We start from the raw sequence: 448325 nt of genomic DNA, 5'->3' as shown, positions 1-448325 counted from the left end.
CATGGGGCCGCCCATCGGTCCGCCCAGCTGCGGCTGGCCGCCCATCTGGCCCTGCATCGGACCCTGGCCCATGGGGCCCTGGCCCATCGGACCGGGACCCTGCGGGCCGCCGGGTCCCTGCGGACCGTGGCCACCGGGTCCTGCCGGGAGCTGCGGGGCACCGCTCGGCAGCTGCGGGGGCCCACCCATGGGGCCGCCCATCTGCTGCTGCGGCGGGCCCGATATGCCGGCGGGCACCGGCTGGCCGGGACCGCGCATACCCTGCGGGGGTCCCTGCTGGTGGCCTTGCTGATGGCCCTGCTGGTCCTGCGGACCGCCCTGGCCCTCGGGGCCACCGGGGCCGCCGGGTCCCTTGCGCATACCGCCCTGCTGCTGGTTCTGCGCGGCGGCGCGGGTGGCTGCGGCCAGCTTGGCGCGCAGGTCCTCGTTCTCGCGGAGCAGGCGGGTCAGTTCGGCTTCGACCTCATCGAGGAAGGCATCGACCTCGTCCTCGTCATAGCCTTCTCGGAGGCGGACGGTCGTGAACTGCTTGTTCCGCACGTCCTCGGGGGTCAACGGCATCTCTTCACCTCAACGTAATCGTCGGCATTCGGCAAGACCGTATCGTTCACACAGACACCGACCTGACGACGGTGATCAGGATGTAGACGATGATCATCAGTACGAAGAAGGACAGGTCGAGCGCCACGCCCCCGAGACGCAGCGGCGGGATGACCCGCCGCAGAAGCTTGAGCGGTGGATCAGTGACAGTGTAGGTGGCCTCGAGAACCACCACCATCGCCTTGCCGGGTTGCCACGAGCGGGCGAACTGGAACACGTAGTCCATGACAAGCCGGAAGATCAGCACGATGAGGAAACACATCAGCGCGATGTAGACCACATCCAAAAACACGCCCATGTCGGCGGTTCCCTCTCCCCTGTGTCCCGTGCTTCGCGACCGGCCGACCGGTCGTCGAACTAGTGCTGCGTCTCAGCTCTGGTTGAAGAACCCACCCTCTGCGATACGGGCCTTGTCCTCCGCCGTGACATCGACGTTAGCAGGAGACAACAGGAACACCTTCTGCGTCACCCGCTCAATGCTTCCGTGCAGACCGAAGACGAGACCGGCGGCAAAGTCGACAAGTCGCTTCGCGTCGGTGTCGTCCATCTCGGTCAGATTCATGATCACCGGAGTGCCCTCACGGAAGTGTTCCCCGATGGTACGGGCCTCGTTGTACGTCCGGGGGTGCAGCGTGGTGATGCGGTAGGGCTCCCGCTCGGACACGACCTTGGGCATGATCACCGGTGCGTTCTTCTCCAGGCTCTGACGTTCAGGTGTGATGGATGCCACGGGGGCGATTCGCGCCGGACGTCCGGATTCAGCGGCGAGCGAAGCGGACTGGCGCGCCGGCTCGCGCTGTGCGGGGGGCTGCACGACTCGTACCGATTCGTCCGGTTCGGGGGCGCGGGAGTTGTGTGACTGATGCGACGGTTCGTGCCGGTCGTGCCGTCGAGGGGCACGCTCGGGCTCCGGGTCAAGCTCGGGTTCGAAGTCGTCGTCGGGGTCGAACCCCCGGCCGTCGTACCCATCGTCCTCCACGAGGCCGAGGTAGACCGCCATCTTGCGCATCGCGCCGGCCATGCTCTGAGTCCTCCGCTCTGTGGTGGATCGGCTGACGTCAACCAAGCTGCCCGCGATCCACGTGATCTCCCCGCCCATCAGCGGGAATGACCATATTTTCTGCTGTGGTCCGACTTCTTGGCGACGTTACCCGAGCCTGGGTCGGACTCCGAGTACCGCCGTACCGACGCGCACATGTGTCGCTCCGGCCGCCACGGCCTGTTCGAGGTCCGAACTCATCCCTGCCGACACCATGTTCGCAGCCGGACGGGAAGCGCGCAGGGCAGTCGACAAATCCATGAGCCGTTCGAACGCGGCCTGTTGCCGGCCCGCGTAGGCCCCGGTGAGCGGCGCGACGGTCATCAGCCCGTCGAGGCGCAGCCCCGGCGCCTCGGCCACGCGCGCGGCCAACTCCTCGACGCCGCCGGGCCCGACGCCGCCGCGCTCGCCCCGGCCGTCCTCCGTCGCGTCGAGCGCGACCTGGACGAGGCAGCCGAGCTCGCGCCCGGCCCGCTCGGCCTCCTTGGACAGCGCCGTGACGAGCCTGGCCCGGTCCACGGACTGCACCAGACCGGCATAACCCACCACGGACCGGACCTTGTTGGTCTGGAGCTGGCCGACGAAGTGCCAGGTGAGCGGCAGGTCAGCGCACTCCTTCGCCTTGGGGGCGGCGTCCTGGTCCTTGTTCTCCGCCACGTGCCGCACACCGAGCCCGGAGAGGATCCGTACATCGCTCGCGGGGTAGGTCTTGGTGACCACGATGAGGGTCACCTCCTCGCGCTTGCGGCCGGCTGCCGTACAGGCGGCAGAGATGCGTTCCTCCACCTTTGCCAGGTTCGCGGCGATTTCTTCCTTGCGCCCCGTGGGGTCCTGATGGCGCTGAAGGTCCGTCATGTCGTATCAGTCCAGCCAGACATAGCCCGCGAGCCGGCCGGTGGCCTTGTCGCGGCGGTACGAGAAGTGGTCGTGCGACTCCAGCGTGCAGACCGGCGACTGCTCGCGGTCGCGCACTCCGAGCCGCTCCAGTTGGGCGTGGACCCCGGCGCTCACGTCGACGGCGGGGGTGCCCCAGCTGGTCTCGGCGTACGCGGCCGGTTCGATGGCGGCGGCCTCCGCGCGCATCTGCTCCGGCACCTCGTAGCACCGGCCGCAGACGGCGGGCCCGGTGCGGGCCACGATCCGGGCCGGGTCGGCGCCGAGCTTCACCATCGCCTCCACGGCGGCGGGCACGACCCCGGCGAGCATTCCGGGGCGGCCCGCGTGCGCGGCGGCGGCGACCCCGGCGACCGGGTCGGCGAGGAGGACCGGGACGCAGTCCGCGGTCAGGACGGCGAGGGCGAGCCCGCGCCGGGTGGTGACGAGGGCGTCGACCTGCGGAATGTCGGCCTCCGTGGCCCAGGGCCCGTCCACCACGGCGACGTCGGGGCCGTGCACCTGGTTCATCCAGACGACCCGGGTCGCTTCGAGGCCGAGCGCCTCGGCTGCCAGCTCCCGGTTGCGCAGTACGGCTTCGCGGTCGTCGCCGACCGCGCCGCCGAGGTTCAGCTCCTCGTACGGAGCGGCGCTCACCCCGCCCCACCGGTCGGTGAAGGCGAAGTGCGCGCCACTCGTCAAGGTCACATCGTCCCGCCGGCCTATCACTGTCGTGCGGTTCCCGTCGGGCCCGGGAACGTCCCCGCCGGGGACGGCACTGTCAGGAACGTCACTTCAGGAAGTCCGGGACGTCCAGCTCCTCGGCCTGGCTGTCCGGGTAGGACGGCCGCGGCACGTGGGGCGGGGTGACAGGCGCCGCGGGGGCCTCGCTCGCCGGAGCGGGCACCTCGATCGGCTCCGGCTTCTGCTCCTCGCGCGGGGTGACGCTGCCGAGGCCGCCGAAGGCCGGACGCGCGGGCTCGGGGGCCGGCGCCGGGCGGGCGGCGGGGGCGGATTCCTCGCGCTTGGCGGAGGACGAGCCGATCACGTTGTCCCGCTTGGCCGGTGGCTGGCCGCCGTCGAATCCGGCGGCGATGACCGTGACCCGGACCTCGTCGCCGAGGGCGTCGTCGATGACCGCGCCGAAGATGATGTTGGCCTCGGGGTGCGCGGCCTCGCTGACCAGCTGCGCCGCCTCGTTGATCTCGAAGAGACCGAGGTCGGAGCCGCCGGAGATGGAGAGCAGCACGCCGCGGGCGCCGTCGATGGAGGCTTCCAGGAGGGGCGAGGAGATCGCCATCTCCGCCGCCGCCACCGCGCGGTCGTCGCCGCGGGCGGAGCCGATGCCCATGAGCGCGGAACCGGCCTCGGACATCACGGACTTGACGTCGGCGAAGTCGAGGTTGATCAGGCCGGGCGTGGTGATGAGGTCGGTGATGCCCTGGACACCGGAGAGCAGGACCTGGTCCGCCGACTTGAAGGCGTCGAGGACGGAGACCTGGCGGTCCGAGATGGACAGGAGCCGGTCGTTGGGGATGACGATGAGGGTGTCGACCTCTTCGCGGAGCTCGGCGATGCCGTCCTCCGCCTGGTTGGCACGGCGCCGCCCCTCGAAGGTGAAGGGGCGGGTGACCACGCCGATCGTCAGGGCGCCGAGCGAGCGGGCGATGTTGGCCACGACGGGCGCGCCGCCGGTGCCGGTGCCGCCGCCCTCACCGGCGGTGACGAAGACCATGTCGGCCCCCTTGAGGACCTCCTCGATCTCCTCGCGGTGGTCCTCGGCCGCCTTGCGGCCGACTGCCGGATTGGCTCCGGCGCCGAGTCCGCGGGTGAGTTCACGGCCGACGTCGAGCTTGACGTCCGCGTCGCTCATCAACAGGGCTTGCGCGTCGGTGTTGATGGCGATGAACTCGACGCCCTTGAGACCGACCTCGATCATCCGGTTGATGGCATTGACACCACCGCCGCCGACACCGATGACTTTGATGACTGCGAGGTAGTTCTGCGGTGCTGCCACGTCGAAGGCCTCTCGCCTCGAGTTACGTGTCGCCGCTTCGTGTACTGCCGAGGCGACGACTGATGTCGAATGGGGACGGTCCGGACTACTAGTCGACTGCCGACCCGAACCCTAACGGTGAAGTTTAGGGTTACCAGTGTGTCTGTTCCCTGGACTCTTCCGGACCTGACACTAAGTCGACAAGTGGCGCCCGTTCAACGAACACGCCGAACCTCCCGTTTTTCTTTTCACCCTATGTGATCAGCCGTAGCGCTGCCCAACCAGGGTGCTGGCCTGCGCGGATACGCGTCAACTCCCTGATACGGCAGGCGCGGTGGGGACACTCACGTCGAAGTGCGACGCCTTTGGAGCTGCTTTCATGAGGCTGCGCAGTACGCGCCCCTTCGCGCCGCCCTTCTCGGCACTTCCCCAGACGACGGTGCGCCCGCCGGTGAGCCCCAGCGAGATGTCGTCGTAGGAACGGACCCTGACGGTACGGGTGTCGCGCGCGACGGCCGCCGGAAGGTGCCCGCCGACCCGGACCGCCTCGCGGACCAGGCGGTCGGTACCGAAGCGTCGCAGGCTCGCCGCGGCGCCCGCCTGATCCGGCGTCAATTCCAGCCGGGGAACACCTTTCGGGGCTTTGTCGACCGTCGCAAAACGCACACCCTCATGGTCCACTTCGACGAACTTGCCCTTGTTTCGGGCATCTTCGACGATAAGAACGGACTTGCGTTCCGTCACTTTCAGCCCGATTCCATGCGGCCAGGAACGCACCACGTCCACCGAGTCGACGCGGGGCAGTCTCCGCCGGATCCGGTCCGCGATGGCGCCGGTGTCGACGGAGACCAGCGGGGCGCCGACCGGTACCGCGGCGGCCTCGCGCACCTGCTCGGGCGTGAGGATCTCCGTCCCCGAGGCCGTGACGCTCTCGACGCGCAGCCACTGCGATCCGTACAGGGCCCAGACCGAGCCCGCGCCGACCAGTACGACGAGGACGCCGCCCACGATGAGCGTGCGCAGGCGCGGCAGGCGCAGCCGGGGCGGCGGCGGGCCGGAGGGGGATACCTCGGCTTCGTCTCGTTCGCCGCGGTCCGCGGTGGTCGCTCCGGCCACGCTGCCCTGCCTCAAATGTCGTACGCCCTCTAGCGGCGTGAGTTGATCGCCTCGTACACCATCCCGACGAGCAGGTCGTCGGCGTCCCTGCGGCCGAATTCGGAGGCGGCGCGGGACATCTCGTACAGCCGGTGCGGGTCGGCGAGCACGGGCAGGACGTTGCCCATGACCCACTCGGGGCTCAGCTCCGCGTCGTCGACCAGCAGGCCGCCGCCGGACTTGACCACCGGCTGGGCGTTGAGCCGCTGTTCGCCGTTGCCGATGGGCAGCGGGACGTAGGCGGCCGGGAGTCCGACGGCGGAGAGTTCGGCGACGGTCATCGCGCCCGCGCGGCAGAGCATCATGTCGGCCGCGGCGTACGCGAGGTCCATCCGGTCCACGTACGGTACCGGGATGTAGGGGGGCATTCCCGGCATCTGCTGCACTCGCGGCAGTTCGTTCTTCGGGCCGACCACGTGCAGGATCTGGATGCCGGACTGCTGGAGCAGCGGGGCGACGCGCGTGACGACCTCGTTGAGGTGGCGGGCGCCCTGGGAGCCGCCGGAGACCAGCAGCGTCGGCAGGTTCGGGTCGAGGCCGAACGCGGCGCGGGCCTCGGGGCGGACCGCGGCGCGGTCGAGCATCGCGATGGTGCGGCGCAGCGGGATGCCGATGTAGCGGGCGTCGCGCAGCTTGCTGTCCGGGGTGGAGACGGCCACCCCTGCCGCGTACCGGGAGCCGATCTTGTTGGCGAGGCCGGGGCGGGCGTTGGCCTCGTGCACCACGATCGGGACACCGGCGCGCTTGGCGGCGAGGTAGCCGGGCAGCGCGACGTAGCCGCCGAAGCCGACGACGCAGTCCGCCTTGGTGCGCTCCAGGATCTGCTCGGCGGCCTTGATGGTGCCGCGCAGCCGCCCGGGAACCGTGATCAGTTCAGGGGTGGGCTTGCGGGGCAGCGGGACGGCGGGGATCAGCGCCAGTTCGTAGCCGCGCTCCGGTACGAGACGGGTCTCCAGGCCGCGCTCCGTGCCGAGGGCCGTGATCCCCACGGTCGGGTCCTGCCTGCGCAGGGCGTCCGCGAGGGCGAGCGCCGGCTCGATGTGGCCGGCGGTCCCCCCACCGGCGAGTACGACATGCACCGAAATTCACCGCTCTCCGGACGTACGCGCCGAGGCGCGCCGTCGCATCGTGTTCCATCTCATCCGTGGCTGCCGCATGGCCAGGGCCGCCCGTGCCGCCGGTTCGTCCCGCGCGAACGCGATCAGAAGTCCCACGGCGAACATGGTCGGCAGCAGCGCGGACCCCCCGTACGAGAACAGCGGGAGCGGGACCCCGGCGATCGGCAACAGGCCGAGCACCGCACCGATGTTGACCACGGCCTGCGCCGTGATCCAGGTGGTCACGCCTCCCGCGGCATAGCGTACGAAGGGGTCCTCCGTGCGTCCGGCCACGCGGATACCCGCATAGCCTAGAGCCGCGAACAGGGCGAGCACCGACAGCGTCCCTGACAGGCCCAGTTCCTCACCGGTGATGGCAAAGATGAAGTCGGTGTGCGCTTCGGGAAGTTGGCCCCATTTTTCCACACTGGCGCCGAGCCCGGAACCGAAGAGTCCGCCGGAGGCCAGGGCGTAGATCCCGTGCAGCCCCTGCCAGCACATGTCGTCGGGGCCGGCGTCGGCGCGGCCCAGGCAGGCGAGGCGGGCCATACGGTTCGGGCTGGTCTTGATCAGCATGACGCCGATCAGGCCCGCCACGGTCAGGACGCCCACGAAGAGCCTGGTGGGGGCGCCCGCCATCCACAGCAGGCCAAAGAGGATCGCGGTGAGCAGGATCGCGGTGCCCATGTCGCCGCCGAGCATGATCAGGCCGAGCAGCAGGAACGCCATCGGGACGAGCGGCACCAGCATGTGCTTCCACTGCGTGAGCAGCCGCTTGTCGTGCTTGCGGGCCAGCAGGTCGGCGCCCCACAGGATCAGCGCCAGCTTCCCGAACTCGCTGGGCTGGAGCATGAAGGGGCCGCCGAGCGAGATCCAGTTCTGGTTGCCGTTGATCGACACCCCTATCCCCGGCACCTGCACCAGGACCATCAGGAAGACGCTGACGGCGAGGATCGGGTAGGCCAGGGCCCGGTGGAGCTTGACCGGCATCCGCATGGCGAGCACCAGCAGGATCGCGCCGAGGACGGCCGCGACGAACTGCTTGCGGAAGAAGTACGAGCTGGACAGGCCCATCTGCAGGGCCGTGATCATCGACGCCGAGTAGACCATCACCAGGCCGAGCCCGGTGATGAGCAGCGCCGAGCCGAGGATCAGGTAGTACGCGGTGAGGGGCCGGTCCCAGGCGCGGCGGGCGCGCAGGTAGAGGCGGCGTACGGGGTTGACGCGGGCCCGGTAGACACGGCTGGTGCGCCTCGGTGGGGCCGCGGGACGCTTGGTGGCTCCGGCGCTACCGGGCATTGCCGCTCCCCCAGGGTGAGCCGCAGTACGGGCTCTGCGTTCGCTGGTGCGCTGCCACGTTCCCCTCCCGAGGGTGCCCGGCGTCACCGGGCACCCGAAGGTACCGTCAGACGCTGGTGGCGCCCAGTTCGCGGACCGCTTCCGCGAACGCCTCGCCACGCTTGTTGTAGTTCGTGAACATGTCCATCGACGCGCAGGCCGGGGCCATCAGGACGGTGTCTCCCGGGCGGGCGAGCCGCGCCGCCTCCCGGACCGCCGCGGACATCGCCCCAGTGTCGGTCCGGTCGAGGTCGACGACCGGTACTTCCGGGGCGTGTCGCTCCAGGGCTTCGCGGATCAGGGCCCGGTCCGCGCCGATCAGGACGACGCCCCGCAGCCGCTTCGCCGCGCCGGTGACCAGCTCGTCGAAGGTGGCGCCCTTGGCGAGCCCGCCGGCGATCCACACGATCGACTCGTACGCGGCCAACGACGCCTGCGCGGCGTGGGTGTTGGTCGCCTTGGAGTCGTCCACGTAGGCCACCTCGGCGACGTCTGCGACGTGCGCGATGCGGTGGGCGTCGGGGGTGAAGGCGCGCAGTCCGTCACGGACGGCGGCCGGTTCGACGCCGTAGGCGCGGGCGAGGGCCGCCGCCGCGAGGGCGTTGGCGACGTTGTGCGGGGCCGGCGGGTGCACGTCGGCGACCTCGGCCAGCTCCTGGGCGTTCTTCCGGCGGTCCTCGACGAAGGCCCGGTCGACGAGGATGCCCTCGACGACGCCGAGCTCGGAGGGTCCTGGCGTGCCCAGGGTGAAGCCGATGGCGCGGCAGCCCTCCTCGACGTCGGCCTCGCGGACCAGGTCCTCGGTGGCCTTGTCGGCGGTGTTGTAGACGCAGGCGACCTGGTTGCCCTCGTAGATCCGGCCCTTGTCGGCGGCGTACGCCTCCATGGAGCCGTGCCAGTCGAGGTGGTCGGGCGCGAGGTTGAGGACGGCCGCGGAGTGGGCGCGCAGGGAGGGCGCCCAGTGCAGCTGGTACGAGGACAGCTCCACGGCGAGGACGTCGTAGGCGTCGTCGCCCTCCAGGACGACGTCCACGATCGGCGTGCCGATGTTGCCGACGGCTGCCGTGCGCTTGCCCGCCGCCGTCAGGATCGAGGCGAGCATCTGCGTCGTCGTGGTCTTGCCGTTGGTACCGGTGATGGCGAGCCAGGGCGCCGCGTCGGGGCCGCGGAGGCGCCAGGCGAGCTCCACGTCACCGATGACGTCCACGCCCGCCTCGGCGGCCGCGGCGAACAGGGGTGAGGCCGGCTTCCAGCCCGGTGACGTGACGACAAGGTCGGTGCCCTCGGGCAGCGTTTCGGCATCCCCGAGGCGTACGGCGATGCCCTCTTCTTTAAGAAGAGCCGCTTTTTCGCGCTGGGCGGGGCCGTCGCCGCCGTCCACGACGGTGACCGACGCGCCGAGGCCGGCCAGGGCGCGGGCGGCGCTGAGGCCGCTCACGCCAAGACCGGCGACGGTGATGGCCGTCCCCTGCCAGGGACCCTGACCGGAAGTCACTTCTTGGCTGCCCATCCTGCGTAGAAGAGGCCGAGTCCGACGATCACGCACATGCCCTGGATGATCCAGAACCGGACCACGACAAGGACTTCGGACCACCCCTTCAGTTCGAAGTGGTGCTGGAGTGGCGCCATGCGGAAGACGCGCTTGCCGGTCATCTTGAAGGAGCCGACCTGGATGACCACGGACATGGTGATCATCACGAAGAGGCCGCCGAGCAGGGCGAGCAGCAGTTCGGTGCGCGAGCAGATCGCGAGACCGGCGAGGGCGCCGCCGAGGGCGAGCGAGCCGGTGTCACCCATGAAGATCTTGGCGGGCGAGGTGTTCCACCACAGGAAGCCGAAGCAGGCGCCCATCAGGGCCGATGCGACCACTGCCAGGTCGAGTGGGTCTCTGACCTCGAAACACGCCGCTGGGTTGGTGAGGGTCTGCGCGTTGGCGCAGGACTCCTGGAACTGCCAGACGCCGATGAAGGTGTAGGCGCCGAAGACCATCACGGAGGCGCCGGTGGCGAGGCCGTCGAGGCCGTCGGTGAGGTTCACGCCGTTCGACATCGCGAGGATCATGAACAGCGCCCAGACGACGAAGAGCACCGGGCCGATCGTCCAGCCGAAGTCCTCCACGAAGGAGAGCCGGGTCGAGGCCGGGGTCTGCCCCCGGGCGTCCGCGAACTGCAGAGACAGCACCGCGAACGCGATACCGACGATCAGCTGGCCCGCCATCTTCGCCTTGGCCCGCAGACCGAGCGAGCGGCGCTTGACGATCTTGATGTAGTCGTCGAGGAAGCCGACCAGGCCCATGCCCGCCATCAGACCGAGCACGAGGAGACCCGACAGGGTCGGGCTCGCGCCGGTGATCAGCTTGGACAGGAAGTACGCGATGAGGGTCGCCAGGATGAAGGCGATACCACCCATGGTCGGCGTACCGCGCTTGCTGTGGTGCTCGCGCGGGCCGTCGTCACGGATGTACTGGCCGTAGCCCTTGCGGGCGAGGAGCTTGATCAGCAGGGGTGTGCCGACCAGCGTCAGGAACAGACCGATGACGCCCGCGAAGAGGATCTGCTTCATCATCGGGCATCGACCTCGCCCTCGAGCAGCGCCTGTGCCACGCTCTCCAGGCCCACCGACCTGGAGGCCTTCACGAGCACGACGTCACCCGGGCGCAGCTCGCTGCGCAACAGGTCGACCGCCGCCTGTGCGTCGGACACGTGCACCGACTCCTCACCCCACGAACCCTCGTTATAGGCGCCCAGTCGCAGCCAGGACGCTTCCCTGCCCCCGACTGCCACGAGCTTGCTGACGTTGAGCCGGACGGCGAGCCGTCCGACCGCGTCGTGCTCGGCCAGCGACTCGTCGCCGAGCTCGGCCATGTGCCCGAGCACCGCCCACGTACGACCCCCCTCTGCCCGCCGGGCCTCGCCCATTGCCACGAGCGCGCGCAAGGCGGCTCGCATGGACTCGGGGTTCGCGTTGTAGGCGTCGTTGACGATCGTGACGCCGTCCGGACGCTCGGTGACCTCCATCCGCCAGCGGGACAGGGAGCCCGCCTCGGAGAGCGCGAGCGCGATCTCCGAGGCGGACATGCCAAGGTCATGGGCGACGGCGGCCGCGGCGAGCGCGTTCGACACGTGGTGCTCACCGTACAGGCGCAAGGTCACTTCGCTGCACCCGGAGGGTGTGTGAAGGCTGAAGGCGGGCTGCCCGTTCTCCGTGAGCCGGACATTCTCGGCACGGACGTCGGCTTCCGAGGACTCTCCGAAGAGGAGCACCTTGGCCCTCGTACGGGACTGCATGGCCCGTACGAGGGGGTCGTCGGCGTTGAGGATCGCGGTGCCGTCGGCGGGGAGCGACTCGACGAGCTCACCCTTCGCTTCCGCGATCTGCTCCTTGCCGCCGAACTCGCCGATGTGGGCGCTGCCGACGTTGAGGACGACGCCGACGCGCGGCGGCGTGAGGCCCGTCAGGTACCGGATGTGGCCCTTGCCGCGGGCGCCCATCTCCAGGACGAGGAACTTCGTCTCGTCGGTGGCGGACAGGGCGGTCAGCGGCAGGCCGATCTCGTTGTTGAAGGAGCCGGGCGTGAAGACGGTGGGCGCCTTGCTGCCGAGCACCTGGGCGATCAGGTCCTTGGTGCTGGTCTTGCCGGCCGAGCCGGTCAGCGCGACCAGGGTGGCGCCGAGCCGCTCGACCACGTGCTGGGCGAGCGCGCCGAGCGCGGCCTGCACGTCGTCGACGACGATGGCGGGCACGCCGACGGGGCGGGACGCCAGGACGGCGGCCGCTCCCTTGTCGACGACCTCGCGCGCGTAGTCGTGGCCGTCCACGCGCTCACCGGCGAACGCGGCGAACAGGCTGCCGGTCTCGACCTTGCGCGAGTCGATGACGACCGGGCCGGTGACCCGGACCTGACCGTCCGGTATGTCGTAGGTCTGCCCGCCGACAGCTGAGGCGATCTCGGCGAGGGAGAGGGCGATCACAACTTCATCCCTGGGTCTGCTCGATGGCTTCGCGAAGCACCTGGCGGTCGTCGAAGGGACGCACCACCCCGGCGATGTCCTGGCCCTGCTCGTGGCCCTTGCCCGCCACGAGCACCGTGTCGCCGGGCCGTGCGCGCGCGACGGCGGCGGCGATGGCGGCGGCCCGGTCCTCGAAGACCGCGACGTCGCCGCGCTCGTGCGCGGGCACGTCCGCGGCGCCGGCCAGCATCGTGGCGAGGATCGCGAGGGGGTCCTCGGAGCGCGGGTTGTCGGAGGTGAGAATGGCCGTGTCGGCGAACCGCGCGGCGGCGGCGCCCATCGGCATCCGCTTGGTCTTGTCCCGGTCGCCGCCGCAGCCGAGCACGATGTGCAGCTTGTTCCCGGTGACCTTGCGCAGGGCCCGCAGGACGGACTCGACGGCGTCGGTCTTGTGCGCGTAGTCGACGACCGCGAGGTACTCCTGGCCCGCGTCCACGCGCTCCAGGCGGCCCGGTACGCCGGGGACGGCGGCGACGCCGTCGGCGGCGGTCTGCGGGTCGATCCCGGCGACGGCGAGGGTGACGATCGCGGCGAGGGTGTTCGCGACGTTGAAGGCGCCCGGCAGCGGCGCCTTGGCGGCGAACCGCTCGCCCTTGGGGCTCACGACGGTCAGCGTGGAGCCGAGCGGCCCCACTTCGACGTCCTCGGCGCGCCAGTCGGCGTCGGGGTGGCCCTCCGCCGAGAAGGTGACGACGGGGAACCCCGAGGACGCGGACTCGCGGACGAGCCGGCGGCCGTACTCGTCGTCGAAGTTCACGACGCCCTGTTTGCTGCGTGCGCGTGTGAACAGTTGCGCCTTCGCCCGGAAGTAGTCCTCCATGTCGGAGTGGAACTCCATGTGCTCCGGGCTGAGGTTGGTGAAGACGCCGACGTCGAAGACGCAGCCGTCGACCCGGCCGAGCACGAGGGCGTGGCTGGAGACCTCCATGGCGACGGCGTCGACGCCGCGCTCGCGCATGACCGCGAACAGCGCCTGGAGGTCGGTGGCTTCGGGGGTGGTGCGCTCGGACTTGATGCGCTCGTCGCCGATGCGCATCTCGACCGTACCGATGAGCCCGGTGGAGCGGACCGACTTCAGACCGCCCTCGACGAGGTACGCGGTGGTGGTCTTGCCGGACGTGCCGGTGATGCCGAGCTGGAGCAGGCCCGTGCCCGGGTGGCCGTAGATGGTGGCGGCCAGTTCGCCCATCCGCGCGCGCGGGTCGTCCACGACGAGCGGGACGAGCCCGGCCTCGACGACGCGGTCCGCGCCGGCCGGGTCGGTGAGGGCGGCGACCGCGCCGAGCGTGGCGGCCTGGGCGGCGTAGTCGGCGCCGTGCGCGCGGGCGCCCGGCAGGGCCGCGTACAGGTCGCCCGGGCGGACCGCGCGGGAGTCGTGGGTGATGCCCGAGACGCTCGGGCCGCTCTCCCCCGCGTCGGCGGCCCCGGGTACGGGGACCCCCAGCTGATCTGCCAGTTCCGCGAGGGGTGTGGCGGAGACCTCGACCGGCCGCGGCGGCCCGGGGTATGTCACGGGTGCGCCCTTCAGGGTGGTTTGGGACTGATCAGCGTGTGGCACGGCGGTGAGCGTACCGGGCGCGGGGCCCGCTCGGCGAAGCGAGGGGCGTGGCGGGAGCTGGTTCCCGGAGTCGGAGGTGATGGTTGTCACGAGCTCTCAGGCTGTCTGGTGAGGGTGAGGTGATCATGGACACGGCGGTTCCCGGCCGTCATGGCTTGAACGAGACGGGCAACCGGGCGGACTCGGCGCCCGTGGGCGGTACTTGGAGGGTCTTCAGCGCGAACTCCATGACCTGCTTGTAGATGGGGCCGCAGATCTGGCCGCCGAAGTAACTGCCCTTGGTGGCGTTCTGGATGGCGCAGTAGACGGTGACGCGCGGCTTGTCGGCGGGCGCGAACCCGGCGAAGGACGACGTGTACCCCTTGTAGCGGCCGGTGGCCGGATCCACGCGGTTGGCCGTACCGGTCTTGCCCGCGACACGGTAGCCGGGGATGCGCGCCTTGGTTCCGGTGCCTTCCTCGTCGTCGACGACGGACTCCAGCATCCTGGCGACCGCCTTCGCCGTCTTCGCGCTGACGACCCGCGTCTCCTTGGGACGGGGCGCGGGCCGGAACCGGCCGTCCGCGTCCTTCGCGCCGCGCACCAGCGTCGGCTCGATCCGTACGCCGCCGTTGGCGATGGTCGAGTAGACGGAGGCCGCCTGCATGGCGTTGATGGAGAAGCCCTGTCCGAACGGGATCGTGTACTGCTGCGACGTCGACCACTTGTTCGCCGGCGCGAGGATGCCGGAGGTCTCGCCGGGGAAACCGAGACCGCTCTGCTCGCCGATGCCGAACTTGCTCAGGTACGAGTGGAGCACCCGGTTGGCCTGCGGCTGGGTCTCGCCGAGCTCGCCGGTGGCGAGGATCGTGCCGATGTTGCTGGACTTGGCGAGGACGCCGTTGAGCGTGAGGTGCCAGGTCTCGTGGTCGATGTCGTCCTGGAAGAGCCGGTCGCCGCGGTGCAGCCGGTTGGGGACGGTGACGTGGGTCAGGGGCGTCGCCGCGTTCTCCTCCAGGATCGCCGCCATCGACATGACCTTGGCGGTGGATCCGGGCTCGTACGCGTCCTGCAGCGCCGCGTTGCCGAGCGCCGCCGGGCTGGCGTCCGAGAGGTCGTTGGGGTCGAAGCCGGGTGCGTTCGCCATGGCCAGGACCTCGCCGGTTCGCGTGTCCTGCACTATGACGTAGCCGCGGTCGGCGCCGGACTTCTTCACCTGCTCGGTGATCGCGTCCTGCGCGGCCCACTGGATGTCGCGGTCGATGGTCAGCTCGACGTCGGAGCCGGCCACCGCGGGCTGCTCGGTGCTGCCGGCGGTCGGCACCTGCTGTCCGCCCGACTGGGCGTAGCGGATCTTGCCGTCCTTGCCCGCGAGCTCCTTGTCGAGCTGCTGCTCGACACCGCCGCCGCCCTTGCCGTCGGCGCTGACCCAGCCCAGTATCCCGGCGCCGAGGTCGCCGTTCGGATAGACGCGTTTGCTGCTGGGGTCGGCGAGCACGCCGGACAGGACGCTGGCCTCGCGGCCCTCGGCGTTGGCCTTGTCGTTCAGCGTCGACCTGAGGTCCTTGATCTGCTTCCAGACCTGCGGCGTCTGCCGCGCGGCAAGGCGCACGTACCGGGTCTTCCTGGTCCGCAGCTTCTTCGCGATCGCGTCCGCGTCGCCCCCGACGATCGGCGCGAGGAGCGCCGCCGCCTGCTCGGGGGCGTCCTTCAGACCGGTGGCCTTCTCGGTGAACAGGGTCGGGTCCGCGGTGATGTCGTACGCGTCCACGCTGGTCGCGAGGGAGACGCCCCTGCGGTCGGTGATGCCGCCGCGCTCGGCGGCGATGGTGTGGCTGACGTAGCGATTCAGCTCGGCCCGCGCGGCGTACGCGTTCGCGTCGACGCCCTGCACCTGGAAGAGCCGGACGACGAAGACCATGAGGACGAGCGTGAGGCCCAGGCTCACCATCCGCAGGCGGGGCCGGGGGCTGCCCAGGCGCAGTGGGGTGCGGCCCTTCGCGGACGAGGGGCGCGGGCGCCGTGCCGCGGGGCGTGCGCCCGGCCCGGGGCGCCGCTGCGGGGCGGGGCGGGGCGACGGTCCGCCGCCGCGCGCGGGTCCTGGCACGCGGCGGCGCGGAGGCTCCCTGTCGGTCATGGCGTCACCTGCCGGGGTTCGAAGGAGCGGGGGCCGTATCGGCGGGGGCTGTCGCGGCGGGGTTCGTCGCTGCGGACGCTGTCGCGGCGGGGTCCGTCACAAAGGACGTCATCGGCGCGGGCGGCACGATCGGCGCGACCGGCGACGGAGGCGCGCTCGGGAGCCCGGCCGTGGTCCGCGGCGGCACGGGCGCCTGCTGGTACAGCGGCGTGGAGTACGCGGCCTTCTTCGGTACGCCGCGCACCGTGCCGTTCGGGTCGAGGAAGGCGGGGTCGCCGCCCGGGACCATGCCGAGCTCCCTGGCGCGGCGCTGGAGGGCGTCGGGCGCCGAGTAGGAGTCGACCTCACGCTGGAGCTGCTGCTCGTCGTCGGTGAGCTCGGTGGTCTGCTTCTTGAGCCTGCTCAGTTTGAACGATCCTTCGTTGAGCGAGGAGTTCAGCACGAGCAGGGTGATCAGTCCGCCGCCGAGCAGCAGGACGACGAGGAGGACGAACGGGGTCCGGGCGGCCTGGGCGCCGCCCGCCGGGGAGACCGGGACGAGCCGCGCGAGGCGGGCGGCGCGCCCGCGCGGGGGCCCGGCGGCCTTCTTCGGCCTCCCGGGGTTCTTGGCGCCCGTAGAACCTTTGGCGCTCCTGGAGTTCCTCGCGTCGTTCGAGCCGCTCCTGGCGGTCATGACCACCTCTCCACGCGCGCGTGCCTCACTCGGCGACCTCCTCGCGGATGCGCTGCGCACCCCGCAGCCGTGCCGGAGCGGCCCGGCGGTTCTCGGCGACCTCTTCCTCCGTGGGGAGTTCGGCGCCGCGGGTGAGCAGCTTGAGCCGGGGCTGGTAACGCTCGGGGACGACGGGCAGTCCGGGCGGGGCCGTGGTGGCGGCGCCCGCCGCGAAGACCTGCTTGACCAGCCGGTCCTCGAGCGAGTGGTAGGACAGGACGGCGATCCGGCCGCCCACCGCGAGCGCCTGCACGGCCGCCGGAACGGCGCGCTCCAGGACGCTCAGTTCGCCGTTGACCTCGATGCGCAGGGCCTGGAAGGTGCGCTTGGCGGGGTTGCCGCCGGTGCGCTTGGCGGCCTGCGGCAGGGAGTCGCGGATCAGTTCGACGAGCCGGGCGCTGTTGCTGAACGGCTCCTTGTCGCGCTCCCTCACGACGGCCGAGACGATGCGCTTGGCCTGCTTCTCCTCGCCGTACTGGCGCAGGATGCGCACCAGGTCGCCCGGCGGGTACGTGTTGAGGACCTCGGCGGCGCTCATCCCGGTCGTCTGGTCCATGCGCATGTCCAGGGGCGCGTCCTGGGCGTAGGCGAAGCCGCGGTCGGCCTCGTCGAGCTGCATGGAGGAGACGCCGAGGTCGAACAGGACGCCCTGGACGCGCGGGATCTCCAACCGGTCGAGGACCTCGGGCAGTTCGTCGTAGACGGCGTGCACGAGGGTGGCGCGGTCGCCGAAGCGGGCGAGGCGCTCCCCGGACAGGCGCAGCGCCTCCTTGTCGCGGTCGAGGGCGACCAGGCGGCAGGAGGGGAACGTGGAGAGGAGGGCCTCGCTGTGGCCGCCGAGCCCGAGCGTGCAGTCGACGACGACTGCTCCGGGCTCGGCCAGGGCCGGGGCCAACAGGTCCAGGCAGCGCTGGAGCATCACCGGAACGTGTCGCTGACTCAAGGGGCCCTCTCAGGTCCGGCGGGCGCTCACGCACGCACTGCCGGGTCCCCGCCCGCTCGTGAAGGGGAAAGCGGTCCGTCGGCGCCGGGGAAGTGACGCCGGCCGACCCGAGCGGGAGGAGGCCGAGCCGTACGTACGCGCCGCGCACGCGGGGAGCGTCCGGCAGCGCCGGGATCTCCGTGTTGCTTCGATTTATCGGGGTTCGGCGTCACTTTAGTCCACGGCGCCCCTCGGTCAATCAACCGGCCTGCGCGTCGCCGGGCGCGTCGGCCGGATGGCGCGCGCCCCGCCTTTTCACCTGTTCGGCCGGGGTCCGCGCGTCCCTGTGGGTTACCTCACAACAGGGGCCGACACCGCTCTTTGTGCCGCCCCAAAGCGGGCCCCGGCCCCCCGCGACCATTACCGTCGTCACCATGACGACGCCTGCCGCTTCCAGCCCCAGCTCCGACGACGCCATACAGGGCGCCACCGTGACCGACCGTCTCGTCGAGTCGAACGCGCGGTACGCCGACGCGTTCACCGACCCCGGCATGGACGCACGGCCCGTCCTCCACGTCGCCGTCGTCGCGTGCATGGACGCCCGCCTCGACCTGCACGCCGCTCTCGGTCTGGAACTCGGTGACTGCCACACCATCCGCAACGCGGGCGGTGTCGTGACCGATGACGTGATCCGCTCCCTCACCATCAGCCAGCGCGCTCTCGGCACCCGCAGCGTGGTCCTCATACATCACAGCGGCTGCGGTCTGGAAGGGCTCAGCGAGGAGTTCCGCAACGACTTGGAGCTGGAGGTCGGCCAGCGTCCGACCTGGGCCGTCGAGGGGTTCCGGGACGTCGACCAGGACGTGCGCCAGTCCATCGAGAAGGTGCGCACCTCTCCCTTCCTGCTGCACACCGACGACGTGCGCGGTTTCGTCTTCGACGTGAAGACCGGGCGGCTGCGGGAGATCAAGCCCCGCTGAAACCCGACATATCGCGGCCAGTTGTCCACAGGCGAGTGACACGAACCGGTAACGCCAACAAGAATGCATGTGTGGCACCCCGCGCGAGCTTCGGAACTTTTCGCGCGTGGTGTCCGTGTTTCGGGGTGGGCCGGTCCGCGTCACAGAGCGTCGGCCCGGGAATGTACGGGCCGAGGAGGGCCGGGTGACGACCTATGACGATCGAGCGAGCCTCACTGATCTGACCACCACCGCGGAGCGTGTGCGCCAGTCGGTGGAGGGTGTGATCGAGGGCAAGCCGGAGGTCGTACGGCTTTCGCTGACCGTGCTGCTCGCCGAGGGCCATCTGCTCATCGAGGATGTGCCGGGCGTCGGCAAGACCATGCTCGCCAAGGCGCTGGCGCGCTCCATCGACTGTTCGGTGCGGCGTATCCAGTTCACGCCGGACCTGCTGCCCTCGGACATCACCGGGGTGTCGATCTGGGACCAGCAGCGCCGGGACTTCGAGTTCAAGCCGGGGGCGATCTTCGCGCAGATCGTGATCGGCGACGAGATCAACCGCGCGTCGCCCAAGACCCAGTCGGCGCTCCTGGAGTCCATGGAGGAGCGCCAGGTCACCATCGACGGCAACACCTACGAACTGCCCAGCCCCTTCATGGTGGTGGCCACCCAGAACCCGGTCGAGATGGAGGGCACCTATCCGCTGCCCGAGGCCCAGCGCGACCGCTTCATGGCCCGCGTCTCCATCGGCTATCCGAGCCCGGAGGCCGAGCTGCAGATGCTCGACATCCACGGCGGCGCCTCGCCCCTGGACGATCTGCAGCCGGTGGCGCACGCGCACGACATCGTGAAGCTCGTCGACGCGGTGCGCACGGTCCACGTCGCCGACGCGGTACGGCGCTACGCGGTGGACCTGGTCGCCGCCACGCGCACGCACCCGGATCTCAGACTCGGGGCGTCCCCGCGCGCGACGCTGCACCTGTTGCGGGCGGCCAAGGCGTCGGCTGCGCTCAGCGGCCGGGAGTACGCGCTGCCGGACGACGTGCAGGCGCTGGCCGTCGCGGTCCTGGCGCACCGTCTGCTGCCGACCGCGCAGGCCCAGTTGAACCGGCGCACGGCCGAGCAGGTCGTCCTGGACATCCTGCAGCGCACCCCGGTCCCGGCGGCCGACACGCGCGCGCCCGGCTATCCCGCCCCTGCCTCGATCTACAGCCAGCAGCCGCCCGGCGCCCGGGGGCTGTGATGACGGCAGGGGGGTATCCGGCGCCGGACCCCGGGGGCGGTTTCACCGGCGGGGACGGCGCGACGAACGACAAGGGCGACAAGAGCGGCCTGCGCACCGCCCTGGCCGGGCTGACCACGCGGGGCCGGTCCTTCCTCGCGGCCGGGATCGCCGCCGCGATCTGCGCGTACGTCCTGGGCCAGAACGATCTGCTCCGGGTCGGTCTGCTGCTCGCGGCGCTGCCGCTGGTCTGCGCGGGCGTCCTGTACCGCACCCGCTACCGGGTCGCGGGCAGCCGCCGCCTCTCCCCCGCGCGCGTGCCCGCCGGTTCGGAGGCGCGTGTGCACCTGCGGATGGACAACATCTCGCGGCTGCCCACGGGGCTGCTGATGCTCCAGGACCGGGTGCCGTACGTGCTCGGGCCGCGGCCCCGCTTCGTCCTCGACCGGGTCGAGGCGGGCGGTCGCCGCGAGGTGTCCTACCGGGTCCGCTCGGACCTGCGCGGCCGCTACCCGCTGGGCCCGCTGCAACTGCGCCTCACCGACCCCTTCGGCATGTGCGAGCTGACCCGGTCCTTCTCCACGTACGACACCCTGACGGTGATCCCGCGCGTGGAGCCGCTGCCGCCGGTGCGGCTCGCGGGCGAGGCCAAGGGGTACGGGGACGGGCGGCAGCGCTCGCTCGCCCTGGCCGGCGAGGACGACGTGATCCCGCGCGGGTACCGGTACGGGGACGATCTGCGCCGCGTCCACTGGCGTTCGACGGCCCGGTACGGCGAGCTGATGGTGCGCCGCGAGGAGCAGCCGCAGCGGGCCCGCTGCACGGTGCTGCTCGACACGCGCGCGGTGGCCTTCCAGGGCGCGGGCCCGGACTCGGCCTTCGAGTGGGCGGTGTCCGGCACCGCCTCCGCCCTGGTCCACATGTTGGAGCGGGGTTTCTCCGTCCGCCTGTTGACCGACACGGGCAACGCGGTGCCGGGCGAGCACACGGAGGGCTTCGCGGGCGCGGGGCAGGAGTCGGCGGACGCTGCGGGCCTGATGATGGACACGCTCGCGGTCGTCGACCACTCCGACGCGTACACGCTCTCGGCGGCCTATGACGTCCTGCGCGGCGGCAACGAGGGCCTCCTTGTCGCCTTCTTCGGCGACCTGGACGAGGAACAGGCCGGCGTGGCCGCCAGGATGCGGCAGCGCAGCGGCGGCGCCGTCGCCTTCCTCATGGACAGCGCCTCCTGGGCGCAGGGTGCCGGGGCGCCCCTCTCGCAGCAGTGCGCGGAGCGGCTGCGCATGCTGCGGGAGGCGGGCTGGACCGCGGTCGTCGTGCGGCCCGGCGCGTCCGTCGTCGACACGTGGCGCCAGGCGGACCGGGAGCGCACGGGAGCCGTCACGGCACCGGGCAGCACAGGAGGCTGGTCATGAGCGGCGGCGCGCGTCTCTCGGTCTGCGCGACACTGGCCACGTTCCTGGCCTCGTGCTCGCTGCTGCCCCTGGTCGACAGGGCCACCTGGATCATCCAGGCCGCGATCCTGCTGATCATCCAGGCGGCGGTCGGCGCGGCGGCCCGCAGGGTCCCGCTCGCACGGCCGCTGACGGTCGCCGCCCAGGCGCTGGTCTCCCTGCTGCTGCTCACGCTCGTCTTCGCGCACGAGCAGGCGCTCGGCGCGATCGTCCCGGGCCCCGATGCGTTCCGGCACTTCGGGCTCGTCCTGGAGTCCGGCGGCGACGACATAGGCCGGTACATGATCCCGGCGCCGCTGACCGACGGCATCCGGTTGATGCTGGTGGGCGGCGCGCTGGCGATCGGGCTGCTCGTGGACATGCTGGCGGTGACGTTCCGCAGCGCCGCGCCGGCCGGTCTGCCGCTGCTCGCGTTGTACTCGGTCGCCGCCGGGCTCTCCGACGGCGGGACCGACTGGTTCTGGTTCCTGCTCGCCGCGGGCGGCTACCTCCTGCTGCTGCTCGCGGAGAGCCGCGACCGGCTCTCGCAGTGGGGCCGCGTCTTCGGCGGCACCGGGCGCGTGCCCGGCGGCGGCGCGCCGGGCCAGGGCGGCGGGGGCGGCGCGGTCGCCCCGGTCCGCACCGGCCGCCGCATCGGCGCCGTCGCCCTCGGTATCGCCGTGCTCGTGCCCCTCTCCCCGTGGCTCGCGATCGACGGCGGCCTCCTGGGCTCCTCCGGCACCGGTGTGGGCCAGGGGTCGGGGAGCGGTGGCACCATCTCCGCGGTCAATCCGCTGGTCTCGCTGCAGAACAGCCTGAACCAGCCGGAGGACCGGACGGTGATGACGTACCGGACCAACGCCGAGCAGACGTCCGACATGTATCTGCGGATCGTCTCGCTCGACGAGTTCGACGGCACCACCTGGCGCCCCTCGGTGCGCAGCATCACCGACGTCCCGAACCCGCTGCCGAACCCGCCGGGGCTCGGCGCGGACATCGGCAGGACCGAGATCACCACCCGGATCTCGGCGGCCGACTGGTACCAGCAGGACTGGCTGCCGATGCCGTACCCCGCGACGAAGGTCTCGATCGACGGACGCTGGCGGTTCGAGCAGGTCGGCCGGACCCTGGTGGGCGACCACGGGCAGACCACGCGCGGGAAGTCGTACACCGTGAGCAGCATGATCGTGCAGCCGACGGCGGCGCAGCTGGCCAACGCCGGGGAGCCGCCCAGCGAGCTGGCGCGCGAGTTCACCAAGGTCCCCGGCTCACTGCCGGACGTGGTGCGCTCGACCGCGCTGCGGGTCACGGCGGGCGCGTCCGACAACTACGAGCGCGCGGTCGAACTGCAGGACTGGTTCGCGGTGAACGGCGGGTTCACCTACAACACCGAGGTGCAGGCAGGCAGCGGGTCCAGCGCCATAGCCCGGTTCCTGAAGCAGAAGGAGGGCTTCTGCGTCCACTTCTCCTTCTCGATGGCGGCGATGGCCAGAACGCTCGGCATCCCCGCGCGCGTGGCGGTCGGCTTCACGCCCGGCTCACCGGCGGGCGACGGCACCTACTCGGTAGGGCTGCGCGACGCGCACGCCTGGCCGGAGCTGTACTTCGAGGGTGTGGGCTGGACCCGTTTCGAGCCGACACCGAACCGTGGCACGGTCCCGCAGTACACGCAGGACGACACCCCGGTCGGCAGCCCGAGCGATCCGGCGGCGCCCGCCGAGTCCGCCTCCTCGGCGCCCTCGGCCTCCCAGCCGTCGTCGTCGCAGAGCTGCTCGGCGGCCCAGCTCAAGGACGGCTCCTGCGGCAACACGGGCCCGGCGATCGTGGGCGGCCCACCGGACGACGACTTCCCTCTTCTCTGGTCCCTGCTGATCAGCCTGGGCGTCCTGCTGGTCGCCTCGGTGACCCTGGCGCCGATGATGTGGCGCAAGGGGGTCCGCACGCGCCGTCTCGCCACGCCTGGCCGTACGGCGGCCGATGCCGGACCGCGCACACTGGCGGCCTGGCGTGAGGTCACGGACACGGCGTGGGACTACGGCATCGCCCCGGACGACTCGCTCACCCCACGCAAGGCGGCGGAGCGCATCGTGCGGATCGGGGAGCTGTCCCCGGCGGCCACCGCGGCGGTCCAGCGGGTGGCGTCGGCGGTGGAGCAGGTGCTCTACGCGCCGCGGCCGCTCCCCGTCTTCGGTCTGGGCGAGGACGTACGGCACGTGTACGCCGATCTGCACGCGAAGGCGAGCGGCTGGACGCGCCTGAGTGCGACGCTGCTGCCGCGCTCGGCCGTCCGGGTGATCTGGGCGCTGGCCGAGCGCTGGGGATCCTTCACGGCGGGGCTGCGGACCCGCTGGTCCCGCCCGTCGGGCCAGGAGGGCTGACGAGATCGCGCGGAAAGGGTGACCGCCTCGGGCGGTCACCCTTTCCGTACGTCAACGATGCGAGGCCGATGCGGCGGAGCCGCTCAGCGGCCGCCCTGCTCGTCACGACGGCGCTGCCAGCGCTGCTCGATCCGGTCCATCATCGACCGCTTGGGTTTGGACTGGCGTTGGGCGGCCGGTGCGCCTGGCACCGCCCCCGCCGGTTGTTCGCCTGGCTTGGGGGCCTTGCGCCACCCTGTGACGGCGAGCACCGCACACCCCAGCATGACGAGGAACCCCACCACACTGATCCAGATCTGCTGCGCGACCATTCCAGCCATGAGGAGCGCGATACCCACCAGGAAGCCCGCGACTGCCTGGTAGACCCGACGTCGGGTGTACGTACGCAGCCCGCTTCCCTCAAGCGCTGTCGCGAACTTAGGATCTTCGGCGTACAGCGCTCGCTCCATTTGCTCGAGCATTCGCTGCTCGTGCTCCGAGAGCGGCACGGAGTCCTCCTCATCGTGCAGTCGCCGGGGCGACCGGGGGTCCCCTTCAGGATAGGCAGGGAATCGCCCCCGTGAAACCCGCCCCTCTACGCCAACTTCACCATTCCGGACCGCGCCACGCCGCTCCGGCTCACTGAGCGTCATTCCCCAGCGGCCGACCCGTCATGCCGGACGGTCTACCCCGATCATACGGCGACACACGCCCGATCGGGGGGCCTGTGGCGTACTCCATCTGCCGCTGCGTCGCTGATCAGCGACGGGCGACCGGAGTCGCTCAGGCCCCGTCCGCCGCGCGCTTCGCACCGAGCACATGCAACTGCGTGGCCACCGCGTGGAAGGCGGGGAGTTCGGCGGCGGCCGCCTCCAGTTTCACCAGCTCCTGGAAGGCGCCCGGTTCGGTGTCCACGAGGACCCCGGGGACGAGGTCGGCGAAGACCCGTACGCCGTGCACCGCGCCGACGTCCACGCCCGCGTCGCCGACGAGCCCGGAGAGCTGCTCGGCGGTGAAGCGGCGGGGCACCGGGTCGCCCTCGCCCCAGCGGCCCGCCGGGTCGTCGAGCGCCTGCCGGGCCTCCTTGAAGTGCCCGGCGAGGGCCCGCGCGAGGACGGCGCCGCCGAGGCCCGCGGCGAGCAGGCTGAGGACGCCACCGGTACGCAGCGCGCCCACCGCGTTGCGCACCCCCTCCGTGGGCTCCTCGACGTACTCCAGGACGCCGTGGCACAGGACCGCGTCGTAGGCGTCGCGCTCGACGACGTCGAACAGGCCGGAGATGTCGCCCTGGACGCCGCGCACCCGGTCGGCCACGCCGGCCTCGGCGGCCCGGCGCTCCAGCGCGAACAGCGCGTTCGGGCTGGGGTCGACGACGGTGACGTGGTGGCCGAGACGGGCGACGGGCACCGCGAAGTTGCCGCTGCCCCCTCCGGTGTCGAGAACCTTCAGCTCGGGCCGCCCGCCGGTCTCGGCGCGGTCGTCGAGGGCGTCCTTGAGGACCTCCCAGACCACGGCGGTGCGCAGAGAGGCGCGGGAGCGCGAGGGGTCGGTGTGCGGCGTCGCCGTTCGAGGGTGGGAGACGGGGTGGCGCGACGGGTCCGACACGGCAGCTGACTCCTCGTCGTGAACAGGTTGGGGCGCCTCCAGCCTAATGGGCCGGGGCGGGCCGTCCTGCCATGCCCGTGCGGCGGCGCCCGCGCTGGTCACCCGGCGTCGGACACCTCCCTGTCCACCTCGCGCAGGCCGTCCTCGCGGCGCTGCTGGGGCAGGACCGGCTGCAGGACGAGCATCCGCTCGACCAGGCGCAGGAACATCGCGACGTCGCGCAGCAGATCGTCGGCGTCGCGGGCGCTGGCCGCGCCGCGTATGCCCGCTTCCGCGCGGGCGCGGCGATCGGCTCCGGAGGCGAACAGGGCGCCCCAGTCGGCCAGCTCGGGGGCTATCTCGGGGAGTACTTCCCAGGCGCTGCGGATCCTGGCGCGGCGCTTGGGCGTGGCCTCGGGGCGGCCCCGCGCGGCGAGCACGGCGGCGGCGGTGCGCAGCGCGGCGAGGTGGGCCGTCGCGTACCGCTCGTTCGGCGGTTCGAGGACGGCCGCCTCCTCCAGGCCGGCGCGGGCCTGGGCGAGCAGGTCGAGGGCCGCGGGCGGGGCGCCCGCGCGGCGCAGCACGGGGTGGACGTCGCTCGCCGGTCCCGTCAGTGAGGGGGCAGGGCCGGTGGTGGCGCGGCGGCGTGCGGCGGCTGCGGGGTACCTGGCCATGACGAACCTCCTGTCGTCTGGGTGACGGCACAGTGGCCGTATGTACCCATCGTGGGGCGTACCACTGACAATCGGCTCTGAGCTGGCCTTTTGCTTCCCACAGAGGCGCGGGGTAGCTTTTGCACTGACCGGTCAGTGCAAAAGCTTGGGGGTTCACGATCATGGAAGGTCCGGAGGGCGGAGCCGCCGTCTCCGCCGTGGGGTTCGGGGTGAGGGGACCGCGCGGTTGGGTCTTCCGCGGCGTCGACATCGACGCGGCGCCCGGCTCGCTCGTCGCGGTCGAGGGCCCGTCCGGCAGCGGCCGCACCTGTCTGCTGCTCGCGCTGACCGGACGTATGCGGAGCGCCGAGGGCACCGCGACCGTGGCCGGATCGCGGCTGCCGAAGCAGCTGTCGGCCGTGCGACGGGTCAGCGCGCTCGCGCATGTGCCCGGGGTGACCGATCTGGACCCGGCGCTCACCGTCGCCGAGCACATCCGGGAGAGGGCGCTGCTGCAACGCCGCTTCGACGGTTCACTGCGCGGGCTGCTGCGCGGGGTGCTGCGCCCCCGCTCCGCGCGCAGGGCCGAGGCCCGCCACCGGACCGACGCCGCCCTCGCCGCCGCGGGGCTCGACCTCGACGCCCTCCCCAAGGGCCCCCGGACGGCCGTCCGCGACCTGGAGCGCGTCGAGGCGCTGCGGCTCTCGCTGGCCCTCGCCCTGGCCGGCGAGCCGCTCGTGATCGCCGTGGACGACACCGACCTGAAGCTCGCGGACACCGAGCGGGCCGAGGTCTGGGCCCAGCTGCGGGCCGTCGCGGCGGCGGGCACCACGGTCGTCGCCGTGTGCAGCCGGGCGCCGGACGACGCGGACGTCGTCGTGTCGACCGCTCCCGCGCGGCCCACCGCCGTGACGGCCACGCCCACACCCACCGACAAGGAGGCGGCCGATGCGCTCGCCGAAGCTGGCCGCGCTTGAGCTGAGGCGCTTCGGCAGGGGCAGACTGCCGCGCGCCGCGCTCGTCGCGCTCCTGCTCCTCCCGCTCCTCTACGGCGCGCTGTACCTGTGGTCCTTCTGGGACCCGTACGGGCGCCTGGACAAGATCCCCGTGGCGCTCGTCAACGACGACAAGGGAGCCTCCGCCGCGGGCAAGAAGATCACCGCGGGCGACGACATCACCGAAGGGCTGCACGACAGCGACACCTTCCAATGGCACGAGGTCGGCGCGGAGGAGGCCGAGCGGGGCGTCGAGGACGGCAGGTACTACCTGTCGCTGACCATGCCGAAGGACCTCAGCAGGCGGATCGCGTCCAGCTCCGGGGACACACCCGAGACCGGCGCCCTGCAGGTGCGTACGAACGACGCGAACAACTACATCGTGGGCCAGATCTCCCGGACGGTGTTCTCCGAGGTCCGCTCCGCCGCGTCCACGAACGCGTCGCGGTCCTTCCTCGACAAGATCTTCGTCTCGTTCTCGGACATTCATGACGAGACACAGAAGGCGGCCAAGGGCGCGGACGACCTGGAGAGCGGCATCGGCAAGGCCAAGAAGGGCTCGAAGGACCTGGCCGACGGCCTGAAGGACGCCAAGAAGGGCAGCGGCGACCTGGCGACAGGGCTGGCCAAGCTCGACAAGGGCGCGGCCGACCTGGAGACGGGTTCACGACAGGTCTCCGGCGGCACCCAGCAGCTCGCGGACAAGGTCAACGGTGCAGCCGACCAGGTGCTGCCCTTCCTGAAGGGCAGCAAGAAGCAGATCGGCGACACCGCCAGGCTCGTCGCCGACTCCGCGCGGGGCGTCCGCGCCAACCTCGACGACCTGGTGAAGGCCGCCCCCCTCGCGCGCAAGGGCGCCCACGCGGGCTCCGACCTCCTCGCGGGCGTCTACGAGGCGCGCTGCGAGAAGGCGCCGCTAGACGACCCGGCCTGCCCGGACCTGAAGAAGGCCACGACTGCCGCCGCCGACGTCGCCACGGTCTCCGACGACCTGGACACGCTCATCAAGGACGAGCACGGCGACCTGAAGCTCATGGACAGCCACCTCAGGACCCTCCAGACGCAGTCCGAGGAGCTGGCCCGGCGCGCCCCCACACTCGACAAGGACGTGGAGAACGCGGTCGCGCAGATCAACAAGCTCAACAAGGGCGCGGGCCAGGTCGCCACGGGCGCCCGGAAACTGCACACAGGGCTCGGCACGGCGAAGACCGGGGCCACGGAGCTCGACACCGGTGTGGACACGCTGAAGACCGGGGCGAACGATCTGAACGGCGGCATGTTCAAGCTGGCCGACGGCTCGACCGAGCTGGCCGGCGGCCTGCACGACGGCGTCCGGAAGATCCCCGACTACGACAAGAAGGACCGCGACCAGCGCACCGGCGTGATGGCCGACCCGGTCCAGCTCGCCTCGCACGCGCTGCACAAGGCGCCCAATTACGGCACCGGCTTCGCCCCGTACTTCATCCCGCTGTCCCTGTGGGTGGGTGCCATGGTCGCCTACATGCTGATCGCGCCCCTGAACCGGCGCGCGCTCGCCCTGGGCGCCTCGTCCTGGCGCGTGACGCTCGCGGGCTGGCTGCCGGTCGCCGCCCTCGGCCTGCTCCAGGTGGCGGCCCTGATGTCCGTACTGCACTGGGCGCTCGGCCTCCAGATGCTGCACGCGGCCGGGACGGTCGGCTTCCTGTGCCTGGTCACGGCGTGCTTCGCCGCGATCGTGCAATGGCTGAACGCCCGCTTCGGCGCGGCGGGCCGCATCCTCGTCCTCGCCCTCCTGATGCTCCAGCTGACCTCGGCGGGCGGCACCTACCCGGTGCAGACGAGCCCAGGATTCTTCAACGCGCTCCACCCCTACCTGCCGATGAGCTACGTCGTGGAAGCCCTGCGGCGGCTGATCTCCGGCGGCGGACTCGGCCCCGTATGGCAGGCGTGCGTCGTCCTTGCCGCGTTCACGATCGGCGCCCTGGCGCTCACCGCCCTGACGGCCAGGCGCCGCCAGGTGTGGACGCTCGACCGGCTGCACCCGGAGCTGAGCCTGTGAGCGCCTCCACAAGGCGGCCTGTGAGAATCGGGTCCATGGAAAGCAGCACACGGCGCCAGGCCACCCGGCAGAAGCTCTACGAGGCCGCTGTCACGCTCATCGCGGAGCAGGGCTTCTCCGCCACGACGGTCGACGAGATCGCCGAACGCGCCGGGGTCGCGAAGGGCACCGTCTACTACAACTTCGCCAGCAAGTCGGTCCTCTTCGAGGAGCTGCTGCGGCACGGCGTCGGCCTGCTCACCGCCTCCTTGCGGGACGCGGCGCGCAGAACGGACGAGGGGGGCGGCAGCAAGGTCGACGCCCTGGACGCGATGATCCGCGCGGGTCTCGTCTTCATCGACGAGTACCCCGCCTTCACCCAGCTCTACGTGGCCGAGCTGTGGCGCACCAACCGCGCCTGGCAGTCCACGCTCGCCGTGGTGCGCCAGGAGGCGGTGGCCGTGGTCGAGGGCGTGCTGCGCGACGCCGTGGCGAACGGCGAGCTGAGCGACGAGATCGATGTCCCGCTGACGGCGGCGGCCCTGGTCGGCATGGTCCTGGTGGCGGCTCTCGACTGGCAGGCGTTCCAGCCGGAGCGCTCCCTGGACGACGTGCACGCCGCGCTGTCGCTGCTGCTGCAGGGGCGGGTCGGCGGCGGCCAGCCGCTGAAGGGCCGGACCTGACCCCGCGCGGAGAACAGAGCGCCGGTCCGGCGGGGCCTGTGGTCGTTCAGGCCTCACCGGACCGGCGCATCCCCCGTACTCCCCCGTGGGTCTCCCCCGGGTCCCCCGTGCCTCGCTCTCACCCGTTGACAGGTGAGAGGAGCGGCCAAGGGCGCCGCATCCGTTCCGCCGCCCCGTGTCGGCGGTACCGGAGCCGCGCCCCTCTCCGTGCCCACCACTCTTCCGTCCGCGCAGGTCATGACCCATCCGCGCACCTACTCAACTACTCCTCTGAGTACGGATACTCAGCCGTGCGCGCTCATCCTCAGGCACGGAGAGTCCGCGGCTGGTTACGATCTTCCGCGTGTCCGTACTCCCCCTGGTCTTCACCAGTGGCTGGGCGAGCGGCATCAACGCGTACGCGGTGGTCCTGCTGCTCGGCGTCTTCGGCGCGACCGGTCTGACCGACGAGGTCCCCGAGTCGCTGCAGCGTCCGGACGTCCTGATCGCGGCCGGTGTGCTCTTCCTGTGCGAGGCCGTCGCCGACAAGATCCCGTACGTGGACTCGGCGTGGGACACCGTGCACACCGTGATCAGGCCGGTGTCGGGCGCGGTCGTCGGGGCGCTGCTCGCCGGGCAGAGCGGGTCGCTCTCCGATCTGGCGGCGGGCGCGATCGGCGGCTCCACGGCGCTGGCCAGCCACGCGGTGAAGGCCGGGACGCGGATGGCGGTCAACACCTCGCCCGAACCGGCGTCGAACTTCGTGCTCAGCCTTGCCGAGGATCTCGGCGTCGGTGGCATCGTGACCTTCGCGATGTTCCACCCCGAGGCGGCCGCGATCATCGCCGCGGTGCTGCTCGTCCTCGGCCTCCTGACGCTGTTCCTGCTCGTCCGGCGCATCCGCCGGTTCCTGCGCGGACGCGCCCGGAAGCAGGCCGACAAGCGCCTCGCGCGCGAGGGTCCGCCGCCTCCGTGACCTGCGGGCGGCACTGTCGGTGGCGGCCGATAAAGTCCCTGGCATGGCACGAATTGCGGTGATCGGCGCGGGGCTCGGCGCCATGGCGGCCGCCGCTCGGCTGGCCGTCGCGGGCCACCGACCGGTGGTCCTGGAGCGCGCGTCGACGTACGGGGGCGCCGTCGGCCGTCTCGAGCGCGACGGCTTCGCCTTCGACACGGGTCCCGGACTGCTGCCCCTGCCCGCCGTCTATCGCGACCTGTTCATCAAGACGGGCCGGAAGCCCCTGGAGGAGCTGGTCGGCCTCACCCAGGTCGAGCCGGCGGTGCGGCACGTCTTCGCGGACGGCACGGTGACGGATCTGCCGAACGCGCGCCGCGCGGGTGTCGCCGAGGCGCTGGACGCGGCGGTCGGCGCGGGCGCGGGCGCGCGCTGGTCGGCGTTCATGGACCGGGCACGGGAGGCCTGGGACCGTTCCCGGCGACCGCTCCTCGAAGAGCCTCTGTGGCCCAACTGGCAGGTGCTCGCCGGCCGCGAGCCGTACCCGGCGGTGACGGCGCGCCGGCTCCTCCGCAAGGACCGGACGGCGACGACGCTCAGCGAGATCGGCGCGTTCGAGCTGGGCGGGGAACCGCGCCTGGTGGCGCTTTTGGAGCAGTACGCGCTGGCCCACGGCCTCGACCCCCGGACGGCACCGGCGAGCGCGGCCGTGCTGCCGTACATGGAGCAGACCTTCGGGACCTGGGCGGTGACCGGTGGCATGCGGGCGCTCGCGGACGCGGTGTACGCGCGCTGCCTGGAGCGCGGGGTCGAGTTCGTCTTCGGCGCGGACGTCACCCGGATCGTCGTGAAGGACGGCCGCGCGGCCGGTGTCGAGCTGGCCGGGGGCGCCGTCGAGGACGCCGGCTTCGTGGTGGCGGGCGTCGCGCCGAGCGTGCTGGACGCGCTGGTCCCCGGCCGGGCTCTGCGGGGCGAGGTCCCGGCCCGGTCCGAAGCGGGCGTGCCCAGCAGACTTACGGTGCATCTGGCGCTGCGCGGGGCGCGGCCCGGGGACGTACCGCACCGCACGGTCGTGCACGGCGCGGACCGGGGCGCCGAGCTCGCGTGGCTGTTCGAGGGCGGACCGCGGCCCGCGAGACCGACGGTGACGGTGCTGCGGCCCGGCGAGGCGGCCCAGGCCCCGGACGCCGAGCACGAGGCGGCCACCGTCATCGTGACCGTGCCGCCTCACGCGCGCGTGGACGAGGCCGACGTGGAGGCGGTCCTCGCGGCCACCGAGCGCGCCGTGCCCGGCCTGCGCGACCGTCTCCTGTGGCACGAGGTCCGTACGCCGCGCGACATCGCCGACGGGACCGGAGCGATGGGCGGCGCGGTCCCCGCGCCCGCGCTGGCCGCCGCGCGGGGCAAGCTGCTGCACCCGGCGAACACGACGGAGCTGCCGGGCCTGTTCGCGGTGGGCGGCTGGTCGCACCCCGGCGGCGGCCTGCCGCACGCGGGCATGTCGGGGGCGCTGGTGGCGGGCCTGATCGTGGAGGGCCCGGAGTTCCGCGGCTCGCAGTGAGCCGCGGCGCACGGCGGGGTCAGTACCGGTACTGCTGCTCGTTGTACCCGTTGTCGTACCCGGTGTTCGGGTCGTGCTGCGGGTACGCCGGGTAGGACTGCTCGGGCGGCAACTCGCCGCCGTAGTTCTGCTGCTGGTCCTCGGTGTTGCGCTGCTGCGGCACCCAGACGCCGCCCGGAGGCGTGTCCGTGCCGTACCCCGCGCCCGCCGCGTACGGGTCGCTGTACTGCTGCTGCCCGGTGGCGTACGAGTCGTCGTACTGGGCCTGCGCCGGGTAGGACTGCCCGCCGATGTACGGGTCGGAGTAGGGCGCGGCGTAGGGCTGCTGCCCGGTGTCGTAGCCGTAACCCTGCTGGTCGTAGCCGTAGGACGCGGTGTCGTAGCCGTAGCTCTGCTGCTCGTGGCCTTGCTGGCCGTGCTGGCCGTGCTGCGCGCTCTGGGCGTACGCGGCGTCGCTGTAGACGCCGTACTGGCCGGTGTCGTCGGGCATCGGCTCGGTGGCGGCGTAGACCGCGGTGGCCTCGGCCGGGCTCTCCGGGGGCCGCGGGTGGTCCTGGGCGGCGGGCTCCTGGCCCCCCTGCCCGTATGCCAGGTCCGGGGCCTCCGGCTGGGGGTGCTGGTGGACCGGCTCCTTGCGGCGGCGCTTGCGCCCGCCTTCGCCCTCCTCCGCGCCCGGCTTGTTCTTCAGGGCCCAGCCGGACGCGAACCCGCTGCGGAACGACAGCGTCACGTACGTCTGACCGACCGCGAAGGCGATGGCGCCGGCCGCGATGACGAGCACCGACGGCAGCAGGACGCCGAGGACGACCCCGAGGAAGCCGCCGAAGGCCAGCAGGCGCCAGCGAAGACGCGCCTTGTACTGCAGCAGCACCTCACCGAGGAGCCAGAGCGCCACCAGTCCGAACGCGATGTAGAGGACCGCCCAGCCCATGTACGCCCCTCTCGTGCGGCCGTGAACCCGCGCGGGTACGGCCCATCAGGCCTGCTGTTCGTGCAGGCCCAGGTTTTCGTAGATCTCCAGCGTCGCCGTGGAGTTGTTGAGCGTAATGAAGTGCAGACCCGGGACACCCTCGTCAAGCAGCTTCGCGCAGAACTCCGTCGCGAACTCGATGCCAATGGAGCGTACAGCGGCTGGATCGTCTTTGGCTGTGAGGATGCGCTCTTTCAGGGCCGGCGGGAAGTCGGCGTTGCTCAGCTTGGGCAGCCGCTCGAGCATGCGCACGCTCGTGACCGGCATGCATTCGGGAATGATGGGCGTCTCACAGCCCGCCGCGGCGACCCGGTCACGCAGCCGCAGATACTCCTCCGGGTAGAAGAACATCTGCGTGATCGCGTAGTCGGCGCCCGCCCGGCACTTGTCGACGAAGTGCCGTACGTCGGTGTCCCAGTCCGCGGAGCGCGGATGCATGGCCGGAAACGCGGCGACGCCGACACAGAAGTCGCCCGACTCCTTGATCAGCTCGACGAGCTCGGCCGCGTACGTCAGCCCCTCCGGATGCGAGATCCAGTCGGCCATGGGATCGCCGGGCGGGTCTCCGCGCACAGCGAGCATGTTCCGGATCCCGGCGTCGGCGTACTGGCCGATGATGTTGCGCAGCTCGGCGATCGAGTGCTCGACGGCGGTGATGTGGGCGACCGGCGTCAGCGTCGTGTCGGCGACGATCTGCTCGGTCTCCTTGACCGTGCCCGCGCGCGTGGAGCCGCCGGCGCCGTACGTCACGGAGACGAAGTCGGGCGAGACGGCCTCGACCCTGCGCAGGGCGTTCCACAGGTTGCGCTCGCCCTTCGCGGTTTTCGGCGCGGAGAATTCGAACGAGTACGTCGCCTTCCCGGCCGCGAGCATGTCGCGCACGGTGCGGGCTCGATCGGTCCTGGTGGAAGCGGTGCCAAAGGCCATATGGGCAGGTTACTGACGGAGGCCGGTTGCCCCTAATCCCCGTCCACCTTCCGGACAGCAGGCGGTGGCGCCGCTCCCGGCCGGGCACTTCGGGTCATATCGAACGCAGCCGCTTGGCGAACTCGGCCGCGGCGGCACCGGGGTCGTCGGCCTCGGTGAGGGCACGGACGACGACGACGCGACGGGCCCCGGCCGCCAGGACCTCGTCCAGGTTGCCCAGGTCGATGCCGCCGATGGCGAACCAGGGGCGGTCAGTGGAGAGGGCGGCGGTGTGGCGCACCAGGTCGAGGCCGGGCGCGTGACGGCCCGGCTTCGTCGGCGTCGGCCAGCACGGGCCGGTGCAGAAGTAGTCCACGCCTTCCTGGACGGCGGCCGCGTCGGCCTCCGCGTCGGCGTGCGTGGAGCGGCCTATGAGGACGTCGTCGCCGAGGAGGGCGCGGGCCGCGGGGACGGGCAGGTCGCCCTGGCCGAGGTGCAGGACGTCCGAGCCGCCGGCGTGCGCGACGTCCGCCCGGTCGTTGACCGCGAAGAGCTTGCCGTGGCGGCGGGCCGCGTCGGCGAACACCGCGAGGTGCTCCAGCTCCTCACCGGCCTCCATGCCCTTGTCCCGCAGCTGCACGATGTCCACGCCGCCCGCGAGCACGGCGTCGAGGAACTCCGGCAGGTCGCCTTGGCGCTTGCGGGCGTCGGTGCACAGGTAGAGCCGCGCATCGGCGAGCAGTTCGCGCCGCGGGTCGGCCATGGGACATCCCCCGTTGGTTGTCGATGGTGTGCGCGCCACGCGCGCGTGGCGCGCACACCGGACGGTTGTCAGGTCAGACGGCGAGCGCCTGGGCGCGGCGCTTCACCTCCGTGCCGCGATTCTCGCTCAGGGCCTGCGCGGGCGTGCCCGGCAGGGTCGGGTCGGGGGTGAAGAGCCACTCCAGCATCTCTTCGTCGCTGAAGCCGTCGTCGCGCAGGAGCGTCAGGGTGCCGGTGAGGCCCTTGACGATCTTGTCGCCGTCGATGAAGGCGGCGGGCACGTGCAGCGCCCGGTTCTCACCGCGGCGTACAGCGATCACCTGGCCCTCCTTCACCAGCTGGCGCACGCGCGTCACCTCGATGCCGAACCGCTCGGCGATGTCGGGAAGGGTGAGCCAGTCGGGGACGAGAGCATCGGTCTTTGCGTCAATCTCGGTCACAGGACAAGCCTGCCATCCCGGACTGACAGACGGAAAGCCGGACCGGGCTGACCAGGTGTTTCCCAAGCGTACGGCGGTCAGGCCACGGCGGACTTCAGCGGCCGGGCGGGGTCGGCGAGCAGCTCCGGGTCGAGCACGGTGCCGGCCTCGATGAGCTTGCGCCCCTGGGCGAGATCGCGGGGCTTGCCGACGGCCAGGACGGCGGCCAGGGCCCCTTCGCGCAGCCAGCACACCGACCAGGCCGCACCGGCCGGGTCCCCGCGCCACACGGTCCGGTCGGCGGCGCGGTGGTGCCCCGCGTACTGCACGAACCGCCCGAACTGCTCGGACCAGAAGTAGGGCACGGGGTCGTACACGGCCGGTGTCTCACCGATGATGTTCGCCGCGACGGTCCGGGGCCCTTGCAGGGCGTTGTCCCAGTGATGGACGAGGAGCCGCTCGCCGTAGCGCGCCGAGGGGAAGGACGAGCAGTCCCCGACGGCGTAGACATCGGCCACGGAGGTGCGCAACCCGGCGTCGGCGACGACTTCACGCTGCTCGCCCAGCTCGATGCCGGAACCGTCCAGCCAGCCGGTGGCGGGCCGGGCGCCGATGCCGACGACGACGGCCCCGGCGGGCAACCGCGTCCCGTCGTCCAGGGTCACGAACCCGGGCTCGACGTGCTCCACACGCGCGTGGGTGCGCAACTGTGCGCCCGCGTCGGCGTACCAGGCCGTCATCGGGGCGGCGACCTCGGCGGGCAGCGCCCCGGCCAGCGGCCGCTCGGCGGCCTCCACGACGGTGACACGGCAGCCGGCCTCGCGCGCGGCGGTGGCGAACTCGGCGCCGATCCACCCGGCGCCCACGACCACCACGTCGCGCTGCTCGGCGAGGACGGGCCGCAGCCGCTCGGCGTCGTCGAGGGTGCGCAGCAGATGGACACCGGGAACGGCGTCGGCGCCGGGCAGCCGCACGGGTTCGGCACCGGTGGCGACGACCAGGACGTCGTAGGACACGGGCCCGTCGACGGTGTCGAGCTCATGATCGCCGGGCCGCACACCGGTGGCCTCGCGCCCGAGCTCCACGGTCACGCCGAGAGCGGCGAAGTCGACGTCGAAGGCGGACCCGTCGGCCTTGCCGAGCAGGACGGCCTTGGAGAGCGGCGGCCGGTCGTAGGGCGGATGGGGTTCGGCGCCGATCAGCGTGACGGTGCCCGCGAAGCCCTGCTCGCGCAGGGCCACGGCGGTCTGCACGCCGGCCATCCCCGCGCCGACGATGACGACGTTGCGCCGCCCCTGAGGTGTCCCGTTGCCGCTCGGTTGCTCGCTCACCGGATCACCTTAGGCACCTGATCTTGCGTCGGTCAGCGGTGCGGGCCACTCCCGCGCCGTGACGTCCTGCACACGTGTCACTGGTTTAGCGATCAAGGCGCTGTCCGCACCGGCGGCCGTACTTACTGCGGACCGCGCCCACCGGTTAGGGTGGCCGCCGTAAAGCACTCGCGGGAGCCCGTACGCAGCGGGCTGAGAGGGAGGCTGGGGCGGCCTCCGACCGTACGAACCTGATCCGGGTCATGCCGGCGAAGGGAGGGGCTGGACGCCCATGTCGCGTATCCCCACCGAAGCCACCGACGTACTGGTCGTCGGGGGCGGCATCATCGGTCTCGTCACCGCGTGGCGGGCCGCTCAGCGCGGTCTGTCGGTCGCGGTCGTGGACCCCGGACCGGGCGGCGGGGCCGCCCGGGTGGCGGCCGGGATGCTGGCCGCGGTCACCGAACTGCACTACGGCGAGCAGACGCTGCTCGCCCTGAACGTCGAGTCGGCGCGCCGCTATCCGCGGTTCGCGGCGGAGCTGTCCGAGGCGAGCGGCCAGGACCTCGGCTACCGCGCGTGCGGCACCCTGGCGGTCGCCCTGGACGCGGACGACCGGGCGCACCTGCGCGAACTGCACGCGTTCCAGCTGAAGTCGGGCCTGGAGTCCGAGTGGCTGTCGGGCCGCGAGTGCCGCCGTCTGGAGCCGATGCTCGCGCCGGGCGTGCGCGGGGGCCTGCGGGTCGACGGCGACCACCAGATCGACCCGAGAAGGCTCGCGAGCGCCCTTGTGACGGCCTGCGAGCGCGCGGGCGTGGCCTTCCACCGCCAGAAGGCCGAACGCCTCTCAGTGATCCGTGACAGAGCGCGAGGCGTGACACTGACGGACGGCACCGCCCTGGCAGCCGACCGGACCGTGCTGGCGACCGGCAGCCACAGCGCCTCGCTGCCCGGCGTCCCGGAGGAGGTACGCCCGCCGGTCCGCCCGGTGAAGGGCCAGGTCCTGCGCCTGACGGTGCCGCCGCGGTACGCGCCGTTCCTCAGCCGCACGATCCGCGCGGTGGTCCGCGGCAACCACCTGTACCTGGTGCCGAGGGTCAACGGCGAACTGGTCGTGGGCGCCACCAGCGAGGAGCTCGGCTGGGACACGACGGTCACGGCGGGCGGCGTCTACGAACTCCTCCGCGACGCCCACGAGCTGGTTCCCGGCATCACGGAACTGCCGCTGACGGAGACCTGCGCGGGCCTGCGCCCCGGCTCCCCGGACAACGCCCCGCTCCTGGGCCCCACCACCTTGCCCGGCCTGCTCCTGGCGACGGGCCACTACCGCAACGGCGTACTGCTGACCCCGATCACGGGCGACGTGATGGCGCACGCCCTGACGACGGGTGAGCTCCCGCCGGAGGCGAGCCCCTTCGCCCCGGACCGTTTCCCGGCGGCGCCCGCCCCCGCCCCGGCCCCCTCGGAGCAGCCCGCATGAACGTGTCCCTCAACGGCGAGCCGCAAGCGATAGCGGCCGGAACCACCCTGGCGGCGCTCGTGGCGACGCTCACCACCGCACACTCCGGCGTGGCCGCCGCCCTGAACGAGACGGTCGTACCGCGCACCCAGTGGCCGGCGACAGAACTGAACGAGGGCGACCGCGTAGAGGTCCTCTCCGCAGTGCAAGGAGGCTGACATGGCGGACGACGCTTTCGTCATCGGAGACACCACCTACTCCTCCCGCCTGATCATGGGCACAGGAGGCGCCCCGAGCCTGGACATCCTGGAACGCGCGCTGACGGCGTCGGGCACGGAACTGACCACAGTGGCGATGCGCCGCGTGAGCGCGACAGCGCACAACTCGGTCCTCTCGGTCCTCAGGAACCTGAACATCCAGATCCTGCCGAACACAGCGGGCTGCTACACAGCGGGCGAGGCGGCTCTGACGGCCCGCCTGGCGCGCGAAGCCCTGGGCACAAGCCTGGTCAAACTGGAAGTGATCGCGGACGAACGAACCCTCCTCCCCGATCCGATAGAGACGCTGGAAGCCGCGGAAACCCTGGTGGACGACGGTTTCACGGTCCTCCCGTACACGAACGACGACCCGGTCCTGGCGCGCAGGCTGGAGGACGTGGGCTGCGCGGCGATCATGCCGCTCGGCTCCCCCATCGGCTCGGGCCTCGGCATCCGCAACCCGCACAACTTCGAGCTGATCGTCGAGCACGCGCGCGTGCCGGTGATCCTGGACGCGGGCGCGGGCACGGCCTCCGACGTGGCGCTCGCCATGGAGCTGGGCTGCGCGGGGGTGATGCTCGCCTCGGCGGTGACCCGCGCCCAGGAGCCGGTGCTCATGGCCGAGGGCATGCGGCACGCGGTGGAGGCGGGCCGGCTGGCGTACCGGGCGGGCCGCATCCCCAGGCGCCACTTCGCCGAAGCCTCCTCGCCCACCGAGGGCCGGGCCCGCCTGGACCCGGAGCGTCCGGCCTTCTGAGACGGTCACAGCTCTGCTGCAGTACGGGCCCGGTCCCGCAGCGGGACCGGGCCCTGTCAGTCACTCCTCGTACACTCGCCTGCGTGGACACGACCCTTCAGGACCCGTTGCTCGGGCATGTGCTCGACGGCCGGTACCGCATCGACGCACGGATCGCGGTCGGCGGGATGGCCACGGTCTACCGGGCCGTGGACACCCGTCTGGACCGCGTGCTCGCGCTCAAGGTGATGCACCCCGCCCTGGCCACGGACGCGACCTTCGTGGAGCGCTTCATCCGCGAGGCCAAGTCGGTGGCCCGCCTGGCGCACCCGAACGTCGTGGGCGTCTTCGACCAGGGCGCCGAGGGCGCGTACGTCTACCTGGCGATGGAGTACATCGCGGGCTGCACGCTCCGTGACGTGCTGCGCGACCGCGGCGCCCTGCGCCCCCGCGCGGCGCTGGACATCCTGGAGCCGGTGCTCGCCGCGCTCGGGGCGGCGCACCGCGCGGGCTTCGTGCACCGGGACATGAAGCCGGAGAACATCCTCATAGGGGACGACGGCCGGGTGAAGGTGGCGGACTTCGGCCTGGTCCGCGCGGTGGACACGGTCACGAACACGACCGGCACACTCCTGGGCACGGTCTCCTACCTCGCCCCCGAGCAGATCGAGGACGGCACGGCGACACCGGGCGTGGACGTCTACGCATGCGGCGTGGTCCTCTACGAGATGCTGACGGGCGCCAAACCGCACAGCGGCGACACCCCGGCCCAGGTCCTCTACAAGCACCTGAACGAGGACGTCCCCGCCCCCTCCATAGCCGTCCCCGGCCTGCCCGCCGCCCTGGACACGCTGGTGGCGACGGCCACGGCGCGCGACCCGCGGGTCAGGCCTCAGGACGCCGTGGACCTGCTGGCGCACGCGAGGACCGCCCGCGCCGCACTGTCCGAGACCGAGCTGGACACGGCGCCCCCGCAGGCGCACGAGGCACAGCACGCGGGCGCGCAGGACCGCACGAGCGTGCTCCCCCTCGCAGTACAGCCGCCGCCGGAGAACCGGACGAGCCGCCTGCAGTCACCGCCCCCGCCACCCCCGGCCCCCAGGTCCGGCAAACCACGCCGCGCACAGTTCGCGATCATCGCCGCGCTGCTCCTGGTCCTCGGCATCGGCGCGGGCGTCTGGTACATCAACTCGGGCCAGTTCACCGAGGTCCCCCCGCTGCTGGCCAAGACAGAGGCCGAGGCGAAGAAGCGCCTGGACGAGGCGGGCCTCCGCCCGGGCGGCAAGGTCTCCTACGAATACAGCGACGCGTACAAGCGCGGCACCGTGATGGGCACGGACCCGGAGGCGAAGGCCCGTATCCGCGACGACGGCACGGTGAACCTCACCGTGTCCAAGGGCCCCAAGACCGTGAACGTCCCCGACCTGGAGGGCACCCGCCTCGCCACGGCGAAGAGCGACCTCGAACAGCGCGGCCTGAAACCGGGCATGGTCACCAAGGAGTTCAGCGAGGACATCGCCAAGGGCTCAGTGATCAGCACGGACCCCGGGGCCGGCACAACCCGCGTCTCGGGCTCCGCGGTGGCCCTGATCGTCTCCAAGGGCGCTCCCGTGGACGTCCCGGACGTCACGGGCGAGTCCGAGGAGGACGCCGTGGCGGAGCTGGAGGAAGAGGGCCTCGAGGCGGAGATCGCCACGACCCGCGTCACGTCGGACGAGGACAAGGGCGACGTGGCCCGCCAGTCCCCGAAGGACGGCCGGCTCTCCGAGGGCGACACGGTGACCCTGACGATCTCCAAGGGTCCCCCGCTGATCGAGGTCCCCGACGTCGAGGGCATGAGCGTGGACGAGGCCCACGACACCCTGGAGAGCGTGGGCTTCGAGGTGGACGAGGACCGCGGCCTCCTGGGCCTGTTCGGCGACACGGTGAAGAACCAGTCGGTGGACCCGGGCGACAAGGCCCCGAAGGGCTCGACCATCAAGATCACGATCCGCTGAAGAACGACCGCGCCCTTCTGGGAAACCACGACCGTCAGCCGTGTACGAGACGGGAGGGGACGATCGGGGTATGTCCGCGCGGAGCGGAGCACAGTAGCCGCGGTGACAGCCCCGAAGCAGCCGGCGAGGCCATCAAGATGGCGAGCACGGACATACCCCGAGCGGCCCCGTACCCACAGACACACCTGTCGGATCGAAACGGATGGCCGCCGACAAGCCGAAGACGGCCCCCCTCCCTTCACGCGAGACCCGCACCACCCGCCCCCGGGCCCCGCACCCCCGAACCCATGACACCCTGGACAGGGTGAACACCCGCAGACCCCGCAACCCCATCGGCGGCCACGTCCCGGTCGCCGGCGGCCTGGCCACCGTAGGCCTCCAGTACGCCGAGGAAGTCGAGGCCGAGACCGTCCAGGTCTTCGTGGCCAACCCGCGCGGCTGGGCCACTCCCCCCGGCAACCCCAAGCAGGACGAGGCGTTCCGCGCCCGCTGCGCCGCCGACGGCATCCCGGCCTACGTCCACGCCCCGTACCTGATCAATTTCGGCTCGCACACCGAGGCCACGGTCGAGAAGAGCGTCCTGTCGATGCGGCACTCGTTGCGCCGTGCCCGGGACATCGGCGCCCTGGGCGTAGTGGTGCACACGGGCTCGGCGACAGGCGGCCGCGACAGGTCGGTGGCGCTGGCCCAGGTCCGCGCGCACCTGCTCCCGCTCCTGGAGGAGCTGACCCACGAGGACGACCCGTTCCTGCTCCTGGAGTCGACCGCGGGCCAGGGCGCGTCGCTCTGCGCCCGCACGTGGGACTTCGGCCCGTACTTCGACGCCCTCGACCACCACCCCAAGCTGGGCGTCTGCCTGGACACGTGCCACATCTACGCGGCGGGCCACGACCTCGCGGGCCCGGGCGGCATGAAGCAGACCCTGGACCTCCTCGTGGACACGATCGGCGAGGGCCGCCTCAAGCTGATCCACGCCAACGACTCGAAGGACGTCGTGGGCGCCCACAAGGACCGTCACGAGAACATCGGCGCGGGCCACATCGGAGCGGACCCGTTCCGCGAGCTGATGACCCACGCGGCGACGGAGGACATCCCGCTGATCGTGGAGACGCCGGGCGGCAAGGAGACGAACGCGGCGGACATAGCGTGCCTGAAGGCACTCCGCGGTTGAGAGCGGACGGACACAGCACCGTGGCCCGGGCTCAGAGCTCGGGCCCCTCCCCGGGAACCTCCTGGTAGGAGTACCGCTGCTCCCGCCACGGATCCCCCACGTTGTGGTACCCGCGCTCCTCCCAGAACCCCCGCCGATCCGCGGTCATGTACTCAACACCGCGCACCCATTTCGGCCCTTTCCACGCATAGAGCTGGGGCACGACGAGCCGCAGCGGAAACCCGTGCTCGGCGGTGAGCAGCTCCCCGCCCTTGTGCGTGGCGAAAATGGTCTGCTCAGCGGCGAAATCGGCAAGCCGCAGGTTGGAGCTGAACCCGTACTCGGCCCAGACCATGACGTGTGTGACGGCGGGATCCGGCGGCGCGAGCTCAAGGATCGTAGCGGCGCGCACACCACCCCACTCGGCGCCGAGCATGGAGAATTTGGTGACGCAGTGCAGGTCACCGACGACGGTGGCGTACGGGAGGGCGGAGAACTCCTCGTGGTTCCAGCAGTGCTTGTCGCCGTCCGCGGTGGCGCCGAAGACGCGGAACTCCCACCGTTCGGGCCGGAATTTGGGCACCGGCCCGTAGTGTGTGACCGGCCAGCCGCGCTGCAGACGCTGCCCCGGAGGAAGCTCCGGCTGCACTGCTCCTCCAGACTCGCGACCCACCGGCTGACCCATGTCTCCATCCTGGCAGAAGCTGAGCGGTGGCCGTGACCACGCACCCGCCACCCGCCCGAAGTGGATCATTGATTCGGGGCAACTCGTACTAAGCATGCACTTACTGGACGGTTTTCGAGACCGATGCAAGGATGCGCGGGACTTGCCCAGTCCACCACGTGGAAGGAGCCTCTGCGATGCAGGGCGACCCCGAGGTCATCGAATTCCTCAATGAGCAGCTCACGGGCGAGCTGACGGCCATCAATCAGTACTGGCTCCACTACCGGATCCAGGACAACAATGGCTGGACCAAGCTCGCGAAGTACACCCGTGCCGAGTCCATCGACGAGATGAAGCACGCGGACAGGCTGACGGAACGAATCCTCTTCCTCGACGCCCTGCCCAACTACCAGCGGCTGTTCCACGTCCGGGTCGGCCAGACGGTCACGGAGATGTTCCAGGCGGACCGCCAGGTGGAGGTGGAGGCGATCGACCGCCTGCGCCGGGGCATCGACGTGATGCGCGCGAAGGGCGATGTGACATCAGCCCGGATCTTCGAGGAGATCCTGGAGGACGAGGAGCACCACATCGACTATCTGGACACGCAGCTGGAGCTGATCGAGAAGTTGGGCGAGGCGCTCTACCTGGCTCAGCAGATCGAACAACCGGACAGCTAGGCGGCCAGAGCCTCGTCCTCGACCGCGACCGTCCCGACGGGCTCGACGGAGTCACTCCGCCGCGGCGCACACCCTCCGCGCCCGAGCAATGCCTGGATCCGCCGCACGCACGACCCGCAGTCGGTCCCGGCCTTGCAGGCCGAGGCGATCTGCCGCGGGGTGCAGGCACCACCCGCGGCATGCTGCTTGACCTGGTCCTCGGTAACTCCGAAGCAGTTGCAGACGTACACGCGGGCTCACCTCCCGGTCGGGTTCACAGGCATCGCCGCCCCGACTGATCGGTGAGGCAAACCTAACCTTACCCGTCCGACCGGAAGCGCAAAAGCGCCGTGGGGCGCGGATCCTTGTGATCCGCGCCCCACGGCGCTTTCAGTCCTACTCGACGCAACGAAGCGTGCTCACTGATCGCGGTACATCTCGGCGACGAGGAACGCGAGGTCCAGTGACTGGCTACGGTTAAGCCGCGGGTCACAGGCCGTCTCGTATCGCTGGTGCAAATCATCGACGAAGATCTCGTCGCCGCCGCCGACGCACTCGGTGACGTCGTCACCGGTGAGCTCGACGTGGATGCCGCCCGGGTGCGTGCCGAGCTCCTTGTGGACCTCGAAGAAGCCCTTGACCTCGTCGAGCACGTCGTCGAAGCGGCGCGTCTTGTGCCCGGAGGCGGCCTCGAAGGTGTTGCCGTGCATGGGGTCGGTGACCCAGGCGACGGTGGCGCCGGAGGCGGTGACCTTCTCGACCAGCTCGGGCAGCTTGTCGCGGACCTTGTCGGCGCCCATGCGGACGATGAAGGTGAGCCGGCCGGGCTCGCGGTCGGGGTCGAGGCGCTCGATGTACTGGAGCGCCTCCTCGGCCGTGGTCGTCGGGCCGAGCTTGATCCCGATGGGGTTGCGGATCTTGGAGGCGAACTCGATGTGGGCGCCGTCGAGCTGCCGGGTGCGCTCGCCGATCCAGACCATGTGGCCCGAGACGTCGTAGAGGTTGCCGGTGCGCGAGTCGACACGGGTCAGGGCCGACTCGTAGTCGAGGAGCAGCGCCTCGTGGGAGGCGTAGAACTCGACGGTCTGGAACTCGGCCGGGTCGGTGCCGCAGGCGCGCATGAAGTTCAGCGCGTTGTCGATCTCGCGGGCGAGCTGCTCGTAGCGCTGGCCCGACGGGGACGACTTCACGAAGTCCTGGTTCCAGGCGTGGACCTGGCGCAGGTCGGCGTAGCCGCCGGTGGTGAAGGCGCGCACCAGGTTCAGCGTGGAGGCGGACGCGTGGTACATCCGCTTCAGGCGGTCGGGGTCGGGGACGCGGGCGGCCTCGGTGAACTCGAAGCCGTTGACGGAGTCGCCGCGGTAGGTCGGCAGGGTGAGCCCGTCGCGGGTCTCGGTCGGCTTGGAGCGCGGCTTGGAGTACTGGCCGGCGATGCGGCCGACCTTCACGACCGGCACCGAGGCGGCGTACGTGAGCACGGCGCCCATCTGGAGCAGCGTCTTCAGCTTGTTGCGGATGTGATCGGCGGAGACGCCGTCGAAGGCCTCGGCACAGTCGCCGCCCTGGAGGAGGAACGCCTCTCCCTTGGCGACGGCCGCCAGGCGGGCGCGCAGCTGGTCGCACTCGCCCGCGAAGACGAGCGGCGGATACGACTCGAGGTCCGCGATCACATCGCGCAGAGCCTCGGCATCCGGGTACTCGGGCTGCTGCGCCGCGGGCAGGTTTCGCCAGGTGTTGCCAGCGCTGGCGCTGGTCTTAGCGTTCACGGTCACCTCGACAACATTACGGGGTCATGACGGGCGTCCAGGCCCCCGCTCATCTTTTGAGACAGGTGAGAGCCGGCCGCCCCACATGAGCCGGGGTTCGGGTACGGTTGCGCCCATGTTCGCGCAAGCGCTGACCCGCACCTGGTGGTGGACCGCATATCCGGCGGCCCACTGACTGCGCGTTTCCGAACCGCGAAGGCCGCCCGAGGGGCGGCCTTCAGTCGTTTGTGACGGGGCTGTTCCTCCGAACCGATCCGAATCCGGAACCGGAAGGAACAGCACCCATGTCCGTACTGGACGAACTGCTCGACGACACCCGCCCCTTCGCACTGCTCCGCAGGCGCGCCCCCGGCCACGACCACGACACGGTCGAGGTCCTCATCGGCCCGACCCAGGAGTACGACCGCCTGGCGGACATCCCGGAGGGCCTGGCCCTGGTCCCGTTCCGGCAGATCAGGGAGCGCGGCTTCGACGTGCGGGACGACGGCACCCCGCTCACGGTGCTGACGCCGGAGGAAACACGAGAGATTCCCCTGGAAGAAGCCCTCGCCGCACTCCCTCACCACGACGTGACCGTCCGCGACGGCGCCTTCGACGTCGACGACGCGGCATACGCAGAGATCGTCGGGCGTGTCCTGGACGACGAGATCGGCCGGGGCGAGGGCGCGAACTTCGTGATCCGGCGGACGTACGAGGGTGACATCCCCGGGTTCTCACGGGCCGACGCGCTCGCGCTGTTCCGGCGCCTGCTCGACGGCGAGCGGGGCGCGTACTGGACGTTCGTCGTGCACACGGGCGACCACGCGGGCGGACGGACGCTGGTCGGCGCGAGCCCGGAGGTCCACGTGCGGATGTCCGGCGGCACGGTCGTGATGAACCCGATCAGCGGCACGTACCGCTACCCGGCCGCCGGCCCCACCCCCGACGACCTGCTCGGCTTCCTCGCCGACGGCAAGGAGATCGAGGAGCTGTCGATGGTGGTCGACGAGGAGCTGAAGATGATGTGCACCGTCGGCGACATGGGCGGTGTCGTCGTCGGCCCGCGCCTGAAGGAGATGGCGCATCTCGCGCACACGGAGTACGAGTTGCGCGGCAGGTCGAGCCTGGACGTGCGCGAGGTGCTGAAGGAGACGATGTTCGCGGCGACGGTCACCGGGTCGCCGGTGCAGAACGCGTGCCGGGTGATCGAGCGCCACGAGGTGGGCGGGCGCGGCTACTACGCGGGGGCGCTCGCCCTGGTCGGCCGGGACGCCGGCGGCGCGCAGACCCTGGACTCCCCGATCCTGATCAGGACGGCCGACATCGACGCGGGCGGCCGGCTCCGGGTACCGGTCGGCGCGACGCTCGTACGGGGTTCGGACCCGGCGGGCGAGGTCGCGGAGACGCACGCGAAGGCGGCCGGGGTGCTTGCCGCGCTCGGCGTGCGGCCGGGGCGCCCGCGTGAGGAGAGCGCGCGGCCCGCGCTCGCCGACGACCCGCGCGTACGGGCGGCGCTCGACGGGCGCCGGTCGGCCCTTGCCCCGTTCTGGCTGCGGATGCAGGAGCGGGACGGGGAGCTGAGCGGGCACGCCCTCGTGGTGGACGGCGAGGACACGTTCACGGCGATGCTGGCGCACGTGCTGCGTTCGTCGGGGCTCGACGTGACGGTGCGGCGCTACGACGAGGAGGGCCTGCGGGAGGCGGTCCTCGCGCACGAGGGCCCGCTCGTGCTCGGCCCGGGGCCGGGCGACCCCTCCGACCTCGCGGACCCGAAGATGCGGTTCCTGCGGTCGCTGACGGCGGAGGTGATCGCAGGGCACCGCCACGGCGTGCTCGGCGTCTGCCTCGGCCACGAGCTGATCGCGGCCGAGCTGGGCCTGGAGACCGTCCGCAAGGACGTGCCGTACCAGGGCGCGCAGACCGCCATCGACCTGTTCGGCCGGTCGGAGACGGTCGGCTTCTACAACAGTTTCGTGGCCCGCTGCGACGACGACGCGGCGCTCGAACTGGCCGCGCACGACGTCGAGGTCAGCCGGGACAAGGCCACGGGCGAGGTGCACGCCGTACGGGGTCCGGGCTTCGCCGGGGTGCAGTTCCACCCGGAGTCGGTGCTGTCGCTGCGCGGCGCCGGGATCGTACGGGAGCTGATGGCTCAGCTGGTGACGGAGGGGGACTCGGCCGGGACCAGCACGTTCTCGGAGCGGCGCCCCGCGAGGTAGTCCAGGACGTTGTCGACCGTGGTCTCGACGATCTGGCCGACGGCGTCCGAGGTGTAGTACGCCTGGTGCGAGGTGACCAGGACGTTCGGGAAGGTGACGAGGCGGGCCAGCGTGTCGTCGTCGACGATCTCCAGGGACTTGTCGAGGAAGAACAGGCCCGCCTCGGCCTCGTACACGTCGAGGCCGACACCGGTGAAGCGGCCCTCGCGCAGCTCGGCGACGAGGGCCTTGGTGTCGACGAGGCCGCCCCGGCTGGAGTTGACCAGGATCGCGTCGTCCTTCATGGCCCGCAGGGCGGCGGCGTCGACGATGTGCTCGGTGGAGGGCAGCAGCGGGACGTGCAGGCTGATCAGGTCGGCCTCGGCGAAGAGGCGGTCCTTGTCGACGTACTTCATGCCGAGCTCGACGCACTCCGGGTTCTCGGCGACGTCCCAGCCGAGCAGGTTCATGCCGAAGCCGTGCGCGATGCGGGTGAAGGCGGCGCCGATCTTGCCGGTGCCGAGGACGCCGACGGTGCGGCCGCGCATGTCGCGGCCGAGCAGCCCGTCGAGGCGGAAGTCGAAGTCGCGGGTGCGGTTGCTGGCGCGGACGATGCGCCGGTTGACGGCCATCGCGAGGGTCCAGGCGAACTCGGCCACCGAGTACGGCGAGTAGTACGAGACCCGCGCGACGGTGAGGCCGAGCCGCTCGGCGACCTCCAGGTCGATGTTGTTGAAGCCCGTGGAGCGCTGGGCGATCATCCGCGTGCCGCCCTCGGCGAGGGTCTGGAGCACGTGATGGTTGAGGGTCGCGTTGACGCTGGTGCAGATGATCTCGTAGCCGGCGGCGATGGGCGCGGTGTCCTCGTTGAGGAAGACGTCCAGGCAGCGGACGTCGTGGTGGCCTTCGAACGCCTTCTCGATGAGGGGCTTCTCGTCGGACTGCACGCCGAATGCGAGGATCTCCATACGCGTGAGTCTATGTAGACCCCCGTCACACGGCACCCGCAGCCTGTGCCCCTTGCCTCGGCCGCGCCTCGCCTCGCCTCAGCCGAAGAAGACGCCCACCTCCTCGTAGAGGGCCGGATCGACCGTCTTGAGGCGGGCCGTCGCCTCCGCGATGGGCACGCGCACGATGTCCGTCCCCTGCAAGGCGACCATCTTCCCGAAGTCCCCGTCCCGCACCGCCTCGATCGCGTGCAGCCCGAAGCGCGTGGCGAGCCACCGGTCGAAGGCCGAAGGGGTACCGCCCCGCTGCACATGCCCGAGGACCGTGGTGCGCGCCTCCTTCCCCGTACGCTTCTCGATCTGTTTGGCCAGCCACTCCCCCACGCCGGAGAGGCGCACGTGCCCGAAGGAGTCGAGGGACTCGTCCTTGAGCACCACGTCCCCGTCGCGCGGCATCGCCCCTTCGGCGACGACCACGATCGGCGCGTACGACGACGTGAAGCGGGAGGTCACCCAGGCGCAGACCTGGTCGAGGTCGAAGCGCTGCTCGGGGATGAGGATGACGTTGGCGCCGCCCGCGAGCCCCGAGTGCAGGGCGATCCAGCCCGCGTGGCGGCCCATGACCTCGCAGACGAGGACGCGCATGTGGGACTCGGCGGTGGTGTGCAGCCGGTCGATCGCCTCGGTGGCGATGCCGACGGCGGTGTCGAAACCGAAGGTGTAGTCGGTGGCGGAGAGGTCGTTGTCGATGGTCTTCGGTACGCCGACGGCCTTGATGCCGTACTCGTCGGTGAGCCGGGCGGCGACCCCCAGGGTGTCCTCGCCGCCGATCACGATGAGCGCGTCGACCCCCTGCTCGGCGAGGGTCTCCCTGACGCGCCGGATGCCGTCCTCCGCCTGGAGGGGGTTGGTGCGCGAGGAGCCGAGGATGGTGCCGCCGCGCGGCAGGATGCCGCGGACCGCCGGGATGTCGAGCCGCACGGTGGCGTTCTCGAGGGGCCCGCGCCAGCCGTCCCGGAAGCCGACGAAGTCGTAGCCGTACTCCTGGACGCCCTTGCGGACGATGCCCCGGATGACGGCGTTGAGCCCGGGGCAGTCGCCGCCGCCGGTCAGTACTCCGACCCTCATCGCGTAACTCCCTTGTCACGGTGAGCAGTTGGAGCAACTGTCCCGCGCGGGGTCACTCGTCGTCCAGACCCCGTTCGATGGCGTAGCGGACGAGTTCGACCCGGTTGTGGAGCTGGAGCTTGCCGAGGGTGTTCTGTACGTGGTTCTGCACGGTGCGGTGCGAGATGACCAGGCGCTCGGCGATCTGCTTGTAGCTGAGGCCCTTGGCGACCAGCCGCAGCACCTCGGTCTCCCGGTCGGTCAGCTCGGGCGCCTTCGGTTCGTCGGCGTCGGGCGCCGGGGCGGGCTCGGAGGCGAGGCGCCGGTACTCGCCGAGGACGAGACCGGCGAGGCCGGGCGTGAACACCGGGTCGCCGACGGCGGTGCGGCGCACGGCGTCGATCAGCTCCTCGGTGGAGGCCGACTTCAGCAGGTAGCCGGTGGCGCCGGACTTGACCGCCTCCAGGACGTCGGCGTGCTCGCCGCTCGCGGAGAGGACCAGGACCCGCAGCGAGGGGTCGGCGCCGACCAGTTCCTTGCAGACCTGGACACCGGGCTTGGCGGGCAGGTTCAGGTCGAGGACAAGGACGTCGGGGCATGCCGCCCGCGCGCGGCGCACCGCCTGTTCGCCGTCGCCCGCGGTGGCGACGACGCCGAACCCGGCAGCCGCGAGGTCACGGGCGACGGCGTCGCGCCACATGGGGTGGTCGTCGACGACCATGACCTTGATCGCGGCCCGCGCGCCGTCACCACCGTCGCCGTTGCCGTTTCCGCCGTTTCCGCCGTATCCGCCGTTTCCGCCGTGCCCGCCGTGCCCGCTGTTTCCGCCGTGTCCGCCGTGCTGCTCGTACATCGCTCCGGTCCCGCCTTCCCCCGTGTCGTCCATGTCTGTGCCGTATCTGCGCGTCAGGTCTTCTTCGGTACGGTCAGCTCGACCTCCGTGCCCTGACCCGGCACCGAGACCAGCTCGGCGGTGCCGCCGATGTCGCGCAGCCTGCCGCGGATGGACAGGGCGACGCCGAGCCTCCCCTCGCCCTCGGCCTGGGCGAGCCGCCCCTCGGGGATGCCGGGACCGTCGTCCCGTACGGTCACGATCACCGCGTCCGGGTCGTCCTCGACGAGGATCCACGCGTGCGCGTCCGCGCCCGCGTGCTGCCACACATTGTCCAGGGCGGCGCTGACCGCGGCGGCCAGTTCGCGGGCGGCCGCGGGCCGCATCAGGACCGGGGCGCCCGGCTCGGAGAAGGTCACGCGGGCGCCCGCGTGCCCGGCGAGCAGGGGCCGCAGGTCACGGCGTTCCGCGGCGTCGGCGTCAGCGGCGTCCGCGGCCCGCTCCGGTTCGTACACCGTACGGACGACCGCTCCTTGCGCGGCGTCCTCGGAGGCGCGGGAGGCCGGGGTCAGACCGCCGGCGACCAGGGTGCGCAGGGCGACCTCCTGCTCGCCCGCCATCCGGCCGATCTCGGCGGCCTCGCCGCCCAGGGCGTTGCCGCGCCGCTGCACCATGGCGAGGACCTGGAGGACGCTGTCGTGGATGTCGCGGGCGAGGCGCTCCCGCTCCCGCGTCGCCGCCTCGATCTCCAGGGCGCGGGCGAGGGTGCGCTCGGAGGCGCGGGCCACCTCGACGACGTAGCCGATGGCGATGGAAGCGATGCAGACGAGCAGCACGTTGTGCAGGGTGCTGCGGCTCAGGACGCCGCGCTGGACCACGTTGGCGACGCCGACGAGCAGGGACGCCGAGGCCGCCCAGCGCCAGCCGCCCTTGAGCGCCCAGGCGAGGACCGCGCCCGCCGTCCATATCGACGGCAGGGTCGAGCCGCCGGTCACCGCCCGCTCGTGGCCCGCGACCGGCGAGAGCAGGATGCCGGCGACGGCGATCGTCAGGTCGGCGGCGAGGAACCGCTTGGTGCAGCGCCCGGCGCCCGACACCTGCGGCAGCGTCGCGAGGGTCCACACGGCCATGACGGCGAAGTAGCCGACGGCCACCCAGGGCCGCTCGTACACCTCGTACGCGGAGGCGAAAAGGCCGATCGCGTACAGCATGGTGAGGACGCGGTAGCCGAGCAGGGCGCGCCACAGCGGCTGCTCCACCGACATCCGTACGACCCGCTCGCGCCTGACCGTGCTCCCCATGATCCCTGCCCCCCGTGCACCGCTCGAACGGCCGGCGGCTAAGCGCCGCCCCGTTCCTTGTGCGCATCCCTGTGCGCTTCTTTCTGCGCATCCTTGTGCGCATCCTTCTGTGCTTCCTTCTGTGCTTCCTTCTCGGCCTTGGCCGCCTCCGCGATCTGCCGCTTCGCGGCGGTCGCGTACATGTCGACGTACTCCTGACCGGAGAGCTTCATGATTTCGTACATGACCTCGTCGGTCACGGCCCGCAGCACGAACCGGTCGCCCTCCATCCCCTGGTAGCGGGTGAAGTCGAGCGGCTTGCCGATGCGGATGCCGGGGCGCATGAACTTCGGCATCACCTTGCCCGGCGGCTGGATCTTCTCCGTGTCGATCATGGCGACGGGGATGACCGGCGCACCGCTGGCGAGCGCCACGCGCGCGAGGCCGCCCGGCTTGCCCCGGTAGAGGCGGCCGTCGGGCGAGCGCGTGCCCTCGGGGTAGATGCCGAACAGCTCGCCGCGCTCCAGAACCTCGAGGCCGCTCTTGATCGCGGCCTCACCGGCGCCGCGCGAGCCGGAACGGTCCACGGGCAGCTGGCCGACGCCCTTGAAGAAGGCGGCCGTCAGCTTGCCCTTCACGCCGGGCGTCGTGAAGTACTCGGCCTTGGCGATGAACGTGACCTTGCGGTCGAGCATGGCCGGCAGGAAGAACGAGTCGGAGAACGAGAGGTGGTTGCTGGCGAGGATCGCGGCCCCCTCGGCAGGGATGTTCTCGATGCCCTCGACCCACGGCCGGAAACCGAGCTTCAGCGGCCCCCCGATGGCCACCTTCATTGCGCCGTAGATCAACCCACTGCCTTCCCTCGTCCGAGGTTCAGACCTTAACCCGCGGGGCCGCCCGGGGGCCCGACGACCCTGGTCGGTGTCAGTCCGGTCGCGTACGGTGAGGAGCACGTCTTTCCCGTCTTCACCCGTCCTCCGCCTCTTCCGCCGCTTCCACGGATTTCACGAACTGGAGACCGAAGGTGCCGGTCCTTCCCGGAGCCGAGCCGTACCGCCATGACGGCGGCGAGGTCGGCGTCCTCCTCTGTCACGGCTTCACCGGATCACCCCAGTCGCTCCGCCCCTGGGCCGAACACCTGGCCGGGCAGGGCCTGACCGTCTCGCTCCCGCTGCTGCCGGGCCACGGCACCCGCTGGGAGGACATGGCGGTCACCGGCTGGCAGGACTGGTACGCGGAGGTGGACCGCGCCCTGCGCGACCTCACGGAGCGCTGCTCGCAGGTGTTCGTCGCGGGCCTGTCGATGGGCGGCGCGCTCGCGCTGCGCCTCGCGGCCCGCCACGGCGACCAGGTGGCGGGCCTGGTCCTGGTCAACCCGGGGAACAAGCTGCACGGTCTCGCCGTGCACGCTCTCCCGGTGGTCCGGCACCTCGTCCCGTCGATCAAGGGCATCGTCGACGACATCGCCAAGGAGGGCTCGCACGAGCTCGGCTACAGCCGGGTGCCGCTGCACTCCGCGCATCAGCTGCGCCGTTTCTTCCAGGTCGTGGACCGGGAACTGCCGCAGGTGACCCAGCCGTTGCTGCTGCTGCACAGCGCTGTGGACCATGTGGTGCCGCCCGCCGACTCCGCGCGCGTGCTGAGCCGCGTCTCCTCCAGGGACGTCACGGAGATCGTGCTGGAACAGAGCTACCACGTCGCGACGTTGGACCATGACGCGGACCGGATCTTCGAGGAGAGCCATGCCTTCATCGCCCGGCTCGCCCCCAGTGTCGGCAAGATCCCCAGCGAGGGCGTGAGCGGGCCCGGCGAGGGCGCGGAAGGGACGGCCAGCAGTGGCTGAACAGGAGCGGCGGGAGCCGGAGAGCCCAGACAGCTCGGACAGCCCCGACAGCCCGGACGGCGGCAAGGGGCAGGAGTCCGGGGCGGCCGGGGCGGCCGGGGCCGGGCAGCCCCAGCGGGACGAGGAGGAGCAGAGCGCGTTCCCGCTCGACGAGGACGCCGTGTGGGCGCAGATCGTCGCGGGGTACGGGGAGGAGCCGCCGGACCCGCCGGGCGCGAAGCCGTTCAAGTCGGTGGAGGACCTGGCGCTCCTGGAGCCCGACACGAACACGACACCTTCGGCGGCCCCGGGCAGGGCGGACGAGGACGAGGCGGACGGGCATCCGAAGAAGGACCTGAAGGCCGACAAGGACCCCAAGTCCTCCACCGGCCCGCTCGGCTCCTCGGTCTCCTTCGCCCCCGGCGTCGGCGGCGCCATGCCGGGCCCCCGCGACCACACCCCGGCGGCCCCGTCCGACGACGACTTCGACGCGGACGACGAGGGCCACTTCGTGCCGCCCGAGCCGCCACCGATCCCGGAGGCGGACGTGACGGCCCGGTTCGCCTGGCTGGCCGTGATCGGCGGCCCGGTGCTGCTGCTCGCCTCGGTGCTGCTCGGCTGGTCGATGACATGGTGGCTGGCGACGCTCTGCATCGGCGGCTTCCTGGGCGGCTTCGCCACGCTGGTCGCCCGGATGCAGTCGGACGACGACGAGGACGACGACCCGGGGCGCGGAGCGGTGGTCTGAAGAGAGCAGGGGCCCGAGGACCGTTCAGCGGGCAGTGGCAGGGATCTTGAGGGCGGCCAGGACCGGCAGATGGTCCGTGGCCGCCCTCAGCTCGTCCTCGGGCAGGCCGGCCGGAACCCCGCAGCCCAGGATCTCGATGCCCTTGGTGGCGAGGATCGCGTCGATCCGCTGATGGGGGTCGGCCGGGGTCGAGGTGTACTCGCGCCCCCAGGGCCGGGTGGCCCACGCGTCGTTCAGGGCGGCGGCCAGGCGCCGGAAGGTGCGTCCGTCGGGGCGCTCGTTGAGGTCACCGCCCGCGACGACGTGCTCGACGCCCGCGTCCCGCAGAGCCTCGACGCGGTCGAGCAGCAGCCCGCCCTGCGCGTACCGCTCCTGCTTCGACAGGCTCAGATGGCAGCTGACGACGCCGAGCCGGGCGCCGCCGAACCGTACGACGGCGGTGGCGAAGCCGCGCCGGTGCAGCCCGGGGGTGAGCGGCAGCAGCACGTCCTCGGTGTGCTCCACCGTGGCCCGCAGCGAGCACAGCAGGGCCGGGCCCGCCGCGCTGCCACCCCCGGAGAGGTACACCAGGCCGGAGGCGCGGGCCAGCCGGGCGAGCTGCTTGCGCCAGCGGAAGAAGCGCGGCGCCTCCTGGACGAGGACCAGGTCGGGGGCGCACGCCTTCATGACGCGGGCCAGGGCGACGGGGCTGTCGCGCATCGAGCGGATGTTGTAGCTGAGGACGCGGATGACGGCCGAACCGTCGGGTTCGGTACGGGAGTTGGGCAGCGTGCCGGAGTCCATGAAGATCAAGATACGCCGGTGCCCGCCGTCCCCGGTGGGAACGACGGGCACCAGAGGTCGCGCCGGGCGTCACATGACGGGGTCGGGCTCCCGCGCCAGGTCGGCGGCGCCCACCATGCCCGCCTTGTTGCCGAGCTGGGCGGCGATGACGTCGGCCACCGGCCGCCAGTTCCCGCCGACGAGCCAGCGCTTGTAGCTCTTGCGGATCGGGTCGAGGACCAGCTCGCCCTCGTCCGACAGACCGCCGCCGACGATGAACGCCGAGGGGTCGAAGAGCGAGGCGAGGTCGGCGAGGCCGGCCCCGGCCCAGCGGGCCAGCTCACGGTAGGAGTCCACGGCGACCAGATCGCCCTGGCGGGCGGCCATGGAGATGTGCTTGCCCTCGATGCCCTCGGGGGTGCCGTCGCCGAGCGAGAGCAGGTACTCCGCGTTCTCCGGCGTCGCGTTCGCCCGCTGCTTCGCGTAGCGGACCAGGGCGCGCCCGGAGGCGTACTGCTCCCAGCAGCCCTGCGAGCCGCAGCCGCACAGCAGGCCGTCCGGCACCATGCGGATGTGGCCGAACTCGGCGGCGACGCCGAAGTGGCCGCGGCGCAGCTTGTTGCCGATGATGATGCCGCCGCCGAGGCCGGTGCCGAGGGTGATGCAGATGACGTTGCGGTGGCCCTTGCCGGCCCCGAACTTGTACTCGCCCCAGGCCGCCGCGTTCGCGTCGTTCTCCACGACGACGGGCAGGCCGACGCGTGCCTCGACCTTCTCCTTCAGCGGCTCCTGACGCCAGTCGATGTTGGGCGCGAAGTACACGGTGGAGCGCTGACGGTTGACGTAGCCGGCGGCGCCGATGCCCACGCCCACGATCTCGTGCCCGGCCCTGGCACCTTCCACGGCCGAGGCGATCGCGTCCACGATCCCGTCAGGCGTGGAAGGCGTCGGCACCTTGAACGTGGAGAGGATGTTGCCCTCCTCGTCGACCACGCCGGCCGCGATTTTCGTGCCGCCGATATCGACGCCGATGGTGAGTCCCATGAATCCCTCAGTTCGGTCGAGCCCCGCTAGGGCCCACCGTACCTGAGGGCTGTTCAGTCGAGGTCGATGTGTTCCCCGCCGGGGCCTTCGTCCGCGGGCGGCTCGGGGGCCTGTGCGCCCTGGGCCCCCTGCGTCCAGCGGCGCTCCTGCGTCTCGACGGCGGAGCGGTAGGCGGCGAGCAGCTCGGACCCGGCGGCGGCCAGATGGTCGAAGACGTCGGAGTTGCGCTCGATGACGGGCTCGACGACGGAGCGGGCCTGGCGGACGAACTGCTTGGCGACCTGCTCGGCGGTGCCCTGCGCGACCGCGCCCAGGAACGGGGCCTGTATCCCGGACAGCTTGTCGGTGACCGCGTCGACGAGCTTGCGCAGCTCCTCGGCGGCCGAGCCGGGAGGCGCCCCGTACTCGGCCCTGCGGCGGGCCTTCTCCGCCGCGAGATCCTCGGCACAGGCCTGCTCCCAGGCGTCGGCGTCGACACGGGGTGCGGACTGCTCGGTGGCGTCGCTCATGACGGCTGACTCCTGCGGAGAGCGAAGGACAGGTGGAAACGCTGACCCCATCGACGGTACCCGAACGGGTGCGCGCAGTTCACCGGGTCTGCGGCCACAGATCCGGGTCGGGCGCGAACCGCACGCACAGCTCACCGTCGGTCAGCCCGGCCCCCGCGACGGTGCAGCGGCGCAGCGCCGAGGGCAGCGGAACGATACGGCGGAACGCTCCCGCCCCGACGACGATCTCGTTCCCGCGCCGGATCAGCGTCAGCTCCTCGCGGACGGCGCCGGGCAGCGGGATCCGCCACACGAGCACCCCGTCGTCGGCGATGCGGTCCTCCATGGGCCAGGGGCCACGGGGCCCGGGGACGCCCGGGGACGGCACGTCAAGGGCGTCGAAGTCGTCCCGGCCGCTCGGGTCGTGACCGAGATGAGGTATCTCGTACGCGCCCGGCCACTGGCCGACGATCTTGCGCTGCCGGGCGGCGGCGTCGGCCAGCCACGGGTCGGTGGACCCGTCGGGCAGCATCCGGTTGGCGAGCAGCGCCTCGGTGCGCAGGCCGAGCAGGGCGAGCCCGGTGCCGGTGGCGCGCAGGATCTCGGCGGCGGCCAGGGTGGGTTCGGCGACCAGGCGTACGAGGGTGGAGTCGGCGTCGATCACGGCCTGCGCGGCGGCGAGCTCCGCGTCCCAGCGGGCGGCGGCCTCGTACAGCCCCTCCGTCGGCATCGGCACCCCGGCGAGCCGGCCGAGGACGGGGCGCAGGGCGCGGGCCGCCTGGCGCTCCGCGGGCAGGAGGCGACGCAGGTAGCGGCGCAGCTGTTCGGGCAGGGCGAGCGCGGCGACGGCGCGCGGCGCGGCAGGCATGTCGACGACGACCAGGTCATGGTCGGCCTCGGCACTGTCGCGCAGGGCCCGCAACAGCGCGAGCTCCTCGCTTCCGGGCAACGGGGTCAGCTCGTCGGCGTCGAGCTTGGCGGCTCCGAGCAGATCGAGCGCGGACCCGGCCCGCTCCTGGAGCGCGAGCAGATCCTCGCGCAGCCGTTCGGAGGGGACGAGCCGGGTGACCTCGACCCCGGGAAGCTCCTGCCCCGGCAGGGCGTCAGCGCTGATGAGATGCGTACGCAGCCCGTCCCGGGCGGCCTTGAGGGCGGTGGCGACAGCAAGGGTGGTACACCCGGAACCACCGGGCCCGGCGACGAAAAGGGTACGCATGGGAGTCGAATCTACCTGGGCCTCAGCCCACCCAGACCCGCGAAAAACCACGCCCCACAACTGAGACCGACCCGCACGGGGAAACACCGCCAGGGCCGCGAGGAACCGCGCACCTCATCTGAGGCCGACCCGCACGGGAGAACACCCCCAGGGGCGCGAGGAACCGCGCACCCGCAGATCAGCGGGCCCGCACGGGGAGACACCGCCAGGGGCGCGAGGAACCGCGCACCTCAACGGAAGGCGACCCGCACGGGAGAACGCCGCCGGGGCGCTACGCCGGCCCGCCCGACTCCACCCGCTTCTTCAACCCGGCAAGGGCTCGGTCGATGATGACCTTCTCCGCCTTGCGCTTGATCATCCCAAGCATGGGGATCTTGACATCGACGGTGAGGGAGTACGTGACCTCGGTCCCGCCACCCGCGGGCTTCAACACGTACGACCCGTCGAGCGACCGCAGCATCTGGGACTTCACGAGCGTCCAGGACACCTCGTTCTCACCGGCCCAGGTGTACTTGAGGGTCTGGTCGTCCTTGATCGCCCCGGCGTCCATGACCAGCCGGACCTGCTCGGCGCGGCCGGCCTCGTCGGTCGCGAGGACCTCGGACTCCTTCACCTCGCCGGTCCAGTCCGGGTAGCGGGCGAAGTCGGCGATGACCCCCATGACATCGGCCGGCGCCGCCTCGATCGTAATGCTCGAGCTGGTGTGTTCCGCCATCGCGGTGGCTCCTCCAGATGCGGTCCGGCGTGCGGGCGTGTGTCTCGCGTAGGTGCAGTGCAGTGCAGGTTATCGCGCGGAGAAGGCCCCGCCGTCACCACTCCAGGGCCCACGGCCGCCCCGTACTCGCGAAGTGGCCGACATTCACGCACTCCGTGGCGCCGATCCGCATCCGCCGGGCGAGCGGCTGATGGACGTGGCCGAACAGCGAGTAGCGGGGCCTGGTCCGGCGGATGGCCTCCAGGACGGCCCGGCTGCCGCGCTCGAAGCGCCGCGCCACGGTGTCGTAGACCAGCTCCGGGACCTCCGGCGGGATGTGGGTGCAGAGGACGTCGACCTCGCCGACGGCCTCGATCTTGGCGGCGTACTCCTCGTCGGAGATCTCGTACGGGGTGCGCATCGGGGTGCGCAGGCCGCCGCCGACGAATCCGAAGACCCAGCCGCCGATCTCCACCCGCTCCCCGTCGAGCACGGTCGTGCCGGGGCCCGCGTACTCACTCCACAGCTGCGGCATGTCGACATTGCCGTAGGTGGCGTACGTCGGGGTGGGGAACGCGGCGAACATCTCCGTGTACTGCTTGCGGACCGCTTTTTCGATGGCGGGGCGCCGGTCGATGCCCGCCCACAGCTCGGCCCCGAGGGCGCGCGCCTCGTCGAAGCGGCGGGCGGTGCGCAGCTCCACGAGCCGGTCGGCGTTCTCCTCCCCGAACAAGTCGGGAAAAATGCCGCGCGAATGATCGGCGTAGTCGAGGAAGAGGACCAGGTCACCGAGGCAGACGACGGCGTCGGCACCGTCTCCCGCCCGTGCGAGGTCGGTGGAGTTTCCGTGCACATCGCTGACCACATGAACGCGCATGCGATCACCCTAGGACGACCGGCCGACCACTCGAAAGTGGGGAGCGGAAGGTGATCACAAGGCCCGGACCTGCGGTTACTTCCGAGTCATCGGACACGTGGACTACTCTGCGCTGAGCACCGCCGTGACGTGTGACGCAGCGAACATCTGGCTCGGACCCCCTACCGAAAAAGCAGTACCGGTGGGTAACGTCCGGGCAGTCCAGTCGTGCTCAGTTCAATCAACGAGTCGCCAGACCGACCGATCAGTCTGTCGGCGTCCGTCGGTGAAGCGCTGAGCACCTGCCCGATCTTGGACCGCACCGACGCATCGCACAGAGTCGTGGCGCCGGCGCCTTATGAGGAGCAGCAGTCTTGCGCGAGTTCAGCCTTCCGGCTTTGTACGAGGTCCCTGCGGACGGCAATCTGACCGATATCGTCCGCAGAAACGCCGCGCAGCATCCGGACGTCGCCGTCATCGGCCGCAAGGTCGGCGGTGCCTGGCAGGACGTCACCTCCGTCGAGTTCCTCGCCGATGTGCGGGCCGCCGCGAAGGGCCTGATCGCCGCGGGCGTCCAGGCGGGCGACCGGGTCGCCCTCATGTCCCGTACGCGCTACGAGTGGACGCTGCTCGACTTCGCGATCTGGAGCGCGGGCGCGATCACCGTCCCCGTGTACGAGACGAGTTCGGCCGAGCAGATCCAGTGGATCCTCGGCGACTCCGGCGCCGTCGCGATCGTCGTCGAGTCCCCGGCGCACGCCGCGTCCGTCGACTCCGTACGCGGCCGGCTCCCCGAGCTGCTCCACATCTGGCAGATCGAGGGCGGCGGCGTCGACGAGCTGCGCCGCGACGGGGCCGGGGTCCCCGACGCGACGGTCGAGGAGCGCAGCCGGGTCGCGAAGGCGGACGACCCCGCGACGATCGTCTACACCTCCGGCACCACCGGCCGCCCCAAGGGCTGTGTGCTCACCCACCGCAGCTTCTTCGCCGAGTGCGGCAATGTCGTGGAGCGCCTGAAGCCCCTGTTCCGTACGGGCGAGTGCTCGGTGCTGCTCTTCCTCCCGGTCGCGCATGTCTTCGGGCGCCTCGTCGAGGTGGCGTCCCTCATGGCGCCGATCAAGCTCGGGCACGCGCCCGACATCAAGAACCTGACCGACGAACTCGCCGCGTTCCGCCCCACCCTGATCCTCGGTGTGCCGCGCGTCTTCGAGAAGGTCTACAACTCGGCGCGGGCCAAGGCGCAGGCCGACGGCAAGGGCAAGATCTTCGACAAGGCCGCGGACACGGCGATCGAGTACAGCCGGGCGCTGGACACCCCGAAGGGGCCGTCGTTCACGCTGAAACTCAAGTACAAGACGTTCGACAAACTGGTCTACAGCAAGCTGCGCGCGGTCCTCGGCGGGCGCGGCGAGTACGCCATCTCGGGCGGCGCCCCGCTGGGTGAGCGGCTCGGCCACTTCTTCCGCGGCATCGGCTTCACCGTCCTCGAGGGGTACGGCCTCACCGAATCCTGCGCCGCGACCGCCTTCAACCCGTGGGACCGGCAGAAGATCGGCACGGTCGGGCAGCCGCTGCCCGGGTCCGTGATCCGCATCGCCGACGACGGCGAGGTCCTGCTCCACGGCGAGCACCTGTTCACCGGCTACTGGAACAACGAGGGCGCGACGGAGGAGGCGCTCGCCGACGGCTGGTTCCACACCGGTGACATCGGCACGCTCGACGAGGACGGGTACCTCCGGATCACCGGGCGCAAGAAGGAGCTCATCGTCACGGCGGGCGGCAAGAACGTCGCCCCGGCCGTGATCGAGGACCGGATCCGGGCGCATGCGCTGGTCGCCGAGTGCATGGTCGTCGGGGACGGGCGGCCGTTCGTCGGCGCCCTCGTCACCGTCGACGAGGAGTTTCTCGGCAAGTGGGCCACGGACCACGACAAGCCGGCCGGTTCCTCCGTCGCCTCCCTCCGGGACGACGCGGATCTGCTGGCCGCGATCCAGACGGCGGTCGACGACGGCAACGCGGCGGTCTCCAAGGCGGAGTCGGTCCGGAAGTTCCGCGTCCTGGGCGCCCAGTTCACGGAGGAGTCCGGCCATCTGACGCCGTCCCTGAAGCTGAAGCGAAACGTTGTGGCGAAGGATTACGCGGACGAGATCGAGGCGATCTACCGCGGGTGACCGGGTCAGCCGCCCACGCGCCGTAGGTGGATCTGCCGTCGCGCGACCGCGCCTCTCGTCGTGGCTGGTCGCGCAGTTCCCCGCGCCCCTGAAGGCCTGCGGCTACGCCGCGCCTTCAGGGGCACACCTGTTGACCACACCTGTTGAGCACACCTGTGGGACACAGCTACGGGTGCCCCGCGAGTGGCCTGAGATGGCGCACGAAGTGCGCATCTCAGGGGCGCGGGGAACGGCGCGACCAGCCACGACGAGACCCGCGGCCCGCGATGAACCACGACGGGCCAGGCAGCCCGCGACCAGCCACGACGGTGTCGCGCCCGCGAAAGCTACAGCAGGCCCCTCAGCCTCTCCGCAAGCAGATCCCACCGCCACCGTTCCTCCACCCAGGCCCGCCCCCGCGCCCCCATCCGCGCGCGCAACTCCGGGTCCAGCAACAGCGCCACGACCCGGTCCGCGGCCTCCTCGGGCACACCCCCGCGAACGACCCACCCCGTCTCCCCGTCCAGAACCGCGTCGGGCGCGCCCCCGGAATCACCGGCGACCACGGGCAGCCCCGTCGCGGACGCCTCCAGGTACACGATCCCGAGCCCCTCGACGTCCAGCCCCGCACGCCGCGTCCGGCACGGCATGGCGAACACGTCACCGGCCCCGTAATGCGCGGGCAGTTCACCCCAGGGCACGGCCCCCGTGAACCGCACGGACTCCGCGACGCCGGTCGCCTCCGCCAGCTCCCGCAACTCCTTCTCGTACGGCCCCCCACCCACGATCAGCAGCACCGCGTCCGGCACCTCGGCCAGAATCCGCGGCATCGCGAGGATCAACGTGTCCTGCCCCTTGCGTGGCACGAGCCGCGACACGCAGACCACGACCGGCCGCTCCGAGAGCCCGAGCCGCGCCCGCACCTCGTCCCCTCCCGACCCGGGGTGGAACGTCTTCTCGTCGACGCCGGGAGGCAGTTGCACCATCCGCGAGGCCGCCGCGGGCGACAGCGCCGCCGCGATCCGCGAGCGCGTGTACTCCCCGAGATAGGTAACCGTGTCCGTGGACTCCCCGATCCGCCGCAACAGCGACCGCGAGGCCGGGAGCTGCGCCCACCCCGCCTCATGCCCGTGCGTCGTCGCGACGATCCGCCGCGCCCCCGCCCTGCGCAGAGCGGGTGCCATGAGGCCGAGCGGCGCGGCCGCCCCGAACCACACCGACGTACAGCCGTGCTCCTGCAACAGGCCCACCGCGCGCCGCGTCACGCGCGGCGTCGGCAGCAGCATCGTCGTACGGTCGCGTACGACGGTGAACGGCTGCTCCGCGTCGAACGCGGCGGTCGCCTCAGTCCCCTCCCGGCCCCGCTTCCACGTGGACGCGTAGACGACGAGCCGCTCGGGGTCGAGGCGCAGCGCCATGTTGTGCAGGAACGCCTGGATGCCACCGGGCCTGGGCGGGAAGTCATTGGTCACGACGAGCGTCTTGTTGTGGTGCATCGCCGCCGACAGTACCGAACCGCCTCGCGCGCGCACGCCACGCCGCCTCGGTCCATGGCCACCGCACAGTTCCGCCCGGCATGATGGTTCGAATGAAGACGCGAATCCCCGCGGCGGCCCTCGCCACCTGGGCGCTGACCAGGACGCTGCTGCTGCTGTGCGTCTTCAAGGTCGTGGTCGTGCCGGGCCCGGACGTCACGAGCGACGTGTCCGTCATCTACCAGGGCTGGTACGACGTCCTGCGCACGGGGACGTTCCCGCTGGACGACGTCACCTGGCAGTACCCGCCGGCCGCCGCGGTCGCGATCCTCTCCCCCGCGCTGCTGCCGTTCCTCTCCTACCCCGCGGCGTTCTTCCTCCTGGCGTTCCTCGCGGACGCGGTGGTCTTGCTGATGCTGCTCCACGTCACCGAGCGGCGCGGCATGGCGCGGCGGGGTCTGTGGGTGTGGGTGGCGGGCCTGCCGCTGCTCGGGCAGACGGTGTACGCGCGCTACGACGTGATGGTCGCCGCCGTCGCGGTCGCGGCGCTGCTCGCGGCGGCCCGGCACCCGAAGGCGGCGGGGGTGGTGGCCGCGGTCGGGGCGATGCTCAAGGTGTGGCCCGCGCTGCTGCTGCTCGGGGTCCGGCGCGGCCGGGCGACCCGGGAGGCGTGGGGCGCGGCGGCGCTGACGGCGGGCGGGGTCGCGGTGACGTTCGCCATCGCCATGCCGGGCGCGTTCGCGTTCCTGACGTTCCAGCGGGACCGGGGCACGGAGGTCGAGTCGCTCGGCTCGCTCGTCTTCCATGTGGCGCGCCGGTTCGGCTGGTCGGGGACGGTGCAGCTGAACTACGGGTCGGTGGAGTTCCTGGGCCCGTACGTGGATGTGGTCAGCGCGCTCGCGCAAGGACTGACCGTGGCCGCGTGCGGCTGGCTGGTGCTGTGGCGGCTGCGGGCCCGCGCCTGGCAGCCGGCCACGCTCGCCGACGCGGCGCTGACGGCGGTGCTCCTGTTCACGACGACGAGCCGGGTGATCAGCCCGCAGTACATGCTGTGGCTGGTCGCTCTCGCGGCGGTGTGCCTGCTGTTCCGTGACAGCCGGATGGTGCTGCCGGTGTGGTTCGTGCTCGCCGCGACGCTGGTGACGTTCCTGGAGTTCCCGGTCTGGTTCGCGCACGTGGTGGCCAGCGATTCCCTGGGCGTCACGCTCCTCCTGCTCCGCAACGGTCTCCTCGTCGCCGCCACCCTGACCGCCTGCCACCGCCTGTGGCGCGCGACGGTGACCGAACCCCGCCGGGCCGCTCACCCGGCCCTCCCGCCTCAACCGTCCCGCGCCACCCTCGGCGACGCGACGTCCCCCTCCCCGCCCTCCTGACGGGGCCGCCGACGAAGCCGTCCGCAAGAGGTGCGCCAGCGCTCCGCACACCCCGGGCAGGCCCCACAGCCCGGACAGCCGGACGGCGGCGGGCGGTTGCGACGCCGCGCCGCGCCGTGTGGATCGCGGCGGCCTGCCGGACGCGTAGAACGCCATCGTCGCGACGTACAGCACCCGAGCGCGCCTGGCCGCGCGAAGCGCTCACCGAGCCGAGCTGCGCCGAGCCGAGCCGAGCCGAGGCCGACCGGCTAGTCCGCCAGCTGGTCACGCACATACGTCCGCCAGCGCGCCACGAACTCCTTCTCGTCGATCCCGAGGACGTTCTGCAGGGCGCTGTCCACCGCGCCCGTCCGCTGCTTGTGTTCGCCGACCGCCCGGAAGAAGGCGTTGAGTCTCGCCTCGCCCCAGCGCTCCGCGATCATCCGGCAGGCCAGCCACCCGGACTCGTACGCCTGCGCGAGCTTGCTGGAGTCGCCGCTGAACCCGAAGTCGGCGTCCTCGGGCAGCGTGGCGGGCGGCGTGCCTTCCTGCACGGCCCGCTGCAGCTCGGGGGCGGCCTGTCCGGCGGTGCGGCCGGTGCCGCGGTAGCCGGTCCAGTCCGCGTACCCCTCCGACAGCCACAGCGGGGTGGCCGGTGAGGTGACGGCGCGGGTCGCCACGTGCGCGGTCTCATGGGTGAGGACGACCTGCTTGCCGAAGGCGCCGAGCACGCCGTACGCCTCCGGGTTGATGATCACCCGGTCCGCGGGCGCGCTGCCCGAGCCGCCCGCCTCGCCGGTGGTGACCGCGGCGATCCCCTGGTAGGCGGAGGCGGGCGAGCCGAGGAGCCCGCCCATGCCCTCAAGGCTCTTGGGGACCAGGACGACGACCTTGCGGGCCCAGCCGGTCCCCCAGGCGTCGGTCACCGCGGGCACGGCGTCGTCGGAGAGTTCGGCGTAGGACGCCAGGACCGACCGCTGCTGGCCGACGCCGAGCACCAGGCTGTGCGCGCCCTTCACCGCCGTGACCTTGCCCTGCTCCCAGAGCTGCTGCCCGGACTTCTCGGCGGGCTCGTCGTCCACGACGCGCCAGCGGCCGTCCTCGCGCTTGAGGGTCAGCGTCCGCTCGGCGACGACCGGCGCCTCGTCGTACCCGTCGACGCGGTAGCGCAGCTCGGCCGAGGCGCTGACCCGCGAACCCGAACCGTCGAGCCGGGTCAGCTTGTACGTCCAGGAGTCCAGCGGCACCGCGGCCATGTCGAGCAGCAGATACGGATCGGCGCCGCCGGTCGCCCGGTACGCGGCGGCGTCCTTCTCCAGGACGGCGGCGGCCCGGCGGTCCAGGACCCGCTGCACAGCGTCCGTACGGGAGTCCGGCGGCGCGGCGTCCCCGCCGCAGCCGGACAGCCCGACGAGCAGGGCGCCGAGGGCCACGATCCGCCCCGCCCCGCTCACCGCACGCCGTCGACCAGCCATCTTCCCGATCGTACGGCGTGCCGGGCGAGCGTGGCTCAGCTCAGATCCGGGTCACCGAGGAGACCGGCATCATGCCGACGGGGTCGTAGCGCACGGGGGCGCCCGGGTAGGGCGCGTGGATGACCTGGCCGTTGCCCGCGTAGAGGGCGATGTGGTGGGCGTCGGAGCCGTAGGCGACGAGGTCGCCGGGGCGCGCCTGGGAGAGCGGCACCTGCTGCCCGGCGTACCGCTGGGCCTGCGAGGTGCGCGGCAGACCGACCCCGGCCTGCCCGTACGACCACTGCATCAGACCGGAACAATCGAAGCCGGTGGGGCCGTTGGCGCCCCAGATGTAGGGCTTGCCGAGCGCGGACTGGGCGGCGGCGAGCGCGGCGGCCGCGCGGGAGGAAGAGGCCCGGCCCGCGCCCGCCAGATCGGGCCGGTCGCCGCCGCGCGAGGCCCGCTCGTACGCGGCGCGGTCGTCGTCCTTCATCGAGTTGAGCACCCGCCGCGCCTTGGCCAGTTTCGACTCGACGGTCCGCTTGTTCTTGGCCACGGTCCTGCGGCTGTCGACCAGCAGGGCCAGCTGGCGCCGGGCCTCGGCGCGCTTCTGGGCCAGCTCGCGCTGCGCGCCCTGCAGTTCGGTCAGGTCGCCGGCCTGCCGGGCGCTGATCCGGTCGATGGCGCTGGCCCGGTCGAGGTAGGACTCCGGGTCGGAGGAGAACATCAGGGCGAGCGAGGGGTCCATGCCGCCGGAGCGGTACTGGGCTCCGGCGACCATGCCGAGCGCGTGCCGCATCTTGTTGATCCGCTCCTGGCCGCGGGCGACCTGGTCCTGGGTGCGGGCCAGTTCGCCATGGAGCTTGTCGGCCCGCTCGTCGGCCTTGTTGAACGCCTCGGTGGCGCTCTCCGCCTGCTCGTACAGGCGGTCCACCTCGGCTTTGGCGTCGGCGGGGCGGTCCTGCGGCGCGGCGCCCGCGGGGACCGCCCCGAGGGCGGCGACGGCCGAGGCGGCGGCGGCCACGGTCAGGACAGTTGCGCGGGTGTTCCGCTCGAGCCCCGTAGGACCGGGGTGCGCGGTGCGGCGATGGGACCCCACTTGCAGCCGTTTCCCTTCCGCTGGCGAAGCGCAGACAAAAGCGCGGACGAAGCGCGGACGCCCCTGGCGACGCGCTGACGATCCCCGTGATCGGGGAATGCGCGCCGACAGTAGCCGGGCGATCACCGGCGGGCCAACGACCGTTCGGGGGCGCACAACGCGACGCCCCGCCTATGACGCAGGTCATGGGCGGGGCGTGGGGTCAGCGGCGGGAACCTGAATTCGCCCGAACGGGCGCGTTTTCAGGAGTCGTCGGTGCGGGCCGACAAGAAGGTCAGATGCGGACGCCGAACTGGAACGAGCCGATCGTGCTCATCGACTCGTAGCGGACGGAGGCGCCGGGGTGCGGGGCGTGCAGCACCTGGCCGTTGCCCGCGTACAGGCCCACGTGCGCGAGGCTGTTGAAGAAGACGAGGTCGCCGGGCTTGAGCTGGCTCATGCCGATCTTGGGGCCGTCGTTCTGCTGGGTGTACGTGGTCCGGGTGATGCCGACACCGGCCTGGTTGTAGGCCCACTGCGTCAGACCGGAGCAGTCGTAGGAGTTGGGGCCCGTGCCACCGGAGACGTAGGGCTTGCCGATCTGGGTGGCGGCGGCGCTCAGGGCGGCGGCGCCGAACTTGGAGGCGGCCGCCTCGTTGCCGAGGTCGACGCGGTCGCCGGCGCTGCGGCTGGCGCGGGCGTCGTCGTCGGCCATCTTCTGCCGCTCCTGCGCGGTCAGCGTGTTGAGCAGCTTCTGCGCGGCGCCGAGCTTGGTCTGGACTTCCTTCTTCTTCTTGCCGAGCTCCGTACGGGTGTCGGCGAGGTCCTTCAGCTTCTCGGACGCCTCGGCGCGCTCCTGGGCGAGGGTGCGCTGCTTGTCCTGGACCTTCTTGAGCGACTGCAGCTGCTGGGCGCTGAGCGAGTCGATCGTGGACGCCTTGTCGAGGTAGTCGTCCGGGTCGGAGGAGAGGAAGAGCTGGACGGAGGGGTCGATGCCGCCGGAGCGGTACTGCTGGCTGGCGAGCGAACCCAGGCCCGTACGCAGCTCGTTGAGGTCCTCCTGGCCGCGGGCGACCTTGTCCTGGAGTGCGCCGATCTCCTTCTCGAGCTTCTGCTGCTTCTCCTTGGCCCCGTTGTAGAGGTCGGTGGCTTTCTCCGCCTCTTCGTAGAGCTTGTCGACCTTGGCCTTGACCTCGGCCTTGTCGGCCTTGGGGGCGGCGTTGGCCGCCTGCGAAGTGAGTGCCACGGCAGCGGCGGCGGTCGCGGTGAGCACGGTCACGCGGGTGCGGCTCGGCTGCTTGGGTCGACGGTGGGACGCCACGAAGGCGAGCTCCTTCTTCCTCCAGCCGCCCACGATCACCCGGTGGGCGGTGCCCCTCCACTGTCACTCACCTCATGTGAGTGATCACCCGAGCGGAGGTTCGAGCTGACCATAGTGATGTTCTTGTGATCAGTTCAAATCCTGACGAGCAAAATCTCGGCCGTTCACTGAGTTCTTCACACACAACTCACGTGCAGTGATGTCGTTTTGACGCACGGTTGCGTAAAGGTTTCGCCAATCCGGGCATACGGAACGGACGTTGCGGGAGCGACGTAAGGGGCGCCAAGGGCTTTAGGGTGTCAACCGCGCGAGAGCCGCTTCAGGAGCATGACCGACGCAACCGGACGCGCGCCCGCCTTCGCGACGCCGTCGGCGACCTCGCGGTCCGTGGAGACCACGATGACCGGCCGGCCCGGCGGCTCGGCGCGCACCAGCTGGCGAATCAGTTCATCGGCCGTGACGCCCGCCTTGGAGAACAGCACCCGCACCCCGCGCGGCGGCGCGAGCAGCACGGGCGCGGCCAGCTCGGCCCCGTCGAAGACACAGGTCACCTCGGCGCCGGTCTGCGCCGCGAGCTGGGAGAGCGAGCCGAGCAGGCGCAGCCGCTGCTTCTCCAGGGGCATCGTGGGATACCCCGTCTTGGTCACGTTGTACCCGTCGACCACGAGGTGGGCCTGCGGCAGCGCGAGCAGCTGGTCGAGGATGGCCGGGTCGTGCTCGTGCAGGGCGCGCGCCGCGATGTCCTTCGGCGTCATCCGGCCCGGCTCGACGGCGTCCACGGAGTCGGCGGGCCGTGCGGAGACCGGCGGGAGGGCCAGCTCCCTGCGCAGCCCCTGAGCGGCCTCCAGGACCGTGTCGAGCAGCAGCCGTACGCGCATGTCCTCGACGCTGCGCCCTTCCCGGGACGCCCGGCGCGACGCCTCCAGGTTCGCCTCGGCCTCCCCGAGCCGCGCCTTGAGCCGCCGCGTCTCGCTCTCGGCGGCGGAGACCTGCGCCTGCCCCTCGGCCCGTACGGCGTCGGCCTCGGCCTGCGCCTTGCGCACGGCGGCCTCGCCGCGCTTCACGTCGCTGAGGGCGGCGCGCAGCTTGCGGTGCACGGCGTCGGTCTCGCGCTTGGCGGCGTCGAGCTCGGCGCGCAGCCGCTCGGTCTCGGTCCTGGTCTGCGTCTGCGCCTCGGCGAGCCGGTCGCGCAGGGACTGGAGTTCGGCGCGGGTCTCCTCGTCGATCCGCTCGGCGTCGGCCCGCTGAACCTCCTCACCCGCGGCGGTGACCAGCTTCACCCAGCCGACGGGGCGCAGCACGTACGCGGCGGCGGCCACGTCGAGGGGGTCGGCGGCGGGCGGCGGCGCACCGGCTTCGATGGCCTGGCACAGCTCGGGCTGCGCCTCGCGGAACCGCTCGGCGATCCGCTGCCGGAAGAGCGTCTCGCTCTCCACGGCGGCAGCCATCGCGTTGCCCGCGAACTTCATCCGCCGGGTCGGGGTGAAGCGCGCGTACTGGCGCAGCTGCGGCGGCAGTTCGCCGACCGTGAGACCGCCGAAGCCGTCCGAGACGATCTGCACGACCCGCCGCCGTACGCCTTCGGGCAACGGCCGGTCGAGCACCTCGGCGGCAGGCTGCTCGGCGTGCCCGGCCTCCCCGCCCGTGCTCTCCACCATCCGTCACCCCAAAGTCGCTGTGGGCCGCCCCGGTCAGGAGTCGGCGCCCGGCCTGTCCACAAGTTCCACCTGGTCGACCGCGTTGCACCAGCGGCAGCGGACCGACTCGATCGTCTCACTGACCACGTCGCGCTCCTCGACCTTCGGCTCACCGGCCAGGTCCAGGTGCACGTACTCCACGACCTGCGAGGAGCGGGTCACGTCGAACCGCGTCAGGTTGCCGCAGAGCGTGCAGCGCCAGCGGGTGGTGGCGGTCGGCAGGGGAACCGTCATCGGACTGTCGCCTCCGTGGTGCGTGATGCTTGCTTTATTGCCCGTAACCCTACGGCCTGCCGTGCACCGCCCGCTCCCCGCCTTGCGTCATGCTCTCCTTCATGATCGGCAACGGACGCGGCGTGATCGGCAGAGCGACCGCTTTCCTCAGAGGACATCCGGCTCCGGTCACGTACGCGCTCATCGCCGTCTGCTGCGTGACCTTCGTGCTCTCCCCGTCGTCCGGGCTCAACCCGTCCTACGGCACCGGCGACCATCTGCTCACCGCCCAGGCCGCCTACTTCGAACGCTGGGGCGTCCTGCCCGCCGAACTCTTCACCGGATCACCCCGCGCCGCCCTCACCCCGGCCACAGCCCTGTTCGTGCACGGCAGCTGGGTCCACCTCCTGGGCAACATGCTCTTCCTCTATGTGTTCGGGGCGATGGCCGAGGAACGCATGGGCCATCTGCCGTACGCGCTCTTCTATCTGATCAGCGGCTACCTGGCACTCCTCGGGTACGCCATCGCGCACGCGGGCTCCGAACAGACCCTGGTCGGCGCCTCGGGAGCGATCTCGGCGGTGCTCGGAGCCTTCCTCTTCCTGTTCCCCGACGCGCGTGTGACGAGCGTCTTCCCCTTCCTCCTCTTCCTGCCGCTGCGCTTCCCGGCGTGGGTGGTGCTCCCGTTCTGGGTCGCGCTGCAGTGGGCCGCCGCCTACCAGGACAGCCAGGGGCCCGGGGTCGCCTACCTCGCCCACCTGATCGGGTTCTCGCTCGGGTTCCTCTGGGCGTGGGTGCGGTATCGGGGCCGGGCTAAGGTGAAGGCAGCCCCAGCCACGGCCACCGAGGGAGACTAGCCAGCCGTGATCACCGCGATCGTGCTCATCAAGACCAGCGTGGACCGGATCCCCGAGATCGCCGAGTCGATCGCGGCGCTCGAGTCCGTCAGTGAGGTCTTCTCCGTCACCGGCACGTACGACTTGATCGCCATGGTCCGGGTGGCCCGGCACGATGATCTTGCCGAGGTGATTCCCGGCAGGATCAGCAAGATCCAGGGGGTCGAGGGCACGGACACGCATGTGGCTTTCCGGACGTACTCCCAGCATGATCTGGAGGCCGCGTTCTCCATCGGGCTGGACAGCTGAAACCCCGCCCGGGGGCGCGGGGAACTGCGCGACCGGCCACGACGAAAGCCGCGGAAGCATCTGCTCGGTGCATGAGCAGACGCTTCCGCGGCTTTCTCGGTGGCCGAGCGCGCAGTTCCCCGCGCCCCTAGGCGGCTGGGACGCAGCGGCCTTCTTCGGTGCGGTAGGTCCAGGCGGCGCCATCGCGGACCAGTTCCTTCACCGCCGCGACGAAACGGTCGACGTGCTCGTCAGGGGTGCCCGCGCCGAAGCTGACCCGGATGGCGTTCAGCGACTTCTCCCCCGGCGCCGCCTCCGGCGCTCCGCACTCTCCCTGGGTCTGCGGGTCGGACCCGAGCAGCGTCCGCACCAGCGGGTGGGCGCAGAACAGACCGTCCCGCACCCCGATCCCGTACTCCGCGGAGAGCGCCGCGGCGAAGTGGGAGGAGTTCCACCCCTCGACCACGAAGGAGAGGACGCCGACGCGCGGGGCGTCGTCCCCGAACAGGGACAGCACCTTCACCTCGGGCACCTCGGCGAGCCCGTCCCGCACCTTCTGGATCAGGTACCGCTCACGGGCGACCAGGCTGTCGAACCCGGCCTCGGTCAGCGCCTTGCACGCGGAGGCGATGGAGTAGACGCCGATGACGTTCGGCGAACCGGCCTCGTGGCGGGCTGCGCTGTCGTGCCACTCCACATCCACGCCGCCGTCGACGCGCCGGGCGACCTTGCGGGAGGCTCCGCCGCCGGCCAGGTACGGCTCGGCCGCGCGCAGCCAGTCGGAGCGGCCCGCGAGCACGCCCGAGCCGAAGGGCGCGTACAGCTTGTGCCCGGAGAAGGCGATCCAGTCGACGTCCAGCTCCTGGACGGAGACCGGGTGGTGGGGCGCGAGCTGGGCGGCGTCGAGCACGATGCGGGCACCGTGCGCGTGAGCGGCCGCCGCCAGCTCGCGCACCGGCCAGAGTTCACCGGTGACGTTGGAGGCGCCGGTGACGCAGACGAGGGCCGGGCCGTAGGGGTCGCGCTCGGCGAGCGCCCGCTCCAGGGTGTCGACGGCCTGGGCCGGGGTGCGCGGCGCGTTCAGGTACGTCACGCGGGCGTCGCGCCAGGGCAGCAGCGACGCGTGGTGCTCGGTCTCGAAGACGAACACCTGGCAGTCGGCGGGCAGCGCGGCGGCGAGCAGGTTGAGCGAGTCGGTGGTGGAGCGGGTGAAGACGATCTGGTCGCCGGCGCGGCAGCCGAGGAACTCGGCGACCGTGGCGCGGGAGTTCTCGAAGAGGTCGGTCGACAGCTGGGAGAGGTAGCCGGCGCCGCGGTGCACGCTGCCGTAGTACGGGGCGTAGGCGGCGACGTCGTCCCACACGCGCTGCAGGGCCGGCGCGCTGGCGGCGTAGTCGAGGGCGGCGTACGTCACCTCGCCACCGGTGACGAGCGGCACGGTCACGTCGCGGCCGAGCACGGGCAGCGGCGCGCCACAGGCGGGGTCGACGGCGGACTCGGCGGAAACGGTGGCGGTGGTGGTGTGAGCGGACATGGCTGTCTCCCGGCAGGACAAGTCAGGGCGTGGCGAAGTGGCGTACGGGCCCGCACGGCAGCCGTCGGCAACAGCTCAACGGCCGGAGGACGTACGGGAGTTGACCTCTACGCGGGGCGCGGACGCGCTCACGCGAAGGGTGAGGGTGGTACTGGAGAACGGGGCCGAAGGCCCTAGCACATTCGCTTGCTCACGAGACTGCTCCCTCAAACGACCCAGGACCCCTGGAGAGTTCGCGAGGGGTCCGCGCTTGCCGCGAGCCTTGCTGCTCGCGGCCTGGTCTTCACCCGGGGCACCCCGCCACGGACGGAGGGTTGCCGGACAGCCGGCCGGGGCCGATCACGCTGTCACTCATGACCTTGAAAAGCATCCTGCCATACGTTCGGGATACGGCAAGAGCGCAGTCCGGTCTCTGAGACGACTCGGACTGCGCTCTGCGTCACACTCGTACCCCTACGGCTCAGCGGTTGGTGGCCGCCACCCATCGCTCCAGGGTCGCCTTCGCCGCGCCGGAGTCGATGGACTCGGCGGCGCGGTCCATGCCGGCCCGCAGCTGCTCGGCGAGCGTCCCCGTGCCGGGGCGTACGGCGACGAGGGCGGCGGCCGAGTTCAACAGCACGGCGTCGCGCACGGGCCCTCGCTCCCCGTCGAGCAGCCGCCGCGCGACCTCCGCGTTGTACGAGGCGTCCGCGCCGCGCAGCGCCTCCACCGGGACCAGGTCCAGGCCCACGTCGCGCGGGTCGAAGGTCTCCTCGCGCACGGTGCCGTCGCGGACGATCCAGACGCGGGAGGTCGCGGTGGTGGTCAGCTCGTCGAGGCCGTCGTCGCCGCGGAAGACGAGCGAGGAGTTGCCGCGCTCGGCGAAGACCCCGGCCACGACGGGCGCCATCCGGGCGTCGGCGACCCCGACGGCCTGGGCGCGCACCCGGGCCGGGTTGGTGAGCGGGCCGAGCAGGTTGAAGACGGTACGGATACCGAGCTGGCCGCGCGCGGCGCCCGCGTACCGCAGCGCGGGGTGGAACTTCACGGCGAAGCAGAAGGTGATGCCCGCCTCCTCCGCGATCTGCGGGACCCGCGCGGGCGTCAGCTCCAGATTGACCCCGAGTTTCTCCAGGACGTCGGAGGCGCCCGAGGCCGAGGAGGCGGCGCGGTTGCCGTGCTTGACGACCTTGACGCCCGTACCTGCGATGACGATGGCGGACATCGTGGAGATGTTCACCGTCTTGGCGCCGTCGCCGCCGGTGCCGACGATGTCGACGGTCTCCCCCGGCACCTCGATGACGTTGGCGTGCTCGTACATCGCCCGTACGAGACCGGAGATCTCCTGGACGGTCTCGCCCTTGGCGCGCAGCGCGACCACGAAACCGGCGATCTGCGCCTCGGTCGCCTCGCCCCGCATGATGCGGTCCATCGCCCAGGCGGTGTCGTCGGCGCTCTGGTCGCGGCCCTCCAGGAGGCCGTTGAGGACGGAGGGCCAGGAACGGCCCGCCGCGGTGTCGCCTCCAGCGGGGTGCAAAGCGCTCATGGCCGCTCCAGTTGTGTCAGTGGGGTTACGCGGCTCCACCTTATCCAGCGCCGGGAACGGCAAAGAGCCCCCGTCCAGTGCCTGGACGAGGGCTCTTGCCGTGGCGGACAGCTGTCGGCTCAGCCGATCATGGATCAGTGGTGGCCGTGGCCGCTGGTGATCTCCTTGTACTCCTCCGCGGTGGGCTTGGGGATCTGGTTGTTCTCCCCGTAGAAGCCCTTCGACAGCTTGGCGCGGGTCTTCTGCAGACGCGACTGCTTGCGCTCGACACCGTTCTCGTCGACCGCCGGGCCGAGTTCGAGCGGCTGGTACTGCTCGTGCGCGGTGAGCGCGTGCAGCGCCTCGGCGTCGAGCGGCTCGTGGACCTCGATGAACTCACCGTGCGGCAGGCGCTTGATGAGGCCGGACTCGCGTCCGTGCAGCACCTTGTCCTTGTCGCGGCGCTGGAGGCCGAGGCAGATCCGCTTGGTGGCGATGAAGGTGAGGACCGGCACGACGAAGAAGCCGATGCGGACGAACCAGGTGATCGAGTTGATCGACAGGTGGAAGTGCGTGGCCCAGAGGTCGTTGCCACCACCGACGAGCAGGACGAAGTACCAGGAGATCCACGCGGCGCCGAACGCCGTACGCGTCGGGACGTTGCGCGGGCGGTCCAGGATGTGGTGCTCGCGCTTGTCGCCGGTGACCCAGGACTCGATGAACGGGTAGACCGCGATCGCGACCAGGACCAGCGGGAAGATGACCAGCGGGACGAACACACCCAGGACGAGCGTGTGACCCCAGAGGTTGATCTCCCAGCCCGGCATCGTACGGATCAGGCCCTCGGAGAAGCCCATGTACCAGTCGGGCTGGGCGCCGGTGGAGACCTGGTCGATGCGGTACGGGCCGATGGCCCAGATCGGGTTGATCGAGGCGATCGCCGCGACGGCCGCGATGACACCGAAGACCAGGAAGAAGAAGCCGCCCGCCTTGGCCATGTAGACCGGCAGCAGCGGCATGCCGACGACGTTCTTCTCGGTCTTTCCGGCACCCGCGAACTGCGTGTGCTTGTGGTAGAAGACCAGGATCAGGTGGGCCACGAGCAGGCCGAGCATGATGCCCGGCAGCAGCAGGATGTGGACCGAGTAGAACCGCGCGACGAAGTCGCCGCCGGGGAACTCGCCACCGAAGAGGAAGAACGACAGGTACGTGCCGACGATCGGCACGGACAGGACCGCGCCCTCCATGAAGCGGACACCGGTGCCGGAGAGCAGGTCGTCCGGGAGCGAGTAGCCGGTGAAACCGGTGAACATGCCCAGGACGAACAGCAGGAAGCCGAACAGCCAGTTGACCTCACGCGGCTTGCGGAACGCACCCGTGAAGAACACGCGCATCATGTGCACGAACATGCCGGCGAGGAAGATCAGCGCCGCCCAGTGGTGGATCTGCCGGATCAGCAGACCACCGCGCACATCGAAGGAGATGTGCATGGTCGAGTTGAACGCCTCGGACATCAGCTGTCCCTGCAGCGGGACGTAGCTGCCGTGGTACTCCACCTCGTTCATCGACGGGTGGAAGAACAGCGTCAGGTACACACCCGTGAGGATGATGATGATGAAGCTGTAGAGGCAGATCTCACCGAGCATGAAGGACCAGTGGTCCGGGAAGATCTTGCGCATGTTGGACTTGGCCAGGGAGTAGATCCCGAGGCGGCCGTCCGCCCAGTCGGCGACGCGCTCGCCGGCCGGTGCCTTCTCACGAGAAGGCGCGTCATTGGTGGTTGCAGTACTCATCCGCGCTCCCAGAAGGCAGGACCGACGGGCTCAGCGAAGTCGCCCTGCGCCACGAGGTAGCCCTCGTCATCGACGTCGATGTGCAGCTGCGGCAGTGCGTGACCGGCGGGGCCGAAGATAACCCGCGCACCGTCGGAGAGGTCGAAGGTGGACTGGTGGCACGGGCACAGCACGTGGTGCGTCTGCTGCTCGTACAGGGAGATCGGGCAGCCCACGTGGGTGCAGATCTTCGAGTACGCGACAACGCCCTCGTGCGACCACTCGAGCTCGCGCTTGTCCTTGATGTTCTCCGGCTGGATCCGGACGAGCATCAGCGCGGCCTTGCCCATGACCTGCTGGAAGTCCTCGTCGTGCTCCTCCACGCCCTCGGGCTTGGCGAAGGTGAGCGAACCGACCACGATGTCCGAGGCGCGGAGCGGCTCGTTCGTGTTCATGTTGACGAGCTTCTTGCCCTTCTTCCACGCCGTGTGACGCAGCTTCGTCTCCGGCAGCGGGCCGAGGTCACGAAGGAGGACGACACCGGAGAGCGGCACCAGGGCAAGGGCGCCGAAGAGGGTGTTGCGGATCAGCTTGCGGCGGCCGAACTGCGACTCGCGCGCGCCGTCGGCGAAGTCCGAGAGGACCTGCGCCCTGACCTCGGGCTCGGCCTCGATCGGGTGGCGCTCGGCGGCGACCTCGACGTCCGACATCAGGGTGCGGGCCCAGTGGACCGCGCCCGCGCCGATGCAGAACAGCGCCACACCGAGGGTCATGCCCAGCGCGAAGTTGAGCGCGCTGATGTGACCGATCGGGAAGATGTAGACGCTCGTGTCGACGTCGATGGTGACGTACGAGGCGATGAAGCCGACGGTGGCCAGCATCGAGATCGTGAACAGCATCGCCACGACGCGCTCGGACCGCCTGGCGGCCCGCTCCTCGATGTCCTGGATCCGGTGCTCGTGCTCCGGCAGCCCCGGGTCGGCGAAGGGGTCGTCCTTCACCGCTACCGAGCCGTGCCCGGTCTCCTGCTCAGCGGGCAGGTTCTCTTCTGGAATGTCTTGGCTACTCATGACTTCTTGGCCTTTGCGGTCCGAGCGGCGACCCAGATGGCGACGGCGATGAGGGCGCCGAGGCCGAAGATCCAGGCGAACAGACCCTCACTGACCGGGCCGAGCCCGCCCAGCTTGAGACCGCCGGGGCTCTCCGACTTGTCGCCGTTGACCGCGTCGAGGTACGCGATGATGTCCTTCTTGTTCTGCTTGGTCATCGTCGTGTCCGGGAAGGACGGCATGTTCTGCGGGCCGGTCTGCATGGCCTCGTAGATGTGCTTGGGCGCGACGTCCCCGAGGTTCGGCGCGAACTTGCCGTGGGTCAGCGCGCCGCCTTCACCGGTGAAGTTGTGGCACTGCGCGCAGTTGGTGCGGAACAGTTCACCGCCCTTGGCGATGTCCGCGCCTTCCGGGTTGTAGTCCTTGGAGGTCGGCGTGACCGGACCGGCGCCCAGCGAGGCGATGTACGCCGCGAGCTGGTCGATCTCGGACTGCGAGTAGATGACCTTCTTCTTCGGGACCTGCGCGCCCGGCTGCTGGGCCGGCATACGGCCGGTGCCGACCTGGAAGTCGACGGCGGCGGAGCCGACGCCCACCAGGCTCGGGCCGTCAGAGCTGCCCTGACCGCCGGTTCCGTGGCAGCTGGCGCAGCCGACGGAGTAGAGCTTCTTGCCCTCGTCGATGGCGAGGGACTGGGCGGTTTCATCGGCCTGCGCCTTGCTCGCGGGCGCGAACGCGGCGTACAGCCCCCCGGTGGCCGCCAGCGCGAGGAGTAGGACGACGACCGCCGCCAGCGGATGGCGTCGTCGTGCGGAGAGCTTTTTCACGGATTACCCCGGTGTCAGGATCTTCTGCGTCGGTGCTGCGGGAATGTGTCGGGTTCTGCGCCCGATGCTGTGATCTTCGAACTACTTGATCAGGTAGATCGTGGCGAAGAGGCCGATCCAGACGACGTCCACGAAGTGCCAGTAGTAGGACACGACGATGGCGGCGGTCGCCTGCTCGTGGGTGAACCTCCGGGCCGCGTACGTCCTGCCGAGGACGAACAGGAAGGCGATGAGCCCGCCTGTCACGTGCATGCCGTGGAAGCCGGTGGTCAGGTAGAAGACCGAGCCGTACGGGTCGGAGGAGAGCGAGAGCCCGTCCTTCTTGACCAGCTCGGTGTACTCGTACACCTGACCGCCGATGAAGATCGCACCCATGATGAAGGTGACGATGAACCACATTCTGAGCTTCTTCACGTCCCCGCGCTCGGCGGCGAACACGCCGAGCTGACAGGTCAGAGAGGAGAGCACCAGGATCGTGGTGTTCGTCGCCGAGAACGGAAGGTTCAGGCTCGAGGCCATTTCCTTCCAGTGCTCCGGTCCCGTCACCGATCGCAGGGTGAAGTACATCGCGAAGAGGGCCGCGAAGAACATCAGCTCGGAACTCAGCCAGATGATGGTTCCGACGCTGGTGAGGTTCGGTCGATTGACCGACGGGTGCGCGTGCCCGGTTTCTACTGTCGTTGCTGTCGCCACGACCGACATTATGTCGGTCGCTTATCTCGCCCTCACTCCGGGGGGTGCCGTTCGGAGTGTCTGAGGGGTGTGTCCAGCCCATATGGCCCATCGGGAGCGTGTACGAACCGGTGTTGACGGGCTGTCGGGAGGGGTAGGCTCCGCGCCAGCGAAGCCCTAGGACACCGATGTCTCGGAGGAACGATGCAGTCGACCGCGACGGTTCTGGTCTACAGCGACGACGCCAACACGCGGGAGCAGGTCCGTCTCGCGACCGGCCGGCGGCCCGCGTCCGACGTGCCCGAGGTGCGGTTCGTCGAGTGCGCGACGCTCCCCGCGGTCCTCAAGGAGCTGGAACGGGGCGGCATCGACGTCTGTGTCCTGGACGGCGAGGCGGCGCCCGCGGGCGGCATGGGCGTGTGCCGGCAGATCAAGGACGAGGTCTTCGACTGCCCGCCCGTGCTGCTCCTGATCGGCCGCCCGCAGGACGCCTGGCTCGCCACGTGGAGCCGGGCCGAGGCCGCGGTGACGCTGCCGGTCGACCCGGTCGAGTTCGCCGGCGCCCTGGCCGGTCTGCTCCGCGCGCGGAAGGCCGTCAGCGCCTGAGCCGCGTCGGAAGTCTCACACCGTGCGCACCGGCCCGGCTCAGACCGCGGGGCTGAGCCGGGCCTGGACCGCCGGGTCGGCCTTGCCCTCGGGGGTGAGGGCGCTGCCCTCGCGCCACTTCTTCCAGCTGACGTTCCAGTCGCCGAAGCCGTTGCCGAACGGGTCCATCTCCTGGCCGTAGCTGCCCACGACCTTGACGATGTCGCCCGCGCGCACGGTCTTGAAGAACCAGGCGGCGTTGGAGGTGCTCATGCCGGTGCAGCCGTGGCTGACGTTGGCGGCGCCCTGCGAGCCCACGGACCAGGGCGCGGCGTGCACGTATTCGCCGCTCCACGTCACCCGTGTGGCGTAGTACACCGGCAGGTCGTACGAGTCCGAGCTGCCCTCGGAGATGCCGATGCTGGTGCCGCGCATCCGCACGAAGTACTCCTTGCCGAGTACGACCTTGACGCCGTTCCGGGTCTCGAAGCCGGCCTTGCCGGTGGTGACCGGGATCTCGTTGATGGCCTCGCCGTTGCGGTAGACCGTCATCGAGTGCGAGCCCGCGTCGGTGATCGCCTCGATGCGGTCGCCCGTTGCGATGGTCAACGGCTTGCTCGCGCCGCCCCAGAGGCTGTCGGTGACTTTGAGGCCCTTGAGGTTGCTGCGCGCCGTGATGGTGGCGTGGGCGGGCCAGTACTCCTTGGGGCGGTAGTGCAGCGTCTTGCTGTCCACCCAGTACCAGGAGCCGCCGTCCGCCTCGGGCTTGGAGTCCACCGTCAGGGCGCGCTCCACGATGGCGCGGGACTTCCCGTCCCTGACGGCCTTGTTGAGCGTGGCCGTGATGGGCTGGCCCACGCCGTACGTACCGCCTTCGGGGCCGAACCGCACCTTGAGCGCCTTCTCGCTGCTCGGGTCGCCCGTCTCGAAGGTCAGGACCTTGCGGCCCGGCGCGCCGTCCTCGTCCTCGGTGCTGACGCGGACCGTGTACTGGGCCTCTGCGGCCAGCGGGGAGGTCGTGTGCCACCTGCGGCCGTCGGCGGAGAGTTCGCCCGCGACGTAGCGCCCCATGGCGTCTGTGGCGGTCACGTCGGTGATGCGCCCCTCGTCGCCCTGTGAGGTGACTTCCAGGGGCTTGTCCGGGTTCGCCTTCCGGCCCTTCTGCGGGCCGCTGAAGGAGATCTGGCTCGCCGCGTCGTAGGGCTTGGCGGAGAGCGGGTGGCCCGAGCTGCCGCAGGCCGTGACGCCCGCACCGAGTGCGGCCACAAGGACGGTGCAGCCAAGAACCGTACGGATGCGCGGTGAATGGTCCATATGGCCACGTTAAGAAGGTTCGGCGCGTCCGGCGCGGCGAAGTGCGCCGCTCGGGGCATGGCCGCGACACGCCGAAGGGCCCGGACCCTCCCTCAGGAGTGTCCGGGCCCTTCACGCACGGCAGTTCAGGAGCGCGGTGTCACTGCGTCCGGTTCTCGCCGCGGTAGTACTCGAAGACCCAGCCCCACAGGCCGAACAGGATGACCGGAGCCGAGAAGTACAGCAGCCACCAGCCGAAGACGACGCCCATGAAGGCGAGCGCGCCACCGACGGCCAGGGAGAGCGGCTGCCATGAGTGCGGGCTGAAGAAGCCCACCTCACCGGCGTCGTCCGCGACGTCGGCCTCCTTGTTGTCCTGCGCACCGGTGTCGACCCGCCGGGCCGTGAAGGCCAGGTAGTAGCCGATCATGATGCACAGGCCGAAGGCCAGGAAGAGCGCCGTCGTACCGGCCGGCTCCTTCGACCACACGCCGTAGACACCGGCCATGATCAGGACGAAGAGGCTCAGCCAGATGAACATCTTGCCTTGGACCTTCACTTGCCGGCCTCCTTGCTGCCAGCGAGGGCCTTGGCACCGTGGCCGGAGTTCTCCAGCTGGTCCAGGGCCGCGATCTCAGGGTGATGCAGGTCGAACGCCGGCGATTCGGAGCGAATGCGCGGCAGGGTGAGGAAGTTGTGCCGCGGCGGCGGGCAGGACGTCGCCCACTCGAGCGAACGGCCGTAGCCCCACGGGTCGTCGACCTCGATCTTCTTGCCGTACTTGGCGGTCTTCCAGACGTTGTAGAGGAACGGCAGGATCGACAGGCCGAGGACGAAGGAGGAGATCGTCGAGACCGTGTTCAGCGCGGTGAAGCCGTCGGCGGCGAGGTAGTCCGCGTAACGACGCGGCATGCCCTCGACACCCAGCCAGTGCTGCACCAGGAACGTGCCGTGGAAGCCGATGAACAGCGTCCAGAAGGTGATCTTGCCGAGCCGCTCGTCGAGCATCTTGCCGGTGAACTTCGGCCACCAGAAGTGGAAGCCGGCGAACATCGCGAAGACGACGGTGCCGAAGACCACGTAGTGGAAGTGCGCCACCACGAAGTACGAGTCCGAGATGTGGAAGTCCAGCGGCGGGGCCGCGAGGATCACGCCGGTCAGACCACCGAAGGTGAAGGTGATCAGGAAGCCGATCGCCCAGAGCATCGGTGTCTCGAAGGACAGTGAGCCCTTCCACATCGTTCCGATCCAGTTGAAGAACTTCACGCCTGTCGGAACGGCGATCAGGAACGTCATGAAGGAGAAGAACGGGAGCAGCACGCCGCCGGTGACGTACATGTGGTGCGCCCACACGGTCACGGAGAGACCGGCGATGGCGATCGTCGCGCCGATGAGGCCCGAGTAGCCGAACATCGGCTTGCGGGAGAACACCGGGATCACTTCGGAAATGATTCCGAAGAATGGCAGAGCGATGATGTACACCTCTGGATGGCCGAAGAACCAGAAGAGGTGTTGCCATAGGAGAGCGCCGCCATTAGCGGCGTCGAATACATGGGCACCGAATTTACGGTCCGCCTCCAGGGCGAACAGCGCGGCGGCGAGAACCGGGAAGGCCAGCAGGACCAGCACACCGGTGAGCAGCACGTTCCACGTGAAGATCGGCATGCGGAACATCGTCATGCCGGGAGCGCGCATGCAGATGATCGTGGTGATGAAGTTGACCGAGCCGAGGATCGTGCCGAAGCCGGAGAAGGCCAGACCCATGATCCACATGTCGGCGCCGACACCCGGCGAGCGGACGGCGTCCGACAGCGGGCTGTAGGCGAACCAGCCGAAGTCGGCCGCGCCCTGCGGGGTGAGGAAGCCGGCGACCGCGATCAGCGAGCCGAACAGGTACAGCCAGTAGGCGAACATGTTCAGCCGCGGGAACGCCACGTCGGGCGCGCCGATCTGCAGCGGCATGATCCAGTTGGCGAAACCGGAGAACAGCGGCGTCGCGAACATCAGCAGCATGATCGTGCCGTGCATCGTGAACGCCTGGTTGAACTGCTCGTTCGACATGATCTGCGTGCCGGGACGGGCCAGTTCGGCGCGCATGAAGAGCGCAAGCAGGCCGCCGATGCAGAAGAACGCGAACGACGTGACCAGGTACAGCGTGCCGATCGTCTTGTGGTCAGTGGTGGTCAGCCACTTGATCACGGTGGCGCCGGGGCTCTTGGGCCGAGCCGGCAGCTCCTTCTCGTACGAGTCGTCAGCTGCCGCGGCACCCTTGGGATCGTTGAGGATGCTCACAGGTTGTTCGTCTCCCGGTTCTTCTCGTGTTCCGTCTGGGCGATGCCAGACGGGACGTAACCGGTCTGCCCCTTCTTGGCAAGGTCCTCGAGGTGCTTCTGGTAGGCCTCAGGAGAGACGACCTTCACGTTGAAGAGCATCCGGGAGTGGTCGACGCCGCAGAGCTCGGCGCACTTGCCCAGGAAGGTCCCCTCCTTGTTGGGGGTCACCTCGAACGCGTTGGTGTGGCCCGGGATGACGTCCTGCTTCATCAGGAACGGCACCACCCAGAAGGAGTGGATGACGTCACGCGAAGTGAGGACGAACCGGACCTTCTCCCCCTTGGGGAGCCAGAGGGTCGGGCCGGGGTTCTTGGTGTCCGGGTTCCGCTCGCCCGGGGTGCCCACCTCGTAGACGCCGCCGGCGTTCGCCGGGAAGTCGTCCTTGAAGCGCGTCGGGATCGCGGAGAGCTCCTTGGAGGTCTTCGCGTCACCCGAGACGCCCGGCACGTTCTCGACGTAGTTGAAGCCCCAGCTCCACTGGTAGCCGACCACGTTGACGGTGTGCGCCGGCTTGTCGTCGAGCTTGAGCAGCTTCGACTCGTCGCGCGCGGTGAAGTAGAAGAGGACCGACACGATGATCAGCGGAACAACCGTGTACAGGGCCTCGAGCGGCATGTTGTACCGCGTCTGCGTCGGAACCTCGATCTTGGTGCGGCTACGCCGGTGGAAGATGACGCTCCACAGGATCAGACCCCACACCAGCACGCCCGTGGCGAGCGCTGCCGCCCACGAGCCCTGCCAGAGGGAGAGGATCCTTGGAGCCTCCTCCGTCACCGGGGTGGGCATACCAAGACGGGGGAAGTCCTTGTATGTGCAACCGGTAGCGGTTACCAGGATCAGGCCCGCAGTCAGCACCTGCGGCAGCTTCCGCCGCATCGGGCGCCGCGACGAGCGGTCGGAGCCGTTGGGACTCACGTAGCGCCTTCCCGAGAGTCTCGCCCGCGCTGGTTGGCTACGGCCGTCTCGCTGGTCGCTCGCCGCCCTGGCACACGGGCAGGGGTTTGGATGTTTATGCGGAGCAAACCCTACTGGACGCTATTTGGGGTCGCGCGGGGAGGGTGCCTAACGCGCCGCGGGTCACTCCGAAGGGTGGGATCCAGGTCCGCCGGGGGTTTCTGACGGGGGGTTGGGGGCGCCCCTCCGGGGTGGGGATCGGTTGTGTGGCGACCGCGGGTCTCGTCGTGCGTTGCTCGCGCAGTTCCCCGCGCCCCTGGGCGGCGATTTAAGTTTGGCGGCGTGGCGTATTTCGATGTGGCTTCTTCCGCTCCCCTTCATCCTGTTGCCCGGCAGGCGCTTCAGGCGTCCCTCGATGAGGGGTGGGCCGATCCTGCGCGGCTGTACCGGGAAGGGCGGCGGGCCCGGTTGTTGCTGGATGCCGCGCGGGAGGCGGCCGCGGAGGCGGTGGGGTGCCGTCCCGACGAGCTCGTCTTCACCTCTTCCGGGACGCGGGCCGTGCACGACGGGGTCGCCGGCGCGCTCGCCGGACGTCGGCGTGTCGGGCGGCACCTCGTGGTCTCCGCGGTGGAGCACTCGGCGGTACTCCATTCAGCGGCGGCCCACGACAGGAACGGCGGTTCGACGACCCAGGTGGGTGTCGGACGGGAGGGCGCCGTGTCCGTTTCGTCGTACACCGACGCACTGCGCCCCGATACCGCCCTTGCCTGTCTGCAGTCGGCCAACCATGAAGTAGGGACGGTGCAGCCGGTCGCCGAGGTGGCCGAGGCGTGCCGGGCGGCGGGGGTGCCGCTGTTCGTCGACGCGGCGCAGTCGCTGGCCTGGGGGCCGGTGGGGGGCGGCTGGTCGCTGCTTGCCGGGAGTGCCCACAAGTGGGGCGGTCCTGCCGGGGTCGGACTCCTTGTCGTTCGCAAGGGTGTGCGGTTCGCGCCGCAAGGGCCCGCGGACGAGCGGGAGTCCGGGCGCGCCGCCGGGTTCGAGAACATCCCGGGCGTCGTGGCCGCCGCCGCCTCGCTGCGGGCGGTGCGCGCCGAGGCGGCCGGGGAGGCGGCGCGGCTGCGGGAGTTGACGGACCGGATCCGGGCGCGGGTGCCCGGCCTTGTGCCGGACGTGGAGGTCGTCGGTGATCCGGTGCGGAGGCTGCCGCATCTGCTGACCTTCTCGTGTCTCTATGTCGACGGGGAGACGCTGCTGCACGAGCTGGACCGGGCCGGTTTCTCGGTGTCTTCGGGGTCGTCCTGCACCAGCAGCACGCTGACGCCGAGCCATGTGCTGCGCGCGATGGGCGTGGTGAGCGAGGGCAATGTACGGGTGTCGCTGCCGCTCGGGGTCGAGGAGGCGGAGGTCGAGCGGTTCCTGGAGGTGCTGCCCGGTGTCGTGCACGGTGTCCGCGAGCAGCTCGGGGTGTTCGTCGCGCCCTCCCAGGGCGCGGCCGAGGCGGTGACCGTGGACGCGGTGGGCCTGACCTGCCCGCGACCCGTGATCGAGCTGGCCCGGGCGATCGGGAAGGTACGGGTGGGCGGAACGGTGACGGTTCTGGCCGATGACGAGGTCGCCGCGGTCGACATTCCGGCCTGGTGTTTCACGCAGGGCCATGACTACGTCGGGGCGGCCCCGGGGACTGGCGAGGCCGTCGCCTATGAGGTCCGGAGAGGTCGATAGGGGCGCGGGGCTGTATCGATATGTGGCTCCGCCGCGTGGGCGCGCTCAGCCGGCGAAGAGCCGCGGACGCGTCTGCTCATGCACCGAGCAGACGCGTCCGCGGCTTTCGTCGTGGCTGGTCGCGCAGTTCCCCGCGCCCCTGGGGGGTCTCAGCTGAGGTGGGACTCGACCTCGGCGGCGGCCTCGTCCCCGTACTCCTTGCGGAAGCGGTCCATGAACGGCGCCCTGCGCAGCGCGTACTCCTGCGTGCCCAGCGTCTCGATGACCAGCGTGGCGAGCATGCAGCCGACCTGAGCAGCCCGCTCGAGGGAGACGCCCCAGACCAGCCCCGAGAGGAAACCCGCCCGGAACGCGTCGCCGACACCCGTCGGGTCGACCTTCGCCTCCTCCTCCGGGCAGCCGACCTCGATCGGGTCCTCGCCCACCCGCTCGATGCGGACGCCCCGGGCGCCGAGCGTGGTGACCCGGTGCCCGACCCGCCCGAGGATCTCCGCGTCGGTCCAGCCGGTCTTGGACTCGATGAGCCCCTTCTCGTACTCGTTGGAGAAGAGGTACGTGGCGCCGTCGAGCAGGAGGCGGATCTCGTCGCCGTTCATGCGGGCGATCTGCTGGGAGAAGTCGGCGGCGAACGGGATGTCGCGGGTGCGGCACTCCTCGGTGTGGCGGGTCATCCCCTCCGGGTCGTCCGCGCCGATGAGCACCAGGTCGAGGCCGCCGACGCGGTCGGCGACGGTCTTCAGCTCGATGAGGCGGGCCTCGCTCATCGCGCCCGTGTAGAAGGAGCCGATCTGGTTGTGGTCGGCGTCCGTGGTGCAGACGAAGCGGGCCGTGTGCAGGGTCTCGGAGATGCGGACGGAGTGGGTGTCCACGCCGTGCCGGTCCAGCCAGGCGCGGTACTCGTCGAAGTCGGAGCCGGCCGCTCCCACGAGGATCGGGCCGGTGCCGAGCTGTCCCATGCCGAAGGCGATGTTGGCGCCGACGCCGCCCCGGCGCACGTCGAGGTTGTCGACGAGGAAGGAGAGGGAAACCGTGTGCAACTGGTCGGCGACGAGTTGGTCGGCGAAGCGGCCGGGGAAGGTCATCAGGTGGTCGGTGGCGATGGAGCCGGTGACTGCGATTCGCACGGCGAGGTCACGCTTCCTGAGGAGAGAGGGGTTGACGGTTCACGCTATCGGGTCGAACACCCTGTCCTGAAGTGGGGAAACTACCCGATAGTAGGGCTTTTTTCCTGAGACGTGTCGTGCATACGGTGCGGATATGACCTACGACGTGTCTTTCATGGCCCAGGACGGGCTCGCGGCGTTGCGCGGCGACTGTGCGCGGATGGTGCCGCACTGGGTACTGCCCCGGGCGCCCTGGGAGACGGACCGGACGGACCGGACCGTGCGGGCGGTCGGCCCCTCCGGTATCCACGGGGTCCACGTGCCCGCGAAGTCGGCGCGGCTCATCGACGCGATGGCGGACTTCGGCGACTGAGAACAAGCCCCGGGCGCGCGTGAGGGAACCGTGCGCTCCCCTGTCACGTCCCATCGCCGTCCCCTTTCGCTCTCCCGCATCGAGGGGATACGGGATACGACGCGACAGGTGAAGGAGCGATGCGGTGAGCACCGAAGAGCAGACGCGGGATCGGCATCCGCGGCGGCGCACGCTGGCGGTCGCCTCGGTCGCGGCGGCTGTGCTGCTCGCGGGCGGCGGCGGCGCGTACCTCGCGGCGCACAACACGTCGGGCGGTGGCGGCGATCCCCGTACCGGCGGTGCCGGCGGCGACGGCACTCCCCCGCCGCTCGCCCTGGACGGTTACGCGCAGGGCGGCAGTCCGGGCACGACGAACGGGATCGCGCCGGGCGAGCCCGACCCCAACGGCACGCGTTACCGGGCGTCCGGCGATCTGCCGGAAGGGCCCGGCGAAGCCCCGGTCCACCGCGCCGAGGGGCAGGTGACGGCCGCGGAGGTGGCCGCGCTCGCCAAGGCCCTCGACGTCGGCGGAAAGCCCGAACTCCACGGCGGCGCCTGGCGGTTGGGACCGGCGAAGGACGGTTCGGGGCCGTCGCTCCAGGTGAACCGGGAGGCGCCGGGGACCTGGACGTACGCCCGGTACGCGCCCTCGGCCGGGAACAAGTGCGCGGGCGGGACGAAGTGCGCCGACCCGGCGACCGGTGGCAGCGCGAAGGACGCGGTGAGCGAGGCCGAGGCGAAGAAGAGCGCGGCCCCCGTTCTGAAGACGCTCGGCGAGGACGACGCGAAGCTGGACGCGACGCAGCTCATGGGCGCCACCCGGGTGGTGAACGCCGACCCGGTGATCGGCGGGCTGCCCACGTACGGCTGGTCGACCGGCATCCAGATCGGTCCGGACGGGCAGGTGAGCGGCGGCAGCGGGCAGCTGAAGACGCCGGTCGAGGGCGCCACGTACCCGACGATCGGCGCGAAGGAGACGATCGAGCGGCTGAACAGCTCGGCGGCGGGCGACCGTGCGGAGGTGGGCGGGTGCGCAAGCGCGGTGCCGCTCGACGGGACCTCGGCCGAGCCGGGCCAGAGTCGGCAGGGCGCCGGGTGCGACCCGTCGTCGCCGAGGCCGCCCGCGTCCACGACCGTCGCCGTCACGAAGGCCACGTTCGGGCTCGCCGCGCATTACGTGGAGGGCAAGCAGGCGCTGGTGCCGTCGTGGCTGCTCCAGGTGGAGCCGGCCGGGCAGGCGAAGGCGTTCACGGTGACACATCCGGCGGTGGAGCCGAAGTTCCTGGTGGCACCGAGCACCGCCACACCGCCGTCCTCGACCCCGTCCGCGTCCGCGTCCGCGAGTACGGGGTCGCAGACCGGTGACGTACGGGTGCAGGGGTACCGGGCCGACGGGCGGAGGCTGACGCTGCACTTCTCCGGGGGCGTGTGCGCGACGTACGCGGCGTCCGTGAGGGAGTCCGGCGACGAGGTCGCCGTGCGGGTCACCTCGACCGAGAAGAAGGGCACCGTCTGCGTCGAGATGGCGAAGTTCTACACGCTGCCCGTGACGCTCGACGCGCCGCTCGGCGATCGTGAGGTCGTACGGGAGAAGGGCGGGACCGTGCCGCTCGCGGAGAAGAACGGGCCGGGCGGGGCCGCCCCTCCGGCGCCCCGGGACTGACGGTCCCCGGCAGCCGGTACCGCAGCCGGTACGGCGAAGGGCGGTCACCCCACCCGGGGTGACCGCCCTTCGCCGTACTGCCGGCTTCGAAGCTCGCTCGCTCTAGCTGAACGAGTCGCCGCAGGCGCAGGAGCCCGTGGCGTTCGGGTTGTCGATCGTGAAGCCCTGCTTCTCGATGGTGTCGACGAAGTCGATGGAGGCGCCGCCCAGGTACGGGGCGGACATGCGGTCGGTGACGACCTTGACGCCGCCGAAGTCCTTCACGACGTCACCGTCGAGCGAGCGCTCGTCGAAGAAGAGCTGGTAGCGCAGGCCGGAGCAGCCGCCGGGCTGAACGGCCACCCGCAGAGCCAGGTCCTCGCGGCCTTCCTGCTCGAGCAGCGCCTTGACCTTCGCCGCGGCGTTGTCGCTCAGGATGATGCCGTCGCTGACGGTGGTGGTCTCGTCCGATACGGACATCTACATCTCTCCCGGGTTGTACGGAGACTGCTTGCCGACCATTGCAACCGGCCAAGGCCCGGATCCATTCCGGATCGTCGGGACGTTTCGCGCTTCTCTTTCATGCTCGCACACCCGCGGCGGAGCGGGCACGGGGCGGACGGCGCGGATTGCGTCACATCGACGACATCGCCATCGTCAAAGTGACATGAAGGGGATATGATAGATAGCGTCATTTCGACGAGAAGTGATGTGAAGCGATGCGAAGTATCGAGAGAAGTCTCGTTCCGCGAACAAGAAAGGGTGCGTGACGTGACCACGGCCCAGACCCCCCAGGCAGTCGTCGACCTGGACGTTTCGCCGACGCCGCTGGCGCTCCTGCTGCTCGGCCGCGAGGCCGACACCGCGAGCGAGCGCGGTGTCGACTGCCCCGGCGACCTGCCCTCGCCCTCCGACCCCGGCCTGGTGGAGCGGGCCCGCGCGGCCAAGGAGAAGCTCGGCGACAAGGTGTTCGTGCTCGGGCACCACTACCAGCGCGACGAGGTCATCCAGTTCGCGGACGTCACCGGCGACTCCTTCAAGCTCGCGCGGGACGCCGCCGCGCGGCCCGAGGCCGAGTACATCGTCTTCTGCGGTGTGCACTTCATGGCCGAGTCCGCCGACATCCTCACCGGCGACGACCAGAAGGTCGTGCTCCCCGACCTCGCCGCCGGGTGCTCGATGGCCGACATGGCCACCGCCGAGCAGGTCGCCGAGTGCTGGGACGTGCTCACCGACGCCGGGATCGCCGAGCAGGTCGTGCCCGTCTCGTACATGAACTCCTCCGCCGACATCAAGGCGTTCACCGGCAAGCACGGCGGCACGATCTGTACGTCGTCGAATGCCGAGCGCGCGCTGAACTGGGCGTTCGAGCAGGGCGAGAAGGTGCTCTTCCTGCCCGACCAGCACCTCGGGCGGAACACCGCCGTGCGGGATCTGGGCATGTCGCTCGAGGACTGCGTCGTGTACAACCCGCACAAGCCCGGGGGCGGGCTGAGCGTGGAGGAGCTGCGCGCCGCCAAGATGATCCTCTGGCGCGGGCACTGCTCCGTGCACGGCCGCTTCTCGCTGGAGTCGGTGAACGACGTGCGTGAGCGGATACCCGGCGTGAACGTCCTCGTCCACCCCGAGTGCAAGCACGAGGTCGTCGCCGCGGCGGACTACGTCGGATCGACGGAGTACATCATCAAGGCGCTCGAGGCCGCGCCGGCCGGGTCCAAGTGGGCCATCGGAACCGAGCTCAACCTTGTGCGGCGGCTTGCCAACCGGTTCGCTCCCGAGGGCAAGGAGATCGTCTTCCTCGACAAGACGGTGTGCTTCTGCTCGACCATGAACCGGATCGACCTGCCCCACCTGGTGTGGGCCCTGGAGTCGCTGGCCGACGGCCGCCTCGTGAACCGCATCGAGGTCGACCGCGAGACGGAACAGTTCGCGAAGCTGGCGCTCGAACGCATGCTGGCCCTGCCGTAACCGAGCCCCCTCGGGGGCGCGAGGAACGGCGCGAGCAACCAGCGAAAAGCCGCAGCCGCGTCTGCTGATGTATCGAGCAGACGCGGCTGCGGCTTTGTCGTGGCTGGTCGCGCGGTTCCCCGCGCCCCTAGGGGGTCAGACCCCGGCCCGTTCCGACTCCGGGGAGTCCGACTGGGTCGGGACGTCGGCCTTGCGGGCCCGCTTCGCGGCGCGCCTGGTCGCCCGGTGCTCCTTGCCGAGCTCCAGCATCGCGTACAGCGTCGGCACGAGCAGCAGCGTCAGCAGCGTCGATGTGATCAGGCCGCCGATCACGACCACCGCGAGCGGCTGAGCGATGAAGCCGCCCTCGCCCGTGACCCCGAGCGCCATCGGGAGGAGGGCGAAGATCGTGGCCAGGGCGGTCATCAGGATCGGCCGGAGGCGGTGACGGCCGCCCTCGACCACGGCCTCGACCACGCCGAGCCCCTGGGCCCGGTACTGGTTGATGAGGTCGATGAGGACGATCGCGTTGGTGACGACGATGCCGATGAGCATCAGCATGCCGATCATCGCGGGCACACCCATCGCCGTACCGGTGATGACCAGCAGCCCGATCGCACCGGTCGCCGCGAACGGGATCGAGACCAGCAGGATCATCGGCTGCGCCAGCGACCGGAACGTGGCCACGAGCAGCATGAAGACGATCGCGATGGCCGCGAGCATCGCCAGGCCGAGGTTCTTGAAGGCGTCGTCCTGGTCGGAGGTGACGCCGCCGATCGACGCCGTCGCACCCTCCGGCAGGTCCAGCTTGTCGATCTTCTTCTGAAGGTCGGTGCCGACCGCGCCCGTGTTGTCCCCGGTGGGCTTGGCGGTGATGGTGGCCGCGCGGGCGCCGTCGATGCGCGTCATGGAGACCGGACCGTCGACCAGCCGCACCGTGGCGATGTCGCCGAGCTTCACCCCGCCCGGACCCATCGGCACGTTCTTCAGCTCGTCGATCGTCGTCGCCGGCTTCGCCGACTTCACGACGACGTCGCGCTCGGTGTCGTCGAGGATCGCCTTGCCGCTGGTGGTACCGCGCACCGCCTGGGCGACGGCGGCGCCGAGCGTCGTGTCGTCGAACCCGGCGGCGGCCGCCTTGTCGTTGGCGCGAACCGAGATCCGCGGCACCGACTGCGACAGGTCGCTGGAGACGTCGGTGACGTCGTCGAGGGCGGCGACGACCTTGCGGACCTGCTCGGACGCCTTGTCGAGCACGGAACCGTCGGCGGCCTTGACGACCACGCTGAGGTCCTGGCTGCCGAAGCCGTCACCGGCGGAGATCCGTGTCGTGCCGATGCCGGACAGCTTGCCGAGCTCGCGCTCGATGCGGTCCTGCGTGTCCTCGTACGACGCCTTGTCCTTGAGCGTGACCTGGTACGAGGCCTGGTTGGTGTCGGTGCCGCCGCCGAAGGCGGCCATGAAGCCGGAACTGCCGATGGTGACCTGGTAGTCCTTGATCTCGTCGAGGGAGTTGAGCACCTTCTCGACCTGCTGGGCCGCGGCGTCGGTCGCGGCCAGGCTGGTGCCGGGCTTCATCTCCTGCTTGATGGAGAGGACTTCCTGCTCGCCCTGGTCGAAGAAGTTCGTCTTGAGCAGCGGCGCCATGCCGATCGTGCCGAGCAGGACGACGCCGGCGATGAGCAGGCTGGTCAGCCGGCGGCGCGTGGCGAAGCGCAGGACCGGGACGTAGATCCGCTGGAGCTTGGAGCGGGCTTCCTTCTCCTCGGCCTTGCGGCGGGCCTCCTCCGGGTCGATGCCCTGGATCGCCTTGGGCGGGCGCAGGAACCAGTAGGAGAGGACCGGGACGACGGTGAGCGAGACGAGGAGGGAGGCGAGGAGCGCCGCCGTCACCGTCAGGGAGAACGAGCCGAACAGCTCGCCGACCATGCCGCCGACCAGGCCGATGGGAAGGAAGACCGCCACGGTCGTCAGGGTCGAGGACGTGACCGCTCCCGCCACCTCGCGGACCGCCTTGAGGATGGCCTCGTGGCGCTCCTCTCCGTAGCCGAGGTGGCGCTTGATGTTCTCCAGGACCACGATCGAGTCGTCGACTACGCGGCCGATCGCGATGGTCAGCGCGCCGAGCGTGAGCATGTTGAGCGAGAGGTCGCGGGTCCACAGGACGATCAGCGCGAGGACCACCGACAGCGGGATGGAGACCGCGGTGACGAGGGTCGAGCGCAGCGACCCCAGGAAGACCAGGATGACGATGACCGCGAAGAGCAGGCCGAGCGCGCCCTCCGTGGTCAGACCCGAGATCGACTTGGAGACGGCCGGGCCCTGGTCGCTGACGACGGTCAGCTCGGCGCCGGAGCCGAGGTCCTTCCGCAGGTCGTCGAGCTTGTCCTGCACCGCGTCGGAGATGGTGACGGCGGAGCCGTCGTGGTCCATGGTCACGGCGACGGCGAGGCTGGGGCGGCCGTCGGTGCGGGTGATCGAGTCCGCGGTGGACTGCTCCTGCTTCACCGTGGCGATGTCGGCGAGGCGTACGGGCTTCTTCACGCCCTGACCGGTGACCATGAGGTCCTCGATCTGCCGCAGCGAGGTGAAGCCGCCGCCGACCTGGACCGTACGGTTCTTGCCGTCCTCGGCGAAGGAGCCCGCGGGCAGGGTGGCGCCGCCGGCCTGGAGGGACTGGCTCAGCGTCTGGACGCTGATCCCGGCCGCCGCCATCTTCTTGTCGTCCGGCGTGACGTCGACCTGGAGGTCGCGGACGCCGTCGACGCTGACCTGGCCGACGCCGTCGATGTCCTTGAGGGCCGGGACGACGGTCTTGTCGAGCTGGTCGGCGAGGGCCTGCTGGTCCTTGTCGGAGGTGACGGCGAGCACGACGGTCGGGATGTCGTCGGTGGAACCGGCGACGACCTGCGGGTCGACGGCGTCGGGCAGCTGGGAGCGGGCCCGGTTGACGGCCTGCTGGACGTCGGCGACGAGCTGCTTGGAGTCGCTCCCGCTGCCGTAGTCGAACTGGGCCATCACCAGCGCGTTGCCCTCGGAGGCCGTGGAGGTGACGCCGGTGATTCCGTCGACGGCGTCGATGGAGTTCTCCAGCACCTCGACGACCTGCTTCTCCACCACGTCGGGGGACGCGCCCTGGTACGGGGCCAGGACGGAGACCATGGGCAGTTCGATGGTGGGCAGCAGTTGCTGCTTGAGCTGGGGGATCGCTATCGCGCCGAAGACGAGCGCGATGATGGACACCAGCCCGATCAGGGCGCGTTGAGCGAGGCTGAATTTCGACAGCCATGACATGGGGCGGGGTTCTCCAGGGGCGTGAGCGGTGGATGACGGCCCATGGCGCGGACATGCTCCGGGGCCCACCTACACCTTCGGCCACGGAAAGGGCCCGCTTCGTCGCTCCCAGGTCCCGTTCTTATGCGGCGCCTACTGCGGCCGTAGTACATACGGCGGTGGCGTCACTCCACCCTTGGACGGACGAGGCCCGATTCGTAGGCAATTACCACGAGTTGGGCCCGGTCGCGGGCGCCGAGTTTGGCCATGGCGCGATTCACGTGGGTCTTCACGGTGAGCGGGCTGACTTCGAGCCGCTCCGCGATCTCGTCGTTGGAGAGGCCGCCCGCGACCTGGACCAGGACCTCGCGCTCGCGCACGGTGAGCGCGGCGAGCCGCTCCGCGTGGGCGCCACCGGCCCGGGTCCCGTCGTCCGAACCGTCGCTCTGCGCGAGGAACTTGGCGATCAGGCCCTTGGTCGCGACGGGCGAGAGCAGCGCGTCCCCGGCGGCGGCGACGCGGACGGCGCCGAGCAGTTCCTCGGGTTCGGCGCCCTTGCCGAGGAACCCGGAGGCCCCGGCCCGCAGCGACTGGACCACGTACTCGTCGACCTCGAACGTCGTCAGCATCACGACGCGTACGTGGGCGAGTCCGGGGTCGGCGCTGATCTCCCGGGTCGCGGCGAGGCCGTCGGTGCCCGGCATCCGGATGTCCATGAGGACGACGTCGGGCCGCTCGGAGCGGGCCAGGCGCACGGCCTCGGCGCCGTCGGACGCCTCCCCCACCACCTGCATGTCGGACTCGGAGTCGACGAGGACGCGGAAGGCGCTGCGCAGCAGGGCCTGGTCGTCGGCGAGCAGCACCCTGATGATGCCGGTGGTCGAGTCCGTGCTTGTGCCGCTCGTCATGGCGTGGCATCCCCTGGTGTGGTCGTGCGGGCGTCGACCGGAAGGATCGCATGGACGCGGAAACCGCCGCCGTAGCGCGGTCCGGTGGAGAGGCGGCCGCCGAGCGCGGTGACGCGTTCGCGCATGCCGAGCAGGCCGTGGCCGCCGTTCTCGTCGAGGCGGTCGGCGGGTACGGGTACCGCGCCGGGCCCGTCGTCGATGATCGTGATCTCCACGTCCCGGCCTACGCGTACGACGCTGACCTCGGCCTTCGCGTCGGACCCCGCGTGCTTGCGCACATTGGTCAGCGCCTCCTGCACGACGCGGAAGGCGGCCAGGTCGACGGCGGCGGGCAGCGCCGGGGCCGACGCGGCGCGGGCCACCTCCACGGGCAGGCCCGCGTGGCGGAAGGTGGCGACGAGGTCGTCGAGCCGGTCGAGTCCGGGCGCCGGTTCGGTCGGTGCCTCCGGGTCGCCGCTCTGCCGCAGCAGGCCGACGGTGGCGCGGAGTTCGTCGAGCGCGGAGCGGCTGGCGTCGCGGACGTGCGAGAGGGCTTCCTTGGCCTGGTCGGGCCGCTTGTCCATGACGTGCGCGGCGACTCCGGCCTGCACGTTGACCAGGGCGATGTGGTGGGCGACGACGTCGTGCAGATCGCGGGCGATGCGCAGCCGCTCCTCCGCGACGCGCCGCCGCGCCTCCTCCTCCCGGGTCCGCTCGGCCCGTTCGGCGCGCTCGCGTATGGCCTGGACGAAGGCGCGCCGGGAGCGGACCGCGTCGCCCGCCGCCGCGGCCATCCCGGTCCAGGCGAAGATCCCGATGTTCTCCTGCGCGTACCAGGGCAGCGGGCCGGCGAGCATGGCGATGGCGGTGAGCACGGCCATCGTGGCGAGGCCGACGCGCCAGGTGGTGGGGCGGTCGGTGGTCGCGGCGACCGTGTAGAGCGCGATCACGGCGGACATCACGACGGGGGCGCGGGGCTCACCGGTGACGAGTTCGACGATGGACACGGCCGACGTCGCGCCCAGTACGTACATGGGGGCGACCCGCCGGAAGATGAGCGCGGCGGCGCCGAGCACCATGAGCAGGAGGCTGAGCGCTTCCGGGGTGCGGGCGCCCCAGACGTACGACCCGTCGGGGCCGTGCGGGTCGACGAAGGAACCGGCGACCATGGCGATGAGGACGCCGAGGGCGACGATGGCGTCCAGGGCCAGGGGGTGCGCCCTGGCCCACCGTACGAGGGGGGTCACCGGGTTCACGGTAGCCGTCCCCTGTACCGCGGCGCGGGTCAGCCCGGGATCAGGCCGTCGTCGCCGAGCATGTCCCGGACCGTTTCGAGCGTCGCGTCCTCGGCGGGCAGGATCAGCTCGGAGGGTTCCAGGGCGTCGTCCGGGAGCGGCGTGCCGAGGCGGCGCACGGCGTCGAGGAGCGCGGAGAGCGTGCGCCGGAAGCCCGGCTCGTCGCCGCCCTCCATCTCCGCGAGCAGCTCGTCGTCCAGCTTGTCGAGCTCGGCGAAGTGGCCGTCGGCCAGCCTCATCTGGCCCTCCCCCATGATCCGTACGATCATGACGCCCTCCTCGGGCCGTTACCTGCCTGCTGTGGGCTACTGCTTGTCGAAGCGCGGAGTGTCCTGCGGCTGCTGCGTCTGCTGGCCCTGGCCCGCGCCGCCCTCGATCGCCTGCTTGGACGGGGAGGAGCCGCCGGCCAGCTCGGCCTTCATGCGCTGCAGCTCCAGCTCCACGTCCGTACCACCGGAGAGGCGGTCCAGCTCGCTCTGGATGTCGTCCTTGGCGAGCCCCGACGGGTCGTCGAGGGCGCCCGAGGCGAGCAGTTCGTCGATCGCGCCGGCCCGCGCCTGGAGCTGGGCCGTCTTGTCCTCGGCGCGCTGGATCGCCATGCCGACGTCGCCCATCTCCTCGGAGATGCCGGAGAACGCCTCGCCGATCCGCGTCTGCGCCTGGGCCGCGGTGTAGGTGGCCTTGATGGTCTCCTTCTTCGTACGGAAGGCGTCGACCTTGGCCTGCAGCCGCTGCGCCGCGAGGGTCAGCTTCTCCTCCTCGCCCTGCAACGTCTGGTGCTGGGTCTGCAGGTCCGTGACCTGCTGCTGGAGCGCGGCGCGACGGGACAGCGCCTCGCGGGCCAGGTCCTCGCGGCCGAGCGCGAGCGCCTTGCGGCCCTGGTCCTCCAGCTTCGAGGACTGGCCCTGGAGCTGGTTGAGCTGCAGCTCCAGGCGCTTGCGGCTGGTCGCCACGTCGGCGACGCCGCGGCGCACCTTCTGCAGCAGCTCCAGCTGCTTCTGGTACGAGTAATCGAGGGTCTCGCGCGGGTCCTCGGCCCGGTCAAGGGCCTTGTTCGCCTTCGCGCGGAAGATCATCCCCATACGCTTCATGACACCGCTCATGGGCTTCGCGCGCCCCCTTCTGACAGATCCGACCGGCCGTTCCAGCTCCAGCACTGCGACAGAATCCACAGTACGGGTCCTGCATCTATTACCGCACTGTTCAGGTGCGGATGCGCTCATCCCCAAGGACGACTGCGTGCTGCTCCGATCCGGCGTGAGGAGTAGGAGGATCCCTACGGTGTGCCCTTGTGTGTCCTTACGGTGCCCCTATGGACGCACGACGTTGCCGGATCGTTCCCCACGGGCCTGTGGTCCATGCACGTCCACCGCGTACCCTTGGCTTTTGTGTTCCGTAGCCGATCCAAGGACGACAAGGCCACTGCCGCCAAGGCCCCGGTGACCTCCTCGTCCACGCAGACCCGAGACCCGCAGGCGCCCAAGGGCCGCCCCACGCCCAAGCGCAGCGCGGCCCAGTCGCAGCGCCGCAGCGTGGCCAACACCAAGATGACGCCCAAGGAGGCCCGCGGGCGTCAGCGCGAGGAGCGCCGTACCGCGATGGAGCGTCAGCGCGCCGCGCTGGCCAGTGGTGACGAGCGTTATCTGCCGGCCCGCGACAAGGGTCCCGTGCGCAAGTACGCGCGCGACTTCGTCGACTCGCGGTTCTGCATCGCCGAGTACTTCCTGCCGATGGCGGTGATCATCCTCGTCCTGAGCATGGTCCGCGTCGGCTCGCTGCAGAACATCGCGCTGCTGCTGTGGCTGTTCGTGATCGTCGCGATCGTGATCGACTCGGCCATCACCGGCTTCCGCCTGAAGAAGAAGCTGGCGGACAGGTTCCCCGACGAGCGCCGCAAGGGCGCGGTGGCGTACGCGCTGATGCGCACGCTGCAGATGAAGCGCCTTCGTCTGCCGAAGCCGCAGGTAAAGCGTGGGGAGCGACCCTGAGCACGGAGTCCTTCACCGGGGACGCGGCGCGCGCCTGGCAGGCGAAGCTGGGCGGTCTGCGCAATGTCGTACGGCAGGAGCTGACGGCCCGGCAGCTCGATGAGCAGATAGCCGGCCGGTTCCCCGTCGGGCAGCGGCTGCGGGTGCTCGACGTGGGGATGGGCCAGGGCACGCAGGCGTTGCGCCTGGCCAGGGCCGGGCACAAGGTCACCGGCGTCGAGCAGGACGCCGAGATGATCGCCGTGGCGCAGCAGGCGCTGGCCGCCGAGCCGGAGGGTGTGCGCGAGCGGGTGCGGCTCGTCGAGGGCGACGGCCGGGAGACCGGCGTCCACTTCCTGCCCGGCAGCTTCGACGTCGTGCTCTGCCACGGCGTCCTGATGTACGTGGAGGAGCCGGACGCGCTGCTCGCGGGCCTCGCGCGGATGCTGGCCCCGGGCGGCCTGCTCTCGCTGCTCGTGCGGAACGCGGACGCGCTCGCCATGCGGCCGGGCCTCGCCGGTGACTGGGTCACGGCGCTCGGCGCCTTCGACTCGGCGACCTACCACAACCGCCTCGGGCTCGACGTCCGGGCGGACCGGCTGGCCCAGCTGACGGACACGCTCGCCGGGATCGGGGCCCCGCTGCACGCCTGGTACGGGGTGCGGGTCTTCACCGACCAGGCCGAGGACGGGGCCGACCTGCCGGAGCGCGGAGAGCTGCAGACGCTGCTCGCCGCGGAGGAGCGGGCGGGGCGTACGGAGCCGTACCGGCGGGTGGCGGCGCTGCTGCATCTGTGCGGGGTGCGCGGCTGAGCGCCCGTCCGGTGCGCGGGGCGGGCGATACGGCTCCGCGAGCGTGACGCTCCGGGCCTGAACGCCCCTCACGCCATAGCTGGTCGGACATGGCCGACACCTGTTCGGCGGTGCGGGGCGGGCGCCCGGCCCGCGCGAACGTGACAATCCGGGCATGAAAGCCTCTCGCGCGGCCGCGCGCCGTACTTCGCTGACCGTCGCCGTCGTGTGCGCGGCGGCGCTCGCCTCGGGCTGCTCGGGCTCCGGCTCGCCGTCGGCGTCACCGACCGGGTCACCGCCTGGGTCCACCGCGCGGGCGGCGCCCGCGGCGGCCGACAGCCTCCAGGACGACTACCAGCGGGTGATCAAGGATGTCCTGCCGTCGGTCGTCCAGATCCAGGCCTCGTCCGACCTCGGCTCCGGCGTCGTCTACGACGACCAGGGGCACATCGTCACGAACGCGCACGTCGTCGGCGACGACAAGACGTTCAAGGTCACGACGGCCAGCAGCACGGAGGCGCTGACCGCGGAGCTGGTCTACGCGTACCCGGAGCAGGACCTGGCCGTCATCAAGCTGACGAAGCGTCCGGACGGGCTGAAGGCGGCGCGGTTCGGGGACTCGGCGAAGGTGGCGGTCGGGCAGATCACGCTCGCCATGGGGTCACCGCTCGGGCTCTCCTCCAGCGTCACCCAGGGCATCGTCTCGGCGACCGGCCGCACCGTGAGCGAGAGCCGGTCCGGCGGCGGTACGGGGGCGACGATCGCCAACATGGTGCAGACGTCCGCCGCGATCAACCCCGGCAACAGCGGCGGCGCCCTGGTCAACCTCTCCGGCGAGGTCATCGGCATCCCCACTCTCGCGGCGACCGACCCGGGCCTCGGCAACAGCTCGGCCCCCGGCATCGGCTTCGCGATCCCCGCGTCGATGGCGAAGACCGTCGCCGACCAGGTCATCAAGGTCGGCAAGGTCACGGATTCCGGCCGCGCCGCCCTCGGCATCACCGGCCGCTCGGTCCTGGACGACGGCTACAAGCCCGCCGGGGTCGCCGTGGTGACGGTGACGAACGGCGGCGGCGCCCGGAAGGCCGGCCTCGAACCGGGCGACATCATCACCCGCCTCGGCACGACGGACGTCCCGACGATGCAGTCCCTCTCCGAGGCCCTGGCGGAGAAGCGCCCCGGGGACAAGGTGACGCTGACATACCTGAGGGACGGCGCGGAGAGGAAGGCCGAGGTCACGCTGACCGAGATCTGACCGCATGCCCCAGGGGCGCGGGGAACTGCGCGCCCGGCCACGACGAGGCCCGCACCCCGCGGCGCGGACCCGCCCCGGGCCGGGCGGGGCAGGGCCTGCCCGCCCCGCGCGGCCCGCGCCCGTCACTCCTGCGGCGCCGCCGCTTCCGCGTGCAGGCTCATCGGGCCGTAGATCACCGTGTCGTCCTCGGAGAGGGTGACCTGGTCCGCGCCGCCCTCGGCCAGCGCCTTCCACTGTTCGCCGATCCAGGACTCCGCGTCGCCCTGGGTCGTGAACTCCTCCGGCTGCACCGCCGGAGGCACCTCCGTGCCGTCGGACTTCTCGAACCGCCACGTCCATGCCGCCATGTCAGCCTCCCGGTACCGGATGCCCGATGTCGCGCTCTGATGTCCTGCTGTGATGTCCCTGGAAGCGTAGCCGGGCGCGCGGCCCGTGCGGGGGCGCGGGAAGATCTTCTCGTGGAACTGACTCTGCTCGGCACCGGAGCCCCCGAAGGACTGCCCCGCCCCGACTGCCCCTGCGCGGCGTGCGCGACCGCGCTCGGACCGCAAGCCCGCGCCGCGACGGCGCTGCTCGTCGACGGGGTGCTGCTGCTCGACCTGACGCCGGGCGCCGCGTTCGCCGCGGCCCGCGCGGGGCACAGCCTCGGCGGCGTACGGCAGGTGCTGCTCTCGCATCCGCACGACGGGCCCGCGGTCGAGGTACCGGCGGGCCTTCCGCAGCCGGCCCGGGTGCCGGACGGGCGGGAGCTGGCGCTGCTGACCGGGCACCGGGTGCGGGCGCTCGCCCTGGACGCGCCCGGTACCGGGTACGAGGTGGTGGGGCCCGAGGGCGAGCGGGTGCTGTATCTGCCGCCGGGTGCCGCGCCCGCGGGGCTCGAAGGGGCGCGAAGCCCGTACGAGATGGTGGTCCTCGATGTGACCGGGCGGCCGGACGCGCTGGCGCGGCTGCGCTCAGCGGGGGCGATCGGGGCCGTCACCGATGTCGTCGCCGTACATGTGGACCACGACGTGCCGCCCGGCCCGGAGCTGGACCGGCGGCTCGCCGCGGCGGGTGCGCGGGCCGTGCCCGACGGGACGACCCTGATCGTCGGCGCGTACGAGAGCGTGCCCGACGTGCCGCGCAGGGCGCTGGTCCTCGGCGGCGCCCGGTCCGGGAAGTCGGTGGAGGCGGAGCGGCGCCTGGCCGCCTTCCCCGACGTGCTGTACGTGGCCACCGGCGGCACCCGGGGCGGGGACACCGAGTGGGCCCAGCGCGTCGCCGTACACCGTGAGCGGCGGCCGGGGTCGTGGCGGACCACCGAGAGCTGCGACCTGCTCCCGCTCCTCGCCGACGCGGGCGACCCGGCGCCGCTGCTCGTGGACTGCCTGTCGCTGTGGCTGACGCACGTCATGGACGAGGTCGGGGCCTGGGACGACGCCGAGTGGGCGGGGGGCGGGGAGAAGGCGCTGCGCGGGAGAGTGGCCGAACTCGTCGACGGGGTGCGGCGGACCCGGCGCACCGTCGTCGCCGTCTCGAACGAGGTCGGCTCCGGGATCGTGCCCGCGACCGCGTCCGGGCGCCGCTACCGCGACGAACTCGGCCGTCTGAACGCCGCGTTCGCGGGCGAGTGCGAGCAGGTGCTGCTGGTCGTCGCGGGCCAGGCGCTCGCGTTGCGCGGCTGAACGCCCTTACGGGTTGCGGCGGGCGATGATCCGGTACGCGTTCGAGAAGCGGGTGCGGCTGACCAGCGGGGCGAGCAGTACGTCGGCGGCGTAGCAGGCGACGAAGGCGGGGGCCGCCACGTAGACGAGGACCTGGCGGAGGCGGCGCCGGAAACGGCCCGGGGGCCTGCGCCACGGGTCGTCGCGGTCGGGCAGGCAGTGGCCGAGGAGCAGGGCGCAGGCGGCCGACAGGTCGAGCGGGACGTGGGGCTCGCGGCGGTCGACGGCGACGACCGTGAAGCCGAGGGCGCGCAGCTCCGTGCGGAGGTTGGCGAGCGGGATGAAGTGCAGGTGCTGGGGCTGGAAGTACGGCACCCACCATTTGCGCAGCAGCTTCGCGTAGCGGCTCTCGGGGTCGGGGACCTCGATGAGGAGGTGGCCGCCGGGGCGCAGGACGCGGTGGGCGGCCTTGAGCTCCTCGCGGGGTTCGATGGCGTGCTCCAGGTGGTGGAACATCGTCATGGCGTCGTAGCGGCCCGCGAGGCGGGGCGCGAGGTCGGTGAGGAGACCGCGGTGGGCCCGCTGGATGCGGCCGCGTCTGCGGCCCTCCTCGACGGCCGGGCCGACGTCGAGGCCGTCGAACGCGGTGTAGGGCATGACGCTGCGGGCGACGGCGGGGAAGTGGGCGCGGCCGGTGCCGATGTCCAGCCAGCTCTCGGGCTCGATGTACTTGCGCAGGGCGCGGGCCGCGCGCAGGTGGCGTCTGGCGGAGCTCTGCGGGCCGAAGATCTTCTCGGCCTGGTTCGCGTAGAGGCCGTCGTAGAAGTCGCGGTAGTAGAAGGCGAGGCCCTCGGCGGTGAGGCGGGGGTTCTGGAAGGAGTGGCCGCACACCTCGCACTGGTCGACGGTGAAGGTGCCGGGCTTGTGCTGGAGCAGGTCGGTGGTGCGCAGCCGGGTGCGCAGCTTGGTGGAGCCGCACCAGGGGCAGTCCGGGCGGGGCCGCTCGTGGAAGCGCTCGGTGCCCTGGGCGAGTTCGGTGAGGTAGGCGGGGCGGCGGGCGGCCACGGCCTGCGCGGTGCGGGACATGTCTGCGTCAACTCCTGACCGAGGCCCCTGTGCGGGGCTCCTGACCGGGCTCCTGGTGCCGCCGGCTGCCCGTGGGGCCGCCGTTCACGCGGTACGACAATCAGATGTAAATGCGAACGTAAGGGATGATCAGTCGCCACGCAATGACGCTACGGAGTCGGTGCGTCGCGCGAGGTGACGGCGGGTCGGAGGCTCGGCGGAGGGGGCGCCGGGACCTGGGGGACGCCACGGGTCCTGGGCGGAACCGGCCGGTACTGTTCGGCGAATGAGCTCGCTGAATCTCGACGACTTCACCGACCTGATCGAGCGCCCCGACGGCGGGACCCGCCGCGACGCCGAGGAGCGCAGGGCCCGGTTCGCCGTGCCGCCGGGCGCCCTCGGCCGCCTCGACGAACTGGGCGAGTGGCTGAGCGCCGCCCAGGGTTCGGTGCCGGTGCGGCCGGTCGCGCGGCCCCGCGTGATCCTCTTCGCCGGTGACCACGGGATCGCGGAGCTCGGTGTGTCGAAGCGGGCCGCCGGCAGCGCCGCGGCCCTGGTCCGCGAGGCCGTCGAGGGCGCGAGCGCGGGCGCGGTCCTGGCCCGGCGGCTCGGCGTCGGCGTCCGCATCGTCGACATGGCGCTCGACTGCGAGCCGGACGAACTCCCCGCGGCCGTCGTGAGCCACCGGGTACGGCGCGGCTCCGGGCGTATCGACACCGAGGACGCGCTGACCCTGGACGAGGCCGAGCAGGCGTTCCGCGCCGGCATGGCGCTCGCCGACGAGGAGGCCGACTCGGGTACGGATCTGGTGGTGCTCGGCGACCTCAGCGTGGGCGGCACCACGGCGGCGGCCACGCTCGTCGCGGCGCTGTGCGGCACCGACGCCTCCGTCGTCACGGGGCGCGGCGGCGACCCCATCGACGACCTGGCGTGGATGCGCAAGTGCGCGGCGGTGCGGGACGCGCTGCGCCGGGCGCGCCCGGTCCTCGGCGACCAGCTGCAGCTCCTCGCCACGGTCGGCGGCGCGGACCTCGCCGCCGCCACCGGGTTCCTGCTCCAGTCCGCCGTGCGCCGGATGCCGGTGATCCTGGACGGCGTCGTGTCGGCGGCCTGCGCCCTGGTCGGCCAGCGCGTCGCGTTCCGCGCCCCGGACTGGTGGCTGGCGGCGCACACGAGCGGCGAGCCCGCCCAGGCGAAGGCGCTGGACCGGATGGCGATGGACCCGCTCCTCGACCAGGGTGTCCGCCTCGGCGGCGGCGCGGGCGGGCTGCTCGCGCTGCCCCTGGTGCAGTCGGCGGCGGCGCTCGCGGCGGAGCTGCCGGAGGCGGAGCAGCCGAAGACCGACGAGGACGCGGACACCGACACCGACACCGACGACGCGAACACCCCCGAGGCGTAGCACTCGGGGCCCGCGTCGCCCTGTGACGGCGTCGCACCCGGGGGCGGCGACGCCGACCGCAAATCACCCATAACTCCACCAAAGCGCCCATATGCTCGCCTGTATGGGCGTCACCGGAGAGCCACAGTCCACCAGCACACCGACCTCACGGCGCGCCGCGCGGTTCACCGTCCGGTACCTCCGGTCGGTCACGTCCCTCAATCTGCTGAGCGCCGTCTGGTTCTCGTTCGGCCAGGACCTGCGGCGCCACAACTCGGAGAACTACTTCACCCCGTACCTCCTCGCGGCGGGGTTCTCCTCCGCGATCGTCGCCTGGTTCCTCGCGGTCACGATGCGGCGGCGCAAACGCGCGGCATGGATCCTCAACCTGGTTCTGAGCGGCCTCTTCCTGCTGCTGTTCGGCTGCGTGATGTGCTTCCCGGAGGTCCGGCAGTACGCGCAGAACTGGATCTCGCTCGCGCTGACCGCCGTGTTCGTGGCCGCCCTCCTCCTGGGCCGCCGCGAGTTCTACGCGAAGGGCGACCGTTCGAACCCGAGGCTCGCGGCGGTCGTCGCGGGCTGCGGCCTGCTCGCCACCTCGCTCTTCGCCGCGTTCCTGGTCACCCTCACCGATCACGGCCACAGCTCGACCTTCCTGGAGCGCTGGCGCTACGGCGCCCTGCGCCTCGTCTCGGTCGCGGTCGACGACTCGCGCCACCCGGGCATCACCACCCCCCACTGGGTCGACGTCGCCGTCAACGTCCTGTCCACCGCTCTCCTGATCGCCGTCGTCCACGCCGCTTTCCGCTCCCGCCGCGCCGTCGACCCCCTCTCCCCCGAGGACGAGTCGCGGCTGCGCGCCCTGCTCGACAAGGGCGGCGCCCGCGACTCGCTCGGCTACTTCGCGCTGCGCCGCGAGAAGAGCGTCGTCTGGTCCCCGACGGGCAAGGCGGCGGTGACCTACCGGGTGCTCGGCGGCGTCTCCCTGGCCTCCGGCGACCCGATCGGCGACCCGGAGGCGTGGCCCGGCGCCATCGCGGCCTGGCTCACCGAGGCGCGCGTGCACGGCTGGCTGCCCGCCGTGATGGGCGCGAGCGAGGAGGCGGGCACCATCTACGCGCGGCACGGCCTGGACGCCCTCGAACTCGGCGACGAGGCCGTCGTGGAGACCGCGGGGTTCACCCTGGAGGGCCGGGCGATGCGCACCGTCCGCCAGGCCCACAACCGGGTCGGGCGCGCGGGCTACACGGTCCGCGTCCGCCGCCACGAGGACATCCCGGCCGCCGAGATGACGAACCTCCTGAAGCGCGCCGACGACTGGCGCGACGGTGCCACCGAACGCGGCTTCTCGATGGCGCTCGGCCGCCTCGGCGACCCGGCCGACGGCCAGTGCGTGATGCTCGAATGCACGGACGCGCGCGGGGAGTTGAGAGCGGTGCTCTCCTTCGTGCCGTGGGGCGCCGCCGGGCTCTCCCTCGACCTGATGCGCCGCGACCGCGCCTGCGGCAACGGCCTCATGGAGTTCATGGTCATCGAACTCCTCCGCCGCGCCCCCGAGATCGGGATCACTCAGGTCTCGCTGAACTTCGCCATGTTCCGCTCCGTCTTCGAACGCGGCGCGCGACTCGGCGCGGGCCCGGTGCTGCGCCTGTGGCGGGCGCTGCTCAGCTTCTTCTCGCGGTGGTGGCAGATCGAGTCGCTGTACCGGGCCAACGCCAAGTACCGCCCCGTCTGGGCACCCCGCTTCCTGCTCTTCGAGAAGAGCGCCGACCTGCCGCGCATCGGCCTCGCCTCGGCCCGCGCCGAGGGCTTCCTCGACGTACCGGCCCTGCCCGCGCTGCGCCGCCGCCCGCGCCTGGAGCACCACGGATGACCGCCTTGCGCGCAGGGGCCGCCCGGGAATGGGGGCCCCTGTTCGGCCTCGTACGCGCACGGCTCCTCGCCCGCCGGTGGCGTTCGGTCCCGCTGACGACGGCCGCCCTATGCCTGACGGCGGCGTTCCAGTACGCGCAGAACCAGCCCTGGGGCTACCAGCCGGTCCAGGACATCGGCTCGGTCCGCGCCGGGGACCCGCTCCGGCTCGCCCTGCTCCGCACCCCGCTCTCCCTCTTCGTCCCGGCGCTCGATCTCCCCGTCTGGGGCGCGCTCGCGCAGATCCTGCTGGTGTTCGGCATCGCGGAACTGTGCCTCGGCCGCCGCCGCACCCTCGCCATCGCGTACGTGGCCACGCTCGCCGGCACCCTCTACGCGCGGCTCGGCGTCGCGCTCGGCCCGGACGCTCCGCTCGGCCTGCTCGCGTCCGAGGCGCAGGTCGTGGACAACGGCCCGTCGGCGGCGGTCGTCGGGCTCGCGGTCTACGTGTGCTGGCGCCACCGGGCCCGCTGGACAGCCGCCCTCGTCATCACTCTCATGGTCACCGAGTGCCTGGTCGAGCCCAATCTGGCGGGCAAGGAGCACCTGGCCGCGATCCTCGCCGCGCTCGCCCTGTGCGGCGCCACGGCGCTGCGTGACCGGCCCGCCGTCCGCCGGTGCGTCCCGGGATAACCTCCCCCGGTGTCCGCAACAAGCTCCCGCGCCGCCCTCGCCGACGGCATACGTTTCGCCTTCGGCACCCTCACCGTGCTGCCCGTCACCGTCACCCGCTGGGACCGGGACGCCGCCCGCGCCGGCATGGTGTGCGCCCCGCTGGCCGGCCTGGTCGTCGGGCTCGCGGCGGCCGCGCTCGGCGGGGCGCTGACCTTGCTCGGCGCGGGCGCGCTCCTCGCGGCGGTCGCCTCCGTCGCGGTCCCGGCGGTCCTCACCCGGGGCCTGCACCTGGACGGCCTCGCGGACGTCGCCGACGGCCTCGGCAGCGGGAAGCCTCCGGCGGACGCGCTGGCCATCATGAAGCAGTCGGACATCGGCCCGTTCGGCGTCGTGACCCTCGTCCTCACCCTGCTCGCCCAGGTCGCCGTCCTGGCCCAGCTGTACGCGGACTCCTGGTTTCACGGCGCCGTCGCGGCCACCCTCTCCGCCGTGACCGCCCGCCTCGCCCTGACCCTCGCCTCCCGCACCGGCGTCCCGGCGGCCCGCCCGGAGGGCCTGGGCGCGGCGGTCGCCGAAACGGTGTCACCGAGGGCCGCCCTGTTGACGGGCGCGGCGATCGCCGTCCTGGCGGCCCCGCTGTCGCCGGTGGCGACACCCGCCGTCGTACTGGGCTGCGGCGCGGCCGAGTTGCTGCTGCGCAGGTGCGTGCGCAGGTTCGGCGGGGTGACGGGTGACGTGTTCGGAGCGGTGGCGGAGACGGCGGCGACGGCCACACTGGTGACGCTGGCCGTAAATTGAGCCCCTCCGGTGGTCGAGGAGCGGGGTCCGGGGCGGAGCCCCGTGACGGCGACCTCGACGGGGCGGCACGAACGACACCGGCGTAGGCTCCGAACCGGGCCACCCAAACCCCGCAACACGAAAGAGGGACCTCACCACAGTGACTGCTCTGACTCTCAGCACCGCCGCGGCCAGCGGCCTGCGCGCCGACGCCATCGTCGTCGGTGTCGCCAAGAGCGACAAGGGCCTGGTCGTCGCGCCCGGCGCGGAGGCCGTGGACAAGGCGTACGACGGCAAGCTCGCCTCCGTCCTGGAGACCCTCGGCGCCGCGGGCGGCGAGGGCGAGGTGACCAAGCTCCCCGCGCCTTCCGGCTTCAAGGCGCCGGTCGTGCTGGCGGTCGGCCTCGGCCCGCTCCCCGAAGAGGACGAGGTGTTCGACGCGGAGTCGCTGCGCCGCGCCGCGGGCGTCGCCGCCCGCACCCTCGCCGGTGCGAAGAAGGCCGCGTTCGCGCTGCCGGTCGAGGACGCCGAGGACGCCGGTGCGGTCGCCGAGGGCGCGCTGCTCGGCGCGTACTCCTTCGACGCCTACAAGGAGTCCGCGAAGGACGCGAAGAACGCCAAGGCGCCCCTCGCCGAGGTGGCCCTGCTCGGCACCAAGCCCCGCGACAAGGCGTACAAGGCCGAGATCGAGCGCGCCACCGCGCTCGGCGAGGAGCTGAACCGCGCCCGTGACCTGATCAACACCCCGCCGAACGACCTCAACCCGGAGGCCTTCGCCGCCGTCGCCCAGGCGGCCGGCAAGGAGCACGGCATCAAGGTGCAGGTCCTCGACGAGAAGGCGCTCGTCAAGGGCGGCTTCGGCGGCATCCTCGGCGTCGGCGCCGGTTCCGCCGCGGGCCCGCGTCTGGTGAAGCTCTCGTACACGAGCTCCAAGGCGGACAAGCACCTCGCCTTCGTCGGCAAGGGCATCACGTACGACTCGGGCGGCATCTCGCTGAAGCCGGCCGGGCACAACGAGACGATGAAGTGCGACATGGCCGGCGCCGCCGCCGTGTTCGCCGCCGTCGTCACCGCGGCCCGCCTCAAGCTCCAGGTGAACGTCACCGGCTGGCTGGCGCTCGCCGAGAACATGCCGTCCGGCTCCGCCACCCGCCCCGGTGACGTGCTGCGCATGTACTCCGGCAAGACGGTCGAGGTGCTCAACACGGACGCCGAGGGCCGCCTGGTCCTGGCCGACGCCCTCGCCAAGGCCTCCGAGGAGGAGCCGGACGCGATCATCGACGTGGCGACCCTGACCGGCGCCATGGTGCTCGCGCTCGGCAGCCGCACCTACGGGATCATGTCCAACGACGAAGCCTTCCGTACGGAGATCCACGAGATCGCCGAGGAGGTCGGCGAGCCGGCGTGGCCGATGCCGCTCCCCTCGCACCTGCGCAAGGGCATGGACTCGGCGACCGCCGACATCGCCAACATGGGCGAGCGGATGGGCGGCGGCCTGGTCGCCGGTCTCTTCCTCCAGGAGTTCGTCGGCGAGGGCATCACGTGGGCCCACCTGGACGTCGCGGGCCCGGCCTTCAACGAGGGCGGCCCGTTCGGTTACACGCCCAAGGGCGGCACCGGTTCGGCGGTCCGTACGCTGGTCCGCCTCGCGGAGCGCACGGCCGCGGGCGAGCTCGGCTGATCCCGCGTAGTCACTGGTGACAGCCCCGGGCGTGAGCGCCCGGGGCTGTTCGCTTTCGACGAACAAGCGGGCTCGACCCGCATCTGTCCCACCCGCCCGCGGTGTAACCGGGGTCTCAGTGACCGGCCCGGCGTCCCGCATGCCTGCGACAAGTGCGAGGATGGGGGGCGGCAGGACAGGGCCCCCACCACAGGGCCGAAGAACGAGCGGCCGAACACCAGCCGCCGCGCGGTCATCGGAGACCGGCGTACGGCGCACATGCATGGAGGACGTGACGTGGCGAACGACGCCAGCACCGTTTTCGACCTAGTGATCCTCGGCGGTGGCAGCGGCGGTTACGCCGCGGCTCTGCGTGCCTCGCAGCTGGGTCTCGACGTCGCTCTGATCGAGAAGGGCAAGGTCGGCGGCACCTGCCTGCACAACGGCTGCATCCCGACGAAGGCCCTGCTGCACGCGGGCGAGATCGCCGACCAGGCCCGCGAGAGCGAGCAGTTCGGCGTCAAGGCGACCTTCGAGGGCATCGACATCGAGGCCGTCCACAAGTACAAGGACGACGTCATCTCCGGGCTCTACAAGGGCCTGCAGGGGCTGATCGCCTCGCGCAAGGTGACGTACATCGAGGGTGAGGGCAAGCTGTCCTCCCCGACCTCCGTGGACGTGAACGGCCAGCGAGTCCAGGGCCGCCACGTCCTCCTCGCGACCGGCTCCGTGCCGAAGTCGCTGCCGGGCCTGGAGATCGACGGCAACCGCATCATCTCCTCGGACCACGCGCTGAAGCTGGACCGCGTCCCGAAGTCGGCGATCGTGCTCGGCGGCGGCGTCATCGGCGTCGAGTTCGCCTCGGCGTGGAAGTCCTTCGGCACCGACGTCACCGTCGTCGAGGGCCTCAAGCACCTCGTGCCGGTCGAGGACGAGAACAGCTCGAAGCTTCTGGAGCGCGCGTTCCGCAAGCGCGGCATCAAGTTCAACCTCGGCACCTTCTTCGACAAGGCCGAGTACACGCAGGACGGCGTCCGCGTGACCCTCGCCGACGGCAAGACCTTCGAGGCCGAGGTGCTGCTCGTCGCCATCGGCCGCGGCCCGGTCTCCCAGGGCCTCGGCTACGAGGAGCAGGGCGTCGCCATGGACCGCGGCTACGTCCTCGTCGACGAGTACATGCGCACCAACGTCGAGACGATCTCGGCCGTCGGTGACCTCGTCCCGACGCTCCAGCTCGCGCACGTCGGCTTCGCCGAGGGCATCCTGGTGGCGGAGCGTCTCGCCGGTCTCAAGACCGTGCCGATCGACTACGACGGCGTGCCGCGGGTGACGTACTGCCACCCCGAGGTCGCGTCCGTGGGCATCACCGAGGCCAAGGCCAAGGAGATCTACGGTGCGGACAAGGTCGTCGCTCTGAAGTACAACCTTGCGGGCAACGGCAAGTCCAAGATCCTGAAGACCGCGGGCGAGATCAAGCTCGTGCAGGTCAAGGACGGTGCCGTGGTCGGCGTCCACATGGTCGGCGACCGTATGGGCGAGCAGGTCGGCGAAGCCCAGCTGATCTACAACTGGGAGGCGCTGCCCGCCGAGGTCGCCCAGCTGATCCACGCCCACCCGACGCAGAACGAGGCGATGGGCGAGGCCCACCTGGCGCTCGCCGGCAAGCCGCTGCACTCGCACGACTGAGCAGCGTCCGCGCCACGCCACAGCGTCGCGAGAACTGGGCGCGACGACCGACCGACACAGACTTCCGCAACACGGCACCCGTGGTTGCGCATCGTTAAGGAGCAACAGAAACCATGGCGGTTTCCGTATCCCTTCCGGCGCTCGGTGAGAGCGTCACCGAGGGCACTGTCACCCGCTGGCTGAAGGCCGAGGGCGAGCGCGTCGAGGTCGACGAGCCGCTGCTCGAGGTGTCGACCGACAAGGTCGACACCGAGATCCCCTCGCCCGCCGCCGGCGTGCTGGCCTCCATCAAGGTCGCCGAGGACGAGACCGTCGAGGTCGGCGCCGAGCTGGCCGTCATCGACGACGGCTCCGGCGCCCCGGCCCAGGAGCAGGCCCCGGCCGCCGAGCCGGCCCAGCCCGCCGAGGCCGCGCCGTCCACCGAGGCCGAGGCCCCCGCCCCGGCCCCGACCCCCGAGGCGTCGGCCGGTTCCGGCTCCGCCGAGGGCACCGACGTGACGCTGCCCGCGCTGGGCGAGTCCGTCACCGAGGGCACCGTCACCCGTTGGCTGAAGGAGGTCGGCGAGGAGGTCGCGGAGGACGAGCCCCTGCTCGAGGTCTCCACCGACAAGGTCGACACCGAGATCCCCTCCCCCGTCGCCGGTGTGCTCCTGGAGATCACCGTCGCCGAGGACGAGACCGCCGAGGTCGGCGCCAAGCTCGCCGTCATCGGTGCGCCCGGTGCCGCTCCGGCCGCCGCGCCCGCGCAGCCCGCCGCCCCCGCTCAGGAGGCTCCGGCGCCGCAGCAGGCCGCCCCGGCCCAGCAGGCCCCGGCCGCCCCCGCCGCTCCGGCTCCGGCGCCGCAGGCCCCCTCGGCCCCGGCCCCGCAGCAGCAGACCGCCCCGGCGCCCGACCCGGCCCCGTCGCAGCCCGCCCCGGCCCCGGCCCCGGCCGCCGCGCCCAAGGCACCGGCCTCCTCCGCCGCGGACGACGGCGCCTACGTGACGCCGCTGGTGCGCAAGCTCGCCTCGGAGAACAACGTGGACCTGTCCACGGTCAAGGGCTCCGGCGTCGGCGGCCGCATCCGCAAGCAGGACGTGACCGCCGCTGCCGAGGCCGCCAAGGCGCAGGCTCCGGCCGCCGCCCCGGCCGCCTCCGCGGCGCCGAAGTCCCCGGCCCTCGAGGCGTCGCCGCTGCGTGGCCAGACGGTCAAGCTGCCGCGCATCCGCAAGGCCATCGCGGACAACATGCACAAGGCGCTGCACGACCAGGCGCAGCTGTCCTCGGTCATCGAGGTCGACATCACGAAGCTGATGAAGCTCCGTGCCAAGGCCAAGGACGCGTTCGCCGCCCGCGAGGGCGTCAAGCTGTCCCCGATGCCGTTCTTCGTCAAGGCCGCCGTCCAGGCGCTGAAGGCCCACCCGGTCATCAACGCGCGCCTGAACTACGACGAGGGCACGATCACCTACTTCGACTCGGAGAACGTCGGCATCGCCGTCGACTCCGAGAAGGGCCTGATGACCCCGGTCATCAAGGGCGCGGGTGACCTCAACATCGCGGGCATCTCGAAGAAGACCGCGGAGCTGGCCAACAAGGTCCGCACGAACAAGATCGCCCCGGACGACCTGTCGGGCGCCACCTTCACGATCTCCAACACGGGGTCGCGCGGCGCGCTCTTCGACACGGTCATCGTCCCGCCGAACCAGGTCGCCATCCTGGGCATCGGTGCCACGGTGAAGCGCCCCGTCGTCATCGACCACCCGGACCTGGGCGAGACCATCGCCGTCCGCGACATGACGTACGTGACGCTCTCCTACGACCACCGTCTGGTGGACGGCGCGGACGCCGCCCGCTACCTGACGACGGTCAAGCAGATCCTCGAGGCCGGCGAGTTCGAGGTCGAGCTGGGTCTGTAGTACGACGAGCACCGTCTGTAGTACTTCGCCGTACTTCAGGCAGTACTTCAAGGTGGCGGCTGTTACCAGCCTCACCTGTGGCGCCCCCGTCCGGAGCACCTCCGGGCGGGGGCGCCGCCGTATTGTCTAGTCGTCAACTCCCTTGGCCCTCCGGAGGAGCCCTCATGACCACGCCGGTCGTCCACTCGCTGCGCGAGCAGATCCGCGAGCACATCGTGGAGGGGATCGTCAGCGGCCGCTGGAAGCCGGGTGAGCGCATCGTGGAGCGCCGGATCGCCACGGAGCTGGAGGTCAGCCAGACGCCCGTACGGGAGGCGCTGCGGGAGCTGGAGTCGCTGCGGCTGATCGAGTCGGCGCCCAACAAGGGTGTTCGGGTCCGCAATCTGTCGGCGGCCGACCTGGAGGAGAGCTATCCGGTGCGGGCCGGTCTGGAGGCGATCGCGGCGGAGCTCGCCTGTGGCCGTCTGGCGGAGGACTGCTCGGCCCTGGAGCCCCATGTCGCCGCGCTCTACCGGGCCGACCAGGAGGCCGACGGGACCGCGCAGGTGCGGCACACGGTCGGGTTCCACCGGGAGCTGGTGCGGGCCGCGGGTAATTCTGTGCTGCTGCACACATGGGAAGGGCTCGGGATCGAGGTCTTCACCGCGCTGTCCATCCGGTGGCTGGGGACCGTTCAGCAGTCCTACGCGGAGGAGCACGAGGCGCTTGTCGCGGCGTTTCGGCGGCGGGATCCCGAGATCGCGGCGCTGGTCAAGGCGCATGTTCTCGGGTGTGCGCCCCGTCCTTGACGGCGGATTCGCCTGCCATGTGCGGTGCGTCGCGGTCCGATCGCGCATCGTGGCCGTTCGCGCAGTTCCCCGCGTCCCTGGCGGGGCACGGAGTGCCCCGGGTCGTGGCACCTTGTGCCTACTTTCTCGATCTGGAGAGGTTTTACCCGGCGAACCTTTGATCGATCATCGATCACGGAGTTATTGTCACTGGCGGGTCTCCACCGGGACCCCGCCCTGTCCTGCCAAAGACCAAGGGCACCCCCACCCCACCCCCTTCGACTCAGGAAGGCGTGCGGCGACTATGACCGACCCCATGCGCATCCAGCCGAGCGAGCTCGACCAGCTCCCGGACCGCGACCCCGAGGAGACCGCCGAATGGCAGGCCTCCCTGGACGCCGTCACCAAGGCGGCCGGGCCGCACCGTGCCGCGCAGCTGATGCGACGCACGCTGGAGCGCGGCGAGGCCGGCGGCCTGCCGCTGCCCAAGCTCCTGTCGACCGAGTACATCAACTCGATCCCCACCTCCGCCGAGCCGGACTTCCCCGGTGACATGGAGATGGAAGCCAAGATCACCGCGTACAACCGCTGGAACGCGGCCGCGATGGTGACCCGTGGCTCGAAGCACGGCGTCGGCGGCCACATCGCCACCTTCGCCTCGGCCGCCTGGCTGTACGAGACCGGCTTCAACCACTTCTTCAAAGGCAAGGAGGGGGACGGCTCCGGCGACCAGCTGTACATCCAGGGCCACGCCTCCCCCGGCATCTACGCCCGCGCCTTCCTCGACGGCCGCCTCTCCGAGGCGCAGCTCGACAACTTCCGCCGCGAGGCGGGGGGCGACGGTCTGCCGTCGTACCCGCACCCGCGCCGGCTGCCGTGGCTGTGGGAGTTCCCGACCGTGTCGATGGGCCTCGGCCCGCTCTCCGCGATCTACCAGGCACGGTTCAACCGCTACCTGACCGCGCGGAACATCAAGGACACCTCGAACTCGCACGTCTGGGCCTTCCTCGGCGACGGCGAGATGGACGAGCCCGAGTCGACCTCGGCGCTCACCCTCGCGGCCCGCGAGGGTCTGGACAACCTGACCTTCGTCATCAACTGCAACCTGCAGCGCCTGGACGGCCCGGTCCGCCCGAACTTCCGCGTCGTGCAGGAGCTCGAGGCGCAGTTCCGCGGCTCCGGCTGGAACGTCATCAAGTCGATGTGGGGCAACGCGTGGGACGAGCTGTTCCAGCTCGACACCACCGGCGCGCTCCTGGAGCGGCTCCGTGAGGTCCCGGACGCCCAGTTCCAGACGTACCAGACGCGCGACGTCGCCTACATCCGCGAGAACTTCTTCGGCACCGGCCCGGCGCTGGTCGAGCTCGCGAAGGTCCTGTCCGACGACAAGATCTCCGAGTGCTTCCACACCTCGCGCGGCGGCCACGAGCCCCGCAAGGTGTACGCGGCGTACAAGGCGGCCGTCGAGCACAAGGGCGCCCCGACGGTCATCCTCACGCAGACCGTCAAGGGCTTCACGCTCGGCAAGGGCTTCGAGTCGAAGAACGCCAACCACCAGATGAAGAAGCTGACGATCGACGAGTTCAAGGACATGCGTGACCTCCTTGACCTGCCGATCCCGGACAGCCGCTTCGAGGACGGTGTCGTTCCTTACGCGCGTCCCGCCGAGGGCTCGCCCGAGCTGCGCTACCTGGCGGAGCGCCGTGCCGCCCTGGGCGGTCCGGCCCCGGCCCGCCGTACGCAGCCGCTCGCGCCGCTGCCCGCCCCCGCCGACAAGGCGTTCGCCTCGTTCGACAAGGGCTCCGGCTCGCAGTCCGTCGCCTCGACGATGGCGCTCGTACGGCTCCTGAAGGACCTCGTACGGGACAAGACGTCCGGCAAGCGCTGGGTGCCGATCATCCCCGACGAGGCGCGCACCTTCGGCATGGAGTCGCTGTTCCCGTCGCTCGGCCTGTACTCGCCCAAGGGGCAGACGTACGACCCGGTCGACCGTGACCAGCTCATGTACTACAAGGAGTCCGAGTCGGGCCAGATCCTCAACGAGGGGATCAACGAGGCGGGCTCGCTCGCCGACTTCATCGCCGCCGCCACGTCGTACTCGACGCACGGCGAGCAGATGATCCCGCTGTACATCTTCTACTCGATGTTCGGCTGGCAGCGCACCGGCGACCAGTTCTGGCAGCTCGCCGACCAGATGGGCCGCGGCTTCGTCGTCGGCGCCACCGCGGGACGCACGACGCTGACGGGTGAGGGGCTGCAGCACGCGGACGGCCACTCGCCGATGATCGCGGCGACCAACCCGGCGGCCCTGTCGTACGACCCGGCCTTCGCGTACGAGATCGCGGTCATCATGAAGGAGGGCCTGCGCCGCATGTACGGCGAGGCCAAGCCGGGCGAGGACCAGGACGTCTTCTACTACCTGACGGTCTACAACGAGCCGATGCCGCAGCCGGCCAAGCCGGGCGTGGAGGGTCTCGACGAGGCCATCATCAAGGGTCTGTACCGCTTCAACACGGCGGAGACCGCGGGCGTGGACGTGGCGGCGGCGAACGCCCCGCGCATCAACCTCATCGGCTCCGGTACGGCCATCCACTGGACCCTCAAGGCGCAGCGGCTGCTCGCCGAGGAGTGGGGCGTCGCCGCCGACGTGTGGTCGGCGACCTCCTGGACCGAGCTGCGCCGTGACGCCCTCGATGCCGACGAGGCGCTGCTGAAGGGCGAGGAGCGGATCCCGTTCGTCCGCCAGGCGCTCGCCGGTGCGCAGGGCCCGGTCCTGGCCGTCTCCGACTACATGCGCCAGGTTCCCGACCAGATCGCGCAGTGGGTCGAGCAGGACTACACCTCGCTGGGCGCGGACGGCTTCGGCCTCTCCGACACCCGTGAGGACGCGCGCCGCCACTTCGGTGTCGACGCCGAGTCGATCGTCGTCGCGGCCCTCGCCCAGCTCGCCCGCCGCGGCGAGGTCAAGGCGACGGCCGTGAAGGAGGCGCGCGAGCGCTACGGCCTGTAGTACCTGCCGGTTCCTACCGGTCGCGTCTGTGCCCTGTCCCGATTGCCGGGGCAGGGCACGCGTGCGTGAATGGACGGGTCGTCAAGGGGGGCTGCCCGGCCGTGGGAGGCATTCGCGTGCAGATCTCCAAGACCCCCTCCGCTCCCTGCTGGGCCGACCTGTCCACGCCGGACCCGGACGGGGCCCGTAGCTTCTACGAGGCGCTGTTCGGCTGGCGTTCGCGGCCCGCGGACGACCCGGCGACCGACGGCTACGCCATGTTCGCGCTCGACGCCGAGGACGGGCACCTGGTCGCCGGGGTCGGCCCGGCGGCGGAACCGCGCGAGCCCGCGGCCTGGCTGCCGTACTTCCAGTCCAGCGGGATCGACGCGGTCACCGCGCGCGTGGGCGGCAATCGCGGCCGGGTCGTCGCCGGTCCGGTGCCCGTGGCGGGGCAGGGCAGGCTCGCGGTCTGCCAGGATCCGGCGGGGGCCCCGTTCGGCCTGTGGGACCCGCTGTCGCACGCGGGCTTCGAAGCGGTGGACGTGCCGAGCAGCTTCTGCTGGTTCGAGCTGCTCACGCGGGACGGGGCGGGCGCGGTGGACTTCTACCAGTCGGTGCTCGGCTGGGGCACGCGACAGCGCCCCTTCGGCGACGGGGCCACGTACACGGAGTGGACGGTGGCGGACGACGCCTTCGGCGGGATGGTCGACATGTCGACCGCCTCGGCCGGCGAGTTCCCGCTCGATCTGCCCTCCCACTGGAACCTCTACGTCGCCGTGGACGCCCCGGACGCCACGGCCGCGCGCTGCGAGGAGCTGGGCGGGCGCGTCCTGGTGGCGCCGACGGCGATCCCGACGGGCCGGTCCGCCGTCCTCGCGGATCCGCAGGGCGCGACGTTCTCGGTCATGCACTTCACCACCACGAGGGGCTGAGCTGTCCATGATGGCGGCATGCGTGCTGCCCGCCTGATCAAGATGGTGCTGTTGCTCCAGTCCCGGCCGTCGATGACCGCCGCCGAGCTGGCGCGCGAACTGGAGGTCTCCGAGCGGACGGTGACGCGCGACGCGCAGGCGCTCTCGGAGGCGGGCGTCCCGGTCTACGCGGACCGGGGCCGGGTCGGCGGCTACCGGCTGATCGGCGGATACCGTACGCGGCTGACGGGCCTGGCCCGCGGCGAGGCGGAGGCGCTGTTCCTGTCCGGGGTGCCCGGGGCGCTGCGCGAGATGGGCCTGGCGGACGCGGCGTCGGCGGCCCGGCTCAAGGTGTCGGCGGCGCTGACCCCGTCGGTGCGGGACGCGTCGCGCACGGCGGCGCAGCGGTTCCACCTGGACGCGCCGGGCTGGTTCCAGGAGCCGCGCACCCCCGAGCTGCTGCCCGCGGTCGCGGAGGCGGTGTGGGGCGACCGGGCGCTGCGGGTCGCGTACGCGCGCCGGGACCGGCGGGCGGATCCGGTGGAGCGGGAGCTGGAACCGTACGGCCTCGTTCTGAAGGCGGGCGTCTGGTATCTGGCGGCGGCCGTGCGCGACGGGGAGGGGTCCGCGGGGGAGCAGCGGGTGTACCGCATCGACCGGTTCACGTCCGTGGAGGCGCTGGACGAGCGGTTCGAGCGGGACGAGGAGTTCGACCTGCCCGCGTTCTGGGCGGAGCGGGCGGCGGAGTTCGCGCGGGCGATCCTCCGTGCCGAGGTGGTCGTACGGCTGACGGCCGACGGTGTACGGCAGCTGCCGTACGCCACCGGTACGGCGTCCGCGCGGGAGGCGATGGAGTCGGCGGGTCCCGCGGACGCGGACGGGCGGGTGACGGTGACGCTGCCGGTCGAGTCGGAGGACGTGGCGTACACCCAGCTCATGGGGCTCGGGCCGGAGGCGGAGGTGGTGGCTCCGGCGTCTCTGCGGGAACGGTTCGCCGAGGCGGGGCGGCGGATGAAGGGGTGGTACGAGCAGGGCGGGTGACGGGCCGTCGGCGGGGTGCCCTGGGCATGTGCATGCGTAACGAAGTGGCGCACGTCCGACGCTCGGCGTGCGGCCCCCCGGCACAGGGCCGATGCTTGTCCCGTGATGGACGAGACCGAGTTCTGGGAGATCGTGGACAGCACCCGCGAGGCCGCCGAGGGCGACCCCGAGGACCACGCCGAGCTGCTCGTCGACAGACTCCTGCGCTCCGATCCCGACTCGGTGCTCGACTTCGCCCGGCACTTCGAGTCCCGCTACAACCGCGCCTACCGCTGGGACCTCTGGGGCGCGGCGTGGGTGCTGCTCGGCGGGGCCAGCGATGACGCGTTCGACTACTTCCGGTGCTGGCTGATCGGGCAGGGCCGGGAGGTCTTCGAGGGGGCCCTGCACGACCCCGACTCGCTGGCGGAGTCCCTGGGCGAGTTCGACGAGGACGTCGACGGGGACGGGGAGGATCTCGGTTACGCGGCGGACGAGGCGTACGAGGAGCTGACCGGCACGGTCGCGCCCGACCTGGGCCTGGCCCCGGCCCCCGCGGAGCCCGACGGCACCCCGATCGACTTCGAGAACGAGTCCCTGCTGGCCGGCCTGTACCCCCGCCTGACGGAACGTTTCGGATAGCGCGCCGCGCCACACCGACCGGCGTCCCGCCGCAAGACTCCACCGCATCGCCGAGCACCATCACGTATTGGCCGATCGCGCAGCCCCCCGCACCCCTGAAGCATGCGGCTCCGCCGCAGTCGCATAGGGGGGCGCGATACACACGCGCCCCCGAGATGCCGCACGCAGTGCGCATCCCAGGGGCGCGGGGAACGGCGCGACCAGCCACGACGAGACCCGCAGCTCACGCGGAGCGAATCGCCTGCTCCAGGCCGGGGAACGCAAACTCGAACCCCGACTCGAGGAGACGGGTGGGCACGGCCCGGGTGGAGCCCAGCACCTCCCCCGCCATTTCCCCGAGCACCAGGCGGAGCGCAGGCGCGGGCGCGGGAAACAGCGCGGGCCGCCGAAGCACACGCCCCATCGCCGCCGCGACCTCCCGATTCGTCGCCGGATGCGGAGCGGTCAGGTTGACCGGGCCGGCCAGGCCCTCCGTGTCGAGGCAGTGCCGCAGCGCAGCCACATGATCATGCAGCGCGATGTACGACCAGTACTGCCGCCCGTCCCCGAGCCGCCCGCCGAGCCCCGCTTTGAACAGCGGGAACAGCTTCCCCCAGGCGCCCCCGGCGCGGGACACGACGAGCCCCGTACGCGGGAGGACCGTACGGACGCCCGCCTCGCGCGCGGGCGCGACCGCCGCCTCCCACTCCACGCACAGGGACGCGAGGAACCCCTCCCCCGCCGGCGCGGACTCGTCGACGGCGCGGCTGCCCGTGGACCCGTAGTAGCCGACGGCGCTGCCGTTGACGAAGACGCGCGGCGGCGTGGACAGCCCCGCGATCGCCTCGGCCAGGGTCCGGGTCCCCAGGACCCTGCTGTCGCGGATCTCCCGCTTGTACGCGTCCGTCCACCGGCGATCGCCGATCCCGGCACCGGCGAGGTTGACGACGGCGTCGCACCCGGCGAGCCGCTCGACGTCCACCTCCCCCTTCTTCGGGTCCCAGCGGACCTCGTCCGCCGCGCGCGGGGCCCGGCGCACCAGGCGCAGCACATCGTGTCCGTCACCGGTCAGGGAGCGGACGAGGGCCGAGCCGGTCAGTCCGGAGGCGCCCGCCACCGCGATACGTGTCATGCCTCCATCCTGCCGGTCGTACAGTGACGCGCATGTCGCAGCAGCCACCGCTCGTACGTTTCGCCGTGCTGGACGACGACGAGGCCCTGAGCCGCCTGGACCGGGACACCTGGTCGTCGCTGCACGCGGTCGTGGAGCCGCCCGCGCCGCCCCACCCGCCGTTCTTCAGCGGGCGACTCGGCCCGCGCGACCATCTCGTGGCCGAGCTGCACGGGCGGGTCGTGGGCTACATCCGCCTGGCCAGGCCGACGCCGCTGCCCTCGAACGCGCACGTCAGGCAGGTGCAGGGGCTGGCCGTCGCGACCGCCGCGCGCGGGCACGGCGTGGGCCGGACGCTGGTGCGGGCCGCGGTCGAGGAGTCACGGCGGCAGGGCGCGCGCCGCATCACGCTGCGGGTGCTCGGCCACAACACCCCGGCCCGCACGCTGTACGAGGCCGAGGGCTTCGTCGTGGAGGGGGTGCTGCCCGGGGAGTTCCTGATCGACGGGGAGTACGTGGACGACGTATGCATGGGGCGGTCGCTGCTCGGCGGCGCGCGGCGGAGTGCGGGGGCAGGCGACTCGTAGCAGGGTTGAGGGCGTAGGCCGTCGCGAAGGGAGCCCTGCCGGCATGACCTGGCCCGTGGCGCGCCGCCGTGACGGGGAGGAGCGCGCCTGGCTGCGCGGCGCGCCGCCGCCCCGGTGGTTGCGCTGGCTGCCCATCGTGCTGCTCGTCGGTCTGGGCGCGCTCCAGGTGGGCACGGAGCAGCACCTGGAGCTGGGCTTCCTCCTCGGCGCGATCCCGCCGCTCGCCGCCCTGTCGTACGGGCCGGTGGCGACGGGCCTGCTCGGCGCCGTCGTCACGGTGATCCTGGCGCTGCCCCCTGCGGGGTTCGGCCGCCCCGGCAACAGCGACGTGCTGATCGTGCTGTTCGTCTCCGTGCTGAGTGTGCTGATCGCCTGGGTGCGCCAGCGCCGCGACGAGCATCTGGTGACGGTGCGTACGGTCGCGGAGGCCGCCCAGTTCGCGGTGTTGCCGCCGCTGCCGGAGCGGGTGGGGCGGGTGCGGTGCGCGGGCCTGTACCGGGCGGCGCACCGCGGGGCGCTGGTCGGCGGGGACTTCTTCGACGTGCGGCGCGGACCGCACGGGGTGCGGGCGGTGGTCGGTGACGTACAGGGACACGGCCTGTCCGCGGTGGGGACGGTGGCGGGGCTGCTCGGCGCGTTCCGGGAGGCGGTGCTCGACCAGCCGGACCTGGAGGGCGTGGCGGCGCGGCTCGACCGCCGCCTCGTCGTGGACACGGCCGGCGACGAGCTGGCCGAGCTGTTCGCGACGGCGGTGCTCCTGGAGTTCCCGGACGACTCCTCCGTCGTACGGATCGTCAGCTGCGGCCACCCGTGCCCGCTGCTGCTGCGCGGCGGGCGCGTGACGGAGATCCCGGTGCCGTCGGGGGCGCCGCTGGGCGTCGGGCTCGACGTCGAACCGCCCGTGGGGATCTCGCTCGGCCTGCGCCGCGGGGACCGGCTGCTCGCGCTGACCGACGGGGTGACGGAGGCGCGGGACTCGGCGGGCCGCTTCTATCCGCTGGCGGAGCGGCTGCGGAGCCATGCCTCCGACGAACCGGCGGCGCTGACGGACGCGGTGTGGCGGGACGTGGTGCGGTTCGCGGGAACGGTCCGGGACGACCTGACGCTGCTCGTCTTCGCCCCGGACGTTCCCTGAGCTCCGCGAGGGTGCCCCCGGGCGTGCCTCACGGAACGTGAAGTGTGAACGTAGGGGCCATGAACTACCTGGGTCTCCGGCTCCGCCCGGGGCGTCGCCGTACCGCGACCGCCGTCTCCGTACTGCTGCTGCCACTGACGCTGTCCTCGCTGTCCGCGTGCTCGGACGACGACGGGACGGCGACGCCGCCGGTGGCGTCCCCGCCCGCGACGGCGAGCGGCGCGCGGTGCGAGACGGCTCCGCTCGCCGCGGACCAGGGCTCGGGCGCGGCGCCCGCGCCGACGGGTGCGTACACGCTGGACAGCGGTGAGCGGGCGGCGCCGGACACGGAGGAGTTCGAGACGGCCCGGCGGGACGAGTCGGCGGTGCTCGTGTCCGGCTCCGGCCACCTGTCGACGCGTGACTCGCACATCACCAAGCGGGGCGGCACCTCGTCCCTCGACGCGTCCGGCCGCCGCGGTCTGAACGCGGCCGCGCTGGCCCGGGACGGCGGCCGTCTCGACCTGTCCGGCGGCTGGTTCTCCACCAAGGGCAGGGGCGCGACCGGTGTCTTCGCCTCGGGCGAGGGGACGCGCGCGACGCTCAGCGCGAGCGCGGTACGCACCAAGGGCTCGTACGCGCCCGCCGTGCGGGCGGCCGACGGGGGCGAGGCCGAGCTGACGTACGCCGAGATCGAGACGGCGGGCGCGCAGGCGCCGCCGGTCGCGGCGGGTCCGGACGGTGCGAAGGTGGCGGTGTACGACTCGACGATGACCTCGGCGGGCTGCGGTTCGCCCGGTGTGCAGACGGCCGGGGACGTGTCGGTGACGGGCACGCTGTTCGACCTGGCGAACTCCGAGGCGTTCACGGTGGAGGCCGGCGGGTCGCTGTCCCTGAGGAACGTACGGGCGACCGCCGCCGCGGGCGGGGTGGTGCTGCGCGGCGACGGCGACACGTCGTTCGCGATGTCCGGTGGGTCGATCCAGGCGGCGGACGGCGACCTCTTCTCCGTACGGGAGGCGATCGCGGACGTGCGGCTGAGCGGCGGGGCGGAGCTCAAGACGAAGGGCGGCAAGCTGCTGCGGGTCCGTGACAGGGGCGTCGTGACTCTCGCGGCGGACGGCGAGAAGCTGAAGGGGGACGTGGTCGTCGCCGACGGCTCGGCCTCCCTCGAACTGACCGGCCGCACCAGGCTGGACGGGGCCGTCGCGGGCGCCTCCATGACGCTCGGCCCCCGCGCCAGGTGGTCGGTCTCCGGGGACTCCCGGCTCGAGGGCCTGGACCTCGGCTCCGGGGCGCGCCTGTCCAAGGTGATCGACGGGAACGGGCACTCGGTGACCTACGACCGCTCCGCGAGCCCCGGCCTCCACGGCAAGACGTACCGGCTGACCGGAGGCGGAACGCTGCGTCCCGCCTAGAGCCTGTCCAGAGTTCTGCGCGGGCCGGCGGTCGGCCGCGCACCTGTCGCGGCACTTCCCGCGGAGCGCTCAGCCGCGCTTCTGCAGGCGGGCGGCGCGTTCGCGGATCGCCGGGAGTTCGCGCATCAGCGCCTCGCCGGGGCACTCGGTCTCGTAGCCGTCGCGGTGGCCGGAGATCGTGTGGAAGTCGGCGGAGGTGCCCTTCTTGTAGCGGCTCAGGCTGTTGCTGCTGGTGAGGCGGGTGGTGGAGCGCGGGTCGACGTCGGACATGCCGAGTTTCCACGCGGCGAGCGCGGCGATGGAGTCGGCCATCGCCCGCGGCACCGGGGTGCCCTCGCCGAAGGTGCCGATGGCGGCGATCCCGGCGGTGTCCTGGTTGAAGCCCTGGGTGTGGGCACCTACGACGGGCCGGTTCACGCCGCCGGCCCGTCCCTCGTAGACGGTGCCGCAGCGGTCGACGAGGAAGTTGTAGCCGATGTCGTCCCACTCCTTGCCGCCGGCCTGGCCCGCGTAGACGAAGCGGATGATCTCGGGGACGTCGGCGCAGTCGTAGCCGTTGGGCGAGTCGGTGTGGTGGATGAAGACGGCGACGACACGGTCCCCGTACCGGACGGGGTCGCGGTCGTAGGTCTTCATGGAGCCCAGCCACCGCGAGCGCGGCACGACGCGCGGCGCCGGGGCGGCGTGCGCGCCGCTCGCCCGGTCCGCCGGAACGGCCGTGGCCTCCCGGTCCGCCGCCCCCGGACGGTCGCCCGCGACAGCACACAGCACCAGAGCCGCGAGGGCCACTCCCCCGGGCGCCCGGCGCACCACCCTCCGCATCCCACGCACGCCTCCCACTCTCGGACGCGGAGGCGCTGTGCGGTCTCCCACATGTAGGCCGGTTGGCGGAACCAGCACGGCCACCGCGTTCGTTTGTTACCGATATGGACCCGCAGAACCACGTCCTCGACGGCGTACTCATCGTGCTCGCGCTCGTCTATGCCGTCTCCGGCTACCGGCGCGGGCTGCTCGCGGGCCTCGTCTCACTCGCCGGGTTCGTCGGCGGCGCGGTCGTCGGCGTCTGGCTGCTGCCGTACCTGATGGACTCGGTCACGCCCGGCACGTCGACGGCGACGGTGGTCGCCGTCGTCACGGTGCTGCTGCCCGCGGTCGCCGGACAGGCGCTCGCCGGGCGCCTCGCCGCGCGGGTGCGCGGCGGGATGGACCGGGCGCCGGGCCCGCTGCGGGTGGCGGACGGGGCGGGCGGCGCGGTCGCGAGCGCGGCGGCGGTGCTGGTCGTCGCGTGGGTGGCGGGCAGCGTCCTCGCGTCGTCGTCCTCGGCGGCGCTGAACCAGGCGATCCGGGGTTCGTCGGTGCTCGGCGCGGTCCACGACACCATGCCGTCCTCGACCCCGGGCTGGTTCTCGCGGGCCACCGGGGCGCTCACCTCGGCCGGGTTCCCGCAGGTCTTCGACCCGTTCTCGAACGAGCCGTCGGCCGAGGTCGCGACCCCCTCCGGGGACAACGTGACGGCGGCGGCGACGCGGGCCGCGCAGCGCAGCACGGTGAAGGTCGAGGGCTCCTCCGGCACCCAGGGCCGCGAGGGCAGCGGCTTCGTGTACTCGCCCCAGCACGTCATGACCAACGCGCACGTGGTCGCGGGCATCGACGACCCGTCGGTCCGGGTGGGCGGCGTCGGCCGCGCCTACGCCGCGCGCGTCGTCCTCTTCGACCCCGACAAGGACGTCGCCGTCCTCTACGTCCCCGACCTGCGCGCCCCGGCCCTCCCCCTCGACGACAGCGCCTCGCGCGGCGCCGCGGCGGTCGTCGCGGGCTACCCCGAGAACGGCGGCCTCGACCTCCAGGCGGCCACGGTCGCCGACACGATCCGCGCGGGCGGCCAGAACATCTACGGCTCCGGCACGGTCACCCGCGAGATCTACTCCATCCGCTCCACGGTCCTCCCCGGCAACTCCGGCGGCCCCCTCCTCACCACGGACGGCCGCGTCTACGGCGTGGTCTTCGCCCGCTCCACGACGGACGCGGGCACGGGTTACGTCCTGACGGCGGACGAGGTGACCCCGGAGGCGAGGAGCGCGGCGACCGCGAAGGAGGCGGTGGACACGGGGGCGCTGGTCGCCTCGTAGCGCGGCCCGTGTCGTGGCGCGGCCCGTGGTGGCCGGGCGGGGCGCACCCCCATGTCACTGCGTGCCTCCGTGCCGCCCCCGCGCGCGACTGTTCCTGGGGGCGAGCGGATCTAGCCTCGTCCAGAACCCGGGTATTCCGCGGCCTTGTTGAGGGCATGACGCCTCCGGGAACGAGCCGCCGCCGGCCGCGCAACTCTGGGAGGGGCACGTGGTTGAGCCCGCTGACGCAGGAGCAGGGGCTGTCGTCGTCGTAGGGGCCGGGGTGGCGGGACTCGCCGCGGCCCAGCACCTGGCCAGGGCAGGTGTACGGGTCCTGGTCCTGGAGGCCGGCGGCACGGTCGGGGGCCGGATGTCCACCGAGAAGGTCGACGGGTTCCGGCTCGACCGGATCGGACGGCCGCTGTCCACCGCCTACCCCGAACTGCGCCACGCCCCCGGCCTCGACGGTCTCGTGCTGCGGCTGTTCGCACCCGGCGTCCTGGTGCACAGCGCGGGCCGCCGCCACCGCGCGGGCGAACCGACCGACCCCCGGCGCGCGAGGGGCGCATTCACCGCGGCGCGCGCCCTTGCGACCGCCCCGCGCCCTCCGCGCGGCACACGCCCACCGCTCGGCGGCCCCCTGGACCACGCACGGCTCGGCGCGGCCCTCGCCCGGCTCGCCGCGACCGACCCCGCCCGGCTCCTCGCCCGCCCCGAACTCTCCACCGGCCGCGCCCTGTCGGCCCGTTCGCTGCCTGCCCGGACCCTCCACGGCTTCGTACGCCCGCTGCTGTCGGCCCTGTTGTGCGACCCGGAGCTGACGACGTCCAGCAGGTGCGCCGACCTCGCGCTGCACGCCTACGCCGCGGGCCGCCTCGCCGTACCGGAGGGCGGCGCCGACACGCTCCCCGAACTGCTCGCGGCCACCCTGCCGCCGGGCACCGTGCACACCGGGGTCCGGGCCACCGCCGTCTCGGCGAACTCGGTCACCACGGCCGACAACGGCCGACTCCCCTGCCGCGGCGTCGTGCTGGCGACCGACGCGGCCGCCGCCGCCGAACTCCTGCCCGGCCTGCGCGTGCCCGCCTTCCACGAGGTGACCGTCGTGCACCACGCGGCGCCCGAGCCGCCCCTCACCGAACCCGCGCTGCTGCTCGACGCCGACCGGCTCGGACCGGTCGCGCACACCTCCGTCATCAGCCTGGTCGACCCGGTCCGGGCCCCGGCGGGCCGCGCGCTCGTCTCCTCGACGGTGCTCGGCCCGCCACCCACAGACCGGGAGCTGCGCCGCCACCTGGCCGCGCTCTACGGCACGTCGACGTCCGCCTGGGAGACCCTGGCCGTCCACCACACCCCGCACGCGGTCCCGGCCATGCCCGCCCCGCACGACCTCCGCCGCCCCGTCCGCCTGCTCGACGGCCTGTACGTGTGCGGCGACCACCGCGACACCAGCACGGTCCAGGGCGCGCTCACCTCGGGCCGCCGAGCGGCCCGGGCGGCACTGCGCGACCTGGGCCTCCCGGCCGCCCCGGCGCGGAGCCACCCGCAGGAGACCCGCCCAGTACGGGACAAGGCGGCCTGAGGCCCGGCCGGTTACGGGACCGGGCCGCCCGGGGCCCGGCCGGTTACGGGACCGGGCCGCCCGGGGCCCGGCCGGTTACGGGACCGGGCCGCCTGAGGCCCGCCCCTGTCACCCCAGCGCCGCGACCTTCTCCCGGTACCCCCGGACGGGCCCCGCGTCGCGGTACGGCTCGAGGCGGCGCTCGAACTCGCGCACATACTCGTGCGCCCGCACCGACCGCATGTCCGCCGCCGCGGTCGCCGCCTCCGCGCCGAGCGCGCACGCCGAGTCCAGCTCACCGAGGCCGAGCCGCGCGGAGGCGAGCACGACCCGGCAGAACAGCCGGCTCCGCGCGAACCCCGGCGCCCGCAGCCGCAGCGACCGCTCCGCGTGCTGCGCCGCGGTCCGGTACAGCTGGAGATCCCGGTGGCAGTGCCCGAACTCGTCGGCCAGCTGCGCCTCGTCGAAGAACCGCGCCCAGTGCGGCACGTCCTCCCCGGTCCGCGCCGCTTCGAGCGCCCGCTCGGCCCGTACGAGCGACGCCGTACAGGCCCGCACCTCGCCGAGGACACCGTGCCCGCGCGCCTCCACGGCGTGCAGGAGCGCCTGGAGGAGGGCGGGCGCGGACGCCCCGACCCCCTGCTGCGCGACCCGCGCCAGCTGCACCGCCTCCCGGCCGTGGCCGAGGTAGACGGCCTGCCGGCTCATGGTGATGAGGACGTACGAGCCGTACATCCGGTCCCCCGCCGCCTGCGACAGCCTGAGCGCCTGCACGAAGTACCGCTGCGCGAGCCCGTGCGCCGCGATGTCGTACGAGGTCCAGCCCGCGAGCCGGGTGAGATCGGCGACGGCCGCGAAGAGCCGCCGCCCGGTCTGCTCCCCGTACGTGCCGCGGAGCATGGGCTCGGCCTCGTGCTCCAGGTAGCGGACCAGCGCCTGGCGCGCGTGCCCGCCGCCGTAGGCGTGGTCGAGGGCGCGGAACAGTTCGCCGACCGAGCGGAGCGCCTGGATGTCGCCGCCGGTGACCCGGTGGCCGGGACCGCGCTCGGTCGTGGTGCGCTGGCGGGGCACGACGGGCCGCCCCTGCGCGGGAACGCGGGGCGGTGCCTCACCCCGTATGACGCGGTCGTCGGCGCGGCCGATCAGCCAGTCGCGGCTGGGCACGACGAGCCCGGCCGGGGTGAACGCGATCTTGCGGAGCTCGGCATGGCTTCCCGAGTCCTTGCGCCACAGACCGCTGACGATGTCGACGGCCTCCTCGGGCGAGGCCGCGAACTCCAGGCCCGCGTAGACGGGGGCGCACGCGTCGAGCCCGAGGTCCTGGGCGGAGAGGCGGCGGCCGAGGCGGCGGGTGAACACTTCGGCGATCAGTGCGGGGGTCGTCCCACGCGGCTGCTGCCCGCGCAGCCATCTGGTCACCGACGTCTTGTCGTACCGCAGGTCAAGACCGTGTTCGAGCCCGAGTTGGTCCACGCGGCGGGCGAGGCCCGCGTTGGAGAAACCAGCCTCCGCGATGAGCGCGGCGAGCTGGCGGTTCGGTGTGCGCTGCGGAGGTCGTTCCGTCATCAGCTGTGCGGTCTCCTGCCTTCCGGGCCGGGGTGCAGCCCTCATGGAACGGCGCGAATGTAGCGGCGATATTCGGCCTGCACCGGGTCTTCAAGGACCCTTCATCCGATCGTGTGACGAACTCCGCAGAGAGTGGACGCGGCGGCACCCGAAGGAGGTGCGGACGACGTGTGGACGGGGCGGTCCGGAGGCTGCCTCCGCTCAGGCATACGATGCCTGTGCACTACACCGAGAAGTACTGGGCACCGGTGAGCGGTCGGCAACGGCCCGGATCCCGGCGTACCGCCGCCCAGTACTCGGAGAAGTACCCGGAAGGTCTGTCCCGTGCCTCACATCGTCATCGACTACTCCGACGGCCTCGCCGGCACGGTCGACGTCCCCGCCCTCGTGGCCGAACTCCACCCCCTCGTCGTCGAGCGCGTCAGCTCGGTCGGCGTCGGCAAGACGTTCGCCCGGCCCTCCACCACGTACGTGGACGGGCTCGCCGCCACGTTTCTGCACGTGGAGGTCGGTCTGCTCGTGGGCCGCCCGCAAGCCGTGAAGAACGCGCTCGCCGAGGACGTCCTGGCCCTCCTGGACAAACACGTATCGGCGGCCCCGGGTGTCACCTGCTCAGTGGAGGTGCGGGACCTGGACGCCTCGTACCGCCTCTTCCCCACCCACTGAGAGCCCGCCCCCTGGCCCGGGACCGCGAGCCGTACAGTTGTTCCGGGCGCGATATGTGCACGGTGCGGCCTGCTCCGCGCGGTGCGGCTGGTCAGCTGGTTAGGGAGGCACTTGCCGTGAGTGAGTTCCGGTTCGTCCGCATGGGGTTCGGTGCGGACATGGTCGAGTACCAGGTCGCCTGGGACGAGCAGCGCCGTGTGCACGCCGCCCGTTTCGCCGACGAGGTGCCCGACACCTGTCTGCTCCTGGAGCACCCGGCGGTCTACACCGCGGGCCGGCGCACGGCGCCCGAGGAGCGCCCCCTGGACGGCACCCCGGTCATCGACGTGGACCGCGGCGGCAAGATCACCTGGCACGGCCCGGGCCAGCTCGTCGGCTACCCGATCCAGAAGCTGCCCCGCCCGGTCGACGTGGTCGCGCACCTGCGCCGCCTCGAGGACGCCGTGATCGCGGTCTGCGCGGAGTTCGGCGTCGAGACCTCGCGGGTGGAGGGCCGGGCCGGAGTCTGGGTCCTCGGCGACCCGGTGGAGCAGCGCCCGCAGCCCGGCGGCCTCACCCTCGACTTCGACCCGCGCGCGGCCGACCCGGAGTTCGACCCCCGGCTCAACGGCCCGGAGTACGCCCCGTCCAACGCGGGTCAGCGCCGCGAGGACCGCAAGATCTGCGCCATGGGCATCCGCGTCGCCAAGGGCGTCACGATGCACGGCTTCGCGCTCAACGTGAACCCGGACACCTCGAACTTCGACAAGATCATTCCGTGCGGCATCCGCGACGCGGGCGTCACGTCCCTCTCGTACGAACTGGGCCGCGAGGTCACGATCGAGGACGTGCTCCCGGTCGCCGAGAAGCACCTGCGGCGCGTCCTCGGCGAGGCGGACCTGCACCCGCGCACCGTCGAGAAGGCCACGGCGTAACGGCCCCCGCCCGCCAGGCCGGGAATGCACCCCGAAGGCCAGAGGTTGGCGTTCGGTAAGGGCCATGAACATCACGGGCGTACCCTGATGTACGCCGAGGAATCAAAGCTTTAGGGAGCCGGTCGTGTCCGCAGTCGCACCCGACGGACGCAAGATGCTGCGCCTGGAGGTCCGTAACGCTCAGACCCCCATCGAGCGCAAGCCCGAGTGGATCAAGACCCGGGCGAAAATGGGTCCCGAGTACACGAAGATGCAGAACCTCGTGAAGTCCGAGGGCCTGCACACGGTCTGCCAGGAAGCGGGCTGTCCCAACATCTACGAGTGCTGGGAGGACCGCGAGGCCACGTTCCTCATCGGCGGTGACCAGTGCACCCGTCGCTGCGACTTCTGCCAGATCGACACCGGCAAGCCCGAGGCCCTCGACCGTGACGAGCCGCGCCGCGTCGGTGAGTCCGTCGTCACGATGGACCTGAACTACGCCACGATCACCGGCGTCGCCCGCGACGACCTGGAGGACGGCGGAGCCTGGCTCTACGCGGAGACGGTCCGCCAGATCCACGAGCAGACGGCGAACCGCGCCGACGGCCGTACGAAGGTCGAGCTCCTGGCCCCCGACTTCAACGCGGTCCCCGAGCAGCTGGCCGAGGTCTTCTCGTCCCGCCCCGAGGTCTTCGCGCACAACGTCGAGACGGTCCCGCGCATCTTCAAGCGGATCCGCCCCGGCTTCCGCTACGAGCGTTCGCTCAAGGTCATCACCGAGGCCCGCGAGTACGGCCTCGTCACCAAGTCCAACCTGATCCTGGGCATGGGCGAGGAGCGCGCCGAGGTCAGCGAGGCGCTGCGCCAGCTGCACGACGCGGGCTGCGAGCTCATCACCATCACGCAGTATCTGCGCCCCTCCGTGCGCCACCACCCCGTGGAGCGCTGGGTCAAGCCGCACGAGTTCGTGGAGCTGAAGGAGGAGGCCGAGCAGATCGGTTTCTCCGGCGTCATGTCGGGCCCGCTGGTCCGCTCCTCGTACCGGGCCGGCCGCCTGTTCCTGATGGCGGTCGAGAAGCGGGGCGCGTACGTGGCCTCGCAGGCCGTGTGAATTCCCGCACAAGTCGTTACCGGCCAGTATCGGCCTGAAGGGCGCGGTCCCGAACGTCCCCGCAGATGAGGACGGCGATCGGGGCCGCGCCGACGTTTGAACGGTGCCCGCCAGGGCTTCATCACGGTTTGACCGCCCGGTCACGTCCTGGTAACACCAATCAGTGACCCTGAAATCACGCCTCGTGCACCTTTCACCAAAGCCGTGATCCGTTCTGGCACCAGTTCCGCGATCCGTCCCGTGATCAGTTCCGAGCCCGTGATCAGTTCGAGCCCGTGATCAGTTCCGATTCCGTGATCCGTTTCCGAGGGGGGACCTCACCCATGCAGGCCGCGCCCGTACGCGCCACCGCGATCCCGACCTTCACCGACGCCCTGCGGGCCGTCGAGTCGCTGCTGATGAGCAGCGGCCAGCGCACCGCTCGCCGCAATGCCTGGACCTCCGTCCTGGAGGACCGCCGCCGCGCCAAGGACCGGGTGGAGGCCCAGCGCGTCCTCGAATCCTTCGGCTCGCGGGGCTGAGCCAGGGCCCTTCGCCGGGCGCCGGGCCGGTGCTGCTGTTCATCGGCGGCCACCGGCCACGTAGACTTCGAACATGGCGAGGAAGGAACCTGCAGCGGACGCTGCAAACACCGGGCGACTCAAGCAGATCGCTCTGACCTACAAGATGACCCGCAAGGTCGATTCGAAGATCGGTCTTGTACTCGCGGCTGTGGGAATCGTCACCTTCGGTGTCTTCCTCGCGATCGGCTTCTTGATCGGTCACCCCATCTATCTCGGAATTCTCGGCTTCCTGCTCGCCTTCCTCGCGATGGCGATCATCTTCGGGCGCCGCGCCGAGCGAGCGGCCTTCGGCCAGATGGAGGGCCAGCCCGGCGCGGCGGCCGCGGTGCTCGACAACATCGGGCGCGGCTGGACGACGACCCCCGCGGTCGCGATGAACCGCAGCCAGGACGTCGTGCACCGAGCGGTCGGCAAGGCCGGCATCGTGCTCGTCGCCGAGGGCAACCCGAACCGGGTCAAGACCCTGCTGGCCGCCGAGAAGCGCCGGATGGCCCGCGTCGTCGCGGACGTCCCGGTCCACGACATCCTCGTGGGCAACGGCGAGGGCCAGGTCCCGCTCAAGAAGGTCCGCACCACCATGCTGAAGCTGCCCCGCGTTCTTCCCGGTCCGCAGGTGACCGCCACGAACGACCGGCTGCGGGCGATGGGTGACCTGATGTCGAACATGCCGCTGCCGAAGGGGCCGATGCCGAAGGGTATGCGGATGCCTCGGGGCGGCGGCGGCAAGACGAGGTGACCCTCCGCATCCTCCGCTGACGTTCATGAGAGGGCGCCCCGAGCTTCTGCTCGGGGCGCCCTCTCATGTGTCCGTCTGTTCTTCGTCTGTTCTTCGTCTCTTCGTCCGCGGGTCTCGTCGTGGCTGGTCGCGCAGTTCCCCGCGCCCCTGAGAGGCGCACTGCGTGCGCCGACTCGGGGAGGTGCGCGCGTGACGTGCGCGCGCCTCCAGGAGCTGCGGCGGAGCCGAACGCTTCAGACGACCTCAGATACGGACCTCTACGGACTTCGCGAGCCGATCGTGCAGGCCCCGCCCATCCCGGTCCCAGACCAGCGCGGGCACGACCACACACAGAAGCAGGGTCCGCACGACGACCCGCCCGAGCCCGAGCCGCCCGCCCGCCTCCGAAACAACCCGGAGACCGAGGATCCGCTTACCCGGCGTACAGCCGATCGTGCCGACGGTCAGGACGCCGAGCACGAAGAAGATGAGCAGCGCCCAGTTCCCCGTAGCCTGGTCGTAACCATGCGTGATGAGGCCGTATGCGATCAGCATGCAGAGCGCCCAGTCGATGACGAGCGCGAGGAGGCGGCGGCCGGGGCGGGCGATGGAACCGGGCCCGTGTTCCGGAAGGCCGAGCTGCTGGCCGCGGTATCCGAAGTCCGCGCCCGACTGTTCCAGGGCCTCGCGGGGCCCGGACAGCCACGATCCCATTGCTTCCCTGTTGTCCACGCATCCACGGTACTGCCCTCGGCCGCCCGGCCCGCCTGACCCCCCGGGTCCGGTTAACTTGAGCGAAACAATTGGGTCATGCTTGAGAAACCACGTCTGCCTATGGTCAGGTCCAGCGTGTGCCACCGCACCGGCCGCACCACCGAGCTGCAAACCCCGCCCCTCCGGGTGGGAGTAGGAGGAGTTGGATGTTCCAGAACGCCGATGACGCCAAGAAGTTCATCGCGGACGAGGACGTCAAGTTCGTCGACGTCCGGTTCTGCGACCTGCCGGGTGTGATGCAGCACTTCACGGTGCCGGCCGCGGCGTTCGACCCGACGGAGGAGCTGGCCTTCGACGGCTCCTCGATCCGCGGGTTCCAGGCCATCCACGAGTCCGACATGGCGCTCCGCGCCGACCTGACGACCGCGCGCGTCGACCCGTTCCGCCGCGACAAGACGGTCAACATCAACTTCTTCATCCACGACCCGATCACGGGCGAGCAGTACTCCCGCGACCCGCGCAACGTGGCGAAGAAGGCCGAGGCCTACCTCGCGTCGACCGGTATCGCCGACACCGCGTACTTCGGCCCCGAGGCCGAGTTCTACGTCTTCGACTCGGTCCGCTTCGAGACCTCCGCCAACCGGTCGCTCTACGAGATCGACTCCGAGGCGGGCGCCTGGAACACCGGCGCCGTCGAGAACAACCGCGGCTACAAGGTCCGCTACAAGGGTGGTTACTTCCCGGCCCCGCCGGTCGACCACTTCGCCGACCTGCGCGCGGAGATCTCCCTGGAGCTGGACCGTCAGGGCCTCCAGGTCGAGCGCCAGCACCACGAGGTGGGCACGGCCGGCCAGGCGGAGATCAACTACAAGTTCAACACGCTGCTCGCCGCGGCCGACGACCTGATGCTCTTCAAGTACGTCGTGAAGAACGTCGCGTGGCGCAACAACAAGACCGCGACGTTCATGCCGAAGCCGATCTTCGGTGACAACGGCTCGGGCATGCACGTCCACCAGTCGCTGTGGTCCGAGGGCTCTCCCCTCTTCTACGACGAGCAGGGCTACGCGGGCCTCTCGGACATCGCCCGCTACTACATCGGCGGCATCCTGAAGCACGCCCCGTCGCTCCTGGCCTTCACCAACCCGACGGTGAACTCCTACCACCGCCTGGTCCCGGGCTTCGAGGCGCCGGTCAACATGGTGTACTCGCAGCGCAACCGCTCCGCGGCCATGCGTATCCCGATCACGGGCTCGAACCCGAAGGCCAAGCGCGTCGAGTTCCGCGCGCCGGACCCGTCCTCGAACCCGTACCTCGCCTTCTCCGCGCTGCTCATGGCGGGCCTCGACGGCGTGAAGAACAAGATCGAGCCGGCCGAGCCGATCGACAAGGACCTCTACGAGCTGGCTCCCGAGGAGCACGCCAACGTCCAGCAGGTCCCGACCTCCCTCCCCGCGGTCCTCGACGCCCTCGAGGCGGACAACGAGTACCTCCAGGCCGGCGGCGTCTTCACCTCCGACCTCATCGAGACCTGGATCGACTACAAGCGCACGAACGAGATCGCCCCGATCCAGCTCCGCCCGCACCCGCACGAGTTCGAGCTGTACTTCGACATCTAAAGAGCATGATCGGCCGACCTGGGAGGAAGCCCTGGAAACCTTCCGTGACCTGCGAGAACTCAACTCAGTAGTTCTCATCGTCACCGCTTGCTTTCCACCCCCTTGTGCATCGCGTGTGCACCGGACGGCCCACACTCTGACTTAGCGTCAGGAACGACAGCGAGGGCCGCTACCCCTGAGCCGGGGCAGCGGCCCTCGCTGTCTTATTCAGGCTCTGCGCACAACTGAGAGGCGGCACTACTGCCGCAGGATGCTCATGGTCTCGCGTGCCTTGGCGAAGCGTGGCTCACGCGGAGGACGCTGCCCGAAGACCGCTATATCGGCGCCCATGCTCAGTACGAGATCCCCCTCGGTCGTAAGGGCGACGGCCTGGGGACTGCTCGCCGCCAGGAGCCCGGCGGGCTCGCCTGTACGAAGGTTCCACGCCCGTACCGTCCCATCGAGCTCACCGCCGCTGGAAACCGCGATCGGAGTGCCGTTCAGGACGGTGCACGCCACCGCGCCCACCGGGCCGTTGTGACCGATCAAGGGCTGGTCGAGCGGCTTGCCGGAGAGCAGGTCCCACGCCAGCACCTTCCCGTCACTGCCGCCGGTTACCGCGACCGGCATGCCGTCCAGGCTCGTACACGCCACCGCGAACACTCCGCCGTCGTGTCCTTCCAGGGGCGAGCCGATGGGCTGGCCGGACGGCAGATCCCATAAGCGCACCGTCCCGTCGCCCCCGCCGGTCACCGCCAGCGGCCTGCCCTGCCAGCTCACGCACGCCACCGCGCGCACCCAGCCCTCGTGACCTCTCATGGGAGGACCGAGGGGCGTACGGGAGGCCAGATCCCAACCTCGTACCGTCCCGTCTTGTCCGCCGCTCACCGCGAGCGGCCTGCCCTGCCAGCTCACGCACGCCACCGCGCGCACCCAGTCGTCGTGGCCGGTCAGCGGTTTGCCGAGGGGGGTGCCGGAGGCCAGATCCCACACGCGCACCTTGTGGTCCTCGCCGCCGGTCAACGCGGCCTGTCTGCCATTCAGGCTCGTGCACGCCACCGCGTACACCGTTCCATCGTGCCCGGTCATGGGCCTGCCGACAGGGGTACCTGAGGTCAGATCCCACGCCCGTACGGTTGCGTCGCTGCTGCCGGTCACCGCGACCTGTCTGTCGTTCAGGCTTGTGCACGCCACGGCGTACACCCAGTCGTCGTGGCCGGTGCGTGGATTGCCGAGCGGAGTGCCGGCGGTGAGGTCCCATACCCGGACCGTCCCCTTGCCCTCGCCGCCCCCGGTCACGGCTACAGGGGTGTCGTCCAGCCTCGTACAGGCCACCGCGTTCACCCAGTCGTTGTGGCCGACCATTGGCTGTCCGATGCGGGTACGAGAGGGCAGATCCCACAGGCGTACCGTCCTGTTGCTGCCGGTCACCGCGACCGAATCGCCCGACCACGCCACTGCTCGCACCCAGTCGTCGTGGCCGGTCAGGGGTTTGCCGAGGGAGGTACCTGAGGCCAGATCCCACACGCGCACCTGGTGGTCCTCGCCGCCGGTCAACGCAACCGGCCTGCCGTTCACGTTCGTGCAAGCCACCGTGTAAACCCTGCCGTCGTGACTGGTCAGGCCACCGAGGCGGCTCAGGGAACCGAGGCGTGTTCCGGAGACCAGATTCCACGCGAGCACGGTGCCGTCACTGCCGCCGGTCACCGCGATGGGCACGCCCTCCCGGTACGTACACGCGACCGCCAACACCTCGCCCCTGTGGCCGGTCAGGGCATCGCCGAGGGGCGTACCGGAGGCCAGGTCCCACACCCTTACGGTGCCGTCACTGCCGCCGGTCACCGCGATGGGCACGCCCTCCCGGTGCGTACACGCGACCGCCGACACCGTGCCTGTGTGGCCGGTCAGGGGCTGGCCGACAGCCGCACCCGCGGCCAAGTCCCACACCCTCACCGTTCCATCACCGCCGCCTGTAACGGCGACGGGGGTGTCGTCCAGCTTCGTGCATGCCACCGCGAGCACCTTGCCGTCATGGCCGGTCAGGGGCTGGCCGACAGCCGCACCCGCGGCCAAGTCCCACACCCTCACCGTCCCGTCGTCGCCGCCGGTCACCGCGACCGTCCTGCTGCCCAGGCTGGTACACGCCACCGCTCTCACCCTGTCCTTGTGGCCGGTCAGGATGTCGCGCAGCGCCGGGGAAAAGTTGCTTCCCGTGGCCCACCGGGGTGCCCAGTTCCCCTCCGGGATGTGGTCGGCCGACTGCTGCTGCAGGGAGTCGGCGCCGGCCCGCGCGGCATCCAGGGCGAGTACCTGTCGGCGGACATCCGGGGTAGCGGTTCCGTGGACGCTGATGGAGGCGCGGTAGACCGCTGCCGTCAGCCGGGCCGGTTCGGTGGACGCGTGGTGCAAGTGTGGGGTGAGGCCGCGGGGAGTGGCGTGGGCAAGGTATTCGGTGTCAGTGATGGTCTCGTCGAGGCGTCCGGCTGCGGCGGCGTGAGTGGCGAGGTAGTTGAGGGTGTAGGGGTGTGCGCAGGACCAGTCTCGGGTGGTGTCGGCGCGATAGGGCACGCGGTCGGTCAGGACGTCGGTGAAGGCTGCATGCACGGCTTGCGGGTCGATGCCTTCGCGCAGGTGCTCGGCCAGGGACTGGTGGTAGAGGCGGTAGGCGGAGCGGTCGGAGTCGGTGGCTTCCACGACGTAGGAGCCGGCCGTGTCGCGCAGCCACAGCAGCTCGGCGTCGGTGTAGGTACGGCCGGAGACCGCGGAGGCCAGAGGGGCCCAGATGTCTTCCCAGGGCAGACCCTGGCCTTCGGCGAAGGCCAGGGGGCGCAGGAGGTCCGCGGCCCGTTGCGCGTCCGGGCCCAGGCGGTGCGTGAGGTCGTCGTGCATGGCCTGTCCGGGCAGGCGGGGCAGGCTGTTCTGCCACTGCCGGTCCGACGGGTCGGCGATGACATCGTCGGCTGCGGCGAGGGTGCCGGCGGCGATGCGGGCGACGAGGAATGACGTTCCGGCGGCAGCGGCGACCGCTTGGGCGACCGGAGCTGCTGCTTCGGGGTGCCGGCTGTAGGGAGAGGTGCGGTGGGCGCCGAGCAGGTTGTAGACGGTGTAGGCCTGTAGCGCCTCGGGGTCGGCGTAGCGGGGGTCGTCGAGGTCGACGACCTGCTCGCTGGTGGAGTGGTGCTTGGCGGTGATGCCGAGGCGGTCCAGGAGGTGCGGGCGGGTGCCGAGCAGGAGGCGGATGCGGCCGTCCGAGTGGTCGATCAGGGGGCGCAGGATCTGTGAGCACAGGGTGTCGGGTGTGGCGGCCTCGTCCAGGGCGTCGATGAGGACGGTGAACGGCCGCTCGCCCTGCCGAGCGCCCAGGGTTTCGAGCAGTTCGCCGACGGTTTCGGCGTGCACGCGGGCCGCGGCGGCCAGTGCGTGCAGCACGTCGGTGTCGGTGTGGTTCTGGGCGTAGACGGTGACGTCGAGCGCGCCTTGCTCGGGGATCATCCGGGGGGCGAGGTTCAGGGAGTCGATGGGGACGGTGCGGCGGCGCTCGGGATGGGCCAGGGCGGCGATCAGGCCGAGTACGGCCGTCTTGCCCGAGCCGGGGCCCGCGGTGACGACCTGGCACGCCGATTCGCTGCCGGTACCGGGCGAGCGGAGCCAGTTCGCGAGGTGGCCCAGGGCTGCGTGGCGGCCGCGGAACCACCAGCCCTGGGCGGCATCGCCGTGGTAGCCCATGGCGCGTACCAGCAAGCGGGTGGTGAACTCGGTGTCGCGGCGCCGCGCCTGTTCGTCGAACTCGGCGGCCTGCTGGATGGCCAGGTCCACGTCGGTCAGCCGGGTGCTGTGACGCGGGTTGGGCAAGAACGCGGGCGTCTCCTCGGTCAGCCCCATTTTGTTGCAGTTGATGCGCTGGTACCCGGGCCGGCCGGATTGGTTGTTCATCTGCTGCACCACTGCTTCCACCGACAGCGTCTCCGGGCCGTGCCCGGCGGTGGCCAGGCTGCCCACGGCCTGGGTGAGCAGGTCGGGGAAGGCACCGGTCCTGGCCATCTGGTGCGGCTGGGCGGAGGAGACGACCACCAGCCCCGAGCCGGTGGCCTCTGCCCACTGCGCGCTGATGCCCTTCAGGGCGGCTGCGGCCAGTTCGTTGCCGCCCTGCCCGGAATAGCAGGTGTCCAGCAGCAGCAACAGCCGCCGTACCTTGGTGTCCCGCAGGATCGTCTTGGCCAGTTCCGCGGTGGGCAATGTGGTGTGGGTGATATCGGCGGGGTCGGTGTCCGTGGTGAACAGGACGTGTTCGCCGCCGTCGTCGAGGACGTCACCATGGCAGGAGAGGTAGACGGTGACCAGGTCGTCCTCGCGGCGGTCCTCGGACTTGCAGAACGCCCGCAATTGGTCGGGCAGCTGGGAACGGGTGGGGTCCAGCCCAAGGCCGGTGTAGTGCTGGTATCCCAGCTCGCCCGTGAACAGCTCGATGACGCGCTCACGCGCCTCGACCAGTTCCGTCCGGTTCCAGTCAGGGAACTTGGGGTACTTGGAGACGGCGGTGGCGATCAGGAACCGGCGCGGCCCCTCCGTACCCGCACCGTCGCTGGGCAGAGCGGTCATGCCAACCCTTCCGTGATCGCCCGCCCGCACAACTCATCGGTCAGATACGCGGTCGCATCATGCGCGTGGGAACCGTTGTGCACCCGCGCCGAACGCAGGCCCTGACCGAACGCCGGGCGCAGATCCTTCACCAACGCGACGACATCACCCTCATCAGCGATGTTCGTCCACACCAGGCCCTGCCCACCCGGCCACACCCCCTGCACCGAGCCACCCGACCCGACCGGCCGGGGCTCCAGCCGATGGAAAATCAGGTTCGGGATACCCAGCGGAGAACCCAGGGTCACCAAGGCCCGCACCCGATGGCCGGGCAGGGTGCACAGCGCCTCATAGGCGACCACCGAGCCCAGGGAGTGCGCCACCACCACCCGGGTGTCCTCCCCGATGGCATCGATCACCCGAGTACGGGCTTGGGTCCGCAACTCGGCGTCGAGGAGGTAGCGGTGGACCTGTTTCAAGTCGGAGACCATGGAGCGCAGGGCGAGACCGGCGAAGAACCGCGACCCCGACAGGGCCCGCAACGCAGCCTGCACGGAGCGCGGCGTCGCAACGAGGGTGTCCGCACCAGGAGGCACTACGCCGGGATCGGCCTCGGCCGCCGAACGCCACCAGGCCAGCAGCAGCTCCTGCTCGAAACCCTCGCCCACATCGGCGGCCGTGAAGCGAGGATCCCCGACCGCGAGATACTGGCCGGCCGGTCGGAACAAGTCCCCATAGAACGCCATCGCCATATCCGACTCGGACACGGCATCGCCGGCCCCCGCGCGACGCAACCCATCGGCCATAGCAGGCTGCCACTCCTTCAGCAGCGTGCCCTCGCCCAACAGTTGCTTGCCGATCCCGTGCACCCCCACCACACGCGGCACAACAACAACCCCCGGACTCGTCTCAGCTGTAACACGCACTGTAGGCACAACCACCGACCACCATGCCAGCAGCGGCTGGATCCGGCGCGTGATCTACATAAGGAGGCGAAATATCGACACCACAATGGCGGCCAGGAATACGCCTCCTACCCCTGACCGTTACGGAAGTCTCAAGAGAGGCGGCGGATCCGCCTGACGCTTCCCCAGTGCACCAGTTGTGCACCGATCGACCCACCAAACGCATATCTGTGCAGGTCAGAGCATTCCTCCACCTCTACTTCGACATCTGAACCGCGCGGCCCGGTCACCCCGTAAGAGAGCCCCACCTGACTCAGGTGGGGCTCTCTTCGTTCCCCCAGCTACTCCCCCAAGACGCTGCTCGCCTTCGGTACGCCGCCGCGCAGCCCCTCGTAGTGGTCGGCCAGGCCGAGCAGGCGGTGTGCGGTCGTGCGCATCGTCTCGAGGTCCAGCGGGCGCTTCTCCGGTCCTTCGGCTGCTTGTGAGTGGACGGTACGTTTCATGTGTCGGCGCTCCTCGTAGCGTTGGCCACGCCCCCGGACGTTCGCGCGTCGCGGGGGTCTCACGTCGACTCTGCGTCCCCCGCAGGGACGTATCCCGTCGCCCGGCACGGACAGTTGGGCGTCCTGCGCGCTAGCGTGTCTCGTTCCCCACGCACGGAACAGGCAAGACGGTGCTCAGGTACTGGGAGTTGACGAAGAGATGCTGTGGCCGCAGGTAGTGAAGGACCGGATCAAGACCGGCACCGATCTGGAGCTGGTGCACGGCTATCCCTGTCGCTCCGCCGCACCGTCGTCGCTGTGGGCCGATCTCGCCGAGGGCGCCACGAACGAGATCTTCCTCGCGGGATACACGAACTACTTCTTCTGGTCACAGGTCCCGGCCTTTCCCGACCTGCTGCGCCGCGGGACCGAGGCCGGGTGCCGCGTCCGCTTCCTGATCGGGGATCCCGACGGCGAGGTGACGCGGCAGCGAGAGGTCGTCGAGAACACGGCCCTGTCCGTCTCGAGCGCCGCCGCCGATGCGGCCGCTCACGTCGCCCTGAGCGTCTTCCGCTTCGACGACAACGCGCTCGTCACACCGCATCTGGCCCGCATGGTCGGCCATGACTCGCCGATGCTGCACCTGCGCCGCCATGCCGAGGGAGGCATGTTCGACCGCTTCCGCGATCACGCGGAGGAACTGTGGGGGCGAGGCGTCCCCGTCACGACGTAGCGAGGCGGGGCGCGGTATCACGCCCCCTTCGGCAGATCCCCGCTCTCGATCACCTCGCGGCTGGCGTCCGCCACCTTCCGCTGGTGCGACCGCGCATACTTCCGCAACCGCGAGAACGCCTCGTCCAGGGAGATCGAGTGCTGCGCGGCGAGGATGCCTTTTGCCTGTTCCACCACTACGCGGCTGGAGAGGGCGTGTTCCAACTGGCCCGCCAGGACCCGGCTCTCCGTCACCTCGCGTTGGAGCGAGAGCGTGTGGGCGGCGGCGTCGGCGAAGGAGCGGGCCAGGGAGAGGGCCTTTTCGTCGAGGCTGCGGCCGGGGGCGCCGAAGAGGACAAGGGCGCCGGCCGGGCCGTCCTTGGCGGGGAGCGGCAGCGCGGTGACGCGGGTGTGGCCGAGGGTCTTGACGCGGGCGGTCCAGCGCGGCCAGCGGGCGCGGGTGGGCTGCGTGGTCGTGTCCACGTCGATGAGGGCGCAGCCGGTCGTACGGACGTCGTAGCCGGGGCCCTCGGGCCAGGAGGCCGCGTCCGCGGCGAGCGAGCGGAGGGCGTCGTCCGTGCCGTCGGTGGAGACGGGCGTGGCACCGGGCGCGTAGTGGACGATCGCTCCGGGCGCGTCGAACAGCCGCCTGCCGCCCTCCACGAGAGTGGCGAGCAGGTTCTGTGTGTCGAGCGGGTCCTGGGCGGCCGCCCCTGTCAGTTGGGCGAAGACCGCCGCGAGTTCCTGCTCCTGGAGCGTCACGGTGGAAGACCTCTCAGCCGAGTTTCAGTTGTCCGTGGACGATATCCCGGGCCACGTCCCCGATGGGGCGACCATCGGCGAACGCACGGGCTTTGACCAGTTCCAGCGCGTCGCCGACCTGGCAGTGCAGTTGAATGGCGACCATACCGGCCGCCTGGTGGACGACGGCCCGGTAGTCGACGCCACCGAACAGGCCGGGTACCGCGTCCTGGCCGATCAACACACTCCTGGTGAGGGCGTCGGCGACCTCGGCGACCTGCGTCGTGGTGGTCATGCCGGGCGGCGGGTCGAAGACGGCGAGCGCGCCGATGCATTCGCCCGGCACCTGGAGCGGCACCGCCACCACCTGGGCGATGCCGAGAGATCTGAGCGCCGGGCCGTACCCGGGCCAGCGGGTGCTCAAGGCGGCCTCCGCCGCCTCGACGGCGCAGCGGTCGCGCACGGCGTCCCGCGCCGGGCCCTCGCCGAGCACGAACTCCAGATCCTGCGCCGTGTTCGAGGACGGGTCGGAGGAGGCGACCGCGACCTGATTGCGCTCGCCGTCGACGAGGGTCACCGCGACGCTGCGCGTGCCGCACGCCTCGGCGACGCCGGTCATGAAGAGGGGTTGCGGTCCCCCGTCGCGGGCCCACTGGCCGGTGCGGCGGGCGTGCGCCTCCAGGAGCTCCGCGGCGACCTTGTGGCGGGTCGCGGTGGTGCGGTGCACGTCGGCCAGGCGCAGGTACAGGTCGTCGGCGGTCCTGGCCGCCAGCGATTCGTAGCGGTCGACGAGTGCGAGGGCGCGGTCGGCGCGCCGACGGGCGGTGGCCGCACGCTGCCGGGCGAGCGCGGCCTGTGTCGGCGAACCGGCCCTTGACTCCATGGTGTCAGCCTACGCCCGCCGGTTCAGGTCGCACCGACGCTTCGGCCTTCTTCCATCAGAAGGACGACACCGCCGCGGTGGCCGTCGAACGGACTGCACTGCACGGAGCAGACGAAGCTGCGGCCGAGCCGGTTGACCGCGTCGATCTCCACGGGCGCGCCCCGCTTGCCGGAGCTGACGCAGTCCTCCACGACGGCGCGCAGCCGCTGCGTGGGCAGTCCGAAGTCCAGTCCGAAGAAGGGGGTGTCGAGCACCTCGTCCGTGCGCAGGCCCCACAGGTCGATGGCGCCCCGGTTCCAGCTCTTGACGTTGAGCTTCTTGTCGAGGACGACGACGGCCGCGGCGATGGAGGTGAGGACGCCCTCCAGGAAGGCGCGCGCCTCGTCCAGCTCCTCGCTGCGGATGCGCGTCTCCTCGTTCATGGTCTCCAGCTCCTCGTTGCCGGACTGGAGCTCTTCGTTGGTGGTCTCCAGCTCCTCGTTGGTGGACTGGAGCTCCTCGTTGGTGGTCTCCAGCTCCTCGATCGAGGACTGGAGCTCCTCGTTGGTCGTCTCCAGCTCCTCGTTGGTGGACTGGAGCTCCTCGTACGCCGTCTCGAGGTCCTCGCGTACGCGCTTGATCTCGGCCTTGAGTTTGGTGGCGACGGTGACGTCGGTGAAGGTGATGTTGGTGGCGGCGGGCAGACCGCCCGCGCCGACCAGCGGCTGCACGGTGATGTCGAAGAACTGGGCGTCCTCGCCGGCTCCCCTGCGCTCCGCGCCGTTGACCCGCAGGGTGCGGCGCTCGTGGGTGGCCTGGTCGATCAGGGAGCGCAGTTCGACGGGGCGGTAGGAGATCTCCAGGTCCTGGAAGGGGCGGCCGATGTCGTTGGTCGTCAGGCCGAACTGGACGCGGGCGTGGTTGTTGATGAGGACGACGATGCCGTCGGTGTCCACGGCGAGGGCGGCACCGGGTGCCGCGTCGAGGACCAGGTCGCGCACCTGCCGGTTGCGGGCGACGCTCTGCAGTTCGCCGCCGAAGTGGGGGCGCAGCTTGGGCGGGGCCGGCTGGTACGGGGTCGCCGCGTTGCCGGCGCGGCGGCGGAAGATGCGCTGGCGCATGCTGACGACGTCGAACCGGTCGGCGTCGTTGAGCAGCATCTCGGCCTTGCCGAGGAAGAGGAAGCCGCGCTCGCGCAGGGCGAAGTGGAACCGGTCGATGATCTGGGTCTGCGCCTCGACGTTGAAGTACATCAGCGCGTTGCGGCAGACGAGGAGGTCGAGGCGGGAGATGGGGGCGTCGCGGGTGATGTCGTGGCGGCCGAAGATGACGCGGCGGCGCAGGTCGGGCCGGAAGCTGAACTGTGAGCCGTTCACCTCGAAGTACTTGTCGCGCAGCTCGGGGCTGAGCGGTTCGAGGGCTCTGCCCGGGTACAGGCCGGAGCGGGCGTCGCGCAGCGCTTCCTCGTCGACGTCGGTGCCGTAGATCTTGACGCGGGTCAGCGTCTCCTCGATGCCGAGGTGCTCCGCGAACATGATCGCGAGCGAGTACGCCTCCTCGCCGCTGGAGCAGCCCGCGCTCCACACCCGGATCTCGTCCTGTGGGCCGAGCCGTTCGAGGAGTTCGGGGATCACCTCGTGCTGGAGGAAGGTCCAGGCGTCGGCGTCCCGGAAGAGGGAGGTGACGTTGATGAGGATGGTGTTGAACAGGGCCCGGAACTCGTCCGCGTTCGCCTCGAGGAGGTCACGGTAGTCGGCGTAGGCGTTGATGCCGACGTCGGCCATGCGCTTGCGGATGCGGCGGCCGAGTGACGAGCGCTTGTAGCCGGTGAAATCGAAGCCGCGGGCGTCTCTCAGGAAGCCGAGGAGGTCCTCCAGCTCCTCGTCCGTCTCCGCCGCGCGGGGCGCTTCGCTCATCGTCGTCTACCTACTGCCTCTTGAACTCGACCAGTCCACGGATGACCGTGGGGATGTCCTCAAGAGGTAGCACGAAGTCCACCGCTCCCGTACCCATGGCGGCTTCCGGCATTCCCCGGAACTCCGCGCTCTGCGGATCCTGGGCGATCACGGTACCGCCCCGTTTCTTCACGGCGTCCACACCCATCGCGCCGTCGTTGCCGGTGCCGGTGAGCACGACGGCGACGGCGCGTGGTCCGTACGCGCCGGCCACGGACTCGAAGAGCAGGTCGGCCGAGGGCCGCAGGAAGTGGACCAGTTCCGTACGCGTGAGGGTGAGAGTGCCGTCGGCGCCCACGAGGAGGTGCCGGTCGGGCGGCGCGATGTATACGGTGCCGGCGCGGGCCGCCTCGTCCTGTTCGGCGAGTTTGACGTCGAGGTCGGTGCGGCGGCCGAGGATGTCGGCGAGGACGGTGCGGTGGCGCGGGTCCAGGTGCTGCACGACGAGCACGGGTACGGGCAGCCCGGCACCGAGCCCGCCGAGCAGGGTGGTGAGGCCGTGGAGGCCGCCCGCGGACGCGGCGACGGCGATGACGGCGAAGGTGTCGGGGCCGGTGTCGCGGGCGGTGTCGGGCAACTGGGAGGGCACCTCTGTGAGCCTAGTCCTCCGGGGTTCGCCGCACAGGGTGCCGTTCCCGGCCACGCGGTACCGCGTACAGCGGTACCGCGTACAGGTGACCGCGTACAAGTGACCGCGTACAAGTGACCGCGTACAGGTGACCGCGTCCGGCAGGATGTGCCGTATGACCCTGCGGAAGATCGCCGACGACGAGCGGCGTGCGCGTCTCGCGCTCGCCCACCGGCTCTCCCCCGCGGCGCGGGCCGAGGGGCCGGAGGAGGTGGCCCGTTCGCTCGTCGCGCTGCACGGTACGGACCCGGCGACGGTGTACCTGGCGGTCGGCGCGCGCCTCGCCGACCCGGGCGTGACGGTCGGCGGGCTGGGGCGGGCCCTGTACGAGGACCGGACCCTGGTGCGGATGCACGGGATGCGGCACACGGTGTTCGTGTTCCCCGCGGAGCTCGCGGCGACGGTCCACGCGTCGACCGGTCTCGCCGTCGCGGCACGGGCCAGGACCGCGCTGCACAAGGACATGGCGGAGGGCAGCGACGGGCGGCTCACGCCCGAGTGGCTCGGGGAGGTCGAGGAGGCGGCGCTCGCCGCGCTGGCCCGGCGAGGCGAGGCGACGGTCACCGAACTCGTGGCCGACGAGCCCCGGTTGCGCGAGCGGTTCGCGTACGGGAGGGACGGGAAGTACGAGCACACCGTGTCGGCGCGGCTGATGCGGGTGCTCGGCGTGGAGGGGCGGGTGGTGCGCGGGCGGCCGCTCGGTTCCTGGACCTCGACACAGTTCCGCTGGGCGGTCGCGCCGCCGCACCCCGAACTGCCCGTCGCCGGGGCGCAGGCCGAGCTGGTGCGCCGCTGGCTCGGGGTGTGCGGGCCCGCCACGGAGGGGGATCTGAAGTGGTGGACGGGGTGGAAGGTGACGGATGTACGGAAGGCGCTGGCGGCGGTCGGCGCGGTGCGGGTCGCCCTGGAGAGTGGTGCCACGGGGTTCGTCCTCGCCGAGCGGGTGGAGGCGCCGCAGGAGGACGTCGCGCCCTGGGCGGCCCTGCTCCCCGGGCTCGATCCGACCGCCATGGGCTGGCAGGAGCGCGACTGGTACCTGCCGCCCGAGCTGCGGCCCGCGCTCTTCGACGGCAGCGGCAACATCGGCCCCACGGTGTGGTGGGACGGGCGGATCGTGGGCGGCTGGGGTCAGCGCGCGGACGGGGAGGTCGTCTGGCGGCTCCTCGACACGACGGGTGGCCGTGCGGCGCGGGAGGCGGTCGGGGCGGAGGCGGCGCGGCTGTCGTCCTGGCTCGCGCCGACGCGGGTCACGCCCCGGTTCCGTACGCCCCTGGAGAAGGAGCTGGCAGCTTCCTGACCCGGCGGCCTCCTGACCGGGTGGCCTCCTGACCCGGCGGCCTCCCGAGCCGACCACCGTCTGAACCGACCACCGTCTGAGCAGGTGGCCGTCTGACCCGGCGGCCTCCCCAGCCGACCACCGTCTGAACCGACCACCTCCCCAGCCGACCACCGTCTGAACCGACAGCCGTCTGAACCGACCGCCACCCCAGCCGACCGCCGTCTGAACCGACCGCCACCCCAGCCGACCACCGTCTGAGCAGGTGGCCGTCTGACCCGGTGGCCGTCTGAGCACGCCGAAGGGGCCGTCCGCAGCGCGGGACGGCCCCTCGGGGCGCCTCAGGTCAGCGGCAGTACCGCATCAGCGCCCGCACCATGTGGCACGTCGTGTCCGACGGCGGGTGGATGCCGATGAGTTCGGCCGTGGCGCGGATCCTCTTGTTGTGGGCCTGGTTCGGCAGGTAGACGCCCGAGTCGAGCAGGGCTATCGCCAGGCGCATGGCCTTGAGGCGACGGTTGTGGGTGATGTACCAGTCGCGGGGCCGTCCCGCGGGGAGCGGCTTCTTGGCGAGTGGCGCGTACGGCAGGTCCAGCAGCATCGGTGCGGCAGCGGGCACAGGCATCCTCCTGTCGCGAACTCGAAAGCCCCCGAAAGCTCTCGAACAGTGCTTCTATTCTACTGCGGCCCACTGACAAAAGCCGCTGGCCAGCGGCTACTTGAGGGCGACTCAGGAGGTGTCTCGGGAGGCGTCTCGCGTACCGTTGACACCATGGAGATCTGGATCAACCCGGCCTGCTCGAAGTGCCGCGGCGCGCTCACCCTGCTCGACGCGGAGGGCGCCGACTACACGGTGCGCCGCTACCTGGAGGACGTGCCGTCCCCGGACGAGATCCGCGCCGTTCTCGGCCGGCTCGGCCTGGAGCCCTGGGACATCACCCGCACCCAGGAGGCGGTCGCGAAGGAGCTCGGGCTCGCGTCGTGGGCGCGCGACGCGGAGACCCGTGAGCAGTGGATCGAGGCGCTCGCCGCCCACCCGAAGCTGATCCAGCGCCCGATCATCACCGCCGACGACGGCACGGCCGTGGTGGGCCGCAGCGAGGAGGCCGTACGGGACGCGCTCGGGCGGGGGTGACGGTTCGGCGCGGACGCCGGTAACACGGGGTTCACATCCGGGCAACGGACGGGAAATCGCCTGTTGACAGGCTGCGCGGCAGATAGCGACCCGTACTTGAGGATGTGGCCCCCGTGACGTTCAAGGCTGAGTACATCTGGATCGACGGCACCGAGCCGACGGCCAAGCTCCGTTCGAAGACGAAGGTCATCGCGGGCTCCCCCGAAGGCCTCGACGCGCTGCCGATCTGGGGGTTCGACGGGTCGTCGACCAACCAGGCCGAGGGGCACGCCTCGGACCGCGTGCTCAAGCCCGTCGCCGTGTACCCGGACCCGATCCGCGGCGGTGACGACGTGCTCGTCATGTGCGAGGTCCTCAACATCGACATGACGCCGCACGAGTCGAACACGCGGGCCGCGCTCGCCGAGGCCGAGGCCCGCTTCGGCGCGCAGGAGCCGGTCTTCGGCATCGAGCAGGAGTACACGTTCTTCGAGGGCGACCGCCCGCTCGGCTTCCCCGTCGGCGGCTTCCCCGCCGCGCAGGGCGGCTACTACTGCGGTGTCGGCACGGACGAGATCCACGGCCGTGACGTCGTCGAGGCGCACCTGGACAACTGCCTCAAGGCCGGTCTCGGCATCTCCGGCATCAACGCCGAGGTCATGCCGGGCCAGTGGGAGTTCCAGGTCGGCCCGCTCGCCCCGCTCGAGGTCTCCGACCAGCTGTGGGTGGCGCGCTGGCTGCTCTACCGCACCGCCGAGGACTTCAAGGTCTCCGCGACGCTCGACCCGAAGCCGGTCAAGGGCGACTGGAACGGCGCGGGCGCGCACACCAACTTCTCGACCAAGGCCATGCGCGAGGGGTACGACGCGATCATCACCGCCTGCGAGTCGCTCGGCGAGGGTTCCAAGCCGATGGACCACGTCAAGCACTACGGCGCCGGCATCGACGACCGCCTGACCGGCCTGCACGAGACCGCCCCGTGGAACGAGTACTCGTACGGCGTCTCCGACCGTGGCGCCTCTGTCCGTATCCCGTGGCAGGTCGAGAAGGACGGCAAGGGGTACATCGAGGACCGCCGCCCGAACGCCAACGTCGACCCGTACGTCGTCACGCGCCTGCTCGTCGACACCTGCTGCTCCGCCCTGGAGAAGGCCGGACAGGTCTGAGCACCGGCTGTTTCCGGCCATGAGGCACCGGTGGGCGCCCGCGATCTGCGCGGGCGCCCTCTTGTTTGCGTACGGCATCTGCTTCAATAAGGGCATGGCCAGTCACCAGGACATCACCGCGCGGGGTCGTCGTCACGACCTCGAGCCGTTCTGGCCCTCCCGCCAGCACCACGACTTCGACCGGGTGTGTTGCCGCGCGACGAACGCGCAGGCCCTCTAAAACCGGCACCGGTCACCCGCTGCACGGCCTTCGGTCCGCGCGCACGACGTACGTCCTCCCAGACGACTCCGCGCGAAAGAGTTGACCTCTCATGGCTGACGCCCGCCCGCTCTCCCCGCTCCCCCGCCCGGCCCACCCCCGCACCCGGCTGCGCGCCGTCGACCGGGACGAGGTGGCACCCGCCGCGCTCGCCCCGGCCGGCCCCGCCCTGGACGTGGCCGACTATCTGCCGCCGGGCGCCACGCTGCTGCCCGCGCCGCCGCACACCCTGCCCACGCTGCCGGGCCGGCCGCCGATGATCGGCTACCTGGTGCTCGTCCCGGCCGACCAGCAGCCGCCGCTGCCCGTGACGCCCGTCCCGGCCACCGGGTCGGACGGGGCCGGGCCCGAGGAGGGCCCGGCCCCGTCCGACCCGCTCATCGGGATCGACGACGCGCAGCGCACCGCCAGCGTGCTCGGGCGCCGACTCGACCTCACCTACCTGGAGTTCGAGCTCCTCGCGCACCTCGTCGCGCATCCGCACCGGGTGCACACCCGCGACCAGCTCGTCACCACCGTGTGGGGGTACGGGCACGTGGGCGACGGCCGCACGGTGGACGTCCACATCGCGCGCCTGCGCCGCAAGCTGGGCACCGAGCACCGGCACACGATCCAGACGGTGCGCCGCGTCGGCTACAAGTACGCACCGCCGGCGCCCCACTGACCGGCACGTCCGTGCCGGGGTGTACGTAGCCCCACCCCGGTACGGGTGCCGTTCCCACTGTCCCGCCCGCCCCGACCGGCCACACTGTGAAACGTACGGACGTACGGGCGTCAGGACGGACGGAGCGGGCGATGGGTGCGAGGGCGCGGAGCGCCGTGGTGGCGGGGCTGCGCGGCCTCTGGGTCGCGGTGACCGGGCTCGCCGGGTCGATCACCCTGTTCGTGCTGTCGGTGCTCTCGATCGTGCTGACGGTGGCCGGGGTCGGCATCGTGACCACCCCGTGGGTGCTCGGCCTCGTACGGCACTGGGCGAACTGGCGGCGGGCCGTCGCCGCCGAGTGGTGCGGGGTGCGGATCCCGGCCACGTACCGGCCGTTCCCCGACGATCTGCGCGGCGGGCTCGTCGGGCGGGCCGAGCGGACCCGGCTGCTCCTCGCGGACCCGGCGACCTGGCGGGACCTGAGGTGGCTGCTGGTCGACATGACGGCCGGGTTCGTCACCGCGCTGCTGCCCGCCGCGCTGATCTTCTACCCCGTCGAGGGGTACGCGCTCGCCGCCGGGCTGTGGCGGGTGTTCACGGACGGCACGTACGTCGGCTGGTGGTACGGGTTCGTGCCGGTCGGCGGCCAGGGCACGGCCCTGTTCGCCGCGCTCCTCGCCACGGCGCTGCTCGCCACGGGCCTGTACGTGACGCCCGCGCTGCTGCGGGCGCACTTCCTGCTGACCCGGTACGTGCTCGCGCCGCCCGCCGGTGAACTGGAGCGGCGGGTGGCGGTGTTGACCGCCTCGCGGCGCGACGCCGTGGACACCTCCGCGGCGGAGCTGCGGCGCATCGAGCGCGATCTGCACGACGGGGCGCAGGCCCGGCTCGTCGCGGTCGGCATGGACCTGGGCACGGCCGAGGCGCTGATGGAGAAGGACCCGGTGAAGGCCAGGGAGCTGCTCGCGCAGGCCCGGCGGTCGTCGGCGGAGGCGCTCACCGAGCTGCGGGATCTGGTGCGCGGCATCCATCCGCCGGTGCTCGCCGAGCGCGGCCTGGGCGACGCGGTACGGGCGCTCGCGCTGCGCCTCCCCGTGCCGGCCGAGGTCGAGGTGGAGCCGGCGGGGCGGGCCGAGGCGCCGGTCGAGTCGGCCGCGTACTTCGCGATCAGCGAGGCGCTCACCAACGCCGTGAAGCACGCGGGCGCCGACCGGCTCTGGGTCGACCTCGCGCACACCGGCGGCTGTCTGCGGATCGCCGTCACGGACAACGGCCGGGGCGGCGCGGTGATCGTCGAAGGCGGCGGTCTGAGCGGCGTCGAGCGCAGGCTCGGTACATTCGACGGAGTCCTCGCCGTCAGCTCCCCGGCCGGCGGTCCGACCATGGTGACCATGGAGATCCCTTGCGTGTTGTCCTAGCCGAAGACCTGTTCCTGCTGCGGGACGGTCTGGTGCGGATGCTGGAGGCGTACGACTTCGAGATCGCCGCCGCCGTCGAGAGCGGTCCCGAACTCACCAGGGCGCTGGCCGAGTCGGAGCCGGACGTCGCCGTCGTCGACGTACGGCTGCCGCCCTCGCACACCGACGAGGGGTTGCAGTGCGCCCTCGCCGCGCGCCGCGAACGGCCCGGCCTGCCGGTCCTCGTCCTGTCCCAGCACGTGGAGCAGTTGTACGCGCGTGAACTCCTCGCCGACGGCAACGGCGGGGTCGGCTACCTGCTCAAGGACCGGGTCTTCGACGCGGACCAGTTCATCGACGCGGTCCGGCGCGTGGCGGCCGGGGGCACCGCGATGGACCCGCAGGTCATTCAGCAGCTCTTGTCGCGGCACGCGGCGGACGCCCCGCTCGGCGGGCTCACCCCGCGTGAACTGGAGGTCCTGGAGCTGATGGCGCAGGGCCGCTCGAACGCGGCGATCGCGGGCCAGCTGGTGGTCACCGAGCGCGCCATCGCCAAGCACACCTCCAACATCTTCGCCAAGCTCGGCCTGCCGGTCTCGGACGACGACAACCGGCGGGTCCTCGCGGTCCTCGCGTATCTGGACCGGGGCCGCTGAGCCCCTGCCCCTCAGAGGGTGGGGCAGAACGTGAGGCGGCGATTGAACACGGGCGCCTCCCGTTGCGTACGTAGTCCCATGGGACGCACCTCACGGAAACGGCGCTCTTCGCTGACGACGCGGATGACCGTCGCGTCGGCCGCACTGCTCCTGGGCGGAGGTGGGCTGGTCGCGGTCAACGTGTACGCGTCCGCCCAGGAGGAGCCGGGGCAGGACGCGGGCAGCGAAACGCAGCAGCGGTCACAGCAAGGGTCACTACAACAGGCGCGGCAGGTGGCCACCATCGACTGCCCGGACGTCGGCAACGCCCTGCCCGAGGTCCCGGACGGGGCCCGCGCTCAGGTCGACACGGAACTGGCCGCTCTGGACAGCCAGATCACCGCGGCCTACCAGCGGCTCGCCTCGAACCGGGACGCCGCCGCACGGGACCCCGGCTTCGTGCAGAACAGCATCCTGGGTCCGCTGAAGGACAAGCGCGGGGCCGTCCTCGGCCGCATCGGGGAGGACATCCGGCGCTCCGGCGGGCTCCCGCCGCGCCGCCTCGACGGGATGGCGGCCTGCACGGGACGCTCCCCGGAACAGCCGCAGCAGCCCTCACCTCAGCCCTCCCAGGATCCGTCGCAACAGCCCTCCCAGCAGCCGTCGCAGCAGCCCAGCGCACCATCGGGCGACGGTGACGGCAGCGGCGGCGCGACCGGCAACGGGCCCGACCCGGCCGACTTCGTCGACATCGAGTCCGTCCAGCCCAATGTCGTGACGCCGCGCAACCGGCGCGCCGCCTCGCGCGGCACCTTCACCACCGCCTGCGGGCGCAACGAGAACGGCAAGTTCAACCCGGACAACGTCATCGTCGCGCCCGGTGTCGGCAACGGCGCCCACCACATGCACGACTACGTGGGGAACCAGGCGACGGACGCCTTCTCCAGCGACGACGACCTCGCGGGCGGGCAGACGAGCTGCCGCAACCAAGGTGACAAGTCGACCTACTACTGGCCGGTCCTGCGGCTGCAGAACGGGAAGGACGAGGCGGACGCCGGAGCCGACGGCGGCGGCAAGGACCAGAACACCGGGGAGATCCAGACCCCGTCGTCCGTGACGCTGAAATTCGACGGGAACCCGACGAGCAAGGTCGTCGCGATGCCGCGCTTCCTGCGGATCATCACGGGCGACGCGAAGGCCCTCACCAACGGTGACGCGAACGCCAACGCGTCGTGGAGCTGCACCGGCTTCGAGAACCGCCAGCTCAAGGACAAGTACCCGATCTGCCCGAGCGGTTCGAAGGTCGTGCGCACCTTCCGGTTCCAGAGCTGCTGGGACGGGGCGAACGCCGACAGCGCCAACCACCGTACGCACGTCGCGTTCGAGGACCCGCGCACCGGCGCCTGCCCCGGCGGCTTCAAGGCGATCCCGCAGCTGGTGCAGCGCATCGTCTACAGCGTGCCGCCGGGCCCCGGGTTCGCGGTCGACTCGTTCCCCGAGCAACTGCACAAACCGATCACGGACCACGGTGACTTCATCAACGTCTTCGACGCCAGGCTGATGCAGCGCGTCGCCGGCTGCATCAACCGCGGCGACCGCTGCACCTGAGCAGCCCTTCCACAACAGAGACCCCCCACGGGCGGCGCGGCCGTCTCAGTGGTGACCCGCGTGGCCCCCGTCGGCCCGCTCCACGGTCCCGCCGAGCCGGCCGCGCAGCCGTGTCACGACACGGTCCTCGCCGACCGCGACCCACTTGCGGCCGACGAGGTAGGTGCCGCCGTAGTCGTCGGCCGCGTCGAGCCATTCGGCCTGGCCGCGGTCGGTGGCGAAGGTGGCGAGAACGTACCGCTCCCGGCCCGCGCCGCAGGTGGCCTGGCGGAGTTCGGCGGCGTCGGTCTGGAGGTCGGGGCGGCAGCCCGCCGTACGCGCCAGTTGCTCCAGTGAGCCGCTGGCCGTCCGGGGGGTCACCGGGTGCTCCGGTGCGTCCTCGTGCGCCCCACAGCCGATCGTCACCACCGCCAGTACCACCCCTGCCACCAGCAGTTTCCTCATCCCGCACTCCTGTCCCGGCCGCTTACGGCTCATCGACGTGATCCCGCCAGACTCCGTACGCACCGTTGAGCGCGGGCGTGCGCCCCGGTTACCGTGCGCCGCACCATCCGCGACGCAGGGGGGTCACACGTATGTCCGCGCCAACGCGACGCACGGTTCTCGGCACGGCAGGCGCCATCGGGCTCGGCACGGCCCTGGGGGTGGGCGTGCCGACGACCGCTCAGGCTGCGCCGCACGCCCTTGATACGTCGGCTGCCCGCGCAGCGCTCAACAGACGACTGCCGCACCACGCGGACCAGTTCAGACTCAGACTGCTTCCGCCCCAGGGCGGCGTGGACCGTTTCCGGGTGGCCGGGAAGCGGGGCGCGATCGAGGTGTACGGGACGACCCCGGCGACGCTGCTCGCCGGGGTCCACTGGTATCTGAAGTACGTGTGCGGCGCGCACATCGCCTGGAACGGCGACCAGCTCGACCTGCCCCGCACTCTCCCGGCGCCCACCCGCGCCCTGGAGCGGTCGACGCCGCTGCCGCACCGGTTCGCGCTGAACGACACCAACGACGGCTACACGGCGCCGTTCGCGGGCTGGCCGTACTGGGAGCGCATGATCGACGTGCTCGCGCTGCACGGCTGCAACGAAGTGCTGGTCATCGCGGGCATGGAAGCCGTCTACCACCGGCTCCTGAAGGACTTCGGCTACAGCGACGAGGAGTCCCGGGCCTGGCTCCCGGCCCCCTCGCACCAGCCGTGGTGGCTGCTGCAGAACCTCTACGGGTACGGCGGCCCGCTCTCCCCCGAACTCATCGCCGACCGCGCCGAGCTGGGGAGGAAGATCACCGACCGGCTGCGCGAGCTGGGGATGAAGCCCGTCATGCCGGGCTACTACGGGCATGTGCCGAAGGGGTTCGTCGAGCGCAACGGCGGCGACGCGCACGTGGTGCCGCAGGGCATCTGGCACGGCTTCGACCGCCCCGACTGGCTCGACCCGCGTACGACGTCGTTCGCGCAGGTCGCCGAGGCCTTCTACGGGCATCAGCGGGACCTGTTCGGTGACCTGGACGCGTTCAAGATGGACCTGCTCCACGAAGGCGGCACCCCCGGCGACGTGCCCGTCCCGGACGCGGCGCGCGGCGTGGAGACCGCGCTGCAGAAGAACCGGCCGGGCGCCACCTGGGTCATCCTCGGCTGGGAGGCGAACCCGCTGCCCGCGCTGCTCGACGCCATCGACAAGAAGAAGATGCTGATCGTCGACGGGGTCTCCGACCGGTTCACCTCCGTCACCGACCGAGAGAAGGACTGGGGCGGCACCCCGTACGCGTTCGGCACCATCCCCAACTTCGGCGGCCGCACCACCATCGGCGCCCGCGCGCACATCTGGATGGACAAGTTCTTCGCCTGGCGTGACAAGGCGAACAGCGCCCTGGCCGGCACCGCCTACATGCCCGAGGGCACCGACCGCGACCCGGCCGCCTTCGAGCTGTGGTCCGAACTCGCCTGGACGGAGCGGAAGATCGACCGCGCCGACTGGTTCGCCGGGTACGCCGACTTCCGCTACGGGCGCCGCGACAAGGACGCCCGCGCCGCCTGGCAGGCGATGGAGGAGACCGCGTACCAGCAGACCGCCGTCGAGCGCTCCGACCCGCACGACTCGCTGTTCGCGGCGCGCCCCGACCTCTCCGCCGACCGCGCCGCCTACTACGCGCCGCGCGCCCTGACCTACGATCCGGCCCGCTTCGACGCCGCGCTCACCGGGCTGCTCGGGGTGGCCGGCAGCCTGAGAGGCAGCCAGGCGTACAAGTACGACCTCGTCGACGTGGCCCGGCAGGCGCTCGCGCACCGCAGCCGCCAGTACCTGCCCCAGCTCAAGGCCGCGTACGCCGACAAGGACCAGGCCCGCTTCAAGGACCTCGCCACGCTGTGGCTGAAGCTGATGCGCCTGTCGGACGACGTCACCGGGACGCACAGCGCCTTCCTGCTCGGGCCGTGGATCCAGGACGCGCGCGACATGGCGACGAACGACGCCGAGCGCGCCGAGTTCGAGCGCTGCGCGAAGGTCCTCATCACGGTGTGGGGCGACCGGGCCACCTCCGACCCGGGCAACCTGCACGAGTACGGCAACCGCGAGTGGCACGGCCTGATGGCCGACTTCTACCTGCCGCGCTGGCAGAAGTGGCTCGACGAGCTCCAGGACGCGCTCGCGGCGGGCCGGGAACCCGCCAAGGTCGACTGGTTCGCCTTCGAGGAGCCGTGGACCCGCGAGCGCAAGGACTACCCGCTGCGCCCGTACGGGGACGCGCACCGCACGGCCGCGCGCGTGTACGACGTGCTGGCCCGCGCCCCCTACCAGGGCTCCCTCACCGTGACGGCCGAGCCGCCCGCCTTCCCACCGGGCGGCCACGCGCGCGTGGCGGCCACCTTCCACAATGTCAACGGGCTGCGCGCGACGGGCCGCGTCGACTTCGCGCTCAAGGGCATCGACGCGACGCCCGAGCACGGCACGTCACTGCCGAGGGTGGCCCCGGCGGGCGAGGGCACCGTCTCCTGGCAGGCCAGCGCCCCGGGCACCCCGCTCGACGAGCCGCTGCGCCCGCTGCCGTACACGATCGACGTCACGTACGGGCCGCAGGGCGAGGACCGGATCACCACGTCGTACAAGGGCACGCTCTTCGAGGCGGGCCCCCTCGATGCGGGCTGGAAGACGTACACCAACAACGAGGCGGTCTTCGGGCAGCTGGGCGACCGGTTCGCCATCGACGGCGCCGGCAACGACCTGTGGAAGGGCACCACCCAGTTCGGCACCATCTACCGTGAGGGCGCCCTCCGGGACGGCACGTCCGTCGTCCTGCGGGTGGACTCGCAGGCCGTCACGGGCGCGTGGGCGCGCGCGGGCATCATCGTCCGCGACTCCCTCGCCACGCCGGGGTCGACGGGCTTCCTCAACCTGGCCGTGACGCCCTCGAACGGCGTGGTCCTCTCCTACGACACGAACGGCGACGGCACGCTCGACACCTACCAGCGGATCACCGGCATCAAGGCGCCGGTGCTCCTCCGCCTCACCCGGTCCGGCGGCTCGTACACCGGCGCCTGCTCGACCGACGGCGGGACCACTTGGCGGACGGTGGCCACCGTGCCCGTGCCGGGGGCCGCGGCGACGCAGGACGTGGGCCTGTTCATGACCGCGACGAACGGCGGGAACGGGGCGCGCGGCACCGTCGAGTTCAGCGGCTGGCAGCTCACGTAGACGGCGATCACAGGGGCCGCACCCGGAAAACGGTTGACGCGCACCGGCCGATCTCCGAGTGTGGCCCGATGAGCACCCCCACGAGCACCGAGGACAGCGTCTGGGAAGAGCGGATCGCCGCCGCGTGGGCCGCCTTCGAGGACTACGGCGAGGAGCGCGCCGGTGAGTTCCGCGCGCTCGTCGACGGCCTGGTGGCGGAGCTGCCCGCCGACAGCCCGGTGGGTCCGTTCGAGCGGGCCTGCGCCTTCGACTCGACCGGCCACTCCGGCAAGGCGGTGCCGCTCTACCAGGAGGCGCTGCGGCTCGGCCTCTCCGGATATCGCGCGCGCCGCACGAAGATCCAACTGGCCAGTTCACTGCGGAACGTGGGGCGCCCGGAGGCGGGCGTCGCGCTCCTCGAACCGGAACTGACCGCTCCGAGTGACGAGTTGGACGACGCCGTACGAGGCTGCCTCGCGCTGTGCCTGTCGTCGCTCGGCCGCGACCGCGAGGGCCTGTCCCTGGTCCTGGCGGCGCTTGCCCCGCATCTGCCGCGCTACCAGCGGTCGATGGCCAACTACGCGCGGGAGCTGGTGCGGACGGACTGACACGCCGGGGCGGGGCCGGTGACCATCCCACGATTCGCTCGTTCTGCTGAACGTGCAGTCAAAGGTGGAGCAACCCAGTCCCGCGCGGCCCCCCGGCACCCCCGGCGCCCCCGATGTCATCCACGTGGAGCAGGCCGAGGCGGCTCTGGTCGAGCACTACCCGCGCCTCGTCCGCCTCGCCTACCTGGTGCTTCCGCCGGGCCTCGGCCGCAACCGCCGTGTGCTCACCGCCCACTCCGTCGCCCAGCGGGCGCTCCCGCGCGGCCGTACCGCGACCGCGCCCCCGGCCCTCCCCGCGCAGCGCGGCAGCGCGCCGCGCGGCGCCGACCCGGGCTACGGCTACGTACGCCTCAAGGTGCTGCGCAGCGCCCTCGAAGCGGGGCGTCCGCTGCTCCGCGCGGCCTGGCCCAAGCGGTCCCAGCTGCCGCCGCTGCTGCCCCGGGTGCGCGGCCTGCGCCTGTTCCCGAAGTCCGGCGGCGCCGACGAACTCGCGCTCGACCAGCGGCTCTCCGCGCTCAGCGGCCCGGCCCGCGCCGTGTACGCACTGCGCGGTCTCGAACACCTCGACGACGACGCCGTACGCACCGTCCTGACCGCCTCGGGCTGCACACCCCAGGAGACCACCGCCGCGCTGCACGAGGCGGACGGCGTCGAAGTCCAGTACGAGCTGCTCACCTCCCCCGAGTTCGACCCCTGCTCCCTGCACGCGCGCCCCACCGACCTGATGCGCCGCCGTCAGCACGCCAAGGCGGCGATCGCGGCGGCAGCGGCGCTCCTGGTCTGCGGCGCGCTGCTCGGCCTGCCCGGCGAGGGCTGGGGTCCTGACGGCGCGGCGGCGCCCCCGTACGCGCGGAACCCCGCCGGGCAGGCCGCGCTCGACCCGGCGAAGCTGACCCGGGTCGCCCCGGCCACGTGGCGCTCCTCGGCCCGCACCGACTTCTCCGTGTGGCCCGCGCGCGGCTCCCTCACCGGCGACGAGGCGCTGCTGCGCCGCGCGCTCGCGGTGTGGGCGCGGCCCGGCGAGAGCGTCCAGGTCTCCGCGACACCCGGCACCCCCGCGGGCGCCCCGCCGGGACCCGCCCAGCTGCTCTACGCGGGCGAGATCGACCAAGCCCGCGTCGTGCTCCTCTACGACGGTCTGCGCGTCGTCCGCTACGCCGAACCCGCGAAGGGCACGAGCGGCGCCGCCCTCGACCTCGCCCGCGTCGACGGGGCGGGCGCCGCGCAGTCCGGCGCGGTCGTCGTCGACCGGTCCGACAGCAACGTCCGCTATCTGACGGCGCCCTGGGTGACCGGCGCCGCCGTCCGCGACCTGCTCGAGCCGTCGGACGCGGCGCGGCCCCTGGCCCGTACGGAGGACGGCGTGACGGCGCCGTTCCCGAGCCCGGCGCTCGCCCCGGCCGGGCAGCCCTGCACCGGGTGGAACGCGCTCGCACTCACCTCCGCCGACGCCACCCGGTACACCAGCGACCTCGGCGAACTCGTGCCCGCGCACCTCACGTCCGGGGCGCCGGACGCGCCGCGCGAGGCCCGGCCGGATGACTGGGCGGCCACGGCCTGCTCCCTCGCCGCGGCCCGCTCGCACGGCGTGCGGTCCGTCAACGCGTGGGCCTACGCGGAGCAGGTCATGCCCGAGGGCAACGGGCGGGCCGAGTGGGTGTGCACCCGGGCCGAGACCTGGCGGGGCGGCGGGCCGCGCACGCTCGCGCTGTTCCGCGCGCCGGGGGCGGAGTCGGCGGTGGTCGCCGCCAAGTCCGAGACCTCCGCGGCGTGCGGGGAGCGGGACAAGGCGGTTCTGGCCGGGGTCCGCTGGAAGTCGCGGGGCGGCCATTGGTACCTGGTGGCGGCCGGGAGTGACGAGGTCGGGTCGGTGCGTGCGGCGGGGGCTGTCGGGTCGGGGCATGTGCTTGCCGTGCGGGTCGCGCGGGGCGCGGACGTGACTCTTGCCGGGGTCGCCGACGGCGGGGTCGACGTCTCACCCCTGCGGTAGTCCGGCCCCGGGGCTCCGCCCCGGACCCCCGCCGCCGCTCGTACGGGCAACTGGGCGGGTGATCTCGCTCGGTAGAGTGTTCGTATGACGACCGGGGTGCGGCGCAGGATGGGTGTCGAGGAGCGGCGGCGGCAGTTGATCGGGGTCGCTCTCGAACTGTTCAGCCACCGTTCGCCCGACGAGGTCTCCATCGACGAGATAGCGGCCGCCGCCGGCATCTCCCGGCCCCTCGTCTACCACTACTTCCCGGGCAAACTCAGCCTGTACGAAGCCGCGTTGAAGCGCGCGGCCGAGGATCTGGCGCAGCGGTTCGAGGAGCCCCGGGAAGGACCGCTCGGCGCCCGGCTGCTGCGCGTCATGGGCCGCTTCTTCGACTTCGTGGACGAGCACGGGCCGGGTTTCTCGGCGCTGATGCGCGGCGGCCCGGCGGTCTCCATGGGCGGCTCCTGCTCCCCGGAGACGGTGTCGGCGACGAACGCGCTGATCGACTCCGTCCGGCAAGCCGCGTACGTCCAGATCCTCGCGCACCTGAACGTGACCGCGCCGTCCGACCGCCTGGAGCTGGTGGTCCGCTCGTGGATCTCGCTGGCCGAGTCGACGGCGCTGCTCTGGCTCGACGGGCGGCGCGTCCCGCGCGAGGAGCTGCAGCTGCAACTGGTCCACGACTTCGCCGCGCTGGCGGCGGTGAGCGCCGCGTACGACCCGAAGACGGCGGCGCTCCTGCGCACGGTCCTCGCGGACGAGCCGGCCGACGGCCCGTTCGCGGACCTGCTCAACCGGCTCGGCGCCCTGCTGCCGTAGGCCGTGGAGATCAGCCGCGCGCCGAGCGGTAGGCCGTCTCCAAGTCCCGTACCTCCACCGACAGATAGACGCCCTCGGGCTCCTTGATGTGGCCGGGGAGCAGGGCCAGGACCGACTCCGTGAGGGCCGTCTTCGCCTCCTCGGTGCGCCCGCCGAGCAGCGCGATCTCGATGTGCACCACGTACGCCTCCTCGGCGCCGTCGCCGACGACCGTCTCCTCGGCGCGCCGGAACCGCGTCTTGCAGGCCGGGATCCGGGCCCCGACGAGGTCGACGCAGGCCTGGTGGACGGCGCCCGCGAGCGCGGGCCGGTCGAGGCGTCCTTCGAGGTCGGCGGAGTGGTCGACGGTGATGTTCGGCATGGCTGCTCCGTGGGTGTGGCCTGCGCTGTCTGCTGTCACCAGCCACCTTTACGGTGATCGGCATGAGCGCACAACTCTCGTTCCGCCTGACGGACAGCGACGACCTCGGCACCTTGATCGACCTGTACGACGCGGCGGCCCGCTGGATGGTGGAGCAGGGCATCGACCAGTGGCGTCCTGGCGACAAGGACGAGGAGCACTTCCGGCGGCGCATGAAGGAGGGCGAGGTCTGGCTCGCCACCGCCGATGAGCAGGTCACCGGGGAGCAGATCGCCGGGGAGCAGGTCCTGGGCGCCTACGAGCTGTGGTGGGCCGATGAGCCGGCCTGGGGCACGCAGCCGCCCGTCGCCGGTTATGTGCACCGCCTGATGGTGCGGCGCGGGGCGCCCGCCGGTACGGGCGGCGCCCTGCTCGCGCACGCCGAGCGGCGGATCGCCGAGGCGGGCCGTACGCGCTGCCGCCTGGACTGCGTGTCCAGCAACCCGCGGCTGCGCGCGTACTACGAGGGGCGCGGCTACACGGTCGTCGGCGAGCAGCCCTTCAAAGCGGGTGCGGGCGGCAGCGGTTATGCGGTGACTCTCATGGAGAAACCACTGGGTTGAGTCGCAGGGCGAGCAGGGCGATGTCGTCGGCGCGGTCGGCGCCGAAGCAGGACAGCAGGGTGTCGCAGAGCGCGTCGGGCGCGGTGGGGGCGGCGGCCGCGGCGGCGCTGAGCTGGGCCATGGAGGCGGAGAGGTCGGTGCCGCGGGTCTCGATGAGCCCGTCGGTGACCATGAGCAGCCGCTCGCCGGGCGCGAGACCGAGCACGGTGGGCTCGGGGTGGGGCAGGCCGAGGCCGAGCATCGGGCCCGCCGCGTCGGCGTAGTGCGCCGGGCCCCGGTGGGGCACGAGCAGGGGCGGGATGTGCCCCGCGTTCGCGATCAGGGTGCGGCCGGTCGCCGGGTCGACGAGGGCCAGGCAGAGCGTGGCCGAGCTCTCCGGGTGGTAGTGCTGGAACATCCGGTCGAGCCGGGTCAGGAGCCGGGCCGGGTCCGGGTCCTCGAGGCTGTACGCGCGCAGGGCGTGCCGGATCTCGACCATGACGGTGGCCGCGTCGAGCGAGTGCCCGACGACGTCGCCGATGGCGACGAGGGTCCCGGCGGGGGTGGGCAGCGCCGCGTAGAAGTCACCTCCTATCTCCGTCTGCTGCGACGCCGGCACGTAGCGGAAGGCGACGTCGACGCCGGGGAGCGCGGGCAGCTGGGCGGGGAGGAAGCTGCGTTGCAGCGTCAGTGCCACGTGCCGTTCCTTCTCGTACATGAGGAGGGGTTCGGCGGCGAGGGCGGCGGCGCGGGCGAGCTGCGCCACGAACGGTCCGATCCGCCCGGCCGGATCGGGCGCGAGCGGCATCGCGAGGCAGACGGGGAGGTGCCCGGCGCGGGTGCGGGCGAGCATCAGCTGGACGTCGCGAGGGCCGAAGTAGACGTCCGGCCACACCGACCGGGGCACGATCGTGCTCTGCACGCCGCCGGGGGCGCACGCCACGCGCCGGGCGATCGCGGCGGCCCGCTCGCGCGCGACGGCGTCGGGGACGGGGGCGAGGCCGCCGCGCCGGGAGAGTCCGGCGTGCACGTCCCCGTCGTCGCCGAGGACGAAGACGGCGGCGCTCTGCCGGGTGAGCCGGGCCGCCGCGTGGGCCGTGGTGGTGGCCAGTTCGACGAGGCAACGCGCGCCCTGCACCTCGACGACGGTCTCGGAGAGCAGCGCGAGCCGGTCGAACTGGCCCTGCGCGTCGGTGAGTTCGCGGGCGCCGCGCAGGGCGGCGCGGACGACGGCGCGGATCTCCTCGGGTTCCGCGGGGACCGTCAGATACGCCTCGCCGCCCGCGTCGAGCGCGCGGCAGCGGTCGCCGGGCCCCGAGGGGCGGGCGGAGAAGTGCACGACGGGGATGCCCGCGAGCATGGGCAGGGCCTTGACGCGGCGGCACAGTTCGTAGCCGCTGAGGTCGGGAAGTCCCACGTCGACCAGGGCCACGTCGGGCAGCGCTCCGGCGCGCAGCCGGGTGTCGAGCTCGACGAGCGCCTCCCCGGCGGAGGCGACGGGGACGACGACGTGCCCGGCCCGGGTGAGGACCGCGCCCATGGCGTAACGGCTGGCCGTGGTGTCGTCGACGACCAGGACCGTGCTGCCGGGCTCGGTCCTGGTCTGCTGGGCGATGGTGTTCACGAGGCGGCCCCCTCGGGGCGGAGCGGGCGGGCCCCCTGCGGCCCACCGCACCAAGGTATCGCCGGGCGCGCCCGGCGGGGCCCCCGATCGCGCAGCTTCACCGATCCGGGTGGCACGCGGTAACCCGGCGCCACCGCGCGGCACTTCCTCCACCCTGCCCACTCGGTGTGCAATACGGCATGTGACCGGTAAGGTCCCGTCCCGTGACCGCACGTCTTGCCGACATAGCAGCTCAAGCGGGGGTCAGCGAAGCGACCGTCAGCCGCGTGCTCAACGGCAAGCCCGGGGTCGCCGCGGCCACCCGTCAGTCCGTCCTCGCCGCGCTCGACGTGCTCGGGTACGAGCGGCCCGTGCGGCTGCGCCGGCACAGCGCGGGCCTGGTCGGCCTGATCACGCCCGAGCTGGAGAACCCGATCTTCCCGGCGCTCGCCCAGGTCGTCGTGCAGGCGCTGACCGGGCAGGGGTACACGCCGGTCCTGGCCACACAGACGCCCGGCGGCTCCACGGAGGACGAGCTGACGGAGATGCTCGTCGACCGCGGGGTCAGCGGCATCATCTACGTGTCCGGGCTGCACGCCGACACCACGGCCGACACCCGGCGCTACGAGCGGCTGCGCGGGCAGGGCGTCCCCTTCGTCCTCGTCGACGGTTTCTCGCCGGCGGTCGCGGCCCCGTTCATCTCCCCCGACGACCGGGCGGCGGCGCGGCTCGCGGTGACGCATCTGGTCTCGCTCGGCCACACCCGGATCGGTCTGGCGGTCGGCCCGCGCCGGTTCGTGCCCGTACAGCGGAAGATCGAGGGGTTCGTCCGCACGATGAAGGAGCTGCTGGCCCTCTCCGCCGAGGAGGTGGAGCACGACCTCGTCCAGCACTCGCTGTACACGCTCGAAGGCGGGCAGGCCGCGACGGCGGCGCTCCTGGACCGCGGCTGCACGGGCGTCATCTGCGCGAGCGACATGATGGCACTGGGTGCCGTGAGGGCGGTGCGGGAGCGGGGTCTGGAGGTGCCGACCGATGTATCGGTGGTGGGTTTCGACGATTCGCCGCTGATCGCCTTCACGGATCCGCCGCTGACGACGATCCGCAAGCCCGTGCACGCGATGGGGCAGGCGGCCGTCAACACGCTCCTGGAGGAGGTCGGCGGCACGCCCGCGCCGCACAGCGAGTTCGTGTTCATGCCGGAACTGGTGGTCCGGGGGTCGACGGCGTCGTCCCCTGGGGTCCGCCCTCGTCCTTAGGGCGTAGAGGATGCGACCGATACTCGACCGGGGGATGATCGGACGAGGGCCGATATCTGGCAGACTCTGTTGCTATGGGTGAATCGACCGTGACGACACTGGAAGGCCGACAGGGCCCCACCACGTCACCCATCGCGGAGGACCGCGGCGGGCGGGGCGGCCGTGGCCGTCTCGATGCCGTCCGGCGGCTGCGGACGCCGCGGCGCCCCCGGCTCTGGTTCGAGATCCTTCTGATCGCGATCAGTTACTGGACGTACTCACTGATCCGCAACGCGGTGCCGGAGCAGAAGGCGCAGGCGCTGTCCAACGCGGACTGGATCTGGAGCGTCGAGCAGCACCTCGGCATCGCCTTCGAGCGGAGCGTCAACCACGCGGTCGACTCGGTGACTTGGCTCATCGTCGGCATGAACTACTACTACGCGACACTGCACTTCGTCATCACGCTCGGTGTCCTCGTGTGGCTGTTCCGCCGCCATCCGGGCCGGTACGCGGCCGTGCGTCTGGCCCTCTTCGCCACGACCGCCGTCGCGCTGGTCGGCTACTACTTCTACCCGCTGGCGCCGCCGCGCCTGATGACCGGCGGGCACTTCATCGACACGGTCGCCGTGCACCAGACCTGGGGGTCGATGGCGTCCGGCAACCTGAAGAACATGTCGAACCAGTACGCGGCGATGCCGTCGATGCACATCGGCTGGTCGCTCTGGTGCGGCCTGACGATCTTCGCGCTCGCGTCGGTGCCGTGGGTGCGGGTGCTCGGCCTGCTGTACCCGGCGCTGACCCTGCTCGTCATCGTGTCGACGGCGAACCACTTCTGGCTGGACGCGGTGGGCGGCATGCTCTGTCTGACGTTCGGCTTCCTGGTGGCGCGGCTCTGGTACGGGGCGCTGCCCTACGCGCTGCCCCGGCAGGTCGCCGGAGCGCGGTCCAAGGGGCCCGGTACCGAGGAGCCACGCGCTAAGGAGCCCCGTGCTGCTAAGGAGCCACGTGCTGCTAAGGAGTCCCGTGCTGCTAAGGAGCCCCGTAGAAGCGCTCCTCCATCACCGCGCGTGCCCGGCGCGTGATCCGGCGGTAGTCGTCGAGCATGTCCCCGACGTGGCCGGGGTCGTAGCCGAGGTAGCGGCCCACGGCGCCGAGTTCGCGCCCGTCGGAGGGGAAGGTGTCGCCGGCCCGGCCGCGCACCAGCATCACCGCGTTGCGCACCCGGGTCGCCAGCACCCACGCCTCGTCGAGCGTCGCCGCGTCCTGGGCGGGCAGGAGGTCCGCCGCGCAGGCCGCGGCCAGCGCCTCGCGGGTGCGGGTGGTGCGCAGGCCCGGTAGTGCGTGGCCGTGCTGGAGCTGGAGGAGCTGGACCGTCCACTCCACGTCGGACAGGCCGCCGCGGCCGAGTTTGCTGTGCAGGGTGGGGTCGGCGCCGCGGGGCAGCCGCTCGGACTCCATACGGGCCTTGAGGCGGCGGATCTCGCGCACGGCGTCGTCGCCGAGCCCCTCGGCGGGGTAGCGCAGCGGGTCGACGAGGCCGGCGAAGGCGGCGCCGAGGTCGGCGTCGCCCGCGACGTGCTGGGCGCGCAGCAGGGCCTGCGCCTCCCACCCGAGGGACCAGCGGCGGTAGTACGCCTCGTACGACTTGAGGGTGCGCACAAGGGGCCCCGACTTGCCCTCGGGGCGCAGGTCCGTGTCGATGAGGAGCGGCGGGTCGGCGCTGGGCAGGGCGAGCAGGCGGCGCATCTCGCCGACGACCTTGTTGGCGGCCTGGGCGGCCTCCTGCTCGTCGGCGCCTTCGCGGGGCTCGTACACGAAGAGGACGTCGGCGTCGGATCCGTAGCCGAGTTCGTGGCCGCCGAAGCGGCCCATGGCGATCACGGCGAAGCGGGCGGGGAGCTGGTCGCCCCAGCCGTCCCTGACGACGGCGCGCAGGGTCCCGGCGAGCGTCGCCGCGGTGAGGTCGGAGACGGCGGCGCCGACCCGGTCGACGAGAGCGCCCTGGTCGGCGACGGCGGGGCTCTCCTCGGTCCCGTAGGAGGCGATGATGTCGGCGGCGGTGGTGCGGAACAGCTCGCGGCGGCGGACCCCGCGGGCGGCGGCGACGGCCTGTTCGACGCCCTGGGCGCGGCCGACCGCGGCGAGGACCTCCTGCTCCAGCTGGGCGGGCGGGCGCGGGTCGAGCCCGTGGGGGTCGCCGAGCAGGGCGACGGCCTCGGGGGCGCGCATGAGGAGGTCGGGGGCGAGGCGGCCGGCGGACAGGACGCGGGCGAGGTTCTCGGCGGCGGCGCCCTCGTCGCGCAGGAGCCGCAGGTACCAGGGGGTCTTGCCGAGCGCGTCGGAGACCTTGCGGAAGCCGAGGAGGCCCGCGTCCGGGTCGGCGGAGTCGGCGAACCAGCCGAGCAGGACAGGCAGCAGGGTCCGCTGGATCGCCGATTTGCGGGAGACGCCGGAGGCGAGGGCCTCCAGGTGGCGCAGGGCCGAGCTGGGGTCGGCGTAGCCGAGGGCGACGAGCCGCTCGCGGGCGGCCTCCGTGCTCAACCGGGTCTCGCCGGGGGCGAGTTGGGCGACGGCGTCGAGGAGCGGGCGGTAGAACAGCTTCTCGTGCAGGCGGCGCACGACGGACGTGTGCCGCCTCCAGGCGCGGCTCAGGTCGGTGAGCGGCTCGGTGCGCATGCCCATGGAGCGGCCGATGCGGCGCAGGTCGGCGTCGCCCTCGGGGACGAGGTGGGTGCGGCGCAGCTTGTAGAGCTGGATGCGGTGTTCGAGCGTACGGAGGAAACGGTAGGCGTCGTCGAGCTGGACGGCGTCGACACGGCCGACGTAGCCGCGCTCGGCGAGGGCCTCCAGGGCGTCGAGGGTCGTGCCGCTGCGCAGGGAGGTGTCGGCCCGTCCATGGACCAATTGCAGCAACTGCACGGCGAATTCGACGTCGCGCAGGCCGCCGGGTCCGAGCTTCAGCTCGCGGTCGACCTCGCCCACCGGGATGCCCGCGATGACGCGCTTGCGCATCTTCTGCACGTCCGCCACGAAGTTCTCGCGCTCGGCGGCCTGCCACACCATCGGGGAGACGGCCTCGATGTAGGCGGCGCCGAGCTCGGGGTCCCCCGCGACGGGCCGGGCCTTGAGGAGCGCCTGGAACTCCCAGGTCTTGGCCCAGCGCTGGTAATAGGCGACGTGGGAGGAGAGGGTGCGCACCAGCGGGCCGTTGCGGCCCTCGGGGCGCAGGTTCGCGTCGACCGGCCAGATCGTGCCCTCGACGGTGGTGTCGGAGCAGATCCGCATCATGTGGGAGGCGAGCCGGGTCGCGGCCTGGACCGCCTTGCCCTCGTCCTCGCCGTCGACAGCCTCGCCGACGAAGATGACGTCGACGTCGGACACGTAGTTCAGCTCGTGGCCGCCGCACTTGCCCATCGCGATCACGGCGAGGCGGCACTGCGCGGCGTCGGCGGGCGCCGCCTCCCTGGCGATGGCGAGGGCGGCGCGCAGGGTCGCGGTCGCGAGGTCGGCGAGTTCGGCGGCGGTCTGGGCGACGTCGGTGGTGCCGCACACGTCACGGGCGGCGATCGACAGCAGGCAGCGCCGGTAGGAGACGCGCAACGAGTCCGGGTCGGCGGCGTCCGCGAGGCCGCGCTCGAACTCCTCGAGGCCGGGGTGCAGATCGCTGTGCTCGTACGTGACCAGGGCCCGCCAGTCGGCCGGGTGCCGGGCGAGGTGGTCGGCGAGCGCCTCGGAGGCGCCGAGGACGCCGAGGAGGCGGTCGCGCAGCGGCTTGGCGGTGACCAGTGTGTCGAGCAGCTCCCGGCGGCCCGCGTCGCCGTCCGCCCGCTCCTGTGCCTCGACCAGCCGGACCAGGCCGAGCAGGGCCAGATCGGGGTCGGCGGTGGCGCCGAGCGCGTCCAGGAGGAGCGGGTCGGAGCGCACCGCGGACAGGGCGGGCGTCTCCAGGAGCCGCTCGGCGCCGGACGGGTCGGTGAACCCGTGCCGCAGCAGCCGCGTGAAGGTACTGCTCCTGCGCCCCTGCGGCACCGACATCCCGGCCTCCTGTTCGATCACACGCTGGTCATGAGAGTACTGCGGCCGGTCCGGGTCCGATGGGTTGTGGGGGCGCGGGGAGTCGTCATGATGGCGGCAGGAGTCGCCGCACGTTCGGCGAAGTCGTCTCGTCGGCGGAAAGCCGTGGTCGACCCGTCGGCAGGAAGCCGTCCCTACCGAAAGGACAGCAGGACATGGAGTGGACGCTCGAAGTGGTCGTCGTCCCGGTCTCGGACGTGGACCGCGCCAAGGAGTTCTACGCGGACAAGGTGGGCTTCAAGGTCGACGTGGACCAGCAGGTCGCGCCCGGCATCCGCGTCGTGCAGCTGACGCCGCCCGGTTCGCGCTGCTCGATCTCGCTGCTCGAGGGGATGCCGGGCGCGCCCGGCCAGCCGAGCATGGCGCCGGGGAGCCTCACCGGTCTCCAGGTGTGCGTCACGGACATCGGGGCGGCGCGCGAGGAGCTGACGGCGCGCGGCGTGGACGTCTCCCCGGTCCAGCACGCGGGCGCGCAGGGCTGGGCCGAGGGCCGCGGCGACGAAGTGTGGAACTCGTTCATGTTCTTCACGGACCCGGACGGCAACGGGTGGACGGTGCAGGAGGCGCCGGCGCCGTTGTCGCAGCGCTGAATCGGCCAGGTGATGGGGGGGCCGTGCCGGCCGGCGGCACGGAAGTTCGTGCGGCACCCGCTGACGGCGCGGTCTTCCCCGCCTACCTTGGTCCGATGGACATGACCCTGGAAGTGATCCCGCTGCCCGTCTCGGACATCGACCGCGCCAAGGCCTTCTACACGGACAAGGTCGGCTTCCACTGCGACGTGGACCGCGAACTGGCCCCCGGCACCCGCCTGGTCCAGCTCACCCCGCCCGGCTCGGGCTGCTCCATCGTCCTCTCCGCCGGCATCCCGATCCCGACCGGCACCCCGGCCCCCGGCGCCTACCACGGCCTCCAGCTCGTCGTCACCGACATCAAGGCCGCCCACGCCGAACTGACCGCCCGCGGCCTGGACGTCTCGGATCCGGTCCAGTTCGGCCCGGACGACGGCGGCACGTTCGCCCACTTCACGGACCCGGACGGGAACGGCTGGGCCATCCAGGAGTACCGGAAGCGGGCTACGACTCCGCTGCGGGACGCGCTGGGCTGAGGGTTTTCCGGGGGTGACGCCCCGGCCTCGCTCATTGCCCCGAAGGCAGCGACTTGGTCATGAGCGCCCGCGCGGAACTGGTCACCGCTGAGGACCCGTACTTCCGCGGGATCGACACCGATGCCTCGCTTCCGCACTGGATGACCGTCCGTCCATTGGCGTCCACGAACCCCGGCGGCGCCCACATCGTCGACCTGGCCGGCGGGCGCGGCTGGCTGAACTACACCTTCATGCGCCGCGCCGCCGACCCGCAGATCATCGTGACCGAGGCCCTCTGGGCCTGACCGCCTCTACAGCACCGGCAGGTTCTTCCGCAGCTCGAACGCCGTGACCTCGGAGCGGTACTCCTCCCACTCCTGCTTCTTGTTGCGGAGGAATTGATCAGTGCTGCCAGCGGCCTGCGGCACCGCGATTCGGGACCCTTCTGACCTGCGCCACGGAGGCTGTTGTTGGTCGTCGTTGGTCACCGCGGGCCGCCCTCTGACGGCCCAGCGACGGCCCCGGGCCGGGCTCTCTGCCACAACAACGGCAACTCGACTGTGGGCCAACTGCGCCTCTGTTGACCTGTCGTTCTGCACCTGCCCTCCCCCCTAGGGAGGCATCTGACAACTAACAAGAGCCCCGGGGGCCAGCAAAGCGATTCAACGCATATCGAGCCCAGTTCGCAGTACGAGTTGCGCCTGCGCAACTTCTCTGAAGGTGTCTTCAATTATGACCGCATTAAGCATTGCCGTAATTTGCCAATGCTCAGGAAGGGAAGCAGCCAGCCGCCGCAGGGCGCCCTCAACGGTCCCGTCTAGCGCACTCCCCTGAAGAGGAAGAGCAGAAACTTCACTTACCGTACGAAGGTACGCAATAAATCGATAAGGAACCTCTGACCTCAGCAAGTCAATCAACTCCCCTACGGTTTTAGCTTCCGCCAGACAAGCAAGCTCGATAGATAGATCGATGGGGTAGAGATAATCGAAGCTCCAGTCCGGCAAAGGAGCAAAGGCGCGCATTCGGCCGGGGTCATGATTCCCAAACCCGTTAAGATGCCAGACCGGCCGATCCTCGGCCATCATGTTGCGCCATAGGTCGCGATCCTTCACCTGATCTTCAGACAGGCGCGCAACAACGAAGGACATATCTTCGGGACTAATATTCTTTCTGCCGGACACTTTCCTCAACCAGCGCTTCAGGATACGCCCGACCGGTTGCCCGAAGTCGAGGTAAACCAAAGAGTCCCCATGGAATAGTGCCGCCACGGCATGAAAACTATCGAAAGGTTCAATTGACTCATCGTTCAAGGGAAGGCGGGACTCACCGTGAAGATACGTCAGGAGATCCTCGCGTAGCAAGGCTAGAACATTCGAAGCTGCATAGAGGCGTTTCCCTATGGCATGTTCGACGCGACTTGCATCGTCAATTGACTCGTTCGCGACCGACACGTCTAGAGCCCCCCTGGCCAGCTCCAGAAATCTCGGCGGCCGAAGCATGAAAACACGAGCACCAACAGCGGAGTAGAACTCTTGGGTAAGCTCAAGGCGAGGGCCCTTTGTTTCACCCGATTCCCTTCGCCACCAATCCTCTTTGACATCGCCGGTAATTATCAGCACCTCACATCCCCGAACTTGCGCCTCCTTGATCGTCTGAGCCCAGACCAGATAGTCCCCCGCTGCCCCATCCTCACCTTTCTTCTTATCCTTGTAGCCCGGAGGAATTTTCTCGTCCACACGACGTAGGCCTTCGGCTACCGCCTCCTCGTATTCCCTACTTCCCAGAGGTATTCCAACCCTGTTCACCAGGGTTTCCTGCAACTCCAAGAGCACCGGATCTTCAAAGGTGTTACGAGAGCGTCCGCTGGATCTTTCCCCGGCAATAGATTGAACTGCAGCGAAAACCCCCTCAAAGGAAGCCTCCAGACCCTCAAGTATTCCGCTTAGTTGCTCTTGCTTCAACGCAACCCGATTAGCCCAGGTTCGCAGCGATCTCCCAATCTGACCATGCACGTCTCGCAATTCCTCGATAACACCGTCACCAAAGAAGTCCAAATCGGTCGCCGCAGACTCTCTATTCCGCCAGAACTCGACAGCCACCTGGTTAGGGATCCACAATCGATCACCCAAACTGCGGAGAACGGAAAAAAGGTCAGTACGTGCCTCATCGGTGTATCTATAGAGGTTCAGTACCGCATTGGTGTCCAGCACCACCATGCCGTTCTTTAGAACCCTCTCATAGTCATCATCAGACGCGCCGAGATAGTACTCGAAGCCGTCAGTCAAACCGAGATGACGTGAAGCGGAATTCTCGAAACTACTTATTTCGTGTGAACTCACTGACTGACTCCGAATCTCACCTGTAGAAAGTAGCGACGCGTAGAGATTTTCGCTTTACATATCCTGGTGTCAGGATACTCGAGCGCTACGAGGTGGGCTGCAAAATCTTCCACTAGGCTCGCCAAGATGATTTTCCTTTGTTCGCCGTAGCGTACGAAGGAAAGCCGACGACGCCCGTCTCCGTATACGCCTTCATGCCATGCGTCAGGAGGAACGGACGCTCGCCACCGTCGTGGTCCGCGGTCTCGTAGCCGTCACGCACAAGGGCCGGTTCCGCATGGAACAGGATGGAGGTCTCGATCTCTCCTGCATGCATGTCTCCGTGAGCGTCGGACACTAGGCCGGCGCGCTCACGGGACCGGCCCCACTCGCGCCCCTGCGGAAAGAGCGTCATCCGCGGTTCGGTGAGGTTCGCTTCTTGGACGATGTTCGAGAGCACGTAATTGCCGCCGTGGGCGTTGACCAGCACAACTTTGCGGACGCCCTGGGCTTCGAGGGACGCGGCAATGTCGTTGACCACGGCGTGGAGCGTGCGAGCGCTGATGCTCACCGTGCCGGGCCACGTGCCGTGCTCGTGGCTGCACGCGATCGTCACGGGCGGGAGCTGCAGCACCGGGTATGCCGCCGCGATCTCACGGGCGATGATGCAGGCGATGGCTGTGTCCGTGACGAGCGGCGGGTAGGCACCGTGCTGCTCGTAGGAGCCGATCGGCAGAATGGCGACTCGGGGTTCCTGTTCCTGGACGTCAGTGGTCGTGATCGTGGGAAGCAGGCTCACAGCTCTCCTCTGGTGTCGTCAGGTTGCCTTCATGCTGCCCACGGCCCGGTTGAGTTCAGCAATCACCACGAGCTTCCTGAACGGCACCGGTTCCCGCCCGCTCGGCACGTTCAAGCCGGAGCACATCCGCGACTGGCTCGCGGAGTTGGAGCGCGCGATCCCCGCGTCCAGCTACCGGCGCGTTATCTTCGCGAGCGTCTCGGGCGTCTTCACCGCAGCGGTGGAGGATGACCACCTGCACCGCAACCCGTGCAAGTCCAGCACCGTTCGTGCCCCGAGCCCAAGCCGTCGTCGAGTGGTGCCGTGGACGGCCGAGCGGACATTCAGCGTGCGCGCCGCGCTCCCGTCTCAGTACCGCGCAGCCATCGACCTGGGCGCCGGATGTGGTCTGCGGCAAGGGGAAATCTTCGGTCTACCGGCTGACGAGATCGGCTTTGACACCGGCTGGCTGCACGTTGCCTATCAGGTGAAGGTGTCGGGCGGCAAGCTCGTGTTCGCACCTCCGAAGCGTGAGAAGGAGCGAGACGTGCCACTCCCTGACTCCGTCGCTGACGCTCTCAAAGAACACATGAACGCGCACCCTCCTGTGGAGGTGGCGTTGCCATGGCAGCGCCCTGATGGCCGCCTTGTCACAAAGCGCCTGCTTTTCGTGCGCCCTGACGGTGAGGGCGCGGTGCGACGCACGGACTTCAACACACGCTTCTGGAAACCCTCTCTCGTAGCCGCCGGAGTCATTCCTGAGCCCAATCCGGGCGAGCGACATCTGGCTGCACGAGAGCACGGCATGCATGCGCTACGGCACTTTTACGCGTCCGTACTTCTGGACGCGGGCGAGAACGTCAAAGCACTGAGTACATATCTGGGACACACAGACCCAGGGTTCACACTGCGGGTTTACACGCATCTAATGCCAGCCAGTGACGGGCGCTCTCGCAAGGCAATCGACGCTATGTATAGCAGTAAGATCGCCAGGTAGAGTTCATCACTCCATCGGGGTCTATGGGCGGTCGGGCCGAGCCGTCTCGGTAGTTCGGCTCGCCTCCCGCCTGCGGCGCCCCGTCGAGGTGCGTTCAGCGGGCGAGTGAGAGAAGCCGGATATAGGTGAGGCGCCTCTCCGAGATTCTGGTCAGCCACCTTGATACGAGCTTCCATGGCCGTAGCTCCCACGTCGCTAAGTGCCGGGCGAGTGCGTGTGCTTACCGACTCTGCGAAGTCGCCCTGAAACAGTTCCGGCCTCGCAATTGCTCCATTGACCTCACGGTCCGCGCCAACTTCGGTTCGACCGAACCGTTAGAGCAACACACAAGTAACTGCCACATCAACCGCGATAAGCGGAAGATGTACAAGCATGGCCGAACTGGAAAAGAATGACTTGTTCCACGTAACAGTCGAAAGGTACGGTCTCACATCCATACCAAACGACGGAACTCGATAGTTCGTCTCAGAGGATATCGCGTCGTCATAGAGGGCCCGAAACAAGCGCTCACGACGGAGATATGAGGCATCCAAAAACCAAAAAGAGATGCCAACCAGCAATGCTACGGACGATATGCTCCACTTGGCCGTTTGAACAGAGACAACGACTAGCGCACCCGTGGCGGTGACATTCCATCCTCGAATCAGGAAAGAATTATTTGCCAGTCTAGATATGGTTGCCTGTATGAATTCGAGATGCTTCAGCTTCTCATTCTCGGAGTCTGACCGGCCTTCCAAGTCTACTCGTCCCCCTCACTGAAACGCGAGTACTGAACCGTCTGCGCGGGAATCTCTACCTGTGACGGCGGCCAACCAGGAACAGGGTAAGCCGTACTGAAATTTGCCACCGCCCAATCAATCCCCACCTTCCTCATCAACAAAGGAAAGGTTGGCACGAGCTCTCCTTCTTCTGTTACTCGAATTCCATCGTCTGCGGGGCTCATTACAATCAACTCGTAATCATGGCCGATCCTTCTAGGGTTTCGCGCGGCACCCCACCTCTTCGCGTCCCAACGCTTGTAATGCTCCTGGAGTACTGCGACCTTGCTGGCCAGTAGATGCTTGCCCAGTGGATGGTTAGGCTTTTTCGCCGACAGCTCCTCGGCCAGATCTTCGCGATCGTAGGGCGCCAAATTGGGATGCCCTTCATTGGCCATCACCCAGTCCTGCGCCAATGAGAGCCGTAGTTCGCGCGTGAGCCGCTTCCACATTTCACGCTTCTTCCCTCGTCTTACGAGAGTGAGCCACTCCGTGGCCGCAGTTACAGGACCTCCGTCACCGTAATGTGCCTCGTAATCCACGTAGAGAGGCCGCAAGTGCTCCATCGCAGCCTCACGGAGGCCGGCGTGCCCCGACGTCTCCATGATTCGCAGAAAACGAGTTTCCGCCTGCGATGCTTCCCCAATCTTCTCATGAAGCACTCCCTGGAGAAAGAGGATGTGACTTCGCTCGTCGCCGAATGAACCTTCGAGCGCGCTCTCCAATTCGCCAAGAGACACCCTTACGTCGCCTCCACTAATTGCAGAACTGAAAGCTTCGTCGACCCCGGGACTGGAGTTGACCCCTTCGAAATAGAACGACTGCGCAACCACCGATTTCGGTGACCCGATTGCGCCAGGGATTTCGCTTTGCTCGCGCAGTAGAACCTTAACCAATCGGGAAAGGTCGGCCCTTCCATCCTCTCCGATGACGAACCAACTAGTGAGATTCAAGGGGACCGGGATGAGGTGCGCGTCGCTAGCGCGCAACACCACGGGGATGTATTTGGCGCGCTCTTCCCTAGTATGATAAAGTTCTGCGTTTACGAGAGCCCCTTCCCAGCGGACTCCCGATCCAACTCCTTCACCGGTCTCACGCCTGAAGCTCTTCACGTATTTATCGGTGATGACTAGTACGACGGTGTCTGCTTTCTCTACTTCGCGGCGCATCCAGTCAGGCCATGAATCGGGCGGATCGTGTTCCTCAAATTGGTCAATCCATGCATCCGCACCCGCGCCACGCAGTCGATTGGCGAAACGCAGAATCATCTCTCGATGCTCGTGGCTGTCATGAGAGTACGAGATAAGCACACGAGGTCCGGCTTTCCCGTGCGGCATTTTCACCTCCAGCAGCCTCTTCCACTGCGAGTCATCAGCTTACCCAACTGCAACCCTTCGCTCCTCAACAAGCCTTCCAGTAGGGGCAGTTGCGCTGGTGCGCTTACGGAACCGGACGCGGATCGATTTACAACTGGGACGTTCGAGCTTCCTCCATCGCAGACGACTCTGCTAGCTGGCGACGGCCCGCAATACGGAGCGTTGATACAGCAGTCGGCCGCAGGTCACGGCCCTGGGGGAGGGCGGCGCCAGCAGACGCCTCGTGCCTCAGGGACCCGGAACAGGCCCGAGGCGAGGTCGCAGCACACGCATCCGGATCCACGGCCCCGCTGCTCTTGTATTGCCTCAGTGGACGGCACGTCTCAGGGACCGATCCGACGGCTCACGGCCCCAAGACGGCCCAACCCCCTGCGCACACGACGGGGCCGTCGGTCATCGACCGACGGCCCCGGAGACTCGACACGGCTTGAAACCGCCCTGACCAGCGACTACAGCACCGGCAGGTTCTTCCGCAGCTCGAACGCGGTCACCTCGGAGCGGTACTCCTCCCACTCCTGCTTCTTGTTGCGGAGGAAGAAGTCGTATACGTGTTCCCCCAGCGTCTCCGCGACCAGCTCAGAGCGTTCCATCAGGGCGATGGCCTCGCCGAGGTTCTGCGGGAGGGGTTCGATGCCCATGGCGCGGCGTTCGGCGTCGGAGAGGGCCCAGACGTCGTCGTCGGCGCCGGGCGGGAGTTCGTAGCCCTCTTCGATGCCCTTGAGGCCCGCCGCCAGGAGGACCGCGTAGGTCAGGTACGGGTTGGCGCCGGAGTCGATGGAGCGGACCTCGACGCGGGCCGAGCCCGTCTTGCCGGGCTTGTACATCGGGACGCGGATGAGGGCCGAGCGGTTGTTGTGGCCCCAGCAGATGTAGGAGGGGGCCTCGCCGCCGGCGCCCGCGGTGCGCTCCGAGCCGCCCCAGATGCGCTTGTAGGAGTTGACCCACTGGTTGGTGACCGCGGAGATCTCGGCGGCGTGGCGCAGCAGCCCCGCGATGAAGGAGCGGCCGACCTTCGAGAGCTGGTACTCGGCGCCCGACTCGTAGAACGCGTTGCGGTCGCCCTCGAAGAGGGAGAGGTGGGTGTGCATGCCCGAGCCCGGGTATTCGGAGAACGGCTTCGGCATGAAGGTGGCCTGGACGCCCTGTTCGAGCGCCACCTGCTTCATGACCAGGCGGAACGTCATGATGTTGTCCGCCGTGGAGAGCGCGTCCGCGTAACGGAGGTCGATCTCCTGCTGGCCCGGCGCGCCCTCGTGGTGGCTGAACTCCACCGAGATGCCCATCGACTCCAGCATGGTGATCGCCTGGCGGCGGAAGTCCATGCCCACGTTCTGCGGGGTGTGGTCGAAGTAGCCGGAGTTGTCGGCGGGCGTCGGGCGCGAGCCGTCCAGGGGCTTGTTCTTCAGGAGGAAGAACTCGATCTCGGGGTGCGTGTAGAAGGTGAACCCGAGGTCGGAGGTCTTGGCGAGGGCGCGCTTGAGGACGTAGCGCGGATCCGCGAAGGACGGCGAGCCGTCGGGCATGAGGATGTCGCAGAACATCCGGGCCGTGCCGGGGGCCTCGGCGCGCCAGGGAAGGACCTGGAAGGTGCCGGGGTCCGGCTTGGCGATCATGTCGGACTCGTAGACCCGGGCGAAGCCCTCGATGGCAGAGCCGTCGAAGCCGATTCCCTCGTCAAACGCCTGTTCCAGCTCGGCGGGGGCCACGGCGACCGACTTGAGGAAGCCCAGCACATCCGTGAACCACAGGCGTACGAACCGGATGTCGCGCTCCTCCAGGGTCCGGAGCACGAATTCCTGCTGCTTGTCCATCTTCCGCTTCCACCCATCCTTGCTGGTCAGGCCGCCTGCTCCGGGGACGTCGAGGGGCCCGGTCACATCCCACCACACGTCCGTTTCGTACACGTTGCCGACCTTGATCGTCCTTGATCGGCCGGTGTCGTGTTCATAGTGCCTGCTGCACCCCTCAGGGCCATAGTGCCTGCCGTGCGCGGCACGGACGACAGCCACCTCCCGCGGAAGCCGTTTTGCGCACTACGATCAGCGGGCCCGCCCGTCTCGCCCTTTTCGCAGAAGGACATGCCATGGGTTCCGCCAAGAAGACCTCCGCCGCTCCCGCCAAGGACCGCAGGGACCGTATAGAGGAGATGCGCCGTGCCGAGCGCGCCCGCGCCCGGCGCGGCCGGATCGCCGTGATCTCGGTGAGCACGGTCGTCGTGGCCGCCCTCATAGGAGTCACCGCGTGGGCCGTGACCAAGAGTGGGGACGACGACAAGGGCGATGCGAAGGCGTCGGGCGCCTCCGGGCACTTCTCCTACGACAAGGACGGCGTGGGCACCTGGAGCGGGAAGCTCGCCCGCAACCACGTCGGCAAGAAGGTCGCCTACCCGATGAACCCGCCGGTCGGCGGCGACCACAACCCGGTGTGGATGAACTGCAACGGTGACGTCTACGAGAAGGCCGTCCCGAACGAGAACGCCGTGCACGCCCTGGAGCACGGGTCCGTCTGGGTGACGTACAACGACAAGGCCGCCGACAAGGACGTGCGGGCGCTCGCCTCCAAGGTCAAGAGCACGCCCTACTCGCTCATGAGCCCGGTCCAGGACCAGAAGGACCCGATCATGCTCAGCGCATGGGGGCACCAGCGGACGGTCAGGAGCGCGGCGGACCCGGCGGTCGCCTCGTTCTTCTCGACGTACGTGCAGGGCAAGCAGACCCCGGAGCCGGGTGCCTCCTGTTCGGGTGGTCTGGCCAAGTGATGCGCAGGACGACCGGTTGGCTGGTGTCCGTGGCCGCGGCGGTCGCCGTGGCCACGGGCGCGGTCACGTACGCGGCCGCCGACGGGGACGGCGGCCCGGCCGATCTGTTGGTGCCGGCGGCCGAGTCCGCGGACGCCGGGTTCGCGCGGGACATGGCCGTGCACCATCAGCAGGCCGTCGAGATGTCGTACATCGTGCGCGACCGCACCGAGGACGTGGAGGTGCGCCGCCTCGCCTACGACATCGCGCAGACCCAGGCCAACCAGCGCGGCATGATGCTCGGCTGGCTCGACCTGTGGGAGCTGCCGAAGGTGTCGGAGAAGGCGCCCATGGCGTGGATGGGGATGGGCGACGCGCCGGTGGGTGAGGACGGGGCGCTGATGCCCGGTATGGCCACCAGTACGCAACTCGCGAAGCTGGACAAGGCCAGTGGGCGTGCGGCCGAGATCATGTACCTGCGGTTGATGATCGCCCATCACAAGGGTGGTGTGCACATGGCCGAGGGGTGTGTGAAGCGGTGCGTGGTCGGGGCCGAACGGCGCCTCGCGCGCTCCATGGTGGCTTCCCAGCAGTCCGAGATCGACCTGATGACGGACATGCTGAAGGACCGCGGAGCGACTCCGGCCACGACGCCCTGAGCGCCCGCGCCACGGTCAAACCGGCTGTTTCCGATCGGACTTGACGTGACTTGACCCCTTCTTGGTCCCCGCATGCCCCCGGCGTGAAGTGTTCCTGGCGAGAGTGAAGCCCTCTGCGTGTGCATTACACGCTCCGCAGGACACGTGCACCTCACCCAGGGGTTCCATGAGACCAGGGGGTCGTTCCATGAGATCCATCCGCGGTTCACGCCGCACCCGCGCCGGTCTGAGCCTGGCAGCGGCACTGCCGCTCCTCGCCGGCGCGATCGCCCTCGCCGCCCCGGCCGCGCAGGCCGACTCCGGCCGGGCCGGCCTCGCGGGCACCAAACCGCTGTGGGCCACCGGCACGGCCGACAAGGGCGCGACGGCCGACGGCAACAAGGTCACCGCCCGCGTCTACCTCGCCGGGCGGGACGCCGCCGGTCTGGCCGCGTACGCCAGAGCCGTCTCCGACCCGTCCTCCGCCTCGTACGGCACGTACCTGAGCGCGAAGCAGGCACAGGACCGGTTCGGCGCCACGAAGGCGCAGATATCCGAGGTCACGAAGTGGCTCAGGTCCTCGGGCCTCACCGTGACCGGCACCACCCAGCACTACATATCCGTCTCCGGCGACGTCGCCGCCGCCGAGAAGGCCTTCGGCACCCAACTGCACAACTACGCCAAGGGCAAGCACACCTACCGCGCCCCCTCGGGCACGGCGTCCGTGCCGCGCTCGCTCGACGGCGCCGTCCTCACCGTCACCGGCCTCGACAGCGCCCCGCACAAGGCCGACCACCAGGACGAACTCCCGCCGCCGGACGCGGTGTTCCGCAACGCCGGGCCGTTCTCCTCGTACTACGGCTCCAACGTCGCCGAGAAGCTGCCCTCCGCGTACGGCAAGAAGGTCCCGTACGCCGTCAAGGGCTACACCGGCAAGCAGCTGCGCGCCGCCTACGGCGCGGGCAAGGCCACCGGCAAGGGGGTGCGGGTCGCGATCACCGACGCGTACGCCTCGCCGACCATCGCGAAGGACGCGGCGACGTACGCGGCCAAACACGGTGACGCGAAGTACGCGAAGGGCCAGCTCAAGCAGGTCCTCCCGGCCGACTACACCAAGACCGAGGAGTGCGGCGCCGCAGGCTGGTACGGCGAGGAGACGCTCGACGTCGAAGCCGTGCACGCGGTCGCGCCCAAGGCCGACATCACCTACGTCGGCGCGTCCTCCTGCTACGACGACGACCTGCTCGACTCGCTCGCCACCATCGTCGACAAGCACCTCGCCGACATCGTCTCCAACTCCTGGGGCGACATCGAGGCCAACCAGACGCCGCAGCTCGCCGCCGCGTACGACCAGGTCTTCCAGCTCGGCGCGGTCCAGGGCATCGGCTTCTACTTCTCCTCCGGCGACAACGGCGACGAGGTCGCCAACACCGGCGTGAAGCAGGTCGACACGCCCGCGAACTCCGCGTGGGTCACCGCGGTCGGCGGTACGTCGCTGGCCGTCGGCAAGGGCGACAAGTACCAGTGGGAGACCGGCTGGGGCACCCTCAAGTCCGACCTCGCCGCGGACGGCAAGAGCTGGACGGACTTCCCCGGCGCGTACACCTCCGGTGCGGGGGGCGGTACGAGTCGCACCGTCGCGCAGCCCTTCTACCAGCGGGGTGTTGTCCCGAACTCGCTGGCGCACGCCAACGGCGGGCTGAACCGGGTCGTCCCCGACATCTCCGCCATCGCCGACCCCAACACCGGGTTCCTCGTCGGCCAGACGCAGACGCTGCCGGACGGCTCGCTCGGGTACGACGAGTACCGCATCGGGGGTACGTCGCTGGCGGCGCCGGTGATCGCCGGCGTGCAGGCGCTCGCGCAGCAGACGCGGGGCGGGCGGGCGATCGGGTTCGCCAACCCGGCCATCTACGACCGGTACGGGTCGCGGATCTACCACGACGTGACGGACCACCCGGTGAAGAGTGACCTCGCGGTGGCGCGGGTCGACTTCGCGAACGGGTTCGACGCGACGGAGGGGTTGCTCACGTCTGTACGCAGCCTGGGCAAGGATGCCTCGTTGAAGGCGGTCCGGGGCTATGACGACGTCACGGGGGTCGGGTCGCCGGCGCCGGGTTATGTGACGTCCTACGGGCGCGGCAGGTAGGTCTCTTCCTACGGGCGTCCGTCCCAGCGGGGCTGCTGCGCAGCGGCTGGGGCGGGCGTCGCTGGTTCGTGTTCGGGTTCTGCTTCGCGGGCGGCTGCGGGTCCGGGTCCGGGTCCGGGTCCGGGTCCGGGTGCGGGTGCGGGTCCGCCGTGGCTGGTCGCGCAGTTCCCCGCGCCCCTGACGCCGTTCCGTCTGCCTTGCGCGGCTTCGCGGGCGGCCCACGGTCGCATCGTGGTTGCTCGCGCAGTTCCCCGCGCCCCTGACGCCGTTCCGTCTGCCTTGCGCGGCTTCGCGGGCGGCCCACGGTCGCATCGTGGCTGGTCGCGCAGTTCCCCGCGCCCCTGGAGGCCTGCGGCTTCGCCGCGCCTCCCCCGGTGACGCGCCCCCGGCGGGGACGGGTACCGACAGATACGCGCCCCTGAGATGGCGCACGCAGTGCGCGTCTCAGGGGCGCGGGGAACTGCGCGGCCGGCCACGACGCGAGTCGCGGTCGAGAACCGGGGGAATGCCGCACGCAGTGCGCATTCCAGGGGCGCGGGGAACTGCGCGAGCAACCACCGTCCCACCCGCACCCGACACCGGCCACTCGCCGACGCGAGACCCCGTCAGGCCAGGCGGGTCATGTCCGACCGGGTCGTCAGGCCCCGCAAAGGCTCGCCCCGCACCACCCGTTCCACCTCCTCCACCGCATACAGCCCGAGGCGCCGCACCTCACTCCCCTGCGCCCCCGCGACATGCGGCGTCACCAGCACGCTGGGCAGACCGAGCAGCGCATGCCCCGCGGGCAACGGCTCGGGGTCCGTCACATCCAGGAACGCCGACAAGCGACCCGCCCAACACTCAGCGGCCAGCGCCTCCGTGTCGAGGAGAGCCCCCCGCGCCGTATTGACGACCGTTCCGCCGTCGGGGATCAGCGAGAGCATCTCCGCGCTCAGCATCCCCGTGGTCGACGGCAGGAGCGGCGCGTGCAGCGTCACGATCGAGCTGCGGCGGCACAACTCCGCCAGCTCGACCCGCTCCGCCCCCAGCCGCGCCGCCCCGGCCTCATCCACGTACGGGTCGCACAACAGCACCCGGTACCCGGCCTCGTCCGCCCGCAGCGCCTCGATCACCCCGCGTCCGATGCGGGACGCCCCGACGACCCCGACGACACGCCCGTCCGCCCCCTCCCGCGCCGCGAAGCCCGGCCACGCCGTCGCGTACCCCGCCGCCGCGCCCAGCGCCCCCTTCGCCGCGAACGCGATGGCCGCGAGGGTGAAGGCGACGACGGGCCGCGCGTTCGCGTCGGCCGCCGAGGAGACGAGGAGCCCGCGCTCCCACACGGCGTCGGTGGCGACGGGGCGTACCGAACCGGCGGCGTGGATCACGGCCCGTAGGCGCGGGGCCGACGCGAGGACCCGTTCCGTGAGCGGCGGGCAGTCCCAGCCGGTGATCAGGATCTCCGTGCCGGCCAGCACCCGCGCCGCGTCCGGCCCGTCCAGCGCGCCGGTCAGCGGGGCCGCCGCGAGGCGCGTGCCGCGGCCGAGCCGTTCCCGCAGGTCGGGCGGGAAGACCCGCTCCACCACCTGGGCGCCCATGGCCAGCGCGGCGGTCGGTCGGTGTGCCGTCACTCGGTCCACCCATCTCCATAAGTAACCGGTTACTAACGTTCGCCAGGAGGCTAGGCACTTGGGGTGGACGGGGTCAAGGTCAAAGCCAGCCAGAGGGGTTGACCGTTCGTAGTAACCGTTTTAGATTCCGGCTCACCTTGTTCCCATGACGGTTCGAACGACGGAGGGGTTCCGTGCCCACTGTGGCGAAGGAAAGGCCCGGTACCGGGGCGATGGTGCCTCCGGACGAGCCGCAAACCGGGTCAACCGACCCCATAGGCCAGCGCGATTCGTGTGGAAACGGTTTCGGCGCAGCCGTACGCTCCTGCTGCTGATGCTGCCGGGCGTCGCCTACTTCCTGGTGTTCCACTACGGCGCCTTCGTCGGCAACGTCGTGGCGTTCAAGGAGTACGACCCGTTCGCCGGACTGTGGGGCAGTCCCTGGGTCGGCGTCGGCAACTTCAGCCGGATGTTCGGCGACCCGGACTTCTGGCACGCGACGTGGAACACCTTCTACATCGCCGTGCTGCAACTGGTCTTCTACTTCCCGGTGCCGCTCGCCATCGCCCTGCTGCTGCACAGCCTCACCTCGGACGTGCTGCGCCGCTTCGTGCAGTCGGTCGTGTATCTGCCGCACTTCCTGTCGTGGGTGATCGTCGTCGCCCTGTTCCAGCAAGTCCTCTCCGACACGGGCCTGTTGAACTCGTTCCTCGACGGAGCCGGGCTGCACACCGTCGACATCATCGGCAACCCGGACGCGTACCGTCCGCTCGTCGTCGCCGAGGTGATCTGGAAGGACGCCGGCTGGGGCACCATCATCTTCCTGGCCGCCCTCATGCAGGTCGACGAGCAACAGTACGAAGCCGCCGCGATCGACGGGGCCGGGCCGTGGCGCCGGTTCTGGCACGTCACGCTGCCGTCGATCCGGCCGATCGTCGTCCTGCTGCTGATCATGCGGCTCGGCGACATCCTCTCCGTCGGCTTCGAACAGATGCTGCTGCAACGGCAGTCGGTGGGCCCGGAGGCCGGCGAGGTCCTGGACACGTTCGTCTTCTGGCAGGGCATCGTCGGCGGCGACATCGGCTACGCCACCGCCGCCGGACTCTTCAAGGGCCTGGTCGGCGCGGCCCTCGTCTTCGTCGCCAACCGCATCGCGCACAAGCTCGGCGAGCAAGGGGTCTACAAGTGAGCCGCACCCAGAGTCCCGCCGCTCGCCCCTCCTGGATGGAGCGGCCGAAACCCGTCACCCGCGCCGCCAAGGGCCTCGCCGTCCTCGTCCTGCTCGCCCTCGTCCTCGTACCGTTCCTCGTGATCGTCTCCACCTCGCTCGCCTCCAACGAGGAAGTCGTCGCGGGCGGCGGCTGGGTGCTGTGGCCGACCGAGCCGACGCTGCGCGCGTACGAGACGATCCTCAGCGGCGGCATCGTGACGAAGGCGCTCGGCGTGAGTGTCGGCATCACCGTCATCGGCACGCTGCTGTCCCTCGCGTGCACGGCCTTCCTCGCCTACGCGCTCAGCCGCCCCGGTGTCTTCGGCGGCAAGCCGGTGCTGCTGCTCGTGCTGTTCACGTTCCTCTTCCCGCCCGGCATGATCCCCGCGTTCCTGCTGGTCAAGGGGTTCGGGATGCAGAACATGTACGCGGCTGTCATCGCCCCCGTCCTCATCAACGTCTTCAATCTGATCGTGCTGCGCGGCTTCTTCCAGGGGATCCCCGAGGAGTTGTACGAGGCCGCGCGGCTCGACGGCGCCGGGGACTGGACCACGTTCCGGCGGATCGCGCTGCCGCTGTCGAAGGCCGCGCTCGCCGTCGTCGGCCTGTTCTACGCGGTCAGCTACTGGAACTCGTGGTTCACCGCCTCCATCTACCTGGAGTCCGACCACTGGCCGCTGTCGCAGGTCCTGCGGACGTACGTGATCGGCGGCGCGCAGATCGCCGACACGGGGCTGAGCGAGGCCGGGATGGTGTCGGCGCCGCAGACGACGCAGATGGCCGTCCTCGTCATCGCCGTCGTGCCGATCCTGCTCGTCTACCCCTTCCTGCAGAAGTACTTCACCAAGGGCGTGCTCACCGGCGCCATCAAGAGCTGAGCCCCGTCATCTCCCTTTGTCCGAGAGGTCCTTCCACCATGTCCGTGCACATGTCGCGCCGCACCCTGCTGCGCTCCGCCGCCGTCGGCGGTGCCGCGTTCGCCGTACCGTCCCTGCTCACCGGCTGCTCGACCGGGAGCAGCGGCGGCGGCTCCGTCCACAACAAGGGGACGAAGGCCGCGCCCTGGCCGACGTACGCCGCCGCGCAGGGCCCGGCGCCCGACCTCGCGCCGACCGCCGAAGGGGTGCAGGCCGGGTTTCTGAAGTACCCGGAGAAGCTGGTCCGGGCGGTCGCCGAGAAGCCGGGCACCGGCAAGGAGAAGGTGCGGATCATCTCGATCACGTACGGCACCCCGCCCAAGCCCGCGGCGCGGAACAAGTACTGGGCCGCGCTGAACGAGGCCCTTGGTGTCGAGGTCGAGTTCACCGTGGTGCCGGACGCGGACTTCCGTACCAAGATGGCCACGCTCATGGCGGGGAACGACCTGCCCGACATCATCGCGATCGGCGGCGGCTACACGCTGCCGCGCGAGGCGCAGTTCGTGAAGGAGCGGTGCGCCGATCTGACGGAGTTCCTGTCGGGCGACGCGGCGAAGGACTATCCGCACCTCGCGGCGGTACCCACGTACGCCTGGGAGGGCATGGGGCGGATCGCCGGGCGGATCTACGGGGTGCCGGTGGAGCGGCCGAAGCCCCAGGACACCTTCTTCCTCAACCAGGAGGCGTTCGCGAAGGCCGGGTTCGAGCAGGGGATGTCCGCCGCCGACTTCGCCACCGTCGCCAAAGCCGCGACCGCGCACCGCACATGGGGGCTCGGCGCCTCCACGACCAGCTACTTCGGGTACAAGACGCACGCCATATGGCACGGCGCCCCGAACGAGTGGCGGATCAAGGGCGGCAAGGCCGAGTACTTCGCCGGCACCGACCAGTTCAAGACGGCGCTCGAGTACATGGCGAAGCTGCGCGCGGCCGGCGCGTACTACCCGGAGGCCACCTCGGTCTCGCAGGTCGACCTGAAGACGCAGTTCTACAACGGCACCGCCCTGTCGATGACCGACGGGTTCGGGGCCACGGTCTCCAACGCGCAGGGCATCAAGGACGCGTACACCCTGGACCTCGCGCAGCCCTACACGGTCACCGGTTCCCCGCAGTTCCAGCAGAGCCGCGGCATCTTCGGCTACACGGCGCTGAAGAAGGCGTCGAAGGACCGCGTGAAGCTGCTGCTGCGGGTGCTCGACTGGCTGGCGTCGCCGTTCGGTTCGAAGGAGTACGAGCTGCTGCACTACGGCATCGAGGGCACGCACTTCGAGCGGGACAAGGACAACAACCCGATCGCGACGGAGCTGGGGCTCGTCGAGTCCAAGGACAACCTGCCGCTGACCAAGGTCGCGGACGCGCCGCAGCCGCTGTACTACCCGGGCTACGCGGACCTCACGAAGCGGGTGCACGCCTGGCAGCGGAAGGTCGTGCCGATGATGGTGGCGAACGACCGGTGGGGGCTGCAGTCCGACACGTTCAACCGGCAGGGCGCCACGCTCGACCAGATCATCAACGACGGGGTCACGGCGGTCGTCACCGGGCGCAAGAAGATCTCCGACTGGGACGGCGTCTACAAGAAGTGGCTCGCCCAGGGCGGGAAGAAGGCCCTCGAGGAGTTCGGCGCCGAGTACGAGGCCGCTCACTGACCCGGCGGTCCGTCGGCGACGAGGCACGCGATGATGGTGCGGGGCCTCCGGGCGGTGGCCCCGCACCGGCGACATTCCAGGGAGTCAGGGTGGGCGAGCGCAGCGGCACGGGGGCACCCACGGGCGCGGGCGGCGGACGGGCGACGATCCGCGACGTGGCCGCGCGCGCGGGGGTGTCGGTGGCGACCGTGTCACGCGTCCTCGCGGGCAACTACCCGACGTCGGCGGCCTCGCGCGCAAAGGTGCTGCGCGCGGCCAAGGATCTGGACTACGTCGCCAACGCGCACGCGCGCGCGTTGGCGGGGGCGGGCCGCAAGACGATCGCCGTCCTCATGCTCGACGTGGTCAGCTCCTTCTACGCGGCGGTCGCGCAGGGCGTCGAGAAGGAGGCCGCGCAGCACGACCGGCTCACCCTCGTCGCGTCGACCGGCGCGGACCCGGCCCGTGAGCTGGCGCTCGTGCAGATGATGCGCGAGCAGGCGGCGGAGGCGGTCGTCCTGGTCGGCGGGGTCGTGGAGGACGCGGCGTACCGGGAGCGGATGGCGCAGTACGCGCAGTCGCTGGCGGCGGCCGGGTCGCGGCTCGTGCTGTGCGGACGGCCCGCGCCCGCGCCCGACGTGCCCGCGGTCGTCGTGGAGTACGACAACGAGGCGGGCGCCCACGCGATCACCAGCCACCTCCTCGGCGCGGGCCACCGCAGAATCGCGCTGATCGGCTACCAGCCGGGCAACACGACCGGCGAGGACCGGGTCCGCGGCTATCTGCGCGCACTCAGGAGCCATGGCGTCCCGGAGTCGGACGCGCTCCTGCACGGCATCGGCTTCGGCCAGACCAACGGGGACGAGGCCATCCGCGACCTGCTCGACAAGAGCGACGGGCGGCCGGAGTTCACGGCCGTCTTCGCGGGCGACGACCGGGTGGCCGCCGCCGCCGTCAAGGCGCTCGCGGAGTACGGGCTGCGCGTCCCGGAGGACATCTCGGTGGTCGGCTACAACGACGACCCGGTGGCCGCCGACATGACCCCGGGCCTGACGACCGTGCACATCCCCGGCGAGGAACTGGGCCGCACGGCGGTCCGGCTCGCCCTCGGCAAGGCGGGCAGGACCGGTCAGCAGCGCCGGCTCCTCGGCACGCACATAGTGATCCGGGACAGCGTGCGCCGCCTGACGCCTTAGCGTCACGGGGAGTGGGTCGGCTCACGCTCCACCGGGACGTGGCTCGCGACCAGGCGGCCCGGGCCGGGCCGCAGCGTGGCGCGGCGGCGGTCGACCGTGTACGCGAGCGCCGCCACACCGAGGCCGAGGACGGCGAGGACCGCGCCGGTCACGGCCGGGGAGGTGACGCCCAGGCCGGCCGCGAGGGCGAGGCCGCCGATCCAGGCGCCGCCCGCGTTGGCCAGGTTGAACGCGGCCTGGTTGGCGGACGAGGCCAGCGAGGGCGCGGCGGACGCCTTCTCCATCACCATCAGCTGGAGCGGCGAGCCGGTGGTGAACGCCGCCATGCCGAGCAGCAGCACGGCGAGGGCCGCGCTCCACTCCGTACGCATGAGGAGCGGGAACAGGCCCAGGACGACGACCAGGGACGTGAGGCCGCCGAAGAGGGTGGCGCGCAGGGAGTGGTCGGCGAGGCGGCCCCCGGCCAGGTTGCCGATGGTGGCGCCGACGCCGAACAGGGCGAGCAGCAGCGTCACGCTGCCCTCGGCGAACCCGGCGGTGTCGGTGAGCATCGGCGTGATGTAGCTGTAGGCCGAGAAGAGGGCGCCGAACCCGGCGACGGTCGTGCCGAGCGCGAGCCAGACCGGGAGCGAGCGAAGGGCCCGGAGTTCGGTGCGGACGCCGACGGCGGAGCCGTGTCCGTGGTCGGCGGGGACGAGCGCCGCGAGGGCGGCGATCGCGGCCAGGCCGATGGCGCTGACGGCCAGGAAGGTGGCGCGCCAGCCCAGTTGCTGCCCCATGGCGGTGGCGACGGGGACGCCGACGATGTTGGCGACGGTCAGGCCGAGGAACATCAGCGACACCGAGCGGGCCTTGCGCTCGGGCGCGACCAGGGAGGTCGCGACGACGGCGCCGACGCCGAAGAAGGCGCCGTGCGGCAGCCCGCTGACGAAGCGGGCGAGCAGCAGCCAGTGCTGGTCGGGGGCGACGGCGGAGACCGCGTTGCCGACGACGAAGAGCGCCATGAGCCCGATGAGGACGCGGCGGCGCGGCATGCGGGCGGTGACGGCGGCGAGGAGCGGGGCGCCGATCACGACGCCGAGCGCGTAGGCGGAGACGAGGTGTCCGGCGGCCGGGATCGAGATGTCCAGGTCGTCCGCGACGTTGGGCAGCAGGCCCATCATCACGAACTCGGTCGTGCCGATGCCGAAGGCGCCCACGGCGAGCGCGAGCAGGGCGAGGGGCATGAGGGATCGTCCAAAGAAAGTGGGGACACGGGGACAGGGGTGGGACGGAGAGGCGGAGCCGGACTCATAAGTTTACGTCCGGAACAAACTGTCCCGCACGCAGTATTCCGCCAGGTAAAAGCCCTGTGAAACCCAGTGAAACCCCGCGAGTCTCAGGAGACGCGCGTCACAGGGTGACCCGCGCCGCGATCGGCAGATGATCGCTGCCGGTCTCGGGCAGCGTCCACGACGACACCGGCTCCACGCCCCTGACCATGATCTGGTCGATGCGGGCCATCGGGAACGCGGCCGGCCAGCTGAACCCGAAGCCGCTGCCCGCCGCGCCCTGGGTGGAGCGCATCTGGGAGGTGACGGCGGTCAGGGCGCGGTCGTTCATCGTGCCGTTGAGGTCGCCGAGCAGGACGACCTTGCCGAGCGGCTCGTCGGAGATCGCCTCGCCCAGCGCGTTGGCGCTCGTGTCGCGCTGGCTGGCGGTGAACCCGGAGTGCAGCTTGACCCGTACCGACGGCATGTGGGCCACGTAGACGGCGACGTCGCCCTTCGGCGTCGCGACGGTGGAGCGCATGGCGCGGGTCCAGCCCAGCTTGATGTCGACAGGCCGGGTCGCGGAGAGCGGGTACTTGCTCCACAGGCCGACCGTGCCCTGCACCGAGTGGTAGGGGTAGGCCGCCTTCAGCGCCTTCTCGTACGTCGGCACGGCCCTGGCGGTCAGCTCCTCCAGGGCGAGGATCTGGGCGCCGGAGGCGGCGACGTCCTCGGCGGTGCCGGTGGGGTCGGCGTTGTCGGCGTTCACGTTGTGCGTGGCGACGGTCAGGTCGCCGCCGCCGCTCTGCTTGTCGGTGAGCAGGCTGCCGAAGCCGCTGAACCAGACGATCGTCGGAACGAGCAGCGCGACGAGGGCCGTCGCCGACCTGCGCACGAGCCCCAGGACCAGCAGCACCGGGATGAACACGCCCAGCCACGGCAGGAACGTCTCGGTCAGCGAGCCGAGGTTGCCGACGCTGTTGGGGATCTGCGCGTGCAGCAGCATGACGAGTGCCAGGAGCACCGCGAGGACCGCGAGGACGATGCCCCGCCGCCACAGGCCGCGGTCGGTCCGCAGCCGGCGGCCCAGGCGGCGCAGGCGGTCACCCGGCCCGGTCTGCCCGGTCTCCTCGCCGTCCACCGTGTCGGTGTCGTACGCCTGCGCCATACCGTCGTCGCCTCACTGCCGTGCCCGCCGTCCCTCCCCGAAAACCCTAGGGGATGTCCGACGGCTTTCTGTCCCGTCACACCCCGGCCGGGCGGGGTCTAGGACGTCCGTACGGCGACGAGGACGAGCGGGGCCGTGTCCGGAGTTCCGAACACGGCGGCGCAATGGACCGCTTGTGACGAAACGCGCACATTCAGCGAGGGCCCTTGCCGTGGTCCCCGGCCCGCAGTCCGGCGAGGGCGAGGTCGACGATCCGCTCCGCGAGGTCGTCGGCGAGAGGCATGTCACTCCGCATGACGGAGCACAGCAGCATGGGTCCGGTGAGCAGATCGCCGGCGAGCTCGATGTCGGTGCCCTCGGGCAGTTCGCCGTCGGCGACGCCGCGCCGCAGCACGTCGTGCATGACGCGGCGGCGCGGGTCGATGACGATCTCGTGGTAGGCGTCCCAGAGCCGCGGCAGGGTCTTCATCTGCGCGAAGACGTTGTGCAGCAGCACCGACCTGCGCATGCTGAGGCCGCGCCGTCGCAGGTGCTCCAGGAGGCAGACCAGGTCGTCGCGCATGGAGGTGCCGGGCAGCTCGGGGTCGGGGACCTCGATGGAGCGCAGGACGTCGACGAAGAGCTCCTCCTTGCCGCTCCAGCGCCGGTAGATGGTGGCCTTGCCGACGCCCGCGGTGCGGGCGATCCGCTCGATGGACAGCTCGGCGAGCGGGAGGCCCTCCTCCAGGAGCATCACGACGCCCTCGACGATGGCCTGCTCCACCGCCTCGCTGCGCGGGCGGCCCCTGACCGGGGCCCCGGGCTCGGCCCGTTCCGTGTTCACGCCCTTGACCCTCCGCCTTCCGCCACGGCCCCGGAACCCGGCACTCCGCCGGTCCCCGGGGTGATTGTCTCAGCGCTTCCGTGTTCGTACGCGTACGGGTGCGAGGTGCTCCCACGTGTACGGGCGCGAGGCGTTCTCACGCGTACGGGTGCGAGGCCGAGGCGGGATCTCAGTGGTCCGCGCCGACCTTCTCCGCCTCCCCCGGCGCTCCCGCGGGCGTGGCCGGGACCTTGCCGGGCAGGAACAGGACCGTGACGACGGCGCTGATCAGGGCGATGCCCGCACCCCACAGGGCGGTGACGTGCATGGCGTGCAGGAACGAGTCGTTGGCCGCGCCGACCAGGCTCTCGGCGCGCGGCCCGATCTTCTCGGCGACGCCGAGGGTGGCCTCGATGGAGCCGCCCGCGGTGTCACGCAGACCGGGCGGGAGCAGGCCCAGCTTGTCCTCTATGCCGCCCCGGTAGGCGGTGGAGAGCACGGAGCCGAGGACGGCGATCCCGAGCGCGCCGCCGACCTGGCGGAAGGTGTTGCTGAGCGCGGACGCCGAGCCCGCCTTCTCGCGCGGCAGCGCCTGCATGATCACGACGCTGGTCGGCGTCATGACGTGCGCCATGCCCGTGCCCATCAGGAAGAACATGACCTCCAGGAGCCAGATCGGGGTGTCCGCGTCGAGGATGGTGAAGGCGGCCAGCATGCCCGCGAGCAGGACGAGCCCCCCGGTGGTCGTGGCCCGTACGCCGATCTTGTCGACGACGAGCCGGGCCCGCGGCGCGAAGATCAACTGGGCGACGGCGAGCGGCAGCATCAGGGCGCCGGTCTGCAGCGGCGAGTACCCGCGCACGCTCTGGGTGTAGAAGACCGAGAAGAACGTGACGCCCATCAGCGCGAAGAAGACCAGGGCGATGGCGGCGATCGCGGCCGAGAACACCTTGTTCCTGAAGTAGTTGATGTCGATCGAGGGGTGGTCGCTGCGCTTCTCGTAGACGACGAAGGCGACGAGCACGGCCAGTCCGGCGGCGATGGTGGCGAGGACCTGGGGGCTGCTGAAGTCGCCCTCGTCGCCGCCCTGGATGATCCCGTAGACGAGCAGGACCAGGCCGACGATGGACAGGGCGACGCCGACGAGGTCGATCCGGCCCGGCTTCGGGTCCTTGGAGTCGGGCACGAGCGCGATCATCAGGACGACGGCGAGGATCACGATCGGCACGTTGACGAGGAAGACCGAGCCCCACCAGAAGTGGTCCAGGAGCAGGCCGCCGGTGATCGGGCCGATCGCGATGGCGAGGCCGACGCCGCCCGCCCAGATGCCGATGGCCTTGGGCTGCTCCTCGCGCTCGAAGACGTTCATGAGCACGGCGAGCGTGGCCGGCATGACGAAGGCGGCGCCGAGGCCCATGAGCGCGCGGAACGCGATGAGCTGGGCCGGTGAGCCGGACTCGGCGGCGAGCGCCGAGCCGATGCCGAAGACGACGAGCCCGCCGATGAGGACCTTCTTGCGGCCGAGGCGGTCGCCGAGCAGTCCGGCGGTGAACAGCAGGCCCGCGAAGACGAGGGTGTAGGAGTTGATCGCCCATTCGAGCTCGCTCTGGGTGGCGCCGAGGCCGGTGGGCGCGGGCGTCGAGATCGTCTTGATCGCGACGTTGAGGATCGAGTTGTCCAGGACGACGATCAGCAGGCTCAGCATGAGCACGCCGAGGATCGCCCAACGACGGCGATGCACGGCCTCCGGTACACGGGAAGCCGCGGGGACGGCAGGACTGGTCATGTGTACGACCCTAGCCCCCTTTCGATACGGGACCGTCTCGTATTGAAACCGGGGACAAACTCTTACCCGGCCTTTACGACGGCATTGCTCAAGAGGGGGCCTGGCCTTTTGTCGGCACCCGGTGCCACCATGGAAAGCGATCCGGGGACGCCGTCAGGGCGCCTCGAGACGAATTGAAGGAGCCGTTGCGATGACGCAACTCCAGGCTGCCCAGACACCGGCCACCGACAGCAGCAACCCCAAGGCGCTGTACGGGGGCAAGGGCACCCGGCGCATCACGGTGCGCGACATCACCCTCGCCAAGGAGCGGGGCGAGAAGTGGCCGATGCTCACCGCGTACGACGCGATGACGGCGTCGGTCTTCGACGAGGCCGGCATCCCCGTGATGCTGGTCGGCGACTCGGCGGGCAACTGCCACCTCGGCTACGACACCACGGTCCCGGTCACCCTCGACCAGCTCACCATGCTCTCCGCCGCCGTCGTACGCGGCACCAGCCGTGCGCTGATCGTCGGCGATCTGCCCTTCGGCTCGTACCAGGAGGGCCCGGTCCAGGCGCTGCGCTCGGCGACGCGCCTGGTGAAGGAGGCGGGCGTCGGCGCGGTCAAGCTGGAGGGCGGCGAGCGCTCGCACGACCAGATCAGGCTGCTCGTCGAGGCGGGCATCCCGGTCATGGCCCACATCGGCCTGACCCCGCAGTCCGTCAACACCATGGGCTACCGGGTGCAGGGGCGCGGCGAGGAGGCGGCGCAGCAGTTGCTGCGCGACGCGAAGGCGGTACAGGACGCGGGCGCGTTCGCCGTCGTCCTCGAACTGGTCCCCTCGGAGCTGGCCGCGGAGGTCACGCGCGTCCTGCACATCCCGACGGTCGGCATCGGCGCGGGCCCCGACACGGACGCCCAGGTCCTGGTGTGGACGGACGCGCTCGGCCTCACCGGCGGCAAGATGCCGCGCTTCGTGAAGACGTACGCGAATCTGCGTTCGGTGATGTCCGACGCAGCCAAGGCGTTTGCGGAGGACGTGGTCGGCGGAACGTTCCCTCTGGAGGAGCACTCGGTCCACTGAGCCCTGGGCTCCTGAGCCCTGAGCTCCTGATTCACCCTGAGCCATAGCGGCACCAACGCGGCCCGTCGATCTTCCCCCGTCGACGGGCCGCGGCCGTTGTGTCGGCGATATATCGGCGACCGTTCTTGTCTGTCGGTCGGCTGTCGGTGACTTGTCGGTGGCGGCTGGCACCTTGTCGTTCATGACGCGAATCGACAAGAACCCCGGTATCAGCGGCCGCCCGGTGGCCGTGTCCGTGCGGGGACTGGTCAAGCACTACGGCGCGACCAAGGCCCTCGACGGCGTGGACCTCAACGTCCACGAAGGCACCGTGATGGGTGTCCTCGGCCCCAACGGCGCCGGGAAGACCACCCTCGTCCGCTGCCTGTCCACCCTCATCACCCCCGACTCCGGCACGGCGGTCGTCGCCGGGTACGACGTGGTGAACCAGCCGCGGCAGCTGCGCCGGGTGATAGGGCTCACCGGCCAGTACGCCTCGGTCGACGAGAAGCTCTCGGGCCGCGAGAACCTGTACATGATCGGGCGCCTGCTCGACCTGTCCAGGAAGGAGGCGCGGACCCGCGCCGACACCCTCCTGGAGCGGTTCTCCCTGACCGACGCCGCGACCCGCCCCGCCAAGACGTACTCCGGCGGCATGCGCCGCCGCCTCGACCTCGCGGCCTCGATGATCGGCCGCCCGCACGTCCTCTACCTGGACGAGCCGACGACCGGGCTCGACCCCCGTACCCGTAACGAGGTGTGGGACGAGGTCAAGGCGATGGTGCGGGACGGCGTGACCGTCCTGCTCACCACCCAGTACATGGAGGAGGCCGAGCAGCTGGCCTCCGAGCTGACCGTCATCGACCGCGGCCAGGTCATCGCCGGCGGCGGCATCGAGGAGCTGAAGGCGAAGGTCGGCGGGCGCACCCTGCGCATCCGCCCGGCCGACCCGCTCGAACTGCGCCCGCTCGCGGCCGCCCTCGACGACATGGGCCTGACCGGCCTCGCCAGCTCCACCGTCGACGCCGGGTCCGGCACCGTCCTGGTCCCGATCCTCAGCGACGAACAGCTCACCGGCGTCGTCGGCGCGGTCACCGCGCGCGGTATCACGATCGGCTCCATCACCACCGAACTGCCCAGCCTGGACGAGGTGTTCCTCTCCATCACCGGCGAGAAGGCGTCCGCGCCGCAGGACGCCCGCCCCGCACTCGAGGAGGTCGCCGTATGAGCACCACCACCTTGTCCCCCCTGTCCGGCACGCCCGCGACCACCATCACGGTCGACGCCGACCCCCGGATCGGGCTCCGCGGCCATCTGCGCCACACCGGCGCGCTCGTCCGCCGCAACCTGCTGTGGATCAAGCAGGACCCGGAGTCGATGTTCGACGCCGTCCTGATGCCGATCGTCTTCACGCTGCTGTTCGTGTACGTCTTCGGCGGCTCGATCGGCCAGTCGCTCGGCGGCGGCCAGCAGCAGTACGTGCAGTACGTGATCCCCGGCATGGTCGCGATGATGAGCATGAACATCGCCCAGGGCGTCGGCACCGGCTTCAACGAGGACTTCCACAAGGGGATCATGGACCGCTTCCGGTCCCTGCCCATCGGACGCGCCTCGGTCCTGATCGCCAAGATCTCGGTGGAGCTGCTGCGGCTGCTCACCGCCACCACGATCCTGATGATCGTCGCGGTGCTCGTCGGCTTCGACATCAACAACTGGGCCGGTCTGTTCGGCGCCGTCGGCCTGGCCGCGCTGTTCGGCTCCGGCATCATGTGGATCTTCCTGGTCCTCGGTGTGACCATGAAGAACGCCCAGTCCGTGCAGGCCATGGGCTTCCTGGTGATGATGCCGCTGCAGTTCGGCTCGTCGATCTTCGCGCCGACCCGGTCGATGCCCGGCTGGCTGCAGAACTTCACCGAGTACAACCCGATGTCCGGGCTCGCGGACGCGGCCCGCGGCCTGATGGTCGGCGGCCCGGTCGCGCACGGCCTGTGGGTGACGCTCGCCTGGACCGCCGGTCTGACGGTCGTCATGGCGCCGGTCGCCATCCGCAAGTTCACCAAGCAGAGCTGAGCGCCGGCTGGGGTGCCCGGTCGGTACGCGTCAGAACAGGGCGGCGGCCTCTCCGACGGAGAGGGTGCCGCCCTCGGCGTACGCCCGGTCGTACACGGCGTCGTCGAGGAGCGCCCGCACCGCCGCCTCCGCGTCGGCGCGCCACTCCCGTTCCATCCGGGACGGCACGTGCCCGGCGGACAGCGAGGCGTCGGACGCGCCGACCAGCCGGGCCGCGAGGGGTGCGTCGCCGGGGCCGCCACGCAGCGCGAGCCCGCGCGCCGCGGTGAGCAGGTGCAGCGCCGCGAGGTGCGGCATGATCACGGCGGCCAGCGGGTCGCCCGCCAGTTCGATGGCGCGCGCCGCGCCCCCGATCGTCTTGTCCGCGTGTCCGTCGACTGCGTCGAGCATGGCCTCCATGCCGGTGGACATGCCGTGGAAGAAGGTGATGTCCGCGACCTTGAACTCGCCGCGCAGGGCGCGGAGTTGCTCGCGCGCCTCGGCGGTCCGCCCGGTCCCCGCGAGGCGGCCGACGAGCATCATCCGGGCGGCCGGTCTGGCCTCGTTCGTGTGCCGGCTGCTGACGTCGAGGGTCTCGCGCAGCATCCGCTCGCCGCGCTCGCCGTCGCCCTGCTCGATGGCGACCTGGCCGAGCCGCACCTTGAGGATCGTGGCCTGCGCGTGCGCGCCCATGGACTCGGCGAGGTCGCGGGCGCGGGCGTAGTCGGCGGCGGCGTCCGTGAACCGGCCGAGCTTCTCGTGGGCCTCGCCGCGCGCGGACAGCGCCTCGGCCACGCCCCACGCGTCACCGAGCCGGGTGAACAGGGCGAGCGCCTCGTCGGCGTCGGCGAGCCCGGCGGGGGCCGTGTCGCTCCGGTTGGCCATGATGTTGGCGCGCAGCTGGAGGACGAGCGCCAGCTCCCACTCGTAGCCCAGCTCACGGCAGGTGCGTACGGTCGTGTCGGCCAGCTCGTTCATCTTGTCGAGCTGCCCTGTCATCAGGACGGCGAAGTACCAGATGTTGCCCGGGGTGCGGCACGCCTGCGGCAGGTCGGCGCGGTAGGTCTCGCGGATGACCCGCAGCCTGGCCTGCCCCTCCTCGGACTGCCAGGTGTCCATCTCCATGTCCATGTAGCCCAGGCGGGCGAGGTGGACCTGGCGGCGGGCCTCGTCGAGCAGTTCGCCGGTCAGCGGCGGCGGCATGTCGGTGCAGCGTTCGAGGAGCGGCGGCGCGGGCTTCGCCGGCCCGGCGAACGGGTCGGGGCCGAGGTCGGCGACCTCCCCCGACCACAGGCGGGCGTCACTGCGCAGGTCCCGCATCTGCCAGAACCAGACGAGCGACAGGACGAGGCTGAGCCCCTCCTGCTCGTTCCGGCTCGCGACGGCGCGGCGCAGGGCGGAGCGTACGTTCTCGTAGTCGCGCTCGATCCGGGCGAGGGCGGGGCGCTGGCCGTGGCCGCGCAGCAACGGGTCGGTGGTGCGGACGAGTTCACGGAAGTACGTGAGGTGGGCGCGTTCGGCGCCCGCCCTGGCACCGGCCTCGTCGAGACGCTCCCCCGCGTACTCGGCGACGGTCTCCAGGAGCCGGTAGCGCATCGCCCCGTCGTCCCCGTCGGGGGCGGCGACGACCAGCGACTTGTCGACGAGGGAGGCCAGCGCCTCCAGGGTGTCGGGGCCGCACACGGCCTCGGCGGCGGCCAGGTCGCAGCCGCCGCTGAAGACGGACAGATGGGCGAGGACGGTGCGCTCGGAGGCGTCGAGCAGGTCCCAGGACCAGTCGACGACGGCGCGCAGCGTCTGCTGGCGGGGCAGCGCGGTGCGGGCGCCCGAGGTCAGCAGCCGGAACCGGTCGTCGAGCCGGTCGGCGATCTGGCGCGGCGTGAGCATCCGGAGGCGGGCGGCGGCCAGCTCGATGGCGAGGGGCAGCCCGTCCAGGCGGCGGCAGATCTCGGCGACGGCCTCGGGCGCCCGCTCCACCGTGAACCCGGGGCGCACGGCCGCGCCCCGCTCGCCGAAGAGACGCAGCGCGTACGGCTCCGGCAGCGGCTCGACCGGGTAGAGCAGCTCGCCGGGCACGCCGAGGGGTTCGCGGCTGGTGGCGAGGACGGTGACGCCGGGGCAGTGGGCGAGGAGGTGCTCGGCGAGCGCGGCGGCGGCGTCGACGACGTGCTCGCAGTTGTCGAGGATGACGAGCATCCGGCGGCCCGTGCAGTGCTCGACGAGGCGGACCATCGGATCGTCGCCCTGCCGCTCACTCGCGGCGCGCAGCTCCTCCGCGCCCGCGCCGCGCAGCACCGTCTCGCGCGCCCCGAGCGCGCTCACGACGGCCTCCGGCACGGCGTCCGGGTCGCTGACCGGCGCCAGCTCGGCGAGCCACGCGCCGTCCGGCACCGAGCCCGCCATGGACTCGGCCACCTCCTGCGACAGCCGGGTCTTCCCCGCGCCGCCGGGCCCGAGGAGCGTGACGAGGCGGACGCGGCCGAGGTCGGCGCGGATGGCGTCGAGATCGTCGCCGCGCCCGACGAAGGAGGTGAGGCGGGCGCGGAGGTTGCCCGGGGCGGGGCCGGGCTCTCGCACCGGCGCGGGCAGGCCGGTGTGCCGCTCCGGGTCCAGCAACTCCTCGTACAGGGAACGGAGTTCGGGCCCGGGGTCGGCGCCGAGGCGGTCCGCGAGCTCATGGCGTACGTCCTCGTAGGCGGCGAGCGCCTCGGCGGCCCGGCCGACGTCGCGCAGGGCTCTGATCCGCAGCGCCTGGAGCGGCTCGTCGAGCGGGTGGGCGTCGCAGAGGGCGGTCAGCTCGGGCAGTACCTCGTCGGGGCGGCCGAGCGCGAGGCGGGCGGCGAGCAGGGTGCGGCGCGCGTCGAGGCGGCGGGCGTCCCAGCGGGCCGCGTCCGCGGTGCGGTCGGGCAGGTCGGCGAGGGCGGGCCCGCGCCACAGGCCGAGCGCCTCCTCGAGCACGTCGGCGGCCTTGACCGGGTTGCCGTCGGCGAAGGCGCGGGCGCCGTCCGCTGTGAGCCGCTCGAACCGGAACAGGTCGACGTCCTCGGCGCCCGCCACCAGCCGGTATCCGCCCTCGTCGGACGCGACCGTGCCGGGTCCGAGGGCCCGGCGCAACCGCCCGACGAGCGCCTGCAACGCGCCCGGCGCGTCCGCCGGCGGCTCACTCCCCCACACCTCGTCGACGAGCACGGCCGGGGGCACGGTCCGCCCCGGCCGCAGGGCCAGCACGGTGAGCAGCGCACGCAGCCGCGCCCCGCCGACGGAAACGGCCGTGCCGTCGTCGTGGAGCGCCTGGGTGGTGCCGAGGATGCGGTAGCGCACGAGGTCATTGTCCCCGGTGCGGGGGCGCGGGGCGCCGGGGAGGGGTTACGTCGCGCCGCGGAGGGACGGGGCCGTGGGCGGTCTTGCGGTTCGTGGTGGCCGGGCGCGCACTTCCCATCGCCCCTTCGGCGCGCGGAACTCCTTGGCCGGCCCTGCGCGTTTCCCGTACGGCGCGGGTACGTTCAGTGACGCCACTCGTCAAAACCGGTCCGACATCCAGCCAACCCGGGAGCTCCGCCCATGACCACCGCCACGTCCCGTCGCGGCGACAGCCGGATCAGCCCTGTCTTTCTCGGGATCGCCGCGATCGCCGCCGTGTCCGGGTGGGCGGTCTGGACGGACTTCGCCGAGCAGCCCGGGGTCGCCGTCTTCCTGTTCGTGACGGCCGCGTGGATCGTCTCGCTGTGCCTGCACGAGTACGCCCACGCGCGCACGGCGCTGCACAGTGGTGACGTCTCCATCGGCGCGAAGGGCTATCTGACCCTGAACCCCTTGAAGTACACGCACGCCATGCTCAGCATCGTGCTCCCCGTCCTCTTCGTGATCATGGGTGGGATCGGGCTGCCCGGTGGTGCGGTCTTCATCGAGCGGGGGCGGATCCAGGGGCGCTGGAAGCACAGTCTGATCTCGGCGGCGGGGCCGTTGACGAATGTGCTGTTCGCGGTCGTGTGCACGGCGCCGTTCTGGCTGCACGCGCTGGACGGTGTGCCGGACACGTTCCGCTACGCGCTCGGGTTCCTGGCGCTGCTGCAGGTGACGGCGGCGATCCTGAACTTCCTGCCGGTCCCGGGGCTCGACGGGTACGGGGTGATCGAGCCCTGGCTGTCGTACAAGGTGCGGCGCCAGGTGGAGCCGTTCGCGCCGTTCGGGCTGCTCGCCGTCTTCGCCGTGCTGTGGATCCCGGAGGTCAACCAGTACTTCTTCGACGCGGTCGACGCCCTGCTGCGCGCACTCGGGGTGCACGACTGGGACACGTACTGGGGGCAGCGGTTCTACCGGTTCTGGGAGGGCACGCCCGAGATCCCCACCGTCACACAGTCGTAGACGTCTTCTCCATCTTCGCCTTGCGCACGTAGAACCACGTCATGTTCGACGTGATGCCCGCGATGAGGACCCACACGATCCCGAGGAAGCTGCCCTCGACGAAGGACACCACCGCGGCCGCGACGGCGAGGACGCAGACGACGAGGGCGAAGAGTGCGATGCGGGGCATGGGGTCGGCTCCAATACGGCACGGCTCGGTATTCGCCGACCAGTGTCCCCCATGCCCCGCTGACGCATGAAGCCGCCCTGAACGTACGGGAAAGATAAGGAACGGGTGAGGATCGGGCGTTATACGTCCGTGATGCGCAGGCCCGCGTGGGCCTTGTAGCGGCGGTTGGTGGAGATGAGGTTCGCGACCAGGGACTCCACCTGGTGGGCGTTGCGCAGACGGCCCGCGAAGACGCCCCGCATGCCGGGGATGCGGGCGGCGAGGGCCTGGACGAGGTCGGTGTCGGCGCGGGACTCACCGAGGACCATGACGTCCGTGTCGATCTCGTCGACCTCCGGGTCGGTGAGGAGCACGGCCGACAGGTGGTGGAAGGCGGCGGTGACACGCGAGTCCGGCAGGAGCGCGGCGGCCTGCTCGGCGGCGCTGCCCTCCTCGGGCTCGAGGGCGTAGGCGCCCTTCTTGTCGAAGCCGAGCGGGTTGACGCAGTCGATGACGAGCTTGCCGGTGAGGTCCTCGCGCAGGGCTTCGAGGAGCGTGCCGTGTCCGTCCCACGGCACGGCGACGATCACGATGTCGCTGCGGCGCGCGCACTCCGCGTTGTCGGCGCCCTCGATGCCCTGGCCGAGCTCCTCGGCGGCGGCCGCCGCGCGCTCGGCGGCGCGCGAGCCGATGATCACCTTCTGGCCCGCACGCGCGAACCGGTAGGCGAGGCCCTTGCCCTGCGGGCCGGTGCCGCCGAGGACGCCGACGGTGAGCCCGGAGACGTCGGGCAGGTCCCAGGGGTCCTTCTTGGCCGGGGCCTGTCCACCGCTGTTCTTCGCGTTGTCACTGTCACTGGTAGTCATGGGGCGACCTTACTCAGCGGTCGGGTCCCGTGAGCGCGGTGACGGGGACGCGCCGGAAGGTGATCGTCTCGTACGGGGAGAAGTCCCCGGTCTCGTAGAGCAGGCCGACGGTGGCGTCGTCGACGCGGACCAGGTCGCTGTAGGCGGCGGGCAGGCCGTCGACGGTGTGGGCGGTGGACCAGGTGGTGCCGCCGTCGAGGCTGCGGCGGACGGTCATCAGCGCGCGGGCGGCCGGGTCGGCGGGTCCTGAGTAGAGGAGTACGTCCGGGTCGCCGAGGTGCAGGAGGCTGCCCTGGACCACCGGGGTGACCAGGCCCGCCTGCGGCCGGAACGGTTTCAGCAGGCGGTCGCCGCCGTCCAGGGAGTGGGCGTCGGCGCGGGTGCCGGGGGACGGTGAGTCGTTGCGGGTGTTGAAGCAGACCCTGCCATCGGGAAGCTGGGCCGCCGTCGTCTCGTTGACGTTCACATAGCCGTCGGTGTTGTCGTCGACGTAGCCGATCCGCCAGGTCGCGCCGTCGTCGTCGCTGAGGAGGCAGTGCCCGCCGTTGTACTTGCCCTCGGTGCCGGTGTCGGAGCCGGTGGGCGGCAGGGAGTGGTTGGCGGGGACGACGACGCGGCCCTCGCGGGTGAGCAGGGCGTGGCCGGGCGTCGTCGCGTACCAGCGCCAGGCCGCTCTCTTCACCCGGGCGGTGATCTCGGTGGCGAGGGCCCAGGTGGCGCCGGCGTCGTCGCTGTGGGTGACCCAGACGCGGCGTCCGTCGGCGGCGGCGACCCGGCCGCGGCGGATGGCGTCCTCGGTGGCGGCGGCCGCGTTGCGGACGTGGACGAGCAGGACGCGGCCGGAGGCGAGCGCGACGGGCGCCGGGTTGCCCGCCAGATCGCGCCCGTTGCGGACGACCACCTGGAGCGGGCCCCAGGTGCGGCCGCCGTCCGTGGACCGGCGCAGCACGAGGTCGATGTCGCCGCTGTCCGAGGCGGAGGCCACCCGGCCCTCGCAGAAGGCCAGAAGCGTGCCGTCGTACGCGGTGACGACGGCAGGGATACGGAAACTGGCGTAGCCGCCCTGTCCGGCGCGGAACGGCACGGACGTCTCGTACGGCCCGTACGGCTCGGGACGCGCTCCTGTGTCGGTCATGCCCTCCATGCTCCCCGCTGAAGGTAACTCCAGGTGAACTACGCCCGTCGGCCTGGCCGTTCGGCCCACCCGCTCCCGGCAGCAGCGCCGGCACCGCCGTGGGCGTAGCGGAATCCGTACCCGCTCCCGCGCATGTTCCCTCGGCGTCGTCGGGTACCAGTCCTACTCTGAGTCACCACGGCCATCATGGCCGGACGGGGGGAACGCGCCATGAGCGATGCCGAGTTGTACCAGCACGCGAAGCGGCTCTTCGAGGCGGGGCCCGGGGTGCTCGTCCTGCACGGCGCCCCGGGGATAGGGAAGTTCCGGCTCGCGTCCGCCATCGCGGACCGGCTGCTCGACCGGCACGGGCGGCGCGGAAAGCGCCTGGAGCTGCGGATGGCGTCCGGGGTCATCAACACGCCCCGTTACAACCTGCTCGAACTGCTGCGGGAGCTGGACGCCAAGCTGTCCCGGCGTCCCTGGGAGATGGACGACCTCCAGCTCTGCGAGATCTACCGCGAGGCGACCCGGTACGAGCCGGTCGTGCTGCTGCTCGACGAGGTCGACCGGTGGGGCCAGGTGAAGGACTTCCTGCTGCCCGGCGGGGCCCGGTCGATCGTCATAGCGAGTGCGGAGGCGCCGCTGTCGGAGGCCGACCTGCGGGACAGCGGGCTCGCCCCCGACCGGATCCACCAGGTCCTCGTACCGGGGCCGGACCGCGCCGAGACCCGGAAGATCTTCCTGGCGGCCGGGCGCACGCCGTCGTCGCCGCGGGAGCGGGCCGCGGTCGAGGAGCTGATCGACCTGTGCGAGGACCGGCCCCTCGCGGTGAAACTGGCCGCCGGCATCTACCGGCACAATCCGGCGCGGTCCGCGAGCGACGTCGTCGCCCGGATGAGGCGCCAGTCCGACGAGGACGACGAGGACGTCGCGCGCAGGCTGCTGCGTTCGGTGTACGAGCAGCTCAGCGAGGACGACCGGCGCCTGTTCGACCTGCTGTCGCTGTCCACGCGCTCGACCGTGGAGCCGCTGTCCGGGGTGACGGTGGAGAGTCTGCGCGGCCGGGAGCGGCACCGGCACATCGAACCGGCCGCGCTCGGCGAGGCGGGCCTGTCCTCGCTGACCGCCTGGGGCCTGCTCGAGGAGATGGGCGAGCGGCGCTACCGGCTCTCCCCGTCCGTGCAGCGTTTCGCCGAGGAGCAGCTGTCGGGCCGCGACCGGCTCGACACCGGCGCCCGGAACCTGGCGGACGCGTTCCGGCTGTTCGTCGCGGCGATGCCGGCGCTGCCGGGGATGCCCCTGGAGAACGGATCGATCGCGCAGATCCTGGACCGGCCGCCGGACGACAAGAACCACGAGATGTTCATCCGCGTGATGGCCGCGGACCTGTGCGACCACCTCGTCCAGCAGCGCGAGTCGCTCGTCCTGACAATGCTCCTGCACGTCGTCGAGCGGTTCGGGGACGACGAGGCGCGACGCGTCCTCGGCCTCGCGGTGCACGGCGCCCTCGGTGTCCTGGACCGCAAGTCGGGCCATCTGGACGAGGCCAGGGACCGGCTGATGTGGGTGCGCGACCAGTACGCGGCGCGCGACTGCCTGCTCCTGGAGGTACGGACGCTGCGGCAGATCGGGGTCGCCTACTACCACGCGGGTGAGCTGCGCACCTCCGTGCACTACTTGCGCCGCGCGGTCGATCTGGTCGCGGGCGACCACCCGGAGCACGTGCGCGAGCGCCCCTGGGTGTTACGCGTCCTCGGCACCGCCTACATCGACCTGGGGCGTCTGGAGGAGTCCCGGCAGATCCTCACCGAGAGCGCCCTGCTGCACGAGCAGCACGACAACCCGCTGGGCGGCGCGTGGGCCCGCACCTTCCTCGCGGGCTGTCTGCTGCAGTCGGGCGAGGTGCGGGAGGCCGAACGGCAGCTGGACATGGCGCAGAAGGTGTTCGAGGAGCGCACGGCGGAGGAGTCCTTCGCGCGGGCCTGGGCCGATCTGATGCGGGGCCGGCTGATGTGGCGCGACCCGGAGTCGCGGGTGGGGGCCCTGGAGCGGATGCGGCGCTGCCACGAACTGTCCAAGCAGGTCGGTGAACCGCTCGGGATGGCCTACGCCAACCTCGAGGTGGGCCGGTGCAAGCGGGTGTCGGCCGACTTCGACGCGGCCCGCCGGACGCTCGACGCCGCCCACCACGAGTTCGCGCAGATGGGCAACCGGCTCGGCGTGGCCTGGGCCTCGTACGAACTGGCTCTGCTGCCCGACGCGCCGCTGCCGCTGGCCGAGCCGCTGCTCACGTTCGCGGCGGAGGAGTTCGAGGTCTGCGGCGAGCGGCTGGCCCTGGAGCTGACCCGGCGTCAGCAGGAGCGGGTGCGGCGGGGCGAGCGGCCGGACGCGGCGGACGTCCGGCGGATCGGCGAACCGGCACCGGAGACCGCCTGCCTGGTCACGGTGGACCGGATCGAGGACCCGCACGAGGAACCGGTTCCGGACCGTCCCGGCGCGCTGCTGTGCGTCTCCGTCTACCCCGAACTCGCGCTGCAGAAGGCGCTGACCTCCGGCGCGCACCCCAAGTGCCGGGTGCTCGCCATGGCGCAGGACGCGGACGTGGTGCCGGGGGCGCTGTCCCTCGATCCGTGCGAGGAGGCGTGGCCGATGCAGGCCACGTTCGACGTACGGCGTGACGAGCCCGGGGCGCAGGCGGTCCGGTTCGTCGTCCTGAACGAAGCGGCCGGGGCGCTGCTTCAAGACGTGGAAGTCACCTTGGACATGGAATGAGCGCTCCCATGAGTTCCCACAAGTACCCCGCACGCACTGACCGTTACGAGTACCGGGGAGCGCGCAGGCGCGCCCTGCGCACCAGGTACGAGCGCCGGACCCGGGCCGCCGACCTGATCGCGGAGCTCGACATCCGCACGCCCCGCGAGGTCACGCTCGCCTTCCTGCGCGATCCGGGGGACCGCAGCTACAGCTGCCGCCTCCTGTTCACCGACGAGCCCGAGCTGTCGTGGTCGGCCGCCTGCGGCCGCGATCAGCGCATCGACACCGTCCTGCGGGACCTGCGGACGGCCTGGGACGAGGCGATCCGCGCCGAGGGCTGGGAGCGGCGGCTCGATCTCACCGGCCCGGACGCGGACCAGTGGGACGCGGTCTTCCGGCGTCTCGCGGCGGCGGGCCAGGCGGCTTTCGAGGCGGTCTTCGTCAACCACGAGAAGCCCGCTCCGATGCGGGAGCTGGCGGAGCGGCTGTGCGCGCGGCTGCGCGGCAGGCGCTGCACCGTCGGCGTCTGGTCGAACGAGCTGTTCGCCCCGTGGGGGCTGCTCGTGCTGCCGCCGCTGCCCGCGTCCGAGGCGAACCGGGCGGCGCAGGAGCGCCGGGACCGCCAGGACGAGCGGGACCTCGACGGGGTCGTGGGCGCCGCCGGTGAACCTCTGACGCCCGCGCAGCGCTGGGGACCGCGGTTCCTCGGCTACCGGCATCTCATCGAGCACCGCAGCCTCCTGACCCACGCGCACTGTTCGGCCGCGTCCATCCCGCGCCGCAACGGCGCGCGGGCCGCGGCGCTGGCGCTGGTCCACCGGGACGCGCCGCCGGAGCACGCCGAGGTCGTCCGCGTCCTCGCGGACCACACGGACCTGTACGCGTGCGGATCCGACACCACCGACTTCCTCGCCCAGCTGCACTCGGGCACGTTCCAGCGGCAGATCATCTACGTCTTCTCGCACGGCCACGGCTACAGCACGGACCCGGCGCGGCTCTACCCGTCCACGCGCGGCGGCGAGTCCATCGGGGTCGGGCAGTTGCTCAGCGCGGTGGCGGGCGGGACCGAGGACCGCGCCGAGCCGCACGACGTGTGCGCCGTGCACCATCTGACGGGCAGCCCGCTGATGTACTTCAACGTCTGCCGGGCCGGGGAGTTCACGCCCGCCAGCGGCGACTCGGTGACCCGGCAGCTGAGTGAGCTGGGCCCGTCGTGCGCGATCACGCCCGAGCTGATCGCGCCCAAGGTCCTCGCGGTCGAGCACGCCCTGCGCTTCCTGGAACCGTTCCTGCGGGACGGCGTCGAGGTCGGCGCCCGCCTGCGCCATCTCACCCGCACCTTCGCCCGCGAGTACGGCACGCTGCTCGGGCTCATGTACGGGGTGAAGGGCCGCCTGGACACGCGGCTCGGGCCCGCGTCATGACCGCGCGGGCCACGCTCGCCCCCGTCTTCCTCGACCTGGACGAGCGGGGCATGCTCCGCCACCCCGACAGCGGCCGGCGGATCGACGACGACGCGGAGCTGCCCGAGGTGCTGCGGCAGTCGCTCGGCCTGCCCGGCGCCGCCACGGACCTGCTCGTGTTCGTGCACGGCTGGCTGACCCCGCCCGCCGAGGTGGAGCGGCGGCTCGCGCTGCTGCTCCGGCTGACCGAGCGGGTGTGGGCCGGGCGCCGGGCGCAGTACGGGCGGCTGCCGGACGAGCTGCGGCTGCTGCCGGTCGCGCTGCGCTGGCGGTCCCGCACCGGGTACCGCGAGGCGGTGGCCCGCGCCCACGACGCCTCGGTCGAGGGCCAGGCCGCGCATGTGCTCGCCGCGCTGCTCGGGTACCTGGACGAGCAGCGTGAACTGCCGGGGGCGGACGCGTCGTTGCCGGGCCGCGGCGGGCAGTACCTGCACTGCGTAGGGCATTCGTTCGGCTGCCGGTTCCTGTGCCGGGCGCTGCCCGAGGCGGGTCCGGCGGAGCTGAGCACGCGGGCCGAGCACGTCCTGGCCGGGCCGGTCCATGCCGACGCGCGCTATCCGTGGACGGTCGACTCGCTGCTGCTGTTGCAGATGGCGGCGGACCGCTCGACGCTCGGGCCCGGCGGCGCCTACGCGGACCTGTTCGCGCGGGCCCCGGTCAGCGGGCCGGTCGCCCTGACCCATTCGCGCCACGACCGGGCGACCGGCCTGTGGCATCTCCTCGCGGAGCGGCGCCGGGGCATCGGCACGGCGGGCCTGCGCAAGGCGGCCGTGCCGGTGCACCGCATCCGGATGCACCGGCCGCACGCGCCGTACACCGACGCCGACCTGCACCACCGCCTCGTCGACGTGAACGCCTCACGGGTCTTCCGCGGCGGCCGGCTGACCTTCGCCGGGGCCCACTCCGACCTGTGGCACCCGCACACCGCGCACCTCCTGCTCAGCCTGATGGACCGGGCCCGCGAGGCGACCCGTACGGGCGGACTTCCGGGGAACGGGCGGGGCGCGAGCGCCGGGTGAGGCAGGATGCGCGCCCATGGACGCCGTACGAGTAGCCCTGCTGCGTGAGGTTCTCGCCGGGACCGAGTGGCCCGCCGCCACCCGCCGGTTCGCCGGGACGCTGCGCACCTCGGTCGCGGCGCACGGGGGCGGGCTGCTCCTCGTGGGCTCCGCGACGTACGAGCCCTGGCATCTGGCCGCGCATCTGGTGGACGAGGCGGCCTGGTCGGGGACGCCCGAGCTGGCGCCGACCCTCGTCCGGCACGCGGCGCGCCCCGACGACCCGGCGCATCTGGCCGTCGGGCTCGGCCGGCTCGCGGCGGCCAGGCGCGGGGAGACGCTGCTCGTGGTGGCGCCGGACGCGGCGGGCGCGCCCCTCCTTGAACGGCTGCACGACGCCCGCCGGGCCGGGGCGACGGTCCTGGCCCTCGACTCGGGCCCGGCGGGCAACGGTGACCTGCACGCGATGGCCCACGACGCGCTGACCGTCCCCGGCGACACGGAGCTCGACCTCGACACGGTGCAGCACCTGGTCAGCGCGGCGGCCGGGGAGAACGGCGGCCACGCGACACGCAGCCGCCGCACCTTCCGCGACCGCCTCTCCCGCCTGGCGGACCACCTGACGTCACCGCCGCCCGCACGGTGGTGACGAGCGGATGCGGCCGCGCGCCTGCGGGCCGCCGCACGGGCGGGACCTCCCGCGCTGCTCGCCCCGGGCGCGCTATGCCTTGCCCTCGCCCTCCCCGGAGGCGCCGGCGTCGTGCCAGCGCGGGTCGTTCTCCCACTCCAGGTTCTTCTCCCGGGCGGTGGCCATCGCGTGTTCCGCCTCCTGGCGGGACGGGTACGGGCCGAACCGGTCCTTGGCGGGGCACTCGGGCCCCTCCTCCACCTTGTGGTGCTCCAGGCAGTAGAACCACTCGCCCGGCTTACCGACGGTCCGCTTCTTGAACAGGGCCACGGCCGACTCCTCTCCTGAAGAACGCTCAGGGCCATGGTCCCCCACGGCCGCTCGTTACACTCGCTGGCATGTCTGGCCAGCCGACGCAGTACTCGTCCCCCGTCCTCGTACCGGGGCAGCAGTCCCCCGTCCGTTCCGTCCCCGGGAACATCCGGCGCCCCGAGTACGTCGGCAAGCCCGCGCCGGCCCCGTACACGGGCCCCGAGGTGCAGACCCCGGAGACGATCGAGGCGATGCGCGTCGCGGGGCGGATCGCCGCGCGGGCGATGGCGGAGGCGGCGAAGGCGATCGCGCCCGGCGTCACCACGGACGAGCTGGACCGGATCGCGCACGAGTACATGTGTGACCACGGTGCCTACCCCTCGACGCTCGGATATCGCGGATTCCCCAAATCGCTGTGCACAAGCGTCAACGAGGTCATCTGCCACGGCATCCCCGACTCCACGGTGCTGCACGACGGCGACATCATCAACCTCGACGTGACGGCGTACATCGGCGGCGTGCACGGGGACAACAACGCCACCTATCCGGTGGGGGACGTGGACGACGAGTCGCGGCTGCTCGTCGAGCGGACCCGGGAGTCCCTGAACCGCGCCGTCAAGGCCGTGAAGCCGGGCCGCCAGATCAACATCATCGGCCGCGTCATCGAGTCGTACGCCAAGCGCTTCGGCTACGGCGTCGTCCGCGACTTCACCGGCCACGGCATCAACTCGTCGTTCCACTCCGGCCTGATCGTGCCGCACTACGACAGCCCGCACGCGACCACGGAGATCCGGCCCGGCATGACGTTCACGATCGAGCCGATGCTCACGCTCGGCACGCACGAGTACGACATGTGGGAGGACGGCTGGACCGTCGTCACCAAGGACCGCAGGCGCACGGCACAGTTCGAGCACACGTTGGTGGTGACGGAGACGGGTACGGAGATTCTGACGTTGCCGTAGCCCCGTCTCGCGTTTCATCAGGAGCCCGTCCCCGTCCTCGGGGGGCGGGCTCCGCGCGTTGCCGATCAAGAAAACGGGTAACTTTTTACCGACAGCCCGTCGGGAAAGCTGTTATGTTAGGCAAGGCTAACCTACCTAGACCCCGTCGGCGGAGGCCTTCATGGACCCCTCGTTCTCCACTCTCATCCGCACCGCCTCGCACGAGCAGCACACCGAGGCCGAGACGTCGACGTTCATGAGCGACCTGCTCGGTGGCGCGCTCGGCGTCGACGCCTACGCGCGCTACACAGAGCAGCTGTGGTTCGTCTACCGGGCCCTGGAGGGCGGCGTCGAGCGGCTCGCCGACGACCCCGTCGCCGGCCCGTTCATACAGCCCGAGCTGGAGCGCCTGCCCGAGCTCGAGCGCGACCTGCGGCATCTGCGCGGTGACGACTGGCGCGAGACGGTGTCGGCGCTGCCCGCCACCGAGGCGTACGCGGCGCGCGTCGAGGAGTGCGTCGCCTCCTGGCCGGCCGGGTATGTGGCGCATCACTACACCCGGTACCTCGGTGATCTCTCCGGTGGGCAGATCATCCGCGACAAGGCGGAGCGGACATGGGGGTTCGCTCGCAAGGGGGACGGGGTGCGGTTCTATGTGTTCGAGCAGGTCGGGAATCCGGCGGCGTTCAAGCGGGGGTATCGCGAGCTGCTTGACCGGATCGGGGTCGACGAGCTGGAGAAGCAGCGGGTCGTTGCTGAGTGCAAGGCCGCTTTCGCTTTGAACACGGGGGTTTTCAGGGCTCTGGGGGAGGAGTTCTCGGCGGCCGCTTAGGCGTTGCCGTCACGGGGCTCCGCCCCGGACCCCGCTCCTCAGCCGCCGGAGGGGCTTCCTAGGTGAGCCGGACTCTGCCTCCTATCTCGATCCAGCCCTCCGGCTGCGGTGCCGTCAGGATCTGTGAGCCGCGGCCCTGCGTGATGTTCAGGGCCCGGTCGAGGCGGGCCGTGAGGAGGAGCGCCGCCGCGCCTGTCGCCTCGTCCTCCTCGATCCCGTCGTCCCGGCCGGGGAAGGCGCGGGCCCGCACCCGGCCCGCGGCCTCGTCCTCCCAGGCCCAGGCGTAGATCCACTCCCCCGGCGCGGGCACGGGCAGAGCGCCGATCTCGGACGCCGAGCCGTACTGGCGCAGGGTGCGCGGTGGCGCCCACTCGGGGCGGGCCTCGATCCAGGTGAACTCCTCGTCGAGGCGGGTGCCGACGACGCCCGCGGGGACGACGAGTTCGGGGACGTCGAGCAGCCAGGCCGCGCCGACGCAGGGGTGACCGGCGAAGGGCAGGCGCAGGGTCGGTGTGTAGATGTCGAGGACGCCGCGCTCGGGGTCGTCGACGAACACGGTCTCGCTGAAGCCCAACTCGCCCGCGAACGCCTGCCGTTCGGCGCGGCCGGGCAGCAGGGCCCCCTCGCGGACGACTCCCAGCTCGTTGCCGTGGCGGCCGTCGGGTCCGCAGAACACGTTCAGTACGTCGTAGTCCACGGGGGCAGTGAACCATGCGAGGGGCGCTGTTTGTCGCCCCGGCCGGTCTCCTCTCCCGCAGGGCGGGGCAGTGGGCGTCTCCTCTTCCCGGTAGGGTTCGGCCCCGGGAAGGGGAAGGTGAGAACAACGTCATGAGCGAGGTCAGGATCGGGCTCGGCAGACCCGCCGCGGCGGCGGCAGCGGCGGTCGTGCTGTCCCTCACCGCGAGCGGCTGCGTGACCGTGCACGGGGAGCTCGAGGTCGTACCCACGACCACGAAGGCGCAGGCCGCACGCGCGCTGGACACGTTCGTCACCGCGTACAACAAGGCGGACAAGACGTATGACCGGGCGGCCGACGCCAAGTACGTCACCGGGGCGCTCGGCGCCATCGACGCGGCCAAGCTGAAGGCGGGCCGCGCGGTGAACCCGCAGGGCAACCCAAGCTTCAAGCCGCTGGAGCTCACCGACTCCCACTACACCATCCCGAAGAAGGCCGGCTGGCCGCGCTGGTTCGTCGTGGACAGCGCCAACAACCGGGTCGCGGACTCCCGCTGGGTCATGGTGTTCACGCGCGACGACGTCGACGAGCCGTGGGCCGTCTCGTACCTCACCGTGTTCCGCGGCGACACCTTCCCCGAGTTCAGGAAGGACGCGGACGGCTGGGCCGAGTCCGTCGCCGCCGACGACAAGAAGCTCGCGATGCGGCCGGCCGACCTGAGCAAGAAGTACGCCGCGTACCTCGAGGACGGCGGGGACGGGTTCGCGGCCGGGCCCGCCACCTCCGAGTGGCGCGCGGCGCGCAAGAAGAACGGGACGCGGCCCGGCCTTTCCACGCAGTTCATCGACGAGCCGCTCACGTCCGGCGACTACGCGCCGCTCGCGCTGCGCACCGAGGACGGCGGAGCGCTCGTCTTCTTCGCGACGCGGCGCTACGAGAAGCAGACCGCGTTCGCGGGCAGTGATCTTCCGGCCGTCAGCCCCAGCGTGAAGGCGTTGATGACGGGGGACGCGAAGCAGTCGGTGACGTACGGGTTCGTGTCGAACCAGACGGCGCACGTCGGCTCCGCCGGGGATGATGTCGAGGTGCTGAACCGGGTCGAGGGGATCACCACCGCCGAGGGGTCGTGACCCGGGGTCTGATGGCCGAGGGGGCTGTCCCGGGCGTCACGGGGCTCCGCCCCGGGCCCCGCTCCTCAATCGCCGGAGGGGCTTGCTCTGTCCGCCGGAGGGGCCCTGGCACGGCCTAACGGGGCCAGGCCGATTCGTAGTCGTAGTCCTGGTCCGCTCCCGCGTGGCGGGCGCAGGCGTCCGTCAGGGGTTCCAGGAGCGTCAGCGGGTCGGGCAGGGGGTGTTCGGGGCCGCGGAGCCAGTCGACCGTGCGGTCGCCGGGGAGGCGGGCCGGGGGGACCAGGACGTAGGAGCCGCGGCAGTGCCAGCGCATGCCCGGGTGTTCGTCCATGGTCTCGGGGTGGCAGTCCAGCTCGCAGGGCCACCACTCGTCCTCGTCCTCGGGCGTGCCGCGCGTCGCCGTGAAGAAGAGCATGCGGTCGCCGCCGGACAGGGCGACGGGGCCGACGTCGACGCCGGCCGAAAGGAGGCGCTCGAGCGCCTCGCGCCCGGCCTCGACCGGTACGTCCAGGACGTCGTGGACCATGCCGGTCGCGGTGATGAAGTTGGCCTGCGGCTGGTGCCGGGCCCAGCGCTCGATCTGCCCGCGGTCCGTCGTGGACTGGGTCTGCCAGGCGAAGGAGACGGGGTGGCGGCCGGGGGTCGGGCAGCCGATGCGGTTGCACGAACACCGGTAGTCGACGGGGTGGGCGGCCGGCGCGAGCGGCAGTCCGGCGGCAGCGGCGGCCAGCAGCAGGGACTCGCGGTCCACGTCCGTCAGGCTCTCCTTCGGACCCCGGCCCGACCTCAGCCACCGGGTGAACCTGCCCAGGCCCGAACGTGCGCTGTCACCGTGCTCCGCGCCCATCTATCCCCTTGCCACACCATCGCCGTCGAGCCGGGTGCCGGTTGATACCCGGACCACCATGGTCCCACCATCGCGCTTCTGTAGGGGCCACAGGGTGTCATTGCCCTATTTGTATGCATTTTCGGACCTACCGTGGTGGCCATGGTTGCCATGGCCACACTCGTCACGAGAACCGTGCCGGTCGCGGGGCTCACGGGCGCGCTGTCCCTCACCGCCCTGGCCCTCGCGCCGGCGCTCGGCCGGGGCACGGGGCCGCTCACCGTGGACTCGCTGCCCCGGATCACGTACACCGCGCACCGCGGCGGCGCCCTGGAGGTGCCGGAGAACAGCATGGCGGGCCTCGCCGCGGCCTTCGTCCGGGGCAGCGCGCGGATCCTCGACTTCGATACGAGGATGCTGCGCGACGGCACGCCCGTCGTCCTGCACGACGCGACCCTGGACCGCACGACCTCCGCGCGCGGCCCGGTGCGGGCGCTCGATCTGGCGGACTGGGCGGACGTACGGCTGCGGCCCGACACGTCGCTGCCGGAGCGCTGGCTTCCGGAGCGGCCGCCGACGGTCGCGGAGGTGCTCGACCGGTTCGGCGGCAGGACCGTGCTGATGCTGGAGGCGAAGGACCCCCGCTCCCTGACCGGGCTCGCCCGGCTCGTCCGGGTACGCGGCCTGACCCGCTCGGTGCTGGTCAACTCCAACAGCCCGGCCGTCGCCGAGCGCGCGCACCGGCTCGGCCTGGTCACCCAGTTGTGGCGCTCCGCCCGGCAGATGCGGTCCGACCGGCCCGAGCGCTGGGCCGGCTACGTCGACGTGCTGGACATGGACCACACGGCCCGCGACGCCGATCTTCTGCGGGCGGTGCACTCCGGGGTGGAGCACGTGTGGGCGCACACCGTGAACACGCCCGGGGACCGGGACCGGGTGCTGCGGCTCGGCTGCGACGGGGTCATCACGGACGCGCCGGGCCTGCTCGCGGCGACGGCGATGATCACAGCTACGGCTGCTGCCGCGGGCGGGCGCTGATCCCGTAGAGGGCGTACTCGACGAGGCGGTCGGCGTAGGCGTGGTCGAGCGGGCCCGTCTCCTGGAGCCAGCGCTGGGCGAGCGGTCCCGAGAACAGGTCCCGGGCGATGAGCGGGTCGACGTCCGCGCGGACCTGGCCCGCGTCCTGCGCGGCGCGCAGCCGGGCGGCGTAGAGGTCGAGCCCCGGCATGAGGAGCGCGGCGACGAACTCGCGGGCGAACTCCCGGTTGGCGACGCCCTCGGCGGCGAGCGCGCGGGCCGGGACGTCGAAGCGGGGGTCGAGGAGTTCGTCGACGGTGGCACGCAGCACGATCTTGAGGTCGGCCTCCAGGTCGCCGGTGTCGGGCAGGGCGACGGGGTTGAGCGGTACGCCGGGGTGGTGCTCGGCGGCGGCCCGCTGGTTCCGCTCGTTGAGGTCGATGAAGGCCTCCATGAGCACCTGCGCCTTCGAGCCCCACCAGCGGTAGATCGTCTGCTTGCCGACACCGGCGCGGGCGGCGATGCCCTCGATGGTCGTACGGGGGTAGCCGATCTCCCCGACCAGGGCGAGCGCGGCGTCGTAGATCGCGCGGCGCGAGCGCTCGCTGCGGCGGGCGGAGTCGGGAGCCGTCTTCTTCTGGGCGTGGCTGGAGGTAGCGGACATGCATCGAATGTAGCAGCGAACGAGGCGAGACGTACCGTCTTGAAAGTGGTTGACAAGACGAGACGTCTCGTTCAGAGTAGACCCCGTCAGCACATCGGACCGAAGGAAAGAGGCGGACCATGACCCGAGGTGGAGCAGGCGGCATGCTGGGCGTCGGCGGCACGCGCCGGAACCTGTCCCGCAAGGCGCTGCGCGGCGGCGGCCGGAGCGGACAGGTCGGCGGCGGCACCGATCCCGTGGCACAGAAGCGGGAGTTGATGCGCAAGTTGCAGGAGAGGCGCGACGCCGATCGCATCTCGTGATTCCGCACCGTGAACCACCCGTTCGGTTCACAGCCCGGAGGGCTCCTCCGACCGCACCATGGGCGCATCAGACCCTGCGGTTGTGAGGAGCCCTCATTGCGTGAGCCGTACCCCGGGTGTTCCGCCGAACGACGCGCCACACCCCGGCGCTACCTCATGTGCCCACCGGCACACTTCAAGGTCACCTACTCGATCAATCCGTGGATGGACCCGGCGAAACCCGTCGACGTCCCGCTCGCCGTCGCGCAGTGGGAGGACCTGCGCGACCGGTACCGCTCCCTCGGCCACACCGTCGAGGTGCTCGACCCGCTCCCCGGACTGCCCGACATGGTCTACGCGGCCAACGGAGCGACCGTCGTCGACGGCCGGGTGCTCGGGGCGCGGTTCGCCTACCCGGAACGGGCCGGCGAGGCCGCCGCCCACCTGGACTGGTTCCGGTCCCACGGATACGCCGACGTGCAGGAGCCCGTGCACGTCAACGAGGGCGAGGGGGACTTCGCCGTCACCGCCTCGTACGTGCTCGCCGGACGCGGGTTCCGGGCCTCGCCCCTCTCGCACGGCGAGGCGCAGGAGGCGTTCGGACGGCCTGTCATCGGGCTCGACCTCGTCGACCCGCGCTTCTACCACCTGGACACGGCGCTCGCCGTCCTCGACGACCGGTGCGACGAGGTCATGTACTACCCGCCCGCGTTCTCGGCGGGCAGTCAGGGCGTGCTGCGGCGGCTGTTTCCCGGGGCGCTGATCGCCGAGGAGTCCGATGCGGTCGCCTTCGGCCTGAACTCGGTGTCGGACGGGCGGCACGTGCTGTTGCCGCAGGCGGCCGTGGGGCTGTTCCCGGCGCTCAGGGAGCGGGGTTTCGTGCCTGTCCCGATGGATCTGTCCGAGCTTTTGAAGGGAGGCGGGAGCGTCAAGTGCTGCACGCTGGAGCTGCGGGCAGGGCTATAGCGCTGTTCGTCGGGCGCGGGTGAGCTGTGGCGGGTCGCGCGGTTCCCCGCGCCCCTAGCGGGGCCATTCGTCGCCCCAGTTGACATCGCGCGCCCGCTTGTACTGCTCCCCGTGCTTCTTCGTCACCGTTGTTCTCGTCAAGGTGTCCTCCCGCAGGCACAGGTCCAGGAGCACCTGGCCCTTGCGGATCTGGGGGCGGCGGATCACTCGGGACGGGGCCGGGGCCGGGGGGAAGCGGGTCGCCGCCACGTAGGAGAACTTCTCGTCCTCGTACGCCAGTGACCCGCCCTTGACCTGGCGGTGCAGGGAGGAGCGGCTGACCCGGGCCGAGAAGTGGCACCAGTCCTCGCCGGGGACGATCGGGCACGGGGCGCTGTGCGGGCAGGGGGCCGCGATGTGGAAGCCCGCCGCGATCAGGCGGTCGCGGGCCTCGATGACGCGGGTGTAGCCGTCGGGTGTGCCGGGTTCGATGACGACGACGGCCTCGGTCGCGGCCCCGGCGGCGGCGTCGACCACGGCCGCGCGGTCGGCGTCCGTCAGCTCCTTCAGGACGTACGAGATGGTGACGAGGGAGGTGGGGTCCAGGGGGCGGTCGGCGCCGATGCGGGCGCGTTCCCAGTGGACGTCCGACGTCAGCCGCGGGTCCGCCGCCGCGAGTTCACGGCCCAGGGCCAGTGCGGGTTCCGACCAGTCCAGGACCGTCGTCGGGCGCGGCGCGGGCCACACCGCTCGGGCCGCCCAGACCGCCGCGCCGGTGCCGCCGCCGATGTCCAGGTGGCCGGCGGGCGTCCAGTCGGCGGGCGCCGCGGCGGCGAGCGCGTCGAGGCTGTCGGCGACCGCCTCGAACGTGGCCGGCATCCGGTACGCCGCGTACGCCGCCACGTCCGCCCGGTCGCGCAGGATCGGCGCGTCGGTCGGGGTGGTGCCCCGGTAGTTCGCGATGAGCCGGTCCACGGCGCGGGCCGCCTGGGTGGGCGGCAGGCCGTCGAGGAGCCCGGCGAGCGCGGCGCGCAGGGTCTCGGCGGGCCCGGTGTGCGCGGTGGAGGACGTGGGGTGGATCGGGGCGTTCACCCGCACGATTTTAGGCGGCCGTTCCGGAGCGGGGCGTCAGGAGCCCGGCGGGCCCGTCACCGCGCGGGCGAGCCGGGTCGCCGCCGCCGCGCGCGGGCCGTTGTCGGCGGGGCGGCGGCGCGGGTGGACCGTGTTGGCGAGGAGGACGAGGAACGTGTCCGTCACCGGGTCCAGGACCAGGGACGTGCCCGTGAAGCCGGTGTGCCCGGCCGCCCCTGCGCCGGCCAGCTCGCCCATGAAGGAGGGCTGGTCGATCCGGAAGCCGAGGCCCGGCGCGGCCAGCATCAGGTCGACGAAGTCGGGGCCGAGGATGCGGGCCGTGCCGTACGAGCCGCCGTTGAGCAGGGTGCGGCACAGGACCGCCAGGTCGTAGGCGGTGGCGAAGAGGCCCGCGTGACCGGCGACGCCACCGAGCGCCCAGGCGTTCTCGTCGTGGACCACGCCGCGCAGCATGCCGCGGTCCGCCTTGGCCCAGGGAAGGCGCTGGTCCTCGGTGGCGGCGGCGCCGGGCCGCGGCCCGAACGAGGTGGCGGTCATGCCGAGGGGGCGGGTGATGCCGTCGCGGACGAGCCTGTCGAGCGGGCGACCGGTGAGGCGCTCCAGGAGGTGCTGGAGCAGCAGCATGTTCAGGTCGGAGTAGAGGTACTCCCCCGGCGGCGCCGACGGTGCCTCGGCGCGCAGCAGCGCGAGCCGCGCGGCCGCGTCCCGGGCCGCGTACAGCGGGAGTTCGGGGCGCAGGCCCGAGGTGTGGGTGAGGAGCTGGCGGACGGTGATGCCGTGGCGGGAGGCGGCGGTGAACTCGGGGAGGTAGGCGCCGGCCCGGGCGTCGATGCCGAGCGTGCCGCGCTCGATCTGCTGGACGGCGGCGATCGTGGTGAAGAGCTTGGTCAGCGAGGCGAGGTCGAAGACCGTGTCGAGGGTCATCGGGACGCGCTCCCCGGGCGGCAGCTCCACGCCCCGGCCGGTCTCCTCGTCGTACGCCGCGTAGCGCACCGCCCAGCCGCTGGCGGCCTCGGCGGCGAGGACCGGGCCGCGTCCGGCGAGCAGGACGGCGCCCGCGCACCAGGGGCGCGGGCCGTCGGGAAGCGCGCGCACGTCACGGACGAGGCGGGCGATCAGGTCGGTGCGCAGACCGGCCCGCTCGGGGGTGCCGTGGCGCAGTCGTGGGGAGCTCAGACCTCCGTCACCTCTCTCGTCGCTCTGGCCGCGTGCTGCCAAGGGCGGCACAGTGCCATGAAGGCGACGGCCGCCGCCAGGCCGCAGGCGAGCTGCACCACGGCCATCGGCACGGCCGTGCGCTCGCCCGCGATGCCGACCAGCGGGGACGCGACCGCTCCGATCAGGAACGACGACGTGCCGAGCAGCGCGGACGCGGAACCGGCGGCGTGCGGGGTGCGCAGGAGGGCGAGCGCGTTGGTGTTGGGCGTGGCGAGGCCCATCGACGCCATCAGGACGAAGAGTCCGGCGGCGACGGGGACGATGCCGAGCTCCTCCGGGTCGCCGAGCACTCCCGTGGCGACGAGGAGGAGGAAGGCGGCGGCGAGCACGATCAGGGTGAGGCCGACCGCGAGGACCTTGTCGAGGCTGACGCGGCCGACGAGGACCTTGCCGTTGAGCTGGCCGACCGCGATGAGGCCGATCGAGTTCAGCCCGAAGAGCAGGCTGAACGTCTGGGGCGACGCCCCGTAGATCTCCTGGATCACGAACGGCGAGGCGCTGATGTACGCGAACAGCGCGGCGAACGCGAAGCCGCCCGCGACCATGTACCCGGTGAAGACGCGGTCCGCGAGCAGGGAGCGCATGGTGCGCAGCGCCTCGACGGTGCCGCCGGAGTGCCGCCGCTCGGGCGGAAGCGTCTCCGGGAGGTACTTCCCCACGATCGCCGTGAGCGCGATGCCGATGACGGTGAGGACGACGAAGACGCCGCGCCAGTCCGTGACGCGCAGGATCTGGCCGCCGATGAGCGGCGCGACGATCGGGGCGACGCCCGAGATCAGCATCAGGGTGGAGAAGAAGCGGGCCATCGCGACGCCGTCGTAGAGGTCGCGCACGACCGCGCGGGCGATGACGATGCCCGCCGCACCCGCCAGGCCCTGGAGGAGGCGGAAGGCGACGAGCAGCGCGGCGTCCGGCGCGAGCGCGCAGATCGCGGTCGCGGCGATGTAGATGAGGAGGCCGATCATGAGCGGCCTGCGCCTGCCCCACTTGTCGCTCATCGGGCCGACGACGAGCTGGCCGAGCGCCATGCCCGTCAGGCACGCGGTGAGGGTGAGCTGCGCGGTGGCGGCGGAGGTGTGCAGGGCGCCGGTGACCTCGGGCAGGGCCGGGAGGTACATGTCCATGGACAGCGGCGGGACGGCGGTGAGGCCGCCGAGTACGAGGGTGACGAGGAGGCCGGTACGAACAGCCGCCTGCGGTACGGGAGTTGGGGTTCCGGCGTGGGTGACCTGCGGGGGCTTCCTGGTGTTCGTGGTGCTCCCCGTACTTCCGCTCTCCGCCATCCCGTTGCCCCTCGTTCCCTTTCGTCTCTCCCGGCCGTACGTGCGATTACCTATGCTCTCAGCTCGGCGGAGTGGTCGAGACCAACATCTGGGGTGGGCAAGAGATGGCAGCGGAGCGCGTGCGGTGGGGGATTCTCTCGACGGGCGGTATCGCCGCGTCCTTCACCGGGGCGCTGCTCGACCTCCCCGACGCCGAGGTCGCGGCCGTCGCCTCCCGCTCCGAGGAGTCCGCGAGAACCTTCGCCGAACGCTTCGGCATCGAGCGGGCCTACGGCGACTGGGCCTCCCTCGCCGCCGACGACTCCCTCGACGTGATCTACGTGGCCACGCCGCACTCCGCGCACCGGGCTGCCGCCGGGCTCTGTCTGGAGGCGGGGCGGGCGGTGCTGTGCGAGAAGGCGTTCACGGTGAACGCGCGTGAGGCCGAGGAACTGGTCACGCTGGCGCGTTCGCGCGGGGTGTTCCTCATGGAAGCCATGTGGATGTACTGCAACCCGCTGATCCGGCGGCTCAAGGCGCTCGTCGACGACGGGGCGATCGGCGAGGTCCGCACCGTGCAGGCCGACTTCGGGCTCGCCGGTCCGTTCCCGCCCGCGCACCGGCTGCGGGACCCGGCCCAGGGGGGCGGTGCGACCCTGGATCTCGGGGTGTACCCGGTGTCGTTCGCGCATCTGCTGCTCGGTGAGCCCTCGGAGGTCACCGCGCGGGCGATGCTCTCCGAGGAGGGCGTGGACCTGCAGACCGGGATGCTGTTGTCCTGGGCGGGCGGGGCGCAGGCGCTCCTGCACTGTGCGATCAATTCGGGTACGGGGGTGACCGCGTCGGTCACCGGGTCCGCCGGGCGGATCGATGTGCCGTCGGGGTTCTTCTATCCCGAGCGGTTCGTGTTGCACCGGGACGGGCGTGAGCCGGAGGAGTTCGTGGCGGCGCCGGAGGACGGGCCCCGGGATTCGCTCCGGCACGAGGCGCTCGAGGTGATGGGGCGGTTGCGAGCCGGCGACACGGAGTCTCCGTTGGTGCCGTTGGAATCGTCGCTCGGGGTCATGCGGACGCTGGATCGGGTGCGGGCGGCGGTGGGGGTGCGGTATCCCGGGGAGCGGTGACGCGTCTGCCCCGTTCTGCCCATTCCCGGGTGCGGGTTGCGTCGTGGCTGGTCGCGCAGTTCCCCGCGCCCCTGAGATGCGCACTGCGTGCGCCATCTCAGGAAGGCGCGTGGAACGCGCCCCTTGGGGCTGCGGCGAAGCCGCATGCTCCAGGGGCGCGGGGAACTGCGCGGCCAGCCCCCACCGGGCCCGCGGCCGAAGACTCGTTACGCCGGGCGCAGGCCCTGGTTGCCGACCTCCGTGACGAAGGACGCCGCCGTGCTGATCGGCGCCCCGGGGACGGAGATCAGCGGGACCGTCTTGAAGTCGGCGCGGGCCTCGCGCTCGCCCAGGTCGACGGTGACGTATCCGCGGCGCCCGTTGTAGAACTTCAGGTGCGGGTTGGCCCGGGTGTACGTCTCCCAGTTGGCGGGCCGCTCCGCCCCGTCCTTGCCGGAGGCGATGGACGTCGCGACGATCTCGGTGCCGAGCGTGCGCGACGCGGGGTCGGCGAAGTCGTCCTTGATGTCGAAGGCGTACCCGACGTGGACGTCACCGGTGAGGACCATGAGGTTCTCGACGCGGGCCGCCTTCGCCCCGTCGAGGACGCGGCGGCGCGACGCCCGGTACCCGTCCCACGCGTCCATGGACAGCTTCGCCTCGGCGTTGAGGTCGAGCCTGCGCTCGGAGAAGGTGACCTGCTGCGGGACGACGTTCCACAGGGCGCGCGAGTGGCGCCAGCCGTCGATGAGCCAGCGCTCCTGCGTCGCGCCGGTGATGGTGCGCGCCGGGTCGTCCGACTCGGGCCCCGGCACGTGCGAACCGTCGCCGTACGCCTGGTTGGAGCGGTACTGGCGGGTGTCGAGGATGTCGAACTGGGCGAGCCGGCCCCAGACGAGACGGCGGTAGAGCTGCGCGTCGGGTCCGGTGGGCAGCTGGGGGCGGCGCAGCGGCTGGTTCTCCCAGTAGGCGCGGTACGCGGCGGCGCGGCGCAGCAGGAACTCGGCCGGCGGGACGTCGTTCTCCGGGATGTCGTCGGCGTAGTTGTTCTCGGTCTCGTGGTCGTCCCAGGTGACGACGAAGGGGTGCGCGGCGTGCGCGGCCCGCAGGTCCGGGTCGGACTTGTAGAGGGCGTAGCGCAGCCGGTAGTCCTCCAGCGTCACGGTCTCCCGGTTGAAGATGTCGGGGAGGACGCGGTCCGTGTACTTGCGGGCGCCGCCGACGGAGTTCACGGCGTACTCGTAGAGGTAGTCACCGAGGTGGAAGACGACGTCGACGTCGTCCTCCGCGAGGTGCTTGTACGCGGTGAAGTACCCGTCGTGGTACGCCTGGCAGGAGACGGCGGCGAGGGACAGCCCGGAGGCGCGGCTGCCGGCGGCGGGCGCGGTGCGGGTACGGCCGGTCTCGCTGACCCAGCCGCCGACGCGGAAGCGGTAGAAGTAGACGTGGCCCGGCGCGAGATGGTCGACCTCGACGTGCACGGAGTGGTTGAACTCCGGGTGCGCGGTCGTCGCGCCGCGTCTGACGACGCGGCGGAAACGGTCGTCGTGGGCGAGCTCCCAGCGGACCTCTACCCGTGCGGCGGGCAGCCCGCCGCCGGTCTCGTACGGTTCGGGTGCGAGGCGCGTCCACAGCAGGACGGAGCCGGGCAGGGGGTCGCCCGAGGCGACACCGAGGGTGAAGGGGTCGCTGGTCACCTTGCGGGCGTCCAGCTCGGCGGCGGCCGCGGTGCCCGCGGCGGGCAGGTTCACACTGAAGGCTAGCGCCGCCGCGGCGCCCGCGACAGTGAGGAAGCGCCGTCGGCCCAAATGCTGGGCCGCGGCGCGGAGTTCGGGTGCGTGCTGGGGTACGTGCGACATGGAGCCCCTCCCCTGGGTACTGCTGCTGTCGTGCGGTTACAGGGGAAGTTGAGTGGCCCGGGACGACGCTCGACTGTCGCGTACACAACAGCCACATGGCGGATCGATGATCTCCTGGTGGCCGCGCCGCCCGTACGCTGCGGCCCCATGGACGATCAGCGCACTTCAGAAGCGGGCAGTACAGCGACGCGGACCGCCGTGGTCACCGGGGCCGGTTCCGGCATCGGGCGGGCCGTCGCCCTGGAGCTGCTGCGCGGCGGCTGGCGCGTGGCCCTCGCCGGGCGGCGCACCGGGACCCTGGAGGAGACGGCCGCACTCGCGCCGGACGCCGTCTCCCTCACCGTCCGCACGGACGTGTCCGACCCCGGCGACGTGGAGGGCCTGTTCGCCGCCGTACGGGAGCGGTTCGGGCGGCTCGATCTGCTCTTCAACAACGCGGGGACGTTCGGGCCCGGCGGCGTGCCCGTCGAGGAGCTGGCGTACGACGCGTGGCGGCACGTCGTCGACACCAACCTCAACGGGGCGTTCCTGTGCGCGCAGGCGGCGTTCCGGCTGATGAAGGAGCAGGACCCGCAGGGCGGGCGGATCATCAACAACGGCTCGATCTCCGCGCACGCCCCCCGGCCGCGTTCGATCGCGTACACGGCGACGAAGCACGCGCTGACGGGCCTGACCAAGTCGCTCTCCCTGGACGGGCGTCCGTACCGGATCGCCTGCGGCCAGATCGACATCGGCAACGCGGCGACCGACATGACCGAGCGCATGCGGTCCGGCATCCCGCAGGCCAACGGGGAGCCTGCGGTGGAGCCCGTGATGGACGTGGCGGACGTGGCGCGCACGGTGCGGCACATGGCGGAGCTGCCACTGGAGGCCAATGTGCAGTTCGCGACGGTCCTCGCCACCAACATGCCCTACATCGGCCGTGGGTAGGGCCGGAGGCCGGAAGCCGGAGCAGCTTCTTGCTTGAGAACTAAATCTCCACAAGCGGAATTGCATCTACCGCCTCAATACCGGACACCACACCCCGTATGCTCAATTCCTCTCCACGAGAACTTCACATTTGGAGTGCATCTTGCGCATACGTTCCGCGGCCCCGGCCGCCCTCGCCGCGGTCGCCCTGGCCGGCTCGCTGCTCGCCGCGTCCCCGGCCACCGCCGCCTCGCACCAGGGCGGCCTGCACCTCGGGTACATCCAGTTCGACAGCCCCGGTTCGGACACCCGCAGCAACACCTCGCTGAACGGGGAGTGGGTGAACATCCACAACAGCTCCCGCTCGGCGATCCAGCTCAAGAACTACAAGCTGAAGGACAGGACGGGCTACACGTACACCTTCGGCAGCTACAAGATCGGCGCGGGCAAGACCGTCAAGGTCCGCACCGGCAAGGGCCGCAACGCCGCGGGAGTCCGCTACTGGGGTCGCGGCTCGTACGTGTGGAACAACACCGGCGACAAGGCCCGCCTGATCAAGCCGAACGGTTCGCAGCTCGACTCGTGCACGTGGACCCGCCGGGGTTCGGGCGCGGCGAACTGCCACTGACCACTACGAGGGGGGTGGAGGGGGTGTCCGGGTCCTGAATCCGGACACCCCCTCCCGGCACGTTCGGCATCATGTCCTCATGACCGACCACACGACCGTTCCGGCAGCCGACACCGTGCTGCGCTACACCGCCTTCGCCACCGACCCGGCGGGCGGCAACCCCGCGGGGATCGTGCTCGACGCCACCGCTCTCGACGACGCGGACATGCTGAAGATCGCCGCCGAACTCGGCTACAGCGAATCGGCGTTCGTGACCCCGGGACCGGCCGGAAGCGGGCAGAACGTGCACACGATCCGGTTCTTCAGCCCCAAGGCCGAGGTCTCGTTCTGCGGCCACGCCACCGTCGCCACCGCCGTCGCCCTCGCGGAGCGCCACGGCACCGGGGACTACCTGTTCCACACCCCGGCCGGCGAGGTCCCGGTCACGGTGGACCGTACGAACGGCGTGCTGCGCGCGACCCTCACCAGCGTCGCCCCGCACCTGGAGGACGTCTGCGGGGACGACCTCGCCGAGGCGCTGGCCGCGCTCGGCTGGCCCGCCGCCGACCTCGACCCGGCCTTCCCGCCCCGGATCGCCTACGCGGGCGCCCGCCACCTCGTCCTGGCCGCCGCCACCCGGGAGCGGCTCGCCGACCTCCGTTACGACTTCGACCGGCTCCTGAACCTGATGCACCGCCTCGACCTGACGACGGTGCAACTGGTGTGGCGGGAGAGCGGCTCGACGTTCCACGTGCGCGACCCGTTCCCCGTGGGCGGCGTCGTCGAGGACCCCGCCACCGGGGCGGCCGCGGCCGCGCTCGGCGCGTACCTGCGCGAGATGGGGCTGGCGCCGCAGGACGGCGACCTCACCCTGTACCAGGGGGTGGACATGGGGCGCCCCGGCGAGCTGACGGTGACGCTGCGGAACGGTGATCCGCGGGTGCGGGTGAGCGGGGCCGCGGTCCCGATCCCGTAGCCGTACGCGGTCACGCCCGGCGCAGGATGTGCTCGACCTGCGCCAGCTCCGCCTGGGTGAGCGGACCGTGGGCCAGAGCGCCCGCGTTCTCCTCGGCCTGCGCCACCGTGCGGAAGCCGGGGATCGGGACGGTGCGCGGGCTGCGCGCCCACAGCCAGGCGAGCGCGCCCTGGGCCGGGGTGCGGCCGCCGCCGGTGAGCACGGAGCGCAGGGCGTCGACGCGGGCCAGCCAGTCCGGGTCGGCGCCGCCGCCCGCACCGAAGCCGGGCAGCCAGGCGGGCGGGGCGCTGCGGATGTCGCCCGCGGGCAGGCGGCGCGCCGTGCCGTGGCCGCCGCCGAGCAAACCCATGGCGAGGGGGCTGCGGTTGATGCTCGCGAGGTTGGACTCGGCGCACAGGGCGAGGAGTTCGGGGGCGTCCTGAAGGACGTTGCAGCGGTGCTGGACCGCGGCGCAGTGCGGGCCCTTCGCGAAGACGCGGGCGCGGTCCGGGTCGTCGGTGCTCCACGCGTAGGCGCGGACGAGCCCTTCGCGTACGAAGTCTTCGCAGGTGTCGCGCAGGACGGCGGCGCGCTCGGGGTCCGCGTCGGCGATGTGCAGCTGGTAGAGGTCCACGTGGTCGGTGCCGAGGCGGGCGAGGGAGGCGGTCAGGGCGCGGCGGGCGTGGGCCGGGGAGTCGTCGCTGCCGGTGAGGGTCCTGGTCCGCTCGTCGAAGACGTTGCCCCACTTGGTGGCGAGGACGACGTCGTCCCGGTGCCTGCCGAGGGCGCGGGCGAGGACGCGTTCACTGTGTCCGGTGCCGTAGGCGTCGGCCGTGTCGAAGAAGGTGACGCCGAGGTCGACGGCGCGCCGCACGGCGCGGACCGACTCCTCGTCGTCGACCGGGCCCCAGCCGAGCGGCTGCCCGTCCGGGTCCTGCCATTCGCCGCCGATCGCCCAGCAGCCGAAGCCGAGCGCGCTGACCTCGATGCCGCTGCCGCCCAGGGTGCGTGTGGTGATGTCCATGCCCGGCGACGCTAGGAGTTGAAGCGCACGCGAGGTCAACCCCGGTGTGGCGGACGGCGGTTCAGGCCTGGCCGGTCTCGAACCGTACGACCTTGCCGTTCGCCACGTCGAACGTCCACTTGGTGCGCATCTCGCCCCAGGCGTCGTTGCGGTAGTTGGCGACGAGGGCGCGGCCGCCCGCCGTCTCCTTCTCGATCTCCATGTGGCCGTGGGAGTCGAAGATCTCGCGGGCGGACCAGTCGGCGAGGTCATGGTCGGAGCCGTCGTCCGCCATGGTCGCGTCGGGCGCGAGCGCGGCGCGGAAGGCTTCCTGGTCGTGGGCGTTGAGCGCCGAGACGAAGGCGCGGACGGCCGGATCACTGAGTTTCGCGGTCTGCATGGGCATGCGTTCAGGCTTGCACCACGCCCGTGGGCCCGCCACCGGCCGTGGCGCGCTGCCGCGCCCGCCACCCGAATGGGCCCGCGCGCGAGGTGGGCGGCGCGCGGCTGCCGGACGGTGGGGACATGACCTGCACACACTCCCGCATCTCACGTTCCGTCCTCTCCTCACCGTCCTCGACCTGTCGCTCCCGCCGCGACCTGGGCCTTCTCGCCCTGCGCGTGGGCACCGGCGGGGTCCTCGCCGCGCACGGCGCCCAGAAGCTGCTCGGCTGGTTCGGCGGGGGCGGCGTCTCCGGGACGACCGCGGCCATGGACGCCATGGGCTACACCCCGGCCAAGGCCAGCGCCCTCGCGGCCGGGCTCGGCGAGGCGGGCGGCGGCGCGCTCCTCGCCCTGGGCCTCGCGACCCCGCTGGGCGGCGCGGCGGCGGCCGGGACCATGGCGGGCGCGGCGGCCGTGCACGCCCCGAACGGCTTCTTCGCGATGGAGGGCGGCTACGAGTACCCGGCGTTCCTCGGCTTCGTCGCGGCGGGCCTCGCCGTGACAGGCGCGGGCCGCTACTCCCTCGACCACGCGCTCGGCCACGTCTTCGACCGGCACTGGATGGTGCCCGCCGCGCTGGTCGGCGCGGCGGCGGCGGCGCTCGCGGTGGTCGGCTCCCGCACCAAGCGCACCCAGGCGGCCGAGACGGCCCAGGAAACCCAGGGGGCGGAGGAGCCTCCGGCGGCCGGCTGAGGCGAGGGGCCCGGGGCCGTTGTCAGTGGGCGCCCCTAGGCTTCTGCCCCGTGACGACGAACGACGATGAACTCTGGGCCACCGTCGGCCGGCTGCGGGGCTGGCTGGACGACAACAACAAGTTGCCGCCGCAAGAGGCGTTGCTCATCCGGATGCTGAAGCTTTCGGAAGAGGTGGGGGAGGTGGGCGAGGCCGTCATCGGTGCCGTCGCGCAGAACCCGCGCAAGGGCGCCAGCCACACCTGGCAGGACGTCGAGTCGGAGCTGTGCGACGTGGTGGTCACGGCGCTGGTCGCGCTCGGCACCCTGACCCCGGACCCGCGCGGGACGCTCGCCGCGCATGTCGCGAAGGTCGCGGAGCGCTCCCTCGGTCCCGGCGCGCCGGAGGGCCACAACTGATGACCGTGGACGAGAAGCCCGTCGTCGTCCCGCGAAGCGCTACTGGTCCCGGCGCGGGCCCGACGCCGACCCGGTCAACCTGCACGTGCGCGGGGCGGGTTCGCCGAACGAGCGGCTCGCGCTGCTGTTCCGGGACTGGCTGCGCGCGACACCGGAGGCGGTCCCCGCGTACGCGCGCTTCAAGTACGTACTGGCCGGGGCCGTGCCCGACACCGGCACGTACGCCGAGGTGAAGGACCCGGTCGTCGACCTCGTCGTGGTCGTCGCCGAGAAGTGGGCGGCGCAGACGGGCTGGCGCCCGCACGCCTGATCCACCGCGCGGCCCGCGAAAGGTGAACGGCTACCATCGCCGCCATGACAGACAGGCGCCGAACCACCGAACTCCCCCGCTTGGGCGTGGCCATCGTCACCATGGGCAACCGGCCCAAGGACGTGGACGCGCTCCTGGAGTCGGTGGCCAAGCAGGACGCCCGGCCGGCCCGCGTCGTCATGATCGGTAACGGCACGCCGCTCCCCGACTTCACCGGCCTGCCCTTCGAGGTGACCAACGTCGAGCTCGACGACAACCTCGGCTGCCCCGGCGGCCGGAACGTGGCGCTGGCCCGGCTCCGCGAGTTCGGCGACGTGGACGTGGCCGTCGAACTCGACGACGACGGCCTCCTCGTCGACGCCGACGTCTTCTCCACGATCCAGCGCCTGTACGCGGCCGACCCGCGCCTCGGCATCGTCGGTTTCCGCATCGCCGACGAACTCGGCGAGACGCAGCGCCGCCACGTGCCGCGGCTGCGCGCCAAGGACCCGATGCGGCGCGGCCTGGTCACCGCGTTCCTCGGCGGCGGCCACGCCTTCTCGATGGACATGCTCGCCGAGACCGGCGACTGGCCCGCCGACTTCTTCTTCACGCACGAGGAGACGGACCTGGCGTGGCGCGCGCTCGACGCGGGCTGGAAGGTCCTCTACGAGCCTTCGCTGCTGCTCCAGCACCCGAAGACGTCCCCGGCGCGACACGCGGTCTACTACCGGATGACCGCCCGCAACCGGGTCTGGCTGGCCCGCCGCCGCCTCCCGCTCCCCCTCGTCCCCCTCTACCTGGGCACGTGGACGCTGCTGACTCTGCTGCGTACGCGTTCGCTCGGCGGTCTGCGCGCGTGGGCGGGCGGCTTCGTGGAGGGCGTCCGCACGTCCGCCGGCGAGCGACGGCCGATGCGCTGGCGCACGGTGTGGCGCATGACGCGGCTCGGCCGCCCGCCATTGATCTGACGGACGGCCGTATTACCTGTAGGACCCTGTAGGACCCTGTAGGTCCCAGCGGGTCCCCGTAGGTCCTGTAGATCAGTTCTCCCGCGGACGCCGCCTGCGCGCGGCGAACACCGTGCCCGCGCCCGCGGCGACGACGAGCGCGGCGGCAGCGGCGAGCGGACCGGCCGGGAGATCGGCGCCGGTCGAGGCGAGCGAGCCGCCGACGGTCGAGCCGGTGGTACCGGTGGTGCCGCCGGTGGTGGACCCGGTGCCGCCCGTGGTCCCGGCGCCGGTGGTACCGCTACCGCCCGAGGTGCCCCCGGACGTGGAACCGCCCGCCCCGTTACCGTCGGGCAGCGTGGCGTCCTCGTCGAGGGAGACGGCGACGGTGACCGGGTCGAGCGCGTCGCCCGCCTGGTAGAACCCGCCGAACGCCTTCGCGCCGTCGGCGGTGAGGGTGGTCGCGGCGCCGTCGAGCGCGACGATGTCGTCCTTCGCGGTCAGGTCACCGGAGCCGACCTTCAGCGTGGCGACGGTCAGGTCGTCGTACGTCGTGACCTTGCCGCTCTCCCGGTCCTTGCTGGACACGTCGGCGACGAGCTTGCCGCTGCCGCCCGCCGCGGTCACGTGCAGATCGCTGAACCGCAGGTCGAGCGCGTACGACCCGCCCTCCTCGTGGCCGAGGAAACGGACCTTGCCCGCGAACTTCGCGTCGAGGGACTTGGCGTCGGCGTCGTAGCGGCCGCTCGCGTCGCCGAAGCGGTAGACGGACCCGTTCTCAGCCGCACCGCCCGTCAGTTCGACCTTGCCGTTGGCGACGGGCCCCGTGATGTACGTGCGGAAGGACTCCTTGACGCCCCAGTCGAGGTTGCCGTCGGCGATGGCGCCGGAGACGGCGGGCTTCGGCGTCGTGGAGGCGGAGGGGGCCGGCTCGTCCGTCGGGGTCGCGGTCGGCTTGTCCGTCGGGGTGGCGGTCGGCTTCGGGGTGGCGGGCGGCGTGCTGGGCGGCGTGGTCGACGGGTCGGGGTCGGGCTCCGGGTCGGGCGACGTGGTCACGGCGGTCACCGTCAGCGTCGCGGGGTCGAGCGCGGTGCCCGCCTGGTACATGCCGTTGAACGCCTTGGCGCCGTCGGCGCTCAGCGTCGTCGGGATGTCCTTGAAGGTCATCGCGCCGCCCGCGCCCTGGCCCGGCTTCACGGCCGACAGGTCGAGCGTGGCGAACTCGATGTCGTTCTGCACGGTGCCGTTCAGGGACACGTCGGCGTCGATGTGCCCGGTCGTGCCCGAGGTCACGACCTTCACGTCACTGATCTTGATGTCGAACATGTGGGCCGTGGAGACGAACCGGACGCCGCCCTCGAACGCGGTGTCCGTGCCGTGCGTCGTCATGTCGTACGTGCCGACGCCGCCGGTGAACCGGAACACCCCGTTGCCGTCGGCCTGCGTGGCGCCGTCGGTCGCCTCGATCTTCCCGGCGGCGATCCCGGTGACGTACTTCCGGAACGACTCCTTCACGCCCCAGTCGAGCGTGCCGTCCTTCAACTCGACGGCGGGCGCCTTGTCGGCGGCGAAGGCGGGCAGCGCGACGGCACCGGCCCCGAGGGCGACGGCGGTGGCGGCCGCGAGGGCTATGGGGTGTCTGACGAGGGACATGGGGAACTCCTGAACCTTGGATCCGGGGAGCGCCCTGAAGGGGCGCGGGGAACTGCGCGAGCAACCACGACGAGGGCGGCACCCGGCAACGAAACTTGTGATGGCAGAGGCTCAGCCGTCCGCGGGACTCCGTTTGCGCATACGGACGACGAGGAGGACGGCCCCGGCGACGATCACGACGGCCCCGGCGGCGATCCCGGCGACGGCACCCCCACCGAGCCCCGAACTCCCGTCCTGAGCAACGGACTTGGCTGCCACCGCGCTGGCACCGGCGCTGGCACTGGGGCTCGGGCTCGCCGCCGCCGAGGCCCCCGCGCTGCCGAGATCGGGCAGAGCGGGCAACTTCGCCTCGGCATCGAGCGCGACGGCCACCGAAACCGGATCCATCGCGGCCCCGGCCCGGTACATCCCGCCGAACGCCTTCGCCCCGGCGGCGGTGAGGACGGCCGGCGCCTCCTCGACCCGTACGAGCCCGTCCTCGGCGGCCAGCGACTTCACGGTGAAGGTGACGAGCGCGACGTCCTTCGTGGTCTTCTTCCCGCTGGTCACATCGGTGCGCAGGGTCCCCTTGCCGTCGGTGACGGTGACGGTCGGCCGCGCGAGAGCGAGGTCGAGCCCGTGCTCGCCGGTGAACCGCACGGACCCGGCGAAACTCCCGCTCAGGGTCTGCTTCTTCTTGTCGTACGTGCCCTTGCCGTCGGGGAAGCGGAAGAGGGCGCCGCCGTCCTGTGCCCCGTCGGCGAGCTTCCACCTGCCCTGGGCGATGTCGCCGGTGACGTACTCGCGGAAGGTGCGGCGCACGCCCCAGTCGACGGCGCCGTCCCGCAGCTTCCCCGAACCACCCTTCTGGGCCTTCTTCTTGTCGGTGGCGGAGCCGGAGGCGGAAGCGGTCGGCTCCGGGGTGGCGGGCTTGCGCTGCCGCTCGGGCGCGACGTCCACGGCGAGGCTGACCGGGTCGAGCGCCGTCCCGGCGGTGTAGTACCCGGCGAAGGACGCGGCGCCCTGGGCGGTGAGGGTGGCGGGGACGTTGTCGAGGGCGACGGCGTTCCCGCCGCCCTTCATGTCGATCCCGCCGACGGCCAGCGTGGCGAAGGGCACCTGACTGGACGACGTGACCGCCCCCGTGCCCTTCGCCTTGCTCACGACATCCACGTACAGCGTCCCGCCGCCGCCCGAGATGCGGACGGTGGGCCGGCTGATGGTGAGGTCGAGTTCATCGGTCCCGTCGCTCCTCCTGTGCCCGAGGAAGTGGACGCCGCCGGAGAAGGAGGAGGTGAAGGCGCCCGTCGACCCGTCGTACGTGCCGGTCGCCGAGTGGAACCTGAACTGGCTCACGCCGACGGTGGCCGCGCCGCCCGTCAGGGTGTAACTCCCCTTGGCGATCGGCCCGGTGATGTAGCTCTGGAACGACGATTTCAGGCCCCAGTCCAGGCGACCGCCCTGCACGGTGCGGGACGCGGCGTGCGCGCCGGCGACCGGGAGCAGCGCTCCGAGCAACGCGGTGAACAGGGCGACGGCGAGGACGCGTAGCCGGGCGCGTCGGGACATGGCGGTTTCCTCCGGGGTACGTCACCAGACCCTGGCGACTTAGGTAAGGCTAACCTAAACTAGGATCTCGGACAGCAACAGCCCCTCCCACCACGACTCATGACAGGACGGTGTCCGCGTGCCGACGCCAGCCGCCACCCTCCGCGCTCCTCGCGCTCCCCGACGATCGGGCGTGCTGGTCCCCGTACTGGTCGCGGTCCTCGCCCTCGCCCTGACCGCCTGCGCAGGCGCCGCCACCTCGGCCACGCAGACGGGGACGAAGCCCGCGGCCGCCACGGCGAACCGGCTCGAACCACTCACCCCGGCGCCCCACCCGGACCTCCCCGTCACGGCCGCGTCCGCGGACGGACGCAAGGTGACGGTGGAGAGGACCGACCGGATCGTGCCGCTCTCCGGCAGCCTCAGCGAGATCGTGTTCACGCTCGGGCTCGGCGCGGACGTCGTGGCGCGCGACATCACGGCCACCTTCGACCAGGCGAAGAAGTTGCCGGTCGTCACCCGCAACCACGACGTGTCCGCCGAGAGCGTGCTCTCCCTCAGACCGGACCTCGTACTCGCCGAGAAGACGACCGGCCCCGACGAGGCGATGCGGCAGATCCGCGACGCGGGGATCCCCGTGGTCGTCCTGGACCCCGCGCTGAGCCTCGACGACGTCGGCGCCCGCATCCAGGCGGTCGCGGACACGCTCGGAGTCCCGGCGGCGGGACGGGAGTTGACGAAGCGCTCGCAGGACCGGATCGAGGCCGTACGCAAGGACATCCCGCGCACGTCGGAGTCGTCGAAGCCCCGCGTCGCCTTCCTCTACGTACGCGGGTCGGCCTCCGTCTATCTCATCGGCGGCGCGAAGTCCGGCGCCACGTCCCTGCTCGAAGCGGCGGGCGCGGTCGACGCGGGCGCCGCGTCCGGCCTGAGGGCCGACTTCCGCGCCATCACCAGCGAGGCCCTCGCCAAGGCGGCCCCCGACGCGATCCTCGTCATGACGAAGGGCCTCGAATCCGTCGGCGGCATCGACGGCCTGGTCAAGATCCCGGGCGTCGCCGAGACCCCGGCGGGCGTGGACCGCCGCGTCGTCTCCGTCGAGGACGGCGTGCTCCTGAACTACGGCCCGCGCACGGACCAGGTACTGCGCTCGATCGTGGACCAGCTCTACGGTGACAAGGGCGGTGCCTGACATGGCGACGACGGCCCCCGCGCCCTCCACGACCGGAGAACCGGCGGCGCGCCGGTCCGGGCGCAGGACCTGGCTGTTGACGGTGTCGCTGGCGGCGGCGCTGGCGCTGCTCGCCCTCCTCTCGGCAGGCGTGGGCGCGTACGACATCCCACCGGGGGACGTCCTCTCCTCCGTCCAGCACCACCTGGGCCTGGGCGGTTCGGCCCTCGACCGGGTAGCCGAGTCGGTCCTGTGGAACGTGCGCCTGCCCCGCGTCGTCCTCGCCCTCCTCGTCGGCGCATCCCTCGGCTGCGCGGGCGCGCTCATGCAGGGCGTCTTCGGCAACCCGCTCGCCGAGCCGGGCGTCATCGGCATCTCGTCGGGCGCGGCGGTGGGCGCGGTCGCCTGCATCGCTCTGGGCCTGAACTTCTTCGGTACGTGGACGATCACGGTCTGCGCGTTCGTGTCGGGCCTGGCGACGGTCCTGGTCGTGTACGTGATGTCCCGCTCGAACGGCCGCACGGAGGTCGTCACCCTGATCCTGACCGGCATCGCGGTGAACGCCTTCGCCGGGGCCCTGATCGGCCTGTTCCTCTCCTACGCGGACACCGCGGCGGTCAACCAGATCACGTTCTGGCAGCTGGGCTCGCTGGCGCAGGCGACGTGGCCGAAGGTCCTTGCGGTCCTCCCCTGCGCGGCACTCGGCCTCCTGATCGCCCCCTTCTACACCCGCAAGCTGGACCTCCTGTCCCTGGGCGAACGCCCGGCCCGCCACCTGGGCGTGGACGTGGAGAGACTCCGCGTGATCCTGATCCTCGTCATCGCCCTGCTCACGGCGGCGGCGGTGGCGGTGTCGGGCGTGATCGGCTTCGTCGGCCTGGTCATCCCCCACCTGCTCCGCATGCTGGCGGGCCCGGGCCACCGCTTCCTGGTCCCCGGCAGCGCCCTGGGCGGCGCGGTCGTCCTGGTCGGCGCCGATCTGGCCGCCCGCACGATCGCCGCGCCCGCCGAACTCCCCATCGGCGTCCTCACCGCCCTGACCGGCAGCCCGTTCTTCTTCTGGCTGCTGCGCCGCACCCGCCGCAAGCAAGGAGGCTGGGCATGACGCCCCCCTGGCCGACCCGGATCCGCCGCCGCCCCCGCACGGTCCCGGCGCGTCACGCGCCGGGCGAAACGGTGGCGGAGGCGTGCGCCCTGCACCTGAACCTGGGCGCGCGCGAGGTCCTGTCAGGCGTAGACGTACAGGTCCGGGCGGGCGAGGTCCTGGCCCTGGTCGGCCCCAACGGCGCGGGCAAATCGACCCTGCTGGCAGCGCTGGCGGCGGACCTGTCCCCCACGGCGGGCACCCTGCACATCTCCAACCGCCCTGCCGCGTCCTGGACCCCACCCGAACTCTCCCGACGCCGCTCCCTCCTCCCCCAGTCGGCGACGCTCTCCTTCCCGTTCACGGTGGAGGAGGTGGTGCGCATGGGCCGGGCCCCGTGGACCGGCACACCGTACGAGGCCGAGGACGACGCGGCGGTGCAGGCGGCCCTGCGCGCAACGGAGACAGAGCCCTTCGCCCCCCGCCCCTTCTCAGCACTCTCCGGCGGCGAACGCGCCCGGGTCGCCCTGGCCCGGGTCCTGGCCCAGTCGACCCAACTCCTCCTCCTGGACGAACCCACCGCGGCCCTGGACCTCCGCCACCAGGAGTTGGTCCTCCGCGTCTGCCGAGCCCGCGCGGCGGCGGGCGACGCGGTGGCCGTCGTCCTCCACGACCTGGCATTGGCCGCGGCCTACGCGGACCGCACGGTGATCCTGCGAAACGGCCGCGTGACAGCGGACGGGCCACCGGAGAAGGTCTTCGAGGCGGCACTGCTGAGCGAGGTCTATCAGCATCCGGTCGAGGTGGTGCCCCATCCAGGGACCGGGGCCCCACTCGTGCTTCCCCTGAGGGAGCAGTAGCGGCATCGACTCACGTCAGCTCCTAGAACGGCGACGCGGTCATCATGTCCCGAGGGGGGTAGGCGGCAGACGAGTCGGGCTGTACGCCGGGTTCTGTCGCCCGGTCACCTCGCGGTGGCCGGGGAGACGGCCATCCATCTAGGGCCGGCGTTGCCGCCGGCCTCGTGCGGTCTACCCGCGGACTCGGGCGGGCAGCCCTCGATCGTCCGCGCAGAGCCGCCGAAGCGGCTCCTCTTGACCTTGCTCCAGGTGGGGTTTACCTAGCCGCCTGAGTCACCTCAGGCGCTGGTGGTCTCTTACACCACCGTTTCACCCTTACCGGGGACCGAGGTCCCCGGCGGTCTGTTTTCTGTGGCACTGTCCCGCGGGTCACCCCGGGTGGCCGTTAGCCACCACCTTGCCCTGTGGAGCCCGGACGTTCCTCGGGGGGTTCCATGAAGGGACCCCACGCGGCCGTCCGCCCGGCTCGTCTGCCGTGTCCGCCATGATACCCGGCGATACCCGGCACGGATCATCGGGAGCGCCGCCTTGACCCTGCCGTAGCGTCAACGTTTCTACTGGCGTCATGAGGATCGGAGAGCTGGCCGCCACCGTCGGCGTGACCACGCGCGCCATCAGGCACTACCACCATCTCGGGCTGCTCGCCGAACCCGAACGGCTCGGCAACGGGTACCGCGCGTACGGGCTCCGGCACGCCGTCGAGCTGGCCCGGATCCGGCGCCTCACCGAGCTGGGGCTCGGGCTCGGTGAAGTACGGGACGTGCTTGCCGACGACGCCGGGCGGGAGCTCGCGGAGGTGCTGGCCGAGCTGGACGACGATCTGGCCCGCCAGGAGGCCGCCCTTCGTGAGCGGCGCGCCCGGCTGCGCGAACTGCTGGCACAGGCCGAGCTGGGGCGGCTGCCCGCCGAAGGGCCCGTCTCGCCCGAGCTCGCGGCCCTGTTCGGGGAGGCCGGTGAGGTGGCCGACTCGTCGCCGATGGCCGCGAAGGACCGCGAGATGCTCACCCTCATCGACACCACCGCGCCGCCCGAGATCCGTGGGCAGCTGATCGCGGCCCTGCGGCCCACGGTCGCCGACCCGGCCGCCATGGACGCGGTCCGCGACGTGTACGCCCGGCTCGACGCGCTCGACGACGCCGCGCCCGACGACCCCCGCGTCGCCGGGGCCGCACGGGCGCTCGTGGCGTGTCTGCCGAGGAGCCCGACCGGCTGGCGCGCGCCCTTCAGGCGCGGCTCACCCGGGCGCGGGCCGAACCCTCACCCGTCGCCGACTAACCTGGCGCGGGGCCGCACCCCGGCCCGTCGCACCGAAGGAGATCGACCGTGCTCGTCTTGCTGCCGCCGTCCGAAGGGAAGGCCGCCTCCGGGCAGGGCGCCCCGCTGAAGCCGGAGTCGTTGTCGCTGCCGGGGCTCGCCGCGGCGCGGGCCGCCGTCCTGGACGAGCTGGTCGAGCTGTGCTCCGCGGATGAGGAGAAGGCGCGCCACGTGCTCGGGCTGAGCGAAGGGCTGCGCGGCGAGGTCGCCAAGAACGCCGGGCTGCGCACCGCCGGCGCCCGGCCCGCCGGGGAGGTCTACACCGGCGTCCTCTACGACTCCCTCGGCCTCGCCACGCTCGACGCCGCCGCGAAGAAGCGGGCGGCGCGGTCGCTCCTCGTCTTCTCCGGGCTGTGGGGCGCGGTGCGGGTGACCGACCGGATCCCGTCCTACCGCTGCTCGATGGGGGTGAAGCTGCCGGGGCTCGGCCCGCTCGGCGCGTTCTGGCGGGCGCCGATGGCCGAGGTCATGCCCGAGGCGGCCGGGAACGGGCTCGTCCTCGATTTGCGGTCGGCGGCGTACGCGGCCGCCTGGAAGCCGAAGGGCGAGGTCGCGGAGCGGACGGCGACGGTACGGGTGCTGCACGCGCCGACCCGGAAGGTCGTCAGCCACTTCAACAAGGCGACCAAGGGCCGCATCGTGCGCTCGCTGCTGACCTCGGGCGCCGCGCCCGCGTCCCCGGCCGAACTCGTCGAGGTGTTGCGGGAGCAGTCGTACGAGGTGGAGGTCGAGGCACCCGCCAAGGCCGGGCGGGCGTGGAGTCTGGACGTACTCGTCGACGAGGTCCACTGAGGCACCAGCCGACCTACCGCCGTTGCAGTGTGCGCAACGCGCTTTGCGCATGTTGCGCACCCCGGGCAGGATGTGCCCATGACCTCCTCTGTGCTCGATCTCGCCCCCGTCGTTCCCGTCGTCGTCGTGGAGGACGTCGCCGACGCGGTGCCGCTCGCGCGGGCGCTGGTCGCGGGCGGCCTGCCCGCGATCGAGGTGACCCTGCGCACGCCCGCCGCGCTCGACGCGATCCGCGCCATCGCGGCCGAGGTCGGGGGCGCGGTCGTCGGCGCGGGCACCGTGATCTCCCCCGCGAACGTCGCCGACTCGGTGGCCGCGGGCGCGGAGTTCCTGGTCAGCCCCGGCTGGACGGACACGCTGCTCGACGCGATGAAGGGGTCGGGGGTGCCGTTCCTGCCGGGGGTCTCCACCACCTCGGAGGTCGTGGCGCTGATCGAGCGCGGCGTGCGCGAGATGAAGTTCTTCCCCGCCGAGGCGGCCGGTGGCGCCGCCTACCTCAAGGCGCTCGCAGGGCCGCTGCCGCAGGCCCGGTTCTGCCCGACCGGCGGGGTCTCGCCCGCCAACGCCCCGGCCTACCTGGCGCTGGAGAACGTCGGCTGCGTGGGCGGCAGTTGGATGCTCCCGGGCGACGCGATCGCCGCGAAGGACTGGGCCCGGGTCGAGAAGCTGGCCCGCGAGGCCAGCCTCCTCAACGGCTGAACGGCTGAACGACTGAACGACTGAACGGCTATCGGACAGACAGGTGCGCGGTCTCGTTGACCGCGCGCACGCTCGCGTTGCCGTCCGCGTAGTACGCGATCGTCGTCAGCGACGCCGCCGACAGCTCCATGCGGAACAGCGCCTCGGACGGGGCGCCCAGGGCGAGCCGGACCAGCGTCTTGATCGGCGTGACGTGGCTGACCAGCAGGACCGTACGGCCCCGGTGCCCGGCGGTCAGCCGGTCGCGGGCCGCCGAGACCCGCTCGGCGACCGCCGCGAAGCTCTCGCCGCCGCCCGTGGGAGCGGCGTCGGGCGAGGCGAGCCAGGCGTTCATGTCGGCCGGGTGACGCTCCCTGACCTCCTTGAACGTGAGCCCTTCCCACGCCCCGAAGTCGGTCTCGCGCAGACCGTCGTCGACGGTGACGCCGAGGCCGAGCCGGTCGGCGACGACCTGAGCCGTCTCCCGGCAGCGCGTCAGCGGAGACGACACGACGGCCTCGACGGAACCCCGCGCCGCCAGCTCCGCCGCCACGCGCTCCGCCTGGTCGCGGCCCGTCGCCGACAGCTCCGGGTCGCCGCCGACGCCCCTGAGGAACCCGCTCCCGGAGAACCGCTTCTCAGGGGTCAGCGCCGTCTCACCGTGGCGGAGCAGCACAAATGTGGCCGGGGGGCCCATATCAGGCCCCCCGGACGATGACGCGGTGCCGCTCAGAGGCCCGACTCCGCGGTGCGGACCAGGATGCGGCGGCAGTTCTCGCAGCGGACGACCGCGTCGGGGGCCGCGGCGCGCACCTCGTTCAGCTCGGTGATGTTGAGCTCCAGGCGGCAGCCCTCGCAGCGGCGCTGGAACAGCTTGGCCGCGCCGACGCCGCCCTCCTTCTCGCGGAGCTTGTCGTAGAGCTTCAGCAGGTCGGCGGGGATCGACCCGGCGACGACCTCGCGCTCCTTGGTCGCCGCGGCGGCCTCGGTGTCGAGCTGCGCGGCGGCCTGGTCGCGGCGGGCCGTCGCGTCGTCGACCTTGGTCTGGACGGCGGCGAGGCGCTGGGACAGCTCGCTCACGCGCTCCTGCGCCGACTCACGGCGCTCCATGACCTCCAGGACGACGTCCTCCAGGTCGCCCTGGCGCTTGGCGAGGGAGGCGATCTCGCGCTGGAGGTTCTCCAGGTCCTTGGGCGAGGTGACCGCGCCGGAGTCGAGGCGCTGCTGGTCGCGGGTGGCGCGCTGGCGGACCTGGTCGACGTCCTGCTCGGCCTTGGTCTGCTCGCGGGAGCAGTCGCTCTCCTCGGTCGTCGCGGCGACGTGCAGGTCACGCAGTTGCGCGAGGTCCTTGGTGAGCGACTCGATCTCGGCGTGCTCGGGCAGCGACTTCTTCTTGTGGGTCAGCTGCTGGAGGCGGACATCCAGATCCTGGACGTCGAGGAGACGGATCTGGTCGGCGGGCGCGGCGTTCAGTTGGGGGCTCCAAAAGTAGTCAGGGGTTCGCGGTGGGACGCCGCGTGGGCGGTCCAGGGGTCGGTGACCGTACGGGAGACGTGGACGCGCAGGCCCCATCCCTCGCGGTCGGAGACCTCGTCGAGCTGGGCGGCGGCCTGTTCGCACCAGGGCAACTCGGTGGCCCAGTGCGCCGCGTCGAGCAGCGCGAGAGATGAGTGTTCGCGGGCCTCGCTCACCGGGTGGTGGCGCAGGTCGGCGGTGAGGAAGGCGTCGACGCCCGCGGCGCGCACGGCGTCGAAGAGGCTGTCGCCGCTGCCGCCGGAGACGGCGAGCGTACGGATCGTCGCGTCCGGGTCGCCGGCCGCGCGGATGCCCTGCGCGGTGGCGGGGAGCCGCTCGGCGGCGCGGGCCGCGAGCTCGCTCAAGGTGAGCGGGTGGTCGAGCTCGCAGACGCGGCCGAGGCCGCGGCGCCCCGCGGGGTCGGCCGGGTCGGGCACGAGGGGGCGTACGACCCGGACGTCGAGCGCTCCGGCGAGCGCGTCGGAGACGCCGGGGTCGGCCTTGTCGGCGTTGGTGTGCGCGACGTGCAGCGCGATGTCGCTCTTGATCAGGGTGTGGACGACCTTGCCCTTGAAGGTGTCCGCCGCGACCGTCGTCGTCCCGCGCAGGTAGAGCGGGTGGTGCGTGACCAGCAGGTCCGCGCCGAGCTTGACCGCCTCGTCGGCGATCTCCTGTACCGGGTCGACGGCGAAGAGGACCCGGCCGACCTCGGCGTCCGGGTCACCGGCGACCGTGCCGACCGCGTCCCAGCCCTCGGCGAGGGCGGGGGGCCAGAGGGCGTCGAGCGCGGCGGTTACTTCAGACAGACGGGGCACGCAGACAGGTTACCTGCGCCGCGCCGCCCTCCCCCAAGCCCGGGGCCCGCGAGCAAGCCCGGGGCCCGCGAGCAGGTCCATGAGCACACCAAGCACTTGCCTCACAGCCGATTCGGGACATGGCCACCCTTTGGTGTGAAGCGGTGAGGAGGGCGGGGCCCGGAGGTACGTACGAAAACTAGCTTCGGCTGTGCAGGAGAAGAACGAGGTGGGGCGCGGGGCGGGGACGGGGCGGGGCGGGGGCACCGGACAGAGCACTGGCGGACCAGGACAGTCGGAGGCGACAGATCCCATGACGGCCTTGGCCATCGAACCCACGGCACAGACCCGTGCGGCACAGACCCGTGCGGCACAGAAGCAGGCGGCACAGAAGCAGGCGGCACAGAATCAGGCGGCACAGATGCGACCGGAGCCGCCGCGGCCCGGCTGCGTGATCACCGCGGACGCCACGTACGCGGCCCGGCTCGCGCACGACGGCGGTACCCCCGCGGCGTGGTACCCCGAGCGCTGGACGCTGGACGGCCCGGAGCCGTACGCGGTACCGCTCCCCGCCCACCAGCCGGAGGAGCCCGGCACCGCCGTCCTGCCGCTGACCGACGGCCGGGTGCTCGTCCAGCGCCGGGCCGGCGGCCGTCACCTCTTCTCCCTCCTCTATCCGACCGGGCCCGCGACCGGCGAGGTGCCGCTCGGGGCCGTCGAGTGCGAGGAGCTGACGCTGCTGCCGCCGGTCCCGGCCGGTCAGCGCGCGTACGCCATCGCCGCGCGCGAGGAGACGACGGACGTGTGGCTGGTGGCGGGCGGCGCGTTCGGCCCCGAGCACGTGGCCGAGGTGAAGGGCAGATGCTCGGGCGGGGTGTGGCTGGAGGCCACGGGGCGGCTGCTCGCCCTCGACCGGGCGGAGCCCGGGGGCGGCCCGGTGAAGACGGTGGCCGTGGACCTGGAGCGGGGCGGCGAGGTCTCGCCGCTGCTGCAGATCACCGAGGGAAGCGAGGACCGACTGCTTCTCGCCGACCCGGACAGCGGTCTGATCCTGCTCCGCTCGGACGCCGTCGAGGCGGGGCGGCCCCGGCTCGGCTGGGGCGTCCTCGGCAGCACGCTGCCGATCCGCTTCCCGCGCGCGCTGCGGCCCGCCGGGTGCACGGTGACGCCGTTCGCAGCGCAGCCGGGGCAGACGCTCACGCCGGAGGGGTGCGCGGTGGCGCTGCGCATCGACGGCGCCGCCGGTACGCAGGGCTCGCCGTGGCTCGGGGTGTGGCGCCCGGCCGAGGGCGTCCTGCATCAGTTCCCCGCGCCGCGCGGCTGGTTGGCGGGTTCCGGCTTCTGGTCGCGGTCGGGTGAACTGGCGCTGCCCTACGCCACCGACGACATGCCCTGCGGCCTCGCGCGGCTGCCCGCGCCGAAGCCCGCGGCGCCCGGGGCACAGGCGCCGACCGAGCCGCCGGCGCCTGCCGCGCCGCGTCCTGTGCCGTTGGCGCAGGCGCCTCTCGGCGGGCGCAGAGCCGGAGGTTAGACTCCTCCGGCGAACCGAACGATCTTGAACGATGTGGTACGGGTGTACGGGGTGAGTTTTCCGATGGCGGAAAGCAACGGTATAGGCACGGGTACGGACGGTCCGGAGGCGGACGCCTCCGCGGAGCAGGCCGGGCACGGGCGGCACCGGGGGGCGGTGACCTCCGCGCCCGCCACGCAGGGCATGCGGCCCGAACCGCACGGGCGGCACCGGGGGCCCCGCGCCGAAGAGACGCAGGCATAGGTCAGTCCCGCTTCAGGCTCAGCACCTCCGCCGCCGCGAACGTCTCCGTCGGCGGACGCTCCTTGTAGTGCGGGGTGAGCAGCGCGTCCAGCTCCTCGTACGTGAACACCTCCTTCGCGGTGTCGAACTTCGCCCGCACCCGCGGCCGTTCGACGATCGCGACCATGCCGCCGTGTACGACGAGGAGCTGGCCGTTGACGTTCGCGGCGGCGGGTGAGACGAGGTAGCCGACGAGCGGGGCGACATGTTCCGGGGCCAGCGGGTCGAGCCCTTCCGCGGGTTCGGCGAACCCGGCGAAGACGTCCTCGGTCATCCTGGTACGGGCCCGGGGGCAGATGACGTTGGCGGTGACGCCGTACTTGGCGAGCGCCAGCGCCGTCGATGTGGTCAGTCCGACGATGCCGCCCTTCGCCGCCGCGTAGTTCGGCTGCCCTGCCGAGCCCGCGAGGAACGCCTCCGACGACGTGTTCACGATGCGGCCGAAGACGGGCGCGCCGCTCGCCTTGGCGCGCTCCCGCCAGTGGCGTGCCGCGAAGTGGGTCGTGTTGTAGTGCCCCTTGAGGTGGACGCGGATGACCGAGTCCCACTCGTCCTCGGTCATCGAGAAGATCATGCGGTCGCGGAGGATGCCGGCGTTGTTGACGAGGATGTCGAGCCGGCCGTACGTGTCTATCGCCGCTTGGACGAGCTGTGCGGCCTGTTCGTGGTCGGCCACGTCGCCCGTGTGGGCGATGGCTGTGCCGCCGGCTGTGCGGATTTCCTCTGCTACCTGGTGTGCGGGGGTCGCGTCGGCGCCGCCTGTGCCGTCCCGGCCTGGCAGGCCGTAGTCGTTGACGATGACGTTCGCGCCCAGGCGGGCCAGTTCCAGGGCTTCGGCGCGGCCGAGGCCGCGGCCCGCTCCGGTGACTATCGCGGTGCGGCCCTTGAGCGGCGTTGACATGGAGCTCCTTCACCGGTCGTCTTCGAGTGCTGCGCCGTCGTGGCTGGTCGCCCCCCGCGGCGGAGCCGCTGATGGAGGGGCCCCGCGCCCCTGGCGGGGCTACAGCTCGATGCAGGTCCTCAGGGCCTGGCCTGTTCGCATCTGGTCCAGCGCCTCGTTGATCTCTGCCAGGGGGACCCTGTGTGTGATCAGGGACTGGAGGTCTATGCGGCCCGCCCGCCACAGGGCGATGGCTCGTTCGTAGGAGCGCAGGACGTCTCCGCCGCCGTACATCGAGGGCCGGATCCGCTTCTCGTCGAAGAAGAGCTCGAACATGTTGAGCTGGAGGACGTCGTCCATCGCGCCCGCGCCGACGACGACGAGGGTGCCGCCGCGCCGGGTCGTCTCGTACGCGGTGCGGGCCGTGGCGGACTTTCCGACGACCTCGAAGACGTAGTCGAAGCCCTCGCCCTCGGTGAGGCGCTGCTTGGCGTCGGCGAGTGCGTCGGGGGCGACCGCCTCCGTCGCGCCGAAGTGCAGGGCCGCTTCGCGCCGGGACGTCACCGGGTCCACGGCGACGATCTGCGCGGCGCCCTTGAGCCGGGCGCCCTGGATCGCCGAGATGCCGACGCCGCCGCAGCCGATCACCGCGACCGACGAACCCGCTTGTACGTCGGCGGTGTTGATGGCCGCGCCGAGCCCGGTCGTGACGCCGCAGCCGATGAGCGCGGCGATGTCGAAGGGGACGTCGTCCGGGATCGGCACGGCGCAGCCCGCGTCGACCACGACCTCCTCGGCGAACGTACCGGTGCCCGCGAAGCCGAACACGTCGCCGCCGGGGCGCTTGAAGTTGGGGGTGCCCGCGTTCATGAACCCGGCGAGGCAGAGCTGGGTCTGGCCGCGCTTGCAGGCGGGACAGGCACCGCAGGCGGGCAGCCAGCAGACGAGGACGCGCCCGCCGGGGGCGAGCCCGGTCACTCCCTCGCCCACGTCGACGATCTCGCCCGCGCCCTCGTGCCCGGGGACGAAGGGGGCGGGCTGCGGCAGGACGCCGGTCATGGCCGAGATGTCGGAGTGGCACAGGCCTGTCGCCCGGACCCGGATGCGCACCTTGCCGGGGCCGAAGCCGACCGCCTCGACGTCGTCGAGGACCTCGAGTTTGTCCTGGCCTGTCTCGTGCAGAACGGCTGCTCGCATGGGGTGCGGCTCCTTCGCGTGAGGTGCGGGTGGTCAGGTGTGGGCGATGACGGTGTCGGCCAGGACCGGGGCCTCGTCGCGCTCCAGGGCGGCCACCGCGACCCGGATCCGGCCGGGCTCCCGCCACATCCGGACGCGCAGCGTCTCGCCGGGGAAGACGACGCCGGCGAACCGGGTGGCATAGCGGGTGACGCGGGAGACGTTGCCGTCGAGGAGCGTGTCGACGACCGCTTTGAGCGTCATGCCGTACGAGCACAGGCCGTGCAGGATCGGCCGGTCGAACCCGGCGAGCTTGGCGAACTCGGGGTCGGCGTGGAGCGGGTTCCAGTCGCCGGAGAGGCGGTAGAGGAGTGCTTGGTCCTCGCGGATCGGGCGGTCGACGGTGCGGTCGGGCTCGCGGGCGGGAGGATCGGTGCGCCCGGAGGGGCCGCGCTCGCCGCCGAAGCCGCCCTCGCCGCGGATGAAGACCTGGGCGTCGCTGGTCCACAACGGGCCCTGTGTGTCGGCCACTTCGGTACGCAGGACGACGACGGCGGCCTTGGTCTTGTCGTACACCGCGGCCACGCGGGCGCTCGTGCGCGCCGCGCCCTTCACCGGGATCGGGCGGTGCAGCTCGATGGTCTGGCCACCGTGCAGGACGTGCGCGAGGTTCACGTCGATGCCGGGCGCGGCGAGGCCGCCCATCATGGCCATTCCGGCGCCCGCGACGGTCGCGAAGCTCGGCAGGACCTGGAGCCGGGACTCCAGCGTGTAGCGCAGCTCGTCGGGGTCGGTGGCGGGGGTGCCCGCGCCGATGCCGAGGTGGTAGAGCTGGATCTCCTTGTGGTCCCAGGTGATGTCGGCGGTCCGTGGCTCGGCGGCGAGGGCTTTCGCGGCGTCGATGGGCATAAGGGCGGGCGCTCCTCCCAGAAGTCCTCAAGACCTCGGTGCGGCCGTCCGCACCGTCGGCCGCACCGAGGTCGTCGCGGGCCGGTTCTAGAACCTGTTTCATTCCGTCCGGCGACCTCCTGTATAGCCAAGAGGGGGTGGGTTGGGAAGGGCGCGGCCACCCCTTTCTGACGTTACGTCAGATGCCCCGTCGGTCGGCACGCCGGATGACATTTGTACTGCCGAGGTCCGGACATGCGCATCTGCCGGTGGTCCGCCCCCCGTCCGTAGCGTCGTACCCATGACGACGAGGGCGACAGAATCAGCGGGCACCGGCCCCGCGCCGGCCGTGTCCTTCACGGGGGCCGTCAAGACGTTCGGGGACGTACGCGCGGTCGACGGGCTCGACCTGGAGATCGCGGCCGGTGAGACGGTGGCGCTGCTCGGCCGCAACGGCGCGGGCAAGTCCACCGCCATCTCCCTCCTTCTCGGCCTGGACGACCCGGAGGAGGGCCGCGTCGAACTGTTCGGCGCCGCGCCGCGGGACTCCGTACGGGCCGGGAGGGTCGGCGCCATGCTCCAGGAGGGCCGGCCGGTGCCCCGGGTCACCGTCGCCGAGCTGGTCGGCTTCGTGGCCGGACGGTACCCGGCGCCGATGGCCGTGGACGAGGCGCTGCGGCTCGCCGGGATCGCCGAGCTGGCGGGCCGGCGGGTCGACAAGCTGTCCGGCGGGCAGACCCAGCGGGTGCGGTTCGCCGTGGCGCTCGCCGGGAACCCCTCCCTGATCGTGCTCGACGAGCCGACCGCCGCGCTCGACGTCGAGGCGCGGCACGCCTTCTGGGCGTCGATGCGGGCCTTCACGCGGCGCGGCCACACGGTCCTGTTCTCCACGCACTACCTGGAGGAGGCCGACGCCAACGCCGACCGGATCGTCGTCATCGACCACGGCCGGGTCGTGGCCGACGGCAGCGGCGAGGAGCTGCGCCGGGCGGGCGGCGGCAGCCTCGTCTCCTTCGACCTGGCGGGGCGCGGCTCGGAGCGGCTCTCCCTGCTGCCGGGCGTGCTCTCCGTGGAGATCCGCGGCGACCGGGCGCGCCTGCGCACCGAGGACTCGGACGCGACCGTCATGGCGCTGGCCGCGATGGACGCCGTACGGAACCTGGAGGTCGCCCCGGCCTCCCTCGACGACGCCTTCATGGCGCTGACCGCGGACCCCCGCGACCTGGAGCGTGTGTGATGTGGGACTACCTGCGGCTCGAAGTACGGCGCACGCTGCGCGACGCGAAGTTCGTCGTCGGCACGGTCGCGATGCCCGTGATGATGTACCTCCTGTTCACCAACCTCGGCCCGCAGGCCGATGGCTGGAAGACGGCCTCGATGGTCGGCATGGCGGCATACGGGGCGCTCGGCGCCGCCCTCAACACGGGCGCCGGGGTCGCCGAGGACAAGGCGATCGGCTGGCTGCGGCAGCTGCGGATCACCCCGATGACCCCGCGCCAGGGCGTCGCCGGCCGGGCCCTGACCGGCGTGGTGACCGTGCTGCCCGCGATCACCGCGGTGCTCCTGGCGGGCGCCCTCGTCAACGGCGTACGGATGGACGCGTGGAAGTGGCCGGCCGTCGCGCTGCTGCTGTGGGCGGGCTCGCTGCCCTTCACCATGCTCGGCCTCGGCAACGGCTACCGGCTGACCTCGCAGGCCATGGGCGGCATCAACATGCTCTGCTACCTCGGCCTCGCCGTCGTCGGCGGGCTGTGGTTCCCCGTCGAGCTGTTCCCGGACTGGCTCCAGCACGTCTCCGCCTTCACCCCGACCAACCGCTTCGCACAGCTGGGCCGGGCGGTCACCGACGGACACCTCCCCTCCCTCGCCGCGCTCACCGTGCTCCTGGGCTGGCTCCTGGTGTTCGGTTCGTACGCTGTGGTGTCGTACCGCAAGTCGGCCCGGACCGTCTGAGCGGGCGCACGGGGGAACACGGGGAAAAACGGAGAGTGACGCGGATGTCCTGGTGGTCCAAGGTCAACGGGCAGTTCCACGAGCTGCGCGCGACGCAGGCCGAGTGGAAGGCCGAGAACGCGCGCGTGAAGGCGGAGCGCCGGGCGCGCGGTGAACACGGCAGGCCGCCGGAGGAGCTCGGCCCGCCGCCCACCGGCTTCGCGCTCCTTCCGTGGCTGCTCCTCGGCCTGGGCGCGTTCTCCAACGTCGTCCAGGGCAGGACCGGCAACCCGTGGCTCGGCGGCCTCGGCCTGCTCACCTTCAACTCCCTGTACGTGTACGTCGTCTTCCGCGCGTTCCACAAGAAGACCCGCGAGGCGGCCTCGACGCGGGTCGCCCTCGGCCTGATGACCGTGCTGACCTGCGCCCTCGTCCTCGGCTTCGGCGGCACCTGGCTGTCGTTCTTCCCGCTGCTCGGGCTCGCTGCGGGCGCGATCCTGCGCGGTCCGCACATCGGCAGGACCGGCCTCGGCCTGAGCGCGCTGGCCGGGGTCGTCTCCGGCCTCAAGGAGGGCTGGGACGCGCTCGGCATCGTCTACGGCACGTTCCTCTCCATGATGGTGACCGCCGCGATCCTGTCCCTGTCCGACGCGGTACGTGAACTGCGCGCGGCCCGCGAGGAGTTGGCGCGGCGCGCGGTGGAGAAGGAGCGGCTGCGCTTCTCCCGCGACCTGCACGATCTGCTCGGGCACACCCTCTCGGTGATCGTGGTGAAGTCGGAGGCGGCGCGGCGGCTCGCGCCGCGCAGCATCGACGCGGCCCTGGAGCAGGTCTCCGACATCGAGGCGGTCGGCCGTCAGGCGCTCACCGAGATCCGTGAGGCCGTCACCGGGTACCGCGAGGGCAGCCTCGCCACCGAACTGGACCGGGCGCGCTCCGCGCTCACCGCGGCGGACATCGAGCCGGTCGTGCGCCAGTCGGGGCCGCCGCTGTCCGCGCAGACGGAGGCGCTGCTCGGCTGGGTCGTGCGCGAGGCCGTCACCAACGCGGTGCGCCACAGCTCGGCCACGACCTGCGTGATCTCGGTCGAGGGTGCGGCGGAGAAGGTGCGTCTGCGGGTGACCGACGACGGGGCCGGACCGGTCGCGGTCGCCGAGCCCCGGATCGGCGGCACCGGACTCAAGGGGCTCACCGAACGGCTCGCGACGGCGGGCGGCTCCCTGGAGGCGGGGCCCGGCGCGCGTGGCGGATTCGAGGTACGGGCCGAACTCCCCGTCGGCGAACGGGAGCCGGCGGTGGGCGTCGCGCCGGCGGAGTCCGTCTGAGCCGCCGGGTGCGGACCGGCCACGTAATCTTCCCCTGTGACGGAGATGCCGCAGGACCACCGGCCGGCCAAGAGTGTGCGTCTGCTCCTCGCCGAGGACCAGCAGATGATGCGGGGCGCTCTCGCGCTGCTGCTCGGTCTGGAGGCGGACATGGAGGTCGTCGCGCAGGTCGCGGCCGGTGACCTCATCGTCGACAAGGCCCTCGAGTGCCGCCCCGACGTGGCCCTCCTCGACATCGAGCTGCCCGGCCGCAGCGGGCTCGACGCGGCGGCCGAGCTCCGCGACCAGGTGCCCGATTGCCGGGTGCTGATCCTCACGACGTTCGGGCGGCCCGGGTATCTGCGGCGGGCGATGGAGGCGGGGGCCTGTGGGTTCCTGGTCAAGGACGGGCCCGTCGAGGATCTTGCCGAGTCGATCCGCAAGGTGCTCCGGGGGGAGACCGTGGTCGATCCCGCGCTCGCGGCGGCGGCGCTGAGCGCTGGGCCGAATCCGTTGACGGCCCGGGAGGCGGATGTGCTCCGCGCCTCGGCGGACGGGGCGACCGTCTCCGACGTCGCCGGGAAGCTTCATCTCTCCGAGTCGACCGTGCGGAACTATCTGTCCTCGGCCATCGGGAAGACCGGGACGCGGAACCGGATGGAGGCGCTCCGGGAGGCGCGTCAGCAGGGTTGGGTGTAGCGCCGTAGGGGTGCGTGCGCGTCGCCGGGTGCGAGTGCGCCGTGGCTGGTCGCGCCGTTCCCCGCGCCCCTGGAATGCGCATCGCGTGCGGCATCCCCCGGCCGTTCTCGGGTGCGGGTCCGTCGTGGTTGCTCGCGCCGTTCCCCGCGCCCCTGAGATGCGCACTGCGTGCGGCATCTCAATGGGGCGCGGGGGACGGCGCGCTGCCCCGGGCCGCTCCTCAAGCGCCGGAGGGGCTTGAGATGGCGCGATCCCGTGGCATCCACGCCAGCAGCACCACGACCGCGACCACCAGGATCCCCGCCCCGCAGAGGAACGCCCCCGCGTACCCGCGGGTCAGCGCCGCAGGATCCGCCGAACCCGCGGAGCGACTCGTCGCGACGGTGGAGAGGATCGCCAAGCCCAGCGCACCGCCGAGCGTGCGGCTCGTGTTGACGAGCCCGGAGACCAGCCCCGCATCGCCCGGCGCCGCCCCTGACGTCGCCAGAGAGGCCAGCGGCGTCATCGCGAACCCGGCACCGGCCATCATCACGATGCCTGGCAGCATGATCGTCAGAACGTACGTGCCGTCCGCGCTCATCGTCGACTGCCAGCCGAACCCCGCGGCCGTGACGAGGACACCGGCGACGGCGACGTTCCGCGCGCCGAACCTCGGCATCAGCCGGGGCGCGATCTTCGACCCGGCGACGACCGCGAGAGAGCTGGGGACGAGGGCGAGCCCGGCCTCGATGGGGCTGTAGCCGAGGACGTTCTGCGCGTAGAGGGTCATGAAGAACCACATGGCGAAGCTGCCCATGCCGCAGACGAACATCGCCGCGTTGGCGGCGGCCACGGACCGCGCCCGGAACAGTCCGAGCGGCATCAGCGGCAGCCTCGTACGCGCTTCGACGAGCAGGAAGGCCGCGATCAGCGCGAGCGCGACGCCGAGCGGGACCAGCGTTGCCGCGGCGGCCCAGCCCTCCGCCTCGGTCTGCACGATGCCGTAGGCGAGAAGGGCCGTGCCGGCGGTGACGAGGACGGCGCCGGGCAGGTCGAGGCGGCGTTCGCCACCGGCCTTGGACTCGCGGATCCAGCGGGCGGCGGCAGCGAGGACGACGGCGCCGAGGGGCACGTTGATGAGGAGCACCCAGCGCCAGTCGAGGCCCTCGGTGAGGACGCCGCCGACGAGGCCGCCCGCCGCGCCGCCGCCCGCGCCCACGGCCGTCCACGTCGCGATGGCGCGGGCCCGCGCCGCGCCCTCGGGGACGGCGGAGGTGAGGATCGTCAGCGTGGACGGGGCGAGCACGGCGGCGCCGAGCCCCTGCACGGCGCGGGCCGCGAGGAGTTGCCAGTCGTCCTGGGCGAGGCCGCCCGCGAGGGAGGCGAGGGTGAACAGGCCGAGGCCGACCAGGAACATCCGTTTGCGCCCGAAGAGATCCCCCGCGCGGCCGCCGAGCAGCATGAACCCCGCGAACGCGATCGAGTACGCGTTCACCACCCATTGCAGCCCGCCCGCGCTCATCCCGAGGTCGGTGCGCATGGACGGCAGGGCGACGTTGACGACGGACACGTCGAGGACGACGAGGAACTGCCCGGCACACGCCACGGCGACGACCAGCCAGGCGGGCGGGGCGGGTCTGCGGGCGGATATGTCGGCGCCGGTGTCGGCTCGCACGTCGGGGGAGGTCTGCGGCATACGTGTCATGGTCGCAGGCCGATCGGGCCCCGTACATCCGGATTTCGGTGCAGCCGGCATGGGCCGGAGGTCATACGCCTCCGGACGTAGGCCGTAAATGACTTGCCACGCCCAACGGCCCGTGCCGCAGACTGCCCTGATGACCACGGAGCCCGTCGCCGCAGAGCAGGAACGCCCCGCGACCCCCTTCTCCCACAAGCCCGTCCTCACCGGCGACCGGACCGTCCTGCGCCCGTTCACCGAGGACGACGCGGACGTCATGGCCGCCGTCCTCGTGGACCCGGAGCTGCTGTACTTCACCGGCGGCGACCCGGCCCCGTTCAGCCGTGAGCAGCTTCGGTCCTGGTACGGGTCGCGCGCCGCGCAGCCGGACCGGCTCGACCTGGCGGTGACGGACCGGTCCACCGGTGAGCTGGTCGGCGAGGTCGTGCTGAACGAGTGGGTGCCGGAGCACCGCCGCTGCACGTTCCGCACGCTGATCGGCCCGCGCGGGCGCGGTCGCGGCCTCGGCACGGAGGCGATGCGCCTCATCGTCGGCCACGGTTTCGGGGCGCTCGGCATGCACCGCATCGAACTGGCGGCGTACGCGGACAACGACAGAGCGCTCCACGTCTACGAGAAGGTCGGCTTCGTCCGGGAGGGCGTCCGCCGCCACGTCGAGCTGTGGGACGGCGTCTGGCGCGACGAGGTGCTGATGGCCGCCCTCGCCGACCAGTGGCGGCCGGCCACCTCTCGGTAGCGGGCGTCGGGCGCGGCGCACCAGCGTCAAGCACACGGTCGCCGGCGCCGCCCTCGACGAACTGGCGCGCCGGCACGAGCGCGTCCTCGCTCTCCGGCTGACGGGCCGTCAGGCAGTGGCAGGAGGCGGAGGCTAACGGAAGGCCGCGAGGCCCGTCAGTGCCTGGCCGAGCGCGAGCGTGTGCATCTCGCTCGTGCCCTCGTAGGTGAGGACCGATTCGAGGTTGTTGGCGTGGCGGATCACCGGATATTCGAGCGAGATGCCGTTGGCGCCGAGGATCGTGCGGGCGGTGCGGCAGATCTCGATGGCCTCGCGCACGTTGTTCAGCTTGCCGAAGCTGATCTGGGCGGGGTGGACACCGGCGGGCGAGTCCTTGAGGGCGGAGAGGTGGAGCGCGGTCAGCGTCGCCTTGTGCAGTTCGAGCGCCATGTCGACGAGCTTCTGCTGGGTGAGCTGGAAGCCCGCGATCGGCTTGCCGAACTGCTCGCGCTGGAGCGCGTAGTCGCGGGCCGACCGCCACGCCGAGCGGGCGGCGCCCGTGACGCCCCAGACGATGCCGTAGCGGGCCTCGTTCAGGCAGGTCAGCGGGGCGCCGACGCCGCGCGCCCCGGGGAGCTGGGCCGAGGCGGGCAGCCGTACGCCGTCCAGGACCAGCTCGCTCGTGACCGACGCGCGCAGCGACATCTTGTGCTTGATGAGCGGCGCCGAGAAGCCGGGGGTGCCGGTGGGCACGACGAAGCCGCGTACACCGTCCTCGGTCTGCGCCCAGACGACGGCGACGGCCGCCACCGAACCATTCGTGATCCACATCTTGCGGCCGTCGAGCACCCAGTCCTCGCCGTCACGGCGGGCCCGCGTCGTCATGGACGCCGGATCGGAGCCGTGGTCGGGCTCGGTGAGGCCGAAGCAGCCGATGGCCTCGCCCGCCGCCATCCTCGGCAGCCACTCCTGCTTCTGCTCCTCCGAGCCGAAGCGGTGGATGGCGAACATGGCGAGGGAGCCCTGCACGGAGACGAAGGAGCGCAGCCCCGAGTCGGTGGCCTCCAGCTCACGGCAGGCGATGCCGTAGGCGCGGGCCGACATCCCGGCGCAGCCGTAGCCCTCCAGGTGCATGCCGAGCAGGCCCATCGCGCCGAACTCGCGGGCGAGCCCCGGCAGGTCCGGCAGCTCGCCGGACTCGAACCAGTCGGCGATGTGCGGCTCGACCTTGTCGTCGAGGAACTGGCGCACGGTGTCGCGCACGGCCCGCTCCTCGTCGGTCAGGAGGGCTTCGAGGTTCAGCGGGTCGACGGGGTCGAGGGCGGGGAACGGCATGGGTCTCGGGCTCCTCAGCGACTGTGGTGACTGTGATGACTGGCCTGACCCGTCCACCATCCGTCAGCGGGGGCGGAGCGGTCCAGGGCGGGACGGGGTGCGCGCGGGGTGGTGAGGATCACGCTGCTCACCGGCGCGCGACGGTATATGAGCCCGCCCTTGATATGAGCCCGCCCTTTCGGTCCGTCCAGGGACCCGTCCGGGGACCGGGCGTCCTCTGAGCCGGTCGGGCGGAGTACGTCGCGGTCCGGCAGCGCCCCGGAGGGCTGCTGCCTAACCGCACGAACAGCCAGACGGCGCCGCAGCCGGCCGCACACCTGTCGCGGCACTTCCGGTGGAGCGCTCAGTCGCGCGGCAGGCCCAGGATCCGTTCCGCCACCACGTTCAGCTGCACCTGGGTCGTCCCGCCCGCGATGGTCAGGCAGCGGGAGAGCAGGAAGCCGTGCAGGGCGCGTTCGCCAGGACCCTCGCGGACGGCGCCCGCCGGGCCGAGCAGCTCCAGGGCGAGTTCGGCGACTTTCTGCTGGTGCGGCGTCTGGACGAGTTTCCTGACGGACGCTCCGGCGCCGGGCTCGTCGCCCGCGATCTGGCGCAGGGTCGTCCGCAGGCCGATGCCGCCGAGGGCGTGCGCCTCCGCCGCGAGGGCGCCGATCCGGGCCCGGTACGCGTCGTCCAGTTCGCCCGCGCGGGCGAGCAGTGCTTCCAGGCCGGTGTCGAAGGACAGCTGGTCGGCCATGTGGACGCGTTCGTTGCCGAGGGTGTGCCGGGCGACGCGCCAGCCGCCGTCGACCTCGCCGACCACCGCGTCGGCGGGGAGCAGGACGTCGTCGAAGTAGACCTCGTTGAAGAGGGAGTCGCCGGTGATCTCGCGCAGGGGGCGGATGTCGATGCCGTCCGTCCGCTTCATGTCGACGAGGAAGTAGGTCAGGCCCTTGTGCTTGGGGGCGGCCGGGTCGGTGCGGGCCAGGAGGATGCCGTGGTCGGCCCATTGCGCGGCGCTCGTCCACACCTTCTGGCCGTTGATCCGCCAGCGCCCGTCGTCGGTGCGTTCGGCGCGGGTGCGCAGCGAGGCGAGGTCGGAGCCCGCGCCGGGTTCGGAGAAGAGCTGGCACCACAGGAGGTCGCCGCGCAGGGTGGGCGGGAGGTAGCGGTCGCGCTGCGCCTCGGTGCCGTAGGTGAGGAGGGAGGGGACGACCCAGGTCGCGATCCCGAGGTCGGAGACCTTCACCCCGGCCGCGCTCAGCTCCTCCTGCACGGCGAGTTGCTGGACCGGTCCCGCGCCGAGCCCGTACGGCGGGGGCAGGTGGGGCGCCGCGTAGCCGGTCGGCGCGAGGGTGCGGCGCGCGGCGGCGGGGTCGAGGCCGCGGGCCCGTTCGACGACCGCGCGGGCGGCTTCCCGGTACACGTCGGCCCCGGCGGGCAGCGCGCACCGCAGGGCGCGGCGGGCCCCCGACTCGGCGAGGCGGACGGCGCGCAGCCGGTGGGCGTCGCCCGCGCCGAGGAGCTGGCGGGCGACGACGGCCCGGCGCAGATACAGGTGGGCGTCGTGTTCCCAGGTGAAGCCGGTGCCGCCGAGGATCTGGACGCAGTCCTTGGCGCAGCCGTACGCGGCGTCGAGGGCGGTCGCGGCGGCGAGCGCGGCGACCAGCCCGCGGACGTCGGCGGCGGGTTCGTCGTCGAGGGCCCGTGCCGCGTCCCAGACCAGGGCGCGGGCCTGTTCGACGCGGACGAGCATGTCGGCGCAGAGGTGCTTGACGCCCTGGAACCGTCCGATGGGCCGGCCGAACTGCTCACGCACCTTGGCGTGCTCGGCGGCGGTGTGCAGCGCCCAGGCGGCGGTGCCGCAGGCGTCGGCGGCGAGCAGCACGGACGCGAGGTCGCGGACGAGGGTGGCGTCCACGGCGAGGACCCGGTCGGCGGGGACGACGGCGCCCGAGGCGACGATCCCGGCGGTGGGCCGGGTCGGGTCGGCGCTCTCGTGGCACCGCACGGCGAGCCCCGGGGTATCGGCGTCGACGGCCAGCCATACGACTCCGTCGACTCCAGCGGCTCCAGCGGCTCCGGCGGCACGGTCGGCTCCGGCGGCACGGTCGGCACGGTCGGCACGGTCGGCACGGTCGGCACGGTCGGCACGGTCGGCACGGTCGGCACGGTCGGCACGGTCGGCACGGTCGGCACGGTCGGCGCTGACGGCGCTGACGGCGCTGACGGCGCTGACGGCGCTGACGGCGCTGACGGCACGGTCGGCGCTGACGGTGCTCGTTGCCGCTATGACGAGCAGATCCGCGTCGGCGCCGGTCAGCACGGGTGGCGTGGCCCCGTCGAGAACGAGCCCGGCGGGCCCGGCGACGGCCGCCATCCCGCCCGGCCCGAACGCGGCGGCACCGATCCGCTCCCCGCGCGCCAGCGCCCCGGCGAGATCCGGCCGCCCCGCCCGCCGCAGCACCTCGGCGGCGAGCGCGCTCGCAACATACGGTCCGGGCAGCGCCGCACGGCCCGCCTCCTCGACGGCCACCGCGAGGTCGAGCAGGGTTCCGCCGCCGCCCCCGCAGGCCTCCGGCAGGTGCACGCCGAGGAGGCCCTGCGCCGCGAGGCCGTCCCAGTAGGACGGGCGGTGGCCGGGGGCGGCCGGGGCGTCGAGCAGCTTGCGCACCTCGTCGGGCGGTACGGCGCGCGCGATCCAGCCGCGCACGGAGTCCGCGAGTTCCCGCTGTTCCTGCGTGATGGCGATGCCCATGCCGCGCACGGTAGAACACGTTCCAGTAGAGCGGAAGACCAGACCTGACGGCAAGTCAGCAGTTGGTGACGGGCCATCAGGTGGTCCGGGCGGTGAACAGTGAACGCCCACATGTAAACAAAAGGTCAAGGTTCGACCTCGTACGACGATCATCGGAATAGTCGCCCGAGGAAACAGGTTCGAGCTACACACAAGCTGCCCGGCAGCCGCCCGCACGACGCTGTACGCGCGACCTGCTCCCCGCCGTCCGCGACCCCGAACCCGCCTCCGGAGGCCCCCTTAATGTCCCAGCCGACGACCGCACCACGCCGAACCGGCGGAGTCGTCCCCGTCCTCGCCTTCTCCGGCATCGTCGTCGCCGTCATGCAGACGCTGCTCGTGCCGGTGATCAAAGACCTGCCCGAGCTGCTGAGCACCGCTCCCTCCAACGCCACCTGGGTCATGACCGCGACCCTGCTCGCCGGCGCCGTCTCCACTCCGATCATGGGCCGCCTCGGCGACCTCGCGGGCAAGCGCAGGATGCTGCTCACCAGCCTCGCCGTCATGGTCGTCGGCTCGCTGATCTGCGGTTTCACCGACCAGCTCGTAGTGATGATCGCGGGCCGCGCGCTCCAGGGCTTCGCCATGGGCGCCATTCCGCTCGGCATCGGCCTGATGCGGGACATGCTGCCGCCGGAGAAGCTCGGCTCGGCCATGGCGCTGATGTCGTCCTCCATCGGCGTCGGCGGCGGTCTCGCGCTGCCGCTCGCCGCGCTCGTCGCGCAGCACGCCGACTGGCACGCGCTGTTCTTCGGCGCGGCGGGCCTGGGCGTCGTCGCGATGCTCCTCACGCTCGTCTTCGTGCCCGAGAGCCCGCTGCGGGCGCAAGGCACCTTCGACATCGCGGGCGCGCTCGGCCTCTCGCTCGGCCTGGTCCTCTTCCTGCTGCCGATCACCAAGGGCAGCGACTGGGGCTGGGGCAGCGGCATGACCCTCGGCCTGTTCGCCGCCGCGCTCGTCGTGCTCCTCGCCTGGGGCGCGATGGAGCTGCGCCTGAAGGCGCCGCTGGTCGACCTGCGCACCACGGCCCGCCGCGAGGTGCTCCTCACCAACCTGGCCTCGATCATGGTCGGCGTCGCCTTCTACGCCATCTCCCTGGTCCTCCCCCAGCTGCTCCAGCTCCCGTCCGCCACCGGTTACGGCCTCGGCCAGTCGATGGTCGTCGCGGGTCTGTGCGTCGCCCCGCTCGGCCTGACGATGATGTTCACGGCCCCGGTCTACGCCCGCCTCTCCGCCCGCTTCGGCCCGAAGGTCACCCTCATCCTCGGCATGGTGATCATCGCGATCGGCTACGGGTCCGGGCTCGGCCTGATGAGCGCCGCCTGGCAGACCATCGTCATCTCGGTCGTCGTCGGCGCGGGCATCGGCCTCGCCTACTCCTCGCTGCCCGCGCTGATCATCGGCGCCGTGGACGCGTCGGAGACGGGCGCGGCGAACGGCCTGAACACCCTGATGCGGTCGATCGGTACGTCGGTGTCGTCGGCGGTCATCGGCATGGTCCTGGCCAACACGGCGGACCACGTGGGCGGCGCCGCGGTCCCGACGATGCAGGGCTTCCGCGTCTCGTTCCTGATCGCCACGGGCGCGGTGGCGGTGGGCGTCCTGCTCGCTCTCTTCCTCCCCGGCCGCCGCGCGGCCGTCGTGCGCCAGGGAGGGCAGCTCCGCGCCAGCAGCGAGGAGGACGCGAACCTGGCCCGCGCCGACGAGGTCCACAAGGAGGGGGCTTTCGCCCACTTCCGCGGCCAGGTCCTCGACCCGGCGGGCCTGCCGGTCGCCCACGCCAAGGTCACCTTGATCGACCGCCGGGGCCGCCAGGCGGGCGCCGCCCTGACCGACCCCGAGGGCCACTACGCCCTCGACGTCCCCGAGGGCGGCTCCTACGTCCTCGCGGTGACGGCCCATGGCCACGCGCCGCGCGCCTCGTCGGCGACGCACCATGGTGAGAACCGGGCGGTGCGGATGGATCTGGCGCTGGAGGCGGTGGCCGAGCAGGTCTGACCCGGACGGCTCGGGGCGGCTCAGCACGCGGACGAGGACGCGCGGCGCTTCTGCGCCGCGCGTCCTCCTCTTGTCGGCTTGTCGGCTTGTCGGCGCACCCTCTCTTCGTCGACCGCGAACGGGCCCGCGCCGCCGGCAGGGCTGCCGCCCCAGCCCGCCATGCCGTACGGCAGCATGAACGGCATGACCACCACGAGCCGCGCTCCGCACCCCGACACCCTCGCCGCCTTCGAGAAGGCCAAGGGGTTCATGCCGCTCGGCGAGGGGCTCGCGCTGTACGCGGCCGCGGTCGAGGCGGCGGCGCTCGGGCTGCCGCTGCTCGAAGTGGGCACGTACTGCGGGCGCTCCACGATCCTGCTCGCGGACGCGGCCCGCGCCGCCGGGGTGACGGCGCTCACCGTCGACCACCACCGCGGCAGCGAGGAGCAGCAGCCGGGCTGGGACTTCCACGACCCGGAGACGGTCGACCCGGTGGTCGGGCTCATGGACACGCTGCCCACCTTCCGGCGCACCCTGCACGCGGCGGGTCTCGAGGAGCACGTGGTGGCGCTCGTCGGCAGGTCGCCGCAGGTGGCGAAGGTATGGGGCGGTCCGCTCGGGCTCGTCTTCATCGACGGCGGCCACACCGACGAGCACGCGAACGCCGACTACGAGGGCTGGGCACCGCACGTCGTGGAGGGCGGCCTTCTCGTCATCCACGACGTCTTCCCCGTCAAGCACGACGAGTGGACGGGGCAGGCCCCGTACCGCGTGTACCTGCGGGCCCTTGCGTCCGGGGAGTTCACCGAGGTCTCAGTGCACGACTCGCTGCGCGTCCTGCGGCGAACGGGCGCGGCGCCGCGGGCGCACGGTTAGGCTCGCCCCGTGTCGTACGAAGGTCCGGACCCTGATGGCTTTGATGATTACTACAACAACGCCCCGGGCAACCCGGGGCGTAGACCGCGCGGGACGCGTACGCGGCCACTGTTGATCACCACGGCGGCCTGCGCCGTCGCGGCGGGCGCGATCTGGGTGGTCACGCAGGCCGTGGGCGGCAGCGGCGGCGGTGACACGGCGAAGGTGCTCCCGGCGCCGAGCCGGTCCGCCACCTCCCCCACGTCCGCCACGTCCTCCGCCGGAGCATCCGACGAGGCGGACGCGAAGGAGCCGAACGGTTCCCCGTCGAAGGCCCCCTCGACCGCCTCCCCGTCCGCCCCGGCGTCCTCGAAGACGCCGTCGAAACCGGCGGGCGGCGGCACCGGTCCGCTCGCGGGCAAGGTCGTCGTCATCGACCCGGGTCACAATCCGGGCAACTTTCGGCACCCGGCCGATATCAATCGCCAGGTGAACGTCGGCAACGCGACCAAGGAGTGCGACACCACCGGCACCTCCACCAACGCCGGTTACACCGAGGCGCAGTTCACCCTCGACGTCTCGCGCCGCCTGCGCACCCTCCTGCAGGAGCAGGGCGCCACCGTGAAGTTCACGCAGAACGGGGACCGGGCCTGGGGCCCCTGCGTCACCGAGCGCGCCGCGATCGGCAACCAGGCCGGGGCGGACGCCGCGATCTCCGTGCACGCGGACGGCTCCGGCGCCGGGAACCGCGGCTTCCATGTGATCCTTCCCGCATCCGTGCACGCGGGCAGCGCGGACACCCGCCCGATCGTCGCCTCCTCACGCGACCTCGGCGAGCGGGTCGCGGGCAAGTTCTTGCAGGTCACGGGGCAGCCCCCGTCGAACTACATCGGCGGCGGCACCGGCCTGGACACCCGCGCCGACCTGGGCGGGCTGAATCTGTCGACCGTGCCGAAGGTGTTCATCGAGTGCGGCAACATGCGGGACGCGCAGGACGCGGCGCGGCTGACGTCAGGGACCTGGCGGCAGAAGGCGGCGCAAGGGCTCTCTGAGGGAATCGTGAGTTTCCTGCGCGGGTAGACACCACCGTGTGGATCTCGGCAGACACCCTCGGGACGTGGACGATAGTGTCCTCCGTACGATGAGGGGCCACCCCCGCGCTTGGCGCCGCCTCCTGACGATGACGTGACGACTGAACCGAAGGACCTGAAGTGAATATCCGCTCCCTCACTCGAGGCGACGGCGTGGTGATCGGAGCAGCGGTGTTGCTGTTCATCGCCTCGTTCCTCGATGCATTCGATGGCTCAGGCAGCGACATCCCCAATGCTTGGGACAACCTTGGCCTCGTGATGGGGATCTACGTCGCCGGCATCGTCGGCGCGATCCTGATCGTCGTGGCCCGTGGTCTCCCGCAGCCCCGCAAGGTGGCCGGTCTGGACCTGGGGCAGTTCGGCGTATGCCTGACCATCTTCTCGGCGTGGACCGCGCTGTGGACGATGTTCGACCCCACCGGGTTCATCGATGGCACTCTCGCGGACTCCATCGACACCGGTGCGGGCCTGATCCTCGGTCTCATCGCCGCTCTCGTGCTCGCCGCGGCGGCCGTCGCGACCCCCCTGGTCCCGGCCCTCAAGGCCGCCCTCGTCGGCGCCCCGCGCCCCCAGCAGCCGCAGCCCTACGGCGGTCAGCCGCAGGGTGGTTACGGCTACCCGGGCGCCCAGCAGCACGGCCAGCCCGGTCCGGGCCAGCCGTACGGCGCGCAGCCGGGCCAGCCGGGTCCGGGCCACTCCGGCGGCGGGCAGCCGTTCGGCGCGCAGCCGGGCCAGCCGCAGCAGGCCGCCGCTCCGGCGCCGCAGGCCGGTGGCCAGCCCGCCGGGGACTTCTCCCCGTTCTGGTTCGCCGTGCCGGTGCCGCGCCCGCTGTACGCGGAGGACGGCTCGCCGACGCCGATCGCCGAACTGGCGCCGGGTACCTGGTACTTGGCCGTCGAGCAGCGCGGCCCCGGCCTCATCGCCCAGACCCAGGACGGCCGCCGCGGTGTCCTCCAGGACACGACCGGGATCCAGCGCGGCTGATCCCCGAGCGCTCGTAGAGGCCCCTCTCCCGTCTTCTTCCGGGTGGGGGGCCTTTCGCGTACGCTCGCCCGACGGGCGGCACGGGTGACGGCCCGTCAGACAGCGGCTTCTGTCGACGGAAGGTGCGCGCATGCGGCTCGGACTCGCACTCGGCTACTGGGGGCGCGGGCCCGACCCCGGCCACCTCGAACTCGTACGCTCCGCCGAGGCGTTGGGGTACGACTCCGTGTGGACCTCCGAGTCGTGGGGCAGCGACGCCTTCACGCCGCTGACCTGGTTCGCCGCGCACACCAGCCGGATCCGGCTCGGCACCGCGATCGCGCAGATGGCGGCCCGCTCCCCCACCACGACCGCGATGCACGCGCTGACCCTGGACCATCTGTCGGGCGGCCGGATGCTGCTCGGTCTCGGCCTGTCCGGGCCGCAGGTCGTGGAGGGCTGGTACGGGCGGCCGTTCCCGCGGTCACCGCTGGCCGCGACGCGCGAGTACGTGGAGGTCGTACGGCAGGTGCTGCGGCGCGCGGGCCCGGTCGAGAGCGACGGGCGTTTCCACCCGCTGCCCTACCGCGGCGAGGACGGCACCGGCCTCGGCAAGGCCCTCAAGCCCATCACCCACCCGCTCCGCGCCGATCTGCCGCTGCTGCTCGGTGCCGAGGGGCCGAAGAACGTCGCGCAGACGACGCGGATCGCGGACGGCTGGCTGCCGCTGTACTGGTCACCGACGAGGACCGACGCGTACGAGGCCGCCCTGACCGATCTCCCCGAGAGGTTCATGGTCGCGCCGATGGCGCGGGCCAAGGTCTGCGACGACGTCGCCGAGGGGCTGCTCCCCGTCAAGGCCATGCTCGGCTTCTACATCGGCGGCATGGGGCACAGCACCCGTAACTTCCACGCCGACCTCATGGCGCGGATGGGGTACGAGGCCGAGGCCCGGCGCGTCCAGGAGCTCTTCGCGCGGGGGCGGCGGGAGGAGGCGGTGCTGGCGGTACCGGACGCGTTCGCCGACGAGATCTCGCTCGTGGGGCCGCGCGGGCGGATCGCCGAGCGCCTGGAGTTGTGGCGCAAGGGCCCGGTGACGGACCTGCTCGTTCTGTCACCGGACCCGGAGACCCTGCGTACCCTGGCCGAGCTCAACGCCTGATGTGCGCTAACCCGCGTTGCGGAGCTCGGACGCCGACGGCACCTTGTTCTTGACCTCGGCGCCCGCGTCCTTCCCGGCGCCCTTCACCTTGTTGATGATGTCGTCGAAGGACGAGGCGACCGAGTCGGTGCCCTCGCCCTTGCGCAGCTTGCTGGGCAGGTCCTTGAGCGCGTCGATGCCCGAGGTGAGCGGGGCGACCGCCTTGGCGAGCGTCGGGTCGCCCTCGGCGTTCTTCTTCGCGGCCTTCAGCCGGTTGTACGTGAGCGCGCCCGCGAGGCCCGCCTTGACCAGGGCGACCTTGCGGCCGTCCGCGCCCTTCTTGAACTTGCCCGCCTTCCACGGCTTCACGATCCACTGGTAGGTGGCGCCGGCGGCGATACCGGCGTTGGCCACGAACCGCGTCTTGGCCAGCTTCTGCTTCTGGGCCGTGGTCGACGCGCTGGGACTGGCCGACGCGTTGGCCGTCGCGTCCGTGTCGTCGCCGCCGCACGCGGTGGTGCCCGCCAGCATGGCGCCGCACAGGAGCACGGCCACCAGCAGGCGGCGCACGGGAAGGGGGAAGCTGAGCACCACGGGTACCTCCGGGCCTTGGGCTGCACTGCTGGCAGCCTCACCCGGCCCCGGTCACTGCGCCACTCCGGTGAGCCCGTCCGTGTCGGCGGCCTCGTCACGGGGCGGTGCGCGCCCTGGTTTTCCCGCGGGATTCGGGGACATCCGGACTTCATGTCTGTGAATCGGCGTTACAGAGGCTCAAGCGAAGCAGGCCGGGTTGTCATGATCATTGCAGACATCCTGGCAGTCATTCTCGTCCTGTGGATCGTGATGTATCTGCTGGACGCGAACCGGGGCAACGACCTGGTCCAGTGGGTCCACGACGCGGCGGGCTGGCTGGCCGGCTGGTCGCACGACCTGTTCACCTTCGACGCCGCGTGGGCGCGCGTGGTCGCGGGCTACGGCCTCGCCGCCGTCGTCTACCTGGCGATCGGCCACTTCCTCGCGAACCAGCTGCGCCGCCACTGACCGGCTCCACCGCTGCCCGGGGTCCTCATGGCGAGGCTCCGCGGCAGCGCCCCATAGGGGCGCGGGGCTGTGTGCATCAGCGGCGCCGCCGTGGGGCGCGACCAGCCACGACGGCGCCGCAGTCGGCCGAACAACCTGTCGCAGCACCCCGGACACCTGTCGCGGCACCTCCAGCGGAGCTCAGACGCAGCAGTCCGGGTCCACCCCGGACGGGAGGAGCTGGCCGCCGAACACCTGGCAGGTCGCCTCGTCGCCGCCGAGGGCCGCCACGGCGAGCAGGACCGACCCCGCGGTCCACGTGGTGAGCTCCTCGGGCCACACGGCCCGGTCCTCGAAGACGTAGCCGGTCCAGTACAGGCCGGAGCGCGGATCGCGCAGGTGCTGGATGTCCTGGAGGATCGTCAGCGCGCGGTCGGACTCGCCCACCGCCCACAGGGCGAGGGCGAGTTCGGCGCTCTCCCCGCCGGTGACCCACGGGTTCGGCACGACGCAGCGCACGCCGAGCCCGGGGACGACGAACCGCTCCCAGCCCTCCTCGATGCGCGCCTTGGCCTCGGCGCCGCGCAGGGCGCCGCCGAGCACCGGGTAGTACCAGTCCATGGAGTAGCGGTCCTTGTCGAGGAACCGCTCGGGGTGGCGCCGGATGGCGTGGCGCAGGGCGCCGACGGCCAGCTCCCAGTCGGGCTGCGGCTCCTCGCGCTGTTCGGCGATGGCGAGGGCGCAGCGCAGGGCGTGATGGATCGACGAACTGCCCGTGAGGAGCGCGTCGTTCACCGCCGTGCCGTCGGCGTCGCGCTTCCAGCCGATCTGGCCGCCGGGCTGCTGGAGCCGCAGCACGCACTCCATCGCCGCGTACACGACGGGCCACATGCGGTCGAGGAACGCGTCGTCGCCGGTGGAGAGGTAGTGGTGCCAGACGCCGACGGCCACGTAGGCGACGAAGTTGGTCTCGCGGCCGGGGTCGGTGACGTCGTGCGGGTCGCCGTCGAGGTAGGCGGCGTACCAGGAGCCGTCGTCGTTCTGGTGGCGGGCGAGCCAGTCGTAGGCGCGCTCGGCGGCCTCGTGCTCCCCGGCCACGTCGAGCGCCATGGCTGCCTCGGTGTGGTCCCAGGGGTCGAGATGGTGGTGGCGGAACCAGGGTATGGCGCCGTCCGGACGCTGTACGCCGAGCAGGCCGCGCACCGTCCGCGCGACCTGATCAGCCGTCAGAACGCCGTCGAGTACGAGGAGTTCGGTCCGCTCAGGACTGCTCACGCAGCGGCCCCGCTGTCCTTCGGCAGGTGCGGCTTGGTGGCGTAGGCGACGAAGCTCTTGCCGACGACGGGGTTGAGCAACTGCTCGGCGACCCGGGTCAGGGCGGGCTTCTTCATGATGTCCCAGACCAGGAGCTTGTGGTACGCCTTGACCGGCAGCGCCTTGTCGTTGTCGACGCCGAACGCGCACTTCAGCCACCAGTACGGGGCGTGCAGGGCGTGCGCGTGGTGCGTGCCGTACGGCTTCAGGCCCGCCTCGCGCATCCTGCCGAGCAGTTCGTCGGCCTTGTAGATGCGGATGTGGCCGCCCTCGACCTCGTGGTACTCGTCGGACAGCGCCCAGCAGACCTTCTCGGGGCCGTAGCGCGGCACGGTGACGGCGATGCGGCCGCCCGGCCTGAGCACGCGCACCATCTCGGCGAGCACGCCCTTGTCGTCGGGGATGTGCTCCATGACCTCGCTGATGATGACGACGTCGAACGACTCGTCGGGGAAGGGGAGTTGCAGCGCGTCCCCCTCCATCGCGGTGGCGGTGGCGCCAGCGGGGGCCTCACCGGCCTCCTTCATGGCGGCGAACCACTTGGCGACCTCGGCGATCTCCTCTTTGTTCTGGTCGAGGGCGACGACCCGGGCCCCGCGCCGGTAGCACTCGAAGGCGTGCCGTCCCGCGCCGCAGCCGAGGTCGAGGACGCGATCACCCGCGGCGAGCGGGAAGCGGGTGAAGTCGACGGTCAGCACGTGGCCCTGCTTTCCTGAGAGGTTTCCTGAGAGGTTTCCTGAGGAGTTGTCTGGTTCGGCCGTACGGGGGTGCCGGGAGCCGCCGCGTCGATGGCCGCGCGGTACAGCTCGGCCGTGCCCTGCGCGGCCCGCGCCCAGGTGAAGCGGGCGAGGACCCGGGCGCGGCCCGCGGCGCCGAGGCGGGCGCGCAGGGTCGCGTCGCCGAGGAGCCGGAGCAGGGCGGCGGCGAGCGCGCCCGCGTCCCCGGCCGGCACCGCGAGGCAGGTCTCCCCGTCGGGGCCCGCGACCTCGGGGATCGCGCCGCCGGTGGTGGCGACGAGCGGGGTGCCGGTGGCCATGGCCTCGGCGGCGGGCAGCGAGAAGCCCTCGTAGAGCGAGGGCACGCACGCGACCTGCGCGGAGCGGACCAGGCCGACGAGTTCCGGGTCGCTGATGCCCTTGACGAAGCGGACGGCGTCTTCGAGCCCGTACCGCTCGATGGCCTGGGCGACGGGCCCGTCCTCGGCGCGCTTGCCGACGACGACGAGGTGCGCGTCGGGCTGCTCGGCACGCACCTTGGCGAGCGCCTCGACGAGGAAGACGAGGCCCTTGAGCGGGACGTCGGCGCTGGAGGTCGTCACGATCCGCCCCGGCACCTCGGGGACGGCCGGATCCGGCGAGAAGAGGTCGGTGTCGGCGCCGATGTGGACGACGCTGACGCGCTTCTCCTCCACGCCCAGGTGCTGCACGATCTCGTCGCGCGAGGTGCCGGAGACGGTGAGCACGGACGGCAGGCGGCGCGCGACGCGCTTCTGCATGCGGGTGAACGCGTACCAGCGGCGCACCGAGAGGCGGCGGCGCCAGTGCGCGGCGGCGTCCAGCTCCAGCTGCCGGTCGACGGTGATCGGGTGGTGGATGGTGGTGACCAGCGGTGCGCCGAGCGCGTCCGGGCCGCCGAGGAGGCCGTAGCCGAGGGTCTGGTTGTCGTGCACGACGTCGAACCGGCCGCGCCGCGCTTGCAGATGGCGGCGGGCGCGCAGGGAGAACGTGAGGGGTTCGGGGAAGCCGCCGGTCCACATGGTGGCGACCTCGGCGGCGTCGATCCAGTCCCGGTACTCGCCGCGCCCCGGCGTGCGGAACGGGTCGGGGCTGCGGTACAGGTCGAGGCTGGGCAGCTCGGTGAGGGAGAGCCCGGCGAGGTCCTCGCCCTCGTCCAGTACGGGGTAGGGCTGCGCGCCGATCACCTCCACGCGGTGCCCGAGCCGGGCCAGCTCACGCGAGAGGTGGCGCACATACACGCCCTGGCCCCCGCAGAACGGATTGCCCTTGTACGTGAGCAGAGCGATGCGCAACGACTCCGCGGTCACTCCAGGCCACCCTTCTCCCTGCTTGCCCGTGGACACTGGACACTACGTGGGGACGCTAATCTAGAACAAGTTTCAGACTGGATCGTTCAATGTGCATCGAATCTACCGGCAGGTAGCGAGGCTGTGACCGGCGGATCGGGTGATTCACGCCACGGCCGGGACGACAGGACACGGAAGCGAACTGATGACAGCTCCGGACGGCAGAAGCTCCGCGCAGGGCGCCCCCGCGCTCACCGAGCGGCAGGAGGCGCGGCGCCGCCGCATCCTGCACGCGAGCGCCCAGCTGGCGGCCCGCGGCGGTTTCGACGCGGTGCAGATGCGCGAGGTCGCCGAGGACTCGCAGGTCGCTCTCGGCACGCTGTACCGCTACTTCCCCAGCAAGGTCCATCTCCTTGTCGCCACCATGCAGGACCAGTTGCAGCACATGCACACCACCGTGCGCAAGCGTCCGCCGTCCTCGGACTCCCCCGCCGAGCGTGTCGCCGAGACGCTGATGCGCGCCTTCCGCGCCCTTCAGCGTGAGCCGCATCTGGCCGACGCGATGGTGCGGGCGCTGACCTTCGCCGACCGCAGCGTCAGCCCCGAGGTGGACCAGGTGTCGCGGCAGACCACGGCGATCATCCTGGACGCGATGGAGCTGGACGATCCGACGCCCGCGCAGCTCTCCGCCGTCCGGGTGATCGAGCACACCTGGCACTCGGCGCTGATCACCTGGCTGTCCGGGCGGGCCTCCATCGCCCAGGTGAAGATCGACATCGAGACGGTCTGCCGCCTCATCGACCTGACCGATCCCGGCCACGACTGAGCTATTTGTGGCCGTTGACCGTTGCGCCCGCCCGGATCGGGGAACCCGTCGGTTGAATTGTTCAAGCGCTTGGGGGAGCGACGGGCGCGGACGGTTTTGAGGGGGCAGCGTGATCCGGGTACTTCTCGTGCACGACTCCTGTCTGATGCGTTCGGCGCTGGCCGAACGGCTCGGGCGGGAACCGGACCTGGAGGTCCATCACACACCTTGGCGTACGGCGGGCGTCCGCGCGGGCGCGCTCGCGCCGCAGATATGCGTGGCGGACCTGGACTGCGACGCGTCGTACGGGACACCGCCGCTGGCGGAGCTGCGGAGCGCGCTCGTGGTGCTCGCCAGCAAGAGCAGGCCCGGACCTCTGCGCCGGGCCATGGAGGCCCAGGCGCTCGGCTACGTGGACAAGGACGGACCCGTGGAACAGCTCCTCACCGGAATACGGCAGGTCGCGAAGGGACAGCGGTTCGTCGACGACTCGCTGGGCTTCGGGTTCCTCAGAGCGGCCCAGAACCCCTTGACCAGAAGAGAGTTAGGGGTGTTATCCCTCGCGGCCGAGGGGGCTCCGGTCGCCGAGATCGCGCGCAGGCTGCATCTGTCCAACGGCACGGTGCGCAACTACATGGCCGCCATCACCCGCAAGATCGGCGCCCGCAACAGGATCGACGCCATCCGGATATCCCAGGGCGAAGGCTGGCTGTGACGCCTGTTCCGGCAGCCCCCACGCCCCGGCCAGATCGCGGTAGAGCTGCGAACGCAGCAGCAGTTCCTCATGGTCCCCGCTGACGGTGCGGGGGCCGTCCATCACCAGGATGCGGTCGGCCCGGTGGGCGGAGCTGATCCGGTGGGCGACCACCACCAGGGTCCCGCCGGGCCGGGCCGCGAACGCCCGCTCGGCGCGCTCCTCCGCCGCCGGGTCGAGGTGGCAGGTCGCCTCGTCGAGCAGGGCGAGCGGTGCGGGCGACAGGTAGGCGCGGGTCAGCGCGATCAGCTGGCGCTCCCCCGCGGACAGCGCCGCCGGGTCCAGGGGGGCGTCGAGCCCGCCGAGCCGTCCGAGCAGCGCGTCGAGGCCGACGGCGGTCGCGGCGGCGGTGAGCTCGTCGTCCGGCACCGGGTCCGGGCGCAGGTAGCCGAGGTTGTCGCGCAGGGTGCCGCCGAAGACGTACGCCTCCTGCGGGATGAGGACGCGATCGGCGGCGGCCTGCGGGGACCGGGCGGGCAGTCCGCACACCCGGACCTCCCCGGTCTCGGGGACGAGCAGCCCGGCGGCGAGTCCGGCGAGGGTGGACTTGCCGATGCCGCTGGGCCCGACGACGGCGAGATGACCGCCGCGCGGGACGGTCAGGTCGAGGCGGTCGACGACGGGCGCGGCCCCCGGCCCGTACGCGAAGGTGAGCGCGGAGGCGCGCAGGGCGGGCGCCGACGGATCACCGGCGGAGCACGTCAACTCCCCTATGGCAACGCTCTGTTGCTGCGTCTCTGTGGTCAGCCTGCGCAGCACCACGGCCAGGCGTGAGCCGCCCGCGCCGAGCCCGTGGACGAGGCTCTGCAGGGCGGGGGCGAGGGACTGCCCGACGTAGGCGAGGGCGCCGACGAGGGCGCCCGGCGTGACGCCCCGGTCGAGCGTCCACGGCGCCGTGACGAGGAGCAGGAGCAGCGGCAGCTGAGCGCCGATGCCGAGGGCGAGGACGCGCGGGACGGCCCACCAGGCGAGGGTGCGGGCGGCCCGGTACTCGTGGTCGATCAGGGTGCCCGCGCCCCGCGCCGTCGGCCCCTCGGCGCCTGCGGCGGTGACGTCCCTGAGCCCGGCGCAGACGACGGCGAGCCGCGCCGAGACGTTCTCGTCGGCGATCAGATAGGTCTCCTGTCCGCGCGCGAGCGGCCGCAGCGTCCCGAGGAACAGGGCGACGCCCGCGACGAGCGGCGGCGCGACGACGAGCAGGAGGACGGGCGAGAGCGAGAACAGGCCGATGAGCGCGCCCGCGGCGGTGAACACGAACGACCGGGAGACCATGATCAGCCCGGCGAAGGTGTCGCGGGCGATCTCCACCTGCTGGGTGAGCCGCGAGACGGCCGCCCCGTCCCCGCCGCGCACGCCCCGCTCGACGACGCGGCGCACGAGCAGGTCCCGCAACGGTTCGACGAGCCCGGCCACGGCCCCGTAGACCTTGGCGGTGCCGACGGCGCCCGCGGCGACGCCGAGCACGGCCACGCCGAGCCAGAGCAGCCCGGTCTCCTGGCTCCCGGCGAGGAACCCGTCGTCCAGCGCGCGGGCGAGGGCCAGGCCGAGCAGGAACGTCTGCCCGGTCTCCAGGACCGACCAGAGGGCGAGCCGGACGACTGTGGACCGGCGCTCGCGCAGGAAGCGCAGGCCACGGCGGTACGTTCCCGGACGCGGGGCGGTCGTGGTCATGCCGTCCCCTCCGCCCGGGCGCCCGCGAAGACGGCCCGGTAGTCGGGGTCCTGCCACAGCCGCGCGTGCGGGCCGAGCGCGCGGATCCGGCCGCCGTCGAGCCAGGCGACGGTGGTGGCGCGGGCGGCGGTCGTCGCGCGGTGGGCGACGACGAGGCGGGTGGTGCCGGGCGCGTGGCGCAGCAGCGCGGCGGCGATCTCCCGTTCGGTGATCATGTCGAGGCTGGACAGCGCGTCGTCCAGGACGAGCAGCCGCCCGCCGTGCGCGAACGCCCGTGCCAGGCCGAGGCGTTGGGCTTCGCCGCCGGAGAGTGGCGCGTCGGCGCAGGCGGTGGCGTACCCGTCGGGCAGCCGGCGTACGAAGGTGTCGGCGTGGGCGGCCTCGGCGGCGCGGACGATCCGGTCGTCGTCCGCCGTACGGGGTCCGGGCCCGAGGGCGATCGTGTCGGCGAGGGTGTCGCCGAGCAGGGTGGGCCGCTCGAAGGCGTAGCCGACGGCGGCGCGCAGCTCGGCGCGGCTCAGTGCGGTGAGCGGCACCCCGTCGAGCAGGACGGTGCCTTCGTCGGGGTCGGCGAGGCGGCCCGCGAGGGCGGCGAGCGTGGACTTGCCCGCGCCGGAGACGCCGACCACGGCGAGGGTCTCCCCGGCGGGGACGGTGAGGTCGATCCGGTCGAGGACGGTCCGGCCGTCGCGGCGGGCGGTGACGGAGCGGAGTTCGAGCCGCCCGCCGCCCTCGCTCAGGGGGGTGTCCCCGTACGCGGGCGCGGGCTGCTCCAGGACGTCGCCGAGGCGCTGTCCGGCGGCGCGGGTGCGGACCAGGGCGGCGATGTCGCCGACGAGCATGCCGACGCCGGTGGCGAGTGCGGCGTACCGGGAGGCGGCGAGCAGCTCCCCCACGGTGAGCCGGTCGTGGAGGAGGAGCAGCCCGGCCGTGGCGATGACGGCGATCTGGAGCAGCGGCGCGAGAGCGACGGCTCCCGCGCTGGCCCGCCCCTGCACGTGCCACAACCGCAGCCCCTGGTACCGGAGTTGCGGCAAGGGCTTGAGCACACGGGCGGTCTCGCGCTCCGCCGTGTGCGCGGCGGCGATGGTGCGGGCCCCGCCGATCGCCTCCGTCAGCCGGGTCGCGATGTCGCCCTGTGCGTTCTGGTAGGCGGTGACGCAGTCGGTCGAGGCGCGCGCGAAGGAGCGGAGCAGCAGGGCGAGGGCGGGCGCCCCGGCGAGGAACGCGGCCACGAGCCACGGGTCGGTGAGGCCGAGGGCGACGAGCGCGCCGACGGGCGTGATCACGGTGGCGGCGAGCGCGGCCACGGTCGCCGGGGCGGGTCCGGCCTGCGCGGTGGAGCCGACGAGCCGGGCGACGAGGTCACCGGCCGGGAAGCGGGCGGTGGCGCCGGGCCCGACGGCGAGGACGTGGCCGACGACGCGGTGGCGCAGCCAGGCGGTGGTGCGGGCGTTGGTGGTGCCGGTGAGGACGTCCTCGCAGGCCCCGAGGAGCATGAGCCCGCCGAGCAGGACACCGCAGATCAGCAGCCAGTGGTGGGCGGCGCCGTCCTTCGCGGGCGCGGCGTGCGCGGCGAACAGGGCGTCCAGGGTGCGCCCGAGGACGTAGGGAAGGAGCAGGCCCGCGCCGGACGAGACGACGGTGAGCAGGCACAGGGCCAGGCACCGGCCCGCGCTGTAGCGGGTGGCGGAGCGCAGGAGCGCGTCGCCGGACGCCTTCATGGGGCCTCGCATCCGTGGGGGCGGGGGCAGGGAAGAAGACGGGGCCGCCCACCAGGGGCGACCCCGCCGTCGTCAGCTCATCGCGGCGGACGAACCGTCACAGACAGAGGATGGTGCTGTTGGAGCTGTGCTTGTCGCAGAGCAGCAGACTGACGTTGCTGCCCGCGTCGCCGCCGCCACCGCCACCGGTGGTCTCGTCGGCTTCCATGCTCTGCAGGTCGAGAAGTGCCATGGTGTTCCCTTTCGTCAGCTTCATCTCATGGGGACGGGGTGGTGCTGTGCGGTTGTTGTGTCACGACTCCGGACGGTGCCGGAGCCGGCTTCAGGGCCGCCGCGGGGGCGGGAGGAACGGCAGGTGGACGCCGCGTTCCGGGTCCATGGCCGCGCCGAGCGCGAGCAGGCACCCTGCCGTTCCGGTGCCGAGGTCCATGGACAGGCGCATCATCTGGTGCCCGGGGAAGGCGAGTTCGCCCTTGTACGGCATCGACAGCCAGCCGAGGGCGTCGATCTGCCCGGCGAGCCGCGCCTCCGTGGCGCCGGGCGCCGTGGTGCGGGCGAGGTGCAGGATCATCCCGGCGCGTCCTTCGAGGAGGCCGGGCTGGACGTAGAAGCGTGAGGTGGCGGCGGTGACGATGGACGCGCGGACCTGTTCGAGGTCGCGCCCGCCGAGATCCGCGCCCGCCGGGGCGATCCGGAGATGGTCGTCGAGGACCATGCCGACCCCGGCGCTGCCGTCCCCGAGGTAGGGCATGGTGCGCCAGCCCTCGTCGACGTGGAGCCCGCCGTCGGACGAGCTGCGACAGCGATCGAGGTCCAGCTCAAGAGCCGTGCCGGCGAGTTCGAGATGGACCGGGTCCCCCGTGTGCTCGTACAGCCGCAGCAGGAACAGGGCGGGCCCGCTGAGGCCGCGCATCAGCCCGGCCCGCCGTTTGGAGGCGGGGGTCCGGTCCGTGTCGCGTACGTGGATGATCCGGTCGGCGACGATCCGGGCCGCCTCCAGGGCGCGGTCGGCGAGGGCGCTCTCGCCGGTGGCGCGGGCGAGGTGGTCGAGGACGAGGCCGACGCCGGCGAGCCCGCCGTTCAGGCCGGTGGAGAGCCGCTGCCACTTCTCGCCGAGCAGGCGGTCGACGAGGTCGAGGGCGCGCTGCCGGTGCCCCATGCGCTCCATGGCGTAGGCGATCCCGGCGATGCCGTCGTAGAGGCCGAGCGCGGTGCCGGGCGGCACGGGTTCTGTGTGGTCGAGGAGCCACTGCTCGCCCTGCTCGTAGCGGGCGGCGCCGGTCTGGTCGAGGGCGAGGAGGACACCGGCCGCGCCGTGGGCGAGGCCGAGGCCGCCGCCGGTGGCGAACTGGGCGACGTCGCCGGGGAAGAGCCGGTCGTCGCGGTCCGGGGTGGCCGAGGCGAGGATGGCGGCGGCCATGGAGTCGCGGGCGGCGGGCCAGTCGCCGGGCTCGACACGCGGAGCGGCGCCGGTCGCTCCCCTCCCCGTGACCGGCGGCGCGTCCGCGCTCCCGCGGGTGATCTCGGCGACGGCTTCGTCGAGGAACTCCCGGGGAACGGTGGGAAACTCGGCGGCGATGATGTCGGCCAGGTGCGCGGCCTTGGCGCGGTCCACCACGAACAGGGTCGTGACCGGCAGGAACAAGGCGATCCGCAGACAGGCGAGGGCGTAGCGGTCGATGTCGGTGCCGGTGCGGTCCAGGGGCGCCCAGAAGCCGGGGTGGGCCAGCATCTGGCTGCCGTTCTCCTCGGCGCGGGTGGCGGCCTCGAAGTCGATGAGGGTGACGCTCTGCTCGTCGGGGTCGACCATGATGTTGAACAGGTGCAGGTCGTTGAAGACGATGCCGCGCTCGTGGACGGCGGCGACGGCCTTCTCGACGGCGGCGTTGATCCCCAGCACCCAGTCCGCGTAGGCGGCGACGGCGGCCGGGTCGGGGGCGGGCGACAGCAGCGGGTGCCGCTCGGCGAAGAACGCGTTGAGCGGCCGCCCCTCCACGTGGTCCATGACGAGGAAGCGGTGGTCGCCGATGAGGAACCAGTCCCGCACCTCGGGAGCGACCCCGAGCCCGGAGAGCCGTTCGAGGGCGGCCTTCTCGCGCTCCAGGCGGGCGATGGCGTCGGCCCCGTCGGCGGCCAGACCGGCGTGCGGACGCCCCTCCTTGAGGACGACCTTGCGCCCGTCGCGGGTGTCGGTGCCCCGGTAGACGCCGCCCCCGTTGGAGAAGTGCAGGGCCTTCTCGAAGCGGTACGGAAGATCGGCGACGGTCTGCGCGTTGCGGGCGTCGAAGTGAGGTTTGAGGAAGGCGGGCAGGGGCACCCAGTCGGGGACGTGGAACGCGGGCTCTCTGTTGTCGGGCACGAGACGGCCTTCGCCGTCCTCGATGGCTGTGACAAGTACCCCGCGTTCATCGACGACCATGCGGCGGGCGAAGGCGCCGTAGCGCACGTAGAGCGGACCGTCGCCCCAGCGCAGGTCGGTGAGAATGTAGGGCCCGTCGAACCCGCGCAGGAGTTCGCCCAGTTCTTCGAGTATTCGGTGGCATTGTCCGTCGTCGGCCGGATAGACGGTGACGAATTTCCCGCTGGTGTCGCGGCCCGCGTATTTGGCGTTCCGCAGGTGCAGAAGGTGCGGCGCCGGCACGAACTTGAACGGAATACCGCGCGGCACGCAATAGTCCCAGACGATCGAAGCCGTCTTCTCGGCGCCGCCCCGGGTGGCCGATGCGTGGATCTTCCAGCCCTGCTTCGAGCCCTGGCGGGGCGTGCCGTCGGCGCCGAGCGGGGTGAGATTCAGCCATTCCCCGTTGGTGTCCGAGCGCCATCCGTCGGGTATCGCCCTGCGGGCCGTCTCGAACTCGGGCAGGGCGCGCGCTTTCCCGTCGCCGGCGAGCCGCTCCGGCGTCTCGTAGAAATGTGGGTCGGCAAGGGCGTAGACCTCGTACCGCTTGTCCATGGCGTGGTCCGCCCTCCTCGGCATCCCGTTGTCATCCCGTTGTTCGGACGGCAATGAGATTCGCATGCGGCCAAGGAGGGCGGACAGTCACAGCTGTCATCAGAAAAGCATGCGGAACGCACGAGGTAAGTAGTGTTCGCCTCGTTCGAAATCAACCGTACGCATATTCGACAGACGCGTGCCGATGCCATTCAGGATTCGCTTCATTCCTCGGGCGGAAAGACCGGCTCCCCGCCGTCGGCGATGGAGATCATGATGGCCTCGACGGGACAGCCTTCCGCCGCCGCCAGGACGTTCTCGTTGGCGTCGGTCTCGGACTCCTCGGGGTGGGACTGGCGCGCCGTGTCGAGGCGGAAGGCGCCGGGCGCGTGGTGCACACACATGCCCGAGCCGATGCAGACGCCCCGGTCGACCTCCACATGCCAGCGATCGCCCATGCTCAGCCCTCCTCGGTCGCCTCGGGTGCGTATCCGGCGGGCAGGTGGATCATCTTGTGCTCCAGGTAGGCGCCGTACCCCTCTGGCCCGAACTCCCGTCCCAGGCCGCTGTTCTTGTAGCCGCCGAAGGGCCCGAGCATGTCGAGGCTGAAGGTGTTGACGTTGTACGTGCCGGTGCGCACCTGCCGCGCGATGTCGATGCCGTGTCCGGCATCGGCGGTCCACACACTGCCGCTGAGCCCGTAGTCGGAGTCGTTGGCGATCTTCACGGCCTCGGCCTCGTCCCCGTACGGCAGGAGGCAGATGACGGGACCGAAGATCTCCTCGCGGGCGATGCGCATGCCGTTGTGGACGTCGCCGAAGAGGGTCGGCTCGACGTACCAGCCGTGTTCGAGCCCGGCCTTGCCGGGCGCGCCACCGCCGGTGAGGACCTTGGCGCCCTCCTCCTGCCCGATACGGATGTAGTCGAGGTTGCGCCGCTGCTGGCGCTGGGCGACGAGCGGTCCGACCTGGGTGGCGGGGTCGAGCGGATCACCGACGACGAGGGCGGAGGCGGCGGCGGTGAACGCCTCGGCGAACTCGTCGTAGCGCGAGCGCGGCAGCAGGATGCGGGTCTGTGCCACGCACGCCTGCCCGTTGTTCATCCAGGCGGCGGGCACGACCCCGGCGACGGTCGACTCGACGTCGGCGTCGGGCAGCACGACGGCGGCGGACTTGCCGCCCAGCTCCAGGGTCACCCGCGTCAGATGACGAGAGGCGACCTCCATGACGCGCTTGCCGGCGGCGACGGACCCGGTGAACGAGATCTTGTCGATGCCCGGATGCCCGACGAGGTACTCGCTCACCTCGCGGTCGGCGGGAAGGATGGACAGCACACCTTCGGGCAGCCCGGCCTCGCGGGCGATCTCGCCGAGGATGTACGCGTCGAGCGGCGACTCGGGCGACGGTTTCAGGACGACCGAGCAGCCGGTGAGGAGCGCGGGCGCGAGCTTGGCGGCGGCCACGAACTGCGGCACGTTCCACGGCACGACGGCGGCGACGACGCCGACCGGCTCCCGCCGCACGAGCAGCTTCCCGAGGGCGCCGTCGCGGGTCTCCTCGTAGGTGAACGCGCGCGCGACGTTGATCGCGGAGTCCCACACCATCATCGCGCCGAGCGCCTGGGCGAGGACGGACCACGAGTAGGGCGACCCGTTCTCCCGCGAGATGACCCTGGCGATCTCCTCGTGCCGCACGGCGATGGCGTCCTTGACGCGGGTGACGACGGCGATCCGCTCGTCGAGGCTCATGCGCGGCCAGGGCCCCTCGTCGAAGGCGCGGCGGGCGACGGCGACGGCCCGGTCCACGTCGGCGGGCGCGGCGTGCGGCACGCGGCCGAAGACCTCGCCGGTGTGCGGGGAGACGACCTCGATGACGTCCTTGCCGAGGGGGTCGGTCAGCTCCCCGCCGATGTACAGCTGGTTGTGTTCCACGAGCTCGGTCATGGCGACCACCGCTTCCGCTTCGGTGAAGTTCCCGGTGAAGTTCCCGTACGCAGTCTTCTGACGATGCATCAGAACTGTTACCAGTTCCAGTTGGGTGGCGGAAGCAGTGAAACAAGTTCTACAAGTTCGTTTACAGTGGCGGCAGTTCGGCGCGGCGACGAGCGCACTCGGCGGCGGAGGGGCACCCCCGATGACAGGACCGACTGGGACGGCACGGGCGACGCGGGTGACCGACCACGGCGGGGGCGTGCACAGCATCCGCGTGCCGATCCCCGACAACCCCCTCGGCTTCACCCTCGTCCACCTCCTGGACACCGACGCGGGCCCGGTCCTCATCGACACCGGCTGGGACGACCCGGCGTCCTGGACCGCGCTGACGGAGGGCCTGTCGGCCTGCGGCACCACGGTCACCGACCTCACCGGCGTCCTCGTCACCCACCACCACCCCGACCACCACGGTCTGTCCGCGAAGGTCCGCGAGGCGTCCGGCGCGTGGATCGCCATGCACGAGGCGGACGCGGCCGTCGTGCGCCGCACCCGTGAGAACCCGCCCGCGCGCTGGTACGCGTACATGGGAGCGAAGCTGCTCGCGGCCGGTGCGCCCGAGGAGCATGTGGCGCCGCTGCTCGCCGCCGCCGAGACGGGCCGCCCGCGCCGCCTGCCCGGCCTCGACGCGGCCCTGCCCGACCGCACGATCACCCCCGGCGACCTCCTCGGCCTGCCGGGCCGCCGCCTGCGCGCGATCTGGACGCCCGGCCACACGCCGGGCCACGTCTGCCTGCACCTGGAGGAGGCCCACCCGTCGGGCCTCGCGGGCAACGGCCGCCTGTTCTCCGGCGACCACGTCCTGCCCGGCATCAGCCCGCACATCGGCCTGTACGAGGACCCGTCCGCCGAGGAGGGCTCCGCCGACCCGCTCGGCGACTACCTCGACTCCCTCGAACGCGTCGGGCGCCTCGCCCCGGCGGAAGTGCTCCCCGCCCACCAGCACGCCTTCACCGACGCGCCCGCGCGGGTGCGCGAGCTGCTCGTCCACCACGAGGAGCGGCTGAGCGACCTGCACGGGCTGCTGTCCGCGCCGCTCACCCCCTGGCAGCTCGCCGAGCGCATGGAGTGGAACCGGCCCTGGGCCGACATCCCGTACGGCTCCCGCAACATCGCGGTCTCCGAGGCCGAGGCGCACCTGCGCCGCCTGGTGAAACTGGGGCGCGTGGAGACCGTCGCGGGGAGCGATCCGGTGACGTACGCGGCGGCCGTCCGGTGAGGTACGCGGAGCCCCCGCGACCGGCGGCGGATCTTTGCCGCGCGTAGATGGAAGGGCCCTGCCCGCAGGCGTAGGGTCTGGCCTTCAAGGGCTCACTTGAGCTGGAACGACAAGGGGGCGGCCGCCGATGGCGCCGGACGAGGCTGTGGTCGGCTGTACGGGGAAACTGGTCGTCGGCACCCGTGGGACCGACGGGCCCGGCGAGGTTCTGGTACGGATCAGGGGCGGCACGGAGACGTTCATCGCGTACTCCGAGGAGCCGTTGATCCGCGAGACGACGGTGCTGGTCGTCGAGTCCCTCGGGCACCGCGAGGTGACCGTCATGGCCTGGAGCGATCCACTCCTCGAACCGCCGCTCGGCGGCGACGGCGGCGCCCGCTAAGGAGACATCAGGGATGTTCGGATATCGCGTTCCCGCACCCGACGAGGCGATGCTGATCTCGGGCGGCAGGCGGGGACTTGGGGGAGCGCCGTTCCGCGTCGTCACCGGGCACGGGAAGTTCGTCCTGCCCGTCTTCCGCAAGACCCGCTTCCTCTCCCTCGCCATGAGCGAGGCGGAGGTCCAGGAGAAGTGCGTGACCCGGCAGGGCATCGCCCTCACCGTGCGCGCCGTCATCGCGTTCAAGGTCGGCAACGACCACGAGTCGATCGTCAACGCCGGTCAGCGCTTCCTCTCCGACCAGGAGCAGATGTCCGTCCTCACCGGGCGGATCTTCGCCGGGCATCTGCGCTCCATCATCGGCTCGATGACGGTGGAGGAGATCGTCACCGAGCGGCAGAAACTGGCGACGGAGGTCCTGGACACGTCCAAGGCCGAGATGGCGAAGATCGGGCTGCACGTCGACTCGCTGCAGATCCAGTCCATCGACGACGGCCAGACCGGCTACATCGAGGCGATGTCGCGTCCGCACAAGGCCAACATCCAGCGGGCCGCGCAGATCGCCCAGGCGCAGGCCACGCAGGCGTCCGCCGAGGCGGAGCAGGCGGCGGCCCGCAAACAGGCGGAGTACGCGCGGCAGACCGCGATCGTGCAGGCCGAGTACAACGCCGAGGTCGACCGGGCCAAGGCGCAGGCCGACCAGGCGGGGCCGCTGGCGCTCGCCCGGGCGCAGCAGGAGGTTCTGACGGCTCAGACCGAGCTGGCGCTCAAACAGGCCGAGCTGCGGGAGAAGCAGCTCGTGGCCGAGATCGTGAAGCCGGCGCAGGCGGATGCGGAGCGGATCCGGCTGCTGGCCATGGCCGAGGCCGAGCGGATGAAGATCCAGGCGGAGGCCGCGGCCAGCTATGACCGGGTCGCGCTGGACCGGATGCTCATCGATCAGTTGCCGCAGATCGTCAAGGAGGCGTCCGCGGGGCTGGCCGGGGCCAACGTGAATGTGCTGAACGGGGCGGACGGGCTCGGGGAGATCGCCGCGGGTCTGGTCGGGCAGGGGCTGACGATCCTCGACTCGGTCCGCAAGAACCTGGGTGGGCAGGACGGGTCGGCTTCGCCGGGTGCCGGGATCGAGCGGTATCTGGGGGCGCCCCGGGGGGATGACGACGGGCCGGTCGACGTGCGGTAGGGCTGCCGCCGGTTCGCCGTAGGGGTCCGCTTCCACCAGCGTCCGCGGGTGCGTCGTGGTTGCTCGCGCAGTTCCCCGCGCCCCTGAGCGGGGCGGTCGGTGCCGTCGTTCAGGGGTGCGGGGGAGCGGCGTCGGTGGGGGGCCTGCCTCACCCGGAGGGTGCTGAACGCGGGCCGGTACAGTGGCTGGGTCGTCATATGCGCGTCCCAGGGGAAGCCGGTGCGAGTCCGGCGCTGATCCCTCCCCGAGCTCTCGAATACCGCTCGAGCAGGGGAGACCCCGATCCGTACAACCGGAATGCCTGGGACGCGTCGTGATCGGCTCAGGACCGTCGAGGTATACGGGCCCGGAGCCGCCCGGTGCCCGTGTGTGCCGTGCCGCCCGGTCCCCCCGCAGGGAGAGGCACCCGCCCCACCATGAACATTCGCCGCAGCGCCGCGCTCGTCGCCGCGACCGTCGTGATCGGCTCCGTGAGCGCGCAGGCCGCGTTCGCAGAGGGCGCTGCCAGTGCCTCCCCCTCGCCGAAGGCCGTCGTCCCGTCGGGCCTGTACGGGAAGTCCGACCCGACGTACGACGGCGTATGGCGCCAGTCGCTCGCCCTCGTCGCGCAGGACACCGTCGGGGTGAAGCCCGCCGAGAAGGCCGTCGCCTGGCTCGCGGGGCAGCAGTGCGAGGACGGCGGCTTCGCCGCGTTCCGCGCCGAGCCCGGCAAGGCGTGCGACGCCAAGGCGATGCTCGACAGCAACAGCACGGCCGCCGCCGTACAGGCGCTGGCCGCGGTCGGCGGCCGGGACGGCGAGGTCGCCAAGGGCGTCGACTGGCTGAAGAAGAAGCAGAACGGTGACGGCGGCTGGGGGTACAACCCCGGCGGTGACAGCGACGCCAACTCCACCTCCGTCGTCATCGGCGCGCTCGCCGCCGCCGGTGAGAAGCCCGCCGACGTGAAGTCCGGCACCGGCAAGTCCGGCCTCGACGCCCTCGCCTCCCTCGCCCTCCCCTGCTCCGAGGGCAAGAACGGCGGCGGCGCCCTCGCCTACCAGCCCGACAAGAAGGGCGAGCTCGCGGCGAACGCCGACGCCACCGCCGCCGGTGTCCTGGGCGCCCTCGGCACCGGCTTCGCGCCCGGCAAGGGCAAGGCCCCGGACGCGTACACGTGCGAGGACGGCAAGACGCCCGACGCGGTCGCGCGCAACGGCGCCGTGTACCTCCAGAACCAGCTCTCCACGCACCTCTACCTGGAGTCGCAGCTCGCCGGGGCCGAGGACCAGCCCGACTACGGCAACACCGCGGACGCGGTCGCCGCGGTCGCCGCCGCCGAGGGCGTCAAGTACACGAAGGACCCGTACGCCTGGCTGGAGAAGAACGCGAAGGGCTGGGCGGCCGGGTCCGGCCCGGCCGCGTACGCCCAGCTGATCTTCGCCGCGCACGCCACCGGCAACGACCCGCGCGACTTCGCGGGCACCGACCTGGTCAGCGCCCTGAACAAGACGGGCCCGGCGCCCGCCTCCGCCGACTCCGCCGACGAGTACCAGGACGAGGACGACAAGAGCGACGGCTTCGGCGGCACCTGGTGGATCGTCGGCGTCATGTTCATCGCCGCCGTGGGCGCCGGCTTCCTGCTGAGCGGCCGCAGGAGGCCGCAGCTGTGACGCGTACGAGGATGACGGCCGGCCTCGTCCTGGGGCTGCTGGCCGCGCTCCTGGGGCTGACCGCCGTCCCCGCGCAGGCGGCCGGCTATCGCTACTGGTCCTTCTGGGAGCGGAACAGCGACAGCGGCGCCTGGACCTACGCGTCGACGGGACCGTCCGGAACCCGCCCCGCCGACGGCGAGGTCCAGGGCTTCCGCTTCTCCGTCAGCGCGGACTCCAAGGACGCCACGCAGCCGCGCGGCGCCGCCGACTTCGACACCGTCTGCGCCGACACCCCGGCCAAGCCCGGTACCAAGCGCGTGGCCCTGGTCATCGACTTCGGCACGGCGCGGGACGCCCCCGGCGACGAGACGCCGCCGGAGGCGCGCACGGCCTGTGCGCAGGTCGGCGAGGACGCGACGTCGGCCGACGCGCTGGCCTCGGCCGCCGAGCCGCTGCGCTACGACAGCAACGCGCTGCTGTGCGCCATCTCCGGCTATCCGCGCAGCGGCTGCGGCGAGCAGGTGACGGACACGGACACCTCCGCCGCGAAGTCCGCGAGCCCCGCCAGATCGTCCCACTCGTCCCGCTCGGGACCGTCCGTCGGTGTCATCGCCGGGGTCGCCGTCGTCGCCGCGCTGGGCGTCGGAGCGATCTGGCAGGCCAAGCGCCGCCGCGGCTGACGCGAATGACCGGCCGTACGCTGCGGGCCCCACGGGCCCACCGTTCCAATGCCGTGCACCCGGGCGCCTGGTGGATCTGGGCGCTGGGCCTGGGCACGGCGGCGTCCCGCACGACGAACCCGCTGCTGCTCGCCCTCCTGATCGGGGTCGCGGGCTACGTGGTGGCGGCACGCCGGACAGAAGCCCCCTGGGCACGCTCGTACGGGGCGTTCGTGAAGCTGGGCCTGGCGGTGATCGGCATCCGCCTGCTCTTCGCCACGGTCCTGGGCTCCCCCATCCCCGGCACGCACCTCCTGTTCACACTCCCGGAGATCCCCCTTCCCGACTGGGCACAAGGCGTACGGATCGGCGGCAAGGTCACCCTGGAGGGCCTGACCTTCGCGCTCTACGACGGCCTGAAACTGGCGACACTGCTCATCTGCGTAGGCGCGGCCAACGCCCTGGCCTCCCCTTCCCGCCTCCTGAAATCCCTCCCCGGCGCGCTCTACGAAGCGGGGGTAGCGGTGGTCGTGGCCATGACGTTCGCCCCGAACCTGATCGCGGACGTACGCCGCCTGCGCGCGGCCCGCCGCCTGCGCGGCCGCCCGGACAGCGGTCTGCGGGGCCTGCTCCAGGTCGGCCTCCCGGTCCTGGAGGGCGCGCTGGAACGCTCGGTGTCCCTGGCGGCGGCGATGGACGCCCGGGGCTACGGCCGCACGGCGAAGGTTCCGCCGGCCGTCCGCCGGGCGACAGCGGCGCTCACCCTGGGCGGCCTGATCGGCGTCTGCGCGGGAACGTACGGACTCCTCGCCGCGTCCGGCGCGAACTACGGCCTCCCGGTCCTCCTCATCGGTACGGCGTCGGCGCTGGCGGGCCTGTGGCTGGGCGGCCGCCGCTCGGTCCGCACCCGCTACCGCCCGGACGTCTGGAACGTACGGGCCTGGCTGATCGCGGCGTCAGGCGCGGCGACAGCCACAGTGATGATCTGGACGTCGGCGTCCGACCCGGCGGCGCTCCAGCCCCAGATCGTCCCCCTCGCCACGCCCGCCCTCCCCCTCTGGCCGGCGGCGGGCATCCTCCTGGCGCTGCTCCCCGCGTTCGTGGCCCCGGCCCCCGACCGCCCCGCCCCCGACCGCCCGCCGAAGGCCCCGCGATGATCCACTTCAAGAACGTCTCCGTACGCTACGACGGCGCCGAGCACCGGACTCTGACCGGCATCGAACTCACGGTGCCCGAGGGCGAGTTGATGCTCCTGGCGGGCCCTTCCGGTGTGGGCAAGTCCACCCTGCTCGGGGCGGTCAGCGGACTGGTACCGCACTTCACGGGCGGCACGCTCACCGGCACGGTCACCGTCGCCGGCCGCGACACCCGCACCCACAAGCCGCGCGAGTTGGCGGACGTGGTCGGCACGGTCGGCCAGGACCCGCTCGCCCACTTCGTCACGGACACGGTCGAGGACGAACTCGCCTACGGCATGGAGTCATTGGGCCTCACACCCCCGACGATGCGGCGCAGGGTCGAGGAGACCCTGGACCTCCTGGGCCTGGCGCCCCTTCGCGACCGCCCGATCGCCACTCTCTCCGGCGGCCAGCAGCAGCGTGTGGCGATCGGCTCGGTCCTGACGACGCACCCCCAGGTCCTGGTCCTGGACGAACCGACATCGGCCCTGGACCCGGCAGCGGCGGAAGAGGTCCTGGCGGTGCTCCAACGTCTGGTCCACGACCTGGGCACGACGATCCTCATGGCCGAACACCGCCTGGAACGAGTGGTCCAGTACGCGGACCAGGTAGCCCTTCTCCCGGCCCCCGGAGAGCCCCTCCTGGTGGGAGACCCGGCGACGGTGATGGCGGTGTCGCCCGTGTACCCGCCCGTGGTGGGCCTGGGCCGGCTGGCGGGCTGGGCCCCCCTCCCCCTCACGGTGCGGGACGCTCGGCGCGCGGCGGCGGGGCTACGGTCCCGCCTCGCCCAGGCAGCTCCCGCACCCGGCCGTCCGTCCGATGCGGCTGGTCGCGCGGTTCCCCGCGCCCCTGGCGGGGCTGTCCTCGCCCACGTCCGGAAACTGAGTGTCCGTCGAGGCCGCGTAGAGGCCCTGCGCCACGTGGACCTCGACATCTCGAGCGGCGAGATCATCGCGCTCATGGGCCGCAACGGCGCCGGAAAGTCGACCCTCCTCTCCACGTTGGTCGGGATGGTCAGGCCGACGGCCGGGACCGTGGAAGTGAAGGGCAGGGCACCCCACCGACTCGCCCCCCGCGAGCTGGTCCGCCACGTGGGAATGGTCCCCCAGGAACCCAGGGACCTGCTCTGCGCGGACACGGTGGGGGCCGAATGCAAGGCGGCGGACAAGGACGCGTCCGCGGAGCCCGGCACCTGCCGCACCCTCCTCTCGGAACTCCTCCCGGGGATCGCGGACGACACCCACCCCCGCGACCTCTCCGAGGGCCAGCGCCTCACCCTCGCCCTGGCGATCGTGCTGACGGCGGCCCCGCCCCTGCTGCTCCTGGACGAGCCGACGAGGGGGCTGGACTACGCGGCGAAGGCACGCCTGGTCAAGATCCTCCGCGACCTCTCCTCCCAGGGCCACGCCATAGTCATGGCAACGCACGACGTGGAACTGGCGGCGGAGCTGACGGACAGAGTGGCGATCCTGGCGGACGGCGAGGTGGTGGCGGACGGCCCGACCCCGGAAACGGTCACGTCGTCCCCGTCCTTCGCGCCCCAGGTGGCGAAGGTTCTGGCCCCGCAACCCTGGCTGACGGTCCCCCAGGTCGAGGAGGCCCTGTCATGACGGACGACAGGCCGGAGGCGAGGCCGCGTACGGGACAGGAGGGGACGCGTCGGGGTGCCCCCGCAGGACTCAGCGGGAATCCGGCGCCGGACGACCCGCCCAGGGCGTCGGGTGGCGACAAGACCGATCCGGCCGGGGAGGCGCCCCGGCGCGGCCCCGCCCCACTTCGCAAGGGACCGCGCGTCAGCCCCGCCGTCCACGACCGCCAGGTCAACCCCGTCCGCCTGGGCCCCCGCTCCATCGCCGCCCTGCTGATGGTCGGCGCGGTGGGCGTCGTCGCGATCGGCTGGCCGCTGATCACCGGGCCGGGCTCCCAGCTGACCGCCCACGCCCAGGATGCCCCGTGGCTCTTCGCGGGCCTGCTCGTCCTTCTCGTGGCCGTGGTCGCGGCCACGATCGCCGAGTCCGGCATGGGCCCGAAAGCCGTGGCGATGCTCGGCGTCCTGGCCGCCGCGGGAGCGGCCCTTCGCCCGATCGGCGCGGGCACGGCGGGCATCGAGCCGATGTTCTTCCTGATGGTGCTGAGCGGCCGGGTCCTGGGCCCGGGTTTCGGCTTCGTGCTCGGCTCGCTCAGCATGTTCGCCTCGGCCCTGCTGACCGGCGGCGTCGGCCCGTGGACGCCGTTCCAGATGCTGTCGATGGGCTGGTTCACGATGGGCGCGGGCCTGCTCCCGGCCCCGCACGCGCTGCGCGGCCGCGCCGAACGCGCCATGCTCGCCGCCTACGGCTTCCTCGCCGCGTTCGCGTACGGCACGATCATGAACCTGGCCGGCTGGCCGTTCATGAACGCGCTGGCCTCCTCGGTCGCGTACCAGCCGGACGCGGCGCTCCACGAGAACCTGGCCCGCTTCCTCGCGTACTGCGCGGCGACGTCGCTCGGCTGGGACCTGGGCAGGGCCGCGCTGACCGTGGCCTTGACGCTGACGGTGGGCGGCGCGGTCCTGAAGGCGCTGCGCAGGGCGACGCGCAGGGCGGCGTTCGAGGCGCCGGTGCGCTTCACACCCGGCGAACAAGCACCCGGCGAACGGACTCAGAGCCGCTGAATGACGGTCCCGGTGGCCAGCGCCCCGCCCGCGCACATGCAGATCAGCGCGAACTCCTTGTCCCGGCGCTCCAGCTCGTGCAGGGCCGTAGCGATGAGCCGAGCCCCGCCGGCCCCCACGGGATGCCCGAGAGCGATGGCCCCGCCATTGACATTGACCTTCTCAAGATCCTGCTCGAAGACCTGGGCCCAGCTGAGCACGACAGAGGCGAACGCCTCGTTGATCTCCACGAGATCGATGTCCTTGAGCGACATCCCGGCCTTGCCGAGGACGGCCCGGGTGGCGTCCACAGGCCCGTCCAGATGGAAGTGCGGGTCAGCCCCGACGAGCGCCTGAGCCACGATCCGGGCCCGAGGCCGCAGCTTCAAGGCACGGGCCATCCGCTTGCTGGCCCACAGGATGGCGGCGGCCCCGTCAGAGATCTGGGAGGAGTTCCCAGCGGTGTGGACGGCGGTGGGCATGACGGGCTTGAGCGAGGCCAGCCCCTCCATGGAGGTGTCGCGTAACCCTTCGTCCCGGTCGACGAGCCGCCACATCCCCTGCCCGGCGCCCTGCTCCTCCTCGGTGGTGGGCACCTGCACGGCGAACGTCTCCCGCTTGAAGCGCTCCTCGGCCCAGGCGACGGCGGCCCGCTCCTGCGAGATGAGCCCGAGCGAGTCGACGTTCTCCCGGCTGAGCCCGCGCTTGCGGGCGATACGCTCGGCGGCCTCGAACTGGTTGGGAAGATCGACGTTCCACTCGTCGGGGAACGGCTTCCCGGGCCCGTGCTTGGACCCGGACCCGAGCGGCACGCGGGACATGGACTCGACACCGCACGAGATCCCCACGTCGATGACGCCGGCGGCGATCATGTTGGCGGTCAGGTGGGAGGCCTGCTGCGAGGACCCGCATTGACAGTCGACCGTGGTGGCGGCGGTCTCGTAGGGCAGCCCCATGGTGAGCCAGGCGGTGCGCGCGGGGTTCATGGACTGCTCGCCCGCGTGCGTGACGGTGCCGCCGACGATCTGCTCGACGCAGTCGGCGGGGATGCCGGTGCGCCCGAGGAGTTCACGGTAGGTCTCCCCGAGCAGATACGCGGGGTGGAGGTTGGCCAGCGCACCCCCGCGCTTGCCGATCGGCGTACGTACGGCTTCGACGATGACGGGCTCGGCTGCCATGACGGTCGTCCTTCCACGCTTCCCGGACCAGCAGGACCAGAACTGGTCCACGCTCGGCGCGGACGGCACACCCGAAACTAGAACGCGTACCAGTTCCGTAAGCAGTCTCGATGCGATTACCCCGGGTACGCAAGGGGCGTGCAAGCACCGCCCACGGAACCGGCACACCCGCGGCCCTTGCCACTTCTGGAACGCGTTACTACCTTTCGGGCCATACCTGACGGCCTGTCAGAACGTTGTCGGAAGACTCGGGAGAGACTCATGCCGTGCCCCGCGCTGCCCGACGGGTTCGACTTCACCGACCCCGATCTGCTGCAAGCCCGCGTGCCGTACCCGGAATTCGCCGAACTGCGGAAAGCGGAACCGGTGCGCTGGATCGAACAGGAGCCGGGGGTCTCCGGCTTCGACGACGCGGGGTACTGGGCGGTCACCCGGCACGCGGACGTCAAGCACGTCTCGACCCATCCGGAGCTGTTCTCCTCCTGGACCAACACCGCCGTGATCCGTTTCAACGCCGCGATCCACCGGGACCAGATCGAGGCACAGCGGATGATCATGCTGAACATGGACCCGCCGGAGCACACGCGGGTGCGCCAGATAGTGCAGCGCGGTTTCACGCCACGCGCGATCCGCTCGTTGCAGGACGCACTGCGCACCCGAGCGACCGACATCGTCACGTCGGCGCTCCACCGGGCGGACGGAACCGGCACGTTCGACTTCGTGACGAACGTGGCGGTGGAACTGCCGCTGCAGGCGATCGCGGAGTTGATCGGCATCGCGCAGGAGGACCGGTCCCGGGTCTTCGAGTGGTCGAACAAGATGGTGGCGTACGACGACCCGGAGTACGCGATCACGGAGGAGATCGGCGCCGAGGCGGCGATGGAGATAGTCGGCTACGCGATGAACCTGGCGGCGGACCGCAAACAGTGCCCGGCGGAGGACATCGTCAGCCAACTGGTGGCAGCCGAGGACGAGGGCAACCTGTCCTCCGACGAGTTCGGCTTCTTCGTGATCCTGCTCGCGGTGGCCGGGAACGAGACGACCCGCAACGCGATCACACACGGCATGCACGCGTTCCTGACCCACCCGGACCAGTGGGAGCTGTACAAGCGGCGACGCCCGTCGACCACGGCAGAGGAGATCGTCCGCTGGGCGACCCCGGTGGTCTCCTTCCAGCGCACGGCGACACAGGACACCGAACTGGGCGGCCGGAAGATCGCGGCGGGCGACCGCGTGGGCCTCTTCTACTCCTCGGCCAACCACGACCCGGAGGTCTTCGACAACCCCGACCTCTTCGACATCACCCGCGACCCCAACCCCCACCTGGGCTTCGGCGGCGGCGGCCCGCACTTCTGCCTGGGCAAGTCCCTGGCGATCCTGGAGATCGACCTGATCTTCAACGCGATCGCCGACACGCTGCCGGACCTCCGCCTGGCGGGCGACCCGCGCCGGCTGCGCGCGGCGTGGCTGAACGGCGTGAAAGAACTGAAAGTCTCCATAACCGGCTGAACATTTCCGTTGCCATATGCGTCTTCGTCCGTGGAACATGCCCACGCCAGCTATAAGCGACGAAACGGAAACGGACGACTACCCGTGGCCACGGTCGACCTGCCCCTCGGCGGTGCCCCCGCGCGCCGACGCCTCACCCTTGCCGCGCACCACCGTGTCGCGCTGCTCGCCACCGCTCCCACGCTGCCCCTTTACGTGGTGTGGGCGCTGTTCCTGGCGACCGGAGGCGGCGATCTGGCGGCCCAGCAGGCCTGGGCCAGGTTCGCCGCCGATCACGGCGCGTCGGCGTACAACCTGTTCTGGTACGGCGGGATGCACACCGCCAACTACTCGCTGATCTCGCCGTATCTGATGGCGGAGCTCGGGGTACGCCCGGTGACGGTGGTGTCGGGTCTGGCGGCGGCGTGGCTCGGGGCGGTCCATGTCGCACGGTCGGAAATCAGCCGTCCGCTGGCCCCGGCGGTGCTGCTCTCCCTCGCCCTGTGGTGCAACGTGGCGTCGGGCCGTACGACGTTCGCGCTCGGCGTCGCGTTCGGCCTCGGCGCCTGTGTGGCGCTGGGCGGCAGAAGCGGCAGGGGCGGACCCTGGCGCCTGGCGACGGCGGTGGTCTGCGGCGCGCTGGCCACGATGGCGTCCCCGGTGGCGGGCCTGTTCCTGGCGGTGGCCGGTGCGGGGCATCTGGGCGCGAGGGACTGGCGCCGGGCGGGCGCGCTGCTCGTACCGCCCGCGGCGGTGGTGGGCACGACGACGCTGCTGTTCCCGTTCAAGGGCGAGCAGCTGATGCCGCTCGACCGGATCTGGCCGCCGGTCCTGTTCTGTCTGGCACTGCTCGTGGCGGGCCCCCGGCGCTGGCGGGTGGCGCGCTGGGCGGCGGCGACGTACGCGGTCGGCACCGTCCTCACGTACCTCGTCCCCTCGCCCATCGGCACGAACGTGGAGCGGCTCGCGGAGCTGGTGGCGCCGGCCGTCCTCCTGGCGGCGCTGCGCACCCCGGGCCTGACGCGGCTGAAGGTGGGTGTGCTGGTCACCGGGCTCCTGCTGTCCTCGGCGTGGGTGGTGAAGAAGACGGCCGACGACCTGGAGGTGTCGACGAAGGTGCCGACGTGGGCGTCGGAGACGCACGGGGTCGTGACGGAGTTGCGGCGGCTCGGCGCGGACCGGACCCGGGTCGAGGTGATACCGGCCCGCAACCACCGCGAGGCGACGCGGCTCGCCCCGTACGTGAACATGGCGCGCGGCTGGAACCGGCAGCTGGACATCGAGCGCGGCCGGTTGTTCTACGACGGCACGTTCTCCGCGGCGACGTACCGGGCGTGGCTGGACCGGTGGGCGGTCGGCTTCGTCGTGCTGCCGGAGGGCAGACCCGACGGGTACGCCGAGCAGGAGGCGGCGTTCGTGCGGGGCGGCGCGGACTATCTGGAGCCGGTGTGGCGGGACGCGCACTGGCGGGTGTTCCGGGTGCGGGACGCGGTGCCGCTGGCGTCCGCGCCCGCGTCCGTCGTCAGTTCGGACGGGGCGCGGGTCACGGTCCGCTTCGAGCGGGCGGGCACGGCGACGCTGCGGGTCGCGTACTCGCCCTGGCTCAAGTCCGAAGGGGGCTGCCTGAAGGTGCGCAAGCAGGAGCGGGGCGAGTTCACGGAGCTGACGGCGACGGCCCCCGGTACGTACCGGATCGGCTCGAACTGGGAGTCGTCGCCGTCGCCGAGCGGGTCAGGCGGTGGGTGTGGCGCACGGTGAGGCGGAGTCCGTCGGGGACGGGTCCGGGCTCTCGGGCGTGGCGGCCGGGGTGGGGTCCGCACTCGGGGAGGCGGTGTCGGACGGGCAGGGGGTCACCGTGCCCGGGTCGGTGGGCTCCTGCGTGGTCGGCTCGTCCGTCGGCTCCCCGGTCGGAGGCGTGGTCGTCGGATCGGTGGGCGGGGTGGCGGTGTCCGAGGGGCCGGGGGCCGGGCTCGGACTGCCGGACGGCTTGGGGCTGGTGGTCGGCCGGGGACTCTTCGACGGCTGAGGCCCGATGACGATGCCACCGCCCTTGTGACCCGAGCCGCCGCCGTCGCCGTCGTCCTCGTGCCCCACGGGCTCGGTGGCCGGGGTCCTGGACCCGGCGCCCGGGGTCTGCGGGACGACACCCCGGCCGTCGGGCACGGAGTGCACGCCGTCGCGGTAGAACTCCAGCCAGTACAGGACGAGCTCGAGGTAGTCCCGGGAGTAGTTGTAGCTGAGGACAGCCCGCTCGAGACCGGCCGCGGTACCGAGGTCGCGGTCGCCCGCGCACAGGTAGCGTCCGGCGCCGAGGGCGGCGTCGAAGATGTTGTTGGGGTCGGAGCGGCCGTCGCCGTTGCCGTCGGCGCCCCAGCGGCGCCAGGTCCCGGGCAGGAACTGCATCGGCCCGACGGCCCGGTCGTAGACGGCGTCGCCGTCCCAGGCACCGTTCTCGGTGTCGCGGATGAGGGCGAAGCCGTCGCCGTTCAGGGCGGGTCCGGTGATGCGGTGGCGGGTGGTGCCGTGCGCGTCGACGTCGCCGCCGCGCGCCTGCCCCGACTCGACCTTGCCGATCGCCGCGAGCAGCTGCCACGGCAGGCGGCAGCCCGGATCGCTGCGGGCGACGGTGGACTCGGCGCGGCGGTAGGCGGCGAGGACGGTGGCCGGGATGCCGGACTGGGCGCGCAGTCGCTGCACCGGGTACGTCATGTTCGGCACCGGTGGGCTCTCCAGGGGCGGCAGCTCGGTGTGGTACGAGCCGTCGCCCTGGGACGGGACGGTCGGCAGCGCCCCGGCGGCGTTGCCGACCGGCTCCCCGTCGAGGGCGGTCGTCGTCCCGGCCTCCTCCTTCCCCTGTAACTCCCGGACGAGGTCGGGGGCTTGGGAGGCGGTGAGGAGCGCGGTCGCGGCGACGGCCACGGCGGTGCCGCGCAGGCGGCGGCGCATTCGTTGACGCGGGGTTCGCAGACGCGGGGTTCGCATGGGGCCCTTTCTGTCCGTTCGGTCCGTTCGGTGCGCCGGCGGGTCAGCCGCCGAAGGTGTCGATGGCGGAGACCAGCCAGCGGCCGTCCCGGCGGACGAGGTCGACGGCGAGCATCGCGCCCGCGTAGTCGGCGGCGTCCTGCGTCTTCGCGGCGGTGCTGGTGCTGCTCTGGTCGGCGAAGACCAGGACGCGGGCGCGGTCGCCGTCGATGCGCTCGACGGCGCTGTCGGTGACGGTGGTGGTGACGACCGTCTTCTGCTTCGCCGCTTGGGCGAGTACGGGGGCGAGGAGCGTCCGGTGCTGGGCGACGGCTTTGCCGGTGAGGTAGTCGGCGGCGGCCTTCTGTTCGGCCTGGGGGTCGGCGTGGTCGTAGGAGAAGAGGGCGCTCACCGCTTTGGCGGCCTGGCCCTTGACCTCGCTGGTGCGGGCGGCGTCGGTGAGCGCGGTGTTGCTCGTCGCCGCGTCGTCGCGCAGGCTCCGCGTCTCGGCGTACGCCCAGCCGGCGAAGGCGCCGAGGAGGAGGGTGAGGAGGCAGAGGACGGCGGGGAGGGTACGGGCGGCTCGCGCCGGGGCCTTGGGGGCGTCCTGCTCGGCGGCCGGGACAGAGCGGGGCCGGGCCCGGGTCCCGGTGCGCTCCTTCAGCCCGGTGCGCTCCTTCAGCCCAGCACGCTCCCCCGGCCCGGGGCGCTCCTCCGGCCCGGGGCGCTCCTTCGGTCCGGTCTGCTCCTCCGGCCCGGTGCGCTCCTCCGGTCCGGTCTGCTCCTCGGCCTCTTCGGCGGGTGCGTCCGCGACCTGCGTCGTGGCCGGTCTCGCCGCCGCCAGACGGCGCTGGCGGTTGATGTGATGGCGGGTCGTCGTCGACATCCCTCGGTCCTTTCCGGTCAGTCGGTGGTCGCGGTGGAGCCGACCGGGGCCTGGCCGAGGGCGCTGAGCTTCCAGTGGCCGTCGGTGCGCGTGAGCTCGCCGAGCATGCGGCTGTCCTTGTCGGTGGCCTTCTGGCCCGATGCCCGTACGGTGACGCGGAGCGCGACCATGACCCGTGCGCGGCCCGCGCGTTCGTCCAGCTCGGTGACGGCGCCGGACAGCACCTTCGCGGTGCTGACCGTCTTGGCGCTCCGCACCTGCTCGGTGAACGCGGCCCGGCCCTTGAGCAGCTGGCTGTGCAGGTCACCGGTGGTGGAGGTCTCCCAGAGGTCGAGCCCCGGCTCCAGCTTGTCGTGGTCGAGGGTGTTGAGGTTCTGGACGGCCTGTTCACCGGCCTCCAGGGCGTCGTCGCGGGCGGCGGCGTATCCGGCGGTGTCGTCGTGGGCGGCCCCGTACCAGGACCAGCCGGCCCACGCGGCGATACCGGCCGCGAGGAGGGCGAGGGCCAGCGCGGCGACGGTCAGCGGCTGGGTGAGCCGGTGCATGGACGCCCCTTTCGTTCGGTTCATCGGGCTTTGAGGTCGACGATCTGCCAGACGTCGTCGTGGAGCCGGGCGGTGACGGACAACTGCGCGGCGGACGTGGTCGGCTTGTCGCTGCCGCGCCGGGCGGTCTGGTCGAGGAAGACGAGCAGGTGGGCGGTGGAGCCCTGGAGGCTGACGGTGCCGACCCGCACGGTCTGGGTGGTGAGGGTGACGTGCTGCCCGCGCGCGTTCGCCCGGACCTGCTCGAAGAGGTCGGCGTACTGCCGCGCGGCCTGCCCGGACAGCACGGTGCGGGCCGACCGCTCCGTGGCGTCGGTGCCGTCGGGGGTGTACGAGAACACCTTGGCGAGCGCGCTGCTCACGTCTCCGTTGAGCCGGGTGGTGGCCTCGACGTCCGTCAGGGCGGAGTTCCGCGCGGCGGCCGTGTCCCGCAGTTGATGGGCCTGGTAAAAGAGCACGCCCCCGGCCAGGGCCACGAGGGCGGCCCCGGTGGCGACCCCGCCGACGAGCCACCGCTGCCGCCGGGTACGAGGCGGTGCGCCGCCCCCGTCCGCCGCGGCCTCCTGGGCGTCCCCGGCTTCCGCGTCCGTGTCCGCCCCGCGCTCCGCGCCGGCGGCCGCCGCCTTTGATGCCGGGGCCGGAGCCGGGGTCTCGGGTGCGTCCAGTGCCGGGGCGGTCGTGGTCTCCGCTTCGCTGGTCACCCGGACACCTCCGCCACCGGCACCGCGCTGAGCGCCTTCACTTTCCAGGTGTCACCGGAGGATCTCGTCAGGGTCGCCTCCAGGCGTTTGCGGTCCGTCGTCGGGGACTTGGCGTTCTTCGGCGTCGTCTCGACGCGGACCGTCGCGATGAGTTTGGCGGTGCCCGCGCGGTCGTCGAGCGCGGTGAGCGCCGCGTCCGTGACGACGCCGCGCGTGGACGCCCCGGCGGCCGGGGCCACACGGCCGAGTTCGGCGCGCAGGGGGCCGGAGGCGACCTGCTGCCAGGTGGTGACGCCGGCCTTGGCGCGGGCCGCCGTCGACGCGTCCAGGGTGGTCAGCGTCGCGACGGCGGCCCGCCCGTCGGCGAGCGCGGCGTCCCGCGCCCGCCCGTACGCGAGGTCGTCGTCGCCCCGCGCCTGCGCGTACGACCAGGCACCCGTCCCGCCGATGCCGACCGCTACGGCGAGCCCCACCCCCGCGAGGGCCCGCCGCATCATGAGGTGCTCCCGAGGCCCAGGAGGTCCCCCATGCCGGCGGACGAGGACGACGCCCCGGACTCCGCGACCGAGGGCAGCGAGAGCGCGCCCGGCCGGGCGGGTTCGGGGACCGCCCCGCTGCCCGGCGCGTGCGCGGACCCGCGCACATTGACCCCGCTCGACGCCGGCGCCGTACAGCGCGCGTCGGTGTTGAGGGCGGGCGCCGCGCTCAGATCCGTACCGGGGCGGTAGCGCGTACCGGAGTAACCGGCCGTGCAGGGCAGGGGCTTGAAGAAGGTGACGGCCATGCCGAGGTTGATCCTCTTTCCGTCGATGGCCGTGGCGCCCGCGGCGACGGCCTGGGGGAGCTTGACGAGGAGTTCCTCGGTGCCGCGCTGCCGGGTGACGGCGACCTCGGAGGTGGTGAGGAGGTTGGCGAGGACGACGCCGAGCTCGGGGTTCATGTCGCGCAGGACGCCGCTGAGCTGGGTGGCGGCGTCGGGCGCGGCCATGATCAGGCGGCGCAGGTCGGTGTCGGAGGACTTGAGCGTCGCCGCGAGGTCCTTGGCGCCGGACGCGAAGCCCTTGATGGCCGCGCTCTCCTCGGCCTGGGTGCGAAGGACGATCTGCCCGTCGTTGATGAGCCGCGTGGTCTCGGGCAGGGCCCGGTCGGCGGCCTGGACGAACTCGGTGCCGTTGTCCATGAGGATCTGGAGGTCCTCGCCGCGCCCTTCGAAGGCTTTGCCGAACTCGTCGACCACCGTGCGCAGCGAGTCGAGCGGCACCGAGGTCGTGAGGTCGTCGACGCTCGCGAGGACGTCGGTGACCGGCCGCGGCACACTGGCCGCCGTCACGTCGATGTGGGCGCCGTCGTCGAGGTAGGGGCCTTCGTCGCGGTCGGGCCGCAGGTCGATGTACTGCTCGCCGACGGCCGACAGGCTGGCGACGACGGCCTTGGCGTCGTCGGGGATCCGCGGCGCGGAGTTCTTGATGCGCAGGGACGCCTCGACCCCGTCCGGGGTGAGGTCGATGTCTCCCACGCGGCCGACGGAGACCCCGCGATAGGTGACGTCCGAGTGAGTGAACAGCCCGCCCGTGCGCGGGAGTTGCACCTTCACGGTGTAGTAGTCCGCAGCGCCCACGAACCGCCCGAGGTCCGCGTACCGGATGCCGAGGAAGGCCAGCACGACGACGGCGATGACGAGGAACGCGAGATTCTTGAGCCGGATGCCGAGCGTGATCACCGCGCACCCCCGCTCGACGGCAGGGGCAGCGGCGACGTGCCCTTGGTGGCCCCGGTCCCCTTCCGCGTCGTCGCCCCCTCCTCCTGCACGGTCGGCGTCGGCGACGGCGACGGAGCCCCGGCGGAGTCGGTCAGCGGCGGGATCAGCGTCGTCCCCTTCTCGGCCGTGAGGTCGAGGTAGGTGTTGAGGTAGTCGCCCTTGACGCCGCGCAGCACCTCGTCGGTGAACGGGTAGGTGAGCAGCACCTGGAGGGAGTCGGGCAGGTCCTTGCCGGAGTCGGCGAGCGCCTTGACGGTGGGGGCGATGGCCTTGAGGTCGGCGATCATGTCGGCTTTGCCGGTGTCGATGGTCTCGACGGCGACGCCCTGGAGCCGGTCGAGGGAGCGCAGCATCGTCATGAGCGAGCCGCGCTGCTTCTCCAGCGTCTTGAGGCCGGGCGAGAGGTCGGTGAGCACGGTCCCGACGTCCTCCTTGCGGTGCGCGAGGGTGGCCGACAGGCGGTTGACGCCGTCGAGTGCGGCGGTGATGTCGCCGCGGTGGTCGTCGAGGTCGGTGACGAGGGTGTTGACGCGGCGCAGGGTGGAGCGGACCTCGCTCTCGCGCCCGCCGAGGGCCGAGTTGAGTTCGGTGGTGATGGTCTTGAGCTGGTTGACACCGCCGCCGTTGAGGAGCAGGGAGAGGGCGCCGAAGACCTCTTCGACCTCGGAGTTGCGGCCGGTGCGCGAGATTGGGATGCGGTCGCCGGCGGCCAGGGTGCCGGTGCCGTCCTCGGGCGCGACGAGCTGGACGTACTTCTCGCCGAGGAGGCTGGACTGTTCGAGCCGGGCGCTGGTCCCGGCGGGCAGCCGGACATCGCCGTTGAGCTTCATGGTCACGCGGGCGGACCACGCGGAACCGCCGGCGAGCTCGATGTCGGTGACGCGCCCGACCGCCACGTCGTTGACCTTCACCGCGGACTGCGGGACGAGGCTGAGCACGTCCTTCATGTCGGCGGTGATCGAGTACGGGTGGGCGCCGAGGTCGGCGCCGCCGGGCAGCGGCAGGTCCTCGACGCCGCCGAACGACGGCGTGGGCACGGTGAAGGCGCCGATGGTCCACAGGAAGGCCGTGGTGACGGTGACAGCGGCCGCGGCGGCCGCGCCGACGCGGATTCTGGCGCTCATCACTGATCACCGCCGACCGCGGGCAGCGGCAGGAGCGGGCCGCCCATGCTGATCTCGTTGAGGTTGGCCCGGCCCATGAGCATGCGGGTCTTCGGGTCGTAGGCGTTGATGAGGTTGTTCGCGGCGAGCGGCGCCGTGTCCAGCGCCTCGGCCAGTGAGGCCCGTTGGTCGACGAGGGTCTGGGTGAGGGGCACGAGCCGTTCGACGTTCGCCTTCAGCTCGCCGCGGTTGTCGGCGATGAACGTCTTGACCTGCCCGAGGGCGGCGCCGAGCTGCTTGAGGGCGCCCGCGAGGTCGTCCTTGTTGTCGGCGAAGAAGCCGGTGACGTCGTCGAGGTTCTCCTGTGCGGTGCGCACGCCGCCGTCCTTCTCCTTGAGCATCGTGGTGAAGGACTGGAGCTGGGAGAGGGTGGTGAACAGGTCGTTGCTGCTGCCGTTCAGGGTTTTCGCGGCTTTGCCGAACTGCTCGATGCTGTCGCCCATCGCGGATCCGTTGCCCTTGAGGTTCTTCGCGCCGGTGTCGAGCAGCCCGGACAGCGCGCCCTCGGCGTTGGCGCCGCCGGGCCCGAGCGCCTTGCTCAGCTCGGTGACGCTGTCGTAGAGCTGGTCGATCTCCACGGGGGTGCGGTTGCGGGACGCCTCCAGCTCGGCCCCGTCCTTCAGCGTGGCACCGGAGGTGTACGCGGGGGTGAGCTGCACGTACCGGTCGGCGACGACGCTCGGGGCGACGGCGACGGCCCGTGCGTCGGCCGGCACCTTCACCCCGTCGTCGATGCCTAGGGTGACCTTCACGCGCGTGCCCTCGGGCTCCACCGACTCGACCCGGCCGACCCGCACTCCGAGAACACGCAGGTCAGAACCCTCGTAGATGCCGACGGCCCGGTCGAAGTACGCGGTGACGCGGGTGCCTTCCGACCCTGCCGCGCGGACCCCGAAGACCCCGGCGGCGATCAGCAGGGCGAGCGCGACCCCGCCGACGAACAGTTTCCTCCGTACGGTCAGTGCGCTCATGGTCAACCACCGGCCTTCACGTCGTACGCCCCGTTCTTCGGCGGCATGCAGGAGGTCTTGGGCAGCGAGGACGCGGGCAGGTAGTTGCGGGGCACGACGCCGCAGAGGTAGCTGTCGAACCAGCGGCCGTTGCCGAGGGAGTTCCCGACGAGCCGGTAGTAGGGGCCGACGAGCGCGAGGGTCTTGTCGAGCTTGCCCTGGTTCTTCTCCAGGACGTCGGTGACCCTGCCCAGCGCCTGGAGCGTCGGCCCCAGCTGCTTCTCGTTGTCGGCGACGAGCCCGCCCAGTTCGCGGCCGAGCGCCTGGCTGCCGCTGAGCAGCGCCTTGATGGCGGCGCGCCGCTGCTTCAGCTCACCGAGGAGCGAGCCGCCGTCGTCGATGAGCGTCTCGAAGCTGGACTGCTTCGTCTGGAGCGTCCTGGTCAGCTTCTTGCTGCCCGCGAGGAGCTGGGCGAGTTCCGTGTCGCGCGAGGACACGGTCTTCGACAGCGCGGACAGGCCCTTGACCGCCGCCCTCACATCCGGGGGCGAGTCCTTGAACGTCTCGGAGATCGTCTCGAAGCTCGCGGCGAGCTGCTTGGTGTCGATCTGGTCGATGGTGCCGCTGAGATCCTCGAACGCCTCGGTCACGTCGTACGGGGAGGTCGTGCGGGAGACCGGGATGCGGGCGCCCGGGTCCTGCCGCTCGCCTCCCACCGGATCGAGGGCGACGTACTTCTCGCCGAGCAGCGTCTTGATGGCGATGGCGGCGGTGGTGCGGTCTCCGATCCAGGTGGAGTCGGACTCGATGTCGAAGGAGACCTTGACCTTGTTGCCGTCGAGGCCGACCCCGGTGACCTCGCCGACCTTGACTCCGGCGATCCGCACCTCGTCGCCGTCGTCGAGCCCGGCGGCCTCGGTGAAGTCGGCGGTGTAGCCGGTGCCGCCGCCGATGACGGGCAGGCTGGTCGCGTTGACCGCGGCGAGCCCGAGCAGCGCGAGCACCACGAGACCGACGACGGCGACGGCGACGGGGTTGCGCTCCTTGACCGGCTTCATCCGCGGCCTTCTCAGGGCCTGGGTCCGCATCACTGGCACCTCGCTTCGGTGACGGCGATGCCGGTCGGCGGCTTCGACCCGTCGGACATCTTCAGGCCGCCGACCTTCGCCTCGCACAGGTAGAGGTTGAACCAGGAGCCGTACGACGAGAGCCGGGACAGGGCGGTCAGCTTGGCGGGGGTCTTGTCGAGGAAGTTCTCGATCTGCGGGATGCCGTCGCCGAGGGAGTCCGACAGCCGGCCCAGCTGGCGGATGTCGTCCTTGAGCGGCTTGCGGGCGTCCTGGAGGAACCCGGCGGTGACGGTGGTGAGGTCCCCCATCGCCTCGACGGCGTCGCCGAGCGGCTTGCGGTCCTCGTCGAACCCGGAGACGAGTTCCCTGAGGGTGGTGACGAGATCGTCGAACTGGGCCTCACGGTCATTGATGGTGGTCAGGACATCGGTCAGGTTCCCGACGACCTCGCCGATCACCTGGTCCTTGGCGGCGACGGTCGACGACAGCGAACCGACGTGCTGGATGAGGCTGTCGACGGTGCCGCCCTCGCCCTGGAGGACCTTGACGATGGACGTGGCGAGATCGTTCACGTCGTGCGGGGACAGGCCCTCGAACAGCGGCTTGAAGCCGTTGAAGAGGAGGGTCAGGTCGAGTGCGGGCGTGGTCCGGTCGAGCGGGATCGTCTCCCCCGACTGGAGGTCGCCCGCGCCGTCCCCGGTGCCGCGCTCCAGGGACACGTACCGCTGGCCGACCATGTTGAGGTACTTCACGGAGGCGGTGGTCGTGCTCGGCAGGTGCCGGTCGTCGGTGACGGTGAAGGTGACCTGGGCGGTGCGCCGGTCGACGACGCGCACGTCCGTCACCTCGCCGACCTTGACCCCGGCGATCCGTACGCCGTCGCCGTCGATGAGCCCGGTGACATCGGTGAAGAGGGCCTTGTACGACCGCGTGTCCGTCCCGACCCCCGTGTTGGCGATGCTCAGTCCGAGCACGGTGGTGGTCAGCGCGGTGACGACGACGAAGATGAGCGACTTGACGAGCGGCCCGGCGAGCGAGCGCCGCTTGACGTGCGCGAAGTCCGGTTCTGGTGCTGAGGCTGGGGCGCTCACTTGAGCTTCACCTCCGTCCCCCGGTACAGCGGGCCGACGAGCGTGCTCGACCAGTCGGGCAGGTCGTCGGGGGCCGCCTTGGCGGAGGGCGCGATCAGCTCGTTCACCAGGTCGTTCTCCTGCGGCGAGTTGGCCGGGCCGAGGTCCTGCGCGACGGAGGCGGGGGTGGCGGCGGACTTGGCCGCCGTGCCGCTCGCCGCGCCCAGGTACGGCACCGAGTAGCAGTTCGGCCCGCCGCCGGACCCGTACGACGGGGTGTCGCGCCCGGCGGAGTAGGCGCCCTTCGACGGCACGGTGGTGACGTGCACGTGCAGACCGGGCTGGTCGGTGCCCTTGCCGAGGACCTTGTCCATGCGCGGCGCGAACTCGGTGAGCGAGCGCAGGGTGCACGGGAAGGACGAGGAGTACTTGGCGAGCAGCCTCAGGGTGGGCCGTGAGGTGGCGGAGAGCCGGATGATGTTGTCCTGGTTGGCGCGCAGGAAGGCGTCGAGGTCCTCGGCGGCGCGGGTGGTGGAGCCGTAGGCGCCGGCCAGGTCGCCCTCCTTCTCGGCGATCGTGGCGCTGGTGGTGGTGAGGTCGGTGAGCGCGTCGAGGATGCCGGGCGCGGCGTCGGCGTACACGTGCGAGACCTTGACGAGCTGCTTCAGGTCCTCGTTCAGGGCGGGCAGCTGCGGGTTGAACTTGCGCAGGTGGGCGTCGAGCGTGGTGAGTGTGGAGCCCAGCTCGTTGCCGCGCCCTTCGAGCGCCTGGGAGACGGCGGAGAGCGTGGACGACAGCTTCTGCGGCTGCACGGCGGTCAGCATCGGCAGGACGTCGTCGAGGACCTGCTGGAGCTCGACGGCGTTGGCGGACCGGTCCTGCGGGATGGTGGCCCCGGCGGCGAGCATCTGTGTACTCGGCCGGCTCGGCGGTACGAGGGCGACGTACCGCTCGCCGAAGAGGGTCGTCGGCAGCATCTGCGCGTGGACGTCGTCCGGGACGCTGTCGAGGGCGCCGGGCTTCAGCGCGAGGGTGAGCCGGGCCCCGGTGGGCGTGGCGTCGATGTCACGGACCTCGCCGACGACGACGCCGCGCAGCTTGACCTCTGCGCCGAGGTGCATCTCGTTGCCGACGGTGCCGGTCTCGACCACGACATCGTCGGAGTCGACGAAGTCCTTGTTGTAGACGGCGACCGCGAGCCAGATCAGCAGCGCGGGCACGACGAGGAAGACGAGCCCCGCGAGTCTGCGGCGGAGGACCGCCATGCTTGTCGTCGTCACCCCGCCACCTTCACGGTCGTGGTGGCGCCCCACAGGGCGAGGGAGAGGAAGAAGTCGGTGACGGAGATGAGCACGATGGCGTTCCGCACGGACCGCCCGACCGCGACGCCGACCCCTGCTGGTCCACCGGTGGCCCGGTACCCGTAATAGCAGTGGGCGACGATCACCATGACGCTGAAGATGAGCACTTTCAGCACGGAGAGCAGCACGTCGGTCGGCGAGAGGAAGAGATCGAAGTAGTGGTCGTACGTTCCTGCCGACTGCCCGTTGAAGACGACGGTGACCAGGCGGGAGGCGAGGTACGAGGAGAGCAGGCCGATCGCGTAGAGCGGGATGATGGCGACGACGCCGGCGATGATGCGCGTGGTGACGAGGTAGGGCATGGACCGCACGCCCATCCCTTCGAGGGCGTCGACCTCTTCGTTGATCCGCATGGCGCCGAGCTGGGCGGTGAACCCGGCGCCGACGGTGGCGGACAGGGCGAGTCCGGCGACCAGTGGGGCGATCTCGCGGGTGTTGAAGTACGCGGAGACGAACCCGGTGAAGGCGGCGGTGCCGATCTGGTCCAGGGCGGCGTAGCCCTGGAGGCCGACGACGGTGCCGGTCGCGGCGGTCATCGCGATCATCACGCCGATGGTGCCGCCGATGACGCCGAGCCCGCCGGAGCCGAAGGCGACCTCGGCGAGCAGGCGTTGCACTTCCTTGGTGTACCGGACGAGGGTGCGGGGCGCCCAGAGCAACGCCCGCATGTAGAAGAGGAGTTGGTCGCCACCGCGGTCGAGCCAGACGAGGGGGGAGGTCATGACGGGTTTCAGCCTCCCTTCGGCGGAACGATCTGGAGGTAGATGCCGGTCATCACCATGTTCACGAAGAAGAGCAGGATGAAGGTGATGACGACGGACTGGTTGACGGCGTCGCCCACGCCCTTCGGCCCGCCGCGCGGGTTGAGCCCGCGATAGGCGGCGACGATCCCGGCGATGAACCCGAAGATGAGGGCTTTCAGCTCGCTGATGTAGAGGTCGGGGAGCTGGGCGAGCGCGGAGAAGCTCTGCAAGTACGCACCTGGGGTGCCGTGTTGCAGGACGACGTTGAAGAAGTACCCGCCGAGGGTGCCGACGACGGAGACCATGCCGTTGAGCAGCAGCGCGACCGACATGGTGGCGAGCACGCGGGGGACGACGAGCCGCTGGACCGGCGAGACACCCATGACGTTCATCGCGTCCAGCTCTTCGCGGATCTTGCGCGAGCCGAGGTCGGCGCAGATGGCGGAGCCGCCCGCGCCCGCGATGAGCAGGGCGACGATGAGCGGGCTGGCCTGCTGGATGACGGCGAGGACGCTGGCACCGCCGGTGAAGGACTGAGCGCCCAATTGCTGTGTGAGCGACCCCACTTGGAGCGCGATGACCGCGCCGAACGGGATGGAGACGAGGGCGGCGGGCAGGATCGTCACACTGGCGATGAACCAGAACTGCTCGACGAACTCCCGGAACTGGAACGGCCGCCGGAACACGGCGCGGGCGACTTCGAGCCCGAGCGCGAAGAGCTTGCCGGTCTGGCGGAGGGGGCCGAGTAGAGGGTTGGGGGTGCGGGGTGCGGCCCGTTTGGGCCCGGCGTCCGGCGCGGCGGGCGGTGCCGGGGGCACGACGGTCGGCCGGGGCGGCCGTGAGTCGACGCTCATATGCTTCGAGCCCCTCCGGCGGTTGAGGAGCGGGGTCCGGGGCGGAGCCCCTGGGCCGCACACCCGTGCAGGGCGCCCGTCACGCGACACCGCCGGAGGCCATCGCTTCGGAGCCGTACGTCGCCAAGATCGCCGCCCGCGCCGACTCCGGCAAGGAATCCAGCATCCCGAGCACACGAGCCCGGCGCCGGGCAACGGCGGCCCGCTCCCCAAGGCCCGGAGAGGGCTGAAGCTGCGGCACAAGAGCCCGGGGCTCGACAACCGGCTGTGAAGCCTCAGCGGCCAGCGTCGCCGCGTCCTTCTCCTCCGACATGCCGATGGGCCCCGCCTTGCTGGCGGTGAGGAACTGCGCCACGACCGGCTCCCGGCTGGTCAGCAGCACCTCGCGGGGCCCGAACGTCACCAGGTTCCGCCGGAACAGCATCCCCATGTTGTCGGGGACGGTCGCCGCGATGTCGAGGTTGTGGGTGACGATGAGCATCGTCGCGTCGATCTGCGTGTTCAGGTCGATGAGGAGCTGCGAGATGAACGCCGTACGAACGGGGTCGAGCCCGGAGTCGGGCTCGTCGCAGAGGATGATCTGCGGGTCGAGGACGAGAGCCCGCGCGAGACCGGCCCTCTTCCTCATGCCGCCGCTGATCTCGCCGGGCAACTTCCCCTCGGCGCCGAGGAGTCCGACGACCTCGATCCGCTCCATGACGATGCGGCGGATCTCCGACTCCTTCTTGCGGGTGTGCTCGCGCAGCGGGAAGGCGATGTTGTCGAAGAGGTTCATCGACCCGAACAGGGCGCCGTCCTGGAACATGAGCCCGAACAGCTTCCGGGCCTCCATGACGTCCCGCTCCGGGCTGCGCGCCATGTCGACGCCGTCGACGAGGACGCGGCCCCGCTCGGGCTTGAGCAGACCGATCAGCGACTTCAGGAAGACGGTCTTGCCGGTGCCGGACGGGCCGAGCATGACGCTCACCTCGCCGGCGGGCAGGGTGAGACTGACGTCCTGCCAGATCTGCTGCTTGCCGAAGGACTTGGTGAGCCCTTCGACCTTCACTTCGATTCCCATCGCCTCTCACCTTCAGCGAGCGAGCTCGGCAGCGCACGGTAATTCGCCTTGTACGCGCCGGACAAGATCTCGGAGCGGCCGCCCCGAATCTTTCTGAAAAATTGTCATCCGATGACAAGAGACCGAATCGCCCCTGTCGAGGGATGAGTGAAATCACCGGTTCGCGGCGGGGCCCCGCCTCGCCGGGGGTACGACGAGGAAACGGGGCCCCAGCGCGGAGATGCCGACCGGAAAGGAGGATTCCGCCCGCATCTCATGCGACTCCTGGCCGGCGCAGCGCCGTCCGGGAGAGGAGGACTTTTTCCGACGTTACGGCCGAGTAACCTCGGCTAGCAATAGCGGTTCGCCAAGATTTCGACCCGAAGGCCACTCATTCATTTATCACTTGCCGACAGTACGGTCAGGCGGGCGGGGTGATCAGCTGCTTGGGGGTGAGGGTGTAGGCGGCCTTGATGTCGAGCGTGTCGCCCGCTGTGAAGAGCCCGAGGCACACCGCCCCAGGACCAGCCACGAGCCGGCTGGGCGGTGCCCCGTCGAGCCCTGTGCTCAGCCGCCCGGTGGCGTTGTCGTACTGGCCGTACACGGTTCCGGTGAACTTCGCGTTGCAGCCGGTCGCGGACCAGTTGAACTCGATCCCGCTGATGGACACGTCGATCACGGAGGGGCCGGCGGCATTGCGCCGCAGCAGGTTGATCTTCCAGGGTGCTGAGCTCGCGGTAAGACCGAAGGGAATCCCCGCGACGGAGCAGGTCGAGTACGACGGCACGAGAGTCCCCGCGGCGAGACCGTCCGGGTCACTGGCCGCGAACGAGCCCGAGATGTGCCCCGCACCACAGGTCAGGACGAAAGCCCCGGTCTTGAACGCGGGTTTGGCCGCATCCCCCGTATAGGCCCCGCCCGGGCTGACCGTCCACACCCCACTGCCTGCGGCCGACGCCGACGTCACCGACATCCCCAGCGCGGCGAAGAGCGCGAGCCCGCCCGTCACCGCCCTGCGCAGCACCCGCGTCATCACTTGACCGCCGAGTGCCAGTACTGGGAGAACACCTTGCCCTGGTTCGGCGCTGCGGCGCCCGGGTCGTTCAGGGTGCCCAGGTAGGTGGAGGCACTGTTGAGGGTGAGGCTGTTGGTGCCCGAGGCCGCGGGGAGGGCGGACTTCAGGTTGACGGCCCAGTTGAAGGCGCCGAGCCCCAGGGGACCGCAGCCGCTCGCGCCCGGCGCGGCGAAGGTGGTGTCCTGCTGGTTCGCGCCGGTCAGCGCGAGCCGGCCGAACGGTCCGGCCTCGTCGGGCGTGCCGTTGGAGGCCGCGCTGTCCGCGCCGACGTTCGGCAGCGCCGCGTTCCCGGGGCGCAGGACGACGGGGGCGGACTTGGTGCCGATGTAGCAGTTGTTGCCGATGAGCGGGTTCTGGAGGTGGATACGGACCGGGATCGAGATGATCGGCTGGCCCTCGGAGACCCCGGCGAGCAGCTGGAAGTCGGACGGCGTGCCCACGGACTCGACCGTCGCGACGACCTTGTTGACCGTGCTGTCGGTGATCTTCCCGCAGACGGCGCCGACGACGGGTATGTCGCTGGGACACATCAGCCCGAGCAGGCCCCCGGGCAGGTTGGCGGGGTCGGCCACCAGCGCGCCGCCGGCCGGCGCGATGACCGTGTTGGTGCCGTCGGAGTGGGTGACGATGCCCACCTGGAGGTCCGTCTTCCCGGTCGGGACGACCGAACTGCCGAGCTTGATGACGCCGGTGGACGAGCTGGAGGAGATGCACGTCGCCTGGTTGTCGATGCCGTCGGCGGCCAGCATGGCGGCGTTGTCGACCGGGCAGCGGTTGAACGGCGCCCAGTTTCCGTTCAGCTGGGTGCCGGCCGCGCCGGACGTACCGATGGAGGCGATCGTCGCCAGGGCGGCCGTCGCGCCGAGGACGGACATGCGTCTGAGGGTGGCCATGCCGGTTTTCCCTTCTGATAGGGGAATGCGAGCCCGGACGTTACTCACCGGAAACCTTTCGCACAATGCCCTTGCTGACACTTTTTCCACTACTCGTGCGTTTAGCGAGAAGTGAGCATTCATGGACACCGATTGCTCGGCAGGTGAGTAGTTTTCGGGACGAGCCGCAAATTCGTCACTCCCGGACAAGGAAAGTCACGCAACCTGTCCCTGCACAGACAAGAAAAACTGCGCGTTTCGATCCTTCCGAGGAACCTGGGGCTTTCCCATTGCGGCTTCCGGTTACTAGCTCGTAACGTCCGTCTGGAAGGCGACGAGATCTGGCCTGCGGGCTGATCCCTTGCGTTGCGTTGCCTGAAGTTGCGACACGGTCGCGTCGCCGCGAAGCGGTCGCGCTCCCCCTTCAGTTCACCCCACGATTACGCGGAGGAACCACTGTGCGCAGATTCGCCCGTAACACCGCCATCGCCGCTGCCGCGCTCGCCTCGGCCTTCGGCCTCTCGGTCTCCTCGGCCTCGGCCGGCGCGCTGGCCACGTACACGGTCACGCCCGGCGGGGCGTTCACGGCCAACGCCACCAAGCCCACGATGAAGGTGGGGTCCGCCACCCTCTCCTGTGCCTCCTCACAGGCGCAGGGCACCCTGAAGTCCGGGTCCGGGCTGGCGGGGGCCCAGCTCGGCTCCATCACCAAGCTGACCTTCAGCACCTGCACCGTCGCCGGTATCCCGTTCACGGTCACCACGACGGCTTCGGCCGCGACGCCGTTCTACGTCAACGCCACCGGCACGACGGCGAACCACATCGACGGCAACATCAGCAACATCAAGGCCACCATCACCGGTGTCGGCTGCAACGCGACCTTCCAGGGCACGACCAACGGCTGGTATGAGAACACCACGAAGACCCTGCACGTCACCGGTGGGGGCTCCCTCGCCGCGCAGGCCGGCGCCAGCTGCCTCGGCCTCTTCACCGCGGGCGCGCACGCCGACTTCGTGGGCAACTACGTCATGACCGCGCAGCAGACGATCACCTCCCCGTGATCGCGTAGCACCGCCCAGCCCGCCGCCGAGTCCCCACTCGGCGGCGGGCCCGCGCGTGTTTCCAGGGCGGGGCGGGGTCACGACCGGACGCATGGACACGACTACAGGAGGCAGGGTTCGGATGGAAGCGATCGGAAAGCGGACCGGGCCGCGTGCACGACGCTCGGTGCGGGTGGCGTCGATCGCCTCGGCCGCACTGGTCGCCGGGCTGTTGTCCGGCTCCGGTTCTCGAGCTGACGAACAGCCGCCTGATGCGGTGGAGTTGGCGTACGAGTGCGGTCTGCCTCTCACGGCGCCCGCGGACCCCACGGCGCCTGCGAAGGCGGGCGCGGACACGACGGCTTCGGCGAACACGGACGCCGAAGCCACGGCTTCCGGCACGGACAGCACGGCCGCGGCGACGAAGTTGGCCGCCACCGTCAGGGTGCGCACCCAATTGCCGCGTACGGCCGTGACGGGGCAGCCGATCCAGGCCGGCCCCGTCCAGGTGGAAGCCGCGCTGCCACGCGCCGGGCTCGCCGGTCTCCTGCCCGCGGGCGCGGAACTGGCGAGCGAGGCGAGCCTCGGAGTAGAGGTCCGGCAGAACGAGGACAAGGCGGACGCGACGTGGTCCGGCCTCAGCGCGCGGGCAACCATGCCCACGGAGGGCGAGCACGTGGTCCTGCCGTACAACGGAGACGTCCCCTCCGTCACGGTCGACTCGCCGGGGGACATCGAACTGCTCGCCGGTGATCTCGCCCTGACGGTGACACCCTCGTCCGGTGCGCCGACCACCCTCACCTGCTCTCCGGGCAAGGACACTGATCCGCTGCTGGCGCGCGTAGCCGTACCGGGGGAGGACGAGACGGAGCCGGGTGGCTCGCCGTCCTCGTCGGCAGCGCCGGACGAAGGCAGTGACGAGTCCCGCGACGGCGTCACCGTCACCCCCAAGGACGAGCCGAAGGCGGACGAGGTCACCTGCGGGCCCAGGCCGACCGGCGAGCGCGATATCAGCCAGACCCCGAAACCGCCGTATCCTCCGGGCGGGGAGGCGGCCGCCGGCTTCGGAGGATGCGCCTATGCCATGGGTTTGGCGACGGTGCGCAAGCAGAACGGGTCGATGATCATCAACGACCCGTCCAAGAAACCCGCACTCATGAACATCAGCGGCGCCATCTACAACGCCTGGGTCGAGGATCCGGACACCGGCGCCTTCTTCTGGAACCGCTACGACTCCATCGGAGAGCTGACTCTGCCGGACGCCGAGTCGACCTTCCTCAGCTTCGGCTTCATGCCGGTGTCCGCGAAGGTCGCCTTCGACAACAGTCTCGTCACCATCTCCACCGGCAGCACCGACTACGGGGAAGGCGTCTTCGCCGTTGTCACCTTCTTCCAGACCATCCGTATCCGGTCGGTCGAGGTGAACGGCGTCCCTCTTCCCGTCGGCCCCGACTGCAGGACCGAGAAGCCCTTCCGCGTCACCCTGAACGGCTCCGTCAACCGCGACGGCACCGGCACCTACACGAACGTCCTCTTCGGCGGCCTCCTCACGGGCAAGGTCGACATCCCCGCGTTCACCGGCTGCGGGACCGGTGGCGAGAACCTCAACCCGTTGTTCACCGCGGCCATCAGCGGACCCGACAACCAGATCGCCATGAACCAGGCCCCGGTCTGCTCTCCGGAGTACGGATTCGGCTGCCCGCCGGTCATGGCCACCCTCCCCCCGACCAAGCTCCCGTGACCGCCCCACCGACCCGTCACTTCTCAGCCACATCCCCCACGCGGGGATCATTCTCTGCGCAACTGATGTACAACCCACAGTAGTTGGCCTAACTTCAGAGGCCCCATTGGTACGCACCTGGCGGGCGGAACCGCACACCCTGCGTGGTCCCGCCCGGCCCCCACCCGGCGCTCGGACAAGCGAGGAAAGCGGCTATGCCCCTGCCCGCGCACATGGCGGATGTCGAGGACCCTCTGGGGCCGCTGCCCAGGGAGTTCGCCCGCATCATGCGTCCCGAACTCCCCGGTTTGATCAAGGAGATCGGGGTCGAGGTCACGCGCGCGTTCCCGGAGTACGCCGCGCTCCTGAGCGGGCCGAACGAGGCGGCGATCCGGCAGGGCGTCGAGCAGAGCCTCAAGGCCTTCGTGGACCGCGTCGCCGACCCCGCCGCCTCCACCGCGATCCGTGACGAGCTGCTCCGCAAGTTCGGCCGGGTCGAGGCGTACGAGGGCCGGGACCTCAACACGCTCCAGGGCGCCTACCGGCTCGGCGCCCGCGTCGCGTTACGCCGCGCCAAAGACCTGGGCCGCCGCTTCGACCTCTCCCCCACCCTCCTGCTGACCTTCGCCGAGGCCCTCTTCGCCTACGTGGGCGAGCTGGAGGCCCTCTCCCACGAGGGGTACATGGAGGTGCAGTCCAGGACGGGCGCGGCCGGCGAGGTGCTGCGCAGACGCTTGCTCCACCTCCTGCTCGCCGGGACCCCGCTGAACCACACCACCATCAGCGAACTGTGCGAGCAGGCCGGCTGGCCGCTCCCGGACGAGGTGACGCTGATCGCCCTGCGCACCCCGGGTCCCGAGCACATCCGCGCCGGGCTCGCCCCCGACGTGCTCACCGACCTCGGCGTCCCCCAGCCCCACCTGCTGGTCCCCGGCCCGCTCACCGACGAACGCCGGGCCATGCTGAAGTCGGCCGCCTACGGCACGTCGTACGCGATCGGTCTGACCGTACCGACGGCGCAGGCCGCCGATTCGCTGCGCTGGGCCCGCCGGGTGCTTCAGCTCGTCGACGACGACATCGTTGCCGACGCCCAGGCCCTGGACTGTGCCGACCATCTGGTGACGCTCTGGTTACTGAGCGACCCCGCGCTCGTCGCGGAGATCGCCCGCCGGGAACTGGCCCCGCTCGACAAGTCCTCCGGAACCCGCCGCGCCCGGCTCATGGAGACCCTGCACGCCTGGCTGACGACGCGCGGTACGGCGGAACACGTCGGCGACGCGCTCGGCGTCCACGCCCAGACCGTCCGCTACCGGCTACGCAATCTGGAGGCCCACTTCGGCGACCAACTGGAGTCCCCGGAGCGCCGGTTCGCGATGGAAGCGGCGCTCCGGGCTTTGCAGTTGCACGGCGAGATCACCGCCGGCTGACGAGCCCGCCCCGCACCGTTCAGCCCTTGGCGGTCGGCAGCACGGTCTGGTCCGAGTGCGCGGCTTCGTCGTCGCCGCCCGGTCGAACGGGAACCGCTGCCGTTCGTACCCGGGGTCCCTGGAGCACGTACGTCAGGAAGAAGCCGAGCGAGACGACGGCGGCGCCGCCCGCCGCGTCGAGGATCCAGTGGTTGCCGGTGCCGACGATCGCGGAGACCGTGCACAGGGGGTGGATCAGGCCGAGCGCCTTCACCCACTTCCGTCGGGCCAGGACGATGATGACGATGCCGCACCACAGGGACCAGCCGAAGTGCAGCGAGGGCATCGCCGCGTACTGGTTGGTGAGCTGGGTGAGCGTGCCGTAGTTCGGCTTGGAGAAGTCCTGGACGCCGTGGACCGTGTCGATGAAGCCGAGGCCCGGCATCAGGCGCGGCGGCGCGAGCGGGTACGCCCAGAAGCCGATGAGGGCGAGCAGCGTGGCGAAGCCGAGCGCGGAGCGGGCCCAGCGGTACTCGGCGGGGCGGCGCACGTACATGAGGGCGAGCAGGCTGAGCGGGACCACGAAGTGGAACGACGTGTAGTAGAAGTTGAAGAAGTCCTTGAGCCAGGTCGCGTGGTGGACGACGCCGTGGTTGACCCAGTGCTCGATGTCGATGTGCAGGAACTTCTCGATCGAGTGGATCTGCGCGCCGTGGTGCTCGGCGGTGACCCGGCCCCCGGAGATCGTGCCGCCCGTCGCGGCGAGCCTGACCTGCTGATAGGCGGAGTAGCCGACGCGGATGAGGAGCAGTTCGAGGATGAGGTTCGGGCGGGTGAGGACGCGGCGCCAGACGGGGACGAGCGGCACCCACTTCCAGCGGGCGGGCACCGGCGCGGCGTAGTCCGTCGGGATCGGTGCCTGGTAGAGCGGGGACTCGCGGGAGAGGAAGGGGACGGCGCAGGCGGCGGCGAGCGCCGCGATCAGGACCACGTTGTCCCGGAGCGGCTCCAGGGACGGCATGTTCGGCAGCATCATCTTCGACGGCAGAGTCAGCGCGAGGATGACGAGGACGGGCCACATGTAGCGGTCGGAGGCGCGTTTGCCGACGCGGCCGACGACCGCGAGGAGCACCCAGAGGAGCTGGTGCTGCCAGGTGGTCGGCGAGACCGCCACCGCCACGCAGCCGGTCACGGCGACCGCGAGCAGGAGTTGGCCGTCGCGCGCGTACCGGACCGCGCGGCGCAGGCCGAGGACGGTGACACCCGCGCCGAGGGCGAGGAACAGCGCCTTCTCCCCCGGCCCTTCGAGGCCGAAGCGGAGCAGCATGCCGTGCAGTGACTGGTTGGCGTTGGCCGCCGGGTCGGTGGCGAGGCCCGCGCCGGCCATGTGGTGGACCCAGTACGTCCATGAGTCGTGCGGCATCGCGGCCCAGGCGAGGCCGGTCGCGGCGACGAAGGTGACGCCCGTGGAGATCGCGGCGCGTCTGCGGCCCGTGAACCAGAGCAGCGGTGCGAAGAGCAGCACCGTCGGCTGGAGCGCGGCGGCGACGCCGACGAGGACGCCGGACGACTTCTCCCCTCGTACGGCGAAGCAGCCGAGCAGGACGAGGAGGACCGGGAGGATGCTGGTCTGGCCGAGCGTGAACGCGTTGCGCACCGGCAGGGACAGCATGAGCAGGCTGATCGCGACCGGCGCCGCGAACAGGGACGTACGGCGGGCGACGGGTTGGGGGAGGGCACGGGCGGCGACCAGGCCGAGCGCGACGACGAGGGCGAGCGAGCCGAACGTCCAGCCCCAGCCGAGGGCTTGTTCGGCGGCGCGGGAGAGCGGTTTGAGGACGAGCCCGGCGAACGGGGTGCCGGTGAACAGGTCGGGCGCGTCGTAGAGCGAGCCCTTGACGTGCAGGACCCCCTCAGGCCCTATCCACGTCTCCAGGTCGGTGAGGCGTTCGCCGCGCGGTGTGCTGAGCACGACCACGAGCTGACGTACGGCGAGTACGGCGGCGATCAGCCACAAGCCGACGCGCACGGCGCTCACGCGCCCTGTCGCCGTGCCCACCGGTCCGCCCACCGGTCCGCTCATCGGCCCTCCGTGCTCCACGTTCGCCACGCGTTCTCCCAGCCCGTTCCACAGGTCCTTCGCAGGGCCTTCCCAGGTCCTTCCCAGGTCCTTCTTGTAGAGGTTCGCACCGCCCCCCGTGTGAGACGCACGCAACCCCCACTTCACCTCCCTGTCCACCCGGTTTTGACCGGAAGACGGCGCCCGGTTCCGCGACAAAGATCACAAAATCGCCGGATCGCGGCGCGTGCACCGCCGGATGTTCGCGCAGGTTAAAGCAGCTTTACCCACGCTTCGCAGGCGACTGGGCACTTTACGTCACCTTTGCAAACGCACCTATGGTCGTTTTGAGGCCGTTCCCGCGTGGACGGCCTCTGCCCTTGTCCCCCACGAAAGGCAGGCGAGCGGACCCTTGGCCAGCGCCACGTCCATCGCAGTCAGTACCGGCAAGGTCTCGGCCCCCGTACGGGACGGCCGGGACCGGAACCGGAAGCGCACCTCGTCCGACGTCACCGTCACCGATCCATCGCTGGTCAAGCGCGCGGTGAAGGCCGCGGCGCTCGGCAACGCGATGGAGTGGTTCGACTTCGGCGTCTACGGCTACCTGACCGCGACGCTCGGCCACGTCTTCTTCCCGACGGCGTCGAGCACGGCGCAGGTCCTGTCCACGCTCGGCACGTTCGCCGCCGCCTTCCTCGTGCGCCCCATCGGCGGTGCCTTTTTCGGCCCGCTCGGCGACCGCATCGGCCGCCAGCGCGTCCTCGCCATCACCATGATCATGATGGCGGCGGGCACGTTCGCGATCGGCCTGATCCCGTCGTACGGCGCCATCGGCGTGTGGGCGCCGGTCCTGCTGATCGTGGCACGCATGCTGCAGGGCTTCTCGACCGGAGGTGAGTACGGCGGCGCGTGCACCTTCATCGCCGAGTACGCCCCCGACAAACGACGCGGCTTCTTCGGCTCGTTCCTGGAGTTCGGCACGCTCATCGGTTACGTGGCGGGCGCGGGTCTCGCGACGGCGCTGACGACGCTGCTCTCCGACGGCGACCTGTACAGCTGGGGCTGGCGCGTCCCGTTCCTCATCGCCGGGCCCATCGGCCTGGTCGGCCTGTACGTGCGGATGAAGCTGGAGGAGACCCCGGCGTTCCAGAAGCTGGCCGAGGAGGCCGAGAGCGCGCAGAAGGCGCGGCCGAAGCCGAAGCTGAAGGACATGTTCGTCGGCCAGGGCAACGCGATGGCGCTCTGCATCGCCCTCGTCCTCGTCTTCAACGTCACCGACTACATGCTCCTCTCCTACATGCCGACCTTCCTGAGCGAGGAGCTCGGCTACGACGCCACGCACGGCACCCTCATCCTCATCGCCGTGATGGTCCTGATGATGTGCGTGCAGATCCCGATGGGCCGGGCCAACGACCGCTACGGGCACCGGGCCGTGATCGGCGCCGCCTGCGTCGGCTTCGTCGTCCTCTCCGTGCCTGCGGTGCTGCTGATCCGCGCGGGCTCCACCTGGGCCATCGCGCTCGGCCTCGCCGCGCTCGGTCTGCTCCTGGTCGGCTTCACGTCGTCGATGCCCTCGACGCTCCCTGCCCTCTTCCCGACGAAGGTCCGCTACGGCTCCCTGTCCGTCGGCTTCAACCTTTCGGTGTCCCTCTTCGGCGGCACCACCCCGCTCGTCGCCGCCGCCCTCATCGCCGCCACCGGTGACCTGATGATCCCGGCCTACTACATGATGGGCGCGGCCGTCGTCGGCGGGATCGCGGCGTGGCGCATGCGGGAGTCGGCGGGTCGCCCGCTGCCCGGCTCGCCCCCGGCCGTGTAACCGGGCCCACCGGCTGTGCGGCCAGGCCACCGGCTGTGCACCAGCGGGAACCGGAGCCGCCCCCGCCCCCGTCGCTACGCGCATGACCACAGTGACGCGGGCCCCGGCGGCCACCTCCCTCACCACCAGGGCCAGAGTCCTCCTCGTGACTCTGGCCCTGGTGGCGTTCCAGATCGCGTGGATCGCCGTGCCCGCGTACGCGTGCGGCTGCGGCGCGATGGTCCCGCGCACCGGGCAGCGGGTCGTCGTCGACGAGGAGACGTCCGCGGTCCGCTGGGACGGGCGCACCGAGCAGATCGTGATGCGCCTGTCCGTCCATGGTGACGGGCGCGACGTCGCCTGGGTGATGCCGGTCCCGCACCGCGCCGACGTCACGCTCGGCGACCCCGGCCTCTTCAACGGTCTTGAGCGCGCGACCGCTCCCGAGTGGCGCACCCGGCACTACTTCTGGCCGCGCGGCCACGACTGGCCCTTCGGCAGCGACACCGACAGCGCCGGCGCGAAGGCCCCGCTCCCCGCCGCGACCGGCAGCGGCGTGGGCGTCGTGGGCCGCGAACACCTCGGCCCGTTCGACGTCGCCCGCCTCACCGCCACCGACCCGGACGCCCTCGCCGACTGGCTCGAGGACAACGGCTTCCCGCTCCCCGCCCGCCTCGCCGAGGCGCTGCGCCCGTACGTCGACCAGGGCTGGGAGTACGTCGCGATCCGCCTGGCACCCGAGGACACGGCAGACTCCGGGGGCCGCGGCTCCCGTACGGTTCTGGGCGGACGGCTCGACCCGCTGCACCTCACCTTCGCCAGCGACCGCCTCGTCTACCCGATGCGGCTGTCCCGCCTGGCGCGTACGCCACAGCGGTTGAACCTCTACGTTCTCGCCCCGCACCGCATGGAGCCGCGCTCGGCGATCGGCGGACAGCGGCCGGAGGTGACCTACGCGGGCCGGGTCCCTGCCGACGAGGCAACGGGTGAGCTGGGAGAACTGTCCACCGGCGCCCCCTACTTGACCGCACTGGAGCAGTCCTTCCCGCGGCCGTCACGCATCGACGGCGACCACGAGCTGCGGCGCGCGGCGGACGACACCCCGTACCGGACCGTGCGGTACAGGAACGAACTGCTCACGGTCGGGCCCGGCGTCCCCGTCTGGATCCTGACGCTGGTCGGCACGGCGGCCGTCGTGGTCGCGGCCGTGACCCTGCCGGCCCTGCGCCGCGCGCGACGCCGACCGGTCCCGCCGCCACCGCCCGTCCGCGTGCCGCCGCGCCTAGGCTGACGACCATGACCACGCAACCTGGCGCCCAGCACCCCGACCCCGCCGCCGTCGACGCCTACCTCAGTGATCTGCTCGCCCCCGCCGACGAGGCGCTCGCCGGTGCCCTCGCGGACAGCGAGGAGGCGGGCCTGCCCAGCATCGCCGTCTCCGCCACCAACGGGAAACTGCTCAACCTGCTCGCCCGCCTGCAAGGTGCCCGCCGCATCCTGGAGATCGGCACGCTCGGCGGCTACAGCACCATCTGGCTGGGCCGCGCCCTGCCCGCCGACGGATCGCTGATCAGCCTGGAGTTCAGCGCCGAGCACGCCGAGGTGGCCCGCGCCAACATCGCCCGCGCGGGCCTGGACAAGGTCGTCGAGGTGCGGGTGGGCGCCGCCCTGGACTCGTTGCCGGGGCTCGCCGACGAAGGTCATGTCTTCGACCTCGTCTTCATCGACGCGGACAAGGTGAACAACCCGCACTACCTGGAGTGGGCGGTGCGGATGACGCGCCCCGGCAGCGTCGTCGTCGTGGACAACGTGGTGCGCGAGGGCCGGGTCGCGGAGCCCGACGCCGACCGCCCGGACGTCACGGGCACCCGCGCCGCGCTCCAGCTCATGGCCGACCACCCGAAGCTGGACGCGACGGCGATCCAGACGGTGGGCGCGAAGGGGTACGACGGCTTCGCGGTGGCGTACGTGCAAGCCTGAGTGCCTGGTTCCTCACACCTCGTGGTAGAAGCCCACATGCACGCCGCGCGGTCCGCCCCGGTCGAGGACGACGACCTCGCCGGAGGCGCCGCGCGGCAGGCGGTACGCCCCGCCGTACGCGAGCGGGTGTCCCGGCCCGCCGCCCGTGCCGAGCCGGACCCGTACCTCGGCTGCGGGGTCGCCCTGGGAGCCCCGCAGCCAGTGGACGCTCCACTCGCCTTCGGGCCCGCACCGGAACTCCAGGTGCACCCGCGACACGAACAGCCAGTCCTCCGGGGTCACGAGCCGGCACGCCGCGGCGTCGCGGCCCACCCGCAGCACGGCGCCCGGCGCGCCGGCCGCCTCCGCCATCACCATCCCGGCGGTGGCGCCCTCGTCGCCGCCGCCCACCGCGGCCATGGTCAGTTCGAGCACCGCACACTCCCCCAGCGTCCGTCCGGGTCCACGAGGACCGTAGGGGCGGCATCCTAAGCCTCCCGGCCCGCCCGTCGTGGCGGTGCGGCAGGATGAACCCATGAGCATCGTCAAGATCAACGTTCTGAACGTCCCGGCCGAACAGCGCGAGGTCCTGGAGCAGCGCTTCGCGTCCCGCGCGGGCGCCGTCGAGAACTCGGACGGCTTCGAGTGGTTCGAGCTCCTTCGCCCCGTCGAGGGCACCGACGACTACCTCGTCTACACGCGCTGGCGCGACGAGGAGTCGTTCCAGGCGTGGATGGAGGGCCCGATGAAGGCGGCACACCAGGGCGGCGGCGACCGTCCGAAGCCGGCCGCCAGCGGGTCGTCCGTGTGGTCCTTCGAGGTCGTGCAGCAGGCGGCGCCGAAGGGCGCGTGAGCCTCCGGCGCGTACACGCCGGTGCGGCCGGCCCCCCTCCCGGGGGCCGGCCGCACCGGCGTTCTCAGAGCGTCGCGGCGTCAGAGCTTCAGCAGGCGCTCCGCCGTCTCGCGGTAGTCGCGCAGGGCGAGCCGCAGCCTCTCCGTGTCCTCGCCCGAGTCCTGCCAGGACGTGCGCAGGGTGCGGCGGTGGCCCGCCAGCGTCTCGGTGAGGCGGGCCGTCAGGTCCTCCAGGACGTGGTCGGCCTCCTCCACGGCGGCGCGGGGCTGGTCCACGAAACCGGCGACCGCGTGCTTGAGGCGGCCCGCCATGTCCTCGCGCAGGTCGTGTGCGACGAGGGTGGAGTGACCGTCGTGGTGGCCCGTGTCCGCACCCGCAGCCTCGGCCGTCCGGTGACCGTCCGCGGCGTGTGTGCCGTGCGTGGCGTGCGTGCCGTGCGTGGCGTGCGTGCCGTGTCCGGTGAGCGGGTCCGCGCCGACCGGTATGCCCGCGCCCGGGGCCTGCTCGCGGCGTTCGTGCCCAGGCTCGTGCCGGGGCTCACGCGGGGCGTGCGCCGCCGGGTCGGTCACCGGCTCCTTGAACGGTTCCCTCGGCTGCTCGTTCAGCGGCGACTCGTTCAGCGGGGTGGCGCCCGGCGCCGCACCGGAGGCCGTACCGGGGGCCGTGCCGTCCTGTCGCGTGCGTCCGATCTCTGCCATCCTCGATCAACTCCCCTTCGCAAGGCGCCCCTTGAGGGGGCTGTTCGTCCGGTTGTGCCGCGTGTGCGCGCCGTCCGTCACGGCGTCGTCCGTCCGGTCCCGGCGCGCGACGTGGCCGCCCGTACCGGTCAGGTCGTCGAAGAGGGCCCGCGCCTCGACCATCGCCTCGCGCAGCTCCTCCGTACCGGCGCCGATGCCGGTGTGCGCCGCCTCGTGGACGCGCCGGAAGCCGTGCACGTGGTGGCCGTGGTGGACGGAAAGCGCCTCGAACTGGTCCTCGTAGCGGGTGCCGTCGGGGAAGCCGCGCTCCTTCGCGAGGTCCGCGATGAGGGCGTCCGCCTCGGCGACCGCCTCCGCGGGCGACTCGACGAAGCGCTCCTGGGCGGCGGCCCAGCGCGCCCGGTAGCGCTCGCGCGCGGCGGGCTCGAGGTCGTGCGTGCGCAGCGACCCGTGGCGCCGCACCCGCTCGGTCAGCTCGTGCTCAGCGGCTTTCGTGTCGCCGTCGTGCCGGGCGACGACCCGCTCGTACTCGGGCCCGAAGCGGCTCTTGAGGCTCCGCCCGCCGCGGGGCTTGGTCCGCGCGGCGAACACGCCCGCCGCGACGACGACCACGACCCCCACCACGATCAGAGCGATGATCACGCCTGTGGACATGGCTGTCTTCCCGACCTTCCCGGTGTCCGTCGAATATGGGTCTGCTGTCAACCGTGCTTACGGTGAACCGGGTTGCCCGCCCCCGCGGGCTCAAACAGGCCCGCCCCCCGACGGTGCCGGGTGGCGGAATCCGGTTGCGGCGCGACGCCCCACGCGCCCCACAATGCGCCATGCGCACCCGCTGGACCATCGCCCCCGAGCCTTACGACTCCGCCGTGGCCGCCGCCCTGTGGCGCGCCTACTACACGGAGGTCAGCGACCGCTGGTACCTGCTGCACGAGGGACACGCCACCGGCCCGGCGGACCTGGAGCGCGGGATCGCCGCTGACCCCGGGGACCAACTCGCCCATCCGACCGGCGAGTTGCTGGTCGGACGGTACGAGGGTGAGCCCGCCGGGACCGCCGGGGTGCGGCTCGTGGAGCCGGGGATCGCCGAGCTGACCCGCGTCTACGTCGCCAAGGAGGCGCGCGGCACGGGCGGCGCGGCGCTGCTCGTGGCGGCGGCCGAGGAGGCGGCCCGCGCACTCGGCGCCGCGCGCGTCCGGCTCGACACGCGCTCCGACCTGGTCGAGGCGCGGGCCCTGTACACACGGCTCGGCTACGAGGAGACGGCGCCGCACAACGACGACGTCTACGCCGAGCACTGGTTCGGCAAGAACCTGAGCGGTGGCTAGGGGCCGTCGCCGGGCCGCGAGGCCCTGCCGGTGGCTGCCGCCGTCGTGCGGGCGCTCCGCGTCCGAGCCGCACAGCTCGGCGTTCGGCTCCGACACGAGCTGGAAGAGGTCCGTGGGCCGGTCCGGCCCCCACCGGTCGCCGAGCAGCTCCGCGAGCGAGTCCTCGCGCGCCTCGGCGGGCCGGGCCGCGACCGTGCGCCCCTCGTCCGTGAGGATCATGCCAAGGCCCTCCCGGACCGCCAGGTGCCGCTCCTCCGCCTGCCGCGCCGCCTCGGTGACCACCGGCAGGGGTACGGCGCTGCGCGCGGCGAGGACGGCCGGCTCGGCCCAGCCGCACCGGTTGACACGTAGCACGAGCCAGCCGGCGGCCGGCAGCAGGTCATGACCGGCCCGAGCGGTGATCTTCTCGTAGCTCTCGCGCCGCCCCTCGCGCGTCCCGGGCGCGGGCCGATTCGGCTCGTCGTGCGTCGACTTCGGGCCCGGCGCTGCGGCTGATGCGCCGGGGTCTGCATAATTCGTCGCAGTCCTCGGGGGGAGGGCCGCGCATGAGTCTCGGGGAGGGGACCACGCATGAGTGGTGAGGAGCGTCGGCCCGATGCGGGCCGTCCGTGCGAGGAGTGCGGGGCGGGAGCCGACGGGGGGACCGCCTGCACCTGTGAGGCGGAGGGCTTCGGTCCGCTGAGGGTCCGCCCCTACGTCACCCTGCCGGAACCGTCCCAGCCCCCGCCGCCGCGCGCCCCGGACCCGTACGCGCACCCGCCGCTGCCGCCCGAGCTGCCGAAGGTGGAGGTCGATGACGACGCCGAGCCCCCGCACCCCGGGGACGCGTCGCGCCGCCCCCCGGTGCTGCTCCTCGCCGCGATAGCGGGTGTGCTGAGCGTGGCGGCGCTGGTGACGGTCCTCATCTCGTCGGGCGACGGCGACACGAGCGCCGCCGCGCAGGAGGCGGGCACCCCGCTCGCCGCGACGGCGTCGGCGCCGTCCGGTAGGGCCCCGAGCCCGTCCGCGTCGGCGACGGAGCGTACGGCACAGCCGTCGTCGCCGCCGGTGTCGCGCGCGGCGTCGGCCCCCGCGGCGCCCTCCGCGTCGGCCCCGTCGAGCTCACCGACCCCGTCCCCGACGCGCCCGGCGTCCACGTCCCCGCGGCCCTCCGCCTCGGCATCCGTCTCCCCGACGCCGCGCCCGTCACGCCCGCAGCGGCAGGAGCCGCAGGTGCTGCGCCGGGGCGACCGCGGCCCGGAGGTCGGCGAGCTGCAGTACCGGCTGCGCAAGGTGAACCTGTACCCGGCGGACCCGGACGGCAGGTTCGACAGCCGTACGGAGTTCGCCCTGCGCACCTACCAGATGGCGCGCGGGGTCCAGCAGGACGATCCGGGCACGTACGGCCCGGCGACGCGGCGGCTCCTGGAGGCGGAGACGCGGTAGACGGCTCTCCCTGGCTCCCGGCCGCGGGTCAGCCGAGGTCGATGTGGAGCAGGATCTCCCCGTCGGCGCCGGCCTCGACCCGTACGGCCGTCAGGTCGGGCACGTGGACCGTGGGCCCGTGCTCACCCGCGCGCGGGCCGACACCGACCACCCGCATCCCCGCGGAGCGCCCCGCCGTGATGCCCGCGCCGGAGTCCTCGAAGACGACGCAGTCGGCGGGGTCGACGCCCAGCTCGGCGGCGCCCTTCAGGAAGCCCTCGGGGTCGGGCTTGCTGGCGCCCACGTTCTCGGCGGTGACGCGGACGGCCGGGTAGGGGAGCCCGGCGGCGGCCATCCGGCCGGTGGACAGGGCCAGGTCCGCCGAGGTGACGAGCGCGTGCGCGACGCCGCCGGAGAGCAGTGACTCCAGGAACGCCGCGGCGCCGGGCACGGGCACGACGCCGTCCATGTCGGCGGTCTCGGCGGCGAGCATGCGGGCGTTGTCGGCGTGGTTCTCCGCCATGGGGCGCTCGGGCAGCAGGAGGGCCATGGAGGCGTAGCCCTGGCGCCCGTGCACGACGCCCATCACCGTGTCGCCGTCGAGTCCGTGCTCGGCGGCCCAGCGCCGCCAGATGCGCTCGACGACGGCGTCGGAGTTGACGAGGGTGCCGTCCATGTCGAGCAGGAGGGCACGCGCGGAGAGAACGGTCATCGGCGGGCTCCAGAGAATGTGTGACGCGGTGAGATGTGTGACGTCTGAGATGTGTGACGTCTGAGGCCTGTGACGGCCCGGTACAAGGCGGCCCCGCCCGCCGGTCAGGGTACGCGGGCGGGAACCACTTTGTTCCCTCACGGTACAAAACGGAGGGGGGTTAGCGCCACCCGCGTGGAGCCGAGCCCCGGAGCGGGCGCACCGAAACACGACCGGGCGCACCCCAGAGAGCCGAATGGCTCGAATACCGAACAAATCACCAGAGTTGCTCCACCACCTCTTGTCCCGCACATCACTTTGACGCGACCCTGTCATCACCCGCACACCCGCCCGCAACCCCCCTCCCCCACGATGGCCGCACACCCGAGCCCCGTCCGGCCAACTCACCCCCCATGAAAGGGAGTTCACATGCTCGACTTCTACGCGCGTCGACCCCGCATGACCGCCTGTCTCGGCACAGGGGCGGCCACCCTCGCCGCCATCACCGTCCTCTCGGCGGCCCCGGCCGCCCAGGCCGCCCCGCCCACCCCGGTCAGCGCCGCCACGGCCCGCACGTACCTCGCCGGGCTGACCGTGAAGGCCGAGGGCTCCTCCGACGGCTACAGCCGCGACAAGTTCCCGCACTGGATCACCCAGTCCGGCACCTGCAACACCCGCGAGACCGTCCTCAAGCGCGACGGCAGCAACGTACAGACCGGCTCCGACTGCGCGGCCACGTCCGGCAGTTGGTACTCCGCGTACGACGGCGCCACCTGGACCGCGTCGGGGGACGTCGACATCGACCACATCGTGCCGCTCTCCGAGGCGTGGAAGTCCGGCGCGAGCGGCTGGACGACGGCGAAGCGCCAGTCGCTCGCCAACGACCTCACCCGCCCCCAGCTCATCGCGGTCACGGACAACGTGAACCAGGCCAAGGGCGACAAGGACCCCGCGGAGTGGATGCCTCCGCGCGCCGCGTACGCCTGCACGTACCTGCGGATGTACGTGCAGGTGAAGCACTACTACGACCTCTCCGTGGACTCGGCGGAGAAGTCCGCGATCCAGTCGAAGCTGAGCGGCTGCTGACCGGCCGCTGAACCCGCTCCCCCACTGACGCCCGGTGTTCCGTACCGTACGGACGACTGCGGAACACCGGCCGAACGACAGCGGAGGAGGCGACGTGGCAAGGCTGCGCCTGGGACCAGTGCTGAGGTACGTGGACGAGGAGGCGGCGACGGTCTGGGTCGAGGCGAGCCGGCCCTGCGTCGCCGAGGTGCGCTGCGCGGACGGCGCGTCCGGCACCGCCCAGACCTTCCAGATCGACGGCCACCACTACGCGCTCGTCCCGGTCGGCGGCCTCACGCCGGGCACCGAGACGGCGTACGAGGTGATCCTGGACGGCGGCACGGTCTGGCCCGAGCCGGACTCCCGCTTCCCGGCGAGCACCATCCGCACCCCGGCCTACGAGGCGGCGGACTCGGCCGTCCGCGTCACCTTCGGCTCCTGCCGCTGGGCCGCGCCGCCCGCCTCGGGCTCCTCCTGGCGCGAGCGCGGCCGTGAGCTGGGCGGCGAGCACGACCCGGTCGGCCCCGACGCCCTCGACACACTGGCCGCCCGCCTCGCCGCCGACCCGACGGCCGAGCGCCCCGACGTCCTCGTCCTCCTCGGCGACCAGGTCTACGCGGACGAGACCTCACCGGCGACGCAGGAGTGGCTGGCCCGCCGCCGCGACCTGGACGAGCCGCCCGGCACACAGGTCGCGGACTACCAGGAGTACACACACCTCTACTACGAGTCCTGGCTCGACCCGGAGATCCGCTGGCTCCTGTCCACGGTCCCCTCGTGCATGCTCTTCGACGACCACGACGTGATCGACGACTGGAACACCAGCGCCGCCTGGCTGCGCGACATGCGCGCGACGCCCTGGTGGCAGGAGCGCATCCTGAGCGGCCTCATGTCGTACTGGGTGCACCAGCACATAGGCAACCTGCACCCGTCCGACCTCGCCGAGGACCCCGTGTACGCGGCGGTGCGCGCGACCCCCGACGGTACGGACGCGTTGCGCGAGTTCGCCGCCCGCGCCGACGCCGACCCGACCTGCGCCCGCTGGAGCTACCGGCGCGACTTCGGCCGCGTACGCCTGGTCATGATCGACACCCGGGCCGCCCGCGTCCTCGACGAGGAGAACCGGGCGATGCTCGACCCGGACGAGGAGCGCTGGGTGCGCGAACAGGTCCTCGACGGGCAGGAGAGCGCGCCCGGCGCCTACGACCACCTCCTCATCGGCTCCTCGCTGCCGTGGCTGCTGCCGCACCTCATCCACGACGCGGAGAACTGGAACGCGGCGATGTGCCACGGCGAGCGCGGCGCCCGCTGGGCGCGGCGCGGCGAGAAGCTGCGCAGACGGGCCGACCTGGAGCACTGGCCCGCGTTCCCGACGTCGTTCGACACGCTGACGGACCTGGTCGCCGAGGCGGGCGGCGGCCCGGCGGCGCCCGCGACGGTCTCGGTCCTCGGCGGCGACGTCCACCACGCGTACATCGCGGAGCCTGTCTGGCCGGCCCAGGCGTCGGCGGAGGGCGCGGCGAGCGGTCCGGCGCCGACCTCGCGCATTCTCCAGCTCACCTGTTCACCGGTGCACAACTCGATCCCCGGCTACATGCGCCTGGCGTTCCGCTTCGGCTGGAGCCGATGGGGACGGGCCATAGGACGCGGCCTCGCCCGGCACGCGCGCGCGGCCACCCCACGGGTGCACTGGCGCAGGTCAGGCGGCCCCTGGTTCGGCAACCACCTGATGACGCTGACGCTGCGCGGACGCTCCGCCGATCTCTCCCTCGACCAGGCCGACGCACGGCAGGGCCTGGTCAGGAGGGACCACCGCAAGATCACGTAATTCTTGACGGCGCGCCGCAAGCGGAACCGGAACTTGGCCGAATGTTGAACTTGCAAGCTCAAGTTAGGTACACCTAACCTTTGCACCTTCCAAGCCGGTGGCAACGGCGGCGGCGTCGGCGCCGACTCCATCGGTGACATCGGTTCGTCCCCAACCGACCGAAGGAGCCCCACCATGACTGGACGTCTCAACAGCGCCCAGCCCTATGCCCTCGGCCTGTTCCGCATCGTCATCGGCCTGCTCTTCGCCTGCCACGGCGCCGCCTCGCTCTTCGGCGTCCTCGGCGGTTCGACGGGCGGCGGCACTGTCGACGCGGGCACCTGGCCCAGCTGGTACGCGGCCGTGATCCAGCTCGTCGGCGGCGGCCTGGTCCTGCTCGGCCTCGGCACCCGCGCGGCCGCGCTGATCTCGTCCGGCTCGATGGCCTACGCGTACTTCAAGGTCCACCAGCCCGAATCGCTGTGGCCGCTGCAGAACGGCGGCGAGGCGTCGGCGGTGTTCTGCTGGACCATGCTGCTGCTCGTGTTCACGGGCTCGGGCGCGTTCGGTCTCGACCGGCTGTTCGCCGGGCGCGGCGAGCAGTCCGCGAAGGCGCAGCCGGAGCGCGCGACGGTCGCGGCCTGAGGAGCCGCTCGCGCAGCTACGGCCCGGCCGGGCAGCGGCCGGGCCGTAGCTGCACGTACGGCGTACAGCCCTACCGCGACGGCCTTACCGCTACCGCTCCTACCGCTCCTACCGCTACAGCTCCTACCGCTACAGCCCTTGGCCGAACGGTTGATTGCCGAACGGCACAGTGAAGCACGCCACGCGCTTCCCGGCGCCGCCCGGCGCGTCGTGGATCACGACCGACGCGGCCTCGCCGTCCCGCAGCCCCCACTCCTTCTGCACGACGGCCTTACCCACGCCCTGGGCGTCGGTCGTGAAGTCGAGCCACACCTCGTTCTCGGCGTTCGCCTTCTCCGGGTCGACCACGTGCTGGTAGTGCCCGCCCGCCGCCTCCGGGTCCGCGCCGCAGGCGCTCTTGTGCACATGCGCCCCGAAGGCGTGCGAGTGGGCGAGGCCCCCGACGTCCAGGCGCACCGTCATGCGGTCGGCGCTGCCGCTCTGCGTCACCTTGATCGACGCCGCCGCGGGCACCAGCTCCGTGTCGTACGTCATCGCGGGCGACGGCAGGAACGCCGTGGGCGGCGAGAACGTCGCCTTGCTCTCCATGAAGTACGCCCCGCCCCCTGTGGCCCCCGTGGTATCCGTGGCCCCCGCGGCTCCACCGCCGCCCGCCGCCAGTACGGCCGCCGCGAGCGCGCCGGTCACCATTCCTGCCACCATCGCCAGTCCCTTCGTCCTGCTTCGTACCGCTGCGTACTGCTTCGCTCGTCCTGTCTTCTCTACTCGGCTCTGCATCGTTCGTACGTGATGTGGCGGCGCGGCGCCGCTCGGGGCGGCGCACCTGGGTGAGCGCGGGCGGGTGAACGTGAGATGGGGAACATCTGTACCCCTTGCGTCCCTCGGGCGACACACCGGGCGTACGCTGTACAGCTGTCATGACGCCGCTCCCGCCTGGAGGAACGGTCCGGGGGAACGTTGGGTACGGGAGTTGGCTGGCAGTGCTGGAGAGCGTGGGGTCGCTGACCGGAAGTCCATGGATCTACGCGATCGTGGCGCTCTCCGTGCTCTTCGATGTCTTCGTGCCGGTGTTGCCGAGCGGGGTCCTCGTGATCACCGCGGCGACCGCCGCCGCGGCGGGTTCGGGCGCGGCGACCGGCGCGGTCCCGCACGGAGTGCCTGACCTGCTGGTCCTGACACTGAGCGCGGCGACGGCCTCCGTCCTCGGCGACCTGGTGGCGTACCGGCTCGCCTGGCTCGGCGGGGAGCGCCTGGACCGCGCCATCGCCCGCTCCCGGCGCCTGACGACCGCGCAGGAACGTCTTGGCGGGGCGCTCGCCCGCTCCAGCGGCGGCCTGCTCGTCATCATCGCCCGTTTCGCCCCCGCGGGCCGCTCGGTCGTCTCCTTCGCGGCCGGCTCCGCCCACCGCAAGGTCCGCGAGTTCCTGCCCTGGTCCGCGGCGGCGGGTGTGGCCTGGGCGGCGTACAGCGTGGCCCTCGGCTACTTCGGCGCGCAATGGCTCGGCGCCAGCTGGCTCTCCACGGTGGTCTCCCTGCTCGCGCTGGTAGGGGCGGGCGTGGTCGCGGCCTACGTCATGCGCCGCCCGGCCCCCGAGCCCCAGAAGGCCACCTGACGGACTCCGCCCCGGGAGGGGTGGCGCACCGGCACGCAGTCGACCCCTGAAGGGCTGCCGCACGAAGTGCGCATCCCCAGGGGCGCGGGGAACGGCGCGCCCAGCCACGACGGCGCCGCAGTCGCCCACGCTCCCCAGCCCCCGGGTGATCGGGCGGCCGATCCTCAGCAGACCCGAACGCTCCTCACAGGGCCGCGGGGAACTGCGCACCCGCCCACGCACCCCGGGTACTAAGAACCGGCCCCCCGCGCGGCAGCGCCCCGTACCTCGAGGTTCTCCAACAGCACAGCCGTAGCCCGCGCGACCTCGTCCACGGCCCGTTCGAACGCCTCCCGATTGTGCGCGGCCGGCGCCCGGAACCCGGACACCTTCCGGACGTACTGCAGGGCAGCGGCCCTGATCTCGTCCTCCGTGGCTTCCTCGGGGAGGGCGGGCGGGCGAAGGGTCTTGATGCTCCGGCACATGCCTCCAGTCTGCTCCGCCGGACCCCGCCCCGTCCGGCACCCGCCCGATCACACGTTCGCGTGAATGCCCCGGAGCCGCTCGCACACCAAATTCGAACAGACGTACCATTGCCGGGTGGCAGCGACCGATGATCCCGACTTCGATTTCCCGAGCGACCTCCGCGCCGGCCAGGAGGAGCTGCACCAGATCAGGGCCGAACTCCTGGCCCTCCTCAAGCGGCTCCCGTGGTCGGTCGCACCTCTCGACGCGATCGAGGACACCCAGGGCTGGCGCAAGCTGGAGCGCCCCGCCTCACCGGGCTGGACCGAGGACGAACAGGCAGAGGTCGAGAAACTCCGCCGACGCGAACTGGAACTGGCCGTCTTCGTGACGTGCCACCGCTACTGGCGAGACCTGTCGGGCCCGGACTCGGTACGGGCCCGGGCCCGCCTCAAGCACGTACACGGGGCCTGACGCGGCCCCCCGCCACCGCCGCCGCGAAGGCCCGCGTCGCTCCCGTATCCGCGGCCCCAGCGGCGGACCGCCCCGTACACCCGGCATGACGAAGAAGGCCCCCGGCGCACTCGCCGGGAGCCTCTGACCTGCTATCCGCTATTCGTTACTGCTGGTGGGCGCGGACGGTTTCGAACCGCCGACATCCTGCTTGTAAGGCAGTACATCATCCTGACCAGGCTTTCCGAGTCTCGCCGAGACCCACCGAGCCTTGATCACGCGTCCTCGATACGTCGATCGCTAACAACTCCCGATCTCGCCGAGACTCACCGAGGGGGGCATGTGGACTCCATGTGGATTCCACCCCGCTACGGTCACTCAACGGCCCGGAGTCCACTTCCCTCGCCGCCCTCCCTCGTCAGCGCCGTACGCACACGCTCCTGCGCACCCTCGCTCCCGTGGGTGTAAATCCACGTGACCTTCCCTCCGCGCTTCTGCCCGAGGAAAGCCTGCGTGTCTACCTCCGCCACACCCGCATGGTGCAGGCGGCTGGCGACGTCGTGCCGGTACTCGTACAGCCGCGGCCACCACTCGGTGCGCCCCGTCTCCGGGTCGGTCACCTTGCGCGCCACACCGGCCTGCTCGGTCGCCCGCTTCCACGGGCGCTGAAGGTTGTTCATGTTCAGCGCCCCGCCCTTCGGGCCGCGGAACACCAGCTCGTCCACGTGCAGGTCGTATCCGTCGCCGATCGCCGAACGGGACCGCTTCGGCTGCCACTTGGCCACCATGAAGCGGATGGCCTCCATCGCGGTGGGCGTCAGCGGGACTGTACGGAACCCGGCCTCCGTCTTGGGCGCCTCCTGCCGACACAGCCGCCCCCCGTCGAGGACGAGGATCTCCTTCACCTGGACGGTCATGGCGTCCTCGTCCACGCAGTTCAGCCGCAGGCCCGCGTACTCGCCGGGCCGCATGCCCGTCTCGTACGCAAAATCGCGGAGGATCCGCTGGTAGTACTCGGGCAGCGCCGCGTGGATGAGCGCATACTGCGCCTCCGTCGGCGGCTTCAGCTCGTCCGGGTGCTTGGCCGGCCTCTTCGCGGTGACTTCCAGATGGGCCGCGGGATTGTCCTTGATCCGCTCCCCGTCCTTGATCGCCGCGTCGAGAAGCGAGATGAGGAGGCGCCGCACCTGGCACTGCGTCCGATACCCCTTCACCTCGTGGGTGAGCCACCGCTGGAGTTCCATGTACTCCAGATCGATCAGCTTGTACTGGGCCCACTTCGGTTTGATGTGAGCGGTCCACAGGCTCAGTTTGCGGTTCCGCGTCTTGACCTTGCCCTTCTTGCCCTGCACCCCCCAGTACTGATCCCACCACTTCCCGACGAGGACCTTGCCCCGCTCGGGGTCGCGGTAGGTGCGCTGCCTCACCGAGGTACGAATCTCGTCGAGGAAAGCCTCGGCGGCCCGCTTCCCGCCGTCCCTGACGGTGTAGTTGCGGGACTTCTGCCGACCGGTGGGGTCGCGGTAGCGGGCCTGCCACGAGCCGACGCAGTCGCGGCGGGGCTTACGTTCGCCGTGCTCGGCCGGCGGATACGCCTGCATGCAGAGGCCGCACCCGCAGGTCTTCGAGCGGATCTGCCGTGGGTTGTTGGCCGGTTTACGCGGCATGCCGCACCCCCCTTATGCCCTGCGTACGGCGGATCCCCGCCTGTGGGGCGGGATGGCTTCGCCGCTGCTCACGGCAGGCGCCGTAGCTCGACCGGTGATGATCGGAAAGGAGTGCCGCACGTCGGCGGTTTCTCCTCCGTGGATTAAGCGCCAAGGTTGATCACCTCTTCGCTCCTTCGCTGCTCCGGTACTCGGATGGCGAGCCGGACAGGCTCACCGCACCAGCAGCGTGCACCGAACTCGGCCTGTGGGATAGCGAGTTCAGCGAGTACCGCACGAAGGGCACGTAGAGCGAACTCAGGTACGTGCAACTCGGATGGGACTGAGATGAGTTGACGGTCCGCGTCCCACGGTACGAGTGAGGCGAGCGGCGCGTACTGCGCGCGAATGCACATGGCGGTCCCCCTGAGACACGAGCTGTCAGAGCGAGCCGTGGGGGAGGACATCGGCCGTGCGATCGACCGTACCCCCGACCGTAGGAATATGCGACCACTCTGCGCACAGATATGACGCCTCAACTCACGCAGAGTGAACGCGCCGTTCAGCGTAGACCAGTGTGATCAAGAAAAGGTTGCACGTTAAATCTTGACGCGCCGTCAGGCTGACTACCGGTTGCTCTCGCGCAGCGCGCGGGCCTGGATCTCCATGATTTCCTGCTGCTCCTCGGTGAGCCCCTCGAAGATTTCGAGGAGTCGCTGTGCGCGATCCGGCGAGACAGGCCCTGGCGCCTTGCGGCCGGCGGCGTCCGACAGGCGCTTGACGGAGTACCGGGGGTACCGGCCAGCGAGCTTGGCGATGGCCTCAGGGCGAGGAGTGCGCTTGCGGTGCAGCCACGTGTTCACAGTGGACGTGGACACACCGATGGCCTCCGCGACCTGGGTGCCGTTGACCTCGTAGTCCGCCATGAGATCAGCGAGCACCTGCGCGAAGTCCTCGTGTTGGGGCTCCTCGTCGTTCACGCGCCCAAGAGTGCCCCGCCGCTTCTACTTTTCGCAACTGAAAGTAGAAGCGTGGCGCGTTCGTGTGCGGCGCGCGACCTCCCCGTCGCGCGCCGTCAGTATGTGGATATGCCACCAGACTAGAACACTCGTTCTAGGAATGCTCGGATTTGGAACCGCCTCGGAAGAACTCGGCGAGACCCGTTGACACTACTTCGACTTCGACTGTAGAAATGTCGCATCACCCCAACGACGGAGTGAGCAACACCACCAGCAGGCACGAGGTCCACATGCCCAAAGTCAGCCGCAAGGGCGAAGGCAAGCCACTCAGAGACGCCATGGCCCGAGCCGGACTATCCGGCCCGGAACTCGCCGAGGCCACCAAAGACGTGGATCCGACCGGCAAGGGCATCAGCTCCGCCACCGTCGGACGCCTCACCGGACGCGGCAAGACCGCCCGCACCCAATGCGAGCTGTCGACGGCCTGGCTCGTCGCCGAGGCACTGCACCGGAGGACGAGCGCCCCCCTCCAGGACCTCTTCAGCATGCCCACACGTTCGACTACGACAGTAGAAAGGTCAAGGCCAGATGCCGAAGAAGAGTGAACGCCTCACCGTTCTCCCCGCCGGCCTCGTCCCCCTCCTGAGCCAGCGCGAGATCGAGACGTACTACGGCGTCTCCGACTGGCAGGTCTTGCAGTGGATCAAGGCCGGAATGCCGACCGTCCCGTACGCGGGCCGTGGCCGCCGCTTCAACCTCGCCGACTGCGAGGCGTGGCACGCCGCGAACGCGCAGCCGGACCCGCAGCTCGCCGCTATCAGCTGACGCGCAACTTCCCCTGAACGCGCCGAAGGGCCGCCACAGCTTCCCGGCCCGGCGACCCCCGACTACGGCGCCCCGACCAATCCAGAAAGAAGAGGCCCCGATGGGCAGCAACTCTACTTCCCAGCTCAGCGCGGCAACCGCGCTGGCCCAGCTCCTGGCCGAGTACCCCGAACTCCCGACCGCCGAGTGGCGGATCGGCTCGATCATCCCGACCTTGGAGGCGTTCCTGTTCGGTGACATGTCCGAGCTGGCCGCGTACGCCGAGGTGCTCGGTGGCAGCGTCCGGGCGGCGGAGAGCACGTACACGTTGTACGACCGCGAGATGCGTCGGCACGTGCTGACGACGGTGTGGCGGGACGTGCCGGTCGAGGTTTCGGTGGCGCTGCCGGTGGCGGCTGCGGCGGTGTCTGCGTGAGCGCGCCGCTGGTGGTGAACACCAAGGACGGCACGGTGTGGTGGCGCCAGACGCGGGACGGCGTGGCGCTGTACGCGATCGAGCGCGAGGCCGGGGGTTGTCCCGCGGAGGCGTTGGCGACGTACGCGGATCTCGTCGAGCGCGGTCTCGCGGGTGAGGCGTTCGCGCTGCCGATGCCGACCGGTACGGGTCGGAGGCGTCCGACGGTCGAGGAGTCGGCGGACCGGCTGACGGCGATGTTCGCCCCGACGCAGGCCCTCACCGCGACCGGGTCCGTCTGCCGGTGCGACGAGCCCGGCGCGGACCCGTACGCCTGCGAGGCCGACGACTGCACCGCTTACTTCCCGGAGCTGGATCCCTTCGGAGGGTCGTCGCGCCCGGTCAACGAGGCCGACGCCAAGGTCTCCGCCAAGTGCGGTCAGTGTCCGTGGCGTTCGTCGGTCTGGCACGTCGACGACGGGTCGGCCGAGGCCGAGCTCTACGAGCACTCCACCACGATGCACGGCGCCGAAGGCGGTGCGTCGTGAACGTGCCCTCCGCGATCTGCCTCGCCACCTCCGCCTACGCGGTCAGCCTCGTTCCGTTCTTCCTCCTCGTCGACGCCGAGCACCTCGTGCCCCGGGCCGTCCGCGAGGCCCCGGCCACCGCCCGCGCCGCCGCCGAGCGTGCCGCGCTGACGGCTATCGCTCTCCTCCTCATCCTCACCGCACCGACGGGGGCAACCCGATGACGCACCGCATTGAGGGCCCGACCCCTCTCACCATCAAGGCCACGGCCAACGGCGCCGAGATCGACATCGCCGCCGTGCTGCGGCTCGTCTTCCTGGAGCTGTTCGAGGACGCCGACGGCGACCCGGCCTCGTTCACCGAGACGTTCACCGACATGTACGCCCTGTCGGTCTCGGCCCAGCACAACGGCCCCGACAGCGACCAGCGGCACGAGTTCGACCGGCGGCTCGACGAGATGCTCGACCACTACGCGGACGGCGGCACCGTCGAGGTGTACGCCACGGGCGTGGCGCAGCTCCTCGCGGCGGCCCGTGAGATCGCGGCGGTCCGGCCGGTGCCGGAACAGCGCAAGGGTGGTGCCGCCGCATGAGCGCCCGTGACGACATCGCCGCGCACTTCACGTCGGACACCCTCGTCGACCAGCTGCTCGACGCCTACCGCGACGAGATGTTGCGGAGCATGGCCGTCGAGATCAAGGCGCTCGGCGACGAACGCGGCTGGTCGATCTGGGCCGCGCACTACATGCATCCCGACGTCGAGTTCGTGGACACGGGCGGCCTGGACAGCGCCACCCTGCTCCGCAGGCTGAAGCGGGAACACCGCGTCGAGGTGCTCCTCGAGGGCGCCGTCGAGCTGGAGCGCATCGCCGACGAGACCGAGTCCCGCGTCGCCGAGCACTACGGTCCGGCGTCCGGGATCGGTCCGGGCTCCGCGGAGATGGTCCGCGAGGCCGCGCGCACCCTGCGCGAGATGGCTGGGGAGAAGGCCACCGCTCCGGCGACGACGGCCACTCCCAACGGGCCGCTCGGCGCCGGACAGCGCAGCCGCATCGCCCTCCTCCGCCGCGCCGTCAGCGAGTACGAGGGCGAGTGGACCACCGCCCGCGTCGCGCACCTCTACCAGGCGACTTACGGGCCCGAGTCCTGGCGTGCGGCCGCCCGCCGCGACCTCGCGCAGCTCTGCGCCGAGGGCCTCCTCGTCCTGCACGACCTCCCGAACAACCGCCACTACACCCTCACCACCCGGCCGAGCGGAGACCGCGATGCCTGAGCAGATCACCCGCCGCGGCTACCTCCTCGCCGCCATACAGCAGCACGGGCGGCCCGTCACCACCCAGCTCGCCGCCCGGCTGCTCGTCGGCTCGCCGTGGCCGACGACCGGACGCCGCACCGCCTGCCGGGACCTGCGCGCCCTGGCCCGGCGCGGCCACCTCACCGCGGCAGACATCGACGGCCGCCGCACCTACCAGCTCACAACCACCGGAGAGGACGGCCGCCCGTGAGCGCCCGCACCGACATCCTCAACACCCTGGAACGCGCGGGCTACAAGAACCGCGAGGCCGTCAGCCTCCTGGAGCGCGCCGACAAGGAGCCCCACACCCTGACCGGCCTCGGCGACCCGGAGTTCCCCGCCACCCTGTCCGGCGGGCACGCCCTGATCGTCGAGTTCGGCGACGAGGAGATCTACGGCTACTGCCAGTGCGGCAAGGCGCTCGACAAGCTGCGCCCGCCCCAGTCCCTCGACCAGTTCGCCGGGCCGTGGGAGCGCCACGTGTTGACCGAGGTGGCGCGCTGATGACTGAGACCCGCCGCACCTACCTGCTCGCCGTCCTCCGGAACTTCGGCGGCCCGGTCACCACCAAGCGCGCCCTGCACATCTACTCCGAGTCGCGTGAGTGGGCCACGACTGGCAGGAACACCGCCCGCCGTGACCTTCGAGACCTCGCCCGGCGCGCGTACCTCGTACCCGCCGAACACCACGGGGCCCGCTACTACCAACTCGGCAGCGACCCCCGCCCCGCCCACCCCATGCGCGACAGCCGGAAAACCGTCTGGTCGGTGATCCAGGCGGAGGGCGGCGAGTGGACCACCGGCCGTGTCAGGCGCACGTGGCACCAGGTCATCGGCACCCATGTCCTCCGCATGAGCGTCCGCCGCTACCTCGCTGCCCTTCACCGAGACGGCCACCTCGATCAGCACGACAGCACGCCGCACCGCTTCTACACCGTCAGGAAGGACCACGCCTGATGACGGCGACTGTGCAGGCCGGGGACATCACCGCCCCGGCCGCCGACCTCGGCCCGATCACCGAGCCCGGCATCTACGACCTGACCAACGACGAGTACCACGCCGACCGCGGCAGCCTCTCCTCCAGCGGCGCCCGCATGCTCCTGCCCCCGTCCTGCCCCGCCCTCTTCCGGCACGCACAGGACACCCCGCAGGAGCCGAAGAAGACCTACGACCTCGGCTCCGCCGCCCACAAGCTCGTCCTGGGCGAGGGCCCCGACCTCGTACGTATCGACGCCGAGGAGTGGCGCTCTGCCTCGGTCAAGGCGGAGGTCGCTGCGGTCCGCGACGAGGGTGGCATCCCGCTCAAGCCCGCCGACTACCAGCAGGTCCACGACATGGCGGACGCGCTGCGCCGACACCCCGTTGCCGCCGCCCTGTTCGACCCCGCCCGTGGAAAGCCGGAGCAGTCCCTGTTCTGGCGGGACCGGCCGACAGGGGTGATGCGCCGGGCCCGCTTCGACTGGCTGCCCGACGCCCGCTCCGGCCGCCTCATCATCCCCGACTACAAGACCTGCCGCAGCGCCGAGCCGCGCGCCCTGGCCCGCTCCGTCGAGGAGTACGGCTACCACCAGCAAGACGACTGGTACCGCGCCGCCGCCCGCTCCCTCGACCTGGCCGACGACAGCGCCGCGTTCGTCTTCGTCTGCCAGGAGAAGACCCCGCCGTACATCGTCACCGTCGTCGAGATGGACGCCGAGGCCCGCCGCATCGGCGCGGCCCGCAACCGGCGGGCCATCGAGACCTTCGCCGAGTGCACCGCAAGCGGCGTGTGGCCCGGCTACAGCGACGAGATCGCCTACCTCTCCCTGCCCACGTGGGCCGCCATCCGTGACACCGAGGAGTACCTGTGAACTACCCCGCCGAGCAGCGTATGAGCCCGGCCGCAGCCCCGGCACGGGTCGGGCAGGGCACCGCCGTTGAGCAGTCCCGCGCCGTCGCCGAGGTCCAGGCCGCGATCGTCGTCGCGCAGCAGGTGCCGCGCGACATCAACGCCGCCATCGCCGAAATGCGGCAGTCCTGCCAGCAGCCGTTCCTTGCCGAGCGCGCGTTCTTCCGCTACTCCCGCGGCTCCGGCACCATCACCGGCGCCTCCGTCCACCTCGCCCGGGAACTCGCCCGGTGCTGGGGCAACATCCAGTACGGCCTCGTCGAGATGCGCCGCGACGACGAGTTCGGCCAGTCCGAGATGCAGGCGTTCGCCTGGGACGTCGAGAAGAACTCCCGCAACAGCTCGACGTTCATCGTCCCGCACAAGAGGGACCAGAAGGGCGGCCCGAAGCAGCTCACCGACATGCGGGACATCTACGAGAACAACGCCAACAACGGTGCCCGCCGCGTCCGTGAGGCGATCTTCGCGATCCTCCCGCCCTGGTTCGTCGAGGAGGCCAAGCAGATCTGCAACAAGACGTTGCAGGACGGTGGCGGTAAACCGCTCCCGCAGCGCATCGCCGACGCGATCCGCGCGTTCGAGGGCGTCGGTGTCACGCAGGACCGCATCGAGACGAAGCTCGGCCGGCCGTCAGGGAAGTGGACGGAGCACGATGTCGCGCAGCTCCTGGTGGCGTTCCAGTCGATCAACCGTGGCGAGGTGACGGCGGACGAGGAGTTCCCGCTGCCGCGGGTGACCGTCGACGAGATCACCCAGCAGGCGACGACGCCCGCTGCCGCTCCGGCCGAGCCGCCGAGTGAGCCCGGTCCAGCCGAGTGGCCGGCCGCGGCGCAGCCCGGATCGGGGGCCGGCGCATGAGGTGGCCTATCGTCTCCCGTCGCCGCCACGTCCAAGAACTGGCTGCGGTAAGCGCCGACCGTGAGCGGCTGCGCGGTGAGCGCGACCAGTTCGCCAAGGACGCGAAGGCCAGCCAGGTCGCGGCGGCAACGACCGCCCGGCAGTTCGCCGAGGCCGATGCCGCGAACATCCGGCTCAACAACCGCAACAAGGCTCTCCAGGAGCAGGCCGACGTGCGCGCGGGAATCGCTCGCCAGCGCGGTGGTTCCCTCGCGAAGCTCGGCCAGCGCCTGGACGCCGTTGCGAGCGAGTACGCCCACATCGACGGCTACGCGGCCCGCATGGAGAACCGCCTCGCCCGCGCCCTCCGCGGCTGCGCCCGCTACCGGGCAGCACTTGCCGTCGAGACCCACCGCGCCGACAAGCTCCAGGGCCGCCTCGACGACGCCTGCGGCCTCAACACTCCGGGCGTCGACCGCGGCCAGCACTGGCAGTCCACCCGTCAGGACAAGCCCCGCGAGGTGAAGGCATGAGCCCGCTCCGCACCCTCCGCCAGATCATCCGCCCCACCGGCCAGCACCGCGCGCCCGCCCCCCGTCCGGCCGTCTCGCAGGGCCTCCGCCACTGCCCGCCGTGCGGCACCACCACCGCGGCCGTGCTGCACCGCGACAGCCACACGTGCGGTGACTGCGGCCACACCACCTACCCCAAGGGAGGAAGCGATGCCTGAGCTCACCGACGCCCAACTTGACCAGCTCATCACCAACATCGGGCTGCGCCCCCGCAAGGGCCCCGGCGCCCGCGCCGCCTGCGGCACCTCCTCCGGGTACACGCGCCACATTCGCATCCAGGAGGAACCCTGCGATGCCTGCCGCGCGGCCAACACCGCGTACAAGGCGGCGCAAGCCCGACGTCCGATCGTTGCCCTGAAGAAGCTGAAGCCGATCGCCCACGGCACCCCGAAGGGCTACAAGCAGCACTGGTACCGCAGGGAGGAGGCGTGCGCGGCCTGTCGTGAGGCCAACCGCGCAGACGTTGCCGAGCGTGCTCGACGGCGGAGGGGCGGTAGCCAGTGACCGCGTCCACTCTGTTCGAGCCCGAGGCACCGGCCGCCCCCACGCCCACGGCCGGGCCCCGGCCCCTCGTCATCGGCCTCGACATGGCCCTCGGCACCAGCGGCATCGCAGGACCCGGATGGACCGACACCATCCGCACCGGCAACCTCCGCGGCGAAGAGCGGCTCCGATTCATCACCGACACCGCCACCAGCTTCTACCGCAACGCGGACTTCGTCGCCATCGAGGGCGCCGCCTTCTCCCACGCCAAGCAGATCGGTCACGACGAGATGTCCGGCCTCCGCTGGATGATCCGCTGTGACCTGTGGAGCCGCGGCATCCCCTTCGCCGTGATCACCCCTGACTCCCGCACCATCTACGCCACCGGCAAGGCCCGGTGGAAGGACGAGCAGGGCCGGAAGCTGACGCCTAAGCAGGTCAAGGGCATGGTCCGGGACGAGACTGCGGCCCGCTATGGCATCTCGCTCACGGGGACCACCCGGTACGACGAGACCGACGCGTACGTCCTGATGGCGATGGCGATGGACTGGCTCGGCCACTCTCTCGCCGAGGTCCCCAAGACGCACGCCCGCGCGCTCAAGGGCGTGCCGTGGCCGACGGAGCCCGTGGCGGTGGCCGCATGAAACGCCGCTCAGCCTTCCGCGTCGCCGCCCCCGAAGGCCTTGATCCGACGGAGCGGTGGGAAGCCCGCGGTGCCTGCCGCACCGAGGAGAACCGCGCACAGGCCGACAACTGGTACGCCCCCTCCAGCAATCGCGAAGCCTTCAACGCAGCGATGCGCGTCTGCGCTGGCTGCCCCGTCCGCGCTGAGTGCCTGGATGCCGCCCTCAAGCGGCGTGAAGCCTGGGGCATCTGGGGCGGGCTCACCGAGAGCCAGCGCCGCGGGATCCTCCGCAAGCGCCAGGCCAGCGCAGAGCAGCAGGCGGCATGACCAGCCGTCGCGGCCGGCGCCGCGCCCCGCCCGCACCACCGCCCGGCGGAGTCCTCGACTGGCGCGACGCCGCGCACTGGTCATGGAACCCCAAGCCCTGCCGCTACTGCGACAAGCCCACCCACCTCCGCGACTCCCGGCGCAGCCCCGCACACAAGGTCTGCGCTGAGGAAGCCCTCGCCATTCAGGCCGCCGACGCGGCCGACGCCTACCAGAACGGAACCCTCTGATGGCCGTCCACCTGACCGGCCTCACCAGCGACGACGTCGCCGAGGTCGTCGAGTGCCTGCTCATCGGCGCGGCGACCGCGGCCCCGCCCGTCGCCGAGAAACGCCGCAGCCTCGCTGACCGGCTCGGCGACGCCCTCGACCTCCTGCCCGAACCCACCCGAGAGGACACCCCGTAATGCCCAAGCTCAGCCCCGCCGACGTTCCCGAGGTCAAGCTCGACTCCGCCTCGGCCGCCATCGAAGCGACCATGACCCGCGACATGCGACGCGGTCTCTTCGAGAAGCCCGGCAAGGTCGTCTTCGCCATCGTCGAACTCACCTCGAAGTCCTACACCGGCCACGCCGAGGACGAGGACAAGGACCCGCAGGTGAAGGTCCGCGTCACGTCCTGCGAGGTCGCCCGCAGCGACGAGGACGCCGCCGCCCTGGCCGACGCCAAGCGCGCCATGTGGAGGGGCCGCCAGATCGACGGAACCCTCGACGAGGTCGGCGAGGGCCCGCAGCGCCCGGACGCCGCGCTCCTCGACGTCACGGTCACGAAGCCCACCGAGGACGAGCTGAAGGAGCACAAGCGCCGCGTCGAGGACCGCCGCCGCTCCGAGTACGTCCGCTGACCCCGCCGCCCGGGGCAGCCAACCGCCGCCCCGGGCCCGGGATCTTGCCGCAACGGTTCCGCAACATTACGAGAGAAGAACCAAGTTGAGCACTGAGGAACGCGTGCAGTCCGTACGCAACGGCTGGACCAACGCCCTGCGGGCCGAGGTCTTGCGCGTTGGCCGGACCGTACCCGAGGTGGCGCGCGTGGCCACGGTCGGCGTGTGGATCGCCACGTACGCCGACGCCGACGGGTCCAACGCGTTCCCCTCCCGCGAGACGCTGGCCACGCTCGCAGGCTGCTCCCAAGAGACCGTGACCCGCGCGGTGAAGGTGCTCATGGGCGTGCGAATGCTGGAACGGAAGCGCCGGCCGAACGCCTCGTCGGTCTACCAATTGGCCCTGCCGATCGGGCGGGTCGACTGGACGAAGCACATCCACCACATGACCGACACCCGGCAGCGGAAGGCACGCGCCAAGGAGAAGGCCGAACGGCTCGCCGAGATGAGCCGGACAGCGTCCCCGGACGCTGTGGAAAACCCTGGGGACAACCAGTCGGACAGCGTCCCCGGACGCTCTCCGGACAGCGTCCCCGGCGGGGGTTCCGGAACTTCCGAATCGGATCCGGACAGCGTCCGCGGACGCCCCCGGACAGCGTCCCCGGACACCTTCCGGACAGCGTCCCCGGCGGGGGTCTACCAGTACCTCCCTACCTCCGGTAGGGACCCCCTCCCCAACCACACTCCGCTGGGCTTTGAACCTCAACCACAGCCGCGCGCGGGCGAGGCCGGAAAAGACGAGTCATCGACGACTGAGAAGCCAGGCAAACCCGCGGACGCCGCGCTCGCCGCAGTCGAGGCCCGCGACATCCTCGCCCGCTGCGAAGACCCCGATTGCGACATGGCCCTCCCGTACGGCCGCACCGGTCTCTGCCAGGGCTGCGCCGACTACCGCCAGCGCAACGAGAGGAACGCCTCATGACCCCACACGAGCGCCTCGCCGCCGAAGACATCCCCACCGGCACCTTCGGCCACGCACTCCCCCCACGCCCCACAGACGCCCACACACGACCCGGACCCACCTGGACCCCCATCCAGCAAGCCCAACACCGCGCAGACCTCGCCCAAGCCCTCGAGGGATGGGCCTGGAACGAGGAGACCCGAGCCGACGAACGCCGACACCTCCACCTCATCGACAACGACACCGAGACCAACGCCGCCTGACCCACGCGCATCCGGTTAGCCAGGCCCCGCGCGCACAACCCCGCCCAACCAAACGCCCGACCACCCGGAGACCCGCCACCATGACCGACCGCCCGCTCCTCCTCCTCGACGTCGACGGCCCCCTCAACCCGTACGCCGCCAACCCCAACCGCCGTCCCGCCGGATACGAGACGCACCGCCTCCGCCCTACCGGCTGGACCGACCCGCGCGTCCGTCCGCTCCGTGTCTGGCTCAACCCCGAGCACGGCGCGCAGCTCCTCGCCCTGCCGTTTGATCTCGTCTGGGCCACCACCTGGGAGCACGAGGCGAACACGATGATCGGCCCCTCGATCGGGCTGCCCGTCCTCCCCGTCATCGAGTTCTTTAAGGACGCCCGCGAGCGCGCGGCCGACGGCGTGTTCTGGAAGACGACCACCGTCATCCAGTACGCGGCTGGCCGGCCGTTCGCCTGGCTCGACGACGACTTCACCGACCGCGACCGGCAGCTCGTCGCCGAGCAGCACGCCGGGCCTGCGCTACTCCACTACGTGAGCCCCAGCGTCGGCTTGATGCCGTCTGACCTCGAAGCGCTCGGCGCGTGGGTCGCGGCGCTGGAGCAGTCCGCGGCGTGCGCGAAGTGCCGGACCCCGTTCGACCGGACCGACACGCGGTTCGACGGCGCCGCCCGCTACAGCGGCACCCCGTACTGCCGCAGCTGCATCGACCGCTGCCACGACACCGAGAGCGCCGACCACCGCTGCGTCATCTGCGCCTGACCCGACCGCCCGACACCACGAAGGAGCACTCGTGAAGTCGCCCGTCCCGTACTTCGGCAGCAAGCAGCGCATCGCCCCGTGGATCGCCTCGCTGCTCCCCACGCACGAGCACTACGTCGAGCCGTACGCCGGCGGCCTGTCCGTCCTCCTCGCCAAGCGGCCCGCCCGCATGGAGACCGTCAACGACCTCGACGGCGAGCTGATGGTCTTCTGGCGCGTCCTCCGCGACCGGCCCGACGACCTGCTCCGCGCGTGCATGCTCACGCCGCACTCGCGCGCAGGCCTCGAGGAGACGTTCGCCGAGCCCCTGGCCGGAGACGATCTCGAACTGGCCCGCCGTATCTGGTCCCGGCTCGCTCAGGGGCGTTCCGGCACGCTGCGCCGGACCGGTTGGAGGCACTACATCGACCCGGCCGGATCGGTCACGTCGATGCCCGGCTACCTCGAGGCCTACGCCGAGCGGCTCGCCGCAGCTGCGGAACGGCTGCACGCCGTGTCACTGGAGTGCCTGCCCGCGTTGACGCTGATCGGGAAGTACGGGGCGCAGCCCGAGGTGCTGCTCTACGTCGACCCGCCGTACCTCGGCAGCACCAGGGGGTGGTCGAACTACCGCGTGGAGATGAAGACCGAGGGCGAGCACCGCGAGCTGGCGGACGCGCTCGCCGACTGTGCGGCCGCAGTGGTGCTCTCCGGTTACGACAGCCCGCTCTACGCCGAGTTGTACGGCGACTGGCACCGCTACGAGCAGTCCACGGTGACCGGCAACGCCGCAGGGACGAGGGGCCGTACCGAGGTGTTGTGGGTGAACCGGCCCCTCGGTGGCCAGGCCGACCTGTTCGCTGACATCGCGTGATCCGCAGGACGGCCGCCCCTGTTCGTACCAGGGGCGGCCGCACCACCCAGTCCACCACGACCAGCCCGGAGTTGACCATGACCGATCCCCGCATCGCCGTCCTCACCGCGATCTCCCGCCCCGCCTGGCACCCCACCACCGAGGCCCACGGCATGCCGTGGGACGACGCGGTCACCCTGCTCGACACCTACGACATGGCACGGCACGCCCGCGAATCCCAGGCGTACGCCTACTTCGCCACCCGCGCCGACGAGCCCGAAACCGACGAGCAGCGCGCCGACCGCGAGGAGACGGAGCGCCAGCACGCCGCAGGTGATCACGAGTACTGCGGCGTCACCTGCGAGACCGTGTTCCCGACCGAGCAGCTCCGCACCTTCGTAATCGCCCGGGGCTACCCGGGCACCGCGGGCATGCTGCACGAGCTGCTCCGCCGCGCCCGCGAGGACGGCCGCCACGCGCCTGCCGTGACGCCCCTGCTCGTCCGTCGTCACACCGTCCTGCGCGAGGCCGCGACCTTCGCGCACGACGCGCACTTCAACGACGGCCTCACCACCCCGCAGATCGTCACCGCGATGCAGCAGGCCGCCGACGCAGCCGAGGCGGCCGACCGTGGCTGACACTCCGCGCAGCAACTGCAAGTTCGCCGAGGGCTGCCACCGCGTTGTCGCCTGCAACCCGGGATGCGCCGGAGTCCCCAGCCGGGCCGAGCGCCGCGAGCAGTACGCCGAGGTGATGGCGCGTGCCGACGGGTGGGAGTGGGCCGCCGCCAACTTCGCTTCCCTGTCCACTCCGTCGGCCGATCGCTACCGCAAGAACGCGGAGGTCGTCATGGCGATCGCCGACACCGAGCACGCCGCCGAGATCGCCCACCTGCGCCGCCTGCTCACCACGGAGAACAAGCGCGCCGACGATGCGATCGCCCGTGAGACAACCGCCGAGCAGGCCGCCGAGGAAGCGCGCGCCGCTGCACTGCGGGAAGTCGCCGACTTCTACGAGCGGGTGCTGAACGAGTCCCTCGACCCTGACAGCGATCCGAGGTACTGCACTGCCGTCCGCGACGTCGTGCTGGGGCTGCGCCGCCAGGCCGACGAGGCGCACCAGGCAGAGCCCTGGCCCACCGTCACCGACTTCGCGCTGGAGGTTCGTGAGACGGACATGTGGGTCGGGATCACCTACAAGCGCAAGACGATCGAGGAAGTCAGGCAGCGCCGTGAGTCCTACCGCCGCCGCTTCCCCAACGCCCGCTTTCGCATCGTGCGCTGGGACGAGAGGTCCACCGTCGTCGAGGCCGACCCGGAGCGCACCGTCGAGGAGCGCTCGTGATCGTCCACGACTTCGCCACCGCCCTTTCCGCAGCCATCGGCCGCGCCATCCTCACCGTCGCCGCCACGGCCGGCGCCACCGCGCTACTCCTCGCCGGCATCACCGCCATCGCCACCAGCCTCATCACCGGCGCATGGCCCCGCCGCCGCGCACAGCCCCCCGTCGAGTACGACGAGGCCGCCTGATGCCCATCCGACCCCAGGAGTTGCCATGCGCAAGACCAGCTACTTCATCCAGTCCCGCCCCGCCCCCAGCCAGCCGTGGCAGAAGCCGCCCGGCATCACCGCCTCGTGGGAGGACAAGGCCACGGCCCTGGCCCGGCTCGCATCCCGCCGCGAGATGCAGCCGGGCTGGGAGCACCGGCTGATGCAGCGCGTCACCACGGTCAGTGAGGCCCCAGCCGACGAGGCGTAGTGGCCTCCACCCTCGGCGTCGCGCTGCTCGTCTGGCCCGTCGCCTCCGCGCTCCTGCTCACCCTCCGGTGGGCAGGGCGCGCCCTCCACCACCTCGCCCACCGGAAGGCCCACTGACATGGGATGGAACAGCGCACACCGCATCTTCGACCCCGTCGCCAAGGCACTCATCGAAACCGGCGCCGACGACGACACCAAGCGCAAAGTGCTCGGCGACCTCATCGGCGAACTCCAGGAGGGCGACTGGGATACCGGCGACGAAAGCCTCGAAGACTTCCTCGACGACCCGGCGATCGTCTCCGCGTTCGCCGATCACAACGTCCACCTGCATGACAAGAGCTGCTGCGCCCGCGAACTCGGCGTCGGCCCGCGCGAGGTGCTGCTCCTCATGCGCCACGAGGACACCAGCGAGCAGCAGATGGCGGCCGCGGTCGACGCGTACGCCCACCACCTTGCCGAGCGGCTCCGCGCCCACAGCGCTGAGGACAAGCTGCCGACCACGGAGGTCGTCGCCTGGTGCGCGAACATCATCGACCCCCACCCCGGCCAGTCCCGCAGCTGGTAGCCACACCGCCGCCGCCCCATGCCCGGGGCGGCGGCCCCACCGGAAGGCCCGCAATGACACCGCACTTTCGCCCCGCGCTCCTCCTCACCGCGGTCGCCGCCCTCGCCAGCGCCGCCGCGGCCTACCTCGCCACCACCAGCACCCCGCTGTGGGCCGCCCTTGTCGCCCCCTTCGCCGTCGCCCTCGGCTACTGCGCGGCCTGCGAGTGGACCCGACACCGGCTGGTCCTCGAGGAGCACGCCCGCGCCCGCCGCGCCGCCCGCGCCGAGGTACTCGCCGTCACCCCGTGCTGCCGCATCTACGAGCACTCCCACGGCCAAGCCCACGCCGCAACCTGCCCAACCCGCACGAGGAGCCGCGCCTCATGACCTACCGCATCAAGATCGACGACCTGACCAGCAACGACCTCGACACCCTCTACGCCCGCCTGGCACGGGCCGAGCGCGCCGTCCGCCGAGCCGAGGGCAGCGAGGCGTACGTGGCCAAGCTGTACGTCCGCCACAGCCAGCGCGTGCACGGCCTCACCGTCGACCGCGACCAATGGCGGCGGCGCGCCGAGCAGGCCGAGACCGAACGCAACGCCCTGCGCGATCAGCTCGACGCGCTCCGGACCGGCGAAGAACCCGGCTGGGACTACCGCGTCATGCCCACCCCCGGCCAGTGGATCGCACGGTGGAACTCGGTCACGCCCGAGCATCGGCTCGACATGGCGGCCCAGATCATCGACTTCAGCCCGCGCGCCTACCGGTGCTTCGTCGAGAACCACGAGGCCCGCCTCGTAGATGCGCGCGGCGCCGAGCGGGCACTGGCCGAGGTGCGCGGCGTGATCGCGGACATGGAGGCCACCACGGGCGCGCGTACGTGGGCGTCGTGGCTGCGCGCTGCGATTGAGCGAGGCCTCGGTGAGCAACCGGGCCCGGCAGCGACCGAAGCGACCGAGCCCGAGACCACACCCGGCGACATCGTCTTGCAGCGGGAGCGAGGCAAGGGCATCACCGTCCTCCAGGCCCCGCAACAGGCCAGCATGGCGCTCGACTGCCTCACCTGCGGCAGCTACCTCCGCGTGCATGACGGGGTCATCGAGATCGCCGACCAAGTCGCCTACCGCGTCACCGGCTACGACCCCGACGCGCAGACCCTCAACCTCGAACTCGCCGAAGACTGGCGGCCCTCCGCCACCAAGGAGAAGCCCATGCCCGCCACCCCGTGCACCGCCACCATCGAAGGCCCCCACGTCCTCGGCGACGGACCCGTCATCTGCACCCGCGAAGCCGACCACCCCGGGAACCACGTCGGCCCCGTCCACGACGGCGACGGCAAGTCGCTATGGACCGACCACACCGCCGGCGCCACCCCGCACAAGGAGATCTGACCGTGCACTACCTCGTGCTGCTCGCCGTCGCCGCCGGGCTGTTCCTCGCCTTGCCGTGGCTGGCTGTCGCGTTCGGCCGGTACTGCGACGCGGTCAACCGGATCATGCGGCGCCGCAGGAAGGGAGCCCCCGATGCCTGACCTGCACGACTGGATCACACAGCAGGTCGCCCGCGTCGAGCGGCGCGCCCGCCAAGCGCGGGACGACATCCCCGCGCTGCTCGCAAGCGGCGACATCGGGACCCGGGCGGCCGAGCAGCACATCCGTACGCACGACCCGGCCGCCGTGCTGCGCCGCTGCGAGGCGGATCGGCGCATCCTCGCCCGCCACAACGTGGACCCGGCGCAGGCTGGTAGTCCCTGGTCCGCGACCGCGTGCGAGGGCTGCGGCACCTTCGGGGACTGCGACGACCCCTACGTCGAGAACCTGAATGACTGCCCCGAGCTGCTCGATCTCGGCCACGCGCACGGGCTGACGCCGGAGATCCTGGCCGGGCTCGACCGGCCGGTGCCGCCCGAGCTGCCGGACCGAAGGCGCGCGGCAGGAGTGTCGGCCGTGGACGCGGCGCTCCGGTACTTCTTGACGGGTGTGTTGCCTGTGTCCACGCCGATGTCGGAGGTGCCGGCCGCGCTGCGCGGGCCCAACTGGCGGCCGTAGACACCGGAGCAGCAAGCGGCCCGCCGTACCCATCGGGGACGGCGGGCCGACGAGGGCGCCCCCTCGGTGTGGCCTCACGACCGTAAGCCCGCCGAGATCAGTGCGTCCAGACCTCGGCGCCGGCCCTGATGGGTCGGGGGCTCGTCCGTGTGCGGCTACGGCCGCCACTTCTCCAGGTAGCCGGGCCGGTCCGCGTTAGGCAGGGCGAGCAGGCGCAGCGTGGTGCACGCCTCGGACTCCATGACCCACGTGCAGTGGTCGATGTCGCCGTGCGCATCCCGCGTCGAGCATTCGTGCCCACCGGCCACGGAGTGCAGGGCAAGCAGCTGCCGCTTGGCGTCGATCTCGCGCAGCACCCGCGCCGGATCGTGCTCGGCGATGTGCTGGCGGACCTCGCCGTTGAGCTCCGGGGCGACGGCGGCGAAGTCGTCGGCGGTCCAGCTGCCATCGCCTGGGCACGCCTTCGCAATCCGCTCGTCCGCGTCGAGCTGCTCGCCGAGCCACTGCACGAGATCATCCACCGCTACGCCTCCGCGTCCTTCACAGCCTTCGGCCGCGCCGTCCCTGACCCCTTGTAGCCCCGGAACACTGCCTGCACCGTGCTCAGCTTGATGCCGAGGCGCGCCGCGATCTGCCGATACGACAGGTTCTCCTCGTCGCTCAGCCGCCGGATCACGCCATCCCGCTCGCGAGACCACTCCTTGTTGCGCTCGGCCTGAGCAGCCATGACCTGGCTCTTCGCCCGGACCCGCTGCTCCAAGTCCGCGATCTGCTCGACCGCGTCAAGGGCGTCCGACACGCGGCGCACCTCCTCGTCGCTCATCCCGGCCCTTTCTTTCGGTGGGCCGCTTGCGCCGCACTGTAGGGGACCCCTACAGTCCTCAGCAAGCAGCCGAACGCTGCTGATGCACAAAGCCCCCGGCCCGGGGCGGCAACCCCACATGGGCCGGGGGCGCCCACCTTCAACTCCACGAAGAGGCAGGCATGCCCAACCGTACCGATCACCCCGCCCCGCAGCCCAGTACACCGACGAGCGGCAACCGGATCATCGACGAGCCCGCCACCCCCGCCGCCTGCGCAAAGGACTACGCGGACGGCGGCGCCGACCGCCACTCCAGCGAGCAGCGCGACGCGAACGCCAGGCGCCACTAATGCGCATCTTCGGTCGCCGCGAGCAGACCACCCGGGACTACCCCGCCGCCGCCACCAGCGTCACCGGCAGCGCCGGACGATTCCGCAGCCACAAGACCAGCGGTGCCCGCGCCGCCGACCGCGCCGGCCAGGCGTGGGAGGACGGCGAGCGGGACCGCGACCGCACCCGCGGCTGGGGCAACCAGGGCGGCGGCCTGTTCCGACGCCGCCGCTGACCACCACCAACCGGCCGGGCCCCGCGCCCAGCCCCCGCCGCGGGGCCCGGCCCTCTCCGCTCCCGGAGGAGCACCGTGCAGACGACGCCCCTACAGCGCCGACTCATCGCCGCCGTCGCCGCCGGCGCCGCCCTCATCGCCGCCATTGGCTTCATCGGCTCGTACGCCGCCGTCGCCGACCTGGCCGAGGAGAAGGGCTTCGGCGAGTTCGCCGCGATCTTCCCCGTCGGCATCGACGCCGGGATCCTCGTGCTCCTCGCGCTCGACCTGCTCCTCACCTGGCTCCGCATGCCGCTCGCCATGCTCCGCCACACCGCATGGCTCCTCACCGCCGCCACCATCACCTTCAACGGGGCCGCCGCCTGGCCCGACCCCGTCGGCACCGGCATGCACGCCACGATGCCCGTCCTGTTCGTGGTCGTCGTCGAGGCCGCCCGCCACGCCATCGGCCGCGCAGCGGACATCACCGCCGACCAGCACATGGAAGGCGTCCGCCTGTCCCGCTGGCTGCTCTCCCCGCTGCCCACGTTCCGGCTGTGGCGGCGCATGAAGCTGTGGGAGCTGCGCTCCTACGACGCCGTCATCCGGCTTGAGCAGTCCCGGCTGATCGAGCGGGCCCGGCTCCGCGCCCGGTACGGGTGGCGCTGGCGCAGCCAGGCCCCCGTCGAGGCGGTCATGGCGCTGCGCCTCACCCGCTACGGCCGCGCCCTGGCCCCCGTCGAGGGCGTCCTGAACATCGAGCGCGTTCCGGCCGGCGCCCCTGGGGCGAACATTCCGGCGAACACAAGCGCGCCCGCGGCGATCGAGTCGAGCACGTTCGCCGCAGCCGCAGAACAGGCGATCGACGTTGTTCGCGAGCCCGCGACCGCCGATCACGAACAGCCGATCGCCGCCGCGAACACGGTCCCGAACATCGAGAACACCGTCAGCGACAGCATCGCGAACAAGGCAGTGACCAGCCCGAACCTCGATCGGCAGTCCGAGCCGAGCACCCCGGCCCCGGTCATCCCGCGCGACGACAGCAAGCCGTCGATGGCTGACCTTGTTCGCGATCAGATCGCGATCCACCCGAACAACGCCGACGCCGTCCGGGGCGTGATCGCGATCAAGCCCGACGCGAACAAGGACAGCGTCGCCGCCGCTGTTCGCCGCGAACGCCGCAAGGCCGAGATGAGCGGCGGCTACGGATGACGTTCGCTCCTCGCCCCCACCCGTCTCGCTGAGAGGTCCACCTCATGACCGACACTCACCCCGGCCCGGACGAGGCCGAGCTCCGCATCCGCAAGTGGATGAACGACCGCGGCCTCGGCCTCACCCCCGAGGAGACCGCCGCACTCCCGCCCAAGCCCACGCACCTGCCCGACGGCTACCAGCCCGCCCCGCCGCCCGACGACTGGTGGAACAGCGTCTACGGGCCGGACGGTGCCTCGCCCATCGAGGACGCCCCCGTCGAGCCCGTCCCCGCCCCGAACGCTGAGCAAAGCGAAGGTGAGGGCGAGGGCGACGCGGAAGACGACGAGCAGAAGCCCGCCGCACCCCGCAAGACCCGGACGCCCCGCGAGTCCCCGCGCCGCGCCCTCGCCGAAGCCGCCCCCAACCTCGCCCCACGGATGCGCTGGCTGCTCCTCCACGCCACCGCCGCAGCCGCCGGATACCCCTTCGGCCTCGTCACCTGGGGCACCGACACCGCCGCCTGGTTCGCCGCCGCCCGCTGGACCAACCCATCCGCATGGGGCGTCTACCTCATCGCCGCCTTCGGCCTCGCCCTCTACCGGAGCACCCGCCGGAGCACGCTCCTGTTCGCCTGGCTCGGCGCCATCCCCGTCTCCTCCGTCGCCCTCGGCGTGCTGCTCTACGGCACACCCTGACCTCAAGGACTCATCGTGAACTCGCTGTTCGGGACACTCGGCATGGTCGGCCTCGCCGTCGCCATGACCGCGCTGCTCCTCTTCGGCATCAAGGGCGGCGGCAAGGTCAAGCCGCTCGGCTGGTGGCCGTGCCTGATCGGCGGCATGCTCGCGGGCTCGACCTACGCGGCGGCTGGCGGCGTCTTCAAGATCGTGCCCGATCTCGTGGGCGCCGGCCTGAACGCAGCGCAGGGGATCGTGCCCGGCGTCACCATGCCCGCGGTCGCCCTGGTCATCGCCATCGTGATCGCGTTCAAGAAGCTGACGACGAAGCAGGTCGCGATCATCGGGGTGATCTTCTGGTACGCGGCATCCGGTGCGGGCGGCGTGTGGGGGCAGGTCGCCGAGGCGATCACCAAGCTCGGGACGCAGGTGGCGTGATGATCCGCCGACTCGCCGACCGCGTCCGCGCGCTCCTCGAAGTGCTGGCCCGCCTCGGCCCCGGCTCGCACGCCCTGGTCCTGCGCCTGGTCGAGAAGGCCGGGTGGGGCTACGTCCTCGGTGGCTGCGCCGTGGCCCTGTACTCGGCCGCCCGCTACCCGCAGTACGTCGCGTGGGGAGTGGTCGCCTGGTGTGCGCTGGCGTGGGCGCACGCCCCCGAGGAGAAGGACGAGGAGCAGCCCGCCGAGGGGGAGCCGGACGCCGCAGAGGAGGCCCCGCCCGCGCCTGCTCCGGCCCCCGCGGAACGGCCTCCCGTGACCCCCACCGCGCTGCTCGAAGCGGTCCGCGACATCGGCACCCCGCACGCCCAACTGAAGCCCCTCGCCGACCACCTCCGCACCACCACCGAAGCGGTCCGTACAGCCGCCGCCGGGGCGGGCTGGCCCGTGAAGGACGTGAGGATGCAGGGCCGGTCCGCCTCGGCCGGACTCCGGGGGGACGAGGCACCCCCCTCTCTGACCACACCCCCGCCCCCCGTCGTCGGCGCAGGTCAGCCCGCCGACGACGACACCGACGACACGACAGACGGCGACCCCCGAGAGGGGTTCCGTGTGGTGCGCAGCGACAGCGGCCTGACCGTCTACGACCACGCCGACACCCACCGTCGGCACGACCTCCGCAAGACCTGAACAGGGAGCAGCGCGCGATGCCGTACGTCTACTGGTGCGCCCAATGCGGGGCCCGGTCCCCGGAGCCGCATGACCGCAGAAGCGACGCCGAGGACGAGCGCGCGGAGCACCGGTCCGTCGGGCACGGCGGGTTGGCGCCGGCCGCCGGAGACGGCGTGCGCGCGGCCCACGCGGCCGGCCGCACCGGGAGCTGCTCGGGGTCGCTGCTCTTCGTCCTGTTCCTGATCACCGCGGTCCTCGCGAATTGCTGGGGCCGATGAACACCGCCGAGGAGAGCCGAATCATGACCATGCCCACCCACGCTCAGACCGCCGAGGCGCTCGACGCCACCATCCGAACGATGGAGGCGAGCCCCGGCCTCGACGCCGACGCCGCCGCGCGGCTCGCCGTCCACGGAGACGCGAACTGGACGATGCCGCACGGCGACACCGCGGACTCGCTGCTCTACGAGTCGGTGGTCGACGCCATTGCCTACGACCACGCTCCGCACCTCGACGCCGACGAGCGTTACACGGCCGCCGAGCTGAGCCATGAGGACGCCCTACGCGCCGCCCGGTCGGCGGCCCGTCGCGTGCACGGCTACCGCTAGATCACCCACAGACCCCGGAGCGGGCCGCTCCATCCGCCAAGACGCGCGGCCCGCCCCGGTTCCCCATCCCGATCACACGAGACAGGAGCACCATCATGTCCAAGAAGACCCAGGCCCAGGAAGAACTCGACGCGACCGTCGACCGTCTGCCGACGCAGGTCGCGGGCTGGAACCCGGACCAGTGCCGCGAGTTCGCCGACGCATCCAACGCCGTCATGCGCGAGCAGACCTACGGGACGACCCCCGCGCTGGGGCAGCGCCAGTAGCCTTCGGTATCCGGCCCCGTCGCACACCCCCCGGTGCGGCGGGGCCTCCGCATGTCACAGATCAAACACTTCACCTTCACGCCTCCCACATGACACCGCATCATGCGCATGGACAGCACAACCGCAGGGGGGACCCATGAGCAACACCACGCCGCCACCACAGCCCGACTTCCCGCCGCAGGCCCCGCCGCCCGCGAAGAAGCGAAGCAGCAACACGGTCATCATCGGCGCGGCCGCCGCCGTCATTGCCGCGGTCATCGGCACGGGCATCTTCGTCGTGCAGTCCCGGGACGACGACAAGCCGGCGGCCGCCGCCACCGCGTCGAGCACGCCGAGTGAGGAAGTCGAGGATGCCGCCGTCGAGGACGAGGCGGAGGTGGATGCGGAGCCGACGGACGTCTATACGCCGGCCGCCGAGGACTTCGAGATGACGCTGAAGACCACGAGTAAGCAGTGCTTCGGCACGGCGGGCTGCAATCTGACGGTTGAGCCGGACCTGTCGTACGGGGGCCTGAGCGACTCGCTCGATCCGGCCGCGGTGTACGAGATCACGTACGAGATCACGGGGGATGAGTCCGGGCCTGTGATTGAGACGGCGGAACTGTCGGACCAGACGAGCCTCAACTTCACACCGACGGTTCTTCAGACATCGTCGTCGGGCAAGAAGGTGTCGGTGGAGATCACGGATGTCAGCGTGACGGGAGAGTAGTCCGTACGCACGGAGCGGCCCCGCCTGGAGTGTCCGGGCGGGGCCGTCGTCATGCCGGGGTGCCGTCACCTTCTTCCTCGCGCGGCCAGTAGTCGACACAGCCCTTCGTGTGCTTGATCGCTACCGGCTTGCCGTTCGGGCCCGGCGCGACGATGCGGACGTCGAGGTTGTCGAACGTGGCGTGGCAGTGCGGGCACTCGACATCGCTCACGCGGGTTGCTCCTTCTTCGGCCGGCCGCCCTTGCGCGCGCGGCGCTCGGCGAGTTCCTGCTCTGCCGCATCCAGCTCGGCGAGTTCCTGCTTGTTGCCGTGCTCGCGGATGAAGTCACGGACGTGGGCGACGAGGTCGGCGCTGCGGTCAACGCCCTTGCGTTCAGCGGCGGTTCCGTAGGCGTCCCACATGCGGCGGGGGATGCGGAAGCGGGTTACGAAGGTGTGGTCGGTGGCGTCTGGCATGCGATCCATGTTGCCACAGAGTTTCTCGCCCGAACAGCTTGTGTGGCTACACGGTTAGCGATACTGTGTGGCTACAAGGAAACGAGCGAGGGGGCAGCAATGCAGAACACCACCACCACCGAGCAGGCCCGCTGCCTCCACTGCCACCGCATCCTCACCTCCGCCAAGTCCATCGCCCTCGGGTACGGCCCCCGCTGCGCCCGCAAGATCCGCAACGCCGCCGTCGACACCAGCGACTACAAGGCCCACCAGATCGCCTCCGCCCGCGAACTCATCGCCGACGCCGCGATCATCCCCCTCCGCTCGGTGGTCTTCCTCGCCGTCTCCACCGACGGCACCGAGACCTACCGCTCCACCCCCACCGCCTGCACCTGCCCGGCCGGGCTGAAGGGCGCACGCTGCTACCACCAGCTCGCCGCCCGCCTCCTACTCGCCGCCTGAACCGAAGGAGCCCACCGTGGCCCACACGATCCGCTGCGCACACGACGACTGCGACGAATACTCGCTGCGCGCCGCCCTCCAGCCCACGCCCCGGGAACAGGAGGCCGCCGACCACCGGCACTCCCTCACCGCCGAAGGCTGGGGGGACATCGAAGGCCGGGACTACTGCCCCGAGCACATCCCCACCGAGGGCAGCATCTGACTCGCGCACACCAGAGGCCCACCCCCGCCGCCCGGGAGTGGGCCTCTTCGCGCACCGCACCCCGTCAGTCTTTCATCATGTTGCGTGATGGACAGTGCCCGTATCATCACGCACATGGATAACGCCGAGCCCCCGGCCCCGGCCGACCCCGACGAGGGCCCGGCGCCGAAGCACCCCAACGACCGCCAACGCGACGGCCGCGGCAAGTTCGAGCGCAGCATGGACACCGTGCACCGCGACGCCCGCGCCGCCGAGCTCCGCGCCGAAGGACTGTCGTACACGCAGATCGGCGAGCAGCTCGGCCTCAACAAGGGCGACGCCTACCGCGCCGTGCAGAACGCCAAGGCCGACGTCGCCCGGCCGGCCGTCACACGGCTGATCGCCGCCGAGTCCGGGCAGCTCGATGACCTGTACGTGATGGCCCTGGAGGTCATCGAGGCGAACCACATCGTCGTCAGCCACGGCAAGGTCGTGACGATGCTCGACCCGGAGAGCGGCGAGGAGAAGCCGCTGAAGGACAACGGGCCGAAGCTGCAAGCGATCCAGACGGCGCTCCGGGTACGGGAGTCGTACCGCAAGCTGCACGGTCTGGACGCGGCCGAGAAGGTTTCCGTCAGCGGCGCCGTACGGTACGAGGTCGTCGGCGTCGACCCCGCGGACCTCACGTGACGACCGCGCTCGATCGTGATGCGGTTGTCCGCTATGAACCCCGCGGCGCCGCCCGCGAGTTGTTCAAGAACCGAGAGTCCGAGGTCGTCATCGCGGGCCCGGCCGGTACCGGCAAGAGCCTCGCCGCCCTGTTCCGCGTGCACCTCGCCGCGCTGCACAACCCGGGCATCCGCTGCCTGATCGTCCGTAAGACCGCCGTGTCGCTCACCTCGACGACGCTGGTGACGTACGAGGAGAAGGTCGCGACGGACGCGCTCGCCCGCCGCATCGTGGTCTGGTTCGGCGGCTCGCCGCGTGAGGCCCCGTGCTACCGCTACTCGAACGGCAGCCGCATCGTGGTCGGCGGCATGGACAAGTCCGAGAAGATCATGAGCGCGGAGTACGACCTCGTGTTCGCGGACGAAGCGACCGAACTCACCGAGACCGACTGGGAGTACATCGCCACCCGCCTCCGCAACGGAAAGCTGGCGTGGCAGCAGCAGATCGCGGCGTGCAACCCGGCGCAGCCCACGCACTGGCTCAAGCAGCGCTGCGACAAAGGCCACGCCCGGATGCTCGTCTCTCGACACGTCGACAACCCCGCATACATGAACGCCGACGGGACGCCGACCCCGCAGGGCCGCGACTACTTTGCCAAGCTCGACAACCTCACGGGAGTGCGGGCGCTGCGCCTGAAGGGTGGGGTGTGGGCGGCAGCCGAGGGCTTGATCTACGAAGAGTTCGACGACGCGCTCCACCTCGTCGACTCGTTCAAGATCCCCCGCGAGTGGTCGCGGTGGATCGCCGTGGACTTCGGGTTCACGAACCCGATGGTCATGCAGTGGTGGGCCGAAGACGGCGACGGCCGCCTCTACCTGTATCGCGAGCTGTACCACTCGCGGCGCCTCGTCGAGGAGATGGCCAAGCAGGCTCGCGAGTTGATGGTGTACCCATCCGGCCAGTGGCGAGAGCCGCAGCCCCGCGCGGTCATCTGCGACCACGACGCCGAGGACCGGGCCACGCTGGAGAAGTACCTCCAGATGGGCACGCAGCCCGCGGAGAAGGCCGTGTCGACGGGCATTCAGGCTGTGAAGTCCCGGCTCAAGGTGGCAGGCGACGGCCGCCCTCGGCTCTACATCGTGCGCGGCGCGCTCGTCGAGCGAGACCCGGTGATGGACGAGGCGAAGAAGCCGGCATCCACGGAGGAGGAGCTGAGCGGCTACGTGTGGGCGGTGAAGCCCGGCGGCACGGCCCCGGAGGCGCCGCTGAAGGAGAACGATCACGGGGCCGATGCGCTCCGCTACATGGTCGCCGAGCGGGATCTCGGTGGGCGGCCCCGGATGAGGTGGGTGGGATGAGGCGTTTCGACCCCTCGAATCTGAAGAATTTGCGGTCTCAGTCCATGTTGACAGGAGGATTTACACTCATCACAGCGGGAACATGGAATATCTTTGGCGTCGGGATCGGTCTGATCACCGCTGGAGCTTCCCTGTTCGTCATGCAGTGGTGGGTTGACGGCGGCGACTGACGCGAGGGAGGTGACCGGTGGGCAGAACGCTCCTCGGCTCCCTCGCCTCAGCCGCAGCAGGCATCGCCAACAAGACGCCCGTCCCCTTCGCCCCCAACACCGCACGCGCCGGGCTCGGCTTCGGCTACGCCCGCCCCGCCGGACAGGTCGCGCAGATGCGCGCCATGGGCGGCAGCAGCACCCTCTTCGCCATCGTCGACCGGATCACCACCACGTACGCCGGCGTCGAGTGGAAGCTCTACCGGAGCGCCACCTCCGGCCGTGACGAGGACCGGGTCGAGGTCACCCGGCACGCGGCCCTCGACCTGTGGAACTCACCCAACCGACACATGACCGGGCCCGCGTTCCGCGAGAGCGCACAGCAGCACGAAGAACTGACCGGCGAGCAGTGGTGGGTGATCGCCAGCCACGAGAACAGCACGCTCCCCCTGGAGCTGTGGCCAGTGCGCCCGGACCGTATGGAGCCGGTGCCGGACCAGGATGAGTTCCTCGTCGGCTACGTGTACACCGGCCCGTCCGGCGAACGGATCCCGCTCGGCGTGGACGAGGTCATCTTCCTGCGGCGCCCGAACCCGCTCGACCCGTACCGCGGGATGGGGGCCGTGCAGACGATCCTCATGGACATCGACGCGACCAGGGCGAGCGCGGAGTGGAATGCGAACTTCTTCCGCAACAGCGCCGAGCCGGGCGGCATCGTCGAGGTCGACCGCCGCCTGAGCGACGACGAGTTCGAGGAGTTCCGCACCCGCTGGAGCGAGCAGCACCGCGGCGTCTCCAATGCCCACAGAGTCGGCGTGCTCGAGAACGGGCTGAAGTGGATCGACCGCAAATACAGCATGCGCGACATGCAGTTCACCGAACTGCGAGGCGTCAACCGAGAGATCATCCGCGAAGCGCTCGGCTTCCCGAAGCCCATGCTCGGCTCCACCGACGACGTCAACCGCGCGAACGCCGAAGCGGCCGGGTTCGTGTTCGCGCGCTGGCTGATCCAGCCGCGCCTGGAGCGCGTCCGCGACATGCTCAACACGCGACTCCTCCCGCTGTACGGCGCGACCGGGAAGGGGCTCGAATTCGACTTCGTCAGCCCGGTCCCTGAGGACAAGGAAGCTGACGCCAGCGTCTTGCAGAAGCGAGCGCTCGCTGCGGCCACTCTCCAGGGCGCCGGGTACGCGGCAATCGACGTCCTCAAGGTCACGGACCTGCCGGACATGGGCGCCCGCACACCGCAGGAGCAGCTGCTCGTGGACATCGTCCGCGGTGCGCCCTCGACCGCCCCCGTCATTTTGCCGTTGTTGGGCTTCGACCTGCCGGAGGGGTTCGGCACGGAGCAGGGCGCGCAGCCGTCGAATCGCTGGTCTCCACCCGGGTGGGCCTCGGACGACATTGAGGCGGCGCAGCGGTGGGTGGCCGTGTGCGAGGACGACGAGAACACATGCCGGCCGTGCAGTGCCAACAACGGCAAGACCTACAAGAACCGGCAGCAGGCGTACGAGGACTACCCCGGCGGCGAGGGTTACGTCCGCTGCGAGGGCGTTCAGTACGGCAACGCGTGCCGCTGCAAGGTCGTCAAGCGCGGCCGGAAGGGTGAGGGCGAATGACGGGAATCCCTGGGCTCGTGCTGCCCGCTGCGGCGGCCGGGTTCGTCGCGCGGCAGCGGGAGCAGGCCGAGAAGCTCCGCAACGCGCACGGCGTTGAGGCGCAGTCCTGGTACCGCATCACGAACGCGGCCGACCCGGATGAAGCCGAGGTGATGCTGTACGACGAGATCGGCGGCTGGTTCGGCGCCACGGCGGACGAGTTCATCGCGGATCTGCGCGGGGTCTCCTCCCCGAACCTGCGCGTCCGCATCAACAGCCCCGGCGGCTCGGTGTTCGAGGGCATCGCCATCGCCAACGCGCTGCGCTCCCACTCGGCGAACGTCGTGATCCAGGTCGACAGCATCGCCGCATCGATCGCGTCCGTCATCGCCATGGCCGGAGACCGGGTCGAGATGGCCCCGAACTCGATGCTGATGATCCACGACGCGGCCGGGGTGTGCTTCGGCAACGCCGCCGACATGGACGAGATGGCCGAACTTCTCGGTCTCATCAGCGACAACATCGCCGACGCGTACGTTTCGAAGGCAGGCGGGACGCGCGAGCAGTGGCGCGAGGCCATGCAGCAGGAGACGTGGTACCTGCCGGACGACGCGGTCGCGGCCGGGCTGGCGGACGAGGCCCTCGCCACGCCGCGCACGGGCGAGCCCGTCGAGCAGCCGGACGAGGACGACGAGCCGGACATGGCGCGCGCCTGGGACCTCGCCGCGTACGGCTACACCGGGCCCGGGAAGCCGGAGCAGCCGAAGCCGGGACCGCCGCCCGCCGCCGATGAGCGTCAGCCGGTTCTCACGATCTCTATCTCCGACCTCCTCGACGAGGGTGCGGTGGCCCGGCTGCGCGCGGCTGTGGCGCCCCCGGCCGACGAGCCTGCGGAGCCGGAGGAAGAGCCTGCGGCGGAACCCGTCGCCGAGACCACCGAGCCGGAGCAGCCGGTCGAAGACACATGGGCCGTGGCCGTCGCCCGGTTCTCACAGCCTCACGACCCGTGGGCCGCAGCCGTGGCCCGCCTCACCCGCAACACGTCGGCGTCCAGCGCGGCGACGAACGCAGCCTGAAGGAGGCAGCAGTGGCAACACCCACCATCCCGCGCAACTCCACCGAACTGGTGGAGATGCTCGCCGACCCGAAGCGTGGCCCGGAGGTCATGGAGACCCCGCAGGCCCTCGCGGACTTCATCGACTCGTACGCCAACAAGCAGCAGGGCGACGGCACCGAACTCCAGCGGCAGGTCGACGAGGCCGTGCAGGCCGGGTTCGCGAACTTCCTCCGCGAGCAGGGCGCCGACAAGATCAGCCGTCCGAGCCTGAAGGCCCACACCCCGGACCCGTACGCCATGGCCTCCAAGGCCGAGAAGGCCAAGGGTCTGTACAACCGGGCCGCGGCCGGTGCCGCGGTGGACGGCCTGTTCGACTCCTCCGGCGAGTTCTTCCACGCGATCTGGCGCGGCAGTTCCAGCCGCGACACCGCAGAGACACAGGCCAAGCTCGGCCAGCTGAAGAACTTCAGCAGCGACATCCCGGCCGACGGCGGGTTCCTCATCCCGGAGACGCTGCGCTCGGAGATGTTGAAGGTCGCCCTGGAGCAGGCGATCGTGCGGCCGCGCGCCCGCGTCATCCCGATGGAGACGCTCCGGGTTCCGTTCCCGGCGATCGACTCCACGAGCAACGTCAACTCGGTGTACGGCGGCATCACCACGTACTGGACTGAGGAGGGCGGCAAGCTCCAAGGCTCCAAGCCCCGCTTCGGCCGGGTCGTCCTCGACGCGAAGAAGCTCACCGCGTACACGGAGATCCCGAACGAGCTGCTCACCGACAGCCTGATCTCGCTGACGGCGTTCGTGGACGAGGCGTTCCCCGAGGCCCTCGCCTTCGCCGAGGACCAGGCGTTCCTCACGGGCGACGGCGTCGGCAAGCCGCTGGGCATCCTGAACGGCAACGCGGCGATCTCCGTCACCCGCACCGGCGCCGGCCAGATCCAGCTCCTCGACGTCATCAACATGTACGCGCGGATGCTGCCCCAGTCGATCTCCCGCGCGTGCTGGGTCGCCTCCCACGACACGTGGCCGCAGCTCGCGCAGATGGCCCTCACCCGCGGCACCGACGGCATCGCCTCCCCGGCCATGTGGATGACCGGCGGGCAGGCCATCGACGCCCCGCCGCTGACCCTGATGGGTCTGCCCGTCATCCGCTCCGAGAAGGTCCCCGCCCTCGGCAACGCGGGCGACCTGGCCCTCGTCGACATGGGCTTCTACCTCGTCGGCGACCGGCAGGCGATGCAGGCCAAGCAGTCCGAGGACTTCAAGTTCGACACCGACGAGGTCGCGTTCCGCGTCATCGAGCGTGTCGACGGCCGACCGTGGCTCCAGTCCGCGATCACCCCCGCCAACGGCGGCAGCAGCCTGTCGCCGATCGTCAAGCTCGCCGCCTGACGGGCGAGGAAGGAGACCACACGTCATGGAAGCACTCGGACGCCTCGTCGACATCTGTATCGGCGCCGCACCCGTCGACCTGTCCGCCGCTGCCGTCACCGGCAAGCGGGTCAAGCTGCGCGACTGCGGCGGCCTGACCATCGTCGTCGTCAAGGGCGTGGGCACGGCGGGCGACGACCCGACCGTGACCCTGCGCCAGCACACCGCCGGAACCGGCGGCACCACGGCGACGCTGCCGGTCATCGACCACTACTACCTGAAGGACGCCACCGCGCTGGCCGGCACGGAGACGTGGACTCGCGTCACCCAGACTGCGGCGGCGACGGTCGCCGATCCGGGCGCGGCCGGTACGAGCGCCGAGCACCAGCAGATCCTCGTGATCGAGGTGGAGGCCGAGCAGCTGTCGGACGGCTACACGCACGTGTCGCTCGACGTCGCCGACGTGGGGACGAACGCGCAGCTCGGCACGGTCCTCTACCTCCGCCGCGACCTGGCTATCGAGCGGGCCCCGGCGGCGATGGTGGCGTCGCTGTGATGTGGGTCTGCCTGGACTGCACCGCGGCCCGTTCGGTGGGGGCGCCGGTCTGCCCCCACTGCGGGTCGGAGCGCCACGCAGACCAGGGATCAGCGGAGGCCCTGGGGATCCAGACCACGTACCCGACAGGCACCGAGGAGGAAAGCGACATGGGGAAGATCAGCCGCCACGGCGGCCCGTCGATCGAGGGCGCCGACATCGACCAGGACAGCGGTGAAGTGACGCCGCTCGCCGAACCCGACGAGGCCAAGGAGACGGAGACGAGCGAGGACACCCCGGCCGAGCCTGAGACGCCGGCCGAGCAGTCCGCGCCGGACGTGGCCGAGCAGTCCACCGAGCAGCAGCGGCCTCGCCGCGGGCGCAAGAGCGCGGAGTAGGTCATGGCCGAAGGATTCTCCACCGCGGCGGCGAACAGCGTCCTCGACGCGCAGGTCACCGCCTACCCCTGGTTCAAGCTGCACGTCGGCGCCCCGGGCCCGAACGGCACCGCAAGCCCGGCGACCGAGACGACTCGGAAGAACCCGGCGTTCGCGGCGGCATCCGGCGCATCGAAGGCCACGTCGGCAGACGCCGCGTGGACGGGCGTCGCAGGCACCGAGGACTACACGCACTGGTCCCAGTGGTCCGCGGCGTCGGGGGGATCCTTCGGCGGCTCCGGCACCGTCACCGCGAACGCCATGACGACCGGCGACAGCTTCACCATCCCGGCCGGGAGCCTCGTGCTCACCGTGCCGACCGCATCCTGACCAACCACCCGCCCGCCCTCGAAGGAGGTGATCGACCATGACGACGTTCAGCGACAGCTTCGACCGGCCCGACGGCACCGACCTCGGCCTCGACTGGATCGAGGTGTCGGGCGACTGGTCGATCGTCTCCGGGCAGCTCTCCCCGGGTGCAGCGAGCGGCACGATCATCAACCGTGCAGCGGTCGCGATGGCCACCAGCGACCACTACGCGCAGGCCAGCATCGTTGCGACTACCTCCGCCTCACAGGGCGTGTGGTGCCGGGGCAACATGACGGACGGCCTCACCTCGGGTTACCTGTGGCGCAACGACGGAACCGAGTGGACGTTGTTCGTAGTCGACGGCGGTGGCTTCACCAGCCTGGGCTCGTACGTTGCGGCGGCCGCGCCCGGTGATGTCGCCCGCGTGCAGGCTGTCGGCTCCGCCATCACTGGTTTCGTCAACGGGACCGCCCGCGTCAGCGTGGTCAACACCACCGTGTCTACCGGGCTCACCGTGGGCATCCGCTCCGAGTCTGTCGGCGCCGTCCGCTACGACAACTTCACCGCCGCCGACATCGTCCCCGGCGTCGTCGGCTCCGCAAGCGGCACGTTCGGCGGACTGTCCGGCATCGCGACCGGAACCCGTCGGGTCACAGGCGCGGCGTCTGGCGCGCTCGGCGGTCTCGCCGGGGCGGCGTCCGGCGCACGGCGCGTGCTCGGTGCAGCCGTCGGCGCCCTCGCTGGCCTGAGCGGCAACGCGACGGGGCGGCGCACGGTCGTCGGCACCGCGACCATGACGGGCGGCGCCCTGCACGGCAGCGCCACAGGCACGCGCGCAGTCACCGGCAGCGCGACCGGCCAGTTCGGCGGCCTCGACACCGTGACCGCAACGTCCGACCGCGAGCCCGCTCCGGCGCAAGGCTCCTGGTACGGGCTGCTCGACATCCTCCAGGAGGGGGCGCAGTTGTACCGCGAGGACCGCGAGCGGATGCCCACGGCGTGCGAGGACTGCGGGGAGCCGCTCCGCACCGGGCCGCGCGGCGACCTGTACTGCCCGTTCGACGGGTCGATCTGGGGGCCGGGCCCGACGCGGCTCGGCCAGGTCGGCGTCTCCTCGGGGCGGTGGTGACGGTGATCTGGTACGCGACCCGCGAGCAGGTGAAGGACGCGCTGGACCAGAAGGAGACGGCGCGCGCCAACGGGAAGATCGACCGGGCAATCGGTGCTGCGACCACCTCGGTGGAAGGGCTGTGCCACCGCACGTTCTATCCGGAGCAGGCATCCCGGTCGTGGGACTGGCCGTCCGGGCAGTCCGCCCCGTCCTGGCGCCTCTGGCTCGACGGCAACGAGCTGGTCTCCCTGAACAACGTGACCAGCGGCGGCCGGGACATCAACCTCGACGACGTGCTCCTCCGGCGCAGCGACGGCCGCGACGAACCCCCCTTCACGTTCCTGGAGCTGAGCCTCGCCTCGTCGGCCTCGTTCGGCGGCGGCCCCACCACACAGCGGGACATCACCGTCACCGGAACATTCGGCTACCGCAACGACGAGACACTCCTCGGTACCCACACCGGCATCACCAGCGGCGCGACCACCCTCACCGTGGACGCCGCCACCTCGGCCGAGGTCGGCGTCGGCAGCCTGCTCCGCCTCGACGACGAGCGCGCCACCGTGACCGCCCGCTCCATGGCCAGCACCGGGCAGACCCTCACCGCGGCGGTCGACGCGCAGATGAAGACCACCACCCTCGCCGTTGGCGACGGGGGCGCGTTCGCTGAGGGGGAGCTGATCCTCCTCGACGGCGAACGCTGCCGAGTCGACGAGATCGCGGGCAACATCCTCGTCGTCCGCCGCGCGGCCGACGGCTCGCCGATCGCCGCCCACGACGCGGCCACCCCCATCTACGCGCCGCGGTCGCTACGCCTGAGCCGCGGCGTCCTCGGCACCACGGCGGCCGCGCACACGGCCGGGGGCACGGTCGTGCGCTGGGACCCGCCCGCGCTCGTCAACGAGCTGTGCATCGCGCAGGCGATTACCAACCTGCTCCAGGGCGCCGCCGGATACGCGCGCACCGTCGGCTCCGGCGAAGGCACGCGTGAGGCGGCCGGCCGCGGCCTGTCCGCGATCCGCGAGGACGCGTACACCGCTCATGGCCGCAAGGCCCGAGCGAGGGCGGTGTGACATGGCAGTGACCATCGACGTCTCGAGCCGTGGCCCGATCTTCGACGGGCGGGCCCGCGCTGCGGCGAATCAGTACGTGGACCGCCTGGAGCGGGACCTCGCGGAGACGGGCGTGGAGCTTGTCCGCGAGGAGCTGCACAAGGTCTTGAAGCACCCGACCGGCTACTACGAGTCCCGGATCACGGTGGAGCGCGGGCACATCGTCACGGACCAGGGCGTGGTCTACGGGCCGTGGCTCGCCGGGCTCGGCTCGCGGAACTTCCCGGTGACGAGGTTCCGCGGCTACCAGCACTGGCGGCGCGCGGTCGAGCGACTCCGAGCCCGACGGCAGAGCGTGGCCGAGCGGCTGCTCCGCCGGTACGTGGGGAGGATGTGATGGACGTCCTCGGCATCCTCGACGGCGTCGAGTCCCACGCGGCGGCAAGCGGGTACTTCGAGCGGGTCAACGGCCACGAACCGAAGTCGGCGCCCACCACGGGCGGGCTGACGGCCGCAGTGTGGATCGACTCGATTACCCCGGTGCTGTCGTCCGGCCTCGCTTCGACGACCGGCCGCCTCCTTGTGATGGTGCGCCTGTACTCACCGCTGTCCGACCCGGAGGACGCCGTCGACCGCGACCTCATGGCCGCGACCTCCGCGCTGATCGGCGCGTACTGCGGCGACTTCACCCTCGGCGGCCTGGTCCGGCAGGTCGACATCCGCGGCGCGCACGGCGCCGCCCTGACCGCGCGGGCGGGCTACCTCGAACAGGACTCGGCGGTGTTCCGAGTCTTCACGATCTCCGTGCCTCTGATCGTCAACGACTTGTGGGAGGAGGCCCCGTAATGGGAAAGCAGTCCGGTCTCGGCGACGCGTTGTACATCGCGGGCTATGACCTGTCCGGCGACATCCAGGCCCTCGGCAACGTGGGCGGTGGCCCTGCCGCACTGGAGGTCACCGGCATCGACAAGAGCGCGCCGGAGCGCATCGGCGGCCTGCGCGACGGTCGCCTCCAGATGACGTCGTTCTTCAACCCGGGCACGCTGCCCGACAAGGCGCACGCCCGGTTCAAGACGCTGCCCACCAGCGATGTCATCGCCGCATACTTCCGTGGCACGGTGCTCGGCGGCGCCTCGGCAAACATTGTCGCGAAGCAGGTCAACTACGACGGCAACCGCGGTGATTCCGGGGAGTTCACGTTTGCCGTCGAGGCGCAGGCCAACGGGTTCGGCGTGGAGTGGGGCCGGTCGCTGACCGCCGGGAAGCGCACCGACACCACGGGCACGAACGGCGCATCGGTGGACTTCGGGCCCGGCTCCCCGCCGCTGTTCAACGGGGCCGCCCTGTTCGGTCTCCAGGCGTACCTCCACGTCTTCGCCATCACGGGCACCAGCGTGACCGTGAAGCTCCAGGAGTCCAGCGACAACGGAGTGGGCGACCCGTGGGCGGACGTGGTCGGCGGTGCGTTCACCGCGGCGACCGGTGTCGGTGCGCAGCGGATCGAGACCGCGCGCGGGCTGACCGTCAAGCAGTACCTCCGCGCGGTGACCACCGGCACTTTCACCTCGGCCACGTTTGCCGTGTCCGTGATCCGTAACGACGTGGCGGTGACCTTCTGATGATGAGCATGCCGATTAACCGGATCGACCCGAACATGCCGGTGCAGGCGTACCAGACCTACAGCATCACCAGCCCCAAGGACACCGGTGTACGGGCGGCCTGCGAGCAAGTCGGCTGTGCTGCATGGCGGCACGGCTGGGAGTCGGCGATTGACGAGCGGACCGAACTCGGCGCCCGGCAGGCGCACTACATCCGAACGCAGTCGCGGCGCACGTTCCGCGAGCAGCACACGGCGGCGGGCATCACCGTGTTCCGGTTCGAGCCCGGCCAGCGCTGCTTCGCCGATCACCAGACCCGGCCGGAGATCTACGCCGTCCGCGACGGCGACTGGCGCGGCAACCCCACCGGCAAGACCCGCACCCATCAGCGAGCGGCTGACTGGGTTGAGGACTTCGGCGAGCACCAGCTGACCCTCGTCGACCAGAAGAAGGAGGGCTGACCATGGCCAAGGAATCAGGGCTCGGCTGGAGCACGCTCAGCGTCGATGACGCAGCGGGTACCCCCCGGGATATCCGCAACGACATCACCAACTTGCAGTTCGCCACCCCCAGGGCGGTGCAGGACGTGACGGGTATCGACAAGAGCGCGATGGAGCGGATCCTCCTCCTCGCCGACTTCTCGATCACGCTGAACGTGGTGTTCAACGACGCGTCCCAGCGGATCCACGACGTGTTCAAGACCGTGCCGTCCACGTCCGTGGCGCGCACCACCACCCTCGCCGTGTCCGGCCAGACGCTGGCGAACGAGGTGCTCTACACCGACTACCCGCTGAGCCGTTCGGACTCCGGCGAACTCACCGCGGCGGTGCCTGGCGTTCTCGCCGACGGCACCGTTCCGACCTGGACCTGAGAGGCAACGGCCGTGGGCTTCAAGCCGAAGAAGAAGATCTACGAGTTGAAGTTCGAGGGAGACCCGGACCTCGACGGCCTCGTCGTCAAGCTGCGCGGCCTGAACACTGGGCAGACGCTCGGCATCGAGACCGCGCGCGAAGACGGCAGCGAGGACGCGGTGAACGGCATGCTGCGCACCTACGCGGACCGCCTCGTCGAGTGGAACATCGAGGGCGAGGACGGCGAGGTCCTGCCGCTCACGCTGGAGTCCATCCTCGGCCTCGAACCTGACCTGAACAACAAGGTCATCCGTGCTTGGACGGACGCTATCAACGGTGTGCCTGCCCCTTTGGACAGCGCCTCGCCCGATGGCGTGCCGTCGCTGGAGGCGTCGATTCCGATGGACGTCCCCTCCGAGAGCCTGGCGAGCTGACCCACGCTCGCGCAGTCATCGCACTGTGCGAGCGCTTCCACTGCCTTCCCTCACAGCTGTACGCCGAGGACCCCGAACTCCTGCGGATGCTCCGCATCGTCGAACTCGGCACCCCTGACGACCCGAACCCGGAGGTGAGCCATGTCTGATGACGTCACGATCACAGTCACCGTCAACAACCAGACGGGGCCGGGCTTCCGGGACATCAACGGGGCTCTCCGTGATGCGCGCGGCCGGTTCGCTGCGGACGCCGGCGCGATGTCGTCGGCATCCAACCGGCTCCAGGGCGCGGCCGTGGATCTGAAGGCGTCGTTGATGAGCCTGGCCCCGGCGCTGATTCCGGTGGCGGCTCAGGCGGCGCCGATCGTGACGGGGCTCGGCGCGGCGGGCGCGGCCGCGATCGCGTTCACGGCTGCGGTGGTGCCCCAGATCGGCACCATGAGCGAGGCGGTCAAGGCGCACTCGGCGTACGAGGACGAGGTCAAAAAGTCCGGGGCCACCTCGGAGGCCGCAGTCAAGAAGCAGGCCGAGTACGCCCGGCAGATGGCAGAGATGCCGAAGGCCACGCGCAACGCGACCGCCTCGTACATGGTGCTGTCCGACACGTTCAAGTCCTGGTCGGACCGCATGGCTGGCTTCACGATGAAGCCGGTCGAGCAGGGGCTCCAGATCACCACGGCACTCCTGCCGAAGATGTCGAGCCTCACGGTCTCCGCGTCGCGGGAGCTGACCCGCCTGACGACGCTCGCGGGCGGCGCCGTCGCGTCGCCGGGCTTCGACCGCCTCGCACAGACCTTCTCCGACTTCACGGACCGCACCCTCGACAAGGCGACCGACGGGGTCGTGCACTTCATGCGCGTCCTGTCGTCCGGCAACGCGTCCGGCCCGTTCACGCAGATCATGCAGTACGCGCGGGAGAACGGGCCCGCCGTCCGCGAGACCATGCAGAACCTCAGCGAGGCCCTGCTCCACGTCCTTGACGCCGCGTCGCAGGTCGGCCCCGGCATGCTCACGATCGTCAACGCCTTCGCGCAGCTGGTGTCGGCTGTACCGGCCGGGCTGTTGGCGAACCTCATGCAGGTGTACGCCGCCTTCAAGCTGATCCGGTTGGCCGGTGTCGGCATGGCCGCAGTCGGCACCTCCGTCGCGGGAATCACCACCAGCCTTACGGCGCTACGAGCTGCCTCTGTCGCGGCGGGCGGCGGGCTCGTAGGGCTTCGAGCAGCGTTCCTGACTCTGGGCACTGCGGCCAAAGCAACCGTCGTCGTGGCGGGCGTCGCCGCTGCCATCGCGGTCGTAGCGAAGCTGGCGACGATGGGCCAGCAGGCGGCGCCGAGCGTCGACAAGCTGACGTCGTCGCTGGGAAATCTGGGCCGTACGGGCAAGGTCACCGGGGAGGCAGCGAAGGCGTTCGGGTCAGATCTCGGGGGGCTGGCCGACAGTCTGCGGATGCTGGCCCGCCCGGACCTCGACCAGCAGATTCGAGGGACGATCCTCGGGATCGCGAACATCGACACGTCACAGATGTCGGCGGCGAAGAAGGATCTCGACGCAGTCGACAAGTCCCTCGCGAGTCTCGTGAAGGGCGGCAACGCCGACATCGCACAGAAGGCGTTCGACCGTCTCGCGTCGGGAATGAAAAAGGGCGGGCTGTCGACGGGCGAGCTGAGGGACCAGCTCGACGATTACAAGTCCGCGTTGGCTGACCAGGCTTTTGAACAGGAGTTGGCAGCTCAGAGCATGGGCATCTTCGGTGCTCAAGCCCAGGCGACCGGCGAGAAGCTCGCCGCGCAGAAGGCCAGCGCGGATGGTCTGCGGCAGAGCATCGAGGCCCTGAACGATGTGAACCGGTCGGCGCTCGGCGGCATGATCGGGTTCGAGGCGAGCGTGGACGCCGCAGCGAAGGCGGCGAAGGAGAACGCCAACTCGCTGAACATGGTGGGCGGGCAGCTCGACCTCAACTCGCCGAAGGCACAGGCCGCAGCGACGGCGCTCAACGACCTCGCCGCGAAAACCAAGGACGCGGCCACGAGCGCACGCGAGTCCGGGGCGTCGTGGGAGCGCGTCAACGGGATCTACTCGCGGGGCCGGGAGGCGTTCATCGCGAGCGCCCGCGCGATGGGCCTGTCCAAGAGCGAGGCGGCGCAGCTCGCCGCGCAGATCATGAAGATCCCCGCCTCGAAGAGCACCTCTATCAAGATGAGGACCGAGGACGCGGTCGCCGGACTCAACTCGGTGATCGGCGCGATCAAGCGGGCCCCGAACGCCAAGAGCGTGACAGTCCGGGCGTTGACGTCGGACGCCGTGCAGACGCTGCGTGACCTGGGCTACAAGGTCACGAGACTGAAGGACGGCCGGTTCAAGGTCACCGCGAGCACCGGCGCCGCGCTGGGCAACATCCGCGCACTTCAGGCGGCTCGCGATCGGCTCCAGAGCAAGAGCATCACGTTCACGACGACCAAGATCACCGTGTTCAGGACGGTGCGCCAGCAAGGCGCCTCGGCGCAGGCCGCGAAGAACTTCGCCGAGACGGCGCGCGCGTTCGGTGGCCCGCTCCCCAGGTACGCCGACGGCGGCAACGTCCAGGCGTTCCCCGCCGGGGGCTACGTGCAGGGGCCCGGGTCCGGCACGAGCGACAGCATCGTCGGCCTGTTCGGCTCCGGCGCGGCCGCCCGGGTGTCGAACACGGAGTACGTCGTCCAGTCGTCCGCGGTCAGGAAGTACGGCCTGCCGCTGCTCGAAGCGTTGAACTCCGGACGGCTGAAGCTCGCCGGATTCGCGAAGGGCGGCCCGACGAAGGCGCAGAAGGCTGCGGCCGAGCGGGCGAAAGCGGAGCGGCAGGCGCGGTCGGAGGCGCGCAGCGACCTGACCATCAGCCACTTCGGGCAGAAGGCGGGCTACAAGAACACGGAGATCCGGGCGGCGCTCGGCCGCCCGGAGTCGATCGGCCCGCTCGTGTCCGCCCTGAACCAGTGGCGCAGCACGATCATGAAGAGCACGCACGGCGGGCAGGAGCGGTCTCTCCTGCGGATGCTGGACTCCTACGGGAAGCGGCTGATCAGCCAGGAGCGGGCGCTGACGAAGGTCAACGACGCGCTGGACAAGGCGAAGAGCAAGCTCAGCGACTTGAAGTCGGCGGCGGCTCAGCTCGCCGACTCGGTCAAGAACAGTGTCCTGTCCTCGGCGAACATCACGAAGGGCCCTGGCGATGGGCCGACCACCGTGAAGACCATCATGGCCGGGCTCACCGCGTCCCGCGACAAGGCCAGCGCGTTCTCGCAGGCACTCGCCGGGCTGAAGAAGAAGGGCCTGAGCAGCACGCTGATCCAGCAGATCGCCGAGGCCGGGATTGACGGCGGGGGCCTGGAGACCGCGGGCGCGCTCATGGGCGCCTCGAAGTCCGAGATCACCAGTCTCAATAAGCTCCAGTCGCAGGTAGCGAGCAGCGCGAAGGCAGCCGGTGCGACGACCGGCGACGCCGTGTACGGGGCGCAGATCAAGGCGTCGCAGACCCTCGTGACCACGCTGACGAAGCAACAGACCAAGCTCGAGAAGTCGATGGACAAGCTCGCCGCGTCCATCGAGCGGTCGATGAAGCGCATGGTCGGCAGCAAGTGGACGGGCGGCATCACCGGGGCGGCAAGCGGCGGCGCCCGCGGCGGCCTCACCTGGGTCGGCGAGCACGGTCCCGAACTGGCCCGCCTCCCGTACGGCTCCCGCGTCTACCCGGCGCACACCTCCCGCCGCATGGCGGGCGAGGCGGCCGGGCCCGGCACCCCGATGACCGTCGTCCTTCAGCTCGACGGCCAGACGCTGGCGCGCGTCCTCGTCGACCCGCTGCGCGGTGAGGTCCGACGAGTGGCCGGCGGCAACGTGCAGCGGGCGCTTGGGTGGGGTGCTGCCTGATGTTCCCCCAGACCCCGCTCTCGTTCACGGTCGAACTCTGGTACGACGGCGACTGGCAGAACATCACCAGTCACGTCCGGCACGGCGACCGCATCCAGATCACCCGCGGGCGTCGCGCCGAGTCGGGGCGGCCGGAGCCCGGGTCGTGCCGCCTGACCCTGTCGAACAGAGACGCGAGGTATTCACCCGACAATCCCGTGTCCCCGTTGTACGGCAAGATCGGCCGCAACACCGCGATCCGGGTGCAGGTCGACGGCGACAGCCGGTTCATCGGCGAGATCAGCGCGTGGCCCCCGCAGTGGACCGAGGGCGGCAAGGACGTGTGGGTGACGATCGAGGCGTCGGGCATCCTGCGCCGGATCGATCAGCGGCGGGCCCCGCTCCAGTCGACGCTCCGGCGCCGCGTGTCCTCGGCTGCGTCGCTGGTGGCGTACTGGCCGATGGAGGATGCGGCAGGCGCGACGTCCGCGTACTCGCCGGTACAGAACGTGTCGCCGCTTCGGGTCAGCGGGTTCACGTTCGCTGCCGATGATGCGCTGGCCGGGTCGGATCCGCTACCGACGATCGCGTCGACTGCTTCCATGGTCGGGGTGGTCCCGGCCCGCACCTCGACGGGTCAGTGGACGTGCACGTTTCTCGCGAACATGGCGGCCGCGCCCGCTCTCTTGACTCGCCTCCTGGTGATCAACACCAATGGGACGGCCGCAGCGCAGATCGTCCTCGCGGTCACCAGCACCGCCATCCGGATCAGCGCGCTCGACGCCGACAGTAACGAGACCCTCCTCGTCGGGGTAACGACACCCGAGCTGTACGACAGCTGGGTCCGCATCGAGATCACCGCGCAGGAGATCGGGGCCAACACCCGGTTCCGTGTCGGCTGGGTCAACCTCACCAGCAACAGCGGGTACGGCACCGACAACACCATCGCGGGCACCAGCGGCGCCGTAACCCAGGTGTCGTCGCCTTTCGGTGCTGGCGTGGCAGGCATGGGCATCGGGCACCTCGCCGTGTTCTCCACCGCGACGACGACGATCTACAACCAAGCCGAGCGGGCTTTCGTCGGCGAGGCCGCACACATCCGCTTTCAGCGGCTGTGCCAGGAGGAGGGCATCAACGTCGGCCTCGTCGGCTCCGCGTCGGCGGCAATGGGACCGCAGCGGCCCGGCCGTCTCCTCGATCTCTTGTACGAGGTGGTCGACGCGGATGGCGGCATCATCTACGAGTCCCGCGACTCCGCCACCTTGATCTACCGGACACGGCAATCCCTCTACAACCAGACACCGAGGACGGCCCTCGACTACCGGCAGCACCTCGTGCCGGGGCTTCAGCCCACGTCGGACGACCAGACCACGGTCAACGACATGACCGTGCAACGGGTGAACGGCAGCTCGGCCCGCTACGTCCAGTCGACGGGCACCCTGTCCGTCCTGGACGCCCCCGCCGGCGTCGGCCGCTACGACCAGTCGGCGACCGTCAACGTGCAGACCGACGACGTCCTCCCCGATATGGCGTCGTGGGCCGTGCACCTCGGCACTGTGGATGAGCCCCGCTATCCGGCCATCCCCCTCAACCTGGCCCGGAACTACAACCTCGGCGCGTTGCTGGCGCCGATGCTCATCGGCGACCGGGTCACGGTGTCCAACACCCCGGCCTGGCTACCGCCGGACGGCATCGACGTCCTCGTGCAGGGCCTGTCGGAAACGATCGCGTCCACCGAGTGGACGCAAACGCTCATCGGCTCACCCGCCTCACCGTGGACCGTGGCCGTCGCCGACACGACTGCTTCGTGGGCGGACACGGACGGCGCTGTCCTGGACGCCGCGATGACGTCGACACAGACGACGGCGCTGGTGCACACCACCAGCGGCCTCCCGTGGACCGCCGCCCACCGGGACTGCCCGGTGCCGGTGCGCGTGTCCGGGGAGGTGATGCGCCTGGACGGGCCCGGCCCGTGGCTGAACGCAAACCCGTACTTCGACACCAACACCACGGGCTGGTCGGTACAGAACGGCACGTTCGCCTGGTCCACCGACTACGTCACCGCCCTGCCGCTTCCGGCGAAGGGCACGGTACGGATCACCCCGAACGGCACCTCGGCCACCGGCGGCCCGGTCGCCTCCCTCACTCCAGTCGGCAGCATCATCCCCGGCGTCACGTACACGGTGTCACTGTGGGCCTACAGCCCCGCAGGCTGGAGCGGTCTCCAGCCCGCGGTCAACTGGCACACCGCAGCGGGCACGTACATCACGACGTCCTCGCGGGCGGGCGGCTTCAACGTGCCCGCGGCCGCCTGGACGTACCTGGAGCAGTCGTTCACGGCGCCCGCGAACGCCTCGACGGCGTCGGTGCTGGCACTGCACTCCAACACCCCGCCCGTCTCGGCGGTCTGGTACGCGTGGGCGGTACGGATCACCCCGCAGACCGCGGGGGCTGCTACGGACTCCTTCACCCGCACCGTGTCGGGCGGCTGGGGCACGGCCGATACAGGGCAGGCATGGACGCTGACCACGGGCGCCGCGTCGGAGCGGTCCGTGGACGGCAGCCGCGGCATGGTCACCGTCCCGAACGCGACGATCGCCAACCCTCGCTTCCAGACGCTGGCCGGGCTCACCCTCGACGACTGCGAGATCCGCGTCCGGATCTCCGCCGCGCAGGTATCGACCGGCGCGGCGATGATCCCGAGCATCCTGGTCCGGTTCGTGGACGCCGCGAACTTCTACCGGGCCCGCCTGCACTTCTCACTGGGCGGCGTGATGTCGGTGTCGATCACCCGCGACGTCACCCAGCTCGGCGACGCATTCCTTCCGTACACGTACGCCGCGGGCGACAGCTTCGAGATGCGGGTCCGTATCGACGGGCAGCGCATCCGCATGCGGGTGTGGCCGACCACGTCCACCGAGTCCTCGGCATGGTCGTACGAGACGACCGTCACCACCTCCCCGATCACGTCCGGCTTGGTCGGCGTCACCGCCTCCGGCTTCGCCGGTAACAGCAACGTCAACCCGGCTATCGCCTTCGACAACTTCGAGATCGTCACCCCGCAGACCTTCACCGTCACGCGGTCCATGAACCGCGTCGTCAAAGCCCTGCCCGCCGGGGCGGACGTGCGCCTCGCCACCCCCGCCATCGTCGCCCTGTAGGAGGCAGCCCCATGGCCCAATGGCCACCCATCCCGGCCGGGAGCCGCATCACGTCCGGCCTCCTCACGTCGATGCTGCCGCAGATCATGTGGAAGGGCGCCAACAGCGACCGGTCGGCGACGACGTCCTTCGTGGACGACCCCGACCTGTTCGCCTCCCTGGAGGCGAACGCGACCTATCACGCCACCTTCTACCTGCACTTCGCGGCCGTCGACCTCGCCCGCTTCAAAACGATGTGGAACGTGCCCGCAGGCGCGACCGGGCTGCGCTCCGCGATCGGCCCCGACCAAGGCGTCTCCCTGTCCGGAGCCTCCGCGGGCGGCACGGGCAGATGGGGCGTCCACGCCTTCACCACGTCCGTCACGTACGGCACCCGGGACTCGGCCACCAACCAGTGCGCCGCGATCGAAGACGGCGTCATCAGCACCACCACCGCCGGGACGCTCGCCCTCCAATGGGCGCAGGTCACCAGCAACGCGACAGCCACACGCCTCGGCCAGGGCTCCACTCTGCACCTGCGCCGACTCGCCTAGGAGGCACCCATGGCCGACATGCCATACCCGTACTACCGGCTCAGCGCCCAAGGCCGCGACGAGGCGGGATTCACCCTGACCCTCCGCATCGAGGAGGGCGCCGGCGGTCCGCTGCCGGGCCTCACCACGGAGTCGGTCCTCGACAGCATCCGTCAGCTCCTCGCGGGCGAGAACGTGACGACGTCACTGTCCCGGTCCGAGATCACGACCACCAGCAACCTGTAGAGGGGGGACCGCATGGCCACACCACCGAGCGCAGCCACGTTCGCCAGAATCCTGCGGGAGGAGGGGCTCACTGTCGTCGAGGTCGGCGAGTGGGAGAACCACAACCGCAACAGCAAGGGGCCGTGGGGCCCGATGCACGGGGTGATGATTCACCACACCGTGACCAAGGGCAGCGCGAGCACGGTCGCGATCTGCCGCGACGGCCACAGCTCCCTGCCAGGCCCGTTGTGCCACGGCGTCATCACGAAGGACGGCCGCGTTCACCTGGTCGGCTACGGGCGGGCGAACCATGCGGGCCTGGGCGACGACGACGTGCTGCGGGCCGTCATCGGCGAGACCGCGCTACCGGGCGACGACGAGGCGAACACCGACGGCAACCGATCCTTCTACGGCTTCGAGTGCGAGAACTTGGGCGACGGCGAGGACCCGTGGCCGGCCGTGCAGCTGGAGGCCATCGAGAAGGTGGCGGCGGCGATCTGCCGTCACCACAAGTGGAGCGAGCGGTCCGTGATCGGCCACCTGGAGTGGCAGCCCGGGAAGGTCGACCCGCGCGGTTTCACGATGGCGTCGATGCGGTCGCGGATCGGGGACCGGCTGGGCAGCAAGGCACCGGCGCCGTCTCTGCCGACGCCGTCGAAGCCGTCGGTGTCGCTGTCCAAGCTGGTCAAGGCGGCGAAGGGCGACCCGGCGCGCAGCGGGACGCCGGTCACATACTCCGGTGTGCGCACCGTCGAGGCCGCGCTCGTCGACGCCGGGCTGCTCTCGAAGCCCTACAGCGACGGACACTTCGGGTCGGTCACCGTGGCCGCATACGCGAGGTGGCAGCGCTCGAAGGCGGGCGGCTCCTACAGCGGCAAGGCCGCCGACGGCATCCCCGGCCACGACTCCCTCGTCCGCCTCGGCAAGGCGCACGGCTTCACCGTCACCACCTGAGAGGAACGATCTCAATGCCCGAGCAGACCCCGCCGATCCTGCGGTACTTCAAGTTCGGCCACCTGCCCGATCACCTGCGCTCGGTGTCCGCACCGTTCGCCGACCTGGCGAACCAGCTGGTGGCGACGCTGCCGCCCGGACCCGAGCTGTCCGTGGCCCTCCGCAAGCTCCTCGAATCCAAGGACGCCGCCGTGCGCGCGGCCCTCGACCTTCCCAAGGAGTCGTGACCATGAAGATTTTCGGCAGAGAGCCGGTCTACATCCTCGCCGTCATCGCGATCGGGCTGAAGCTCGCCGCCGCGTACGGCCTCGACGTCAGCGAGGAACAGCAGACCCTCGTCAACACCGTCCTCGCCTGCGCCGTCGCGGTCGCCTCCGCCATCGTCCTGCGCACCGGAGCCGTCGCCGCGGCGATCCTCCAGTTCGCCTCCGCCGCCCTCGCGCTCTTCCTCGGCTTCGGCCTCGACATGTCGGCCACGGAACAGGCGGGGTGGATGTCGCTCGTCGCCGCGGTCCTCGCCCTGTTCGAGCACCCGCAGGTGACCGCCCCGCTCTCCTACCTCCGCGTCGAGCAGTCGAGCCCGCTCAAGCCGAGGGCGGAAGCGGCCTGATGCATCACGTCCTCCTTCCGAGTACCTGACCTTGCACACTGATCGGAGAAGCGCGTGCCCGAAGACCCCACCCTCGGCGAGGTGATGCGACGCCTCGAAGACGTCCGGCAGGACCTCAAAGAGGACATGCGGGAGTTGGGCACGCGCCTCGACAGCAAGGTCAGCATGGAGCGGTACCAACTCGAGCAGCTGGCCCGCGACGAGACGATGAAGCTTCTCACCGAGCGGATCAAGGGGATCGAGGAGGCACGCGACCAGGAGGCCCGCGCGCACCGAGAAGCGGAGCAGCGCATCGCGGATCGCAGAGCCGCCGACCGACGCCTGATCTTCACCGCGCTGGTCGCCCCCGTGCTACTCCTGCTCCTGACCGTGTACCTCAGCGCGAGGGGGGCGGGCGCGTGAGGCACAAGAACGCCGGGGCGGTGCGCCGCCGCAGTGATCTCCTGTACGCCCTCGTCGCGGCGGCCGCGCTCGCCGGGTTCGCGTTCCTCGTCGTGACGATGCAGAGCCTGTCGCACGACCTGCGCTCCGCGAACGAGGCGAGGGACCTCCTCGCTCGACAGGTGCAGCAACTCGGCGGGAAGCCGGTTGCGGGCCCGCCGGGGTCTCGTGGCGAGCCGGGCCAATCGGTGACCGGCCCCCGTGGGCCGAACGGTAGCGACGGCGTTGACGGCACCCCCGGGTCGCCTGGCCCATTCGGGGCGCCGGGCCGGGACGGGACCGACGGCGCGAGCGGCGCGGACGGCGCTGCCGGTGTGGGCTCGCCGGGTCCTACCGGCGCGGCAGGAACGAACGGGGAGGCGGGCCCGCCTGGTCCGCAGGGAGAGCCCGGCCCGGCGGGACCGCAGGGTCCTGCGGGAGCGAACGGGCAAGAGGGCGCGGACGGCCGGGACGGGGCTGACGGGACCGACGGAACAACTCAGTGCCCCGACGGGTACAGCTGGCAGACCCCGGCGGATGATCCGGACGCCTTGATCTGCCGTCGCGAGGGTGCGCCGCCGCCGGAGCAGCCGGACCCGGAGGAGACGCCGCCGGTCGCGGCCGGGCTCGATCCCACCCGACGCCAGTACGTGTAGAACGTGGCCCCCACCGCCTTCAGGCGGTGGGGGCCGTTTCGTCATGCCTCGATCCGGTCCAACGCCTCGATGGCCCGGGTGATCAGAGCGCGCGCGTCGGCCCCGTACACGGCCATGCTGCGCAGCTGCTCGAATGCTTTCAGGTACAGGGCGATCTCGGACGGCTGCGTCACGTCGACCTGCGCGGAGAGGAGTTCAACGGAGACGAGCGTGTCGTCGTAGACGTGGAACAACTCCTGCGGCCACTGGATCCTCTGACGCGTGTCGGAGGGAATGATGCCGAAAGACACGGCGGGCAACGCGCCGGCAGTAAGGAGGTAGCCAAGCTGCGCAGCCATCGCGGCCTGGTCCCCAAGCTGATAGTGCAGCACAGCTTCCTCTACGACGAACACAAACTTATGGCCCGCCTGGTGGATGATGCGGGAGCGCTCGATACGCGCCTTCGCGGCCGCGGTGGAGTCGTTGGGAATCTGGAGAAGGTCGGCGTTCGCGTCGAGGAGCGCGGCCGCGTAGCCCTCGGTTTGCAAGAGGCCCGGAATCAGGCTCGGCGAGTAGACCCGGAACAGGCGGGTCGCCCGGTACAGATCCAGGTAGCTCTCCTGGAGCTGGCGTAGCCCCTGGCGGGTTCGCTGGCGCCACTCGCGGTACAGAGACTCCGCGTTCAGCGACGAGGCAATGAGGTCGTCGATCTGTTGGAGGGCGTCGCACTCCATGCACCAGCGGCGGATATCGGTCGGGGACGGCGGTGTCTTCGCGTTCTCGATCCGGGACGTCTTGGCGTGGTGCCAGCCGCACCGGCTGGCCAGCTCGACGACCGATAGCCCGGCGCCCTTCCGGATACCGCGTAGACGTCGGGCAACGGTCTCGCGTGCTGCTTGCGCGGAGGACGACGGTGACTGGGACATCGAGCGGGCCTGTCCGGTCTCAGCGGATTTCGTACTCATCGTGTGGGATGGCTCGCTCCCACACTTGCTCGAAGGCGGCCATGCAGCGAGCAGCCAAGCCGGGGGCAGTACGGAGTTCGAGGCCGGGCTCGGTCCAGTCGCCGTCGCCGGACATGTGGTTGTAGAGCACGCTCTCGCTGTCGAAAATCCATAGATCGCAGGCGGGAACCAACAGGTCTGCGGCCTGGCGTCGGCCGAGCCAGCGCACCTCTTCGCCTGCCGCCACGTTGACGTCCGTCCCAGCGTGCTCGTAGCGGATGTAGTCGGTGACCGGCTCGGACACTATGCGGGCGCGGCGCACGCTCACGCCTCGCGCAGTCGCACGGGAGACAAGGTCGACCCACGGTGCCCAGTACGCGGAGGCAGGGTCGCTGTCCCTTCGGCCGGTGGCCTTCCACTGCTCGAAGTCAGCAGCCTCGTCGCCCACGCCGTAGACGTCGCGCATCTCCAGGTGAACGGCGGAGATCTTGCAGGCGTCAAGCAGGTCGATGAAGCTGGGCTGCTCGCTCGGCGGCATCGCATGCCTCCCTCAGTAGGTGGATGAGGTGGCCCGGGACACGCAGGACGCCCTCATGGGAGGGGATCCCTTTGGCGTGCCCGGGGGCGGTGTTCTCGACGCACTCGGCGCGGGTCTCCTCGTCCGCGAGGTAGCTCTGGATGACGACGTCGGCGGTCCGAGGATCGACCCATACGGTCGGTGACCCGGTCTGACCGGAGCCGTTATCGATGCCGATGAACTGTAAGGCCACGACTGCCTCCTTCTCCTGAGTCGTGCTCAGATGTGCACCACCGTGGGCCCACTGAGGTTCATGGTCAAGACCGCGACCTCTTGGCAGACGCAGGCTGGCGCCGTTCGTGCACATCCGTGCACGCCGTTGGCGGTCGTGCGCAGCACGGTCCTAGCGTCGGGACTCACAGATTCCGCCCTATCCCCGCGGAGAGCTCCATGGTCACCACCCACGAACTGCCAGCGCCGGCCGAGCCAAGCAAACTCCACGCGCTGCTCGACGAAGCTGGTGCGGCTCCGCGGACCCGTCCCAGCCCGGAACGGCGAAGCCAGCTCGACATCGAGCTGCGTGCCGAGATCCGGAGGCTGATCCCGCTCGTGCAGCGGCAAGCTGACCGCATCAATCACGGCACTCGCGCCTGGTACTCCAGGGACAAGGCGCTCGCCGAGGCCCGCGACGAGCTCACGCAGGGGCTCAGCCCCAGCTCCCTTGGCGGGTCCCTGCGGCTGGCCGCGCTCGGCCGGGTGGTGCGAGGGCTCGACCAATTCGCCGGCGGCGAGTCGTGACGCAGACGCAGGGCGACGAGGCCGCGGGCACGCGGTGCGATTCGGAGGACCGGACGGCGACGCCGGCGGGGCTCGCGTACCGATCATTGCTCGACCACGCGACGACATGCCGGCGGTGTGTGGCGAACTGGCAGGCGTGCCCCACCCGTCGCGCGCTTACCGAAACGCTGCGAGGGGTGCGCTGATGATCTGCTGGCGGTGCCACAAGGCCATCACTCCGGGCCAGGCGTTCGAGAGCTACGCGAAGGTCAGCATCTCCGCTGCGGGCGCGACGATCCACATGCACAAGCGGTGCCCCGTGCTCGGCTACTACCTGGGGACGCTGTTACGGCGGCGCTCTCGGTAGTCCAGACTCCCGTCGCTAGCTCATCGGCGGGTAGGGCGGTCGCTCGACGCCTGCACGTCGGGCGGCCGCCATCGACTCCCGCCGTTTTTCCGCTCCTTCGGGGCGGCGGGACAGCGGGCCGCGTTCTCACCGTGGCCTGCGCCCGGCTCGGTACCTCGGCAGGATCCGAGCTGGAAGGAGGCGGTCCCGAGTGCAGCCGGGGCCGCCTCGTCTGACTCCCGCGCCCCCGGACCCGGGCGCGGGCGGGCGGCGGCGCGAAGGGCAAAGCGCGCCGCCGCCCACACCGAGCCGCTCACGGTCCCCCCGGCTGTGGGCGGAGGAGGGCGGCGGTGTGTGCGTAGGGGTGCTGCTGCCGCCGCCCGACTCACACGAGGTCGCGAAGCGGGACGCCGAGCCCGTCGGCGATGCGGAGAAGGTTGTCGAGGACGGGAGAAGCATGGCCTTGCTCGATGCGATTAATGGCCTGCCGGTCGAGGCCAGCGCGCTCGGCGAGGGCCTCCTGCGTCATGTTCGCGTGGAGGCGTGCGGCCCGGATGCGGTCCCCGACGGCTCGCCGGGCGGCGAGGATGCGGGGCGACGGAGGAGCGGGCGGCACCCGCTCAACGCTCGCCCGGTCAAGATCGTCTGTCTGTATCGTGAACCGTACATTTTTGGATCACTAATCGGCCACGCGCGCAAGCCCCGCGTCGGTACGACGCACGTTCGAGTGAATGACTGTCCGAAATCAGATTCCCCGGGCAACGGTCATAGACCGTGCATATGACACACGCCTGAGCCCCGAACGGCCCTCACTGCGAGGTGAGGGCTCGCGCCCCTCCCGATGTACGCGCATCCGTCGGAGGGAGACGCACCGCTCTGATTCAGTCAGAGCCGACGCCCTGCCCCCGGACCCCGGGTAGGGCGTCTACTGTTTTCGCGCGGCCCCCGTCGAGCTGTACGACGGGGGCCACGGCCTGGGGGCAAGGCCTCCCCGCCAAGACACCCCAGGATGCCGACGGGCGCGCATCTGGCACACGCGGGGAGACGCACCAGCCCCCGTCAGACAGCGACTCTACGTACTGTCGCCGCGTGATCAATCCCTCGAACAGGTGATACGCGAGCAAGATCACGTGGCGTTGTGGACTCTATGTGGACTTCGATCACAGCAAAGGCCCTCCGGTGATCTCACCGAAGGGCCTCTGACCTGCTACTTAGTACCGTGGGCGCGGACGGTTTCGAACCGCCGACATCCTGCTTGTAAGGCAGGCGCTCTACCCCTGAGCTACGCACCCCAGATTCCGGGACAGCCTACCTTGCCGCAGCCAGTGCACCGCAAACCCGTAACGGGCGGGGCCGCTGCGGGGGTTATCCCCACCCGCGATCCGGTGGCCGGCCGCATCCCGCACGGGGCTCACGCGGCCGTACGTTCATGGGGTGCCGCTCACCGGACCGGCACCCCGGAAGCAGAACAGAAGCAGAACAGAGCAGAGCAGAAGCAGCCGTCGCAGGGGGAGTTCGCCATGACCGTCCGACCGTTCCGCACCGCCCGCGGCACCCGCACCGCCCGCGGCACCCGTACCGTCCGCGGTCTCGCCGCCGTGACGGCCGTGGTCGCCGTCGCCGCGACGGCCACGGCGTGCGGGGCCGACGCCTCCGGCGACGACCACCCGGACCACCGCTCCTTCGCCCTGCAGGGCCGCACCCTCACCGTCGACTCGGACGACGCCGCCCTCGACCTGGTCCCGGGCGACAGCGACAAGGTCGAGGTGACCCGCTGGTTCCGCGGCTCCACCGTGATCGGCTCCGATCCGAAGGTGACATGGAAGTGGCAGGCGGACGAGGACCGCCTGACCCTGCGCCTGCACTGCAGCGGCTTCATCGCCGACTGCTCGGCGCGCCACCGCGTGGAGGTGCCGCGCGGCATCGCCGTGGTCGTCCGCAACGACGACGGCAGCGTCCGCGCGAACGGCTTCGACAAGGGCCTCGACATCTCGACGAAGGACGGTTCGGTCCGCGTCGAGAACGTCTCGGGCCCGCTGAGTCTGAGCGGCGACGACGGTTCGCTGCGCGCCTCCGGCGTGGACGCCCGGCAGGTCTCCCTGCGCACCAAGGACGGCTCCGCGCACCTCGCCCTGCGCACGGCCCCTGAGCGGCTCGACGCCACGAGCGACGACGGGTCGCTGACCCTCGAACTCCCCGGCTCCGCGACGTACCGCGTGGACACGCACACCGACGACGGCCGCGTCGATGTCTCGGTGCCCCGCGACAAGGCGAGCGCGCACCGGATCACGGCCCGCGCGAAGGACGGAAAGGTCACCGTGCGAACCGCGGACTGAACCACGAACCGAACCACGAACCGAACCGCGAACCGAACCGCGGACCGACCGGCTCGTGTGTTCGCCCTTGACCGGTGGGAGAATGGACATCGGTCAGGGCGGACGACGGCACGGGCAGCACGGGGAGTGGTTGGTGACGACGGCGAAGAACGAGCGCCCCGACAAGGCGCGCCCGACCGCGGCCAGGACGGCTCCGCGCATCCGGCGCGGCCCGTGGCCCCGTCCGCTCCACGACCTCCACGACCTCCTGGTCCTCACGCTGCTGCCGCTGCCCGCGCTCGCGGCGGCGATGACCACCGCCTTCGCCGGCGGCGGCACCCGGAAGTGGTTCGGCGGCCGTGCCGAGTCCCAGCGCGCGGAGGCCCAAGCGGCCAAGGACGCCGCGGCGGCCGCGTTCTACGAACTGGACTCCGCCCAGCGGGACCTGCGCATCTCGATAGAGACGATCACCGCGGTCGACGACTCCCCCGCCGCGCGCCGCGCCGTCGGCGACTTCGAGCGGCTGGGGACCCGGATCGACGAGGTCAGCGCGCAGTACATCAGCGCGGTCGACGCCCATGACCTGGACCGGGACGATCTGGAGGCGAGCGTCGCGGCTCGCGCGCGGGCCGATCTGACGCAGGCCAAGGACCAGCTGACCCGGACCAAGCAGGACCTGGACCGGTTCACACAGGGTCTCGGTCCGCTGCTCGGCAAGGCGGAGACGCAACTGGCGCGGCTCGCCCCGTCCGTGGAGCGCGCCCGGCAGGCGTTGCTCGCCGCGACGACCGCCCTGGACACCGTCCGCGCGGCCGGCCTGAAGGCCGACGACCTCGCGGGGCGGCTGGCCGCCCTCGGCCCCGAGCTGACCAGGCTGAACCAGGGCGCGGGCCAGCACGGTGTCCCGGAGACGCTGGAGCGCGCCGAGCGGGTCGCGCGCGACGCCGAGGCCGTACGGGCGGAGGCCGAGCGGCTCCCGGAGCGGGCCGCCGAGATCGACCGGCGCCTGGTCTCGCTGCGCACCCGGGCGCAGGCGCTGACCACGCGCGCGGGCCAGGTCGAGCCGGTCCTCAGCGAGCTGCGGCGCCGGTTCACCGCCGCGTGCTGGCAGGACCTCCAGCGCGTACCGGACCTGGCCGCGGAGAACGTGCGGCAGGCCGAGACCAAGCTCGCCGAGGCCCGCACCGCGCGCGACGAGCAGCGCTGGCCCGACGCCACGTCGCGCCTGTCCACCGTGCGGGCCCTGCTCAACACGACGGACGAGTCGGTCTCCGCCGCCTCCGACCGGCTGCACCGGCTGAACGCCGTGTCCAAGGACCCGCGGCAGGAGATCGACCGCACCCGGTTCGCGATCCGTGACGCGCAGCGCCTCGCCATGGCGGGCCGCAGCACGCCCGACCCGCGCCACGCCCGCCCCCTGGACGACTCCGTGGCCCGTCTGGACCGAGCCGTCGAGGGGCTGGAGGGCCGCCACCCCGACTACTGGCACTTCCTCACGGAGACGGAGGCGGTACGGGAGACGGCGGCCCGGGTCGTGTCGCGGATCCGCGAGGAGCGCGGCGGCGCCTGACCCGGCGCACCGCCTCCCGGTCAACCAGGCGCTCTCCAGGGCGAGTTGATCTCACCCGGTTACCCGTGCGAGCCTGCTCCGCATGACCAGCTCCCCGCCGCTGCCGCACGGGCACGACGTGCACCGCACCGCGGTCGAGACGCTGGCCCGCCGCATCACGGACGGTGCGTACGACGTCGGCCGCCGCCTGAGACCGCCGGTCCTCGCCGCCGAGCTGGGGTTCGTGGAACCGGTCCTCGGCGAGGCGGTACGGGTGCTCGCGGCGAAGGGCGTCGTGGACGCCGGGCACCGGGTGCTGCCCCGGGCCGAGTGGAACGTCCTGGACGCCGACGTCCTGCGCTGGACCCTGACCGAGGCCCACGAGCCGCTCGGCTCCTTCGACGTCTTCCCCGACCTGCACGAGCTGCGCCGCGCCGTCGAACCGTCCGCCGCCGCGCTCGCCGCCCAGTTCCGCTCCCCGGAGGATCTGAGCGCGCTGGGCGCGTCCCTGTCGGCGATGGCCGAGGCGGAGCGCCTGGACCGTGCCCCGCACGCGGAGCTGGCCGCACGCGCCGACGCCACGTTCCACACCACCCTCCTGACGGCCTCGGGCAACCGTTTCTTCGCCCGCCTGGCCCACGTCCTGGCCCCGCCCCTCACCGCCCGCAGCGAACGGGTCCACGCGGGCCCGCACCACCACCCGCTCCCCACCCACACCGAGGTCGCGGCGCGCGTACGGGACCGGGACGCGGACGGCGCGTACACGGCGATGCTGGAACTCCTGGACCTCTCGCTGCGGGACGATCCGACCCCGTAACCTCGACCCATGCCTCGTTACGAGTACCGCTGCCGTACCTGCGGCGACACCTTCGAACTCCGCCGCCCCATGTCCCAGTCCTCGGCCCCCACCCCGTGCCCCTCGGGCCACGAGGACACGGTGAAACTCCTGTCGACGGTGGCGGTGACGGGCGCGGCGACCCCGTCACCGGCGCCCTCGGCGGGCGGTGGCGGTGGTGGTGGCTGCTGCGGGGGAGGCTGCTGCGGTTAGCCCACCGCGGGTGTCAGCGGGGGGGCGCCCCAGTGGGTGTGAGCGGGGGCGCCACCGCGGGTGTCAGCGGGGGCGCCGAGTTCGGCCGGGGCAGCTCACAGCTCCCCCAAGAACCCCCGCAACACCGCCTCCCCCGCCAGTACCCCGCTCTCCGCGAGCACCGTGAGGCCCGGGATCGTCCAGCCCGCCTCCGCCAGCTCGCCGTGGGCGGGGCGCCAGGCGCGGGTCACCGCCTCCAGCAGATCCGCGTCAAGCAGTGAGTCGCCCGCGCCCAGGGTAAGTTCGGCGCCGGTCCTGCGGGCCACCTCCCGCACCGCCGCGCCCTTCGTCAGCGGCTTCGGGACGGCGTACACCTTGCGGCCCTGGAGGGAGACGTTCCAGCCGACCCCGTCGGCCCACGCGGCGAGCTCCTTGACCCAGCCGGGCGGCAGCAGGGCCCGGTCGACCACGAGGTAGGCGAACAGCTCCTCGGCGACGCGCTCCTTCAGCAGCCACGCCGGGTCCGCGGCGGCGACCATCCGCGCCCGCACCTCGGCCAGCGGCGCGCACCCCGCCGCGATCCGCGCCGCCACCGCCGCGCTCCACCGGGGGTCGGACACCCCGTCGACCAGGAGGTGCCCGCCGTTGGCGCAGATCGCGTAGCGCGGCGCCGGACCCGGCAGCCGCACCCGCCCGTACTGCTCGCGCGTCCGCGTGGTCGTCGGCACGAAGACCGACCGCCGCGCCACCTCCGCGAGCAGCACGGCCGCGTCCTCGGTGACGTACGACAAGGGTCCGCTCTGGTAGACCTCGACGCAGAGCAGGCGCGGCGCGAGCGCGTCGGGCATGGTCAGGCCGAGCGCCCCGGCCGAGTAGATGAGCGTACGGTCGAGGTCGCTCGCGACGACCGTCCGCGCGGGGGCAGCACTCACTTCGCCGGTGCTCACTTCGCCGCCACCGCCTTGCCGTCGACACCCGTCGCCCCGCGCGTGAACCTCGGGTGGATCAACCCGACGCAGGTGTACGGGAGGTCGGCGACCTCCTCCACCGGCACGCCGCGCTGTTCCGCGAGCAGCCGCACATGCGCGAGGTCGGCCCCCGCGCCGGTCCGCGCCAGGATCTTCCATGGCACGCGCCGCAACAGCACCCGCGTCGTCTCGCCGACGCCGGGCTTGACCAGGTTCACGTCGTGGATGCCGTACTCCTCACTGATCCGCTCGACGGCGGCCCAGCCCTCCCACGTCGGCGCGCGATCGGCGGCGAGCGCGTCCTTGACGTCGGCGTCGACGGCGTCGCGCACGGCGTCGAACCGCTCCTCCACCACGTCGAGGAAGTGCCGCGACACGTCCGAACCGGCCAGCTCGGCATAGAACTTGGCGCCGTGGAAGTCGTCGGGGCCGACGAGGTCGGAGCGGAGCACGGTGCGCGATATCAGCCCGGAGACCGTGGAGTTGAGGCAGGCGGAGGGGATGAGGAAGTCCTCGCGCGTCCCGTACGTCCGCACACACGACCCCGGGTCGGCGAGTACCGCTATCTCCGGGTTGAACCCCTCGAGCCCCTCGATCCTCTCGAACTCCGCGATCGCCGCGGACAGTTCGCGGGTGATCGCCCCCTTGCCGGTCCATCCGTCGACGAAGACGACGTCCGCCGGGTCGTGGCGCGCGGCGAGCCAGCGCAGCGCGTTCGCGTCGACGCCCCGGCCGCGCACGATGGAGACCGCGTAGTGCGGCAGTTCGAGCCCGTGCCGGCGCAGCGCCCAGCGCCGCATGAGCACGCCGACCGGTGTCCCCGCGCGCGCGAGGGAGACCAGGACCGGCCGCGGCGAACGCTCGGCGAGCACCGTCTCCGTGACGACACCCACCGCGCGCGCGATCCGCTCGGCGGACGCGTCGAGCGCCGAGTGGAACAACTCCTGGTACCGCGCGCTGGGCTGGTACTCGACCGGCAGCGACTCGGCGTAGTGCGCGCCCCCGCTCTGGATGGCCTCCTCGCGCTCCTCGGTCGGCGCCTCCAGGGTCACGTCCGAGAGGTCCTGCAGCAGCCAGCCGACCTCGTCGGGCGCGTACGAGGAGAAGGCGGGGCCGCGCAGCGGCTCGGGCAGCGACATGGAGGGCCTTTCCTGGGTTCCCTGGGTCATCTCTGGTACGTACGACGGCAGCACGACCACGACCACTCGCCCGGCGTGCTCGGCCACGCGCTCCAACAGCCCTTCGGGCGCCGCGAGTTCGGCCCGGTCGCCGACCGAGTCCAGCACGACCACGACCGTGTCGAAGCCGCCGCCCGCCACGTTGTACGCGTACCGCTCGCCCGGCCCGTCGGCCGGGGCGTCGTGCGCGGGGAAGACGAGGCGGGTGCGGATCGCGTACCCCGGATCGTCGACGGCGAGGACCGGCGAGCGGGTCGTGGTGGAGTACGAGACGTCGGCGCCGGTCGCCTCCAGAGCGGTGGCGAGGCGCAGCGGCGCGTACATCAACTCCTCGTTGCCGAGGACGAGTACGCGGCCGCGCGTGTGCGGGGCGAGCCGCTCGGCCATGGCGGGCAGCGCCGTTTCGAGGCGGGCCCGGTGGGCGGGGGTGAAGCCGTGACGTCCGCCGTCCGGCACCCCGACCGGCCAGCCGAGGTCACCGACGCGGACGATCTCGCCCCGCTCGCGCCTGGCCGCGGGCACGGCGGCCTCCTCGTGGGCGGCGACGAGCGCCTGCCCCTTCTCCAGGACCCCCTCGGGCAGCCGCACCGAGCCCCGCGCCATGACCACCAGGTCGACGCGGGCGCCGATCTCCTCCGCGAAGGCGTCGAGCCGCCCCTGGTCGCCGGGCGAGCGCATGTCGACGAGCGCGACGATGACGTAGTGCGGGCGGGCGTGCAGCTCGTGCAGGGCGCGGACGGTGTTCAGGACCGTGTTGCCGGTGGAGAACTCGTCGTCGACCAGGACCAGCGGCCCCTCCCCGGCGAGCAGTTCGGGGTTCTCGGGCAGCAGCAGATGGGAGGTGGCGTGCGAGTGGGACTCCTCGAAGCCGCCCGCGCAGGCCACACCGTCGACGGGGCGGCGCGTGGAGTGCAGGTAGGGCGCGAGCGCGAGGCCGTCTGCGACCGAGTGGCCGAGGCCCGTCGCGGTCTCGGCGTAGCCGAGGACGACGGCGCGCGCAGCCGCTTCGTCGCCGAGCAGCTCCCGTACTCGTACGCCCAGTTCATGCCCCGCGCGCCAGATCACCGAGGGGCGTTGCGGCACGTGTTTGCCCAGGACGTTCGAGACGAGCAGGTGCGCGCGCTTGGGGTTGCGGCGCAGGGCGAGCCCGAGGAGTTCGGTCAGCCCCTGGTCACCGGCCAGCTCGACGCCGAGCCGCTCGGCGACCCACGTACCCGACCACGTACCCGACGTACCCGACGTACCCGACCACACGGTGTTCACTTTGTTCTCTATGTCCTCTGCTCGGATGGCGGTCCCGGTCGTGGCCTCGGTCATGATGCGGGCAGCCCCGCCGTCAGCAGCTCCACGAACCCGACGTCCTCGCGCGCCACCCCGAACGCCTCCGCACGCTGCAGCGTCCGCTCGGCCCAGGCGCGGTGCGGCTTCACCTCGTTCATCTTGTTCGTGTACGCCGACCTGAGGACCCCGCCGCCGCCCCGCTCGGGCCGCAGGATGTCCCGCGCGTCGCTGTACTCCTCGTGGCTGACGACGGAGAGCGCGTGCACGGGCAGGACGTGGGAGGGGTGGATGCAGGTCTTGCCGAGCAGCCCGTTGGCCCGGTCCATCTCGATCTCGCGCAGCAGTCCGTCCAGGTCGTGCTGGATGAGCGCCTCGCGCAGCGGCTCCGCGCCCTCTTCGAGGAAGGGGCTGCGGCGCAGCTGCGGCTTGAACATGCGTTCCTGGTGGCGGAAGTACTCCCAGACAGGACCGGTCACGGTGAACCCGGTGCCGTCGGCCCGGCCGAGGCGGTTGACGACGTCGCCTATGACGGAGGCGACGATCTGTACGTCGTACGCGGTCATGTCGGGCGGCCTGCGCAGCCCGTAGGCGGAGCAGAAGTCGGTGACGCCGAGGCGCAGGGCGAGGACGCGGGCGCGGTACTTGTCGACGGTGCGGGCGATCCCGTCGAGCGTCTCGGTGCGCGTCTCCAGGTGCAGAAGCTCGGGTGACTCCAGGACGGGCATGGCGAAGAGCCTGCGTCCGGTCGCCGTCTCGGCGGCGGTGAGCGCCTCCAGGAACGGAACGCCCCGCTCCTCCGTGAATTTCGGCAGTACGAATCCGGACAGCAGCGCGACGGCCGCTCCGAGGCGGTGGACGAGGTCGGTGATCTGCCGCGGTTCGCGTACGCGGATGAAGAGCATCGGCGTCTCGGCCCCGCGGGCGGCGAGGTCGGCGAACTGGCGCACCAGGTTCTCCTCGGCGCCGCTCACCTCCCCGTCACCGATCGAGTCCTCCAGGCACAGCACCATGGAGACGACGCCGCGCCGGGCCTGCTTGAGCACGTCGTCGGCGAGGCGGGGCCGGGTGGCGGGGCTGTAGAGGGTGGCGCCGAGCGCCGACGCGAGCAGGCGGGGCGCGGAGTCCGGGCCGAAGATCCCCGGCTCCCGGTGGAACAGGCGTTCCCGCACCTCAGGCGCAATGTGCCCGAAATGACGCATAAGTCTCCCCCGTTTCCTCTGGGCCGCCCGGCTTGATGTGGCCGGTAATAGTACGTACAAACGTGTGTCAACAGTTCCCGGGTGCAATGAAATCCTGGTAACCCGTGGATGTCGGGCGCCGTGCCGCCCCGCCCGCGCTCCCCCGGTGACCCCACTACCCCTCGAACGCGAGTACCCCGCGTTGTCCCGGCCCACCACGGGAAGGCAGGATGACCGTATGACGCACGCGATGCTCAAGGGGGCGAACGTCCCGCTCGACGCCACGGCGGTGCGCGCCGTGCTCCGCTGGACCCCCGGGCAGGGCGTACCCGCGGTGGACGCCTCCGCGCTGCTCCTCGGCGCCGACGGCAAGGTCCGCTCCGACGAGGACTTCGTCTTCTACAACCAGCCCCGCCACCCCTCGGGCAAGGTCTGGCGACTCGGCCAGAAGCGCGTGTCCGACGGCATGACCGACACCCTCCAGGCGGACCTCACGGGCATGCCCCAGGAGATCACCCGGATCCTCTTCACGGCCTCCGCCGACGAGGTCGCGTTCGAGCAAGTGCAGGCGCTGCGGATGTTCGTGTACGACGCCACGGCCGAGGGTGCCGAGCCGCTCGCGCACTTCGACATCAAGCCGGAGACGGGCGCGGAGACCGCGATGATCTGCGGCGAGCTGTACCGGCGCGGTGACGGCTGGCGGCTGCGCGCGGTCGGCGAGGGCTACTCGAACGGCCTGGTCGGGCTCGCCACCGACTTCGGCATCTCGGTCGACGAGTCGGCCGCCGCCGAGCCCGCGCAGGCTCCGTCGGCACCGCCCGCCACCTCCGGAACGGACACGTCCGCGCCGACCGTGCCCGCCGCCCACCCCGCGCCGGCGCCCGCCGCCCCGTCCTTCCCGCTGCCGCCCCAGCAGCCGCCGTCGTACGGGTATCCGCCGCAGCCCGCGGCGCAGCCGGCCCCGCCGTCCCAGCCCGCGTACGGCTATCCGCAGCCGGTCGCGGCGACGGCCCACCCGGAGCCGGAGTTCCGGCTCCCGCCGCAGGGACCGCAGTTCATCGGGCGGTGAGGGCTTCGGTGGGCCTCTACGGTGACCGGGGCGGCTACCGCTCCCCCACCTTGGACTTGTAGCCGCGGCCCCACTGCAGCCCCCATCCGTACAGCCGGTCCAGCTCGGCCTGGAACCCGTAGACGAACTTCACCTCGCGCCGGACCACCAGGTCGCCCTTGACGTTCTCGATGGAGACGACGGCGCAGGAGCGGGCCTGCGGCGCGCGCTCGTCCAGGCTGATCTCGATGCGCGGGCCGTTGCTGGGATACAGCGTCACGATCGCGTGCGTACGGTCGAACGCCGGCGTCTGGTCGTAGATGTAGACGAAGACCAGCAGTCGTTTGATGGCGTCGCGATGGTCGAGGTTGACGTAGATGGTCTCACCGGACGCCGAGCCGAACCGGTCGTCCCCGCTGAGCTTCACGTACGGCGGCGCGTTGAGCGAGCCGAAGAAGCTGCCGAGCGGCTGTACGACGCCCTTGTCGCCGTCGGCCAGTTCGTACAGGCAGCCGAGGTCCAGGTCGACGTTGACCATGGACTGGGTGTGCGCCTGGACGACGTCCGGCTTGAACATGCTGAACGGATGGCGCATCAGGCTGTTCTTCTCGAACCCGCCGATGTCCGAGGTCCGCATCCGCCAGGACAGGTTCACCCGCAGGTTGCCGGTGGCCGCGCCCTGTTTGGAGAGCGAGACGGCCGGATGTCGTTTGGTGAGTTCGATGGAGTTCGTCGCCGCGCTGCCCGAGTCGTAGTCGAACTGCGCGGAGCCCCCGCGCCAGATTTTGTCCCACAAAGACATGCCGCCCCCAACTGCCGAACCTTTGGTCGCCTGTTCATGCCGATCATGCCGATCATGCCGAACGGGGCGGTCGCGGGGAGACATTGCCTCGTGCGACCGCCCCGTTCAGAGCGTTCCAGGATTGTGCCCCGGCTAAAACTCCGGGCTCGCCGGCCCAGGTCATGGCCTGTTCGGCCAGGGCCTGTTCGTCAGACGCCGGAGGAGACTTCGCTCTTGTCCGGGGTGCCCGCGTCGCCCTCCGCGGCCGCGATCCGCTGGTTGCGGCGGACCGAGGACCAGAAGGACCAGGCGATCAGGACGACGCCGATGAGGCCGGTGATGATCTCGTTGATCTCGTAGCGGATCGTGACGAGCAGGATCACGGCCAGGGCGCCGATCGCGTAGTGCGCACCGTGCTCCAGGTAGACGTAGTCGTCGAGCGTGCCCTGGCGGACCAGGTAGACGGTGAGCGAACGGACGTACATGGCGCCGATACCGAGGCCGAGCGCCATGATGACGATGTCGTTGCTGATGGCGAAGGCGCCGATCACGCCGTCGAAGGAGAACGACGCGTCCAGGACCTCCAGGTAGAGGAACATGAAGAACGCGGCCTTGCCGGCCAGCAGCACGGCCGACTTGGGCTTGCCCTCGCGGGCGGCCTGCTCCTCCGCCTCGTGCTCGCGCTCCTCCTCTTCCTCAAGCCGGTTCTCGAAGAAGCTGGAGAGCCCGCCGACCACGAGGTACGTGATCAGACCGGCGACACCGGAGATGAGCACCGTGGACTGCTTGTCCGCGTGCACGCCGCCGTGCTGGTGCGCCTGGGTCGCGAAGGTCATGGCACAGACGAGGAGCACGATCAGCGCGATGCAGACCGACAGCATGTCGACCTTGCCGAGCTTGGCGAGCGGGCGCTCCAGCCAGCCGAGCCACTTGATGTCCCGGTCCTCGAAGATGAAGTCGAGGAAGATCATCAACAGGAACATGCCACCGAAGGCGGCGATGGACGGGTGCGCGTCCGTGACCAGCTGCTGGTAGCGCTCCGGCTTGTTGAACGCGAGGTCGACCGCCTCGATCGGGCCCATCTTCGCGCTGATCGCGACGATCACGACGGGGAAGATCAGGCGCATGCCGAACACGGCGATCAGCACGCCGATCGTGAGGAAGATCTTCTGCCAGAAGGCATTCATCTTCTTCAGGATCCCGGCGTTGACCACCGCGTTGTCGAAGGAGAGCGAGATCTCCATGATCGCGAGGATCGCGACGAGGCCGAGCGCCGTCCAGCCGTCGTAGAACACCGCGGCGATCAATCCGAGCACGGTGATCGCGAACGACCAGCCGAAGGTTTTCAGAACCACTGACTACCCCATCGTGTGTACGGGTTTCCCCGTGCTGGTTGTACGGGGCTCCCCCGCTCCGTGCACGGCTTTAGCAACGCTTTATGAAACGTTGACTCCGAAGTCTAGAGCGATGCCGCGCAGACCGGACGCGTACCCCTGGCCCACTGCACGGAACTTCCACTCGCCGCCGTACCGGTACAGCTCGCCGAAGATCATCGCGGTTTCGGTGGAGGCGTCCTCGGAGAGGTCGTAGCGGGCGAGCTCCTGGCCGTCCGCCTGGTTGACGACGCGGATGAACGCGTTGCTCACCTGGCCGAAGGTCTGCCCGCGGTTGTCCGCGTCGTGGATCGAGACAGGAAAGATGATCTTGTCGCAGGTGGCGGGCACCTTCGAGAGGTTCACGATGAGCGACTCGTCGTCGCCCTCGCCCTCACCCGTGAGGTTGTCGCCGGTGTGCTCGACCGAGCCGTCCGGGCTCTTGAGCTGGTTGTAGAAGATGAACCATTCGTCGCCCATCACCCGGCCGCCGCTGCACAGCAGCGCGCTGGCGTCCAGGTCGAAGTCGGCCCCGGTGGTGGAACGTGCGTCCCAGCCGAGCCCGATCAGGACCTGCGTGAGGTTCGGTGCGGCCTTGGAGAGGGAGACATTGCCTCCCTTGGCGAGCGTGACGCCCATGATCCCTGGTCCTCCCCGCGTGTAAGACAGTGCTGTTGTCGAGCGCGTCCGGCGCCGCACTGCAGGAGTGCGGCGCCGGACGGATGAGCGTGGTGCGCGTGCCGCACGTACGCGCATGGTGCGCGAACTGCACGTACTGCACGTACTGCGCGTGGTGTGCGTGGTGTGCGTGTGGCGGCTGCCGGCTCAGACGTTGACGCCGAAGTCCTGCGCGATGCCGCGCAGGCCCGAGGCGTAGCCCTGGCCGACGGCGCGGAACTTCCACTCCGCCCCGTTCCGGTACAGCTCACCGAAGACCATGGCGGTTTCGGTCGAGGCGTCCTCGGAGAGGTCGTAGCGGGCGATCTCGGTGCCACCCGCCTGGTTCACGACGCGGATGAACGCGTTGCGCACCTGGCCGAAGGACTGCTGGCGGTTCTCGGCGTCGTAGATCGAGACCGGGAAAACGATCTTGTCCACGTCGGCCGGAACCGTCGCGAGGTCGACCTTGACCTGCTCGTCGTCGCCCTCGCCTTCACCGGTGGTGTTGTCGCCGGTGTGCTCCACCGAGCCGTCCGCGCTCTTCAGGTTGTTGAAGAACACGAAGTCCTGGTCGTTGCGGACCTTGCCCTCCGCGCTGATCAGGATGGCGCTGGCGTCCAGGTCGAAGTCCGTACCGGTGGTGGTGCGAACGTCCCAACCCAGGCCCACGACGACCGCTGTGAGGCCAGGGGCCTCCTTGCTCAGCGATACGTTGCCGCCCTTGCTGAGGCTGACTCCCACGTGTCCTCCCTATGGTCTGTAGGGGCGGGGAGCCCCGTAGTGCGTCTGTATCGGATCAACGTCTGGATCCTAGTGAGGGGTTCCCACCCGGGCGAGGCTTCCCACCGGGTGTCGTACCCGGGAACCCCGAATATCCGCTTTACAGGGCTTCGAGCGCCTTCGCGTACTCGTTCAGGTCACGGGCGTCCGGCAGGCCGTTGACGACGGTCCAGCGGACCACGCCCTCCTTGTCGATGATGAAGGTGCCGCGCACCGCGCAGCCCTTCTCCTCGTCGAAGACGCCGTACGCGCGCGAGGCCTCGCCGTGCGGCCAGAAGTCGCTCAGAAGCGGGTACTCAAGACCCTCCTGCTCGGCGAAGACCCGCAGGGTGAACGGGGAATCGTTCGACACGGCGAGCAGCTGCACGTCGTCGTTGACGAACTTCGGCAGCTCGTCACGGATGGCGCACAGCTCGCCGGTGCAGACCCCGGTGAAAGCGAACGGGTAGAAGAGCAGCACCACGTTCTTCTCGCCGCGGAAGTCCGAGAGCTTCACGGTCTCGCCGTGCTGGTTCTTCAGCTCGAAGTCCGGAGCTTTGGTGCCGACCTCGATCGCCATGGTGAAGCTTCCCTTCGGTGGGGCTGTTCGGGTGGCTTCACCCTAGTTGGCGACGGGAAACCACGCTGACGGCGGTCCACTGCCCGGCACCTGCGCCGGGCATGCGTCGAGGCCCCGCGGATGCGTGTGTGCGCCCGCGGGGCCTCCTCTGAGGTCTCCCGGGTGTGGTCCCGCCGGGACGGTCTACCGCTTCTTGGCGGCCGTCTTGGGCGTCACCAGCCTGCTCCCGGTCCAGTCCTTGCCCACGCTGACGCCCTTGGTCTGCGAGAGCCCGGCGGTGGTGGCGGCTTCACCGATCTCGCTCGGCTCGACGTACCCGTCCCGCCCGGTCTTCGGCGTCAGAAGCAGGATGTAACCGCCGTCTTCGATGTACGTGGTGGCGTCCACCAGCGCATCAGTAAGGTCCCCGTCGTCCTCACGGAACCAGAGCACCACGGCATCAGCCACGTCGTCATAGTCCTCGTCGACGAGCTCTGTGGCGGTTGTGGCCTCGATGGCCTCACGGAGCTCCTGATCGACGTCCTCGTCGTAGCCGATCTCCTGGACCACCATTTCGGTCTGGAAACCAAGCCTTGCGGCAAGGTTCGTCTCCGCGTGGTCCGCGGTCGCGCTCACGGATTGCCTCCTGATCATGTTTACGAAGTTGTCTGCAGCTTCGCGCACGCGCGAAGCGTTGGCCGTAGTCCACACGTGCGCGACGGATCGCGCAAGTACCCGGCCGCCGAGACCGCCGAAACGGTGACGTTCCAGGCTGTGCCACCACAACTCCTGTCAAGGATTCCCGCAGGCCGGTGATGTACGCCACAGCATTCTGCCGGGTTTGCCCGCCCTGCGCCGACACCGAGCGTAACCGCCCCGCCGATTTGCTTCGCACAGAGATGACGATTCCGATTCCGAGGTACACGATGGACAAGGGTGTACCCGACGGCGTACGCGAGAGTGGGCGGTGCACGACCGACCGTGAACGGCCGGCCGCGCACCGCCGACAGCACCACCGCCCGTGGCACCGGCGGTGGCAACGCCGGCAGCGCACCACCGAGAGCGGCATCACCGACAGTGAAGGAACAGCGTGGTTTCCGGATCCGATCGCAACCCGATCATCATTGGCGGTCTTCCCAGTCAGGTCCCGGACTTCGATCCGGAGGAGACGCAGGAGTGGCTCGACTCCCTCGACGCCGCGGTCGATCAGCGCGGCCGCGAGCGAGCCCGCTACCTGATGCTCCGACTGATCGAACGGGCCCGCGAGAAGCGCGTGGCCGTGCCCGAGATGCGCAGCACGGACTACATCAACACGATCGCCACCAAGGACGAACCGTTCTTCCCCGGCAACGAGGAGATCGAGCGCAAGGTCCTCAACGCGACGCGCTGGAACGCCGCGGTGATGGTCTCCCGCGCGCAGCGCCCCGGTATCGGCGTCGGTGGCCACATCGCCACGTTCGCGTCCTCGGCCTCGCTGTACGACGTGGGCTTCAACCACTTCTTCCGCGGCAAGGACGACGGCCGCGGCGGCGACCAGATCTTCTTCCAGGGGCACGCCTCGCCGGGCATCTACGCCCGCGCGTACCTCCTGGACCGCCTCACCGAGGATCAGCTCGACGGCTTCCGGCAGGAGAAGTCGAAGGCGCCGAACGGGCTCTCCTCCTACCCGCACCCGCGCCTCATGCCGGACTTCTGGGAGTTCCCGACCGTCTCCATGGGCCTCGGCCCGCTGGGGGCGATCTTCCAGGCCCGGATGAACCGGTACATGGAGGCCCGCTCCATCGCGGACACCTCCGGCTCGCACGTGTGGGCCTTCCTCGGCGACGGCGAGATGGACGAGCCCGAGTCGCTCGGCCAGCTCTCCATCGCCGCCCGTGAGGGCCTGGACAACCTGACGTTCGTCGTCAACTGCAACCTGCAGCGGCTCGACGGCCCGGTGCGCGGCAACGGCAAGATCATCCAGGAGCTGGAGTCCCAGTTCCGCGGCGCCGGCTGGAACGTCATCAAGCTGGTCTGGGACCGCAGTTGGGACCCGCTGCTCGCGCAGGACCGCGACGGCGTCCTGGTCAACAAGTTGAACACCACACCCGACGGCCAGTTCCAGACCTACGCCACCGAGCCCGGCTCCTACATCCGCCGGCACTTCTTCGGCGACGACCACCGGCTGCGCGCCATGGTCGAGAACATGACCGACGACCAGATCCTGCACCTGGGCCGCGGCGGTCACGATCACAAGAAGATCTTCGCCGCGTTCACGGCGGCCAAGGAGCACAAGGGCCAGCCGACGGTCATCCTCGCGCAGACGGTCAAGGGGTGGACCCTCGGCCCGAACTTCGAGGGGCGCAACGCCACGCACCAGATGAAGAAGCTGACCGTCGACGACCTGAAGGGCTTCCGCGACCGGCTGCACATCCCGATCTCCGACGCGCAACTGGAGGGCGGCGCCCCGCCGTACTACCACCCCGGCCGTGACAGCGAGGAGATCCAGTACATGCACGACCGCCGCCAGGCATGCGGCGGCTACGTGCCGACCCGTGTCGTGCGCGCGAAACCGCTTCAGCTGCCGGAGGACAAGGCGTACGCCACGGTGAAGAAGGGTTCCGGGCAGCAGTCGATCGCCACCACCATGGCGTTCGTCCGGCTCCTGAAGGACCTCATGCGGGACAAGGAGATCGGCAGGCGCTTCGTGCTGATCGCGCCCGACGAGTACCGCACCTTCGGAATGGACTCCTTCTTCCCGAGCGCGAAGATCTACAACCCGCTCGGCCAGCAGTACGAGTCCGTCGACCGCGACCTCCTCCTCGCGTACAAGGAGTCGCCGACCGGCCAGATGCTCCACGACGGCATCTCCGAGGCGGGCTGCACGGCCTCCCTCATCGCGGCCGGTTCCGCTTACGCAACGCACGGCGAACCCCTCATCCCTGTCTACGTCTTCTACTCGATGTTCGGTTTCCAACGGACCGGCGACCAGTTCTGGCAGATGTCCGACCAGCTGGCCCGCGGCTTCGTCCTCGGCGCCACGGCCGGCCGCACGACCCTGACCGGCGAGGGCCTCCAGCACGCCGACGGCCACTCCCAGCTCCTCGCCTCGACCAACCCCGCCTGCGTCGCCTACGACCCCGCGTACGCCTACGAGATCGCCCACATCGTCAAGGACGGCCTGCGCCGGATGTACGGGCCGACGGCCGACGGCAAGCCCGGCGAGGACGTCTTCTACTACCTCACCGTCTACAACGAGCCGATCCAGCACCCCGCGGAACCGGCCGACGTCGACGTCGAGGGCATCCTCAAGGGCATCCACCACATCAGTACGGGCGGCTCCGGTGAGATCCCCGCGCAGATCATGGCCTCGGGCGTCGGCGTCCCCTGGGCCATCGAGGCCCAGCAGATCCTCGCCCGGGACTGGAACGTACGGGCCGACGTCTGGTCCGCCACCTCCTGGAACGAACTGCGCCGCGAGGCCGTGGAGGTGGAGCGCCACAACCTGCTCCACCCCGAGGAGGAGCAACGCACCCCGTACATCACGCGCAAACTCTCCGACGCACAAGGCCCGTTCGTCGCCGTCTCCGACTGGATGCGGTCCGTGCCCGACCAGATCTCCCGCTGGGTCCCCGGCACCTACCAGTCCCTCGGCGCCGACGGCTTCGGCTTCGCCGACACCCGGGGCGCCGCCCGCCGCTTCTTCCACATCGACGCCCAGTCGGTGGTCGTCGCGGTCCTCACGGAACTGGCCCGCGAGGGCAAGGTCGACCGCTCGGTCCTCAAGCAGGCGATCGACCGGTATCAACTGCTCGACGTCACCGCGGCTGCCCCGGGGGCGGCGGGGGGCGACGCGTAGGGCTCCGCGGGGGTGACGGGTCGGGGGCAGGCTGCGCGGTTCCGCCGGGGGCGGGGCCGGGCGGTTCGCCTCCGGCGGGGTTCGGATCGTCGAGGGGGCTTTGGGGTGCTTAGCGGGTCGGTTGGATGGTGCCTTAGATCAGTGAGCGGGGCTCAGGGTCGTTGAGTAGGGCTGCGGGTCGTTGAGTAGGGCTCCGGGTCGTTGAGCGGGGCTCCGGGTCGTTGAGTAGGGTTCCGGGTCATTAAGCGGGGCTCCGGGTCATTGAGCGGGGCTCAGGGTCATTGAGCGGGGCTCCGGGTCGTTGAGTAGGGTTCCGGGTCATTAAGCGGGGCCCAGGGTCATTAAGCGGGGCTCCGGGTCGCTGAGCGGGGCTCCGGGTCGCCGAGCGGGGCTTCTGGCAGCCGAGCGGTGTCTGAGGTCGCAGAACGGCCCGTTCAAGGTCGTCTAAGTAGGGGCGCCAGGTCGCAGAGCGGCGCTCCACTTCGCCGAGCGGTGCCCCTAGACCATCGGGCGGCGCTCCGGGTCGGTCAGCCCGGTCCGCGGAACCCCCACCGCACTTAGGACCCGGTGTTTCGCCCCCGCGTCTTGCCGGAGGCGACGCCCCCCACAACGCCGCCTTGCCTCGGCCCAATCACCCGGCAGGGCGTTCAGGACGGCGCGGGCCCCGGCAAGGTGGCCGGGGTCGCGTCGAGTTGCCCGCTGGAGGTGATCAGGCGATCGGGCCCGGGGTCACAGCAACCCGCCCGCGGCGGAGCCGGTCGCCGAGGCGAGCCATACGACCGCCAGCAGCGTGTCGATGGCGCCGAGAACGACGGCGACCAGCGCCGGCACGGACTGCGTGCCGGTCCAGCGTCGCCCCATGGCCAGCCAACCGCAGACCAGGGCGACCGGACCCAGCACGATGCCCAGAACGAAGAACCCCGCGATCGCGCTGACGAGGCCGATGATCGCTAGCGACGCGCGGTCCGGCCCGCTCCGCGATCCTGCGCGGCCGCGTGAACGGGGGTGCTTGCGCGTGGTGTGACCGAAGCCCGCCATCATCACTCCTCGAGCTCGTCTGGACTCGGGCGATGACTCGGGTACCCCGTATGCCGCCGTCTACCACCGGCACCCCCGCGCCGTCATCTTTCCCAGACCTTGAACGCGCGTGCCCGGTAAGGCGATTCGGGCTCCCAGGTACCGCTGCCGGGGTACGTCTGGAACTCCCCGGTCTCCCCGCACTCCGCGGACTGGTACGTGGTGACGGGGCGGCCGGTGCGATTGGCGAGGGACGCCGCGCTGCTCCCCTCCGGCAGCGCGACGCAGCTCTCGATGTCGATCCCGGCCAGCTCATAGGTGTGCCGAGGCCCCTTGAACCCGGTCTTCTCCCACAGACAGAGCTCCCCCGCCCCGCAATCGCCCAATGTCGGTGGCGACGCCGCGGCCGGGCCGGCTGGAAGGGCCATCGCCCCGAGCACCGCCGCGGCGACGCCGGCAAGGACGGCGACAGGCCAGGTCGTTGGACTGTGCATTGGACTGTTCATGAACATACGCATGTGCTTGAACCCCCGTGTCGTGTCGACCAGTTGCCTTCGCGACTGATCGCCTGGCACCCACCTTGGCCCGGAGGATCTGGTTCCGGGAAGGTCTTCCGGGCGACGTCACCCGGATAAGCGAAAGCCCCCGGAAAGTTCCCGGGGGCTTCCCTCACACGAGCGGTTTCAGCGCCCTGTCGACGGCTGAGGACGGTACTGCCCGACCCCATGAGCTGGAGTATCGGACACCGGGACCGCCCCCGGCTCAGATGTGCGCGGCACCCGCCGCCGCGTCCGCGTTGTCGCCCCGCTTGGTCAGCATCGCGACGAGGATCGCGACGACCGCGACACCGGAAGCGACCAGGCACGCCAGGCTCATGCCGGAGATGAAGGTGTCGTGCGCGACGTCCGTGATCTTCTCCGCGAGCGCGGCGGGCGTGCCGGGCGGCACCGGTGCGGCGCCGACCTGGACGGCTTCGGACGCCTGGTCCAGCTGCGCCGGGGACAGCGGCGGAAGCTTGGCGTCCGTCCAGTTGCCCGCGAGGTCGCTGTCCACCTTCGACGCCATCACGGCGCCGAGGACGGCGGTGCCGAGGCTGCCGCCGATCTGCATCGCGGCCTGCTGGAGGCCGCCGGCGACACCGGAAAGCTCCATCGGCGCGTTGCCCACGATGACCTCGGTGGCGCCGACCATGACGGGCGCGAGGCCGAGGCCGAGCAGCCCGAACCAGACGGACATGATGCCGCTGCCGGTGTCGGCCTCCAGCGTGGACATGCCGTACATGGCGATGGCCGTGCACGCCATGCCGCCCGCGAGGGGAATCCGCGGGCCGACCTTCGTGATCATCGCGCCGGCCAGCGGCGAGGCGACGATCATCATGCCGGTCAGTGGCAGCAGGTGCAGACCGCTGTCGATCGGGCTCATGCCATGCACGTTCTGCAGGTAGAAGGTGACGAAGAACAGGCCGCCCATGAACGCGATCGCCATGAGCACCATCAGCACCACACCGGCCGACAGCGGCACCGAGCGGAACAGGCCGAGCGGGATGAGCGGCTCGGCGACCCGGGTCTCCCAGATCGCGAACACCACGAAGCAGAGCACCGCCGCGGCGAGGAACGTCCACGTCAAGCCGGCGCCCCAGCCCCACTCGGGCGCCTTGATGAGGGCCCAGACGAGACAGAACATCGCGCCGGACAGCAGCACGATGCCGGGGATGTCGAAGGACCGCGGCGCGTTCTTCGCACGGTGGTCGAGGAGGATGACGAGCCCGAGGACGAGGGCGAGGATGCCCACAGGGACGTTGATGAAGAAGACGGACTGCCAGCTGACGTGCTCCACGAGCACGCCGCCGAGGATCGGGCCGCCCGCGGTCGACGCGCCGATGACCATGCCCCAGATGCCGATCGCCATGTTCAGCTTCTCGGCGGGGAAGGTGGCGCGGAGCAGGCCGAGCGCGGCGGGCATGAGGAGGGCGCCGAACAGGCCCTGGAAGACACGGAACGTGACTACGAACGCGATGCTGTCGGACAGGCCGATGGCGCCCGAGGCGGCGGCGAACCCGACCACGCCTATGAGGAAGGTCTGCCGGTGTCCGAACCGGTCGCCGAGCTTGCCCGCGGTGATGAGCGCGACCGCGAGGGCGAGGAAGTAACCGTTGGTGATCCACTGGACGTCGGCGAAGCTCGCGCCGAGGTCCTTCTGAATGGCCGGGTTGGCGATGGCGACGATGGTGCCGTCGAGGGCGACCATCATCACGCCGATCGCGACGGAGAAGAGGGTCAGCCAGGGATGGCCGCGCAGCCCCTTGGCCGGTGCCGGGACGGGGTCGGGTCCCGGAACCCGGTCCGCCTTGTCGACAGTGGTCTGACTAGTCATACGTTCGAGGCTAGTGACAGCGCCTGACAGTTGACAAAGCATTTCACAAGTCGGTAACTGTCACGTCGCTCACACTACGGTGGGCTGCACAAACAGCTCGAAAGAGGACCATGACGACTCGGTTGAACCTGCGTGAACTCAAGAAGCGGCGCACGCGAAACGCCTTGCTGCGCGCCGCGCTTGAGCTCTTCACGTCCCAGGGCTTCGAGTCCACCACGGTCGACGAGATCGCCGAGGCCTGCGAGGTCTCCCAGCGCACCTTCTTCCGCTATTTCGCGAACAAGGAGGAGGCCGCGTTCGCCGTCCAGGAGATGGTGGAGTCCCGCTTCGTCGCCGCCTTGCGCGAACGCCCCGCGCGGGAGAGCCCGTTCGAGGCGCTGCGCCATACGGTCGTCAGTACCTGGGAGGCGCTGAGCCGCTCGGTGGAGGAAGTCATTCCGGTCGAACTGCACATGCGGACCTATCAGATGATCGAATCGACTCCGGCGCTCCTTGCCGCACATCTGCGTCGCTCCATCGAGCTGGAGGAGGAGATCGCACGTGTGATCGCGGAGCGGGAGGGGCTCGACGTGGACACCGACCCCCGCCCGCGCGTCGCGGTGGCCGCGTTCAGCGGAGTGATGCGGATGACGGGGCGACTGTGGGGCGCGGGCGAGGACGCGAGTCTCGACGCCATCCGCGGGCTCACCGAGTCCTACCTCGACCACCTGAAGCCGTCCCTGGGCGAGCGGTGGGACCACGGCGGAGCGTGAGCGTCCTCACGTGACGCCGGTCGCACGTACGCGCGCGTGGGCACGCCGTCCCCCTTACGCAGCGTGACGGCAAGCTCGTGACTAAGTCTGCTTTTGCCCAAATACACCGCCGGAAACGTGATCTGCCTCACCCGTGGCACGGAGCGCTGCGGGCTTCTCCTAGGGTGTCCCGCAGTGACTTCCTTCGACTCCTCCCCCCAGCTCAACGTGTGGCGCGCGCTGCTCGCGCTGGCCGTCGTGTTCATCATGCTGGCGACCACCGGATGGACCGCGGTGCGCCATCACCGTGGCGCCTCGTCGCCGCTCCATACCGCGCTCACCTCGTGGGAGCACGGCAGAATCGACGGACACCCGCTGCCGAGACCCGACGGCTCCCCCGACCGTCTCGCACACTTCTTCGCCTCGCTCTCCGACCACCAGCGCGGCCGGCTCGTCGCGCGCTACCCCCTCGCGGTCGGCAACATGAACGGCGCCCCCGTCGAGATGCGCTATCGCGCCAATCGCCGCGCGCTCGACCAGGCCCGCAAGGTCGAGGCGAAGCGCGTGCACGACGTCCGGCTGTCCGCTGTCGGCCAGGCCAGCGCCAGACAGCGCATGAAGCGGTTCGCGCTCCTGACCAACCCCGACCGCCGGATCCTCGCCTTCGACCCCATGGGCTCCGGCCGGGTCGCCGAGGTCTTCGGCGACCTCGACACGGCGCAGCGCGTCTCCGTCGTGGTGCCGGGCGTCGACACGAACGTGCTGACCTTCCAGCGCACGTTCCGCAAGTACTCGGCCCCGGTGGGCATGGGCCGCGCCCTGTACGCCGCCGAGCGCGCGGCGAGCCCGGACACCCGCACCGCGGTCATCGCGTGGGCCGACTACACCGCGCCCGCGGGCCTCGGGGTGGACGCCGCCACGTCGATGCGCGCCGACGACGGTGCGGTCCGGCTCAACGCGATGCTGCGCGGCCTGCCCGGCCGCTCCCCCGTCGCTCTGTACTGCCACAGCTACGGCTCCGTGGTGTGCGGTGTCGCGGCGCACCACCTGCCCGCGCGGGTCAGCGACGTCGCGGTGGCGGGCAGCCCGGGGATGCAGGCGGGAAGCGTCGCAGGTCTGGGCACCCGCGCGCGCGTGTGGGCCACCCGCGACAAGGACGACTGGATCCAGGACGTGCCCTACATGGAGGTGGGCGGCCTCGGGCACGGCGCCGACCCCGTCTCCGCGGCCTTCGGCGCGCGGGTCGTGTCCTCAGCAGACGCCAAGGGCCACACCGGTTACTTCGAACCGGGCACCGAAAGCCTCGGCAACTTCGCCGAGATCGGGACTGGCTCGTACCGATCGGTGCGCTGCGCGGGAGCGGATGCACAGTGCCGGAAAGGATTTTCCGGTAGTACCTCTGCCTGACGCGCGTAGAAATCGGTGAAACAGTGGTCCGACGCAACAGGCGACGGAGGCGCGCATGCCGCATACGATGAGCCGCATGGGTGACGTACTGGCCGGATTTCATGCCGCCTGGGAGTTCGAGTCCGACTCCGTGCTCATCCGCTTCGAACGGGGGATCCGCACGCCGAAGCTCTTTCAGGCGCTCGGTGAACGCCGCATCCCCCTGGAAGCGATCGCGGCAGTGACATTGACCCCTGGTAAACGTGGGACCGTGGTGCTGCACGCGGAACCGAGACCCGGCGTGGATCCACTGATGGATGTCGCGGCGGGCCAGCTCAAGGATGCCTGTGACCCGTACCGTCTGGTGCTGCCGGCCGAGCGGGAGACGCTCGCCGAGTACTACGCGGACGAACTGCGCGCCATGCTCGACACCGACGAGGACACCCGACCGGACGGCTACCTGGTGGCTCCGCCCGGGGCCCCGCTGCAGTTCAAGGCGTACGACGGCAAGGCCTCTTTCGATGGAACCTCGGTGTCCTTCCGCTGGTTCTGGACGGGAGCCTCGTCGGCGAAGTGGAAGGCCGGGGACAAGACGTTCCCCGTAGCCGATCTGAGCGGCGTGGAGTGGCGCTCACCCGAACTGTTCGAGGGCTACCTGCGCCTCGTGCACCGGGCGACCGCCGAGGAACATCCCGGCCAGGCCGACCAGGACCCGGCCGCCGTCGTCTTCGGGCTCGGCTACGGGCCCGTGCACGAGTCCCTGCCCTTCGCCGCCTCGGTGCTCGCCGCCGTACGGTCCAAGGCTCCCGTGCCCTCGTCGGCCGGCCAGTTGCGTGCCGATTCCGCGGCAACCGGGCGCCGTGACCCGGCAGACATCGCGGACCGCATCCGCCACCTCGGCGAGCTGCACCAGGCGGGTCTGGTCACGGACGCGGAGTTCACGTCGAAGAAGGCCGAACTCCTCGCGCAGCTGTGACAGCCGGGCCGTCGCCGCTGGTGATACCTGAGTATGGGGTGCGGTTGAGCACCTCGGTATGACGGCACACCCCGTGCCCGTTGCCTACGCTGATCGGGCGATGAGCACTCCACCGCCTCGACCCGAGCACGCCCCCCGCCCACCGGACGAAGAGTCCGGGCGAGGGGGCCGACGCCATGCGCTGATCCATAGGTTGCGCCGCCCCGGCGACAGGCTGACCGCGGCCGGTTCCGCGCTCGCGTCCGCCGTGGGCGGGGACCGCTCCGAGCCGCTGCTGGCCAAGGCGCCCAAGCGCTGGATGCGGCTGCTGCCGTACTTCATCGCGCTGGGGTTCGTCGCCGTGCTCATCCCGGTCACCATGCAGGTGCTGTCGCACGATTACGGAGTGGGCGGCGGCCTCGCCGGTGCCATCGGTGTGGCGCAGGCCGCTCCCCTGCTGCTCGCGGTCAGCCGCCCGCTGGCCGCCTGGTACATCATGATCGTCGCCGCCACGCTCGGCGCGATCCCCGTGTTCCAGGGCGACGCGCACCATCCCTCGCCGTGGACGCCCATGGTCGTCGTCGGATATGTGCTGCTGTGCATAGCCCTGGCGTTGCGGGAGACCCGCCGCAGACTCGTCGGCATCTGGCTGGTCACCATCGTCGTCAGCATCGTCCTGGGTATGTTCCGGGACGAGTCGAGCCAGGACACGGGCGTGCTGCTCATCGTCCTGAGCGGCGGAGTGCTGCTCCTCGGCGCCCTGCTCCGAGAGCGGGGCGAGACACAGCGCAAGCTCGTCGAGCAGGAGACGATCAGCGAGGCCGAGCGGACCCGTCGCACACTTCTCGAGGAACGGGCCAGGATCGCCCGGGAGTTGCACGACGTCGTGGCTCACCACATGTCGGTGATCACCGTGCAGGCGGACTCCGCGCCGTACCGGCTGCAGGACCTGACCGGGGAGACCCGGGAGGAGTTCGCCTCCATCGCCGCGGGCGCGCGGGAATCACTGACCGAGATGCGGCGTCTGCTGGCCGTCCTGCGCAGCGAGGGCACGCAGAGCGACCTGACGCCGCAGCCCGGCCTCGCGCATCTTGGGCAGCTGGTGGAGGCGACCATACGGGGCGGGGTGCCGGCCGAACTGTCCTACCTGGAGCTGACGCTCGTCGATCAACTCGCCGATGTGCCGCCCGCGGTGGATCTCTCCGCGTACCGAATCGTGCAGGAGGCTCTGGCGAACGTGGTGCGGCACGCGCCCGGGGCGCGGACCCAGATCTCGATCGGCCTGGACGAGGACGCCCTGCTGGTGATCGTGGTCAACGGACCGGCCGCCGAACCCGTCTCCCCCATCGAGTCCACCGGTACGGGGCACGGTCTGATAGGGATGCGCGAGCGCGTACGGTTGGTCGGCGGCACGCTCGATGTGGGGCCGCTGCCCGCCGGAGGTTTCCGTGTCGCGGCCCGGCTCCCGCTGACCCCGCCAGATTCCCCTTCGGCGTAAAGGATCCCCGCACGCATGACCATCCGCGTGATCATCGTCGACGACCAGAGCATGGTGCGGGCGGGGTTCGCCGCGCTGCTGTCCGCGCAGAGCGACATCGACGTGGTGGGTGAGGCACCGGACGGCAGACAAGGCATCGAGGTCAGCCGGTCCACCCACCCCGATGTGGTCCTCATGGACGTCCGCATGCCCGAGATGGACGGACTGGCGGCGACGCGCGAGCTGCTGACCCCGCCGCCGGGCGTGGTGCACCGTCCCAAGGTGCTCATGCTCACCACCTTCGACGTGGACGACTACGTGTATGCCGCGTTGCGGGCGGGCGCGTCCGGTTTCCTGCTCAAGGACGCGCCGCCGTCGGATCTGATCAGTGCGGTGCGGGTCGTCGCGGCCGGAGAGGCGTTGCTCGCGCCGACCGTCACCAAGCGCTTCATCGCGGATTTCGCCAGGACCCGGCCGGCGCGCAGGGACCGTTCACCGCGGCTCAAGTCCCTGACGCCACGCGAACTCGAGGTGCTGGAGCTGATCGCGCGCGGCCTGTCCAACCAGGAGATCGCCCGAAAGCTGGTGCTGGCCGAGCAGACCGTGAAGACCCATATCGGCCGTGTGCTGGCGAAGTTGGATCTACGCGACCGCGCACAGGCCGTGATTTTCGCCTACGAGTCCGGCCTCGTCACGCCCGGCGATCAATAACACCGGCTACCCGGATATGACTTTTTCCCGTCGCCCACAGTGCGCCGGGCCGTCTTCGCGTCGGTCAACGCCCGCGGTAGCACGCCGACTTACGAGATCAGCGGCGCTGCGACCGCCCCACCCCCTACTGCGGTATCACTTACGGATACCCAGGTAGTAGCCGCTAGTTGGCTCCGCAGTGTGACGTGTCGGCCGAGACCGTCTCTCTACCTTCCCCTCGTCACACAAACGGAGGGAGACGGGCGATGGGCCTGGGTTCTTGGAAACGACGCGGCCGACGCACTCTGCTCGCCGCCGCGCTCATGACGACGATCGTCGCGGGCACAGCGGGCTGGGCCTCGAGTCACGAACAGCGTCCGCTCACCGGTCCGCCGCCCGGCACCGCGTCCTGGATCGCGGACGACACGCTGGGGGCGCCCCTGCCCGACCCGGGGGCGGCGAGCCCCGCACACGTGGCCGCCTTCTTCCGCGGGCTGAGCGTGACGGCGCGGCATGAGCTGGCCGTCCGGCACCCGTCGGTCGTCGGCAACCTGGACGGTGCGCCGATCGCGTTGCGGTACGAGGCGAACGCGCTGTCGCTGCGGGCGGAGAAGGCCCGGGCCCTGGCCGACGCGCGGGACACCACACTGACCGCGCACGCACGGGCGGCGGCGCGTGTCCTCGCCGGCCGTTGCGCGGAGTTACTCGCTCCCGACCGGCGGATACTGGCCTTCGACCCGCGTGGCCGAGGGCAAGTAGCCGAAGTGTACGGCGACTTGCGCACTGCCCGCCATGTCTCCGTGGTCGTTCCCGGCTCCGACATAGACCTTGATTCGTTCGACCGGGCCACGGACGTGTACGGGACGCCCGCCGGAATGGCGAAGTCTCTGTTCGCGGCGGCGCGCGGCCGGACGGCCGTCGTGGCGTGGGTCGGATACACCACGCCGGTCGGGCTCGGCCCGGATGCCGCCACGGGCCGGCTCGCCGAGGCGGGGGCGCCGCGCCTGACCCGCTTCGTGCGAGGTCTCGTCGCGACGGGCGCTCCTGAGCCGACCGTCTTCTGTCACAGCTACGGCTCCGTGGTGTGCGGGCTCGCCGCCTCCCGGCTGCCGGTCTCCGACCTGGTCGTCTTCGCATCGCCCGGAGTGCGCGCCGACAGCGTCTCCGATCTGCGCACCAGCGCCCGCGTGTGGGCGGCACGGGACGACAGCGACTGGATCGCCAGAGTTCCGCACGTCGAGTTGTTCGGCCTGGGGCACGGCGCCGATCCCGTCGATCCCTCCTTCGGGGCCCGCCGGATCCCCGCCGCGCGGGCCCAGGGTCACACCGGTTATTTCGCACCCGGCACGGACTCGCTGCGTGCCTTCACCCGTATCGCCACCGGAGCGTCCTCATGACCCTCACCACGTTGCGGGCGTCCGCCATCTCGGCTGTCGCCGCGATCGACGCGAAGACCCCGGCCCACCGCGACCGGGCGGTCGACGGACTGCGTGCCGTGGCCCTGCTCGCCGTTCCCACCGGGCACTGGCTGCTCGGCGGCTTCACCCTGGACGACCACGGCGCCCTGCACAACGCGAGCCCGCTGTCCGCGTTCGGCTTCTTCGCGCCCGTGAGCTGGGTGCTGCAGATGCTCGGCGTCTTCTTCCTCGTGGGCGGATACGCGTCGGTCCTCTCCTACCGGCGAGCCCGGGAGCGCGGCACCTCGACAGCTCGCTGGCTGCACGGCCGGCTGGCCCGGCTCAGCCGTCCGGTGCTGGGTGTGACGGCGGTGTGGGCCGCGCTGATCCTGGTGCTGTACGCCCTCGGCGTGTCCGGCACGACTCTGCGGACCGGGTCCACCCTGGTGATACAGCCGCTCTGGTTCGTCGGGATCTACACCGTGATCACCGCGCTCACCCCGTACTGCATAAGGGCGTCCGACCGGCTCGGTGCCTGGGCCGCAGCGCCTCTCCTGGGCTCGGTCGCAGCGGTCGACTTCCTTCGGTACGGTCCCTTCGCGTCGGCGATGCCGTCCTGGCTGAGTCTGCTGAACCTCCTGCCGGGTTGGCTGTTCGCCTACCAATTGGGCGTCAGCTGGGGCGGAAAGAGGCTCGGCAAGCGGGGCGCCTGGGTGCTTCTCGTCGGTGGAACCACCCTGTTCGCGATGCTCCTGCTGGTCCTCCACTATCCGGCGTCGATGGTCGGGGTGCCGGGCGAGGCACGGACCAACTCCCATCCGCCGTCGCTCCTGGTCCTGGCCCTGGCCGCCGCGCAGAGCGGCGCCGCGATACTCCTGCGGGAGCGAATCGGCCGGATGCTGCGTCGCCCGGCGCTGTGGGCACCGGTCGTCGTGATCAACCTGTCGGCCATGACGATCCTGTGCTGGCATCAGACCGCGATGCTCACGGCGGCGGTCCCCGCGTCCTTCGCCGGAGCGATACCGGGCCTCACTACCGCGCCGGACTCGCCGGTCTGGATAGCCGCCCGACTCGCATGGCTGCCGTTGTTCGCGGCGCTGCTCGTCCTCATAGGACGTCGGGCGCGGGCGCTCGAAACGCCGTGGACCCAGGTCGGCCGATACCGCCGGGCACTGGCCGGACTGCTCGCCGCAGGGTTCACAGTGTTCGCACTGGGGCTGGCATGAGGCGCCGACAAGGCCGCCGGGCCTCGATGCCTCGCCGCGCCACCTGCCCGCCCGCTCCGACGACAACCGGTCGTCGGAGCGGGGAGGCGCCGACGTGACGGCTACTCGCGGCCCGCCGACGTGAAGCTCATGTCGGCGTAGCGCTCACCCGAGACCCGGGAGGCGATCGGTTCGAGGAGCGCCAGGTCCTCCTCGGTGAGGGCGATCCGGGTCGCCGCGGTGTTCTCCTCGACACGGTTGCGCTTGCGGGTGCCGGGGATCGGGACGACGGAGAGGCCGAAGGTCTCCGACTGCCGCTGCACCCAGGCCAGGGCGATCTGGCCGAGGGAGGCACCGTGATGGTCGGCGACCTGGCGGACGGGTTCGAGCAGGGCCGCGTTGGCGGCGGCGTTGTCGCCGGTGAACCGGGGCTGCTGACGGCGGAAGTCGTCCTCGGACAGCTCCTTGTCGGCGCTGACGAAGGCACCGGTGAGGAATCCACGGCCGAGCGGCGAATAGGGGACGAGCGCGACACCGAGCTCGGCGGCGGCCGGCACCACCGACCGTTCGATGTCACGGCTGAACAGTGACCACTCGGACTGGACGGCAGCGATCGGGTGGACGGACTGCGCGGCGCGCAGTTCGTCGGCGGTGACTTCGCTGAGACCGAGGTGCTTGACCTTGCCGGCGGCGACTAGCTCGGCCATTGCACCGACCGCCTCCTCGATGGGTACCGAGGGATCCCGGCGGTGCATGTAGTACAGGTCGACCGAGTCGACGTCCAGGCGCCGGAGGCTGGCGTCGATGGAGGTCCTGATGTAAGCGGGGTCGTTGCGGATGGTGCGTTTGGAGGGGTCGTCGGGATCGGAGCCGAGGGCGAACTTGGTGGCGAGGACGATCTCGTCCCGGTGCGCCTTGACGAAAGGAGCAAGGAACTTCTCGTTCTCACCGGCGCCGTAGACGTCGGCCGTGTCGTACAGAGTGACGCCGAGCTCCAGGGACCGCTCCAGGGTGGCCCGTGCCTCTTCGGCGTCGGTCGGACCGTAGGCCCAGCTCATCCCCATGCAGCCGAGGCCCTGAGCGCCCACCACGGGCCCGTTGTTTCCCAACTCAACAGTGGAGAGACGCACTTGGTCGGCGCGCGGCGTCCGTTCGGTGTGGGCCATGTGGTTCAGGTCCTTTCCGACGCCTGCTGGGCGCCCGCATAGAAGTTGATCTTGTGGTCGAGCACCGCAAGGGTGTCCTGCAGCTCGGCCATCCGGTTCAGGACGTCGCGGCGGGTCGATTCGAGGAGTTCCCGGCGCTCCTCGAAGGTCTCCTCGCCCAGGCGGACGAGTGCGGCGTAGCGGACCATGTGGGCGACCGGCATGCCGGTCAGCCGCAGCTTGCCGACGAAGGCGAGCCAGTCCAGGTCACGGTTGCTGTAGCGGCGCTGGCCGGTGTGCGAGCGGTCGACATCGGGCATCAGCCCGATCCGCTCGTACCAGCGCAAGGTGTGCGCGGTCAGTCCGGTGAAGGCGACGACCTCGCTGATCGTGTACCGGTCCTGACCGTCGGGGCGCGGGTGCGCGCTCGGCGCCGAAGCGCAGGCGTCGACCTTGGTCCGGTCGGTCCCGTTCCGATTGGGTGCGGGCGTGGTCTCCATCACCGTCATGGCCCCCACGCTAGAACCTTGGAGTGCGCTCGAAGCAAGCATCGTGGGAAATCTTGGGCGACGGCCGGGCCGTGCCCGCGCTACGGTCCGGATCATGACCCTCGTCCGTCGCGCCGCCCCCGAGGATGCCGAAGAGCTGGTCCGGCTGCGCAAGATCATGCTCGACTCGATGCGCCCCAGCACCGATGTGAGCTGGCAGCCGGCCACGATCACGGCCCTGCGCGCTCATCTCGCCGAGTACGAAGGCGAGTTGTGCGCGTTCGTCGTCGACGCCCCGGCGCCGGGGTCCGGACTCGCGGCCTGTGCGACGGGGGCGATCCACCGCCGTCTGGGCGGCCCGGGCAACCCCTCCGGCAGCTCCGGGCACGTCTTCAACGTGTGCACCGACCCGGAGCACCGGCGCAAGGGCTACTCGCGGGCCTGTGTGGAGGCGCTCCTGGCCTGGTACCAGGAGCGCGGTGTGCGCCGGATCGACCTGCACGCGACGCCACAGGGCGAGCCGCTGTACGCCTCGCTCGGGTTCAGCCGCACCCCCTCACCCGCGATGCGGCTGACGTTCTAGGCTCGTGCGTATGCAGAGCCTCGCCTTGATCGAGAACTGGCCGGTCCCGACCGCCGCCGCAGCCGTCGTCCGAGCGGACGGCACGGTGCTGGGCACGCACGGTCCCACGGCCCACCGTTTCCCGCTGGCCTCGGTCACCAAGCCGCTCGCCGCCTATGCGGTGCTCGTCGCGTACGAGGAGGGCGCGATCGAGCTGGACGAGCCGGCCGGGCCGGAGGGGTCGACGGTGCGGCACCTGCTGGCGCACACCAGCGGCCTCGCCTTCGACGAGCACCGGACGACGTCGGAGCCCGGGACCCGGCGGCTGTACTCGAACGCGGGCTTCGAGGTGCTCGGGGACCACATCGAGAAGGCGACGGACATCCCATTCGCCGAGTATCTGCGGCAGGCCGTGCTCGAGCCGCTCGGGATGTCCGCCACGACACTGGACGGCTCGCCCGCTAAGGACGGGGTGTCCACGGTGGATGACCTGGTGCGGTTCGCCGCGGAGCTGCAGGCGCCCCGGTTGCTCGATCCGCGCACCGTGGCCCAGGCGATGACGGTGCAGTACCCGGGCACGAAGGGGGTGCTCCCGGGGTACGGGCACCAGAACCCGAACGACTGGGGGCTCGGGTTCGAGATCCGCGACCACAAGTCGCCGCACTGGACGGGGAGCGCGTCGTCCCCGCTCACGTTCGGCCACTTCGGCCAGTCCGGCACGTTCCTGTGGGTCGACCCGGCGGCGGGCGTGGCCTGCGTCGCGCTGGCGGACCGTGCGTTCGGCCCATGGGCGGCGGAGGCATGGCCTCCCTTCACCGACGCGGTCCTCTCCGAGCTGTGACCGGCAGGGGTGACGGAGGCTGCCCCACCCGCCAGGCCCTGCCCCCCACCCGCCAGGCCCTGCCCCACCCGCCGGGCCCGGACAACCGGGCTATGCCCGGCCTCACCCCACCGGGCCTGCCCCAGCCCGGTCTAACCCTGCGAACCTCGATCGATAGGGGGTGGAGAGGGCTACCCAAACCCACCGGGCACTACCCGGCCTCACCCCGCCGGGCCTTGTCCAGCCCGGCTCTAACCCTGCGAGCCTCGATCGGTACGAAATGACGGGCGGCTGCACCAACTCACCGGAGCCACCCCCAACTCCGCAAAGAGCCGCTTACCCGAGCCACCGGAGGTACTGGAGCCACCGAATCCACCGGAGCCACCCGGACTCCCGCAAAGAAGCCGCCTACCCGAGGCCGCCTCATCCCCGCACAGCGCACAACGCACAGCGCACAGCGCCGCCTACTCCGGACCGCCCCCCGGCAGGGTCCCCGCTCCCATCTCCCAGATCAACAGATGCGCCCCGCTGAGCGCGAGCATCTCGGCATCCGGCTCCCCCGCGATCCGGACGGCGTCCCCTTGCCGCAAGTCTTTGTCGTGCAGGCGTACTTCGCCGCGGATGACGTGGACGTAGAGGTGGGGCGCGGAGGGGAGTTCGGTTCGCTCGCCGTCGGCGAGGCGGCGGATGTGGAGGGTGGCGCCCGCCGCGGGGACGTCGTAGGGGGTGGAGTCGGCGATGCCGTGGACGACGTCGTAGGTGGGGTCGCCGCCCGGGGAGAGCGGGGCGAGCCACATCTGGAGGAAGACGAGGGGTTTGATGCCGTCGTTGCGTTCGACGTGGCGGACGCCTCCGCCGGAGCTGAGGTGCTGGACGTCGCCGGGGTGGACGACGGACTCGTGGCCGGTGGAGTCCCGGTGGGTGAGTTCGCCGGAGATGACCCAGGTGACGATCTCGGTGTGGCTGTGGGGGTGTTCGGCGAAGCCGGCGCCGGGGGCGAGGTGCTCCTCGTTGCAGGCGAGGATGGAGCCGAAGCGCAGGTTGTCCGGATCGTAGTGCGGGCCGAAGGAGAACGCGTGGAAGGACTCGATCCCGGCGTCGGGTTCACCGCCCGGATAGCGGTCGGCGGAGCGGCGGACATCAATCACAGGCTCCACGGTAGCTGTCGGTAGCCGCCGGGAGCCGTCGTTTCAGGCCGTCCCGGGCGTCCGGCGCCGACCCTCCACTCCGCCGAGCCGTCCCGGTAAGGCAGTCTTGTCCCCGTGCCCCAATCGGAATCAGCGCAGACTTCAGCGAACGAACCGGCGGACCGCCGCCCGAACCCCCGTGCGGACCCGCACCCGCACTCGGCGACCCTGAAGCGCCTGGAGAAATCATCCGGGGCGCTCGCCGCGCAGGCGATCACGCGCATGGACGAGACGCTGTCCTGGTACCGGGCAATGCCACCGGAGAACCGCTCGTGGATCGGGCTGGTGGCGCAGGCCGGTATCGCGGCGTTCACCGAGTGGTTCCGGCACCCCGACACTCCGCAGGCCATCTCGACGGACGTGTTCGGCACGGCTCCGCGGGAGCTGACCCGGGCGATCACCCTGCGTCAGACCGTGGAGATGGTGCGGACGACGATCGAGGTCATGGAGTCGGCCATCGACGAGGTGGCCGCGCCGGGTGACGAGAGCGTGCTGCGGGAGGCGCTGCTCGTGTACGCGCGGGAGATCGCGTTCGCGACCGCCCAGGTCTACGCGCAGGCGGCGGAGGCGCGGGGCGCGTGGGACGCACGCCTGGAGTCCCTCGTGGTGAACGCGGTGCTGTCCGGGGAAGCCGACGAGGGCGCGATCAGCCGGGCCGCGGCGCTGGGGTGGAACTCGCCGGAGCATGTGTGCGTGGTGCTCGGGACAGCGCCCGACGGCGACAGCGAGCTGACCGTGGAGGCGATCCGGCGGGCGTCGCGCCACGCCAAACTGCAGGTGCTGACCGGGGTCCTCGGCGACCGGCTCGTGGTGATCGCGGGTGGCAGCGACAATCCGCTGGCGGTGGCGAAGTCGCTGATCGGGCCGTTCGCGGCGGGGGCGGTGGTCGCCGGTCCCGTGGTGCCGGACCTGCTGGCGGCGACCCGGTCCGCCCAGGCAGCGGCCGCCGGGCTCAAGGCCTGCGGCGCTTGGCAGGACGCTCCGCGTCCGGTTCTGGCGGACGATCTGCTTCCGGAGCGCGCGATCGCGGGCGACCCCTCCGCGCGGGAGCAGTTGGTGGAGGAGATCTACAGACCGTTGGAGGAAGCCGGCTCGGCTCTCCTGGAGACGCTCAGCGTCTATCTGGAGCAGGCGAGCAGTCTGGAGGGCGCGGCCCGAATGCTCTTCGTGCACCCGAACACCGTCCGCTACCGGCTCCGACGTGTGACGGACGTCACCGGATGGTCACCGTCAGACGTCCGCTCGGCGTTTACGCTGCGCATCGCGCTCATCCTGGGGCGTCTGGCCGACGCGGATCCCCAGTCATAGCCTTTTGTCGGGGGTCTACAATTCCCCTTCGGGTTCTTCGTCCCTGTCCCCACGGGCGGCTTGCACCGTCCTCAAGAGAGAGTGTGAGAGTGCTCGTACTCGTCGCTCCCGGCCAAGGCGCTCAGACGCCCGGCTTCCTGTCTCCCTGGCTCGACCTCCCCGGTGCGGCGGACCGCATCGCCGCGTGGTCCGACGCCATCGGACTCGACCTTGCCCACTACGGCACGCAGGCCGACGCGGACGCGATCCGCGATACGGCCGTGGCCCAGCCGCTCCTTGTCGCGGCCGGGCTCCTGTCCGCTTCCGCGCTCGGCGACGTCACGCCCGGCGCGGTGGCGGGGCACAGTGTCGGAGAGATCACCGCGGCCGCGTTCGCGGGCGTGCTCGACGACGTCGTCGCGCTGCGGCTCGTGCGCGGTCGTGGCCTGGCCATGGCCGAGGCCGCCGCGGTCACGCAGACCGGCATGTCGGCGCTGCTCGGCGGTACGCCCGAGACCACCGTGGCGCACCTGCACAAGCTGGGTCTGACCCCGGCGAACGTGAACGGCGCGGGCCAGATCGTGGCCGCCGGAACGCTCGAGGAGCTGGCCGCGCTCGAGGCCGACAAGCCCGAGGGCGTGCGGCGCGTGGTGCCGCTGAAGGTGGCGGGCGCGTTCCACACCCGGCACATGGCGCCCGCGGTGGCGAAGCTGGAGGAGGCCGCGAAGGAGCTGGCCCCGGCCGACCCCACGGTCACGTACGTCTCGAACAAGGACGGCAAGACGGTCGCGACGGGCGGCGAGGTGCTCTCGCGCCTGGTCGGCCAGGTCGCGAACCCGGTCCGCTGGGACCTGTGCATGGAGACGTTCCAGGAGCTCGGCGTGAGCGCGCTGATCGAGGTCTGCCCCGGCGGCACCCTCACCGGCATCGCCAAGCGGGCCCTGCCCGGCGTCAAGACCCTCGCCCTCAAGACCCCCGACGACCTCGACGCAGCCCGCGCCCTGATCGCCGAAGCCGCTCAAGCCACGGCCTGACAAGGAGATCCGAGCAGCATGTCGAAGATCAAGCCCAGCAAGGGCGCCCCGTACGCGCGCATCCTCGGTGTCGGCGGTTACCGGCCGACGCGGGTCGTGCCGAACGAGGTGATCCTCGAGAAGATCGACTCGTCCGACGAGTGGATCCGTTCGCGCTCCGGCATCTCGACCCGCCACTGGGCGAACGACGAAGAGACCGTCGCGATGATGTCCATCGAGGCGTCCGGCAAGGCCGTCGCCGACGCGGGTATCCGGCCCGAGCAGATCGGTGCCGTCGTCGTGTCGACCGTCTCGCACTTCGCACAGACGCCGGCGATCGCGACGGAGATCGCGGACAAGCTGGGCACGCAGAAGGCGGCGGCGTTCGACATCTCCGCCGGGTGCGCCGGGTTCGGTTACGGCCTGACCCTGGCCAAGGGCATGATCGTCGAGGGCAGCGCGGAGTATGTGCTGGTCATCGGCGTGGAGCGGCTCTCGGACCTGACCGACCTCGAGGACCGGGCGACGGCCTTCCTGTTCGGTGACGGTGCGGGCGCGGTGATCGTCGGCCCCTCCCAGGAGCCCGCGATCGGCCCCACGGTGTGGGGTTCCGAGGGCGACAAGGCCGGGACGATCAAGCAGACCGTGTCGTGGGACAAGCTCCACGGCGGCGACGTCACACAGCTGCCGCTGGACTCCGCGGGCAAGGTCAAGTTCCCCGCGATCACCCAGGAGGGCCAGGCGGTCTTCCGCTGGGCCGTGTTCGAGATGGCGAAGGTCGCCCAGCAGGCGCTGGACGCGGCCGGGATCAGCCCGGACGACCTGGATGTCTTCATTCCGCACCAGGCCAACGAGCGGATCATCGACTCGATGGTGAAGACTCTGAAGCTGCCGGAGCACGTCACGGTCGCCCGCGACGTGCGCACCACCGGCAACACGTCGGCCGCCTCGATTCCGCTCGCGATGGAGCGGCTCCTGGCGACCGGCGAGGCGAAGAGCGGCGACACCGCGCTCGTCATCGGCTTCGGGGCGGGTCTCGTCTACGCCGCGACGGTCGTTACCCTCCCCTAGGCATCCCCGTCCGGATCACCCTGATCCGGACGGTCGTCAACCTGCCGCTGACGCGGCGGGCGCCACACCCTCTGGATACACACCGAAGGAGCGCCACAATGGCCGCCACTCAGGAAGAGATCGTCGCCGGTCTCGCCGAGATCGTGAACGAGATCGCCGGGATCCCCACCGAGGACGTCCAGCTGGACAAGTCCTTCACCGATGACCTGGACGTCGACTCGCTGTCCATGGTCGAGGTCGTCGTCGCCGCCGAAGAGCGCTTCGACGTCAAGATCCCGGACGACGACGTCAAGAACCTCAAGTCCGTCGGCGACGCCACGAAGTACATCCTCGAGCACCAGGCTGCCTGAGCCACAAGCATCAGGCCGTAGGTCAGTCGCTCCGCCACCCGGCGGTGGCGCCGCTGAATCCCTCGCATCCGTTGGAGAAAGAATTCCTGTGAGCTCGACCAATCGCACCGTGGTCGTCACCGGTATCGGCGCAACCTCACCGCTGGGTGGCGACGCGACAACCACCTGGGAGGGCCTGGTCGCCGGACGTTCCGGTGTCAAGCCCCTGGAGCAGGAGTGGGCCGCCGAGCAGGCGGTCCGCATCGCGGCGCCGGCCGCCGTGGACCCGAGCGAGGTCATCCCTCGCCCGCAGGCCCGCAAGCTGGACCGGTCCGCGCAGTTCGCCCTGATCGCCGCCAAGGAAGCCTGGGCCGACGCCGGTTTCACCGGCAAGGCCGGCGAGGACACGTCCGTCGAGCCCGAGCGGCTCGGCGCGGTCATCGCTTCCGGCATCGGTGGCGTCACCACGCTGCTCGACCAGTACGACGTGCTGAAGGAGAAGGGCGTCCGCCGCGTCTCCCCGCACACCGTGCCGATGCTGATGCCCAACGGCCCGTCCGCCAACGTGGGCCTGGCGGTGAACGCCCGGGCGGGTGTGCACACCCCGGTCTCCGCCTGCGCGTCCGGTGCCGAGGCCATCGGCTACGGCATCGAGATGATCCGCACGGGCCGCGCCGACGTCGTCGTCTGCGGTGGCACCGAGGCGGCCATCCATCCGCTGCCCATCGCCGCGTTCGGCAACATGATGGCGATGTCCAAGAACAACGACGACCCGCAGGGTGCCTCGCGCCCCTACGACACCGCGCGGGACGGCTTCGTCCTCGGTGAGGGCGCGGGCGTGATCGTCCTGGAGTCGGCCGAGCACGCCGCCGCGCGCGGTGCCCGGGTCTACGCGGAGGCCGTCGGCCAGGGCATCTCCGCCGACAGCCACGACATCGTGCAGCCGGAGCCGGAGGGCCGCGGCATCGCGCAGGCCCTGCGCAACCTGCTGGCCAACACCGACCTGGACCCGGCCGAGATCGTGCACGTGAACGCGCACGCCACCTCGACCCCGGCCGGTGACGTCGCCGAGCTGAAGGCGCTGCGCAATGTGTTCGGTGACGACACCGACCACTTCGCCGTCTCCGCGACGAAGTCGATGACCGGGCACCTGCTCGGTGGCGCCGGTGGCGTCGAGACCGTGGCGTCCGTCCTCGCCCTGTACCACCGGGTGGCTCCGCCGACGATCAACGTGGAGAACCTGGACCCCGAGGCCGAGGTCGCCGCGGACATCGTCCGTGGCGAGGCGCGCAAGCTGCCCGTCGAGGGCCGCATCGCCGCGCTGAACGACTCGTTCGGCTTCGGCGGGCACAACGTGGTGCTGGCGTTCCGTACGGTCTGAGTACGAACGCGCGATGGGCCCGCCCGGGGATTCCCGGGCGGGCCCATCGCACATCCAGCACACTCACCCGCCGGCACATACACCCACCGGCACACTCACCCGCCCGGCACACGCACCCACCGGGCGGGTCGCACCACCCGGTTCACCCGGTTCACCCGAGTGACCCGGGTCACCGGGGTCACCCGGGTCACCCGGTTAAACCACCTGATGCAGCCAACGGACCGGAGCGCCCTCACCGGCGTAGCGGAACGGCTCCAGTTCGTCGTCCCAGGGCTTGCCGAGGAGCTTGTTGACCTCGGTCTCCAGGTTGGTCTCGCCGTCGATGGAGCGGGCCAGTGCGGCGCGCAGCCGGTCCTCGGGGATGAGGATGTCGCCGTGGATGCCGGTGACGGCGTGGAAGATGCCGAGTTCGGGGGTGGCGCTGTAGCGCTCGCCCTCGGCGTTGGCACAGGGTTCGGCCGTCACCTCGAAGCGGAGCAGCTGCCAGCCGCGCAGGGCGGAGGCCAGCTTGGCGGCCGTGCCCGCCTCACCGCGCCAGGAGAACTCGGATCTCCAGGTGCCAGGCGCCGCGGGCTGCCTGATCCAGTCGAGGCTGACGCGCGCGCCGAGTACGCCCGCGACCGCCCATTCGACGTGCGGGCACAGCGCGCGCGGCGCGGAGTGCACGTACAGAACTCCACGTGTCGTCACCGGACCTCCAGTGTGGGTCGAGGTTCGCCTTCCCAGCGGCCTCGCGCCCGTGCCGAGCCTTCTTCCCTTCGCGCCCGGACCAACGAGCCCAGACAAAAAGGGACACATCTGACGTGTTGTAATTTAGCGGAACCGGTACAGCGGGGTCTCACCGGGTCGACCGGGGACCCCGGGGCGAGGCTATCGCGCAGTGCTCCAAGGAGTGTGTCGTACTGTCGGTCCCGGGGCGTACAAACGTCGACCTTTCACCCGGCGGGGCGCAACCCCGGCCCCGCGTACGGTCGGCGAGCGAGCGGCGGAGGGGCCACGGGCATGCGAAAGCGAGACCAACGGTCGACGGTCGTGCGCGGGGCCGTCGCCGCCGTGTCGGCGGCCCTGCTGGGTGTCACCGCGCTGACGGCCTGTGACGCCTCGGGTGGCAACTCCCCGGGTCCGGGCGGGTCCACGGCCGCCGGGAAGCCGTCCCCGACGCCGACGCCGGCGTGGGACACGAGCCCGCGCTCCCTCGCCGCGGTCGGGGACTCGATCACCCGCGGCTTCGACGCCTGCTCGGTGCTGTCCGACTGCCCGGAGGTGTCGTGGGCGACGGGCACGGACGCGCAGGTCAAGAGCCTGGCGGTACGGCTGCTCGGCAAGAGCCGCGCCAAGACGCACAGTTGGAATCACGCGCGGACCGGGGCGCGGATGGCCGATCTGCCGGCGCAGATGGAGCAGGCCGGCGCGGAGCGGCCCGATCTGGTGACGGTGATGGCCGGAGCGAACGACGCGTGCCGCCCGACGGTCGGCGCCATGACGCCGGTGGCCGACTTCCGGGCCGACTTCGAGGAGTCGCTGCGGCAGTTGCGGCGCGCGGCTCCCAAGGCGCAGGTGTACGTGATGAGCGTGCCGGATCTGAAGCGGCTCTGGTCGCAGGGGCGGACGAACCCGCTGGGCAAGCAGGTGTGGAAGCTGGGCATCTGCGCGTCGATGCTGGCCGATCCGGACGCCGTGGACGCCGCGGCGACCGCGCGCCGTGACGAGGTGCAGCAACGTGTGGAGGCGTACAACGAGGTCCTCGAGGACGTGTGCGCGAAGGACCGGCGGTGCCGCTCCGACCAGGGTGCGGTCTTCGGGTACCGGTTCGACGGGGACCAGTTGAGCCAGTGGGACTGGTTCCACCCCAGCAAGAACGGGCAGGCGCGGCTCGCGGCGCTCGCGTATCGCGGGGTGACCACCGCCGGATGAGACGGATCGGCAGGGCGTTCGGCAGGGCGTAGGGTCTCGATCATGCGCAGCGAACTCTTCGACGCCCTCCCCGACGGCACCGACGTCCACCGCTGGATCCTGGAACGGGACGGGGTGCGGGTACGCGTCCTGACGTACGGCTCCATCCTGCAGTCGGTCGAGACGCCCGACCGTGAGGGGGCGCGCACGTCCGTCTCCCTCGGTTTCGACGACCTCGCCGGTTATCTGGCGCACCCGGAGCCGTACTTGGGCGCTCTGGTCGGCCGGTACGCGAACCGGATCGCGGGCGGCCGGTTCGAGCTGGACGGACGGGTCCACGCATTGGCGCAGAACAACGGACCGAACTCATTGCACGGCGGCGAGCACGGCTTCGACAAGCGGGTGTGGGACGCGGAGCCGGTCGGGGAGCACACGTTGCGGCTCACACGTGTGTCGTCCGACGGCGAGGAAGGTTTCCCCGGACGGCTGGAGATCACGGCGACGTACGCGCTCGAGGAGGGCGGGGTGCTGCGCCTGTCCTACGAGGCGGTGACCGACGCGCCGACCGTCGTGAACCTCACCAACCACACCTACTGGAACCTGGGCGGGGCGGCGTCCGGGACCGCGGTCGGCGGGCACGAGCTGCGGATCGCCGCCGGGAAGGTGACCGCCGTGGACGCCGACCTGATCCCGGCCGGGGCGCCGCAGGACGTCGACGGCACACGGTTCGACTTCCGGGAGAGCCGGAAGGTCGGCGCCGGGTACGACCACAACTACGTACTCGACAAGGGCGTCACCGCGGCGGCCGAGGAGATCGCGGAGCTGCACGACCCCGCGTCCGGCCGGGTCCTGACGATCGCGACGACCGAGCCGGGCATCCAGCTCTACACCTCGGACGGGTTCGACGAGAGTCTGCCGTTCGCGCCCGGCGACGGCATCGCCCTGGAGACGCAGCACTTCCCGGACTCACCGAACCGGCCCGACTTCCCGTCCACCGTGCTGCGGCCGGGCGAGGTGTACCGGTCGCAGACGGTGTACGGGTTCGGGGTGCGGCCCTGACAGGCAGCCCTGGAGTACGCGGCTTCACGCCACGATCGTCTCGCTCACCCGGCCGTCCGTGAGCGAGCGGCCGGCGGTCAGCTCGTACCGGCCCGCCCGGTACGCCCACGCGTCCGCGTCCTCGTCCCAGGTCTCGAAGGCGCGCCGCGGGAGTTCGACGACGGCCTCGACGGTCTCGCCGGGGGCGGCCGAGACGCTCGCGAAGCCGGCCAGCCAGCGGGCGGGGCGGTCCGCGTCGGGCTCGCCCGGGGCCAGGTAGAGCTGGACGACCTCGCGGCCGGGCCGGGAGCCGCTGTTGCGGACCCGGACGGTGGCGGTCGCGGCCCCGGCGTCGTCGCTGGTCACGTCCAGCGACTCGTACGTCCAGTCGGTGTAGCCGAGGCCGTGGCCGAACGGGTACGAGGGTGTGGCGCCCGTCCTGTCCCAGGCGCGGTAGCCGATGAACACGCCTTCGGTGTAGACGAGTCGGCCGTCGGCCGGCTTCACCTCGGTGACCGGGGCGTCGGCCAACGCGCCCCATGTCGTGGGCAGTCGGCCGCCCGGTTCCTCCGTGCCGAGGAGTACGTCGGCGAGGGCGTCGCCGCCCTCCTGTCCGGGGAACCAGCTCAGCAGGACCGCCGCCACGTCCTCGCGCCACGGGAGCTCCACCGGGGAGCCGGAGTTGACGACCACGACCGTGTTCGGGTTGGCGGCGGCGACGGCGCGCACCAGGTCGTCCTGGCGGCCGGGCAGGCGCAGGTCGGCGCGGTCGAAGCCCTCGGACTCGACGCGTTCGGTGGTGGCGACCACGACGACGGCGGCCTCGGCGTCGCGCGCGGCCTCGACCGCCTCGGCGATCAGGGTGTCGGCGTCGCGGCGCGGTTCGAGGTGGGTGAGGCTGAAGATCACGGCGGGCAGCGGCATGGCGAGGGACTTGTCCAGCGGGTGGAGCAGGGAGACCTCGACCGGTTCGCCCTCGGTGAGCGCGGCCTTGCCGCGCTCCAGCGGGGCGCCGAAGAACGCCTCGAAGGGGTCGGACTCGTCGCCCATGGCCTGGACGCCGTCGTAGAGGACGGTGCCGTCGACGGTGAGGGTGAACGCGCCGAGGCCGCGGGTGCCGAAGGCGTGGTCGCCGCTGACGCGCGGGGTGAACGTGCCCTTGATCTCGATGCTGTGCAGCGTCTCGTGGGTGACGCCCGCGGGCAGGTCGCCGCCCATCCACTGGAGCTGGCCGCTGGGCAGTGAGCCCTCGCCGATGACGGTGCCGTCGGCGTCGCGGCAGACGGCGCGCAGCTCGAAGCCCTGGTCGGCGGCGGCGAGTTCGTCGCTCGGGTCGGCGCCGACGGCGTAGGTGAGGAAGTCCACCGCGGCGCCGAGACCGCCGAGCGGGGAGACGATGTCGTCGGGGAAGACGGTGGCGGAGCCGCCGCCGAGGACGCGGGCGTCGCGGGCGGCGGCGCCGATGAGCGCGATCTTCGCGTCGCGGCGCAGCGGCAGGACACCGTTGGTGTTGCGTACGAGGACGAAGGCGCGGCGGGCGACCTCGCGGGCCAGGGCGACGCCGTCGATCTCGGCCGGCACCTCGGGCACGGCCGGTTCGGCGCCGTCGAGGGCGCCGACGCGGGCGGCGAGGCGAAGGACGCGGCGCACGGCGTCGTCGACCTCGGACTCCGCCACCTCCCCGGCGCGTACGGCGGCGGCGAGCGCGGGCCCGTAGACGGTCTGCGGGCCCGGCATGGCGACGTCGAGGCCGCCCTTGAGGGCGCCGGTGGTGGAGCGGGCGGCCATCCAGTCGGAGACGTTGAAGCCGTCGAAGCCCCATTCGCCGCGCAGGACCTCGTTCACGAGGTGGCGGTGCTCGGTCATCGTCGTGCCGTTGACCGTGTTGTAGGCGGTCATGATGCCCCACGGGTGGGCGTTGGCGACGATCGCCTCGAAGGGCGCCAGGTACAGCTCGCGCAGGGCGCGCGCGGAGACGATGTTGTCGACGGTGAAGCGGTCGGTCTCGGCGTCGTTGGCGACGAAGTGCTTGACGGTGGTGCCGACGCCGCCGGACTGGACGCCTTGTACGTAACCGGTGCCGATGGCGCCGGTGAGCAGTGGGTCCTCGCTGTACGCCTCGAAGTGGCGGCCGCCGAGCGGTGAGCGGTGCAGGTTGACGGTCGGGGCGAGCAGTACGTGGACGCCCTTGCGGCGGGCCTCCTGGGCGAGCAGCGCGCCGGCCCGGCGGGCGAGCGCGGGGTCCCAGGTGGCGGCGAGCGCGGTCGGGGACGGCAGGGCGATCGACGGGTCGTCGGCGGTCCAGCGGACGCCGCGCACGCCGATCGGGCCGTCGGACATCACCAGCGGGGCGAGGCCGATCTCGGGGAGCGCGGGCAGCGACCACATGTCCTGCCCGGCGAGCAGCCGCGCCTTGGCGTCGAGGTCGAGCTTGCCGAGCGCGGCCCCGACCACCGCCTCGCGGGCGCGGGCCCTGTCGTCGTCGCCACCGAAACCGTCTGCCTGGGTCGCCATGCCGGTCCTCCTCGTCGAGGTCTGTAGATCGAGGTCTGTAGATCGAGCTCACGTAGATCGAGGTCATGCAGATCGAGGTCATCACGTATGTGCCACGTGCGCCTGTGCTTCAGCGCGTCCATCCTGCACCCGCACACCTGTAGAGCGGTAGGTTTCGTTACTTCGCCGTTATCCGCACTGCCCAGTAGGTCCCTGACCATGTCGTACGGTGACCGCATGAGCAGCACCAGAACCGCCCGCGGCGAGGAGCGACGGGCCGAGATCCTGCGGGCGGCGCTCGCTGTGATCGCCGAGCGCGGGTACCGGGGTGCGAGCCTCGCCGCTGTCGCGGAGCGCGTCGGGCTGACCCAGCAGGGGCTGCTGCACCACTTCCCGACGAAGGAGGCGCTGCTCGTCGCCGTGCTCGCGGACCGGGACCGGTGGGACGCGGTGCCCGACAGCCAGTGGCGTCTCGACCTGCTCGGCTCACTGGTCGAGTACAACGCGATGCGGCCCGGGATCGTGCAGACGTTTTCGGCGCTGCTCGGCGAGTCGGTCACCGAAGGCCACCCGGCGCGCGAGTTCTTCACGCGGCGCTACGACGACGTGCGCGCGTCCATGGCGGAGGTGCTGCGCGCCGAGTACGGGGAGCGGCTGCCGGGCGGGCTCACGCCGGAGCGGGCGGCGCCGCTGCTCGTCGCCGTCATGGACGGGCTGCAGTACCAGTGGCTGCTCGACCCGGAGTCGGTGGACATGGCCGGAGCGTTCCGGGATTTCCTGACACTGCTGGCCGAACCCACCGACCCCACCGAACCCACCGAACCCGCCGGCCCCGAAAGCTCGTCTCAGAACTGAGCCGCGCCTCCGGCCTCCGCCCCGGGATACTGGTGCCAGCGCACCGCCAGCGCCTTGCTGACAGCACACACCGCCGCGAAAACGGCCGCCCAGACGTACGCCCCCGAAAGCGCGAGCGCCACCGCACCCGCGCCGAACCACACCGCCTCGAAGGCGACCCGCACCGCCCCGCGCGTCCCGTACCGGGCCTTCGGTGAGCCGAAGAGGGCCCAAGCGGTGATCATCACCGCGAGGCCGAGGACCCCGTAGAGCCAGGCCAGCGGCGCGGCCACGTCGCGGGTGAAGCCGTACGCGCCGACGGCGCCCAGGGCCACGAGTTCTACGGCGAAGAGGACGGCGGCGTTGGCGGTCTTCATGCGGTCATCCCTCGCGGGGTCTCGTCCGCCGCGCCGGCGCCGGACACCGGGAACGGCTCGTCGGCGTCGTCGGGCGCCTGTACGGGCTCGCCCCGAAGGTCCCGCACCATCAAGGTGGCTCCGGCGACCGCCCCCGGCATCAGGAACACCGCCACCACCGGCACCAGGAACGCCACCGCGAGCGGCGCGCCGAAGCCCCAGGCCAGGCCCTTCCTGGAGCGCAACAGGGCGAGGCGGTCCCGGAGTTCGACGCCCCGGCGCTGCAGCGCGACCGCTGTGAGTTCCTCCGCGAGGAAGAAGCCGGTGACGAAGAAGCCGAGGACCGGGATGACCGTCTGGCCGATGAAGGGCAGGAAGCCGAGCGCGAAGAGCAGGATGCCCCACAGGGCGGCGCGGACGAGGATGCGCAGGCTGTCGCGGGCGGAGATCCACAGGTCGCGCCAGAGCGGCAGACCGGAATCCGGGGCGTGGCCGCCCTCGGCGAGGTCGACCTGCTCGGAGAGGGACTCGTAGAACGGCTGGCCGATCAGGAGTGTGACCGCGGTGAAGGTCAGGACCGCGAGGAGCAGGGCCAGGGCGAAGAGGACGGCCGTCAGCAGGCCGCGGAAGAGGCCGAGCCACGGCGACGACCAGCGGTCCGCGAACGGCGTCGACCAGCCGACGAAGTCCTGGCCCCAGATGGCGAGGCAGACCAGGGCCGCCGCGTACAGGACGAGGGTGATGAGGCCGGGCAGCAGGCTCCAGCCGTACTTCCTGCCGTGCAGGGCAACCCAGCGCTGCCCTTTCATCAGATAGCCGAAGCCCGCCCCGAGATCACGCATGGCGCAAACCTTACGGGACGGGCGAGGGCCGTCAGATCTTCCCCGGCCGGACGGTCAGACCGAGAGCGTGACCGTGATGTTGCCGCGGGTCGCCTTGGAGTACGGGCAGACCTGGTGGGCCTTCTCGATCAGGGACTTGGCGGTGGCCGCGTCCGCGTTCGGGATGGCCGCCGAGATGTCGACGATGAGGCCGAAGCCGTCGTCGTTCTTGCCGATGCCGACCTTCGCGGTGACGGTCGAACCGGCGATGTCGATGCCCTCCTGGCGGGCGACGACGGCGAGGGCGCCCTGGAAGCAGGCGCTGTACCCGGCCGCGAAGAGCTGCTCCGGGTTGGTACCGGCGCCGGAACCGCCCTGCTCCTTGGGCGGGTTGACGACGACGTCGAGCTTGCCGTCGTCGGTGGAGACGCGGCCGTCGCGACCGTTCTCGGCGGTGGCTACGGCGGTGTAGACGACGTCGGACTGCGTGATGGCCATGGCTCGTACTCCCTCATTCGTTCGGCATTATTCCGGCAAGCGGAGTTTTACATCCGTAGAACGGAAACAGACTAGCCGATGAGCTTCACGACCATCTTTCCGGTGTTGTCGCCTCGCAGGACACCGAGGAACGCCTCCAGGTTGTTCTCGATGCCCTCGACGACCGTCTCGCGGTACTTCAGCTCGCCGGAGCGGACCCAGGCGCCGACCTCCTGCACGAACTGCGGCTGCAGGTCGTAGTGGTCGCCGACGAGGAAGCCCTCGATGCGGCCGCGGGTCTGGATGAGGCGGGAGAGGTTGCGCGGGCCCGGGGCCGGCTCGGTGTTGTTGTAGACGGAGATCGCGCCGCAGATGGCGATGCGGCCGTCGCGGTTGAGGCGGGCGATGGCGGCCTCCAGGTGGTCGCCGCCGACGTTGTCGAAGTACGTGTCGATGCCGTCCGGGGCCGCCTCCTTCAGCTGCTCGTGCACGTTGCCGTTCTTGTAGTTGAACGCCGCGTCGAAGCCGTACTCGTCGAGGAGCAGCTTGACCTTCTCGTCGGAGCCGGCCGAGCCGATGACCCGCGAGGCGCCCTTGAGCTTGGCGATCTGGCCGACCTGGCCGCCGACCGCGCCCGCGGCGCCGGAGACGAAGACGCTGTCGCCCTCCTTGAAGGAGAGGGTGCGCAGCAGACCGGCGTACGCGGTGAGGCCCGTCATGCCGAGCACGCCCAGGTACGTGGACAGGGGCGCGGCGTCCGGGTCGACCTTCACGGCCTGCTTGGCGTCGAACGTCGCGTACTCGCGCCAGCCGGAGAAGTGCAGCACGTGGTCGCCGACCGCGATGCCCTCGTCGTTCGAGGCGATGACCTCGCCGACGGCACCGGCCTGCATGGGCTTGCCCAGCTCGTACGGGGCGACGTACGACTTCGCGGCGCTCATACGGCCGCGCATGTACGGGTCGACGGAGACGTACAGGTTCTTGACGAGGACCTGGCCGGGGCCGGGCTCGGCCACCGGGGCCTCGCGCAGCTCGAAGTCCTTGGGCTCGGGCCAGCCGACGGGGCGGCTGAGCAGGACCCATTCGCGGCCGGTGGCGGGGATCTGGGGGGTGTCGGCGGACATGCGGTGATCCTTACGTGGCTAGTGCTTCAAGTGCCTCGGACCGTCGGGCCGGCCGTCGGGAGAACCGTCGGGCCGGCCGTCGGGCCAGGCGCTTCAGGGCGATACTTCAGCGCAGTACTTCAGTATGTGAAACAACCATGCTTCTACATATTTCATGATGTCAAGCAACTGAGTACCCTGGACCCATGACCGCCACCCGTCCGCACCGTTCCGTCGATCCGCTCACCCTTGAGGTGGTGGAGCTGATCGGCGCCGTCGTCGCGCGCTACCACCAGGAGTACGAGGACGCGGCCGCGCGGCACGGACTGACCGGGGCACAGGCACGGGTGCTCAGTCTGCTGGCGCTCGAACCTCTTCCGATGCGGCAGATCGCGTACCGGCTGAAGTGCGAGCCCTCGAACATCACCGGGATCGTGGACCGCCTGGAGGCGCGGGAGCTGGTGGAGCGGCGGCCGTCGCCCGGCGACCGGCGCGTGAAGGTGGCCGCGCCCACGGAACAGGGCGTCGGCGTGGCGCGGAGCCTGCGGGAGTCCCTCGATTTCGCGCGCGAGCCGCTGGCCCGGCTCGACCGGGACCAGCGGCTCGCGCTGCGGGACATGCTGAGGACGATGATCGGGGCCGGGCAGCCGTCCTCGGACTGAGGCGCCGGACAGCCCCCTCGGACGAAGGCTAGGTGCACCACCACAGGAACCGGTCGCACGTCTTCGTCGGGGTCGGCTCGGGCGGTGTCGGGGACGCGGAGGTCGGGTCCGGGTCGGCGCTGGCCGAGGGCGCGTCGGACGGGGGGCCCGCGGGCGGGTCCGCGCTGTCCGGGGCCGGGTCTCCCGGCGTGCCGCTCCCGTCGCTCTCGTCGCTCCCGTCGTCCGCCCGCGCCGACGACGAGCCGCCGCTCTCCTTCGCACTCGGCGACGCGGACGCGGAGGCGGACACGGAAGCCGAGGCGGAAGCGGTTCCCGAAGGGGACCCGGACGCTCCGGGAGAGGCGGCGGACGCCGGTACCGCCGCGTCGGCGGGCGGCTTCCCGTCCGCCGAGGACGCGCCGTCCGCCTCCGTCCGGACCGTGTCCGGCGCTGCCTGCGCGTCGCCGCCGCCCGACGACTCCATGCCCAGTTCCGCGAGGCTGAGCCCACCCGCCGCGAGGGCGAGGCCCGCCGTGGCCAGCAGGATGCGTCCCCGGCGTCTGCGGTGGGCCCGGCGCGGGCGCGCGCGGCGTCTGCTGCGCGGGCCGGCGGGTTCACCGTTCTCCACCGGCGTCGCTTCCTCCGCCCCCTCCTGCGCGGCGAGCGTCTCCGCGTAGGCGCGCACGGCGTCGGCGGGGGTGCCGCAGCCCGGGCAGGCGAGGGCTCCGTTGAGGTGCCTGCGGCACGGGTGGCAGTAGTCCATGTCGAAAGGAGGCTAGGCGCCCGGCCGGTGACGGAGAAAGCCGGTGCTGTGAAACTTCTGTGCGAAACGTGGCGCGGCGCAAGTTGACGAAGCGCGGCGAACCTTCACGAAGCGCCCTGAACCTCTGCGCAGACCATTGACACCTCTGTACGGCCGTCTTTACTGTCACGCCAGCATTTCGAACGAGTGACGAAATATCGAACGGCAACGAATCGGCACAGGGGGCAATCGCCTTGCGCATCACGGGAATCAGCACGCATGTGGTCGGGACGCCCTGGCGGAACCTGACCTACGTCCAGGTGCACACCGACGAGGGGATCACCGGCGTCGGCGAGACCCGCATGCTGGGCCACACCGACGCGCTCATCGGCTACTTGAACGAGGCGCTGGCCAACCACATTGTGGGGTCGGACCCGTTCGCCGTCGAGGACCTCGTACGGCGCATGAAGTACGGGGACTACGGGCGGGCCGGCGAGATCGTCATGTCCGGCATCGCGGTCGTCGAGATGGCCTGCTGGGACATCAAGGGCAAGGCGCTCGGCGTCCCGGTGTGGCAGCTGCTCGGCGGCAAGGTCACCGACAAGGTGAAGGCGTACGCCAACGGCTGGTACACCACCGAGCGGACCCCGGAGGCGTACCACAAGGCCGCGCAGGCGGTGGTGGAGCGCGGGTACAAGGCGCTGAAGATCGACCCGTTCGGCACCGGGCACTTCGAGCTGGACCACGAACAGTCGCTGTACGCCGTCTCGTTGATCGAGGCCGTGCGCGACGCGATCGGGCCCGACGCCGAGCTGATGCTGGAGATGCACGGCCGGTTCTCCCCCGCGACGGCCGTACGGCTCGCGCGCGACCTCGCCCCGTTCAAGCCCGCGTGGCTGGAGGAGCCGGTGCCGCCGGAGAACCTGAAGGCGCTGGAGAAGGTCGCCGCGAAGGTGGACATGCCGGTCGCGACCGGTGAGCGGATCCACGACCGGATCGAGTTCCGCGAGCTGTTCGAGAGCCAGGCCGTCGACATCATCCAGCCCGACGTCGGCCACATCGGCGGCATCTGGGAGACCCGCAAGCTCGCCGCCACCGCCGAGACCCACTACATGCTGATCGCCCCGCACAACGTCGGCGGCCCGGTGCTCACGGCGGCCTCGCTCCAGGTCGGCTTCACCTCCCCCAACTTCAAGATCCTGGAGCACTTCAACGACTTCGCGGACGCCGAGATCAAGAAGGTGGTCAAGGGCGCGCCGCAGGTCGTGGACGGGTACTTCGAGCTGTCGCACGAGCCCGGCCTCGGCGTCGAGCTCGACGTGGACGCCGCCGCCGAGTTCCCGCAGCAGCAGGCCCGCTTCGACCTGTGGGCCGAGGGCTGGGAGAAGCGCGCGCCGAAGGGGTCCCAGTGAGCTCCGCCGTAGTCGTCGACGGGCCCGGTGAGCACCGGGTCGTGCCGCACGAGCCCGCGCCGCCAGGACCGGGCGAGGCGCGGGTACGGGTGCACGCCGTCGGGATCTGCGGCAGCGACCGCGAGGTCTACCAGGGCAACCGGCCCGAGGGGTATGTCCGTTACCCGCTCACCCCGGGCCACGAGTGGTCCGGCGTCGTGGACGCGGTGGGCGCCGGGGTGCCGGACGGGCTCGTCGGCCGCAAGGTCGTCGGCGAGGGCTTCCGGAACTGCCAGGTCTGCGACCGCTGCCACGCCGGTGAGACGACGCTGTGCACCGCGGGGTACGAGGAGACGGGGTTCACGCAGGCCGGGGCGATGGCGGCCACGCTGGTGCTCCCCGCCCGGCTCCTGCACGTACTGCCCGACGACGCGGACCTGAGCGCCGCCGCGCTCCTCGAACCGGCCGCGTGCATCGCCGCCGCCGCGCTCAAGGCCGAGGCGCGGCCGGGGCAGCGGGTCGCGGTGGTCGGGACGGGGACGCTCGGGATGTTCGCCGTGCAGTTCCTCGCCGCGAACTCCCCGGCCGAACTGCTCGTCGTCGGCTCGAGGGACGACCGGGAGGCGCTGTCGCGGCGGTTCGGGGCGACGGACTTCCGGCTGCGGACCGGACCGCTCCCCTCCGACATCGATGTCGTGATCGAGACCGCGGGCTCCGCCTCGGCCGCCCGGACCGCCGCCTCGCTGCTGCGGCGCGGCGGGCGCCTGGTGCTCACCGGCATCCCGGCGGCGGGCGCCGACGGGCTCGACCCCACGGATCTGGTCGTGCGCCAGCTGGAGGTGCGGACCGTGTTCGGGGCCGCGCCCGACGCGTGGGCGCACGCGGTGCGGGTCTTCGGGGCGGGGCTGCTCGATCCCCTGCCGCTGGTGACGCACGAGGTGGCCCTGGAGCGGTTCGCCGAGGCCATCGAGTGGGTCGGGTCCGGGGACCCCGGGGTCGGGAAGGTGCTGCTGCGGCCCTAGGGCCGGCCCCGCCCCGCTCACTCGCCAAGATTTCGGACAAGACCTAAGGACGAGCGTGACCGACTCACCCCGCCGCCCCGGCGAACCCGCCCTCTCCGCCCTCGGGCTCAGCGCTCCCGCGCCCGACCCGGCGGACGCCTCCCCGCACACGTTCCCGGACGGCGGGACGTGGCGCGTGGAGATCCCCTCCGTCGAGGGCCCCGAGGCCGTCGGCGTCGTACTGAAGGAAGCCTCACGGCTCGACGTCCCCATCCACCGGATCAGCCAGGGCAGCGGCGTCTGGATGCTGCGGGACACCGAGATCGTGGAGATGGTCGAGGCGACCGCCGAGCGCGACATCGAGCTGTGCCTGTTCACCGGGCCGCGCGGCACCTGGGACACCGGCGCCTCCGTGCGCACCGACTCGCGCGGCGCGGGGCTGCGCGCCCGCGGCCACGACGCCGTCGCCGGATGCGTCGAGGACGCCGTACGCGCGACGGAGCTGGGCGTGAAGTGTCTGCTCGTCGCCGACGAGGGCGTGCTGTGGACGCTGCACAGGGCGCGCGCCCAGGGGGTCGTCCCCGCCGACACGACGCTCAAGGTGTCCGCGCTCATCGGGCCCGTGAACCCGGCCTCGTACGCCGTGTACGAGCGGCTCGGCGCCGACTCGCTGAACGTGCCGTCCGACCTGACCCTCACGCACCTCACCGAGATCCGGCGGCTCTCGGCGGCGCCGATGGACATGTACGTGGAGGCGCCCGACGACCTGGGCGGCTACATCCGGATGTACGAGATCGCCGAACTGGTGCGCCGCGGCGCCCCGTTGTACCTGAAGTTCGGGCTCGCCAAGGCGCCCGCCATCTATCCGTACGGCACCCATCTGCGGGACGTCACGCTCGACACCGCCCGCGAGCGGGTGCGGCGGGGCCGCCTCGCGCTCGACCTGCTCGCGCGGCACGGGGCGGGCGGCGCGATGTCGCCGCTCGGCTCCCGGCTGCCGGGCACACTGCGGCGCTTCAGCACGGCCCAATAACGTTCTGGCCACGCAACTTCACAGAACACGACAGAGCCGCGCACAATCCAACGCACTTCGGTTCTCGGTCAACCCCCGCAACCGGCCCGGGACTTCGCTCCTCCCGACCGAGCGCCGCACCCACACATCAAGGATGATGACCATGCGAAACCGCCGCACCGCTGCAGCCGCGATAGCCGCGACCGTCTCCCTCGCGCTCACCCTGACCGCCTGCGGCCAGGACAGCGAGGGCGGCTCGGAAGGGGGCAAGAAGAGCGCCGAGGGCTCCACGGTCGGCATCGCGATGCCGACGAAGTCCTCGGAGCGCTGGATCGCCGACGGCAACAACGTCGTGAAGTCCCTGAAGGACAAGGGCTACAAGACCCAGCTGGTCTTCGGCGAGGACGACCCGGACCAGCAGGTCTCGCAGATCGAGAACATGATCACGCAGGGCGTCTCGGCGCTGATCGTCGCCGCGATCGACAACAAGTCGCTCAGCTCGGTGCTCAAGCAGGCGGCCGACGCGGACATCCCGGTCATCGCCTACGACCGGCTCATCCTCGACACCAAGGACGTCAGCTACTACGCGACGTTCGACAACGAGAAGGTCGGCCAGCTGCAGGCCGGTTCGCTGGTCGACGAGCTGGGCCTCAAGAGCGGCAAGAAGGGCCCGTTCAACGTCGAGCTGTTCGCCGGCTCCAACGACGACAACAACACCAAGTACTTCTTCAACGGCGCGATGAGCGTGCTCCAGCCCTACATCGACAAGAAGCAGCTGGTCGTCAAGTCCGGCCAGACCAAGCTCAACCAGGTCACCACCCTGCGCTGGGACGGCGCCACCGCCCAGAAGCGCATGGACGACATCCTGACGTCGACGTACAAGGGCAGCACGCGCGTGGACGCGGTGCTCTCCCCGTACGACGGCATCTCCATCGGCATCCTGTCGGCGCTGAAGTCGGACGGTTACGGCTCGGGTTCCAAGCCGCTGCCGCCCGTCTCCGGGCAGGACGCCGAGGTCGCCTCGGTGAAGTCGATCGTCGCGGGCCAGCAGTACTCGACCGTCTACAAGGACACCCGCCAGCTCGCCAAGGTCGCGGTGACCATGGTCGACGACGTGTTGCACGACAAGAAGCCCGCGGTCAACGACACCAAGACCTACGACAACGGCGCGAAGGTCGTCCCCTCGTACCTGCTGAAGCCGGTCCTGGTCACCAAGGACAACTACGAGAAGGAGCTCGTCGACAGCGGCTACTACTCCAAGTCCGACCTGGGCCAGTGAGTACGTAAGCACCCCTGTCCACATCACAAGCTCCGAACCACAAGCTCCGAACCACAAGCTGAACCACTAGCTGAAGGGCACGACCATGGCGGGACCCGTCCTGGAAATGCGCTCGATCGTCAAGACCTTTCCCGGTGTGAAAGCGCTCTCGGACGTCAACCTGACGGTACGCCAGGGCGAGGTCCACGCCATCTGCGGAGAGAACGGCGCCGGCAAGTCCACTCTGATGAAGGTCCTCTCCGGCCTCCATCCGCACGGAAGCTACGAGGGGGAGATCCTCTTCGAGGGGCAGCCCTGCCAGTTCAAGGACATCAACGCGTCCGAGAAGCGGGGCATCGTCATCATCCACCAGGAGCTGGCGCTCGTCCCCTACCTGTCGATCGCCGAGAACATGTTCCTCGGCAACGAGCACGCCACGCGCGGCTTCATCGACTGGCGGGAGACCCTGCTGCACGCCACCCGGCAGCTGCGCCGGGTGGGCCTGGCGGAGAACCCCAACACCCGGATCTCCGACATCGGTGTCGGCAAGCAGCAGCTCGTGGAGATCGCCAAGGCGCTCGCCAAGGACGTGAAGCTGCTGATCCTCGACGAGCCGACCGCGTCGCTCAACGACGAGGACTCCGGCAAACTCCTCGACCTGATCCTGGAGTTGAAGGAACAGGGCATCACCTCGATCATCATCTCCCACAAGCTGAACGAGATCCGCCGCGTCGCCGACTCCGTGACGATCCTGCGGGACGGCCGCACCATCGAGACCCTCGACGTGCACGCCGAGGAGACCTCGGAGGACCGGATCATCTCCGGGATGGTCGGCCGCGACCTGGAGCACCGCTTCCCCGAGCGGACCCCGCACCAGGCCGAGAAGGGCGCGGCACCGGCCCTGGAGATCCGCAACTGGACCGTGCACCACCCCCTGGACCGCGAGCGCAAGGTCGTCGACGACGTCTCCCTGCACGTACGGCGCGGGGAGATCGTCGGCATCGCCGGTCTGATGGGCGCGGGCCGCACCGAACTCGCGATGAACGTCTTCGGCCGGACCTACGGCCGGTACGCGGCGGGCACCGTGCTCAAGGACGGCGCGGAGATCCGGACGAAGTCGGTCGCCGAGGCCGTCCAGCACGGCATCGCCTACGCGACCGAGGACCGCAAGCACTACGGCCTCAACCTCCTCGACACCATCAACCGCAACATCTCCCTCGCGGCGCTGCGCAAGGTCTCCAAGCGCGGCGTGGTCGACGAGCACGGGGAGCGGCAGGTCGCCGAGGAGTACCGCAAGTCGATGAACATCAAGGCCCCGACGGTCTTCGAACCGGTGGGGAAGCTGTCGGGCGGCAACCAGCAGAAGGTCGTCCTCAGCAAATGGATCTTCGCGGGCCCCGAGGTGCTCATCCTCGACGAGCCGACCCGCGGGATCGACGTGGGCGCCAAGTATGAGATCTACACGGTCATCGACAAACTCGCGGCCGAGGGCAAGGCGGTGGTGTTCATCTCCTCCGAACTGCCCGAACTGCTCGGCATGTGCGACCGCATCTACACGATGAGCGCGGGACGGCTGACCGGTGAGGTCACCCGCGCGGAGGCGACGCAGGAGTCCCTGATGCGCCTGATGACCAAGGACAAGAACGGGACAGAAGAGGTATCTCGATGAGCACGGACGTGATGGACAAGTCCCCGGCCCCCGCGCCGCCGGGCAAGGACGGAGCCGCCGGCGAGGGCGGGCTGCTGCGTCTCGTGCTCGACGGGATGCGCCGCAACATGCGCCAGTACGGCATGCTGCTCGCGCTCGGCCTCCTCGTGGTCGTCTTCGCCATCTGGACGAACGGCGACCTGATCCTGCCGCGCAACGTCTCCAACCTGGTGCTGCAGAACAGCTACATCCTGATCCTCGCGATCGGCATGATGCTGGTCATCATCGCCGGACACATCGACCTGTCGGTGGGGTCGCTGACCGCGTTCGTCGGCTCGACGGCCGCCGTCCTCATGGTCAGCCACGACATGCCCTGGCCCGTCGCCGGAGTGATCTGCCTCGCGATGGGCGGCGCCGCGGGATGCATCCAGGGCTGGCTGATCGCCTACGGCGGCATACCGTCCTTCATCGTGACCCTCGCGGGCATGCTGGTGTGGCGCGGTCTCACGGAGATCCTGCTGAAGGGGCAGACCCTCGGCCCGTTCCCCGAGGGCCTCGGCAAGCTCGGCAACGGCTTCCTGCCCGAGGTCGGCCCGAACACGAACTACCACAACCTCACCCTGCTGCTCGGCGTGGTGCTCGCCGCGGCCGTCGTCATACAGGAGCTGCGGGACCGGCGCCGCCAGCAGGAGTTCGCCCTCGACCTGCCGCCGTTCAACCTGTTCATCCTGAAGCTGATCGCGATCGTCGCCGCCATCGCCGTGGTGACGATGCTCCTCGCCAGCTACAAGGGCGCCCCGATCGTCCTGCTCATCCTCGGCGTCCTGGTCGTCGGCTACGGCTACCTGATGCGCAACTCGATCTTCGGCCGCCACATCTACGCCATCGGCGGCAACCTGCCCGCCGCCAAGCTCTCCGGCGTGAAGGACAAGAAGGTCTCCTTCTACGTCTTCCTCAACATGGGCGTCCTCGCCGCCCTGGCCGGTCTGGTCGTGGCCGCCCGCCTGAACGCGGCCTCGCCGAAGGCCGGTCTCAACTTCGAGCTGGAGGCGATCGCCGCCTCCTTCATCGGCGGCGCCTCGATGAGCGGCGGCGTCGGCACCATCCTCGGCGCGATCATCGGCGGTCTCGTCCTCGGTGTGCTGAACAACGGCATGAACCTGCTCGGTGTCGGCTCCGACTGGCAGTCGGTGATCAAGGGCCTCGCCCTGCTCGCCGCGGTCGGCTTCGACGTGTGGAACAAGCGCCGCGCGGGTTCCTGACGGCGCCCGCTCCCCACACGTACATCGCACGTCGCACGTCGCACGTCGCACGTCATCAGGCACCACTCCCCGCTTTAGGAGCGTCAGATGGATCCGGCCACGACCAGACGAACGGTGCTCGCGGCGGCCGGCGCCGCGGGCATCGCCGCCACCACCACGTTCGGCGGCACGGCACACGCCGCGCCGGCCGCATCGGGAAAGAGACCGACGAAGGAGCTGTTCGGCAGGCTCGCCGACGGTACGAGGATCCACCGCTGGTCCCTGTCGAACGGCGGCACCCGCCTGAAGGTCCTCTCCTACGGCGGCATCGTGCAGTCCCTGGAGCTCCCGGACCGCAAGGGCCGGTACGTGAACGTCTCCCTCGGCTACGACAACATCGAGGGCTACGTCACCGGAACGACCTTCTTCGGCGCGACCATCGGCCGCTACGGCAACCGCATCGCGAACGGCCGCTTCACCCTCGACGGCAAGGCGTACCAGCTCTCCGTGAACGACGGCGCCAACTCGCTGCACGGCGGGGCGAAGGGCTTCAACACGCGGGTCTGGGACGTGGAACCGTTCACATCCGGCTCCGAGGTCGGCCTCCACCTGCACTACACGTCGATCGACGGCGAGATGGGCTACCCCGGCACGCTCAAGGTGACGGTCACCTACACGCTCACCGCGCGCGGCGACTGGCGCATCGACTACAAGGCGACGACGGACAAGGCGACCGTCGTCAACCTCACCAACCACACCTACTACAACCTGGCGGGAGAAGGCAGCGGCGGCGTCTACGACCACGAACTGACCCTCGCAGCGTCGCGCTACACGCCCACCGATGCCGGGCTGATCCCGACAGGTGAGCTGGCGAAGGTGGCGGGCACCCCGTTCGACTTCCGCCGCGCGAAGCCGATCGGCGACGACATCCGCGCCGCTCACCCGCAGCTCGTCACCGCGAAGGGCTTCGACCACAACTGGGTCCTCGACAAGGGCATCACGGCCCGCCCGGTGCACTTCGCCACGCTCCGCGACCCGGGCTCGGGCCGCACGCTGAAGATCGCCACGGACCAGCCCGGGGTGCAGTTCTACTCCGGCAACTTCCTCGACGGCACGCTCGTCGGCCCGTCGGGGCGCACCTACCGCCAGGGCGACGGCCTCTGCCTGGAGACCCAGCACTTCCCGGACTCCCCGAACCAGCCGGCGTTCCCGTCGACGGTGCTGCGGCCCGGGGAGACGTACCGGTCGACGACGGTGCACTCGTTCGGCACGTGAGCCGCATGGGTTGAACACCGCCCCGCCCGTATCCGTAGACGTATCCGTGAAGGACGTCACCACGGATACGGGCGGAGGCATGTGATGAGCGGAAGCGTCGTCTCGTTGTTCCAGGGCGCCACGGCCCACACCCCGTCGTACGGCCAGCTGACGCGGGCCGGTGCGGCGTCCGGGGGCCCGGTGACCGACTTCTGCATCCCCTGCAACCCGTACTTCCCGACGCCCGCGATGCTCGACGCGCTGCGCGGGCGGCTGCACGAGATCCTGACGTACTACCCGAGCGACGCGGCGACGATCACGGCCGAGCTGTGCCAGGTCCTCGGCCTCAACCCCGCGACGGTAGCCATGGGCAACGGCTCGACGGAGCTCATCACCTGGATCGACCACCTGCTGGTCCGCGAGTCCCTCGCGGTCCCGGTACCGACCTTCGGGCGATGGACGGACCAGCCGATGGAGACCGGCAAACGTGTCGACATGTTCCCGCTGCCCGAGCGCGACGGATTCGCCCTCGACCCGGCGTCGTACGCGGACTTCCTCCATGCCCGCGGCTCGCGCACCGCGGTGATCTGCAACCCCAACAACCCCGACGGCGGCCTGCTCCCCCGCCGCGCGCTGCTCACCCTCGTCGACGAGCTGAGCCACCTGGACCTGGTCGTCGTCGACGAGTCCTTCCTGGACTTCGCCGACGCGGACGGCGGCGGCCGGGACCCGAGCCTCGTCCAGGAGGCCGTCCTGCGGCCCAACGTCATCGTCCTGCGCAGCCTCGGCAAGAACTTCGGCCTGCACGGCATCCGCTTCGGCTACCTCGTCGCCAACCCGGCGCTCGCCGGGCGGGTGCGGGCCGCGCTGCCGAAGTGGAACCTCAACTCCTTCGCCGAGACCGTCGTGTTCATGCTGCGCGAGCACCGCCAGGAGTACGCCGCCAGCATCCGCCAGGTCTGCCAGGACCGCCAGGACATGCGCCACCGTCTCACTCGCCTGCCCGGCCTGACCGTGTACCCGTCGCAGGGCAACTTCCTGTACGTGCGTCTGCCCGACGGCGTCGACGGGGTGTGGCTCCGCGATCAGCTCCTGGCCCGGCACGGGGTCCTGGTCCGCGAGTGCGGCAACAAGATCGGCTCGTCCAGCCGCTTCCTGCGCCTCGTGGTGCGGCCTCAGCCCGACGTCGTGCGGCTGGTGTCGGGACTGGAGGCGCTGCTCGGGGCCGGGCCCTACGGTGCGCGGCCCTACAGCTCGGGGACGGCGGCGGTGGACCGGCTGATGTGGGCGCCGAGTCCTTGAGCGCCGGGCTCAGGGGTTGCGCCAGGCCGCCGGGTCGTCGGCCAGCTCCCGTACGGGGGCCGGGAGGCGGTCGCGGGCGATGTCGTCGAGGGTGACGCCCTCCAGGATCTTCCGCACGTTGGCGCGCAGGGCCACCCAGAGGGGCAGGAGCGGTTCGGCGGGGCCCGTGTAGGCGAGGGCGCTGGGCCGTTCGCCGCGTACGGAGACGATGGGGCCTTCGACGGCGCGTACGACATCGGCGACGGTGATGGCGTCGGCGGGCCGGGCGAGGAGATAGCCGCCGTTGCCGCCGCGCCGGCTGGCGACGATGCCGCCGCGCCGCAGGTCGCCGAGGATTCCCTCCAGGAACTTGTGCGGGATGTCCTGGGCGTCGGAGAGCACCTCGGCCTTGACGGGTTCGCCGTCGCAGCTCGTGCGGGCGGCGAGTTCCAGACTCGCGCGCACGGCGTAGTCGGCTCGGGCTGAAATCCTCATGGGGTCATTGTCGGGGTCCGTTCGGGGGCCGTGACGCCACGCTCCTCGCCGCGCCGGGTGCGCAGGGTGACAGTGACGCCGACGGCGGCGGCGACAAGGCAGACCAGCACCAGCGGAACCCCTTCCAGGCCCCACATGGCGAGGCCGGACCCTGTGAGCAGGACGATCAGCGCCCAGCGCAGGGCGGGCCCGCCGACCCGCGTGGAGAGTACGGCTCCGCCCAGAACGCCGGGAATGGCGCCGATCAGCAGGGTGCCGGCGAGGCCGAGGGAGACGTCGCCGACGAGGAAGTGCCCGAGGGCGGCGGCGCCGACGAGCGGAACGGCCTGCACCAGGTCCGTGCCGACCAGGTGGTTCGCCTTGAGCCGGGGATGGGCCAGCATCAGCATCACGATGATCAGCGAGCCGGAGCCGACCGAGGTCATCCCGACGACGACCCCGCCGACGAGCCCGATCACCAGCGTGGCGAGGGGCCTGACCCGCACGTCCGCGTCCTCGGCGGTGTCGGACCCGAGACCGCGCCGCCGGTCCAGCCACATCCTGGCGATCATGCCCGTCACGGCGAGCAGCAGCGCTCCGCCGATGACGTACTTGACCCGCTCCTGAAGCTGCTCACCGTCCCCGAACGCCTGGAGCAGCAGGGCTCCCCCGAACGCGGCGGGGACGGCGGTCGGCAGCAGCCACCGCACGATGTCCCAGCGGATCGTCCCCGCCTTCTGGTGCACGGCGGCGCCGAACGGCTTCATGAACAGGGAGGTCGCCAGATCACTGCCGATGGCGGCGGTCGGATTGACCCCGAAGAACATGACCATGATCGGCGTCATCAGGGCGCCGCCGCCCATCCCGGTCAGCCCGACCGCGAGGCCGACGAGGGCCCCGGCGACGACGATCGTCCACGAGAAGTCCATGCGGACTACTGTGCATACGTTCCCTATGGGATTGATATGGATCGCGTGCGAATCTCGTCAGGTGGACGCGGCCGGGCCGTTTCAGCGGTTGTGGGTGACGTGGGTCCTACGCCAGCCGGATCACGTTCCACGACAGCGGTTCGAGGGACGCCTTGAGGGTGCCGTTCTCCAGCGACGTCCCCGTACCCGCGTGCGGCTTCACGCGGTCCGGGTCGGTCAGCGTGTTGCGGGCGTCCGGGTCCGCGTCCGCCAGGACCGAGTGTTCGGTGACCTCCGTCAAGGCCAGGCCGTGCAGCGCCACTTCGAGCGGCAGCGGTTCCGTCTGGCCGCGGTTCACCGCGAACACCGTCACCGTGCCGTCCTCCGCGCGGACCGCCGTCGCGTGCAGGAGGTCCGCCGTGCCGTGGCGCTGCGTCTCGTACGTCGGGCCCGACACCCGTACGTCCAGGACCTCGCCGCGGCCGTACTCCGATGCCTGGGCGAAGGGGTAGAAGGTCGTCTGGCGCCAGGCCGGGCCGCCGGGCTCGGTCATGATCGGGGCGATGACGTTCACCAGCTGGGCGAGGCAGGCGACCGTGACGCGGTCCGCGTGGCGGAGCAGGGCGATGAGGAGCGAGCCGAAGACGACGGCGTCGGTGACCGAGTAGACGTCCTCCAGGAGGCGGGGGGCCTCCGGCCAGTCCAGGGCCGAGACCTGGGCCTCGGTGCGGGACATGTACCAGACGTTCCACTCGTCGAAGGAGAGGTTGATCTTTTTCGAGGATTTGAGGCGGGCGCCGACGTGGTCGCAGGTCGCCACGACGTTCTCGATGAACGACTCCATGTCCACCGCCGAGGCGAGGAAGGAGTCCCGGTCGCCGTCGTGCTCCTCGTAGTAGGCGTGGAGCGAGATGTGGTCGACGAGGTCGTACGTCTCGGCGAGGACCTTCGCCTCCCACTCGGCGAACGTCTCCATCGCCTGGCTGGAGCTGCCGCACGCGACCAGTTCGACGGTGTTGTCGATCTGGCGCATCGCACGCGCCGTCTCCGCCGCGAGCCGCCCGTACTCCTCGGCCGTCTTGTGGCCGGTCTGCCAGGGGCCGTCCATCTCGTTGCCCAGGCACCAGAGCCTGATGCCGAAGGGGTCCTTGTCGCCGTGTTCCACCCGCAGGTCGGAGAGGGCCGTGCCGCCGGGGTGGTTGGCGTACTCCTGGAGTTCGATGGCCTCGGCGACGCCGCGCGTGCCCAGGTTCACCGCCATCATCGGCTCGGCCTGCGGGCCGATCTTCTTCAGGAACGCGATGTACTCGGAGAGGCCGAAGCGGTTCGGCTCCGTCGTGCGCCAGGCCAGGTCCAGGCGGCGCGGGCGTTCGTCCACCGGGCCGACCGAGTCCTCCCACTTGTAGCCCGAGACGAAGTTGCCGCCGGGGTAGCGGATCGTCGTCACGCCCAGCTCCCGTACGAGGGCGAGGACATCGGTGCGCAGGCCCGTCTCGTCCGCCGTCGGGTGGTCCGGCTCGTGGATGCCGGTGTAGACGCAGCGGCCGAGGTGCTCGACGAAGGAGCCGAAGAGCCGGGGGCTGACCTGGCCGACGGTGAAGGCCGGGTCGAGTGCGAAGCGTGCGGTGCGCAATGTTTTCCCTTCGGTGAGGTGCGGCGGCGTAAGCGGTCGGCGTAAGCGGTCGGCGTTACTGGCCCGCCAGGCCCGTGTGTGCCACTCCCGCCACGATCTGACGCTGGAAGAAGACGAAGACGACGATCAGCGGCAGGCCCGCCATCAGGCCGCCGGCCATGAGCTGGGCCCACTGGATGCCGTAGGAGTTCATGACGGTCGCGATGCCGTTGGGCATGGTCATCAGGTCGGGGTTGTTGGTGACCATGTACGGCCACAGGAAGTTGTTCCACGACGCGATGAAGGTGAAGATGCCGACCGCCGCGAGGGAGGGGCGGGCGAGCGGGACCACGATGGTGAAGAAGATCCGCCAGCGGCCCGCGCCGTCGATGAACGCCGCCTCCTCCAGCTCCCCCGGGATGCCCTGGAAGAACTTGTAGAGGATGTAGACCATGGCGGCGGGCGCGCACTGGGGCAGGATCATCCCCCAGTAGGTGTCCACCATGCCCATCTGCTGGACGGTGGTGAAGAGGGGGACGCCGAGCACCGCCGGAGAGATCATCAGGCCCGCCATCACCACGCCCATCAGGACGCCCTTGCCCCGGAACTCCGTGCGGGCGAAGCCGTATCCGGCGAGCGCGGCTACGCACAGGACGACCGCCGTGACGCACACCGAGACGACCAGCGAGTTGACGAACCAGCTGGTGATGTTGCCCGTCTCGAAGAGGGCCTTCCACGCCTGGCCGGTCCACTCCTGCGGCAGCCAGTGCGGCGGCACCTCCACCGCCTCGGTCTCCGACTTGAGCGAGGTGAACAGGGCCCAGGCCAGCGGCGCCAGGAAGACCACCGATACGGCCGTCCCGAGCAACGTCAGGGCTATCTGGCTCGGTGTCCATGTACTACGACCACGACGGGTGGCGGTGCTCATCGTGCCCCCTCCTCACGGTTGCGCAGCAGCCACATCCGCCCCAGGGCGACGGCCGCGATGATCACGAAGAAGATGACGGAGATCGCGGAGGCGTAGCCCACGCGGTAGCTGGTGAAGCCCTGTTCGAGCGTGTACTGCACGAACGTGCGGGTCGAGTCCTCGGGCCCCGGGCCGAAGTCCATCATCGTGACGGCCTGGTCGAAGACCTGGAGCGAGGCGAGGATCTGGAGGGCGATGACGAGGCCGGTGATGTTGCGGAGCATCGGCAGCGTGATGTGGACCACGCGGTGCCAGGCGTTGGCGCCGTCCAGCTTCGCGGCCTCGTAGAGGTGGGCCGGGATGCCCTGGAGAGCGGCGAGGTAGAGCAGGAAGCTGAAGCCGACCGTCCACCACAGGGTCGTGATGACGACGGCGAGCATGGCGTACGACTTGTCGGTCAGCCAGGGCGTCTCGATGCCGAAGACGTGGTTGATCATGCCGGTGCCCGGGTTGAACAGCCACTGCCACAGGTTGCCCGCGACCGTCGACGGGAGGAGGAAGGGCAGGAAGAAGCAGAGCCGCCACAGCCACTTCCCGCGCTCGATGTGGTGCGCGAGCATCGCGAGGAGGAGGGCGATCACGGTGATGCAGGGGACGACCAGGAGCGTGAAGTACGCGCTGTGGCCCAGCGCGTCCCACATCAGCGGGTCCTGGAGCGCCTCGCGGTAGTTGTCGAGGCCGACGAAGCCGGGGCTGTCGCCGGAGATGTTGGCGTCCGTGAAGCTGAGATAGATGCCGCGCAGCAGCGGCCAGATCACGAACAGCGCGAACAGGACGAGGAACGGGGCCACGAACCAGCCGCCGTGCTGGAAGCCCTGCCTGCGGCGGACGGCGGCCCCGCGCGGAGCGGTCGCGCTGTGCGCGCGGGGTGCGGCGATGACGGTCTCGGCGCTGGTCGTCGTCATGCGACTCCGCCTCCCTGCGCGGCGGTGCGGCCGTCCATGGGGTTCTTCATGGCGAGGAGCTGGGTCAGTGTGCTCTTCATGCGGCGGGCGGCGGCCGCCGGTTTCGCGGAGCCCATCGTCGAGGAGACGACGATCGGGCCGACGCGCTGGGCGAGGATGCCGGTGGAGCCCGCGAACCACACCTTCGGCTCGGTGGCCTGGTGGGTCATGGCCGACACGTACTCGTTCTGCGGGGCGAGCTTGCGGTAGGCGGCCGTGGAGAGGGTGGGGGTGTAGGCGGGAATGTGGCCGCCCGCCGCCCATTGCTGTGCGTGCTGTACGACGTAGGCGGCGAGCTGGTGCGCGGCCTCGTTGACGGCGCCGCCCCGGTCCGCCTGGTGCGGCAGCACGAACGAGTGCGACTCCGCGTGCGTGGCCCGCTTGCCGAAGACGGGCGGCAGCGGCGTCGCCCCGTACTCGAGCTTCGCGCCGTCGAAGACCGGCACCGACCAGTTGCCCTCCCAGGTGAAGGGCGCCCCGTTGATGAACTGCTCGCCGTCCGCCGCGCCCGCGATCGCGTACCCGTCGGTGACGTGCCGCCGCAGGAACTCCAGGACCTGGGCCGCCTTGTCCGTGTCGAACGTGACCTCGGTGTTCGCGGGGTTGAAGTACGTGCCGCCGAGCTGCGTGTAGAAGGCGACGAAGAACCACCACATGAAGTTCAGGTCGTTGGCGTGCAGGCCGAGCGTCTGCAGCCCCTTCTTCGTCGCCTTCTTCGCCTTCTTCAGGAGGTCGAACCATTCGTCCGTCGACGTCACCGGCACGATCCGGCCGTCGTCGCCGAGCAGGTCCGCCCTCTTCAGCACGTCCTTGCGGTAGAAGCTGAGCTGTACGTGGATGTCGAGGGGCAGGGCGTAGAGCTTGCCGTCGATCACGGCGCGCTTCCACAGCTCGGGGTTGAAGTCCTGCTCCCGTACGCCGTACTTGGCGAGGAGGTCCACGTCCCAGGGGTCGAGCAGGCGGCCCGGCGAGAATCCGGTGACCCGGCCCAGGTGCATGACGCCGAGGTCGGGGGCGCGGTTGCCGGCCGCCGCCATGGCGAGCTTGGTGTAGAAGGGGCTGCCCCACTGGAGGGTGGAGTCCTTCACGTCGATGCCGGGGTTGGCCGCGCGGAAGGCGTCCAGCATCGCGATCATGTTGTAGCCGTCGCCGCCGCTGAAGAGGTTCCAGTAGCGGACCCGGGTGTCGGCGCCGGAGGCGAGCGCGTCGGCGCCGGTTCCGAGCGCCGCGAAGCCGAAGCTCCCGGCGACGGTCAACCCGCCCAGTCCGGCGAGGAGTTGCCTGCGGTTCAGGCCAGGTCGTCCCATGCCCTGCCCTTACTGTTCGACGATAAGTGTTCGACATTTCGACTGCCGCTCGTAACTTCGAACGGGACCGTAGAGTCGAAGCGCTTCACCGTCAATGGGTCGCGCTGAAATTGGCGCGGCCCATGAGAAAAGCCGCCCTCGCGTCCGCCCCGTAGGAGCGTTCGCGAGTGCGGCTTGTTCTGCGGCTGGGCGCGCGGTTCCCCGCGCCCCCGGCGGGGGCTAGCCGAAGGGGGTTTGCGGGAGGCCCTGGCCCGCTTCCGGCAGGACGAGCAGCGAGCCCGCCAAGGGGGACGGGGCGCGCAGGCCCACCCGTGCCGTCGACACGTACAGGTCCGTCAGGTCACGGCCCCCGAACGCGCACGCCGTCGGGCGCTGGACCGGCAACGGCACGACGCGGTCGAGCGCGCCGGACGGGGTGTAGCGGCGCAGGGCCGCGCCGTCCCACAGGGCCACCCAGATACAGCCCTCCGCGTCGACGGTCAGACCGTCGGGGAAGCCGGCGCCCTCCTCGATCGTGGTCAACTCCCGTCGTTCGCCCACCCGTTCACCGTCCACGTCGAAGACGTCGATGCGGCGCGTCGGCGTGTCCACGTAGTACATGAGCGCGCCGTCCGGGCTCCAGCCCGTGCCGTTGGAGACGGTCACGTCGTCGAGGACCGTCGCCACCGAAGATCCGTCCGGCGCCACGCGGATCAGGTTGCCCGCGCCGGGCGTCTCGTCGTACGCCATCGAGCCCGCCCAGAGCGCACCGTCGGGGGAGACCGCCGCGTCGTTGCCGCGCCGTCCGGCGACCGGCTCGCGGTGCAGCCACGTGAAGGCGCCCTCCGGCGAGTAGCTCCCCACCCCGTCACGGAGGTTGACCACCAGGCCGCCACCCGCACGCGGTTTCGCCGCCCCCACGTGCTGCTCCGTGGCCATGACCGTACGGCGGCCGCCGTCCGGGTCGTAGGTGTGGACGCGCGAGCCGAGGATGTCCACCCAGATCAGCCGGCCGCCGGCCGCGTCCCAGGTCGGGCCCTCCCCCAGCTGCGCCGACCCCCGTACCGCCACCTCCACCGGAACCTCGACGGCGCTCACATCGTCCCCCGGTGGCCGAGGCGCTCCGACAGATCGGCGGCGCCCTTCGCCGCGAGCTGGGTCAGCTCGTCCAGGCGGTCGTCGCTCCAGCGGATCATCGGTACGGAGATGGAGAGCGCGGCGACGACCCGGTTGGTGCGGTCGCGGACGGGCGCGGCGACGCACGACACGTCCGTGTTCGACTCCCGGGACTCCACGGCGACGCCGCGGCGGCGGATGTCGGCCAGGTGGGCGTGGAGGGCGGCCGGGTCCGTGAGGCTGTTCTCCGTCATGGCGAGCAGCTCGGCGTCGGCCGGGATGCGGACCGCCAGCTCGGACTCGGGCAGGGACGCGAGGAGCATCTTGCCGACCGAGGTGCAGTGCGCGGGAAGGCGGCGGCCCGCGGCGGAGACCATACGCACGGCGTGCGTGGAGTCGACCTTGGCGATGTAGATGACGTCGGTTCCCTCCAGGATCGCCACGTGCACCGTCTCGTCGCAGGTCTCGGCGACGGTACGGGCCACCTGCTGGCCCTCGGCGGCGAGGTCGAGCTGTTCCGCGTACCGGCTGCCGAGCTGGTAGGGGCGGACCCCGAGGCGGTAGCGGCCGGGCTGGCCGGGGACCTGCACGATGTAGGAGCGGGCGGCGAGCGTGGTCACCAGCTCATGGACCGTGGTGCGCGGCAGCTGTAGCTTGCGGACGATGTCGGGGGCGGACAGCGTGCCGTCCCCGTCCAGGAAGAGCTCCAGTATGTCCAGAGCCCGCGTCACGGCGGGTACGAGACGTCCCACGATCGGCCCCCTCCCATGCTCGACAACGTTCGGCCGAGTTCGACATGTGCAACGTGTTCGACATTTCAACAGTCGGTCGGTATCGCGAACATAGGCTACGCACAGCGCGGTGGAGCGGGCAATAGGGGCTGGAGGCGTCCCTGGGGCCTGTTCTAGGCGCCCAGTTCTCCGCGCAGGCGCCGGGCCCGGAGCACCAGTTCCAGCTCGAAACGGCGGTCGGGGTCGTCGACCTCGGCGCCCCACAGTTCGCGGATCTGGCGCAGGCGGTACCGGACCGTCTGCGGGTGGACGCCCAGGCGGGCGGCGACCTCCGGGGCCCCGCCGCGCGTCTCCAGCCAGGCGAGCAGCGTCTCGGCGAGGCGCCGCGCGTGCGTGGGCCCGCACTGGGTGAGCGGGGCGAGCGCGCGTCGGGTCAGGTCGTCGACCAGCTCCTCGGGCTGGAGCAGGACGAGCGCCTGGGTGTGCTCGGTGCAGTGCAGGACCTCGTCGGCCGGGAGCAGCCCGCGCTCCATCAGGGCGACCGCCGACTCGGCCCAGCGCAGCGACTTCGCGGCGGCGGGCGGGGCGACGGGCGGCCCGATCGCGCCGCTCCAGCCGGCCAGGGCGCGGCGCAGCAGGTCGGGGCGGCCTGCCGCGTCGGGGTCGGGGACGACGAGCCGGGGCCGTTCGGTCTCCATGTCGAGCAGGATGTCGGGGCCGACGGCGGGGGCGACGGCGTCGCGCGCGGGGCGCACGAGGACGCCGACGGCGACGCGCTCGGGCACCGGCCAGCCGATGCGGGCGGCGCGTTCGGTGAGCGCCGCGACGGGGTCGGGCGGCGCCGCGGTCCGGCCTTCGAGCATGAGGTCCATGAGCTTGCGCTCCAGGCGGAGGCGTTCTCCGGCCTGGCGGGCGGCGGCCTCGGCGTAGCCGCGGACCGACTGGTCGACGAGGCCGTCGAGGTACTCGTAGCCCGCTTCGGCGAGTTCGTACATGGCCGGGGGCGGGATGCGCAGGCGCGTGCCGAGGTCGGCGAGGCGGCGCCAGGCGAGTTTCACGCCGAGCCGGTACATGGCCTGGAGGGAGTCGAGGCTGCGGCCGTGCACGCTCTGGCCGCGGCCGAACTCCTGGAAGACGGAGGGTGGCCGGCCGTCCGGGGCCGGTCCCGTGCCGTCGGCGGAGACGTCGGTGAGGCGGCGTACGAAGCCCTCGATGGCGCGGCGGATGCCGACCAGGGCGAGGGGTTCGCCGGACGCGTCGTGGACGAGCGGCAGGTGCGGGAATTCGCGGCGGATCTCGTCGAAGATGTCCTGGGCGAGCCGGGGCGCCTCCTCCATGGCCAGCGCGGCGAACTGTTTGACCTGGAGGCCCGGTACGTCGCACCAGGCGGAGCGGGTGGCGGCGGGCACGGCTCAGCGCCTTTGGCCGGGGGTCTCGTAGGTCACGAGCGGGGTGTTGGGCTGGTCCGGTGTCGCGTTGATCAGCGCGAGCGCGCCGAAGGAGGCGGCGACGGCGAGCGCCGCTCCGGCGGCCGCGGTGAGCGCGGCGGCGAGCAGTCGGTTCATCACAGGGTCAGCCTCTCTGCAGCGGCCTGGTCCCCACCCTGCGCCTGCCGTCAAGTACCCAGTTTTGACAGGTGATTGACACTCCGTCAAGGCGCGTCTACGGTTCCCGGCCCATGAAGAGCCCTCCCGCGAAGTTTCCTTTCGTCTGTGTGGGTCTCGGCACGTTCCTGCTCGTCCTCGCGGGGATGCTCGCCTGGTACGTGGAGCCGCGCGCCGAGCGCACCAGCACCGATGTCGACGCGACGACCGTGTTCACCGGAACCGGCAGCTACTTCGACACCGACCGGATCAGGACGGTCAGGAACCAGGACCTGACGATCACCCGGCAGGTCCGCGGTGACGTCGCCGAGAGCGAGCGCAGCGGCCGGGCCGTGTGGGACGTGACCACGTCCGTCGACACGGACGAGTCGCTGCCCGCCGCCGACCCGCACGACGCGCTGCAGTGGACCAAGGAGCGCTGGGTCACCGACCGCGCGACCAACGCCCCGGTGCACTGCTGCGGCGAGGACCCGGTGTTCGCGGGCGAGGCCTACCTGAAGTTCCCCTTCCGCGTCGAGAAGCGCACGTACACCTGGTGGGACAGCACGCTCGGCGCGACGGTGCCGCTCCGGTACGAGGGGAAGGCGAAGGTGCGCGGCTACACGGGTTACCGGTTCGTCGGCAGCGTCGCGCCCACCCGGACCGGCTCGCGCCAGGTGCCGGGGCGGATCGTCGGGCAGCCCGACAAGGGGCAGGTCCTCGCCGAGGAGTGGTACGCCAACCACCGCGTCGACCTCGTCGCGGACCCGCGCACCGGCCGGATCGTCTACGCGGCCGTCGGCCCCCGCCTGACGCTGCGCGCGCCCGGCACGGCGAGGGACGCGGCGGTGCTCCTGGACAGCCGGAAGATCGCGTTCACCCCGGCCACGCAGCGGGCGCAGGTCGCGCTCGCCCGGGACGACAACGACCTCCTGCGGCTGCTCGGCACCGTGCTGCCCCTCGTGGCGGGCGTGCTGGGTGCGCTGCTCGTGGCGGCCGGGACCGTGTTCGTCGTACGGGGCGCAGGGGGCCGGCGGGCGCGGGACGGGCAGCCGGGGCGCCCGGATCCCGGCCCGCCCTCGACGACCCTGCAGAAAACCATGATGTGACGGCACGTCAGCTCGGATCGAGGCCAAACTTGTCACGCGGGTGAGTAGCCGCGGCGCACAGCGCGGCGAAAACTGTCGAACCCCACCTTGTGCAACCGACAAGTACGGCACCGCTCGGCGGACCGCACCTCGCCGAGCCGTCCACGCACTCACGCCGAGACGAGTTGGAGCACCCATGCCCCAGCACGTGCCGCGCCGCATCGTCTTCCTCGCCCACCGCGACCTCGGCAACCCGGCCGCGGGCGGCTCCGAGCTGCTCGTCGACCGCCTCGCCGACGGGCTCACGGAGCTGGGCCACCAGGTGACGCTGCTGTGCGGCGGACCGGCCGCGTACGGCGCCTTCCGGGACTACCGGGTGGTGTCGGCGGGCGGGCAGGCCGCGCACTATCTGCGGGCCCGCTCGGCCTTCGCCCGGCAGGTCGGCGACTGCGACCTGCTGGTCGAGGTCTGCAACGGCATGCCGTACCTGGCGCCGCTCTGGCACCGCGGTCCCACGCTCTGTCTGGTCAACCACGTCCATACGGACCTGTGGCGGATGCGGCTCCGCGGCCCCCTCGCGCCCGCCGCCCATGTCGGCCGAAGACTCGAGCACTGGGCGCTGTCCGGCGCCCAGCGCCGTAACCTGCTCGTCGCCGTCTCCCCCTCCACGGCGAGCGCCCTGCACACCATCGGCGTCGACCAGGACCGCATCCGGCTCGTCCCCAACGGCGTCGAGGAGCCGGGCCCGCGCGCCGACCGCTCGCCGGACCCGCTGTTCCTGGCGATGGGCCGGCTCGTCGAGTACAAGCGGATCGACCTGCTCCTGCGCCTGTGGGAGCGGGTGCGCCCGGTGACGGGCGGCCGGCTGCTGATCGTCGGGGACGGCCCCGAAAGTGCCCGCCTGCGCCGCCTCGCCGGCCCCGACACCGAGTTCACCGGCCACGTCTCCGAGACCGAGAAGCACCGGCTGCTCTGCGAGGCGTGGCTGCTCCTGCACCCCTCGGCCGTGGAGGGGTGGGGTCTGGTCGTCACGGAGGCGGCGGCGCGCGGCACCCCCGCGGTCGGCTTCGACGTGCCCGGCGTCCGCGACTCCGTCGAGAACGGCGTCACCGGCCTCCTCGCCGACTGCCCGTCCTCCTTCGCGGCGGCCTGGTGCACCCTGGCCCTCTCCACCCACCGCCGCGAGCTGATGGGCAAGGCGGCGGAGGAGCGCGCCTCCGCCTACCGCTGGACCCAGACGGTCAGCCGGTTCAGAGCGGTCGCGGCGGAGGCGGTGAGGGGACGTGGGTGAGCGGGGGCACGGGGCCGGGCGCGGATGGCGCGGGGGCCCGGGGCCGTGAGCGGGGCCGGGTTCCGGGACCCGTCGGTGGGACGGTCCCTCACCCTCCTGCGGGCCTTCATGCACGAGCGGGAGGACCCGGCGGCCTGCTACGCGCTGCTCGCGCGGGACGCCGCTGACCAGGTCGAGGCGTACGGGAAAGTGGCGGGGAAGATCGTCGTGGATGTCGGCGGCGGCAGCGGGCACTTCACGCGGGAGTTCCGGGAGCGCGGCGCGCAGGGGATCCTCTTCGAACCGGACCCGCGCGAGTTCGGCCCCGACCCGCCGCCGTCCACGGTCGTCGCCGACGGCTATCTGCTGCCGCTGGCCGACGCGGCGGCGGACGTCACGTTCTCCTCCAACGTCCTCGAGCACGTCGCCGACCGCGACACCTTCCTCGGCGAACTCGTCCGCGTCACCCGCCCCGGCGGCCTCATCTACGTCTCGTTCACCAACTGGCTCTCGCCGTGGGGCGGCCACGAGTGGGCGCCCTGGCACTACCTGGGCGCCCGCCGGGCGCAGGCCCGCTACCGGCGCCGCACGGGCCGCGCCCCCAAGCACACCCTCGGCGTGAACCTCTTCGTCCACCACATCGGCCCGACCCTGCGCCACGTCCGCGCCCGGGACGACGTGGCGGTCGTCACGGCGCGCTCGCGCTACTGGCCGTTCCTCACGCAGGCGGTCGCGCGCGTGCCCGGGATGCGCGAGTTCGTCACCTGGAACCTCCTCCTCATCCTCAGGCGGTGTCCCTCATGACGACCACGGTCCAGGCCCCACCCGCCGCGCCCCCGCACCCGGACCCCGAACCGGGCCCGCGCTCGCGCCGCTGGCTGCTGTCCTTCTGGGCCGTGCTGTTCGTCCTGTTCTGCGCGGTGCACCCGGGCCGGACGACGTTCGAGACGAAGCTCGGCGTCGTCCTCGACCCGTGGCGTTTCATCGGCGACCTCGGCCAGCTCTGGCACGACCGCGCCGGGTTCGGCGGCATCACGGACCAGTACATCGGCTACGCGTTCCCGATGCTCCCGTACTACGGCCTCGCGGACCTGGTGCGCCTGCCGGTCTGGCTGGCCGAACGGCTGTGGCTGTCGATCGTCGTGACGGCGGCGTTCTGGGGCGCCCTCAGACTCATGGAGCGCCTCGGCGCCGGCACCTCGCGCAGCCGCCTGCTCGCCGCGGCGGCGTACGCGCTGTGGCCCACGTACACGATCGTCATCGGCTCGACGTCGGCGGCGGCGCTGCCCGGCGCGTTCCTCCCGTGGGTCCTGCTCCCGCTGACCGACCCCCGCAGGTCCCCGCGCGTCTCAGCGGTCCACTCCGCGCTCCTCATCCCCTTCATGGGCGGGGTGAACGC

The 448325-nt window shown here is 71.3% G+C and carries 442 protein-coding genes, 2 tRNA genes, 1 other RNA gene, 5 pseudogenes and 2 riboswitches (2 of these 452 only partly in view); of the genes and pseudogenes, 255 read left to right on the top strand and 195 right to left on the bottom strand.

What is annotated here, in order from left to right; genetic code table 11:
* The 16 genes from ACH4RC_RS08745 to rsmH form a co-directional block, all read right to left on the bottom strand.
* Positions 1 to 561: the beginning of a DivIVA domain-containing protein gene (locus tag ACH4RC_RS08745; RefSeq protein WP_398197103.1), read on the bottom strand. Its footprint begins 654 nt before the window's first position; only the first 561 of its 1215 coding nucleotides appear in the window; its start codon is at positions 559 to 561; its stop codon lies beyond the left edge, outside the window.
* A 46-nt stretch (positions 562 to 607) separates the two neighbouring features.
* The gene (locus ACH4RC_RS08740; protein ID WP_398197101.1) at positions 608 to 898 is read right to left on the bottom strand and encodes a YggT family protein; all 291 of its coding nucleotides are present in this window, start codon (positions 896 to 898) and stop codon (positions 608 to 610) included.
* A 72-nt stretch (positions 899 to 970) separates the two neighbouring features.
* Positions 971 to 1621 (bottom strand): cell division protein SepF, encoded by a 651-nt coding sequence (gene sepF / locus ACH4RC_RS08735; protein ID WP_398197098.1) that lies wholly within the window; start codon positions 1619 to 1621, stop codon positions 971 to 973.
* Between the two features lie 126 nt (positions 1622 to 1747).
* Positions 1748 to 2494 (bottom strand): YggS family pyridoxal phosphate-dependent enzyme, encoded by a 747-nt coding sequence (locus ACH4RC_RS08730; RefSeq protein ID WP_398197095.1) that lies wholly within the window; start codon positions 2492 to 2494, stop codon positions 1748 to 1750.
* Positions 2495 to 2500: 6 nt separating this feature from the next.
* Positions 2501 to 3241 (bottom strand): peptidoglycan editing factor PgeF, encoded by a 741-nt coding sequence (gene pgeF / locus ACH4RC_RS08725; protein ID WP_398197092.1) that lies wholly within the window; start codon positions 3239 to 3241, stop codon positions 2501 to 2503.
* A 61-nt stretch (positions 3242 to 3302) separates the two neighbouring features.
* Positions 3303 to 4529 (bottom strand): cell division protein FtsZ, encoded by a 1227-nt coding sequence (gene ftsZ / locus ACH4RC_RS08720; RefSeq protein ID WP_398197091.1) that lies wholly within the window; start codon positions 4527 to 4529, stop codon positions 3303 to 3305.
* A 288-nt stretch (positions 4530 to 4817) separates the two neighbouring features.
* Positions 4818 to 5624 (bottom strand): cell division protein FtsQ/DivIB, encoded by an 807-nt coding sequence (locus tag ACH4RC_RS08715; RefSeq protein ID WP_398197088.1) that lies wholly within the window; start codon positions 5622 to 5624, stop codon positions 4818 to 4820.
* 29 nt (positions 5625 to 5653) lie between these two features.
* Positions 5654 to 6742 (bottom strand): undecaprenyldiphospho-muramoylpentapeptide beta-N-acetylglucosaminyltransferase, encoded by a 1089-nt coding sequence (murG, locus tag ACH4RC_RS08710; protein WP_398197085.1) that lies wholly within the window; start codon positions 6740 to 6742, stop codon positions 5654 to 5656.
* 6 nt (positions 6743 to 6748) lie between these two features.
* Entirely contained in the window at positions 6749 to 8059 is a 1311-nt protein-coding gene (gene ftsW, locus ACH4RC_RS08705) for a putative lipid II flippase FtsW (RefSeq protein ID WP_398197082.1), read from the bottom strand.
* Between the two features lie 106 nt (positions 8060 to 8165).
* Positions 8166 to 9608: a UDP-N-acetylmuramoyl-L-alanine--D-glutamate ligase gene (gene murD, locus ACH4RC_RS08700; protein ID WP_398197080.1), complete on the bottom strand. Its 1443-nt coding sequence runs from the start codon at positions 9606 to 9608 to the stop codon at positions 8166 to 8168.
* Complete coding sequence (gene mraY, locus ACH4RC_RS08695; RefSeq protein ID WP_398197078.1) at positions 9590 to 10663, bottom strand: phospho-N-acetylmuramoyl-pentapeptide-transferase; 1074 nt, start codon at positions 10661 to 10663, stop codon at positions 9590 to 9592. Before mraY ends, murD begins: the two co-directional genes overlap by 19 nt.
* Complete coding sequence (gene murF, locus ACH4RC_RS08690; RefSeq protein ID WP_398197075.1) at positions 10660 to 12069, bottom strand: UDP-N-acetylmuramoyl-tripeptide--D-alanyl-D-alanine ligase; 1410 nt, start codon at positions 12067 to 12069, stop codon at positions 10660 to 10662. Before murF ends, mraY begins: the two co-directional genes overlap by 4 nt.
* Positions 12070 to 12073: 4 nt before the next feature.
* Positions 12074 to 13756, bottom strand: a complete 1683-nt coding sequence (locus ACH4RC_RS08685; protein ID WP_398197073.1) for a UDP-N-acetylmuramoyl-L-alanyl-D-glutamate--2,6-diaminopimelate ligase — start codon at positions 13754 to 13756, stop codon at positions 12074 to 12076.
* A gap of 58 nt (positions 13757 to 13814) precedes the next feature.
* Entirely contained in the window at positions 13815 to 15782 is a 1968-nt protein-coding gene (locus ACH4RC_RS08680) for a peptidoglycan D,D-transpeptidase FtsI family protein (protein ID WP_398197070.1), read from the bottom strand.
* 4 nt (positions 15783 to 15786) lie between these two features.
* On the bottom strand, positions 15787 to 16455 hold the full coding sequence (locus ACH4RC_RS08675) for a septum formation initiator family protein (RefSeq protein ID WP_398197067.1): 669 nt from the start codon (positions 16453 to 16455) through the stop codon (positions 15787 to 15789).
* Positions 16456 to 16480: 25 nt separating this feature from the next.
* Positions 16481 to 17437, bottom strand: coding sequence for a 16S rRNA (cytosine(1402)-N(4))-methyltransferase RsmH (gene rsmH, locus ACH4RC_RS08670; protein ID WP_398197065.1), 957 nt, complete (start codon positions 17435 to 17437; stop codon positions 16481 to 16483).
* 413 nt (positions 17438 to 17850) lie between these two features.
* Here rsmH and ACH4RC_RS08665 point away from each other — a divergent pair, with 413 nt between their 5' ends.
* From ACH4RC_RS08665 to ACH4RC_RS08650, 4 genes are all read left to right on the top strand, one after another.
* Complete coding sequence (locus ACH4RC_RS08665; protein WP_398197063.1) at positions 17851 to 18396, top strand: beta-class carbonic anhydrase; 546 nt, start codon at positions 17851 to 17853, stop codon at positions 18394 to 18396.
* Between the two features lie 184 nt (positions 18397 to 18580).
* Entirely contained in the window at positions 18581 to 19618 is a 1038-nt protein-coding gene (locus ACH4RC_RS08660) for an AAA family ATPase (protein WP_398197061.1), read from the top strand.
* The gene (locus ACH4RC_RS08655; protein WP_398197059.1) at positions 19618 to 21015 is read left to right on the top strand and encodes a DUF58 domain-containing protein; all 1398 of its coding nucleotides are present in this window, start codon (positions 19618 to 19620) and stop codon (positions 21013 to 21015) included. The genes ACH4RC_RS08660 and ACH4RC_RS08655 overlap by 1 nt, the downstream gene beginning before the upstream one ends.
* Positions 21012 to 23411, top strand: a complete 2400-nt coding sequence (locus ACH4RC_RS08650) for a DUF3488 and DUF4129 domain-containing transglutaminase family protein (protein ID WP_398197057.1) — start codon at positions 21012 to 21014, stop codon at positions 23409 to 23411. The genes ACH4RC_RS08655 and ACH4RC_RS08650 overlap by 4 nt, the downstream gene beginning before the upstream one ends.
* A gap of 83 nt (positions 23412 to 23494) precedes the next feature.
* Here ACH4RC_RS08650 and ACH4RC_RS08645 read toward each other — a convergent pair whose 3' ends face one another.
* The 3 genes from ACH4RC_RS08645 to ACH4RC_RS08635 form a co-directional block, all read right to left on the bottom strand.
* The gene (locus tag ACH4RC_RS08645) at positions 23495 to 23899 is read right to left on the bottom strand and encodes a DUF3040 domain-containing protein (protein ID WP_398197054.1); all 405 of its coding nucleotides are present in this window, start codon (positions 23897 to 23899) and stop codon (positions 23495 to 23497) included.
* Between the two features lie 274 nt (positions 23900 to 24173).
* Positions 24174 to 24995: a methyltransferase gene (locus ACH4RC_RS08640; protein WP_398197052.1), complete on the bottom strand. Its 822-nt coding sequence runs from the start codon at positions 24993 to 24995 to the stop codon at positions 24174 to 24176.
* Positions 24996 to 25093: 98 nt separating this feature from the next.
* On the bottom strand, positions 25094 to 25648 hold the full coding sequence (locus ACH4RC_RS08635) for an SAV_6107 family HEPN domain-containing protein (RefSeq protein WP_398197050.1): 555 nt from the start codon (positions 25646 to 25648) through the stop codon (positions 25094 to 25096).
* A 161-nt stretch (positions 25649 to 25809) separates the two neighbouring features.
* On the opposite strand from ACH4RC_RS08635, the gene ACH4RC_RS08630 reads away from it, so the two are divergent.
* The 5 genes from ACH4RC_RS08630 (at position 25810) to ACH4RC_RS08610 (ending at position 31817) form a co-directional block, all read left to right on the top strand.
* The gene (locus tag ACH4RC_RS08630) at positions 25810 to 26604 is read left to right on the top strand and encodes an ATP-binding cassette domain-containing protein (RefSeq protein WP_398197047.1); all 795 of its coding nucleotides are present in this window, start codon (positions 25810 to 25812) and stop codon (positions 26602 to 26604) included.
* On the top strand, positions 26576 to 28660 hold the full coding sequence (locus ACH4RC_RS08625) for a YhgE/Pip family protein (protein ID WP_398197045.1): 2085 nt from the start codon (positions 26576 to 26578) through the stop codon (positions 28658 to 28660). The genes ACH4RC_RS08630 and ACH4RC_RS08625 overlap by 29 nt, the downstream gene beginning before the upstream one ends.
* Before the next feature lie 35 nt (positions 28661 to 28695).
* Complete coding sequence (locus ACH4RC_RS08620) at positions 28696 to 29322, top strand: TetR/AcrR family transcriptional regulator (protein WP_398197042.1); 627 nt, start codon at positions 28696 to 28698, stop codon at positions 29320 to 29322.
* A 343-nt stretch (positions 29323 to 29665) separates the two neighbouring features.
* The gene (locus ACH4RC_RS08615; protein ID WP_398197040.1) at positions 29666 to 30277 is read left to right on the top strand and encodes a DUF4126 domain-containing protein; all 612 of its coding nucleotides are present in this window, start codon (positions 29666 to 29668) and stop codon (positions 30275 to 30277) included.
* 43 nt (positions 30278 to 30320) lie between these two features.
* The gene (locus ACH4RC_RS08610) at positions 30321 to 31817 is read left to right on the top strand and encodes a phytoene desaturase family protein (protein WP_398197038.1); all 1497 of its coding nucleotides are present in this window, start codon (positions 30321 to 30323) and stop codon (positions 31815 to 31817) included.
* A 19-nt stretch (positions 31818 to 31836) separates the two neighbouring features.
* Here the strand turns inward: ACH4RC_RS08610 and ACH4RC_RS08605 are convergent, their stop codons facing one another.
* From ACH4RC_RS08605 to ACH4RC_RS08585, 5 genes are all read right to left on the bottom strand, one after another.
* Entirely contained in the window at positions 31837 to 32748 is a 912-nt protein-coding gene (locus tag ACH4RC_RS08605; RefSeq protein ID WP_398197036.1) for a hypothetical protein, read from the bottom strand.
* A gap of 45 nt (positions 32749 to 32793) precedes the next feature.
* Positions 32794 to 33714: a methylenetetrahydrofolate reductase [NAD(P)H] gene (gene metF / locus ACH4RC_RS08600; protein ID WP_398197033.1), complete on the bottom strand. Its 921-nt coding sequence runs from the start codon at positions 33712 to 33714 to the stop codon at positions 32794 to 32796.
* A 94-nt stretch (positions 33715 to 33808) separates the two neighbouring features.
* On the bottom strand, positions 33809 to 34456 hold the full coding sequence (gene thiE, locus ACH4RC_RS08595; RefSeq protein ID WP_398197031.1) for a thiamine phosphate synthase: 648 nt from the start codon (positions 34454 to 34456) through the stop codon (positions 33809 to 33811).
* 73 nt (positions 34457 to 34529) lie between these two features.
* Positions 34530 to 34895, bottom strand: a complete 366-nt coding sequence (locus ACH4RC_RS08590; RefSeq protein WP_398197028.1) for an Rv2175c family DNA-binding protein — start codon at positions 34893 to 34895, stop codon at positions 34530 to 34532.
* A gap of 77 nt (positions 34896 to 34972) precedes the next feature.
* Complete coding sequence (locus ACH4RC_RS08585) at positions 34973 to 36205, bottom strand: NAD(P)/FAD-dependent oxidoreductase (protein ID WP_398197026.1); 1233 nt, start codon at positions 36203 to 36205, stop codon at positions 34973 to 34975.
* Positions 36206 to 36365: 160 nt separating this feature from the next.
* Positions 36366 to 36479, top strand: a riboswitch (TPP riboswitch).
* On the opposite strand from ACH4RC_RS08585, the gene thiO reads away from it, so the two are divergent.
* The 5 genes from thiO (at position 36477) to ACH4RC_RS08560 (ending at position 41804) form a co-directional block, all read left to right on the top strand.
* Positions 36477 to 37664, top strand: a complete 1188-nt coding sequence (thiO, locus tag ACH4RC_RS08580; protein ID WP_398197023.1) for a glycine oxidase ThiO — start codon at positions 36477 to 36479, stop codon at positions 37662 to 37664. It overlaps the preceding riboswitch by 3 nt.
* On the top strand, positions 37661 to 37861 hold the full coding sequence (gene thiS, locus ACH4RC_RS08575; RefSeq protein WP_398197020.1) for a sulfur carrier protein ThiS: 201 nt from the start codon (positions 37661 to 37663) through the stop codon (positions 37859 to 37861). Before thiO ends, thiS begins: the two co-directional genes overlap by 4 nt.
* A 1-nt stretch (position 37862) precedes the next feature.
* On the top strand, positions 37863 to 38657 hold the full coding sequence (locus ACH4RC_RS08570; protein ID WP_398197018.1) for a thiazole synthase: 795 nt from the start codon (positions 37863 to 37865) through the stop codon (positions 38655 to 38657).
* Positions 38658 to 38740: 83 nt separating this feature from the next.
* Entirely contained in the window at positions 38741 to 40633 is a 1893-nt protein-coding gene (gene pknB, locus ACH4RC_RS08565) for a Stk1 family PASTA domain-containing Ser/Thr kinase (RefSeq protein WP_398197016.1), read from the top strand.
* 304 nt (positions 40634 to 40937) lie between these two features.
* Positions 40938 to 41804: a deoxyribonuclease IV gene (locus ACH4RC_RS08560; RefSeq protein WP_398197014.1), complete on the top strand. Its 867-nt coding sequence runs from the start codon at positions 40938 to 40940 to the stop codon at positions 41802 to 41804.
* Between the two features lie 31 nt (positions 41805 to 41835).
* Here the strand turns inward: ACH4RC_RS08560 and ACH4RC_RS08555 are convergent, their stop codons facing one another.
* Positions 41836 to 42468, bottom strand: coding sequence for a sulfite oxidase-like oxidoreductase (locus ACH4RC_RS08555; RefSeq protein ID WP_398197011.1), 633 nt, complete (start codon positions 42466 to 42468; stop codon positions 41836 to 41838).
* A gap of 176 nt (positions 42469 to 42644) precedes the next feature.
* On the opposite strand from ACH4RC_RS08555, the gene bfr reads away from it, so the two are divergent.
* Complete coding sequence (gene bfr, locus ACH4RC_RS08550; protein WP_398197008.1) at positions 42645 to 43124, top strand: bacterioferritin; 480 nt, start codon at positions 42645 to 42647, stop codon at positions 43122 to 43124.
* Here the strand turns inward: bfr and ACH4RC_RS08545 are convergent.
* Complete coding sequence (locus ACH4RC_RS08545; RefSeq protein ID WP_398197006.1) at positions 43121 to 43354, bottom strand: bacterioferritin-associated ferredoxin; 234 nt, start codon at positions 43352 to 43354, stop codon at positions 43121 to 43123. The two genes, bfr and ACH4RC_RS08545, sit on opposite strands and share 4 nt — an antisense overlap.
* Positions 43355 to 43522: 168 nt before the next feature.
* Positions 43523 to 44875 carry a class II 3-deoxy-7-phosphoheptulonate synthase gene (locus ACH4RC_RS08540; RefSeq protein WP_398197003.1) on the bottom strand — a complete coding sequence of 451 codons (1353 nt, stop codon included), beginning with the start codon at positions 44873 to 44875 and terminating at the stop codon, positions 43523 to 43525.
* 278 nt (positions 44876 to 45153) lie between these two features.
* Between ACH4RC_RS08540 and ACH4RC_RS08535 the strand changes: the two genes are divergently transcribed.
* The gene (locus ACH4RC_RS08535) at positions 45154 to 47067 is read left to right on the top strand and encodes an anthranilate synthase family protein (RefSeq protein WP_398197001.1); all 1914 of its coding nucleotides are present in this window, start codon (positions 45154 to 45156) and stop codon (positions 47065 to 47067) included.
* Here the strand turns inward: ACH4RC_RS08535 and ACH4RC_RS08530 are convergent.
* From ACH4RC_RS08530 to ACH4RC_RS08510, 5 genes are all read right to left on the bottom strand, one after another.
* Positions 47001 to 48014: a 2-hydroxyacid dehydrogenase gene (locus ACH4RC_RS08530; protein WP_398196998.1), complete on the bottom strand. Its 1014-nt coding sequence runs from the start codon at positions 48012 to 48014 to the stop codon at positions 47001 to 47003. The genes ACH4RC_RS08535 and ACH4RC_RS08530 overlap by 67 nt on opposite strands.
* Before the next feature lie 78 nt (positions 48015 to 48092).
* Complete coding sequence (locus tag ACH4RC_RS08525) at positions 48093 to 49121, bottom strand: 6-phosphofructokinase (protein ID WP_398196996.1); 1029 nt, start codon at positions 49119 to 49121, stop codon at positions 48093 to 48095.
* Between the two features lie 52 nt (positions 49122 to 49173).
* Positions 49174 to 49821, bottom strand: a complete 648-nt coding sequence (locus ACH4RC_RS08520) for a response regulator (RefSeq protein WP_398197864.1) — start codon at positions 49819 to 49821, stop codon at positions 49174 to 49176.
* A 185-nt stretch (positions 49822 to 50006) separates the two neighbouring features.
* On the bottom strand, positions 50007 to 51233 hold the full coding sequence (gene macS / locus ACH4RC_RS08515) for a MacS family sensor histidine kinase (RefSeq protein WP_398196994.1): 1227 nt from the start codon (positions 51231 to 51233) through the stop codon (positions 50007 to 50009).
* A 38-nt stretch (positions 51234 to 51271) separates the two neighbouring features.
* Entirely contained in the window at positions 51272 to 52045 is a 774-nt protein-coding gene (locus ACH4RC_RS08510) for a lysophospholipid acyltransferase family protein (RefSeq protein ID WP_398197861.1), read from the bottom strand.
* Between the two features lie 191 nt (positions 52046 to 52236).
* Here ACH4RC_RS08510 and ACH4RC_RS08505 point away from each other — a divergent pair, with 191 nt between their 5' ends.
* Positions 52237 to 53055 (top strand): alpha/beta hydrolase, encoded by an 819-nt coding sequence (locus tag ACH4RC_RS08505; protein WP_398196992.1) that lies wholly within the window; start codon positions 52237 to 52239, stop codon positions 53053 to 53055.
* Complete coding sequence (locus ACH4RC_RS08500) at positions 53048 to 53782, top strand: hypothetical protein (RefSeq protein WP_398196989.1); 735 nt, start codon at positions 53048 to 53050, stop codon at positions 53780 to 53782. The genes ACH4RC_RS08505 and ACH4RC_RS08500 overlap by 8 nt, the downstream gene beginning before the upstream one ends.
* 24 nt (positions 53783 to 53806) lie before the next feature.
* On the opposite strand, the gene ACH4RC_RS08495 is transcribed toward ACH4RC_RS08500, so the two are convergent.
* The 6 genes from ACH4RC_RS08495 to ACH4RC_RS08470 all read right to left on the bottom strand — a co-directional run bounded on the left by ACH4RC_RS08495 (position 53807) and on the right by ACH4RC_RS08470 (position 58863).
* A complete protein-coding gene (locus ACH4RC_RS08495) occupies positions 53807 to 54565 on the bottom strand; it encodes an endonuclease/exonuclease/phosphatase family protein (RefSeq protein ID WP_398196986.1) in 759 nt (252 codons plus the stop codon).
* 69 nt (positions 54566 to 54634) lie between these two features.
* A complete protein-coding gene (locus ACH4RC_RS08490; RefSeq protein WP_398196983.1) occupies positions 54635 to 55588 on the bottom strand; it encodes an ROK family glucokinase in 954 nt (317 codons plus the stop codon).
* A gap of 53 nt (positions 55589 to 55641) precedes the next feature.
* Positions 55642 to 56097, bottom strand: a complete 456-nt coding sequence (locus ACH4RC_RS08485) for a DUF5304 domain-containing protein (protein WP_398196981.1) — start codon at positions 56095 to 56097, stop codon at positions 55642 to 55644.
* A gap of 79 nt (positions 56098 to 56176) precedes the next feature.
* Positions 56177 to 57292, bottom strand: a complete 1116-nt coding sequence (locus ACH4RC_RS08480) for an ArsA family ATPase (protein WP_398196978.1) — start codon at positions 57290 to 57292, stop codon at positions 56177 to 56179.
* Between the two features lie 271 nt (positions 57293 to 57563).
* The gene (locus tag ACH4RC_RS08475) at positions 57564 to 58007 is read right to left on the bottom strand and encodes an SRPBCC family protein (protein ID WP_398196975.1); all 444 of its coding nucleotides are present in this window, start codon (positions 58005 to 58007) and stop codon (positions 57564 to 57566) included.
* A gap of 94 nt (positions 58008 to 58101) precedes the next feature.
* Positions 58102 to 58863, bottom strand: coding sequence for a metallophosphoesterase (locus tag ACH4RC_RS08470; protein WP_398196972.1), 762 nt, complete (start codon positions 58861 to 58863; stop codon positions 58102 to 58104).
* A 353-nt stretch (positions 58864 to 59216) separates the two neighbouring features.
* Here ACH4RC_RS08470 and ACH4RC_RS08465 point away from each other — a divergent pair, with 353 nt between their 5' ends.
* Positions 59217 to 61013: an AMP-dependent synthetase/ligase gene (locus ACH4RC_RS08465; RefSeq protein WP_398196970.1), complete on the top strand. Its 1797-nt coding sequence runs from the start codon at positions 59217 to 59219 to the stop codon at positions 61011 to 61013.
* 326 nt (positions 61014 to 61339) lie between these two features.
* Here ACH4RC_RS08465 and ACH4RC_RS08460 read toward each other — a convergent pair whose 3' ends face one another.
* Positions 61340 to 62488, bottom strand: coding sequence for a glycosyltransferase family 4 protein (locus ACH4RC_RS08460; RefSeq protein WP_398196967.1), 1149 nt, complete (start codon positions 62486 to 62488; stop codon positions 61340 to 61342).
* A gap of 92 nt (positions 62489 to 62580) precedes the next feature.
* Here ACH4RC_RS08460 and ACH4RC_RS08455 point away from each other — a divergent pair, with 92 nt between their 5' ends.
* Positions 62581 to 63840, top strand: a complete 1260-nt coding sequence (locus ACH4RC_RS08455; RefSeq protein ID WP_398196965.1) for a glycosyltransferase 87 family protein — start codon at positions 62581 to 62583, stop codon at positions 63838 to 63840.
* A gap of 248 nt (positions 63841 to 64088) precedes the next feature.
* On the opposite strand, the gene ACH4RC_RS08450 is transcribed toward ACH4RC_RS08455, so the two are convergent.
* The 5 genes from ACH4RC_RS08450 to ACH4RC_RS08430 form a co-directional block, all read right to left on the bottom strand.
* Positions 64089 to 65294, bottom strand: coding sequence for a hypothetical protein (locus ACH4RC_RS08450; protein ID WP_398196962.1), 1206 nt, complete (start codon positions 65292 to 65294; stop codon positions 64089 to 64091).
* Positions 65295 to 65334: 40 nt separating this feature from the next.
* Positions 65335 to 66372: an NlpC/P60 family protein gene (locus ACH4RC_RS08445; RefSeq protein ID WP_398196959.1), complete on the bottom strand. Its 1038-nt coding sequence runs from the start codon at positions 66370 to 66372 to the stop codon at positions 65335 to 65337.
* 274 nt (positions 66373 to 66646) lie between these two features.
* Positions 66647 to 67672, bottom strand: coding sequence for an NlpC/P60 family protein (locus ACH4RC_RS08440; RefSeq protein ID WP_398196957.1), 1026 nt, complete (start codon positions 67670 to 67672; stop codon positions 66647 to 66649).
* 299 nt (positions 67673 to 67971) lie between these two features.
* Entirely contained in the window at positions 67972 to 69330 is a 1359-nt protein-coding gene (locus tag ACH4RC_RS08435; RefSeq protein WP_398196955.1) for an NYN domain-containing protein, read from the bottom strand.
* Between the two features lie 33 nt (positions 69331 to 69363).
* Positions 69364 to 69603: a hypothetical protein gene (locus ACH4RC_RS08430; RefSeq protein WP_361081491.1), complete on the bottom strand. Its 240-nt coding sequence runs from the start codon at positions 69601 to 69603 to the stop codon at positions 69364 to 69366.
* 101 nt (positions 69604 to 69704) lie between these two features.
* On the opposite strand from ACH4RC_RS08430, the gene ACH4RC_RS08425 reads away from it, so the two are divergent.
* Together ACH4RC_RS08425 and ACH4RC_RS08420 are read left to right on the top strand one after the other, a co-directional pair.
* The gene (locus ACH4RC_RS08425; protein ID WP_398196953.1) at positions 69705 to 70439 is read left to right on the top strand and encodes a rhomboid family intramembrane serine protease; all 735 of its coding nucleotides are present in this window, start codon (positions 69705 to 69707) and stop codon (positions 70437 to 70439) included.
* Between the two features lie 6 nt (positions 70440 to 70445).
* On the top strand, positions 70446 to 70727 hold the full coding sequence (locus ACH4RC_RS08420) for an Lrp/AsnC ligand binding domain-containing protein (RefSeq protein WP_324770337.1): 282 nt from the start codon (positions 70446 to 70448) through the stop codon (positions 70725 to 70727).
* Positions 70728 to 70854: 127 nt separating this feature from the next.
* Here the strand turns inward: ACH4RC_RS08420 and ACH4RC_RS08415 are convergent, their stop codons facing one another.
* The 6 genes from ACH4RC_RS08415 to ACH4RC_RS08390 form a co-directional block, all read right to left on the bottom strand.
* Positions 70855 to 72240, bottom strand: coding sequence for an aminotransferase class V-fold PLP-dependent enzyme (locus tag ACH4RC_RS08415; RefSeq protein WP_398196949.1), 1386 nt, complete (start codon positions 72238 to 72240; stop codon positions 70855 to 70857).
* 241 nt (positions 72241 to 72481) lie between these two features.
* A riboswitch (SAM riboswitch) is annotated at positions 72482 to 72599 on the bottom strand.
* Positions 72600 to 72700: 101 nt separating this feature from the next.
* The gene (gene trpD / locus ACH4RC_RS08410; RefSeq protein WP_398196946.1) at positions 72701 to 73765 is read right to left on the bottom strand and encodes an anthranilate phosphoribosyltransferase; all 1065 of its coding nucleotides are present in this window, start codon (positions 73763 to 73765) and stop codon (positions 72701 to 72703) included.
* A 134-nt stretch (positions 73766 to 73899) separates the two neighbouring features.
* Positions 73900 to 75537, bottom strand: coding sequence for a cytochrome bc complex cytochrome b subunit (locus ACH4RC_RS08405; RefSeq protein WP_398196943.1), 1638 nt, complete (start codon positions 75535 to 75537; stop codon positions 73900 to 73902).
* A complete protein-coding gene (locus ACH4RC_RS08400; RefSeq protein ID WP_398196940.1) occupies positions 75534 to 76586 on the bottom strand; it encodes a Rieske 2Fe-2S domain-containing protein in 1053 nt (350 codons plus the stop codon). Before ACH4RC_RS08400 ends, ACH4RC_RS08405 begins: the two co-directional genes overlap by 4 nt.
* Entirely contained in the window at positions 76583 to 77392 is an 810-nt protein-coding gene (locus ACH4RC_RS08395; protein WP_398196937.1) for a c-type cytochrome, read from the bottom strand. Before ACH4RC_RS08395 ends, ACH4RC_RS08400 begins: the two co-directional genes overlap by 4 nt.
* 81 nt (positions 77393 to 77473) lie before the next feature.
* Entirely contained in the window at positions 77474 to 78094 is a 621-nt protein-coding gene (locus ACH4RC_RS08390; protein WP_372348762.1) for a heme-copper oxidase subunit III, read from the bottom strand.
* Positions 78095 to 78268: 174 nt separating this feature from the next.
* On the opposite strand from ACH4RC_RS08390, the gene ACH4RC_RS08385 reads away from it, so the two are divergent.
* The gene (locus ACH4RC_RS08385) at positions 78269 to 78670 is read left to right on the top strand and encodes a hypothetical protein (RefSeq protein ID WP_398196934.1); all 402 of its coding nucleotides are present in this window, start codon (positions 78269 to 78271) and stop codon (positions 78668 to 78670) included.
* A 39-nt stretch (positions 78671 to 78709) separates the two neighbouring features.
* On the opposite strand, the gene ACH4RC_RS08380 is transcribed toward ACH4RC_RS08385, so the two are convergent.
* The 4 genes from ACH4RC_RS08380 to coxB form a co-directional block, all read right to left on the bottom strand.
* Positions 78710 to 79963, bottom strand: coding sequence for an Ig-like domain-containing protein (locus ACH4RC_RS08380; RefSeq protein ID WP_398196931.1), 1254 nt, complete (start codon positions 79961 to 79963; stop codon positions 78710 to 78712).
* 139 nt (positions 79964 to 80102) lie between these two features.
* On the bottom strand, positions 80103 to 80501 hold the full coding sequence (locus ACH4RC_RS08375) for a cytochrome c oxidase subunit 4 (protein WP_394434824.1): 399 nt from the start codon (positions 80499 to 80501) through the stop codon (positions 80103 to 80105).
* Positions 80498 to 82234 (bottom strand): cytochrome c oxidase subunit I, encoded by a 1737-nt coding sequence (gene ctaD, locus ACH4RC_RS08370; RefSeq protein WP_398196928.1) that lies wholly within the window; start codon positions 82232 to 82234, stop codon positions 80498 to 80500. Before ctaD ends, ACH4RC_RS08375 begins: the two co-directional genes overlap by 4 nt.
* Complete coding sequence (gene coxB, locus ACH4RC_RS08365; protein ID WP_398196926.1) at positions 82231 to 83190, bottom strand: cytochrome c oxidase subunit II; 960 nt, start codon at positions 83188 to 83190, stop codon at positions 82231 to 82233. Before coxB ends, ctaD begins: the two co-directional genes overlap by 4 nt.
* A gap of 321 nt (positions 83191 to 83511) precedes the next feature.
* Here coxB and ACH4RC_RS08360 point away from each other — a divergent pair, with 321 nt between their 5' ends.
* Positions 83512 to 84891 carry a cysteine desulfurase/sulfurtransferase TusA family protein gene (locus ACH4RC_RS08360; RefSeq protein ID WP_398196923.1) on the top strand — a complete coding sequence of 460 codons (1380 nt, stop codon included), beginning with the start codon at positions 83512 to 83514 and terminating at the stop codon, positions 84889 to 84891.
* Between the two features lie 149 nt (positions 84892 to 85040).
* Here the strand turns inward: ACH4RC_RS08360 and ACH4RC_RS08355 are convergent, their stop codons facing one another.
* Positions 85041 to 86015, bottom strand: a complete 975-nt coding sequence (locus ACH4RC_RS08355; protein ID WP_398196920.1) for a carbohydrate kinase family protein — start codon at positions 86013 to 86015, stop codon at positions 85041 to 85043.
* A gap of 133 nt (positions 86016 to 86148) precedes the next feature.
* Between ACH4RC_RS08355 and ACH4RC_RS08350 the strand changes: the two genes are divergently transcribed.
* The gene (locus ACH4RC_RS08350) at positions 86149 to 86367 is read left to right on the top strand and encodes a hypothetical protein (protein WP_398196917.1); all 219 of its coding nucleotides are present in this window, start codon (positions 86149 to 86151) and stop codon (positions 86365 to 86367) included.
* 124 nt (positions 86368 to 86491) lie between these two features.
* Positions 86492 to 88009, top strand: coding sequence for a hypothetical protein (locus ACH4RC_RS08345; protein WP_398196915.1), 1518 nt, complete (start codon positions 86492 to 86494; stop codon positions 88007 to 88009).
* Positions 88010 to 88111: 102 nt separating this feature from the next.
* On the opposite strand, the gene ACH4RC_RS08340 is transcribed toward ACH4RC_RS08345, so the two are convergent.
* Positions 88112 to 88468: an iron-sulfur cluster assembly accessory protein gene (locus ACH4RC_RS08340; RefSeq protein WP_361068990.1), complete on the bottom strand. Its 357-nt coding sequence runs from the start codon at positions 88466 to 88468 to the stop codon at positions 88112 to 88114.
* 291 nt (positions 88469 to 88759) lie between these two features.
* Here ACH4RC_RS08340 and nadA point away from each other — a divergent pair, with 291 nt between their 5' ends.
* Positions 88760 to 89956, top strand: a complete 1197-nt coding sequence (gene nadA, locus ACH4RC_RS08335) for a quinolinate synthase NadA (protein WP_398196912.1) — start codon at positions 88760 to 88762, stop codon at positions 89954 to 89956.
* Positions 89957 to 90091: 135 nt separating this feature from the next.
* Here the strand turns inward: nadA and ACH4RC_RS08330 are convergent, their stop codons facing one another.
* From ACH4RC_RS08330 to ACH4RC_RS08310, 5 genes are all read right to left on the bottom strand, one after another.
* Complete coding sequence (locus ACH4RC_RS08330) at positions 90092 to 93229, bottom strand: efflux RND transporter permease subunit (RefSeq protein ID WP_398196909.1); 3138 nt, start codon at positions 93227 to 93229, stop codon at positions 90092 to 90094.
* A gap of 164 nt (positions 93230 to 93393) precedes the next feature.
* A complete protein-coding gene (locus tag ACH4RC_RS08325; protein WP_398196906.1) occupies positions 93394 to 94116 on the bottom strand; it encodes a response regulator in 723 nt (240 codons plus the stop codon).
* On the bottom strand, positions 94113 to 95342 hold the full coding sequence (locus ACH4RC_RS08320) for a sensor histidine kinase (protein ID WP_398196904.1): 1230 nt from the start codon (positions 95340 to 95342) through the stop codon (positions 94113 to 94115). The genes ACH4RC_RS08325 and ACH4RC_RS08320 overlap by 4 nt, the downstream gene beginning before the upstream one ends.
* Before the next feature lie 38 nt (positions 95343 to 95380).
* Entirely contained in the window at positions 95381 to 95659 is a 279-nt protein-coding gene (locus ACH4RC_RS08315; RefSeq protein ID WP_398196902.1) for a hypothetical protein, read from the bottom strand.
* A gap of 36 nt (positions 95660 to 95695) precedes the next feature.
* Positions 95696 to 96493: a PspA/IM30 family protein gene (locus tag ACH4RC_RS08310; protein WP_398196900.1), complete on the bottom strand. Its 798-nt coding sequence runs from the start codon at positions 96491 to 96493 to the stop codon at positions 95696 to 95698.
* A 255-nt stretch (positions 96494 to 96748) separates the two neighbouring features.
* On the opposite strand from ACH4RC_RS08310, the gene ACH4RC_RS08305 reads away from it, so the two are divergent.
* From ACH4RC_RS08305 to ACH4RC_RS08295, 3 genes are all read left to right on the top strand, one after another.
* A complete protein-coding gene (locus ACH4RC_RS08305) occupies positions 96749 to 97378 on the top strand; it encodes a DUF3043 domain-containing protein (protein ID WP_398196897.1) in 630 nt (209 codons plus the stop codon).
* 47 nt (positions 97379 to 97425) lie between these two features.
* Positions 97426 to 98169: a class I SAM-dependent methyltransferase gene (locus ACH4RC_RS08300; protein ID WP_398197859.1), complete on the top strand. Its 744-nt coding sequence runs from the start codon at positions 97426 to 97428 to the stop codon at positions 98167 to 98169.
* A 154-nt stretch (positions 98170 to 98323) separates the two neighbouring features.
* Complete coding sequence (locus tag ACH4RC_RS08295) at positions 98324 to 99403, top strand: S1C family serine protease (protein ID WP_398196894.1); 1080 nt, start codon at positions 98324 to 98326, stop codon at positions 99401 to 99403.
* A 122-nt stretch (positions 99404 to 99525) separates the two neighbouring features.
* On the opposite strand, the gene ACH4RC_RS08290 is transcribed toward ACH4RC_RS08295, so the two are convergent.
* A complete protein-coding gene (locus ACH4RC_RS08290) occupies positions 99526 to 99750 on the bottom strand; it encodes a hypothetical protein (RefSeq protein ID WP_398196891.1) in 225 nt (74 codons plus the stop codon).
* 111 nt (positions 99751 to 99861) lie between these two features.
* Between ACH4RC_RS08290 and ACH4RC_RS08285 the strand changes: the two genes are divergently transcribed.
* The gene (locus ACH4RC_RS08285; protein ID WP_398196889.1) at positions 99862 to 101067 is read left to right on the top strand and encodes a bifunctional adenosylcobinamide kinase/adenosylcobinamide-phosphate guanylyltransferase; all 1206 of its coding nucleotides are present in this window, start codon (positions 99862 to 99864) and stop codon (positions 101065 to 101067) included.
* 6 nt (positions 101068 to 101073) lie between these two features.
* Here the strand turns inward: ACH4RC_RS08285 and ACH4RC_RS08280 are convergent, their stop codons facing one another.
* Positions 101074 to 102132 (bottom strand): class I SAM-dependent methyltransferase, encoded by a 1059-nt coding sequence (locus ACH4RC_RS08280; RefSeq protein WP_398196887.1) that lies wholly within the window; start codon positions 102130 to 102132, stop codon positions 101074 to 101076.
* A gap of 265 nt (positions 102133 to 102397) precedes the next feature.
* Here ACH4RC_RS08280 and cobT point away from each other — a divergent pair, with 265 nt between their 5' ends.
* The 12 genes from cobT to ACH4RC_RS08220 all read left to right on the top strand — a co-directional run bounded on the left by cobT (position 102398) and on the right by ACH4RC_RS08220 (position 118365).
* Positions 102398 to 103510: a nicotinate-nucleotide--dimethylbenzimidazole phosphoribosyltransferase gene (gene cobT / locus ACH4RC_RS08275; RefSeq protein WP_398196884.1), complete on the top strand. Its 1113-nt coding sequence runs from the start codon at positions 102398 to 102400 to the stop codon at positions 103508 to 103510.
* A gap of 103 nt (positions 103511 to 103613) precedes the next feature.
* Entirely contained in the window at positions 103614 to 105362 is a 1749-nt protein-coding gene (locus tag ACH4RC_RS08270; RefSeq protein ID WP_398196882.1) for a phosphatidylglycerol lysyltransferase domain-containing protein, read from the top strand.
* Positions 105359 to 106033, top strand: coding sequence for a hypothetical protein (locus ACH4RC_RS08265; protein WP_398196879.1), 675 nt, complete (start codon positions 105359 to 105361; stop codon positions 106031 to 106033). Before ACH4RC_RS08270 ends, ACH4RC_RS08265 begins: the two co-directional genes overlap by 4 nt.
* 9 nt (positions 106034 to 106042) lie before the next feature.
* Positions 106043 to 106813 carry an adenosylcobinamide-GDP ribazoletransferase gene (gene cobS / locus ACH4RC_RS08260; protein WP_398196876.1) on the top strand — a complete coding sequence of 257 codons (771 nt, stop codon included), beginning with the start codon at positions 106043 to 106045 and terminating at the stop codon, positions 106811 to 106813.
* 139 nt (positions 106814 to 106952) lie between these two features.
* Complete coding sequence (locus ACH4RC_RS08255) at positions 106953 to 108473, top strand: leucyl aminopeptidase (RefSeq protein WP_398196874.1); 1521 nt, start codon at positions 106953 to 106955, stop codon at positions 108471 to 108473.
* Positions 108474 to 108749: 276 nt separating this feature from the next.
* Positions 108750 to 110138, top strand: coding sequence for a dihydrolipoyl dehydrogenase (gene lpdA, locus ACH4RC_RS08250; protein ID WP_398196871.1), 1389 nt, complete (start codon positions 108750 to 108752; stop codon positions 110136 to 110138).
* Positions 110139 to 110251: 113 nt separating this feature from the next.
* Positions 110252 to 112033, top strand: a complete 1782-nt coding sequence (gene sucB / locus ACH4RC_RS08245; protein WP_398196869.1) for a 2-oxoglutarate dehydrogenase, E2 component, dihydrolipoamide succinyltransferase — start codon at positions 110252 to 110254, stop codon at positions 112031 to 112033.
* Between the two features lie 164 nt (positions 112034 to 112197).
* A complete protein-coding gene (locus tag ACH4RC_RS08240) occupies positions 112198 to 112821 on the top strand; it encodes a GntR family transcriptional regulator (protein ID WP_398196867.1) in 624 nt (207 codons plus the stop codon).
* Between the two features lie 283 nt (positions 112822 to 113104).
* Positions 113105 to 115810 (top strand): pyruvate dehydrogenase (acetyl-transferring), homodimeric type, encoded by a 2706-nt coding sequence (aceE, locus tag ACH4RC_RS08235; RefSeq protein ID WP_398196865.1) that lies wholly within the window; start codon positions 113105 to 113107, stop codon positions 115808 to 115810.
* Positions 115811 to 115926: 116 nt separating this feature from the next.
* A complete protein-coding gene (locus ACH4RC_RS08230) occupies positions 115927 to 116724 on the top strand; it encodes a VOC family protein (RefSeq protein WP_398196862.1) in 798 nt (265 codons plus the stop codon).
* A gap of 18 nt (positions 116725 to 116742) precedes the next feature.
* Positions 116743 to 117744: a helix-turn-helix transcriptional regulator gene (locus tag ACH4RC_RS08225; RefSeq protein ID WP_398196860.1), complete on the top strand. Its 1002-nt coding sequence runs from the start codon at positions 116743 to 116745 to the stop codon at positions 117742 to 117744.
* Between the two features lie 105 nt (positions 117745 to 117849).
* Positions 117850 to 118365, top strand: coding sequence for a DUF4240 domain-containing protein (locus tag ACH4RC_RS08220; protein WP_398197857.1), 516 nt, complete (start codon positions 117850 to 117852; stop codon positions 118363 to 118365).
* Between the two features lie 223 nt (positions 118366 to 118588).
* On the opposite strand, the gene ACH4RC_RS08215 is transcribed toward ACH4RC_RS08220, so the two are convergent.
* Entirely contained in the window at positions 118589 to 119476 is an 888-nt protein-coding gene (locus ACH4RC_RS08215; protein WP_398196858.1) for a TIGR01777 family oxidoreductase, read from the bottom strand.
* Positions 119477 to 119508: 32 nt separating this feature from the next.
* Here ACH4RC_RS08215 and ACH4RC_RS08210 point away from each other — a divergent pair, with 32 nt between their 5' ends.
* The 3 genes from ACH4RC_RS08210 to ACH4RC_RS08200 are packed head-to-tail and all read left to right on the top strand — an operon-like array spanning position 119509 to position 122574.
* Entirely contained in the window at positions 119509 to 120042 is a 534-nt protein-coding gene (locus ACH4RC_RS08210) for a GNAT family N-acetyltransferase (protein ID WP_398196855.1), read from the top strand.
* A 43-nt stretch (positions 120043 to 120085) separates the two neighbouring features.
* The gene (locus ACH4RC_RS08205; protein WP_398196853.1) at positions 120086 to 121177 is read left to right on the top strand and encodes a PP2C family protein-serine/threonine phosphatase; all 1092 of its coding nucleotides are present in this window, start codon (positions 120086 to 120088) and stop codon (positions 121175 to 121177) included.
* Positions 121178 to 121236: 59 nt separating this feature from the next.
* A complete protein-coding gene (locus ACH4RC_RS08200) occupies positions 121237 to 122574 on the top strand; it encodes a hypothetical protein (protein ID WP_398196850.1) in 1338 nt (445 codons plus the stop codon).
* A gap of 69 nt (positions 122575 to 122643) precedes the next feature.
* On the opposite strand, the gene ACH4RC_RS08195 is transcribed toward ACH4RC_RS08200, so the two are convergent.
* Positions 122644 to 123396, bottom strand: a complete 753-nt coding sequence (locus tag ACH4RC_RS08195; RefSeq protein ID WP_398197854.1) for a peptidoglycan recognition protein — start codon at positions 123394 to 123396, stop codon at positions 122644 to 122646.
* 104 nt (positions 123397 to 123500) lie between these two features.
* On the opposite strand from ACH4RC_RS08195, the gene ACH4RC_RS08190 reads away from it, so the two are divergent.
* Both ACH4RC_RS08190 and ACH4RC_RS08185 read left to right on the top strand, forming a co-directional pair.
* On the top strand, positions 123501 to 124703 hold the full coding sequence (locus ACH4RC_RS08190) for a MarP family serine protease (protein WP_398196848.1): 1203 nt from the start codon (positions 123501 to 123503) through the stop codon (positions 124701 to 124703).
* 208 nt (positions 124704 to 124911) lie between these two features.
* A complete protein-coding gene (locus tag ACH4RC_RS08185; protein ID WP_398196845.1) occupies positions 124912 to 126264 on the top strand; it encodes an NAD(P)/FAD-dependent oxidoreductase in 1353 nt (450 codons plus the stop codon).
* Positions 126265 to 126372: 108 nt separating this feature from the next.
* Here ACH4RC_RS08185 and ACH4RC_RS08180 read toward each other — a convergent pair whose 3' ends face one another.
* Positions 126373 to 127809 (bottom strand): regulator, encoded by a 1437-nt coding sequence (locus tag ACH4RC_RS08180; RefSeq protein ID WP_398196844.1) that lies wholly within the window; start codon positions 127807 to 127809, stop codon positions 126373 to 126375.
* A gap of 324 nt (positions 127810 to 128133) precedes the next feature.
* Here ACH4RC_RS08180 and ACH4RC_RS08175 point away from each other — a divergent pair, with 324 nt between their 5' ends.
* From ACH4RC_RS08175 to ACH4RC_RS08155, 5 genes are all read left to right on the top strand, one after another.
* On the top strand, positions 128134 to 128475 hold the full coding sequence (locus ACH4RC_RS08175) for a 5-carboxymethyl-2-hydroxymuconate Delta-isomerase (RefSeq protein WP_398196842.1): 342 nt from the start codon (positions 128134 to 128136) through the stop codon (positions 128473 to 128475).
* A gap of 116 nt (positions 128476 to 128591) precedes the next feature.
* A complete protein-coding gene (gene lipB, locus ACH4RC_RS08170) occupies positions 128592 to 129389 on the top strand; it encodes a lipoyl(octanoyl) transferase LipB (RefSeq protein ID WP_398196840.1) in 798 nt (265 codons plus the stop codon).
* A 124-nt stretch (positions 129390 to 129513) separates the two neighbouring features.
* Positions 129514 to 130479, top strand: coding sequence for a lipoyl synthase (lipA, locus tag ACH4RC_RS08165; protein WP_398196837.1), 966 nt, complete (start codon positions 129514 to 129516; stop codon positions 130477 to 130479).
* A gap of 323 nt (positions 130480 to 130802) precedes the next feature.
* Entirely contained in the window at positions 130803 to 131000 is a 198-nt protein-coding gene (locus tag ACH4RC_RS08160) for a hypothetical protein (RefSeq protein ID WP_361069087.1), read from the top strand.
* A 73-nt stretch (positions 131001 to 131073) separates the two neighbouring features.
* Positions 131074 to 131778, top strand: coding sequence for a DUF4191 domain-containing protein (locus tag ACH4RC_RS08155; RefSeq protein WP_398196835.1), 705 nt, complete (start codon positions 131074 to 131076; stop codon positions 131776 to 131778).
* 243 nt (positions 131779 to 132021) lie between these two features.
* Here ACH4RC_RS08155 and ACH4RC_RS08150 read toward each other — a convergent pair whose 3' ends face one another.
* Positions 132022 to 132489 (bottom strand): RDD family protein, encoded by a 468-nt coding sequence (locus tag ACH4RC_RS08150; RefSeq protein WP_398196832.1) that lies wholly within the window; start codon positions 132487 to 132489, stop codon positions 132022 to 132024.
* A gap of 188 nt (positions 132490 to 132677) precedes the next feature.
* On the opposite strand from ACH4RC_RS08150, the gene glnA (ACH4RC_RS08145) reads away from it, so the two are divergent.
* Entirely contained in the window at positions 132678 to 134087 is a 1410-nt protein-coding gene (gene glnA / locus ACH4RC_RS08145; protein WP_398196828.1) for a type I glutamate--ammonia ligase, read from the top strand.
* Positions 134088 to 134324: 237 nt separating this feature from the next.
* On the opposite strand, the gene ACH4RC_RS08140 is transcribed toward glnA (ACH4RC_RS08145), so the two are convergent.
* The 3 genes from ACH4RC_RS08140 to ACH4RC_RS08130 form a co-directional block, all read right to left on the bottom strand.
* On the bottom strand, positions 134325 to 138665 hold the full coding sequence (locus tag ACH4RC_RS08140; protein ID WP_398196825.1) for a caspase family protein: 4341 nt from the start codon (positions 138663 to 138665) through the stop codon (positions 134325 to 134327).
* Positions 138662 to 139522 carry a hypothetical protein gene (locus tag ACH4RC_RS08135; protein ID WP_398196822.1) on the bottom strand — a complete coding sequence of 287 codons (861 nt, stop codon included), beginning with the start codon at positions 139520 to 139522 and terminating at the stop codon, positions 138662 to 138664. Before ACH4RC_RS08135 ends, ACH4RC_RS08140 begins: the two co-directional genes overlap by 4 nt.
* A 368-nt stretch (positions 139523 to 139890) precedes the next feature.
* On the bottom strand, positions 139891 to 140052 hold the full coding sequence (locus ACH4RC_RS08130; protein WP_398196820.1) for a hypothetical protein: 162 nt from the start codon (positions 140050 to 140052) through the stop codon (positions 139891 to 139893).
* A 199-nt stretch (positions 140053 to 140251) separates the two neighbouring features.
* Here ACH4RC_RS08130 and ACH4RC_RS08125 point away from each other — a divergent pair, with 199 nt between their 5' ends.
* Entirely contained in the window at positions 140252 to 140764 is a 513-nt protein-coding gene (locus tag ACH4RC_RS08125; protein WP_398196817.1) for an XRE family transcriptional regulator, read from the top strand.
* Positions 140765 to 140781: 17 nt separating this feature from the next.
* Here the strand turns inward: ACH4RC_RS08125 and ACH4RC_RS08120 are convergent, their stop codons facing one another.
* Genes ACH4RC_RS08120 through ACH4RC_RS08105 form a run of 4 tightly spaced genes read right to left on the bottom strand, consistent with a single transcriptional unit; the run spans position 140782 to position 144889 of the window.
* Complete coding sequence (locus tag ACH4RC_RS08120) at positions 140782 to 141504, bottom strand: ANTAR domain-containing response regulator (RefSeq protein ID WP_398196815.1); 723 nt, start codon at positions 141502 to 141504, stop codon at positions 140782 to 140784.
* 13 nt (positions 141505 to 141517) lie between these two features.
* Positions 141518 to 142366, bottom strand: a complete 849-nt coding sequence (locus ACH4RC_RS08115) for a GAF and ANTAR domain-containing protein (protein WP_398196812.1) — start codon at positions 142364 to 142366, stop codon at positions 141518 to 141520.
* A gap of 23 nt (positions 142367 to 142389) precedes the next feature.
* Positions 142390 to 144261 (bottom strand): CheR family methyltransferase, encoded by a 1872-nt coding sequence (locus ACH4RC_RS08110; RefSeq protein WP_398196809.1) that lies wholly within the window; start codon positions 144259 to 144261, stop codon positions 142390 to 142392.
* Positions 144262 to 144271: 10 nt separating this feature from the next.
* On the bottom strand, positions 144272 to 144889 hold the full coding sequence (locus ACH4RC_RS08105; protein ID WP_398196806.1) for a chemotaxis protein CheB: 618 nt from the start codon (positions 144887 to 144889) through the stop codon (positions 144272 to 144274).
* 154 nt (positions 144890 to 145043) lie between these two features.
* Between ACH4RC_RS08105 and ACH4RC_RS08100 the strand changes: the two genes are divergently transcribed.
* Positions 145044 to 146225, top strand: a complete 1182-nt coding sequence (locus ACH4RC_RS08100; RefSeq protein ID WP_398196805.1) for a winged helix DNA-binding domain-containing protein — start codon at positions 145044 to 145046, stop codon at positions 146223 to 146225.
* Between the two features lie 325 nt (positions 146226 to 146550).
* Here ACH4RC_RS08100 and ACH4RC_RS08095 read toward each other — a convergent pair whose 3' ends face one another.
* Complete coding sequence (locus ACH4RC_RS08095; RefSeq protein ID WP_398196802.1) at positions 146551 to 146829, bottom strand: hypothetical protein; 279 nt, start codon at positions 146827 to 146829, stop codon at positions 146551 to 146553.
* Positions 146830 to 146976: 147 nt separating this feature from the next.
* On the opposite strand from ACH4RC_RS08095, the gene ACH4RC_RS08090 reads away from it, so the two are divergent.
* From ACH4RC_RS08090 to ACH4RC_RS08060, 7 genes are all read left to right on the top strand, one after another.
* A complete protein-coding gene (locus ACH4RC_RS08090; RefSeq protein WP_398196800.1) occupies positions 146977 to 147339 on the top strand; it encodes an arsenate reductase family protein in 363 nt (120 codons plus the stop codon).
* Between the two features lie 113 nt (positions 147340 to 147452).
* Positions 147453 to 148484 carry a glutamine synthetase gene (gene glnII / locus ACH4RC_RS08085; protein ID WP_398196797.1) on the top strand — a complete coding sequence of 344 codons (1032 nt, stop codon included), beginning with the start codon at positions 147453 to 147455 and terminating at the stop codon, positions 148482 to 148484.
* 94 nt (positions 148485 to 148578) lie between these two features.
* On the top strand, positions 148579 to 148704 hold the full coding sequence (locus tag ACH4RC_RS08080; protein ID WP_398196796.1) for a hypothetical protein: 126 nt from the start codon (positions 148579 to 148581) through the stop codon (positions 148702 to 148704).
* A 91-nt stretch (positions 148705 to 148795) separates the two neighbouring features.
* The gene (locus ACH4RC_RS08075) at positions 148796 to 149407 is read left to right on the top strand and encodes a winged helix-turn-helix domain-containing protein (RefSeq protein WP_398196794.1); all 612 of its coding nucleotides are present in this window, start codon (positions 148796 to 148798) and stop codon (positions 149405 to 149407) included.
* Positions 149408 to 149538: 131 nt separating this feature from the next.
* On the top strand, positions 149539 to 150804 hold the full coding sequence (locus ACH4RC_RS08070; RefSeq protein WP_398196791.1) for a sensor histidine kinase: 1266 nt from the start codon (positions 149539 to 149541) through the stop codon (positions 150802 to 150804).
* Entirely contained in the window at positions 150789 to 151439 is a 651-nt protein-coding gene (locus tag ACH4RC_RS08065; protein ID WP_398196789.1) for a LuxR C-terminal-related transcriptional regulator, read from the top strand. Before ACH4RC_RS08070 ends, ACH4RC_RS08065 begins: the two co-directional genes overlap by 16 nt.
* A gap of 78 nt (positions 151440 to 151517) precedes the next feature.
* A complete protein-coding gene (locus ACH4RC_RS08060; protein WP_398196787.1) occupies positions 151518 to 153026 on the top strand; it encodes a DUF1996 domain-containing protein in 1509 nt (502 codons plus the stop codon).
* Positions 153027 to 153071: 45 nt separating this feature from the next.
* On the opposite strand, the gene ACH4RC_RS08055 is transcribed toward ACH4RC_RS08060, so the two are convergent.
* Positions 153072 to 153470 (bottom strand): hypothetical protein, encoded by a 399-nt coding sequence (locus ACH4RC_RS08055; RefSeq protein ID WP_398196784.1) that lies wholly within the window; start codon positions 153468 to 153470, stop codon positions 153072 to 153074.
* A gap of 131 nt (positions 153471 to 153601) precedes the next feature.
* Here ACH4RC_RS08055 and ACH4RC_RS08050 point away from each other — a divergent pair, with 131 nt between their 5' ends.
* From ACH4RC_RS08050 to ACH4RC_RS08035, 4 genes are all read left to right on the top strand, one after another.
* Complete coding sequence (locus ACH4RC_RS08050; RefSeq protein ID WP_398196781.1) at positions 153602 to 156709, top strand: alpha-N-acetylglucosaminidase; 3108 nt, start codon at positions 153602 to 153604, stop codon at positions 156707 to 156709.
* A 68-nt stretch (positions 156710 to 156777) separates the two neighbouring features.
* Positions 156778 to 157296, top strand: coding sequence for a tetratricopeptide repeat protein (locus ACH4RC_RS08045; RefSeq protein ID WP_398196779.1), 519 nt, complete (start codon positions 156778 to 156780; stop codon positions 157294 to 157296).
* A gap of 64 nt (positions 157297 to 157360) precedes the next feature.
* Positions 157361 to 159286, top strand: coding sequence for a hypothetical protein (locus ACH4RC_RS08040; RefSeq protein WP_398196776.1), 1926 nt, complete (start codon positions 157361 to 157363; stop codon positions 159284 to 159286).
* Between the two features lie 84 nt (positions 159287 to 159370).
* Entirely contained in the window at positions 159371 to 160087 is a 717-nt protein-coding gene (locus ACH4RC_RS08035; protein ID WP_398196773.1) for a TetR/AcrR family transcriptional regulator, read from the top strand.
* Between the two features lie 10 nt (positions 160088 to 160097).
* Here ACH4RC_RS08035 and ACH4RC_RS08030 read toward each other — a convergent pair whose 3' ends face one another.
* On the bottom strand, positions 160098 to 160448 hold the full coding sequence (locus ACH4RC_RS08030; RefSeq protein WP_398196770.1) for a 5-carboxymethyl-2-hydroxymuconate Delta-isomerase: 351 nt from the start codon (positions 160446 to 160448) through the stop codon (positions 160098 to 160100).
* A 62-nt stretch (positions 160449 to 160510) separates the two neighbouring features.
* Here ACH4RC_RS08030 and ACH4RC_RS08025 point away from each other — a divergent pair, with 62 nt between their 5' ends.
* Positions 160511 to 161050: a GNAT family N-acetyltransferase gene (locus ACH4RC_RS08025; RefSeq protein ID WP_398196767.1), complete on the top strand. Its 540-nt coding sequence runs from the start codon at positions 160511 to 160513 to the stop codon at positions 161048 to 161050.
* Here the strand turns inward: ACH4RC_RS08025 and ACH4RC_RS08020 are convergent.
* Positions 161028 to 162653, bottom strand: a complete 1626-nt coding sequence (locus ACH4RC_RS08020; protein ID WP_398196764.1) for a SpoIIE family protein phosphatase — start codon at positions 162651 to 162653, stop codon at positions 161028 to 161030. The genes ACH4RC_RS08025 and ACH4RC_RS08020 overlap by 23 nt on opposite strands.
* 203 nt (positions 162654 to 162856) lie before the next feature.
* Here ACH4RC_RS08020 and ACH4RC_RS08015 point away from each other — a divergent pair, with 203 nt between their 5' ends.
* On the top strand, positions 162857 to 163891 hold the full coding sequence (locus tag ACH4RC_RS08015) for a LacI family DNA-binding transcriptional regulator (protein WP_398196763.1): 1035 nt from the start codon (positions 162857 to 162859) through the stop codon (positions 163889 to 163891).
* A 74-nt stretch (positions 163892 to 163965) separates the two neighbouring features.
* On the top strand, positions 163966 to 164952 hold the full coding sequence (locus ACH4RC_RS08010) for a phosphatase PAP2 family protein (RefSeq protein ID WP_398196760.1): 987 nt from the start codon (positions 163966 to 163968) through the stop codon (positions 164950 to 164952).
* On the opposite strand, the gene ACH4RC_RS08005 is transcribed toward ACH4RC_RS08010, so the two are convergent.
* Positions 164900 to 167905, bottom strand: coding sequence for a bifunctional [glutamine synthetase] adenylyltransferase/[glutamine synthetase]-adenylyl-L-tyrosine phosphorylase (locus ACH4RC_RS08005; RefSeq protein ID WP_398197852.1), 3006 nt, complete (start codon positions 167903 to 167905; stop codon positions 164900 to 164902). The genes ACH4RC_RS08010 and ACH4RC_RS08005 overlap by 53 nt on opposite strands.
* Positions 167906 to 168099: 194 nt before the next feature.
* Between ACH4RC_RS08005 and ACH4RC_RS08000 the strand changes: the two genes are divergently transcribed.
* The 3 genes from ACH4RC_RS08000 (at position 168100) to ACH4RC_RS07990 (ending at position 169333) form a co-directional block, all read left to right on the top strand.
* Positions 168100 to 168534 (top strand): VOC family protein, encoded by a 435-nt coding sequence (locus ACH4RC_RS08000; RefSeq protein WP_398196757.1) that lies wholly within the window; start codon positions 168100 to 168102, stop codon positions 168532 to 168534.
* A gap of 95 nt (positions 168535 to 168629) precedes the next feature.
* Positions 168630 to 169049: a VOC family protein gene (locus ACH4RC_RS07995; RefSeq protein ID WP_398196754.1), complete on the top strand. Its 420-nt coding sequence runs from the start codon at positions 168630 to 168632 to the stop codon at positions 169047 to 169049.
* Positions 169050 to 169108: 59 nt separating this feature from the next.
* Positions 169109 to 169333, top strand: a complete 225-nt coding sequence (locus ACH4RC_RS07990) for a hypothetical protein (RefSeq protein WP_398196752.1) — start codon at positions 169109 to 169111, stop codon at positions 169331 to 169333.
* A gap of 6 nt (positions 169334 to 169339) precedes the next feature.
* On the opposite strand, the pseudogene ACH4RC_RS07985 reads toward ACH4RC_RS07990, so the two are convergent.
* From ACH4RC_RS07985 to ACH4RC_RS07975, 3 genes and pseudogenes are all read right to left on the bottom strand, one after another.
* A pseudogene (locus ACH4RC_RS07985) lies at positions 169340 to 169432 on the bottom strand (glutamine synthetase); the annotation flags it as partial.
* Positions 169433 to 169690: 258 nt separating this feature from the next.
* Complete coding sequence (locus ACH4RC_RS07980; RefSeq protein WP_398196750.1) at positions 169691 to 171367, bottom strand: PIN-like domain-containing protein; 1677 nt, start codon at positions 171365 to 171367, stop codon at positions 169691 to 169693.
* Positions 171368 to 171479: 112 nt separating this feature from the next.
* The gene (locus ACH4RC_RS07975; RefSeq protein WP_398196747.1) at positions 171480 to 172145 is read right to left on the bottom strand and encodes a creatininase family protein; all 666 of its coding nucleotides are present in this window, start codon (positions 172143 to 172145) and stop codon (positions 171480 to 171482) included.
* A gap of 31 nt (positions 172146 to 172176) precedes the next feature.
* Between ACH4RC_RS07975 and ACH4RC_RS07970 the strand changes: the two genes are divergently transcribed.
* Complete coding sequence (locus ACH4RC_RS07970; RefSeq protein WP_398196745.1) at positions 172177 to 173121, top strand: tyrosine-type recombinase/integrase; 945 nt, start codon at positions 172177 to 172179, stop codon at positions 173119 to 173121.
* A gap of 739 nt (positions 173122 to 173860) precedes the next feature.
* On the opposite strand, the gene ACH4RC_RS07965 is transcribed toward ACH4RC_RS07970, so the two are convergent.
* Entirely contained in the window at positions 173861 to 175216 is a 1356-nt protein-coding gene (locus tag ACH4RC_RS07965; RefSeq protein WP_398197849.1) for a toll/interleukin-1 receptor domain-containing protein, read from the bottom strand.
* A 488-nt stretch (positions 175217 to 175704) separates the two neighbouring features.
* Complete coding sequence (glnA, locus tag ACH4RC_RS07960) at positions 175705 to 177066, bottom strand: type I glutamate--ammonia ligase (protein WP_361069183.1); 1362 nt, start codon at positions 177064 to 177066, stop codon at positions 175705 to 175707.
* 272 nt (positions 177067 to 177338) lie between these two features.
* Here glnA (ACH4RC_RS07960) and ACH4RC_RS07955 point away from each other — a divergent pair, with 272 nt between their 5' ends.
* The 3 genes from ACH4RC_RS07955 to ACH4RC_RS07945 all read left to right on the top strand — a co-directional run bounded on the left by ACH4RC_RS07955 (position 177339) and on the right by ACH4RC_RS07945 (position 180779).
* The gene (locus ACH4RC_RS07955; protein ID WP_398196743.1) at positions 177339 to 178013 is read left to right on the top strand and encodes a DUF3105 domain-containing protein; all 675 of its coding nucleotides are present in this window, start codon (positions 177339 to 177341) and stop codon (positions 178011 to 178013) included.
* Positions 178013 to 178651 carry a DUF305 domain-containing protein gene (locus tag ACH4RC_RS07950; protein ID WP_398196741.1) on the top strand — a complete coding sequence of 213 codons (639 nt, stop codon included), beginning with the start codon at positions 178013 to 178015 and terminating at the stop codon, positions 178649 to 178651. The genes ACH4RC_RS07955 and ACH4RC_RS07950 overlap by 1 nt, the downstream gene beginning before the upstream one ends.
* 187 nt (positions 178652 to 178838) lie before the next feature.
* Positions 178839 to 180779 carry a protease pro-enzyme activation domain-containing protein gene (locus ACH4RC_RS07945; RefSeq protein ID WP_398196739.1) on the top strand — a complete coding sequence of 647 codons (1941 nt, stop codon included), beginning with the start codon at positions 178839 to 178841 and terminating at the stop codon, positions 180777 to 180779.
* A gap of 605 nt (positions 180780 to 181384) precedes the next feature.
* Here ACH4RC_RS07945 and ACH4RC_RS07940 read toward each other — a convergent pair.
* Positions 181385 to 182356 carry a hydroxyacid dehydrogenase gene (locus tag ACH4RC_RS07940; RefSeq protein ID WP_398197847.1) on the bottom strand — a complete coding sequence of 324 codons (972 nt, stop codon included), beginning with the start codon at positions 182354 to 182356 and terminating at the stop codon, positions 181385 to 181387.
* A gap of 346 nt (positions 182357 to 182702) precedes the next feature.
* On the opposite strand from ACH4RC_RS07940, the gene ACH4RC_RS07935 reads away from it, so the two are divergent.
* From ACH4RC_RS07935 to ACH4RC_RS07920, 4 genes are all read left to right on the top strand, one after another.
* Entirely contained in the window at positions 182703 to 183557 is an 855-nt protein-coding gene (locus ACH4RC_RS07935; RefSeq protein WP_398197845.1) for an ABC transporter permease, read from the top strand.
* A gap of 35 nt (positions 183558 to 183592) precedes the next feature.
* Positions 183593 to 184456 (top strand): carbohydrate ABC transporter permease, encoded by an 864-nt coding sequence (locus tag ACH4RC_RS07930; protein ID WP_398197842.1) that lies wholly within the window; start codon positions 183593 to 183595, stop codon positions 184454 to 184456.
* Positions 184457 to 184494: 38 nt separating this feature from the next.
* Positions 184495 to 186141: a sugar ABC transporter substrate-binding protein gene (locus ACH4RC_RS07925; protein ID WP_398196738.1), complete on the top strand. Its 1647-nt coding sequence runs from the start codon at positions 184495 to 184497 to the stop codon at positions 186139 to 186141.
* An 89-nt stretch (positions 186142 to 186230) separates the two neighbouring features.
* Positions 186231 to 187316 carry a LacI family DNA-binding transcriptional regulator gene (locus ACH4RC_RS07920; RefSeq protein ID WP_398196736.1) on the top strand — a complete coding sequence of 362 codons (1086 nt, stop codon included), beginning with the start codon at positions 186231 to 186233 and terminating at the stop codon, positions 187314 to 187316.
* A gap of 2 nt (positions 187317 to 187318) precedes the next feature.
* Here the strand turns inward: ACH4RC_RS07920 and ACH4RC_RS07915 are convergent, their stop codons facing one another.
* From ACH4RC_RS07915 to ACH4RC_RS07900, 4 genes are all read right to left on the bottom strand, one after another.
* Entirely contained in the window at positions 187319 to 188542 is a 1224-nt protein-coding gene (locus ACH4RC_RS07915; RefSeq protein WP_398196734.1) for an MFS transporter, read from the bottom strand.
* A 166-nt stretch (positions 188543 to 188708) separates the two neighbouring features.
* Positions 188709 to 189734 (bottom strand): endonuclease/exonuclease/phosphatase family protein, encoded by a 1026-nt coding sequence (locus ACH4RC_RS07910; RefSeq protein WP_398196732.1) that lies wholly within the window; start codon positions 189732 to 189734, stop codon positions 188709 to 188711.
* A gap of 193 nt (positions 189735 to 189927) precedes the next feature.
* The gene (locus tag ACH4RC_RS07905) at positions 189928 to 190557 is read right to left on the bottom strand and encodes a TetR/AcrR family transcriptional regulator (RefSeq protein ID WP_398196731.1); all 630 of its coding nucleotides are present in this window, start codon (positions 190555 to 190557) and stop codon (positions 189928 to 189930) included.
* A gap of 169 nt (positions 190558 to 190726) precedes the next feature.
* Complete coding sequence (locus ACH4RC_RS07900; RefSeq protein ID WP_398196728.1) at positions 190727 to 192322, bottom strand: DHA2 family efflux MFS transporter permease subunit; 1596 nt, start codon at positions 192320 to 192322, stop codon at positions 190727 to 190729.
* Between the two features lie 190 nt (positions 192323 to 192512).
* Between ACH4RC_RS07900 and panB the strand changes: the two genes are divergently transcribed.
* The 3 genes from panB to ACH4RC_RS07885 all read left to right on the top strand — a co-directional run bounded on the left by panB (position 192513) and on the right by ACH4RC_RS07885 (position 195434).
* Positions 192513 to 193385 (top strand): 3-methyl-2-oxobutanoate hydroxymethyltransferase, encoded by an 873-nt coding sequence (gene panB / locus ACH4RC_RS07895; RefSeq protein ID WP_398196725.1) that lies wholly within the window; start codon positions 192513 to 192515, stop codon positions 193383 to 193385.
* Between the two features lie 181 nt (positions 193386 to 193566).
* Positions 193567 to 194592 carry an ATP-binding cassette domain-containing protein gene (locus ACH4RC_RS07890; protein WP_398196723.1) on the top strand — a complete coding sequence of 342 codons (1026 nt, stop codon included), beginning with the start codon at positions 193567 to 193569 and terminating at the stop codon, positions 194590 to 194592.
* A complete protein-coding gene (locus ACH4RC_RS07885; RefSeq protein WP_398196720.1) occupies positions 194589 to 195434 on the top strand; it encodes an ABC transporter permease in 846 nt (281 codons plus the stop codon). Before ACH4RC_RS07890 ends, ACH4RC_RS07885 begins: the two co-directional genes overlap by 4 nt.
* Positions 195435 to 195464: 30 nt before the next feature.
* Here the strand turns inward: ACH4RC_RS07885 and ACH4RC_RS07880 are convergent, their stop codons facing one another.
* On the bottom strand, positions 195465 to 198734 hold the full coding sequence (locus ACH4RC_RS07880; RefSeq protein ID WP_398196717.1) for a BTAD domain-containing putative transcriptional regulator: 3270 nt from the start codon (positions 198732 to 198734) through the stop codon (positions 195465 to 195467).
* Positions 198735 to 198974: 240 nt separating this feature from the next.
* Here ACH4RC_RS07880 and ACH4RC_RS07875 point away from each other — a divergent pair, with 240 nt between their 5' ends.
* Positions 198975 to 199778 (top strand): site-2 protease family protein, encoded by an 804-nt coding sequence (locus ACH4RC_RS07875; RefSeq protein ID WP_398196714.1) that lies wholly within the window; start codon positions 198975 to 198977, stop codon positions 199776 to 199778.
* Here the strand turns inward: ACH4RC_RS07875 and ACH4RC_RS07870 are convergent.
* The 3 genes from ACH4RC_RS07870 to ACH4RC_RS07860 form a co-directional block, all read right to left on the bottom strand.
* On the bottom strand, positions 199765 to 199947 hold the full coding sequence (locus ACH4RC_RS07870) for a hypothetical protein (RefSeq protein ID WP_398196711.1): 183 nt from the start codon (positions 199945 to 199947) through the stop codon (positions 199765 to 199767). The genes ACH4RC_RS07875 and ACH4RC_RS07870 overlap by 14 nt on opposite strands.
* A gap of 119 nt (positions 199948 to 200066) precedes the next feature.
* On the bottom strand, positions 200067 to 200792 hold the full coding sequence (gene npdG, locus ACH4RC_RS07865) for an NADPH-dependent F420 reductase (RefSeq protein ID WP_398196710.1): 726 nt from the start codon (positions 200790 to 200792) through the stop codon (positions 200067 to 200069).
* A gap of 13 nt (positions 200793 to 200805) precedes the next feature.
* Positions 200806 to 201927, bottom strand: a complete 1122-nt coding sequence (locus ACH4RC_RS07860; RefSeq protein WP_398196707.1) for an exo-alpha-sialidase — start codon at positions 201925 to 201927, stop codon at positions 200806 to 200808.
* A 210-nt stretch (positions 201928 to 202137) separates the two neighbouring features.
* Between ACH4RC_RS07860 and ACH4RC_RS07855 the strand changes: the two genes are divergently transcribed.
* Genes ACH4RC_RS07855 through ACH4RC_RS07840 form a run of 4 tightly spaced genes read left to right on the top strand, consistent with a single transcriptional unit; the run spans position 202138 to position 207773 of the window.
* Positions 202138 to 204681 (top strand): hypothetical protein, encoded by a 2544-nt coding sequence (locus ACH4RC_RS07855; protein ID WP_398196704.1) that lies wholly within the window; start codon positions 202138 to 202140, stop codon positions 204679 to 204681.
* Between the two features lie 8 nt (positions 204682 to 204689).
* Entirely contained in the window at positions 204690 to 206087 is a 1398-nt protein-coding gene (locus tag ACH4RC_RS07850) for a hypothetical protein (RefSeq protein WP_398196701.1), read from the top strand.
* Entirely contained in the window at positions 206084 to 207145 is a 1062-nt protein-coding gene (locus tag ACH4RC_RS07845) for a hypothetical protein (RefSeq protein ID WP_398196699.1), read from the top strand. Before ACH4RC_RS07850 ends, ACH4RC_RS07845 begins: the two co-directional genes overlap by 4 nt.
* 16 nt (positions 207146 to 207161) lie before the next feature.
* On the top strand, positions 207162 to 207773 hold the full coding sequence (locus tag ACH4RC_RS07840; RefSeq protein ID WP_398196697.1) for a hypothetical protein: 612 nt from the start codon (positions 207162 to 207164) through the stop codon (positions 207771 to 207773).
* 72 nt (positions 207774 to 207845) lie between these two features.
* Here ACH4RC_RS07840 and ACH4RC_RS07835 read toward each other — a convergent pair whose 3' ends face one another.
* Positions 207846 to 208082, bottom strand: coding sequence for a hypothetical protein (locus ACH4RC_RS07835; RefSeq protein ID WP_398196694.1), 237 nt, complete (start codon positions 208080 to 208082; stop codon positions 207846 to 207848).
* Between the two features lie 68 nt (positions 208083 to 208150).
* On the opposite strand from ACH4RC_RS07835, the gene map reads away from it, so the two are divergent.
* Positions 208151 to 209026, top strand: coding sequence for a type I methionyl aminopeptidase (map, locus tag ACH4RC_RS07830; RefSeq protein ID WP_398196691.1), 876 nt, complete (start codon positions 208151 to 208153; stop codon positions 209024 to 209026).
* Between the two features lie 160 nt (positions 209027 to 209186).
* The gene (locus ACH4RC_RS07825) at positions 209187 to 209837 is read left to right on the top strand and encodes a heme oxygenase (biliverdin-producing) (RefSeq protein WP_398196688.1); all 651 of its coding nucleotides are present in this window, start codon (positions 209187 to 209189) and stop codon (positions 209835 to 209837) included.
* A 58-nt stretch (positions 209838 to 209895) separates the two neighbouring features.
* On the opposite strand, the gene ACH4RC_RS07820 is transcribed toward ACH4RC_RS07825, so the two are convergent.
* A complete protein-coding gene (locus ACH4RC_RS07820; RefSeq protein WP_398196686.1) occupies positions 209896 to 210534 on the bottom strand; it encodes a PhzF family phenazine biosynthesis protein in 639 nt (212 codons plus the stop codon).
* A gap of 131 nt (positions 210535 to 210665) precedes the next feature.
* Between ACH4RC_RS07820 and ACH4RC_RS07815 the strand changes: the two genes are divergently transcribed.
* Positions 210666 to 211643, top strand: a complete 978-nt coding sequence (locus tag ACH4RC_RS07815; RefSeq protein WP_398196684.1) for a hypothetical protein — start codon at positions 210666 to 210668, stop codon at positions 211641 to 211643.
* 115 nt (positions 211644 to 211758) lie between these two features.
* Here the strand turns inward: ACH4RC_RS07815 and ACH4RC_RS07810 are convergent, their stop codons facing one another.
* Positions 211759 to 212490 (bottom strand): bifunctional DNA primase/polymerase, encoded by a 732-nt coding sequence (locus tag ACH4RC_RS07810; RefSeq protein ID WP_398196681.1) that lies wholly within the window; start codon positions 212488 to 212490, stop codon positions 211759 to 211761.
* Between the two features lie 150 nt (positions 212491 to 212640).
* Between ACH4RC_RS07810 and ACH4RC_RS07805 the strand changes: the two genes are divergently transcribed.
* A complete protein-coding gene (locus ACH4RC_RS07805; protein WP_398197839.1) occupies positions 212641 to 213507 on the top strand; it encodes a glycerophosphodiester phosphodiesterase in 867 nt (288 codons plus the stop codon).
* Here ACH4RC_RS07805 and ACH4RC_RS07800 read toward each other — a convergent pair.
* Positions 213479 to 214150, bottom strand: a complete 672-nt coding sequence (locus ACH4RC_RS07800) for a TetR/AcrR family transcriptional regulator (protein WP_398196678.1) — start codon at positions 214148 to 214150, stop codon at positions 213479 to 213481. The genes ACH4RC_RS07805 and ACH4RC_RS07800 overlap by 29 nt on opposite strands.
* 119 nt (positions 214151 to 214269) lie before the next feature.
* Between ACH4RC_RS07800 and ACH4RC_RS07795 the strand changes: the two genes are divergently transcribed.
* Both ACH4RC_RS07795 and ddaH read left to right on the top strand, forming a co-directional pair.
* Entirely contained in the window at positions 214270 to 214452 is a 183-nt protein-coding gene (locus tag ACH4RC_RS07795; protein WP_398196676.1) for a DUF6243 family protein, read from the top strand.
* 96 nt (positions 214453 to 214548) lie between these two features.
* The gene (ddaH, locus tag ACH4RC_RS07790) at positions 214549 to 215397 is read left to right on the top strand and encodes a dimethylargininase (protein ID WP_398196674.1); all 849 of its coding nucleotides are present in this window, start codon (positions 214549 to 214551) and stop codon (positions 215395 to 215397) included.
* A 54-nt stretch (positions 215398 to 215451) separates the two neighbouring features.
* Here ddaH and ACH4RC_RS07785 read toward each other — a convergent pair whose 3' ends face one another.
* From ACH4RC_RS07785 to ACH4RC_RS07775, 3 genes are read right to left on the bottom strand one after another with little or no spacing between them, the layout of a single operon-like run.
* On the bottom strand, positions 215452 to 216468 hold the full coding sequence (locus ACH4RC_RS07785) for a small ribosomal subunit Rsm22 family protein (protein WP_398196672.1): 1017 nt from the start codon (positions 216466 to 216468) through the stop codon (positions 215452 to 215454).
* Between the two features lie 36 nt (positions 216469 to 216504).
* On the bottom strand, positions 216505 to 217686 hold the full coding sequence (locus ACH4RC_RS07780; RefSeq protein ID WP_398196670.1) for a serine hydrolase domain-containing protein: 1182 nt from the start codon (positions 217684 to 217686) through the stop codon (positions 216505 to 216507).
* Complete coding sequence (locus ACH4RC_RS07775; RefSeq protein WP_398196668.1) at positions 217641 to 218969, bottom strand: multidrug effflux MFS transporter; 1329 nt, start codon at positions 218967 to 218969, stop codon at positions 217641 to 217643. Before ACH4RC_RS07775 ends, ACH4RC_RS07780 begins: the two co-directional genes overlap by 46 nt.
* Before the next feature lie 104 nt (positions 218970 to 219073).
* Between ACH4RC_RS07775 and ACH4RC_RS07770 the strand changes: the two genes are divergently transcribed.
* Positions 219074 to 220072 carry a Gfo/Idh/MocA family protein gene (locus ACH4RC_RS07770; protein WP_398196665.1) on the top strand — a complete coding sequence of 333 codons (999 nt, stop codon included), beginning with the start codon at positions 219074 to 219076 and terminating at the stop codon, positions 220070 to 220072.
* Between the two features lie 206 nt (positions 220073 to 220278).
* Here ACH4RC_RS07770 and ACH4RC_RS07765 read toward each other — a convergent pair whose 3' ends face one another.
* Positions 220279 to 221910, bottom strand: coding sequence for an alkaline phosphatase D family protein (locus tag ACH4RC_RS07765; RefSeq protein WP_398196663.1), 1632 nt, complete (start codon positions 221908 to 221910; stop codon positions 220279 to 220281).
* A 147-nt stretch (positions 221911 to 222057) separates the two neighbouring features.
* Between ACH4RC_RS07765 and ACH4RC_RS07760 the strand changes: the two genes are divergently transcribed.
* The 3 genes from ACH4RC_RS07760 (at position 222058) to ACH4RC_RS07750 (ending at position 224402) form a co-directional block, all read left to right on the top strand.
* Positions 222058 to 222840, top strand: coding sequence for an SDR family oxidoreductase (locus tag ACH4RC_RS07760; RefSeq protein ID WP_398196661.1), 783 nt, complete (start codon positions 222058 to 222060; stop codon positions 222838 to 222840).
* A 142-nt stretch (positions 222841 to 222982) separates the two neighbouring features.
* Entirely contained in the window at positions 222983 to 223447 is a 465-nt protein-coding gene (locus ACH4RC_RS07755; protein ID WP_398196659.1) for a lamin tail domain-containing protein, read from the top strand.
* Between the two features lie 79 nt (positions 223448 to 223526).
* Complete coding sequence (locus ACH4RC_RS07750) at positions 223527 to 224402, top strand: PhzF family phenazine biosynthesis protein (protein WP_398196656.1); 876 nt, start codon at positions 223527 to 223529, stop codon at positions 224400 to 224402.
* Between the two features lie 10 nt (positions 224403 to 224412).
* On the opposite strand, the gene ACH4RC_RS07745 is transcribed toward ACH4RC_RS07750, so the two are convergent.
* Positions 224413 to 225405 (bottom strand): aldo/keto reductase, encoded by a 993-nt coding sequence (locus ACH4RC_RS07745; protein ID WP_398196653.1) that lies wholly within the window; start codon positions 225403 to 225405, stop codon positions 224413 to 224415.
* A gap of 61 nt (positions 225406 to 225466) precedes the next feature.
* Positions 225467 to 225790 (bottom strand): nuclear transport factor 2 family protein, encoded by a 324-nt coding sequence (locus ACH4RC_RS07740; protein ID WP_398196650.1) that lies wholly within the window; start codon positions 225788 to 225790, stop codon positions 225467 to 225469.
* Positions 225791 to 225909: 119 nt separating this feature from the next.
* Between ACH4RC_RS07740 and ACH4RC_RS07735 the strand changes: the two genes are divergently transcribed.
* From ACH4RC_RS07735 to ACH4RC_RS07720, 4 genes are read left to right on the top strand one after another with little or no spacing between them, the layout of a single operon-like run.
* The gene (locus tag ACH4RC_RS07735) at positions 225910 to 226521 is read left to right on the top strand and encodes a DoxX family protein (RefSeq protein ID WP_398196648.1); all 612 of its coding nucleotides are present in this window, start codon (positions 225910 to 225912) and stop codon (positions 226519 to 226521) included.
* 50 nt (positions 226522 to 226571) lie between these two features.
* A complete protein-coding gene (locus tag ACH4RC_RS07730; RefSeq protein WP_398196646.1) occupies positions 226572 to 226919 on the top strand; it encodes a MazG-like family protein in 348 nt (115 codons plus the stop codon).
* Positions 226861 to 227229 carry a GrpB family protein gene (locus tag ACH4RC_RS07725; RefSeq protein WP_398196643.1) on the top strand — a complete coding sequence of 123 codons (369 nt, stop codon included), beginning with the start codon at positions 226861 to 226863 and terminating at the stop codon, positions 227227 to 227229. Before ACH4RC_RS07730 ends, ACH4RC_RS07725 begins: the two co-directional genes overlap by 59 nt.
* 44 nt (positions 227230 to 227273) lie before the next feature.
* Positions 227274 to 228179, top strand: a complete 906-nt coding sequence (locus ACH4RC_RS07720; RefSeq protein WP_398196641.1) for a glycosyltransferase family 2 protein — start codon at positions 227274 to 227276, stop codon at positions 228177 to 228179.
* Between the two features lie 72 nt (positions 228180 to 228251).
* Here ACH4RC_RS07720 and ACH4RC_RS07715 read toward each other — a convergent pair whose 3' ends face one another.
* Positions 228252 to 229811, bottom strand: coding sequence for an HtaA domain-containing protein (locus tag ACH4RC_RS07715; protein ID WP_398196639.1), 1560 nt, complete (start codon positions 229809 to 229811; stop codon positions 228252 to 228254).
* A gap of 111 nt (positions 229812 to 229922) precedes the next feature.
* Positions 229923 to 231359 (bottom strand): HtaA domain-containing protein, encoded by a 1437-nt coding sequence (locus ACH4RC_RS07710; protein ID WP_398196636.1) that lies wholly within the window; start codon positions 231357 to 231359, stop codon positions 229923 to 229925.
* Between the two features lie 172 nt (positions 231360 to 231531).
* On the opposite strand from ACH4RC_RS07710, the gene ACH4RC_RS07705 reads away from it, so the two are divergent.
* Genes ACH4RC_RS07705 through ACH4RC_RS07695 form a run of 3 tightly spaced genes read left to right on the top strand, consistent with a single transcriptional unit; the run spans position 231532 to position 234453 of the window.
* Positions 231532 to 232530, top strand: a complete 999-nt coding sequence (locus ACH4RC_RS07705) for a hemin ABC transporter substrate-binding protein (protein WP_398196633.1) — start codon at positions 231532 to 231534, stop codon at positions 232528 to 232530.
* A gap of 1 nt (position 232531) precedes the next feature.
* On the top strand, positions 232532 to 233614 hold the full coding sequence (locus tag ACH4RC_RS07700) for a FecCD family ABC transporter permease (RefSeq protein ID WP_398196630.1): 1083 nt from the start codon (positions 232532 to 232534) through the stop codon (positions 233612 to 233614).
* Positions 233611 to 234453 carry a heme ABC transporter ATP-binding protein gene (locus ACH4RC_RS07695; protein ID WP_398196628.1) on the top strand — a complete coding sequence of 281 codons (843 nt, stop codon included), beginning with the start codon at positions 233611 to 233613 and terminating at the stop codon, positions 234451 to 234453. Before ACH4RC_RS07700 ends, ACH4RC_RS07695 begins: the two co-directional genes overlap by 4 nt.
* 66 nt (positions 234454 to 234519) lie before the next feature.
* Here the strand turns inward: ACH4RC_RS07695 and rnpB are convergent.
* Positions 234520 to 234922, bottom strand: an RNA gene (rnpB, locus tag ACH4RC_RS07690) — RNase P RNA component class A.
* A gap of 96 nt (positions 234923 to 235018) precedes the next feature.
* On the opposite strand from rnpB, the gene ACH4RC_RS07685 reads away from it, so the two are divergent.
* The 3 genes from ACH4RC_RS07685 to eda all read left to right on the top strand — a co-directional run bounded on the left by ACH4RC_RS07685 (position 235019) and on the right by eda (position 237258).
* Positions 235019 to 235837, top strand: coding sequence for a MerR family transcriptional regulator (locus ACH4RC_RS07685; RefSeq protein ID WP_398196625.1), 819 nt, complete (start codon positions 235019 to 235021; stop codon positions 235835 to 235837).
* Complete coding sequence (yaaA, locus tag ACH4RC_RS07680) at positions 235777 to 236559, top strand: peroxide stress protein YaaA (RefSeq protein ID WP_398196622.1); 783 nt, start codon at positions 235777 to 235779, stop codon at positions 236557 to 236559. Before ACH4RC_RS07685 ends, yaaA begins: the two co-directional genes overlap by 61 nt.
* 78 nt (positions 236560 to 236637) lie before the next feature.
* On the top strand, positions 236638 to 237258 hold the full coding sequence (gene eda, locus ACH4RC_RS07675; protein ID WP_398196619.1) for a bifunctional 4-hydroxy-2-oxoglutarate aldolase/2-dehydro-3-deoxy-phosphogluconate aldolase: 621 nt from the start codon (positions 236638 to 236640) through the stop codon (positions 237256 to 237258).
* A 28-nt stretch (positions 237259 to 237286) separates the two neighbouring features.
* Here eda and ACH4RC_RS07670 read toward each other — a convergent pair.
* The 3 genes and pseudogenes from ACH4RC_RS07670 to ACH4RC_RS07660 all read right to left on the bottom strand — a co-directional run.
* A pseudogene (locus ACH4RC_RS07670) lies at positions 237287 to 237940 on the bottom strand (histidine phosphatase family protein); the annotation flags it as partial.
* Positions 237941 to 237966: 26 nt separating this feature from the next.
* Positions 237967 to 238710: a zinc ribbon domain-containing protein gene (locus ACH4RC_RS07665; RefSeq protein WP_398197838.1), complete on the bottom strand. Its 744-nt coding sequence runs from the start codon at positions 238708 to 238710 to the stop codon at positions 237967 to 237969.
* Positions 238707 to 239567 carry a Nif3-like dinuclear metal center hexameric protein gene (locus ACH4RC_RS07660; RefSeq protein WP_398196616.1) on the bottom strand — a complete coding sequence of 287 codons (861 nt, stop codon included), beginning with the start codon at positions 239565 to 239567 and terminating at the stop codon, positions 238707 to 238709. The genes ACH4RC_RS07665 and ACH4RC_RS07660 overlap by 4 nt, the downstream gene beginning before the upstream one ends.
* A gap of 292 nt (positions 239568 to 239859) precedes the next feature.
* On the opposite strand from ACH4RC_RS07660, the gene ACH4RC_RS07655 reads away from it, so the two are divergent.
* Both ACH4RC_RS07655 and ACH4RC_RS07650 read left to right on the top strand, forming a co-directional pair.
* Positions 239860 to 241077: a hypothetical protein gene (locus tag ACH4RC_RS07655; RefSeq protein ID WP_398196613.1), complete on the top strand. Its 1218-nt coding sequence runs from the start codon at positions 239860 to 239862 to the stop codon at positions 241075 to 241077.
* 63 nt (positions 241078 to 241140) lie between these two features.
* On the top strand, positions 241141 to 241320 hold the full coding sequence (locus tag ACH4RC_RS07650) for a hypothetical protein (RefSeq protein WP_398196610.1): 180 nt from the start codon (positions 241141 to 241143) through the stop codon (positions 241318 to 241320).
* Between the two features lies 1 nt (position 241321).
* On the opposite strand, the gene ACH4RC_RS07645 is transcribed toward ACH4RC_RS07650, so the two are convergent.
* The 3 genes from ACH4RC_RS07645 to ACH4RC_RS07635 form a co-directional block, all read right to left on the bottom strand.
* Entirely contained in the window at positions 241322 to 242260 is a 939-nt protein-coding gene (locus ACH4RC_RS07645; RefSeq protein ID WP_398196608.1) for a 3-oxoacyl-ACP reductase, read from the bottom strand.
* A gap of 99 nt (positions 242261 to 242359) precedes the next feature.
* Positions 242360 to 243436 (bottom strand): Zn-dependent alcohol dehydrogenase, encoded by a 1077-nt coding sequence (locus tag ACH4RC_RS07640; RefSeq protein WP_398196605.1) that lies wholly within the window; start codon positions 243434 to 243436, stop codon positions 242360 to 242362.
* 33 nt (positions 243437 to 243469) lie between these two features.
* Entirely contained in the window at positions 243470 to 244324 is an 855-nt protein-coding gene (locus ACH4RC_RS07635) for a MaoC/PaaZ C-terminal domain-containing protein (protein WP_398196602.1), read from the bottom strand.
* A 280-nt stretch (positions 244325 to 244604) separates the two neighbouring features.
* Here ACH4RC_RS07635 and ACH4RC_RS07630 point away from each other — a divergent pair, with 280 nt between their 5' ends.
* Genes ACH4RC_RS07630 through ACH4RC_RS07615 form a run of 4 tightly spaced genes read left to right on the top strand, consistent with a single transcriptional unit; the run spans position 244605 to position 248238 of the window.
* A complete protein-coding gene (locus ACH4RC_RS07630; protein WP_398196600.1) occupies positions 244605 to 245540 on the top strand; it encodes an ATP-binding cassette domain-containing protein in 936 nt (311 codons plus the stop codon).
* Positions 245540 to 246256: an ABC transporter permease gene (locus ACH4RC_RS07625; protein ID WP_398196597.1), complete on the top strand. Its 717-nt coding sequence runs from the start codon at positions 245540 to 245542 to the stop codon at positions 246254 to 246256. Before ACH4RC_RS07630 ends, ACH4RC_RS07625 begins: the two co-directional genes overlap by 1 nt.
* Before the next feature lie 44 nt (positions 246257 to 246300).
* Positions 246301 to 247560, top strand: a complete 1260-nt coding sequence (locus ACH4RC_RS07620; protein ID WP_398196596.1) for a histidine kinase — start codon at positions 246301 to 246303, stop codon at positions 247558 to 247560.
* Positions 247561 to 247605: 45 nt separating this feature from the next.
* A complete protein-coding gene (locus tag ACH4RC_RS07615; protein WP_398197836.1) occupies positions 247606 to 248238 on the top strand; it encodes a response regulator in 633 nt (210 codons plus the stop codon).
* Between the two features lie 220 nt (positions 248239 to 248458).
* Here ACH4RC_RS07615 and ACH4RC_RS07610 read toward each other — a convergent pair whose 3' ends face one another.
* The gene (locus tag ACH4RC_RS07610; RefSeq protein WP_398196593.1) at positions 248459 to 249922 is read right to left on the bottom strand and encodes an MFS transporter; all 1464 of its coding nucleotides are present in this window, start codon (positions 249920 to 249922) and stop codon (positions 248459 to 248461) included.
* 130 nt (positions 249923 to 250052) lie between these two features.
* Here ACH4RC_RS07610 and ACH4RC_RS07605 point away from each other — a divergent pair, with 130 nt between their 5' ends.
* Positions 250053 to 250652 (top strand): GNAT family N-acetyltransferase, encoded by a 600-nt coding sequence (locus ACH4RC_RS07605; protein ID WP_398196590.1) that lies wholly within the window; start codon positions 250053 to 250055, stop codon positions 250650 to 250652.
* Positions 250653 to 250784: 132 nt separating this feature from the next.
* Here ACH4RC_RS07605 and ACH4RC_RS07600 read toward each other — a convergent pair whose 3' ends face one another.
* Together ACH4RC_RS07600 and ACH4RC_RS07595 are read right to left on the bottom strand one after the other, a co-directional pair.
* Complete coding sequence (locus tag ACH4RC_RS07600; RefSeq protein ID WP_398196587.1) at positions 250785 to 251966, bottom strand: acyl-CoA dehydrogenase family protein; 1182 nt, start codon at positions 251964 to 251966, stop codon at positions 250785 to 250787.
* Between the two features lie 343 nt (positions 251967 to 252309).
* Positions 252310 to 254703 (bottom strand): acyl-CoA dehydrogenase, encoded by a 2394-nt coding sequence (locus ACH4RC_RS07595; RefSeq protein WP_398196584.1) that lies wholly within the window; start codon positions 254701 to 254703, stop codon positions 252310 to 252312.
* Positions 254704 to 254985: 282 nt separating this feature from the next.
* Here ACH4RC_RS07595 and ACH4RC_RS07590 point away from each other — a divergent pair, with 282 nt between their 5' ends.
* Positions 254986 to 256740, top strand: a complete 1755-nt coding sequence (locus ACH4RC_RS07590) for an MFS transporter (RefSeq protein ID WP_398196581.1) — start codon at positions 254986 to 254988, stop codon at positions 256738 to 256740.
* Between the two features lie 20 nt (positions 256741 to 256760).
* Here the strand turns inward: ACH4RC_RS07590 and ACH4RC_RS07585 are convergent, their stop codons facing one another.
* Positions 256761 to 256934: a hypothetical protein gene (locus tag ACH4RC_RS07585; protein ID WP_398197915.1), complete on the bottom strand. Its 174-nt coding sequence runs from the start codon at positions 256932 to 256934 to the stop codon at positions 256761 to 256763.
* Between ACH4RC_RS07585 and ACH4RC_RS07580 the strand changes: the two genes are divergently transcribed.
* The 4 genes from ACH4RC_RS07580 to ACH4RC_RS07565 all read left to right on the top strand — a co-directional run bounded on the left by ACH4RC_RS07580 (position 256915) and on the right by ACH4RC_RS07565 (position 260790).
* A complete protein-coding gene (locus ACH4RC_RS07580; protein ID WP_398196578.1) occupies positions 256915 to 257595 on the top strand; it encodes a class I SAM-dependent methyltransferase in 681 nt (226 codons plus the stop codon). The two genes, ACH4RC_RS07585 and ACH4RC_RS07580, sit on opposite strands and share 20 nt — an antisense overlap.
* A 9-nt stretch (positions 257596 to 257604) precedes the next feature.
* Positions 257605 to 258654, top strand: coding sequence for an N-acetylmuramoyl-L-alanine amidase (locus ACH4RC_RS07575; protein WP_398196576.1), 1050 nt, complete (start codon positions 257605 to 257607; stop codon positions 258652 to 258654).
* Between the two features lie 131 nt (positions 258655 to 258785).
* Positions 258786 to 259649, top strand: coding sequence for a hypothetical protein (locus tag ACH4RC_RS07570; protein ID WP_398196573.1), 864 nt, complete (start codon positions 258786 to 258788; stop codon positions 259647 to 259649).
* A 130-nt stretch (positions 259650 to 259779) separates the two neighbouring features.
* Entirely contained in the window at positions 259780 to 260790 is a 1011-nt protein-coding gene (locus ACH4RC_RS07565; RefSeq protein WP_398196571.1) for an LLM class F420-dependent oxidoreductase, read from the top strand.
* Positions 260791 to 260796: 6 nt separating this feature from the next.
* Here ACH4RC_RS07565 and ACH4RC_RS07560 read toward each other — a convergent pair whose 3' ends face one another.
* A complete protein-coding gene (locus ACH4RC_RS07560; protein ID WP_398197833.1) occupies positions 260797 to 261300 on the bottom strand; it encodes a hypothetical protein in 504 nt (167 codons plus the stop codon).
* A 219-nt stretch (positions 261301 to 261519) separates the two neighbouring features.
* On the opposite strand from ACH4RC_RS07560, the gene ACH4RC_RS07555 reads away from it, so the two are divergent.
* Positions 261520 to 261810, top strand: a complete 291-nt coding sequence (locus ACH4RC_RS07555) for a hypothetical protein (protein ID WP_398197831.1) — start codon at positions 261520 to 261522, stop codon at positions 261808 to 261810.
* Between the two features lie 180 nt (positions 261811 to 261990).
* Here ACH4RC_RS07555 and ACH4RC_RS07550 read toward each other — a convergent pair whose 3' ends face one another.
* The 3 genes from ACH4RC_RS07550 to ACH4RC_RS07540 are packed head-to-tail and all read right to left on the bottom strand — an operon-like array spanning position 261991 to position 265147.
* Positions 261991 to 263064 (bottom strand): prenyltransferase, encoded by a 1074-nt coding sequence (locus ACH4RC_RS07550; protein WP_398196568.1) that lies wholly within the window; start codon positions 263062 to 263064, stop codon positions 261991 to 261993.
* Positions 263061 to 263801 (bottom strand): methyltransferase domain-containing protein, encoded by a 741-nt coding sequence (locus ACH4RC_RS07545; protein ID WP_398196565.1) that lies wholly within the window; start codon positions 263799 to 263801, stop codon positions 263061 to 263063. The genes ACH4RC_RS07550 and ACH4RC_RS07545 overlap by 4 nt, the downstream gene beginning before the upstream one ends.
* Positions 263795 to 265147, bottom strand: a complete 1353-nt coding sequence (locus ACH4RC_RS07540; RefSeq protein ID WP_398196563.1) for a glycosyltransferase family 4 protein — start codon at positions 265145 to 265147, stop codon at positions 263795 to 263797. Before ACH4RC_RS07540 ends, ACH4RC_RS07545 begins: the two co-directional genes overlap by 7 nt.
* Positions 265148 to 265331: 184 nt before the next feature.
* Here ACH4RC_RS07540 and ACH4RC_RS07535 point away from each other — a divergent pair, with 184 nt between their 5' ends.
* Positions 265332 to 265952, top strand: coding sequence for a TetR family transcriptional regulator (locus tag ACH4RC_RS07535; protein WP_398196560.1), 621 nt, complete (start codon positions 265332 to 265334; stop codon positions 265950 to 265952).
* Positions 265953 to 266097: 145 nt separating this feature from the next.
* A pseudogene (locus tag ACH4RC_RS07530) lies at positions 266098 to 266562 on the top strand (LuxR C-terminal-related transcriptional regulator); the annotation flags it as partial.
* On the opposite strand, the gene ACH4RC_RS07525 reads toward ACH4RC_RS07530, so the two are convergent.
* The 6 genes from ACH4RC_RS07525 to ACH4RC_RS07500 all read right to left on the bottom strand — a co-directional run bounded on the left by ACH4RC_RS07525 (position 266485) and on the right by ACH4RC_RS07500 (position 274954).
* Positions 266485 to 268356: an ATP-binding cassette domain-containing protein gene (locus ACH4RC_RS07525; RefSeq protein ID WP_398196557.1), complete on the bottom strand. Its 1872-nt coding sequence runs from the start codon at positions 268354 to 268356 to the stop codon at positions 266485 to 266487. The pseudogene ACH4RC_RS07530 and the gene ACH4RC_RS07525 sit on opposite strands and share 78 nt — an antisense overlap.
* A complete protein-coding gene (locus ACH4RC_RS07520; protein ID WP_398196553.1) occupies positions 268353 to 270080 on the bottom strand; it encodes an ABC transporter ATP-binding protein in 1728 nt (575 codons plus the stop codon). The genes ACH4RC_RS07525 and ACH4RC_RS07520 overlap by 4 nt, the downstream gene beginning before the upstream one ends.
* A gap of 97 nt (positions 270081 to 270177) precedes the next feature.
* Positions 270178 to 270312: a SapB/AmfS family lanthipeptide gene (locus ACH4RC_RS07515; protein WP_394434649.1), complete on the bottom strand. Its 135-nt coding sequence runs from the start codon at positions 270310 to 270312 to the stop codon at positions 270178 to 270180.
* A gap of 90 nt (positions 270313 to 270402) precedes the next feature.
* A complete protein-coding gene (lanKC, locus tag ACH4RC_RS07510) occupies positions 270403 to 273033 on the bottom strand; it encodes a class III lanthionine synthetase LanKC (protein WP_398196549.1) in 2631 nt (876 codons plus the stop codon).
* Positions 273034 to 273236: 203 nt separating this feature from the next.
* Positions 273237 to 273470 (bottom strand): ferredoxin, encoded by a 234-nt coding sequence (locus tag ACH4RC_RS07505; RefSeq protein ID WP_398196546.1) that lies wholly within the window; start codon positions 273468 to 273470, stop codon positions 273237 to 273239.
* Between the two features lie 2 nt (positions 273471 to 273472).
* Entirely contained in the window at positions 273473 to 274954 is a 1482-nt protein-coding gene (locus tag ACH4RC_RS07500; RefSeq protein ID WP_398197828.1) for an aldehyde dehydrogenase, read from the bottom strand.
* A gap of 190 nt (positions 274955 to 275144) precedes the next feature.
* Here ACH4RC_RS07500 and ACH4RC_RS07495 point away from each other — a divergent pair, with 190 nt between their 5' ends.
* The 8 genes from ACH4RC_RS07495 (at position 275145) to ACH4RC_RS07460 (ending at position 283901) form a co-directional block, all read left to right on the top strand.
* On the top strand, positions 275145 to 276218 hold the full coding sequence (locus ACH4RC_RS07495; RefSeq protein WP_398196543.1) for an MBL fold metallo-hydrolase: 1074 nt from the start codon (positions 275145 to 275147) through the stop codon (positions 276216 to 276218).
* A gap of 127 nt (positions 276219 to 276345) precedes the next feature.
* A complete protein-coding gene (locus tag ACH4RC_RS07490; protein ID WP_398196540.1) occupies positions 276346 to 276600 on the top strand; it encodes a hypothetical protein in 255 nt (84 codons plus the stop codon).
* A gap of 13 nt (positions 276601 to 276613) precedes the next feature.
* Positions 276614 to 277780 carry a flotillin family protein gene (locus tag ACH4RC_RS07485; RefSeq protein ID WP_398196538.1) on the top strand — a complete coding sequence of 389 codons (1167 nt, stop codon included), beginning with the start codon at positions 276614 to 276616 and terminating at the stop codon, positions 277778 to 277780.
* 416 nt (positions 277781 to 278196) lie between these two features.
* Positions 278197 to 279429, top strand: coding sequence for a prenyltransferase/squalene oxidase repeat-containing protein (locus ACH4RC_RS07480; protein ID WP_398196535.1), 1233 nt, complete (start codon positions 278197 to 278199; stop codon positions 279427 to 279429).
* An 11-nt stretch (positions 279430 to 279440) separates the two neighbouring features.
* On the top strand, positions 279441 to 280091 hold the full coding sequence (locus ACH4RC_RS07475) for an SCO2322 family protein (RefSeq protein ID WP_398197826.1): 651 nt from the start codon (positions 279441 to 279443) through the stop codon (positions 280089 to 280091).
* Positions 280092 to 280096: 5 nt separating this feature from the next.
* A complete protein-coding gene (locus ACH4RC_RS07470; protein WP_398196532.1) occupies positions 280097 to 281227 on the top strand; it encodes an energy-coupling factor transporter transmembrane component T in 1131 nt (376 codons plus the stop codon).
* Positions 281224 to 282858, top strand: coding sequence for an ABC transporter ATP-binding protein (locus tag ACH4RC_RS07465; protein ID WP_398196529.1), 1635 nt, complete (start codon positions 281224 to 281226; stop codon positions 282856 to 282858). Before ACH4RC_RS07470 ends, ACH4RC_RS07465 begins: the two co-directional genes overlap by 4 nt.
* Positions 282855 to 283901 carry an ECF transporter S component gene (locus ACH4RC_RS07460; protein ID WP_398196526.1) on the top strand — a complete coding sequence of 349 codons (1047 nt, stop codon included), beginning with the start codon at positions 282855 to 282857 and terminating at the stop codon, positions 283899 to 283901. The genes ACH4RC_RS07465 and ACH4RC_RS07460 overlap by 4 nt, the downstream gene beginning before the upstream one ends.
* Here the strand turns inward: ACH4RC_RS07460 and ACH4RC_RS07455 are convergent.
* Complete coding sequence (locus tag ACH4RC_RS07455) at positions 283889 to 285058, bottom strand: steroid 3-ketoacyl-CoA thiolase (protein ID WP_398196523.1); 1170 nt, start codon at positions 285056 to 285058, stop codon at positions 283889 to 283891. The genes ACH4RC_RS07460 and ACH4RC_RS07455 overlap by 13 nt on opposite strands.
* A gap of 261 nt (positions 285059 to 285319) precedes the next feature.
* On the opposite strand from ACH4RC_RS07455, the gene ACH4RC_RS07450 reads away from it, so the two are divergent.
* Both ACH4RC_RS07450 and ACH4RC_RS07445 read left to right on the top strand, forming a co-directional pair.
* Positions 285320 to 286567: a cytochrome P450 gene (locus ACH4RC_RS07450; protein ID WP_398196520.1), complete on the top strand. Its 1248-nt coding sequence runs from the start codon at positions 285320 to 285322 to the stop codon at positions 286565 to 286567.
* Positions 286568 to 286651: 84 nt separating this feature from the next.
* Entirely contained in the window at positions 286652 to 288304 is a 1653-nt protein-coding gene (locus ACH4RC_RS07445; RefSeq protein ID WP_398196517.1) for a hypothetical protein, read from the top strand.
* Here ACH4RC_RS07445 and ACH4RC_RS07440 read toward each other — a convergent pair.
* The 16 genes from ACH4RC_RS07440 to ACH4RC_RS07365 form a co-directional block, all read right to left on the bottom strand.
* Positions 288278 to 289528, bottom strand: a complete 1251-nt coding sequence (locus ACH4RC_RS07440) for a lytic transglycosylase domain-containing protein (RefSeq protein WP_398196515.1) — start codon at positions 289526 to 289528, stop codon at positions 288278 to 288280. The genes ACH4RC_RS07445 and ACH4RC_RS07440 overlap by 27 nt on opposite strands.
* A 43-nt stretch (positions 289529 to 289571) precedes the next feature.
* Positions 289572 to 290393, bottom strand: a complete 822-nt coding sequence (locus tag ACH4RC_RS07435; protein WP_398196512.1) for a hypothetical protein — start codon at positions 290391 to 290393, stop codon at positions 289572 to 289574.
* 17 nt (positions 290394 to 290410) lie between these two features.
* Complete coding sequence (locus ACH4RC_RS07430) at positions 290411 to 290938, bottom strand: nuclear transport factor 2 family protein (protein WP_398196509.1); 528 nt, start codon at positions 290936 to 290938, stop codon at positions 290411 to 290413.
* 20 nt (positions 290939 to 290958) lie between these two features.
* Positions 290959 to 291639 carry a hypothetical protein gene (locus tag ACH4RC_RS07425; RefSeq protein WP_398196506.1) on the bottom strand — a complete coding sequence of 227 codons (681 nt, stop codon included), beginning with the start codon at positions 291637 to 291639 and terminating at the stop codon, positions 290959 to 290961.
* Positions 291636 to 292133 carry a hypothetical protein gene (locus ACH4RC_RS07420; RefSeq protein ID WP_398197824.1) on the bottom strand — a complete coding sequence of 166 codons (498 nt, stop codon included), beginning with the start codon at positions 292131 to 292133 and terminating at the stop codon, positions 291636 to 291638. The genes ACH4RC_RS07425 and ACH4RC_RS07420 overlap by 4 nt, the downstream gene beginning before the upstream one ends.
* Positions 292133 to 293359 carry an MCE family protein gene (locus tag ACH4RC_RS07415; RefSeq protein ID WP_398196503.1) on the bottom strand — a complete coding sequence of 409 codons (1227 nt, stop codon included), beginning with the start codon at positions 293357 to 293359 and terminating at the stop codon, positions 292133 to 292135. The genes ACH4RC_RS07420 and ACH4RC_RS07415 overlap by 1 nt, the downstream gene beginning before the upstream one ends.
* The gene (locus tag ACH4RC_RS07410; RefSeq protein WP_398196500.1) at positions 293356 to 294522 is read right to left on the bottom strand and encodes an MCE family protein; all 1167 of its coding nucleotides are present in this window, start codon (positions 294520 to 294522) and stop codon (positions 293356 to 293358) included. The genes ACH4RC_RS07415 and ACH4RC_RS07410 overlap by 4 nt, the downstream gene beginning before the upstream one ends.
* Entirely contained in the window at positions 294522 to 295532 is a 1011-nt protein-coding gene (locus ACH4RC_RS07405; RefSeq protein ID WP_398196497.1) for an MCE family protein, read from the bottom strand. The genes ACH4RC_RS07410 and ACH4RC_RS07405 overlap by 1 nt, the downstream gene beginning before the upstream one ends.
* Positions 295533 to 295534: 2 nt before the next feature.
* Positions 295535 to 296599 (bottom strand): MCE family protein, encoded by a 1065-nt coding sequence (locus tag ACH4RC_RS07400; protein ID WP_398196494.1) that lies wholly within the window; start codon positions 296597 to 296599, stop codon positions 295535 to 295537.
* A complete protein-coding gene (locus ACH4RC_RS07395) occupies positions 296599 to 297672 on the bottom strand; it encodes an MCE family protein (protein ID WP_398196491.1) in 1074 nt (357 codons plus the stop codon). Before ACH4RC_RS07395 ends, ACH4RC_RS07400 begins: the two co-directional genes overlap by 1 nt.
* The gene (locus tag ACH4RC_RS07390) at positions 297669 to 298916 is read right to left on the bottom strand and encodes an MCE family protein (RefSeq protein ID WP_398197822.1); all 1248 of its coding nucleotides are present in this window, start codon (positions 298914 to 298916) and stop codon (positions 297669 to 297671) included. The genes ACH4RC_RS07395 and ACH4RC_RS07390 overlap by 4 nt, the downstream gene beginning before the upstream one ends.
* Positions 298917 to 298927: 11 nt before the next feature.
* Complete coding sequence (locus ACH4RC_RS07385; RefSeq protein ID WP_398196488.1) at positions 298928 to 299734, bottom strand: MlaE family ABC transporter permease; 807 nt, start codon at positions 299732 to 299734, stop codon at positions 298928 to 298930.
* Between the two features lie 8 nt (positions 299735 to 299742).
* Positions 299743 to 300609 carry an MlaE family ABC transporter permease gene (locus ACH4RC_RS07380; RefSeq protein WP_398196485.1) on the bottom strand — a complete coding sequence of 289 codons (867 nt, stop codon included), beginning with the start codon at positions 300607 to 300609 and terminating at the stop codon, positions 299743 to 299745.
* Positions 300610 to 300688: 79 nt separating this feature from the next.
* Positions 300689 to 301669 (bottom strand): ABC transporter ATP-binding protein, encoded by a 981-nt coding sequence (locus tag ACH4RC_RS07375; RefSeq protein WP_398196482.1) that lies wholly within the window; start codon positions 301667 to 301669, stop codon positions 300689 to 300691.
* Between the two features lie 400 nt (positions 301670 to 302069).
* Positions 302070 to 302681 (bottom strand): hypothetical protein, encoded by a 612-nt coding sequence (locus tag ACH4RC_RS07370; protein ID WP_398196479.1) that lies wholly within the window; start codon positions 302679 to 302681, stop codon positions 302070 to 302072.
* Positions 302681 to 303616, bottom strand: coding sequence for a hypothetical protein (locus ACH4RC_RS07365; protein WP_398196476.1), 936 nt, complete (start codon positions 303614 to 303616; stop codon positions 302681 to 302683). Before ACH4RC_RS07365 ends, ACH4RC_RS07370 begins: the two co-directional genes overlap by 1 nt.
* A gap of 437 nt (positions 303617 to 304053) precedes the next feature.
* Between ACH4RC_RS07365 and ACH4RC_RS07360 the strand changes: the two genes are divergently transcribed.
* From ACH4RC_RS07360 to ACH4RC_RS07350, 3 genes are all read left to right on the top strand, one after another.
* On the top strand, positions 304054 to 304656 hold the full coding sequence (locus tag ACH4RC_RS07360) for a hypothetical protein (protein WP_398196473.1): 603 nt from the start codon (positions 304054 to 304056) through the stop codon (positions 304654 to 304656).
* A 121-nt stretch (positions 304657 to 304777) separates the two neighbouring features.
* Positions 304778 to 306376 carry a DUF6801 domain-containing protein gene (locus tag ACH4RC_RS07355; protein ID WP_398196470.1) on the top strand — a complete coding sequence of 533 codons (1599 nt, stop codon included), beginning with the start codon at positions 304778 to 304780 and terminating at the stop codon, positions 306374 to 306376.
* Positions 306377 to 306570: 194 nt separating this feature from the next.
* Positions 306571 to 307782 (top strand): helix-turn-helix domain-containing protein, encoded by a 1212-nt coding sequence (locus ACH4RC_RS07350; RefSeq protein ID WP_398196467.1) that lies wholly within the window; start codon positions 306571 to 306573, stop codon positions 307780 to 307782.
* 19 nt (positions 307783 to 307801) lie between these two features.
* Here the strand turns inward: ACH4RC_RS07350 and ACH4RC_RS07345 are convergent, their stop codons facing one another.
* Positions 307802 to 309871: a bifunctional glycosyltransferase 87/phosphatase PAP2 family protein gene (locus ACH4RC_RS07345; RefSeq protein ID WP_398196464.1), complete on the bottom strand. Its 2070-nt coding sequence runs from the start codon at positions 309869 to 309871 to the stop codon at positions 307802 to 307804.
* A 361-nt stretch (positions 309872 to 310232) separates the two neighbouring features.
* Between ACH4RC_RS07345 and ACH4RC_RS07340 the strand changes: the two genes are divergently transcribed.
* The 3 genes from ACH4RC_RS07340 (at position 310233) to ACH4RC_RS07330 (ending at position 313598) form a co-directional block, all read left to right on the top strand.
* Positions 310233 to 311639 carry an MFS transporter gene (locus ACH4RC_RS07340; RefSeq protein ID WP_398196461.1) on the top strand — a complete coding sequence of 469 codons (1407 nt, stop codon included), beginning with the start codon at positions 310233 to 310235 and terminating at the stop codon, positions 311637 to 311639.
* 82 nt (positions 311640 to 311721) lie between these two features.
* The gene (locus ACH4RC_RS07335) at positions 311722 to 312909 is read left to right on the top strand and encodes a DUF2330 domain-containing protein (protein ID WP_398196458.1); all 1188 of its coding nucleotides are present in this window, start codon (positions 311722 to 311724) and stop codon (positions 312907 to 312909) included.
* 5 nt (positions 312910 to 312914) lie between these two features.
* A complete protein-coding gene (locus ACH4RC_RS07330; protein WP_398196455.1) occupies positions 312915 to 313598 on the top strand; it encodes an O-methyltransferase in 684 nt (227 codons plus the stop codon).
* A 12-nt stretch (positions 313599 to 313610) separates the two neighbouring features.
* Here ACH4RC_RS07330 and ACH4RC_RS07325 read toward each other — a convergent pair whose 3' ends face one another.
* Positions 313611 to 314012 (bottom strand): hypothetical protein, encoded by a 402-nt coding sequence (locus ACH4RC_RS07325; protein ID WP_398196453.1) that lies wholly within the window; start codon positions 314010 to 314012, stop codon positions 313611 to 313613.
* A 100-nt stretch (positions 314013 to 314112) separates the two neighbouring features.
* Here ACH4RC_RS07325 and ACH4RC_RS07320 point away from each other — a divergent pair, with 100 nt between their 5' ends.
* The gene (locus tag ACH4RC_RS07320) at positions 314113 to 314430 is read left to right on the top strand and encodes an antibiotic biosynthesis monooxygenase (RefSeq protein WP_365506426.1); all 318 of its coding nucleotides are present in this window, start codon (positions 314113 to 314115) and stop codon (positions 314428 to 314430) included.
* An 80-nt stretch (positions 314431 to 314510) separates the two neighbouring features.
* On the opposite strand, the gene ACH4RC_RS07315 is transcribed toward ACH4RC_RS07320, so the two are convergent.
* A complete protein-coding gene (locus ACH4RC_RS07315; protein ID WP_398196450.1) occupies positions 314511 to 315128 on the bottom strand; it encodes a hypothetical protein in 618 nt (205 codons plus the stop codon).
* 6 nt (positions 315129 to 315134) lie between these two features.
* On the bottom strand, positions 315135 to 315782 hold the full coding sequence (locus ACH4RC_RS07310; RefSeq protein ID WP_398196447.1) for a hypothetical protein: 648 nt from the start codon (positions 315780 to 315782) through the stop codon (positions 315135 to 315137).
* Between the two features lie 170 nt (positions 315783 to 315952).
* On the opposite strand from ACH4RC_RS07310, the gene ACH4RC_RS07305 reads away from it, so the two are divergent.
* Positions 315953 to 316456 (top strand): GNAT family N-acetyltransferase, encoded by a 504-nt coding sequence (locus ACH4RC_RS07305; RefSeq protein ID WP_398196445.1) that lies wholly within the window; start codon positions 315953 to 315955, stop codon positions 316454 to 316456.
* 33 nt (positions 316457 to 316489) lie between these two features.
* On the opposite strand, the pseudogene ACH4RC_RS07300 reads toward ACH4RC_RS07305, so the two are convergent.
* Positions 316490 to 316903: pseudogene (locus ACH4RC_RS07300) on the bottom strand (EmrB/QacA family drug resistance transporter); the annotation flags it as partial.
* A gap of 123 nt (positions 316904 to 317026) precedes the next feature.
* On the opposite strand from ACH4RC_RS07300, the gene ACH4RC_RS07295 reads away from it, so the two are divergent.
* Positions 317027 to 317881 carry a peptidoglycan-binding protein gene (locus ACH4RC_RS07295; protein ID WP_398196442.1) on the top strand — a complete coding sequence of 285 codons (855 nt, stop codon included), beginning with the start codon at positions 317027 to 317029 and terminating at the stop codon, positions 317879 to 317881.
* Between the two features lie 28 nt (positions 317882 to 317909).
* Here the strand turns inward: ACH4RC_RS07295 and ACH4RC_RS07290 are convergent, their stop codons facing one another.
* On the bottom strand, positions 317910 to 318572 hold the full coding sequence (locus ACH4RC_RS07290; RefSeq protein ID WP_398196439.1) for an HAD family hydrolase: 663 nt from the start codon (positions 318570 to 318572) through the stop codon (positions 317910 to 317912).
* 408 nt (positions 318573 to 318980) lie between these two features.
* On the opposite strand from ACH4RC_RS07290, the gene ACH4RC_RS07285 reads away from it, so the two are divergent.
* The 3 genes from ACH4RC_RS07285 to ACH4RC_RS07275 all read left to right on the top strand — a co-directional run bounded on the left by ACH4RC_RS07285 (position 318981) and on the right by ACH4RC_RS07275 (position 322068).
* A complete protein-coding gene (locus ACH4RC_RS07285; protein WP_398196436.1) occupies positions 318981 to 319637 on the top strand; it encodes an HNH endonuclease family protein in 657 nt (218 codons plus the stop codon).
* 94 nt (positions 319638 to 319731) lie between these two features.
* On the top strand, positions 319732 to 321444 hold the full coding sequence (locus tag ACH4RC_RS07280) for an alkaline phosphatase D family protein (RefSeq protein WP_398196434.1): 1713 nt from the start codon (positions 319732 to 319734) through the stop codon (positions 321442 to 321444).
* A gap of 174 nt (positions 321445 to 321618) precedes the next feature.
* On the top strand, positions 321619 to 322068 hold the full coding sequence (locus ACH4RC_RS07275; protein WP_398196431.1) for a DoxX family protein: 450 nt from the start codon (positions 321619 to 321621) through the stop codon (positions 322066 to 322068).
* A 129-nt stretch (positions 322069 to 322197) separates the two neighbouring features.
* On the opposite strand, the gene ACH4RC_RS07270 is transcribed toward ACH4RC_RS07275, so the two are convergent.
* Positions 322198 to 322770 carry a superoxide dismutase family protein gene (locus ACH4RC_RS07270; protein ID WP_398196428.1) on the bottom strand — a complete coding sequence of 191 codons (573 nt, stop codon included), beginning with the start codon at positions 322768 to 322770 and terminating at the stop codon, positions 322198 to 322200.
* Positions 322771 to 323048: 278 nt separating this feature from the next.
* Between ACH4RC_RS07270 and ACH4RC_RS07265 the strand changes: the two genes are divergently transcribed.
* Complete coding sequence (locus tag ACH4RC_RS07265) at positions 323049 to 323681, top strand: DedA family protein (protein ID WP_398196425.1); 633 nt, start codon at positions 323049 to 323051, stop codon at positions 323679 to 323681.
* A 230-nt stretch (positions 323682 to 323911) separates the two neighbouring features.
* Here the strand turns inward: ACH4RC_RS07265 and ACH4RC_RS07260 are convergent, their stop codons facing one another.
* The gene (locus tag ACH4RC_RS07260) at positions 323912 to 324145 is read right to left on the bottom strand and encodes a DUF2277 domain-containing protein (RefSeq protein ID WP_398196422.1); all 234 of its coding nucleotides are present in this window, start codon (positions 324143 to 324145) and stop codon (positions 323912 to 323914) included.
* A 115-nt stretch (positions 324146 to 324260) separates the two neighbouring features.
* On the opposite strand from ACH4RC_RS07260, the gene ACH4RC_RS07255 reads away from it, so the two are divergent.
* A complete protein-coding gene (locus ACH4RC_RS07255) occupies positions 324261 to 324599 on the top strand; it encodes a hypothetical protein (RefSeq protein WP_398196419.1) in 339 nt (112 codons plus the stop codon).
* Positions 324600 to 324751: 152 nt separating this feature from the next.
* Here ACH4RC_RS07255 and ACH4RC_RS07250 read toward each other — a convergent pair.
* From ACH4RC_RS07250 to ACH4RC_RS07240, 3 genes are all read right to left on the bottom strand, one after another.
* Positions 324752 to 324863 (bottom strand) — tRNA-Val (locus ACH4RC_RS07250).
* Positions 324864 to 324952: 89 nt separating this feature from the next.
* Positions 324953 to 326245: a tyrosine recombinase XerC gene (gene xerC, locus ACH4RC_RS07245; protein WP_398196416.1), complete on the bottom strand. Its 1293-nt coding sequence runs from the start codon at positions 326243 to 326245 to the stop codon at positions 324953 to 324955.
* Between the two features lie 605 nt (positions 326246 to 326850).
* A complete protein-coding gene (locus ACH4RC_RS07240; RefSeq protein ID WP_398196413.1) occupies positions 326851 to 327204 on the bottom strand; it encodes a helix-turn-helix domain-containing protein in 354 nt (117 codons plus the stop codon).
* A gap of 212 nt (positions 327205 to 327416) precedes the next feature.
* Between ACH4RC_RS07240 and ACH4RC_RS07235 the strand changes: the two genes are divergently transcribed.
* The 33 genes and pseudogenes from ACH4RC_RS07235 to ACH4RC_RS07075 all read left to right on the top strand — a co-directional run bounded on the left by ACH4RC_RS07235 (position 327417) and on the right by ACH4RC_RS07075 (position 342937).
* Positions 327417 to 327788 carry an XRE family transcriptional regulator gene (locus ACH4RC_RS07235; protein ID WP_398196410.1) on the top strand — a complete coding sequence of 124 codons (372 nt, stop codon included), beginning with the start codon at positions 327417 to 327419 and terminating at the stop codon, positions 327786 to 327788.
* The gene (locus tag ACH4RC_RS07230; protein ID WP_398196407.1) at positions 327772 to 328008 is read left to right on the top strand and encodes a hypothetical protein; all 237 of its coding nucleotides are present in this window, start codon (positions 327772 to 327774) and stop codon (positions 328006 to 328008) included. The genes ACH4RC_RS07235 and ACH4RC_RS07230 overlap by 17 nt, the downstream gene beginning before the upstream one ends.
* Before the next feature lie 100 nt (positions 328009 to 328108).
* A complete protein-coding gene (locus ACH4RC_RS07225) occupies positions 328109 to 328423 on the top strand; it encodes a hypothetical protein (protein ID WP_398196404.1) in 315 nt (104 codons plus the stop codon).
* Positions 328420 to 328950 (top strand): hypothetical protein, encoded by a 531-nt coding sequence (locus ACH4RC_RS07220; RefSeq protein ID WP_398196401.1) that lies wholly within the window; start codon positions 328420 to 328422, stop codon positions 328948 to 328950. The genes ACH4RC_RS07225 and ACH4RC_RS07220 overlap by 4 nt, the downstream gene beginning before the upstream one ends.
* On the top strand, positions 328947 to 329153 hold the full coding sequence (locus tag ACH4RC_RS07215; protein ID WP_398196398.1) for a hypothetical protein: 207 nt from the start codon (positions 328947 to 328949) through the stop codon (positions 329151 to 329153). The genes ACH4RC_RS07220 and ACH4RC_RS07215 overlap by 4 nt, the downstream gene beginning before the upstream one ends.
* The gene (locus ACH4RC_RS07210) at positions 329150 to 329521 is read left to right on the top strand and encodes a hypothetical protein (protein ID WP_398196395.1); all 372 of its coding nucleotides are present in this window, start codon (positions 329150 to 329152) and stop codon (positions 329519 to 329521) included. Before ACH4RC_RS07215 ends, ACH4RC_RS07210 begins: the two co-directional genes overlap by 4 nt.
* A complete protein-coding gene (locus tag ACH4RC_RS07205; protein ID WP_398196393.1) occupies positions 329518 to 330201 on the top strand; it encodes a hypothetical protein in 684 nt (227 codons plus the stop codon). Before ACH4RC_RS07210 ends, ACH4RC_RS07205 begins: the two co-directional genes overlap by 4 nt.
* A complete protein-coding gene (locus ACH4RC_RS07200) occupies positions 330194 to 330433 on the top strand; it encodes a hypothetical protein (RefSeq protein WP_398196390.1) in 240 nt (79 codons plus the stop codon). The genes ACH4RC_RS07205 and ACH4RC_RS07200 overlap by 8 nt, the downstream gene beginning before the upstream one ends.
* Positions 330430 to 330726 (top strand): hypothetical protein, encoded by a 297-nt coding sequence (locus tag ACH4RC_RS07195; RefSeq protein ID WP_398196387.1) that lies wholly within the window; start codon positions 330430 to 330432, stop codon positions 330724 to 330726. The genes ACH4RC_RS07200 and ACH4RC_RS07195 overlap by 4 nt, the downstream gene beginning before the upstream one ends.
* Positions 330726 to 331178, top strand: a complete 453-nt coding sequence (locus ACH4RC_RS07190; RefSeq protein ID WP_398196385.1) for a hypothetical protein — start codon at positions 330726 to 330728, stop codon at positions 331176 to 331178. The genes ACH4RC_RS07195 and ACH4RC_RS07190 overlap by 1 nt, the downstream gene beginning before the upstream one ends.
* Entirely contained in the window at positions 331178 to 332071 is an 894-nt protein-coding gene (locus ACH4RC_RS07185; protein WP_398196382.1) for a PD-(D/E)XK nuclease-like domain-containing protein, read from the top strand. The genes ACH4RC_RS07190 and ACH4RC_RS07185 overlap by 1 nt, the downstream gene beginning before the upstream one ends.
* Positions 332068 to 332967 carry a hypothetical protein gene (locus tag ACH4RC_RS07180; RefSeq protein WP_398196379.1) on the top strand — a complete coding sequence of 300 codons (900 nt, stop codon included), beginning with the start codon at positions 332068 to 332070 and terminating at the stop codon, positions 332965 to 332967. The genes ACH4RC_RS07185 and ACH4RC_RS07180 overlap by 4 nt, the downstream gene beginning before the upstream one ends.
* A complete protein-coding gene (locus ACH4RC_RS07175; RefSeq protein WP_398196376.1) occupies positions 332964 to 333479 on the top strand; it encodes a hypothetical protein in 516 nt (171 codons plus the stop codon). Before ACH4RC_RS07180 ends, ACH4RC_RS07175 begins: the two co-directional genes overlap by 4 nt.
* Positions 333476 to 333676 (top strand): hypothetical protein, encoded by a 201-nt coding sequence (locus ACH4RC_RS07170; protein ID WP_398196373.1) that lies wholly within the window; start codon positions 333476 to 333478, stop codon positions 333674 to 333676. The genes ACH4RC_RS07175 and ACH4RC_RS07170 overlap by 4 nt, the downstream gene beginning before the upstream one ends.
* The gene (locus tag ACH4RC_RS07165; RefSeq protein WP_398196371.1) at positions 333669 to 334022 is read left to right on the top strand and encodes a hypothetical protein; all 354 of its coding nucleotides are present in this window, start codon (positions 333669 to 333671) and stop codon (positions 334020 to 334022) included. The genes ACH4RC_RS07170 and ACH4RC_RS07165 overlap by 8 nt, the downstream gene beginning before the upstream one ends.
* Positions 334019 to 334645 (top strand): hypothetical protein, encoded by a 627-nt coding sequence (locus ACH4RC_RS07160; protein WP_398196368.1) that lies wholly within the window; start codon positions 334019 to 334021, stop codon positions 334643 to 334645. The genes ACH4RC_RS07165 and ACH4RC_RS07160 overlap by 4 nt, the downstream gene beginning before the upstream one ends.
* The gene (locus tag ACH4RC_RS07155) at positions 334642 to 334953 is read left to right on the top strand and encodes a WhiB family transcriptional regulator (protein ID WP_398196365.1); all 312 of its coding nucleotides are present in this window, start codon (positions 334642 to 334644) and stop codon (positions 334951 to 334953) included. The genes ACH4RC_RS07160 and ACH4RC_RS07155 overlap by 4 nt, the downstream gene beginning before the upstream one ends.
* Positions 334950 to 335183 (top strand): hypothetical protein, encoded by a 234-nt coding sequence (locus ACH4RC_RS07150; protein ID WP_398196363.1) that lies wholly within the window; start codon positions 334950 to 334952, stop codon positions 335181 to 335183. Before ACH4RC_RS07155 ends, ACH4RC_RS07150 begins: the two co-directional genes overlap by 4 nt.
* Entirely contained in the window at positions 335183 to 335359 is a 177-nt protein-coding gene (locus ACH4RC_RS07145; protein ID WP_398196361.1) for a hypothetical protein, read from the top strand. The genes ACH4RC_RS07150 and ACH4RC_RS07145 overlap by 1 nt, the downstream gene beginning before the upstream one ends.
* Positions 335359 to 335796 carry a hypothetical protein gene (locus ACH4RC_RS07140; protein ID WP_398196359.1) on the top strand — a complete coding sequence of 146 codons (438 nt, stop codon included), beginning with the start codon at positions 335359 to 335361 and terminating at the stop codon, positions 335794 to 335796. The genes ACH4RC_RS07145 and ACH4RC_RS07140 overlap by 1 nt, the downstream gene beginning before the upstream one ends.
* 85 nt (positions 335797 to 335881) lie before the next feature.
* A complete protein-coding gene (locus ACH4RC_RS07135; RefSeq protein ID WP_398196356.1) occupies positions 335882 to 336757 on the top strand; it encodes a helix-turn-helix domain-containing protein in 876 nt (291 codons plus the stop codon).
* Complete coding sequence (locus ACH4RC_RS07130; RefSeq protein WP_398196353.1) at positions 336754 to 336999, top strand: hypothetical protein; 246 nt, start codon at positions 336754 to 336756, stop codon at positions 336997 to 336999. Before ACH4RC_RS07135 ends, ACH4RC_RS07130 begins: the two co-directional genes overlap by 4 nt.
* Positions 337000 to 337079: 80 nt before the next feature.
* Positions 337080 to 337592: pseudogene (locus ACH4RC_RS07125) on the top strand (hypothetical protein); the annotation flags it as partial.
* A gap of 193 nt (positions 337593 to 337785) precedes the next feature.
* Positions 337786 to 338607 carry a DNA adenine methylase gene (locus ACH4RC_RS07120; protein WP_398196351.1) on the top strand — a complete coding sequence of 274 codons (822 nt, stop codon included), beginning with the start codon at positions 337786 to 337788 and terminating at the stop codon, positions 338605 to 338607.
* Between the two features lie 77 nt (positions 338608 to 338684).
* A complete protein-coding gene (locus ACH4RC_RS07115; protein WP_398196349.1) occupies positions 338685 to 339224 on the top strand; it encodes a hypothetical protein in 540 nt (179 codons plus the stop codon).
* On the top strand, positions 339217 to 339930 hold the full coding sequence (locus ACH4RC_RS07110) for a hypothetical protein (RefSeq protein ID WP_398196346.1): 714 nt from the start codon (positions 339217 to 339219) through the stop codon (positions 339928 to 339930). The genes ACH4RC_RS07115 and ACH4RC_RS07110 overlap by 8 nt, the downstream gene beginning before the upstream one ends.
* A complete protein-coding gene (locus ACH4RC_RS07105) occupies positions 339927 to 340115 on the top strand; it encodes a hypothetical protein (RefSeq protein WP_398196343.1) in 189 nt (62 codons plus the stop codon). The genes ACH4RC_RS07110 and ACH4RC_RS07105 overlap by 4 nt, the downstream gene beginning before the upstream one ends.
* Positions 340116 to 340140: 25 nt before the next feature.
* Positions 340141 to 340344, top strand: coding sequence for a hypothetical protein (locus ACH4RC_RS07100; RefSeq protein ID WP_398196341.1), 204 nt, complete (start codon positions 340141 to 340143; stop codon positions 340342 to 340344).
* A 117-nt stretch (positions 340345 to 340461) separates the two neighbouring features.
* The gene (locus ACH4RC_RS07095; protein ID WP_398196338.1) at positions 340462 to 340908 is read left to right on the top strand and encodes a hypothetical protein; all 447 of its coding nucleotides are present in this window, start codon (positions 340462 to 340464) and stop codon (positions 340906 to 340908) included.
* Between the two features lie 53 nt (positions 340909 to 340961).
* Positions 340962 to 341276 (top strand): hypothetical protein, encoded by a 315-nt coding sequence (locus ACH4RC_RS07090; RefSeq protein ID WP_398196335.1) that lies wholly within the window; start codon positions 340962 to 340964, stop codon positions 341274 to 341276.
* Complete coding sequence (locus ACH4RC_RS07085) at positions 341273 to 342280, top strand: hypothetical protein (protein WP_398196332.1); 1008 nt, start codon at positions 341273 to 341275, stop codon at positions 342278 to 342280. The genes ACH4RC_RS07090 and ACH4RC_RS07085 overlap by 4 nt, the downstream gene beginning before the upstream one ends.
* 2 nt (positions 342281 to 342282) lie before the next feature.
* Complete coding sequence (locus ACH4RC_RS07080) at positions 342283 to 342420, top strand: hypothetical protein (protein ID WP_398196329.1); 138 nt, start codon at positions 342283 to 342285, stop codon at positions 342418 to 342420.
* Positions 342413 to 342937 carry a DUF6221 family protein gene (locus ACH4RC_RS07075; RefSeq protein ID WP_398196326.1) on the top strand — a complete coding sequence of 175 codons (525 nt, stop codon included), beginning with the start codon at positions 342413 to 342415 and terminating at the stop codon, positions 342935 to 342937. The genes ACH4RC_RS07080 and ACH4RC_RS07075 overlap by 8 nt, the downstream gene beginning before the upstream one ends.
* A 155-nt stretch (positions 342938 to 343092) precedes the next feature.
* Here the strand turns inward: ACH4RC_RS07075 and ACH4RC_RS07070 are convergent, their stop codons facing one another.
* Complete coding sequence (locus ACH4RC_RS07070; protein ID WP_398196324.1) at positions 343093 to 343458, bottom strand: DUF6221 family protein; 366 nt, start codon at positions 343456 to 343458, stop codon at positions 343093 to 343095.
* Positions 343459 to 343460: 2 nt separating this feature from the next.
* The gene (locus tag ACH4RC_RS07065) at positions 343461 to 343760 is read right to left on the bottom strand and encodes a helix-turn-helix domain-containing protein (protein WP_398196321.1); all 300 of its coding nucleotides are present in this window, start codon (positions 343758 to 343760) and stop codon (positions 343461 to 343463) included.
* A 161-nt stretch (positions 343761 to 343921) separates the two neighbouring features.
* Here ACH4RC_RS07065 and ACH4RC_RS07060 point away from each other — a divergent pair, with 161 nt between their 5' ends.
* The 9 genes from ACH4RC_RS07060 (at position 343922) to ACH4RC_RS07020 (ending at position 348845) form a co-directional block, all read left to right on the top strand.
* Positions 343922 to 344089 carry a hypothetical protein gene (locus ACH4RC_RS07060; RefSeq protein WP_398196318.1) on the top strand — a complete coding sequence of 56 codons (168 nt, stop codon included), beginning with the start codon at positions 343922 to 343924 and terminating at the stop codon, positions 344087 to 344089.
* A complete protein-coding gene (locus ACH4RC_RS07055; RefSeq protein ID WP_398196315.1) occupies positions 344089 to 344304 on the top strand; it encodes a hypothetical protein in 216 nt (71 codons plus the stop codon). Before ACH4RC_RS07060 ends, ACH4RC_RS07055 begins: the two co-directional genes overlap by 1 nt.
* A gap of 75 nt (positions 344305 to 344379) precedes the next feature.
* Positions 344380 to 345495, top strand: coding sequence for a DUF2637 domain-containing protein (locus ACH4RC_RS07050; protein WP_398196312.1), 1116 nt, complete (start codon positions 344380 to 344382; stop codon positions 345493 to 345495).
* A 44-nt stretch (positions 345496 to 345539) separates the two neighbouring features.
* Entirely contained in the window at positions 345540 to 346172 is a 633-nt protein-coding gene (locus ACH4RC_RS07045; RefSeq protein WP_398196310.1) for a hypothetical protein, read from the top strand.
* A gap of 15 nt (positions 346173 to 346187) precedes the next feature.
* Positions 346188 to 346592, top strand: a complete 405-nt coding sequence (locus ACH4RC_RS07040) for a hypothetical protein (RefSeq protein WP_398196308.1) — start codon at positions 346188 to 346190, stop codon at positions 346590 to 346592.
* Positions 346592 to 347281, top strand: a complete 690-nt coding sequence (locus tag ACH4RC_RS07035; RefSeq protein ID WP_398196305.1) for a hypothetical protein — start codon at positions 346592 to 346594, stop codon at positions 347279 to 347281. Before ACH4RC_RS07040 ends, ACH4RC_RS07035 begins: the two co-directional genes overlap by 1 nt.
* 283 nt (positions 347282 to 347564) lie before the next feature.
* Positions 347565 to 347870 (top strand): hypothetical protein, encoded by a 306-nt coding sequence (locus ACH4RC_RS07030; protein ID WP_398196302.1) that lies wholly within the window; start codon positions 347565 to 347567, stop codon positions 347868 to 347870.
* Positions 347871 to 347965: 95 nt separating this feature from the next.
* The gene (locus ACH4RC_RS07025; RefSeq protein ID WP_398196300.1) at positions 347966 to 348136 is read left to right on the top strand and encodes a hypothetical protein; all 171 of its coding nucleotides are present in this window, start codon (positions 347966 to 347968) and stop codon (positions 348134 to 348136) included.
* Positions 348137 to 348272: 136 nt separating this feature from the next.
* Positions 348273 to 348845, top strand: coding sequence for a hypothetical protein (locus tag ACH4RC_RS07020; RefSeq protein ID WP_398196297.1), 573 nt, complete (start codon positions 348273 to 348275; stop codon positions 348843 to 348845).
* Between the two features lie 49 nt (positions 348846 to 348894).
* Here ACH4RC_RS07020 and ACH4RC_RS07015 read toward each other — a convergent pair whose 3' ends face one another.
* Entirely contained in the window at positions 348895 to 349056 is a 162-nt protein-coding gene (locus tag ACH4RC_RS07015; protein ID WP_398196295.1) for a hypothetical protein, read from the bottom strand.
* Entirely contained in the window at positions 349053 to 349301 is a 249-nt protein-coding gene (locus tag ACH4RC_RS07010; RefSeq protein WP_398196292.1) for a hypothetical protein, read from the bottom strand. Before ACH4RC_RS07010 ends, ACH4RC_RS07015 begins: the two co-directional genes overlap by 4 nt.
* 99 nt (positions 349302 to 349400) lie before the next feature.
* On the opposite strand from ACH4RC_RS07010, the gene ACH4RC_RS07005 reads away from it, so the two are divergent.
* The 27 genes from ACH4RC_RS07005 (at position 349401) to ACH4RC_RS06875 (ending at position 372872) form a co-directional block, all read left to right on the top strand.
* A complete protein-coding gene (locus tag ACH4RC_RS07005; protein WP_398196289.1) occupies positions 349401 to 349742 on the top strand; it encodes a DUF6011 domain-containing protein in 342 nt (113 codons plus the stop codon).
* Between the two features lie 16 nt (positions 349743 to 349758).
* Positions 349759 to 349944 carry a hypothetical protein gene (locus ACH4RC_RS07000; protein WP_398196286.1) on the top strand — a complete coding sequence of 62 codons (186 nt, stop codon included), beginning with the start codon at positions 349759 to 349761 and terminating at the stop codon, positions 349942 to 349944.
* Positions 349945 to 350058: 114 nt separating this feature from the next.
* The gene (locus tag ACH4RC_RS06995; RefSeq protein ID WP_398196283.1) at positions 350059 to 350613 is read left to right on the top strand and encodes a hypothetical protein; all 555 of its coding nucleotides are present in this window, start codon (positions 350059 to 350061) and stop codon (positions 350611 to 350613) included.
* Entirely contained in the window at positions 350610 to 351950 is a 1341-nt protein-coding gene (locus ACH4RC_RS06990; RefSeq protein WP_398196280.1) for a phage terminase large subunit, read from the top strand. The genes ACH4RC_RS06995 and ACH4RC_RS06990 overlap by 4 nt, the downstream gene beginning before the upstream one ends.
* A gap of 187 nt (positions 351951 to 352137) precedes the next feature.
* Complete coding sequence (locus tag ACH4RC_RS06985) at positions 352138 to 353718, top strand: phage portal protein (RefSeq protein ID WP_398196277.1); 1581 nt, start codon at positions 352138 to 352140, stop codon at positions 353716 to 353718.
* On the top strand, positions 353715 to 354773 hold the full coding sequence (locus tag ACH4RC_RS06980; RefSeq protein WP_398196274.1) for a head maturation protease, ClpP-related: 1059 nt from the start codon (positions 353715 to 353717) through the stop codon (positions 354771 to 354773). Before ACH4RC_RS06985 ends, ACH4RC_RS06980 begins: the two co-directional genes overlap by 4 nt.
* Positions 354774 to 354784: 11 nt before the next feature.
* Positions 354785 to 356146, top strand: coding sequence for a phage major capsid protein (locus ACH4RC_RS06975; protein ID WP_398196272.1), 1362 nt, complete (start codon positions 354785 to 354787; stop codon positions 356144 to 356146).
* 25 nt (positions 356147 to 356171) lie between these two features.
* On the top strand, positions 356172 to 356681 hold the full coding sequence (locus ACH4RC_RS06970; RefSeq protein ID WP_398196269.1) for a hypothetical protein: 510 nt from the start codon (positions 356172 to 356174) through the stop codon (positions 356679 to 356681).
* A gap of 149 nt (positions 356682 to 356830) precedes the next feature.
* The gene (locus ACH4RC_RS06965; protein ID WP_398196267.1) at positions 356831 to 357058 is read left to right on the top strand and encodes a hypothetical protein; all 228 of its coding nucleotides are present in this window, start codon (positions 356831 to 356833) and stop codon (positions 357056 to 357058) included.
* Positions 357059 to 357061: 3 nt separating this feature from the next.
* Positions 357062 to 357427: a hypothetical protein gene (locus ACH4RC_RS06960; RefSeq protein ID WP_398196264.1), complete on the top strand. Its 366-nt coding sequence runs from the start codon at positions 357062 to 357064 to the stop codon at positions 357425 to 357427.
* A gap of 37 nt (positions 357428 to 357464) precedes the next feature.
* A complete protein-coding gene (locus tag ACH4RC_RS06955) occupies positions 357465 to 358535 on the top strand; it encodes a hypothetical protein (RefSeq protein WP_398196261.1) in 1071 nt (356 codons plus the stop codon).
* The gene (locus ACH4RC_RS06950; protein WP_398196258.1) at positions 358529 to 359587 is read left to right on the top strand and encodes a hypothetical protein; all 1059 of its coding nucleotides are present in this window, start codon (positions 358529 to 358531) and stop codon (positions 359585 to 359587) included. The genes ACH4RC_RS06955 and ACH4RC_RS06950 overlap by 7 nt, the downstream gene beginning before the upstream one ends.
* 1 nt (position 359588) lies before the next feature.
* Positions 359589 to 359963, top strand: a complete 375-nt coding sequence (locus ACH4RC_RS06945) for a hypothetical protein (RefSeq protein WP_398196256.1) — start codon at positions 359589 to 359591, stop codon at positions 359961 to 359963.
* Complete coding sequence (locus ACH4RC_RS06940; protein WP_398196254.1) at positions 359963 to 360412, top strand: hypothetical protein; 450 nt, start codon at positions 359963 to 359965, stop codon at positions 360410 to 360412. Before ACH4RC_RS06945 ends, ACH4RC_RS06940 begins: the two co-directional genes overlap by 1 nt.
* Complete coding sequence (locus ACH4RC_RS06935) at positions 360412 to 361185, top strand: hypothetical protein (RefSeq protein WP_398196252.1); 774 nt, start codon at positions 360412 to 360414, stop codon at positions 361183 to 361185. The genes ACH4RC_RS06940 and ACH4RC_RS06935 overlap by 1 nt, the downstream gene beginning before the upstream one ends.
* An 8-nt stretch (positions 361186 to 361193) precedes the next feature.
* Entirely contained in the window at positions 361194 to 361625 is a 432-nt protein-coding gene (locus tag ACH4RC_RS06930; RefSeq protein ID WP_398196249.1) for a hypothetical protein, read from the top strand.
* A 2-nt stretch (positions 361626 to 361627) separates the two neighbouring features.
* The gene (locus tag ACH4RC_RS06925) at positions 361628 to 362035 is read left to right on the top strand and encodes a hypothetical protein (RefSeq protein ID WP_398196247.1); all 408 of its coding nucleotides are present in this window, start codon (positions 361628 to 361630) and stop codon (positions 362033 to 362035) included.
* A gap of 12 nt (positions 362036 to 362047) precedes the next feature.
* Positions 362048 to 362449 carry a hypothetical protein gene (locus tag ACH4RC_RS06920; RefSeq protein WP_398196244.1) on the top strand — a complete coding sequence of 134 codons (402 nt, stop codon included), beginning with the start codon at positions 362048 to 362050 and terminating at the stop codon, positions 362447 to 362449.
* A gap of 141 nt (positions 362450 to 362590) precedes the next feature.
* Complete coding sequence (locus tag ACH4RC_RS06915; RefSeq protein ID WP_398196241.1) at positions 362591 to 366355, top strand: phage tail protein; 3765 nt, start codon at positions 362591 to 362593, stop codon at positions 366353 to 366355.
* Positions 366355 to 369495, top strand: a complete 3141-nt coding sequence (locus ACH4RC_RS06910; RefSeq protein WP_398196239.1) for a carbohydrate binding domain-containing protein — start codon at positions 366355 to 366357, stop codon at positions 369493 to 369495. Before ACH4RC_RS06915 ends, ACH4RC_RS06910 begins: the two co-directional genes overlap by 1 nt.
* An 11-nt stretch (positions 369496 to 369506) precedes the next feature.
* Positions 369507 to 370028 carry a hypothetical protein gene (locus ACH4RC_RS06905; protein ID WP_398196236.1) on the top strand — a complete coding sequence of 174 codons (522 nt, stop codon included), beginning with the start codon at positions 369507 to 369509 and terminating at the stop codon, positions 370026 to 370028.
* A 9-nt stretch (positions 370029 to 370037) separates the two neighbouring features.
* Complete coding sequence (locus ACH4RC_RS06900; protein WP_398196233.1) at positions 370038 to 370253, top strand: hypothetical protein; 216 nt, start codon at positions 370038 to 370040, stop codon at positions 370251 to 370253.
* A 12-nt stretch (positions 370254 to 370265) separates the two neighbouring features.
* On the top strand, positions 370266 to 371186 hold the full coding sequence (locus ACH4RC_RS06895; protein WP_398196230.1) for an N-acetylmuramoyl-L-alanine amidase: 921 nt from the start codon (positions 370266 to 370268) through the stop codon (positions 371184 to 371186).
* Between the two features lie 14 nt (positions 371187 to 371200).
* Positions 371201 to 371413 (top strand): hypothetical protein, encoded by a 213-nt coding sequence (locus ACH4RC_RS06890; RefSeq protein ID WP_398196227.1) that lies wholly within the window; start codon positions 371201 to 371203, stop codon positions 371411 to 371413.
* A gap of 2 nt (positions 371414 to 371415) precedes the next feature.
* Positions 371416 to 371796 (top strand): hypothetical protein, encoded by a 381-nt coding sequence (locus ACH4RC_RS06885; RefSeq protein ID WP_398196225.1) that lies wholly within the window; start codon positions 371416 to 371418, stop codon positions 371794 to 371796.
* A gap of 54 nt (positions 371797 to 371850) precedes the next feature.
* Positions 371851 to 372198: a hypothetical protein gene (locus ACH4RC_RS06880; protein ID WP_398196223.1), complete on the top strand. Its 348-nt coding sequence runs from the start codon at positions 371851 to 371853 to the stop codon at positions 372196 to 372198.
* A complete protein-coding gene (locus ACH4RC_RS06875) occupies positions 372195 to 372872 on the top strand; it encodes a collagen-like protein (RefSeq protein ID WP_398196221.1) in 678 nt (225 codons plus the stop codon). Before ACH4RC_RS06880 ends, ACH4RC_RS06875 begins: the two co-directional genes overlap by 4 nt.
* A gap of 41 nt (positions 372873 to 372913) precedes the next feature.
* Here ACH4RC_RS06875 and ACH4RC_RS06870 read toward each other — a convergent pair whose 3' ends face one another.
* The 3 genes from ACH4RC_RS06870 to ACH4RC_RS06860 are packed head-to-tail and all read right to left on the bottom strand — an operon-like array spanning position 372914 to position 374565.
* Positions 372914 to 373777 carry a helix-turn-helix domain-containing protein gene (locus tag ACH4RC_RS06870; protein ID WP_398197820.1) on the bottom strand — a complete coding sequence of 288 codons (864 nt, stop codon included), beginning with the start codon at positions 373775 to 373777 and terminating at the stop codon, positions 372914 to 372916.
* A 19-nt stretch (positions 373778 to 373796) separates the two neighbouring features.
* The gene (locus ACH4RC_RS06865) at positions 373797 to 374333 is read right to left on the bottom strand and encodes a DUF6879 family protein (RefSeq protein ID WP_398196219.1); all 537 of its coding nucleotides are present in this window, start codon (positions 374331 to 374333) and stop codon (positions 373797 to 373799) included.
* Positions 374293 to 374565 carry a hypothetical protein gene (locus ACH4RC_RS06860; protein ID WP_398196216.1) on the bottom strand — a complete coding sequence of 91 codons (273 nt, stop codon included), beginning with the start codon at positions 374563 to 374565 and terminating at the stop codon, positions 374293 to 374295. Before ACH4RC_RS06860 ends, ACH4RC_RS06865 begins: the two co-directional genes overlap by 41 nt.
* Before the next feature lie 197 nt (positions 374566 to 374762).
* On the opposite strand from ACH4RC_RS06860, the gene ACH4RC_RS06855 reads away from it, so the two are divergent.
* Both ACH4RC_RS06855 and ACH4RC_RS06850 read left to right on the top strand, forming a co-directional pair.
* Positions 374763 to 375110: a DUF6415 family natural product biosynthesis protein gene (locus ACH4RC_RS06855; RefSeq protein ID WP_398196213.1), complete on the top strand. Its 348-nt coding sequence runs from the start codon at positions 374763 to 374765 to the stop codon at positions 375108 to 375110.
* 184 nt (positions 375111 to 375294) lie between these two features.
* A complete protein-coding gene (locus ACH4RC_RS06850; protein ID WP_398196211.1) occupies positions 375295 to 375456 on the top strand; it encodes a hypothetical protein in 162 nt (53 codons plus the stop codon).
* Positions 375457 to 375820: 364 nt separating this feature from the next.
* On the opposite strand, the gene ACH4RC_RS06845 is transcribed toward ACH4RC_RS06850, so the two are convergent.
* Together ACH4RC_RS06845 and ACH4RC_RS06840 are read right to left on the bottom strand one after the other, a co-directional pair.
* Positions 375821 to 376051 (bottom strand): helix-turn-helix transcriptional regulator, encoded by a 231-nt coding sequence (locus ACH4RC_RS06845; RefSeq protein WP_398196208.1) that lies wholly within the window; start codon positions 376049 to 376051, stop codon positions 375821 to 375823.
* Positions 376052 to 376655: 604 nt separating this feature from the next.
* Positions 376656 to 376727: transfer RNA gene (locus ACH4RC_RS06840), tRNA-Val, on the bottom strand.
* Between the two features lie 228 nt (positions 376728 to 376955).
* On the opposite strand from ACH4RC_RS06840, the gene ACH4RC_RS06835 reads away from it, so the two are divergent.
* The 4 genes from ACH4RC_RS06835 to ACH4RC_RS06820 all read left to right on the top strand — a co-directional run bounded on the left by ACH4RC_RS06835 (position 376956) and on the right by ACH4RC_RS06820 (position 380347).
* Positions 376956 to 377771, top strand: a complete 816-nt coding sequence (locus ACH4RC_RS06835; RefSeq protein WP_398196206.1) for a DUF4097 family beta strand repeat-containing protein — start codon at positions 376956 to 376958, stop codon at positions 377769 to 377771.
* Positions 377772 to 378060: 289 nt separating this feature from the next.
* Positions 378061 to 379320, top strand: coding sequence for a hypothetical protein (locus ACH4RC_RS06830; protein WP_398197818.1), 1260 nt, complete (start codon positions 378061 to 378063; stop codon positions 379318 to 379320).
* Between the two features lie 82 nt (positions 379321 to 379402).
* On the top strand, positions 379403 to 380116 hold the full coding sequence (locus ACH4RC_RS06825) for a FadR/GntR family transcriptional regulator (RefSeq protein ID WP_398196203.1): 714 nt from the start codon (positions 379403 to 379405) through the stop codon (positions 380114 to 380116).
* Between the two features lie 9 nt (positions 380117 to 380125).
* Positions 380126 to 380347 carry a zinc ribbon domain-containing protein gene (locus ACH4RC_RS06820; protein ID WP_398196200.1) on the top strand — a complete coding sequence of 74 codons (222 nt, stop codon included), beginning with the start codon at positions 380126 to 380128 and terminating at the stop codon, positions 380345 to 380347.
* A 95-nt stretch (positions 380348 to 380442) separates the two neighbouring features.
* Here the strand turns inward: ACH4RC_RS06820 and ACH4RC_RS06815 are convergent, their stop codons facing one another.
* The 3 genes from ACH4RC_RS06815 to ACH4RC_RS06805 form a co-directional block, all read right to left on the bottom strand.
* Entirely contained in the window at positions 380443 to 381174 is a 732-nt protein-coding gene (locus ACH4RC_RS06815) for an HAD family hydrolase (protein ID WP_398197816.1), read from the bottom strand.
* A 95-nt stretch (positions 381175 to 381269) separates the two neighbouring features.
* A complete protein-coding gene (locus ACH4RC_RS06810) occupies positions 381270 to 383789 on the bottom strand; it encodes a phosphoribosyltransferase (protein ID WP_398196197.1) in 2520 nt (839 codons plus the stop codon).
* Positions 383786 to 384952, bottom strand: a complete 1167-nt coding sequence (locus ACH4RC_RS06805) for an HpcH/HpaI aldolase/citrate lyase family protein (protein ID WP_398196194.1) — start codon at positions 384950 to 384952, stop codon at positions 383786 to 383788. Before ACH4RC_RS06805 ends, ACH4RC_RS06810 begins: the two co-directional genes overlap by 4 nt.
* Before the next feature lie 217 nt (positions 384953 to 385169).
* On the opposite strand from ACH4RC_RS06805, the gene ACH4RC_RS06800 reads away from it, so the two are divergent.
* Positions 385170 to 386000, top strand: coding sequence for a TerD family protein (locus ACH4RC_RS06800; protein ID WP_398196192.1), 831 nt, complete (start codon positions 385170 to 385172; stop codon positions 385998 to 386000).
* 34 nt (positions 386001 to 386034) lie between these two features.
* Here ACH4RC_RS06800 and ACH4RC_RS06795 read toward each other — a convergent pair whose 3' ends face one another.
* The 6 genes from ACH4RC_RS06795 to ACH4RC_RS06770 all read right to left on the bottom strand — a co-directional run bounded on the left by ACH4RC_RS06795 (position 386035) and on the right by ACH4RC_RS06770 (position 390747).
* Complete coding sequence (locus ACH4RC_RS06795; protein WP_398196189.1) at positions 386035 to 386781, bottom strand: Tellurium resistance; 747 nt, start codon at positions 386779 to 386781, stop codon at positions 386035 to 386037.
* A gap of 188 nt (positions 386782 to 386969) precedes the next feature.
* Positions 386970 to 388115 (bottom strand): DUF475 domain-containing protein, encoded by a 1146-nt coding sequence (locus ACH4RC_RS06790; RefSeq protein ID WP_398196187.1) that lies wholly within the window; start codon positions 388113 to 388115, stop codon positions 386970 to 386972.
* Between the two features lie 81 nt (positions 388116 to 388196).
* On the bottom strand, positions 388197 to 388772 hold the full coding sequence (locus ACH4RC_RS06785; protein WP_398196184.1) for a TerD family protein: 576 nt from the start codon (positions 388770 to 388772) through the stop codon (positions 388197 to 388199).
* A 186-nt stretch (positions 388773 to 388958) separates the two neighbouring features.
* Positions 388959 to 389534 (bottom strand): TerD family protein, encoded by a 576-nt coding sequence (locus ACH4RC_RS06780; protein WP_398196181.1) that lies wholly within the window; start codon positions 389532 to 389534, stop codon positions 388959 to 388961.
* 139 nt (positions 389535 to 389673) lie between these two features.
* The gene (locus ACH4RC_RS06775) at positions 389674 to 390132 is read right to left on the bottom strand and encodes a peroxiredoxin (protein WP_398196178.1); all 459 of its coding nucleotides are present in this window, start codon (positions 390130 to 390132) and stop codon (positions 389674 to 389676) included.
* Positions 390133 to 390315: 183 nt separating this feature from the next.
* On the bottom strand, positions 390316 to 390747 hold the full coding sequence (locus tag ACH4RC_RS06770) for a DUF3052 domain-containing protein (RefSeq protein ID WP_398196175.1): 432 nt from the start codon (positions 390745 to 390747) through the stop codon (positions 390316 to 390318).
* A 454-nt stretch (positions 390748 to 391201) separates the two neighbouring features.
* On the opposite strand from ACH4RC_RS06770, the gene aceE (ACH4RC_RS06765) reads away from it, so the two are divergent.
* Positions 391202 to 393949 carry a pyruvate dehydrogenase (acetyl-transferring), homodimeric type gene (gene aceE, locus ACH4RC_RS06765; RefSeq protein WP_398196173.1) on the top strand — a complete coding sequence of 916 codons (2748 nt, stop codon included), beginning with the start codon at positions 391202 to 391204 and terminating at the stop codon, positions 393947 to 393949.
* Positions 393950 to 394678: 729 nt separating this feature from the next.
* Here the strand turns inward: aceE (ACH4RC_RS06765) and ACH4RC_RS06760 are convergent.
* The 3 genes from ACH4RC_RS06760 to ACH4RC_RS06750 form a co-directional block, all read right to left on the bottom strand.
* Positions 394679 to 394990: a small hydrophobic protein gene (locus ACH4RC_RS06760; RefSeq protein WP_398196171.1), complete on the bottom strand. Its 312-nt coding sequence runs from the start codon at positions 394988 to 394990 to the stop codon at positions 394679 to 394681.
* An 80-nt stretch (positions 394991 to 395070) separates the two neighbouring features.
* Entirely contained in the window at positions 395071 to 395460 is a 390-nt protein-coding gene (locus ACH4RC_RS06755) for a peptidase inhibitor family I36 protein (protein WP_398196168.1), read from the bottom strand.
* A gap of 268 nt (positions 395461 to 395728) precedes the next feature.
* On the bottom strand, positions 395729 to 397339 hold the full coding sequence (locus ACH4RC_RS06750) for an MFS transporter (RefSeq protein ID WP_398196165.1): 1611 nt from the start codon (positions 397337 to 397339) through the stop codon (positions 395729 to 395731).
* Positions 397340 to 397449: 110 nt separating this feature from the next.
* On the opposite strand from ACH4RC_RS06750, the gene ACH4RC_RS06745 reads away from it, so the two are divergent.
* The 7 genes from ACH4RC_RS06745 to ACH4RC_RS06715 all read left to right on the top strand — a co-directional run bounded on the left by ACH4RC_RS06745 (position 397450) and on the right by ACH4RC_RS06715 (position 405201).
* Entirely contained in the window at positions 397450 to 398091 is a 642-nt protein-coding gene (locus tag ACH4RC_RS06745; protein WP_398196163.1) for a TetR family transcriptional regulator, read from the top strand.
* 174 nt (positions 398092 to 398265) lie between these two features.
* Entirely contained in the window at positions 398266 to 399477 is a 1212-nt protein-coding gene (locus ACH4RC_RS06740) for an alpha/beta hydrolase (RefSeq protein WP_398196160.1), read from the top strand.
* Between the two features lie 76 nt (positions 399478 to 399553).
* Complete coding sequence (locus tag ACH4RC_RS06735; protein WP_398196153.1) at positions 399554 to 400432, top strand: DUF4429 domain-containing protein; 879 nt, start codon at positions 399554 to 399556, stop codon at positions 400430 to 400432.
* 100 nt (positions 400433 to 400532) lie between these two features.
* Complete coding sequence (locus ACH4RC_RS06730; protein ID WP_398196149.1) at positions 400533 to 401909, top strand: sensor histidine kinase; 1377 nt, start codon at positions 400533 to 400535, stop codon at positions 401907 to 401909.
* A 15-nt stretch (positions 401910 to 401924) separates the two neighbouring features.
* The gene (locus ACH4RC_RS06725; RefSeq protein WP_398196147.1) at positions 401925 to 402599 is read left to right on the top strand and encodes a response regulator; all 675 of its coding nucleotides are present in this window, start codon (positions 401925 to 401927) and stop codon (positions 402597 to 402599) included.
* Positions 402600 to 402844: 245 nt separating this feature from the next.
* Positions 402845 to 403975, top strand: a complete 1131-nt coding sequence (locus ACH4RC_RS06720; RefSeq protein WP_398196144.1) for an alpha/beta hydrolase — start codon at positions 402845 to 402847, stop codon at positions 403973 to 403975.
* Entirely contained in the window at positions 403972 to 405201 is a 1230-nt protein-coding gene (locus ACH4RC_RS06715; RefSeq protein ID WP_398196141.1) for an acyltransferase, read from the top strand. The genes ACH4RC_RS06720 and ACH4RC_RS06715 overlap by 4 nt, the downstream gene beginning before the upstream one ends.
* Positions 405202 to 405302: 101 nt before the next feature.
* On the opposite strand, the gene ACH4RC_RS06710 is transcribed toward ACH4RC_RS06715, so the two are convergent.
* Both ACH4RC_RS06710 and ACH4RC_RS06705 read right to left on the bottom strand, forming a co-directional pair.
* A complete protein-coding gene (locus ACH4RC_RS06710) occupies positions 405303 to 406346 on the bottom strand; it encodes an aldo/keto reductase (RefSeq protein ID WP_398196138.1) in 1044 nt (347 codons plus the stop codon).
* A gap of 5 nt (positions 406347 to 406351) precedes the next feature.
* Complete coding sequence (locus tag ACH4RC_RS06705; RefSeq protein WP_398196135.1) at positions 406352 to 406834, bottom strand: MerR family transcriptional regulator; 483 nt, start codon at positions 406832 to 406834, stop codon at positions 406352 to 406354.
* A 94-nt stretch (positions 406835 to 406928) separates the two neighbouring features.
* Between ACH4RC_RS06705 and ACH4RC_RS06700 the strand changes: the two genes are divergently transcribed.
* Positions 406929 to 407396 carry a GNAT family N-acetyltransferase gene (locus ACH4RC_RS06700; RefSeq protein ID WP_398196132.1) on the top strand — a complete coding sequence of 156 codons (468 nt, stop codon included), beginning with the start codon at positions 406929 to 406931 and terminating at the stop codon, positions 407394 to 407396.
* Positions 407397 to 407406: 10 nt separating this feature from the next.
* A complete protein-coding gene (locus ACH4RC_RS06695; RefSeq protein WP_398196130.1) occupies positions 407407 to 408216 on the top strand; it encodes a serine hydrolase domain-containing protein in 810 nt (269 codons plus the stop codon).
* A 443-nt stretch (positions 408217 to 408659) separates the two neighbouring features.
* On the opposite strand, the gene ACH4RC_RS06690 is transcribed toward ACH4RC_RS06695, so the two are convergent.
* Entirely contained in the window at positions 408660 to 409352 is a 693-nt protein-coding gene (locus tag ACH4RC_RS06690) for a pirin family protein (protein WP_398196128.1), read from the bottom strand.
* A 198-nt stretch (positions 409353 to 409550) separates the two neighbouring features.
* On the opposite strand from ACH4RC_RS06690, the gene fasR reads away from it, so the two are divergent.
* From fasR to ACH4RC_RS06665, 5 genes are all read left to right on the top strand, one after another.
* Positions 409551 to 410690 carry a fatty acid biosynthesis transcriptional regulator FasR gene (gene fasR, locus ACH4RC_RS06685; protein ID WP_394438319.1) on the top strand — a complete coding sequence of 380 codons (1140 nt, stop codon included), beginning with the start codon at positions 409551 to 409553 and terminating at the stop codon, positions 410688 to 410690.
* Positions 410691 to 410779: 89 nt separating this feature from the next.
* Complete coding sequence (locus tag ACH4RC_RS06680; RefSeq protein ID WP_398196125.1) at positions 410780 to 411703, top strand: ACP S-malonyltransferase; 924 nt, start codon at positions 410780 to 410782, stop codon at positions 411701 to 411703.
* 18 nt (positions 411704 to 411721) lie between these two features.
* On the top strand, positions 411722 to 412753 hold the full coding sequence (locus ACH4RC_RS06675) for a ketoacyl-ACP synthase III (RefSeq protein ID WP_398196122.1): 1032 nt from the start codon (positions 411722 to 411724) through the stop codon (positions 412751 to 412753).
* Positions 412754 to 412851: 98 nt separating this feature from the next.
* Positions 412852 to 413103 carry an acyl carrier protein gene (locus ACH4RC_RS06670; RefSeq protein WP_398196120.1) on the top strand — a complete coding sequence of 84 codons (252 nt, stop codon included), beginning with the start codon at positions 412852 to 412854 and terminating at the stop codon, positions 413101 to 413103.
* Between the two features lie 88 nt (positions 413104 to 413191).
* A complete protein-coding gene (locus ACH4RC_RS06665) occupies positions 413192 to 414463 on the top strand; it encodes a beta-ketoacyl-[acyl-carrier-protein] synthase family protein (RefSeq protein WP_398196117.1) in 1272 nt (423 codons plus the stop codon).
* 195 nt (positions 414464 to 414658) lie between these two features.
* On the opposite strand, the gene ACH4RC_RS06660 is transcribed toward ACH4RC_RS06665, so the two are convergent.
* The gene (locus tag ACH4RC_RS06660; RefSeq protein WP_394434442.1) at positions 414659 to 415153 is read right to left on the bottom strand and encodes a DUF3145 domain-containing protein; all 495 of its coding nucleotides are present in this window, start codon (positions 415151 to 415153) and stop codon (positions 414659 to 414661) included.
* Positions 415154 to 415465: 312 nt separating this feature from the next.
* Between ACH4RC_RS06660 and ACH4RC_RS06655 the strand changes: the two genes are divergently transcribed.
* Complete coding sequence (locus tag ACH4RC_RS06655) at positions 415466 to 416377, top strand: SGNH/GDSL hydrolase family protein (RefSeq protein WP_398196113.1); 912 nt, start codon at positions 415466 to 415468, stop codon at positions 416375 to 416377.
* A 42-nt stretch (positions 416378 to 416419) separates the two neighbouring features.
* Positions 416420 to 417415: an aldose epimerase family protein gene (locus tag ACH4RC_RS06650; protein ID WP_398196110.1), complete on the top strand. Its 996-nt coding sequence runs from the start codon at positions 416420 to 416422 to the stop codon at positions 417413 to 417415.
* 24 nt (positions 417416 to 417439) lie between these two features.
* Here ACH4RC_RS06650 and ACH4RC_RS06645 read toward each other — a convergent pair whose 3' ends face one another.
* Positions 417440 to 419908, bottom strand: a complete 2469-nt coding sequence (locus ACH4RC_RS06645; RefSeq protein ID WP_398196107.1) for a beta-glucosidase — start codon at positions 419906 to 419908, stop codon at positions 417440 to 417442.
* Positions 419909 to 420106: 198 nt separating this feature from the next.
* Between ACH4RC_RS06645 and ACH4RC_RS06640 the strand changes: the two genes are divergently transcribed.
* The gene (locus ACH4RC_RS06640) at positions 420107 to 420742 is read left to right on the top strand and encodes a TetR/AcrR family transcriptional regulator (RefSeq protein ID WP_398196105.1); all 636 of its coding nucleotides are present in this window, start codon (positions 420107 to 420109) and stop codon (positions 420740 to 420742) included.
* Here the strand turns inward: ACH4RC_RS06640 and ACH4RC_RS06635 are convergent.
* From ACH4RC_RS06635 to ACH4RC_RS06620, 4 genes are all read right to left on the bottom strand, one after another.
* Positions 420733 to 421098, bottom strand: a complete 366-nt coding sequence (locus ACH4RC_RS06635; RefSeq protein WP_398196102.1) for a YrdB family protein — start codon at positions 421096 to 421098, stop codon at positions 420733 to 420735. The two genes, ACH4RC_RS06640 and ACH4RC_RS06635, sit on opposite strands and share 10 nt — an antisense overlap.
* On the bottom strand, positions 421095 to 421919 hold the full coding sequence (locus ACH4RC_RS06630) for an EI24 domain-containing protein (protein ID WP_398196099.1): 825 nt from the start codon (positions 421917 to 421919) through the stop codon (positions 421095 to 421097). Before ACH4RC_RS06630 ends, ACH4RC_RS06635 begins: the two co-directional genes overlap by 4 nt.
* A 54-nt stretch (positions 421920 to 421973) precedes the next feature.
* Positions 421974 to 422396, bottom strand: coding sequence for an organic hydroperoxide resistance protein (locus ACH4RC_RS06625; protein ID WP_398196096.1), 423 nt, complete (start codon positions 422394 to 422396; stop codon positions 421974 to 421976).
* 71 nt (positions 422397 to 422467) lie between these two features.
* Positions 422468 to 423499 carry an NADP-dependent oxidoreductase gene (locus ACH4RC_RS06620; protein ID WP_398196094.1) on the bottom strand — a complete coding sequence of 344 codons (1032 nt, stop codon included), beginning with the start codon at positions 423497 to 423499 and terminating at the stop codon, positions 422468 to 422470.
* Positions 423500 to 423684: 185 nt separating this feature from the next.
* Between ACH4RC_RS06620 and ACH4RC_RS06615 the strand changes: the two genes are divergently transcribed.
* Positions 423685 to 424140 carry a MarR family winged helix-turn-helix transcriptional regulator gene (locus ACH4RC_RS06615; RefSeq protein ID WP_398196091.1) on the top strand — a complete coding sequence of 152 codons (456 nt, stop codon included), beginning with the start codon at positions 423685 to 423687 and terminating at the stop codon, positions 424138 to 424140.
* A gap of 28 nt (positions 424141 to 424168) precedes the next feature.
* Here ACH4RC_RS06615 and ACH4RC_RS06610 read toward each other — a convergent pair whose 3' ends face one another.
* Positions 424169 to 424882: a hypothetical protein gene (locus ACH4RC_RS06610; protein ID WP_398196089.1), complete on the bottom strand. Its 714-nt coding sequence runs from the start codon at positions 424880 to 424882 to the stop codon at positions 424169 to 424171.
* Positions 424883 to 425115: 233 nt separating this feature from the next.
* Here ACH4RC_RS06610 and ACH4RC_RS06605 point away from each other — a divergent pair, with 233 nt between their 5' ends.
* The 8 genes from ACH4RC_RS06605 to ACH4RC_RS06570 all read left to right on the top strand — a co-directional run bounded on the left by ACH4RC_RS06605 (position 425116) and on the right by ACH4RC_RS06570 (position 434968).
* Positions 425116 to 426273, top strand: a complete 1158-nt coding sequence (locus ACH4RC_RS06605) for a mandelate racemase/muconate lactonizing enzyme family protein (RefSeq protein ID WP_398196087.1) — start codon at positions 425116 to 425118, stop codon at positions 426271 to 426273.
* A complete protein-coding gene (locus ACH4RC_RS06600) occupies positions 426270 to 427274 on the top strand; it encodes a zinc-binding dehydrogenase (protein ID WP_398196084.1) in 1005 nt (334 codons plus the stop codon). The genes ACH4RC_RS06605 and ACH4RC_RS06600 overlap by 4 nt, the downstream gene beginning before the upstream one ends.
* Before the next feature lie 55 nt (positions 427275 to 427329).
* Entirely contained in the window at positions 427330 to 428286 is a 957-nt protein-coding gene (locus ACH4RC_RS06595) for a hypothetical protein (RefSeq protein ID WP_398196082.1), read from the top strand.
* 142 nt (positions 428287 to 428428) lie between these two features.
* Positions 428429 to 429544, top strand: coding sequence for a multiple monosaccharide ABC transporter substrate-binding protein (chvE, locus tag ACH4RC_RS06590; protein WP_398196079.1), 1116 nt, complete (start codon positions 428429 to 428431; stop codon positions 429542 to 429544).
* 85 nt (positions 429545 to 429629) lie between these two features.
* A complete protein-coding gene (gene mmsA / locus ACH4RC_RS06585; RefSeq protein WP_398196076.1) occupies positions 429630 to 431192 on the top strand; it encodes a multiple monosaccharide ABC transporter ATP-binding protein in 1563 nt (520 codons plus the stop codon).
* Positions 431189 to 432433 carry a multiple monosaccharide ABC transporter permease gene (gene mmsB, locus ACH4RC_RS06580; protein WP_398196073.1) on the top strand — a complete coding sequence of 415 codons (1245 nt, stop codon included), beginning with the start codon at positions 431189 to 431191 and terminating at the stop codon, positions 432431 to 432433. The genes mmsA and mmsB overlap by 4 nt, the downstream gene beginning before the upstream one ends.
* Positions 432434 to 432520: 87 nt before the next feature.
* On the top strand, positions 432521 to 433687 hold the full coding sequence (locus tag ACH4RC_RS06575) for an aldose epimerase family protein (RefSeq protein WP_398196071.1): 1167 nt from the start codon (positions 432521 to 432523) through the stop codon (positions 433685 to 433687).
* 84 nt (positions 433688 to 433771) lie between these two features.
* Positions 433772 to 434968 carry a pyridoxal phosphate-dependent aminotransferase gene (locus ACH4RC_RS06570; RefSeq protein WP_398196068.1) on the top strand — a complete coding sequence of 399 codons (1197 nt, stop codon included), beginning with the start codon at positions 433772 to 433774 and terminating at the stop codon, positions 434966 to 434968.
* A gap of 9 nt (positions 434969 to 434977) precedes the next feature.
* Here ACH4RC_RS06570 and ACH4RC_RS06565 read toward each other — a convergent pair whose 3' ends face one another.
* The 10 genes from ACH4RC_RS06565 to ACH4RC_RS06520 form a co-directional block, all read right to left on the bottom strand.
* Positions 434978 to 435442 (bottom strand): RrF2 family transcriptional regulator, encoded by a 465-nt coding sequence (locus ACH4RC_RS06565; protein WP_398196065.1) that lies wholly within the window; start codon positions 435440 to 435442, stop codon positions 434978 to 434980.
* Complete coding sequence (locus ACH4RC_RS06560) at positions 435439 to 436350, bottom strand: sulfite exporter TauE/SafE family protein (protein WP_398196062.1); 912 nt, start codon at positions 436348 to 436350, stop codon at positions 435439 to 435441. The genes ACH4RC_RS06565 and ACH4RC_RS06560 overlap by 4 nt, the downstream gene beginning before the upstream one ends.
* Before the next feature lie 106 nt (positions 436351 to 436456).
* Entirely contained in the window at positions 436457 to 437962 is a 1506-nt protein-coding gene (locus ACH4RC_RS06555) for an alpha-N-arabinofuranosidase (RefSeq protein ID WP_398196060.1), read from the bottom strand.
* A gap of 55 nt (positions 437963 to 438017) precedes the next feature.
* A complete protein-coding gene (locus ACH4RC_RS06550; RefSeq protein ID WP_398196058.1) occupies positions 438018 to 438869 on the bottom strand; it encodes a carbohydrate ABC transporter permease in 852 nt (283 codons plus the stop codon).
* Positions 438866 to 439813, bottom strand: coding sequence for a carbohydrate ABC transporter permease (locus ACH4RC_RS06545; RefSeq protein ID WP_398196056.1), 948 nt, complete (start codon positions 439811 to 439813; stop codon positions 438866 to 438868). The genes ACH4RC_RS06550 and ACH4RC_RS06545 overlap by 4 nt, the downstream gene beginning before the upstream one ends.
* A complete protein-coding gene (locus ACH4RC_RS06540) occupies positions 439810 to 441159 on the bottom strand; it encodes an extracellular solute-binding protein (RefSeq protein ID WP_398196054.1) in 1350 nt (449 codons plus the stop codon). The genes ACH4RC_RS06545 and ACH4RC_RS06540 overlap by 4 nt, the downstream gene beginning before the upstream one ends.
* Before the next feature lie 219 nt (positions 441160 to 441378).
* Positions 441379 to 442236, bottom strand: coding sequence for an SMP-30/gluconolactonase/LRE family protein (locus tag ACH4RC_RS06535; protein WP_398196051.1), 858 nt, complete (start codon positions 442234 to 442236; stop codon positions 441379 to 441381).
* On the bottom strand, positions 442233 to 443006 hold the full coding sequence (locus ACH4RC_RS06530; protein ID WP_398196048.1) for an IclR family transcriptional regulator: 774 nt from the start codon (positions 443004 to 443006) through the stop codon (positions 442233 to 442235). Before ACH4RC_RS06530 ends, ACH4RC_RS06535 begins: the two co-directional genes overlap by 4 nt.
* A gap of 152 nt (positions 443007 to 443158) precedes the next feature.
* Complete coding sequence (locus ACH4RC_RS06525; protein ID WP_398196045.1) at positions 443159 to 444394, bottom strand: helix-turn-helix domain-containing protein; 1236 nt, start codon at positions 444392 to 444394, stop codon at positions 443159 to 443161.
* A gap of 3 nt (positions 444395 to 444397) precedes the next feature.
* Positions 444398 to 444553, bottom strand: coding sequence for a hypothetical protein (locus tag ACH4RC_RS06520; protein ID WP_398197913.1), 156 nt, complete (start codon positions 444551 to 444553; stop codon positions 444398 to 444400).
* 110 nt (positions 444554 to 444663) lie between these two features.
* On the opposite strand from ACH4RC_RS06520, the gene ACH4RC_RS06515 reads away from it, so the two are divergent.
* From ACH4RC_RS06515 to ACH4RC_RS06500, 4 genes are all read left to right on the top strand, one after another.
* On the top strand, positions 444664 to 445677 hold the full coding sequence (locus ACH4RC_RS06515) for a DUF3068 domain-containing protein (RefSeq protein WP_398196042.1): 1014 nt from the start codon (positions 444664 to 444666) through the stop codon (positions 445675 to 445677).
* A 175-nt stretch (positions 445678 to 445852) separates the two neighbouring features.
* The gene (locus tag ACH4RC_RS06510) at positions 445853 to 446947 is read left to right on the top strand and encodes a glycosyltransferase family 4 protein (protein WP_398196039.1); all 1095 of its coding nucleotides are present in this window, start codon (positions 445853 to 445855) and stop codon (positions 446945 to 446947) included.
* Between the two features lie 24 nt (positions 446948 to 446971).
* On the top strand, positions 446972 to 447730 hold the full coding sequence (locus tag ACH4RC_RS06505; RefSeq protein WP_398196036.1) for a class I SAM-dependent methyltransferase: 759 nt from the start codon (positions 446972 to 446974) through the stop codon (positions 447728 to 447730).
* Positions 447727 to 448325, top strand: the 5' portion of a protein-coding gene (locus ACH4RC_RS06500) for an alpha-(1->3)-arabinofuranosyltransferase family protein (RefSeq protein ID WP_398196033.1). Its footprint extends 3631 nt past the window's final position; only the first 599 of its 4230 coding nucleotides appear in the window; it begins with the start codon at positions 447727 to 447729; its stop codon lies beyond the right edge, outside the window. Before ACH4RC_RS06505 ends, ACH4RC_RS06500 begins: the two co-directional genes overlap by 4 nt.

The sequence above is a fragment of the Streptomyces sp. NPDC016845 genome (assembly GCF_044332585.1).
GTDB lineage: Bacteria > Actinomycetota > Actinomycetes > Streptomycetales > Streptomycetaceae > Streptomyces.
Note: the sequence above shows the minus strand (reverse complement) of the source record. Positions and strands in the feature narration are given on the sequence as shown.

Bases quoted from the DNA above. Each gene is read 5' to 3' on its own strand.
- ACH4RC_RS08485 (WP_398196981.1), bottom strand. From the start codon at position 56,097: ATGAGCGACGCCACCGAGCAGTCCGCACCCCGTGTCGACGCCGACGCC.
- ACH4RC_RS07350 (WP_398196467.1), top strand. From the start codon at position 306,571: ATGCCCCTGCCCGCGCACATGGCGGATGTCGAGGACCCTCTGGGGCCG.
- ACH4RC_RS08675 (WP_398197067.1), bottom strand. From the start codon at position 16,455: ATGACCGCCAGGAGCGGCTCGAACGACGCGAGGAACTCCAGGAGCGCC.
- ACH4RC_RS07885 (WP_398196720.1), top strand. From the start codon at position 194,589: ATGAGCACCACCACCTTGTCCCCCCTGTCCGGCACGCCCGCGACCACC.
- ACH4RC_RS07065 (WP_398196321.1), bottom strand. From the start codon at position 343,760: ATGAGCGACGAGGAGGTGCGCCGCGTGTCGGACGCCCTTGACGCGGTC.
- ACH4RC_RS07260 (WP_398196422.1), bottom strand. From the start codon at position 324,145: ATGTGCCGGAGCATCAAGACCCTTCGCCCGCCCGCCCTCCCCGAGGAA.
- ACH4RC_RS08480 (WP_398196978.1), bottom strand. From the start codon at position 57,292: ATGCGTACCCTTTTCGTCGCCGGGCCCGGTGGTTCCGGGTGTACCACC.
- ACH4RC_RS06910 (WP_398196239.1), top strand. From the start codon at position 366,355: ATGTTCCCCCAGACCCCGCTCTCGTTCACGGTCGAACTCTGGTACGAC.
- ACH4RC_RS08265 (WP_398196879.1), top strand. From the start codon at position 105,359: ATGACCGCCTTGCGCGCAGGGGCCGCCCGGGAATGGGGGCCCCTGTTC.
- ACH4RC_RS06620 (WP_398196094.1), bottom strand. From the start codon at position 423,499: ATGTCCGCCGACACCCCCCAGATCCCCGCCACCGGCCGCGAATGGGTC.
- ACH4RC_RS08005 (WP_398197852.1), bottom strand. From the start codon at position 167,905: ATGTCGGTGCCGCAGGGGCGCAGGAGCAGTACCTTCACGCGGCTGCTG.
- ACH4RC_RS08610 (WP_398197038.1), top strand. From the start codon at position 30,321: ATGGCACGAATTGCGGTGATCGGCGCGGGGCTCGGCGCCATGGCGGCC.
- ACH4RC_RS07275 (WP_398196431.1), top strand. From the start codon at position 321,619: ATGACTGGACGTCTCAACAGCGCCCAGCCCTATGCCCTCGGCCTGTTC.
- ACH4RC_RS08570 (WP_398197018.1), top strand. From the start codon at position 37,863: ATGGCGGACGACGCTTTCGTCATCGGAGACACCACCTACTCCTCCCGC.
- ACH4RC_RS07900 (WP_398196728.1), bottom strand. From the start codon at position 192,322: ATGACCAGTCCTGCCGTCCCCGCGGCTTCCCGTGTACCGGAGGCCGTG.
- ACH4RC_RS07375 (WP_398196482.1), bottom strand. From the start codon at position 301,669: ATGGGAATCGAAGTGAAGGTCGAAGGGCTCACCAAGTCCTTCGGCAAG.
- ACH4RC_RS08495 (WP_398196986.1), bottom strand. From the start codon at position 54,565: ATGGACTCCGGCACGCTGCCCAACTCCCGTACCGAACCCGACGGTTCG.
- ACH4RC_RS06510 (WP_398196039.1), top strand. From the start codon at position 445,853: ATGCCCCAGCACGTGCCGCGCCGCATCGTCTTCCTCGCCCACCGCGAC.
- ACH4RC_RS07935 (WP_398197845.1), top strand. From the start codon at position 182,703: ATGCTGCCGGGCGTCGCCTACTTCCTGGTGTTCCACTACGGCGCCTTC.
- ACH4RC_RS06700 (WP_398196132.1), top strand. From the start codon at position 406,929: ATGACCCTCGTCCGTCGCGCCGCCCCCGAGGATGCCGAAGAGCTGGTC.
- ACH4RC_RS06895 (WP_398196230.1), top strand. From the start codon at position 370,266: ATGGCCACACCACCGAGCGCAGCCACGTTCGCCAGAATCCTGCGGGAG.
- ACH4RC_RS06865 (WP_398196219.1), bottom strand. From the start codon at position 374,333: ATGCCGCCGAGCGAGCAGCCCAGCTTCATCGACCTGCTTGACGCCTGC.
- ACH4RC_RS07840 (WP_398196697.1), top strand. From the start codon at position 207,162: ATGGACGCCGTACGAGTAGCCCTGCTGCGTGAGGTTCTCGCCGGGACC.
- ACH4RC_RS06545 (WP_398196056.1), bottom strand. From the start codon at position 439,813: ATGACGACGACCAGCGCCGAGACCGTCATCGCCGCACCCCGCGCGCAC.
- ACH4RC_RS07910 (WP_398196732.1), bottom strand. From the start codon at position 189,734: ATGGCGCAGGCGTACGACACCGACACGGTGGACGGCGAGGAGACCGGG.
- ACH4RC_RS07100 (WP_398196341.1), top strand. From the start codon at position 340,141: ATGCGCAAGACCAGCTACTTCATCCAGTCCCGCCCCGCCCCCAGCCAG.
- ACH4RC_RS07710 (WP_398196636.1), bottom strand. From the start codon at position 231,359: ATGTCCCGACGCGCCCGGCTACGCGTCCTCGCCGTCGCCCTGTTCACC.
- ACH4RC_RS08425 (WP_398196953.1), top strand. From the start codon at position 69,705: ATGATCGGCAACGGACGCGGCGTGATCGGCAGAGCGACCGCTTTCCTC.
- macS (WP_398196994.1), bottom strand. From the start codon at position 51,233: ATGGGGAGCACGGTCAGGCGCGAGCGGGTCGTACGGATGTCGGTGGAG.
- ACH4RC_RS07685 (WP_398196625.1), top strand. From the start codon at position 235,019: ATGAGGATCGGAGAGCTGGCCGCCACCGTCGGCGTGACCACGCGCGCC.
- ACH4RC_RS07330 (WP_398196455.1), top strand. From the start codon at position 312,915: ATGACCACGCAACCTGGCGCCCAGCACCCCGACCCCGCCGCCGTCGAC.
- ACH4RC_RS08305 (WP_398196897.1), top strand. From the start codon at position 96,749: ATGCACGTCCACCGCGTACCCTTGGCTTTTGTGTTCCGTAGCCGATCC.
- ACH4RC_RS07175 (WP_398196376.1), top strand. From the start codon at position 332,964: ATGAGGTGGCCTATCGTCTCCCGTCGCCGCCACGTCCAAGAACTGGCT.
- ACH4RC_RS07045 (WP_398196310.1), top strand. From the start codon at position 345,540: ATGACCGACACTCACCCCGGCCCGGACGAGGCCGAGCTCCGCATCCGC.
- ACH4RC_RS07190 (WP_398196385.1), top strand. From the start codon at position 330,726: ATGACTGAGACCCGCCGCACCTACCTGCTCGCCGTCCTCCGGAACTTC.
- ACH4RC_RS07850 (WP_398196701.1), top strand. From the start codon at position 204,690: ATGAGTTCCCACAAGTACCCCGCACGCACTGACCGTTACGAGTACCGG.
- ACH4RC_RS08655 (WP_398197059.1), top strand. From the start codon at position 19,618: ATGACGGCAGGGGGGTATCCGGCGCCGGACCCCGGGGGCGGTTTCACC.
- ACH4RC_RS08025 (WP_398196767.1), top strand. From the start codon at position 160,511: ATGAGCGCACAACTCTCGTTCCGCCTGACGGACAGCGACGACCTCGGC.
- ACH4RC_RS08010 (WP_398196760.1), top strand. From the start codon at position 163,966: ATGGGTGAATCGACCGTGACGACACTGGAAGGCCGACAGGGCCCCACC.
- ACH4RC_RS07465 (WP_398196529.1), top strand. From the start codon at position 281,224: ATGATCCACTTCAAGAACGTCTCCGTACGCTACGACGGCGCCGAGCAC.
- ACH4RC_RS06755 (WP_398196168.1), bottom strand. From the start codon at position 395,460: ATGCACAGTCCAACGACCTGGCCTGTCGCCGTCCTTGCCGGCGTCGCC.
- ACH4RC_RS08030 (WP_398196770.1), bottom strand. From the start codon at position 160,448: ATGCCGAACATCACCGTCGACCACTCCGCCGACCTCGAAGGACGCCTC.
- ACH4RC_RS06710 (WP_398196138.1), bottom strand. From the start codon at position 406,346: ATGGCCCACACCGAACGGACGCCGCGCGCCGACCAAGTGCGTCTCTCC.
- ACH4RC_RS07700 (WP_398196630.1), top strand. From the start codon at position 232,532: ATGGCGACGACGGCCCCCGCGCCCTCCACGACCGGAGAACCGGCGGCG.
- ACH4RC_RS08295 (WP_398196894.1), top strand. From the start codon at position 98,324: ATGAAAGCCTCTCGCGCGGCCGCGCGCCGTACTTCGCTGACCGTCGCC.
- ACH4RC_RS07490 (WP_398196540.1), top strand. From the start codon at position 276,346: ATGGCGCCGGACGAGGCTGTGGTCGGCTGTACGGGGAAACTGGTCGTC.
- mraY (WP_398197078.1), bottom strand. From the start codon at position 10,663: ATGATGAAGCAGATCCTCTTCGCGGGCGTCATCGGTCTGTTCCTGACG.
- ACH4RC_RS07630 (WP_398196600.1), top strand. From the start codon at position 244,605: ATGACGACGAGGGCGACAGAATCAGCGGGCACCGGCCCCGCGCCGGCC.
- ACH4RC_RS08310 (WP_398196900.1), bottom strand. From the start codon at position 96,493: ATGAGCGGTGTCATGAAGCGTATGGGGATGATCTTCCGCGCGAAGGCG.
- ACH4RC_RS07860 (WP_398196707.1), bottom strand. From the start codon at position 201,927: ATGACCGACACAGGAGCGCGTCCCGAGCCGTACGGGCCGTACGAGACG.
- ACH4RC_RS08680 (WP_398197070.1), bottom strand. From the start codon at position 15,782: ATGACCGACAGGGAGCCTCCGCGCCGCCGCGTGCCAGGACCCGCGCGC.
- ACH4RC_RS07620 (WP_398196596.1), top strand. From the start codon at position 246,301: ATGTCCTGGTGGTCCAAGGTCAACGGGCAGTTCCACGAGCTGCGCGCG.
- ACH4RC_RS07655 (WP_398196613.1), top strand. From the start codon at position 239,860: ATGACGGCCTTGGCCATCGAACCCACGGCACAGACCCGTGCGGCACAG.
- ACH4RC_RS07525 (WP_398196557.1), bottom strand. From the start codon at position 268,356: ATGACCACGACCGCCCCGCGTCCGGGAACGTACCGCCGTGGCCTGCGC.
- ACH4RC_RS06795 (WP_398196189.1), bottom strand. From the start codon at position 386,781: ATGTCTTTGTGGGACAAAATCTGGCGCGGGGGCTCCGCGCAGTTCGAC.
- ACH4RC_RS08160 (WP_361069087.1), top strand. From the start codon at position 130,803: ATGCAGGCCGCGCCCGTACGCGCCACCGCGATCCCGACCTTCACCGAC.
- ACH4RC_RS07870 (WP_398196711.1), bottom strand. From the start codon at position 199,947: ATGCCCCGCATCGCACTCTTCGCCCTCGTCGTCTGCGTCCTCGCCGTC.
- ACH4RC_RS07635 (WP_398196602.1), bottom strand. From the start codon at position 244,324: ATGCCCATCGACGCCGCGAAAGCCCTCGCCGCCGAGCCACGGACCGCC.
- cobT (WP_398196884.1), top strand. From the start codon at position 102,398: ATGAGCTCGCTGAATCTCGACGACTTCACCGACCTGATCGAGCGCCCC.
- ACH4RC_RS08740 (WP_398197101.1), bottom strand. From the start codon at position 898: ATGGGCGTGTTTTTGGATGTGGTCTACATCGCGCTGATGTGTTTCCTC.
- ACH4RC_RS07030 (WP_398196302.1), top strand. From the start codon at position 347,565: ATGACCATGCCCACCCACGCTCAGACCGCCGAGGCGCTCGACGCCACC.
- ACH4RC_RS07435 (WP_398196512.1), bottom strand. From the start codon at position 290,393: ATGTCGACGACGACCCGCCATCACATCAACCGCCAGCGCCGTCTGGCG.
- ACH4RC_RS07185 (WP_398196382.1), top strand. From the start codon at position 331,178: ATGACGGCGACTGTGCAGGCCGGGGACATCACCGCCCCGGCCGCCGAC.
- ACH4RC_RS07020 (WP_398196297.1), top strand. From the start codon at position 348,273: ATGAGCAACACCACGCCGCCACCACAGCCCGACTTCCCGCCGCAGGCC.
- ACH4RC_RS07420 (WP_398197824.1), bottom strand. From the start codon at position 292,133: ATGCGGCGGGCCCTCGCGGGGGTGGGGCTCGCCGTAGCGGTCGGCATC.
- ACH4RC_RS07645 (WP_398196608.1), bottom strand. From the start codon at position 242,260: ATGTCAACGCCGCTCAAGGGCCGCACCGCGATAGTCACCGGAGCGGGC.
- ACH4RC_RS07965 (WP_398197849.1), bottom strand. From the start codon at position 175,216: ATGCCGCACGGGAAAGCCGGACCTCGTGTGCTTATCTCGTACTCTCAT.
- panB (WP_398196725.1), top strand. From the start codon at position 192,513: ATGACGCAACTCCAGGCTGCCCAGACACCGGCCACCGACAGCAGCAAC.
- ACH4RC_RS06655 (WP_398196113.1), top strand. From the start codon at position 415,466: ATGCGAAAGCGAGACCAACGGTCGACGGTCGTGCGCGGGGCCGTCGCC.
- ACH4RC_RS07500 (WP_398197828.1), bottom strand. From the start codon at position 274,954: ATGACCGAGCTCGTGGAACACAACCAGCTGTACATCGGCGGGGAGCTG.
- ACH4RC_RS08280 (WP_398196887.1), bottom strand. From the start codon at position 102,132: ATGTCCCGCACCGCGCAGGCCGTGGCCGCCCGCCGCCCCGCCTACCTC.
- ACH4RC_RS08630 (WP_398197047.1), top strand. From the start codon at position 25,810: ATGGAAGGTCCGGAGGGCGGAGCCGCCGTCTCCGCCGTGGGGTTCGGG.
- ACH4RC_RS08155 (WP_398196835.1), top strand. From the start codon at position 131,074: ATGGCGAGGAAGGAACCTGCAGCGGACGCTGCAAACACCGGGCGACTC.
- ACH4RC_RS08650 (WP_398197057.1), top strand. From the start codon at position 21,012: ATGAGCGGCGGCGCGCGTCTCTCGGTCTGCGCGACACTGGCCACGTTC.
- ACH4RC_RS08525 (WP_398196996.1), bottom strand. From the start codon at position 49,121: ATGAGGGTCGGAGTACTGACCGGCGGCGGCGACTGCCCCGGGCTCAAC.
- ACH4RC_RS07805 (WP_398197839.1), top strand. From the start codon at position 212,641: ATGGCCACACTCGTCACGAGAACCGTGCCGGTCGCGGGGCTCACGGGC.
- ACH4RC_RS06550 (WP_398196058.1), bottom strand. From the start codon at position 438,869: ATGAGCACCGCCACCCGTCGTGGTCGTAGTACATGGACACCGAGCCAG.
- ACH4RC_RS08730 (WP_398197095.1), bottom strand. From the start codon at position 2,494: ATGACGGACCTTCAGCGCCATCAGGACCCCACGGGGCGCAAGGAAGAA.
- ACH4RC_RS06995 (WP_398196283.1), top strand. From the start codon at position 350,059: ATGGATAACGCCGAGCCCCCGGCCCCGGCCGACCCCGACGAGGGCCCG.
- ACH4RC_RS07955 (WP_398196743.1), top strand. From the start codon at position 177,339: ATGGGTTCCGCCAAGAAGACCTCCGCCGCTCCCGCCAAGGACCGCAGG.
- ACH4RC_RS08325 (WP_398196906.1), bottom strand. From the start codon at position 94,116: ATGACGAGCGGCACAAGCACGGACTCGACCACCGGCATCATCAGGGTG.
- ACH4RC_RS08045 (WP_398196779.1), top strand. From the start codon at position 156,778: ATGAGCACCCCCACGAGCACCGAGGACAGCGTCTGGGAAGAGCGGATC.
- ACH4RC_RS07365 (WP_398196476.1), bottom strand. From the start codon at position 303,616: ATGGCCACCCTCAGACGCATGTCCGTCCTCGGCGCGACGGCCGCCCTG.
- ACH4RC_RS07130 (WP_398196353.1), top strand. From the start codon at position 336,754: ATGACCCCACACGAGCGCCTCGCCGCCGAAGACATCCCCACCGGCACC.
- ACH4RC_RS07230 (WP_398196407.1), top strand. From the start codon at position 327,772: ATGCCGAAGAAGAGTGAACGCCTCACCGTTCTCCCCGCCGGCCTCGTC.
- ACH4RC_RS07210 (WP_398196395.1), top strand. From the start codon at position 329,150: ATGACGCACCGCATTGAGGGCCCGACCCCTCTCACCATCAAGGCCACG.
- ACH4RC_RS06640 (WP_398196105.1), top strand. From the start codon at position 420,107: ATGTCGTACGGTGACCGCATGAGCAGCACCAGAACCGCCCGCGGCGAG.
- ACH4RC_RS07750 (WP_398196656.1), top strand. From the start codon at position 223,527: ATGACCGACCACACGACCGTTCCGGCAGCCGACACCGTGCTGCGCTAC.
- ACH4RC_RS07075 (WP_398196326.1), top strand. From the start codon at position 342,413: ATGCCTGACCTGCACGACTGGATCACACAGCAGGTCGCCCGCGTCGAG.
- sucB (WP_398196869.1), top strand. From the start codon at position 110,252: ATGGCGGTTTCCGTATCCCTTCCGGCGCTCGGTGAGAGCGTCACCGAG.
- ACH4RC_RS08380 (WP_398196931.1), bottom strand. From the start codon at position 79,963: ATGGACCATTCACCGCGCATCCGTACGGTTCTTGGCTGCACCGTCCTT.
- ACH4RC_RS06915 (WP_398196241.1), top strand. From the start codon at position 362,591: ATGTCTGATGACGTCACGATCACAGTCACCGTCAACAACCAGACGGGG.
- ACH4RC_RS07810 (WP_398196681.1), bottom strand. From the start codon at position 212,490: ATGGGCGCGGAGCACGGTGACAGCGCACGTTCGGGCCTGGGCAGGTTC.
- ACH4RC_RS07055 (WP_398196315.1), top strand. From the start codon at position 344,089: ATGCGCATCTTCGGTCGCCGCGAGCAGACCACCCGGGACTACCCCGCC.
- ACH4RC_RS06830 (WP_398197818.1), top strand. From the start codon at position 378,061: ATGACCACCGCCTTCGCCGGCGGCGGCACCCGGAAGTGGTTCGGCGGC.
- ACH4RC_RS06810 (WP_398196197.1), bottom strand. From the start codon at position 383,789: ATGACCGAGGCCACGACCGGGACCGCCATCCGAGCAGAGGACATAGAG.
- ACH4RC_RS07335 (WP_398196458.1), top strand. From the start codon at position 311,722: ATGACCACAGTGACGCGGGCCCCGGCGGCCACCTCCCTCACCACCAGG.
- chvE (WP_398196079.1), top strand. From the start codon at position 428,429: ATGCGAAACCGCCGCACCGCTGCAGCCGCGATAGCCGCGACCGTCTCC.
- ftsW (WP_398197082.1), bottom strand. From the start codon at position 8,059: ATGCCCGGTAGCGCCGGAGCCACCAAGCGTCCCGCGGCCCCACCGAGG.
- ACH4RC_RS06540 (WP_398196054.1), bottom strand. From the start codon at position 441,159: ATGGGACGACCTGGCCTGAACCGCAGGCAACTCCTCGCCGGACTGGGC.
- ACH4RC_RS06870 (WP_398197820.1), bottom strand. From the start codon at position 373,777: ATGTCCCAGTCACCGTCGTCCTCCGCGCAAGCAGCACGCGAGACCGTT.
- ACH4RC_RS07600 (WP_398196587.1), bottom strand. From the start codon at position 251,966: ATGCCGTTCCCCGCCCTCGACCCCGTCGACCCGCTGAACCTCGAAGCC.
- ACH4RC_RS07515 (WP_394434649.1), bottom strand. From the start codon at position 270,312: ATGGCACTTCTCGACCTGCAGAGCATGGAAGCCGACGAGACCACCGGT.
- ACH4RC_RS08090 (WP_398196800.1), top strand. From the start codon at position 146,977: ATGGAGATCTGGATCAACCCGGCCTGCTCGAAGTGCCGCGGCGCGCTC.
- ACH4RC_RS08240 (WP_398196867.1), top strand. From the start codon at position 112,198: ATGACCACGCCGGTCGTCCACTCGCTGCGCGAGCAGATCCGCGAGCAC.
- ACH4RC_RS08430 (WP_361081491.1), bottom strand. From the start codon at position 69,603: ATGACGGTTCCCCTGCCGACCGCCACCACCCGCTGGCGCTGCACGCTC.
- ACH4RC_RS06800 (WP_398196192.1), top strand. From the start codon at position 385,170: ATGACGCACGCGATGCTCAAGGGGGCGAACGTCCCGCTCGACGCCACG.
- ACH4RC_RS07170 (WP_398196373.1), top strand. From the start codon at position 333,476: ATGAGCCCGCTCCGCACCCTCCGCCAGATCATCCGCCCCACCGGCCAG.
- ACH4RC_RS08450 (WP_398196962.1), bottom strand. From the start codon at position 65,294: ATGGCTGGTCGACGGCGTGCGGTGAGCGGGGCGGGGCGGATCGTGGCC.
- ACH4RC_RS07405 (WP_398196497.1), bottom strand. From the start codon at position 295,532: ATGAGCGCACTGACCGTACGGAGGAAACTGTTCGTCGGCGGGGTCGCG.
- ACH4RC_RS08180 (WP_398196844.1), bottom strand. From the start codon at position 127,809: ATGACGGAACGACCTCCGCAGCGCACACCGAACCGCCAGCTCGCCGCG.
- ACH4RC_RS08315 (WP_398196902.1), bottom strand. From the start codon at position 95,659: ATGATCGTACGGATCATGGGGGAGGGCCAGATGAGGCTGGCCGACGGC.
- ACH4RC_RS07770 (WP_398196665.1), top strand. From the start codon at position 219,074: ATGGCAGCGGAGCGCGTGCGGTGGGGGATTCTCTCGACGGGCGGTATC.
- ACH4RC_RS06695 (WP_398196130.1), top strand. From the start codon at position 407,407: ATGCAGAGCCTCGCCTTGATCGAGAACTGGCCGGTCCCGACCGCCGCC.
- ACH4RC_RS08100 (WP_398196805.1), top strand. From the start codon at position 145,044: ATGACCCTGCGGAAGATCGCCGACGACGAGCGGCGTGCGCGTCTCGCG.
- ACH4RC_RS08635 (WP_398197050.1), bottom strand. From the start codon at position 25,648: ATGGCCAGGTACCCCGCAGCCGCCGCACGCCGCCGCGCCACCACCGGC.
- ACH4RC_RS07950 (WP_398196741.1), top strand. From the start codon at position 178,013: ATGCGCAGGACGACCGGTTGGCTGGTGTCCGTGGCCGCGGCGGTCGCC.
- ACH4RC_RS07615 (WP_398197836.1), top strand. From the start codon at position 247,606: ATGCCGCAGGACCACCGGCCGGCCAAGAGTGTGCGTCTGCTCCTCGCC.
- aceE (WP_398196865.1), top strand. From the start codon at position 113,105: ATGACCGACCCCATGCGCATCCAGCCGAGCGAGCTCGACCAGCTCCCG.
- ACH4RC_RS06635 (WP_398196102.1), bottom strand. From the start codon at position 421,098: ATGAAGACCGCCAACGCCGCCGTCCTCTTCGCCGTAGAACTCGTGGCC.
- ACH4RC_RS07565 (WP_398196571.1), top strand. From the start codon at position 259,780: ATGCGGCTCGGACTCGCACTCGGCTACTGGGGGCGCGGGCCCGACCCC.
- ACH4RC_RS08130 (WP_398196820.1), bottom strand. From the start codon at position 140,052: ATGAAACGTACCGTCCACTCACAAGCAGCCGAAGGACCGGAGAAGCGC.
- ACH4RC_RS07355 (WP_398196470.1), top strand. From the start codon at position 304,778: ATGGAAGCGATCGGAAAGCGGACCGGGCCGCGTGCACGACGCTCGGTG.
- ACH4RC_RS07450 (WP_398196520.1), top strand. From the start codon at position 285,320: ATGCCGTGCCCCGCGCTGCCCGACGGGTTCGACTTCACCGACCCCGAT.
- ACH4RC_RS07495 (WP_398196543.1), top strand. From the start codon at position 275,145: ATGACAGGACCGACTGGGACGGCACGGGCGACGCGGGTGACCGACCAC.
- ACH4RC_RS07890 (WP_398196723.1), top strand. From the start codon at position 193,567: ATGACGCGAATCGACAAGAACCCCGGTATCAGCGGCCGCCCGGTGGCC.
- ACH4RC_RS07410 (WP_398196500.1), bottom strand. From the start codon at position 294,522: ATGAGCGCCAGAATCCGCGTCGGCGCGGCCGCCGCGGCCGCTGTCACC.
- ACH4RC_RS06565 (WP_398196065.1), bottom strand. From the start codon at position 435,442: ATGAGGATTTCAGCCCGAGCCGACTACGCCGTGCGCGCGAGTCTGGAA.
- ACH4RC_RS08475 (WP_398196975.1), bottom strand. From the start codon at position 58,007: ATGGCGGAACACACCAGCTCGAGCATTACGATCGAGGCGGCGCCGGCC.
- ACH4RC_RS07800 (WP_398196678.1), bottom strand. From the start codon at position 214,150: ATGTCCGCTACCTCCAGCCACGCCCAGAAGAAGACGGCTCCCGACTCC.
- ACH4RC_RS07580 (WP_398196578.1), top strand. From the start codon at position 256,915: ATGAACGGCATGACCACCACGAGCCGCGCTCCGCACCCCGACACCCTC.
- ACH4RC_RS06935 (WP_398196252.1), top strand. From the start codon at position 360,412: ATGGGAAAGCAGTCCGGTCTCGGCGACGCGTTGTACATCGCGGGCTAT.
- ACH4RC_RS06515 (WP_398196042.1), top strand. From the start codon at position 444,664: ATGAAGAGCCCTCCCGCGAAGTTTCCTTTCGTCTGTGTGGGTCTCGGC.
- ACH4RC_RS08210 (WP_398196855.1), top strand. From the start codon at position 119,509: ATGTCGCAGCAGCCACCGCTCGTACGTTTCGCCGTGCTGGACGACGAC.
- ACH4RC_RS06730 (WP_398196149.1), top strand. From the start codon at position 400,533: ATGAGCACTCCACCGCCTCGACCCGAGCACGCCCCCCGCCCACCGGAC.
- ACH4RC_RS07310 (WP_398196447.1), bottom strand. From the start codon at position 315,782: ATGTCCACAGGCGTGATCATCGCTCTGATCGTGGTGGGGGTCGTGGTC.
- ACH4RC_RS08510 (WP_398197861.1), bottom strand. From the start codon at position 52,045: ATGAAGGTGGCCATCGGGGGGCCGCTGAAGCTCGGTTTCCGGCCGTGG.
- ACH4RC_RS07010 (WP_398196292.1), bottom strand. From the start codon at position 349,301: ATGCCAGACGCCACCGACCACACCTTCGTAACCCGCTTCCGCATCCCC.
- trpD (WP_398196946.1), bottom strand. From the start codon at position 73,765: ATGAGCGCTTTGCACCCCGCTGGAGGCGACACCGCGGCGGGCCGTTCC.
- ACH4RC_RS06630 (WP_398196099.1), bottom strand. From the start codon at position 421,919: ATGCGTGATCTCGGGGCGGGCTTCGGCTATCTGATGAAAGGGCAGCGC.
- ACH4RC_RS08470 (WP_398196972.1), bottom strand. From the start codon at position 58,863: ATGCGCGTTCATGTGGTCAGCGATGTGCACGGAAACTCCACCGACCTC.
- ACH4RC_RS07025 (WP_398196300.1), top strand. From the start codon at position 347,966: ATGTCCAAGAAGACCCAGGCCCAGGAAGAACTCGACGCGACCGTCGAC.
- ACH4RC_RS07165 (WP_398196371.1), top strand. From the start codon at position 333,669: ATGCCTGAGCTCACCGACGCCCAACTTGACCAGCTCATCACCAACATC.
- ACH4RC_RS08350 (WP_398196917.1), top strand. From the start codon at position 86,149: ATGACCTACGACGTGTCTTTCATGGCCCAGGACGGGCTCGCGGCGTTG.
- ACH4RC_RS06720 (WP_398196144.1), top strand. From the start codon at position 402,845: ATGGGCCTGGGTTCTTGGAAACGACGCGGCCGACGCACTCTGCTCGCC.
- ACH4RC_RS07930 (WP_398197842.1), top strand. From the start codon at position 183,593: ATGGAGCGGCCGAAACCCGTCACCCGCGCCGCCAAGGGCCTCGCCGTC.
- thiE (WP_398197031.1), bottom strand. From the start codon at position 34,456: ATGGCCGACCCGCGGCGCGAACTGCTCGCCGATGCGCGGCTCTACCTG.
- ACH4RC_RS08125 (WP_398196817.1), top strand. From the start codon at position 140,252: ATGCTGTGGCCGCAGGTAGTGAAGGACCGGATCAAGACCGGCACCGAT.
- ACH4RC_RS07990 (WP_398196752.1), top strand. From the start codon at position 169,109: ATGAGCGCCCGCGCGGAACTGGTCACCGCTGAGGACCCGTACTTCCGC.
- ACH4RC_RS07115 (WP_398196349.1), top strand. From the start codon at position 338,685: ATGACCGATCCCCGCATCGCCGTCCTCACCGCGATCTCCCGCCCCGCC.
- lanKC (WP_398196549.1), bottom strand. From the start codon at position 273,033: ATGGACAAGCGGTACGAGGTCTACGCCCTTGCCGACCCACATTTCTAC.
- ACH4RC_RS06965 (WP_398196267.1), top strand. From the start codon at position 356,831: ATGGGGAAGATCAGCCGCCACGGCGGCCCGTCGATCGAGGGCGCCGAC.
- ACH4RC_RS06805 (WP_398196194.1), bottom strand. From the start codon at position 384,952: ATGCGTCATTTCGGGCACATTGCGCCTGAGGTGCGGGAACGCCTGTTC.
- ACH4RC_RS06815 (WP_398197816.1), bottom strand. From the start codon at position 381,174: ATGCCCGACGCGCTCGCGCCGCGCCTGCTCTGCGTCGAGGTCTACCAG.
- ACH4RC_RS08270 (WP_398196882.1), top strand. From the start codon at position 103,614: ATGGGCGTCACCGGAGAGCCACAGTCCACCAGCACACCGACCTCACGG.
- ACH4RC_RS07650 (WP_398196610.1), top strand. From the start codon at position 241,141: ATGGCGGAAAGCAACGGTATAGGCACGGGTACGGACGGTCCGGAGGCG.
- ACH4RC_RS07485 (WP_398196538.1), top strand. From the start codon at position 276,614: ATGTTCGGATATCGCGTTCCCGCACCCGACGAGGCGATGCTGATCTCG.
- ACH4RC_RS07740 (WP_398196650.1), bottom strand. From the start codon at position 225,790: ATGCCCATGCAGACCGCGAAACTCAGTGATCCGGCCGTCCGCGCCTTC.
- ACH4RC_RS08340 (WP_361068990.1), bottom strand. From the start codon at position 88,468: ATGTCCGTATCGGACGAGACCACCACCGTCAGCGACGGCATCATCCTG.
- map (WP_398196691.1), top strand. From the start codon at position 208,151: ATGTCTGGCCAGCCGACGCAGTACTCGTCCCCCGTCCTCGTACCGGGG.
- ACH4RC_RS06560 (WP_398196062.1), bottom strand. From the start codon at position 436,350: ATGGACTTCTCGTGGACGATCGTCGTCGCCGGGGCCCTCGTCGGCCTC.
- ACH4RC_RS08220 (WP_398197857.1), top strand. From the start codon at position 117,850: ATGGACGAGACCGAGTTCTGGGAGATCGTGGACAGCACCCGCGAGGCC.
- ACH4RC_RS08455 (WP_398196965.1), top strand. From the start codon at position 62,581: ATGAAGACGCGAATCCCCGCGGCGGCCCTCGCCACCTGGGCGCTGACC.
- murD (WP_398197080.1), bottom strand. From the start codon at position 9,608: ATGGGCAGCCAAGAAGTGACTTCCGGTCAGGGTCCCTGGCAGGGGACG.
- ACH4RC_RS07095 (WP_398196338.1), top strand. From the start codon at position 340,462: ATGGGATGGAACAGCGCACACCGCATCTTCGACCCCGTCGCCAAGGCA.
- ACH4RC_RS06855 (WP_398196213.1), top strand. From the start codon at position 374,763: ATGGTCACCACCCACGAACTGCCAGCGCCGGCCGAGCCAAGCAAACTC.
- ACH4RC_RS06645 (WP_398196107.1), bottom strand. From the start codon at position 419,908: ATGGCGACCCAGGCAGACGGTTTCGGTGGCGACGACGACAGGGCCCGC.
- ACH4RC_RS06900 (WP_398196233.1), top strand. From the start codon at position 370,038: ATGGCCGACATGCCATACCCGTACTACCGGCTCAGCGCCCAAGGCCGC.
- ACH4RC_RS06905 (WP_398196236.1), top strand. From the start codon at position 369,507: ATGGCCCAATGGCCACCCATCCCGGCCGGGAGCCGCATCACGTCCGGC.
- ACH4RC_RS06570 (WP_398196068.1), top strand. From the start codon at position 433,772: ATGAGCGGAAGCGTCGTCTCGTTGTTCCAGGGCGCCACGGCCCACACC.
- ACH4RC_RS07090 (WP_398196335.1), top strand. From the start codon at position 340,962: ATGACACCGCACTTTCGCCCCGCGCTCCTCCTCACCGCGGTCGCCGCC.
- ACH4RC_RS06675 (WP_398196122.1), top strand. From the start codon at position 411,722: ATGTCGAAGATCAAGCCCAGCAAGGGCGCCCCGTACGCGCGCATCCTC.
- ACH4RC_RS07535 (WP_398196560.1), top strand. From the start codon at position 265,332: ATGACAGCTCCGGACGGCAGAAGCTCCGCGCAGGGCGCCCCCGCGCTC.
- ACH4RC_RS07695 (WP_398196628.1), top strand. From the start codon at position 233,611: ATGACGCCCCCCTGGCCGACCCGGATCCGCCGCCGCCCCCGCACGGTC.
- ACH4RC_RS07815 (WP_398196684.1), top strand. From the start codon at position 210,666: ATGAGCGAGGTCAGGATCGGGCTCGGCAGACCCGCCGCGGCGGCGGCA.
- ACH4RC_RS07290 (WP_398196439.1), bottom strand. From the start codon at position 318,572: ATGACCGTTCTCTCCGCGCGTGCCCTCCTGCTCGACATGGACGGCACC.
- ACH4RC_RS06615 (WP_398196091.1), top strand. From the start codon at position 423,685: ATGACCGCCACCCGTCCGCACCGTTCCGTCGATCCGCTCACCCTTGAG.
- ACH4RC_RS07775 (WP_398196668.1), bottom strand. From the start codon at position 218,969: ATGGCGGAGAGCGGAAGTACGGGGAGCACCACGAACACCAGGAAGCCC.
- npdG (WP_398196710.1), bottom strand. From the start codon at position 200,792: ATGACTACCAGTGACAGTGACAACGCGAAGAACAGCGGTGGACAGGCC.
- sepF (WP_398197098.1), bottom strand. From the start codon at position 1,621: ATGGCCGGCGCGATGCGCAAGATGGCGGTCTACCTCGGCCTCGTGGAG.
- ACH4RC_RS07795 (WP_398196676.1), top strand. From the start codon at position 214,270: ATGACCCGAGGTGGAGCAGGCGGCATGCTGGGCGTCGGCGGCACGCGC.
- ACH4RC_RS08530 (WP_398196998.1), bottom strand. From the start codon at position 48,014: ATGGAGATCCTCGCATTCGGCGTGCAGTCCGACGAGAAGCCCCTCATC.
- ACH4RC_RS07845 (WP_398196699.1), top strand. From the start codon at position 206,084: ATGACCGCGCGGGCCACGCTCGCCCCCGTCTTCCTCGACCTGGACGAG.
- ACH4RC_RS07470 (WP_398196532.1), top strand. From the start codon at position 280,097: ATGACCGGCCGTACGCTGCGGGCCCCACGGGCCCACCGTTCCAATGCC.
- ACH4RC_RS08225 (WP_398196860.1), top strand. From the start codon at position 116,743: ATGCGTGCTGCCCGCCTGATCAAGATGGTGCTGTTGCTCCAGTCCCGG.
- ACH4RC_RS07590 (WP_398196581.1), top strand. From the start codon at position 254,986: ATGTCCCAGCCGACGACCGCACCACGCCGAACCGGCGGAGTCGTCCCC.
- ACH4RC_RS06885 (WP_398196225.1), top strand. From the start codon at position 371,416: ATGAAGATTTTCGGCAGAGAGCCGGTCTACATCCTCGCCGTCATCGCG.
- ACH4RC_RS07295 (WP_398196442.1), top strand. From the start codon at position 317,027: ATGAGTGGTGAGGAGCGTCGGCCCGATGCGGGCCGTCCGTGCGAGGAG.
- ACH4RC_RS07145 (WP_398196361.1), top strand. From the start codon at position 335,183: ATGGCCGTCCACCTGACCGGCCTCACCAGCGACGACGTCGCCGAGGTC.
- ACH4RC_RS08195 (WP_398197854.1), bottom strand. From the start codon at position 123,396: ATGCGGAGGGTGGTGCGCCGGGCGCCCGGGGGAGTGGCCCTCGCGGCT.
- ACH4RC_RS08190 (WP_398196848.1), top strand. From the start codon at position 123,501: ATGGACCCGCAGAACCACGTCCTCGACGGCGTACTCATCGTGCTCGCG.
- ACH4RC_RS07735 (WP_398196648.1), top strand. From the start codon at position 225,910: ATGACCTGCACACACTCCCGCATCTCACGTTCCGTCCTCTCCTCACCG.
- ACH4RC_RS08665 (WP_398197063.1), top strand. From the start codon at position 17,851: ATGACGACGCCTGCCGCTTCCAGCCCCAGCTCCGACGACGCCATACAG.
- ACH4RC_RS07320 (WP_365506426.1), top strand. From the start codon at position 314,113: ATGAGCATCGTCAAGATCAACGTTCTGAACGTCCCGGCCGAACAGCGC.
- ACH4RC_RS07315 (WP_398196450.1), bottom strand. From the start codon at position 315,128: ATGGCAGAGATCGGACGCACGCGACAGGACGGCACGGCCCCCGGTACG.
- ACH4RC_RS07440 (WP_398196515.1), bottom strand. From the start codon at position 289,528: ATGCGAACCCCGCGTCTGCGAACCCCGCGTCAACGAATGCGCCGCCGC.
- ACH4RC_RS08435 (WP_398196955.1), bottom strand. From the start codon at position 69,330: ATGGTGGAGAGCACGGGCGGGGAGGCCGGGCACGCCGAGCAGCCTGCC.
- ACH4RC_RS07285 (WP_398196436.1), top strand. From the start codon at position 318,981: ATGCTCGACTTCTACGCGCGTCGACCCCGCATGACCGCCTGTCTCGGC.
- ACH4RC_RS07995 (WP_398196754.1), top strand. From the start codon at position 168,630: ATGGACATGACCCTGGAAGTGATCCCGCTGCCCGTCTCGGACATCGAC.
- ACH4RC_RS06960 (WP_398196264.1), top strand. From the start codon at position 357,062: ATGGCCGAAGGATTCTCCACCGCGGCGGCGAACAGCGTCCTCGACGCG.
- ACH4RC_RS08035 (WP_398196773.1), top strand. From the start codon at position 159,371: ATGACGACCGGGGTGCGGCGCAGGATGGGTGTCGAGGAGCGGCGGCGG.
- ACH4RC_RS06850 (WP_398196211.1), top strand. From the start codon at position 375,295: ATGATCTGCTGGCGGTGCCACAAGGCCATCACTCCGGGCCAGGCGTTC.
- ACH4RC_RS07720 (WP_398196641.1), top strand. From the start codon at position 227,274: ATGACAGACAGGCGCCGAACCACCGAACTCCCCCGCTTGGGCGTGGCC.
- ACH4RC_RS08215 (WP_398196858.1), bottom strand. From the start codon at position 119,476: ATGACACGTATCGCGGTGGCGGGCGCCTCCGGACTGACCGGCTCGGCC.
- ACH4RC_RS07875 (WP_398196714.1), top strand. From the start codon at position 198,975: ATGACCACCGCCACGTCCCGTCGCGGCGACAGCCGGATCAGCCCTGTC.
- ACH4RC_RS07745 (WP_398196653.1), bottom strand. From the start codon at position 225,405: ATGGACATCACCACACGCACCCTGGGCGGCAGCGGCATCGAGGTCAGC.
- ACH4RC_RS07725 (WP_398196643.1), top strand. From the start codon at position 226,861: ATGTCGCGAAGGTCGCGGAGCGCTCCCTCGGTCCCGGCGCGCCGGAGG.
- ACH4RC_RS07400 (WP_398196494.1), bottom strand. From the start codon at position 296,599: ATGCGGACCCAGGCCCTGAGAAGGCCGCGGATGAAGCCGGTCAAGGAG.
- ACH4RC_RS06715 (WP_398196141.1), top strand. From the start codon at position 403,972: ATGACCCTCACCACGTTGCGGGCGTCCGCCATCTCGGCTGTCGCCGCG.
- ACH4RC_RS07825 (WP_398196688.1), top strand. From the start codon at position 209,187: ATGGACCCCTCGTTCTCCACTCTCATCCGCACCGCCTCGCACGAGCAG.
- thiS (WP_398197020.1), top strand. From the start codon at position 37,661: ATGAACGTGTCCCTCAACGGCGAGCCGCAAGCGATAGCGGCCGGAACC.
- mmsA (WP_398196076.1), top strand. From the start codon at position 429,630: ATGGCGGGACCCGTCCTGGAAATGCGCTCGATCGTCAAGACCTTTCCC.
- ACH4RC_RS08070 (WP_398196791.1), top strand. From the start codon at position 149,539: ATGGGTGCGAGGGCGCGGAGCGCCGTGGTGGCGGGGCTGCGCGGCCTC.
- ACH4RC_RS08060 (WP_398196787.1), top strand. From the start codon at position 151,518: ATGGGACGCACCTCACGGAAACGGCGCTCTTCGCTGACGACGCGGATG.
- ACH4RC_RS07625 (WP_398196597.1), top strand. From the start codon at position 245,540: ATGTGGGACTACCTGCGGCTCGAAGTACGGCGCACGCTGCGCGACGCG.
- ACH4RC_RS07475 (WP_398197826.1), top strand. From the start codon at position 279,441: ATGACGGCCGGCCTCGTCCTGGGGCTGCTGGCCGCGCTCCTGGGGCTG.
- ACH4RC_RS08405 (WP_398196943.1), bottom strand. From the start codon at position 75,537: ATGAGTACTGCAACCACCAATGACGCGCCTTCTCGTGAGAAGGCACCG.
- glnA (WP_361069183.1), bottom strand. From the start codon at position 177,066: ATGGACAAGCAGCAGGAATTCGTGCTCCGGACCCTGGAGGAGCGCGAC.
- ACH4RC_RS07505 (WP_398196546.1), bottom strand. From the start codon at position 273,470: ATGGGCGATCGCTGGCATGTGGAGGTCGACCGGGGCGTCTGCATCGGC.
- ACH4RC_RS07200 (WP_398196390.1), top strand. From the start codon at position 330,194: ATGCCTGAGCAGATCACCCGCCGCGGCTACCTCCTCGCCGCCATACAG.
- ACH4RC_RS06785 (WP_398196184.1), bottom strand. From the start codon at position 388,772: ATGGGCGTCACGCTCGCCAAGGGAGGCAATGTCTCCCTCTCCAAGGCC.
- ACH4RC_RS07455 (WP_398196523.1), bottom strand. From the start codon at position 285,058: ATGGCAGCCGAGCCCGTCATCGTCGAAGCCGTACGTACGCCGATCGGC.
- ACH4RC_RS08095 (WP_398196802.1), bottom strand. From the start codon at position 146,829: ATGCCTGTGCCCGCTGCCGCACCGATGCTGCTGGACCTGCCGTACGCG.
- ACH4RC_RS06750 (WP_398196165.1), bottom strand. From the start codon at position 397,339: ATGACTAGTCAGACCACTGTCGACAAGGCGGACCGGGTTCCGGGACCC.
- ACH4RC_RS07925 (WP_398196738.1), top strand. From the start codon at position 184,495: ATGTCCGTGCACATGTCGCGCCGCACCCTGCTGCGCTCCGCCGCCGTC.
- mmsB (WP_398196073.1), top strand. From the start codon at position 431,189: ATGAGCACGGACGTGATGGACAAGTCCCCGGCCCCCGCGCCGCCGGGC.
- ACH4RC_RS07390 (WP_398197822.1), bottom strand. From the start codon at position 298,916: ATGGCGGTCCTCCGCCGCAGACTCGCGGGGCTCGTCTTCCTCGTCGTG.
- ACH4RC_RS06980 (WP_398196274.1), top strand. From the start codon at position 353,715: ATGACGGGAATCCCTGGGCTCGTGCTGCCCGCTGCGGCGGCCGGGTTC.
- ACH4RC_RS07225 (WP_398196404.1), top strand. From the start codon at position 328,109: ATGGGCAGCAACTCTACTTCCCAGCTCAGCGCGGCAACCGCGCTGGCC.
- ACH4RC_RS08605 (WP_398197036.1), bottom strand. From the start codon at position 32,748: ATGGGCTGGGCGGTCCTCTACATCGCGTTCGGACTGGTGGCGCTCTGG.
- ACH4RC_RS07370 (WP_398196479.1), bottom strand. From the start codon at position 302,681: ATGACGCGGGTGCTGCGCAGGGCGGTGACGGGCGGGCTCGCGCTCTTC.
- ACH4RC_RS07235 (WP_398196410.1), top strand. From the start codon at position 327,417: ATGTCGCATCACCCCAACGACGGAGTGAGCAACACCACCAGCAGGCAC.
- ACH4RC_RS07060 (WP_398196318.1), top strand. From the start codon at position 343,922: ATGCCCAACCGTACCGATCACCCCGCCCCGCAGCCCAGTACACCGACG.
- ACH4RC_RS07460 (WP_398196526.1), top strand. From the start codon at position 282,855: ATGACGGACGACAGGCCGGAGGCGAGGCCGCGTACGGGACAGGAGGGG.
- ACH4RC_RS08050 (WP_398196781.1), top strand. From the start codon at position 153,602: ATGTCCGCGCCAACGCGACGCACGGTTCTCGGCACGGCAGGCGCCATC.
- ACH4RC_RS07915 (WP_398196734.1), bottom strand. From the start codon at position 188,542: ATGCCCCTCGCCCTGCTCGCGCTCGCCGTGGGCGCCTTCGGCATCGGC.
- ACH4RC_RS06670 (WP_398196120.1), top strand. From the start codon at position 412,852: ATGGCCGCCACTCAGGAAGAGATCGTCGCCGGTCTCGCCGAGATCGTG.
- ACH4RC_RS07765 (WP_398196663.1), bottom strand. From the start codon at position 221,910: ATGTCGCACGTACCCCAGCACGCACCCGAACTCCGCGCCGCGGCCCAG.
- ACH4RC_RS06970 (WP_398196269.1), top strand. From the start codon at position 356,172: ATGGAAGCACTCGGACGCCTCGTCGACATCTGTATCGGCGCCGCACCC.
- ACH4RC_RS07085 (WP_398196332.1), top strand. From the start codon at position 341,273: ATGACCTACCGCATCAAGATCGACGACCTGACCAGCAACGACCTCGAC.
- ACH4RC_RS08000 (WP_398196757.1), top strand. From the start codon at position 168,100: ATGGAGTGGACGCTCGAAGTGGTCGTCGTCCCGGTCTCGGACGTGGAC.
- ACH4RC_RS07385 (WP_398196488.1), bottom strand. From the start codon at position 299,734: ATGACCTCCCCCCTCGTCTGGCTCGACCGCGGTGGCGACCAACTCCTC.
- ACH4RC_RS07715 (WP_398196639.1), bottom strand. From the start codon at position 229,811: ATGTCCCTCGTCAGACACCCCATAGCCCTCGCGGCCGCCACCGCCGTC.
- ACH4RC_RS06955 (WP_398196261.1), top strand. From the start codon at position 357,465: ATGACGACGTTCAGCGACAGCTTCGACCGGCCCGACGGCACCGACCTC.
- ACH4RC_RS06705 (WP_398196135.1), bottom strand. From the start codon at position 406,834: ATGACGGTGATGGAGACCACGCCCGCACCCAATCGGAACGGGACCGAC.
- thiO (WP_398197023.1), top strand. From the start codon at position 36,477: ATGTCGCGTATCCCCACCGAAGCCACCGACGTACTGGTCGTCGGGGGC.
- ACH4RC_RS06760 (WP_398196171.1), bottom strand. From the start codon at position 394,990: ATGATGGCGGGCTTCGGTCACACCACGCGCAAGCACCCCCGTTCACGC.
- ACH4RC_RS07605 (WP_398196590.1), top strand. From the start codon at position 250,053: ATGACCACGGAGCCCGTCGCCGCAGAGCAGGAACGCCCCGCGACCCCC.
- ACH4RC_RS08110 (WP_398196809.1), bottom strand. From the start codon at position 144,261: ATGAGCGAAGCGCCCCGCGCGGCGGAGACGGACGAGGAGCTGGAGGAC.
- ACH4RC_RS08625 (WP_398197045.1), top strand. From the start codon at position 26,576: ATGCGCTCGCCGAAGCTGGCCGCGCTTGAGCTGAGGCGCTTCGGCAGG.
- ACH4RC_RS08385 (WP_398196934.1), top strand. From the start codon at position 78,269: ATGCAGTCGACCGCGACGGTTCTGGTCTACAGCGACGACGCCAACACG.
- ACH4RC_RS06925 (WP_398196247.1), top strand. From the start codon at position 361,628: ATGGCCAAGGAATCAGGGCTCGGCTGGAGCACGCTCAGCGTCGATGAC.
- ACH4RC_RS07970 (WP_398196745.1), top strand. From the start codon at position 172,177: ATGCTGCCCACGGCCCGGTTGAGTTCAGCAATCACCACGAGCTTCCTG.
- ACH4RC_RS07305 (WP_398196445.1), top strand. From the start codon at position 315,953: ATGCGCACCCGCTGGACCATCGCCCCCGAGCCTTACGACTCCGCCGTG.
- ACH4RC_RS07480 (WP_398196535.1), top strand. From the start codon at position 278,197: ATGAACATTCGCCGCAGCGCCGCGCTCGTCGCCGCGACCGTCGTGATC.
- ACH4RC_RS08490 (WP_398196983.1), bottom strand. From the start codon at position 55,588: ATGGGACTCACCATCGGCGTCGATATCGGCGGCACGAAAATCGCGGCC.
- ACH4RC_RS07610 (WP_398196593.1), bottom strand. From the start codon at position 249,922: ATGACACGTATGCCGCAGACCTCCCCCGACGTGCGAGCCGACACCGGC.
- ACH4RC_RS08520 (WP_398197864.1), bottom strand. From the start codon at position 49,821: ATGGTCGTCGACGACCACCCCATGTGGCGCGACGCCGTCGCCCGTGAC.
- ACH4RC_RS07150 (WP_398196363.1), top strand. From the start codon at position 334,950: ATGACCAGCCGTCGCGGCCGGCGCCGCGCCCCGCCCGCACCACCGCCC.
- eda (WP_398196619.1), top strand. From the start codon at position 236,638: ATGACCTCCTCTGTGCTCGATCTCGCCCCCGTCGTTCCCGTCGTCGTC.
- ACH4RC_RS07520 (WP_398196553.1), bottom strand. From the start codon at position 270,080: ATGAAGGCGTCCGGCGACGCGCTCCTGCGCTCCGCCACCCGCTACAGC.
- ACH4RC_RS07940 (WP_398197847.1), bottom strand. From the start codon at position 182,356: ATGGGCGCCCAGGTGGTGGAGCGGGTCTTCCCGCCCGACCTGCGGGAA.
- ACH4RC_RS08400 (WP_398196940.1), bottom strand. From the start codon at position 76,586: ATGAGTAGCCAAGACATTCCAGAAGAGAACCTGCCCGCTGAGCAGGAG.
- ACH4RC_RS08535 (WP_398197001.1), top strand. From the start codon at position 45,154: ATGTCCGTACTGGACGAACTGCTCGACGACACCCGCCCCTTCGCACTG.
- ACH4RC_RS08555 (WP_398197011.1), bottom strand. From the start codon at position 42,468: ATGGGTCAGCCGGTGGGTCGCGAGTCTGGAGGAGCAGTGCAGCCGGAG.
- ACH4RC_RS06505 (WP_398196036.1), top strand. From the start codon at position 446,972: ATGGCGCGGGGGCCCGGGGCCGTGAGCGGGGCCGGGTTCCGGGACCCG.
- ACH4RC_RS06825 (WP_398196203.1), top strand. From the start codon at position 379,403: ATGACCAGCTCCCCGCCGCTGCCGCACGGGCACGACGTGCACCGCACC.
- ACH4RC_RS06575 (WP_398196071.1), top strand. From the start codon at position 432,521: ATGGATCCGGCCACGACCAGACGAACGGTGCTCGCGGCGGCCGGCGCC.
- ACH4RC_RS08205 (WP_398196853.1), top strand. From the start codon at position 120,086: ATGACCTGGCCCGTGGCGCGCCGCCGTGACGGGGAGGAGCGCGCCTGG.
- ACH4RC_RS06945 (WP_398196256.1), top strand. From the start codon at position 359,589: ATGGCAGTGACCATCGACGTCTCGAGCCGTGGCCCGATCTTCGACGGG.
- ACH4RC_RS07595 (WP_398196584.1), bottom strand. From the start codon at position 254,703: ATGGGCATCGCCATCACGCAGGAACAGCGGGAACTCGCGGACTCCGTG.
- ACH4RC_RS07155 (WP_398196365.1), top strand. From the start codon at position 334,642: ATGAAACGCCGCTCAGCCTTCCGCGTCGCCGCCCCCGAAGGCCTTGAT.
- ACH4RC_RS06930 (WP_398196249.1), top strand. From the start codon at position 361,194: ATGCCGATTAACCGGATCGACCCGAACATGCCGGTGCAGGCGTACCAG.
- ACH4RC_RS08075 (WP_398196794.1), top strand. From the start codon at position 148,796: ATGGCTGACGCCCGCCCGCTCTCCCCGCTCCCCCGCCCGGCCCACCCC.
- ACH4RC_RS07380 (WP_398196485.1), bottom strand. From the start codon at position 300,609: ATGAGCGTCGACTCACGGCCGCCCCGGCCGACCGTCGTGCCCCCGGCA.
- ACH4RC_RS08055 (WP_398196784.1), bottom strand. From the start codon at position 153,470: ATGAGGAAACTGCTGGTGGCAGGGGTGGTACTGGCGGTGGTGACGATC.
- ACH4RC_RS06940 (WP_398196254.1), top strand. From the start codon at position 359,963: ATGGACGTCCTCGGCATCCTCGACGGCGTCGAGTCCCACGCGGCGGCA.
- ACH4RC_RS08415 (WP_398196949.1), bottom strand. From the start codon at position 72,240: ATGTCCGCTCACACCACCACCGCCACCGTTTCCGCCGAGTCCGCCGTC.
- ACH4RC_RS08290 (WP_398196891.1), bottom strand. From the start codon at position 99,750: ATGGCGGCATGGACGTGGCGGTTCGAGAAGTCCGACGGCACGGAGGTG.
- ACH4RC_RS07005 (WP_398196289.1), top strand. From the start codon at position 349,401: ATGCAGAACACCACCACCACCGAGCAGGCCCGCTGCCTCCACTGCCAC.
- ACH4RC_RS08080 (WP_398196796.1), top strand. From the start codon at position 148,579: ATGGCCAGTCACCAGGACATCACCGCGCGGGGTCGTCGTCACGACCTC.
- ACH4RC_RS07855 (WP_398196704.1), top strand. From the start codon at position 202,138: ATGAGCGATGCCGAGTTGTACCAGCACGCGAAGCGGCTCTTCGAGGCG.
- ACH4RC_RS08460 (WP_398196967.1), bottom strand. From the start codon at position 62,488: ATGCACCACAACAAGACGCTCGTCGTGACCAATGACTTCCCGCCCAGG.
- glnA (WP_398196828.1), top strand. From the start codon at position 132,678: ATGTTCCAGAACGCCGATGACGCCAAGAAGTTCATCGCGGACGAGGAC.
- ACH4RC_RS08140 (WP_398196825.1), bottom strand. From the start codon at position 138,665: ATGACCGCTCTGCCCAGCGACGGTGCGGGTACGGAGGGGCCGCGCCGG.
- ACH4RC_RS07205 (WP_398196393.1), top strand. From the start codon at position 329,518: ATGAGCGCCCGTGACGACATCGCCGCGCACTTCACGTCGGACACCCTC.
- ACH4RC_RS06735 (WP_398196153.1), top strand. From the start codon at position 399,554: ATGGGTGACGTACTGGCCGGATTTCATGCCGCCTGGGAGTTCGAGTCC.
- ACH4RC_RS07270 (WP_398196428.1), bottom strand. From the start codon at position 322,770: ATGGTGGCAGGAATGGTGACCGGCGCGCTCGCGGCGGCCGTACTGGCG.
- ACH4RC_RS07760 (WP_398196661.1), top strand. From the start codon at position 222,058: ATGGACGATCAGCGCACTTCAGAAGCGGGCAGTACAGCGACGCGGACC.
- ACH4RC_RS06820 (WP_398196200.1), top strand. From the start codon at position 380,126: ATGCCTCGTTACGAGTACCGCTGCCGTACCTGCGGCGACACCTTCGAA.
- ACH4RC_RS06610 (WP_398196089.1), bottom strand. From the start codon at position 424,882: ATGGACTACTGCCACCCGTGCCGCAGGCACCTCAACGGAGCCCTCGCC.
- ACH4RC_RS07035 (WP_398196305.1), top strand. From the start codon at position 346,592: ATGATCCGCCGACTCGCCGACCGCGTCCGCGCGCTCCTCGAAGTGCTG.
- bfr (WP_398197008.1), top strand. From the start codon at position 42,645: ATGCAGGGCGACCCCGAGGTCATCGAATTCCTCAATGAGCAGCTCACG.
- ACH4RC_RS08620 (WP_398197042.1), top strand. From the start codon at position 28,696: ATGGAAAGCAGCACACGGCGCCAGGCCACCCGGCAGAAGCTCTACGAG.
- ACH4RC_RS06650 (WP_398196110.1), top strand. From the start codon at position 416,420: ATGCGCAGCGAACTCTTCGACGCCCTCCCCGACGGCACCGACGTCCAC.
- ACH4RC_RS06890 (WP_398196227.1), top strand. From the start codon at position 371,201: ATGCCCGAGCAGACCCCGCCGATCCTGCGGTACTTCAAGTTCGGCCAC.
- ACH4RC_RS07140 (WP_398196359.1), top strand. From the start codon at position 335,359: ATGCCCAAGCTCAGCCCCGCCGACGTTCCCGAGGTCAAGCTCGACTCC.
- metF (WP_398197033.1), bottom strand. From the start codon at position 33,714: ATGGCCTTTGGCACCGCTTCCACCAGGACCGATCGAGCCCGCACCGTG.
- ACH4RC_RS07945 (WP_398196739.1), top strand. From the start codon at position 178,839: ATGAGATCCATCCGCGGTTCACGCCGCACCCGCGCCGGTCTGAGCCTG.
- ACH4RC_RS08390 (WP_372348762.1), bottom strand. From the start codon at position 78,094: ATGTCGGTCGTGGCGACAGCAACGACAGTAGAAACCGGGCACGCGCAC.
- ACH4RC_RS06625 (WP_398196096.1), bottom strand. From the start codon at position 422,396: ATGGCCATCACGCAGTCCGACGTCGTCTACACCGCCGTAGCCACCGCC.
- ACH4RC_RS06725 (WP_398196147.1), top strand. From the start codon at position 401,925: ATGACCATCCGCGTGATCATCGTCGACGACCAGAGCATGGTGCGGGCG.
- ACH4RC_RS06835 (WP_398196206.1), top strand. From the start codon at position 376,956: ATGACCGTCCGACCGTTCCGCACCGCCCGCGGCACCCGCACCGCCCGC.
- ACH4RC_RS06745 (WP_398196163.1), top strand. From the start codon at position 397,450: ATGACGACTCGGTTGAACCTGCGTGAACTCAAGAAGCGGCGCACGCGA.
- ACH4RC_RS07640 (WP_398196605.1), bottom strand. From the start codon at position 243,436: ATGCGAGCAGCCGTTCTGCACGAGACAGGCCAGGACAAACTCGAGGTC.
- ACH4RC_RS07560 (WP_398197833.1), bottom strand. From the start codon at position 261,300: ATGCTGGCGGGCACCACCGCGTGCGGCGGCGACGACACGGACGCGACG.
- ACH4RC_RS08330 (WP_398196909.1), bottom strand. From the start codon at position 93,229: ATGTCATGGCTGTCGAAATTCAGCCTCGCTCAACGCGCCCTGATCGGG.
- ACH4RC_RS07430 (WP_398196509.1), bottom strand. From the start codon at position 290,938: ATGCACCGGCTCACCCAGCCGCTGACCGTCGCCGCGCTGGCCCTCGCC.
- ACH4RC_RS08200 (WP_398196850.1), top strand. From the start codon at position 121,237: ATGAACTACCTGGGTCTCCGGCTCCGCCCGGGGCGTCGCCGTACCGCG.
- ACH4RC_RS08115 (WP_398196812.1), bottom strand. From the start codon at position 142,366: ATGGAGTCAAGGGCCGGTTCGCCGACACAGGCCGCGCTCGCCCGGCAG.
- ACH4RC_RS06775 (WP_398196178.1), bottom strand. From the start codon at position 390,132: ATGGCGATCGAGGTCGGCACCAAAGCTCCGGACTTCGAGCTGAAGAAC.
- xerC (WP_398196416.1), bottom strand. From the start codon at position 326,245: ATGCCGCGTAAACCGGCCAACAACCCACGGCAGATCCGCTCGAAGACC.